This window comes from Bosea sp. 685 (assembly GCF_031884435.1).
Classification (GTDB): domain Bacteria; phylum Pseudomonadota; class Alphaproteobacteria; order Rhizobiales; family Beijerinckiaceae; genus Allobosea.
Map to the genome: position 1 here is coordinate 3432407 of NZ_CP134779.1, position 461373 is coordinate 3893779.

The window sequence follows — 461373 nt, forward strand, 5'->3', positions numbered from 1 at the left end:
CCGCGCTCCTGATGATGGCCGCCTGCGGCTCGGGCCCTGTCGATGTCGTGCTCGCCGGCGACGATATCGGCGCACGCGGCTATATCGAGCTGACGCTTGCGGCGATGGAGGCCTTCGACGCGCAGATCGACCGTCCCAACGCCTCCAGCTGGCGGGTCGCGCCGACCGGCTACCGCGCCGTGGATTTCGCGATCGAGCCCGATGCCTCGGCGGCAACCTATCTCTGGGCAGCCGAAGCGCTGACCAATGGTGCGATAGACCTCGGAATGACAGCGGCAGCCTTCACGCAGCCGGATGCCCGGGCTTACGACGTCATTGCCAGCTTCCCTCGCCTTCCCGCGATCATCGACGGATCGCAGATGCAGGATGCCGTGCCCACCCTGGCGGTGCTCGCCGCTTTCAACGAGACGCCGGTGCGCTTCACCGGCATCGGCAATCTTCGCGTCAAGGAATGCGACCGGGTCGCTGCGCTCGCTGCCGGCCTGTCCCGGATCTTGCCCGGCCTCGGCCGTGAAGAAGGCGACGACCTGCTCGTGGCGTCCGATCCGACACTGGCCGGGCGGACCTTGCCGGCCTCGATCGACACTTATGCCGATCACCGCATCGCGATGAGCTTTGCCCTGGCCGGATTGAAGCTGCACGGCATCACCATTCTGGATGCGGGCTGCGTCGCCAAGACCTATCCCGACTATTGGCAGGCTCTCGCTTCGCTCGGCGTCGCCTTCGACGGCTAGACGGATCAATGCGAAAAACCGGTTTCCACTTTTTCGCATCCTGCCCGAGAGCCGGATGATTTCAGCTGGGATCACTTGGTGATCCCAGCTGAAATCTGAATCCGTCTCTCATCTCAGAGTGAGAGCAGGATCGATTGCGAAAAACCGGTTTCCACTTTTTCGCATCCTGCTCTAAATCCGGGGCATGATCCTCGGCATCGGCTCCGACCTCTGCGACATCACCCGCATCGAGAAATCGCTTTCGCGGTTCGGCGAGCGCTTCACCCATCGCGTCTTCACCGAGGGCGAGCGCCTGAAATCGGATCGGCGGGCGACGCGGGCCGCCTCCTATGCGCGCCGCTTCGCCGCGAAGGAAGCCTGCTCCAAGGCGCTTGGAACCGGGATGCGGGCCGGCGTGTTCTGGCGCGACATGGAGGTCATCAATCTTCCCGGCGGACGGCCGACATTGCGCCTGACCGGCGGCGCCGCCGAGCGGCTCCTGGCAATGACGCCGCCCGGCCATGAGGCGGTCATCCATGTCTCGCTGACCGACGACCCGCCAATGGCCCAGGCCTTCGTGGTGATCGAAGCCCGTGCGAAGGCCGCGAACTCCGCCTGAAAGGACGCCGATGCAGCCGTCTTCGCCAATGGAGGCGCCGGGCACTACGGAAGCGGACGCCAGGCGCAATTTTCGCGATCAGGCCGGATATTGCCGGGAACTCGGCTCCCCCTTCATAGCCGAGCTCTGCGATCTGCTGGGCAGCCGCCTCGACCACTCCAGCCGGTTTGGCCGGCGCGTCCTGGGCTGGCCGGGCAATGCGCGAGCCGACGCGCTGGCGCTGCGGGCAGCGGGAGCCTTCAACGCATTGGCGCGGAGCGAGCAGGTTCCGGCACTGCAAGAGGTCTATCCGCCCAGGCATGGCGATCGAGAAGCGCTCTGGCACGCCTTGGCGCGGACGATCGCCAGCCATGACGCCTTCCTGCACGATTATCTCGACAGCGCCCCGCAGACCAACGAAGTCCGGCGCAGCTCCGCCCTGCTCGGCGGCGGGCTGATCATCGCGCGCGAATTCGGCCTGCCGCTGAGCCTGCTCGAGATCGGCGCGAGCGCCGGGCTCAATCTCGGCTTCGAGCACTATCGTTACGAACTGGGAACAACCGCTTACGGCCAAGCGGGCTCCGGTGTCGTGATCCGCAGCGAATGGCGCGGCGGCGCACCCGAGCTTGCGACGCCGCTCGCGGTCGTGGCGCGGCGCGCCTGCGATCTCAACCCGCTCGATGCGGCCTCGGACCGCGACCGGCAGCGGGTGCTGTCCTATATCTGGCCGGACCAGAGTGCGCGGGTGGAGACGACCGAAGCGGCCTTCGATTTCGCCGCCGGGATGCCGTGGCGGGTCGAACGGGCCGATGCAGCAGCCTGGGTCGAGGCGTGCCTCGCGGAGCCCGCCGAGGCGGGCCTGACGCGTGTGCTGATGCACAGCATCATGTGGCAATACATGCCGGAGACGACGAAGGAGCGCATCGCGGGTGCAATGCAGAAGGCTGGCGAAGCCGCCAGCCTGGAACGTCCCCTCGCCTGGCTCCGCATGGAGGCCGATGGCGGCAAGGAGGGCGCCGCCGTGACGCTGACCACCTGGCCTGATGGCACGGAGCGCGAGATAGCCCGGGCCGATTTCCACGGCCGCTGGGTGGCGTGGTCCTGAGGCTCAAAGTATCGGCCCGAAAAGTGGGAACCGGTTTTCGGAGCAAGCCGACGCAAAAACAAAGCCCTGCAGCATCAGTCCGAACGCGATATTCGGTCTGATGCTGTAACGGCGTCAGGACCAGCCGTTCCTCACGTCTCGTCGTTCAGCCAGCGGTAGAGGATACCGCCGAAGGCGCCGCCGAGGACCGGCGCGACCCAGAACAGCCAAAGCTGGGACAGGGCCCATCCGCCGACGAACAAGGCCGGCCCCGTGCTGCGCGCCGGGTTCACCGAGGTGTTGGTTACCGGGATGCTGACCAGATGGATCAGCGTCAGGGCCAGACCGATCGCGAGCGGTGCGAAGCCGGCGGGAGCCTGCTTGCTGGTCGCACCGAAGATCACGAAGAGGAAGACCGCCGTCAGCACGAATTCGGCCACCAGAGCCGCGACCAGACTGTATTTGCCGGGCGAATGGTCGCCATAGCCGTTGGAGGCAAAGCCCTTCGAGACATCAAAGCCCGGCGCGCCGCTGGCAATCACATAGAGAAGTGCCGCCGCCGCGATGCCGCCGACCACCTGGGCCACGACATAGGGCGGGATCTGGCTTGCCGGGAAACGCCCACCCGCCGCGAGCCCAATCGTAACGGCTGGGTTGAAATGGCCGCCGGAGATGTGGCCGACGGCATAGGCCATGGTGACGACCGTGAGGCCGAAGGCCAGCGAGACACCGAGCAGCCCGATCCCGACCTGTGGAAATCCAGCAGCGATGACGGCGCTGCCGCAGCCCGCGAATGTCAGCCAGAAAGTACCGATCGCTTCAGCGACATACTTCTTCGTGTTCATGGCATTTCCCCCAAGAATCAGCCCCGGCATGCTGCATCCTGGAGTTGGTGCGGTCAATCGACGCAGCCATAGCGTTGCCCTGCTTCCAGCGCGGAGATTGAACCTCCCGCACCGTGCTGCGTTGCAGCAAGAACGGGCCGGCGATTTGCGGACTCAACAGGGGTGTGAATGGACCTAGCCGCGACAATGAACCAAGCCGCGACTTGGAGCCAGGCCGCGACTTGGCTCAGCATGCCGCTTGCGCTTCTGCCGCCCTGGCTGATCAGCCTTGGGGCCTTCACCCTTGCGGTGGCGTTTGCCCTGCTGGCGCATAGGACGGCCTTCGCCATCCTGACGCGGCTCGTCAGCGGGATGGACCTGTTCTGGCGCTCGCTCGTCTCGCGCACGCACGGGCCGACACGTTTCGCCGTGATCACGGTCGCGCTCGGCTTCGCCGCGAGCGTCTCCCCGCTAAGCGAGGGTCAAGCGGTCCTGATCCGCCAGATCCTGCTGGTCTGCTTCGTGGCGTTGGTGGGCTGGATCGCCAAGACCGCGCTGCAGGTCTGGACGACGGTCTATCTGCGCCGCTTCAAGCTCGATGCCGACGACAATCTCCTGGCGCGTAAGCATGTGACGCAGACCCGCATCCTCCAGCGTGTCGGCGACTTCGCGATCGTGATCGTGACGCTCTCGGCCGCGCTGATGACCTTCGACGGCGTCAGGCAATACGGGGTCAGCCTGCTCGCCTCGGCGGGTGCGGCCGGCATCGTCATCGGCCTGGCGCTCCAACCTGTCTTGAAGAACATCTTCGCCGGCATCCAGCTCGCCGTGACGCAGCCGATCCGCATCGACGATGCGCTATTGGTCGAGGGCGAATGGGGCAATGTCGAGGAGATCACCTCGACCTATGTCGTCATACGGCTCTGGGACTGGCGTCGGATGATCCTGCCGCTGAGCTATTTCATCGAGAAGCCGTTCCAGAACTGGACGCGCGACAATGCTGCGCTGATCGGCACCGTGATGCTCTATCTCGACTACGAGACGCCGATCGACGTGCTGCGCGCCAAGGTCGAGGAAATAGCCAACGGCTCGACACTGTGGGACCGGCGCGTAGTCAATGTCCAGGTGACGGATTTCCGGCAATCGACGATGGAGGTCCGCATCCTGGTCAGCGCCGGCACCTCGCCGCGCGCCTTCGACCTGCGCTGCGAGGTGCGCGAGAAGCTGATCGCCTTCCTGCAGCGCGAGCATCCCCGCTCATTGCCGCGCCTGCGCGCGGAAGCCAGGTCGATCGAACCACCTGGTCCCGCCAATGCAGTCATTGCGCGGCACGCCGCCGAATAGCCGTTATTGGCCCTCAATGCGCGCTGGCGGACTTGCAGGGCCTTGGTGGCCGCCGTTGTCCGCAGCGCAACATTCCGCTAGACCGCGCATTGCAAGCCGAACCAGGAGCGCCCGCGTGGCCAACGACGCCGACATCAAGAGCAAAGCGGCCCGAGACAAGGGCGCCAAGGAGGAAGGCGGCGTTCTCGAGACGATCAAGGTCGTCGTCCAGGCGCTGCTGATCGCGCTCGTCATCCGCACGCTGCTGTTCCAGCCCTTCAACATTCCGTCCGGCTCGTTGATCCCGACCTTGCTGATCGGCGATTACCTGTTCGTCTCGAAATATACCTATGGCTACTCCAAGCATTCGATTCCGTTCAGCCCGCCGCTGTTCGACGGACGCGTCTGGGCGGCCGAGCCCAAGCGCGGCGACATCGCCGTGTTCAAGCTGCCGAGCGACAATTCCACCGACTACATCAAGCGCGTCATCGGCCTGCCGGGCGACCGCATCCAGATGATCGACGGCATCCTGCACATCAACAATGTGCCGGTGAAGCGCGAGCGCATCGCCGACTATGTCACCACCGATAACTGGGGCCGCAGCACGCCGGTCATCCAGTATCGCGAGACCTTGCCCAACGGGGTCAGCCACGAGATCATCGAGCGCGAGGGCGACACCGGCACCTTCGACAACACCCCCGTCTTCCTGGTGCCGCCGGGGCATTTCTTCATGATGGGCGACAACCGCGACAATTCGCTCGACTCGCGCGACCGCAGCGTCGGCTTCGTGCCTTTCGAGAACTTCGTCGGCCGCGCCGAGATCATCTTCTTCTCGATCGAGGACGGCGCCTCGGCCTGGCGCGTCTGGGAATGGCCCTGGACGGTTCGCTGGAACCGCCTGTTCAGCGCGATCAAGTGAGCAAGCCGGGAGAAGGCGGGCGCAAGACGCCGGACCTGGCGAAGCTGGAGACGGCGCTCGGCCATGTCTTCGCCGATCGCGCTTTGCTGATCACGGCGCTGACCCATATGAGCGCCGACGGGCCGCGCCTGGGCAGCTATCAGCGCCTGGAATTTCTCGGCGACCGCGTCCTGGGACTGAGCGTAGCCGACATGCTGTTTCGGCGTTACCCTCTCGCCGAAGAAGGCGACATGTCGCGCCGGCTGGCCGATCTCGTGCGCAAGGAGACCTGCGCCGAGGTGGCGCTGGCCTGGGATCTGGGCCAGTTCATGCGGCTCGGCGAGGGTGAGATCCTCGGCGGGGCGCGCAAGAACAAGGCGATCCTGGCCGATGCCTGCGAGGCGATCATCGGGGCGGTGTTCATCGATGGCGGCTACGAGGCGGCGCGCGGCCTCGTCGAGCGTGCCTTCGGCGAGCGCCTGCTGAAGCCGGTCCGCCCCTTGCGCGACGCCAAGACGGCGCTGCAGGAATGGGCGCAGGGCCAGGGCTACCCGACGCCGACCTATAGCGAGCGCGGCCGCACGGGACCGGACCACGCCCCGGTCTTCCGTGTCGCCGTACGCATCACCGGCCTGGACGACGCCGAAGCGCAGGGCCCGTCCAAGCGGCTGGCCGAGCAGGCGGCGGCAGAGGCCTTCCTGAGGCGCGACGGCCTCTGGAGCGAAACCATGGAGAGCGACAATGGCTGAGGCGGGACCATCCCCCCAGGAGAAATCCCCCCTGGAGACTCGGCCCACACGCTGCGGGTTTGTGGCGCTGATCGGCGCGCCCAATGCCGGCAAGTCGACGCTGCTCAACCAGCTCGTCGGCGCAAAGGTCTCGATCGTCTCGCGCAAGGTGCAGACGACGCGCACGCAGGTGCGCGGCATCGCGCTGTCGGGCGTGGCGCAGGTGATCTTCGTCGACACGCCCGGCATCTTCGCGCCCAAGCGCCGGCTCGACCGCGCCATGGTGACGAGCGCCTGGGGCGGCGCGACCGATGCCGACCTGATTGGCGTGCTGATCGATGTCGAGCGCTTCGATAATGAGGAGAACACCCGCCTGCTGGAGAAGCTCGCCGAGCTGAAACAGCCGAAATTCCTGATCCTCAACAAGATCGACCTGGTGGCGAAGGAAAAGTTGCTCCAGATCACCACCCAGGTGAACGAGCTCGGCCGGTTCGAGGCCACCTTCATGATCGCGGCGCTGACCGGCTACGGCGTCAAGGACGTCCTGGCCTGGCTGGAAACGCGGCTGCCGCTCGGCCCCTGGCTCTATCCGGAAGATCAGATCTCGGATGCGCCTTTGCGCTTCCTCGCCGCCGAGATCACGCGCGAGAAGATCTTCGAGCGGCTGCATGACGAATTGCCCTATCGCTCCACTGTCGAGACCGAGAGCTGGCAGGAGAGGCCCGACGGCTCAGTGCGTATCGAGCAGACGATCTATGTCGAGCGCGAGGGCCAGCGGAAGATCGTGCTCGGCGAGGGCGGCCAGACCATCAAGGCGATCGGCCAGAAGGCGCGCGTCGAGATTTCCGAAGCCGCCGAGGCCAAGGTCCATCTCTTCCTGTTCGTGAAGGTGCGCGAGAACTGGAGCGACGATCCGGAGCGCTATCGCGAGATGGGGCTGGAGTTTCCGAAGGGCTGAAGGTTCGCACTGTTGCAAGCGCCCTTCCCGCAGAGCCTGGCCTGAACTGAATCGAGCGACATCAAAGGCCTCCGATCGCTCGCCACCATCCGCGCCGTCAGGGCGTCATTCTCGGGCTTGCCCCGAGAATCTCATGACCAGCGCACTCTGGTTTTCGAGATGGTCGGGTCAAGCCCGACCATGACGTGCTTCGGATCCCGGCCCCGGCCCCCGGATGAATCATCCGGCTCCTAGCCTCAGCGCCCGCGGAAGGCCGCCGCCAGCTCCCTGACGAGCGCGTTCCCACGCGGCGACGCGACATTGCTGCGCAATACCACCTCCGAGTCCCCGAGTGCCGGCAGCCCCCATTCCGGCCCGACATCCACGGCGCCGGCCGGTGCGATCCGCGCCGCCAGCGGTGAAACGCCGAGCCCGCCTGTAACTGCCGCCTTTACGGCGGCCATGCCACCGCCGATGAAAGCTTCGCGCCACGCGACGCCGGCACGGTCCAGCGCCAGCGCCGCATGACGCCGCAGGCGGCATTCGACCATCAGCGAGACGACCGGCAGCGGTTCGCCCGGCAACCGGGTCAGCGAGGGTGCCGCAAACCAACCGCAAGCATCGTGGCGCAGAACCTCCCCGGTCCGGCCGGAACCAAGGCGACGCAGCACCACGACATCGAGTTCGCCGCGCTCGAAGGCCTCCTCCAGCACAGCCGAAGCCTCGATGCGCAGGCTGATCAGCCAGCGCGGATCATGCCCGACCAGGCGCGCCAGCAGCGCCGGCGCGTCTGCTCCCACCGCCTGCTCGCTGATGCCGATCGCGATGCGCTCGCGCGCGTCCGAGAAAGCCTCGCGTGCACGCTCATGCGCAGCCATCAGATCGCGTGCGGCGGGCAGGAAGCGCTCGCCCTCCGCGGTCAGCCGCACCAGGCGCGGATGCCGCTGCAGCAGCAGGCGGCCGAGCGTCTCCTCCAGGCGCTTCACCCGGACGCTGACGAGGGATTGCGTGGTGCCGAGCGCCTGCGCCGCACGGGTAAAACTGCGGAACTCGGCAGCACCGAGGAAGGCCGCGACGGCGTCGATATCGAGGGCAGGACTCATATCATGATAAATCCGTATCTTTGATATACACATTGATACGGTTTTCAGATTTGATAAACAAGCCTAGCTTCCTGTCACGGCGCATCCGCGCCGCCTGCACAGGAACCACCGCCATGCCCTTGATTCGCATTTCCATGAGACGCGGCCGCCCGGCCTCCGAGCCCTCCGCCATTGTCGACGGCGTCTACCGTGCCTTGCGCGAGACCTTCGAGGTCCCTGAGAACGACCTCTTCGCCCTGATCCACCAGCATGAGGCCGACGAGTTCATCTATGCCGCGAATTATTTCGGCTTTGCGCGCTCGGATGCGCTGGTGATCATCCAGATCACCGTCAACAACTCGCGGGGAGTCACGCAGAAGAAGGCTCTGTTCGCCAAAATCGCCGAAAACCTGCGCCGCGAGCCGGGACTGCGCCCCGACGACATCTTCATCAACCTCATTGAGACGGCGCGCGAGAACTGGTCGTTCGGAGCCGGTATCGCGCAATATGTGTGAGGATAGCGCGGGCGCGCCTTGCAACCGCGCCCGATCCGACGCAAAGACGCGCGGGGTTTTTTCAGCGAGGCGCGAGCGATGACCGACGACGACGTTCTGGCCGAATTCCGTGATGCCGGCGCGCTGCTCGACGGGCATTTCATCCTGTCCTCGGGCCGGCGCAGCGCGGTCTACCTGCAGAAGATGTTCATCTTCCAGGATCCGGTGCGGACCGAGCGGCTGTGCAAGGCGCTCGCCGCCAAAATCGAAGCCGCTTTCGGGACTGTCGATTACGTCGTCTCGCCGGCGGTGGGCGGCATCGTGCCGGGTTACGAGACAGCGCGCCATCTGAAGGCCAAGGCGATCTTCGTCGAGCGCGAGGACGGCCAGTTCAAGCTGCGGCGCAGCTTCTCCATCCCCAAGGGCGCGCGCGTCGTCATGGTCGAAGACATCGTCACGACCGGGCTCTCCTCGCGCGAATGCCTGGCCTCGATCGCCGGCGAACCCGGCACGATCCTGGGCGCGGCCTGTCTCGTCGACCGCTCGGCCGGCCGCGCCGATCTCGGCGTCCAACTGGTCAGCCTGATGAAGCTCGATGTTCCCGACTACGCGCCCGACGCGCTGCCGCCGGAGCTTGCCGCCATCCCTGCGGTCAAGCCGGGGAGCCGCGGCCTGAGCGCCTGATATTGCGCCTCGCCCGGCTGCGGCGAGACGCCACATGACAGATTATAAATTGCCGGCAAATCAGCCCTTATTCGACATTGTTAGACCGCGATTTATTTTGATTCTGAGCATTCAAAGACATTTCAGGCAGGAGTGATTGCCATGGCAGCCGACCCGCGTATCGCGCTTTTCATCGACGGCGCCAATCTCTACGCGACCTCGAAGCAGCTCGGCTTCGACATGGATTATCGCCGCCTGCTCAAGGAGTTCCAGGGGCGCGGCAACCTGATCCGCGCCTTCTATTTCACCACGCTCGTGGAGAGTGAGGAGTATTCCTCGATCCGCCCGCTGGTCGACTGGCTCGACTACAATGGCTACCGCGTCATCACCAAGGCGGCCAAGGAATTCACCGACGCCACTGGCCGCCGCCGGGTCAAGGGCAATATGGACATCGAGCTGGCGATCGAGATGCTCGAGCTCGCGCCGCATCTCGACCAGATCTACCTCTTCTCGGGCGATGGCGATTTCCGGCCCTTGGTCGAGGCGGTACAGCGCAAGGGCGTGAAGGTCTCAGTGGTCTCCACGATCGCGACCAACCCGCCGATGGTCTCCGACGAACTGCGCCGGCAATGCGACGATTTCCTCGATCTCGCCCAGCTGATGCAGAAGATCGGGCGCGACCCGTCGGAGCGCTCCGCGCGCGGGCCAAGCGCGCCTGGAACACCCGGAAACCCCGGCCTGGAGCGGCGCTACGGCATCCGCCAGGGCGACGAGGCCGTCGAGGGGTGAAGGCTTCTTCCTTCTCCCCTTGGGGGAGAAGGTGGCTGCGAAGCAGACGGATGAGGGAAGGGCTGCGCAAGCGGCCCTTTTCTTGTTTTGGGGTTGAGGCTCTTCCCTCATCCGTCAGCGCTTCGCGCTGCCACCTTCTCCCGCATCAAAGTCGGCTGTTGCCGACTTTGACACTTTGGTTGCCCATCTCGGGCAAGCCCGAGATGGCTGGGAGAAGGTCTTCACCCACCCGCCTTCATGATCCGGGCCTTGTCGCGGTTCCAGTCGCGGTTCTTCTCTGTCTCGCGCTTGTCGTGCAGCTTCTTGCCGCGCCCCAGCCCGAGCTCGACCTTCGCCCGGCCCTTCTCGTTGAAATAGACCTTCAGCGGGATGACCGTGTAGCCGTCGCGCTGGATCGCGCCCATCAGCTTGTTGATCTGGCGGCGATGCAGCAGCAGCTTGCGCGGCCGCTTGACGTTGTGGTTGAAGCGGTTCGCCTCAAGATATTCCGGGATATGGGCGTTGAACAGGAAGAGTTCGGTGCCCATAGGGCCGGCATAGCTCTCGCCGATCGTCGCCCTGCCGCCACGCAGCGATTTGATCTCGGTGCCCTGCAAGGCGATGCCGGCCTCGAGCGTCTCGATGATCTCGTAATTATAGCGCGCCTTGCGATTGTCCGCGGCGAGCTTGTAGCGATCGGGATCGGGCTTGTTCATGGGAACTCCGGCAGTGGGCAGTGGGCAGTAGGCAGTGGGGCTGCGCCCCCTCGACTGCCGACTGCCGACTGCCGATTGCCCTACTTAAGCATTCAGGAGCCCGGCGAAAACCATGGCGTCGCGAATGATCTTGCCCGTCGGCGCCGTCACCGGCAGCAGCGGCAGGCGCAGCTCCTCCTCGATGCGGCCGAGCAGCTTCAAGCCGTGCTTGGCGCCGGCCAGACCCGGCTCCTTGAAGACGGCGTCATGCAGCGGCACGAGCCGGTCCTGGAGCTTCAGCGCACCGGCATAATCGCCCTTGAGCGCCGCCACCATCAGATCGGCGCAGAGCTTGGGCGCGACATTGGCGACGACCGAGATGCAGCCATGGCCGCCGGCCGCCATATAGGCCAGCGCCGTCATGTCCTCGCCCGAGAGCTGGATGAAATCCGCGCCCATGGCATGGCGCTGCTGCGAGACGCGGGCGAGATTGGCCGTCGCATCCTTGACGCCGGCAATATGCTTCAGCTCGTAGAGCCGCGTCATGGTCTCGACCGACATATCGACCACCGAGCGCGGCGGGATGTTGTAGATGATGATCGGAATGCCGACCGCATCGTTCACCGCCTTGAAGTGCTGATACATGCCCTCCTGGGTCGGCTTGTTGTAATAGGGCGTCACCACCAGCACGGCGTCGGCGCCGGCCTTCTCGGCATGGACGGCGAGGTCGATCGCCTCATGCGTGTTGTTGGAGCCCGCGCCCGCGATCACCGGCACGCGGCGCTTCGCTTGCGCGACCACGATCTCGACGACGCGCTTGTGCTCGTCATGGGAGAGCGTCGGGCTCTCGCCGGTGGTGCCAACGGGCACCAGGCCCGAGCTGCCGCTCTCGATTTGCCATTCGACCAGGGCGCGCAGCGCCTCCTCGTCGATCTTGCCGGCTTTGAACGGCGTCACCAGCGCGGGAAGCGAACCGGTGAAGGCAGTGTGCTTGGTCATGAGCGCGGCGTCCTGACGCGGAGGTCCAATCGAAGGGCCGACAGACATAAACCCTCAGCCGCCACAGGCAAAGCCGGCAACCCATCAAAAAGCGTGGTCCTCATGGTTAAGGCTTCATAAACCGCCATCGCCCACCATCGCAGGTCAAGCGCCCCTTCAAGGAGCCTGCGATGGCCTCGCCTCTCGCCTGCCAGCGCTCTGTCCGCAAGAACTCTGCCGGCAAGCGCTCTGTCCGAAGGCGCTCTGTCCGCGAGCACTTGGCCTGGCTGATCATTCCGGCGCTGTTTCCTGTGACAGCAGCGCTGGCCGGCGACGATGGCGAGCAGCGCGCGCAACAGCCGCGCCTGCTTGCTGTCGATGTCGAGACCACGGCGGCGCTGCCGCCCTACCCCGATGCGCAATTGCGGCTAGAGGCCGGCGCCGGCCTGGATGCCGTGAAGGCGGCGGTCGCCGCCTACAGGCGCGGCGCGTTGCCCGAGGGCGACGCGATCGCAGCCGCGATCGACGACCGCACGGCGAGGGCCCTGCTCGAATGGGTCGCGATCCGCTCAGGCGCCAACGCGATCCCGTTCGCGCGGCTCAACGCCTTTCTCCAGGCCTACCCCAACTATCCCGCCACGACGCAGTTCCGTCGCCGCGCCGAGGAGGCGCTGATCGCGGAAAAAAAGGACGCGGCCACGATCCGCGCCTTCTTCTACGCGCAGCGGCCGGTCGGCCCGGCCGGGCGCGTGGCGCTGGCGCTGGCGCTCAAGGCGGAAGGGCAGAGCGACGACGCGACCGCGCTGATCCGCCAGCTCTGGCGGCAGGACCATCTCGGCCAGCCACTGGAGACCGTGGTGCTCGCCGAATTCGGCGACATCCTCAGCCGGGATGATCACAGGCTGCGCACGGAGCGCTATCTCTTCCGCGAGAACGCCATGGCGGCGCTGCGCAACGCCGCCCGCGTGTCGGCTGATTACGTCACGCTTGCCCGCGTCAGGCTCGCCAGCGCCCGGGAAAGACGCCCGCTCCCGGCGTCCCAGATCGCCTCCGTGCCGGCCTCGCTGAAGGGCGATATCTCCTTTGCCTTCCTGCAGGCGCAGCAGGCAAGGCGAGCCGACAAGCCGGTCGAGGCTGCCAAGGCACTAGGCAAGGTTCCGCGCGACCCCAACCTGCTCGGCGATGGTGACGAATGGTGGACGGAGCGCCGCTTGATCGCGCGCCAGCTGCTCGACGCCGGCGACGCCGCAAAGGCTTACGAGGTCGTAGCCGGACATGGCGCGGAAAGTACCGTCGCGCGCATCGACGCTGAATGGCATGCCGGCTTCATCGCCCTGCGCTTCCGCATGGATGCCGCGACCGCGCTGAAGCATTTCATCGAGGCCGGCAAGCTGGCGGAGACGCCGATTTCGGTGTCGCGCGCCGCCTATTGGGAGGGCCGCGCCGCCGAGGCGCTGGGCAAGGAGGATGTATCGCGCACCGCCTATGAGCGCGCCGCCGAACACCCCGTCGCCTATTATGGTCAGCTCGCCCGCGCCCGGCTCGGCCTGCCCGATCTGCCGCTGCGGCGCTCGGCCTCCGTGGCGCTCGGCCCCCTGCCCGGGCATCAGGGCGTACAATTGCTCTATCGGATCGGAGCGCGCGACCTTGCCACGATCATGCTCGGCGACCTCGCGCAACGGCTCTATACCACGCCGGCGCTGGAGGCCGTGGCGGCGATCGCCAAGCGCGAGGGCGATGCGAAATCGCTGCTCGCGATCGGCAAACAGGCCCTGCAGCGCGGCTTTCCGCTCGACAGCGCCGCATTTCCGACCTTCGGCGTGCCGGATTTTCCGGTGTTGGGCGATCCGATGGAGCGCGCCATCGTCCACGCCATCGCCCGCCAGGAGAGCGCCTTCGACCCCACCGCGGAATCGCATGCCGGCGCGCGCGGATTGATGCAGATGATGCCCGCGACCGCGCGCGAAACGGCAAGGCGCGCCAACCTGCCCTTCGACTGGCCGCGCTTGGGCCGCGACGCGCTCTATTCGGCCCAGATGGGCGCGGCCCATCTCAACGACCTGCTGAGGGACTGGCGCGGCTCCTACATCCTGACCTTCGCGGCCTATAATGCTGGTTCGGGCAATGTGAAGAAGTGGATCGCCGCCTATGGCGATCCGCGCGACCCGCAGGTCGACGCCGTCGACTGGGTCGAGCGCATCCCGTTCCAGGAGACGCGCAACTATGTGCAGCGGGTGATGGAGAACCTGCAGGTCTACCGCCAGCGGCTCGACCAGCGCACCGCCTATCTGATCGATTACGACCTGAAGCGAGGTGGCAAGCGGGCCGACTAGAACAATTTCCGATCCGATCGGATCGTTCAATTGCTCTAGCTCTTTGTTTTAACGCGTTTTCTTCACGCGAACCGGCAGCCACTTCGCTCGAAAACGCTCTAGCAGCGTCGCTCCTATGCCCGCTTGCGCGCGATGCAGGCGCCCCAGAACAGGCTGGAGAAGAACCAGTTCGGCGCGTCGAATCCCGCCTCGCCGAGCAGGCCAGCGACTTCGGCCTCCGAGCGCGGCGGGTCGGCGCCCTGGAGGATCTTGCCGAGCTTCGCCTGAACCTCTTCGGGGGCTGCGCCAAACATGCGCCAGCGCTCGCCCCAGGCCGCGAGCAGAAGCGGCTCGCTCGCATAGGCGTAGCGGTTGCCTGCAAGAATCAAGGGCGCACCCGGCTTCAATCGCGCGGCGATAGCGTTGAGGATATCGCGCTTGGCGGCATCGCCCGGTAGATGGTGCAGCACGCCGATCAGCGTGACGGCGTCGAAGCGCAGCTCCAAAGGCAGATCCGCGACATAGCCGAGGCGCATCTCGGTCCGCCCCAGAAGATCGTGCTCGCGCAGCCGCGCAAGCGCCAGGTCCAGCATGGGCTGCGACGGATCGACGGCGGTGAAGCGCCAGTCCGGCTCCAGCGCGCCGGCGCAGACGATCTCCTGCGCCCCGCCGCCCGCGCCCACGACCAGCACTTGCGCCGGCCTGCCCGCTCCAAGCGTCGCCGCGAGCATGCAGGCGGAGAGCTCATGGCAGGCATCATAGCCGGCCAGGCCGATACGGCTCTGGACCTGATACTCGGCGGCCCGGCTGGGGTCGAATTTCTGCGTCGATTCGGGCGGTGGCGTCGTCATCGTTTCGTCCGGCGGGTTGGAGCGGCACTCGGCATCGCGCGCTTGCCGAACCGGCGCAAGGCCGGGCGGCGCATGTCTCCCGAGCGTGTGAATTCTTCCCAGCGTTTGAACGCGAGGGAATCCATGATTAGCTGCGCCACGATCTGGCCCGCCAAGAGAGCGTATGACCACTCAAGCCGACTTCTCCTCCCTCTTCATCAGCGCCCGCGACGGGCTCAAGCTGCATGCGCGCGATTATGGCCCCCTCGCCTCACGGGCTTTGCCGGTGGTCTGCCTGCCCGGCTTTGCCCGCACCGCCGCCGACTCCCATGAGCTCGCTCTGGCCCTATCGCAGGATGCGGACAAACCCCGGCGCGTACTGGCGCTCGATTATCGCGGGCGTGGCCTGTCGGCTTACGACAAGGACTGGAAGAACTACGATATCCGGGTCGAGCTCGACGATCTGATGCAGGTCCTGACGGCGGCCGGTATCGAGAACGCCGTCTTCGTCGGCACCTCGCGCGGCGGGCTCCTGACCATGGCGCTGGCAGCGGCGCGGCCGGCTCTGATCAAAGGCGCGGTGCTCAACGATGTCGGCCCGGTGATCGATGCGCGCGGCCTGCTCAGGATCCGGGGCTATGTCGGAAAGCTGCCGCTGCCGCGCAGCTTCAGCGAGGGAGCGGAGATCCTCAAGCGCCTCTCGGACCAGCAGTTTCCGCGCTTCGGCGAGGCGGAATGGGAGATGATGGCGCGCCGCACCTGGACCGAGCGCGACGGCCGGCTCGTGCCCGACTACGACCCCAATCTGATGAAGGTTCTGGAGGAGCTCGACCTGGAAGCGCCGCTGCCGGTGCTGTGGAACTATTTCGCCGGGCTGAACGGCGTGCCGCTGCTGGCGATCCGCGGCGAAAATTCGGATCTTCTGGCCGAGAAGACCCTGAAGGAGATGGGCGAGCGCCATCCCGACTGCGAGATCTTCGTCGCGCCGGGACAGGGCCATGCCCCGCTGCTCGGCCCCAAGGACATGGTTCGGCGGATCGGGAAACTGATCAACCGGGCCGAGCGGCTGGCGGCTTGAGGGACTGTTTGAAATGAGCCCGATGATTTCAATGGCTCTGTGTTGATCACCCAAGCGCCGTCATTCCGGGCGCAGCAAAGCGGAGACCCGGAATCCATCGTAGAGTTCCGGAGCCCTCCGATGGATTCCGGATCTGCGCCGCTGCGCGGCTTGTCCGGAATGACGGCGCGGGTGATAGCGAGCGGTCAGACGTCCTTGATATCTCTCGATGGATCTCAGAGAGACCTCTGAGCGCGTCAGCTTCCGGGCGTCGGCCGCCCGGCCTTCACCGCCCGCGAATGCGCGGTCTCGCCGCCATGGCTGAGGATATCGGCATCCTCGCGCCAATTCTCCGCGAGCCCCTTGCCAGGCACACTGGCGAAGGCCGAGACATAGCGCATCTCCGGCTCGCGCAGCGCCGCGATCTGGTCGAAATGCCAGATTCCGAGACGGTTGAGATCAGCCGCAATAGTGGGGCCGATGCCCTTGATCAGTGTCAGATCGTCGGCCTTGCCGTCGCGGGCTTGCGTCAGGAGGTTCTTCGGCCGCTCGCCTTCGAAGCTGCCCTCGGATAGCGGCGCGACATTGCCCTGACCATGCGAGCCGTCGTCACGGGAGGATGAGACCTCGCCCGCCCGGACGCGCTTGGCGAACGCGGTCTCGGCGCCCCGAGCCAGCGCCTTGGCCTGCCCGACCCAATCCTCGCGCTCGATCCGGCCGGGAAAGGCGAGATAGCCGCCGACCCATTCGACGTTTTGCGCGCTCCAGGCGGCGATCTGGTCGAAATGCCAGATGCCGAGACCATGCAACCGGCCTTCGTTCTGCCGGCCTATGCCCTTGATCAGTTTGAGGTCGTCGGGGGTCTCGGAGCGCGCGGCGGCCAGCCCGGCCGGCCGCTCTCCGGGAATGGCGTCCTCACCCTCGACTTTCGGCACGTCCTTATTGGCCTCGCGGATCGATTTGATGCCCTTCAGGACCGTCTTGCCGTCATCAACCTTGCCGTCATCGGTCTTGCCGTCATCGACGACCGGTTTCGCAGGCAGGATAAGCGTCGCATCGTTCGGCATCGATACGGGCGCGACATTCGCGCCTCCGAGCTTGGGCATCTCGCCAGAATCGCGCGGGGCAGCCTCCTCGGTAGCCCGCGGCTCCCACGCCGAGCGCAGGAGGCTGGCGAGCAGGCAGCCGGCGACATAGACCGCGATGAAGAGCAGCGCGCTCTCAAGCCAGAGCGCCAGAACGCCGTTCAGCGTCTGCGACCAGGTCAAGGCGGCGACCGCGAGCCAGACACCCAGGAGATAGCTCAGCTTGCCGCTCCAGAGCCTGCCGCCGTCATGGCTGATCCAGCCCATGACGAGGCCGAGCGCGAAAGCCGCGAGCAGGAACCAGGCGAATTGCGTGGCGAGATACAGCATAGCCCCTGACAGCCTCTATTTCGCGACCGTGAACTGAACGCGCCGGTTCATCACCCGCGCATCGGGGGCGCCGTGAGGCACCAGCGGTCTTTCCGTGCCGAAGCCGGCAACGCTCAGTTGAGCCGGGTCTATGCCGCGCCGGACGAGCTCGTCGCGCACGCGCAAGGCCCGGCGCTCGGACAGGTCGAGATTGTTGAAGCCGCGCCCCTCGCCGTCGCGATTGGCGTGCCCCTCGATGGTGATGCGCGAGGCCGGGCACTGTTTCAGGATCGCGAAGGCCTCGCTGACGACCCGTTCGGTCGTGGGGTCAAGCGGGACCACGGCGGTGCCCTGGCCGAACAGCACGGTGTTGCGCTTGGTCAAGGCGTCCAGGTCGTTCTGGCAGGTGTTGGGCGGGTCGATGACGCAGCCCGTCTGGCGCAAGCCGACGGAGGCGGAAACCTTGAGAGGCCCCGGCGCGGTGGCCGCGCTGGTCTCGACCTCGCTCTTGATCAGGTCGCGGCAGGTCAGACCCTGGATGACGGCGCCCTCCTCGCTGAGGCTGGCCGAACCGAGATCGAGCCGCAGCAGGTTGACCAACGCGGCATGCGCCGCAGCCGTGAAGCCCGCGGGCGCACCCGGCAGGAGCGTGGTCGAATCGCTGACCTTGCCGCGCAGCGACGATGCCTCGACCAGCGCCAGCAGATCCTCGCGGGAGCGCGCATCAGGCAGATATCCCGTCAGCGAGACGCCGGATTTGTCGACCGTGAGCCGCAGCCCATAGGGCCGGACCGCGAAGGCGCCAGCAGCGGTCCCGGCCTTGAGGCTGAGGCCGGCAGGCATCGGTTGCCGGGCCAGCGCCGCCTCCAGGGCGCGCAAGCCCGCCTCATCCGCGACCTCGCCAGACAAAGCGAGCTCCGAACGGTCGAGCGAGACCGTGCCGCGCGTCATATTGCGCAGAAGCGCGAAGGCGAAGCCCGTCGCGGCAGCGTAGTCCGGCGTCGCCACGAGGTTGGGTTCCACTGTCGTGCGATCATCGAGCGGGCCGGCATTTGCCAGACCGGAAGCTGCGTGCAAGGCGGCGCGGGTGGCCTCATCGCGCACCAGGCCGGTGACGACCAAGCCTTGCTCGCTCTTCTCAGCCTGCCAGCGCAGTATAACGGGAGCCGGAGCCGGCACGGCAGGCACAGCGGTCGCAGGTTGAGCCGATCCTTGTGCCCTCCCTGGTACCGCCCCTGAGGTTGCGTCGGCGGCCGAGCCTGTCGACGGGCTTGCCGGCGGCGCGCTTGTCGCCCCGGGCGTCAGTGTGGGCGCGGCCGGAACGGGAAGCCCCGGGACCGGAACTGGCTCAGGCGGTGGTGCGGGTGGGCATGCGATCGTCGCCTTGGCGACGGAATCCGGTCCATCAAGCTGGGCGACGAGCAGCCGCAAGGCCTGGCAGGCTTCGAAACTGTCGGGGCCTGCACCTGTCAATTCATAAGCGTCTCCAATGAGTTCTGCCTTGCCGTTGCGCAGCCGGGCGAGATCGCCGATCGCGCGTGTCGCCTTGGCTGGAAAGGCAGCGGGCGCGCCGAGCGCCGGCTTGGTCAGATCGTTGAGCGGCGTCGGCTCAGGAAAACTGCGGCGCAGCAGCGCCTGGAGCTGACGCCGGACATCCTCGGATGGATAAGAACCGGTGACCGCCACGGAACCATCGGCCGCGCGTTCCGCGCTCCAGCGATAGGGTGCGACCACCGGCGGCTCGAGTGCACAATCGACGGGCTGGAAGCCGCCCTTCGCCAGATTGGGCAAAGCGTTCTTCAGGGCCAGGAAGGCGTCCGGCGTATCGGCGCTGCCCTCGATGCAGAAGCGGCCATCATCCAGCGCGACCTTGCCTGAAGACAGCTTCGGCAATTCCGCGAGCACGGTCCTGGTCATCTCGGCAAAGCCCATTGGGGCGCCGAAGGCGAGGCTCTGGCGATCCTCGATCCGCATACCGGGCAGAGCAGCACCAGCTGCTGCGACATTGGCCGTGGCCGTGGCTTCATCGGGCACGGAGCCGCTGAGCGTGACCACGCCGGCTTGGCGCGTCGCCGACCAGCTATAGGGTCGTTGCGCCACAGCCTGCGACAAGCCGCCGAGCGCTCGGCGCACGCCGAATTCCGAACGCAGCTGCGCCATGGCCTTGGCCGCGCCATCAGCAGAGAGCGCCTCGCCGCCGATCGAGACGTCGCGGCCGACGACTTGCGCCACGATCGGCCGCGCGCCGGGCGCCTGCCCCGCCGCCGAACTTGCGGCCAGCATCGCGCGGTTGCCGACATCGTGCTGAATGGCATCGTCGAGAGCGAGGTTGCCCATGCCCCAGAGCAAGGCGAGCGGCGCCAAACCCCAAAGCCAACGCAGCGGTTGCCCCATCCTCGAAATCCCCGCAGCCAGCCCGGACCTGCACGCTTTGGTTGCGCACGGTCACCCTGCCCTCAAGTCAGGCCGGATCATGGGGTTCTGTCAAGCTTCTTGCCTTAACCCACGCTGAACAAACAAAAAAAAGCCCCGGGTTTCCCCGGGGCTTCTCGATCCAATCGGAAAACCGATCAGAAATCGCGCTGGATGCGAACACGACCCTGGAAGGTGTCGTCGGCCTTGATCGTGCGGCCCGTGAACGCCTGGTCGGCGGTGTAGGCTGCGACGCGCTTGGCAGCTTCGACGCGGGCGTAGAGGACTTCCACACCGATGTCGAGGCCGGCGACCGGCGACCAGATCAGGTTGGTGCCGACGCGGATTTCGCGCGGGTCGAGGGTCGAAACAGCCGCGCTGTAGTCCAGCTTGGAGTACGAACCATAGACACCCTGACGGATCGTGGGGGTCCAGTAGTGCAGCAGACCCGCGGTCAGGGCGTAGCCCTTGGTCAGGTGAGCCTTGCCGATCGCGTCGAGAGCAACGTCGGAGTTGGTGATCGAGATGCGGCCAGCGCGGCTCGTCGAGCCCCAGGTCGAACCCTGACCCTGACCGCCGTAACCGAGGTAGGAGAGACCACCCTCAGCGTAAGCAGCCTGCAACCAGAGATAGTCGCCAGCGGCGAGCATCGGCAGGTTGATCTTGACGCCGCCCTGAACGGCGAAGCCGTACTGGTCGTCGTTCGACAGGTTGGTGCCGGAGCCGAAGCCGGTGGTGCCGATCGGGCCAGTCGTGTTGCGCTGAAGAAGCGCACCCGACAGCTGAGCGGAGCCCCAGCCCTGGGTGATGTTGATGTTACCAACAACGTCCGGGATGGTCTGGCCGCCGAGGGTCGCGCTGGAGACACCGGCAATGTTGGTGGTGATGCCGTTGCTGACTTCACGCTCCGAACGATCTTCCAACGACACCGTCGCCGAAATGCCCGAACCGAAGGTCGCGGTGTAGGCGATCAGGTTGGAGGCAAGGTCCGAACCGCGGATGACGCCGTAGTTCAGGTCGTCAGCGTAGAAGTCGAAGAACGACTGAGCGCGACCAGCGGTGATCGGGCCGAACTGGATGAAGGCCTTGTCGAGGTTGTAGGTGAACTGGCCGTTGTTGGCGTTGCTGCCCGCAGCCGCGCCCGCTGCTGACGCAAGCGTGTTGAACGTGCCGGCAGCGCCGCCACGAGTAGCGCCGGCATAAGCGCCGTTGCCGTTGAAGGACTGGCCGTAGACGCCGTTCGAGTTGGTCATCTCGAAGCGAACGAAGGTGCGCAGCGTGCCATAGGCAGTCGCGGTGCGGGCGTCGATGTTGATACGACCGCGAGCGCGGAAGCCGTAGCCGTCCTGCGAACGAGCGAAGCGCTCCATGGTGCCGTATTCAGCGCGAACACGACCACCGACGCGCAGGCAGGTTTCCGTGCCCGGGATGTAGAAGAAGCCCGCGCCGTAGGTGGAGCAGACACGAACGTATTCGACCGGAGCGGCCTTCCGCGAGGGAAGATCGGCGGCCTGAGCCCCGGCAACCGCGGCGATACCGGCGGCAGAACCGAGGAGGAGGCTCTTAACGAGCTTCATTGGTAACCTCCAAAATGAGTTTCGAGACCCTCGGGTTTCGGTTCGCTTTCTCGGCAGCAGGCCCCAGGAGACCAAACCGCCAGCTTACCTATTCCCGGCCTTTCGCCCGCGTCCCTGAACCATTCAGAGGCGAAGACGAAAAACAGCGACCGGGAATGTCCCGACGCAGGTTCACCATACGAATGCCGGATTGCCGATCAACCTTGATCACGCCGCCGAGAGGTCCGGGGGGGTGCTTTGGAACCCGGTGTTGCAGGAGCGCCACGCTTTGAGGGCCGAAATTTACCAACCCTTAACCGTGACCGCCCGGATCGGCCTTTCAGCGGGTCTGCACGGGTAGAATCGCATTCCGGGTAGGCGCGAGGCCATTCGATGAGGGCTGGCGGTGATTCCCGGTCGTGAGGGCACGACGCTTCTTCCCTTCTCCCGGATGGGAGAAGGTGGCGCGGAGCGCCGGATGAGGGTGTGCCCTCTCAATAGGAGGTGCTGCGGCTCCGTCGAACCTCAATAATCAGCGGCACACCCTCATCCCTGCCCTTCTCCCATCCGGGAGAAGGGTTCCCCGCGCCTTCGCCGCTGCCGCGACGCCTCTCCCCTTCTCCCGGATGGATTTCTCTGCGAAAGGGCCCTGGCGTTGAGGTTTGATTGCTGATTCACTTCGCTCGGGTGCGGCGGGGTGATCGGCATGTCGGATCAGATGTCTTTGGCTGAGGCGTTTTTGGACCCACGCCTGGGTGCGAACGCGAAGCTTGCGAAGATCGATGGGCTGATCGCGTGGGATCGGCTGGCGCCCTTGGCCGGCAAGCTGCGCCAGGCTGAGACGGGCAGGCCGCCTTACGCGCCGCTTGCGATGCTCAAGGCGCTCTATCTGCAGGCGCTTTACGATTTGTCGGATCCCGGCCTGGAGGAGGCGCTGCTGGACCGGCTGTCGTTTCGACGTTTCTGCGGGTTTGCGCTCGATGGCGGCACGCCCGACGAGACGACCTTGTGCCGCTTTCGGCTGGCGGCAGCGCAGGCGGGCGTGCTCGAGGCCTGCTTTGCCGAGATCGGCGCGCAGCTCTCGGCCAAGGGTCTGATCCTGAAGAAGGGCACATTGCTCGACGCCACAATCGTTCAGGCGACGCATGCTGCCCCGTCACGCGAAGCCGGGCTGGGCAAGGGCCACCCCCGTGAACCCGGCGCCGACTGGGGCAAGAAGAACGGCAAGGCCCATTTCGGCTACAAGCTGCATGTCGGCGTCGACGAGGGCTCGGGCCTGATCCGCACGGCGCTCGTGACCTCGGCGCGGATACAGGACGTCGAGATGGCCCCAGGGCTCGTCAGCGGCGACGAGGCCGCCGTCTATGCCGATCGCGGCTATGAGAGCAAGGCCCAGCGCGCCGCCCTGAAGGCCTTGGGCATCAAGGACCGGATCATGCATCGCCGGCACAAGCACATCGCTGTCCTGCCGCGCTGGCTGCAGCGCCGCAACGCCCTGATCGCGCGCCGCCGCGCTCCCGTCGAAGCTGTCTTCAGCGCCATGAAGCGCCTCTATGGCAAAGCCCGGACGCGATGCCACTCGTTCGTCGCCAACACCGCAGACCTGATTGCCTTCGCAACCGTCTACAATCTCCGGCGCGCCACCATCATCGCAGGCGGCTGAACCAGGTCGACTGCGAGCTCTCCAAGCCAACCGCTGAAGACCGCCCGTCACAGGCGAACAATCCGCCGTCAAAATATCAGTCCTCAGCCGCGTTTCGCAGAGGAATCCTCGGGGGAGAAGGTGGCGCGGAGCGCCGGATGAGGGTGTGCCGCTGGTTATTGAGGCGCGACCGCGCCGCTGCACCTTTTGGTTTGGCCGCCAGCCCGCATCAGAGAGAAGAGTAGAACTCTCCGGTCAGCCCACAGCCTTACGGATGGCCGCCAGGACTGCGTCGCGATCATCGCGAACCTGCACATTGCTGAAACGCAGCAGGGTGAAGCCGTGGCGCTCAATCTCCTGCGTGCGGGTGATATCGTAATCGCGTTCCCAATCATGCTGCCGGCCATCGATCTCGACGATCAGTCTGCGCTCCACGCAGAGGAAATCGACGGTGTAGCCGAGCAGCGGCACCTGCCGGCGGGAACTTAAGACCATCGAGGCGGCGGTTGCGCAGGAGACCCCAGACGATGTCCTCAGGCTCGGTCGCTTGCGCGCGCAGGCGTCTGGCGAAGCGGCGTTGCTCGGTCGTCATAGCGGCGGATGATGGACCGCCAGCGCTCGAACAATCAGCGGCACACCCTCATCCCTGCCCTTCTCCCATCCGGGAGAAGGGTTCCCCGCGCCCTCTCAGTCTCAAGCAGAGGCCCGGTCCCCTGTGACCCCGCGCCTCAATATTCCCATTCCGCCCCAACGCCGACCGAGGCAGAGCCGTCCGCCCCCGTCTCGGCCTGGACCTTCAGGCGGCGGGTGACGTCGATTCCGATCGAGACGCCGCTATCCTCGGGCTTGGCGCCGGCCTTCACGCCGATCGAGACATTGTTGCCGATATAGCGGGAGGCGCCGACCGTCGGGCCGCCCGCCCCGACCTGGATGTCGAGATTGTCGACGCCGAGCGATTTACGCAGCCGTTCGAAGGAATCGTCGCCCCCGCCTCCCGCGAACTGGGCGGCCGTCTGCGCGAGCTGCAGCGCCTGGAAAGCCGAGAGTGAGCCCGAGGCGCGGGCGAACAAGATGCGCGACAAAACCTCGTCCTGTGGCAGTTCAGGCTGCGAGGTGAAGGCGAAGGCCGGCTGGTCGGCCGGCCCCGTGATCAGGATCTTGGCCGTGACGTCCGATGCGCGCGTCTCGGCGACGAAATCGAGCTCAGGAATTGGGCCGCCGGTGAAGCTCAAGCGGCCACGGCTGAAATCGAGGCGCTGGCTCAGCACGCTGAGGCGGCCGCGCCTGAGATCGAAGCCGCCATCGAGCGCAGGGGCAACCAACGTGCCGCCGACGCGCATCTCTCCGCCGAGTTCGGCGTCGATGCCGCGCCCCCGGATGAAGACGCGATTCGGCGCGGAAACCACCAGCGCCAGCGCAGCGTCAAAAGCGGGCGCCGGCCGGCCCCTGCCCTTCCCTGCGGGCCTTGCCTTGCGGGCAGCAGCGAGGCGCGCGGCCGCCGTGCCCGTCGCCTTGATGTGCTTGATGCCATCCACCGGCCGCAGCGAGGCCGGCAAGCGATCCGGCACCGCGACATCGAGCGAGACGACATCGACGCGCCCACCGATGCGCGGGCGCTGCGCCAGCGGCCCGGCGATATCGAGCCCGAGATCGGCGACTGCCGTGACGATGCCGTTGGCGACGAGCTGGGCGCGCTTGCCCTGGATGCGGAGCTGGCCCGGAAAACCCGCCGCCGGATCGAGCCTGACCTGCCCGCTCGCCGAGAGCGTGCCGCCATTGGCTGTGCCGGCAACGGCGCGCTCGATCGTCAGGTTCTCGCCATTGGCCGCGATGCGCGCCTCGATCCCGGTCAAGCGCAGGCCCTGCAGGGCGTCGGTGAAGCTGCCCTTGGCGAGCGTCGCCGCGCCGCTGAGACGCGGGGCGGCCGTCGTTCCCACTGCCCGCATATCGAGCGCGACCGCTCCCGTCAGGCTCTGGCCTTGAGCCGCGATCATCGGATTGGCGAGCGCGGCGTCGACCGTGCCCTGCGCCGCAAGATCGAGCGCGCCAGCGCCGCCAAGCGGCGCGGAGCCCCGCAGGCTCAGATTGGCGAGCTTTCCGGCGTTGAGCGTCGCATTGACGCTGGTGCGGCCGCCATCGAGCTGACCATTGCCGTCGATCGCGATCGGCGGCAGGCCGGCGCTGCGGGTTTCCGGCGTCGCCAATCCCGCGATACGCAGTTGCCAAGGGCCGGCCAGCGCACCCGGGCGACCCTTGACCTGCGCCTGCGCATTGAGCGTTCCCGCCAAATCCAGATTCGGAGCGGCGATGCGCGCGGCCGAGAGCGGCACGTCGCGAGCGGTGAGGCGCAGATCGAGCGTCTCGCCGGCGCGGCCGTCGAGCGTCAAGCGGCCGCGATCGATCGCCAGCTCCAGACCGGCAATCTCGACGCCCCCGGTTGGGAAGCTGAGTGTGGCCGGCTGATTGAGCGCGATGCGCCGCCCGTCGCGACGCGCCTCGAAGGAGGCCAGTTCCAATCGCAGCGGCTCGACTGGGACGAGCCGGCCCACCCCGTTCATGGCAAAGCCGCGTGCAGCCGCGCTCAGGGTGAAGGCGCTGGCCTCGGGCGCGCCCTTCGAATCGAAGCGGATCGAGCTCACCGGCTCACCGGCCAGGACCGCCTTGTCGATCGCAAGCGCGGCATCGAGCTGCGGTTTGCCGAACACGTCGCGGGCGGCAGCCGTCGCAACGAGCTTGTCGATCGCGAACGAAGGGCCGGCGAGTTTGGCAGCCCGCGCGGTCAGGTCGAGATTCTGCCGCCCCTCGACCACCGCCAGCGCGATATCGGCGTCGAGCTGGCCGCCGAGCTTGGTCAGGGCCAGCGCCGAGAGATCGTCGAGATTGCGCGCGGCGAGCGTCAACCGGCCAGCAGTGCGGCTGGCGGGATCGAGCGTCAACGCGCCGTTCAGCCTGACCGAGCCGATGCCGAGATCGAGACTCGAGAGGTTCCAGCCATCGCCGGGCATACGCACCAGCCGGACGCGGCCAGTGGCAGGCTTGTTGTCGACCTCGCCATCGAGCGCCAGCGTCGTGTCGAGCGCGCCTTGCAGATCGCGGATCGTGGCGTCGATCACGAGGCGCGGGATCGGCCGGGCGAGCGCTGTGGCATTGGTGACGGCGATGCGGGCAGTGGCGTCGAGTTTGTCGAGCGGTCCGGTCAGTTGCGCGGTCGCCTCGCCGCGCCCGGACAGGCGTGGATCGGCGCGCTTCAGATCGGGCAGCGCCAGGGCGATGCGCAGATCCGAGTGCTCGTGCCCGACCCCGCCATCGGCGACCAGGGTCGCGTGCTGCCCGGTAACGCGCAGGCCCGTAACCGTAACATCGGAGGCGAGCGCCCTGATCTGGCCGGCGAGCGCCAGCTTGCCCGCCAGCAGCCGGTCGAGCGCGGCGTCGCCCGTGACTAGCTGATCAGCATGACCGGTCAGCGCCACGCCATAAGCGTTTGTGCGCGGCGTCGCGTCGAGATCGGCCGTGACATCGGCGCGGCCCGCCAAGGCCCGCCCGGCAAACCCGCTCAGGCGCGACAGATCGGGCAGGAGCAATTTCGCCTGGCCGAGCATGCGGGCCTGGCCGAGCTTGCCCTTGTAGTCGACTTCGACGCCCGACATGGCCAGGCGCAATGTCTCGAAATCGGCGGTCGCGTCGTCATTGCTGGCGCCGCGCAAGCTGAAGCTGACGCGCTCGCCGACGATACGCGCCAGTTTGGAGTCGGCCAGTGCAACGCCCGTCGCCTCGCCGTCGGAGACCAGCACGATCCGCGTTCCCGCCTGCCCGATCGTGCCGGTCGGCGTCGCGGTGAAGCGGGCGGCGAGCTTACTGAGCGTCCCCATTGGAAGCTTCGCGTCCTCAGCATCCAATGTCGCGACGATGCTAGGGCCCGCGACCGGGCCCTTGGCCGTCGCCTCGAAGGCGAGCTTGCCGATCTCGGCACCCGATGACACCGTGCGGCTGCCGGCATTGGGGCGAGCAGTGGCGGTGAGGCGCAGATCGACCGTCCGGTCAGGAGCATAGCGCCCGAGCACATCGAGCCGGGCAAGCGCCGAGACCAGCGCCAGATTGCGGATATCGACGCCACCATCGTCGCTGAAGCCGACCGCGCCGTCGAGCCGCGTCGAGCCGGCGAAGATCGGTGCGGCGGGGGCCGGCATCAGCCCTTCAATGCGCGCCTCGAGCGCCAGCGCGAGGTCACGCCCCGGCCCATTGCGGGAGAGATTGGCCGATCCTTGCGCGCCGATGGTCTCGCCGGCGGTGAACACCAGATTAGAGCGGAAGGCGTCGAGCGGGCCGTCGCCATTGAGATCGAGCTTGACCGGCGCCTCGCTCGGCAGATTGGCCAGGCGCGAGATCAAGCCGCCCGGCGCCTCGTCCAGCTTGGCCGCGATCTGCAGCCGCGTCGTCTGCGGGATGAAGCCGAGGCGCACGGTGAACTCACCCTGCCTGTCGAGCCGGTGCGCCTCCAGCCTGAGATCGAGCCCTTCGGCCGGCGGCCCCAGCGTCGCCGAGCCGGCCGCGCCAAGACGCGCTGCCGTGCCGAGAACCGGCTCACCAAGCGACAGTTCACCAAGCTGAAAAGCGGTGATGATCACCTTGAGCGGCAGTTCCGGCAGGATCGGCTGGTCGTTGGCGGGCGCAGCTCCCGGCTGCGGCACCGGTTTGCGCAGGATCTCGAGCTTGCCGATCTCGAGCCGGTTCACCTCGAGCCTGCGCAACAGCAGCGCCGTGCGGGTCCAGATCAAGCGGACGCGGTCGAGCCGGAGCCAGGGGCCGTCACGATCGGACAGCACGATGTCGCGGATCGTGACGTCGGAAGACAGCGCGCCCTCGACCGCGCCGATCGAGACCTGGCTGGTGTCGCTCGACAGCGCCCGCGAGATCAGATCGGCGACGACGCCGCGATCGCTCTGGGCGTTCTGGGCGAAGCCGGCGAAATGGGCCGAGGCGAGCAGGACCACGCCAAGGACGAGGGCCGAGAGCGCCAGGCGCGCAAGGGGCAGGCGCAGAAGGGTCAGGAGGCGCACCATCAGAAGGCCTGCCCGATGCTGATATAGACCGCGACCGGCTTGTCGCCCTTGCGCGGGTTGAGGGGCGCTGCGACGTCGAGCCTGATCGGGCCGATCGGCGTGTAATAGCGCAGGCCGAGGCCGGCCGAATATTGCAGCTCCTGCTTGAAATTCGGGATGCTGGATTCGAAGGCCATGCCGGCATCGAAGAACGGCACCAGGCCGATCGTGTCGGTGACCTTGATGCGGGCCTCCACCGAGGCCTCGAACAGGCTGCGCCCGCCGGTGAGCTGTCCGAGCGGCCCAAGCGGCGAGAGCGTGCGATAGGCATAGCCGCGCACCGAGCCACCGCCGCCGGCATAGAAGCGCCGCGTCGCGGGAATCTCGTCGAGCTTCTCGCCAGCGATCGAGCCCAACCCGACGCGGCCGGCGAGCACATAGCGAGCGTCCTCGTCGAGCGCGTAATAGCCGGAGACCGCAGCCTTCGACTGCACGACATTGACGGTGGAGCCGAGGAAGCTCGGATAGGGCGTGACCGAGGCGGTGGCGCGGATGCCGCGCGTCGCGTCGAGCAGGCTGTCGGTCGAATCGTATTTCACCGAGAGCGGAATGCCGACCAGGGTGTAGTCGACCTGGCCCAGCACATCGCTGGTCTGGCCGCGCTCGACCTCCAGCCCCGCCTGCACCGAGAAGGTGTCGCTGAAGCGCTGGCGGATCGCGGTCGTCACATTGGCGTAGCGCGCGGTGTAGCCACCATAGCGGTTGGTGCCGACGCGCTCGCGTGCGCCCGTGCCATCGACGAGCCAGTCATAGCGCGTGCCCCACAGCGCCGGCTTCATGAAGCTGACCGTGAAGCGCCCGCCGAGATCGGAGCGCTCGAAATCGTCGAAGCTGCTGATCTTGGTGCCATTGATGCGCGGTGCCAGGAAGATGTCGCCTTCGAGGCGCAGCCGTTCCGCCCCGCCGAACAGGTTGCGATGCTCCCAATAGGTCTTCACCGCCGGGCCATCGATGGTGGAGTAGCGGGCGGAGAAGCCGATCAGCCGCTTGGGCCGCTCGGTGACATCGACGAAAACAGGCAGATTGCCGGCAGCATCGAGCTTGTCCGCCTCGCGGATGCGCACCGAACCGATGGCGGGGATGGTCGCGACCGATTTGCGCGTATCCGCCAGCGCCTTGGGCGAATAGGGATCGCCCGGTTCGAGATAGATGAAGGAGCGCACCACGGCAGGCGGAATATCGCCGGTCTCGCCGAGCGTGACCGCGCCAAAGCCGGCAAGCGGGCCGGGCTCGACGACATAGGTCACATCCATGATCCGCGCGGCATGGTCGACCACGGGCCTGAGCTCGACCATCTTGGCGAGCGGGCGCGACTGGTTGCGCAGATGGTCGACCAGCGCAGCCTGCGCCGCGCGCAGCGAGGCCGAGGTCGCGGCATCGCCGGGCTTGAGCTTGGAGACCCTGGCCGGGTCGGCGATGACCGGCGTGCCCTCCCCGCGCTCGACGACAGCGATATTGCGCAAGCCGAAGACCGGGCCAGGCTGGACGCGGACCGAGATCGGGACCGGCTCGCGATTGCGATGCGCCTCGGCGGCGCGCACCAAAGCTGCGCCGGGCTCCACGCCCGGCTGAAGCGCGACACCGTCGACGGCGAGCGCGACCTCGGCGTTGAAATAGCCCTGCGACCAGAGCGCATCGACCAGCGGATTGAGATCGGCGGCCATGCGCCGCGCCAGGGTCTCGCCATCGGGCGGCGCGTCCTGGCGCAGGCGATAGAGCAGCGAGGCGTCCTGCAGAGTGCGCGTCAGCGTCTTGGCGTCAGCGGCGTCGCCGAGATCGAAGCTGAGCTGATAGGGCAGCGTGCTCGTGCTGACCGCCGGCGGCTGCTCCTTGGAGCCGAACAGGCCAAAGACGTCCAGCGAGGAGATATCGAAAGCTTCGGCCGGCGTCGGCTGTCCACCAAGCATCGCGGCGAAAGCGCAAACGCCTCCACCCGCGACATTGCGGGACACTTTCCGCCACAACCGCATCCACCCTCCCAACGACGCCACCAGCACGCAACGAATAAGGTCGAACTGTGTTCCGAACATGATGGAAACATTGCCGATGATCTGGCGCTCATCGGCGATGTCTTGAACTTAATGCCTAACGCAGCGTCAGAGATACTGTCGCCAGCGGGCTCAACTTCGTCACGATTTCGCCCTTTCCGGGGGAGAGCACGCCGCCGCAAAGGCTGCCGGTGGTGACGATCTGGCCGGCGCGCAAACCGCCCATGAAATCCTGCTTGCGGTTGGCCCAGGCGAGGAAGGGCGCCATCGGATCGCCATTCGCATGCACCGCCGGCTTGTCATAGATCGTGACGCCGTTGAGCGAGATGAAGCAGCCGAGCGCGGTCGGGTCGTCGAGCGTCTTGATCTCGAGTTCGGGGCCGATCAGGTAACCGCCATGACCGAGCGCGTCGGCGAGCCAAAGCGCGAAGGGAACACCCGTCCAATTGGCGAGGCGGCTCTCGACGATCTCGATGCCGAGATAGGCCTTGTCGCAATGGCCGAGCAGTTCGGCGCGCGAATAGGGCTGGTTCGGACGGAACGGCACATCGCTGGCGAGACGCAGGGCAATCTCGATCTCGACGCGCAATTCAGCGCCGATCGCGCCCTCATAGGTGTCGCCGGGCTTGAGATAAGGACCGGGCATGATGCCCGCGACCGGCAGGCCATCCTCGGCGATCGCGACCTTCCAGCCGGCTTCCGGCTGCTTCAGCACCTTGGCGATCTCGGCCTGCACGCCCAGCCCTTCGCTGAACGAGGCCGGCACGGGCTGGCTCGCCATCTCGATCAGGCTCTTGCCGCGGCGGGCGGCGACCAGCGCATCGCGCAAGGTTTCGGTCGTGGTCGGCATTGCGTCTCTTCCCTGTCGGCGTCTTGACGATCATGTCGCGCCCATGGTGCACGGGCGGCAGCGCGCTTGCCAAGCTGCTACAGCAGCAGGAGCCCTCCGGACAACCCGCATGGCGGCATCACCGTCCTGCCATGCGCTGACGGGCCCCTGTGGTTCGCCCTGCCAAAAGCAGGAGGAAACGACCATGCCAGCTTCCGAACACGACCGGCGCATCGACTATGTCGAATTCAACGTCGCCGACCTCGCGCGGGCGCGCGACTTCTACGAGAAGGCCTTCGGCTGGAAAATGACCGATTACGGGCCGGAGTACTGCGCCTTCGCTGACGGCCGGCTCGAAGGCGGCTTCACCACGCAAGACACGCCGAATCCAGGCGGGCCGCTGGTCATCCTCTATGCCGACGACCTTGCCGCGACACAGGCCGGCATCGAGGCGGCGGGCGGGCGCATCGTCAAGCCGGTCTTCGATTTCCCCGGCGGCCGGCGTTTCCACTTCGCCGATCCTGATGGGTATGAGCTGGCGGTCTGGTCGAAGGTCTGAAGCCGCAGTCATTCCCATGCGTCACGCAATGCAGACATGTCGAAATTTCAAGGGCATAGGCCATTGTTTCTGATAAGATCGCTTCCGTAAACTAGGGAGGCGGTCGATGCGCATTATCGTGCAGTTGCTTTCAGCCTATGTCGCTTGGCTCAGCAAGGAGCTTCTGGTGACGCCGGATCTCATCACGAAAGACCGGCGAGGCAACCTGCCCCCGCCCTCCGGCGGCATCGGGGCGTATTGAATAAGCTCAGTGAGGCCTCGAAAATTCAGTTTGCCGGACGCATTCACACCCGCGCCGTCATCCCGGGCAAGCAAAGCGCAGAGCAACTGTCATGTTCAGCTTGCTTTGTTGTTGAATTGCCAGGGTTTTTGATTGCGCGCCATGGCGTTGAGAACGACGAGGATACGTCTGGCGAGTGCGATGAGGGCGACTTTGGCGGCTTTGCCGGCTTTGCGCAGGCCGTCATAGATGGCCTTGGCCCAGGGATTGTGGAGCTTGGCTGCGAAGGCGGCGAGGTAGAGGCTGCGCCGCAGGGCGTCGCGTCCGGCTTCGATGTGGCTGATGCCGCGGGATTTGCCGCTGTCGTACGGATAGGGAGCGACGCCGGCCAGCGCCGCAGCCTTCCTGGCGTCGATATGGCCGAGTTCAGGCATCTCGGCGAGGAGGACCCGGATGGTGTTGGGTCCGATACCGGTCATGCTGTCGAGGAGCTCGGCCTTGGCGCTGAACTCCTCATCGGCTGCGATCAACACTTCGATGGCGGCCTGGGCTTGCTTCACGGTACTGCGGATGGCGTCCATCTCGGTCTCGATCACGCGGCGCAGGGCCTCGACCTCGATGTGATCGAGGCGGTTCTGCAGGCGCAGGAGGTAGGCTTGCGCCCGGGCGATCTCACGCGACCAGAGCGTCAGCTCCTGCTGCGAGAGGCTGGGCTTTGGGAAGGGCCTGGCCTCGTGGGCGACGAGGAAATCGGCGATCAGGCGGGCATCGAGCGGATCGGTCTTGGCGCGGTTGCCGCGTGCCTTGGCGAATTGACGGCAGCGCCAACTATCGACCATCAGCACGGTGAAGCCCGCCTCGCGAAACAGGCTGACGGCAAGCCGTTCATATCCGCCGGTCGGTTCCATGCCGACGGTGGTGAAGCCGGCCTGCAGCAGACGCTTGATCTGCGCCAGGATGGCCGGCGCGGTATTGTCGATCCGCACGACCTTGCTGGCGATGGCAAGGTCGAGCCAGCCTTTGGAAACGTCGATGCCGACGGGGCTGTTCTGTGTCATGGTCATAAGCATCCCAGGCTTGGAAGCGAGGTCAAAAGCCCCGTGCAACTGTTCGGACTGGCTTGGGTGCGGCCGACTGCTCTTGCTCTGTTCAACCTCTTGAGGGCTGACCGGGATCTCGGCATCTCGACCGCGCCGGCTGGGGATGGCCGTCCCCGGCCGGCCAAACCATCTTACACAGTCTGCCTTTCCAACCCGGGATCCATCGTAGAGTGCAGTTCCCCACGATGGATCCCGGATCAGCGCCGCTTTGCGGCTTGTCCAGGATGACGGTGCGGGTGTTGGAATTGGCAGGTGTTGAAACGACGACGATGTCGCCGCGCCTCACTGCTCTTCCAAGGGATCGGGATTGTCGAACTCCGAGACCGTTTCGATCCAGGCGAGAGCCTCGGCCTCGTCGGCAGGATCGAGTGCAGCGGATTGGCGTGCGATCCGCGCCCGCACCTCGGCAGAGCGCATTTCGGGGAGAAGAAGGCGCATATCGCGCATCCGTTCTGCAAATGCTGCCATGGCATCGTCCCCGAACTCGACGCCCGAGCGTAACGCGTTACAAAACTGGAGGCCAGACGAGCATCGTGACACGAGCGCTCAGCCTTTCGCCGAGCCGGCGACCAAACGGCCGCGCAAGCGGCGCGCGAGACCACCGATCAGCGGCATGAACAACAGTGCGAGGCCGATCGTCATCAGCGTCGAAACCAGCGGATTCGACCAGAAGATCCTGAGCGAGCCCTGCGAGAAGATCATCGACTGGCGGAAGGCGTCCTCGGCCTTGTCGCCGATGACCATGGCGAGCACGAGCGGCGCGATCGGATAATCGAGCTTCTTGAAGACATAGCCGACGAGGCCGAAGACCAGCGCCAGCCAGATGTCGAACTCCTTGCTCGCGGCGGTGTAGGCGCCGATGAAGCAGATCACCACGATCACCGGCCCGATGATCGAGAACGGGATGCGCAGGATCGAGGCGAAGAGCGGCACGGTCGCCAGCACCACGACGACCGCGACGACATTGCCGAGATACATCGAGGCGATCAGGCCCCAGACGAAATCCGGCCGGTCGGTGAACAGCGTCGGGCCGGGGTTGAGCCCCCAGATCATCAAACCGCCCATCATCACGGCGGCCGTCGCTGAACCTGGAATGCCGAGCGCCAGCATCGGCAGCATCGCCGCCGAGCCCGCCGCATGGTCGGCCGCCTCGGGCGCGATCACGCCCTCGGGATCGCCCTTGCCGAAGGTTTCGGGGTGGCGCGAGGAGCGCTTGGCCATGGCGTAGCTCATGAAGGAAGCGGCCGTCGGTCCGCCCGGCGTGATGCCCATCCAGATGCCGATCAGGCTCGAACGCAGCAGCGCCACCCAGTAGCGCGGCAGCTTGGCGGCGGTCGTCAGCACGTCACCGATGCGCACCTTGGCGGCGACGCCATCGAACTTCAGGCCCTCCTCCATCGTGAGCAGCAATTCGCCGATGCCGAACAGGCCGATCACCGCGATCAGGAAGCTGACACCGGCGAGCAGGACGTCGAAATCATAGGTCAGCCGGACATTGCCGGAGACCGAATCCATGCCGATGGCCGCAAGCGTGAAGCCGATGCCCATCGAGACGATGGTCTTCAGCGGCGAGGCGCCGCCAAGCCCGATGAAGCTGGCGAAGGTCATGAAATAGACCGCGAAATACTCCGGAGAGGAAAAGCGCAGCGCGAACTTCGCGACCCAGCCCGAGAGCAGCGTGATCAGGATGACGCCGGCAAGCGCCCCGAAGCCGGCAGAGAGGAAGGCGAAGGCGAGCGCCTCCGTCGCCTTGCCCTGCTTGGCCATGGGGTGGCCGTCGAAGGTCGTCGCCACGGAGGACGGTTCGCCTGGAATGTTGAACAGGATTGAGGTGGTCGAGCCGCCAAACAGCGCGCCCCAATAGAGCGAGGTCAGAAGAATGATGGCCGAAACCGGATCCATCGAGAAGGTCAGCGGCAGGAGCAGCGACACGCCATTGGGCGCGCCCAGCCCCGGCAGGACGCCGACAAGCACGCCCAGCAGCACACCCGCGAACATCAGCAGGATGTGGTGGGTCGTGAGCGCGACCGAAAAGCCGTGCATCAGATTGGCGACGTTATCCATGGCTTACGGCACCGTTTTCCGTTGCGAGCCGATCACAGGCCGATGAGAGGTTCGAGCGGGCCCTTGAGCAGGCCGATCTGGAAGAATTTCTCGAGCGCGAGATAGAAGAATGCCGCGGTTCCCAGCGCCGTCACCAGCGTCGCCGGCCAGCCATAGCGGCCCTGGAAGCGCATGGTGAAGACGAGATAGAGGAGCGTGGCTGCATACATGCCGATGGTGACGCTGAGGATGACGAAGCCCGCCATCGGCAGCAGGAACGAAGCGACGCGCCCGGCCTGCTCATGATCGAGGACGCTCTTGCGCAGGGCCGGGTCGCCGGCGAATTGCTTGCCGACCGTCAGCCCCAGCGTGCCGAGGCTCGCCAGCGCGACGAGCCCGCCGACATAAAAGGGAAACGCGCCGGGCTGCGGGCCCGATGAATCCCAGCCGATGCCGAATTCGAGCGCGCCTTTGACGATGACGAGACCGAAAGCCATGGTCGCCAAAGCGGTGACGGTCTCGGCCCAGAAGCGGGTGATCATTGGCGGGCTCCCTGTCGCGGATGAAGAGACGTCATGGTCGGGCTTGCCCCGACCATCTGGCAAACCAGCGTCTACTGGTCCGGAGATTCTCGAGTCGACGCTTCGCGCCGCCCGAGAATGACGATTGGGCCGCCCTACTTCACCACCCAGCCTTCGGTCTCGAAGACCTTGCGGCTGGCGGTGTCGTCCTTGGCGACGAAATCGGCGAGCTCCTTGCCCTTCATGAAACGGCTGGTCTGCGCCGTGCGGGCGACGAACTCCTGCCATTCCGGCGTCTTGCTGACCTTCTCCAGCAGGTCCGCGTAGAAGGCGACCGCGTCAGCGGGAACCTCGGCCGGCAGCCAGACGGTGCGCGGCATCTGGAAGGTCTCCAGCGGCAGGCCGGCTTCCTTGCAGGTGGGAACATCGCCCCAGCCCTTGCCCTCGAAGACCGGATCGCTCTTGGCGAGCCGCACCGGCGAGAACACGCAAAGCGGCTTCACCTGGCCGGCCTTCCACTGGCCGATATTCTCGTTGGGATTGTTGACGTTGGAATCGATATGGCCGCCGGCGAGCTGCACCGCCGCGGCGCTGCCGCCCTGGAACGGCACATAGATCCACTTCACGCCCGCCGCTTCCTGGATCATCGAGGTCAGCGTCTGGTCGGTGTCCTTGGACTGGCTGCCGCCCATCTTGAAGCCCAGGGGCTTGGCCTTGACCGCATCGAGATAGCTCTTGGCGTCGGCATAGGGCGCGCTGCCATTGACCCAGAGCAGGAACTCGTCGAGCGCCAGCGCCGCAACCGGCGTCAGGTCGGTGAATTTATAGCCGAGCTTGGCGACGTAAGGCAAAAGATAGGCGTTGTTGGTGCCGAAGATGACGCGGTTGGGATCGCCCTTGGCGCCCTTGCCATAGACATAGCCTTCGGCGCCGGAGCCACCGCCCTTGTTCACCACCACGATCGGCTGGTCGATCAGCTTGTGCTTGGTGATGATCGACTGGATGACGCGGGCGAAATTATCGGTGCCGCCGCCGGCGCCCGAGGTCACGACGAATTCGATGGGCTTGGTCGGCTGCCAGGCCTGCGCCGCGCCGATCCCGCCAAGTGCGAAGGCGCCCGCGAGCGCGGCCGTGATGCTGAACGATGTCATATGCTTCTCCCTGATGTCCGGTTCTTTCGGGGCGGCTCTTGAGGCGGCCGCCCTCGATGGAATGCTGTTGTCTTAAGCTGCGGCCTTGGCCCTCGCCTTTCCGTCCTGCGCCATCTTGATGGCGAGCGAGAGCGCGGCGCGGGTGGCGCCGAGATTGGCGATGCCTCGGCCTGCGATCTCATAGGCCGTGCCATGGGCCGGCGTGCAGATCGGGAAGGGAAAGCCGCCGATCAGGGTGACGCCGCGGTCGAAGCCGATCAGCTTCATCGCGATCTGGCCCTGGTCGTGATACATCGTCAAAACGGCGTCGAAATCGCCGTTCTTCGCACGCAGGAACACGGTGTCGGAGGGAAACGGCCCTTCGACGGTGAAGCCTTGCGCCTTGGCGGCCTTGACCGCCGGCTCGATCGTCTCGATCTCGTCGCGGCCGAAATTGCCGCCATCGCCGGCATGGGGATTGATGCCCGCGACCGCAATGCGCGGCGGGTTGAAACCAGCGGCGCGCAGATTGGCGTCGGCCAGCGTCAAGGCCCGCAGGATGCGCTCCTGGGTGATGTTCTGCGCAACCTCGGACAGCGGAATATGCGAGGTGACGCGGGCGTTCCAGAGCTTGTCCAGGATGTTGAACTCGCTCGCCGCGCCCTCGAAAGCGATCGCATCGCGCACGAAGCGGATCTCGTCGTCATAGCCGGGATAGGCGAAGCGCATCGCCGCCTTGTTGAAGGGCGTGAAGAAGACCGCATCAGCCTGCCCTGAGGCTGCGAACTGCAAGGCGCGGCGGAAATTCCCGGTCGCAGCCTTGCCGCCGGCGAGCGTCGCCTTGCCGCGCTCCAGATCGGCCGGATCGTGATTGGCGAGATCGATGAAGACCGGGGCGTCCGAGCCCACGGGAATGGCGTCGCCGTCGCGGATCAGCTGGACGGCTGGATCGACCTTGCCATCCTGCGCCCCGAGATCGAGCAGGCGCTTGTCGCCGAACACGACATAGCGGGCGGCATGACGCAGATCGGGCTCGACCAGGATACGGGCGGTGAGCTCGGGGCTGATGCCGGAGGGGTCACCCATCGCGACCGCGATCACCGGCAGCGCGCCATTTGCACGGCTTTCCATGAGATAGTCTCCAGCTTCGTCTTGTTGGGTTCTGGCTAGCACGGCCCCTCTTTCGCAGCAAGTATGCTGTATGCAGCATATTCTCCTTGCTGTAGACAGACATCGAAAGGCGCGAACCGGCCTGGCCGGATGACGGCGCCGTCCAAGGGGAACAAGACGACGATGAATTTCCACGCGCATTACGCCGGCATCACGCAGCCGATCGAGACCTGTCTTGTCGGCAGCGGCGGCTTTGGCCGCAGCTACCTTGCCCAGGCGTGCCGGATCCCATTGGTCAATGCGCGCATCGCCGTCGACATGACGGCGGAAGCGGCCGGGCGCGCTTTTGCCGCGGCCGGGATCGCGGCAAGCGAGATTGCGCTCTGCGACACGGCGACTGAAGCGCGCGCGGCCTGGGCAGCGGGCCGCCATGTCGCAGCGGGGCGGCTGGAGACAGTGATCGACCTGCCCTTCGCGATGCTGGTCGAGGCGACAGGCGGTCCCGAGGCTGCGACCCGTCACAGCCTGATGGCGATCGAGGCCGGCAAACATGTCGCGCTCGTCTCCAAGGAGGCCGACAGCGTCGTCGGGCCCGGCCTTGCCCGCCTCGGCCGCGACAAGGGCGTGGTCGTCACCCCCGTCGACGGCGACCAACCCAGCCTGTTGATCGCGCTGGTGAGCTGGGCAGAGGTTCTGGGGCTGGAGCTGATCGCAGCCGGCAAATCGAGCGAATATGATTTCGTCTTCGACACGGCGACCGGATCCGTCGCCTGCAATGGCGTGACCAGGCTGCTGCCGGAATTGCGCGAGCACTGGCTGCCGGGCGAGCGCTCCGTCGTCGCGACCGCCGCGGAACGCGCGCGCATCCTCGGCCAGGCCTTTCCGCTGCGGGCCGTGCCGGATCTCTGCGAGATGACGCTCGTCGCCAATGCGACCGGCCTCATTGCCGACACCGCCGCTTTCCATGCCCCGCCGGCGCGCATCCCGGAGATCGCCGATCTGTTTTCGCAAGCGATGCAGGGCGGCCTGCTTTCGGGTACGCGGCGCATCGACGTATTCCATCATCTGCGCCTGGCCGAGGAAGCGAGCTTCGCCGGGGGCGTCTTCGTCGTCGTCGCCTGCGAGAATGCCGAGACCTGGGAGATGCTCGCCGGCAAGGGGCATGTCGTCAGCCGCACGGCTGAGACCGCGATGCTGTATCTGCCGCGCCACCTGCTGGGGGTGGAGGTCGCCACCTCGATCCTCGACGCAGCCGGCCTTGGCCGCTCCGGCTATGGCGACGATTACCGCCCGCGCCAGGACCTCGTCGCGGTGGCAGAGCGCGATCTCGCGGCCGGCACGGTGCTGACCATGGGCGGGCATCATCACAGCATCGAGGGCGTCGGCGCAGAGATCCGTCCTGCCGCCGCCCTTGCCGAGGGCCGCCCTGCCCCGTTCTATCTGGCCGCCGACCGCAAGCTCCTGCGCCCCGTCAAGGCCGGCCAGGCGATCGCGCTGGGCGATGTCGACATCGCCGCGGATTCAGGCTTGCTCGCGATGCGCCGGCGGCAGGACGCCCTGTTCGCGGACAAGGCAGAGTTCGCAAACAAGGCAGGAGATGCCGGTTTGACAGCGCAGGGAGGCCATGCCGTAAACGGCGCGAGCACAGGAGCAATGGCAGCACGATGAGCGAAGCGGTGGCCGAGTATCCGAGGATCACGCGCCGCACCTTGCATGAGGAGGTGCTGGAGCGCCTTCGCGACATGATCATCGAAGGCAGGCTTGAACCCGGCCAGCGTATCAATGAGGGCCAGCTCGGCGCGCAGCTCGGGGTTTCACGCACGCCTTTGCGCGAGGCGATCAAGACGCTCGCCAGCGAAGGGCTCGTCGAGATCCTGCCGGCCAAGGGTGCGATCGTACGCAAATTCACCGCCAAGGATCTCGCGCAGATCCTGCAGGTGCTGAAGACGCTGGAACAGCTCGGCGGCCGCATGGCTTGCGAGCTGGCCAGCGACGCGACGATTCAAGCGATCAACCTGCTGCACGAGCGGATGCTCGCGCTCTACAAGTCGAACAACCGGCTCGAATATTTCAAGCTCAACCAAGCGATCCACAGTGCCATCGTGGCGGCCTCGGGCAACCCCGTGCTGATGGAAATGCACGAGACGCTGCAGGCCCGGATCAAGCGCTTGCGCTTCATCGGCAATGAAGGGCCACAGAAATGGGCCGGTGCCGTCGCCGAGCACGAGGAGATCATGGCAGCGCTGCTGAAGCGCGACGCAGAAGCGCTTCTCGACGTCATCGGCCGGCATATGGAATCGACCAGGCTGCGCGTCGCAGACGTGTTCTGAGAGGGCGATGCTCGCAAACGGCAAACGGATGATGTCGCGCTATGGTTTTCCCGCGACGTAACCGTAGAAATTGCCAAGGAAATCGCCGACCGGCAGCGTCTTGCTGCCGTGCGGGATCTGATACTCGCCATCGCCCCAGGTGAAGACCTTGAGCTTGACCGTGCCGTTCAACCGGTCGATCAGCGACCGCTGAACGGCCCAATGCTCGGCGGTGGTCGAGCTTTTCGACTGGTCCTTCTCGCTCAGGATATTCGCGCCGATGAAGAGGCAAATGCGGTAGCCGTCCGCATACAGCCGATTGGCATCGTCGATTTTGCTGAGGCCCATGCTGGCCACGATATTGGCGTCCTGCTCGACCTTGGAATAGCCGGCGCGCCGGAACCAATCCGCCAGTTCGCCGGGCAAGGTGATGCCGGCGAATTCCTTGTCGGCGTTGTCATAGTCCAAGAACCAGTTCTCGGAATCGCGGATGCTGGCCATGGTCATCCAGTCGACGTGATCCATCGTCGGCGGCGGCCGATAGGTCCGCACGTCCTCGTCCGGTGCGATCTCCAGCCGGTTGAGCTTCGCCCGCCCCTTCTCGTAGAGGTCGATGGCGAAACGGGCATAAGCGGCGGGGTTGTCGGCCGCTTCGCTGAACAGCAGCGCGGCCGGTCCGCACAGGCTCGCCTGGTCCTGCTTGATCAAGCCCGGATTGGCGATCCGCATCAGCAGGCCGACGCCGACCTCATATCGATCCAGCGAGAGAAAGCGGCTCGATCCCGAGCGCTCGAGAAAATCGCAGACCATGCCGGCCGCAAAGAGCTGCCGATCCGTGTCCAGCCTGTAGGGTCCCTTGCCGACCGCCGTCTTGCGGATCGTATTGACGAGCGTCGCCAGCATTGTCTTGGAACGCTGCTGCAGGCTCCTTGCGACGGCCAGGATCGTCGCCAGGTCGTTGATCTCATCGGAGGTGATGACGCCATCGCTGAGCGTGCTGCGAATGATGTTGACGACATCGGAATGGCTGAGCGTCATGTCGCCCTCCAAACCGGCATTCAACGATTTCGACACGGATCTGGTCGTGATCGCGTCCCATTGTCCCGGTTTTTTTGGCGGTGCGGGTGGCGGACGCGATGCCAACCCCTCCAATTGCGTCAACACCGGCCCGTTCGGTTCGACAAAGCCCGTCTGCCTGACCGGGGGATATCGTTTCTCGAAGCTCAGGATGGCCTGGTACAGCGCGTCGCTAGCGAACCCGCCGATGATACGTCCGCCCAAGGCTCCCCCGGTTCCGCCATCGGCGATCGGGATACGGTTCAGCAGGGCGATCACGACCTCCTGGTCGCTCTTCCAGTTCTGGCAATTGGCGCCGGTGCTGACATGTCGTCCGACGCGACCTCGAAGTGGCATGAAAACCTCCTTCGCAGAGCGGGCTGACCAACAGGATAGCCTCATCCCGAGCAGCCTGCCGCATCGTAATGGCGGGTGTCATCGATGGCAACGGCGCCTCGCACCGGCGCAGACGACCTTCGCCGCCGGCTTGACAGTGTAGCCGCCCTCCCCTCCGCTTGCGCAAAAGCAAGAACCTTCGAGGGAACCGCCACACCATGCTGACCTTGCGCCAGATCGAGGTGATCCGCGCCATCATGATCACCGGCACGATCTCGGGCGCGGCAAAACTCCTCAATGTCTCGGCGCCCGGCATCAGCCGCTTGATGAAGCACACCGAGCGCACGCTCAGGCTCAAGCTGTTCGAGCGCCGGCATGGGCGCTATGTGCCAACGCCCGAGGCCAACGACATCTTCGAGCAGATCAACGGCGTCTATAAGAAGGTCGACGACCTGCATTACACGCTTGCGCGCATCGAGCGCGGCGGCGGCATCGAGCTCCGGATCGGCTCGGTTCCGAGCATCTGCCATGTCATGGTGCCGCGCGCGATCGAGCGGCTGCGGCGCAAGCATCCCGACCTCAGGCTCGACATCAACATCCTGAAGATCGAGGAGGCGCTCGACTATCTCCTGCTCGGCAAGGGCGAGATCGCGGCAATGAGCTACAAGCTCGACCATCCCGGCATCGACTTCGTGCCGCTGAGCCAGGGCGAATTGCTCTGCATCGTACCAGACGGCCATGAACTCGCCGGGCGTCAATCGATCTCCGCCGCCGAGATCGTGCAGCACCCGCTGATCGGCATCGACCCCAATGATCCCTATGGCCGGGTCATGGCCGAGATCTTCAACCAGCAGGGCCTGGCCTATGACATTGTCATCAAGGCGCGCTTTGGCACCACGGTGTGCTCGCTGGTGCGCGCCGGGCTCGGCATCGCGGTGATCGACCAGTTCACCGTGGCGCATGGCTCGATGCAGGGCATCACCACGATCCCGATCGCCGAGCCGACGCGGTTCCAGACCTATGTCGCTGTGAAGAACGACAAGGCGCCCTCGCTCTATGCCGAAACCTTCGTGGCGCTGCTGCGCGAGGAGATGAACGCGGTGGTGACACCGCGCACATAACCGGCCGCGCAATCGTCTGTGCCGAAAATAACATCAGGTTAGGTAATGGCGATGGATTGGTTATCGCGTTATCCCGTCAAATCGGGCTATGTGACGCTCGGCAACGCCCGCTGAGATGACGAGCGAGCCGCGAGGGACGGATATGCCGGCTTTTCCCATAGCCAACCGCACGAAGCGCGTGCTGCTCGGGCTGATCGGCTCGCCGATCGCCCATTCCGCCGCGCCTGCGATGCACGAGGCCGCAGCGCGCGCCGCCGGCCTCGCGCTGCATTACCACCTCATCGACATCGCCGGAGCCAAGGAGGCCGATCTCGCGGTAATCCTCGACGGCGTACGCCGGCTCGGCTTTTCCGGCCTCAACATCACCTTCCCCTACAAGGAAGCGGTCATCCCGCTGCTCGACGCTCTCTCGCCCGACGCCGCCGCCATGGGCGCGGTCAACACGATCGTGGTGCGGGACGGCCTGCTCACCGGCTACAACACCGACGCCAGCGGTTTCGCCACGGCCTATCGCGCGCTGAAGCGCAGGGATGGCGACGCGCCCGTTGCGATCATCGGAACCGGCGGCGTCGGCAAGGCGATCGGCTTCGCGCTCGCCTCCTGCGGCGTCAGGACACTGCGCCTGTTCGATCTCGACCCGGCCAAGTCCGCGGCTCTGGCGGCGCAGCTTGGCCAGCACGCAACCGTCGAGATCGCGACGAGCGTGGAGGCCGCCGTCAGCGATGCGGCGGGCATCGTCAACGGCACGCCGATCGGCATGCTGCCGAACCGCGACACGCCCGTCCCCGCCGGGCTCCTCGACAAGTCCCAATGGGTTGCGGACGCGGTCTATCATCCGCTCTGGACACCGCTGCTGAAAGCCGCTCAAAGCGCCGGCGCGACGGTGATGACGGGGCGCGAGCTCAGCATCAACCAGGCCATCGACGCCTTCGCGCTGTTTACGGGCCAGGCGCCATCGCATAGCGCGATCGCCCAGGCCTTCGACGAAACCCTGGCGGCGCAGGAGGCCACCCACCGCGCAGCCTGAAGACGACCCCCATCCTGAAGACGACCCGAAGAACCGGGCGAGACACAAGACCAAACCGATCGGAGGAGACGACACCATGAAGAAGCATTGGATCATCGCAGCGGCGCTGACAGCGGGCCTTGGCCTGCCGGCGCTGGCACAGGACAAGGTCAAGCTCGTCGACGTGATCGAGCTGTCGGGCCCGGGCGCGACCTCGGGCACCAACTGGAAGAGCGGTGTCGACCTTGCCGTCGCCGAGATCAACGCCAAGGGCGGCATTCTCGGCAAGCAGATCGAGATCGTGCATTACGACACGCAGAGCAATCCCGGAAACACCCGGGCCGCCGTGCAGCGCGCCATTGATGAGGGCACCTATGCGGTGCTCGGCCCGGTCTTCTCCGGCCCCATCGGCGCCTCGATGCAGATCGCCCAGCGCGCCGAAATCGCCCAGATCGTCGGCGGCGAGGCGGCCGGCCTGACCAAGCAGGGCAACCAGTATCTGTTCCGGACCTCGCTCAGCCAGACGGCCGCGATGCCCAAGATCGCCAATTACCTGAAGAACACCGTCAAGGCAGGTTCCGTCGCCGTCGTCTGGGTCAATAACGATTTCGGCAAGGGCGGGCGCGACGCGATCCTGCCCGAGCTTGAAAAGGCCGGCATCAAGGTCGCCGTCGATGTCGCCACCGAACAGGGCCAGGCCGACTTCGCCGCCGACGCGATCAAGATCAAGAACGCCAATGCCGACGCCGTCTTCGTCTATCTCAACGAGGAAGAGAGCGCCCGCTTCCTGCGTGCCGCCAAGCAGCAGGGCATCACCAAGCCGCTGATCGGCGAGACCACCCTGCTCGGCGCCAAGGTGATCGAGCTCGCGGGCGACGCCGCCAACGGCGTCAAGGGCCATGTCGGCCTCTCGATCGACGCGCCGATCCCGGCCTTCCAGGAGTTCGGCAAGAAGTTCATCGCCAAATTCAACTACACTCCCGACCATAACGGCCTGAAGGGCTACATGGCCGTCTACATGGTCAAATGGGCGACCGAGAAGCAGAAGAAATTCGACAGGAAGGGCGTCGCCGACACGCTGCGCGGCGCGACGATCAAGCCCTCCGAGGAGCCCGGGATCCTGATTGAGACCACGATCGAGCAGAATGGCGACCTCGACCGCGAAAGCTTCCTCGCCGAGGTGATCAACGGCAAGCAGGTGATCAACGCCACCTTGCCGAAGCTCAAGCCGTAAGGCGCTCGTCATTCTCGGGCGATGCGCAGCATCGACCCGAGAACCTCTTCATCCAGAGATGGTCGGGTCAGGCCCGACCATGACGCTCCATCGCAGGGCACCAAGCCATGGCCGAATTCATCGCCTATCTCATCGCCGGCATCGCAACGGGCGCGATCTATGCGCTCGCGGCGATCGGCTTCACGCTGGTCTGGCAGACCTCGCAGACGATCAACTTCGCCCAGGGCGAATTCGTCATGCTGCCGGCCGTGCTCGTCCTGCTCGCGATCAAGCTGCTGGGCGCGCCGATCTGGTTGGGCGCGCTGATCGGCATCGCCGCCTTCATCCTAATCTTCGGCGTCGGCTTCAAGCTCACCGTGGTCGATCCGATGATCAAGCATGGCGTGCTGCCGCTGGCCATCGCTACCATGGCGCTCTCGATCATCATGAAGGAAAGCGCCAAGGACGGCTTCTCTGCCGAGGCGCAGAACTTCCCATCCTTCGTGCCCTCGCAAACCATCCAGGTCTTCGGCGCCTCGATCTCGCTGCAGCATCTGGCGATCATCGCGGTGGCCTTCGCCGTCATCGGCGCGCTGCAATGGTTCGTCGGTGGCACCAGGCTCGGCCGCCAGATGCAGGCGACCGCACAGAATCCGACGGTCGCGCGCATCCTCGGCATCCCGGTCGAGCGCATGGTGCTGCTGACCTTCGTCATCAACGCCGCGCTCGCGGTCGTCGCCTCCGTGCTGATCTCGCCGATCTATCTGGCGAAATTCTCCAATGGCGAGGTCATCGGCCTGTTCGCCTTCATCGCGGCGATCGTCGGCGGCTTCAACCAGGTCCGCGGCGCGCTCGTCGGCGGGCTGATCGTCGGCATCGTCGACTCGATGGCCGCCGCCTACATCTCGACGCAGTACCGGCTCGCCGTGCCGCTCGTGCTGCTCGTCGTCGTCATCCTGCTCAAGCCGGAAGGCCTGATGGGCCGCAAAGAGGAGCGCCGCGTATGACCGCGCCCGCAACCCATGAGAGCCTGCAGCAGCGCAGCCGCCTCTCCCTGCCCGCCTTCGTCGATGGCTCGCTGCTCACGCTGATGGCGGGCGCCGTCATCCTCTGGTTCGCCCCGGTCGGCATGGGCCGCTACGGCACGTATGTGCTCTCGCTCTGGCTGGTGATGAGCGTCGCGGTGATGGGGCTGAACCTGACGCTGGGCTATGCCGGGCTGAAGTCGCTGGCCCAGGCCGCCTTCATGGGGCTAGGGGCCTATGCCACCGCGATCCTGACCACGAAATACGGCGTCTCCTGGTATGCCGCCTTCGCGCTGTCGGGGCTCCTGACCTTCGCTGTTGGCCTCGTGCTCGGCTTTCCGGCGCTCAGGGTCAAGGCGCATTACCTCGCCTTCGTCACGCTCGCCTTCTCGACGCTGATCTGGCTGGTCATGCGCAATGAGCAATGGCTCACCGGCGGTGTCTTCGGCGTCGCCAACATCAACCGGCCAGAGTTCTTCGGCATCAAGCTGTTCGGCGCGCTCGAATTCCACCGCTTCGTCGTCGTCGTCACCTTCCTCCTCGCGGTTCTCCTCTGGTGGATGATCCGCAGCCCCTGGGGCCGCGCCTTCACCGCCTTGCGCGAGAACCCGATCCGCGCCGCGAGCCTGGGCGTCGACACCCGCACCTACACCCTGCTCGCCTTCGCCATCGGCTCGGCCTATGCGGGCTTTGCCGGTGCGCTCTACGCCCCGCTGGTCGAGTTCATCGACCCCTCGCCCTTCTCGCTGTCGCAGAGCTTCTTCCTGCTGCTGATGGTGGTCGCGGGCGGCTCGGGCTATCTGCTCGGCCCCTTCATCGGCGCGCTGCTCGGCGTCGTGCTGCCGGAATGGCTGCGCTTTGCCGGCTCGCTCTATCTCATCATCTTCGCCACCATCGTCATGCTGCTGCTGATCGCCTGCCCGCAAGGGGTGAGCGGACTGCTGGAGCGCGGCTGGGCGAAGCTTAGCGGCAAGGCGGGAGCGCGCTGATGGCCCAGGTTCTCGAAGCCAACAAGGTTCTGGAAGTCACCAACCTGCACAAGGCTTTCGGCGGCATCAAGGCCGTCAACGGGGTCTCCTTCTCGGTTAATGAAGGCGAGATCCTCGGCATCATCGGCCCCAATGGCTGCGGCAAGTCGACCCTGTTCAACTGCATCCTCGGCCAGCTGGAGCCGAGCGAAGGCTCGGTCAAGCTCGACGGCCGGGACGTCACCAATCTGCGCCCTTCCGAGCTCAACCGGCGCGGCGTCAGCCGCACCTTCCAGCTGCTGCAGGTCTTCCCCGAGCTCTCGGTGCGCGAGAACCTGATCCTCGCCGGCCAGGAGCATGAGGGCTCGATGCTGTCGCGCTTTTTCGGAGCACGAGACGCTGGGCTGTCCAAGAAGGCGGATCAGATGATCAGCTTCTTCAAGCTCGGCCATCTGATCGACGAAAAGGCGGGCGGGCTCTCCTACGGCCAGCAGAAGCTGCTCGACGCGGCGATGGCCTTCATGGCCGGCCCGCGCCTCGTGCTGCTCGACGAGCCGGCCGGCGGCGTCAACCTGACCATGCTGGGAGATCTCAAGGAGCGGCTGCGCGCCATCAACGCCGAACAGGGCGCGACCTTCGTGGTGATCGAGCACAACATGGATTTCGTGATGTCGCTGTGCTCGCGGGTGATCGTGCTGGCCGAAGGCAAGGTGCTGGCCGAGGGCACGCCGGCGCAGGTCCGGGCCAATCCGGCTGTGATCGAAGCCTATCTCGGGCATTGAGGAGAGCGTCATGAGCACACCCATCCTCGAACTCGACGGCGTGGTCGGCGGCTATGGCGCGATGACCATCCTGAACGGCACGACCTTCAAAATCCCGCGCGCTGCGATCACCACCGTGATCGGCCCCAACGGTGCCGGCAAATCGACCGTGTTCAAGGCGATCTTCGGCCTGCTCAAGGTGCGCGAAGGCCAGATCCGGCTGGAGGGGGCCGACATCACCAACTGGAACCAGCGCAAGCTGCTGGAGGCCGGCATCTGCTATGTGCCGCAGGGGCGCAACATCTTCCCCGAGCTTTCGGTGCGCCACAATATCGAGTTGGGCGCGGTGGCGGCGAGCTCTGATATCACCGACATGCCCAAGCGCCTGGAGGCCGCGCTCGACCGCTTTCCGGCCTTGCGGCGCAAAGCGGACAACCAGGCCTCGACCCTCTCGGGCGGTGAGCAGAAGCAGCTTGAGATCGTGCGCGGCCTCCTGCTCGACCCCAAGCTGGTGCTGATCGACGAACCCTCGATCGGTCTCTCACCGATGATGGTGCAGGAGACCTTCGGCATCCTAAAAGATCTGCGCGCCAAGGGCGTGACGATCCTGATGGTCGAGCAGAACGCCCGCTCGGCGCTGGAGATTTCCGATGAGGGCCTCGTGCTCGAACTCGGCCAGACCCGCATGCAGGGACCGGCAGCCGAGATCCTCGCCGATCCGCGCGTCGGCCAGCTCTTCCTCGGCGGCGCGATGACGGAAGCGGCATGATGCCGCTCCCTCACCCGTCATGGTCGGGCTTGTCCCGGCCATCCACGTCTTCGCTGGTCGAGCGCCGTGTTCAAGACGTGGATGCTCGCCACACGGGCGAGCATGACGGGACGGGCTCTCCGTCCGAGAGATCTCGCATGAGCGCCAAGCTGAACATCGCCCTCATCGGCGCCGGTCTCATCGGCCGGCCCCATCTGCAGCGGCTCGACACATCCCCGGACTGCGCCTGTGCCGCAGACGCCGCCCGCACGCTTGCGGTCGTCAAGGCCATCAGTGAGGCTGCGCGGCGTGGACGTCTCGTCACCATCGACCACCAGGCAAGGGCGCAAGCGGCATGAACCCGACCTCGATCGCGACCGTCTCTCTCAGCGGCGATCTCGCGGAGAAATTACAGGCCATCGCCGCGGCCGGGTTCGACGCGGTCGAGGTTTTCGAGAACGATTTCCTGACCTTCGACGGCAGTCCGCGCGACGTCGGCAAGATGATCGCCGATCTCGGCCTGACGATCTCGGCCTTCCAGCCCTTCCGCGATTTCGAGGGCATGCCCGAGCCGCTGCGGGCGCGGACCTTCGCGCGGGCCGAGCGCAAATTCGCGATCATGAACGAGCTCGGCGCCGAGCTGATGCTGATCTGCTCGAATGTCTCGCCGCAATCGCTGGGGGGCATCGACCGGGCGGCGACCGATTTGCGCGAACTCGGCGAGCTCGCGGCGAAATTCGACGTGCGTGTCGGCTTCGAGGCGCTGGCCTGGGGCCGTCACGTCAACGATTATCGCGACGCCTGGGAGATCGTGCGTCGCGCGGCGCATCCGCGCATCGGGCTGATCCTCGATTCCTTCCACACGCTGGCGCGCAAATCGCCGGTGGAGCCGATCGCCTCGATCCCCGGCGACCGCATCTTCCTCGTCCAGCTCGCCGATGCGCCCAAGCTCGACATGGATGTGCTGAGCTGGAGCCGGCATTTCCGCTGCTTTCCCGGCCAGGGCGACCTTGCCGTCGCCGACTTCGTCAAGGCGGTCGAGGCGACGGGCTATTCCGGGCCGCTCTCGCACGAGATCTTCAACGACCAGTTCCGAGCGGGCTCGGCCCGCCGGCTCGCGACCGACGGCATGCGCTCGCTGATCGCGCTCGCCGACCAGACGGCGCCGCATCTACCGCCGCGCGTACATGTCGAAGGCGTCGAGTTCCTCGAATTCGCGCTGGACGAGGATACGGCCGCCGATCTCGCCGCGCTCTTCACGGCGCTGGGCTTCCGGCAGACCGGCACGCATCGCAGCAAGATGGTGACGCGCTGGAGCCAGGGCGGCATCAACCTCGTGCTCAACACCGAGAAGGACGGCTTTGCCCAGTCGCATGCGATCATGCATGGGCCCGGCGTCTGCGCGATCTGCCTGCGCGTCGACGATGTCGAACAGACCATGGCCCGGGCGCGGGATTTGAAGATCACGGCCTTCGAACAGCCCGTCGGCCCCGGCGAGATGCATATCCCCGCCATTCGCGGCGTCGGCGGCTCATTGATCTATTTCACCCAGGCCACAGGTGAACTCGCCCATATCTGGGAGAAGGATTTCGTCGCGACGCCCCATGCCGCAGCGCCTGCGCCTGCCCTCCTGCAAAGCGTAGATCACATCTCGCAGTCGATGGACTATGAGGAGATGCTGTCCTGGCTCTTGTTCTACACCTCGCTGTTCCATCTCGAGCGCATCCCGCAAGCCGCGATCGCCGATCCCGCCGGCCTCGTCGAGAGCCGGCCGATCGTCAGCGCCGACGGCTCATTGCGCTTCGTGCTCAACGGCTCGCAGGCGACGCGGACCCTGTCCTCGCGCTTCGTCTCAGAGCATTTCGGCTCGGGCGTGCAGCACATCGCCTTCAGCGCGCCCGACATCTTCGCGGCGGTGACGGCGATGCGGGCGGCGGGTCTCTCCTTCCTCGACATCCCCGAGAATTATTACGAGGATCTGGAGGCGCGGCACGGGCTCGATCCGGATTTCATCGACGCCTTGCGCGATCACCACATCCTCTATGACCGCGACGGCGAGGCCGAGTTCCTGCAGGTCTACACCCATGTCTTCGCGCAACGCTTCTTCTTCGAGATCGTCGAGCGGCGCGGCGGCTATGCCGGCTTCGGCGCGGTGAACGCAGCGGTGCGGCTGGCCTCGCAGGCCAGAGAGGCGCGGCCCGTGACGGTGCCGCGGCCGTTGAGGGAGAGCTGAGGGTCATCCAGCACGCGCAGCGGCGCGCAGTGCCGCTGCGCAGATGCGGGATCGCGTGACGCAGGAGGCGCCTTCTTCTGAAGGGCGCAGAAGGCGCCTTCTTTTGAAGACGGTCCCGTGTCTGCGCCGCGGCATTTCATGCCGCAGCGCACACGGGATGACAGGGCCCTACCCCCGCAGCATCTGCATCGGTGTCGGATAATAGCGGAAACCGTCGCCGGCCTTGGCGAGGTTGCCGAAGCCCGGCCAGGCGAAATGGTAGGACATCACCGGCGTCTTCTCATCGGCCAGGATGGTGAGCAGCTTCACGCGCGATTCCACCGCCTGTTTCGGGTCGAAATCATAGGCGAATTCGAGCCTGGGCTTCTCGGTCAGCAGGATCGCGTGATGCGTCAGATCGCCGAGGAAGGCGAAGGATTTGCCTGAGGACGCCACCCTGAAGATGTGGTGCCCCGGTGAGTGCCCGGGTGCCGCGATCGCCTGCACGCCCGGCAGGAATTCCTGGCCGTCCTTGAAGAAGACGATGCGGTCCTTGACCGGCCTGAGATTGGCGCGGGCATGCTCGCCGAAGGCCTTGAACGGCGTGCCGAGCCGCGCATCGTCGAGCCAGAAATCATAGTCGATCTGGCTGATATAGATCTGCGCGTTCGGGAAATGCGGCTTGCCGTCCTGGGAGGAGATGCCGCCGATATGGTCGATATGGGCGTGGCTGATGACAATGGCGTCGATATCCTCCGGCTTGATGCCGGCTTCCGCCATGCTCTTCTGCAGGCGGCCCGTGGTCGGGCCAAAGGCCTTGGAGAAGCCCATGCCGGTGTCGAACATGACAAGCCTGTCGCCGAAATTCACGATCGGGACGTTCTGCTCGAGGACGACATTGTCCTTGGCCAGGAAGTTGTTCTCCAGCATGCCGTAGACGGTTTCCTTGGGCACGCCGAGGAAGCTCGCGCCGGGATCGCCGAGCGGCAGCGGCCCGTCGGAGACGACCGTGACCTCGGCCGTGCCCAGCATGAAGCGGTAGAAATAGCCGGACTGGGTGTTGGACAATGGCGCCTTGGCCAGGGCCGCGCCTGCGAAAGGCAACGTGGCGCCCGCAGCGAGCGCGGCAGCGCTGCCCAGAAATCCGCGACGGCTGGCATGTGCAAGGCTGGGATGGGCAAGGCTGGCTTGGAGATGCATGGTCGTATCCTCGGACATTGCGCTTCCTCCTGAGTGAAACGGTTCCAGCGTTCTCGCTGGCATTCTTGTCGACGGAGACCGAGCGGCCTGGAGCGGCCTTGTGGCAAAGCCATACCTCTCGAGAACCCTGCCTCGCGCTGGAGGATGCACCTGCCCCAAGGGCACGACCAATACCCCTTTGCTCTATCCGGCATAAGCGAAAGCTGGGGCTGGAGGCGTTCCCGTGGCGCGCAAACCGATTCAAGCGATCGCGGCAAGACACTGCAATCGTTCAAATTTTACGAATCGATCCGGGCGACGCATGCCACCGCGTCAGGCCCGCTCTGGCCATCGCCTGCGGACGACGCTACCAACGTCAAAGAGGCCTCAGCGGCCGGTCAGGAACCGAGAAACCCAGCGATGGATTTGCGTCAGCTTCGCTATTTCACCGCGATCGTCGAACAGGGCTCGTTCTCGAAGGCCGCCACCAAGCTACGCGTAGCACAGCCGGCGCTGAGCCAGCATCTGCGCCATATGGAAGACGAGCTCGGCGTCGCGCTGCTGCATCGCGGCACGCGCGGCGTGCTGCCGACGGAGGCCGGCGAGCGGCTCCTGCTGCGCGCCCGGGCGATCCTGGCAGAGTTCGCCGAATTGCGCGACAGCGTCCGCGGTGAGACCGCGGCGCCCGGCGGCGAAGTCCGCATCGGCCTGCCCGGGACCGTCAGCGAGCAGTTCAGCGTGCCCCTGATCCAGGCGGCGCGCGAACGTTATCCTGCCGTGCGCATCCGCATCGCCGAAGCGATGAGCGGCTTCGTGCTCGACTGGCTGCGCCGAGGCGAGGTCGATCTCGCGGTGATCTATGCGATCTCGGACCCCAAGGGCCTCGGCATCCACCATATCCTGACCGAGGAACTCTGCCTGTTCGGCCCGCCCACGCTCGACGCGATCAAGACGCCGCCCGGCGGCACGGTGACGCTCGCCGAAGCCGCGGGCGTCGACCTCATCCTGCCCGGGATCGGCCATGGCCTGCGCGACCAGATCGATGAGGCGGCTGCCGGCGTCGGCGCCGCGATCCAGCCCGCGATCGAGATCGAATCCTATGCGCAGATCAAGCGGCTGGCCGAGCGCGGCCTGGGCTACGGCATCCTGCCGCGCATGGCGGTCAGCGCGCAGGAGAGGGCTGGTCTCTTCCAGACCTGGCGCATCGAGCAGCCCTCGCTCTACCGCAAGGTCTATCTCGCCTATTCGACAGAGCGGCCGATGCCGGCGGCGGCCCGCGCGATCGGCCAATTATCCTGGGAGATCCTGCGCGGGCTCGTCAGCGACGAGAGCTGGACCGCGACGCTGGGCGAGGATGGCGATCCGCCCGCCTTATATGGCTGATCGCGTTTTCGTCTTTGACAGGCAAGCCCGCGAGCCTGAATTTCGTGTCGCTGATCACGAACCTCAGCCCTCATCCTGAGGAGCCGCGAAGCGGCGTCTCGAAGGATGCTCCAGTGCGCTCTGGAACATCCTTCGAGACGCGCCTTAAGGCGCTCCTCAGGATGAGGGCTGAACGTGGGAACAGCCAAGAAACAACGCCCATCGCCCGAGGAAACACACCTTTGAAAATCCGTGCCGCCGTCCTGAATGCCAGCCCAGTCGCGGCGCCCTATGCGCTGAGCAAGCCGATGTCGATCGAGGAGATCGAGCTCGCCCCGCCCGGCCCCGGCGAGGTGCTGGTCAGGGTCCGCGCGGCGGGCTTATGCCATTCCGACCTCTCGGTGATCGACGGCAATCGCCCGCGCCCCGTCCCCATGGTGCTCGGCCATGAGGCCGCGGGCGAAGTGGTCGAGACCGGCCCGGGCGTGCAGGACCTCAAGCAGGGCGACCGCGTCATCATGGTCTTCGTGCCCTCCTGCGGGCATTGCTCCCCATGCAGCGAGGGGCGCCCTGCTTTGTGCGAGCCCGGCAACGCCGCCAACGGCATCGGCGAATTGATCGGCGGCGGGCGAAGGCTCTCCGCGGGGGGTAAGCCGGTGCATCACCATGTCGGTGTCTCCGCCTTTGCCGAATATGCCGTGATCTCGCGCCACTCGCTGGTGAAGATCGAGGCCGACATCCCCCATGAGATCGCGGCCCTGTTCGGCTGCGCCGTGCTGACCGGCGTCGGCGCAGCGGTGAACACGGCAAAGATCCGCGCCGGCGAGACGGTCGCCGTCGTCGGCCTCGGCGGGGTGGGCCTGAGCGCGCTGATGGGAGCTGCCGCCTGCGGCGCCTCGCGCGTCATCGCGGTCGATCTTGCCGAGGACAAGCTTGCGATCGCGCGCGAACTCGGCGCAACGGACACGTTCAATGCTGGCGACCCCGGCGTGATCGAGGCGATCCGGGCTGCGACCAAGGGCGGCGTCGATCATGGGCTGGAGATGGCGGGCTCGGTCAAGGCGCTCGACCTCGCCTATCAGATCACCAGGCGCGGCGGCACGACCACGACCGCCGGCCTCGCCAACCCGGCGCATATGCTCTCGCTTTCGCCGGTCAGGCTCGTCGGCGAGGAGCGCACGCTGAAGGGATCCTATGTGGGCTCCTGCATCCCCGTGCGCGACATCCCGCGCTTCATCGAGCTTTACCTGCGCGGCAAGCTGCCGGTCGACAAGCTCTTGACCAGCACCAGCGGGCTCGACGGCATCAATGAGGGATTCGACGCGCTGAACGAGGGGCGCACGATCCGGCATGTGCTGGTGATGTGAGGCGGATGGTCGTCATTCTGGGGCGAGGCGAAGCGCAGACCCGAGAATCTCTGTCAGGAGATGCTCGGGGCAAGCCCACGGCTGTCCGGTTCGCCGTGAGCGCCCGATCGAAAAGCTTCGTTCATTGAAGGCTTTCCAGCGGGCGGGGACGAATGAGACAGGCGCGGGGAACCCTTCTCCCGTGTGGATTTCTCTGCGAAAGGGCCCTGGCGTTGAGGTTTGATTGCTGATTCACTTCGCTCGGGTGCGGCGGGGTGATCGGCATGTCGGATCAGATGTCTTTGGCTGAGGCGTTTTTGGACCCACGCCTGGGTGCGAACGCGAAGCTTGCGAAGATCGATGGGCTGATCGCGTGGGATCGGCTGGCGCCCTTGGCCGGCAAGCTGCGCCAGGCTGAGACGGGCAGGCCGCCTTACGCGCCGCTTGCGATGCTCAAGGCGCTCTATCTGCAGGCGCTTTACGATTTGTCGGATCCCGGCCTGGAGGAGGCGCTGCTGGACCGGCTGTCGTTTCGACGTTTCTGCGGGTTTGCGCTCGATGGCGGCACGCCCGACGAGACGACCTTGTGCCGCTTTCGGCTGGCGGCAGCGCAGGCGGGCGTGCTCGAGGCCTGCTTTGCCGAGATCGGCGCGCAGCTCTCGGCCAAGGGTCTGATCCTGAAGAAGGGCACATTGCTCGACGCCACAATCGTTCAGGCGACGCATGCTGCCCCGTCACGCGAAGCCGGGCTGGGCAAGGGCCACCCCCGTGAACCCGGCGCCGACTGGGGCAAGAAGAACGGCAAGGCCCATTTCGGCTACAAGCTGCATGTCGGCGTCGACGAGGGCTCGGGCCTGATCCGCACGGCGCTCGTGACCTCGGCGCGGATACAGGACGTCGAGATGGCCCCAGGGCTCGTCAGCGGCGACGAGGCCGCCGTCTATGCCGATCGCGGCTATGAGAGCAAGGCCCAGCGCGCCGCCCTGAAGGCCTTGGGCATCAAGGACCGGATCATGCATCGCCGGCACAAGCACATCGCTGTCCTGCCGCGCTGGCTGCAGCGCCGCAACGCCCTGATCGCGCGCCGCCGCGCTCCCGTCGAAGCTGTCTTCAGCGCCATGAAGCGCCTCTATGGCAAAGCCCGGACGCGATGCCACTCGTTCGTCGCCAACACCGCAGACCTGATTGCCTTCGCAACCGTCTACAATCTCCGGCGCGCCACCATCATCGCAGGCGGCTGAACCAGGTCGACTGCGAGCTCTCCAAGCCAACCGCTGAAGACCGCCCGTCACAGGCGAACAATCCGCCGTCAAAATATCAGTCCTCAGCCGCGTTTCGCAGAGGAATCCGTGTGGGAGAAGGGTAGGGATGAGGGCAGGCCAGACAACCAGGTCGCGCAAGCCGCTCCGCATCGTCTCCTGCGCTTTCAGGATGAGCCGGCGCTGCGGCGCGGTCGCGCCTCAATAATCAGCGGCAGGCCCTCATCCCTGCCCTTCTCCCATCCGGGAGAAGGGTTCCCCGCGCTCTTCATCCGGCGCTTCGCGTCACCTTCGCCCGCGAGGGGAGAGCCGTGCATGATCCGCTCAGAGACCAAAACCTCAACCGGACAGCCGTGGGGCAAGCCCGAGCATGACGCGAGACCCGGCCTCAGCCGTGCTTGTGCACGATGGTCTCAGTCACCGGAAACTCCTCCAGCACGATGAAGTCCTTCTCGCGGCCATGGCCGTTCTTGCCGGTTCCGTCTCGGCTCGCCCGCTGCGCCCGGGCATTCGGAGGACGAATCGTGGCAAATATGGTATCTGCGGATAGGCGGGACGCGCGGCTCATTCCAAGGGATCAGGCATGTGGAACACCGTCTCTTGCGAGATGCACAAGGAGACCGACGCCTTCGACTATTGGCGTGAGGTCGCCTTCCAGCGGCTCGATGCCCGGCCGCGCCCCTCCCTGCGGCAAGACGGCTTCCATGGCAAGGCGGCCTCCCTGTCGGTGGCGGGGACCACATTGTGGCGCTATCAATCCGCCGCCGTGGATGTACACCGCAGCGCCAGCCATTGCCGGCGCGACCAGGGTGGCGAGATCTGCGTGTTGCTGATGCGCTCCGGCCGGGCGATGCTCGACCAGGGCAGCGAAATGACCCTGGCTCCGCGGGATGTCGGCTTCATCGATGCCTCGCGGCCGCTGCGCGGCTGGTGGGGCGAGCATTCCGAGAGCCATCTGGTGATTCCGCGCGACACGGCGCGGCGGCTGTTCGGCGATCTCGACCGGCTGAACGGGTTGCGCCTTCCCGGGCAATCGGGAGCGGGCCGCCTGCTCGGCGCGCAGCTGCGGCTGACCGAGCGGCTGATCGACGGGCTCGACCCAGCGGCCGCGGCCATGGCCGTGCAGACGATGCTCGACCTGATCGGCCGGGCGCTCGGTGCCGTGCGGCGCGGGGACGACCTGCCTGATGGGCGCCGCTCCGCTAGCCCCGATCCGGCCGAGGCGATCGCGCGCTATATCGACCGGCATCTCGACGATCCCGATCTCGATGTCGGCCGCATCGCGGCGGCGCTCGGCCTGTCGCGCAGCAGCCTGTATCGGAGCTTCCCGGCATCCGAGGGCGGCGTGGCCCGCTTCATCCTTCATCGCCGGCTCGAGCTGTGCCGCGATGCCCTGCTGGCCGGCGGGCCGATCGGCCCGCTCGAGGACCTCGCGACCCGTTGGGGCTTTGAGGATTACGGCGCCTTCTCCCGCGCCTTCCGGCGCCGCTTCGGCCTGGCGCCCAGCGCCCTGCGGGACCAGCCCACGGCGAGATAGAGCCTTCTCCGATTTGATGGGGTCGTCATTGCTTGCGCAACGAAACGATCCAGCTTGATCGGAAATTGCTCTGGCGCATGTCCCTTGCACGGGCAGCTCAACGTCACAGCAGCCAGTTTGGGACGCAATGCGCAGCGTCCTGGGACGCAAAGCCTAACGCGTCCCCCTGCCCGAAGGATAATCTCCGCGAAGGCCGATCCTTCATCGGCAGGCGGATCATGCCGATCCGCGCGCCTTCGCCAGGGACGGAAGATGCCACAGGACGATGCGGCCTCGCAGCCGGGCAGCACCATCGGGAAGAGCCCCTCCCTGCCGACCGGGCCGGCCAGGGGCTGCCGGTCAACGCTCCCGGCCTCGACCGCGCCGGGAACCGCGCCCGCCACGCTGCCTCCTGCGCGGTCGCTCGCATCATCCTCCACGATGGCGCGGCTGCTGTCGGGAACGATGCTGATGGGGTTGGCGGCCGGGATCGCGCTCGGTGCGCCGGTGCAAGCGGCGGCGCAAACCTATCAGGGCGCCGATGGCCAGTACTCAACGGGCGTTGCGGGTGGCGCGGGCAGCGACCCGGGCTTGAACGATGGTGGAGCCCCCATTCAGAACGGCCAGGGAGCCGCTGGCCCGGTGGCCGGCGGGGCAGGCGGTCCGGGACTTGCGAGCAACGGCGGCGGCGGTAATGGCGGCTTCGGTGGGGGGAGTGGCGAACTTGGTGCTCTCGGCGGTGGCGGTGGCGGCGGTGGCATCGAGAGTGCTGGCCGCGGCGGCGGCGGCGGCGGCAGCATCGCGAGCGGAGGGGGCGGCGGCGGCGGCGTCGGCCACGTCGTCACCAGCGACATGACGTTGGTGGTCGGCGGCTCATCCACAGGCGGGCGCGGTGGTGGCGTCGGCGGCGACGGCAGCGGCGGCGGCGGCGGCGGTGGCGGTGGCGTGTTACTGGATGGCATCGCGACGCTCACCAACCAGGGCACGATCGCCGGTGGTGCTGGTGATCAGGGCGGCGGCGGCGGCGGTGGCGCATTAATGACCGGGGCCGGAACCGTTGTGAACGAAGGCGCCATCCGGGGTGGCACTGGCGGCATTGGCAAATATAGCGACTCAACAGACGGGGCCGGCGGTATTGGCATCGCCGCCATTGGTGGCGCCACGGTGATCAACAGCGGGGTCATCGCGGGCGGCTTCTCGCGGAACAGCAACGGGGTTCAAGCTGCTGCGATCAGCTTCATGGGCGGCGCCAACCGGCTGGAATTGTGGAACGGCTCGGTGATCTCCGGCAATGTGGTCAGCGCCGGCGGCGATACGCTGGTCCTGGGCGGCACCGTCGATAGCGGCTTCAATCTCGGTCAGATCGGGGCCGCAGCGCAATATCAGGGGTTCAGTTTTTTCGAGAAGACGGGCGCCAGCACCTGGACGCTGACGGGCACGGGCGCGCAGAACTGGTGGGTCGCGGCCGGCGCGTTGATCGGCAACACCGCGAGCCTCAGTGGCAATCTCAGCTTCGCCAACGGGGCCGGCACACGCGGCGTCGTGTTCGATCAGGCGAGTGCGGGGACTTATGCCGGCACGATCACCGGGGACGGTAGCGTGACCAAGACCGGCGCGGGCACCCTGACCCTGACCGGTACCAACGATTATACCGGCGGCACCACGATCGCCGGCGGCACGCTCAGCGTCGGCGCGGACGCCAATCTCGGCGACGCGTCCGGTGCGCTCACCTTCAACGGCGGCATGCTGCAGGTGACAGGCACGGGCTTCACCTCCACCGCGCGCACGATCAACTGGGGCGCGCAGGGCGGCGGTTTCGATATCGCCAATCAGGCGAATACTTTTACGGTGAGTCAGGGACTTGGCGGTAGCGGAGGCTTGACCAAGCTCGGCGCGGGCATGCTGACGCTGACCGGCGCGAACAGCTATTCCGGCGGCACCACGATCAGCGCCGGCACGCTGCAAATCGGCGCTGGCGGCACGAGTGGCAGCCTCACCGGCGATGTCGTCAGTAACGGAACCCTCGCCTTCAACCGCTCCGACAGGCTCGCCTTCACCGGCGCCATCTCCGGCACCGGCACGCTGCGCCAGGAGGGGAGCGGCACTACCGTGCTCAGCGGCGTCAACACCTATACCGGCGCCACCCTGGTCAATGCCGGAACCCTCGCGGTCAACGGCTCCATCGCCACATCCTCCAGCGTCACCGTCGCTGCAGGCGCCACGCTCGGCGGCACCGGCACGGTCGGGAACACCATCATCGCGGGCGGTACGCTCTCGCCGGGCAATTCGATCGGCACGCTCGGCGTGCAGGGCAATCTGAGCTTCACCGCCGCCTCGACCTACAAGGTGGAGGTCGATCCGCTTGGCGCCGACCGCACCAATGTCACGGGCATGGCGACGCTCGGTGGCGCGACGGTGGCCGCGCTTTACGCGCCAGGCGCCTATGTCACGAAGCAATACACCATCCTCAATGCAGCAGGCGGCGTCAGCGGCACGTTCGGCACACAGGCGAACACCAACCTGCCGGCGAATTTCACCTCCAGCCTCAGCTATGACGCCAACAATGCCTATCTCAACCTGGCGCTGAACTTCGTGCCCTCGGGCCCGTCGGCGCCAAGCTTCAGCGCCGGCCTCAACGCCAACCAGAGCCATGTCGCCACTGCGCTGGTGAACTCGTTCAACACGGCGGGCGGCATTCCGCTGGCCTTCGGTGCGCTCTCATCGCAAGGCCTGACGCAGGCCTCGGGCGAAGTGGCGACCGGTGTGCAGCAAACCAGCTTCAGCGCAACCTCGCAGTTCCTGGGGGCTATGCTCGACCCCTTCGCGGTCGGGCGCGATAACGGCGTCGGGCGCGATAGCAGCGCTGGACAAGGTCTCGTCTCCTCTGCGGATTCGGGCGAGGCTGGCGCCTATGCCTCGCTGCACAAGGGGCGCGAGCCCTCCCCGGCCCTGGCGCGCAAAGCCACCTTCCCCAGTCTCCTCTTCACGCCGCGCTGGGGCGCCTGGGCGGCGGGCTATGGCGGCGCGCAAATCGCGTCAGGCAACGCCGCTATCGGCTCGGCCGACACCACCGCGCGCATTTACGGCATGACGGTCGGCGCCGATTACCGCTTCGCGCCGGAGACGCTGGTCGGGTTCTCGCTCGGCGGCGCCAGCACCAACTACTCGCTCTCGGGCGGGCTCGGCAAAGGCTCCTCGGAGATGTTCCAGGCCGGGCTCTATGGCCGCCACCAGATCGGCGCCGCCTATGTCGCAGGCGCGCTGGCCTATGGCTGGCAGGACATCACCACCGACCGCAACGCCTTTCAAAACCACTACCGGGCGCGGTTCGATGCCAATGCGCTGTCGGGGCGGATCGAGGGCGGCTATCGCTTCGCCTGGCAGGGAATGGGGCTCACCCCCTATGCAGCGGGCCAGTTCTCGACATTGTTCCTGCCGGCCTATGCCGAGCAGACCGTGGCGGGAAACGGCCTGTTCGCGCTGAACTACGCCTCGAAAGACGTCACCAGCTCGCGCAGCGAACTCGGCTTGCGCGGCGATCTGTCATTTGCCCTCGACCAGGCGCTGGTCACACTGCGCGGCCGCACCGCCTGGGCGCATAACTTCACCGTCGATCGCAGCATCCTCGCCAGCTTCCAGGCGCTTCCAGCCTCGGGCTTCACCGTCAACGGCGCGGCGCAGGCGCATAATGCGGCGCTGCTCTCGGTCGGCGCCGAGATCGACTGGCGCAACGGCTTCACGCTCGCCGCCAATTTCGACGGCGAGTTCGCGCGCAACACCCAAAGCTACGCCGGCAAGGCCTCCATCCGCTATCAATGGTGAGAGCAAACCAGCTCAGGCGATGGCGCAGCATTGCCGCGGTCAGCACCGGTGCCCTCGTCGGCGAGGGGCGCACGATCCGGCACGTCATCCGTATGTGAGCGGGTTGACGACCGGTGGCGGGCCGACCGGCACCTTGAGATGGTGCAGCCGCAGGGGCTGGCGCAGCAGATAGCCGCGCGCGTCCCGCTCCGAAAGCGTCTCGAACCGGGCCAGCATCTTCTCCAGCGCCTTCCTGGCCCGATTCCGGCGCGCCGCATCGACCCCGACGGCACGCTCGATGAAGGCCGAGGCATCGGCAAATGCCTCGACGCGGTCGTACTCCATGCGCCGGCACTCAGCCAGGATGCCGCGCCGCCCGGCGCGGGTGATCGCGTCCTGCGCGGCATGGCGCACCGTCGTCTCGTCCTCGATCAGCCGCAGCGCATCGAAGAACGTGCCCTCGGACAAGGGCTCGATGACGACGACGCTGCCGCCCTTGCCGACAACGCGGGCTGCCTCTTCCAGAGCAAGCAGCATATTGGACACCGGCAGATGGTGCAGGCTGTTGAGGAAGATCGCGACATGGATGGTCGCGTCATTGAAGGGCAGCAGCTCAGCGCCGGCCTTCTGCACATAGGCGGTCGGCACCGCACGGCGCGCCGCCTCCACCGCAGCCTCGTCGATGTCGAGCCCGGCAACGCGCGCGCCACGTTCGACGAGGCCCTGCATGAGATGGCCGCCACCGCAGCCGATGTCGAGCATCCGCCGCCCCAGCAATGGTGCGAAGAGGCTTTCGAGGATGTCGAGGGTATCGCCTGCGGGTCGATTCATGATTCTGGCGATGGTTGCCCTGACGGCGAGCCGGCGCAAGGTCGCGTTTTCCGACCCCTGCGCCGCCTCTCTCGCCGTTTAGTAGCTCTCGCCCTCGACCTGCAAGCTCACATCTAGCCGTGCTTGTGCACGATCGTCTTGGTCACCGCGAACTCCTCCAGCGCGATGAAGCCCTTCTCGCGGCCATGGCCGCTCTTGCCGGTGCCGCCGAAGGGCAGTTCGATGCCGCCGCCGGCGCCATAGCCGTTGATGAAGACCTGCCCTGCCCGCACGCGCCGCGAGACGCGCTGCTGGCGGCCGCCATCCCTGGTCCAGACGGCGGCGACGAGGCCGTAATCGGTCGAATTGGCCAGCTTGATGGCATCCTCCTCATCCTCGAAGGAGAAGGCGGACAGCACCGGCCCGAAGACCTCCTCCTGCTCCAGCCGGTTGCCACGCGGCACCTGGCCGAACAGGGTCGGCGTGACGTAGAAGCCGCCATTGGGCACGCCCTGGGCGATCTGCCCCTCGGCCAGCACCGGGATGCCCTGCTCGCGCGCCTGGTCGATGAAGCTCTGCACGCGGCCGCGCTGCTTGGCGCTGATCACCGGGCCGCAATCGAGGTCCATCTCCGGCGTGCCGGCGCGCAGCTTGGCGAATTGCTTGGCGACCGCCCCGACGAACTCGTCATAGACAGTCTTCTGCACCAGCACGCGGCTGCCGGCCGAGCAGGTCTGCCCGGTGTTCTGGACGATCGCCTTGCAGACGATCGGCACGGCTGCGTCGAAATCGGCGTCGTCAAAGACGATCTGGGGCGATTTGCCGCCGAGTTCGAGCGTGCAGGGGATCAGGTGGTCGGCGCAGGCGTGCTGCACCATCTTGCCGACTTCGGGCGAGCCGGTGAAGGACATGAAGGCAATGCCCGGATGCGAGGAGAGCGCCGCGCCGGCCTCATGGCCGCGCCCCGCGACGACGTTGATCGCGCCGTCGGGAAAGCCGACCTCGCTCGCGAGTTCGGCAAGGCGGAAGGCCGTGGCGCAGGCGTCCTCGGCCGGCTTCAGCACAACCGCGTTGCCCATGGCGAGAGAGGCGGTGAGCGAGCGGCCAAACATCTGCGCCGGATAGTTCCAGGGCAGGATATGGCCGGTGACGCCATGCGGCTCATGCACCACGCTGACGCTGTAGCCGTTCAGGAACGGAATGACGTGGCCATGCACCTTGTCGGCTGCGCCGCCATAGAATTCGAAATAGCGCGCGGTCGCGTCGATATCGGCCCTGGCCTGCGCCATCGGCTTGCCGGTGTCGCGCGCCTCGAGTTTTGCGAGCTCGTCGAAATGGTCCTGCAGCCTGAGCCCGAGCTTCGAGATCAACCGGCCGCGCTCGGCTGCCGTCAGCTTGCCCCAGGCGCCGTCGAAGGCGGCGTGGGCGGCCTTGACCGCGGCGTCGATGTCAGCGGCGTTGCCGCAGCCGATGCGGGCGAATTCCTCACCCGTCGCCGGCGCCAGCTTGGCGATGGTTTCGCCCGTCTGGCCAGCGACATAGCGGCCATTGATGAAGTGCTGATTCATGGGCGTTTCTCCGCTTTTAACTCCAGCCCTCATCCTGAGGAGGCCGCGAAAGCGGCCGTCTCGAAGGATGCTCCAGATGGCTCCGGCGCCTCCTGGAGCATCCTTCGAGACGCTGCTTCGCAGCTCCTCAGGATGAGGGCTTATGGGTGAAATTCTGGCTCAATGCATCCCCGCCGCCGCCAGCGAACTTGCCGCGAGCCCACCCTCGACTTCGGTGACCTCGCCGCGCTCGATCGCATAGGCGCGCTCGGCGAAATTGCGCAGCAGGCTGGGGTTGGATTCGGTAATCAGCAAGGCGATCTCGGGATGGCTGTCGCGCAGGGCGCGCAGGGCAGCGGCATAGCGGTTGGCCAGCACCGGGGCCAGCCCCTGGAACGGCTCATCGAGCAGGATCACCCGGTTGCCGATCATAAGCGCGCGCGCCAGCGCCGCCATCTTGCCCTGCCCGCCGGAGAGGCCCGCCGCAGGGCGATGGCGCAGATCCGCCAGTTCCGGCAGCACGGCGTAGATGCCGGCGAGCCGCCGCGAGATCTCGGACGCACCAAGCTTCATCACTTCGGCCGGCAGGCGGATATTCTCCTCGATGGTGAAGGTCGAGAACAGGCGGCGATCTTCGGGCGCATAGCCGATGCCCAGGCGCGGCCGCTCATGCGGCTTCACCTCCAGCAGCGGCCTGCCGTCAAAGGCGATCGCGCCTGCCGTGACCTTCATGAAGCCCATGATCGCGCGTAAAAGACTGGTCTTGCCGGCGCCATTGCGGCCGATCAGGGCGACGGTCGCGCCTGCGGTCAGCGAGAGATCGACCTTGCGCAGAACCTGCACGCCCTCGATCTCGGCGGATAATCCCTTGATCTCGAGCATGGCCTAGACCCCCACTCCGATCACGGTTTCGCGCACCTCGGGATGGTTCAGGATCTCTTCGGGCGAGCCTTCCAGCGCGATTTTGCCGCCAGACCAGACTGCGACGCGATTGGCGTAGCGCGCGACCACATCCATGTCGTGCTCGACGAAGATCGCGGTGGTCGAGCGCGCATCGAGCGCGCGGGTCAACGTGTCCATGACCTGGAATTTCTCATGGCTGGAGACGCCGCTGGTCGGCTCGTCCATGAAGATCAGCTTCGGCTCCAATGCGAGCGCGACCGCGATGTCGATCAGCTTACGCATGCCCTCAGGCAATTCGCGGACAATGCGCTGGCCGGTGTCCTTCAGCCCGACGATCTCGAGCAGCGCCCACATCTCATCGATCTTGGGATGCTTCGTAAGCTTGAGGAAAGGCGACCAGCTGCCCTCGCGGGCGCTCAGCGCCAGCAGCAGGTTCTCGATCACCGTGTTCTCGAGGAAGAGCTGCGGAATCTGGAAGGAGCGGCCGATGCCGAGCCGAGTGATGGCGCGCGGCGAGAGCGCCGTGATATCCTGACCCGCGAAGATGACCCTGCCCGACTGCGGCTTGATGTAGCCGGTGCAGAGGTTGATGAAGGTGGTCTTGCCGGCACCGTTGGGGCCGATGATGGCGATGCGCTCATTCGCACGCACCTGCAAGCTCGCGCCATTGGCGGCCTGCACGCCGCCGAAGCGCAGTTCGAGGTCGCGGGCTTCGAGGATGAACTCGCTCATCGCGCCGCCTCCCCGGAGGTCCGCTTGCGCCCCGCGATCAGCCCGTAGAGCCCGCTCGGCGCGAAGAAGATGATCACGAGCAGCATGACGCCCAGCACCGCATGCCAGGTCTCGGGCGCGTAGACCGCTGCGTAGCCGCGGATGATCTGGAACATCAGCGCGCCCAGGAACGGCCCGGCGACGCCACCGACTCCGCCCAGGATCGCGATGAAGACGAACTCGCCCGAGCGCACCCAATAGGCGAGCTCCGGCGTGACGTGTCCGGAGACCAGCGCGTTGATCGCCCCGCCCAGCCCCGCCAGCAGCCCCGACAGCAGATAGGCGCCATAGAGCACCTTGCGGCTGGAGACGCCGAGATATTCGAGCCTGGTCTCGTTCGACTTGATCGCCTCCAGCGCCTTGCCGCCGGGCGAGACGAGATAGCGCGCCACGAAGAGCGCCGCGACCGCGGCCAGCGCCAGCGTGATGTAGAACATCCAGAATTCGAAGGCCTCGCGCTCCAGCGTCATGCCCAGAAGCGTCGGTCGCGGCACGCGCTTGCCGTCGGCCCCGCCGGTGATCGAGAACAGCTTCTCCAGGAGCGAGAAGAACACCATCGAGATGGCGAGGTTCAGCATGCCGAAGAAGATCGCCCGGTAGCGCACGATGAAGAGCCCGATCAACGCGGCGACGAGCCCGGACGCCGCTGTGGCGATCGGCACCAACAGCAGGACCTCATGGCCGAGACGGGCTGCGGCCATGAAGGCGACGACATAGGCGCTGAAGGCGAAATAGAGCCCATGGCCGAAGGAGACCTGGCCGGCACGCAGCAGCACCAGGATGCCAAGCGCCGCCAGGCCCTCGCAGAGCGCGACCGTCAGGATCACCGTCGACCAGGGCGAGAGCAGCGGGAAGACGACGAGCGCGATCAGGAGCCCCGCGCCGATGAGATATTGGCGCGACATCAGACCTTCCTCGTCTGCACGGTGGTGAAGAGGCCTTCCGGCTTGATCAGCAGCACGACGACCATGATGAGATAGGGGATCAGCACGTCGAATTCCGGCGCGAAATAGACCGCAGCCGAGCGCCCGAGCCCGATCATCAGCGCCGCCACCGCCGCGCCCTCGATGCGGCCGAGCCCGGCCGTGGCCGCGACCGCGAAGGACAGCACGATCATGCCTGAACCGATGCCGGGTGTGAGCGAGGTCGTGGCCGAAGACAGCGCCCCGCCGAGCGCCGCCAGGCTCGCGCCGATGATGAAGGTGAAGAGGTAGATCCGGGTGGCGTCGATGCCCATCGCCATCGCCGCCTCGCGGTCCTGCGTCACCGCGATGATGGCGCGCCCGAAGCTCGTCCGACGCAGGAACCAGCGCAGGCCCAGCAGCACGACGAGCGCCACCAGCGGGATCAGGATGAGCTGATAGCTGGTGTAGAAGATGCCGAAGACCTCGACGGTGCCGAGCCAGTTCATCGGCGCATTGGCGAAGAGCGGCTGCGTGCCGAAGACGACTTTCTGCGCATCCTCGAGGATCATGAAGACGGCGAAGGTGACGAGGAGCTGCAGCACCTCCTCCTTGCCGTAGATGCGCCGCAGCAGCAGCGCCTCGACCGTGCCGCCGACGACCACGCCGACGAGAATGGCCGAGACCAGGAACAGGGGGAAGGCCAGCCAGACCGGCAGCCCCATCCCGGCCGCCGCCAGCACGGCCGAGGCCGCGACATAGGCGCCGATCGCATAGAACGAGCCATGGGCGACGTTGAGCACGCCAAGCACGCCAAAAATCAACGACAGCCCGACCGCGACCAGGAAGATCAGCGAGCCATAGGCCAGGCCGTCGAGTGCGGCGAGAAGGATCATTTCTGGAGGCATTGCGATTCCGCGACCTGTCCCCCTCCCCCTTGTGGGGAGGGGTTAGGGGTGGGGGGCGTCCCGCTCGGCGAGCGGGTTGAAAAAGTAGGTGCACGGCAGCGGCGACAGCGCTCAACGAAGACTTCGATCGTTTCGGCTTTCCGCCCCCCACCCCTTCCCCTCCCCACAAGGGGGAGGGGTTAGGGCCGAGGTTCCAGCGCCCTACTTCACGTAGTCAAACGTCTCGATCGACTTGTCGTTGACCAGCTCCGGCTTGACCTTGGCGAACCAGTCCAGCGACTTCTCGCCGAGCGGGGTCGTAACGAGCTTACCCGGGTAGAGCGCCATCTTGTCGTAGACGGCGAAGGGGTATTCCGGCACGCGCTTGGTGGTGCCAAGCATCTGGTCCTCGAGGCCCTGATGGTCCGAGCGGATCGTGATCGTCCCCGTGAGCGACTTGAACTCCAGCCCCTCGAAGGCTGCGATCACCTGCTCCTTGCTCGGCCATTTGCCGCCGGCTGCGGCTCCGGCCTTCTCATAGGCTTTCACCAGCCCGGTCACGGCCTGGTTCATGTGGAAGGTCGGATAGATCGGATAGACCCCGGTCTTGGCCTTGTAGGCCTTCACGAAGCCCTGCATCTCAGGCGTGTTCTTGTATTTGGGGTGCAGGAAATAGTGGTCGCCACGCGAGCCGACGATGACCCCCTCCGGCATCACCGCACCGAGCCGCTCCATCGAGCTTTCCGCCAGCGGCAGCACGAAGGTCGACTGCTTCAGCAGCCCGCGCGCCGCCGCCTGCTGCACGAAGGTGTCGAGATCGCCGCCCCAGGAGGTCGAGATCACGACATCGGGCCGCAGCGCCGAAAGCCTGGTGATCTCGGTCGAGAAATCAGGCGCGCCGAATTTCGGGAAGAGCTCGGCGACGATCTTCACATCGGGCTTCAGCGCCTTGAGGCCGGCCTGGAGCAAAGCCCAGGATTCACGGCCCCAGGCGTAGTCCTGGTTGACCACCGCCACCGTCTTGAAGTCGGGCTTCACCTTCATCAGGTAGAGCAGCGTCGCCATCATCTCCGCGCCGGCATGGCCTTGCGTGCGGACCGAGTATTTCCACTTGCCCTCTTCGAAGATGGTCTGAGTGCCACAATCCCACATCACATTGACGACCTTGAGGTCCTCGGCGACGGGAGCGAGCGCATTGCAGGAGCCCGACGAGATCGCGCCCAGCATGATCTGCGCGCCCTGGTCTTGCACGACGCGGCGATATTCGGAGATGAGCTGGTTGGTGCCCGCGCCCTCATCGACATAGACCGGCTTCACCGGCACGCCCAAAATGCCGCCCTTGGCGTTGATCTCCTCGAAGAACAGATCCGCCGCGTTCTTGCCCGGCACGCCGAACACCGAGGCCGGCCCGGACAGGAAGGTCGCGATGCCCACGACCAGCTCCTTCGGCTTCTCCTGCGCGGCGGCCGGCAATCCCAGCAGCGCCGTTGCCGCAAACAGCGCAGCCGCCAGCTTCGTCCTGACCATGTTTCTTCTCCCTGGATTCCTCATGGAACGCGCTCTTGGCGGCGCGTTACCTGGATCGAAGGGGCGCATGGGCGGGCCGAAGCCACAAGTAGGATAAAGCGATGAAGGCCATAGCGAGAACCTATGGACCGCCGCCACCCGCCTGGATTTCGCTATGGTCCCCATCGCAAAACGCTATTTGACTTGCAGCGTCGAGATGGTCGCTTTCAGCCGTATCAAAGACGGGCCGGCTCAACGATGACGAATGCTCTCGATGGAATTCTGGTGGTGGCGCTGGAGCAGGCGGTGGCGGTGCCGACCGCGACCTGCAAGCTCGCCGATGCGGGCGCACGCGTCATCAAGCTGGAGCGTGCCGAGGGCGATTTCGCCCGCGGCTATGACGACTACGCCTTGGGCCTCTCCTCCTATTTCGTCTGGATCAATCGCGGCAAGGAATCCTGCCGGGTCGACCTGAAGCAGCCGGACGATCGCGCCATGGTCGAGGCCATGTTGGCGCAAGCCGATGTCTTCATCCAGAATCTCGCGCCAGGCGCGACGACGCGTCTGGGCTTAGGCGCCGCCGAATTGCGCCAGCGCTATCCCAAGCTGATCACCTGCGACATCTCCGGCTATGCGCCCGGCACGCCGCATCACAGCCGCAAGGCCTATGACCTCCTGGTGCAGGCGGAATCAGGGCTTTCGGCCATCACCGGAACCGAGGATTCCGGCCCCTCCCGCATCGGCGTCTCGATCGCCGACATCGCGACGGGACAGACCGCCTATGCGGCGATCCTGGAAGCGCTGCTAAGGCGGGCGCGGACCGGCCAGGGCTCGGCGATCCAGCTCTCGCTGTTCGACACGCTCGGCGACCTGATGAACGTGCCTTATCTGACGCGGCGCTATGGCGGCATCGAGCCGCCGCGCGTCGGTCTCGCCCATCCCTCGATCGCGCCTTATGGCGTCTTCACTACTGCCGACGGCAACATCCTGATCTCGATCCAGAGCGAGCGCGAATGGCAGATCCTGGCGCGCGAGGTGCTGGGCAGCGAGGCGCTGGCGAGCGAGCCGCGCTATGCCAGCAATGTGCTGCGGGTGCGCGAACGCAAGGCGCTCGATGCCGCGATCGGGGCGATCCTGAGCAAGCGGCCCTTCGCCGAGGTCGCGGCCGCGCTCGACCGCCACGCCATCGCCTATGGCACGGTCTCCAGCGTCGGTGACCTGATCACGCATGTTGCGGCGACCACGCTCACGGTGGAGACGCCGGCCGGCCCCGTCGAGGTGCTGGCGCCGCCGGTGATCGTCGACGGCAAGCGCGTCGCGATGCGGCGCGTGCCGGCGCTCGGCGAGCATGACGAGGCGTTGAGGGCCGAGTTCGGGGGCGGGCCATCGCCCGCCAGAACCTCTCCGTCATCCCGGACAAGCGGCCCCCGGGTCCGGCCTTCGGCCGGCCCAAGGACAGGCTCCGCCGCGCCGATCCGGGATCCATCCTAGAGCGTCGAACTCTACGATGGATCCCGGGTCTGCGCTGCGCTTGCCCGGGATGACGGTGAGGTTGGTCAGACACAGCAGCAAGACGAGCCACGAAAGACCATGCAGCAGATTCCAGATCACACCGATATCCGCGACGCCGTCGCGAAACTCTGCGCCGGCTTTCCCGGCGAATACTGGCGCAAGCTCGATCGCGAGATGGCCTATCCGACAGGGTTCGTCGCTGCGCTGACGCAAAGCGGATTTCTCTCGGCGCTGATCCCGGAAGAATATGGCGGGGCGGGCCTCTCGCTCTCGGCCGCCACCGTGATCATGGAGGAGATCCAGCGCCAGGGCTGCAACGGCGCGGCCTGCCATGCGCAGATGTACGTCATGGGCACGCTGCTCAGGCACGGCTCAGTTGAACAGAAGCAAAGCTATCTGCCCAGGATCGCCTCGGGTGAATTGCGCTTGCAGGCCTTCGGCGTCACCGAACCGACGAGCGGCACCGACACGACGTCGCTGCGCACGACAGCGCGACGCGAGGGCGACCATTACGTCGTCAACGGCCAGAAGATCTGGACGAGCCGGGCGGCGCAATCGGACCTGATGCTACTGCTCGCCCGCACCACGCCGCGCGAGGAGGTCGCCAAGCGCACCGAAGGTCTCTCCGTCTTCGTGCTCGACATGCGCGAGGCACTGAAAGAGGGCCTGACCATCCGGCCGATCCGCACGATGATGAACCACGCCACCACCGAGGTGTTCTTCGACAATGTCCGCGTGCCGGCGGAAAACCTGATCGGCGAGGAGGGCAAGGGTTTCCGCTACATCCTGTCGGGCATGAACGCCGAGCGCATCCTGATCGCCGCAGAATGCGTCGGCGATGCGAAATGGTTTATCGAGAAGGCCTCCGGCTATGCCCGGGAGCGCCAGGTCTTCGGCCGGCCGATCGGCCAGAACCAGGGCGTCCAGTTCCCGATTGCCAAGGCTTACGCCAATATGCGTGCCGCCGAGCTGATGGTGCGCGAGGCGGTCAGGCTCTACGAGGCCGGCGAAAATTGCGGAGCGGAAGCCAACATGGCCAAGATGCTGGCGGCGGACGCCTCATTCGAGGCGGCCAACGCCTGTATCCAGACCCATGGCGGCTTCGGCTTCGCCGAGGAATACGACATCGAGCGCAAATTCCGCGAAACGCGGCTCTACCAGGTCGCGCCGATCTCGACCAATCTGATCCTGTCCTATCTCGCCGAGCATGTGCTGGGCATGCCCAGATCATACTGACAATTCTACCAGCGAGGCCGTCTGACGCGGCCTTCTGCGCTTCCGGTGCTCACGGACGAAAGTCCGCTCCGCTCCGGTTCTCGAAAACCACGCCAGCCGACTCAACGCTGGCAAATTCTCAGGATGATCTGCCGTGGCCTTCGAAATCGCGTCCTTGCGCGCCTGGATCGGCAAGTCGATGGAGGCGTCCGACGTCGTGACGCCGCGTCTCGTGCAAAGCTTCGCCGCGACCTTCGCGCCGCATCTAGCGCCTTATCCCGCGGGCGAGGCGCCGCTCGCCCTGCATTGGTGCCTCGCGCCGCCGATCTCGCCGATGAACGCGATCGGCGGCGACGGCCACGCCGCCAAGGGCGAATTCCTGCCGCCCGTGCCGCTGCCGCGCCGGATGTGGGCCGGGGGGACGGTCGAGACCCTGGCTCCCTTGCGCGAAGGCGAGCTGGTGACGCGCCGCTCGACGATCGGCGATATCAGCTTCAAGGAAGGCCGCACCGGGCCGCTCTGCTTCGTCGCGGTCAATCATGAGATCGTCACGGAGCGCGGTGTGGCCCTGCGCGAGCGCCACAACATCGTCTATCGCGAGGCGGCAAAACCGGGCGACCCGGCGGCTCCACTCCCTGCCCCGGTCGAGCCCGAGGCCGCCGATCTCGCCTGGGAGGTCGCGTCGAGCCCGGTCTTCCTGTTCCGTTATTCGGCGATCACCTTCAACAGCCACCGCATCCATTACGACCTGCCCTATGTGACGAGCGAGGAAGGCTATGCCGGCCTCGTCGTGCATGGGCCGATCCAGGCGACGCTGATGCTCAACATCATCGCGACGCTCTCGGGCGGTGAGCCGATCAAGTTCGATTATCGCGGCGTCAGCCCGTTGATCGCGGGCGAGCCCTTCAAGGTGAAGGCCAGGCGACTGCCCGACGGCGCGATCAAAGCCTGGACGGAGGGGGCGGATGGGCGCCTGCGCATGGAAGGCGTCAGCCGCGCGGGTTGAGGCGCTTCAGAGTCTGCCCTGAAATGAAGCCACTGATTTCAATGGCTCTGTCTTGACCACCCACGCGCCGTCATCCTGGGCGAAGCGAAGCTTCGGCCCGGGATCCATCGTAGGACTGCGGAACTCTACGATGGATCCCGGAGCTGCGCCGCTGACGCGGCTTGTCCAGGATGACGGCGCGGATAATGCCAACCGATCGGAGGCCCTTGATATCGCTCGATTCATTCCAGGCCAGACTCTCAGGACGGCGGAATGAAGGGCTGAGAGATCTCCTGGAACAGCGGCAGGGCTTCGTGCCGGGCGGCATGAGCGGCAAGCGCCGGATATTCAGCCCAGGAGACCAGCCCCGGATGCGCCTCGCCCAGAAAGCGCAGCGCGACCGCAACCGCGATATCGGCATGGCCGATCCCGCCACTGAGCCAATGGTCGCCCGGCCTGCCGGCGCGATCGGTTTCGAGGGCGCCGAGCACGGCGAGGATCTGGACCCGGCACCTGTCGGCCCAGAGATCCGAGATCTCCCGGTGCAGGCGCTGCTCGTAGAACAGGCTGACCGCCTTGTCGGCGAGCCCCATGGCAAGCGCCGCAACCTTCACGGCGCGATGCCGCGCCGGCTCCTGGCGCGGAAACAGCGCCTGCCCGGCCGGCACGAGACTGTCGAGGAAATCGATCATGCTCGGGCTGTCGACCAGCACCTCGCCATCGTCCAGCACCAGCGTCGGCACGCGCGTCAGCGGGTTATGGCCGCGGATCTTGTCGGCGTCGCCGAAGACCGACCAGGGCCGGTGCTCGAAAGGCAGGCCGTAGAGCTTCAACGCGATGGCGACACGCCGCACGAAGGGGGAATCATACTGGCCAATCAGGATCATCGCGCGCCTTGTCGGATTCTCGCCTTCCGGCTGGAACAGCCTCATCTTCGACGTGTCACGCCCCCGCCGCAATGCTAGCTTCTCGTCCGCCCAACGCGATCAGGAGCCAGCTATGTCACGCGAAACGCAGTTCAACCGCCGTGACACGCTGAAAGCCGGAGCGGCGATAGCCGCAAGCACCGCCCTGCCCGCGATCGCCACCGCCCAGGCCCAGGTCCCGGCCCTCGCACGGATGAAGCTGCGCCTGCTCGAGACGACCGATCTCCACGTCAATGTCGTGCCTTACGACTATTTTCGCGATGCTGCCGACGACACGGTCGGCCTCGCCAAGACCGCCAACCTGATCAAGGCGGCCCAGGCCGAGGTCAAGAACAGCATGCTGTTCGACAATGGCGACTTCCTGCAAGGTTCATCGCTGGGCGACTATATCGCCTACAAGAAGGGGCTGAAGGCGGGCGATACCCACCCCATGCTGGCTGCCATGAACGCCCTGCCCTATACCTGCGGCACCTTCGGCAACCACGAGTTCAATTATGGGCTCGAATTCCTCGATAACGGCATCGCCAAGGCCGAGTTCCCGCTGGTCTGCGCCAATATCGAGATGGCCAGCGGCTATCCGCTGGTTGACCCCTGGCGGCTGTTCGAGCAGGGCTTCGAGGACGAATCCGGCGCCCAGCATGTCCTCAAGATCGGCGTGATCGGCTTCGTGCCGCCGCAGATCATGCAATGGGACAAGGCCAATCTCGACGGCAAGCTGGTCGCGGGCGACATCGTCAACGCGGCCACAAAGCATCTGCCGGAGTTGCTGAAGGCCTCGCCCGACATCGTCGTGGCGCTCTGCCATTCCGGCATCGCCGGCGGCGAGCGCAAGGGCATGGAGGAGAACGCGGCGCTGCACCTGGCCAAGCTCGACGGCATCGACGTCGTCCTGACCGGCCACCAGCATCTGGTCTTCCCCGGAGGCAAGGCCTTCGACGGCATTGCCGGCGTCGACAACGTCAAGGGCTCGCTGCATGGCAAGCCGGCCTGCCAGCCCGGCTTCTGGGGCTCGCATCTGGGCATCATCGACCTCGATCTCGAAAAGCGCGGCGAGCGCTGGCAGATCGCCGATTTCAAGGTCGAACCGCGGCCGATCTACGAGCGCACGCCCGACCGCAAGATCGTGCCCAAGGCCACGGCCGAGGCCGCCATTCTTGCCGCCGTGAAGACCGACCACGAGGCAACGCTGACCTATATGCGCGAGCCGGTGGGCGCGACCTTGAGCCCGATCAACAGCTTCTTCGCGCTGGTCACCGACGATCCCTCGATCCAGATCGTCACCGACGCCCAGGCGGCCTATGCCAAGGGATTGATGGCGCAGACGCCGATGAAGGCGTTGCCGATCCTCTCGGCCGCCGCGCCGTTCAAATCCGGCGGGCGGGCCGGGCCGGCCTTCTTCACCGACATTCCCGCCGGGCCTCTGGCGCTCAAGAACGTCGCCGACATCTATCTCTACCCGAACACGGTGCAGATCGTGAAAATCAACGGCGCCCAGGTGCGCGAATGGCTGGAGCGCTCGGCTGGCATCTTCAACCGCATCGACCCCGCCAGGACCGAGGAGCAGCCACTGATCAACCAGGGCTTCCCCGCCTTCAATTTCGACGTGATCGACGGCGTGACCTATCGCATCGATGTCACCAAGGCCTCGCGCTATGATGGCGACGGCAAGCTCGTCGCGCCCGACGCCCACCGCATCGTCGACCTCGCCTTCCAGGGCAAACCGATCGATGAGGCGGCCGAGTTCATCGTCGTCACCAACAATTACCGCGCCTCGGGCGGCGGCAATTTTCCGGGCACCAAGACGACCGTGGTGCTGGAAGCGCCCGACCTCAACCGCGACGTGGTCGTGCGCTATATCCTGGAGAAGAAGACGATCGATCCCAAGGCCGATGGCAACTGGGCGATCGCGCCCTTGCCGGCCAGCGTCAACGCCACCTTCGTCACCTCGCCGGCGGCTGCCGGAAAGCTGCCGGCGGGGCTGAAGGCGGAGGCCGTCGGCGATGGCGGCGAGGGTTTCGCCAAATATCGTCTCAAGGGATAATAGCCCGCCCCTTGCCGCCTTCCGGCCGAGCCGCCATGCTCGGGAAAAAACGGGAGGATTTCGATGCTACAGGCGGTCTTGATCATCATGACGTTGGTTTTCGGCCTGGCGGGCGACGCCATGGCGCAATCGGGCACTCTTGCCTGGAAGACGAGCTGGGCGGCTTCAGCGCACGGCCCCTACCCCATCGGGAACCCTTCGGCGCAGCCCGACCAGCGCTTCGCCTTTCCCGATCCGGCCGCCGGCGCGAACGATCAGAGCTTTCGCCTGATCCTGCGCCCGAGCTTGTGGGGACGCCAAGCGCGGATTCGCCTGACCAATGCCTTCGGCACGCGGCCCGTGACCTTCGATGATGTCCATATCGGGCTCCAGCTCGGCTCGGCCGCGCTCGTTCCCGGCAGCAACCGGCCCGCGAACTTCGCCGGCAAAACCTCAGTGACGCTCGACCCCGGCGCATCGGTCTGGAGCGACGCGGTCGAACTGCCCTTCGCGAGCGACCCGGCTTCGCCCCTGCTGCAGGGCCGCAAGCTCGCGGTTTCCTTGCATGTCGCGGGCGAAAGCGGCCCGATGACCTGGCATGCCAAGGCGCTGCAGACCTCCTATGTCACCGCGCCGCGCGCGGGCGCCAAGGGCGCAGACGAAGGCGAAGACGCCTTCATCAATCCCACCGCCTCCTGGTTCTTCGTCGATGCGCTCGACATGCAGGCGCCTGCCGACACGCCGGTGGTCGTCGCCTTCGGCGATTCGATCACGGACGGCACGGCCTCGACCATGAACGGCGACGATCGCTGGCCCGACGTGCTGGCGCGCCGCCTCTCCCAACATTTCGGCGTCAACCGCGTCGCCGTGGTGAATGCCGGCATCGGCGGCAACCAGATCTCGGGACCGTCCGAGTATTCCCCGGCCAAGCCCTTTGCGGGCGGCCCGGCGGCCGTCCAGCGGCTGGAGCGCGACGTGCTCTCGCTCTCGGGCGCCACCAGCCTGATCTGGCTGGAAGGCATCAATGATTTCAGCAAGAACGGCAACGCAGCGACCGAGACCGTTCAGAACGCCATGCGCGACGGCGTCGCCAAGCTGCGGGCGCGCGGCATCCGCACCGTAGGGGCGACGGTCGTATCGGCCCTCAGTAGCACGAGCCCGGCCCATGGCCACCCCGAGCAGGACGAGAAGCGCCGGGCCCTGAACGCCTTCATCCGCAGCCCCGGCAGCTTCGACGCCGTGGTCGATTTCGACGCGGCGACGCTCGATCCCGCGACCGGCGGCCTCAAACCTGCCTTCGTGCCGGAGGCGACAATGGGCGGGCCAGGCGACAAGCTCCACCCCAATCGGACAGGCTACCAGGCGATGGGCTTCGCCATCGATCCGGCAGCGGTCGTGCCGGGGCTGAAGCGGTAGAGCATTTTCGAGCGAAGTGGACCCCGGTTCGCGTGAAGAAAATGCGATAAAACAAGGAGGTAGAGCATTTCCGCGATTCGGAGAAACGCGGAAATGCTCTAACGGCGTCAGGGCTGACCAAGGCGTCGTCAAGCGCCGCCCGCGACATTGGCCGCAGCCATCAGGCGCATCCGGGTCAGCCTGCCCCGGCTCTCGACCAGGGCATCGGCCAGCGCTGCCGCCGGGCCGCGCAGGACGCGCGCCGACCCGACCACCACGAACTCGACCTGGCCGAGCGCCGGCAGGCCGCTGGCAGCCGATACGTCGGTGAGGCCCTGCGGCATCAGCCGGCGCGAATGCGGCATCACGCCGAGGCCGGCGAAGACAGCGGCGCCGAGCCCGCTCAGGCTGCCCGAGGTGCAGGCGATGCGCCAGGAACGGCCGGCCCGATCGAGCGTCGCGATGGCGATCTCGCGGGTGACGCTGGGCGGCGGATAGAGCACCAGCGGCACGGGCTGCTCCGGATCGAGCGCCTGACCAGCCCCGACCCAGGCGAGATCGTCACGCAGCACCGAGCGGCCACGGCCATCCCCCTCGCGGCGCTTGCAGAAGATCAGGTCGAGCGCGCCGTGATCCAGCGTCTCGTAGAGCGTCTCGCTCAACCCCACGGTCAGTTCGAGATCGACGAGGGGATGACCACGCACGAAGTCGCGCAGCAAATCGGGCAGGCCCGAGAGCACGAAATCCTCCGAGGCGCCGAAACGCAGCCTCTCGCGCGTCTTGGCGCCAGTGAAGTAGCCCCTGGCCTGCATGTCGGCATCGAGGATGCGGCGGGCAAAGCCCAGCATCGCATCGCCGTCGACGGTGGTTTCCAGCGAATGCGTGTCGCGGTTCAGGAGCCTGCGGCCGGCCGCCGCCTCCAGCCGCCGGACATGGTGGCTGACCGTCGGTTGGCCGAGATTGAGGCGCGTGGCGGCCCGGGTGAAGCCGCCCTCCTCCACCACCGTGATGAAGCTGCGCAGCAGGACAGGATCGAAAGGGTGCGGCATGGCCATCGCCTTCATTGCGAAACGCAATGACAATTAGCATATCACGCGGCGTTCCGTCATAGGCGGGAATGCGGGATATAGCGGCTCTCAACCAAGGAGTGCTCCCGATGCGATCCCTGCTCGCCCGCTTCGCGCCAGACCCGTACATCATGGCGCTGCTCGGCACGGTCGCCTTTGCCTCCGTCCTGCCGGCTCATGGCGAGGGCGCCCATGTCGTCGGCCTCGTCACCAATCTCGCCATCGGCCTGCTGTTCTTCCTCTATGGAACGCGGCTTGCGCCCAGCGCGGCGCTGGAGGGCTTGCGCCACTGGCGGCTGCACAGCTTCGTGCTGGCGGCGACCTTCCTCGCCTTCCCGGCGATCGCCCTGCTCCTGCGCCTGCTGATGCCGTCCCTGCTGACGCCCGGCCTGTGGACGGGATTGATCTTCCTCTCGGTTTTGCCGTCCACCGTGCAGTCCTCGATCGCCTTCACCTCGATCGCCGGCGGCAATGTTCCCGCCGCACTCTGCGCGGCCTCGGCCTCCAACCTCATCGGCATCGTGATCACGCCGCTGCTGGCGGCGCTGCTCCTGACGACGCAGGGGCACGGCTTCCAGGCCGGCGCCGTCGGCGACATCCTGGTCCAGCTGCTGCTGCCCTTCGCTGCCGGCCAGCTGCTGCGGCCCTGGATCGGCGGCTGGATCGCCAGCCACAAGCGCATGCTCGGCTTCGTCGATCGCGGCTCGATCCTGCTCGTCGTCTACACTGCCTTCAGCGAGGGCGTGACCCAGGGCATCTGGCACCAGCTCGATCTGGAGCAGCTCGGCGCGCTCGTCCTGGTCAATGTGCTGCTGCTCGCGATCGTGCTCGCCGGCACCCGCCTGCTCTCGCGTGCGCTCGGCTTCTCCCGGCCCGACGAGATCACCATCGTCTTCTGCGGCTCGAAGAAGAGCCTGGCGAGCGGCCTGCCGATGGCGAGCATCCTCTTCGCCGGCCAGTCGGTGGGTTTGATCGTGTTGCCGCTGATGCTGTTCCACCAGATCCAGCTCATCGCCTGCGCCGTGCTGGCAAAGCGCTATGCGAAGGCGGCACTGCGGGACGAGACGGAAGGCGCGCCAGCGGCAGCCCGGGCCTGAGCAATGGAAACCCGCCAGGCGCGGGCTGCGCCGACGGCGAAGGCTAACGGTGAAGGGGGGCACGGGGGCGCGCAGCGGCCCCCGCCAAGATTGCGGTACTACACCGCACATCTTGCATTCTTCCGTAGGCGCATACCGATCACAAATTCACGGGTGATGCACGGCGGGTCCTGCCAGCGTTCTTACAGGGCCAGGCGCTGCACGCTGCTCTTATGGACGAGTGCCAGGATGGTGATGCCGTTCGGTGCTTCTTCGTACAGGATGATGTGCGAGCCGTGCTCGTGGCGTCTCACGCCGGGGCGGATGCCATCTGCCTTGCGGCCGATGCGGGGTGTGTCGGCGATTAATTGGAATAGGCGCTCAAGCTCGGCGGCGTAGGCCTCGGCCTGCCGGGCTCCGAATTGCTTCATGCCATAGAGCGTCAGCTCGAACAGGTCCGCGTCGGCGCGATCGGCAAGGCCGTAGCTACTCACTCAAGAACCCGTCGGCCTTTGCCTGCTTCTTGGCGCGGGCGACGATGTCGGACACCGAATTTTTGCTGATGCCACTCGCGCGGGATTCATCCACGATCCGGCGAAGGTCGTCGAGTGACAGCTCGGGATGCGCACGGCGCTCGCGGTCACGGCGGACGAGATCGCGAACGTAGTCGCTCGTGCTGGCGTACTCGCCTTCCTTGATTTGCGCCTCGATCCAGTCCTTCATCGGGTCAGGCAGAGAGATCGTCATGGTCGCCATGGGGCACCTCCTATCTCTCTCAGCCTACCGAAAATAAGCATATTTCACAAATACTCTTATCGACGCCACGCTACCAGTCGTGCTCCATGGCGTTCCGCTCACGATACTCCTTCACGGCGACGCGGCTCGCCTCGTCCCGAAATGCCGGGGAATTCCGCCGCCATGCCGGTCGATGAAGCATTCCGCCGCCTCCGCGCTGCGCTGAAGCTGCCTGAGGAAAGCGGCAGATAGTGCAGGTCGTCACCGAGGCGGCGCAATTCCGTGAGCCCTCAAAGCCCCCCGGCTTTGCAAAATGATGGGTAGCTGCTCCAGCCGCCCTCACCCCTCCACCAGCCTGCGCGCGATCACTTGCGCCTGGATTTCCGCCGCGCCCTCGAAGATGTTGAGGATGCGCGCGTCGCAGAGCACGCGGCTGATCGGGTATTCCAGCGCGAAACCGTTGCCGCCATGGATCTGCAGCGCATTGTCGGCCGCAGCCCAGGCGACGCGGGCGCCCAGCAGCTTGGCCATGCCGGCCTCGAGATCACAGCGGCGCTCGGCGTCCTTCTCGCGGGCGGCGAAATAGGTGAGCTGGCGGGCGATCAGGATCTCGACCGCCATCATGGCGAGCTTGTCGGCGACGCGCGGGAAGGCGATCAGGGGCTTGCCGAACTGGATGCGGTCCTGGGCGTATTTCAGGCCGAGATCGAAGGCCGACTGCGCCACGCCGACGGCCCGCGCCGCCGTCTGGATGCGGGCGGCCTCGAACGTCTGCATCAATTGCTTGAAGCCCTGCCCCTCGACGCCGCCGAGCAGGTTTTCCGCCTTGACCTCGAAGCCGTCGAAGGCAAGCTCATATTCCTTCATGCCGCGATAGCCGAGCACCTCGATCTCGCCGCCGGTCAAGCCTGCAACCGGGAATGGGTCTTCGTCGGTGCCGCGCGGCTTCTCGGCGATCAGCATGGAGAGGCCGCGATAGCCGGCCGCATCCGGATCAGTGCGCACCAGCAGCGTCATGATGTCAGCGCGGACGGGATGGGTGATCCAGGTCTTGTTGCCCGAGACCTTCCAGACAGCCGCATCGCCCTCGCCATGCTTCACCGCCTTGGTGCGCAAGCTGGCAAGGTCCGAGCCGGTGTTGGGTTCGGTGAAGACGGCAGTCGGCAGCACCTCGCCGGCAGCAAGCTTGGGCAGCCATTTCTGCTTCTGTGCATCCGTACCACCGCAAAGGATAAGTTCGGCCGCGATCTCGGAACGCGTGCCGAGCGAGCCGACGCCGATATAGCCGCGAGACAACTCCTCCGAGACGACGCACATCGAGACCTTGGAGAGGCCCATGCCGCCGAATTCCTCGGGGATGGTCAGGCCGAAGACGCCGAGCTCGGCCATCTTCTCGACGACCGGCATCGGGATGTACTCATTCTCAAGGTGCCATTCATGGGCGTGCGGCGTCACCTCAGCGGCGCAGAAGCGGCGCATCTCGCTGCGGATCGCTTCCAGCGTCTCGTCGAGGCCGGGATCGCCGACGCTGATCAAGCCGTGATCCTGGCTGAACAGCGAAACAAGGCGGGCGCGGTTCTGCGGCGTATTGCCTTCCGCGATCAGCGTCTCGGCCGCGTCCGAACGGGCGGCGGCAATCGCCTTGGCCGGGAGGCCGAGCGCGCCGAGCCGCACGATCTCGCTTTGGCTCATCGGGATGCCGCCGAAGATCTGCGCGGCATATTCGCCGGCGCCGATGCGGATGGCGTAATCCTCGGTCGCGCCGTAGCGGTCCTCGGCCCGAAGGCGCTCGCCATAGGCCTTCATCTCGCGCAGCGCCATGACATAGGTCGCGAGCCAGGAAAGGCCGTGAGCAGCATGCTGCTCGGCTTCGAGCTTCACTGAGGAAATCTTGCCGTCGACCGTGACCTTCTGGCGCACGGCCGCGACAGCCTGCTCCAGCAGCGTCTCGAAGCCGGGCAAGGCCGCGGCAATCAGATCGATCGCGCTGTCAGGCATCTCGGATGTGGCGGCGGCGTTCGCGCTCATGATTTCTCTCCCTTTGTTGCGACGCAGCATAGGGCGAGTTTTCGAAAATCAGAAATGCCTCTTTGGGCGAAAGGCCGCGCCCGCCTGGGCTATTTGCGGCTCGCCAGCACGACGCCCGCGACCGTCACCACCACGCCGGCGATCTGAACCGGCGACAGCGCCTCGCCGAAAAGAATCCAGGCTTCGCCCGCTACCAGAACCGGCACGAGATAGAGGAAGGTCGAGACGCGCGAGATCGCGCCACGCCGGATCATCATCAGATAGAGCCCGACGCCGCCGAGCGAGAGCGCCAGCACCGACCAGGCCAGCACCAGGATCATGGTGAGGTTCCACTCGATGCGCATCGGCTCCAGCGCCCAGGCGAAGGGCAGCGTCACGATGAAGGCGGTGCCGTATTGCACGGCCGTGACCGTGCGCAGATCGCCGGAGACGATGCGGGCCTTCTGGTAGAAGGACCCGAAGGTCACCGCGAGCATGGCGAGGACATTGATTGCAACCGGCAGCACGATGCCCAAGAATGCCGCGGGTTCGACACCGACAAGCTTGGGCTCGAGCACCAGCGCGATACCGAGGAAGCCGCAGAGGATGCCGACCCAGCGGATCGGCGATATCCGCTCGCCTACGAGCGCCGGCGCGAACAGCGCGGTCAAAATCGGCTGGAGGCCCGCGATCAGGCCGGAAATTCCGGTCGGCAGACCGTTGCGGATCGCCCACCACAGGCCACCGAGATAGGCTGCGTGCAGCAGGACACCGGTGACGATACAGTCGATGATGGCGCGCCGGCCCTTGGGCCAGGGCGCGCGCAGCGCGAAGGCGAGCCCCGCAAGCAGCACACCGGCGCAGGCGAAGCGAACGGCCAGGAAGGTCAGCGCATCCGCATAGAGCGCCGAATAGCCGGCGACGACCCAGCCTGACGACCAGAGGAAGGTGAAGATGACGGGCGTGAGCCGCAGGAACAGGGGGGAAGAGAGCATGAGAACCGGCTTTCGGATGCCAGCCTGATAAAGCGGGCAGCCCGGCCTGTCGCCCCATGCTGACGCGCACGAGCCATGTGCGGACCGAAACACCTCGCTATTGGACCCGCCAAAGAAGCCGACACGATCTCAGTTGAGGAAAATCCCTTACGATTCATTCACTTGCATTGACTCTGCCAAAATCCAGCCGGACAGTGTGAATTGCTCCAGGCACGAGGGATAACCGATCCGATGACAGAGTCTCTTGCCGCGCCGGTCACTGTGCCTGCGCCCGTCCGCCGCTCCTCGCTTCTGCGCACCATCGTCGCCACCAATATCGGCGCGGTGTTCGAGTGGTACGACCTCGTGCTCTACGCAATGTTCGTGGTGACGCTGTCGAAGCTGTTCTTCCCAGCCGGCGACCCCGCCGTCAGCGTTCTGCTCAGTCTCGGTACCTTTGCCAGCGCCTGGCTGGTGCGGCCGCTCGGCGCGATCGTCATCGGCGCCTATGCCGACCGCGCGGGGCGCAAGCCCGCGCTCATCCTCTCAGCCGGGCTGATGATGCTCGGCACCCTGCTCACGGCCATACTACCCGGCTACGCGACGATCGGGCTTGCCGCCCCCATCCTACTGCTGCTCGCCCGCATGATCCAGGGCTTCTCGGCCGGCGGGGAATTCGGCAGCGCCACCGCCATGCTGATCGAGCAGGATCCGAGCCGCCGCGGCTTCTATGGCGCGACGCAATGGGCGAGCTCGGGCTTTGCCGTGTTCATGGCCTCGATGTTCGCCTATCTCATCAACGCGTCCCTCACGCCCGAGCAGGTCATGTCCTGGGGTTGGCGCGTGCCGTTCCTGTTTGGCCTGCTGATCGGCCCCGTCGCCTGGTATATCCGTCAACGCGTCGATGAATCGGCCGAGTTCGAGAAGGCCGAACAAAGCCCCGTGCCGCTGGCCGAAGTCATGACGCATGACAAGCTGCGCGTCCTGGCGGGCGCGGGCATCGTCGCGGCCGGCGCGGCGGGCAGCTTCATGAACACGTATATGCCGACCTTCGCCACGACCAAGCTCGGACTCGACCCGTCCGTGGCGCTGATCGGCACGATCTTCGCCGGCCTGATCAACTCGACCATGCCATTCTTCTTCGGCCATCTCTCGGACCGCGTCGGCCGCATCCCGCTGATGGGCACGTTTGCCGTGCTTGGCCTGGTGATGACCTATCCGATGTTCCAGTGGCTCGTCGCCAGCCCCAGCGTCGGCACGCTCATCGCCATCCAGTCCATGCTCGCGCTGGTGCTCTATTGCGGCTACTACGCCACCGCTCCGGCGCTGCTGTCGGAGCTCTACCAGACCCGTCGCCGCGTCACCGGCATCTCGATCAGCTATGTGCTGGGCCAGCTCCTGTTCGGTGGTGTCACGCCGCTCGTCGTCGGCTTCATCGTCGGCCGCACCGGCAATCCGACCGATGCCGGGCTCTACCTGACCGCGATCATATTCATCAGCCTGGTGAGCCTCTGGGGCTGCCGGCGCCTGGGCGTGCGGTAAGATCGCGGGACAGCCCGAGACCCACCGAACCGTCCCATACGGAGCAGCGGCAGGGCTTGGTGAAGCAGAACCTCGCCTCAGCCTGCCTTCGCGCTCTGCTTTTGGCCGGTTCGTCTCCAGGCCTCCATCGCCAGCAGCAGCGCCAGCGGCCAGACCATCGGGCGGAACATGAAATGGGCGTGGACGATGGTGTGGTGCACGAAGGCCAGATACCAGGCCGGCATGATCGCGCAGGCGGCCAGCAACAGCCCGGCCCTCATACGCTCCACCGGCTCTGAACAGCGCCAGAGCAGCAGCCCCTGACGCAGGGCGAGCAGCAGGGGGACGATCGCCACCAGGAGAAATCCCAGTTCGACCGAGCCGAAGGCCAGGAACTGCGAGAAATAGAAGACCTTCGACAAGGCGTAGAGATAGCTGAACAGGAAGCTCGACCTGATCGCCTCCGGGCCGATGCCGAAACGGGCTAGCCGCGCCGCATTCTCAGGCGCCACCTCCCAGCCGGCGCTGCTCATATGGGCGCCGATCTGGCGGCTGAAGAGGTCCAGCTCCGGCAGTCCCCAGATCGCCGCCACGACCGCCATCTTGAAGACGAAGCAGAGGATAATCGCTGCCGTGAAGGAGACGATTCCGATGCACAGCCTTCGCCACATCGCGCGCAGGTCGACAGCGTCATCAAAGAGGACGACGGCAAAGATCAGGATGAGGCCGCTGGGGCTTCCGCCGGTGAGGAACTCGAACATCGCGGTCAAGGCGCCAAACAGGGCGGCAGCGGTCGCGAAACCGAGCTCCGACAACGCCGATGGCGGGCGCAGATAGAAAAACAGCAGGAAGCCGACCAGGGCGAGGTCCGCCGGCGCGAAGGAGAAGGACCAGCCGAAGACCGGCAGCGCATACAACAGCAGCAACATCAGCGCCATGATGGCATAGGCGCGGTCCCGTCCAGCCATTTCCGGCCGGCGCACGGCATTGCGCAGTGCCAGAAGCGCCAGCGCGACGAGGCCTGCCACGAGCAGGATCAGCAGCAGATTCGTCGCATAGGCGAAGGGCAGGATCGCCAGGAGCAGCTTGGCCAGAACCCAGTCGCCATGCAGATAGCGATGATAATAGCCCGCTGGCACATCAGCGGCCGGCTCCATGGCCAGGGCAAGGTCGCGGCACTGCACATAAGGCGGATAGCCCAGCAGTGCTTCTCCGGACCAGGGCGCATCAAGGCTCGGCACGCGCGGCGACAGCGCCCGACGGAAGATGTCGTCCTCCTGCGGCAGAACGAGCATCGACAGGATCAGGCAATCGTTGAAATTATGGATGGAGACAGGGTTGCTCCGCGCGAATGGCAAGGCGATGTCGCGCGCCAATGCCCCGGAGGCGACCGCCTCCGCGACGCGGCCTCGATAATGCTGCCGCTCGACCAATGCGCTCGCAAGGCTCGCTGCGTAGAATGTCAGCAAGGTCGCCAGGACGACCAGCAGGGCGCGCAAGGCCAATGCCGGCACGGGCGCTCGCTTCGTATCGCTCGCGCTGCCCGGCTCCGATCGTGCGCCGTCATGTCCTGATGCCGAGGCGGAAGGAAGCCGCCCGGACAAGCCGATCCCACGATCGCGGTTCAACGCCGACCTGCCCCCGGCCCCTGAAGCCGGACAAAAACACGCAACATGGTACCCTCCAGAAGACGACGACTTGGTGCAATTCGACGCAGCACGCAAGGGACAAAACCTGATCGACCCATCGTGGCTCTGGCCTCGGCGCATGAAAATACGCCTTCAGGGGATGACGTTTGGGTCTGCCGGCATCGGCGCTGTTGACGAACTCCTCACCGGCCCGTTAGCCAGTGCTCATCATGGTTGCCATGACCGCAATCTCCCCGCCTTTCGCAACGGCGGCAGCCTGATATGGCCGAATACGATGCGGCAGCAATTCGAGCGAGGTCCGCAACGCAATGGAAACGATACTGCCGGCAACCGGACATCCCCTTGAGACAGGTTCGGCGCAGCCTGCGATCGCGGTGCTGATCCCTTGCTACAACGAAGCGCTCACGGTGGCCGCCGTCGTGCGGGATTTCCGGGCGAGCCTGCCGGAGGCCGCGATTTATGTCTACGACAACAATTCCAGCGACGGCACGGCCGAAATCGCGCGGCAAGCGGGGGCGATCATCCGCAGCGAACGCCGGCAGGGCAAGGGTTATGTCGTGCGGCGCATGTTCAGCGATGTCGAGGCCGACATCTATCTGCTGGTCGATGGCGATGCGACCTACGAGGCACAAGCTGCACCAAGGCTTGTGGCAGAGCTGCTCTCCGGCCCCTATGACAAGGTCAACGGAGCACGGGTACACGATACGAGCGGCGCCTACCGCCCCGGTCACGTGCTCGGCAACAAGGTCCTGACCGGCCTCGTCTCACGGATATTCGGCGCCCATAGCCGCGACATGCTGTCGGGCTACAAGGTGCTTTCGCGCCGCTTCGTGAAGTCCTTTCCCGCCACCAGCAACGGTTTCGAAATCGAGACCGAACTCCTGGTCCATGCGCTCGACCTCGATGTGCCGATGTCCGAGATCGAAACGCTCTACAAGGAGCGGCCGGCCGGCTCGGAAAGCAAGCTCTCGACCTTCAAGGACGGTTTCCGGATCTTCGGGCTGATCCTGCATCTGGTGCGCGACCTGCTGCCGCTCCAGTTCTTCACTCTGATCGGCGCGCTCTTCGCTCTATCCTCGATCGGGCTCGGCATCCCCGTGATCATCGCCTTCATCGAGACGGGCCTGGTCGCGCGCCTGCCGACTGCCGTGCTCTCCGTCGGCCTGATGATCGCGGGCCTGCTCGCCTTCGTGACCGGGTTGATCCTCGACAGCGTCGCGCGGGGACGGCGCGAGAACAAGCTCATCGCCTATCTCGGCCATCCGGCCGCCGGCGGCTGAGACGATGGCCCCCAAGCTGCTCGGACGCTTCCCGCGCTTCCTCGGTGTCGGTGCCCTCGGCTTCCTCGTCGATGGCAGCGTCTTTGCCGCCGCCATCGAGGGGCTGTTGCTCGGCCCGATCACGGCGCGGGTCCTGTCGTTCCTGGCCGCCGCATCGTTCACCTGGGTGCTGAACCGCCGGTTCACCTTCGCCGACCGCGCCTCCAATCGGCCTGTTGCCGAACTTGGACGCTACACGCTCTCGAGCCTCGCGGCCGGCGCCGTCAATCTGGGGGTCTATACGGCCATCGTCCTTATTCTCGGCTCAGCCAAGCCAATTCCCTATCTCGCGCTCGCGGCCGGCGTCGGCGCCGGCCTGATGATCAATTTCGTGCTCTACGACCGCGTCGTCTTTCGCAAGAACGCGGAGAAATAGCCTCACCGCGCCAGCGCCTCCGCCACATCCTCATAAGTCCGCAGGCCCGTGCGCGGCGAGGTCACCAGCACCGCCATATTGCCCGGCGCATGCTCGTTCTTCCACATCTTCTGATGGGCGAGCGGGATCTTGTCCCAGGGGAAGACCTCGGACATACAGGGGTCGACGCGGCGGTCGAGCACAAACTGGTTTGCCGCACTCGCCTGTTTGAGATGGGCGAAATGCGAGCCCTGCACGCGCTTCTGCCGCATCCAGACATAGCGGGCGTCGAAGGTGATGTTGAAGCCCGAGGTGCCGGCGCAGAACACGATCATGCCGCCGCGCTTGGCGACGAGGCACGAGACCGGAAAGGTCGCTTCGCCGGGATGCTCGAAGACGATGTCGACATCCTTCTTGCCCGTGATGTCCCAGATCGCCTTGCCGAACTTGCGGGCCTCCTTGGTCCAGTCGTTGTATTCGGGGCTGTTGACCTTGGGCATCTGGCCCCAGCAGTTGAAATCCTTGCGGTTGATCACGCCCTTGGCGCCGAGGCCGAGCACATAGTCGCGCTTGCTCTCGTCGGAGATCACGCCGATGGCGTTGGCGCCGGACGCCGCACAAAGCTGAACGCCGAAGACGCCGAGGCCGCCCGACGCACCCCAGATCAGCACATTGTCGCCGGGCTTGATGGTGTGGGGAGCGTGGCCAAAGAGCATGCGATAGGCGGTGGCCAGCGTCAGCGTGTAGCAGGCGGCCTCCTCCCAGGCCAAATGCTTCGGCTTCTGCATCAGCTGGCGCGACTGCACCCGGCAGAACTGAGCGAAGGAGCCATCCGGCGTCTCATAACCCCAGATGCGCTGGGACGAGGAGAACATCGGGTCGCCACCATTGCACTCCTCGTCGTCGCCATCATCCTGATTGCAATGGACAATGACCTCGTCGCCGACCTTCCAGCGCTTCACCTTGGTGCCGACAGCCCAGACGATGCCGGAGCAGTCCGAACCCGCGACATGCAGCGAGCCCTTATGGACGTCGAAAGGGGAGATCGGCTGGCCCAGCCCCGCCCAGATGCCGTTATAGTTGACGCCGCCGGCCATCACGAGCAGCAGCACCTCCTCCTCGCCGATCGCCCAGGTCGGGATCACCTCGATCTGGAAGCTCTCGAGCGGCGGGCCGTGGCGCTCGCGCCGGATCGTCCAGGCATACATGTTGGCCGGCACATGGCCGAGCGGCGGCAGTTCGTTCAGTTCGTAGAGATCCTTGAGCGCGGCCTGCGGCTTGGACATCGTCGTCTCCCTGTTCTTGTTCGCCGGCGGCTTATCGCGCGCGCTCGACTGCTCCCTTGGCTAGGCGGGAGATGATGCCGCGTCATGCTGCGCTGCGCCATCCCCCTAAGGAATTATACTGCAGCGCAAAAACAGACGACAATATCACCGGAGCGCACCGCCTGCCGCATGCTAACATCTGCCGATCGCCAACAGGATTCGTCGCGATGCGCGCCTATTTTCTGATGCTCGGCCTGCCCGATATGGCGATGCCGCAAATGCTCGTCCTGATCGCCATCATCGTCACCGCGGCCTTCGCGCTGGCCTGGATTGCCGACGCCATACTCGGCGATGGCTGCTTCGGCGTTTTCTTCAACGCCGTGATCCTGCTCATCGGCGCGATCATCGGCGCGCTGATCTGGAAGCGCCTGGGCTATGCGATCGGCACCAACCCGCAAACCACTGCCGCCATCGTCTCCACCGGCGCGGGCATGGTGCTGCTGCTGATAGGCAGCACGCTGCGCCGCTGGGTGTAGCGTTTTCCAGCGCGCCTCGGAACCGCCGCGTCATCCCGGACAAGCGCGAAAGCCGCGCCGATCCCGGAAAGTTCAACGGCTACGCCTGACGCGCAGACGCCCCCTACCCTCCAACGATTTCGCTGATCTGCACGATGGGCGCGATGTCCGTATAGTTGGCGACGTCCGCGACGATCTCCGCGCGGTGGGGACCGAACGCCTCCTGGAATGTCTCCAGGGTCGGCGAGTAGATGTGGCACGCCGCGACGAACGCCGGCGCGCTTCCAGGTTCGCGACCCGCAAGGCCCTTATCGATCTCGTAGCGCTGGCAGGCATTGCCGAGCCGTTCCTGGATCAGTGGCATGTGGCGAGTGCGGTAGTAGTCGTGATCGAACTTCGAGCCGCCATCGGCAGGATAGTAGACGCTCATCTTGATCATGGTCGGGCTCCTGCCTGAACGCCTCTCCGAGCGTCCGAGGGGCCTGTATAAGCGCATCCAGATTTTGGCTGAAGCGAGTTTGACGAGAGCAAGGTGGTTTTCGCTGTGCTTTTCGAAGCAGGAGGTGACGCCACGGAAGTGCTTGAGTTTGCTGAAGAAGCGTTCGACGAGGTTGCGGTAGCGATAGAGGAAGGCGCTGAACGACGGGCGGCGTTGCGGCTGGGCATCGGCTTGATGTTGGCCCATGCGCCGCGCGCGGCCATCTCGAGGCGCAAGGTATCACCGTCGTAGGCGCCATCGGCGAGCAGCACGTCGCGGCCGCCGAGCGTCGAGCATGCGGTTCCGAGTGAACTGAATGCTCAGGCCGGCCTGTAAGCCGCCAGCATGTAGTTGACGTCTGTGTCGCGCGCGGCCGACCAGCGGTCGGCGAGCGGGTTGTAGACCACGCCAGTGCTCTCGCCGAGATCGAGCCCGCCGGCCTCGATCGCCGCGCCGAGCTCGTCTGGCGTCACGAATTTGTTCCAGTCATGCGTGCCGCGCGGCAGCCAGCGCAGCACATATTCCGCGCCGACGATGGCAAGCGCATAGGATTTCAGCGTGCGGTTCAACGTCGCCATCACCAGGAGGCCGCCGGGCTTCACCGCCTGGCAGCAGGCCGCCACGAAAGCCTCGACATCGGAGACATGCTCGACGACCTCCATCGCCAGCACGATGTCGAAGGTCCGGCCCTCCGCAACCAGCGCCTCGATCGTCTCCTGGCGATAATCGATCGCAAGCCCGCTCTTCCCAGCATGGGCACGGGCCACGGTGACATTGGTCGGCGCCGGATCGAGCCCGGTCACCTGCGCGCCCAGCCGCGCCAGGGGCTCGGAGAGCACGCCACCGCCACAGCCGATATCGACCAGGGTCAACCCGTCCAGCGCCGTCAGCGTCTTGAGATCGCGCGAAAAGCGCGCGCAGGCCAGGTCGCGAACGAAGCCCAATCGCACCGGATTGAACTTGTGCAGCACCGCCATGGGCCCCTTCGGGTCCCACCAGGTCTTGGCGATGGCCTCGAAACGCGCGACCTCGGCAGGATCGATCGTCGAGCCGTCGCGCTGAGCCGTCGCCGCCATGGCTTTATTCCTTCTTGATCAGAAGCCGGTTGCTTCGCATTGACAGTCCGGCCGCCGCCCGTCATCTACACCGGCCTCGCGTAAGGCGCGAGGGTGACCTTTCGTCCCGGTTCGTCCGGGACTGTTGATTTGAGAGCCTCTGGACCGCCATGGCCCGTCTGGTGATGAAATTCGGCGGGACCTCCGTCGCCACTGTCGAGCGCATCAAGAACGCCGCCCGCCATGTGAAACGCGAGTTCGACGCTGGCCATGAGGTCGCGGTCGTGGTCTCGGCGATGTCCGGCAAGACCAATGAATTGGTCGGCTGGTGCAAGGAAGCCTCGGCGCTCTATGACCAAGCCGAATACGATGTCGTCGTCGCCTCGGGCGAGCAGGTGACCTCGGGCCTGATGGCGATCGTGCTGCAGGAACTCGGCCTGCCCGCGCGCTCCTGGCAGGGCTGGCAGATCCCGATCTACGGCTCGGACGCACATGGCTCCTCGCGGATCGAGGCGGTCGAGCCCGCCGGCATCGTCGCGGGCTTCGACCGCAATCGCGAGATCGCGGTCTGCTCCGGCTTCCAGGGCGTGCACGCCCAGAGCAACCGCATCGTCACGCTCGGGCGCGGCGGCTCGGACACCAGCGCGGTCGCGCTTGCCGCCGGGCTCAAGGCCGATCGCTGCGACATCTATACCGATGTCGACGGCGTCTACACCACCGACCCGCGCGTCGTGCCCAAGGCCCGGCGCATGGACAAGGTCTCCTTCGAGGAGATGCTGGAGATGGCCTCGCTCGGCTCCAAGGTGCTGCAGGTGCGCTCGGTCGAGATCGCCATGGTCCAGCGCGTGCCGACCTATGTGCGTTCCTCCTTCGACGACCCCGACAATCCGAAATCTGGTACTCTTATCTGCGACGAGGACGACATCGTGGAACAGCAGATCGTCACCGGCATCGCGTTTTCGCGCGACGAAGCCCAGATCACGCTCCGGCGCGTCGCCGACAAGCCCGGCGTGGCGGCGGCGATCTTCGGCCCGCTCGCCGATGCCAACATCAATGTCGACATGATCATCCAGGTCGTCTCCGACGACCAGGCGACGACCGACATCACCTTCACCGTGCCGACCGCCGATTACGAGCGGGCGAAGACGCTGCTGGAAAGCCGCCACGCCGACATCGCCTATCAATCGCTGCAGGGCGCGACCGACGTGGTCAAAATCTCGGCGATCGGCGTCGGCATGCGCAGCCATGCCGGCGTCGCCGCGCGCGCCTTCCAGGCGCTGGCCGAGAAGGGCATCAACATCCGCGCGATCACGACGTCCGAGATCAAATTCTCGGTGCTGATCGACGCCGCCTATACCGAGCTTGCGGTGCGCACGCTGCACTCGCTCTACGGGCTCGACGCCGCGTAAGGCTTGCAGGCCTTCGCGGTACTCGCGCGAGCAGGTTCTAGAGCGGTTTCCGATCCGATTGGATCGTTCAACAGCTCTAGCTCTTTGTTTTGACGCGTTTTCTTCACGCGAACCGGCGTCCACTTCGCTCGAAAACGCTCTAGCCCACCGCGCCCGCGCCATTCAGATGCAGCGCGAAGCCCGCTGCATCCGACTCGCCCAGCTCCGGCCGCAGCCGCATGCTCGGGACCAGATAGTCGCCGCCATTCTGCCGCCGATAGGGGATCGGCGGGGTGGAGCCGAGCATGCGCATCCGCTCGCGCAGGCGTTCAGCCGTCGCAGCGAACCCGGCCTCGTCGAGACGATCGACCCTGTAGACCACGAAGGGCGGCAGCACGTCGTAGCCCGGATAGTACAGAATGCCGTGATTGATCGGAAACAGCAGGTCGTCGATCGGGCCGTTGATGCCGCGATCCGAATAATGCTCCTCCCAACCGCCGGCGGTCACCAACAGCATGGCGCGCTTTCCCGCGAGGGTGCCCTCGCCATAGCGGTCGCCCCAGCGTGTGTCGCTGTGTTCGCCGACGCCATAGGCAAAGCCATAGGCATAGACCCGGTCGACCCAGCCTTTCATGATCGCCGGCATGGTGAACCACCAGAGCGGGAACTGCAGGATCAGGGCGTCGGCCCAGAGCAGCTTCTCCTGCTCGGCTTTGACGTCAGCGGTCAGCGCATCGCCGGTAAAGGCCTCGCCCGAGGCGGCCGCCGGCTTGAGCCGCGCGTCGGGCGCCAGCGCGGGGAAATCGGCTCGGTCGATCTCGGATTTCCAGCCATCGGCATAGAGATCCGACACCCGCACCTCGTGGCCCTGGGCCTCGAGCTCCTTGATGGCGACGTCGCGCAGCGCACCGTTGAGCGAACGCGGCTCCGGATGAGCGAAGACAAGCAGGATTTTCATGGGCGGTTTTTTAATGGGCGGTTTTTTAATGGGCGGGGTTTTCATGGGCGGGGTTTTCATGGGTCAGCGATCCCGTGGGTTGATTGGCACTCCAACTAGCCAGAGCCCATGCGATCCGTTAGATCGCGATAATGCATAAGATTATGCCATATAATGGATAAATCCGACGTCACACTCGAACGCATGCGCAGCTTCGTCCGCGTCGCCGAGCGCGGCAGCCTGTCGGCGGTCGCGCGCGAGCTCGGGGTCGGGCAGTCGACGATCACGAGGCATCTGCGCGAGCTCGAGGACGCCGTCGGCGTGCCGCTTCTGAGCCGGACCACCCGGCGCGTCACGATGACCGACGAAGGCGGCCGCTATTATGCCGATTGCGTCCAGATCCTGCGCCTGGTCGAGCAGGCCGGCGACGAAGCGCGGGGCACGCGCGGCGCACCAGTCGGCACGATCCGGATCTCTTGCACCGCAGCGTTCGGAGTCTTGCACGCCAGCCGGTTGATCTTCGCGTTCCAGGATCGTTATCCCGAGATCGGGGTCGATCTCAGCCTCACCGACGAACGCGTCGACCTGGTCCGGGAAGGCGTCGATATCGCGCTGCGCCTGGGTCCGCTCAGCGACAGCTCGATGAAGCTCAGGGTTCTCGGCCAGTGTCGGCGCCTGCTGGTGGCGGCGCCGGATTATCTGGCGGCGCGCGGGCGGCCGACCGTCCCGCAGGATCTCTCCGGCCATGAAGGCATCAGGATGTCGAATGTGGCGGGCAGCGACACGCTGACCCTGCAAGGGCTGGACGGCGCGCGCCATGTCGTGCCCCTCATTGGGCGTTTCCGGATCGACCACGGGCTGGCCGCGCGCGAGGCTCTTGCCGCCGGGCGCGGCATCGGCCCGACCCATCAATGGCTGGTCGGTGATCTTCTGGCGGCCGGCCGGCTCGAGGTGATCCTGCCCGACTACACGCTGCCTTTCGTGCCGCTGAGCCTGCTGATCGTCCCCGAGCGCGCGGGCATCGCCCGGGTCCGGCTGCTGGTCGATTTCCTCGCCGAGCAGATCGGCGGCATTCCGGGGATCGAACGGGCACCGCCGTAACGTTAGACGGAACCTCCTCCCGGAGCCCCATGTCCATTTATTGGCGCACCGCAGCTTAAAATACGTGCAGGCAAGCCCCGAGATTCATTAAGACTTTGATGGGATTGTCTTAGCGGGGCAAACGTTCAGGCTGCAGCATTCCTTGGACCGTAATCCGAAGATCGATTCATCGGGAGTGAAGCCTGTCGCCATCAGCGGCACCGCTGTCGAGCGTCTCCTGCTTGCATCCGGCGTCGACGACCAGGCACGCGCGGTCGCCCGCTCCCTGCTGCCGGTCCTGTCGGCCAAGGCCGGCGCTGCCTGCCACGCCTATTGCGACCATCTCGAGCGCTCGGTCGCCGACATGAAGCCCCATGTCGCCCAGCACCGGCAGGCGGTCGTCCAGGCCGAGGAACAGCATCTCCAGACCTTGTTCGGCGGCGCATTCGGCGAAGATTACGTCGCGTCCCTGAACAAGGCGGCCCTGACCGAGTTCGGCGACGCCCTGGGCATCCGCACGCGGCTGGGTACGACGCTGCGCCTGATCGATCCGCTCTTCAAGGAAATCGGTCGCCGCCGGCGCTTCAGCAGCCGCAAGGCGATCGAGGAATGCGCCGCCCTGACCCGGCTGATCCTCTGCGACGCCATCGCTGCGACCTCCTGTCATCAACGGGCAAGCCGCATCAACCTGACGCAGCGCGAGAACCAGCTTCATCTGGCCGCCTCGTCCTTCCAGAACAACATCGTCCAGCTGTCGGAGAGCCTGAAGACCGCGGCGACCACCTTGAGAAACTACGCCGCGACCAGCCATTACCGCAGCGGCCAGGCGGATCGGGAAGCCACGCTTGCGGAAGATGCCGCGCGCGACTGCACCCAGCGCATCACCAGCACCGTGACGGCGACGAATGATCTGGTGCGCGCGCTCGACCATGTCAGCAGCGAGGCGCAGCAGAGCTTCTCGATCACCGGCCAGGCCGTCGCCGATACGCGCGAGGTCACCTCGTCGATCACCGTGCTGGCGGAGGCCGCCGGCCGCATCGGCTCGATCGTGACCCTGATCCAGCAGATCGCGACCAAGACCAACCTGCTCGCCTTGAACGCCACCATCGAGGCAGCGCGCGCAGGCGAGGCCGGCAAGGGCTTCGCGGTCGTGGCGGGCGAGGTCAAATCGCTGGCGCACCAGACCGCCAGCGCCACCGCCGAGATTTCGACGCAGATCGCGCAAGTGCAGTCGGCGACCGAATCCTGCGTCAGCCATGTGAACTCGATCAGCCTGACCATCGCCCGGCTGGAGGAATCGTCTGCCTCGATCGCCCAGACGGTCCAGCAGCAATCGGCCGCCACCAACGAAATGGCCTTCAATACGCAGGAAGCCGCCACAAGGACGCAGGAAGGCCTGCTCTCGGCCCAGGCCGCGCGGATGTCGATCGGCGACGTCACCAAGATGTCGATCGAGCTCGACAGCGCCGCCGTCCAGGTCGAGGCCTCGGCCGGGATGATCAGCGACCTCGTCACGCATTTCCTCTCGAACCTGCGCGCGGCCTGAGGCTAGAATATTCCCGCGTTTCTCCTGGCGGAAATGCTCTACTTCCTTGTTTTATCGCATTTTCTTCACGCGAACCGGTATCCACTTCGCTCGAAAATGCTCTACCCTCCACGACGCGCCCTTCGCGGAATTCCCATGATCAAGAGCGCCGACGACATCGTCGTCGGCGCAGGTTCGGCCGGCGCGGTGCTGGCCGAGTGCGGCTTTCCTGTTGGCAGGGCGGCGGCTCAGCGCCGCGCCGGCAGATTGATCGTGAGGACGCGGCCGGCGCTGGCGGCCGCGACGGCGGCGGTCAGCGCAACGATGGCGAGAGTCTTGCGGAACATGGGTCTCTCTCGGTTGCTTCGACCGGCGTCAGTTCCGTTCCCCAGGGCGGCCCATGAAAGCGCGGCGAAAGGCTTGAGAAACGCTTGGCTTTTGCTTAAGAAATTCTTGGCTTTCGCTTAAGAAACGCCTCTCACGTTAAGCCGCCTGTCCTTTAGGGAGCGCGCATGTGGTTTTCATTCGACGGCTGCGTGCTCGACGCCAATATACGTGAGCTCAGCCGCGACGGGGTGGCGATCCGGATCGAACCGCAGGTTTTCGATCTCCTGCTCTATCTCCTGCGCAACCGCGCGCGGCTCGTCAGCAAGGACGACCTGATCGATAATATCTGGCAAGGCCGGATCGTCTCGGAATCCTCGCTGACGACGCGGGTCAATGCGGCGCGCAAGGCAGTCGGCGACAGCGGCGAGGAGCAGCGCGTTATCCGCACCGTGCCACGCAAGGGTTTTCGCTTCGTTGCCGAAGTCTCCGAGGACGGCACGGCGATCGTCTCGGATGTGCCGCTGCGCTATGGCGGCTACAGCCGAAGCGACTATGCCTATATCGTCGGCCGTTATTTCTGCCATCGCCGCTCGTTCCTGACGGGCCGGAACATCACGCGCTCGCTGCTCGACATCCGCTGGAACGACGCCGTCCAGGCGCTCTCCTTCGTCGAGCAGGTGCGCTATGTCTCCGATGCCGGCGTCGAGCAGGTCGTCCGGGCCGAGGGCGAGATCTACATGCATCTCGACCGGGCGCTGATGACGCTGCTCGCGATCGACGAGGGCGAAGTCCGCGTCACCATGCTGAACGTGCCGGAGCGGCGTTCCACTCCCGGCTCGCGGCGCCTGCGCGGCGTGCTGCTGACGCATGGCTATCCAAAATCCTTCTACCAGCCGGTGGTGAGTGCGGTGACGATCGAGCTGGTGCCGGCCGAAGGCGAGGAGGGAGCCGAACAGCGCACCGGAACGATCGAGCCGAGCGATCCTGATTTCGCCCGCCTCGACCGCGACATCAGGCAGGCCGAGGAGAATGCGGTCGTGATGACGCCGCTGCTCGCGCGGATGCCGGCATGAGCGCTGCCGGATCAATCGCCCCCGACTACGACTACATCATCGTCGGCGCAGGTTCGGCCGGCGCGGTATTGGCCGCGCGGCTGAGCGAGAATCCGGCGGTCCGCGTGCTGCTGCTCGAGGCGGGGCGCGATTTCCGCACGGCGGAGACGCCGGAGCATATCCGCATCCCCAATCCGATGCGGGCGATCGCCGACGACGACTATCGCTGGCCGCAACTGATGGCGCGCCGGACGCAGCGGCAGGAGCCCAAGCTGCTCTGGCGCGGGCGGGCTGTCGGCGGCTCATCGACCATCAACGGGCAGATCGCCATTCGCGGCGTGCCGGATGATTTCGAGCGCTGGGCGGCGCAAGGCTGCGCCAGTTGGGGTTGGGCCGATGTCCTGCCCTATTTCAACCGGCTCGAAACCGATGTGAATTTCGGCGACGCGCCCTGGCATGGCGATAGCGGGCCGATCCCGGTCTATCGCGCGCCCGAGGCGCAATGGGGCCGGGTCGACCGGGCTCTGAAGGAAGCGGCGCTCGCCTGCGGCTATGGCTGGTGCGAGGACCACAACGCGCCAGAAGGCACGGGCGCCTCGCCCTACGCGATCAACAGCAGCAACGGCATCCGCGTCTCGACCAATGACGGCTATCTGGAGCCGGCGCGCGGGCGCGCCAATCTGACCATCATCGGCAACGCCCTGGTCTCCAAGCTCAAGGTCGAGGGCAACCGGCCGCATGTCGGCGGCGTCGAGGTCCGCGTCAACGGCCAGAGCTTTTCGCCGCGCGCCACCCGCGAGGTCATCCTTTGTGCGGGGGCGATCCATTCGCCCGCCATCCTGCAGCGCTCCGGCATCGGCCCGGCCGCGCTCTCGGCTTCGCTCGGCATCCCCGTCATCGCCGATTTGCCGGTCGGCGAGAACCTGCTCGACCATCCGATCATGCCGCTGTTCCTGCGCCTCAGGGAGACGGCGATGGTCGACACGCCGATGCACCGCCACACCAATTGCTGCCTGCGCTACGGCTCGGGCCTCGGCGGCGCGGGCGAGAACGACATGATCGTGATCGCCGGCAACCTCGCCTCCTTCGGCGGCGGCGACCTCACGCTCGGCCGGCTCGCCGTCTCCGTCTACCAGGCCTTCAGCCAGGGCCGCGTCCGCATCACCACGACGGATCCGGGCATCGACCCGCAAGTGGATGAGCGCATGCTGTCCGACGAGCGCGACCTGATCCGCATGCGCGACGGCGTGCGCCGGGCCGAGGCGCTGGCCGCGACGGAGGCGGTGAGGACGATCGCCTCGCGCGTCGAATACGGGCTGTCGGGACGCTCGATCGATGAGCCCTTCGATGCGGCCGAGCTCGACGCCTGGCTGTTCGAGGAATGCGGCGACGCGCAGCACGCCAGCGGCACCTGCCGGATGGGCGCGGCGAGCGATTCCCGCAGCGTCGTCGATCCGCATTGCCGCGTGATCGGCTGCACGGGCCTGCGGGTGATCGACGCATCGATCATGCCGGAGGTGGTGCGCGCCAACACGCATCTGAGCACGGTGATGATCGCCGAGAAGATGGCAGCCGAGATCGGCGGCGCTGGAATCTGAAATCCGGCCTTGCGCCGATCGTCGCGTTGACCTCCCCCTCCGGCCTCACGATGATGCCGGCCATGACGACCGGCCCAGCCTCCACCACCCTGGAATTCGACCCCGCCCGGCTCGACGCCTTCCTGCGCTCCGCCCTGCCCGACCGTGTCGGGGGTGCGATGGCGCTGGAGCGGATCAGCGGCGGCCAGTCGAACCCGACCTTCTTCCTGTCCTATCCGGATGCCGGCACGCGGCTGGTGCTGCGCAAGAAGCCGCCTGGCCCGCTGCTGCCCTCGGCCCATGCGGTCGAGCGTGAATACCGCATCCTCAAGGCGCTGGCGGGCTCGGCCGTGCCGGTGCCGCCGGTGCTGTTGCTGCATGAGCAGGATGATGTCGTCGGCACGCCCTTCTATCTGATGGAGCGACTGGAGGGGCGCGTCTTCCACGACACCGCCTTGCCCGGCGTTTCCACCGATGATCGCCGCGCCCTATATTTCGCCATGGCCGAGACGCTGGCCGCCCTGCATCGCTTCGACTGGCAGGCGGCCGGCCTCGCCGATTTCGGCAAGCCTGGGAATTACTATGCCCGCCAGCTCAGGCGCTGGGGCGGGCAATGGCGCGAGACCAAGACACAGCCCATTCCGGCCATCGACCGCGCCATAGACTGGCTGAGCGAGCATCTCGACGAGAGCGCGGAGACGACGATCGTCCATGGCGATTTCCGGCTCGGCAATCTGATGTTCGCGCCCGACGAGCCGCGCATCGTCGCCGTGCTGGACTGGGAGCTCGCGACGCTTGGGCACCCGCTCTCGGACGTCGCCTTCTCCTGCCTGCCCTGGCATTCGACGCCGGCGATGTATGCCGGCATTGTCGGGCTCGACCGCGCGGCGCTCGGCATCCCGACGCAGGCCGAATATCTTGAGCGTTATTGCGCCGCCGCCCGGCGCACCAGCGGGCCCGGGCGCTTCCACCTCGCCTTCTCGCTGTTTCGCTTCGCCGTCATTCTCGACGGTATCGCGGCGCGTGCGAAATCGGGCAATGCGGCGGCGGAGAATGCGGTCGCGGTCGGCGCGATGGCGGAGAGCTTCGCGCTGCGGGCTGAAGCCGTGATCGACGACAAAAGCTGAAAGAGGACCGCCATGGATTTCGCCTATTCCGACAAGGTCGAGGCCCTGCGGGCAAAGCTTCAGGATTTCATGGACGCCCATGTCCAGCCGGCCGATGCCGCCTGGAAGCATGAGGTCGAGGCCGGGCGCTATCCGATCGCGCTGATCGACGGCTTGAAGGCCAAGGCCAAAGCGGCCGGCCTGTGGAACCTGTTCCTGCCCGCCTTAAAGGCGGACGAGCCCGGCACAAGGCTGAGCAATCTCGAATATGCGCCGCTCGCCGAGATCATGGGGCGGATCTACTGGTCTTCGGAGGTGTTCAACTGCAACGCCCCCGACACCGGGAACATGGAAATCCTGCACATGTTCGCAACGGCCGAGCAGCGACAGCGCTGGCTCGTGCCACTGATGAATGGCGAGATCCGCTCCTGCGTCGGCATCACCGAACCCGGCGTCGCCTCGTCGGACCCGACCAATCTGCAGACCACGATCATCCGCGATGGCGACGACTACGTCATCACCGGCCGGAAATGGTGGACGACCGGGGCGCTGCATCCCAACGTCAAATTCTGCATCGTGATGGGGCTCTCGGATACGCGCCCCGAGGCCGATCCGCATAAGCGCCATTCGATGGTGATCGTGCCGATGGATGCGCCCGGCCTCACCGTGATGCGCAACCTGCCGCTGCTGAACCATTTTTCGCCGGAAGGGCATACCGAGACCGATTTTACCCAAGTCCGCGTGCCTGCCGCCAATATCCTGGGCGAGGAAGGCGCGGGCTTCGCGCTGGCGCAGGCGCGGCTCGGACCCGGCCGCATCCACCATTGCATGCGCTCGATCGGCCAATGCGAGGTCGCGCTCGAACTGATGATCGAGCGCGCGCTGCAGCGGAAGGCCTTCAGCCGCCAGCTCGCCGACTACGCCAATGTCCAGGACTGGATCGCGGAAGGGCGCATGGAGATCGACCAGGCCCGGCTGCTCTGCCTGCGCGCCGCCTGGATGATGGACACTCACGGCAACAAGGCCGCGCGCGTCGAGGTCTCCGCCATCAAGGTCGCCGCGACCCGGCTCCAGACCAAGATCGCCGACCGCGCCATGCAGGTCTTTGGCGCGGGCGGGCTCTCCAACGACACGCCGCTCGCCTTCATCTACTCCTGGGGCCGGGCGCTGCGCTTCATCGACGGCCCCGACGAGGTGCATCTGCGCACCATCGCCCGCGCCGAGATTAAGAAGCGCCAGGGCGCCAACCGCTCGACCTTCGCCGAGCAAGGGGTCAAGGCGCCCTATCAGAAGCCGGCCGCCGAATAGCCCCGTAGAGCAGGGCGAGGCTTGCGCCGCTCGGCGCTTTGTCTTATATTTCTGTCATGACAGAAATCACAGACGCGAGAGAAGAACTCCCCGAACCGCTCGAGGCCTTCATCCTGCAATGGGGCGATCTCGGTGGACAGTGGGGCGTCAACCGCTCGATCAGCCAGATCCATGCCTTCCTCTATCTGGCTGAGCGGCCGCTGACTGCCGAGGACATCGCCGAGAGCCTCGACATGGCCCGTTCCAACGTCTCCAACTCGATCAAGGAATTGCTGGGCTGGAACCTGATCCGGCGCGTGCCGATGCGGCAGGACAGGCGCGACCATTTCGAAGCCGAGACCAATGTCTGGGAGATCGCGGCGCGCATCGCGGCTGGCCGCAAGCAGCGCGAGATCGACCCGGCACTGACGGCGCTGCGCAGCTGCGTCGAGAAGGCGGACCATGACCCCAAGGTCACCCCTGTCGCGCGGCAACGCCTGCACGACATGCTGGAGTTCACCGCCGCGCTCGACCGCTGGTACGGCCAGATGCTGTCGATCCCGCAGGGCAAGCGCGACATGCTGATCCGGCTGGGATCGAAGATCGCCTCCTTCCTCCCCGGAGGAAAAGGCTGAAACCGGCGGGTTTGGAGCGTTTTCGAGCGAAGCGGTCACCGGTTCGCTGAAGACAACGCGTTGAAACGAAGAGCTGGAGCAAGCCACGATGTCGGCTCATGCACATAGGCAGTTGGAAGAGCCTGGGCAGACACAAGAGCCCGCCGGGCATGCCACGACGCCCGCCCTCGCCGATCTGCGCTTCCGCGCCCTGCTGGGCACCCGGTCATGGAACGACCTTCCCGCCGACGTCCAGCGTCGCTTCTGCAAGCGCCTGAGCGGCAACGCTGCTGCAACCTATGTCGGGCGGATCACCGAGCTGCGCATGAACCGGGCCGGCCGCATCCTGTCCCAAGTGCTGCGCCTGATCGGCGCGCCCTTGCCGATCTGCTTGGATACGGACGTCGCCAGTGTCGTCACCGTGACCGAGGATGCCACGACCGGCGGGCAGATCTGGACGCGGCTCTACGCCAAGCAGGCCGGCTTTCCGCAGGTCATCCATTCCGCCAAGCGCTTCTCGGGTCCGACCGGGCTGGAGGAGTATATCGGCTTCGGCATCGCGATGGCGCTGACGCTCCATGTCGAGGGCGGGACGCTGCTGTTCCGCAGCGCCGGCTACAACCTCCAGCTCGGCCGCTTCCGACTGCCCTTGCCCGCCTGGCTCTCGCCCGGCGCGCTGACGGTCAGCCATGCCGAGACCGGCCCCGGCGCCTTCGCCTTCACGCTGCATCTCGCTCACCCGCTCTTCGGCGAATTGCTTGATCAGACCGGGCATTACCGGGACCAGCATTGATGAGCCGGCCTTCCGGGAACACCCCGCCGATCTGGCTCTATGACGGCGTCTGCGTGCTCTGCTCGGGCGGCGTGCGCTACGCTTTGCAGCATGAGCGCGACCAGGCGATGCGCTTCGTCGCGATCCAGTCGCGCGAAGGGCGTGAATTGGCGCTGGCCCACGGCATCGACCCGGACGATCCGGAAAGCTTCCTGTTCATCGAGAACGGCGCCGCCTTGCCGAAATCCGACGGTGTGCTCGCTTTGATCAGGCATCTCGGCGGGCCGGCGCGCCTGCTGCTGGCGGGGCAATACCTGCCGCGCGCCCTGCGCGACGGGCTCTATGACCGCGTCGCGCGCAACCGCTATCGCCTGTTCGGCCGGAAGACATCCTGCGAGATGCCCGACCCGGCCCAGCGCCATCGCTTCAGCCTGCCCGAGGTACCATGACGACCAAATGCGTGCTCCTGATCGGCGGAACCGGCGTCTTCGGGCGGCGGCTGGCCCAGCATATCGCCGGCCTGGACGGGCTCGACCTCACCCTGACCTCGCGCAGCCAAGCCAAGGCGCGCGCGCTCGCCGACAGCATCGCGACCAATGCTACGACGACGATCCGGGGCATCGGCCTCGACCACCGGCGCGATCTCGACGCGGCTTTGGCGACACTCTCGCCCTGGCTGGTCATCGACGCCTCCGGGCAGTTCCAGGGAGCGAGTTATGACGTTCCGCGCGCCGCACTGACGGCCGGCGCCCATGTCGTCGATCTCGCCGATGCACGCGACTACATCCTCGGTTACGGCCCGGCGCTGGACGGCCTCGCCTGCGAGCGCGGGCTCGTCGCATTGGCGGGCGCGAGCTCGACGCCGGCCTTGTCCTGCGCTGCCGTGGCAGCGCTGACCGAAGGCTGGCGGCGCATCGACACGCTCGACATTACAATCACGCCCGGCGGGCGCAGCGAGGTCGGCGAGGCGGTCATCGCCGCGATCCTGAGCTATGCCGGCAGGCCGATCCCGATCTGGCGCGAAGGCGAGCTCCAGGAGGCGCATGGCTGGATCGACGGGCGGCGCGTCGTGATGCCGGGTCTCGGTTCGCGGCGGGTGGCGGCTGTCGAGACCGTCGATGCGCAATGGCTGGGCCTGAGGCTGGCTGTGCGCTCGCGCGTCGCCTTCCAGGCCGGCCTCGAATCGCCGATCGAGCAGTTCGGCATCGGCATGCTTGCACGCTTGCGCAGAGCCGGCTGGCTTGGAGAACTGAAGCCATTGATCCCCGCCTTGCTGGTGGGGCGCAAGCTGACGCGGCTGCCGACCTCCGATCGTGGCGGCATGCTGGCCGAGGCGACGGGGCTCGATGCGAACGGCGAATTGCGGACGGCGCGCTGGTCGCTATTGGCCGAGCGAGGCGACGGGCCGCATGTCCCGACGCTGCCCGCTGCCGCCGCATTGCGCGCCTTGCTCGCAGGGCAGATCGCGCCCGGAGCGCGGCCGGCGGCAGGCGCGCTGACGCTCGCCGCCATCGAGGCCGAAATGACGCCTTATGCGATCAGCACGCATGGCGAGACGACACCCCATCGCGCGGCGGTTTTCGAGGCCGCCCTCGGCGAGACAGCCTTCGCGGCGCTGGCCGCGCCCCTCCAGGCCTTGCATGGCAAGAACGGCCCGCCGGTCTGGCATGGCCGTTCCGAGATCGAGACCGGCACCGGCTTCATCGCCCGGTTGCTACGCAAGATCATCGGCCTGCCGCCGGCCGGCCATGACATCCCGCTCACCTTCTCCATCGAGCGCATCGCCTCCCCCTCCGGCCCTGCCGAGATCTGGACGCGGAATTTCGGCGGGGCGCGGTTCTCATCGCGGCTCTCGACGCATGCCGGGGGCGAACTCTGGGAGGCGTTCGGGCCGCTCTCCTTCAGGCTCGGCCCTGCCGTTCGCGATGGTGGTCTAGAACTTCCGGTCACGACGATGCGTTGCCTGGGCCTGCCCCTGCCCTCATTCCTGCAGCCGAAGTCGGAAGCGCGGGAATATGCCGACACTGAGGGGCGCTTCCACTTCGACGTGAAGCTGACGCTGCCCTTCATCGGGCTGCTGACGCACTACAAGGGCTGGCTGCGGCCCGCTAGAGGCGATTTAGACTCTGACGACGGACGGATTGAGCGTCTTGAGGGCGCTTGACGAAGCTGGACACAGCCCGCATGCTTAGCCAGCGCCAGAAATCAAGACTCGCCTCTTAGAGTAATCGCCCGCGCCAATTGCCAAAAGCTTCAGTTTCTCGCTCAGGAGCCGCGACATGCCAAAGAAATTACCCGCTGCGGCTTATATACTTATCGCGATGGCGCTGGGTATTATTGTTGGCTACATGATCTTCTCCAATTTTCCCGACAGGAAGAGTGCATCGGAGATTGCTGGCTATATCTCGATCATGTCGGATGTATTCCTGCGGCTGATCAAGATGCTGATCGCACCGCTGGTGTTTTCGACCCTGGTCGTCGGCATCGCGCATATGGGCGATGCAGCATCTGTCGGACGGGTGTTCGGCAAGGCGCTCGGGTGGTTCGTCACGGCATCGCTGGTTTCCTTGGTGCTGGGCCTTATTCTGGCCAATCTGCTGCAGCCCGGACATAATTTGGGTCTGCCGCTGCCTGACATTGGCGCATCGGCCAATCTTGCGACCTCGAAGTTTACCCTGAAAGATTTCGTGGCACATCTCGTGCCGAAGTCGTTCGCGGAGGCGATGGCGAACAACGAGATCCTCCAAATCGTTGTGTTTTCGATGTTCTTTGGCGTCGCGCTTGCCGCTCTGGGTGAGAAGGGCAAGCTGATCGTCGAAGGCATCGACCAGCTTGCGCATGTCATGCTCAAGATCACGGGCTACGTGATGAAGCTGGCACCACTCGCTGTATTCGCTGCAATGGCCGCAACGGTCGCCGTCAACGGCCTCGAGATCCTTCTGAAATTTGCGGTGTTCATGGGTGATTTCTATCTGGGACTGTTTGTCCTGTGGGGCGCACTGATTCTAGCTGGTTATGTGTTCCTTGGCCCGAGAGTGCTCAAGCTACTGGTGTTGATCAAGGAAGCCTTCATGCTGTCCTTTGCGACAGCCAGCTCCGAGGCTGCCTATCCCAAAATCCTCGACGCTCTCGACCGTTTTGGCGTGAAACGGAAGATCTCGAGCTTTGTCATGCCGATGGGATACTCGTTCAATCTCGACGGCTCGATGATGTACTGCACCTTTGCCACTCTGTTCATCGCGCAAGCCTACAATATCCCGCTGACATTGGGCACACAGATCACGATGTTGTTGATCTTGATGTTGACCTCGAAGGGTATGGCCGGGGTGCCCCGTGCATCACTCGTGGTGATCGCAGCGACGCTCAATCAGTTCAACATCCCCGAAGCCGGATTGCTGCTGATCCTTGGCGTCGATACCTTCCTCGACATGGGTCGTTCAGCGACCAACGCGGTCGGAAATTCGATCGCGACCGCGGTCGTCGCCAAGTGGGAAGGAGAGCTGCTGCCGGAGGACGAGGCCGACGCATTTGCTCACTCGCTCGACGCGGCGCTACCCGCTGCGGTGCCCGCGTGAGACACCGTGATCACGTTTCCGCATGCGCTGCCGAGATTTGGGCAGCTGCGATTGCCATGATCACGAGATCTCTCGCGGCTCTCGCATTGGTTTGGCTTGCGCTCGCACCGGGCCAAGCCCTGGCGCAGAGTGAGCCGGCGACGGCCCTGACGGGCGTTCTCAAATCGGCGCGTGATTCAGGTTTTGTGACGATCGGCTACCGCGAGAGCTCGATTCCGTTTTCCTATCTGTCGGCTGGCAAGGAGCCGGTCGGCTACTCCATCGAGATATGCCGGGCGCTGGTGGAAGCGATCGGTCGCGAGGTTGATCGCGATCTCGGCCTGAAATTTGTGCCGGTGACGTCCGAGACCCGGATCGAGGCTGTCGTCGCCGGCAAAATCGACCTCGAATGCGGATCGACGACAAGCAATATCGAGCGGCAAAAGGTGGTGAGCTTCTCGCCCACCATGTTCGTCTCCGGCACCAAGCTGATGGTGAAGGTCAATTCGCCGGTGCGCTCGTACCGCGATCTGAAGGACAAGACCGTGGTGGTGACGGCTGGAACCACCAACGAAAAAGCGATGCGCGATCTGTCCGAAAAGTTCAAACTGGACATAAAACTGCTCGTCGCGCCGGAACACGGCCAATCATTCGCCGAGATCGTCAGCGGCAAGGCGGAGGCGTTCGCGCTCGATGATGTGCTGCTTTATGGCCTGATTGCCCAGAACAAGGCGAAGAACGCTTTTACTGTGCTGGGCGACTTCCTGTCTTACGACCCTTACGGCATCATGTTCCGCAAGGGCGATGCGCCGCTGGCCAAAGTCGTTGCCGAAGCCTTTCACCAGTTGGCGGAGGATGGCGATCTCGACCGCCTTTACAAGCGTTGGTTCCTGCAACGGCTTCCAGGCGGTGACAGCATCGATCTACCGATGAGCCCGCAGTTGAACACAATTTTTCGGTCGCTCGCACTCAAGCCGGAGTGATCAATCACGTCGCTGACGCGTGCGGGACAGTTCATTGCCGAGCTTGGAGTCTTGGACATTCCTGCCCTCACCCTAAGGAGCCGCGAAGGATGGTTCGGAAGGGCGCTGGAGCCCTGTCCACACAGCTCGAGGCGTCATTGCGAGCGCAGCGAAGCAATCCAGGGGGCGTAGAGCGAGCACTCCTGGATTGCTTCGTCGCTCACGCTCCTCGCAATGACGAGGTGGGCGGCCCATGCCACAGCCGCACGAACCACAGCCCTCATCCTGAGGGCTGGAGTTTAGGATGGGGCTGGTGTTTCCGAACGGGCTTCCCAAGGCCCCGACCTCATCGTCAATTCGCGTCGTTGAACTTTTGGTACCAGCGCTGCGCCTGGGCCTTATCCTTGGCGACGCCCTCTCCGACATTGTACATGTCGCCGAGCGCATTCATTGCGGTCGGAAAGCCCTGCTCCGCCGCCTTTCGCCGGCTCCGACCGCGGCGCCGAGCGCGCCGCCGCCATGGCGACGCTGATCACCACGGCGAAACTCAACGACGTCGACCCGCAGGCCTGGCTTGCCGACGTGCTCGCCCGCATCGCGGGGTCACCTCAGGGTCGGCTCGCGGAACTGCTACCGCGGAACTGGCAAATGGGTCGTGCCGAGCATCGCGAAGCCGCCTGATCAAACAGGTCGCCAGCCGCACCTCGGCGCCGTCAGCATGTGGTCCTCGCCGTATGCTTACGTTCCGGATGCAAATAGCGTAAAAGCTGTGTCGCGGGTTTCGGGATTTCGCGAAAACTGAAGGTAATCCACATGGAGCAATTGCCAGAAATAGGGTTGGCGTTCGTTGCGTTTGCGCTTGGAATGTTTAGCCCTGGTCCGAATATACTTTCTGTTGTTGGCACGTCGATGGCCGTTAGCCGCAAAGCGGGCATCGCACTGGCGCTCGGTATCTCTGCGGGATCGTTTCTCTGGGCTTCCATGACCGCGATCGGGCTGACGGCATTGGTCGCTGCCTACGCTTCAGTGCTGACGGTCATCAAGATCGTCGGCGGTCTTTATCTTCTCTGGTTAGCGTTCAAAGCCTTCCGCTCAGCCGCTTCGACAAAACCGATGATGGAACCGGCCGGGTTGGCGGCTAGGAGCCTTCGCACATATTTCCTGCGCGGCCTGACAGTCCAGATGACCAATCCCAAGGCGGCATTGACGTGGATCGCAATAATGTCGCTCGGCCTCGCGCACTCTGCGCCAGCATCAACCGCGCTCGCGATCGTAGCCGGAACCACGATCCTCTCGGTTGTCGGGCACATCGCCTACGCCGTCGCCTTTTCCACCAAGAGCGTTGTGGCCGCATATGACCGCGCTCGCAGATGGATCGACGCGGGGTTAGGGGTGTTCTTTACCTTTGCCGGGATCAAGTTGCTTACAAGCCGGACCTGATCTGTCGCAAAAACCCTGCAGACCGTGTCAAAAGTCTGCCGATAGCTAAATAGCAATTGGCCTGAGATCATCTCGCGGATTTTCGACAGTGCCGGTTCTGATCGGCGCTACGAGCTTGCTTTGGTCGTTCTGCAAGCCTTTTGGCGGGAATATACATATTGTAGGACAGTGGCATCTCTCACGCCCTGACAGCTGCGATCAGGCCGGGGACGCCAACGAGGGTGATGGCTCTGCGAATGTTATAGGCGAGCGCCGTCAAGACTGAATTCGCCGCGGACGCTTTCCAACCGCCGCATCGGGAAGGCGCTCTGATACATCCACTGCTTGATCGTGCCAAACGTCAGAATGCCCTTCGGCAAGGCGGCCTACGCCGGACGCTTACGGGATGTCAAACGATCGGAAACCCTTGATGTCGCTCGGTTCATTTCAGATCAGGCTCCGAGGAGCCGGAAAGCGGCGTCTCGAAGGAGGGTCGGAGTTTAGGATGGGGCTGGTGTTTCCAGACGGGCTGTAAGGCCCCGACCTCATCGTCAATTCGCGTCGTTGAACTTTTGGTACCAGCGCTGCGCCTCGGCCTCGTCCTTGGCGACGCCTTCTCCGACATTGTACATGTCGCCGAGCGCATTCATTGCGGTCGGAAAGCCCTGCTCCGCCGCCTTGCGGTACCAAAGAAGCGCCTGGGCCTTGTCCTGGCGGGTGCCGTTTCCGCTTCGGTACATATCGCCGATATAGGATTGGGCCCGGGCATATCCGCGCTGCGCTGATAGGCGATACCATCTGAACGCCTCGGCCCGATCTGGCGTAACCCCAGATCCTTGCAGATAGAGATCGCCGATATGGGCCGGGGCGGCATTGTCACCCTTGTCGGACTGGGCGCGCCATAATCTCAGCGCGGTAACATAGTCGTCGCGCTGATAAGCATCCCATGCTTCATCAGCATGGGAGCTTGCCGCCGTGCACAAGAACAGTCCGATTGTCAAAACAACAATAGACAACCGCATCTCTGTTCCCGCGCTATTCGAAGCAATCTCGATGCAGGCCCTTAGGGTAGCATCGAAACAGCCCTATTCCATCACCCAACATCCGGTTCCATTGAGTGATCTACCGGAGACCGGGCCACAATTTCCCGTCCCCGATAGGATCTCACTCCGCCGGAGCCGGATGGGCGTGCGCAGTGGCCTCGCCCAGCTTCTTCTTCCGCGTGAACAGCCAGTCGAGCCCGTTCGAGAGCCGCTCCATGTAGAGGAACAGCACGGGTGTGATGAACAGCGTCAGCACCTGCGAGATCATCAATCCGCCGACCACGGCGATGCCGAGCGGCTGGCGCAGCTCGGCGCTGGCGCCGGCGCCGAGCGCAATCGGCAGCGTGCCCATCAATGCCGCGAGCGTCGTCATCAGGATCGGCCGGAACCGCATCACGCAGGCCTGGTGGATCGCTTCCTTCGGCGTCTTGCCCTCGCGTTTCAGCACGAGCGCGACGTCGATCATCATGATCGCGTTCTTCTTGACGATGCCGATCAGCATCAGAAGCCCGATGATGGCGATGACCGAGAGATCGAGCCCAAAGAGCCTGAGCGCGCCCAACGCGCCGATCGCGGCCGAAGGTAGCCCGGTCAGGATCGTCAGCGGGTGGATGAAGCTCTCATAGAGGATGCCGAGCACGATATAGATCGTCAGGATCGCGCCCGCGATCAGCAGGCCTTGGTTGGCGAGCGAGATCCTGGAAGGTCTTGGCCGTGCCGGCCAATGTCGTCGAGAGCGATTTCGGCAGGTTGATCTCGGCTTTCAGCGCCTCGATCTTGGTGACGCTGTCGCCGAGCGCGACGCCCGCCGGCAGGTTGTAGGAAATCGTCACGGCCGGAAGCTGGCCGAGCTGGTTAACGGTGAGCAGGCCTGTCGTGCGCTCGACACGCGCAAAGGCGCTGAGCGGCACCAGATTGCCATTGCTGGCGCGGATGCGGATCTGGTCGAGCTTGTCGGCCGACCAGCCGCCCTTGGGATCGAACTCGACGATGACCTGATAGCTGTCGCCGGTGGTGTAGATGGTCGAGACCTGGCGCACGCCGAAGCCGGAATAGAGCGTCGAGCGCAGGATATCGGAGCCGATCTTGAGCTGGTTGGCCTTGTCGCGGTCGATCACCAGCGTCGCTTCCGCCGCGCTGTTCTGCAGGTCGGTGGTGACGTCGATGAAGGTACTGGGATCACGCCCCATCGCGTCGGCGAGCTTGAGCGACCATTCGTTCATCAGGCCCTGGTCGAGCCCCTGTACGACGAGCTGGTACTGGCTCTTGGAGGCGCGCGCGCCGATGTTGAGGTTCTGCACCGGCGTCATATAGGCGGTGATGCCGGCGATCGGCGCGAGATCGCGGCGCAGGCCGGCAAGCACCGCCTGCAGCGGCGGCCGCTCATTCTGCGGCTTAAGCTCGACGAAGAGGCGGCCGGCATTGAGAGCCCCGCCATTGCCGCTGCTGCCGCCGACCGTCGAGGCGACATGGGCGACGAAAGGCGAGCGGCTGAACACCTCCGCCACCTGTGCCTGGAGCGCCTGCATGGCCGGGAAGGAGACGTCCTGGCGCGCCTCGGTCGCGACCTGGAGCTGGCCGATATCCTCCTGGGGAAAGAAGCCCTTGGGCGCGGTCTGGAGCAGCCAGACACTGAGAGCAAGCGTGCCGAAGAAGGCCAGCAGCATCACCGGCTGGAAGCGCAGGCACACCGTCAGCGCTCGGTCATAGCCGCGCAGGATGCCGTCGAAGCCGGCCTCGAGCACGCGTCCGAAGGCGTTCTCCTTGTGGTGCTCCGAATAGCCGCTCAGCAGCCGCGAGCACAGCATCGGCGTCAGCGTCAGCGAAACGAAGGCCGAGGCCAGGATCGAGACCGTCACGACCACGGCGAATTCGTTGAAGATGCGGCCGATGACGCCGCCCATCAGCAGAACGGGGATGAAGACCGCGACCAGCGAGAGCGAGATCGAGATGATGGTGAAGCCGATCTCGCCCGCGCCCTTGAGCGCCGCCTCATAGGCCGGGATCCCGTCCTCCTCCATATGCCGGACGATGTTCTCGAGCATGACGATGGCGTCGTCGACGACGAGGCCGACGGAGAGCGTCAGACCGAGCAGCGAGATGTTGTCGATCGAGAAGCCGAAGCCATACATCGCCGCGAGCGTCGCGATGATCGAGATCGGCACCGCCACGGCAGGGATGAAGGTCGCGGCGACACGGCGCAGGAAGGCGAAGATCACCATCACCACGAGGCCGATGGTCAGCAGCAAGGTGAACTGGACATCGTCCACGGCCATGCGGATCGAGACCGAGCGGTCGTTCAGCAGGGACAGCGAAGCCGCGGCCGGCAACTGCTCCGAAAAGGCCGGCAGCATCGCCTTGACCTTGTCGACGACCTCGACGGTGTTGGCGTCGGGCTGGCGCTGCACGGCGAGAACCACCGCAGGCGTGCCGTCATAAGCGCTCGATGTCAGCGAATTCTCGACGGAATCGATGACCTTGGCGACATCGCCCAGGCGCACCGGCTTGCCGTTGCGGGTCGCGATGATGACGTTGGCGAACTGCGCGGCGTCGGCGAGCTGCGTGCGAGCCTGGATGGTGAGCTGCTGGCTGGTGTTCTGCAGCGTACCGACCGGCGTGTTGGCGTTGGTCGCGGTGATCGCCGCCTGCAGGTCGTCGACGCCGATGCCGCGCGCTGCCAGCGCGATCGGGTCGATCTGGATGCGGACTGCGTATTTCTGGCTGCCGAAGATCAGAACCTGCGCGACGCCATCGACCGTCGAGAGCGCCGGCGAGATCACCTGCTGGGCAAACGCGTCGAGCTGGGAGAGCGGCACGACATCGCTCTTCAGCGCCATCAGGATGATCGGCGCATCGGCCGGGTTCACCTTGCGATAGCTCGGCGGCGTCGTCATCTCGAGCGGGAGCTGCTTCTGGGCGCGGGTGATCGCGGCCTGCACGTCGGCGGCGGCTGCGTCGATATTGCGGTTCAGCACGAACTGGATCGCGATCGAGGTCGACCCCTGGGCGTTCGTCGTCGCGATCGAATCGATGCCGGCGATGGTGGCGAACTGCTTGACGAGCGGCGTCGCAACCGAGGTCGCCATGGTGTCGGGCGAGGCGCCGGGCAATTGCGCCGAGACGTTCACGACCGGGAATTCCGCCCGCGGCAAGGCCGCCACCGGCAGGAAGCGATAGGCGAACAGCCCGGCCAGCACGAGCGAGGCCGACATCAGAATCGTCGCCACCGGGTGGCGGATGCAGAAGCCGGAGATGTTCACGACTTGGCTCCCTGCGCGATGGGAGTGCCCTGCGAAGCCGGATCGGCCGGCGCGCTGTCCTTGGCGGCGCGCTCACGAATGCGCACGCCGGTCTTGAGCCGCATCTGGCCGTCGGTGACGACGCGCTCGCCGGGCTCGAGGCCCTCGCTCAGCGCCGTGCGGTCGCCATCGCTCAGCGCGACCTTGATCTGACGCAACTCGGCTGTCTGGTCGGCCTTGGCGACATAGACATAAGCGCCCTTCTGGCCGGTCTGGACGGCGACGGTGGGAACGACCGTCGTGCCCATCAGGGTGTCGGCGGCGATCTCGACATCGACATACTGGCCGGGCCAAAGCGCGAGATCGTCATTGCTGAAGGAGCCCTTGGCCGTGATCGTGCCCGAGGTCATGTCGACAGTGGAATCGACGAAGTTCAGGGTTCCCTGAGCCGGCGGCTTGCCGGAATCGGGCACGCTCGCCGTCACGGGAATGGCGCGGCCGGAGCCGAGAGCCCGCTGCAGCACCGACAGGTCGCGCTCGGGCAAGGTGAAGGTGACCCGCAGCGGCTTCATCTGGGTCAAGGTGACGAGGCCCAGACCGGTGCTGTTGGCGCCAACGAGATTGCCCGGCGTGACCTGCACCGCGCCGGCCCGGCCATCGATCGGCGCCAGGATGCGGGTGTAGCCGAGTTTGAGCTTGTCGGCGTCGAGCGTCGCCTTGTCGGAGAGGATGGTCGCGGCGGCCGAGCGCTCATCGGCCGTCGCCTGGTCGACCGATTGCTGCGTGCCGGCATTCTTGAGCAACAATTGCTGATAGCGCGTCAGATCGGCCTCGGTGCGCTTGTGCACGGCCTGGTCGCGGGCAATCGCCGCCTCGTCCTTCTCGATCTGCGCCTTGAGGTCGCGGTCGTCGAGGGTGAAGAGCAGGTCGCCGGCCTTGACGAACTGGCCGTCGACGACGTGCTGCTCCATGAGCTGGCTGTCGAGCCGCGACTTCACCACGACGCTGGCCGGTGTCTCGACGAAGCCGATGGCGCGCTTGCGCACGGGCATGTTGGCCCGCTCGGCCAGCGCCGTCACCACGGCGACCGGAGCGCCCTCGCCGCTGCGCCCGGCACGGGCCGAACGCGCGCCATCACCGGGATCGACGGCGCCGCGAGACGTCGTGAACCAGGCGCCGGTCGAAACCGCGACCGCGGCCAGGAAAGCAATCGAGAGAAGGGTCTTACGCTGCATCGGTGAGTGGCTCCGGGGGATCAAGCGGCGTTGTCGGCGAGGTCCGCCGCAAGCTGTGTCAGGCGTTCTTGTTTCTGCAGGCGAATGCGTTCGCTCACCGCGGCAAGCGTCTCCAGCGTCGTCATGATCGCCGCCTCATCGACGCCATCCAGCACCTCGCCGGCAATCTCGCCGCGCACAGTGTCGAGATCATCGACCAGCGCGCGTCCATCGGGCGTCAGATGCAGGAGGTAGGCGCGTCGGTCGTTCGGGTCTGGCCGGCGCTCGACCAGTTTCTGTTGCTCCAGCCGGTCGAGCAGCCGCCCCACCGAGATCGGCTGGATATCGAGCTGCTCGGCCAAAGCGACCTGGTTGAGGCCTTCCTGGCGGCGCAGGCGCCCGAGCACGCCCCATTGCGCGCGGGTCGTGCCGTGCTGGTGGGCGCGCTGGTCGACGTAAGCCCGCAGGAGCCGCGCGGTCTCGACCAATTGGAACGTCAATTCACGCTTCAGCGGGCGTTTCATCTGCCGTGCCTCGGATATCATAAGCCTGCTTATGATATGAGTGGCGATTGCGGCAATTTCTGGATCGCCTTCGCAGTTGCACAATTTCCGGAACGCAATCTGGCGTTGGCCGCCGGACCGCGCTTTTGCGCGCTCAGACCTTCGCTTCCTGCTCCATCGACGTGCCGCGCAACCCCCGGGAATGCAAAGCTTTGGGTAGAGCCGCGTCATTTCGAGGATCAGGAATTTCACCGGTACGTCGAAGAAGGCGCCATGATCGGCGATATAGGCCATGAATTCGCGGCCCTGCCCGTCGAAGCTCTGGAGCAGCGCGTCATGCCGGCCGTCGAAAAACAGCGGCGCGACGCCGAGCTTTGCGCACAGGCTCGCATTGAAGGTCGGCGAGGCTTTCAGCCAGCGGCCACCGAGAAAAACCTCGGTATAGCCGTGATAGGCGAAGATATTGGTGCCGACAGCCTCCAGCAGGCGCGGCGTGGCGAGATGATTCATGACGTCGGCGAGGCCGATTCGCGCCGGGATGCCGAGCGCGCGGCACAGCGCGGCAAAGAGCGCCGCCTTGCCGACGCAATAGCCGGTGCCGGCCGCAAGCACGGCGCTGGCGCGATAGCTGCCGGGGTCAAGATAGTCGCGATAGGGATCGTAGCGGATCTCGTCCCGCACCGCAGCATAAAGCAGGCGCGCCTGGGCTGCCGGCTCGGCGACACCCACCGTCAGGCGCTGCGCCTGCTCAATCACATTGCGGTGATCGCTGTCGATGAACTCGGCCGGGCTCGTGAAGAGCACGCGGTGGCTGTCCTGCATCGCTTTCATGCCCCGCGCCGGAGGTGACGCGCGAAGACTAGCACTACAGGGGCCGCGCCGCGACGGCAGCGTGGCGCGAACCTCTACACAGCGCTCAGGCCACGGCCGCGACCGGCGCCTGATTGCCGTCGTCGCGCGACTCGAGCGCAGCCATCGCCGCCATGACGCCGCCGCTGCGATGCGGCACGCCGGCCGCCGCCAGCCCCATCTCGACGCCCGACAGCGCCCCCAGCAGCATGAGTTCGTTGCACTCGCCGAGATGGCCGATGCGGAAGATCTTACCAGTGACCTTGCCGAGCCCCGAGCCGAGCGAGATGTTGTATTTCTCCAGCGTGATCTTGCGGTAGCGGTCAGCGTCGTGGCTCGGCGGCATCATCACGGCGGTCAGCACCGGCGACTGCTCGGCCGGGTTCTCGCAGAGCACCTCCAGCCCCCAGGCCTTGACGGCGGCACGCGTCGCGGCAGCGAGACGCTGATGCCGGGAGAAGACATTGTCCAACCCCTCCTCCTGCAGCATCGCGAGCGCCTCGCGCAGGCCATAGAGCAGGTTCGTCGCCGGGGTGTAGGGGAAGAAGCCGTTGGCGTTGATCTTCACCATCTCCTGCCAGTCCCAATAGGAGCGCGGCAGCTTATTGACCTTCGAGGCCGCCATCGCCTTCTCGGAGACCGCATTGAAGCTCAAGCCCGGCGGCAGCATCAGCCCCTTCTGCGAGCCCGAGACCGTGATGTCGACCTGCCATTCGTCATGGCGGTAATCGACCGAGGCGAGCGAGGAGATGGTGTCGACCATGAACAGGGCCGGATGGCCGGCGGCGTCGATCGCCTTGCGGATCTCGGCAATGCGGCTCGTCGAACCGGTCGAGGTCTCGTTGTGGACCACCATCACCGCCTTGATGGCGCACGCCTTGTCCGCGACGAGCCTGGCCTCGATCGCCGCCGGATCGGCCCCGCGCCGCCAATCGCCCGGGATGAAATCGACATTGATGCCGAAACGCGCCGCGATCTGGCGCCAGAGCGTGGCGAAATGGCCGGTCTCCGCCATCAGCACGGTGTCGCCGGGCGAGAGCGTGTTGACGATCGCCGCCTCCCAGGCGCCGGTGCCCGAGGACGGGTAGATCACCACCGGCTGGCTCGTCTTGAAGACAGCCTTGCAGCCCTCCAGCACCGTCTTGCCGAGCCTGGCGAACTCGGCGCTGCGATGGTCGATGATCGGCATGTCCATGGCGCGCAGGACACGATCGGGGATCGGGCTCGGCCCCGGGATATGCAGGAAATGTCGACCCTGCTGCGTTGCCATGGCGTGTGCTCCTTGGTGCGCATTTCGACTGCGCGTCCTTCATAGCTGATTTTTTGCATTCATTTTTTGAGAATGCAATCGCCCATCGGAACTCAAACTTGGCACCGATCATCTCGACAGCCGACCAAGCTTGGCGTACCCAATAGTCATGACAAGTACAATTCCGGACCTGCAAACCATGGCGATTCCGGCAATCGAACCTGGCAACGCGCCCATAGCCGAGGCGCCCCGGGCGGCGGTCTCTTTGCATGACGGGCTGGTGGCGGCGCTGCGCGACTACATCGTCGAAGGCAATCTCGCGGATGGCGCGCGCATTCCAGAGCGCCTGCTCTGCGACCGCTTCAGCATCTCGCGCACGCCTTTGCGCGAGGCCTTGAAGGTGCTAGCCGCCGAAGGGCTGATCGACCTGCTGCCGAACCGCGGCGCGCGCGTACGCGAATTGAGTGCTGAGGATCTGCGCGAGCTTTTCGACGTGATGGGCGGGCTGGAGGCGCTGGCCGGGCGCCTGGCCTGCGAGCGCATTTCGGATGCGGACGTGGCCGAAATCGAGCAAATGCACCACGACATGTACCGTTTCTACCTGCGGCGCGAGATGCATGACTACTTCCAGTGCAACCAGGCGATCCATCGCATGATCGTCGAGGCGGCCGGAAATGCGACGCTGAGCGCAACCTATGCCAGCTTCGCCGGGCGCATCCGCCGCGTGCGCTATTCGGCCAATCTCGCCAAGGAGCGCGATCGCTGGGGCGAGGCGATGCGGGAGCATGAGGCGATCCTGGACGCGCTGCGTCGCCGCGCCGGCAGCGAGCTCAGCGACATCCTGTTCCAGCACCTGCGCAACAAGCGCAAGGCGGCGCAATCGCAGCCCGCCACCGACCCGGCGGACGCCTGAGCCAACCGCGCCGTCCCCGGACAAGCGGCGCAAGCCGCGCCGATCCGGGATCCACTCCTGAGCTGTTCCGGAATGGATCCCGGGTCTCCGCTTCGCTGCACCCGGGATGACAGCGAAGGCCACAGCACCCAATATCGCGCTCATATCCGTCGATATCAATTTTCAGATTGAATGCAGATTTTTTTGGTTCTAGGCTCCCCTCACGACGCCGTCAGAGCGCGACTTAAGGGAGGTTGAGGATCATGAAGCAGCATTGGCTTGTCATATCCACGGTGCTTGCCGTACCCGCGTTGCTTGCCGGCGTCGGGCCCGCAGCCGCCTGGGAGCCGACCAAGGCGATCGAGATCGTCGTGCCCTTCTCGGCCGGCGGCGCCTCCGACCAGATGGCCCGCACGATCCAGGGCATCATCCAGAAGAACCAGCTCACCACCCAGCCGATCATCGTCGTCAACAAGCCGGCCGCCGGCGGCGCCGAGGGCATGCTCGACATCCAGAAATCGGCCGGCGATCCGCATAAGCTGATCACCACCTCGAGCGGCGTCTTCATGACGCCGATGGCGACCAAGCTGCCGCTGAACTGGCAGGACTACACGCCGGTCGCGATGATGGCGCAGGATTCCTTCCTGCTCTGGGTCAATGCGAAATCCCCCTACAAGACCGCGACCGATTTCATGGCGGCGGCCAAGGCGGCGCCCGAGCCGCTCAAGATCGGCGGCACCTCGTCCAAGCGCGAGGACAACCTGCTCGTCTTCGGCATGGAGAAGACCGGCGGCGTCAAATTCGCCTATATTCCCTATACCAGCGGCGGCCAGGCCTCGACCCAGCTTTCGGGCAATCACGTCGACGCCAACACCAACAACCCGGCCGAGGACCTGGCCAACTGGCGCGGCGGGGCGACCAGGCCGCTCTGCGTCTTCGCCGAACAGAAGATGGCCTATAGCGAGAAAGTCGCGGATGGCCTGTCCTGGGCCGACATCCCGACCTGCGCCTCGCAGGGGCTGAACGTCAGCTACCAGATGCTGCGCGGCATGTTCATGCCCGGCAAGGTGACGAAGGAGCAGCAGGCCTTCTATGTCGAGCTGTTCAAGAAGGTCTCGCAGAACGCGGAATGGAAGGAATATCTGGCGCGCAACGCGCTCGTTCCCGACTATCGCGACGGCGACGCCTTCGTGCAGTTCCTCAAGCTCGACGAGGAAAAGCACGCCAAGCTGATGAGCGATGCCGGCTTCATGGCCAAGTGAGGACGAGCGGGTCTCCGTTCTGCTTGCTTCACACGCGCCGTCATTCCGGGCGCAGCGAAGCGGAGACCCGGAATCCATCGCAGAGCGCAGCGCTTTACGATGGATTCCGGATCGGCGCCGCTTCGCGGCTTGTCCGGAATGACGGCCGGGAGACTGAGAATGTCGCACATCTCTGACGAAACCGCCCCGCCGCGCGGCGTCTCCCGCCGCCCGGTCGAGATCACGACCGCGCTCATCCTGATCGGGCTCGGCCTGCTCGTGCTCTACGATTCCTATGGCCGCGGCGCGGGCTGGGACAATGGCCCGCAGAACGGCTTCTTCCCGGCGCGTGTCGGCTGGATCTTCCTGGCCGCCTCGCTCTTCATCCTGGTGCAGTCCTTCCGCACCGAGAACCGCGTCTTCGTCACCTATGAGCAGCTCGGCCAGGTCGTGCGGGTGTTCGCGCCGCTCGCGCTGTTCGTGACGCTGATCCAGCCGCTCGGCCTCTATGTCGCCGCGGGCATCTTCATCCTCGTCTTCATGAGCATCGTCGCGACCTCGCGCTGGTGGGCGATCGTGCTGACGGCTGTCCTCGTGCCGCTTGCCTGCTTCTGGGTGTTCGAGCTGCAGTTCCGCGTACCGCTGCCGAAAGGCCCGCTCGAGGCCATGCTCGGCTACTAGCAGGATGCGAAAAGTGGGAACCGGTTTTTCGCATCAATCCTGCTCTAACTCTTTGTTTTGTCGCGTTTTCCTTACGCGAACCGATATCCACTTCGCTCGAAAACGCGACTGAGGACAAGCGATGGACGATTTCTCCTCCCTGATGGCCGGCTTCCAGGTCGCACTCTCCTGGCACAATGTCGGCTTCATGGTGATCGGCGTCGTGCTCGGCATCATCGTCGGCGTGCTGCCCGGCCTGGGCGGGCCCAACGGCGTCGCGATCCTGCTGCCGCTGACCTTCGGCATGGACCCGACCTCGGCGATCATCCTGCTCTCGTCGATCTATTGGGGCGCTCTGTTTGGCGGAGCGATCACCTCGATCCTGTTCAACATTCCGGGCGAGGCCTGGTCGGTCGCGACGACCTTCGACGGCTATCCGATGGCCGTGCAGGGCAAGGCCGCGGAAGCGCTGACGGCCGCCTTCACCGCTTCCTTCATCGGTGCGCTTTCGGGCGTGATCCTGATCACGTTCGTGGCGCCGCTCGTCGCCTCCTTCGCACTCAGATTCGGGCCGGCCGAGTTCTTCGCCGTGTTCCTTCTGACCTTCTGCTCCTTCATCGGCATGGGTCGCGAGAACCGCGCCAAGATCCTGGCCTCGCTCTGCATCGGCTTCCTGCTCGCGGCGGTCGGGCTCGATTCGATCTCGGGCGATCTGCGCATGACGTTTGGGTCGACCGAATTGATGCGCGGCTTCGATTTCCTCGTCGTGGTGATCGGCCTGTTCGGCGTCAGCGAAATCCTGCTGACCGTCGAGGAGGGGCTGGTCTTCAAGGGCAAGCAGGCCAAGATCGACCTCAAGGTGGTGCTGCGCACCTGGGCCGGGCTGCCGCGCTATTGGGCGACGCTCCTGCGCTCCGCCATCGTCGGCATGTGGATGGGCGTGACGCCGGGCGGGGCGATCGCCGCCTCATTCATGGGTTACGGCCTCGCCAAGCGCTTCTCGCGGCAGCCCGACAGCTTCGGCAAGGGCAATATCGAAGGCGTGCTCGCGCCCGAAACCGCAGCCCATGCGGCGGGCACCAGCGCACTCCTGCCGATGCTGGCGCTCGGCATTCCAGGCTCGGCTACGGCCGCCGTCCTGCTCGGTGGGTTGCTGGTCTGGGGGCTGCAGCCGGGGCCGCTGCTTTTCGTCGAGCAGAAGCAGTTCGTCTGGGGGCTGATCGCCTCGATGTATCTCGGCAATCTCGCCGGGCTTATCATCGTGCTGGCGGCCGTGCCGCTGTTTGCGGCGATCATGCGCATCCCGTTTTCCTATGTCGCGCCGGTGATCCTGATCGTCTGCGCCATCGGTGCCTACACGATCTCGAACTCGATCTTCGACATCTGGCTGATGCTGGGCTTCGGCCTCGTCGGCTATGTCTTCAAGAAGCTCGACTATCCGCTCGCGCCGCTCGTCTTGGCGCTGGTACTCGGCGACAGGGCCGAGGACTCGTTCCGCCAGGCGCTGCTCGGCTCGGGCGGCAGCCTCAAGGTCTTCGCCGCCAACGGGCTGGTGACGACACTGGTCGGGCTGGCACTGCTCCTGCTGCTCTGGGGGCCGGTCATGGATGGGATTGGCGCATTGCGGCGGCGCGGTCAGCCCGCGAAGCCGGCCGAAATCGGTTAGATTCGATGACCTTGCAGGACAAAACGCGCCGTCATCCCGGCCAAGCGGCGAAGCCGCGCAGAGCCGGGATCCATGCCGGAGCAATGCCTGATGAGGCTCAGGAATGGATCCCGGGTCTGCGCGGAGTTTATCCTTGGGCCGATCGAAGATCGGACCCGGGGGCTGCGCCCGGGATGACGGCGCGAATGTGGGAGGGACTGAAGCAAAGATGACGCAAGCAGCGCTCGCCAAAGCCCATTCCCGCAATCTCGGCCTCGAACGCCGTCTCGCGCAGACGCTCGAAGGCGAGGTGCGCTTCGACGCCTTCACGCGCGGCCGCTACGCCACCGACGCCTCGATCTACCAGATTGTCCCGCAGGGCGTGGTCTTCCCGAAATCGGAGGCCGATATCGCAGCCGCGCTGACGATCGCCGCCGAGCACGGTGTGCCGGTGATCGCGCGCGGCGGCGGCACATCGCAGAACGGCCAGCCGATCGGCGATGCGCTGATCCTCGACATGAGCCGGCATTTCAACGCGATCCGCGATTATGATCCGGCCGCCGGCACGATCTCGGTCGCGCCCGGCCTCGTGCTGGAGGCGCTCAACGCGCATGTCAGGAAGGACGGGCTGTTCTTCCCTGTCGAGCCCTCGACCGCCAGCCGCTGCACCATCGGCGGGATGACCGGAAACAACTCCTCGGGCGCGCGCTCGCTGCGTTACGGCAAGACGGTCGACAATGTCATCGCCATGAAGGCGCTGTTCCATGACGGCGAGCCCTTCGCGCTGGGCGATGGCTTTGCCGGAGACAACCAGTCGATCAGGGCGCGCGATCTGATGACGCGCATGCTCAAGCTGGCGGACGGGCACCGGGCCGAGATCGAGGCGATCTTCCCCAAGGTGCAGCGCCGGGTCGGCGGCTATAATCTCGACGAACTCTTGCCGGCCCGGCCGAACCTCTCGCATCTGCTGGTCGGCTCGGAGGGCACGCTCGCCATCACCACCGAGGCGACGCTCAGGCTCTCTCCCCTGCCGACGCATCGCGTCATGGGCGTCTGCCATTTCCCGAGCTTCCGCTCGGCGATGGAGACGACGAAGGCCATCGTGGCGCTGGGGCCTGTCGCGGTCGAGCTCGTCGACAACAATGTGCTGGTGCTCGGCGCCGATATCCCGCTCTTCGTGCGCACGCTCGCCGACATCACCAGGGGCCAGCCGAACTGCCTGCTGCTGGTCGAATTCGCCGGCGACGATCTTGCCGCGCTCAAGCACGACCTCAAGCGGCTCGACCAGTGCATGTCCGATCACGGCTTTACTGAGGCCGTCGTCGAGGTGGTCGAGCCCTCCAGGCAGAAACCAGTCTGGGAGGTGCGCGAGGCCTGCCTCAACATCATGATGTCGATGAAGGGCGATGGGAAACCGGTCTCCTTCATCGAGGATTGCGCCGTCCCGCTCGAACATCTCGCCGACTACACCGACGCCGTCACCGCGCTGTTCGAGCGCCACGGCACGCGCGGCACCTGGTATGCCCATGCCTCGGTCGGCTGCCTGCACGTTCGCCCGATCCTGAACATGAAGGACGAGGCCGGGGTCAAGGCGATGCGCGGCATCGCCGAGGAGGCCTGCGAATTGGTGCGCCGCTTCAAGGGCTCCTATTCCGGCGAACATGGCGACGGCATCTCGCGCTCGGAATTCGTCGAGCCGATGTTCGGCGGGCCTCTCACCCGCGCCTTCGAGCAGGTCAAGGACGGTTTCGACCCCGACAACCGCTTGAACCCGGGCAAGATCGTGCGCCCGCTTGGGATGGACGATCGCAGCCTGATGCGCTTCGCACCGGGCTATGCCACGCCGATCCCGACGGAGACAGCGCTCGACTGGTCCGACTGGGGCGGGTTCGGCGGTGCCGTCGAGATGTGCAACAACAATGGCACCTGCCGGAAGATGACAGGCGGTACGATGTGCCCGTCCTGGCGCGCCACGCAGGACGAGACGCATGTGACGCGCGGGCGGGCCAATACGCTCAGGCTCGCCATCTCCGGCCAGCTCGGGCCCGACGCCTTCACCTCGCCGGAGATGAAAGAGACGCTCGATCTCTGCGTCTCCTGCAAGGGCTGCAAGCGCGACTGCCCGACCGGCGTCGACATGGCGCGGATGAAGATCGAGTTCCTGCACCATTATCACCAGCGCCACGGCCTGCCGCTGAAGGAGCGCTTGATCGCCTGGCTGCCGCGCTATGCGCCTTATGCGGCCAAGCTCTCAGCCCTGATGAACCTGCGCGACCGCATTCCGCTGCTGGCGCGCCTGAGCGAGCGCTGGCTCGGCTTCAGCACGCGGCGCTCGCTGCCGGTCTGGCGCAGGCCCTGGGCGCAAGGCGGGCGCTCCGCGACGCCGGGCGACGTGAAGGGCGACGGCCGCGACCTCGTGCTCTTCGGCGACAGCTTCAACCGCTATTTCGAGCGCGAGAACCTCGAAGCCGCCGAGCGCGTGCTGGCGGCCGGCGGCTATCGCCTGCACAAGGTCGAGCCCAGCGATGGCGGCCGGCCGCTCTGCTGCGGGCGCACCTTCCTCTCGGCCGGCCTCGTCGACGAGGCGCGCATCGAAGCGAAACGGACACTCGAAGCGCTCGCGCCCTTCGTCGCCAGGGGCGCGCGCATCGTCGGGCTCGAACCCTCCTGCCTGCTGACTTTCCGCGACGAATTCGGCGCGATTCTACCCAAGGCCGAGGTCGAACCGGTGGCGAGCGCCGCCTTCCTGCTCGAAGAGCTTCTGGCCGCCGACCTCAAGGCGGGGACAACCACCCTGCCCCTCAAGGACCAGGCCGGCCGCATCGCGCATCTGCACGGCCACTGCCACCAGAAGGCTTTCGCGGCGATGGGCGCGGTCGAGGCGACCTTGCGCGCCATCCCCGGCCTCGATGTCCGCCCGATCGAATCGAGCTGCTGCGGCATGTCGGGCGCCTTCGGCTATGGCGCGGCGACGATCGACGTCTCCTTCGCCATGGGCGAGCTCGCCTTGCTGCCGGCCGTGCGCAAGGCCGGCGCGGGCGATCTCATCGTCGCCGACGGTACGAGCTGTCGCCACCAGATCCATGACGGCGCGGGCCGCGAAGCGATGCATGTCGCGCGCGTGCTCGCCGAGGCCCTGGAGGAGTAGGCGCCCGTTCGAAGCCCCTCAGCCCTCATCCTGAGGAGCAGGCAAAGCCTGCGTCTCGAAGGATGGTCCAGGAGCCTCCGGTGCAGGCTGGAGCATCCTTCGAGACGCCGCTTCGCGGCTCCTCAGGATGAGGGCTGGAGTGTCCAAAGCGAAGATCCACGACCCGGCAAACGGGCGATCTAACCGGAGGAACGACTATGTTACGGACGACGCTTCTTTCCTGCGCGATGGCGCTCGGTTTCATGGCAAATGCGGACAGGGGCATGGCGAAGGACTACTTTTTAGCGAGCGGCCGCTGGGACAATGTCGTGCTGGTGATCGATCTCGATAAAGCGACCGACCCCGCCAATGACGGCACGCCGAAGGCGGTGGTGAACCGCCTGCGCGTCACGCCCGATATCGAGGTCGATGGCAAGACCGTGATCTCGAGCGGCCAGCCGATCTCGATCGCGATCGCGCCCGACAACAAGCGCGCCTATGTCGTCAACCATTCCGGCCGCTCGACGCCCGCTGCAGCGGCCGCCTTCCAGCACGGCCATGCCGGCACCGTCACAGTCATCGACCTGGTGAAGGCGCTCGATCCCGCCAGCAACGACACGCTCGCCGCTGTCGCGGGCTACATCGAGACGGAAGGCTTTGGGCCGACCGGCTTTGCTATTGCGGCGGACGGCAAGCATGCGGTGCTCGCCCATGCCGAGCGCGAAGGCGACGAGGATGGCGGCCGGCATCTCAGCATCGTCGATCTCTCCACCAACACGGTGATCCGTAGGGTCGAGCAGGCCTATGGCAAGCCAGGCTTCCCCTGCCCGCCCGATCCGGTGCCGCACCGCGCGCCCGATCTGAAATTCGGCTGCTTCCCCGACACCAATGGCGTGACGATCAGCCCGCTTGGCGGCGGCACGATCTTCGGGGCCAATGGCGGCACCGACGACATCACGGTGATGAGCCTGCAGAAGGCGATCGCCGGCGAGGCCGGCGCGGAGCTCGCGCGCATCCCGGTGCAGGCCGGCGGCTTCGGCATCTCGGTGAGCCCGGACGGCAGGCTCGTCGCCCATGCCTCCCGCGAGAGCGCCCAGACCGACATCCCCGGCAACACGGTCTCGATCATCGATGTCGAGAAGGCCTTGTCCGACCCCGCCAAAGCCGAGGTCGCGCGCGTCCTGGTCGGCACCGACGACAAGGCCACGCCGACCCGGCCGTTCGTGGCCGCCTTCCTGCCGGATGGAAAGCGCATCCTCTCCACGCATTTCCGCGCCAACAACATCGACATCATCGACGTCGCCAAGGCGATCGCGGGTGGGCCCGCGACGATCCGGCGGATCGAACTGAAGACGCCGGGCGGCGAGCCCTCGCGGCCGCGCGGCATCGCGATCACCCCCGACGGCAAATACGCCGCGATCACCGGCGCACCCAAGGGCAAGCCGAACTCCGGCATCGTCTGGATCGTCGATCTCGCAAGCTATGAGGTGAAGGGCCGTGTCACCGAAATCGGCAATGAAAGCTACATGATCGGCGCGTTCCAGGCGCCGTAGTTCTGGCTCCGTAATTCTGGAGCCGTAGTTCCGGCGCCATAGCCCTCTTCGGCGTCCGGACGGGCGGCGCGTGGCTGATCACGCCTTTGCGCTTGCCGTATTCTGCGATCCCGGCCACATGTCAGAGGCCTCGTAGAACTCCACCAGAGCGCCTCATGCTGGCCCCGCACGACCCATACGGTTTCCTGAAGAATGGCGGCGAGATCGGCGCGCTCATCGCGCAATTCGACTGGTCGCGGACGCCTTTGGGGCCGATCGAAACCTGGCCGCAGAGCCTGCGCACCACGACGGCGCTGGCGCTCAGCTCGCCGCTACCGGTCGTGATGCTGTGGGGGCGCGACGGCACGCTGATCTACAATGACAGCTATGCCGCCTTCGCCGGCAAGCGCCACCCTGCCCTGCTCGGCGCCAATGTGCTCGAGGGCTGGCCGGAAGCGGCCGAGCTCAACGCCCGCGTGCTCGACACCGTGCTCGCCGGCGGCACGCTCTCGCTACGCGAACAGCGCCTCACTTTGAACCGCCACGGCGTGCCGGAGGATTGCTGGCTCGACCTCGACTACATGCCGATCCTCGGCGAGGACGGCCGCCCGGCCGGCGTCTTCGCCCTGGTCATCGAGATCACCGAGCGGGTCCGCACCGAGCAGCGGCTCAAGATCGCGCAGGAGGCCGGCGGCGTCGGCGTCTTCGAATGGTATCCCGAAAGCGGCCTGCTCGACGTTTCCGACGAATATCGTCGGATCTGGGGCCTGCCGCCGGACCTCCAGGTCACCGACGACCTACTCGTCAGCCTGCTGCACCCCGATGATCGCGCTTTGTCGGGGCCGAAGCGCCTGACCGAGGCCAATCCCCTCGCCTATGCGGAATATCGCCGCTTCGACCCCGCCACCGGCGAGACCCGCTGGATCGCGCGACAGGGCGAGGCGGTCTCGACGCCCGAGAGCGGGCAGCGCCGTTTCGTCGGCGTCTGCTTCGACATCACGCCGCGCAAGGCGGCCGAAGACGCGCTGCGCGCCAGCGAGACGCGCTGGCGCAATCTGTTCGAACAGATGCAGGAGGGGTTCTTCATCGCCGAGGCGGTGCGCGACACCGCCGGGACAATGGTCGATTTCCGCTTCGTCGAGATGAATCCCGCCTTCGAGGCGCGCACCGATGTCAGGATGGCCGATGCGATCGGCCGCAATGTCAGCGAGATCATTCCGAACCTGCCGCCGGAGCTGATCACCACCTATGCCATCGTGCTCGAGACCGGCAAGCCGGCCCGCTACGAGATCAATGTTCCCGCGATGAAGCAGCGCTGGTTCGAGGCGCGGGCAAGGCGCATCGGGCCGGACCGCTTCTCGGTGCTGTTCCTCGACATCACCGGGCGCAAGAAGGCGGAAGCCGCACTCAGGGAAAGCGAGGCGCGCTTCCGCACGCTTTCGCAATCCATGCCGAACCATGTCTGGACCGCCAGGCCCGACGGCCAGCTAGACTGGTTCAACGAGCAGGTCTACCGCTTCACCGGAGCGGCCCCAGGCACGCTCGACGGCGAGGCCTGGATGGCGGTGGTCCATCCCGAGGATGTGGCGAGCGCCGCAGCCGCATGGGAGAATGCGCGGCGCGACGGCGTTCCCTACGAGACCGAGTTCAGGTTGCGCCGCCAGGACGGCATATTCCGCTGGCATATCGCCCGCGCCGTACCCGCCCATGACGAGCGCGGTGCGATCACGCGCTGGGTCGGCACCAATACCGACATAGACGCCCAGAAGACGGCGGAAGCCGCGCTCGCTGACCTCGCCGACACGCTGGAGGAGCGCGTCGCCGCCCGCACGGCCGAACTCGCCAAGGCCGAGGAGGCGCTGCGCCACAGCCAGAAGATGGAAGCCATCGGCAATCTAACCGGCGGCATCGCGCATGACTTCAACAATCTGCTGCAGGTCATCAGCGGCAATCTGCAATTGCTGTCGCGGGAAATCGAAGGCGACGAAAAGGCCGAAAAACGCGTCGACAACGCCATGGCCGGCGTCGCGCGCGGCTCGAAGCTCGCAGCCCAACTGCTCGCCTTCGGCCGTCGCCAGCCGCTGGAGCCCAAGGTTGTCAATGTCGGCCGCTTGATCCGCGACATGGACGACCTGCTGCGGCGCACGCTGGGCGACGCGATCGAGATCGAGAGCATCATCGCCGGCGGGCTGTGGCACACGTTGGTCGACCCAACCAATGTCGAGAACGCTCTCCTCAACCTCGCGATCAATTCGCGCGACGCCATGGACGGCCAGGGCCGTTTGACGATCGAGGCCGGCAACGCCTTCCTCGACGACGCCTATAGCGACGCCCATCGCGACGTCAGTGCGGGGCAATATGTCCAGATCTCGGTCACCGACACCGGCTCGGGCATGAGCCGCGAGGTGATGGACCAGATCTTCGAGCCGTTCTTCTCGACCAAGCCGCAGGGCAAGGGCACCGGACTCGGTCTGTCCATGGTCTATGGCTTCGTCAAGCAGTCGGGTGGCCATGTGAAGGTCTATAGCGAACCCGGCCAGGGCACGACGATCAAGCTCTATCTTCCGCGCTCGCTCCAGGCCGAGGACATGCTGGTCGAGAAGGAGGCCGGCCCGGTCACCGGCGGCAGCGAGACCATTCTCGTTGTCGAGGATGACGAGGCGGTGCGCGAGACCGTGATCGCGCTTCTAGGCGAGCTCGGCTATCGCGTGCTGAAGGCGCCCGACGCCCAGAGCGCGCTCGCGGTCATCGAGAGCGGGGTCGCGATCGACCTGCTCTTCACCGATGTCGTCATGCCCGGCCCGCTGAAGAGCCCGGAGCTGGCGCGCAAGGCCAAGGAGCGGTTGCCCCAGCTCAGCGTGCTGTTCACCTCCGGCTATACCGAGAACTCGATCGTCCATGGCGGACGGCTCGACGAGGGCGTCAGCCTGCTCTCAAAACCCTATGGACGCGAGGCGCTGGCGCGGAAGATCCGCCAGGTCCTGGTGCAGGACGGCAAGACGCCGTCCTATGAGACCGTCCGGCCCCAGCCGAAAAGCGCGGCGCAGAAGGCAGCTTTGCAGGGCGCCGCCGCCCCAGCGCCCGAACCGGCGCGCCGGAGCAACCTGACCGTGCTCGTCTGCGAGGACGACGCCATCATCCGCATGGACACCGCCGATATGGTCCAGGATCTCGGCCATGTCGCCATCGAGGCGGAGAACGGGTTGAAGGCGCTCGAGATCGCGACGGGGCGCGACATCGACATCCTGCTGACGGATATCGGCCTGCCCGATATTTCGGGCAGCGAACTGGCGCACCGCTTACGCGCATTGAAGCCAGAGCTTGCTATTATCTTCGCCACCGGCCGCGATCAGGTCGAGGGTTTCGAGGGCACGGCCCGCACCGCGCTGCTGAGAAAGCCCTATCGGCTGCACACGCTGGAGAAGATCCTCGGCTCGATCCTGGATTGAGAAGCGCCTTCCGGGCCGGGCGCTCGCTTGCGTTTGCAGCGCCCGGCGCGTGCAGGCTTGCGCATGGCCAGGCATGCTGCGCTGCGGCTAGACTTGGGCGAGACCTAAACTTGGACCCAGGCGCAGACGAACGCTGCTCCATTCCAAACCCTGCCATTCCAAACCCTGCCCCATTCAAGGCGACCCGACCACGATGAGCCAGCTCTTCAGCCCCCACACGCTCGGCGAACTCACCCTCGCCAACCGCATCGTCATTGCCCCGATGTGCCAGTATTCGGCCGAGGACGGCCGCGCGACCGACTGGCACATCATCCATCTCGGTCATCTCGCCTTGTCGGGCGCCGGGCTGCTCTTTCTCGAAGCGACGGCGGTCGAGCCGGAAGGACGGATCAGCCCGTTCGATCTCGGCCTCTGGTCTGACGAGACCGAGGCCGCGCTGGCCAAGGCGCTCGCCGCCGTGCGCGCGCATTCCGACATGCCGATCGGCATCCAGCTCGGCCATGCCGGCCGCAAGGCCTCGGTGGCGCAGCCCTGGGCCGGCGGCGGCCAGCTCGGCCTCGACCAGGGCGGCTGGCAGACAGTCGGCCCCTCGACCGTGGCTTTTGAGGGCCACGCCAGGGCTCCGCACGCCCTGACGGCCGATGAGATCGCCCGGCTCGTCGAGAGTTTTGCGCTTGCCGCCAAGCGCTCGGCCAGGCTCGGCCTCGATGCCATCGAGCTCCACGGGGCCCATGGCTATCTGCTGCACCAGTTCCTCTCGCCGCTCTCCAACCGGCGCGAGGACGCCTATGGCGGCTCGCTGGAGAACCGCATGCGCTTCCCACTCGCGGTGTTCGAGGCGGTCAAGGCGGCCGTGCCGTCGTCCCTTCCCGTCGGCATCCGCGTCTCCGGCACGGATTGGGTCGAGGGCGGCTGGGATATCGAGCAGACGCTCGCCTTCGCCGCAGTCTTGCAGGCGCGCGGCTGCAGCTTCATCGACGTCTCTGGCGGCGGCCTCTCGGCCGCGCAAAAAATCCCGCTCGGCCCGAGCTACCAGGTGCCGATGGCGCGTGCCGTGAAGCAGGCGACCGGCCTGCCGACCATCGCGGTCGGGCTGATTACGGAAGCCGACCAGGCCGAGGCGATCATCGGCACGGGCGACGCCGACTTCGTCGCGCTGGCGCGCGGCATGCTCTACGACCCACGCTGGCCCTGGCACGCAGCCGCCCAGCTCGGCGCAACCGTGAAGCCGCCCTCGCAATATCTGCGCTCGCAGCCACGCCAGTACAAAAGCCTGTTCGGCTGATGAATTGGCTTCATCCGTAACGGTAGGAGCTGACCACGATACGTTTCCAGCCGAACGCGCTCATGCATGCGCCATAGGTTTGGTGATAGGCGGGCTCGCCGCCCTGCGCCCAGATGTTCTGGGCAGCAGCGCTTTTGGCGGCCTCGGCGCGCGCGAGACAAGTCGAGTCGGCCTCGCGCGACGAGATCGAGGGCGATCCGGCGAGCGGCTGATAGCCATAGGTCGGAATCGTGCCCTGACAGGCTGTGAGACAGAGAGCCAACGCCCATGCCAACCCCCTGAAACCGATCACGATGCCCTCCCTACCGCGCGGCGCGACGATCAACACCCTGTCTCGCCGCCATCGCCGACAATGTCGATCTTGAGGACCAATCCATGACCGCCTATTCGCAGCTTGCCAATCATTTCGGCCGCATCGCCGCCTTGTCCAACGCCATCGGCATCCTGAGCTGGGACAATGCCGCGATGATGCCGACCGGCGCCGCCGCGACGCGGGCCGAGAGCATGGCGCTGCTCGACGTGCTGCGCCATGGCATGGCGGTCGAGCCGCGCATCGGCGACTGGCTGGGCGCGGCCGAGGCCGATGACGGGCTCGGGCCCTGGGAGCGCGCCAACCTGCGCGAGATCAGGCGGCTCTGGACGGTCCAGACCGCGCTGCCGGCCGATCTGGTGGAGGCATCGAGCAAGGCGATCTCGGTCTGCGAGATGCGCTGGCGGCAGGCGCGCGCGGACTCCGATTTCGCCGGGCTCCTGCCGTTCCTGAGCGAGGTCTTGAACCTGCAGCGCCAGATCGCCCAGGCGAAGGGCGAAAAGCTCGGCCTTTCCCCCTATGACGCGCTTTTGAACGACTACGAGCCCGGTGGGCGTTCCGAGACAATCGACGCCCTGTTCGACGATCTCGCCAGCTTCCTGCCCGGTTTCACCCAGGAGGTTCTGGCGCTCCAGGCGCGCCGGCCCAAGACACCGGAGCCGCAGGGTCCGTTCGCGATCGAGAAGCAGCGGGCGCTCGGCCTCAAGATGATGGCGGCTTTGGGCTATGATTTCGAGCGCGGCCGGCTCGACGTCTCGACGCACCCGTTCTGCGGCGGGGCCGACAACGACGTCCGCATCACCACGCGCTATGACGAGAGCGATTTCGCCAAGGCCTTGATGGGCGTGCTGCACGAGACCGGCCATGCGCTCTACGAACAGGGCCGGCCACAGGCCTATATGAACCAACCGGTTGGCCAGGCACGCGGCATGAGCCTGCATGAGAGCCAGTCGCTCCTGGTCGAGATGCAGGCCTGCCGCTCCGCCGAATTCATCCGCTTCGCCGCGCCCTTGATGCGCGCGGCTTTTGACGGCTCAGGCCCGGCCTGGGAGCAGGAGGCCTTGCTGGCGCGCTACACCAAGGTCGAGGCCGGCTTCATCCGCGTCGATGCCGACGAGGTGACCTATCCGGCCCATGTCATCCTGCGCTACCGGCTGGAGAAGGCGCTGATTGCCGACGAGATGCCGCTCTCGGAACTGCCTTCGGCCTGGAACGCCGGCATGAAGGCGCTGCTCGGTGTGACGCCGCCCGACGACCGGCGCGGCTGCCTGCAGGACGTGCATTGGCCCAGCGGCGGCTGGGGCTATTTCCCGACCTATACGCTGGGCGCAATGACGGCAGCGCAGATTTTCGAGGCCGCCTGCAAGGCCGAGCCCGAGATCCTGCCTTCGATCGGGCGCGGCGACTTCTCGCCTCTGGTCGGCTGGCTGCGCAGCCACATCCATAGCCAGGCCAGCCTCTACGAGACCGACGAGTTGCTGACCCGCGCCACCGGCCGCCCGCTCGACGCCAGCGTTTTCAAGGCGCATCTGCGCCGGCGCTATGGCAGCGAAGGGTAGCCTTCGCATCCGGAGACCACCGGCATCGGAAAGCCGCCGAACGCCTGCTCATAGGCCGCCCCCAGCGCCAACAGGCGATCATCGCTCCCTTGCGGCCCGATCAACTGCAAGCCGATCGGCATGCCGTCCCGGTCCGGCCTCGCCGGCAAGGTCAGCCCCGGCAGACCCAGCGCATTGGCGAAGGCGGTGAAGACCGCGTGCCCGCGCGGGCCGACCGATTGACCGTCGATCACATCGGGATGCGTCCGCTCGACCGGCCAGGGTTGCGCCGCCGTCGCCGGCAGTAGCAGCAGGTCGAAGCGGGAGAAGAGCGCGTCGAACGCCTCGCCGGCCGCCTCGATCGTGCGCAGCATGCCGAGATAGTCGCTGGCTGAATGACCACGGCCGCGCTCGGCCATGGCCGCGATCCCGGGTTGCACCGGCGCGTCCCGCCCGAGCTTGAGATGCGCGTCGAGGAGCCAGGCCACGCCGGTTTCGCTGACGATCGACCAGATCGCATTGACCGGCTCGGCCAGGGTGAAATCGTCCAGGCGCTCGACGGCATGGCCGAGCCCGGCGAAGCGCTCGGCGGCCTCCGCGACGCTCGCGGCTATTGCCGGGTCGACCGGTGCCTCGCCAAAGCGAGGGATGAAGGCGATCCGCTGCGCAACCGGCGGCGTAGCCACCTCCCCTGCACCGGCGATGATGCGCAGCATCGCGCGGACATCGCCAACGCAGCGCCCGACCGGCCCCACCACCTCGAAACTGTCGAGGATCGCGGGAAAGCCATGTTGGCGCGGCACCAGCCCGCGCGAGGGCTTGAGGCCGACCAGCCCCGCATGCGCCGCCGGCCGGCGGATCGAGCCGCCGCCATCGGTGCACAGCGCCAGCGGCCCGATGCCCGAGGCCACGGCGGCAACCGCCCCGCCGCTCGACCCGCCCGGCGTCAGGCCCGGGTTCCACGGGTTGCGCGTCGGGCCGAAGAGCGCGTTGTCGGTGACGCCCTGCACGGTGAATTCCGGCACATTGGTCTTGCCGAGGATGACGGCGCCTGCCGCCCGCAGACGGGCGACCGGCGTCTCGTCGCGCTCGGGCACGAAATCAGCGTAGCAGGCGCTGCCCCAGGTGCTGCGCAGGCCAGCGGTCAGGATGTTGTCCTTGATCGTCAGCGGGACGCCGTCGAGCGGCCCGAACGCTTCGCCACGGGCCCAGCGGCCGGCGCTGGCCCGCGCCGCCGCCTGCGCGCCCGCCCGGTCGAGCGTGACGACGGCGTTAAGACGCGGATTGACGGCGTCATGGCGCGCCAGGACCGCTTCCAACGCCTGGACCGGCGTGGCGCTCCCCGCCGCGAAAGCCTGCGCGAGTTGCCCGGCGCTCAGGGCCCAGAGTGGCTGGTCGCTCATTGGAAGCGCGCTCCGTAAATATCATGTCCGCTTGCATCATGCCCGCATGATGCCCCGGCTGGGAAACGCCGATATTCCAACCGCTAAGCCATGGCTGCTCATCCGACAACGGGCTTGAAACGAAGAGCAATTAGGATTTTAATCAAGTACCCGCTAAGGGCAATGTCAGGGAGAACGCAATGCTGAGGACTTTGATCGTCGCATCCGCTTCCGCCATCGCTGTCGCATCGATCTTCGCCACGCCGGCCTCGGCGCTGACGATGAAGGAGTGCAGCACGAAGTATCAGGATGCCAAGAAAGCCAATACGCTGAAGGGCCAGAAGTGGAACGATTTCCGCAAGGCCCAATGCGGCGACGACGACGCCTCCGACAACGATGCCGCAGCGGCCGTCACTGACCCCGCACCGGCGCCAGCGGCTACGCCCGCCGCGACGGCGCCCGGGCAGAAGCCGGCGGCAGCGCCCGCCCGCGCCAAGGCTGCGGTCTTCCCCAAGGTCGTCGCGCCGAAATACTCCGAGGAATCGCCCGGCAAGGCCCGGCTCAAGACCTGCGTCGACCAGTACAACGCCAACAAGACGGCCAACGCCAATGGCGAGCTGAAATGGATCGAGAAGGGTGGCGGCTACTGGAGCCAGTGCAACACCAAGCTCAAGAGCTGAGTTCAGTCACTGCACGAAACATCGCAGCCCCGGATCATATCCGGGGCTGAAGCTTTACGGCGGCACGCGGAGAGCCCCGCGCTGAGGAGTCTACCTGCCTACACGCAAAAACGCGGTGTCATCCCGGACAAGCGGCGAAGCCGCGCTGATCCGGGATCCATGCCGGAGCGCTGCTCGGTTAGGCTCAGGAATGGATCCCGGATCTCCGCTTCGCTGCGTCCGGGATGACTCCGCGTTTTTCTTGCAAAGCAATACCGCGGCTATTGCGTCGCGTAGATCCGTTCGCCCACCCGGATGAAATGGGTGGGATCGTTGGGCTCGCCATTGATGCGCGTCTCGTAATGCAGATGCGGGCCCGTCGAGCGCCCGGTGCTGCCGACCAGCCCGACGACAGTGCCGAGCGAGACGGGCTGGCCCACGGTGACGTTGATCGCCGACAAATGGCCATAGCGCGTGGTGATGCCGTTGCCATGGTCGATGATGACGAGATTGCCGTAGCCACCGCCGATCCCGGCCGTCTGCACGACGCCTGATCCTCCGGCATGGACGGGAACGCCGATCGGCGAACGGAAATCCGTGCCGGCATGGAAACGCGCCTCGCCGGTGAACGGATCGGAGCGCGTGCCATAGGAACTCGTCATCAATCCGGCGCTGCCCGGGATCGGCCGGAAGAACGGCACGGCGTTCGCCGCCGTCCTGAGCCGGCCCAGCACCGAAAGCGTGCGCCTGATCTGCGCGACATTGCTCTCGAAGGGGCCGCCGCCGAAATCCTTGGTCTCCGGCAGAAGATCGGCGACCTGGCCGCGCACAAGCGCCGCTGTGGGCACGAATTTCTCGGCATCGAGCCCGACCTCGGAAAAGGCCGAACGCAATTGCAGCAGGGTCGATTGCGAGCGCTGCGTCAGGCCGTTGAGCGAACCCAGCTGCACCTTCTCGAAACGGTCGATCGCATGTTCGAGATAGGTCACGCGCTCGGGTGCGGGATAGCTCGGATCGAGGATGGTGAAGGTCGATGGCGGCGCGGCGCGCTGCACCGAGGCCGCCTTGATCGGTGCCCCGCCGGCCTCACCGAACTTCACCGGGCTCGCGCCGTCGGGGACCCGGGTCTGGTCGGCGAGCGCGGTCAGCATCGCCTGGCGCGCTTCCAGCGCCGCCTGGCGCAGCATCAGATCGGCGATGCGCCCCTCGACGCCGTCACGCTCCAATCGAGTCTGCCGGGCGAACCGGTCGAGCTGAGTGCGGAAGACCACGAGCTTCTGCTCATAGGCGAATTGCATATCGCTCTGCTGCTCGACGAGGCGAGCCGAGAGCTTGTCGCCGAAGATCAGGGCGCTGGTCGCGATTGCACCCCAGCCGGCCAGCAGGGCGAAGGCGACGAGGACAAGCGCGATCGTCGCTGGGCCAACCGTCATGGTCCAGCGCGGACGGCCCGGCCGCGAGAGCTTGGCCGCCTTGTCGCGCTTGTCCGATTTGCCGTCCTTGTCTGATTTGCCTTGGCCCTCGGTCGCGGGTTCGGCCTTGCGCAGCTGGGCCTGGGCCTTCGCCTCGGCGGCAGCAGCCTTCGCCTCGACGGCAGCCCGTGCCTCCGCGGCCTTTGCCGCCTTCATCCGGGCAGCAACGCGCTCGGCCGCTGTCTGCGGTTTGGACGGGGCGGAACTCAAGGCCGGGCTCCTCCAAGCATGTCCTGGAAAACGGCGCGCGCGATTCTCTGCCGAGCCGGGCGAAAGTCAACGCCACAACGACGTTTCAGGCCGGCAGCCCCGCCACCTGCCGAAGGGGACGTGGAGCCCATTTCCTTAAACGGGGGGATCTTTGACTTTACGCAACGCAAAGGCAATCTGCCGCAATAGCCTCGCCAGGATATCGACGATTGTCGATTCGAGGCGCGAATTGTCAATCGATTACGTAATTGACATGACACGCGTCCCGTTGAAACACTCCGATCCGGCAATCTTTCTCTAGAGCAGGATGCGAAAAATCGGTGCCCAGTTTTTCGCATCCTGCTCTGGGTCGATCCTTGTCATCAGCTTGCGACATCACCGTGATTCCCCAGCATGCGAGGCGTCCGGGAGCGGCATGATCCGGCGCTCCGACCCTGGGATTAAGGACAGCCCGACAACGCCGAGGAGCGCGCCAGATACACGAATGACTTCAGAGCCCTAAAGGACATGAACCTCTGGATGGACTTGAACCTCTGGATGGACTTGAACCTCTGGATGGACTTGGCCTCTCACCGTCTTCCGCCGCAAGGAGCGCTGCCATGACCTCGACCCTGCCTCCCGAACAATCGACCCTCGACCGCGAGATCCTCGACGAGTTGTTCGAGATCGTGCCTGACGAGTGGGACGCTTTCCTGCTCTCGGTCGAGCCGCGCAAGCTCGATGGCGACGGGCAGATCGTCACCATCGTCAATCCGGACGTCGCCGGGGCGGAAATTCCCGTGACAGAGGCGATCCGCGTGCGCGTCGCCAAGCTCGCGGCCTTCTTCGCCCGCGAAAAGCGCAGCTGGGAGCGCCTGACCTATGCCGCTTTCGCCGACGAGGCCGGCACCTGGCGCGTCAAGATCACCGCACCGCTGCCGCCCCCCACGGCACCGGCCGCATGAGCGCGCCGAAATCGGCCGTGGTCAAGATTAGGCACACGGTGCTTTCGTGCTTGTTCCGCCCCATTGCGCCACGTTACGATGCGTGAGCGTGGCTGACACAACGTTTGCCGGCTGCGTGACGAAGCGGGATGCGCCGCTCACGCCTTGATCTGGAATCACGACGATGGCTCGAAGGCTCGGCGATGTCTTGGAACAGTAAGGTCGTCTGGGGAGAAGGACTTTTTCTGCGGCCGCATCATCTGCAGCAGGCGGATCGCTATCTCGAAAACCTCGTCGATGCGCGCACGCGCTTCATCACGCCCTACCCCTGGGGCTTTTCGACACTCGAGATCGACCGCGACCTCGCCCAGCAGAGCCGCTTCGGCCTGCGCCGCGCGTCGGGCATCCTGCCTGACGGCACGCCCTTCGACATTCCCGCCCACAGCCCCCTGCCCGCTCCCATCGATGTGCCGGACGGCGCCGCCAAGCAGATGCTCTGGCTGACCATGCCGGTCGCGGCGGCCAATACGCGCGAGATCGACGAGCCGACGAGCGCTACCGCCAGTCGCTATGTCAGCGCCAGCGAGACGCTGATCGACTCGACTGCCGCCATGCGCGTCGAGGAGGAGATCGACGTTGCCTATCCCCGGCTCGGCTTCGATCTGCGCAAGACGGCCAAGCCCGGCTATGTCGGCATGCCGATCGCCCGCATCGTCGAGGTGCGCGACAAGACCATCGTCTTCGACGACAAGTTCATCCCGCCCGTGCTGATCACCTCGGCCTATCCCGCGATCGATGGCTGGATCGACCGCGCCATCGGCTGGATCGAGGCCAAGCTGGAGGAGCTGGCGCGCTATGCGGCGGACCCCACCGCCGGCGGCGGGCTGCAGAGCGCCGATTTCTTCGTGCTGCAGCTGCTCAACCGGCACCTGCCGGTGCTGCAGCATTTCCGGCATTCGCGCTATATCCATCCGGAGCGGCTCTATGAGGAGTTCGTGCGGATGGTCGGCGAACTCGCGACCTTCGCCACGCCGGAGCGCCGGACGCGAACCTATCCGCGCTACGACCACGACAATCTCGAACTCGTCTTCGAGCCGATCCTGCGCGACCTGCAGGATTTCCTCAGCGCCAGGCTCGGCCGCCGCGCTATCCGGCTCGAGCTGATCGAGCGCGCGCCCAACGCCTTCGTCTCGACGATCCGCGACCGCAGCCTGTTCCGCAACGCCAATTTCGTGCTGGAGGTCGCGGCGCGCCGCCCCCTGATCGAGATCCAGCTGCAATTCCCGCAGCTCTTCAAGATCGGCCCGAACACGAAGATGAACGACATCGTCAACGCCCATCTGCCGGGCGTCGGCCTCAATCACATTCCGACCCCGCCGCCGCAGATCCGCGCGGTCGCGGACCATGTCTACTTCCTGCTGGACAAGAACTCTCCACTCTGGCCTGAATTCAGCACGGCAAACGCGATCGGCCTGCATTTCTCGGGCGACTGGCCGGAACTGCAGCTCGATCTCTGGGCGATCCTCGGAGACAGGCGATGACCGAGCCCAAAGACCCGTTCGAACCTGCCTACAACCCCAATGAGCGCACGGTGGTGCGGCCCAATCCCGGTGGCAGGCGCCCGGTCGCGCCGAGCCCGCCCATCCCGCAGCCCGAGCAGCCGGGCCCGTTCACGCCGTCGGCCTACCCGCCCCCGCCCGCCTCCTACCATCCGGCCTCAGGCTACCAGCCGCCGCCGAGCTACCCACAGACAGATCCCAACGCCGCCGCGCAGGACGCCTGGGCCGACGCGCCGGGCCAAAACTATCAGCAGCCGGCCCCACCGCCCTACCAGCCGCCGCCGGTGCAGAGCTACGCTCCCCCGCCCCAACCCGCGCCGCAGCCGCAAACATCAGGCTCCGTGCCTCAGGTCGCGCCGCGCGAGATGCCGGTGGCGCCCAATGAAAATCCGATCATGAGCGCGGCCGCGCCGATCCTCTCGATCCTCGGGCGCCTGCGCGTGGCCCTGGCCTATGCCTCGTTCAGCCAGCTGATGGACCAGGTCGCCGGCGCGATCCAGCGCTTCGAGGCCGACGTCACCGGCGCCGGCATCGGCCAGGAGCAGGCCAAGCAAGCGAAGTACACGCTCTGCGCCACCGCCGACGACATCGTCCAGAACATCCCGGCGCAGGATCGCCAGCTCTGGACGCAGTACAGCATGCTGAGCCGCTTCTTCGGCGAGCGCACCGGCGGCATCCGCTTCTTCGAGGAACTCGACCGGGCCAAGCAGGACCCGATCCTGAACTACAATGTGCTGGAGCTGCAGCATGCCTGCCTGGCGCTGGGCTTCCAGGGCGTGCACCGGACCTCGGCCGGCGGCCCGGCGACCTTGCAGACGATCCAGCGCAATCTCTACGAGACGCTGCGGCGCGTGAAGCAGCGCGTCAATCAGGAGCTCTCGCCGCGCTGGCAGGGCCAGGACATGGCGGCGCGCGGCACGACCGTGCGCATCCCGTTCTGGGCGATGGCCTCGCTTGCGGGCGTCCTGCTACTCGCCATGTACCTGACCCTGCGTTCGCTTTTGAGCTCCGGCAGCGACGCGGTGATCGACGATGTCGGCCGCATCTTCCCGACGACCGACGTCTCGATCGAGCGGCGCGTCGTCCAGCCGGTGAAGCCCACGCCTCCGCCGCCGATCAAGACGACGCAGCTCGAACGCATCCGCGCGGCGCTGGCGACCGAGATCGGCGAGCAGAAGCTGGCGGTGGATTCGGTCTCGACCGGCATCATCGTGCGCGTCAACAGCTTCGCCTCCTTCGAGCCCGGCAAGGCGACGGTGATCGACGCCTTCCGCCCGCTCGCCAAGCGCATCGCGCAGACGCTGGAGAAGGAGCCCGGCCAGATCAAGGTCACCGGCCACTCCGACAACACGCCGATCAAGACCGTGCGCTTCGCCAATAACTACGAATTGTCGGTCGAACGCGCCAAGGCCGTCGGGGCCCTCCTCACCGAGGATCTCAGCGACAAGAAGCGTATCGTCGCCGACGGCAAGGGCGACACCGCGCCCATCGCCTCGAACGATACGATCGAAGGTCGCGCGCGCAACCGGCGCGTCGACGTCCAGATCCCTCATGAACGCTGACCTGAGGCGGAGGCGCTCGTGACCCTGGCAATCTGGTTCCGCATCGTCATCAGCCTGATCGGGCTTGCCGCCTTCGGCGCGCTGGTCTGGTTCGCCAGCCCGTTGATCTCGATCGCCGGGATCTATCCCTTCGATTCCGAATGGGTGCGCTTCGCCATCATCGCGGTGGTCTCGCTCATCGTGCTCGGCCTGCTGGTCTGGGGCATCATCCGGCGCAGGCGCGAGGCGGCGGCGCTGGAGCAGGGCCTGGCCGATGCCGCCGTCGACGAAGGCGATGGCGACGTGCTCGGCGAGCGCATGGCGGACGCGCTGTTGACGCTGAAGAAATCCGCGGGCTCGAGCGCGACTTATCTCTACGAGCTGCCCTGGTATGTGCTGATCGGCCCGCCGGGCTCCGGCAAGACCACGGCCCTGGTCAATTCGGGGCTGAAGTTCCCACTCGCCAAGGGCGGCGCGCCGTCCGCCGTCGCGGGCGTCGGCGGCACGCGCTATTGCGATTGGTGGTTCACCGACGACGCCGTGCTGATCGACACGGCCGGCCGTTACACCACGCAGGATTCCGACGCCTCGGCCGACCGCAAGAGCTGGCTCGCCTTCCTCGACCTGCTCAAGAAGAACCGGCCGAACCAGCCAATCAACGGCGTCATGCTGGCGATCAGCATCGAGGATGTGCTGACCGCATCGCCGGCCGAACTCAACGCCCATTCCGATGCGATCCGGGCGCGATTGACCGAGTTGCACGACAATCTCAAGGTCGATTTCCCGGTCTATGCGCTGTTCACCAAGATGGACCTCGTTTCCGGGTTCATGGAGTATTTCCAGCATCTGAACGAGGCCTCGCGGCGCGTGGTCTGGGGCCATACCTTCCAGACCGACGACAAGACGCTGAACATGATCAGCGAGGTGCCCGACGAGTTCGACGCGCTGGTGGAGCGTCTCAATTCCGAATTGCCCGACCGGCTCCAGGAAGAGCCCACGCCCAGCGCGCGCGTGCAGATCTTCGGCTTCCCGACCCAGATGGCGGCGGTGAAGAACCCGATCATCGAGTTCCTCAACCGCATCTTCGAGCCGACGCGCTATCATTCGCGCGCGACCCTGCGCGGCTTCTATTTCACCTCTGGCACGCAGCAGGGCACGCCGATCGACCAGTTGATCGGCGCGATGGCGCGCAATTTCGGCGCGAACCAGGTTGCCGCCGCTGCGATGTCGGGCTCGGGCAAGAGCTTCTTCCTCACCGATCTGATCACCAAGGTGGTGATCGGCGAATCCGCCTGGGTCTCGACCGACCGCAGGGCAGTGCGCCGCGCCTTCGCCTTGAAGGCGGCCGCCTACAGCGTGCTGGCTCTGGTGACGCTAGGCGGGGCGGCCGCGTGGTGGACGAGCTACACCCGCAATGTCGACCTGATCGCCGAGACCAACGACCAGACCAAGACCTTCGTGGCGACCGCAGCCCCGATCATCCAGGAGCCGACCGTCGCCGATCGCGATCTGGAGAAGATCGTGCCGCTGCTCGACGCATTGCGCGCCCTGCCCGCCGGCTATGCGCAGGAGGGCGTCTCGCCGCCCATGCGGGCGACTTTCGGCCTGAGCCAGTGGGACCGGCTCGGCTCGTCCTCGGAAGCGGTCTACAAGACCGGGCTGGAGCGCCTGCTGCGCTCACGCCTGATCTTCCGCATGGAAGAGCTGATCGAGGCCAACCGATCGCGGCCCGATTTCATCTATGAGGCGCTCAAGGTCTATCTCATCCTCGGCGGCCGCCAGAAGATGGACGAGGATCTGATCCTGCTCTGGATGCGGCGCGACTGGGTCGACAATCTCTATCAGGGCGCCGCCAATGTGCGCCTGCGCGAGGAACTCAGCCAGCACCTCACCGCGATGCTGCGCCTGCCCGATTCCGGCGGCGCCGGTACGCTGACGCTCAACGAACCCTTGATCGAGGAGGCGCAGAAGACGCTGGCGCGGTTGAGCCTGGCCGAGCGCGCCTATCAATTGCTGCGCGTCCAGGCGCGCGCCTCGCCGGGCAAGCCCGATTGGACGGCCGCCGCCAAGGGCGGCGCCGACGCCAAGCTCGTCTTCGAAGGGCCCCGCGGCGGCGAGCTCGAGAATGTCCGCGTGCCGTTCTTCTATACCTATGCCGGCTTCCATGAGGGCTTCATCGGCCGCCTGCGCGACGTCGCCAAGCAGATCGAAGAGGAGCGCTGGGTGCTGGGCACGGCCGGCGACCAGACCGCCGTCTCTGATCAGTACGAGGCGCTGCCGCGCGCCTTGCTGGAGCTCTACGCCAAGGATTTCATTGCCTCCTGGCAGGGCACGATGGCAGCACTGCGCTTCCGGCCGCTGCTCGCCAACAAGCCGCAATATCCGGCGCTGAGCGCGGCGTCGGCCGTCACCTCGCCGCTGAAGCAGGTGTTGGAATCGATCCGCGACGAGACCAAGCTCACCCGCGAGCGCCCTGCACCACCGGCCGGGCAGACCGCGACGCAATCGGCAGCCGGCTCCTTGAGCCAGGCCCAGCAGGCGCAGAACCTGGCGCAGCGGCTCGGCGTCAGCACGGGCAATTCCTCGACGACGCTCTCGCGGATGGATATCGCGCTCAAGGCGATGGAGAAGCCCAACACCGCCAGTGGAGAACAGGCCCCGGGCGCGACCATCGAGGCGGCCTTCAAACCGTTCCACCAATTATTCGAGGGCGAGCAGGGCCGCCGGCCGATCGACCAGGTGCTGCTCGCCTTCTCCGAGGTGAACCAGAATCTGCGCCTGCTCGCGACCAACCCGGCGCTGGCGCCGCAGGTCAACGCCACCTTGCCGGGGCAGATCCAGACTTTGCGCAACAGCGCCAACCTGATCCCGCAGCCCTTCTCCAACCTGATCCAGACCGCCGCCACGAGCTTCGAGAATGAATTGACCGGCAGTTCTGTCTCGCAGCTCCTGCAGGATCTGCGCTCGCAGGTCACCGCGACCTGCAACCTGATCGTGACCAACCGCTACCCCTTCGCACGCGGCAGCGACCGCGACGTGCCACTGGCCGATTTCGGCCGGTTGTTCGGCACGGGCGGCATCATGGACAAGTTCTACACCACCAATCTCGCGCCGCTGGTCGATACGTCCAAGCCCGAATGGGCCTTCAAGCAGAACATCAGCGTGGCGCGCTCGCTGCCGCCCGCCGCGCTCAAGGAGTTCCAGCGCGCCGCCGACATCAAGGACGCGTTCTTCGGCACCGGCGGCAACATGCCCTCCTTCACCATGGCGATCACGCCGCAGCCGGCGGCGAGTTCCGGCTCCGCGCCGACGATCAAGCTCGACATCAGCGGCGTCGCAGTCGTGGCGCAGGCGGGCGGCGGGCCGACGCCGGTGGTCTGGCCGGGGCCCGCCGGGCTCGACCGCACGGTGATCTCGAGCCAGACCACGAGCACGGGGCTGTTTGGCGGCGTGACCAGCAGCCCGCCCGTCTTCGGACCGGAGAAGCGCGGCCCCTGGGCCTTCTTCCGCTTCCTCGATCTCGGCTCGGTGTCGAAGCGCGGCGAGGCCCTGGTCGCCAGCTACTCCGTCGGCGGCCAGTCGATTTCCTACCAGATCAACGTATCGTCCCTGAAGAACCCGCTGACATTGCCGGCCCTGCGGGAATTCAGATGTCCGGGAGGCTGAGGCAGGATGCATTGCGCCCTTTTCGGCAAGCTACCGGCCAAGCGCGATTTCATCGCGGTGAACATGCCGCGCGAACTCCTGCGCTTCTGGGAGATCTGGCTGCAGGGCGGCATGGCGGCCAGCATCCAGGCGCTCGGGCCAGGCTGGAAGGAGGTCTATCTCAGCGCGCCGATCTGGCGCTTCTGGCTCGGCTCCTCGCATCTCGGCTGCGAGGTGCTCGGCGCCTTCATGCCTTCGCTCGACGGCGTCGGCCGCTATTTCCCGCTCGCCGTCCTGGCGATGGCGCCCGAAGGCCAGGCCTTCGCCGCGCCGACCGAGAACGCGCAGGCCTCATGGTTCGAGAGCGCGGAGGCCTTCCTGCTCGATACGCTGGAGCCCGACGCCGTCTATGAGGCGACACTGGCTGCGCTCGAAAGCCTGCCCTTGCCCGAGAGCGTCGCGCGCGACACGCAGCCAGCAGTCGTCGCCTCCAATCGCGGGCTGCTTGGTGTGAGCGACGACGCCACGACCGAGATTCCAGCCTTGCTGGCGCGGCTCGAACGCTCGGACAAGGCCGCCCGCCAGGCGGCCGGCTCCTGGTGGTGGAGCATCGGTGGCGATAGCTTTCCCGCGCTTGCGCTCCGTGCCGAGCGGCTGCCGGAAGCGCAGCATTTCACGTTGCTGCTGACGGGTCCGACCGCCGGTCCCGAGAGCGGCGGCGCTGATAAGAGCGGCGAGAGCGCACAACCGGCCAGGATCGGAGTCGAGCCTTGATGGACAGCACCCTTCCGCCCCCGTCCATGCGCGCGAGCAACGATCCGCTCGCCATGCTTGCCGGTGCGCTCGACCAGCAGGCCAGCTTCCGCTTCGAGACCGGAGCGGCCACCGATGTCGGCAAGGTGCGCAGCGAGAACGAGGACAGCTACATCGTTCACACTGACGCCGGCCTCTGGTGCGTCGCCGACGGCATGGGCGGCTACGAGGCCGGCAAGCTCGCCTCCTCCACCGTCGTCGAGACGCTGCGCACGATCGGCCAGGCGGCTTCGCCGGCGGACCTTCTCGCGCGGTTCCAGGACCGGGTGCTGCAGGCCAATATCGGCCTGCGCAAGGCCGGCGAGGAACGAGGCCTCACGACCTTCGGCACCACCGTCGTCGCCCTCTTGATCTATGAGCGCTTCTTCGCCTGCTGCTGGGCCGGCGACAGCCGGACCTACCGCATCCGGCAAGGCCGGCTGTCGCAGGTCTCGCGCGACCATACCGAGGTGCAGGACCTCGTCGACCAGGGACAGTTGACCCCGGAGGAAGCCAAGCGCTGGCCGGGGCGCAACATCATCACGCGCGCCATCGGCGTGAGCGACCTTCCCGATCTCGACCTGATTCAGGGCGTGGTGGAAGACGGGGACGTTTTCGTGCTATGCAGCGATGGCCTGACCGGCCATGTCTCGGATACCGAAATCCTGGCCGGCGTGGCCGGGCGTGCGCCGCAAGCGGCCTGCGACCATCTGGTCGAGCTCACTCTTGCGCGCGGCGCGAGCGACAACGTCACGGTGATCGTCGTGGCCTGCGAGCCTAAGGACGCGGAAGCGCCAGTCTCCCCCTCGCCGGCCAGAAGCGACGCCGACGGGCGCGAGGCTTGAAGCGATGCGGTGGCATGAAACAGGGATGACGGAGATGCGGCGGCTTTGCCGTCGCCTTGTCCGTGCCCTGTCGGCCACCGGCTCCGGCGAAGGCTCCGGCTCCGGCGAAGGCTTGGCGCCATGAGCGACAACGGCGCCACCGTCATCATTCCGCGCGCCCGCGTCGCCGTCGGGACGACGCTGAACGGGATCTATCGGATCGACCATCCCATCGCCGCCGGCGGCATGGGCGAGATCTACAAGGGCTACGCCATCCAGACCGGCGATGCGGTCGCGATCAAGATGATCCGCTCCGATCTCGCCGAGAACGAGAGCGCGCTCGCGCTGTTTCGTAAGGAAGCCTCCTCGCTGCACAACCTGCAGCACGAGGCCATCGTGCGTTATTACCTGTTCTCGATCGATCCGCAGCTCGGCCGCGCCTATCTCGCGATGGAGTTTGTCGACGGCACCTCGCTGAAGGACCATCTCGTCCGCGGGCCACTGTCCTTCGAGGACACCTGCATCCTGCAGCAGCGGATCGCCTCGGGGCTGCATTCGGCCCACAAGCTCGGTATCATCCATCGCGACGTCGCCCCCGACAACGTCATCCTGCCCGGGGCTGACGTGGCCTTGGCCAAGATCCTCGATTTCGGCATCGCGCGCTCGACGCGGGCCGGCGAGCAGACGATCATCGGCAGCGGCTTCGCCGGCAAGTACAACTATGTCTCGCCGGAGCAGCTTGGCCTGTTCGGCGGCGACGTCACCCCGAAATCGGACATCTACAGCTTCGGGCTGGTCCTGGCGGAGTGCCTTCAGGGCCGCCCCATCGACATGAACGGCTCGCAGGTCGAGGTCATCGACAAACGCCGTGTCGTGCCCGACCTGTCGAAGATCGATCCGCGCTTCCGGCCGCTGCTCGAAAAGATGCTGCAGCCCCTGCCGGAGAACCGCCCGGCGACGATGGCGGAGGTCGCGGCCTGGCAACCTGCTGTCGGCAAGCAGGCCAAAACGAAAACGGCTGGCGGCAGCAGTAGTAAGACGGGCATGGCGATCGCGGCCGGCCTCAGTGCCGTCGCGCTGCTCGGCGGCGGGCTTTATTTCGGCACCGACCTGCTGAAGGGCGGCAGCAACCCGGCCCAGGTCGCCAGTACCGGCCCGGCACGCCTGGCCGATGAGGAGGCGCTTGCCGCCCAGGCCGCGCGCCGCGCCAGCGAGGATGCGCGCGCCCGGCAGGTCCAGGAGCGCGCCGAGCAGGAGCAGCGCGCGGCGCAGGAGCGCGCCCTGCAGGAGAAGGCTGCGAGCGAGAAGCTGGCGCGCGAGCGCGAGCTCGAAGAGACGCGTCGCCTGGCCGAGGCCAAGGCTGCCGACGATGCTCGCAAACTGGCGGAAGCCAGGGCGGCCGAGGAGGCGCGCCGGGTCACGGAGGCCAAAGCTGCCGAAGAGCGCCGCGTCGCGGAGGCGAAAGCCGCTGACGATGCCCGCAAGCTCGCCGAGGCCAAGGCCGCAGAGGATGCGCGCAAGCTCGCAGAGGCGAAGGCTGCCGAGGACGCACGGCGCGCAGCGGAAGCGAAGGCCGCAGAAGAGCGCCGCGTCGCGGAAGCGAAAGCCGCCGAGGAGGCCCGCAAGCTGGCCGAAGCCAAAGCTGCGGAGGAGCGCCGGATCGCCGCCGAAGTGAGAGCGACTGAGGATGCCCGCAAGCTCGCCGAGGCCAAGACCGCCGACGACGTGCGCCGCCTGACCGAAGCGAAGGTCGCCGAGGATCGCAGGCTCGCAGCCGAGGCGAAAGTCGCGGAAGCCAAGGCCGCCGAGGACGCGCGCCGCGCGGCCGACGCCAAGGTTGCCGAGGAACGCCGGATCGCAGCGGAAGCAAAAGCGGCCGAGGACGCCCGCAAGCTCACCGAAGCCAAGGCCGCGGAGGAGGCCCGCAAGCAAGCCCTCGCCAAGGCGGCTGAGGACAAGCGCCTGGCGGCAGAGGCGAAAGTGGCGGAAGAGGCGCGCAAGCTCGCTGAGGCCAAGGCCGAGGAGGAGACCCGCAAGCAGGCTCTCGCCAAGGCTGCCGAGGACAAGCGCCTGGCGGCTGAGGCGAAAGCGGCGGAAGAGGCGCGCAAGCTCGCTGAGGCCAAGGCCGAGGAGGAGACCCGCAAGCAGGCTCTCGCCAAGGCTGCCGAGGAACGCCGCCTCGCCGCGGAAGCGAAAGCGGCGGAGAATGCCCGCAAGCTCGCCGAGGCCAAGGCCGAGGAAGACGCGCGCAAGCAGGCCCAGGCCGCCAAGCTCGCCGAGGAGCGCCGGCAGGCGGCTGAAGCCAAGGCGGCCGAGGAGGCCCGCAAGAGCGCCGAGGCGAAGGCCGCAGAAGAGACGCGCAAGCAGGCCCAGGCGAAGGCGATCGAGGACAAGCGCCTTGCCGCGGAGGCCAAGACGGCTGAAGAGGCGCGCAAACTCGCGGAGGCCAAAGCCGCGGAGGAGGCGCGCAAACAGGCCGAGCTTCAGGCCGCGGAGGCTCGCCGCGTTGCCGAGGAACAGAGCGCCAAAGCAGCCGCCGATGAGGAGGCCAACCGTGTCGCCGCCTTGCGCGCGGACGAGGAGGCGAAGCGCAAGATCGACAGCGCCACCGCGGAAACACGGGCGACCGCGGAGGATGCGCAGATCACCGAGCGCCAGCGCATCGCGCTTGAACAGGCGCAGGCGCGCTGGCTGACCGAGGAGGCCGAGGCCATGCGCCGGGCCGGAGTGACCGCGCCGCGCCAATCCATCGAAGAGGTCGAGCAGCGCAACGCCGCCGCCCAGGACCAGGGCATGCAGGTCGCCTTGGCAGACCCAACCCTGCTCACGCCCAAGCCATTGGCCGATCCGCGTCCGCCGCGCCCAGTGCCGACCGACCCTGCAGCGCTGACGCGCGAAACGCAGGAGGAATTGACCCGGATCGGCTGCTATGCCGGCCGGATCAGCGGCAATCTCAATGTCGCGACGCGCGAAGCGCTGCGCATCTACCGCCAGCGCATCGGCGCGGCCCCCGAACCGGCCGCGATCACGCCCGAGCAACTGCTCGATCTGCGCGAGCGGCCTGCCCCGACCTGTCCCCCGACGAATGTCGCGCCTGCGCCGGGCAAGCAGGCCCCTGCCCTCGTGCGTCGCCCGCAGCGCACTGAGCCGGTGCAGCGCGCCCAGCAGCCCCAGCGCGAGCGCGCCGCCGAAAGCAAGCCGGCTCGGGCCGCGCCGGCCGCCGCAGCGGCGCCAGCGGCAGCCGCACCCAGGCGCGTCACGCCAGGTCTCGGATTAGGATTCTAAGGTCTCGGATCGGGATTCTGGAGCGTTTTCGAGCGAAGTGGGCACCGGCTCGCGTGAAGAAAATGCGCCGCCGCTCCCAGCCAGCCTGCGGTCAGATCGCCTGTTTTGAAACTCTGCGAGCCCTCATCCTGAGGAGCCGCGTAAGCGGCGTCTCGAAGGATGCTCCAGCTTGCAGGGGAGCCTCCTGGAGCATCATTCGAGACGCACTCCTGCGGAGCGCTCCTCAGGACGAGGGCTCGCAGAGTTTCCGAGCGGGCTCTGAGCCCGGAATGACGCCAGTCGCTCGAACGCAACCGAGCGACGCAAATCTTGCGTCGCTCGCATCACTCACTCGCTGGTGGTGTCCGTCGCGAGACGTTCAGTAGACCGTGCCGAGCCAGATGACGCCGGGCCGCGCGGACAAGGAGGTGAAGGCCTCGAAGCGACGCGGCGGACCCGCCGGCTCGACATAAGCCACGCGCTGGGATGCCGGCGCTGCGCGCACCGGCTTGACCGAGGCCGAGCGCGCGGTCTGGGGACGCATCATCGCATTACGGATGGGCGGCAGCGGCGCCACCACCAATTGCGGCTCGTCTTGCACTTCCGCGACCAGAAAAGCGCCGGGAACGATCACGTCCTGCGCCAACGCAGGCGTTAGCCCGGTGAGTACGAGCGCCGTTCCGAAAGCCATGGATCGCGCAGTCGAAAGGCCGAAGGTCATCGCCTTGCTCCATTCTGCATCAAAGCACCATATCATAACTGTGCCAATGCGCCAACATCCGGAAGGTTCCGCCAAACAGGTGAAGAATGTCAAAATCCTATCGGAACAACCTGATCGAAGCCGGATTCAGGCCATTTTTGGCTTTTCCCCGCCCCTGCCGTGCCCGCTTCCCGCGTCAGCCAGGGCGGCGTTGCAGGAGCTTCACGCCATGGTCGATGCAAGTCGTCAGCCTGGCGCGGCGCTCCTGAGTCGCGTTCCGGGCCAAGGCGATCAGGACTGCGGCGCGGATGGCCTTGGCCGTCAGATGCGGCGGGGCCATCACCGGAGCATGGGGATTGTCCGCCATATCGCCGCCCGACCAGGCCGCGCCCAGCGCAAGCCAGGTGCTGGCGTCGGCGCGCACGCCGGCAAAGCCTATGCGCAACGCCTCGATCCGGCGCGACTGCTGCGGATCCTTGACCCAGAGTTCAGCGGCCCGGAAAGCCCGGTTCTGCTCGATCTGCTGGCGCTCGCGCTCATCGGCGAGCCCACGCACGCAGGAGCAGCCCCACCAGACCGCCTCCCGCCTCGGCAGAAGATAGGCACAGAAGCTGATCGCATCCTCCGGTGTCTTGCTGTCGATCAGCCCGATGAGGAAATCGCGCGGGGCGGCGTCGCTGGGGGCAGCCTCGATGTCCTCTCCCGCAGTCGGAAAGGCCTCGAAGACATCGCGCGCTGTGAGAAAGCGGTCTTGGCGCATGCGTCAGTTGATCTTCACCATGCCGCCCTGGATCGTCAGGACCGCGCTGCCCTTGAGCTGCGTCGTCGTGCCTTTCATATCGAGATCCGCCGAAGCCTCGACCTTGATGTTGATCGATTTCAAGGTGATGCTCTCCTGGTCCATCACGATCGTCGAACCGCCCACCTTGAGCGTGATCTTCTGGCCCGCCTTGATCAGGATTTCCTGACTGACGTCCACAACCTGGTTGCCGGTCTCGACCTTGAGATTGTCGTCGCCCTTCTTCAGGGTGATGTTGCGCGAGGCCTCGCCTTTTTCGCTCGAAAAATCCTCACCGATATTACGGGTCTCGGTGTCCCGGACCAGCGTGTCGAGAAACTTCTCGGCGCGGAACTCGACCTTCTCGGCCTTCTTGGTGTCGTCGAAGGTCAGCTGGTTGTAGCCGTTGCTGCCCGTCGTCGTGTCCGACTTGATGCCGTTGATGTTCTTGTTCGCCTTCGTGCCGAACGGCATCTTGTGCTTGCCGTTATAGACGGTGCCGACGACCAGCGGGCGATCGATGTCGCCCTCCAGGAACTCGACGATCACCTCCTGGTCGATGCGCGGGATGAAGGAGCCGCCCCAGGAATCCCCGGCCCAGACCTGCGCGACGCGGACCCGGTAGAGATGCTCGTCGTCGCGATCCCAATGGAACTTGACGAGAATGCGGCCCTGATCGTCGACATCGATCTCTTCGCCCTTCTCGCCGACGACGCGCGCCGTCTGCGGGCCGAAGATCGTCGGCTTGTCCGTGAGCTGCGGCGGCTTGAACGGCCGGTCGGCGAGCTGGAATTCGTATTGCCCGGAATAGTCGTGCCCGCCGCCATCCGCGCCGGAGCGATAGGATTGCAGCGAGACGAAGGAATGCGTCGCCCTGACGACGAGGAACTGCTTGTTCTCGCTGTCGGCGCTATGGCGCTCCAATTTGGTCAAGCCGCCGGGATAGAGCGTCACGGCATTGCCCGAGGCGATCCGGCGACGGTCCGATGCCTGCTCTGATTCGAGCTTGACCTTGGCCAGTGTCTTGCCGTCGCCATTCTCCAGATAGCGGCCGGGATAGTCGTAAACCTCCAGCTTGGAGTGCTGGTAGGCTTCCGAGGTCTGCTCCTCCGCCTGCATGTCCGCATCGGGCTTCTCGTAATTATAGTCGCGGAAGGTGATCTTGCCGGTGCGGAAGCGGCGCTCGACCATCCAATGCTCGATATGCTCGACCTCGCGCCGGTTGTTGGTGTCCAGCGGCAGGAACGGAATGGTTTCGGTGCCCTGGATCGGCTTATGCGACGACGCCTGATCAGCGAGCACCAGACGGTGCGTCGAGGCCTCATGCTCGAAGTAGTAGCAGATGCCGTATTCCTCCATCAGCCGGCAGACGAAGGCGAGGTTCGATTCCCGGTACTGAACGCAGTATTCGAGCTTCGGATAGGATTTGATGTCGAGCCGCAGATCGCCGAGCTGCCCATCGCGCAGGACCTTCTCGATGATCTTGTCGACTGTCTTATTGTGGAAGATCTTGCAATTGGCCGTCTGCCCCTGCAACCAGAGCCAGGGCCGCAGCGTCAGTCGGTAGAGGAATAAATCCTCCCGCACGCCGAGCGATTGCGCCTCGACCAGGACACCGCTGAAGTAACGCTTCTTCTGGCGAGTGACGATAGCGCCCTTATACTCGACGAAATTGATCTCGAGATGGCATTGCTGGCCGAGCGCGGTGTCGAAATCCAGATTGTCCTTCGTGCTCAAGGCCTCGATACGATATTCGAACAGTTCGCTCAGGCCTTCATTGGCGTCAAGCCGATGAAAGACCAGGACATCGCCGCCGAACGGCGTCTTCAGGATCGCGGGTCGGTTGGCCTGGCTAGGTTCTCGGCTCATGACGGCTCGCATGTCCAATATGGCGGTCGCTGACCAGAGGAAACTTATAGTCCGCCAGCATCACGGTCTAGCACAGAGACTGGCTTACCAAAAGCAATCCAGCGTTTCCGTCAATTCAACCCGCCTGACACCGCGATTCAGCCCGACTCTTAGCCGGAACGCGATTGATCTCGATCCACCATAAAGTCGGGTGATCATTGTAAGATTGCGCAACGCGTGGGAAACAGGCCATTCATGGACGCCTTGTCGATATGGACGCTACGACACGACCAAAAAGCGCCGGCCCGGCAGGGATGCGGGATTAGGGACATGCGGGATTAGGGACATGCCGGATTAGGGACATGCCGGATTAGGACATGCCGGATTAGGAATATGGACTGGGGGAGATGCAGATGACGGCGAGCCTCGCCACGACCCTGAGCGAAGCGATCGAGGAGGATGCCCCTTGCGGCCCCGATCTCGACCTCGCCTACGACCCCGACTACAGCCTGTTCGTGGCGCGGGCGGAGGGCCTGCTCCCGGAAAAATCCTTCTTCGACTTCGATCGGACCCGGAACGACCTGGGGAAAGAGAGCAGCGCCGTCGAGGCCCTGCTGGGGCGCACCCGCGATCTGCGCCTGCTCATCCTGCTCGCGAAGCTGCGCATCCTCAACCGCGAACTCGGTGGCTTCGTCGCGGCCCTGACGGCGATGGCGGCCTTGCTGCGCGCACGCTGGGAGCAGGTCCACCCCGCCGCCGAGGAAGGCGATTTCGGCCTGCGCATCGTGGTCATAGAATCGCTCGACGACACGACGAGCATCATCATGCCCTTGCTGCACGCGCCCTTGACGGTCAGCCGGCGCATCGGGCCGGTCAACTACCGGATGGTTCAGATCGCGCAGGGCGAGGCCACCGCCCGCGAGGGCGAGCCGGCGCCGGACCTGCAGGCCGTGGAAACCGCCTTCAACGACGGCGACATGGCCGGGCTCGTCCAGAACCGCGACCTGGTCGTTGCGGCCGCAGCCGCGCTGGCCGACATGGAAGCCTGCATCGAGGAGCAGAACGCCGGCAGCCTCAGCCTCGGACGACTCAAGCCCACGCTCGACAAGATCCGGGCCGTGCTCGACGGCGCAATCGTCAAGCGCGACCCGGGCGCCGCCCTGGCGCCGCAGGCCGCTGGAAGCGCGGATGCGGAAGGCCCAGGCGGGGATGCCGCGGGCCCCACACCCTCCATGCCGCTCGACACGCTGGCCGGCATCCGTCGCGCCCTGCTCGGCGCCGAGCTCTATTTCCGGACCCGCGAACCGTCGAGCCCGGCGCTCCTGCTGGTCGCCCAGGCGCGCCAGCTCGTCGGCAAAGGGCTGGCCGAAAGCGTTCAGCTCCTGGTTCCCGAGCATGCCGGCGATGCGACCATCAATGTCGGCGGTCGCATGGTCTTCGATCTCCCGATCGAGCGCCTGGCCACATTGATCGAGACCGGGGCCGACGGCGAGACTGATGACACGGAGGCCGATCCGCCGGCCGCAGGCAGCCGGCGCGAGGCGCTCGACATCCTTCAGCAAGTCGCCGGGCACCTGCGCGTACGCGAGCCGTCGAGCGCCATTCCGTTGCTGTGCGAGCGTGCTCGTTCGATGGCCGAACGCGATTTCATGTCGCTTTTAAGAGAAATGCTACCGGAACGTGCATTTCGGAACCTGGATGAAAGTTGATCATGGAGTTGACCTTACGGCCGTTTTGAAATGTAGTGTTTCTGCTTCAATTCCGCAGCGAAGCAGCCTCGGGGGTTGATATGTCCGACAGCGGCCAGAAGTTCATCCGACGCAACCGAGCGCCTCGGGTTCATATCAGTTACGATGACCCTTACGATGCCAATCGTAAGATAGAGATTCCGTTCGTCATGGGCGTGATGTCGGATCTGTCCGGAAACTATGCCGGCGCAGAAAAACCTGACATGGCGGATCGCAGTTTCCTCGACATCGACATGGACAACTTCGAGAACCGCATGGCGGCGATCGAACCCGGCGTCACCTTCCGGGTCGACAACAAGCTCGGTGAGACGCCATCGGGCGAAAAACTCCAGGTCGCGCTACGCTTCTCGAAGATGGCCGATTTCAGCCCCGCCGCCGTGGCGCGCCAGGTGCCCGCCGTCGCCAAGCTGCTGGAGGCGCGCGAGCAGCTCGCCAACCTCAAGAGCTACATGGACGGGAAAGCCGGCGCGGAAGCCAAGCTGCGTGAATTGCTGAGCGATCCGAAATTGATGGCGGCGCTGAGCGAGCGCGCCAAGCCAGCCTCCGAAGACGAGAAATCCTAGTTACGCCCCAAAATCCTAGGCACGCCCAAAATCCTGAGCACGCCTACGACGCGCCACTTCGCTTTTTGGAACGGTAATCATGGCTACCGAGCTCAAATCCGCTACCCAAGCCGAGCAGACCGAAACGCGCGATGTCGATGAGTTCGCCTCGCTGTTGAAGCAGAGCTTCAAACCGCGCAGCGAACGCGCCGCAAGCGAGGTCGAGAACGCCGTCTCGACGCTGGTCCAGCAGGCGCTGGCCGATCAGTCGCTGGTCAAGGACGATGTTCTCGACACGATCGAAGAGATGATCGCGCAGCTCGACAAGAAGCTGTCCCAGCAGGTCAACGCGATCATCCATGCGCCGGAATTCCAGCAGATCGAGAGCGCCTGGCGCGGCCTGAACTATCTCGTGATGAATTCCGAGACGGACGTTACGCTCAAGATTCGCGTGATGAACGTCTCGAAGAACGAGCTGTCGCGGACGCTGAAGCTCTATCCCGGCGCGAAATGGGACCAGAGCCCGCTGTTCAAGAAGGTCTATGAGCAGGAGTTCGGCCAGCTCGGCGGCGAACCCTATGGCTGCCTGGTCGGCGACTATTATTTCAGCCACCTGCCGCAGGACGTGCAGCTCATGCGCGACCTGAGCAAGGTCGCAGCCTCCGCGCATGCGCCCTTCTTCGCCGCCGCCGGCCCGACGCTGATGGGCATGGATTCGTGGAACGAACTCGCCAATCCGCGCGATCTGGGCAAGATCTTCGACACGCCCGACTATGCCGCCTGGCGCTCGCTGCGGGATTCCGACGATTCCTGCTATATGGGCCTATGCATGCCGCGCGTGCTGTCGCGCCTGCCCTATGGCGCGAAATCCGACCCGGTCGAGGAATTCGGCTTCGAGGAGGAAACCGACGGCCATACCGGATCGAACTATGCCTGGATGAACGCCTCCTATGCGATGGCGGTGAACATCAACCGGGCCTTCAAGGAATGGGGCTGGTGCACACGCATCCGCGGCGTCCAGTCGGGCGGCGAGGTCGTCAACCTGCCGACGCATACGTTCCCGAGCGATGATGGCGGCGTCGACCTGAAATGCCCGACCGAGATCGCGATCAGCGACCGGCGCGAGGCCGAGCTCGCCAAAGCCGGCCTGATCCCGCTGATCCATCGCAAGAACTCCGACAAGGCCGCCTTCATCGGCGCGCAATCGCTCTACAAGCCGAAGAAATATGACAACAATGTCGATGCGACGGCGTCGTCAAATCTTCGTTCCCGCCTGCCATACATGTTCGCAGTCTCGCGTTTCGCGCATTACCTGAAATGCATGGTGCGCGACAAAGTCGGCGCGACCATGGAAGAAGACCAGCTCACGACCTGGCTCCAGGAATGGATCAACCAGTATGTCGATGGAGCGCCGAAGACATCCAGCGAACAGACCAAGGCGCGCAAGCCGCTCGCGGCCGCCAGTGTGCAGATTCGCCCCGATGAAGAGAATCCAGGCTATTATTCGGCTCGTTTCTTGCTGAGGCCGCATTATCAACTTGAGGGCATGGATGTCAGCTTGAGTCTTGTTTCGCGGCTTCCGCAAGCTAAATGATCAGGCACTAGCCTGTTCACGTAGTCGGCTCGGTCAGATCGATCATTAGGCCGGCGTGGATCAAAAACGATGCCCATACTGGCTTCGTAGGACTTGAATTTACGTTCGTAAGACTTTGATCTACGTTCGTAAGACTTAGGTGCGCATTCGTAAAACCTGGATTTGCAAAGGGAGAAACGAGTCATGGCCACAGCCATTTTTTTGAAGTTGGACGACGTCGAGAGCGAGTGCGTCATCAAGGACCAAGACGGCAAGCTGGCGCTTGACAGCTACAGCTATGGCGTGACCCAGGCCGGCACTTCGCATGTCGCCACCGGCTCCACCCAAGCCATTTCGTCATTCTCTGACATGAGCTGCACTATGATTCCGGATAAATCCGCAGTCACTCTGTTCCAGTTCTGCGCGACCGGTAAGCATATCGGCAAAGGAAAACTTACCCAACTTAAGTCAGCAGGCGACGGCACTGTTGATTTTGTCGTTATAGAAATGGAAGATATCGTCATCAGCTCGTTCCAATACTCCGGAACGGACGAGCACGTCATGATAAATTTCAGCCTGAATTATGGAACCCTCAAGGTTGCCATCGCCCAGCAAGCTAAGAAGGGTTCGAAGGGCGCCGCTCCCGAATTCAAATATAATATCGCCAAAGGGTCTCCGGCGTAAATCAACAGCGTCGGTCGGACATAGGCGCCTGACCATTTATCGACAGGGCAGCCCGTTGCGGCGATGGCAACAGGCCGCCATGCGAGGATGCTGGGAGGCGTGGCTGGATGAGTCGCAAGAAATCGGTCAGCCTGCGGATTCCGCTGATGTCAGCCTTTCGCACGGCGGTCGAAGCACGCGACGGGCGCAAATCCCTCGATCTGCGCGACGAGGCCGGCGAACGCGTCCTGGCCGGGCGGCTCGTGACCGGCCGGGCCGCGATCTCGGAAAGTCGCTTGCGCAGCGAATTGTCACGCGACCTCGGCACTCTGCTGAACACGGTCAACCTGGAATCATCCTTCGATCTCGGTCCCAACGAAGCCGTTCGCCGCTCGATTCTCAATTACGGCCTGCCGGATATCTCGCATCGCACGATCGACGAGGCGGGCATCGAGGATATCGACAAGGAGATCAAGGACGCGCTGCTGCTCTATGAGCCGCGGCTTGTCCGGCAGTCGCTGCATGTCGAGCGCGACACGTCGATCGCGGTGCATGAACTGGCGATCCGCTTCATCGTGCGCGCCGACATGGTGGCGGACCCGGTCAATGTCCCCGTCGAGTTCTTCGCCGAGATGCAGGCGGGGTCGGGCAAGATCATGGTCAGCCGCCTCTAGAGCCGGATGATGAGTTCGTTTCGACCTTCGGGAATATGCGCATGATGCCCCCAGACACCACCGCGGCTCGCTCCGGCGCTCATCGCAGCATGAGGGCATGATGTCGCCCAGGGACCGGCTTCCGCTTTTCGACACGATGCTCTAGCCGCCATGGATCGCGAATTCCTTGATCTCTACAACCGCGAACTGGACCTGCTCTACCAGCAGGCCAAGGAGTTCGGCGACGAATATCCCGGCATTGCCGACCGCCTCGGCGGCCTGGTGCGCGACCGCATCGATCCGATGGTGTCGGGTCTGCTGGAGGGCACGGCCTTTCTCGCGGCGCGCGTGCAGCTCAAGCTGAAGCATGAATTTCCGGAATTCACCTCCAATCTGCTCGAACAGCTGGTGCCGAATTATCTGGCGCCGACGCCCTCCTGCATCCTGGCCCGCTTTCAGCCTGCCTTCGGCGACACGGCGCTGCGCGAAGGCAAGACCATCGCGAAGGGCAGTTATATCGATGCGACCTATCAGCAGCGCGGCCGCCGCGTCGCCTGCCGCTATCGGCTCGCCTCAGACGTCACGCTCTGGCCCTTCGAGACCACAGGCGCGGAGTATTTCGCCACGCCCGCCGCCCTGCAGGGCCTCGGCATCCCGATCGACCGGCGGGCGCTGGCGGGCCTGCGCATCAGCCTGACCCATCGCACCACGCCGCGCCGCGACGACGAACCCTCCGACACAGAGGCCAAGGCGAAGCCCGAATGCTGGTTTTCCGGCACGAAGCTCGAGACGCTGCCCTTCTACCTCACCGGCGCGGAGCCGGACGCCCACGCCCTCTATGAGCACATCATGGCGCGCTGCATCGGCGTGTTCCTGCGCTATCTCGATCCGTTCGGGGATCCGGTCGCCGTGCCCCTGCCGCAGGATTGCCTGCGGCAGATCGGCATGGAGGAGGAAGAGGCGTTGCTGCCGCATGACGCCCGGATCTTCCGGGGGTTCGACCTGCTGCGCGAGTATTTCATGTTCCCGCGCAAATTCCTCGGCTTCACGCTGGGTGGGCTGAAAGCCGTCCGCCAGTCGCTCGCGGCGCGCAATATCGAGATCATCATGGTCTTCGACGAGGCAAGCCCGCGGCTCGGCAGCGTCGTCGATGGCAACGCCTTCTCGCTCTACACCAGCTCCGCGGTGAACCTGTTCGAGATGGGCACCGACCGCATCCCGATGAAGACCAATGTCCACGAGCACCATGTCGTGCCGGACCGCAGCCGCTATCTCGAATTCGAACCGCACCGCATCGTCGAGGTCTTCGCGCATTTCGCCGGCGGGCGGGAAAAGGTGCCGGTGCGCCCGCTCTACTCCTCCTCGCTCGAAAGCGGCGATGAATCCGGGCTGTTCTACACCATCCGCCGCCTGCCCCGGCGCCGCTCGATCGAGGAGAAGCAGCGCGGCGCGGCTTCAGACTATATCGGCACGGACATGTTCATCTCTCTGACCGAGAAGCCGGGCACGGATCTCGCCGCGCGCGTCGTCGAACTCAGCATCCGCGCCTTCTGCAGCAACCGGCATCTGGCCGAGCAATTGCCGGTCGGCAGCAGCGGCGCCGATTTCCGCCTGCCCGAGGACCAGACGCTCGACATCGTCTGCGTGGCGGGGCCGACGCCGCCGCGCGAGCCCGTCGCCTCCTATCTGCGCAGCCGCGGCGAGACCGCCCATACCGGCACCGTGACCTGGCGACTGATCAACATGCTCAGCCTCAACCATCTCGGTCTGCTCGAGCGCGGCGGCGGCAAGGACGGGCGGGCGCTGCGCGAGACGCTCGCCCTCTTCGCCGACCTCGCTGACGCCGCCACCGAACGGCGCATCCGCGGGACGCGTTCGCTCGACAGCCGCCCCGTGGTCAGGCGCGTGCGCCATCGCGCGGGGCTCGGCGCGGCACGCGGCACGGAGGTCACCGTGACGCTGGACGAGAAGGCCTTCGAGGGCTCGGGCGCCTTCCTGCTGGGAGCCATCCTCGACCGTTTCTTCGCCGAATATGCCGGCATGAACCACTTCACCCAGACCGTGATCCGCACCGTCGAGCGCGGCGAGATCGCGCGCTGGCCGCCCCGCGCCGGATCGAGGAGGGTGCTGTGAGCTTCCTCGAAGATCTGGCCCAGGAGCCCTGGCGCTTCGATTTCTATGAGACGCTGCGGCGGCTGGAGCGTGCCAACCCCAAGCAGCCCCGCATCGGCGATTCCAGCGCGACGCGCGAGGACTATGTCGCGCTGGGCCAAGACCCGTATATGGATTTCCCGGCCTCGACCCTGGCCAAGGCCGAGGCGGATGCGACCGGGCGCATGCGCATCCTGGTCAAATTCCTCGGCCTGCTCGGCCCGCAGGGCGCCCTGCCCTATGCCACGACCGAGGAAGCCCATGGCTGGCTGCTCGCCGGCGACGACGCCTTTCCGCGCTTTCTCGACCTGTTCCAGAACCGCTTCCTGCAATTGTTCTTCCGCAGCTGGGCCGACGCCAGGCCCGTCGCGCAGCATGACAGCCTCGACCATGACCGCTTCTTCGATTTCGTCGGCTCCGGCATCGGGCTCGGCAGCGCGCCCTATCGCGAGCTCGACGCCACGCCGGACGCGCTCAAGGCCGGGTTTTCCGGCCTGCTCGGCGCACAGGCGAAATCGGCGGCGCGCCTGCGCGGCTTTCTCGAGGGCATGTTCGATCTCAAGGTCGAGATCGACGAATTCGTCGGCATGAAGATCGAGTTCGAGGAAAGCGACCGCTCCAGCCTCGGCGGCCGCCATGCCCGGCTCGGCGTCGACATGCTGATCGGCGCCGGCGTCTTCAGCATCGAGGACAAGATCGTGGTGCGCCTGCATACGGCCGACCTCGACGAATACCGGCGCTTCCTGCCGAGCGGCGACATCTGCCAGGTCCTGAACGACGCTATCTTCTTCGTCGTCGGCCACGAGATCACTTGGGATATCGAACTCGCCATCCCCGCCAACAAGGTCGAGCCCATGCGCCTGTCGCGCTCGGGACAGCTCGGCTGGACCTCATGGCTCTCGCCGAAACGCGATCTGGATGCCGACGAGATCCGCTGCGATGCGCGCTTCCAACCGGGGCAGAAGACCACGCCGCAGCCGAAAAAACCGCAGAAAACCAACAAGACGAAGGGGCCGTCATGAGCGAGATCAGTCTGGAGGCCATTACCGGCAAGCTCAATCGCCTGGGCTACGACGCCTTCATCCAGGCGCTGCGCGGGGCCAAGCGCAGCGGCAACCGCAATGTCGAGGTGGCGCACTGGCTGCTGCATCTGCTCCAGAACGACAAATCCGACATCGCGATCACCATCGACCACTACAAGCTCGACCGCGCCCGGATGCTGGCCGAGATCGGCGCGGTCGTAAACGGCTTCAAGCGCAACGAGACCGAGATGCCCGGCGTCGCGAACCAGGTCACCGACCTGCTCGATCGCGGCTGGCACTATGCGACGCTGTTCTTCGGCGAGACCCAGATCCGCTCCGGCCATGTCCTGGTCGCGGCGCTGAAATCGCTCGATGTCCGCCGCGCCCTGGTCGATGCCTCCAAGGAATTCGCGAAAATCCCGGTCGACACGCTGGCCGGCGAGCACCGTACCGTCTGGGCCCAGTCGGACGAGGAATCGCTGCAGCCGATGGACGGCTCGGGCCTGCGCGCGGCCGGCACGCCCGGCACGGACGCTGCCCCCGGAGCCAAAGGTTCGACCGCACTCGACCGCTTCTCGATCGACCTCACCGCCAAGGCGGCATCGGGGACGATGGACCCGATCACCGGTCGCGACGACGAAATCCGCCAGATCATCGACGTGCTGATGCGCCGGCGCCAGAACAACCCGATCCTCACCGGCGAGGCCGGCGTCGGCAAGACCGCCGTGGTCGAGGGTTTTGCCCAGCGCATCGCATCCGGCGACGTGCCGCCGCCCCTGCGCGGCGTCAGATTGTGCTCGCTCGACATCGGCCTGATGCAGGCCGGCGCCTCGATGAAGGGCGAGTTCGAGCAGCGCCTGCGCTCGGTCATCGACGAAGTCCAATCCTCACCGACACCGGTGATCCTGTTCATCGACGAGGCGCATACGCTGATCGGCGCGGGCGGAGCCGCCGGCACGGGCGATGCCGCCAACCTGCTGAAGCCGGCTCTGGCGCGCGGCACCTTGCGCACCATCGCGGCGACGACCTGGGCCGAGTACCGGCTCTATTTCGAGAAGGACCCGGCGCTGACACGGCGCTTCCAGCCGGTTCAGATCGACGAGCCCGATATCGCCCGCTGCTGCACCATGCTGCGCGGTATTCTGGGGCCGATGGAGAAGCACCATGGCGTGCGCATCTCGGATGCGGCGATCGTCGCGGCGGTGAGCTTGTCGCATCGCTACATCCCGGCGCGGCAATTGCCCGACAAGGCGGTGAGCCTGCTCGACACGGCCTGCGCCCGCGTCGCGATCAGCCAGACGACGACGCCGGCCTCGATCGAGGATACGCGCATCGCTATCGCCGCGCTCGACACGGAAAAGACCGCATTGGAGACCGATCGCGATATCGGCACCGACGCCAGCGAGCGTCTCGCCGAGATCGCGGGCGAGACCGCGACGCTGCAGGAGAAGCTGGCGAAACTCGAAGCCGAATGGGCTTCCGAGAAGGCGATCGTCGACGAGATCAAGGCGCTGCGCGAGAAGATCGCCAAGACCGCGACCGACAAGGCCGCTGCAGCCAAGACAGCCGCTGCCGAGACCGCTCCCGCCACGAGCACGGACGCCGCCAATGACGACGCAGCCCTCGCCCCCGCCGCCGCACCGATCGGCGAGGATGCGGAAGCGGCTCCTGCCGATGCGGAAGCCGATTTCGCCGCGCTGAAGGAGAGGAACGCCTCGCTCGAATCCCTGAACCCCGACGAGCGCAAGATCTACGCCTATGTCGACGAGCAGGCTGTCGCCGCGATCGTCTCGGACTGGACCGGCATTCCGGTCGGCCGGATGGTCAAGGATGAGATCGAGACCATCCTCAATCTGGCCGAGACCTTGAACAAACGCGTCGTCGGCCAGGCCCATGGGCTGGCGATGATCGCCAAGCGCATCGAGACCAACCGCGCCAAGCTCGACAACCCCAACAAGCCGATCGGCGTGTTCATGCTCTGCGGGCCCTCAGGCGTCGGCAAGACCGAGACGGCGCTGGCGCTGGCGGAGGCGCTCTATGGCGGCGAGCAGAACATCATCACCATCAATATGAGCGAGTTCCAGGAGGCCCACACGGTCTCGACGCTGAAGGGCGCACCTCCCGGCTATGTCGGCTATGGCGAGGGCGGCCGCTTGACCGAGGCCGTGCGCCGCAAGCCCTATTCCGTCGTGCTGCTCGACGAAGTCGAGAAGGCGCATCCCGACGTGCACGAACTGTTCTTCCAGGTCTTCGACAAGGGTCAGATGGAGGACGGCACCGGCCGCCGGATCGATTTCAAGAATACGCTGATCATCCTGACCTCGAATGTCGGCACCGAGGTGATCATGGACATGGCGCGCGACCCGTCAGCCAAGCCCGATGCCGAGACGCTTTCGGCAGCGCTGCGCCCGTCGCTGCTGCAGGTCTTCCCGCCGGCCCTGATCGGCCGCATTGTCACGATCCCCTATTACCCGCTCTCGCCCGACATGCTGGGCGGCATCGTGCGCCTCCAGCTCGACCGCATCGGCAAGCGCATCCGCGAGAACCACAACGCGGCGTTCAGCTATGGCGACGAGGTGGTCGCGCATATCGTCTCGCGCTGCAACGACCCCGATTCCGGCGGGCGCATGATCGACAACATCATCACCAACACGCTGCTGCCGGCGCTCTCGCGCGCCTTCCTCAACAAGGCGATCGAGAAAACCGAGGTGAAGAGCGCCAAGGTTGCGATCGCGGACGGGCAGTTCGCCTATGAGGTTGGGTAGCGCCGCGGTTCCAATGAAAGCGCGGTCATCCCGGGCGACCGGAGGGAGACCCGGGATCCATTCCTGAACCTCTCCGGCAAACGCTCCGGAATGGATCCCGGATCGGCGCGGCTAAAGCCGCTTGTCCGGGATGACGGTGTGTTTGCGGCCCAAGACAGCGCGCTCACAAGACAGCATGCTCAGCCGCCGATGATCACCGTCGGGCAGCCCATCATGATCTTGTTGGGCGGCCCGAGCGCCTCGACGATGGTGTCGCCCATGCGGCAGGCCGGCAAGCCATTGATCATCACGGTCGTCGAGCCGTCGACAACAACGCCGGGGCCATGCGGCGGCAGCGGCAAGGGCGTGGCGCAGATATGGATATCGACCCCGCCGCCGCCTGCAGCCGCGCCGGTGATCGTCGCGCTCATCGCGGTGGACGCCGCCGTCTTGGCGGTCTCCTCGGCCGTAACCGCGGCCGGGGCACCGGGCGTGCCCGCCGCAGCCACCTTGGCGGCTTTCGCCGCATCGAGCGTGGCGTCCGAGGCCTGCTTTGCGGCCTTCACAGCGGCCGCACCGGCCCCGCCGATGCCACGCCAGGCCGGCAGGCCGCCGATCAGGACGGTCGGGCTGCCCGGCCCCGGTTGCAGGACCGGCGGCAGCGGGTGCAGAACTGGGTCGGTTATACGGGCAGCCGGTCCGGTCGGCATGGCTTAGCCCTCTTGTTGATGACCTAGAGGAAACTCTAGATCGCACGGAGCGGACCCACAAGACGGCTCAGGAGCGCAGCTTGCTCGCCAACCTGTCGTAGCATTCCGAGAAATACAGCATGAAGGCATCGACCAGGCCGTTGTCGTGGCGCTCGGTCTTGGCTTTCCAGCGCGTGACGAAATGGTCCCAGAGCTTGGCCTTGCGCGAGCCCATCAGGCCGCCGAGCCCGCCTTCCTTATCCGTCGCGGCCTCGATGACAGCGGGATCCAGATCCTCCACCACCATCTTCAGCGCCTGCTGCATGGCGGAGTAGGTGTTCATCTGATGGGTCTTCAGATCCTTGAAGCTGTCCTCGAGCGCCCGCCTGGCGTCGAGATAGCTCGTCGTGCTGGGCCCGAACATGATCCGCAGCGCGTCCTCGACGGTCGGCGAGAATTTCAGCGGGTTGTTCTCCAGCGCCTGGATCATGGTCTGGTTGGTGCTGCGCACGAGGCCCTTGGTCTCGGCCCGCGCCTGCAGCATCTGCTTGACGTTCTCGCAGGTGATCCTGAGCAGCAGGCCGGCGAGTTCGGCCATCTCCTCGGGCGAGCGGCGGTTGAAGATCTCCTCGCTGACGCCCGCGCCGCGCGCCATCCTTGCTGCGAGCTGATTGCCTATCGGCGCCTGGGCAGAAGTCTGGGCCGACGAAGCCTTGACCGAAGTCGGCGGAGCGGCCGGCGGCGGCTCCGGAGCCGCGGCGACGGCAGCGGCCGCCGGGCGCGCGGGCTTGGCGGCCAGGATCGCGGCCGGCGGCGAGGTCATGTAACCGCCCAGAGGTACGGGCTCGGGTGAAGGCTGAGCCGGCTCGGGCGCATCGGGAATGGGGTGGATCGACCAGTCGCCGCGCGGCGACGGCAGCGGCGCGGTCATCGGTGGCAAGGCCTCGAAGCCCGGCGCTTCGGCATTCGGCGCCGGCGGCGGAACAGGCGGAGGCGCGGCAGGGGCAGAGGCAGAGGCAGAGGCAGCGCTCCGGTCCGGCGGCAGCCAGGCCGGTTCGTTGCGGCGCGCCGGCTCGTCGAGATCCGGGATATCGACATACCAGTTCATCAGGTCGTTCTGCTCGGCCGCGGGGCGCGGCGGCCTGAGCTCGGAGGCCGGGATCGGCGGCGCCGTCGAGGCGCTGTCCCACATCTCCTCTGGCCGGGTGGAGGACGGCGCGGCGGGCTCGGGCGCCGTCTCCGACACGCCTTCGCTGTCGACAGCCGCCCCGATAATGTAATGGCCGATCTCGAGCCGGTCGCCGTCCTTGAGGCGGTGCGGCCCCGACATGCGCAATTCGCTGCCATTGACGAAGGTGCCGTTGCTCGAGACATCGTGCAGCCAATAGGCACCGTCGCGGAAACGCACCTCGCAGTGCCGGCTGGAGACGATCCGGCCAGGGTCGGGCAAGGTCCAGTCGAGATACTGGTCGCGGCCGATATCAAGCCCGCGCTGGCCCTTGATGGTGATCTGGAGCGGGCCGCCATCGGGCAGCCTGTCCATGTTCTGTATCGACAGCGTAAGCGACGGCACGCGCAGTTTCCCGTTCACACAAAGCCCGGCCGTAATCTTACGCAAACATCGTACGGCTCGACGGGAAAATCATAGTGCGACGTAAGGAAAGGTCAAAGAATCCTTGTGCCCAAGGCAAGCATCGCGACGGCTGGAGCCCACGGCCCGCAGAGCCGGCGGCGCCCCGCTGATCCGGCACGGGGCAGACCGGCCCGGCCGCCGCCCCGCGAGGAGGCCTTGGAGACTGTTTGAGATGTCCCACAGCCCTCATCCTGAGGAGCCATTCCCCAGGGAATGGCGTCTCGAAGGATGCTTCAGGAGGCTCCCGAACCATCTGGAGCATCCTTCGAGACGCCGCTTCGCGGCTCCTCAGGATGAGGGCTCGAATGTCCAAACGGGTCTTTAGCCCCCCGCGCTAAGCGCGCATTCCACACTGACTTTGAAATGTCACAAACAGCTTGTGAAATCTCACAAATCATTCCAGATTGCCGGCCATGCTCGACACCTCCTCGCCCTTCGCTCCGTCTGTGACCCTGCCCGCCGCCGAGGCGCGAATGGATGTCGCGACCCGGCGTTTGCGCAAGGCGGTGATCGCCTGCGAACTCGCACCGGGCGAATTCATTCACGAGGCTGCCCTGGTCGAGCGCTTCGGCCTCGGCCGAGCCGGCATCCGCGTCGCGCTGACCGCCTTGTCCGCGCAGGGCTTCGTCAGCCGGCACGCCAGGCAGGGCTGGCGCATCGCCCCGGTGGACGGCGCGCTGATCGAAGCGGTGCTGGATGGCCGCCGCAGGCTGGAGCCATCGCTTGCAGTGCAGCGCCTCAGTGGACAGACCCGCGACATGCTGATTTCGCTGCTCGGCGTAATGGAATCGGTCTTTGGCCGCAGCGAACCTGCCGCCTTGGCGACCGCGCGCCTGGCCGAGCGGCAACTGCGCGATCTGCTCGTCAGCAGCGCCGGCACCTTCGCCCGGCGCTGGCTCGCGGAGATCTGGGACCACGCCGACCGCATCCTGCACCTGCTCGATCTCACCGGCCACCCCATCACGCCGCCTGATCGGCGCGCGCTGGCGGCAGCGCTGATCGCGGGCGATGCGGACGCCGCCCGCTTCGCGATCACGCAGGAGAACGAGCGCTTCGCCGGCGCCCTCGCCCGTGGCTTCATGGCGGTGTCGGCTCGCCCGACGCAGCCGGCGGCCCGCTCGGCACGCCGGCGCACGGCGCGGCCGGCGACCGCAACCACGGACAGTCCGATCCCTCTCCCGATCCCCCTCTCGAAGGAGCAGCAGTGATGAGCATTCTCTCGCGGACCACTCATGTCGCGGCCGCTTTGGCCGCCGTGCTCGCGCTTGGTGCTGCTCCGGCCCAGGCCTCGAAGGAGCGGCTCGTCGTCGACCTCGTCAACGAGCCGTCTTCGCTCGATCCGCAGGTGCAGTGGAACCCCGACAGCTACTATGTCTACCGCAACATCTTCGACAATCTCGTCACCCGCGACGACAAGGGCGAGATCGTCCCGCAGGTCGCCACCAGCTGGAAATACCTCTCCGATACGGAGATCGAATTCGAGCTGCGGCCCGACATCACCTTCCATGACGGCTCGAAGCTGACGGCCGAGGACGTCGCCTACAGCGTCAAGCGCATCACCGATCCGAAATTCGGCAGCCCGCAGCTCGGCCAGTTCGACAAGATCACCGACGCGACCGCGCTCTCGCCGACCAAGGTCAAGCTCACCACCAACGGCGCCTATCCGGCCCTGCTCGCACAGCTGGTCAAGCTCTCGATCGTGCCCAAGGCCATCGTCGAGGCGGTCGGCAAGGACGCCTTCAACCTGAAGCCCGTCGGCAGCGGGCCCTACAAGTTCGAGGCCTGGCAGCGCGGCGTGCAGGTCTCGCTGGTGCGCAACGACGCCTATTGGGGCGACAAGGGTCCCTTCCCGGCCGTGATCTTCCGCGCCGTGCCGGATGGGGCGACACGGCTCGCCAATCTCCAGGCCGGGACCAGCGATCTCGGCGTGACGCTCGATTCAGACCAGGCCGGCCAGCTCAAATCCGCGACCAAGGCCAAGGCCCTGATCGGCCTGACTGAACGCGTCGCCTATCTCAGGCTGAACACGACCAAGCCACCCTTCGACAACGTCAAGCTCAGGCTGGCGGCGGCCTATGCCATCGACAAGGAAGGGCTGGTCGACGGCTTGCTCGGCGGCTTCGACAAGCCCGTCTCGCAATTGCTGACGCCGGCGAGCTTCGGCTGGGTCGAGGGCCTCAAGGGGCCAAGCTACGACCTCGCCAAGGCCAAGGCGCTCGTCACTGAAGCCGGCCCGGCGGCGAAGGCCGAGATCGAGCTCTCGACCTCGCCGGTCTTCGACCAGCGCATCGTCCAGGCGATCCAGCAGCAGCTCAACGATGCCGGTCTCAACGTCAAGATCGCGATGTCGGACATGGCGAGCTACCTCAAGCGCTCGCAGGCCGGGCCGGAGACGACCTCGACGCTGAGCTTCGGCCGCTGGTCCTGCGCCTGCCAGGATGCCGACGGCGTGCTCTTCCCCCTGATCCACAAGAGCAGCGGCTGGTCGGCCTATCGCAACCCCAAGGCCGACAGCCTGCTCGAAGAGGCGCGCCAGACGCTCGACAAGGACAAGCGGCTCGCCGCCTACAAACAGGTCCACGAGATCATCGCCGCGGAAGCCCCGCTGGTTCCGCTCTACCAGGCGGCCGTGATCTACGGCGCGACCAAGAACCTGCAGTTCAAGCCGACGCCGAATGAAAGCATGTTCCTCAACCGCATGAGCTGGACGGACTGAGCTTCGTGCAAGGCTTCCTGCTCAGGCGCACCGGACAGGCGCTCGCCACCATCATCGGGGTGGTGACGCTGATCTTCTTCGTCCAGCGCCTGACCGGCGACCCGACCTATCTGCTGGTGCCGGAGACCGCGACCAAGGCCGATGTCGACGCGCTGCGCCATGCGTTGGGCTTCGACCGGCCGCTGCCGATCCAATATCTCGACTTCCTGGCCGATCTCGCCCGCTTCGACCTCGGCCAGTCCGTCGTGCAGCGCGTGCCGGTGATGACGATCATCGCCTCGCGCCTGCCCTATACGCTGATGCTGGCGGCGGGCGCGCTTCTCGTCGCCTGCGGCATCGGCGTGCCGATCGGCATCCTGCTCGCGGTCTTCCGCGACAAGCCCGTCGCCAAGCTCGCGGCCGGCTTCGTGCTCGCGGCCCAGAGCATGCCGACCTTCTGGAGCGGCATCCTGATGATCCTGGTCTTCTCGGTGCTGCTCGGCTGGCTGCCACCGTCCTCGACCGGCGACCTCTGGCATCTGGTGATGCCGTCCTTCGCGCTCGGCCTGCTCTCGATGGCGACTTTCGCGCGGATCACGCGCTCGGCCCTGCTCGACGAATTGTCGAAGGATTATGCCCGCGCCGCCCGTTCGCGCGGCGTCCGCACCGGGCGCCTGCTCATCCGCCACATCGCCCGCAACGCCTCGATCCCGCTGATCACGGTCGCGGCGCTCGAAATCTCCAACCTTCTCGCCGGCGCCGTCATCGTCGAGACCGTCTTCGCCTGGCCCGGCATCGGGCAGGTCACCGTGCAGGCGATCCTGGCGCGCGATTTCATGATCGTGCAGGGCGTCGTGCTGATGGGCGCCTTCGTCACCGTGGCGCTGAACCTGATCTGCGACCTGCTCTACAGCCTGGTCGATCCGCGCATCGTGCTGGATGGCGGACGATGAGCGCTGTTGCCGCCTCATCTCCCCGCCGCAAGCTCTGGCTCTGGCGCTGGTGGCCGCTGGCGATCGTCGCGCTGGTCGTGTTTGCCGCCATCTTTGCGCCGTGGCTGGCGCCCTACGACCCCAATACGCAAAATCTCGTCGGCCGCCTGAAGCCGCCGGGCACAGTCTCGCGCAGCTTCCATTACTGGCTCGGCAGCGACGAGCTCGGCCGCGACCTGCTCAGCCGCATCATCCATGGCGCGCGCGTCTCGCTGATCGTCGCCTTCGCCTCGGTCATCCTGTCGGGCACGGTCGGCACCACGCTCGGCATGATCGCGGGCTACCGGCGCGGCTGGACCGAGGTCGCGGTGATGCGCGTCGTCGACGTCTTCCTCTCGATCCCGGCCGTGCTGCTGGCGATCATCACCGTCGCGGTGCTGGGGCCGAGCCTCGTCAATGTCGTCCTGGTGCTCGCATTGACACGCTGGCCGCGCTACGCCCGCGTCGCCTATAGCCAGACGCTCTCGATCGCGACCATGCCCTATGTCCGGCTGGCGGCGCTGATGGGCGCCGGCGCGCCGCGCATCCTCTTCCGCCACCTCCTGCCCAACATCATCGGCGCGGTTTCAGTCGTCGCGACGCTCGAATTCGGGCTGATGGTGCTGTTCGAGGCCGGGCTCTCCTTCCTGGGCCTGGGCGTCCAGCCGCCCACCGCGAGCTGGGGCGCGATGCTCTCGACGGGCCGCAACTACGTCGCCACCGCCTGGTGGGTCGCGACCCTGCCGGGCCTTTGCCTGTTCGTGCTCGTGCTTGCCGTCAACCTGACCGGCGACGCCGTGCGCGACCGCCTCGACCCCCGTTTCCGCTGAGGCAGAGCCGTGCAGCTCATGATTTCAAGCGCAATGACCGTTGATCAAAACGCACCGTCATCCCGGGCGACCCACCGGGTCCGGCGTTCAGCCGGCCCGATGGCGAGGCTCCGCGAGACCCGGGATCCATTCCGGAACGCTTCAGGAATGGATCCCGGGTCTGCGCTTCGCTCCGCCCGGGACGACGGAGCAGTTGTATTTTTCGTCACGCCTATGAGGACCATTGCCATGTTCGACGACATCAAGGGAAAGCGCGCGCTCGTCACCGGCGCCTGCGGCGTGATCGGGCGCTGGATTGCGCAGACGCTGCACGAGGCCGGAGCGACGCTCGCCTTGACCGATGCGAAAGCCGGCGAACTCGACGCCTTGGCGGTATCGCTCGGCCTCGGTCCCGACAGCTTCACCAAGCCCGCGGACCTGACCGACGAGGCCTCGATCAAGGCGCTCGCGGCCGAGATCGGCCAGCGCTGGGGCGCGGTCGACATCCTCGTCAACAATGCCGGGATCTATCCCAGCGGCTTCCTGCTCGACACCTCGACGGAGGAGTTCGACCGGATCTTCTCGGTCAATCTGCGCGCGCCCTTCATCCTGACCCGCGAGATCGCGACGCAGATGGTGCGCAAGGGCGTCAAGGGCTCGATCATCAACATCTCCTCGGGCGCCTCGCGCAAGATGCGCCGCACGGCCTGCGTCTATTCCACCTCCAAGACGGCACTCGACCGATTGACCAAGGGTTTTGGCGTCGAGCTCGCCGAATACGGCATTCGCTCGAATGCGCTCGAACCGGGCTTCGCCGCCGGCAGCAAGGTCAGCGGACTGACCGACGCGCATATCCAGAGCACGATCTCGCAGATCCCGCTCGGCCGGCCCTCCTCGCGCGAGGATGTCGGCAACGCCCTGCTCTATCTCGCCAGCGATCTCTCATCCTATGTCACCGGCGCGACGTTGACGGTCGATGGTGGCAATTCGATCGGCTCGCTCGCGGTCCATCAGGACAAGAAGAGCGCGCTGTGAAGGAGGCGTCGATGACCCCCGCGACCTTCCCCCGCGCCGCCTATGAATGGCCTGCCGGCAAAACCAATGCCTTCTGCTTCAGCATCGATGTCGATGCCGAAAGCCCCTATCAATGGAACCTGGCTCCCGACGCGCCTGCGACGCTCGGGCAGATCGAGCAGCGGCTGTTCGGCCCGCGCATCGGTATCTGGCGCATCCTCGATCTGCTCGACCGCTACAGTATCAAGGCGACGATGTTCGTGCCGGGCCTGGTGGCAAAAAACCATCCCGAGCTGCTGCCGGCCTTCGTCGAACGCGGCCATGAGGTCGGCCTGCACGGCTATTTCCATGAGATCGCGACCGAGGCCGGTCCGGAGGAATTTGCCCGCGCGCTCGATGAATCGCTGGCCCTGTTCAAAGCCCAAGCCGGTATCGTGCCGAAAGGCTTCCGCTCGCCGGCCTGGGAGATGACGCCGGCCATGCTGGCGGAGGTGAAGCGGCGCGGGCTCTATGATTCCTCGCTGATGGGCTTCGACCATCCCTATACGATCGACGGCGTCACCCAGGTGCCGGTGCTCTGGGCGGTCGATGACGCGATCTATTTCCGCTTCACCGGCAGTCCGACCGACCGCGCCCCGCCCTCCCCGCAAGGCGGCATCCTCGAGGCCTGGCTCGACGAATGGCAGGTGCTGCACCGCGAGGGCCGGATGATGATGCTGACGATCCATGACTGGATCTCCGGCCGCGCCGGCCGGGTCCGGATGCTGGAAAAGCTGCTCGACACCGTCACGACATCGGACGGCGTCTGGATCGCGACCGTCGGCGAGCTTGCGGCCCATCATGCCGCGAGCAGCAATGCCGAGCGCTTCAGCGTGCCGCTGCGGCTGGCCGAGCCCAGCGCCCCGCTCCGCTTCAAGGCCCCGCGCTGATGCAGACCTTCACCGTCCAGAGGCCCGCCGTCCATTCGCCCCACGGCCTCGTCGCCGCCCAGAACCGTCATGCGGCCGAGGCCGGGGCGGCCGTGCTCTCGCGCGGCGGCAATGCGATGGATGCCGCCGTCGTCACCGCCCTGGTGCTGAGCACCGTCGAGCCCTGGCTGTCGGGTGTCGGCGGCGGCGGCTTCCTCATCCATGCCGATGGCGCGACCGGCGCGACCGAGACGCTCGACTTCAACGTCCGCGCTGCGGCCGGGCTCGATCCGGCCGATTATCCGCTGACCGATGGTCAGAGCGGCAACTGGTTCGCCTGGCCGGCCGTCATCGACGAGCGCAATGTCTCCGGCTATGGCGCGATCTGTGTTCCCGGCGCGATCGCGGGCTTCGCAGCGGCGCTCGCACGCCATGGCACACTCTCCTGGGAGGAGGCGCTGCAGCCGGCGATCGAACATGCCGAGCGCGGGCTGGAGATCGACTGGTTCGCGGCGCTCTGCGTCGCGATCGACACTGCGGGCCTCTCCCGCGATCCGGCTGCGGCGGCGCTGCTATTGGATGACGGGCACCCACCCAAGGCCGGAGCCGATACGCGGCGGTTCAAGCCGATGGCGCGCAAGGCCACGCTTCTGCGTCGCCTCGCCAAGGCCGGCGCGCTCGATTTCTACGAGGGCGAAAGCGCCCGCATGATCGCGGCCGATCTCGAAGCCGGCGGCTCACCGATCCGCACCAGTGACCTTGCCGCCTATGAGGTCGCCTGGGCGCCGGCGCTTGCCGGCCGCTATCGCGATTTCGACATCGCGGCCCTTCCCGGCCTGAGCGGCGGGCCGACTTTTCTGGACGCAGCCAGCAAGCTCGAAAGCGGCCCGCTCTCACGCGACACCTCGCCGGCCCAGACCGCCCTGCTTTATGCCAGCGCGATCCGCGAGGCCTATGCGACGCGCCTGACCACGCTCGGCCATGCCGCGACGCCGCAGGCCGGCTGCACCTCCCATGTCAGTGTGGTCGATCGCGACGGCACCATGGTCTCCTTGACCAACACGCTGCTCTCGCGTTTCGGGGCCAAGGTCGCGCTGCCCAATGCCGGCATCTTCATGAATAACGGCATGATGTGGTTCGATCCCCGCCCCGGCCAGCCCAACAGCATCGCGGCCGGCCAGAAGCCGCTCGCCAATATGTGCCCGCTGGTGCTGAGCCAAAACGGTCGCCCAGTGCTCGCCATCGGGGCTGCGGGCGGGCGCACCATCTTCCCGACGGTGCTGCAATTGATCTCCGGCCTTGCCGATTTCGGCCTCTCGCTGGAGGAGACCTTCCATCGCCCGCGCATCGACGCCTCGACGCCGTGCATCAAGATCGACGCGCGTGCCGAAGCCGATGTCGCCGCGACCGTCGCGACCGCCTTCCCGGTCGAGATCGTCGAGGACACGCTCTATCCGGTGAATTTCTCGATTCCTTCGGCCGTGATGGCGGCCCCCGCCGGCGGCTTCATCGGCATGGCTCATCCGACCAGCCCCTGGGCCGCCGTGGCCGCAGCGACGGCATGATGACGACCGACGCTCCCGTCCTGGCGGTCGACGATCTCGTCATCGAGATCGACGGCAACCGCATCGTCGACCATGTCTCGCTTGCGGTCGGCTCTGGCCGCATCCTCGCCATCGTCGGCGAATCCGGCTGCGGCAAGAGCCTGACGGCCTTGTCCGTACTCGGCCTGCTGCCGAAGGCGGCGCGGGTCCAGCATGGTGCGATCCGGTTGAACGGGCGTGACCTGACCGGGCTTGATGAAGCCGCCCTGTCGCAGGTGCGGGGCAATGAGGCGACGATCATCTTCCAGGAGCCGGTCGCTTCGCTGAACCCGCTGATGCGCGTCGGCGAGCAGGTCGAGGAAGCCTTGATCCTGCACCGCGGACTCCAGGGGAAAGCCGCGCGCACGGAGGCCATCGCGATGATGACCCGTGTCGGCATTCCCGATGCGGCAAGGCGGGCGCGGCAATATCCGTTCGAGCTCTCCGGCGGCATGTGCCAGCGCATCATGATCGCCTCGGCCCTGATCTGCCGCCCGGCCCTGCTGATCGCCGACGAGCCGACGACGGCTCTCGACGTGACGATCCAAGCGCAGATCCTCGATCTGATGCGCCGCCTGCGCGAGGAGGTCGGCACCGCGATCGTGCTGATCACCCACGATATGGGCGTCGTCGCCGATCTCGCCGACGATGTCTGCGTGATGTATGGCGGCCGCATCGTCGAGAGCGGACCGGTCGAGCCGATCTTCGCCACGCCGCGCCACCCCTATACCAAGCTCCTGCTGGCGACGATCCCGACATTGCAGGGCCAGCGCAAGGCGATTTTGCGCACCATCGACGGCATGGTGCCGAGCGCCGAATCCTGGCCCGATGGCTGCCGCTTCCGCACGCGCTGTCCGCTCGCCGACGAAGCCTGCCTTGAGCCGCCGCCTTTGGCGATCGTCGAGGCCAGAGCATTTTCGAGCGAAGTGGACACCGGTTCGCGTGAAGACAATGCGATAAAACAAGAAAGCAGAGCATTTCCGCGCTTCGGAGAAACGCGGACATGCTCTAGCCATGCCGCCGCCTGCTGGCATTCGGCCCGCGTCGAGGCGCTGGCATGAGCACGCCGCTGCTGCAGGTCCGCGACCTCAAGGTCCATTTCAAGCTGAGGCAGGGCGTTGGCGCCCGCGGCGGCGTGGTCAAGGCGGTGGATGGCGTCTCCTTCGACGTCCATGCCGGGCGCACGCTCGCGCTGGTCGGCGAATCCGGCTGCGGCAAGTCGACCACGGCCTATGCCGTGATCGGGCTGGAGCAGGCGACCGGCGGCACCATCCTGTTCGACGGGCGCGACGTCACCGGGCTGAAAGGCCGTGACCGGGCGGCATTGGCGCAGGAGATCCAGATCGTCTTCCAGGATCCCAGTGCTGCGCTCGACCCGAAGATGAGCATCAGCGATAGCATCGCCGAGCCGCTCGCCATAGCCGGCTGGTCGCGCAACGACCGGCGCAGACGGGTGATCGAACTGCTCGACCGGGTCGGCCTGCCCGCGGCCTTCAGCGAGCGTCTGCCGAGCGCGCTCTCGGGCGGCCAGCGCCAGCGCGTCGTCATCGCGCGTGCGCTTGCCTTGTCGCCGCGCCTCCTGATCCTCGACGAGCCGGTCTCGGCGCTCGACGTCTCGATCCGCTCGCAGGTGCTCAATCTGTTGCTGGAGCTGCAGCGCGAGCTCGATCTCGCCTATCTCTTCATTTCGCACGACCTCTCGGTGGTGCGTCACCTCGCCGACGAGGCGATGGTGCTCTATCTCGGCACGGTCGCGGAAAGCGGGCCGATCGACGCGATGTTCGAGGCGCCGCGGCACCCCTATACGCAGGCGCTGCTCTCGGCGATCCCGCTGCCGGACCCGGTCCTGCAGCGCCGGCGCGAAAAGATCATCCTGACCGGCGACCTGCCGAGCCCGCTCTCGCCGCCGCCGGGCTGCCCCTTCATCAGCCGCTGCCCGATCCGCGTCGAGATCTGCGCAACCGCGCGCCCTGCCCTGAAAGACGCGCAGTCTGGAACCCAAGCCGCCTGCTTCGTCCGGGCGGCGTGATCGTCCGATCGGGGCATATCAGGCACAGATCCGAGCGGTCCGCCTCTTGCTTATGCTCGGAACCACACCGTCATTCCGGGCGTAGCGAAGCGCAGACCCGGAATCCATCGTAGAGCGCCGAGCCCTCCGATGGATTCCGGATCGGCGCCGCTTCGCGGCTTGTCCGGAATGACGGCGTGGTTCCGAGTGAAATCCGGACACCACGCCCACGGGCATCGCTCATCGTCACGCATGCGCGATCCAGCCGCGCCAGGTGAAGGCGGCGAAGAACAGCGCCGCATCCGCGAACCCGGCCTCGCGCAGGATCGCTTCGTCCTGCTCGGGACTGAGCATGCTCACGCTGGTGTCGACCGCGGTTCGGGCCGCGTTCGCCTGGTCGGCGTCGACGCCCGATGTGATCGCGAAAGCCGCATAGCGCGACAACCAGAGCGCCCGCTCGTCCTGCCCCTGCGGAAAACTGCCATGGGCCGCCACGAACGGCGCGCCCGGCTTGAGCCGGCGTCGAATCTCGCTCGCCGTCCGCCGCCGCTCGTCGGAAGCGAGGAAATGCAGCGTCAGCAAGCAGGTCGCCGCATCGAACGGCCCCGCCGGCGCATCCTCGATATAGCCCTGAACCAGCTCCACGCGTGCGCCCAGCGGACCCAGCGCAAGAGGACCAAGCGTATGGGCTGCCAGCCCCAGCATTTCCGCGGATGGATCGACGCCGACGAAGCTCCATTCCGGATGCGCCTCCGCCAGAGCCTTCAGTTCCAGCCCGCCGCCTGCCCCCAGGACGAGAACCCTGGCATCTCGCGGCGCGCGCTCCGCGAGCAGGATGCCTGTCATGCGGTGAAGATCGGCAAGGCCAGGCACAAAGCGACGGGGACCATCCGCATAGCGGGCAACGCGCTCCGGATCGGAGAAGACCTCCAAGAAGTGCTGGGCGCCCGCTTTACTCGGCATGATCAATCTCCGTTCGGGACGAGCCCGAGCGCGCGCTCAGACGGGCGTGGAAATCGGCGCTCAGCGTAGCGAGCGTGACGTCGCCGAGGCGGGACAGCAGAATCGCCTCCGCCTCTCGAAAGGCCGCATTGAGGGATGCATTCACGGCCTGCTCGACAAGGCAGCCCGGCGCCTCCGTGCGGTTGCCCATCGCCAGCAGCGTGGGGCGGCCAAGCGCATCATAGATATCGCGCAGCGTGATCTCGGCCAGATCCCGCGCCAGCGTCCAGCCGCCGCCATGCCCCTTCTCGGAGCGCACATAGCCCTGCTCCCGCAAGCCGGCCATGACCCTGCGGACCACGACCGGATTGGTGCCCATCGCTTTTGCCAGCACCTCTGACGTCACCGGGCCATCCTGCTCTGCCATGTGCAACAGCACGTGGAGCACTCCCGACAGACGGCTATCTCGTTTCATGTAACTTCGAATAGTGCGTGATATGGAGCACGTCAACGGCCGCGGCCAACATGCCCCATGGCTGGTGGAAGCAGGACACAACCGGCACCCGGCTGCTCGCGCTGAAGGCAGCTCGAACAGAGGGGCAAAAAGTTCAGCCGCTTTTGCGCAGCATTGCAGCAGGCCGGACGCTTGCGTTCTGTCTCCTTCGATTGCATCACTGGATACAGTGATGCAATCGCGCCCCACCACCGTTGGCGGCGCTCTCGCAGGGAGCCGGCCCATGAGCTTTGGACGGACACCTTCGGCCGCCACGGCGCAGGAGGAGGCCTATCTCGCGATTCTCCAGGCCATCCGCGCCGGGCGTTACCAGCCGGGCGAGCGGCTGATCCCGGAGACGATCGCGCAGGAACTGGCGATGAGCCGCATGCCGGTGCGCGAGGCGTTCCAGCGCCTCGCCAATGAAGGGCTCGTCATGATCCGGCCCAACCGCGGCTGCGTGGTCTCCGGCCTGACCATCGACGAGATCTTCGAGGCGTTCGAGATGCGCTCGGTGCTCGAGGGACTGGCGGTCCGCCTCGCCATGCCGCGCGTCGATGCCGCGGTTCTGGCCGAACTCGACGCCTTCATTCAGCGGATGGAGCGCAGCGGCGAGGCCGGCGGCGGCGATTGGCTGAGCCATCACCAGGCCTTCCACGAATATATCTGCGAGCTCAGCGGCCGGCCGAAGCTGGTCCGGCAAATCTCGGCGCTGCATATCGCCGTCGAGCCCTATATGCGGATCTGGCTCCACCATGTCGACCGGCCGCGCACCGCCACCCAGACCCAGCATGTCGTGGTCGAGGCGATGAAGACGGGCGATGCCGCCTTCGCGGAGCAGACCATGCGCGACCACGTCATGCGCACGGCGCCGCGCCTCGCCGAGTTCCTGCGCAGCGGCAATCTCGCGAACGGCAATCTCGCGAATGGCAAGCCGCGCCGCGCCAATCAGCCCGCTTCGAGCGCACTGCAACTGCCTTAGCCATACATCGGGAGGGGTTCGCCAAGGCGATCCGATTTCAGGCGCGACAAGGGCCCGCAGCGGCCTGCACGCCGAGCACAAGACATCAATGACAGGGGAATGACATGGACAGACGCCAGTTTCTGAAAACCTCCGCCGCCGCTGCAACCTTCCTGCCCGCGGCGCCGCATCTCGCGCTTGCGCAGGATGCCAAGACTCTGCGCTTCGTGCCCTATTCGGACGTTGCGATCATCGATCCGATCTGGACGACCGGCTATTCGACCCGCACCCATGCGCTCCTGGTCTGGGACACGCTTTACGGCCTCGACGAAACCCTGCAGCCGCAGCCGCAAATGGTCGAAGGCCATGTCGTCGATGATGACGGCAAGCGCTGGACCCTGACGCTGCGGCCGGGCCTGGTCTTCCATGACGGAGCCAAGGTGCTGGCGCGCGACGCCGTCGCCTCGATCAAGCGCTGGGGCGCGCGCGATGCCTTCGGCCAGGCGCTGATGGCGGTGACCGATGAGCTTTCGGCGCCCGACGACCGCACCATCGTCTTCCGGCTCAGGAAGCCGTTCCCGCTGCTGCCGGCCGCGCTGGCGCGCCCGAGCGCGCTCGTCGCGGCGATCATGCCCGAGCGCTTGGCCGAGACCGACCCGTTCAAGCAGATCCCGGAGGCGATCGGCTCCGGCCCGTTCCGCTATGTCAAGGAGGAGCGCGTCTCGGGCGCCCGCCATGTCTATGCCCGTCACCAGGGCTATGTGCCGCGTCCCAGCGGCACGCCGAGCTTCACGGCCGGGCCGCGCACGCCCTATCTCGACCGCATCGAGTTCAACGTCATGCCGGACGCAGCGACAGCGGTCTCGGCGCTCCAGACCGGCGCCGTCGACTGGATCGAACAGCCATTGATCGACCTGCTGCCGTTGCTGCGGAAGGACCCCAACATCGTCGTCGAGGTCAAGGATACCAGCGGCATGGCCGGCCAATTGCGCCTCAACCATACCCAGGCGCCGTTCAACAATCCGGCCATCCGACGCGTGATCCTCAAGGCCCTCGACCAGCAGGCCTGCATGGACGCGGTCTGCGGCGGCGATCCCAAGGTCGAGCGCAGCAGCATGGGTTTCTTTCCCAGCAACTCGCCGATGGCGTCGGACGCCGTGGCGTCGGCACTGAAAGGGCCGAAGGATTTCGGCAAGCTCAAGCAGGAGCTGACTGACGCGGGCTATAAGGGCGAGCGCATCGTCTTCCTCGCGGCCCAGGACGTGCCGCGCATCTCGCTGGTTTGCGATGTTGCGGCCGACGCCTTGCGTCAGATCGGTGCGAATATCGACTTCGTCGCGGCCGATTGGGGCACGGTGCTGCAGCGTATCACCAATCGCACCCCGATCGAGCAAGGTGGCTGGAGCTGCTACGTCACCTACTGGTCGGGGCTTGATCTCGGCTCACCGGCGACGAGCTCGCCCTTGCGTGGCAATGGTCCCAAAGCCGGCCCCGGCTGGCCCGAAAGCCCCCAGATCGAAGCGCTACGCGCCCGCTGGCTCGAGGCGGCAACTCTGGCAGAGCAGAAAGCGATCGCCCGCGAGATCGAACTGCAGGCGATGCAGGATGTGCCCTATGTCCCGGCTGGGCAGTATTTCCAACCCGTCGCCTATCGCAAGAACTTGACCGGCATGCTGAACGGCGTTCCCGTCTTCACCAATCTGCGCAAGGGCTGACAACGCAGGCCCGGACGGCAGCAACGCTGCCTTCCGGGCGAGCCCGTCATGATGAACCCACCGCCGTCGGCGTCGATGCCTGCGGCCAACCAAGATCAGGCCTGCCATGCGTGACTTCGAGCTTCCCGGACGTTCCCTTGCCATCGGCCGCGAGGCCATGGCCGCCACCTCGCATCCGGCGGCGACACTCGTCGCCGTCGACATCCTGCGCGCCGGCGGCAATGCGGTCGATGCGGCCGTGGGCGCCTGCGCCGTGCAATGCGTCGTCGAGGCGGGTTCGACCGGCATCGGCGGCGACTGCTTCGCCCTGATCTCGAAGGGCGGCAGCACCGATATCCGCGGCTATAACGGCTCGGGCCGCACGCCCACTGCGGCCACGCTCGACTGGTATCGCACCGCCGGAATCACCACGATCGAACGGCACTCGCCCCATGCCGTGACAGTGCCGGGCGCCGTCGACGCCTGGACGCGACTGGTCAAGGATCATGGCCGGATGCCGCTTGCCGAGATCCTGCAACCGGCGGTCAAGCTTGCCCGCGACGGATACGCGATCACGCCACGCGTCGCCTATGATCTCGGCAACCAGCGCGATCTGCTGCGGCAGGATGTCAATGCAGCCGCGACCTTCCTGGTCAATGGCGAGGCGCCGGCTGCCGGCACGGTCCAGCACCAGCCCCACCTGGCAGCGACCCTGGAGGCGATCGGCCGCGACGGGCGCGATGCCTTCTACCGCGGCGAGGTCGCCGCCGAGATCGTGGACTATCTCAAGGCGGCGGGTGGCCTGCACACGCTGGAGGACTTCGCCACGGCCGAGGGCGAATACGTCACGCCGATCAGCACGCAGTTCCGCGGCCGCACCGTTTATGAAATCCCGCCCAACGGCCAGGGCATCGTCGCCCTGATGATCATGAAGATCCTCGAGCGCTTCACGCCGAAGCCCGGCCCGCTCGCCGTCGAGAACCTGCATATCGAGGTCGAGGCGACACGCCTGGCCTATGCCGCGCGCGACCAGTTCGTCGCCGACATGGCGCTCAGCCCTGTGCCGGTCGATTATCTGCTCTCGGACGCGCTTGCCGATGAGCTCGCCGCCCGGATCGACCCGGCGCGCGCGACCGCGCCACTGCCGGCTCTGACCGGCGGCGCCGAGCATCGCGACACGGTCTATATTTCCGTCGTCGACAAGGATCGCAATGCGGTCAGCTTCATCAACTCGATTTTCCACCCCTATGGCAGCGGCTTGCTGACGCCGAAATCGGGTGTGCTGCTCCATAATCGCGGCCAGAGCTTCGTGCTCGAACAGGGCCACCCGAACGCGGTCGGCCCGCGCAAGCGCCCGATGCACACCATCATCCCCGCCATGCTCGCGCAGGATGGCCGGGTCTGCCTGTCCTTCGGCGTGATGGGCGGGCATTACCAGGCGATGGGTCATGCCCATTTCCTGTCGAAGCTGTTCGACTACGGCCTCGACCTGCAAAGCGCAATCGACCTGCCGCGCCTGTTCCCCCTGCCCGGCACCGCAACCGTCGAGCTCGAAGGCCGGTTGCTGGCGTCCTGCGGCGCTGCGCTCGAAAGCCGGGGCTTCAAGGTTCAGCCGGCCAAGACGCCGATCGGCGGCGCCCAGGCGATCTGGATCGATTGGGAGAACGGCACGCTGCTCGGCGGCTCCGACCCGCGCAAGGACGGCTGCGCGCTCGGTATCTGATCAGGAGCCGGAGGCGGATGATCGACCTGGAGTGCCCGGATGGCTCAACACAGAGTGAGCGCCGGGCACGATGCAGGGCCGTAAGCGAACCCGTGCCCCAACTCGGCAAATAAGCGGCTCCAAACGCGTCTGCGGCTCTGTCAAATCCGAGCCGCGTCCTTGTGGACCGCCATAGTCGGCAATGCGATATCGCCCATCAAGCTGTCCGGCCTGGTTCAGTTCGGCAATGCGGCGGGCATGCGCGGGCGCCTGCAGCGCTACCATGTGTAGCGGAGCACGCCTTTGCCGGCATAGCTGCGGCTGACGTCGGAGAACTCGCCTTCGAACGTCGCTGAGGCCGACCAGCCGCTGTTGAAGGACAGCTCTGCCGAAACCGATGTGAGCGCGACGTTGCGGGCGGCGCGGGCACCGTTGACGGTGAAGGTCGAGCCGGGCAGCGACTGGAACACGGCGCTGACATTGCGATCGGTGTTGTAGTCGTGCGCCCAGGCGGCACGGCCGCGCAGCGTAAGAAGCCCTTCCGCCAAGGCCCATGACTTGTCTCCGCGCAGGCCGAGTTCGGTGCGGGGCGCGGTGGCGGTGTTGGCGGAGTAATTGAGCGCGAAGCCGCCGGCACCATTGAGCGATGTCTCGGCATAGGCCGGGAGATGGAAGGCGGTGACCTGAACTGCTGCGTAAGGCGTCAGGCCGATGCCGCCGAGCTCCGGTACCAGCCAGCGATTGCCGCCTTCGATCCGGCCGGAAAAGGCATTGGCGTTGAAGCTTGCGCGCAAGCGCTCGGTGTCTACGGCGGTGATCAGACGATCAGTGCTGATATCCTGCCAGCCATAGGCTGCGGTCGCGGTGATGTAGGACGATCCGATGCCATGGCGCACGAAGGCGCCGGCCTGGAACAGATCGGACCGGCCACTGCCTCCATTTGACACCGAGAACCCGGTGCCGCCACCCGCGAGCGCGAAGCCGGCCACGCTCGACGGCGAGAGCCAGTAATCGGCGCCGACGGCCACGCCGGCGATCTTGCCGGTGACGCGGTTCGAGCCGAGTGCCGCGTTGCCATCGGTGGTCCGCGAGCCGCCGAAGCCGGCAGCCCAGACATTCCAGCGCGCCTCGTAAGCGCGCGGCGGCGCCTTGGCGAACATCGCAAAGGCATCGCGCTCAGTGCGCGTGCGCTTGCGGCCGTCGGGCGCGTAAGCGAGCGGGTCGTTCCCTGCAGCGAAAGCAAGAGCACCCGGCGCGCTGCCGCTGCGCCCAGCGGTGTAGGGATCGGTCATGACGCCCATGAACTGGGTCATGGCATCGAAGGTGGTCTGCTGCGCGCCGGTGGACGCCTCGCCGGAGATCTGCGTCAGCGCATTGAGGAGATTGTCGCCGTTCAACGCAAACAGCCCGTTGAACGACGTCGACAAGTTCGCACCGCCCTCAAGCGCATTGTCGATACCGGCGGCGACCCTTCTTTGGTTGATCGAGGCCGTGCCCGTCAGGTTCGGCGACAGCAGGCCAGGATCGAGGGTCAACAGCACGTAGTCGCCGTCATAGCTCAGCCGTGCGTTACGGGCGAAATTATTGATTACAGAGGCGCTGTCGAATGTGCCGCTAAGCGTGCCCGCTTTGAGGATCGTAAAGGTCGTGGTCGAGTTGAGACGTGCCAGCGGATCGACGCTGACCTTGCCGGCGATGGAGGCAGAGCCTGTGACGAGGGTCTTGTCCGACGAAATTCCGGAAACCTGCACCAGATAGGTCGAGGCCGCAGTCATGCTCAGGCTGCTCATGGTGAGCGTGCCGATCGAATTGCCGGGCGCCAGCGTGCCGCCATTGATGACGGTAGCGCCGAGCACACCGTTGCCCCCGAGTATGCCACCGGCATTGACCGTGAGCAGGCTGGCGGCAGCGAGATTGCCGTTCACGATGAGCGTGCCGCCATTGACGTTGACGGAGCCGTTATAAGGTGAGGTACCGGTCAGCGACCACAGCGAGCTATCGATCTTGTTGAAGGTGGTGAAGCCGACATATTGAAGTGCTGGGTCCAGGCCGAGCTGCGAGATATCGAAGCTTCCGGTGCCGCTACCGCCGAGCTGCAATGTGTTGCTGCCAAAAGGAGCGAGGACCTGGCCGGAGATGACGGAGGTTGGCGCCAGCGTCAGCGTGTTGCCGCCGCCCATGAACAACATGGCACCGCCGAAGAAGAGGGGATTGGTGCCGCCGCTGATGGTGCCCGCGTTGAAGATCGACGCGCCGGTGCTCGAGACATCTCCGTAAATTGCAAACCCCGCGCCGCTGATGCTTGCTCCCACGTTGTTGACAAGCTGCAGCCCGCCATTGGCAACAGCAATGCCCGTGCTACCTGAAATCGTTCCGGAATTGGTGATGGACAGGTTCGCGGCAGTGACGGCAGGCGCGAAGCCAAGGCCGGAGATGCTTGCGCCGGCGTGATTGACCAGCGTGCCGCCCGCAAAGACGCTGTTGATGATGCCAAAATTGTTGGTATTCAGCACGCCGCCCACCAGCCCGATCACGCCCGTTGCCGTATTGAGCACCGTGCCTGTCGCGCCGCTGACCCCGCCGAGATATCCGGAATTCTCTGCGACCATATCGGCCCCCGCGACGACGTTGCCGTTGATCGTCGCGCCGGCCCGGTTGATCAGCGTCACATTACCTTGAGAGGAGGCGGCTACCGTGCCCGCTCCTCCGCTCGTAATGGTTCCTGAATTGTCGAGGGTGAGCGAGCCACCACGCCCAAATATGCCGATCGTCCCACCGAAAATGACGCCGCCAGTACGGTTGATCACCGTGCCGCCGTTGAGGACATCGATGCCTGCCCCGCTCGTGCCGGTGATGCTTCCGGAATTATCGAGGGTGATGCCGCCGTTGGTCGAAACGACGCCGTTGGCACCTGAGATGACACCGCCGGCGTTGTTGGTCAGCGTTATGTTGCCGTTCGCGCTGACGCCGGTACCGTTCGTGCCGGTTATCGTGCCATTGTTGGTCAGCGTGAGAGGTCCCGTTGCGGCGGTGATGCCGTTTGTTTGACCTATAATCGAAGCGCCAACGCCGTTGCGGATCTTGGCATCGCCGACCCAGATGCCGTTACTTGCTCCCAGTGCAGAGCCTTGCACCGACGCGTTATCGAGGACGTCGATCGTGATGCCCGTCTGATTGCCGGTGCCGTAGCCGTGCGGGGCATTCTGTTCGGTGGTCGTGAGATCGCACGTCACCGTGGTGCCCGGCGCAGGTGTCGTTGCATCGACGGCGTTGGGCGTACAGGCGGCTTCCGCCAGTGTTGCAGTCGAGACCGACACCCCGATCACCAAAGCCACGCCTGCAGCGCGCTGCGTCAACCACTGTCCCCGACCAAACTGCACATCCGCCCCCATCGATTCCACGCCCAAGGCGCTTGCCACGAAGTTCGACACCGGACAGAGGTAGACTTACAACCGATAACTAGGGTCTGCGGAGAATTATAGCTCCGTAAGTTGCTGAAATATCTCACTTTCTAACAATCGCTAAACAATTCACAACACTACTTCAACATTCGGCATGCGATGCGTGCTCGGAAGTTCGTTTTAATATTGCTCTTGGGTCCATGCATGTTCCCCCGCATTGCGAGCAATGAAGGCCGACTGGTAGAATCGGGCGGCCTTCGTGTTGACTGAACCAAGTTGCGCAGGGCAACTGACTGCATCCTGACGGTGGCAGGGTAAGCTATAAGCCCACAAGTGCGATCGGAGTTTGGTATGAGCAAAGCGCAAGGTCTCTCCTTCGGAGAGCTGATCCTGGACGAGACTTGCCTGTTCGCGCGACGAGGCGGAAAAACCATCCAGTTCACCCGCAACGAGCGTTCACTGTTGCTTGCCTTTGTGCGCAACCCGCATCAGTTGATGTCGCGTAGCCGGCTAATTGAGGAGATTGCGCCGCCGGAAAACGAGTCCTCCGACCGCAACATCGATTTCCTGGTCAACCGTCTGCGCGCAAAACTCGGCGACAGCGCCAAGTCGCCCCGTTACATCGCCACGCAATATGGCGAGGGCTATGTCTGGATCGCCGAACCGTCGGCGGCGCCCCCACAGACGGGACAGATCGATGCCTATCTGGCCATCGTCCCGTCCTTTGTCGAACAAGGCCATCGCTTTGGCGCGCAGGCGTCGGCGCTGCTCACGCAGCTGCGTGACGGCATCGCCAGAGGCGTCACGTCCAGCCAGACGATCGTCATTGTCGAGGGCTGGCGCCATGTCGTCCCGGACCGGCTTCGTTATGTGCTGCAGGTAAGTTTTCAGGATGCCGGCAATCGCCTCGATTGCACCGCCACCTTGCGTGAGATGCCAATGAGACAGATCGTCAGGGCGTTCCGGCTCGATCTCGGCGCCGCCGAAACGGCATCGTTCACAACCGAGGCAGCGCGGGTGTCACATGGCATCATCGAAGCTTTGCGAAAGGCGCTGACCAACGCCTCGGCGGGCCTCGGAACGCCGTCCGACCAGCCCCTCGACGTCCGCCTGCGCAAGGCGACGACGCAGCTGTCGTCGTCCAGTCCGGCCTGGCTCAAGAAGGGCCAGGAATTGAGCGCAGCGCGTGTGCGAAATCCCGCCGATCCCGACATCGCGCTGCAATGGGGCCTGCATCTGTTCGCGCGCCTCGTGCTTGCCAGTCCCTTCACCGGTATCAGCAACGAGGAACGCGACGAGATCGAGAGCGAGATCGAGGCCACCGTGCTGGATTGTCTGCCGGCAATCGAGAACAATCCGCTGCTGATGCTGGCGGCCGCCAAGCTGTTGTATTTCATCCATCGCGGTCATCTCGACCTTGCCGAGGATCTCGCCGAACGCGCTTTCGCACGCACGGCCGACTTCGCCGCCGCGCTGCCCGTGATGGGGCAGTTGCGGCAGGCGCGGGGCAAGTTCAAGGAAGCCGTCATCCTGTTCGACCGTGGCATTGAGATGGCCGATCCTGGTTCCGAATTCATGCTGTATCTGCGCGTGCTGAAATGCATCGCGTTGCTGGCGTCGGGCGACCGCACAGCCCTCGATGCCGCCAAAACCTTCGCCTACGACGTCCCCCATACCACGTCCGAGCTCGTCGTGATGATCGGCATGACAATGACGGCCGCCGATCAGCCGCTGTCTGAGGCCGTGGCGAAGACGCTGACCGCGGCTGGTCCTGCCGGGGTCAGCAATGCGCTCGAATACGTGTATTTCACCTCGGCGCGTCATTTCATCGCGCAAACAGCGCGCGCCAATGTCATGCGCGGGTTGGTCGCCCATGCGATGCGTCTGCACGGCGCAGCGGCGATCCCGCCCATCGTCCCGGCCGGCACCAGCCTGATTACTGCCATGTGAACGCGGTTCCAACCGGCTGATCTGGATCGATTGGGACAACGGCACGCTTCTCGGCGGCTCCGACCCGCGCAAGGACGGCTGCGCGCTCGGTATCTGATCAGGAGCAGCCGGAGGCCGATAATCGACCTGGCGTGCCCGGATGGCTCAACACGGAGTGAGCCCCGGGCACGATGCAGGGCCGTAAGCATAACGAGCTGGCGTGGGATGTGACGGCCTTCGCGGTCGCGTCGCTATCTCACCCAGCGAGGAAGCCGGCGATCTCGTTCATTCCGATACGGAGAAACGGGTCGGAGTGAACGTAGAAATACTGCACGCCCTTGTCTCGCCAGAACGGCAATTCATCGGCCGTTGCCAATGTGCCGGCGACCTTACCCGCCCCGCGGATCGCCTTGACCGCCTCGGAAACCTTGTCGACGACCGCCTGCGGGCGCGGCTGGCCGAAAGGTGGCGCGGGCGGATAGCCCATGTTCTGCGAGAGATCTCCGGGGCCGATGAAGAAGACGTCGATCCCCTCGACAGCGAGCAGCGCATCGATGCCCTCGATCGCCTCCAAGGTCTCGATCATGCCGATGACGAGCCGCTTCTCATGATCGGCAAAGCAGCCATAGCGAACCGCGTCGACCACGCCATGCGCCTGCTCGGCCGTGTCGATCATCGGCACCATCAGCCCGTCCGCACCGGCGTTGAGATAGCGGATCAGGAGCGAGCGCTGGTGGCAGTCCGGCCGAACGATCGCGGCACCGCCAGCGCCCCGGATGGCCTGGGCGGTGAGGCGGACATCCTCAAAACTCCAGGTGCCGTGCTCGCAATCGAGAAAGATCGCATCGGCGCCGAGCTCGGTCAGCCTGACGGCATGGCCGGGGGAGAGATGATGGGTCGTCAGCATGCTGACGCATTCGCCCCGGCTCAATTTGCCGCGCAATTTGGCTCCGTTCATCGTCTTGTCCTTGCTCTCAGCGCGTGGGCTTGTCAGGCGTGTCGTCGGGCGCGCCGACCCAGCGCGCGGTCTCGATATCGGCGGAGGTGTCGCGCATCCGCGTCGGGCAGATGTGCAGTTCGGGGATCATGGCGCCCGGCTGAAGGCTGGCGCAGAGAAGGACGGCGCGCGCCACGTCATGGGCATCGAGCATGATGGCGCGTTCTTCCGCCAGCGGCGGCCGGGCGCGGTTGTTCATGATCGGCGTGTCGGTTTCACCCGGCAGGATCGTCGTCGCGCGGATGCCCTGGTTGCGATAGGTGTTGTGCAGGAAGCCCATGAAGTTCTTCACGCCCGCCTTGGCCGCACCATAGGCCGCCCCGCCCAGCAGATTGGGATTGAGCGCCGCCAGCGACGAAACCGTGATGATGGTGCCTTCGCCGCGCGCGATCATCGCCGGCAACACCGCCTGCGTCAGCGAGAACACCGCGGTCAGGTTGACGTTCAGCGTTGCGTTCCACTCCTCTTGCGACAGGAAGCGGGCGTTCAGGACCTTGCTGGCGCTGCCGGCATTGTTGACGAGAATATCGATCGGGCCGAGCTCGGCCTCGATGGCCGCGACAGCCGCGACGATGGCGCCTCGGTCGGCGATATCGAGCGTGCGACTGGCAGCCTGCCCGCCCTGTTCCACGATCACCTTGGCGACCTCGTCGAGCGGGCCGGCTCGCCGTCCGGTCAGCACCACGGTTGCCCCCTCGCGCGCCAAGAGGATCGCGCTCTCGCGCCCGATCCCGGTGCCGGCCCCCGTGACGAGCGCGATCTTGCCCTTGAGCAGTGCCATGGTCTCTCCCTACTCGCCCTACTCGGCCGCCGCGGCGAAGGCTTTGCCGTAGATACGTCGCGTTGCATCTGGGCTGACAAGCCCCTCCGCAAGATCCAGCGCGATCAACTCGACTGAGCGCGCCGCTGTGCGTCCCCAGCCGCCGCCGCCCGGCGTCTCGACCTGGAGGCGATCGCCCGTCTGGAGGACCACCTTGCCTTTCGGAAACTGTGCTTCACCATTTTTGGCGACCTTGCCGGGCGTGCCCGACTGTCCGTCGACGACGCCGAAGCAGGGGTGGCGCACGCGCTCGGTCGCGAGATAGATGTTCATCGGCGCCTTGGCGCGATTGCGCAGAATGACGCGCTGGCCGAGCCCGCCGCGATGCTGCCCTGCCCCGCCTGAATCCGCGATCAGCTCCTTGCACTCCGTCAGCACCGGCACCGCGATCTCGAACATCTCGATCGCCGTGACCTTGCAGTTGGAGGGGAAGCTCAGCGTGTCGAGCCCGTCCAGTTCGGCTCGTGCACCCTGGCCGCCATGGAAGTTCTGGACCGAGCCATATTGCGAACCGTCATCGCGCCGGCCGACACAGTTGGCCGCCCAGATCGGCGCCCCGCCGCTATCGCCCATGACCTTGTCGGGGACGATGCCCTCCAGCGCCTTGAAGATCAGCGATGGGATGACGTGGCCGATGAGGTTGCGGGAGTTGCCGGCCGTCCAGGCTTCGGGGTTGAGGATCGAGCCGAGCGGCGCCTCGTCCGTGACCGGCGTGATGCAGCCCTCATTATTGGGCGTCTCGGGATCGAGCAGGCATTTCAGCGCGTAGACGGAGTGGGCATAGCGGTAGTTGGTGCGGCAGTTGATGGAGTGCAGCACCTGGTCGGAGGTGCCGGTGTAGTCGACATGGATCGTCTCGTCGGCAACGATGACGGCGGCCTTCAGCGTGATGTCGTCATGGTATCCGTCGAGGAGGACTTCGGCTTCATAGCGGCCATTGGGCCAGGCGCGGATCGCCTTGCGCATCTGGGCTTCCGAGCGCGAATGGATCGCGTCGGCGAGGCCATCGACCTCATCGAGGCCGTACTCATCGAGGAATTTCACGAGCTCGCGGCCCATGACGTTGTTGGCCGCGACCATGGATTCCAGATCGCCGAGCACTTCGGTGGGAAGCCGCACGGACGCCGCGATGATGTCGAGGACGTCCTGGTTGGGCACACCGGCGCGGTGCAGCTTCACGATCGGGAAGCGGATGCCTTCCTCATAGATGTCGCTGGCTTCCGAATGCAGCGGCGCGCCCCCGATATCGGGCAGATGCGCGATCGAGCCGGCATAGGCGACGATCTTTCCGTTCTTGAAGATCGGCGTGATCATCGTGACGTCGGGCAGATGGCCGGTGCCGATCTCGGGATCGTTGGTGGCGAGCACATCGCCTTCCTGCAACGTCTCGGGCGGGAATTTCGGCAGGAAATAGGTCTGTGCGGCGACCGGCAGCGAGGTGATGAAGACCGGGATCGACCAGGTGCATTGGGCCAGCGCCCGCCCGCGGCTGTCGAGCAGCACGGTCACGTAGTCGTGGTTCTCGCGCACGATCGGCGAAAAGGCTGTGCGCCCCAACACCGTATCGGCCTGATCCGCGATGAAGATCAGGCGATTCCACATCACCTGGAGATTGATCGGATCGTTGAAATCCGTGGCGGCCTTGGCAGTCGAGGTCTTGGCCATCGAGGTCTTGGACATCGGAATCGCCCTCAGAGGATGTTGATGACGAGGTTGCCATGCGCATCGACATGGGCTGTCCCGCTCGGGCCGATCACGGCTGTCGATTCGCGCTGCTCGACGATTGCCGGCCCCTTCACGGGTTCGTCGACCGGCAGGCTGTAGTGGTCGTAGACGGGGGTCTCGACGGCCGTGCCCAGTTCCTGGAAATAGACGTCGCGCCGGCCCTTCAGGGCCTCTGCCGCCGTCGTGCCATGAGGGCGCGTGACCTTGCCCTTCCGCCCTCCGGCCCGCAAACGCCAGGTGATCACCTCGAGGCCAGCATTGACGGTGCGGCCGAAGAGCTCGCGATAGAGCGTGGTGAAATTGGCCGTGAGCTGCGCCAGGAAATCCTCCTGCGGCAGGTCGAAATCGGGCAGCGCAACCGTGATCTCATGGCCCTGGCCGACATAGCGCATGTCCACGGTGTAGCGGTTCTCGATGGTTTCCTTGGGCACGCCGGCAGCGGAGACGACCTCTGCCCCCTGAGCCGCGAGGCCGCCGAGCAGCCTGCGCATCTGCGCACCGTCCCAAGCTGCCAGGCCCATCGGGAAGCTCGCGGACAGGTCGACGGCGACGGGGGCGATGATCAGGCCGATCGCGGAGGTCACTCCCGCCCCCGTCGGACAGATGATGCGCTTGATGCCGAGCTTGCGAGCGATGCCATAGGCGTGCACCGGCCCGGCACCGCCAAAGGCGACCATGGGCAGGGAGCGGGGATCGACGCCGAGATCGGTCGCATGCATCGCGGCCGCCTTGCTCATCGACTCGTTGACGAGATCATGGATGCCCCAGGCGCAGCGCGTGACACCCACACCGAGATCGGAAGCCAGGCGCGCCATCGCATCATGGGCGGCCTGTTTCGAGACCTTGAACGAGCCGCCGACGAAGGATTCCGTCCCCATATAGCCGAGCAGGATGTCGGCGTCGGTGACAGTCGGCTCGGTACCGCCCCGCTGATAGGCTGCCGGCCCCGGCAAGGCGCCCGCCGAGCGCGGGCCGACATCGAGCAATCCGAGCGGGTTCTTGACGGCAATCGAGCCGCCACCCGCGCCGATCTCGATCATCTGGATCGACTGGATCTTGAGGGGGAAGCCGGAACCCTTCCGGAAACGTTGGTGATGCGCGACTTCGAGATCGGTGCCGACCGTGGGCTCGCCATTGGGTATCAGGCACAGCTTGGCGGTGGTGCCACCCATGTCGAAGGAGAGCACACTGCCCTCCCCGGCAATGCGGCCAAACTCGGCGGCAGCGACGGCACCGGCCGCAGGGCCGGACTCGATCAGGCGCACAGGCAGCTCGGCTGCGCGCTGGCTGGGAACCAGGCCTCCCGAGGAGGTCATCCACAGCACCTGCCGATCGATGCCCTTCCCAGCGAATTCTCGCTGGAGATGGGCGACATGGCCGGCCATCTGGGGCCGCGTATAGGCGTTGACCACCGTCGTCGAGGCGCGGTCGAACTCGCGCACCTCCGGGCAGACCTCAGAGGAGAGCGAGACGAAGATATCGGGATATTCGTCCTTCAGCAGGGCGGCGACCCGCTGCTCATGCGCCGGGTATTTATAGGCATGGAGCAGGCAGACCGCGACCGAGCGGACCCCCTTTTCACGCAGCCGCCCGGCAATCTCGCGCACGCTATCCTCGTCCAGCTCGGCGACGACTTCACCATCGGCGGCGATGCGCTCGCGGGCGCCGAAACTGTTGGCGCGGCTTACCAGCGGGTCGGGATAGCGCAGGTTGAGATCGTAGAGATCGTAGCGCCCCTCATTGCGGATGCGCAGCATGTCCTGAAAGCCGGCGGTCGCGACGAAGCCGGTCTCGACGCCCTTGCGCTCCAACACCGCATTGGTGACGACCGTCGTGGCGCCCAGGACCTGCAGCTTGGCCGTGTCGATAACCTCGCCGAACGCCTCCAGCAGCTCGGTGACGCCCTGAACCACCGCCTCGGCCGGGTTCAACGGCGTGCTCAGCACCTTATGCAGATGCACCTCGCCTCCATCGTCGAGCAGCGCGAAATCGGTGAAGGTTCCACCGGTGTCGAATGCCAGCTTGGCCATGATGTCCTCTGAGCCTGCCTTGCGGAGGTCGCGGAGGTTGCGGCCAGCGAACCGACCGCCAAGCCGTTCACCGCGACGACACAGGAAGGGTAGAGCCAGCCACGCACAGCTGGCCAACAGGACTGCGGTCTGCCGCTATAGGCTTTGTTTATGGCGCAGCGTTTATGGCGCGACGTTTATGGCGTGGCGTTTATGGCGTGGCTTGGGAACGCTCGGCCTCGCCAGCCGATTTCAACCCGAAGGGCGCCTCCCGGATCAAGGCCTGAACGATTTCGATCAGCACGGAGCGCGCTGCAATCGCGGGCTCCGACATCGGCAGATGGTCGGACACGCAAAGGGAAACCGTAGCCGTCATCGCGGGCCGTATGAGTGGCCGGACATCGGCGCCGCGAAAGCCTGCGGCGCTGGCTGCCACAGACCCCGGCAGGATCGTCGAACCCAGGCCGTCCATGACGGCTGCGACCAGCGACGAGACGGATTCGATCTCGGCGGAGACACGCGGCGCGACACGAGCGCGCGCCAGCGACTCGTCGATCATCTGGCGCAGGAAATGGCCTCGGCTCGGCAGCAACAGGTCGACCTCGGCCAGAGCCGAGAGCGGGAGTGCCTCCCCCTCAACCGTCCCGATGGCTGCGCCCGGCGGCGACACCAGGACAAGCTCCTCCCGGAACAGAGGGTGCAGTACGACGCCCTTGATCGGCCTCGATCCATAGATGACCGCCATATCCATCTTGCCGGTCATGATCAGCTCGCTCAGCACATGGCCGAAGCTGTCATTGATATGGACGACGATGTCGGGGTAGCGCGTCTTCATCGCCTTGAGCAGCGGCAGCGACAGCGCGCTCGACGCCGAATAGGTGGCGAGCCCGATCGAGACCCGGCCTGCAACCGAGCGCGAGGATTGTTCGATATCGATCCGCGCCTGCTCGACCTGTTTCAGCAGCAGCTGGGCATGGCGGTAAAGGATCAGCCCGGCTTCGGTCGGCGCGATGCCATGATTGCTGCGGATCAGGAGCTTGTGCTTGAAATGGCTCTCCAGCGCGGCGATCTGCTGGGAGAGTGCCGGCTGAGCCGTGCGCAGCATGCCAGCGGCGCGAGACACGCTACCGGCATCCACCACCTTCACGAAGCTCTTCAACTTCTTGAAATCGACACTCATCGACCCGGCCGCCTCCACAGGTCGCGAAGTTAGGTCATTCGCGGGAAAGGCGAAACCGGCGCGCGAACCTCGCCTTCAGTGCGGCACGTCCGTCTCGCCGCGCATCTTTCCCGTCATGAAGAGCTCGCCGAGCTCGTCATGGCTGATCTCGGCGGGCTTGCCGTCCCAGATCACCTTGCCCAGCCGCAGGATGACGGCGCGCTGCGCCACCTCCATCGCCTTCTTGGTGTTCTGCTCGACCAGCAGGATGGTTTGCCCCATCGCGTTGATGCGCAGCAATTCGTCGAAGACGATACCGATCGCGGCCGGGGACAGTCCAACCGACGGCTCATCGACCAGCAGGATGCGCGGGCGCTGGAGCACAGCCATCGCGACCTCCAGAAGCTGCTGTTCGCCGCCAGACATATTGCCCGCGAGCGTCGTGCGGCGCTTCCTGAGGATCGGGAAGAGCTCGTAGACATAGTCGCGATCGGCCTTCACCTTGGCGTCGCGCAGGGTGTAGGCGGCCATCTGCAGGTTCTCGTCGATCGTCATCAGCGGGAAGTTGCAGCGGCCCTGGGGCACCAGGGAAACGCCTTGCGCCAGGATCTCGCGCGATGCCAGCCCGGCAATGTCCCGGCCCTGCCAGCGTATGGCACCCCCTTGACGGTCGTCATGCCATAGAGCGTCTTGAGCAGGGTCGATTTGCCCGCGCCATTGGGGCCCAGGAGCGCGACGAACTGGCCCTGCGGCACGTCGAGATCGACGCCGTTGAGAATGTCCAGCGAGCCATAGCCGGCACGCAGGCCCGCGATCGAAAGACTGGTCTCAGCCACCGAGATAGGCCTCCCGAACCGCCTGGTTGCGCATGATCTCGGCCGGCGTGCCCTCGGCGAGCTTACGCCCCTGGTCGAGCACGGCGACGCGCTGGCAAATGCTGGTGATGACGTCGATGTTGTGCTCGATCACCAGGAAGCTGACGCCGAGCTGTTCATTGGCGTAGCGGATCGCCTCGACGACGCGCTCGATCAGCTTGGGATTGATCCCCGCCATCGGCTCGTCGAGCAGGATCAGCTTGGGCTCGGGCATCAGCATCGAGGCGAACTGGATCAGCTTCTGCTGGCCACCCGAGAGATTGCCCGCCGGCTGGGTTCTGACATCCCAGAGCCCCGACAGCTTGATGAGTTCGCGCGCACGCTGGCGCAGGCCATCGACCCGGGCGCGCGAGCGGGCGCCCAACCCGAAGGTCGAGGCGACACTCGGGAAGGTGAACATCTGGCCGGCGATAACGAGGTTCTCCTCGATATCGAGCGCACCGAAGGTGACCGTCTTCTGGAACGACCGCAGCATGCGGCCCTCCCGGGCGATGCGATTCAGCGACCAGCCGGTGATGTCCTGCCCATCGAGCCTGACCGAGCCCGCATTGGGGCGAGCAAGGCCGGATGTGCAGTCGAAGAAGGTCGACTTGCCCGAGCCATTGGGTCCGATCAATCCGCAGATCTCGCCGCGATGGACCTGCAGATCGACGCCGTCCACGGCGCGGATCGCACCATAAGATTTGCTGAGGCCAGTGATGTCCAGGATCGGTAGACCGGTCATGAGCGCCCCCTGAGCAGGGTCCAGAAGCGAGTGATCAGCGGCGCAAAGCCCTTGGGGAACCAGAAGACCAGCGCCAGCAGGCAGAAGCCGTAGGCCACCATCCGCAGTTCGGGAGCGATGCGGAGCGCCTCGGACAGACCGACGAAGAGCAGGCTCCCGAAGACGACGCCCGAAATAGTGCCCGGCCCGCCGCCTAGCACGATGATCAGCATCAATGTCGAATTCGACATCTGGAATGTCAGCGGGCTGACCACGGTCAGATAATGCGCGTAGACGCTGCCGCCGAACCCGGCGAAGGCCGCGCTGATCATGAAGACGACCAGCTTGTAGCGCCAGGTCGGCACGCCGACGGACTCGGCCAGCGTCTCGTTCTCGCGGATCGCCACCATGTTGCGGCCGGCCGGCGAGGTGACGATCAGCCAGACGGCGAAGGTCGCCAGGGCGGCAATAGTGAGCACGAGATAGTAGAACCCGACCGTCCCCGAGACCGTGAAGGAGGCCGGTCCGAGCGCGAAATAGGGCTTGGGGATGGCCGACAGCCCCATGTCGCCGCGCGTCAGGCTGATCCAGTTCTTGGCGACCGCCTGTCCGATGATGACGAAGCCGAGCGTGCACATCACGAAAGAGGTCGAGCGCAATCTGAGAGCCGGGATGCCAAGCGGCAGCGCCAGTGCCCCGGCGACGAGGCCCGCGCCGAACAGGTTGACGTAGAACGGCGTGCCCCAATGCACCGCCATCAGCGCGGAGACATAGGCGCCCACGCCGAAGAAGGCGGCCTGTGCGAGCGAGAGCAGGCCGGTATAGCCGACGAGCAGGTTGAGCCCATGGGCCGGCAGCAGGAAGATCAGCGAGATGATCACCGCATGAAGCGCGTAGTTGCCCAGCAGCAGCGGCGCGCAACAGGCCAGGACGACAACGGCGAGCCCAAAGGGCAGCCTCAGGTCGCGGCCAGGCAGCGGAAGCGAGCTCTCGTTCAGCGACATGGTCGATCCTCGGACAGATTGGCAGGGGGCCGCTGGGTCAGTAACGGGCTTGAGCGGAGAACAGCCCGTGCGGGCGCCACATCAACACGAGCATCAGCGTGGCGAAGCCGACCGTGTCGCGAAACTGCAGGCCGACATAGGTGGCAACCAGGCTCTCAGCGATGCCCAGGATCATCGCGGCGAAGAAGGTGCCGCGGACATTTCCAAGGCCGCCCATGATGATGATCGGCAGCGTCTTGAAGGTGATCAGTTCGCCCATGCCGCCATAGACACTGACATTGACCGGGGCGGTCAGGACACCCGACAGGCCGGCGAGCGCCGCCCCCAGGACGAAGGTCCGCACCACGACCTTGCGGACATCGATGCCCACCACGGCGCAGCACTCGACGTTCTGCGACACGGCCCGCATCGCCTTGCCCATGCGGCTATAGGTCACCAGGAGCTCGAGCCCGAAGAAGACCAGCACGGCGACCGCGATGATCAGCAGGCGCTGCTCGGCGAGCGACACGCCCAGAATGGTGACGGGCTCGATATAGCCGCCTTCGAAGAACTTGTAGCCGCCGCCGAAGAGCAGGATGACGCTGTTCTGAAGGATGAGCGCGATGCCCAGCGTCGCCAAGACGCCAGCCTCAGTCGGCGCCCCGACCATGCACCGCATCACGAACTGCCCGATGACCAGTGCAACGAAGGCCGTGGCGATGACGCCGGCGACGATGGCGACGGGATAAGGCAGGTCAAAATACTCGATCGCGACCCAGGCCCCGAAGGTGCCGACCATGTAATATTCGCCATGGGCGAAATTGATGGCCCGCAGGACACCGAAGATCATCGTCATGCCGACGGCGACCAGGGCGTAGACGGCCCCGGTGACGATGCCGTTGACGATCTGCTCTGAGATTTGGAACAGCATCCCGCCCTCCCCTTAAGCCCGCGCCGTTGCGCCCGCGCGGGTCGGTCAGCGCGGATAGTCGATATCGGCGGAATAGGCGCCCTTGACCACCGGCTTGCCGTCTTCGATCTGCAACAGGATCATCGGCAGCTTCGCCTGGTTGTGGTCGTCGAAGGTCACCTCGCCGACGGCGCTGTCATATTTGATCTTGGCGAGCGCATCGCGGACCTTGGCGCGGTCGGTGCTTTTGGCCGCCTCGACCGCCTTGCCGAGCAGGTTGACGGTCTCCCAGTGGACATAAGCGTGGTTGTTGGGCGCCTCGCGATATTCGGCCGTGAACCGGGCGACGAAACCCTTGCTCTTGGGGCTGTCCCAGCCCGGCAGCCAAGCCGCGGCCTCGACGGCGCCTTCGAGCGCCTTCGGCGCCGACTTGATCGTCTTCTCCGTGTTGAACTCGCCATTGCCGATCAGCGGCACCTTGCCGGCGAGCCCGACCTCGGTCATCTGCCGCGCCACGATCGGCGTGGTGTCGGCGAGGCCGTACATGATGATCGCCTGAGCGCCGGAATCGCGGATCTTGGCCAGCACGCTGCGGAAATCGACCTCGCCTTCCTTGTAGTAGTCTTCGGTCAGGATCTGGCCCTTGAAGCGCGGCAGGTACTTCTTGGTGAACTCGATCGCCGAGCGGCCATAATCGCTGTCGACCGAGAGCACGGCGAATTTGGTGAAGCCGCGCTTCTCGGCGGCATATTGCGCGACGATCAGGGCGCGGTTCTCATCGGTGGGATAGTTGCGGAAGCTCCATTTGAAGCCGCCGACGCCCGCCGCATAAGTGATCTTGGGGTTCGACGAAGCTGCGTTGATCAGCAGGACGCCGGCATCCTCGACGACGGGCTGCATCGCCAGCGTCACGGAGCTCGACACGTCGCCGATCAGGAAATCGACCTTGTCCTGGTCAATCAGGCGTCGCGTCGCCGAGACGCCCTCGACCGGCGTGCCCTGGCTGTCGGCGGAGAAGATCTGGATCTTGCGGCCATCGATGCCGCCTGCCGCGTTGACGTCCTTGGCGGCAAGCTGTGCGCCGCGCAGCGAGAAGGCGCCGTAGCGGGCATTGGGCCCGCTCATCGGCGCGACGATACCGAGGCGGATGCTGTTGTCCTGCGCCAGTGCGGAGGTCTCGAAGGCAGGCGCGCCGGCAAGGCAGATGGCTGATGCGAGAAGGCAGAAGGCCCTGCGGTGAACTGTGTTGGCCATGATCGACTCCGTTCCCTGATCGTGTTCCGCGATCGCGTCGCGGTTAGCCGGAACCGGCTTCGTCGCATGCACGCAACGATCCGACCCGATCGGGCGCGATTTGCAGGCCCGATGGGAGAAAATTCTAGGTTCGGCGGGTTCGCTCTGGGAACCACAACTGCATTCTGCCGCCATAGCGTTTCTTTATGGCGCGGCGCGGCGCGACGATAAATCGTAAGGGGCCGCGTCGCGCGCGACGGCCCCTCCGGCGTCGAGCAGGCGCGGCGGCTCGCTGATCGATGATGATCTCAGATCGGGGCGCCTGGTGGTGACGCTGCCGGTCCCGGCGCTGACCAGGGGGACGAGCTGGCATGTCGTGACCGTCCCCGGCAGGCGCAGGGACGAGGCCTTTCAGCAGTTGCTCGCCTGGCTGTGCACGGAAGCGCAGACATAGGGCCTTCGACTATCGCAAGGACGCGACCTGATCGGTTCAGCTTGAAGTCGCTTCTCGCCAGGGTCAGTTCGTGGCGATTGCGCTGTCGATCGCGTCCGACATGATCGCCAGGCCGCGGTCGATCTCGGCCTCTGAGACCGTCAGCGGCGGCGCGATCCGGAAGACGCCTCCCATGCCGGGAAGCTTGACGATGTTCATGCTGAGGCCCCGGCGCATGGCCTCTTCCATGACCTTGGCCCCGAGCTCGAAGCCCGGCGCCTTGCTCTGCCGATCGGTCACGATCTCGAGCCCGAGAAGGAGGCCCCGCCCGCGCACGTCCCCGACGCATTCGAACCTCTGCTGAAGGGACAGGAGTCCATTACGGAGCCGTTGCCCGCGCGCGATGGCCTGCTCGACCAGGCCGTCGCGTTCGACCACGTCGAGGACCGTCACGCCGACGGCGGCCGGGAGCGGATCGGAGACATGGGTCGTGTAGAACAGGAAACCGCGCTCATGCGCCTTCTCCTCGATCGCCTGCGAGGTCATCACCGCCGCGAGCGGCAGGCCGGCGCCGAGCGTCTTCGACAGCGTCAGAATGTCGGGCGTGACGCCGTCGCGCTGGAACGCGAACATGTTGCCGGTCCGGGCGATCCCGGTCTGGGCCTCGTCGAGGATCAGCAACATGCCCCGCTCCTCGCATTTGCGCTTGAGCGCGGCGAGATAACCGAGCGGGAGTTCGAGGATGCCGCCGCTCGACAAGATCGGTTCGGCGATGAACGCGGCGAGGTTGCCGGTCGACTGGCTGTCAATCAGCGCGAAGGCGTCGTCGAGTTCGGCCTGCCAATCATTGGAGCCGTCCGGATGGGTGAAGCGCGGGCGGTAGGAGTTGGGCGCAGGGATGACGAAGGAGCCGGCGGCGACCGGCCCATAACCCCTCCTGCCAGCGCTGTAGGTTGCCGCCGCCGCTGCTCCCGTCATGCCGTGCCAGCTCTGTGCGAAGGCGACGACCTCGTGCCCGCCGGTTACCAGCTTCGCCATGCGAATGGCGGCTTCGTTCGATTCCGCCCCGGTGGTGAGGAGCTGCACCCGGTCGAGACCGGGAGCGAGCGCGGCAAGACGCGAGGCCAGATCGACGACCGGGCGCGACAGCATCCCGCTGAAGAGATGCGCCACCGACCGCATCTGCCGGTCCACCGTCGCGACGATGTCGGGATGGGTATGGCCGAGGACGGCGCTCATCTGGCCCGAGGTGAAGTCCAGGATGGCGCGGTCGTCGGCATCATAGACAAAACTGCCCTCGGCCCGCTCGACGATGATCGCTTCGAAATCGGGCCCATAGCGCGTCAGATGTGTGTTAGCGGCGGCCCAGAAGGCGGGATCGGCGTTCAGCGACATGGGTCACCTCGGAAGCGGGAGTGTCCAAAGGCTAGTTGCGCCTGTTGCACTGCGCAAATTGATATTCTTTCAAGCCGATATCGATTAAATTGATGACCATGCGCACGCTCGACCTCGCCTTGCTCAGGAACTTCGCCGTCATCGCACACACGGGCTCGATCAGCGTCGCCTCGTTGCAGATCGGGCGGACGCAGTCGGCGTTGAGCATGCAGATGCAGCGCTTGGAAGCGCTGACAGGCCAAGCTCTGCTGCACCGCAGCGGCTCGGGCGTGCGCTTGACCACAGCGGGAGACAAGCTGCTCGCCCATGCCGAAGCCCTTTTGGCCAGGCATGACGAGATCCTCGCCGACATGCGGGGAACAGGCCTCAAGGGCTCGGTCAGCCTCGGCTGTCCCGAGGATTATTCAATCGCATTTCTGCCAGACCTGTTGCGGGAGTTTTGTGCCCTGCATCCCGATGTCGAGCTGCGCATGGTCTGTGCGCCGACCTCTGAGCTGCGCCCCCTGCTCCATCGGCGGCAGATCGAGATGGCGCTCGTCTCCCTGCCGGATCCGGCCGGCGCCGAGGTCATCCGGAAAGAAAACTTCGTCTGGGTCGCAAACGCAGCCGAGCCGGAGATCCTTGACCAGGCCGTCCTCCCACTGGCGCTTTCGGCCCCGATGACGCTGGACTATCGCGCGGCCTGCGACGCCATGGAAGCGGCTGGCCGTCGCTACAGGGTGGCCTTTGCGAGCAACAGCCTTGCGGGTCTTATCGCCATTGCCCGGTCAGGCCACGCCATCAGCGTCCTGACGCAAACCGCAGTTCCGCCGGATCTGCACATCGTCTCGGCAGGATTGCCGTTGCTTCCCGCGATCGGGATTGCGCTGGAGTTCGCGGAGCTGCGGCCATCATCCGCCGCGAGAGCTTTGGGCGACCACATCGCGGCCGTACTGCCGACCCTTGCAGGCGATGCGCGCCCGATATCTCGGCCCGGGAGTCCGTCTCCTGCCTTGCGCGGACTGTGAAGGCAGACGCCAATGGGGGCGAATTGCAGCCGCCTGAAACAACCATTGCTGGCTCTCATCGAAGCGTGAGGGCGCGATCGAAGGCCGGCTGACGTCCCAGTTCAGCCCTTGGTCCAAAACCGACGCTGAGAGCGGCTGCCTCCGGCTTGCACAACTGGATTGACAGATGGCGGGGGCGGCTGCATCGCAATGCCATGAGCGACGTGACAAAGACGGGTGCCGGTTCGGAATCCGCCGGGCAGCAATTGGACGAGCGGCTTGGCAGCGGGGTTTTGCGGCGCGGCGGGGCCGAGGCCAGCCCTGCCATCGGCGAGATCGGTCTCAACCAGTTTGCGCCCTATCTGATGAACCGGGTGGCGTCGCGCTGGAACAGCAACCTCGCCGACGCGCTGAAGGCCCACGGCATGACCACCCCGAAGATGCGGGCGCTGGCGGTGCTCTGCGTGACCTCGGGGCTGACGATCAACGAATTGGCGGTCTTCGCCGTCACCGAGCAATCGACCATGAGCCGGACCCTGGATTCGCTGGAGGAACAGGGCCTCATCCGCCGCCAGCAGCGCAGCGAGGACATGCGCGTCCGCGAAGTTCATATCACCGAGCAGGGCCGCAGCGCCTTCGAGCAGATCTGGCCGATGATGTACGCCATGTTCGTCAACATGTTCGACGGCATCGACGAGGACGAATACCAGGCCTTCACCGGCACCCTGCACAAGGTGCTGCGCAACATCCGCAAGCACGATATCTGAGCGCCCGTCTGGAAGCTCCGCGAGCCGTCATCCTGAGGAGCGCTCCGCAGGAGCGCGTCTCGAAGGATGCTCCAGGAGGCTCTGCCCTGACCACCTATGCGCCGTCGTCCCGGGCGTAGTGAAGCGCAGACCCGGGACCCATGCCGGAGCGCTGCCTGGTTAGGCTCCGGCATGGATCCCGGATCGGCGCCGCTGCGCGGCTTGTCCGGGATGACGACGTGGTTCCGGGGATGAACGGCCTCTGACCACGCCGAATCCGAGCACCGCCGAACCTACAGGCTCGCAACCGTCTTCAGCGCGCCGTCCAGCGCGATACCTTCCTCGTCGAGCAGGGCGGCCTGGCGCAACCGTCTCAGCCAGCTGGCGCCGTCCTCGCGCGCGATCAGCATCGGCAAGGCCTGGAGCACCCGGTCGAACTTGGCGGCGCCACGGGCATGGGTGTCCGAATAGCCCTTCACCAGCCGGCGGCAGCCGAGCACTTCCACGGCGAGATCGTAATTCGCCGGCAGGGTCTCCAGCGCCTGATCGAGCCATCCCGCGAGATGGCCCATCTCGCGGGCGTGCCGCAGCGTCTTGCGGCGCATCGGCTTCAGCGCGGAGACGAGATAGAGCGCGCTGAACCACAGGATCGTGCCGGTGCGCACGCGGCGGCCGCGATTGACGAAGCGGTCGAGCCAAGCGACCAGTTTCGGGCGGGCCTCGAGCCAGCGGCCGATCCCGCCCGGCAAGGTGCCGATCACCTCCTCCATGCGCGGATGCATGAACTCGGTGGTGTAGAGGAGCTGGTCGGGCTTCACACCGACCTCCTGGCGCACCCGCTCGAAGCGGCTGGCGCGGACCTTGAGATCGGCGACGCGGATGACGTCGTCATAGGCCATGGCAACCGCGAGATATTTGGCGGCCGCAAGCGTGAAGGCATGGTCTTTCGCGAGCCCGCCATGAGCCTGATCCTGCTGATGCAGCCGGGCGACGCGATCGAGATAATCGCCCGCATAGGCTGGATCCTGGAAATCGACCAGCTTCTTCACCCCGGCGAAGAGCATGGCCTGGGCCGTTTGCGGGAATTGCGTACGGATGCGCTCGAGCAGCGCATCGAGCACGGGCTGGCCCGTCGTTGCCGGCAGCGCCTCGAAGCGCTTGGGCGCGGCTTTCGAGACCGCGTCGCGCGGCTTCTCGCGCACGCGCTCATAGGCCGCAACGAAAGCCCGCAAGCTCGCCTCGATGCCCTTGCCGCCGGCCTTGATCACGTTCTCGAACGCCGCCTTGCCGAAGGGCAGGACATTGGCGGCCGCCAGCGCCCCGAACATCGCCGAGGAGATCACGCTGCCATAGGTTTCGGCCAGCGCCTGCATGTCGAAGGCGATCATCCGCTTCGCCGCGACATCGGTCGCGTCCACCACGGTGAGCGGATCGCCGACGCCGTCGCCGGGCTGCTCCTTCTCGACCACGGCATAGGCGCGATGGGTCGAGGCGATCAGGGTCGTGCGGTCGGGCGTCACCAGCCCGCGCAGAATCGAGCGGCCGGCTTCCATGAATTCGGCCGCCAGCACGATGTCGACATCGCCCGGCGTCGGCATCAGCGACAGCACCGGCAGCCGCCCGCCCTTGGGCGGGAGCATCTCGATATAGTAGATCGTCGCGCCCGTGCGTTGCGCCACGCCCGGCACCGAGGTCGATTGCGCGATGAAGCCCTCAGTCTCCGCCAGCGCCACGATCCAGTCGGCCAGAACACCGCCGCCCTGCCCGCCCATGGCGAGGATCGCGATCGAAAGCGGCTTGTCGGTGGAGAGGCCGGTCCGGGTGATGTCAACAGCGGTCATCGCAAAACCTCATGCCGGAAAGGCGATGCGTCGGCGCTCGCGCCGGCGCTGCAGGAAGCCGATGACCGCTGCGCGCAGCCTCGCCATGACACGATCGAGCCCTGTGGGATTATGGATGATGTCGGCACGGTAGAAGGATGGGCAGAGGACCGCCGCCTCCGCCACCTCCCCGCAATTGCCGCAGCCGACGCAGGAATTGTCGATTGCCGCCACCGGATCGTCCTTGAGCGGGTCGTCGGTGTGCTTGACCGAAAGCGAGGGGCAGCCGGAGAGGCGGATGCAGGCATGGTCGCCGGTGCAGACATCCTCGTCGACGCCGAAGCGCTCGCGCACCACGCGCTTGCCGTCCTTTACCGCTTTAGTGAAGAGCGGCTTGATGCGGCGCTGCTTGTTCAGCATGCATTCGGAGGAGGCGACGATGATCTTGGGGCCCTTCTCCTTGGTCGTCAGCGCCTCGCGCAGCGTGTCGCGCATCTTGGCAACGTCGTAGGTCCGGTCGATCTGGCGCACCCATTTCGCGCCGATGCCCTTCACCGCCGCAGTGATCGAGTTGTTGGTCTGGCGGCCGGGATTGCGCGCGCGCGACGAGAGGATGTCCTGCCCGCCGGTCGCGGCCGAATAGTAATTGTCGACGACGAGGATGACGCCATCCTGCTTGTTGAAGACGGCGTTGCCGACGGAACTGGCGAGCCCGTTATGCCAGAAGCCGCCATCGCCCATGATCGAAATCGAGCGCTTGTCGGCCTCGACGTTGAAGGCCGAGGCCGAGGCCGGGCCAAGGCCGTAGCCCATCGTGGTCGCGCCGATGTTGAAGGGCGGCAGGATCGAGAACAGGTGGCAGCCGATATCGGCCGCGACATGGTGCTGGCCGAGCTCCTTCTCGACCAGCTTCATCGCAGCGAAGATCGGCCGTTCCGGGCAGCCGATACAGAACCCGGCCGGCCGAGGCGGCACGACCGCGCCCAGCGCCTTGACCTTGGGGTCGTCCAACACCGCGCTCGGGTCCGGCAGCGGCGGGCGGTTGCCGAGCAGCAGGCGGGCATGGGTTTCGAGGAAGGTGCCGAGGCCCTTTGCCAGCACCTGCGCGGTATATTCGCCACCCATCGGCAGCATGTCCTTGCCGGCGATCTTGGTCTGGATGTCGCGGCGGCGCAGCAGCGTGTTGAGCGCCTGCTCGATATATTCCGGCGCGCCCTCCTCGATCATCAGCACGGCCTTCTTGCCGGCGCAGAAGGCCACGACCTCGTCGTCGATCAGGGGATAGGTGACGTTGAGCACATAGAGCGGGATCGCGGACTCGCCGTAGACATCGGCCAGCCCGTGCTGCTGCAGGGCGCGCAGCACGTTATTGTACATGCCGCCCTGCAGGATGATGCCGACGTCGCCGTCCTCGGGGCCAAAGACTTCGTTGAGCTTGCGCGCCTTGATGAATTCGACCGCCGCCGGCCAGCGCTTCTCCAGCTTCTCCTTCTCATGGATGAAAGAGGCCGGCGGCAGCACGATGCGGCCGGTGTCGCGGACAGGCGTTTCCAGCGCCTGGCGCAGCGTGAAATCCGGGCGGCGGTTGTCCTTGGCGACGAATTGACCATGGACATGGCAGGTGCGGATGCGCACCTGCAGGATGACCGGCGTGTTGGAGGCTTCCGACAGGGCAAAACCGTCCTCGACCGCCCCTACGATGCTCTCCAGGTTCGGCCGTGGGTCGAGCATCCAGATCTGCGACTTCATCGCGAAGGCGTGGCTGCGCTCCTGCATGATCGAGGAGCCTTCGCCGTAATCCTCGCCGATCACGATCAGCGCGCCGCCGGTGACGCCGCCCGACGCCAGGTTCGACAGTGCATCGGAGGCGACATTGGTGCCGGCGGTCGATTTCCAGGTGACGGCGCCGCGGATCGGATACATCACCGAGGCCGATAGCATGGCTGCCGCGGCCGCTTCCGAGGCCGAACTTTCGAAATGCACGCCGAGGTCGTCAAGCACGTCCTTGGCGTCGGCGAGCACGTCCATCAGATGTGAGATCGGCGAGCCCTGATAGCCGCCTACATAGGAGACGCCGGACTGGAGCAGCGCCTTGGTGATCGCCAGGATGCCCTCGCCGCGAAAGAGCTCGCCTGCGCCCAGCTTGAGATCCTGCACCTCGCGCTCGAATGACCGTTCAGCCATGGAAGCCTCCTTCGTCGATGATCGCTGCCGGATCCGCGCCCGCTAGAGTATTTCCGCGTTTCTCCGAATCGCGGAAATACTCTAAGTTATTGTTTTGGCGCATTTTCTTTACGCGAACCGGTCCCCACTTCGCTCGAAAATGCGCTTGCATCACAGGACGCTCAGCCGCACCGCGATGTTGCCGCGCGTCGCATTCGAATAGGGGCAGCGCTCATGCGCGCCCGCGAGGATCTCCTCGGCGATCTCACGATCGAGCCCCGGAAGACGCACTGCGAGCTCGACCTCCAGCCCGTAGCCGACCGCGACCGCACCGATCCCGACAGCTGCCGTGACCGCGACATCGTCGGGCAGGTTAAGCTTGCGTTGCCGGGCGACGAGCTTCACGGCGCCGAGGAAACAGGCGGCATAGCCCGCCGCGAAGAGCTGTTCGGGATTGGTGGCCGCGCCACCAGCGCCGCCCAACTCCTTGGGAACGGAGAGCGCGACATCGAGCACGCCGTCGCTCGAGACCGCGCGCCCGTCACGCCCGCCGGTCGCCGTCGCTTCAGCCCGGTAGAGCACTTTTTCGAGCCGCATCATGGTATCGCTCCGCGTGAGGTCGAAAGCATGGCGGTCAGTGCCCGCCGAGATAGGTCGCGATCAGTCTCGGATCGTGGATGAGTGTCTCGGCGGGTCCGGAACGGACGATCTCGCCGGTCTCCAGGACATAGCCGTAATCGGCCGTCTCCAGCGCCGCCCGCGCATTCTGCTCGACGAGCAGCACGGAGACGCCGAGCTCGCGCAGGGATGCGATGATCCGGAAGATGTCGCGGACGATCAGGGGGGCAAGGCCAAGGCTCGGTTCGTCCAACAGGAGCAGGCGGGGCTTGGCCATCAGCGCCCTCCCGAGCGCCAGCATCTGCCGCTCGCCGCCCGAGAGCGTGTTGGCCAATTGCCCGCGACGCTCCAGCAGGCGCGGAAAGCGGTCGAAGACCTCGTCCAGGTCGCGGCGAACACCGGCGCGGTCGGCGCGCCGGCTATAAGCCCCGAGGATCAGATTGTCGGCGACGCTCATCTCGCCGAACAGTTCGCGCTTCTCCGGGACCAGGCAGAAGCCGCGCTCGACCCGGGCCTCGACATCGAGCCTGCGCAGGTCGAGGCCGTCGAAGATCATCGACCCGGTCGAGGGCAGCAGGCCCATGGCGGCGGCCAGGAGCGTGGTCTTGCCGGCGCCGTTGGGGCCGATCACCGTGACGATCTGGCCGGGCTGGATCGACAGCGAGACGCCGCGCACCGCCTCGACCTTGTCGTAGGACACATTGAGATCGGAGAGCGAGAGCAGCGCCATCAGGCCGTCCCCCCGAGATAGGCATCCTGCACCCGCGGATCGCGCCGGACCTCGGCGGGCTCGCCCTCGCAGAGCTTGCAGCCGAAATTCATCACCACGATCCTGTCGACCAGCCCCATAACGAATTCCATGTCGTGCTCGACGAGCAGGATGGTGAGATGTTCCGAGCGCAGCGATCTGAGCAGTGCGGCAAGCGCCTGCTTTTCCTGGCGGCGCAATCCGGCCGCCGGCTCGTCCAGCACCAGGAGGACAGGGTCGGAGGCGAGCGCCCTGGCGATCTCGAGCACGCGCTGGTTGCCGAGCGGCAGGTTGCCGGCAAGCTCGAACAGCTTGTCGCCGAGCCCGACGCGTTCGAGCTGTTGCCTGGCGGCGAAGCGCGCTTGCGCCTCCTCAGTGCGGTCGAGCCCGAAGGCGCCGCTCAGGAAGCCCGCATGCGTGCGCGGATGGGTGCCGAGCAGGACATTGTCGAGCAGGGTCATTTTCGGGCGCAGTTTGACGTGCTGGAAGGTGCGCGCAATGCCGGCGCGAGCGATCTCGCGCTGGGGCGCGCGGGTGATGTCCTGGCCCAGGAAGACGATCTTGCCTTCATTGCAGCGCAGGGCACCGGTCAGGAGGTTGAACATCGTGCTCTTGCCGGCGCCGTTGGGGCCGATCAGTCCGAGGATCTGGCCGGCCTCCAATTGGAAGCTGACCTTGTCGACGGCGACCAACCCGCCGAAGCGGCGTTCCGCCGCCTCGACGCTGAGCAGCGGCGTGCCCGGGGCGGGCTTGGCCCGGGATGACAGCGGCGGAGCCTCTCGCGGCGTCTCGACCCGCAGGCTCGGGAGCAACCTCGTGATCGCCGGAACGATGCCGCCGCGCGCACGCTGCAGGAAGACGATGAAGATGATCGAGAACGCCACGATCTCCAATTGGCCAGACGCGCCCTTGGCGATCAGCGGCAGATAGTCCTGGATGCTGTTCTTCGACAGGGTGACGAGCGCTGCTCCAACGACCGCGCCGAGCAGTTCGGTCGCGCCGCCGACCATCGCCATCATCAGATAGTCGATGCCGACATGAACCTCGAAAGGCGCCGGGCTGACGAAGCGGCTGAGATGGGCGTAAAGCCAGCCTGAGAGGGCTGCAAATAGCGCGGCGATGACGAAGGTCGCGAGCCTGGTGCGGAAGGCGTCGATTCCCAGGCTCTCGACCAGGAGATTGCCGCCGCGCAGCGCCCGCATGGCCCGCCCGGCGCGGGAATCCAGCAGGTTGTACGACAGCAGGAGCGCGCCCAGGACCACCGCCCAGATCAGGTAGAAGATCTGCCAGCTCGCCACCAGCGCAACCGAGCCGAGCGAGATCGGCGGAACATTGGCGATGCCGTTATGCTGGCCGAGCCCATCGATGGTGCCGAACAGGAAATAGATCGACAATCCCCAGGCCACGGTGCTGAGCGCCAGGAAATGACCGCCAAGCCGCAATGTCAGCGCGCCCAAAGCGGCCGCGACGCAGCAGGTCAGGACGACCGCCAGCACCAGGCCGAGCCAGGGCGAATAGCCCTGCACCGCGCTCGCCCAGGCGGTCGCATAGGCGCCGATCCCGACGAAGGCGGCCTGGCCGAACGACATCATGCCGCCGATCCCGGTCAGCAGGACGAGCCCGAGCGCGACGAGGCCGTAGATGCCGATATAGTTCAGCAAGGTGATGCTGAAGGGGTTCATGTAGAACGGCGCGGCCGCCAGCAGAGCAACGCTGCCGGCCACGATCAGGCGGATCTGGAGCGGGCTCATTCTTCGGCCTCATCCTCAGCCTCTCCCACGGTGAGCGAGCGCCACAGCAGCACGGGGATGAGGAACGAAAACACGATGACCTCCTTGAAAGCGCTGCTCCAGAAGGATGCAAAGCTCTCCAGCAGGCCGACGAGGACGGCGCCGAGCGCCGTGATCGGATAGCTCACCATCGCCCCGATGATGGCGCCGACGAAGGCGCGCAGACCGAAGAGAAAGCCGGAATCGTAGAAGATCGTGGTCACCGGCGAGATCAGGATGCCGGAGATCCCGGCCAGCACCGAGGCCAAGAGATAGGCGATCGTGCCGGCACGGGCCGGCCTGATGCCGACGAGGCGTGCGCCGGTGCGGTTGACCGCCGTCGCGCGAAGCGCCTTGCCGGTGATGGTATAGCCGAAGAAGGCGTAGAGAAGCCCGCTGAACAGCACGGCGCTCGCGACGATCATGAAGGTCTGGAGCGAGACCAGCATGCCTGCGACCTCCAGGCTCGCATCCGTCAGCGGTTGCGTCCGGACGCCCTCGGGGCCGAAGAACAGCAGGCCCAGCCCGACCAGGGCGAAATGCAGCGCCATGGCGACGGTGAGCAGCAGCAGGACCGAGGCATCGGCGATCGGGCGGAAAACGATCCGGTCGAGCAAGGGCGAGATCGGCAGGATCAGGAGCAGCGACAGGGCGATGCGCACCGGCATGGCCAGCGCCGCCCCCGCCGCCAGCCACATCAGCAGCACCGGCACAAGCGGCAAGCCGAGGTAGAACAGCAGCGTATAGGGAATGGCTTTCGCCGCTCCCGCGCGCAGATCGGCGCTGATCTGCATCGCGGTGGCGAGCAGCGCCAGCAAGGCGACGAGCCCCATCGTGCCCGGCAGTTGCTTGGTCTCCAGGGCGGCGAGCGTCAGCCCCGTGAAGGCGGCGATATCGCCGAAGGGCACGAAGATGACGCGCGTCACAGCGAAGATCAGCACGAAGCCGATCGCGATGAGCACGTAGATGGCGCCACTCGCGATGCCGTCTATGGCCAGAATGGCAGCGATGTCACTGGTCATCAGGTTTCAGACCGGGATTGCGAGGGGACATGGCCAGGGGACTTGGCGAGGGGACATGAACGGGAGCGTCTCAGGCGTCGGGCTCAGGGCTCGTATTTCCAGGTGCCGTTGCTCAGCCTGACCAGCACGAGGCTGCGCTCGTCGACGCCATAGGCGGAATCCGGCTTGAAATTGTAGATGGCGTGGACGCCGGCCAGTTCCTTGGTCGCGAAGATCTCATCCTTGAGCGCGGTCCTGAACTCCGGCGTGCCGGGCTTGGCCTTCGCCATGGCGCGCTTGGCGGCTTCGGTGAAGATCAGCCAGGCGTCGAAGGAATAGGCCGAGAAGCCGTCGGTCGTTTCCGTGCCGTTGACCTTGAGATAGCTGGCGCGGAAGGCAAGCGAGAGCTTCTTGCTGAAATGCGTATCCGGGAGCTGCTCGGCGACGATCACCGGGCCGGCCGAGACGAGGATGCCCTCGGCGGCCTTGCCGCCGACGCGGATGAAATCCGCGTTCAGCAGGGCCGGCGTCCCGTAGATCTTGCCCTTGTAGCCGCGCTCGGCCAGCGCCAGCAGCGGCAGCGCCCCTTGCGTCGCGGAGCCGCCATTGAACACCGCATCGGGCCGCGCCGCGACGATCTTCAGGACCTGGCCGGTCACCGAGGTGTCGGTGCGCGCATAGCGCTCATTGGCGACGAGCTTGACCTCGCTGCGATCCTCGGCCGCCTTGGCGCCGGTATAGACCAGATCGCCCCAGGCATCGGAGAAGCCGATGAAGGCCAGGCTCTTGACGCCGTCCTTGGTCATGCGGTCGGTGACGGCCTTGAACATCAGGCTCGGCAATTGCGGGACGGCGATGCCCCAGCGGTCAGTGGTCGGCGGCACCACGACCGGCGCCACGGAAATCATCGGAACCTTGAGTTCGGCGGAGACGGCCATCATCGCGATGGCCGCGGGCGCCTGCGCCGTGCCGATCAGGATGTCGACCTTCTCCTCCTCGACGAGCTTGCGGGCATTGCGCGCGGCCGTCGATGGATCGGAGGTGTCGTCGAGCTGGATCAGCCTGACCTTCTCGCCATTGACGGTGGCGACATATTCATAGGCTGCGGCCATGCCCTTGGCGTAGGGAATGCCGATCGAGGCGCCAGGCCCGCTCAGCGCGGTGACGAAGCCGACGGTGATGTCGGCCCGGGCTGCGGAGGTGGCCAGGATCGTCCCGGCCAGGGCGATTGTCAGGCGAAGGCTGGTTTTCACGGTAGGCTCCCCTCTTTTTTGAATGCGAACGTTCGGGTTCGCGCCGATGCGTAGGCGGTGCGGTTCACCGCAAGATCCGGGCCCAGGTCGCGGCAGGCCGGGACGCGCTTGCCGGGCACGGCCGGCGCTGATAGCGCTCGGCCACGCTTTGCCGACGATGGACGCCGATGCCCAAGCCGAATTCGAAGCCGATGTTGATGTCGAAACCATGCCCCGAGATCGAGCGCCGCTTCGTGGCGACGCCATCCGCCCGCATCCACATCGCCATGGCCGGCGAAGGCGAGCCGCTGCTCCTGCTGCACCAGACGCCGCGCTCCTGGGACGAGTATCGTGACGTCCTGCCGCTGCTCGGCCGGCACTATCGTGCCATTGCGATGGATACGGTCGGCTTTGGCGATTCCCAGGCATTGCCTGCCGGCCAGGATTCGATCGAGAGCTGGGCGGCCTGCGCGTTCGACCTGCTCGACGCGCTCGGGCTGCCTGAGGCCGCGCTCATCGGCCATCACACCGGCTCGGCCATCGCGATCGAAATGGCGGCGGCACGCCCGGAGCGGATCCCGGCGCTGGTGCTCTCGGCGCCGCCTTATGTCGATGCGGCCAGGCGCGCCAAATACGCCGACAAGGCGGTGATCGACGGGGCTACGCCCGGCGCAGATGGCGCGCATCTCCTCGCGCTCTGGCGGATGCGCCAGCCCTTCTATCCCGCGGGCGACATTGCGCTGCTCGAGCGCTTCATGATCGATGCGCTCAAGGCCGGCCGGCTCGCCGCTGAGGGCCACCGCGTCGTCAACCGCTACGTCATGGAGGCGCGCCTGCCATTGCTTGGTTGCCCCACCCTCGTCATCGCGCCGACCGCCGACCCGCACGCCTATCCCGTCGCCGGAAAAGTCGCCGACGCCATCGCCGGCGCGAGCCTGGTCGAGATCGCGGGCGGCATGGTGCCCCTGCCCGACCAGATGCCCGAGGCCTTTACTGATGCCGTGCTCGCTTTCCTGGAGCAGCATCTGCCGCTCCGGAGCTGACATCTGCCGCGTCGACAGCCTGTCAGTCATCCCGGCGCCCTTTCGCCACGAAATGCCTGAAATCGGCGACGGCGCGCTCCGGCGCCAAGGCGAAACTCGGACCCCGGCTCGGCTCGATGCCGTCGAGGCGATGCAGGGCGATAGCCATCTCGGCCGCCTTGAGCGCGACGGCCGCGCAATTGACGACGGGCGCGTGGCCGACCTTGTAACCGCGTGCGCGGCATAAAAGCAGCGCCGGCAGGACGCCCGCCGCAATGACGACGTCGGCGCCCGCCGCAACCAGCGGGCGCGCCTTCTCATCGAAGACCGCCCGCATCCGCGCGAGCGCCGCTTCATCGCCGGCGAAGGCCGGGTTGAAATCCTCGGGCGCGAAGCCGAGCCCGGTCACTCCACTGATGCGCTCGCGCAGGCCGTAGCGCTCGGCCTGTTCGTAATGCCAGACCTCGAAGACCGGATCGATCGAGACCAGGGCCAGCCGCCGCCCGAGCTGGGCGGCGAAATGCAGGGTCGCCTCGCCGGCGCCGACCACCGGAATGCGCACAGCGGACCGCGCCTCATAGAGCCCGGGATCCTGGAAATGGCCCATGACGAAGGCATCATAGTGCTGCGCTTCAGCCTCGATGCAGCGGTCGATGGCCAGCGCTGCGCAGCGGAATTCGGTCAGCCGGCCGAAATCGCGATCAGGCGGGGATATTCCGGCGATGTCGACCGTGGTTCCCGGCGCCGCAATGTCATTGAGATAGGCCGACAGGCGCTCGAGATAAGGCGCGTTCTGCGCCGCATCGACGAAGCTCTGCCACAGGATGCGCATTCGACCCCTACCTCACCCCTGCCCCGACCGAGGAAAACCGATGCGAACCCGGCGCCCGGAACACTCGAATATTTCAAGTTTAAACATATGCATTTGCGTGTCAATCGTCACGAAACTGACTCGATAGCCACCGCGCGAGAGGCACTGGGGACAGCTCCAGGCCCAGCCCTTGAGCCCATAATCGCGAACCATCAGGACGGCGAAAGATGACGATAAAACCGCCATAAAGCCAAAATATCAGCAGATAATGTGCGGCTTGAATAGAATTCGCGCTCGCATCGGATGGGCGCCCGGCCGCCTCGCCCACCCCCGCGAATCCAGATGCGTCACGCCATTCCGATTATATATGCATTTGCAGATAAATTGCCGAATTCGCCTCCCGGACCCGGTTGACGCCCGAAAGCTTCAGACCTAAAATATTCTAGATTGAAGCGGACAGGCGAGGGAAAGACGAGTGTCGCATGCGGTCTCGCCAGCATCCGAAATGGTAGCGAAAGCGCGGCCATGAGCACAAGCGAGCGCCTCGATCTCGTCGTCACCGAAAGCTGCGCGCTGACACCGTCGATCAGGGCGCTGCGGCTCGCCGATCCAACGGGCGCGACGCTGCCCGGCTGGACGCCCGGTTCGCATGTCAAGGTGCGGCTGCCCGATGGCGATGAGCGCTCCTACTCCCTCGTCAATCACTGTGCCGATCGCACGGCCACCGCCGCCCCGCAGGCCTATCGTCTCGGCGTCAGGCTCGAGGAGGCAGGCCAGGGCGGATCGCGCCACATGCACGCCCTCAAGGCCGGCGATCGGGTCAGCCTGTCCCACCCGGCCAATCACTTCCCCCTGGAGCGCTGCGAACAGCCTGTCGTCCTCGTCGCCGGCGGCATCGGCGTGACGCCGATCCTGTCCATGGCGGCAACGCTTCAGGCGGAGGAGCGCCCCTACCGCTTTTTATATGCCGGCCGCAGCCGCGACCAGCTCGCCTTCCTGCCCGAGATCGAGGCGCTCGCCGGCCCGGCGCTGAGCCTGCATGCCGACGATGTCTCCGGCCTGTTCGACATCGCCGGCCTGATGGCTTCGCTGCGGGAGGAGCCGCTCTATCTGTGCGGGCCGACGCCGATGATCGAGGCGGCCATCACTGCTGCCAAGGCGCTCGGCTGGAGCGAGGGTCGGCTGCGCTTCGAGATCTTCGCCGCCCCGGTTCCGGTGGCTGGCGACCAGCCGTTCGAGGTCGTGCTCAAGAGCTCAGGCAGGCGCTATCAGATCCCCGCCGACAAGAGCATTCTCGATGTCCTGATCGAGGCCGGCGAGGACCCGCTGCATGATTGCAAGCGCGGCGATTGCGGCATCTGCCAGATCGGCGTGATCGAGGGCGTGCCCGACCACCGCGACTTCATCCTGTCCGATTCCGAGAAGGCGGCCGGCAAGCTGATGCAGATCTGCGTGTCGCGCGCGAAGACGCCGTCTCTCGTGCTTGATCTCTAGAGCAGGATCGATGGGAAAAATGGGAACCGGTTTTTCGTATCGATCCTGCTCTCACTCTTTGATGAGAAACGGATTCAGATTTCAGCTGGATCACCTTGTGATTCCATCAGAAATCATCCGGCTCTAGCGTTTCCAGGGGGGCTGCGATGGCGCGATATCAGGGCAATGTCGAGGCGGTCAGGAGCCTCGTGCGCGAGACCGAGGTTCACCGCGACGTCTATATCGACGAGGAGGTGTTCCGGCTCGAGATGGAGCACATCTTCGCCAATACCTGGGTCTATGTCGGCCATGACAGCCAGGTGCCCAATATCGGCGATTATTACGGCACGAATATCGGCACGCAGCCGGTCCTGATGGTGCGCCACACCGACATGTCGGTGAAGGTCCTGCATAATCGCTGCCCGCATAAGGGCACGCGCATCACCACCGAGGCCTGCGGCAATACCGGCAAGTTCTTCCGCTGCCCCTATCACGCCTGGAGTTTCCGGACCGACGGCTCCCTGCTCGCGATCCCGCTGAAGAAGGGCTACGAGAACACCGGGCTGGAACAGAGCCATGCCGGCAAGGGCATGAGCCCGGTCGCGGATGTGCGCAACTACCGCGGCTTCGTCTTCGCCAAGCTGAACGCTGGCGGTCTCGATTTCGAGGAATTCTTCGGCGAGAGCCTGTCGAGCTTCGACAATATGGTCGATCGCTCGCCGGCCGGGCGGCTCGAAGTCGCCGGCGGCGTGCTGCGCTACATGCACAACTGCAACTGGAAGATGCTGGTCGAGAACCAGACCGATACCTGCCATCCGATGGTGGCGCATGAATCCTCCGCCGGCACCGCGATCGATGTCTGGAAGAACGCGCCGCCCGGCACGAAGAAGCCAATGGCGGTGGAGATCTACGCGCCCTTCATGGCGCCTTACGAGTTCTTCGAGGGCATGGGCATCCGCGTCTGGCCCAACGGCCACGGCCATACCGGCGTACACCACTCGATCCATTCCGATTATACGGCCGTGCCCGGCTATTTCGAGCAGATGGTCGCGGCCTATGGCGAGGACCGCGCCAAGGCGATCCTCGACGAGAACCGGCACAACACCGTCTATTTCCCCAATCTGATGATCAAGGGCCCGATCCAGCTCATCCGCGTCTTCAAGCCGATCGCGGCGGACAAGACGCTGGTCGAGAGCTGGACCTTCCGGCTGGTCGATGCGCCCGACATGCTGCTGGAGCGGACGCTGATGTATAATCGGCTGATCAATGCGCCGACCTCCGTCGTCGGCCATGACGATCTCGAAATGTATGAGCGCGCCCAGGAGGGCCTGCATGTCGACGCCAACCAGTGGGTCAACCTGCAGCGGCTCTACGACCCCGCCGAGCAGGCGGATGTGACGGCCGAGACCAACGGCACGACGGAGTGGCAGATGCGCAATCAGTTCCGCGCCTGGTCTAAGTTCATGACAATGTCGATGTGATGGCAGGCCGATGACCGCTCCGACACATCAGGACCTGATCGATTTCGTCGTCCGGGAAGCCCGGCTGATCGACCAGCATCGTTTCGAGGAATGGCTCGATCTCTTCGCCGAGGACGGCCATTACTGGATGCCGCTCGAGTGGGGGCAGACCGATGCGCGATTGACGACCTCGCTGATGTATGAGGACAAGCTGCTCCTGAAGATCCGGGTCGAGCGATTGAAGGGCAACCGCACCTTCAGCCAGAAGCCGAAGAGCCGCTGCCATCACGTCCTGCAGACGCCGCAGGTCGACAAGCACGACCCGGCCGGCAACGCATACGTCACCTGGACCCCGATGCATTATGTCGAGACCAGGCTCGACGAGCAGCAGCTCTACGCCGCCTGGGCGACACATATGCTCGCGGTCGAGGACGGCAAGCTGAAGATCAAGCTGAAGCGGGTCGACATCGTCAATTGCGACGCCGCCTTCGGCAATATCCAGCTGTTCATGTGATGGCGATGACGACGCAATTGCCGGCGGGCCCCGACACCGTCTTCGCCGCTTTCGCGGACGCTGCGGCGCGGCATGCGCAGAAGCCTTTCCTGCGCGTGCTACCGGAAACGGCGCGGGCCTACGGCATTGCAGCCGGCGACCTCGGCTATGGGCAGGCGGATCAGGCGATCACGCGGCTGCGCGAGGCTTATGGCCGGGCCGGCTACGGCCATGGCCACCGCCTCGGCATCCTGCTCGAGAACCGGCCGGCCTTCTTCCTGCACTGGTTTGCGCTGAATGGGCTCGGCGTCTCGCTTGTTCCGATCAATCCGGACATGCGCGCAGCCGAGCTCGAATATCTGATCGGGCATTCCGGGATCGTGGCGGCGCTCGCCATCGCGTCACGCCACGGCGATATCGCTGCTGCCGCGCAGGCGATCGGGCGAGCGATCCAGGTTTTCGGGCCCGACGACGCGCCCGCCCCGATCAGCGCGCCTGCGCCGAAAGCCGGCCCGCCGGACCGGGACAGCGAATGCGCCCTACTCTACACCTCCGGCACCACCGGTCGGCCCAAGGGCTGCGTGCTGCCGAACGAATATTTCCTCTATGCCGGCCACTGGTATGCCGGGATCAGCGGCCTCATCGCCATGGCGCAGGGTGCGGAGCGGATGCTGACGCCATTGCCGGTCTTCCACATGAACGCGATGGCCTATTCCGCGATGGCGATGGTGACGACGGGCGGCTGCCTGATCGCGCTCGACCGCTTCCATCCGCGCAGCTGGTGGGACAGCGTGCGCGAGAGCGGCGCGACCATCGTGCATTATCTCGGCGTGATGCCGCCAATGCTGATGAGCGCCACCGAGAGCCCGCAGGACACGGCTCACTCGGTTCGTTTCGGTTTCGGCGCGGGCGTCGACCAGGCGTTGCATGAGCCGTTCGAGCAGCGTTTCGGCTTTCCGCTGATCGAGGCCTGGGCGATGACCGAGACCGGGGCCGGCGCCGTGATCGTCGCCTCCCAGGAGCCGCGCCATATCGGCGAGCGCTGCTTCGGCCGGCCCGGCAGCGAGGTCGAGGCGTGCGTCGTCACCGAGACCGGCGCGGAGGCTGGGATCGATCAACCCGGCGAATTGCTGGTGCGCCACGCCGGGCCTGAGCCACGCTACGGCTTCTTCCGCGAATACCTCAAGGATCCCGAGGCGACGGCGCAGGCCTGGGCCGGCGGCTGGTTCCATACCGGCGACGTCGTCCGGCGCGGCGCTGACGGCTCGCTGCATTTCATCGACCGCAAGAAGAACGTCATCCGCCGCTCCGGCGAGAACATCTCCGCCGTCGAGGTTGAGAGCGTGCTGATGCAGCATCCGGCGGTCCGGCAGGTCGCGGTGGCGGCGACGCCCGACCCGGTGCGTGGCGACGAGGTGTTCGCCTGTATCGTGCTCGAGCCTGGCCAAGTCCTTGAACACGACCAAGTCCTTGGTCCCGACCAGGCTGCGGATGCCGCGCTCGCCGCCGACATCGTCAGCTGGTGTCTGTCGCGCCTCGCCTATTACAAGGCGCCGGGCTATGTCGCCTTCGTGCCGGCCGTGCCGCTGACCTCGACCCAGAAGATCCAGCGCGGCGGGCTGAAGGAATTGGTCGAAGCCTCGCTGGGTACCCCGTCCTGTATCGATACCCGCGCGCTGAAGAAGCGGGTGGCGGCCTGATGGCAACAACCTCATCCACGCGGCGCTCCTATGATGGCGTGGTCGCCTGCCTGCCGGTCACCGTGCCCTATCGCCGCTTCTCGACGGAGAGCGCGGCCTGGTGGATCGGCCGCGCCCTGCACGAGCTCGTCACGCGGGCCGGCCTGCGGCCAAGCGATCTCGACGGCTTCTCGCTGTCGAGCTTCACCGCCGGCCCCGACACCGCCATCGGCCTGACGCAGCATCTGGGCCTCTCGCCGCGCTGGCTCGACCATATCCCGCTCGGCGGCGCCAGCGCGGTCGTGGCGCTGCGGCGGGCGGCGCGTGCCGTACAGGCGGGCGATGCCGATGTCGTCGCCTGCGTCGGCGCCGACACCAACCATGTCGATTCCTTCCGCAAGACGCTCTCGACCTTCTCCCGCTTCGCCCAGGACGCGGTCTACCCCTATGGTTCGGGTGGGCCCAATGCCAGCTTCGCGCTGATCACCAAGAACTACATGAACCGCTTCGGGGCGAGGCGGGAGGATTTCGGCAAGATCTGCATCGCCCAGCGCGACAATGCGCTTGCCGTGCCGCATGCGCTGATGAAGCAGAAACTGACGCTGGAGGCCTATATGGCGGCCCGGCCGATCGCCGACCCGATCCATCTCTTCGATTGCGTCATGCCCTGCGCCGGCGCCGAGGCCTTCCTGGTCTGCCGCGAGGATACGGCGCGCTCGCTGGGTTTGACCGGCGTGCGCATTCTCTCGACGATCGAGCGGCACAACGCCTTCCCCGAGGACCCCATCCAGATCCGGGGCGGCTGGGCGATGGATGTCGACGAATTCTGGGCGATGGCGGGCATCGCACCCGACGACATCGACTTTGTCGAGACCTATGACGACTATCCCGTGATCTCGATGCTGCAATTCGAGGATCTCGGCTTCTGCGGCAAGGGCGAAGGACCGGATTTCGTGCGCAGCCACAGCCTGAGCAATGACGGTAGCTTCCCGCACAATACCAGCGGCGGGCAGCTCTCGGTCGGCCAGGCGGGCGCGGCCGGCGGCTATCTCGGGCTGGTCGAGGCGCTCCGGCAATTGACCGGGACAGCGTTGGGGACACAGGTGGCCGACGCCAGGATCGGCCTCGTCTCCGGCTTCGGCATGATCAACTATGATCGCGGCCTCTCCTCCTGCGCCACCATCCTGGCGCGTTCGGCATGAGCGCGCCCTTATCCCGCCCCAAGCGCAAGAACCCGCTGGCGCGCACGCGCCTGCCCTTGCTGCCGCACGGCCAGCGCAGCCGCACTGCCCATGGGTTGACGGCTGCCGCCGCCGAGGGCCGCTTCGCACTCCAGGTCTGCGAGGATTGCGCGAAGGTGCTCTATCCGCCGCGCGATGCCTGCCCGCATTGCCTCTCCCTGCGGCTGCCCTTCAGGGATGTCGACCCCAGCGGACGATTGATCGTCGAGACCACCGTGCGGATCTCGACCGATCCCTATTTTCGCGAGCGCACGCCCTGGCGTGTCGGCACCGTGCAGCTCAATGCGGGGCCGATGGTCGTGGCCCATCTTCACGGCGACACCGTCGAAGGCGAGCGCGTGAAGCTCGCCCTGAAGCTCGACAAGAGCGGCTCGGCCGTGGTGCTCGCGCTGCCGGCAGAGGAGACGCCCGATATGGAAGCCGACCCGATCCTGCGCGAAATGACCTGCGATCCCAAATTCCGCCGCGTCCTGATCACCGATGGGCGCAACACTGTGGGCCAGGCGATGGCGAAGGCCTTCTCGGAGGCCGGCGCCGCCATCGTCTTCGTCGGCATCGCAGATCCCTGGAAACCCTATCCCGGCATGGCGGCTCTGGCGGCGATCGAGCGCGTCGAGATCGTCCCGCTCGACGTGACCGATACGACCTCCGTCACGGAGCTGGCGGGGCAGAATGGCGGGCGCATCGACATCGTCGTCAACACGGCCGAGCATGTCCGCGCTGGCGGCATCATCGAGCGCGGCGGGCTCAACGTGGCGCGCGACGAGATGGATATCCGCTATTTCGGCCTGATGCGGCTCGCCCAGGCCTTTGGGCCGGCGCTGCGCTTTCGCGGGGCCGACGGCGCCAATTCCGCCGCCGCCTTCGTCAACCTGCTCTCGGTCCATGCGCTGATGAACTGGCCAGCCTATGGCGCTAGCTCGGCTGTCGAGGCCGCCTGCCTGTCGGCCGCGCAATGCCTGCGCGCCGAGTTGCGCCCCGGCGGCGTCAAGGTCGTCAACGCCTTCTTCGGGCCGCTGGAGACCGAATGGTTCCAGACCGTGCCGCCGCCCAAACTCGCGCCCACCGCGCTGGCCAAGGCCGTGGTCGCCGCGCTCCGGCAGGGCGTCGAGGATGTCTTCGTCGGCGACGTCGCGCAGGACATCCGCGAGCGGCTCGCCAACAACCCAAAGGCGCTCGAGCGCGAGCTCGGCGGCGCCTGACCGCACCCGATCCCCGAGGAGAGCCACCATGGCCGCGCCCGACCTTCTCGCCTTCGCCCAGGCCGTCTCCTCCGGCGCGATCCGTGTCGTCGACCTGACCCAGACCCTGACGCCGGACTTCCCGACCATCGTGCTGCCGCCGGAATTCGGCCAATGCGCGCCGTTCCGGCTGGAAGAGGTCTCGCGCTACGATGCGCGCGGGCCGGCCTGGTACTGGAACAACTTCACCGTCGGCGAACATACCGGCACGCATTTCGACGCGCCGATCCATTGGGTTTCCGGCAAGGACCTGCCGGACAACGCCGTCGATACGATTCCCCCGGAAAAGTTCATCGCGCCCGCCGTGGTGCTCGACTGCTCAGTGGAAGCGGCCGCCGACCCCGATTTCGTCCTGACCATCGCCTTCGTCGAAGCCTGGGAGGCGGTGCATGGCCGCATCGATCCCGGCAGTTGGGTGCTGCTGCGGACCGACTGGTCGAAAAAATCCTTCGCCGATTATGCCGGCCTGCGCGATGACGGCGCCCATACGCCAGGCCCCGGCCCCGAAGTGGTCGAATGGCTGGTCGAGGCGCGCGACGTGCACGGCTTCGGCACCGAGACGATCGGCACCGACGCCGGACAGGCGCATCATTTCAACCCGCCCTACCCCGCGCATTTCTACATGCACGGCAAGGGCCGCTACGGGCTGCAATGCCTGACCCATCTCGACCAATTACCGCCGAAGGGGGCGGTGATCTTCGCCGCCCCGCTCAAGATCCGGCAAGGTTCGGGCAGCCCGCTCAGGGTGCTGGCGCTGGTTCCCGGCAAAGGCGCCTCACGATGAGCGAGGTCGCGATCGTCACCGGCGGCAGCGCCGGCATCGGGGCCGCGATCAGCCGGACCTTGCTGGCGCGCGGCATGCAGGTCATCGTGCTCGATCGCAACGCGCCGGATTGGGCGGATGAGCGGCTGGTTCACCGGCAGGTCGATCTGTTCGACGCCGAGGCGACGGCCTCCGTCGCGACCGCGGTCGCCACGCAGCATGCCGTGACGCATCTCATCCATAATGCCGGCGTGATCAGGCCCAACCTGATCGAGGCCACGCCTCCCGGTGACTTCACCGACCTCGCCCAGCTGCATTTCGGCGCAGCGCTGACCCTGCTCAAGGCGGTGTTGCCCGGCATGAGGGAGCGGCGCTTTGGCCGCGTGATCCTGATGTCCTCGCGCGCCGCACTTGGTGCCGCGACGCGTGGCGCCTATGCCGCGACCAAGGCCGGCCTGATCGGCCTGGGGCGAACCTGGGCGCTGGAGCTGGCGCCCGACGGGATCACCGTCAACATGATCGCGCCGGGGCCGATTGCCGGCACGCAGATGTTCCACGGCGTCGTTCCCGCCGGCAGCGAGCAGGAGGCGGCGCTGGCGCGCGCCATCCCCGTGCGCCGGCTGGGCGCGCCGCAGGACGTCGCCAATGCGGTCGCCTTCTTCGCCGGCCGCGAAGCCGGCTTCGTGACCGGGCAGACGCTCTATGTCTGCGGTGGCGCGAGCATCGGGCAGCTGACGGTCTAGCCTCGCGTGATCTCGGATGGACCGCCGTTGAAACCGCATCGTGATTGTCCGACGCAGGCTGTGCCGATCTCGATGGGCATCGTGCCGATGGATAGAGGGACCCCATGAACGCGACGGACACCATGGAGCGGCTGCCTCAGACCGCGTTGTTCCCAGCGAGCGAGCGCAGCATGGTGCAGATCCTGCAGCGGCAGGCCGCGCGGTTCGGCTCCAGGACATTGCTGCGCATCGGCGAAACCACGCTCAGCTTTGCTGAAGCGCCGGAGCTGGCCGCAAAGGCAGCCGGCCTCCTCGCCAGCGCTGGAATCGTGAGCGGAGACCGCGTCGCGGTGATGTGCTCGAACCGGCAGGAATTCATCACGCTCCTGCTGGGTTGCGGCTGGCTCGGCGCCGTGATCGTGCCGATCAACACGGCCTCGCGCGGGCAGCAGCTGCGCCATGTCCTGGCGAATTCCGGAGCGCGGCTGCTGGCGATCCAGGCGGATTTCCTGCCCGCGCTCGATGCGATCGACCTGCCCTCGCTCCCGCTCGCGCAGATCTGGATGATCGGCGAGCCGGCCGAGCCCGCCCCCGGCATGGCCCGGCCGATGCCGCGCGGCGGCGAGGCGAAAGCTCCAGCAACGGTTCGGCCCGGCGACACCTACGCTATTCTCTACACCTCGGGGACGACCGGTCCCGCCAAGGGCGTCTGCTGTCCGCATGCGCAATTCTTCTGGTGGGGCATCAACACCGGCGCCTTGCTGGGCGTGACCGAGGACGACGTGCTGTGTACGACCTTGCCGCTGTTCCACACCAATGCGCTCAACACGCTGTTCCAGGCGCTGCTCCATGGCGCGAGCGTCAGTTACGAGGCGCGCTTTTCCGCGTCCGGCTTCTGGTCGACCCTGGTCGAGCGGCAGGCGACGGTGACCTATCTGCTCGGCGCGATGGTGCCGATCCTGCTGTCGCGGCCGCCTTCCGAAGCCGAGCGCCGGCACAAGGTGCGGATCGCGCTCGCGCCCGGCGTCCCGGCCCAGGTCCATGGCGAGTTCAAGGCTCGCACCGGCATCGGCCTGCTCGAAGGCTACGGCTCGACCGAGACCAATTTCGTCATCGGGGCGGGCCTCGACCGGCAGAGGCCGGGCTGCATGGGGCCGGTCTTTCCCGGCTTCGAGGCCAGGATCGTCGATGAGGACGACACTGAATTGCCCGATGGCGAGCCCGGCGAGCTCGTGCTGCGCTCGCAGGAGCCCTTCGCCTTCGCCACCGGCTATTTCGGCAGCCCTGAGAAGACCGTCGAGGCCTGGCGCAATCTCTGGTTCCACACGGGCGACCGCGTGCTGCGCGAGCCCGACGGCATGTTCCGCTTCGTCGACCGGCTCAAGGACGCAATCCGGCGGCGCGGCGAGAACATCTCCTCCTTCGAGGTCGAACAGGTGCTGCTCGGCCATCCCGAGGTCGCAACCGCCGCAGTCTTCCCCGTACGTTCGGAACTCGGCGAGGACGAGGTCATGGCCGCGATCGTGCGGCAGCCGGGCAGCAGCCTGAACGCGCTCGACCTCACCCGCTATTGCGAGCCGCGCCTGGCCTATTTCGCCGTGCCGCGCTTCATCGACTTCGTCGAGGCATTGCCTGCGACCGAGAACGGCAAGGTCCAGAAATTCACGCTGCGCGAGCGCGGCGTCACAGCCGATACCTGGGACCGCGAGGCGGCCGGCTATGTGCTGAAGCGGTTGTAGAGCCACTTCAGGCCGCCCCACGGGAGCCGTGAGCGAAGCGAACTAGCGTGAAATCGAGAAAGTGGCGGAGACAGAGTGAATTCGGGCGGATAATCGTCCATGCCTATTTCAAATTCCTCTCGAGCCGCACTCAGTGGAGCTTGAATTATCCCGACATCACTGTGCAGCAATCCGAATTGGATTTGCCGCATTCGTCAGGCCGATGCTGCTGCGCAGATTGCAGACGAAATTGCTGCTAAATTTCATGCGCTTGTTTCGCGCTTTCGGATTGCGCTTAACCTTCGTCCGATTAATCGGCGAATTTTTTTCGCCGCTTTTTTTCGTTATGCGATATCGTGACGTTGACACCTAATTTGGAATTTCCAAATTAGGTTGCGATTGAAAATTCGGATGAAATTTTCGAACGCTTTTTTGAAGCGCATCGCGACAGAGAGGCGACAATGGCTCCGGTGAAAAAAATCAACGATCCTGGTGCAGTTCGCGATCAGGCGTCAGGGCGATTTGTCAGCGCCGGTTCCCGCGATAGCGCGTGGAAGGCATTCGACCAAATTTATGAGCTGCGCAAGGACGCGCCCTCCAAGCTCGCCGACTTGTTCCGCGTCCACAAAGAATATCAGTCGAAGCGTGGCTGACGAGGACGCTTTCGATCTTTCCAAAATTTCCATTGAGCCGATCCGGCGAAAGCCGGGTCGGCTCATTCAGTTTTGCGGCCACCCAGAAATCGACGACTGGGTTGAGCGCGCGGCATATGACGAGCACCTTGATGGGCGCCGCAGGGTGTACTGCGCATACATGGATGAGCTGGAGCAGCCGGTAGCGATCTACTCGTTGCTTATGGAGGTTGTGACAGTTCGCCGACCAAAACCGATTGCAGGGGTTCGCTTAACTGAACCGTTTCCCGCCCTTGGCATAGGGTATTTGGCGGTGGGCAAACAGATGCAACGGCGAAAGCTCGGATCACTGATGCTGGCTGACGCGTTGCAGAGGGCGGTAGCTTTAGCCGATCAAGTTGCATTTCCAGCGGTCAAACTTCGCGCGGCAGAGCCTTGGCTGATTGATTACTACGGGCAGCGCTCCTTCCTGCAATTTGATCAGGAGGACACTCACCGTATGCTCGTTCCTACCCGCACCCTTATTGACGAAGCACGGAAAGCCGCAGATGCGGCCACCCATCGGCTCTGAAATGGCGCGCAAGGTGAGCCCATCTCCCCAGCTTGCGACCACGGACATCAGTCATGCTGACGGACTGAACAAGGTCTAGCGCGGCCCCATCGGGTTCCCGACATTCGGCGCCGCCGCGATCAGGGCAAGGACATATGTCCGACCTCATAGGTCTGGAGGTCTTTGGCCCCCTGCTGTCGCCCTTTCGGCAGGGCGCGCCAAAGCCGGAATTTTACCCATGTCCAGCCAGTTGGATCGAACGCCGCAACAGCCGCGAGCGCGCCACCGCGAACCGCCGCTTGTGCGTCAGTAACGGCGTCGGTTCGCAATGACGCCAGATCGGAATGAGGCAGGATCGGCAGGATCTCGCGGGTCGCGAAGCGCGCTTCGCCGAGGTCGGGCTCGAGTGCGGCGTGCCAGACCACCCATGTCCGCACCATTGGCCATCCGAAATCCCGCGACACAGCGGCAAAGCCAGGACCGGTCAAAAACGCGTCGAGCCCTTCCGGCTGATCCCAGAGGTAGAACGGCGCATAAAGATTGTCCGCGCTGGTGAAGCCGTTGTCGTGCTTGCGGGCAGAGAGATACGCCTTGAACCGCAGGCGTGGAAAACCGTCGAGCAACGGACCCTTGTCGCGGATGCGCCGGTCGATGACCGTCATGTCGTAGTCGGCCGGCAGGACGAAGCTATACTGCATTGCGATCATGAGCATTCCTCCCAGAGCAGGATGCGAAAAAGTGGGCACCGGTTTTTCGCATCGATCCTGCTCTCACTCTTAGATGAGAGACGGATTCAGATTTCAGACTGGATCATTTGTGATCCCGTCTGAAATCATCCGGCTCCAGGCGCGACCGGTTCCATCCAGTGGACAGCCGTTGCGTCCTTCACCTGCTGGACGCTGATGTAACCGAACGGGCTGGCCGGGCGCGCGCCGTGCCAGTGGCGTTCACCGGGCGCAAACCAGATGCAGTCGCCCGCGCAGACTTCGATGACATCGCCGCCGTCGCGTTGAACGAGACCAGCGCCGTCCAGCACAAACAAGAGCTGTCCACGCGGATGGCTGTGCCAATGGGTGACGACACCTGGGTCGACGAAGGCGCGCATCGCCGTCATCTCGCCCTCGGCCCTGCTTGAAAGCAGCATCTGCACGCGGAACGGGCCGCTTGCTATCCCCTCCGGCGCGGACGTGATTCCCACGCCGTCGCGCATGATCGTCATGGCCTGCGGGCAGGCGGTCGCCATGTCGAATGGATTGCTCATCGACCGCCATCCTGAGCCGGCGCGGCGGCTGAAATGCCGGACGCAAAAGACCAATCCTCCGGGGTCGAGTTGGCGATCACAACCATCACGTCCTCCGGCCTGACACCCGGCGCTTTGGCCAAGTTGTCGACCAGGCGGCGATAAAACCGCGCCTTGGTTTCCGGAGATCGGTCCTTTCCCGTGGTGATGTGAAAGACCATATAGTCATCGGAACGCGGTCCGCCACGATATGTGCGGTCGAATACAAGCTCGCCGCGTTGATGCGTGTGGAACACCGCGAAACGATCATTTTCCGGCACTTCGAAACATTCGACAAAGGCGCGGTCGAGACTGTCGGAAACGGCGGAAATGTATTGGGAAGATTTTCCCGCCAGCAGGGATACTCGGGTGAAGGGCATGGCAGACTCCGTGAGGCGATTGACATGCGCAGTATCGGACAGCAGTATAATCCTGAAAATCAAATTATTCGGGACCGACAATCCTGCTAAATGGGACGAATGGCGTGCGCCTTACCAATCTGGACATGGACGCCCTGCGCAGCTTCAGCGTCGGCATGGAGGCAGGGTCCTTTGCCCAGGCGGCCGCCCGGCTGGGCCGGTCGACCTCGGCGGTCAGCGCACAGCTCAAGAAGCTCGAAGAGCAGGCTGGCGTGACGTTGGTGCGCAAATCGGGACGCGGACTGACCCTGACCGATAGCGGCGAAGTGCTTCTGTCCTATGCAAGGCGACTGCTCGACCTCAACGACGAGGCGATGAGCGCGGTACGGGGCGTGGAACTGGAGGGCTGGATCAGGTTCGGACTTCAAGAGGATTTCGGTGAAACCGTTCTGCCGCAGGTGCTCGGTCGCTTCGCGCGCGCCCATCCCAAAGTCAGGATCGAGGGACGGATCGCGCGCAACAGCGAACTCAAGGACAGGATCGCCTCAGGGCATCTCGATCTCGCGCTTGCCTGGGACGATGGCTCCCCGTCCGTCAGCGCCGATCGGATCGCCACCGTACCGCTATGCTGGCTGGGTGCGGCAGACCGTGAGCGTGTATGGCACCCAGATGGCCGTGAACCCCTGCCGCTTGCTGCCCTGGAAGCGCCGTGCCTCCTGCGCACCATCGCCTGCGAGCATCTCGACAGGCAGGGCCTTGCCTGGCGTATCGCCTTTGTCAGCCCGAGCCTCGCTGGACTTTGGGCGGCCACCGCTGCTGGACTGGGCATCGCCTTGCGCACGCCGATTGGACAACCGCAATCCATCCGGCAGCTTGAGCCGCGATCTCACGGCCTGCCGGACTTGCCGTCACTCGGCCTGGCGCTCTTTCGAGCCGGAAAAGACCCCGGCCCTTTGACCGCGCATCTGGCCGCGATCATCCGGCAGGCTCTTTGGGAAACCTTGCCCGCGGAATGGCTGACACAGCATGCCATCGAACAGTTGCCTGCTGCCTGATGTCTCATGGCGTTGCCGGCTTGGGTCTTTGACTTGGCGTGCAACCGCAACCCCAACCGTCGCCCGATATGAGCGGCCCTGCGATCGCAAATCCGCCGGATCGAATGCGATCGATTTGCCCACACCTCCCCAGCGCGTTGCTGCCTATCATGTCGGCCGCCACGCGCTGCGTGGATCTCAGACAAGCGATGTTGGCGTCACGATGATCTCGTTCACGCAGACATGACGCGGCAGCGTCGCGACGTGCAGCACAAGGCCGGCGATGTCCTCGGGGCGAAGCATCCGTGCCCGCACCTCATCGCTCATCTTGACTGGCCTCTTGTCCATCAGGGGTGTCAGCGTGTCGCCCGGTGAGAGCACGCAGGAGCGGATGCCGTGCACGCCATGCTCGATATTGATCGCGTGGCTCATGGCGACAACGCCGCTCTTGGCAGCCGTATAGACCGGGCCGGGCCCAGCGCTCAGGACATGGGCTGCCAGCGAGCCGATATGGATGAGCACGCCGCCGCCCTGCGCCTGCATGATCGGCAGCACTGCCCGCGAGAGCTGGAGCGCGCCGCGCAGATTGGCGTCGAGCAGCAGGTCGACCGAATCCGCGGTCAGCTTGGACCAGGAACGGTCGGGAATGTTGGTGCCGGCATTGCTGACCAATATGTCGAGCGAACGGCCGGCGAGCAGCGCCAGGGACCTCTCAATGGCTGCGACATCGGCCACGTCGGCGGGGGCGACGATCGCTTCGCCGCCTTCGCCCGCGATCCGGGCGGCGAGCTGCTCCAGCGGTTCCGAGCGGCGCCCGGTCAGCGCGACCGTCGCGCCGGCACGGCTCAGGGCGAGCGCCGTGGCCTCCCCGATGCCACTGGCGGCACCCGTCACCCAGGCGGTCTTGCCGACAAGGACCTTCCCGGTCGCGCTCACAACGGCCACCCATGCTCGTCGGCCAGCGCCGTCATCACGCCCCGCAACTCGGCCAGGCCACGCAGGCGGCCAATCGCCGGATAGCCGGGAAAGGTTGGCTTGCCGATGTCGTCGAGCAGTTCGTGACCGTGGTCGGAGCGGAACGGGATGCGCCAGTCGGCTCGCCCGGCGGCCTTGCGCCTGGCCTGCTCGCGAAGCAGGACACGAACGACCGCGACCATGTTGGTATCGCCACCGAGGTGATCGGCTTCCATGAAGGATCCGTCGGGATCGTTGGCGACGTTGCGCAGGTGCGCGAAGTGGATCCGATCGGCGAAGCGCTCGGCAATAGCAACGGGATCATTCTTCGGATTGGCACCGAGGGAACCAGTGCAGAAGGTCAAGCCGTTGGAAGGGCTGTCGACGGCGGTGAGGATTGCCTCCAAATCTTCCGTCGAGCCGGCGATACGGGGAAGCCCCAGTAGAGACCGCGGCGGGTCATCAGGATGGATCGCCATGCGAATGCCGACCTTCTCCGCAGTGGGAATGATCGCCTTCAGGAAGCGGATGAGATTGTCTCGGAGCTGCTCGCGGCCCACGCCGTGATAGCGCTTGAGCATGCCGCGCAGCCCCTCGATATCGTAACGATCGAAGGCGCCCGGCAAACCTGCCATGATCGTCGAAAGCAGGCGGTCGCGGTCAGCTTGCGTCGAGGCGTCGAACCAGGCCTTGGCGCGCGCCAGAACCTCTTCGGAGACGTCCATCTCCGCACCCTCGCGCCGCAGCATGAAGCAGTCGAAGGCTGCGAACTCATGCGCGTTGAAGCGCAGGGCCATGGCGCCGCTCGGCAGCCTGTGCCGCAACACGGTCCGGGCCCAGTCGAGTACCGGCATGAAGTTGTAGCAGATGATGTGGACGCCGGCCTCGGCGAGATTGACCATCGATTGGCGGAAATTCTCGTAGAGCGGCTCGACATCGCCTTCCGCCAGCTTGATCCGCTCATGGATCCAGAGGCTTTCGACGACGCTCCAACGCAGCCCGAGCGCAGGATTGGCAGCGATGGCGTCAAAACGGGCCCGGATCTGCTCGCGCGTCCAGACTTCACCTGCCGGAACCTCATGCAGGGCCGTCACGAGGCCGGTCGCACCGGTCTGCCGGATGTGATCGAGGGGGATGATGTCATTGGGGCCCCACCACCGCCAGGTCTGTTCCATGGTCTCGCGCTTTCTCCGGCAGGCACGTTCAAAGGGATTTGGGCGGCGTACCGCCCGGGGGAGGAGGTGAATCCTCAAAGAACTCGGCGTGATCGACGGCGATCTTCTCCAGCGCGAGCGATGCGCTGTGGAGATGGGTTTCCATCAAGGCCACCGCTCCATCGGCATCATGTGCCAGTACGCACTTCACCAGCTGCTCATGCTGATGGAAGATCATTTCGAGCCAGTCCTGGCTTTCCAGCGATAGATAGCGCAGGCGATCGAGCTGGGTCTTCATCGAGAGAATGAAGTCCCAGACATGCGGATGCCCGGCGATCAGCATGAGCGCCCGATGCAGATCCTCGTCGGAATTGAAGAATCCGTAATGGTCGTGGCGGCTGATGATGCCGGCCTGCTCCTTCAACAGGCCGTTCAGCACACGCTCCTTCTCGTCCCCCGTCGCGAGCGCGGCGCTGCGGACTGCGCGGCATTCCACCGTCTGACGCACGAATTGCGCATCGCGGACGGCAGAGAGCTGAATCGGCGCGACGAAGCTGCCGACCTGGGGAACGATGGAAAGCAACCCCTCGACGGAGAGGCGGTGAAAGGCCTGGCGGATCGGTGTCCGGCTCAAGCCGTAATGCGCCGCCATCTTGATCTCCGAGAGCGCCTCCCCCGGCCGGAATTCGCCCTTGAGAATGCGGCCGCTCAAGTCGTCATAGACCTGGGAGACGCTCCAACGAGACTCTGCTTTGGGGACGACGACCATCAGAGATCAATGAGCGGCATTGCTGATAGTGCTCAGGAAGCGCCTGGCGCGCTCGCTGCGCGGAGCGGCAAGCATCTCGCGCGGATTGCCCTCCTCGACGATCTTGCCGCCATCCAGGAAGACCATGCGCGTTCCGACATCGGCGGCAAAGCGGATCTCATGCGTCACGACCAGCATGGTGCGGCCCTCCTCCGCGAGATCACGCATGACAGCGAGCACCTCGCCGACCGTTTCTGGGTCGAGCGCCGAGGTTGGTTCGTCGAACAGCAGGATATGCGGATTGGTGGCCAGCGCCCGGGCGATGGCGACGCGCTGCTGCTCGCCGCCGGACATCTGCGCCGGATAGGCGTTGATCCGGTGCGAGAGCCTGACCTTTTCGAACAGCCCGCGCGCCCGCTCCTCGACGGTCTTGCGGTTCTCGCCATGGACGACGACCGGTGCCAGCATGACGTTCTCCAGCGCCGTTAGATGCGGGTAGAGATTGAAGTGCTGGAAGATCATGCCGATGCGGCGGCGCACGTCGATGATGCTGCGCTGCTTGGCCTGCACCGGCGTGCCCTCGAAGCGGATGGCACCGCCCTCGATGGTCTCAAGGCCGTTGACGCAGCGCAGCAGCGTCGACTTGCCGGTGCCGGAGGGGCCGATGAAGCAGACGATCTCGCCTGACTGCACCGAGGTCGAGACGCCATCGAGGATCGTCCTGTCCCCGAAGCGCTTCACCACATTGTCGAATTGGAGAACGGTGTCGGTCATTGTCCTGCTCCGGCCGTCATGAGGCGGGTGTTGACGTGGAAGCGCCGTTCGAGCGCAGCCCCGCCGAGCGAGATGCCGTAGTTGATGAGGAAGTAGATGAGCGCGAGCAGCAGCAGCGGCACGAAGCTGCTGCCCATGGTCTCGCGGATCAGGAGCCCGGTCTTGGTCAGCTCGACATAGCCGATGATCGAGGCGAGCGAGGATTCCTTCAGCGTCGCGATATAGACGCCCACCGAAGGCGGCAGAATGACGCGCAGCGCCTGGGGCACGATGACGTGGCGCATCATCTGCCAGTAGGTCATGCCGGCAGCGCGCGCAGCCTCCCACTGGCCCTTGCCGACGCTTTCGAGGCCGGCGCGGATGACCTCCGACATCGTCGAGGTCGCATGCAGCGCGAGCGCGATGGTCGTCGCCGCGAAGGGCGAGAGATCGAGCCCGAAGATCAGCGGCACGCCGAAGAAGACGAAGAACAACACGATCAGAATCGGGAGCGAGCGGAAGAACTCGGTAAACAGCAGCGCCAGCAAGCGCAGCGGCAGGAAGGTGGACATGCGGGCGAGCGCCACCAGCGTTCCGCCGACCGCGCCGATCAGCAGCGCGAGCCAGGACAGCCAGATCGTGACCAGCGCCGCCTTCAGCAGCAGCGGCGTGTAGGCGAGCAGTTGCGCGCTCATCGATAGGCCTCCGGCTGGCGGAACAGCCAGCGCCCGATGGCGATGCGTCCGAGGTTCACGATCTGGCAGAGCACCAGATAGACCACGGCCGCGATGATGAAGGTCTCGAAGAAACGGAATGACGACGAGCCGACCGTCTGCATCCAGGACGCGACCTCTTCCACCGCCACGGCCGAGGCCAGCGACGAGGCGAGGATGACGGCGATGAACTGGTTGCCGAGCGGCGCGTAGATGGTGCGGAAGACCTGTGGCAGGATGATGTGACGATAGAGCTGAACCCGCGTGAAGCCTTGCGAGAAGGCCGCCTCGAACTGGCCCGATGGCACGGCGACGAGGCCGGCGCGGATGATCTCAGCCATGTAACCGGCGCTGTTCAGGGTCAGCCCGATCAGCGCGGCATTGAAGGACGACAGTCTCAAGCCGAGCTGCGGCAGGGCGAAATAGACGATGTAGAGAATGACCAGCAGCGGCGTGTTGCGCATCACCTCGACATAAAGTCCCGCGAAGAAGCGCAGGAGCCGGGAAGTCGAGCGCCGCATCAGCGCGATTCCGGAGCCGATGGCGACGCTCAGCACGATCGCCAGCAGCGACAGCAGCAAGGTTATCTCCGCGGCGGCCGCGAGGTCGCCGAGATAGGGGTAGATGCTGCGAAACGAAAAGTAATAGGGCTGCACCGATCAGGCCTTCCTGTGCGATAGCGTCGCGAGCGACGCCGGCACGCTCCACCTTGGGAAGCGGCGACGCCCGGCTGAAGCGCCAGGCGTCGCCTCGTTCACGGTATCAGTACTTCGCCTGGATCGGCGGCTGCTCGAAGCCGAACCACTTCTGGAACAGCTTCTTGTTGTCGCCCGAGGCATTGAACTGGTCGACGAAGAGGTTGAGCACGCGCAGCCACTCGGCGTCGCCGGCCGGCGCCCCGATGGCGATCTCGGCGCGGGCAAGGTCGCCCTCGGCCTCGCGCAGCTTGCCCGGATTCTCCTTGATCGCGTTGCCGTTGTAGAAATTGTCCTCGGCCATCGCGTCGGCCTGGCCGGTCAGCACCGCATTGAGCTCGTCGGCCTGGGTGTTGAAGCGGATGATCTGCGCCTTCGGCATGTTGAGCGGCACGGCGCGCTCGGCGGTGCCGCCGCGCGAGATCGCGACCTTGATGCCGGCCTCATTGGCCTCGGCAATGGTCTTGTGGGGGCTGTTCGCCGGCAGCAGCAGGCGCATCGTCGTGACGAGATAGGGGTTGGTGAAGGCGATCGAGGTCGAGCGCTCGACGTTGCGGGTGAAGTCCGCGATGGTGACGTCGGCCTTGCGGGTCTGCAGCGCGGTGACGCGGGCCGGGATATCGGAGATGATGAACTCCGGCTTGACCTTCAGCGCTTCGGCGAGCCGCTTGGCAATGTCGATATCGTAACCTTCCGCCTCGCCGGTCGGCAGCACGCGGCTATAGGGCGGCAGGCTGCCGAGCACCGCGATGCGCAGCGTGCCGCGCTGGACCACGCTCTGGAGGATGCCGGGCGCGTTCTGCGCCTGCGCCGGGGCCAGCATGCCGAGGCTGAGCGCACTCGCCGCCGCGAGAGCGCAGAGGGACGTCATAATTCCGCGTTTGGACAACATTGTTTCTCTCCCTTTTTTTGTGAACTGAGGCCCCGCTTGGCCGGGGGCTATTCGTCGAAGGCGAGTTGGACCTTGAGCAGGCGATCGGGATGCGTCTCGACGAAATCGAAGGCTGCGCGCGCATCGCGTGCAGCGAAGGTTTGTGTGATCATGGCCGCGGGATCGAGGCGGCCGCTTTCAAGCCAGCCTATGACCTCGGGAATGAGCCGGCGGTTCAGGCGTGAGCCGAACAGCGACAGCTCCTTACGAACGATCTCCTGCTGGCTGACATTGCAGGGCGCCGGCGAAAAGCCGAGCAACCCGATGCGCCCGGCGGGGCTGGCGACCCGGCAGGCTTCCTCAAGCAGGGCCGGAATGCCCGCGCCGTCGATCACCACCGAAGGGCCAAGCCCATCCATTTCGGCCTTCACCGTTTCGGGCACGGATCTGGAGGGAGAGTGGATCGTCAAATCCGCGCCAAAGCCCTTGGCGCGCTCCAGACGCGCCTCATCGATATCGACGACGATGCAGCGGGCGCCCTTCAGCTTGGCGACCTGCAAGACCGTGATGCCGACCGTTCCGGCGCCATAGACCAGCACGGTGTCCTGGGCATCGCAGCCCGTTGCCGCCAGCACATTGGCGGCGACCGCGAGGGGCTCGGCCAGCGCTGCGACGGCGAACGGGAGGTCGCGCGAGACCTTCACCGCGTTCTTGGCGGGAAGGATCGCTTCGCTGCTGAAGCCGCCATCGCGATGGACGCCGATCACCTCGAGATGTGCGCAAACATTGGGTCTGCCGCGACGGCACGGGTAGCAGTGACCGCAGGCGACGACAGGGTCGGCAACGACATGGTCGCCAACGGCAAGGGCCGAGACGCCTTCGCCGATCGCAACGATCTCGCCAGCGAATTCATGGCCGATGACCCGGGGATAGCGGGCAAAGGGATTGGAGCCGTGAAGGATATGCATGTCGGAGCCACAGATACCGGCTCGACGGACGCGCAGTTTCACCTCACCCGGCGCAGGATCCGCCTGAGAACCCGAAACCAGGCTAAGCGCGTGCGGCCGCGCAACGCTGACGGCAATAAGCTCCATATCCACCCTAGATCGTTTTGATAACGTCTTCTTGTATACAAGTGTACTAGCATTCCAGCCGGCGGCCTGCAAGCCTGCCGGTCGATGGAACGGTCACGCCGCGCCCCCTCGAATTCACCGAGCCAAAGTCGCTCGGCGCGCCGACTGCAGAGGGCAGACGGGTCGCTCAAGGGCGGGGCTGGTCAGCTTTTTTGGCACACGACGCGCTGCGGAAATGCTGAGAGATTCATGTAGGGCGCGGTCAGCCGATGCGACGCTAACGCTTTCCCCAGCCTTTTTGTCTACCAGTGCGTTCACCGCGTATCGCTGGAGAAAACCGTGGCCATTCGCGCAATCATTGGCGTCGTAGCTGCTCTTATTATTCTAGGCGCGGCAGAAGTATTTCGGGGTAGGCTCTCGCTTGAAAGGGCGCTGATCCTGACCGGATATATGATTTTCTTATGTGGATTCTTCGCGCTTTTAGCCTGGGTGATTGCACCGCCGCACAAGCAGGAGCGACCCAGCTTTTTCCGGAAGGCTTTGACTTCTATCGTCCTCACCCTCGTAGCCGGCTTAGTGGGTTACGCTACGGCTCAACTAGCTCCCCCTTGGCTTGGCGAAATTCTGAGGAAGAACCCATCCCCACCTCGCCTGTCGGCTCCCTTGGTTCCGGCACCCGACCTGACTCAGGTCCCGCCATATTCGAATGGGTCCGATTTGCAGGGACTGACACAGCACGATCCGAAGGCGGCGGAAAAGCCGTAAGTCCCCTTCCCGCGACGGCCGTTCGCTTTGCGTTGGAGCGCGCGGCATCCCGAGCCCGAGGCAGAACCTTGAAAAGGTCGACAAAGATCGCCTTTGCCGTAACCCTCATGGCGGCAGCATGGTGGGGCTATTGGGCTGGGTGGACGATGCTATACGGCAATGATTGGATAGACCGCTGTGCCGACGGGTCTCATCGCGACTACATCGTTGATGCCGATGCGCGGCGCAAATCTTGCGAATGACCGGGAGCAGAATGGAAAGATCGGCTTTGCTTGTCCGCCTCGGCGTCGTGCTCGCGCTGATGTTGCCGACGCCGTCTCCCGCGGAAGAAGGCTCCGTGGGAGATCTCAACAAAGCGATTGAGCGAATCAAGCAAGAGGCGGCCGTGGTCGTCCAAACGGTCATTCGGGACCATGTCCCGGATCAGGCCCGGTGCATTTTCACCACGGAATGGTCCAACAGGACCGTCGATGTAACTCTGGCCCGCCAATATCTGGGCTCGAACCTTCTGGCGGATGCCGTTTCTCCGCATACTGCAACAAGGCCGTCTGATTTCATCGATCCGACCGGCAAGATGCCGGATCACTTCTGCTCGAATGCCGAAGCCGACGCGTTATGGAAACAGCGTCTGACTGCGTTCCAGAGCAGCGACAAGGTTACCGCTGTTGAGAAGGACCAGCCGAGGATCAGCCATTTGCGGGTTGAGGTAGCTATGCCGGTATTCGACGCGAAGTTCGAAACGGCTGTCGTGGTCGTATCGTTCTTGCGACAGGCTGCTTCAAAACTCAGAATGTCCATGCCCGATGGGGCCGGTTATTCGCTCGTTTATCAGAAGCAATCCAGCGATTGGGTTCAAATCCATGAGACGCAGGATTACACCGTCAACTAAAGGTGGTCAGCGCAGCAAGAGACCCATCGACTGTCCGGGTTTCAAAGAAATTGGCCCATGCCGGGCAAGGTCGCCGAAATGGAGCGGACCTTCATCATGGCCCGGCAAGCCGTGCCGGAGTTCGCAGTTGAACGCCTCGATCCGATCGGTTGCACCCCGGCGCTCGATATTCTTTCGCCGGTGGGCGCATGCGCATACGACAGAGACGCCCCCCCCCCAAACATGCTCCCAAATCGTTCTGCAAACCTGCGAGTCACGGCCGGAGAAAGATATTACTTTTCGGGTGGATAGGGGTGGTGGCGGAGACGGAGGGATTCGAACCCTCGATACCCTTGTGGGGTATGCTCATTTAGCAAACGAGTGCCTTCAGCCTCTCGGCCACGTCTCCGTTACGCGCTCTATGCCCGATTGCCGCGCGCTTTGACAAGCCGTCCCGTGGAGATTTGCGCGGGTTTTGCTGTGAGCCGATGAATCGAGGGCAAACGGCCCCAGCAAACCGCCGCCCTGCCCGGCTCCGGAGAACCGGCGGTAACGCAGCAGAAACAATCCAGAACAACTTGTCCGGCACACTCGTAAGCGAATCGCGCGCGCGGCGCGCGAACTCCGGAGCCGGTCATGAGCAGCATATCAGGCGTCAGCGCCGCGTCGGCCATCAGCACGGCGTCGCTCGGCAGCGACAACAGCTCCGCCCTCGCCCAGGCCGACGCGGCAGCCGCCCAGGCCTCGGCCGCGCTCGCCACGGCATCGGCGAAGCTCGCTGCCGACGAGAAGGACAAGGCGGACGACCAGACGCTGCAGCAGGACCGCGCCGCCGTGCAGCAGGCCGAGCAGGCCTTGCGGGCAGCCGAGCAGCGCGCAGCCCAGCTCAAGCAGGCGACTGAGGCGAATAAGAGCGCCGAGCAGGCGAAGCCGGCCGAGGAGGTGCAAGGCCAGCAGGAGAGAAGCACCGTGCCCGGCCTCGGCGGGGCGGTGGACGTCTCGGTCTGAGTCAGGCGGTCTGAGTCAGGCTTGCGGCGTCGACGCAAATCCGCGGCCGTCCTGTACAGCGGCCACGGCAGCCACTAGCCTTTGCATGGACACGCCCGACCGCCGCGCCCTGCTGGCGAGCGGGCGCGATGTCGCCGCGACGATCCACGCACAGCGCCAAGGCCTCCCATGAGCCAAGTTCGATGAGCCAAGACAGACCCCGCCGTCCGGTCAATCTCCGGGACAAGGCCGAAGCCTTGTTCAAGCCGGCAGCGCCAAAAATCCCCGCCCCGGCCGTGAAGCGGCCCGCCATTCCCGGAGCCCGGGAAATGGTCTCGCTGCGGATCGACAGCGAGGTGCTGGAGCATTTCCAGAGCGGCGGCCCCGGCTGGCAGGACCGGATCAACGACGCGCTGCGGCAGGCCGCGGGCCTCAGCAGCGACGATGAGGGCCTGACGCCCGACGAGTTGAATTCCTCGAATGACGGCTGATTGGCGCGGTTGAGGCGCTTTTTCGTCAAGCTGCCCACGTCATTACGAGCGCGAGCCGAAGCAATCCGGGGGCCGTCGAGCGCGCCTTCCTGGATTGCGTCGTCGCTTGCGCTCCTCGCAATGACGATTTGGGCTGTGCGGAAAACGAGCTGACGCAACGCCCGGCGGCAGCGCCTCACTTGCCGGTCACGCAGGTCCCAAGGCTCGCAACGGTGCCGGCTGGGCAGGTCTTCTTGCCGAGCGTCGGCGCGGCGCGCTGGGCGCTGGCCTGGAAGGATTCGCAGCAGGCGCCGCGCACATAATAGCCGCTGGGGCAGGCGCCGCTTCGCTCGATGCGGTCCTTGCCGTCCAGCGTCGGCCGGCAAGCTCCGGCCGCAAGAACCTCGCCGGCGAGACCGGTGAGGGCGACTGCGATGAGGGCGGCGATTCGGATCATACGAGCGAACATCGCGCATCTCGCCCGGCCTGTCACCGGCCGAACGTACCTGTCCCCGGCCTGGGAGAGCCGACCGGCCTTCGCGTCAGTCGCACTCGCGGACGCGGTTATAGCCGACGAAGTCGCCCCAGCTGTTATAGACCGGGCGCCGCGTGACATAGCAGTCGGACTCGTAATAGCGCGGCCCGGCATAGACGGGCGCGGGTCCGTAATAGGGCGGCGGTGGAGCATAGCGCCCGGCTCCGGCAAGCGCGCCGCCGACGAGAGCGCCCGCCGCCATGCCGCCGAACAAGGCGCCATTGAAGCCGTCACGGGCCTGCGCGGCCGTCGACAGCGGCAGCGAGGCTGCGGAAATACCGACCACCAGAAGACCAGCGATACCGATTCGAGTTAGCGCGCCCATGGCACCCTCCATCACGTGTAGGGCAGGTTTAACAATCCAAAAATGAATAAAAACTGAATGACAAGCTATCGCAGCGTCATAACCATGCCGAAATTCGGCCACAACTGTTAATGCGCGTGAATATCTCTCGGCGTTGGCGGCATAAGCTCCAGATCTCTTGAAGTCTATTTCGACAAATTCAAAATATCCTCTTCGCCGCCGCATCATCAGAAATTTCTAGGCCCCCCCTCAGCCCTCATCCTGAGGAGCGCTCCGCAGGAGCTTAGTCTCGAAGGATGCTCCAGGAGGCTCCCGAACCATCTGGAGCATCCTTCGAGACGCCGCTTACGCGGCTCCTCAGAGGCTGGCCGATCATGTGAGCAAGGGTTTCAGTCGGTTGGAATTTTCTCTTGAAACGCGCCGTCATCCCGGGCGACGGCAAGGAGACCCGGGATGACGGCGCGTTTTTCCGTGATGTTCAAGCTTTTGAAAACAACGGCATCGTTATCGGCCAGACTCCTGGGGACGAGAGCCGTGGTGGGATGGGGCTGCGCCGACCTCAGCGCCCTGCCGGCCAGCCGACAAGCATCGTCGGTATCCAGCGCGCCTTGCGTCGCGCGATGCGGCCCTCGGCTGCCTCAGTGCTGAAATCCCTGGGCTCGGCCGGCCGGGTGAAGGCGGCGCGCTCGTCGAGCAGGTCGATATTGAGCGTGGTCCAGGCCTCAGCCCCATCCGTCATCAGCATCGCGACATAGACCCCGCAACGCCTGCAGATCACCACCTCGGAGGTGCTCAGGCCGAAGGCGTAAAGCTGCAACTGCTCCGGCTCGCGCGCCGTCAGCATGGCGCTTGATTTCGGGTCGGAGAAGGTACGGGCATTGTGCTTGCGGCAAAACGAGCACTGGCAGGCACCGATGACCTGCTCCTCAGGAGCGCGCGGCGTCCTCAGCTCCACCGCGATCGCCCCGCAATGGCAGGCACCTATGTGAAGGCGTTCCATGCTTCGTCCTCGCGGATTTGCGCAGATATGTGCGAGGCTGCACCTGGGCGACGGCTTCGGTCAACGGGATTGCCGGGCAGTGCTTATCCCTGACGCCACCCCGTCATTCGCGCAATTGGGAGGGGCGAGAGCGGTTTTGGCGAGACGAGAGCGTCCGCCGGCGACATGCGCTTAGCCATCGTCGCGCCGGCAGGAGGGAACGGCACGGTCGATGCCCCTGCGTCAGGAACATGCCTGAGTGCCTGAGGCTGATGTCCACGCCATTGCCGGCACCGACCTGGTCGGCTCAGATGGCTGGGCAAAGGAGGGTTTCGGCTATGCAGATGCTGACAGGCCAACAAAATGGCATCACGAAGATGCTTTGGAACCTCACGTCAAACGTTGGGGCTAAAAGTCCTAACCGCCCTGACGACGTGCAGTTGGTTCAGTTTGGCTTTTATTGCATGGGATTGCCGACGGCAAAGCTTTCAGATCCGAGTTTTAGGTTGATTTACGCGGCGGTTGTCCCCGGCGCGCCATTCTCGACCGACGAGTATGACAAGCTGATGCTGGCTATCCGAGGGTTGCAGCGCAGCCGTGGTGGGGTGCAAGACGGCCACATCAGCGCTCTCAAGCAGGGGCAGTACACCTATCGAGACGCGTCGGGAAAGCACGGCTATCTGATGGAGACGCTTACAAATAATATGTTCGACGGCTTGGAAGCCTCGTCCCGTGGCATGTGGCCAAGGCTCGACAAACATCCCAAATGCCCGCCACTGGTCGCCGCGCACATCAAGGCTGCGCTTACGCTATAGGGTCAACAGCGCCCGTATGACCCGCTATACAGTGCCAGGATCGAAGGGCTCGCCAGCACTTCCAATCTCCGCCGCCACCTTCGCGTGAGCCGTCCGCGCTTCCGCAGGGTCCTTCGTGCGAAGCGTGCAGGCCTGCTCGCGCTGCCCAACGGCTCCCAGCGCGTCCTTCGGGACAGCCTTGCGAAACCAATCGACGCCAGCCTTGGAGTGCTTGTGCGGACTAAGTCAGCTCTGGCGGGGGCACCCGTCCGCGAAAACGCGACCGCTCCGATATCGTGGCGGACGAGCCCTCTTTGCACCGCGGGCCAGGCGCTCGCCTGCCTGAGCGCACCCATCCGCCCTGATCGTCCGACGCGCTTATGCGGGCAACACGGTTACAGGCGTGCCCAGCGACACGCGCGCATACAGATGAATGATGTCCTGGTTTATCATCCGAATGCAGCCGGACGACACGTTGGTGCCCACCGTATAAGGCTCGAGGGTTCCGTGAATGCGGTAACCGAGATCGCCGGTTCCATCGAACAGATACATGGCGCGCGCGCCTAGCGGGCTTTTCGGGCCGCCGAGCACGCCGAGACCTCGGGGCGTCCTTTCGAGCTTGGCTTTGATCTCGGGGTCGCGTTCGACCATTTCATGAGGCGGCACCCAGTCTGGCCAGTCGCGCTTCATATTGATCTTCGCCGCGCCAGACCAACCAAACCCCTCGCGGCCGACACCGACCCCGTAGCGGGTCGCGATCCCCGGCGATTCAACGAAATAGAGATGGTAGGATGCAGGGTCGATAACGATCGATCCTGGGGCCTGATCCCGGCGGAACTCGACGGTCTGGCGAAGATATTCCGGATCGATATCGCCGGAATTGACCGCAGGAACCGCAAACCGCTCGCCTGGATAGGCGGTGTAAACCTCGGCATAGTTCGGGCGCGCCAGCGTCCGGGTCTGAGGGCGCGGCTTGCCCACTGACATGTCGGGAAGGGCAACGATGCTGCCGGTCCCACAGCCTGCCAGGCCGGTCGCGCCAACGGACATGGTGAACAGGTTAAACGATCGGCGGCTCAGCATTGGATGTCTCTCAGCAAAGGCTGAGGAGAGAGATGGGCTTATATGGTTACCACCGCGTGAAGGCGGGCGGGGATAGCGGGCTAGCCGGGAGGACTTGCGGTCATCTACGGTATGAGTGCCAGGAATAACTCCACTGGGGCTGCAATCTTGCTAGAAGCAATCGTTGGGCAAACGCTCCGTTTCCTTTGGTCCGTCATCTCGGAAATCGTCTGCTTCCACACGGGCAAGGCTCTTGTGGAGTGCCTTACGTTTGGCAGACTAGCTGTCGCCGATTACCGTGAGAACAAGAAACCATTCGCAGCTTACTGGCGGGAAGGACGGCAGCCCGTTCTCAACAGCAGTATCGCGGGTTTGGTTGGCGGAGCCTTCTGGATCGCTCTTTTCATCAGCGCCATTCATCTTCTTCGGTGATGGCGCTCCGCTCCAAGGAGCTCTACCCGGCCCTTTCCAAGGCAGAACAGCTTTCAATCGGCGAAAATACGCCTTTATCGAGCACAGAGCCTTCTGGTGCCGAAGAAAAACGGCTGCGCTTTCAGCCCGACTCTTTCGGGGAACTACTAGGCAGAGAAATGGCCGCTGCGAAGGTGGGCAAGCGCCCACTCTTTGCCTCGGCAGGCATCGAGGACGTACAGGATGTCTGACACGAAGCGGATCAGCTCATTAAGGTCTTCTCCGTCAACGGTCTGTTTGACGCCGTGCGCTACTTGATTTCGCTGAGTCACCCACTTCGTGAGATATTCGCGTGCAGGCTTCGCTAGCGGCACGTGTTCTGTCTTGATGCCTGCCCTCGAGTGCAGCTCTGGTATCACCTCGCTTAATAGCGTGTTCACCGGCGGAGACGGCAACTTCGCGAGCAAGGTCTCACTGCCCTTTAGCAAGTAGGCGACATGCGCTTTTAAGCCTGTTTCCAGCGCCGAAAAGGCGATCAACAGTGCACTGCGCGGCGCGTTGGAGGCCAAATGGCCAGCCTCGCGTATAAGCTCGTGCGCGAAAGGCTCCAAAGCGTTGGCAGCAATCAGATCAGCAGTCGCAGCCAGCGCGTCAGGCCGCATGTCGAAGCCTTGAGACTGGCGGGCAAAGACCTGATACTCGGTAGGGACATTGTTCCATGTCCCGCCGTCGTCTGACCAGTAGAACCCCACCATTCCAAATGGTCGGTGAGTCCCCGACGCTGCTTGTCGCCAGCGCATTACCCGGATGTAATTGGTCAGCAAATCCGACGCCTCTTTCTTAAATTCCCGCAGCCATGGCTTGGCACCTTTTGGAAGAAGGCCGAAAGGAACGATCCAGTTGGGCTTTATGTTGCCCTTTTCATCCACGATTAAATCACCTCTCACATAGTGAGGGAGATCGTCCTGTAGGGGATCATCCAGCAGTAGACTCCCTTTCTTCAAGCCTCTCAGCGTCTCCGATACGCGCTGAGGAGGCTGGCGAAGGGAAATAAGATCGGCGCATAAGTCACTTTTGGAGTGATCGCCCTGCTCTATTTTCCGACTCCAGAAAGTGATCATATTCCCGCTATCAAGGCGACATATTGCGGGGAGTTCGTCCTGGCGCCGAACGTGCATTCCGTGGATTGAATAAGTTAGTTTGAAGTGCACTGGACACCTGTGAAGTGTGAGTCGACAAATGCGTACCCTCAATACGCGCTCCGACCTAATATAGCTGGCACGACCCCGCATAATTGGAAGCCAAAATCTGAAAGCCCTCTTCTCTCCGGCCGCTTCCCGATTTCCTCCCGTGGCCCCTCGCGTTTTCTGTAGGCCACCATCACGGGAGCCTGCCGGACGCCTGAAGAGAGGTCAGACGGTTTACTGGGCAGCAATGAGCCTTCTCAGCTCCCCGATGCAGCTATCAAGCTCTGCTCTTAGTTTCTCAGCTGCCTGAAGGTCGAAGTTGATGAAATTGTTCGGCCGCCCCTCTTCTCCGGCATAGGCATCCGCTAACATTTTCGCGCCGACATATAGGCGACCGTCTAGCCCCCGTTTGACGCGCCATTGCAGATGGCCCTCAGCGGTCTGTCCCCGCACCCCCTGCGCCTCGACTAAAACATCGCCCATAGCGGCGTTTAACGATGGCGACTTGGAAACAGCTCTCTTCATCCAATCGAACACGGCGTTTCCCCAACAGCCAAAGCAGACCACAACCTACTGTACCCGGTAGGACTCCTGAAGGCCCCTTGCCGCTACAGGTCGGGAGCTTGCAGGGTGTTGCGGAGAGGGTCGGTACTGGCCTAGCCTGGAGAGCTATCGGCTATTCCTGGCCTTTCCCACGTTTCGCCGGTGTAGTGATGCGGCGCTCGGGACGCTCATCTTCAAAGAGCGGCCTCGGCCTTGCCTCAGGGGATTTGCCCACACGTGGCGGAGGCCAGAAGAGCCACACGAAGTAAGCCAGCATCGCGCCGGCCTCAATCGCGACAATGGTCCAGAAGAGGCGTGGATACGGCCTCATGAGGTTGGCGCTCGTGATGCCCGCCCAAACCGCAAGGAAGCTCACAATCCACGGATGGGCCTTCAGCAGTGCTCGCATGCAGTCCGCCCCCACGACCTACAGACACTTCACCATCCGGAAGCAGCCGGCAAGTTGTCCAGTCACATCCGGGAAGACCCTGTGGAGTTACGATGGTCCGACAGGGCAGGACGTGAGTCTGTCTGAGATCGCGAGGCGGCTCGGGATTGGTAAGGCGAGCGTGCACCGCATCCTGAAGGCTCGGAAGGAAATGCAAGCCGCAAGCTGATGCAACCTATTGCACTGCTGAAACGGACGGGGCTCAGTGGTCGCGGGGGAAGATGTCCATGTCAGCGATCACTCTGCTTCTTCCTTTCGGGGGCGCTCTTGTCGGCGCGTTGGGCTTCTACACGGACGTGGCTTGGGTGTTTTGGATCGGAGTTGCGCTTTGTGGACTCAATGAGTTTCTGAACGCAGCATCGGGCGTCTATCGCTTTCCGTTCATCGCGTTGAGCTGCGTCGTTGTCGGCATCTTAGCTACTTCACCATGGTTTGTTGGGGCCGGCCTGGGGCTGTTAGCGGCAGGAGCGTTAGACGGCGCGAGCGAACTGTTCGGCAGGTCGCACTAGGGGGCACCTGCCAGGCTCCGCGAAAGCCACTGCAAGTTCTTGATTGAACGGCGTTGCTTGCTGATCAACCCTCAGAGGGGGAAATGGTGCCCAGAGCTGGAATCGAACCAGCGACACTGCGATTTTCAGTCGCATGCTCTACCAACTGAGCTATCTGGGCGCCGGGGATGGGCAAGCGCCCGTCCCTGTTGGTGGAGGCGGTATAATGGCCGGGCTCGCGGCTGTCCAGTCGCTTGCGCAAGCTTTCCATCGCTATCGCGACAAGGCGCTTTCCGGCCTCCTTCCGTGGCGGCTTTTCCGCCAAACCCGCTCAATCCTCGTCGTCGTGCGCCGGCTTGTCGGCCTCGGCCTCGTCGACGGGCGCGCCTGGAATCACATAGCTGCCCTTGAGCCAGCGGCCGAGGTCGATATCGGCGCAGCGGGGCGAGCAGAAGGGCTTGTATTGGGCGACCCGCGGCTTGCCGCAGATCGGGCAGGGTTTGGCGGGCGGCGCGGCGTTTTCATTGTCAGCCATATTTGAGCGTGATTCCTCCATCGACGACGAGTTCGAGGCCGGTGACATAGCGCGCTTCGTCGCTGGCGAGAAACAGCGCCGCGTAAGCCACGTCCCAGGCCTCGCCCATATGGCCCATCGGCACCTGCGCGTCGCGCGCCGCCCACATCGCATCGATGTCGCCATCGCCATAGACCTGGGCGAGGCCGGCGGAATGCTCGACCATCGGCGTCTTCATCAAACCGGGCAGAATCGCGTTGACGCGGATCTTCTGGGGCGCGAATTGCGCAGCCGTGGTGCGGGTGAGCTGGTTCAGCGCGGCTTTGGTGGCGGAATAGCTGGCATAGGGCACGCCGGTATGGCGGATCGAGGCTATCGACGAGATGTTGATGATCGAGCCGCCCTCGCCGCCCTCCTCGAACTGGCGCTGCATCACCGGGATGACATGCTTCATCGCCAGGAAGGCGCCGGTGAGGTTGACCTTGAAGACGCGGTCCCAAACCTCCTCGGGCAGATCGACGACGCTGCCGACCTCGGCGATGCCGACATTGTTGTCGAGAATGTCGATGCGGCCATAGCGGCCGAGCGCGCGCGCAACGAGATCGGCCACCGCATCGGCCTTGGTCACGTCGGTCTGCACGGCAAAAGCCTGGCCGCCCTCGTTTTGGATGATGGCGGCGGTTTCCTCGGCCGCGTCGCGGTTGATGTCGGCGCAGATCACTTTCGCGCCCTCGCGGGCGAAGATCGTCGCGGTTGCCTTGCCATTGCCCCAGCCCGGCCCGATCGAACCCGCGCCGGCCACGATCGCGACCTTGCCCCTGAGACGTCCCGTCATGTGTGTTCCTCCTGGAGGCGCGCCTTGTGAGGCCGGCGCGCTTACGGGAGGCAGGATCGGGGGTTATCGCGCAGGGTGCAAGGTGCGGGTCAGGGCTGAGTTGCGCGATGCGTGGCAAGGAGACCTTGGCGACCGCTTCAGACGCCCCTGAGCCGCCATCCTCAATCGGCCGCTCGGCGCAGTATCCGGCAATTCCATCCTATGAATGCCTGGCTCTCCCGCACAGCATCGCTTGACGTTCAGGCGTTTCTTGGCGTTCAGGAGTTCGGTGGGCGGGGAGCCGGATATATGCAGCACGCCGCTGTGGCAGGTTACGAGATTTCCACCGACGCCGAGCGGCTGGACATCGATGTCATTCACAGATTCCTTGCGGAAGAGAGCTACTGGGCGCGTGGCGTGCCCCGATCAACCGTTGAAAAGGCCGTCGAGAACTCGATCTGCTTCGGGGTCTATACGGACACGGCCCAGATCGGGCTTGCGCGGGTGGTGACGGACAAGGCGACCTTCGCGCTGCTTGCCGACGTGTTCATTCTCAAGGAGCATCGCGGCAAGGGGCTTTCCAAATGGCTGATGCAGTGCGTCATCGAGCACGATCATCTGCAAGGCTTGCGACGCCTCCTGCTTCTCACCTCAGACGCTCATAGCTTGTATGGTCAGTTTGGATTTGGACCGCTTGGAGCCCCCGCGCGCTTCATGGAAGTCCTCCGGGCGGATATCTATCAGTCGCAATGAAGGGGCGAACCACCGACCTTGCCGCGCCCGAGCACCTCTACACCTTGCTGCGTCGCGAACCGGGGGAGCGACGGAGCGCGCCAAGTCCGGAATGCGCCCAATCATATAGACAGGTAAGCTGTAAAATTTAACTTTACAGTTTACCTGTCTATGTGGCATTCAGCTGCCATGGATATTCCCTCAGACGAGTCCAGCCTCGCACACGCCTTCGCCTTGGCGGCCGAACTCCGAGGCTTGGTGGGCAGGCTGAAACGCCGGCTGCGCGAGCAGGCGGGCGGCGGAGATTTGACGCCGTCCCAGGTGTCGGTGCTCCTTCGCCTCGAACAGGAGGGGCGGGCCACCACGTCCAGCCTCGCGCGCGCCGAGGGCATGCGTCCGCAGTCCATGGCCGCGGTCATAGCCGCGCTCGAATCCGCAAATCTGGTCAGCGGCGCGCCGGATCCGGCCGACGGGCGACAGACCCTTCTGTCGCTCACGGAGGCCTGCCGCCAACGGATTCAGGAGGGACGCGCGGCGCGGCAGGATTGGCTGTCGCGAAGACTCCAGGCGCGGCTTTCCAGCGACGAAATGGAACTCCTCGCCACAGCAGTTGGACTGCTCAAACGGATCGCCGACGACTGAGGCCCCGGGCCCCGCCGACATCACGTCTCTCAGGAGAACATCCCATGGCGCTGACGACCCTCGACCCCAATACCGCCCTGCTCGTCGTCGATTTGCAGAAGGGCATTGCCGGCTCCCCCCTTGTCCATCCCATCGGCGAGGTCGTGAATCGGGCCCGGGCGCTGATCGGCGCCTTCCGCGAACTCGGCCTGCCGGTCGTGCTGATCAACGTCGCCGGCGGAGCGCCGGGCCGCACGGAGCAACCGCCGCGTCACAGCGGCGCGCTCACCGAGGGCTTCACCGACTTCATCCCCGAGCTCGACCAACAGCCGGACGACATCGTCGTAACCAAACGAAGCTGGGGGGCCTTCGCCAGCACGGACCTCGAAAAGCGGCTTGGGGCGGCGGGCGTCACCCAGGTGGTCGTCCTCGGCGTCGCCACCGGGACGGGCGTGGAGGCGACTGCGCGCCAAGCCTACGAGAAGGGGTTCAACGTCACCCTTGCTATCGACGCCATGACGGACACGCGTCCCGAGGCTCACGATTACAGCATCAAGAACGTCTTCCCACGGCTGGGGGAGACGGGAACCAGCCAGGAGATCATCGACCTCCTGCAAACAAGGAGCGCGTGACATGGTGTGGCTTCATCTGGCGTCCTATTTCTTCGGCGGAGCGTTCCTGGCCAATACCGTTCCGCACCTCGTCAGCGGCATGATGGGCAGGCCGTTCCAGAGCCCGTTCGCCAACCCGCCCGGGCAAGGTCTTTCCTCCTCGACCGTCAACGTGCTCTGGGGGTTCTTCAATCTCGTCATCGGTTATCTTCTCGTTTGCGGTGTCGGCGAGTTCGAGCTGCGTGACGTCTCGAACGTCGCGGCGCTGGGACTCGGCATGTTCCTGCTGGCCCTCTTAACGGCGCGGCTGTTCGGTCGCTTCAACGGCGGGAACACGCCCGAGCACTCATGAGCATCCCGAGCGCGAGCGTCTTCCGGTCTCTCAGGAACTCCAACTACCGTCTCTGGGCCGCGGGCGCGCTCGTCTCGAATGTCGGGACATGGATGCAGCGCATGGCCCAGGACTGGCTCGTGCTCACCCAGCTCACGCAGCACAGCGCCTCGGCCGTGGGCGTCGTGATGGCGCTCCAGTTCGGGCCGCAACTTCTCCTCCTGCCATGGACAGGGTTCGCCGCCGACCATTTCAACCAGCGCAAGCTGCTGATCGCGACCCAGGCGGCGATGGGCGCCCTGGCCCTGATCCTGGGAGGCCTGACGGTCGCCGGCGTCATCCAGCTCTGGCAGGTCTATGCCCTCGCCTTTCTTCAGGGCTGCGCCGCCGCGTTCGACGCGCCTGTGCGCCAAACCTTCGTCGCCGAGCTGGTCGGCGACGAGGACCTGCCGAACGCCGTCGCTCTCAACTCGACCTCTTTCAACGCCGCGCGGATGGTCGGGCCGGCAATCGCCGGCCTGACCATCGCCGCTGTCGGCACGGGCTGGGCTTTCCTGATCAACGGGGCCTCGTTCGTCGCGGTGCTGATCTCCCTCCTCCGGCTGCGGGTCTCCGAGCTGCGTCCCAACGCGCGGGCAGTGCGCGCCAAGGGGAGCCTCCTGGAAGGCTTCCGCTATGTCTGGGGCCGCCCGGACCTCAAGACGATTTTGGGCATGCTGTTCCTGATCGGGACGTTCGGCCTGAACTTCCCGATCTTCATCTCAACCATGGCGGTCGGGGTCTTTCACGCGGATGCGCGCGCGTTCGGTCTGCTGTCGTCGATCATGGCGATAGGCACGATGTCTGGCGCCTTGATCGCTGCCGGCCGCGACAAGATCGGGTTCGGCTCGCTCTTGCCCGCCGCGAGTGTCTTCGGGCTCGGCTGCACATTGGGCGCCTTTGCGCCAAGCTATTGGCTCTTCGCCGGCGCGCTCGTCGTCATCGGCGTGGCCACCTTGACCTTCACCAACGCCACCAACAGCCTGATGCAACTCTCGACCGCGCCGTCCATGCGCGGACGCGTGATGGCGCTTCGCATCGGCATAGCGCTCGGAGGCACGCCGATCGGCGCGCCAATCGTCGGATGGGTCGCCGATCATTTCGGCCCCCGCTGGGCGCTCGGCGTCGGGGCCGCGTCCGGTTTCGCTGCCGCCCTAGTGGCCGCCGGCTTCCTCGTCCGGCAATCCAATCGCGCCGTCATCCCGGGCGACCCACCGAGTCCGGCTTTCAGCCGGCCCGATGGCACGCTCCGGGAGACTCGGGATCAATCGTAGAGCGTCATTCTCGGACTTGTGCGCCCCGAGAACCTCATGACCAGAGCGCTCTGGTTCAAGAGATGGTCGGGTCAAGCCCGACCATGACGCGCCTGGGACACGCGCTTCCGCTTCACTCCGCCGGGGATGACGGCGCGCTCCCGGCGAAAGCCGCCCCGCCGCCCCCTACCCCACATTCATCCAGCCGAAGCGGATCGGAAAACCCTCGCCGCCGAGCAGGTTGACCGTCTCGTAGAGCGGCAGGCCGACAACGCCGGTATAGGAGCCCACAAGCTTGATGACGAAGGAGCCGGCGATGCCCTGGATGGCATAGCCGCCGGCCTTGCCGCGCCATTCGCCCGAGGCGAGATACATCTCCAGATCCTCGTTGGAGAGCCGCTTGAAGCGCAGCCGCGTCTCGACGATGCGGTCGCGGATCGTGCCGTTGGGCGCAACCACCGCGACCCCGGTATAGACCCGGTGCGCGCGGCCAGACAGCAGGCGCAGGCAGGCGGCCGCCTCGTCGACGATCTCGGCCTTGGGCAGGATGCGCCGGCCGACCGCGACCACGGTATCGGCGGCGACGATGTAGCAGCCTTCGAGATCGGCCCTGCTCTTGGCGCCCTCGCGCGCCGCTTCGGCCTTTTGCCGAGCGAGCCGGCGCGAGAGATCGCGCGGGCGCTCGCCCTTGAGCGGGGTCTCGTCGAGATCGGCCGGCAGCAGCGCGTCGGGCTTGAGACCGGCCTGCTCCAGCAGCGCGAGCCGGCGCGGCGAGGCCGAGGCCAGAACCAGCATGGGGCGCCAGCCGGGATGTTTGGGAGAGGCGAAGAAGCTCACAAGGCGGCTCGATGAATTGGGGGCGCGCAACGGGCGGCGCGCTTGCCGCTAAGGCTCTAGAGCATTTTCCGCGGCGGATAAATCCATCGCCGGCGCAATGCATCCAGCGCAAGCAGCCGGGCGCGTTTCACTCCGGCCATACACCATGCGCATATTATAGGCGGCAATACGGGCCATGCCGCATTGCACAATGGCGCATAACGCACCACACTACGCGACCAAGCGGGCTGTGCGTCCCGCGTTCCGGAGTCACTCCCTTATGGCCATATCGAGCAAGCATCCGTCCGCCGTGACAAAAGCGGGGGTGGAAGCGCAGGCGCTCGCCACGAAGGTGCTGACGATGCAGGCCGATGCCGGGCTGACCATCGCGATGCGGATGCCGATCCTGCTGAAGGGCGCCTTCGGCGACAGCCATGGCCAGCGCGAGGCGGCCAAGGCCGTCAGCGAGAAGGTCTCGGCCGTGATGGAGAGCGGGCTTGCCGCATCTCAAGCCGCCGCGATGTTCTGGTGGGGTTTTGCGCTCAACCCGCTCGCTCAGGTCGATTTCGCCGAGGCCGCTGCCAAGGTCGCCAACAGCTCGCTGGAGCCCTTCGCCAAGCGCACCCGCGCCAATGCGAGCAGGCTCACGGGCCGCGCCCGCAAGCGCTGAGAGCTGTCATCCCGTGCGCGCTGCGGCACGAAGTGCTGCGGCGCAGACACGGGACCGCGCGACGTGAAGGCGCCTCTTCTTGAGCGCGCTGCGCTCTTCTTGAGCGCGCCGCAATAAGTGCTTTTCCTGATGACGGTCCCGCATCTGCGCAGCAGCACTTCGTGCCGCAGCGCGTGCGGGATGACACTTCAGACGCCGTCGCCCGGCGCTTCAACCCCGACAGTCGGCCCAGCGGGCACGGCCGCATGCTGGCGCTCGAGCTTGCGATAGCGCGCCACGCTGAGCGGGAGCAGCGCCAGATAGGCGACCACGATCAGCGCCAGCATCTCGAAGGGATAGGCGAAGAGCAGTCCCGCCACGACGACGACCGCCACGAAGATCGGCAGCACCTTGTCGCGCGGCACGCGCGTGCCCAGCGTCTTGCCGGCATAGCAGGGGATGCGCGAGATCGTCAGGAAGGCGATGAACAGGATGTAGAGACCGACGAATGGCGCGCCATATTCCGCCACCGGCAGGCCGATGAACTGCAGATAGAGCGGCAGCATGGCGGTGATCGCCCCCGCAGGCGCGGGCATGCCGACGAAGAAGTTCTTCTGCCAGTCGGGCCGGTTGGGATCGTCGATCATCACGTTGAAGCGCGCCAGCCTCAGCGCCATGGCGCAGGCCAGCGTCAGCACGATGATCCAGCCGAAGGATTTCAGATCGTGCAGCACGAAAATCCACAGCACATAGCCGGTGGCGACGCCGAAATTGACGAAATCGGAGAGCGAATCGAGCTCCGCGCCGAAGCGCGAAGTGCCCTTCAGCATGCGCGCCAGGCGGCCGTCGACGCCGTCGAGCGCGGCCGCGATCAGGATGCAGACGGTTGCAATCTCGAGCTTGCCCTCGACGACCATGCGCATCGCGGTGAGGCCCAGGCACAGGGCCAGCAGCGTCACGACATTGGGCGCGATCAACCGGAACGGGATCGGCTTGAAACGGGCGCGCTTGGATTCGACGCGCTCGGGCTCGAAGGGGGGAAACAGGTCGCTCATGCGAGCGGGAATACGCGGTTTTGAAGGCGGAGGCTAGAACCGCCTGTCATCCCGCACGCGCTGCGGCGCGAAGTGCCGCTGCGCAGATGCGGGACCGTGATCAGGAAGGGGCGCATCATCCCGGCTCCGGGCGAGAGGCTGCTTTCTCGTCTTGCGGTCCCGTGTCTGCACCGCGGCATTCCATGCCGCAATGCGCACGGGATGACGCCCCTGCCCTCAAATCCCCCGGAAAGCCCGCTTCACCGCCTCGTTGCCGCTCATATCGGCCAGCACCGTCTCGCCGGCGATCGCGGTCTGGCCTTCGCCGACCAGCGGGATCACGCTTGTCGGCAGATAGACGTCGACCCGCGAGCCGAAGCGGATCAGGCCGAAGCGCTCGCCGGTCGCGATCGAATCGCCCTCCTTGACGAAAGGCACGATGCGGCGCGCGATCAGCCCGGCGATCTGGACGACGCCGACGATGCCGGCCGGCGTCTCGATGGCGAGCGCATTGCGCTCATTGTCGTCGCTGGCCTTGTCGAGCTCGGCATTGAGGAAGAGGCCCGGCGTATAAGCCATCTTGACGATGCGGCCAGGCACCGGGGCGCGGTTCACATGGCAGTCGAAGACGTTCATGAAGATCGAGACGCGCGTCATCGGCTCGGCCGGCAGGTTCAGCTCCGGCGGCGGCAGGGCCGAGGCGATCTGGCTGACGCGGCCATCGGCCGGCGAGATCACCAGTCCTTCGCGCTGCGGCGTGATCCGGATCGGATCGCGGAAGAAATAGCAGATCCAGATCGTGATGATCGCGCCGATCCAGCCGAAGGGCGACCAGAGATTGGCGAGCACGATCGTCGCCACCAAGCCGATGGCGATGAAGACATAGCCCTCCTTGTGGATGGGCACGATCACCTTGCGGACGGAATCGACGAGCGACATGGATCAGGTTCCGTTGGCTTTAGTTGGCGCCGGCAGGCGCGGATGTGGCGGCTTTCTGCGGCGGAAGTCAGGCGCAGAGCGTGGCGCTGGTTTAGAGCATTGCGCGAAAAAAGGGTACCGGTTTTTTCGCAAGAGCAATGCTCCCCAGTTTTAGAACCGATCACGTTCCTTCGCATTCACACGGAAGCGTCCGAATGCGACGTGATCTAAGGGGGTCGGCGCGCGGGGGGAAGAGGCCCGAAGTCGCGCGTCCTCAACCGGCTGGGCAATTCCCGACGAGATCGACCAGCGCCCGCCCGGCGAGGCGCAGATCGAAGCTCGCCTCAGTGGCTGCCCCAGCAGCGTCGGGCACCGAGACCGCCATGCGCTCCGTCGCCAGCACCAGTCCGAGCATGGGCGCGGGCGCCGCCAGATAGAGCGCACGATCCTCAGCGACGCGGCCCGCCATCTCGCTTGCCGCATGCCCGGTGGGCCGGACGGACACGGCTGCAATGTGGCCCCTAATACCGAACAGCCCCTCATCTTTGAGCGGCACGAGCGCAACCGACAGGGTCGCATCAATGCAGCGCATGGCCAGGCCGAAGGACGCGCCCGGCCCGGAGACGATCGCGGCGACATCCTTGCGACCATCGGGTTTGTCGTTGGTGATCACCGCGAAGGGGCCGATCGTCCTGGTCCCGCTCGCCTGCACGGCTCCGATCGATTGCAACAGCAGGACGACGCCCAGCAACAGCGCTCCCCGCTTGACCATGGAGCGTCTCATCGCAGGGTGGGGGCCGAGGCGGTGCTGAACGGGGTCAGCGCCTGGCTCCAGGCTGGGGAAACCGGCTGCCCGAACTCGGCGGGAAAGGTCGGCAGCAATGAGAGGCTGAGCGGCGCTCCGGCCTTGTCGCTCTGGATCACCAGCGTGTCGAACCTGAGCAGCCTGGCCGATTCCTGCCGGAGCACGGCTCCGGCCGCGACGACCGCACCGCGCACCGTCAGCAGGAAGCAGGAATCGTAGGCGTTCCAGCGCTCGGCTGCCTGCTCGCCCCGCCCGCCCGGTTGCGCGAGATAGCCGCCCTGCCAACGGATCGAGAGCGGCTGTTCGAGCCGCAAGGGGGTGCGGCCGCCCGGCAGCATGGTGGAGGGCGAGAGCGAGACCACCGTCCTGAGCGAGGCGCAGCTTTCGAGATGGCCCGGCCTGTCCGGCTTGACGACCCAGAGCGCCCAGCTCTGCGCCGGCTCGGCGGCAAGCGGCCCCCCTGTCAGGCAAGAGATGAGAAGCGCCCCCATCGGGCGCAGCCGCTTCCACATCTCATCCACCTCATGGCCTTGCTCGGAGCCCAGCCTGGCTCAGAGCCCAGCTTTGCTCGGAGTTCATGCCTATGGCCCGCCATGCGCCGGCGCAAGCGCCATCGCCGCGCGCCCTGCCCTTTGGGGATTGCCGTGAGTGGCGCTTGGCAGGGCCGCGCCATCCGGGCTGGAAGGCCTCGGGGCGCGGGCGTAACCTCCGCGCCGTTCGCACTGACGCCCGAACCCGATCCGATGCGGCCGCAGGAAGCGGCCATGGAGATGCAGATGAGCTGGTCCGCCACGCAATACAGCAAGTTCGAAGCCGAACGGAACCGCCCGATCCGGGACCTGCTCGCCCAGCTTGCAGGCGCCGATGTCGCCTCTGCAGCCGATATCGGCTGCGGCCCCGGCAATTCGACGGAGCTGTTCAAGCAGCGCTTCCCTGAAGCCACGGTCATCGGCATGGATTCCTCGCCCGACATGATCGAAGCCGCCCGCAAGCGCATGCCCGGCACCGGCTTCGAGATCGCCGACATCGCAACCTGGGACAATCCCGGCCCCTTCGACGTGATCTTGTCCAACGCCGCGCTGCAATGGGTGCCGGAGCATCGCGCGCTGTTGCCGGCGCTCATCGCCAAGCTGAAGAACGGCGGCTGCCTCGCCGTGCAGATGCCCGACAATCTCGATGAGCCCGCCCATATCCTGATGCGCGAGACGGCAGCCGACGGCCCCTGGGCCGCGGCGCTGGTGAACGCCTCCAAGGCGCGCGGCACCCGCCAGAGCGCCGATTGGTACTACCGCCTCCTGCGCGAGAGCGCCTCCGGGGTCGACATCTGGCGCACCACCTATCACCATCCCCTGGCGGGCGGCCCATCGGCGATCGTCGAATGGTTCAAGGGCACGGGCTTACGCCCCTTCCTTGACCCGCTCGACGCGGCGCAGCGGGCGGGCTTCCTCGAACGCTATACCGCGTCGATCGCGCAGGCCTACCCCGCCTTGCCAGACGGCAGCGTGCTCCTGCCCTTCCCGCGCCTGTTCTTCGTCGCGACGCGGTGAGCGCAGGCGGACTCGGGACGCTCCAACTGGGACGCTCCAACCGCGAGAGGAGGACCGCTCATGACCCGGCCAGGCCCGACGGTTGAAGCGGATGACGCCCTCCCCTCGGGGCTCGCCTTCGCGGAGGTCAGCTTGCGGCTCAGCCATGTCTACCCGGTCGAGACCTCGCCCTGGGGCGTGCGCGCCTTCCGCTTCGACATCCTGGTCGGCGGGATGGTCGCGGGTACGATCAGCCTGCGGCCGGCGGTCACGCATCTCCTGACCCATCTCTCCGGCCAGATCGGTTTCTCCGTCGAGCCCGGTTTTCGCGGACGCGGGCTTGCCGCAAAGGCGGTCCGCGCGCTCATGCCGGCCGCGCGCGTCCACGGCCTCAATGAGCTCTGGTTCACCACGACCCCCGACAATACCGCCTCAAGACGCACGCTGGAAAAGCTCGGCTGCGCACTGGTCGAAAGCGTCGCGGTGCCGGAGGATTATGTCAGCCATGCCAGCGGCGAACGGACGAAACTGCGCTACCGGCTGGAGCTGGCGGATGAATAATGAAGGCCCGCGTCATTCTCGGGCGTAGCGCAGCGAAGACCCGAGAATCTCAGGCCGGAAAAAGCTCCGGCAAAAAGGGAGGCTCCTCCGGCACGAGATGCTCGGGTCAAGCCCGAGCATGACGGCAATGCGAGGGGAGAAGGGAAGACGCGCCACGGTTGTTCATTCGCCACATTCGCAGGCACAATGCCGGCGCGTCGTGGAGCATGAACCGGGAGACCGAAGCCTTGACCATGATGGCCGATGCTGCCGTCGAGATCGCCCCCGAAATCCCGTTCCGGAGCCGGCGCTCTTCGCTCGCCGTGCTGACCTCGCTGCTGCGCAACCCGCTCAGCGCGATACCGTCGGAGGCGTTTTCGGAGAAGCTCGTGCTCTCGCGCGTCGCCGGGCGAGACAGCCTCTATATCTGCGATCCCGCGCTCATCCAGGAGGCCTTGCTGCGCAATGCCGGCGCGCTCGGCAAAGGCGACACCTTGCGCCGGGTGCTCGGGCCCGCGCTCGGCCAGGGCCTGCTGACGGCCGATGGCGCGCATTGGCGCTGGCAGCGCCGCGCGGTCGCGGCGGGCTTCCAGCATGACAGCCTCGCCGGGTTCCTGCCGGCGATGATCGCGGCCGCCGAGGCGACGCGCGACGGCTGGCTCGACAAGGAAACCTGGCTCGACAAGACCCGGCCGCGCGACATCGGCCATGAGATGATGCGCACCACCTTTGCCATCATCATCGAGACGATGCTTTCAGGCAGCGGCGATTTCGACGCCGGCAAGGTCGAGGGCGCCATCACAGACTATCTCGAACCGAGCAACTTCATGTTCGCCTACAGCCTGTTGCGCGCGCCGGAATGGCTGCCTTATCCGGGCCGCAGGCGCGCGCTTGCCTCCGTCGCCTATCTGCGCGAGACCCTGGGCGCGATGGTCGCCAAGCGTCGCGCCAGCGGCGAGCACCGCAACGACCTCGTCGACATGCTGCTCGCCAGCGCCGACCCCGAATCCGGCCGCGCGATGAGCGATGCCGAGATCGTCGACAACCTCCTGACCTTCGTCACCGCCGGCCATGAGACGACCGCGCTCGGCCTGGCCTGGACCTTCCATCTCCTGGCCCAGAACCGCGCGATCGAGGATGCCGTTCTGGCGGAGATCGAGGCCGTGACCGGCCGCAATGCGCTGAAGCCGGAACATGTCATGGCGCTGCCATTGACCAAGGCCGTCTTCCAGGAGGCGATGCGGCTCTACCCGCCCGCGCCGATCATCACCCGGCAGGTCGAGGAACCCTTCCAGCTGGGTGGCGTCACGCTGAAGCAGGGCATGGTGCTCTATGTGCCGATCCAGGCGGTGCACCGGCATGAGCGCCTCTGGGACCAGCCCGATCTCTTCGACCCGGCCCGCTTCCTGGGCGAAGCCGCGCGCCGGCGGCATCGCTATGCCTATCTGCCCTTCGGGGCCGGCCCGCGCATCTGCATCGGCAGCGCCTTTGCCACCATGGAGGCGGTCGCGATCCTGGCCGTGCTGCTGCGCGCGATCAGGCTCAAGCCGCTGACGCAGGAGCCGCCCGAGCCGACCCTGAAGATCACCTTGCGGCCGAAACGGCCCTTGCTGATGACTGTGGCGGCCCGAGCCTGAGGCGCTGGGCGTGTTGCGGACCTAGCTCGGAACCACGCCGTCATTCCGGGGCTTCGCGCAGCGAAGAGCCCGGAACCCAGAACCGATGGAGCTGGGAATCGAGCAGCGTCATCGGCCGGGCTTATATCGTCACCACCTGAGGTTCTGGGTTCCGGGCTCGACCCTGCGGGCCGCCCCGGAATGACGGCGTGGTACCTCAGGCGGCCAGGTGGACGCTGGTGAAGCGCTTTGAGGCGAGCCAGGTCAGCACGGCGAAGACGACCAGCACCACGCCCTGCGCAATGGCGAAGGGCGGCTCGCCTTGCGTCGGTGCAAGCGCGCGCAGCGCCGGCACCTTGAGGAAAGCCTGCGCCACGGCGACGAAGACGAGCAGATAGAGTGCCAGCATCGCGGTGATCGCATAGATCCGCCGCCAGCCATCGGCCAGGCCGCGACCATAAAGCGAAAAGCCCGCCACGATCAGCAGCACGAGCGAGATCGCGCCGACGATATGGGAGGGCAGCACGCCGGCGAAGGGAAAGCCGTAGCCGGTCGCGCTCGTGGCGAAGGCGGTGGCGAGATAGACGCCGGTCCAGCGCGGAACGGTGTGGCCCTTGAGCAGGCCGATCGCGACAGGAATCCCCGCCAGGATGGCGATGATGCTGAGCCAGGTGTGAAAGCCTACGAAACTGGTCGGATCGAACATTGGAAGCCCCCCATTTCGGCCATTGGAGCCACCGGCTCCACCATGGTCAGGATGCCGAAAGACGACCGCAGATGCGAGTGATTTTAAACAGGGCACCTTCTCCCTTCTCCCCTTCTCCCGCATCAAAGTTGGCTGCTGCCGACTTTGACGGAAAGGGCGCGAGGAACCCCTCTCCCGAATGGGAGAGGGGTAGGGGTGAGGGTGTGCCACTGATTATTGGGGCGCAACTGCGCCGCAGTGCCTCCTATTGAGAAGGCACACCCTCATCCGGCGCTCCGCGCCACCTTCTCCCATCCGGGAGAAGGGAAGAGAGCGTCGCGGCGGCGGCGAAAGGCGCGGGAGAAGGAAAGCGGCCTACTCCGTCAGACTGACCCTGACGCTCGGCGCTTCCTCCGCGGTCGCGCGCTGCAGCGTCGCCTTGGCCTCGTCGACCTGGCGCTGGCGGTTCCAGAGCGCCGCATAGACGCCATCGGCCGCGAGCAATTGCGGATGGCTGCCGCGCTCGACGATCAGGCCCTTGTCGAGCACGATGATCTCGTCGGCATTGATCACGGTCGAGAGCCGGTGCGCGATGACCAAAGTGGTGCGGCCCTCGCTGACCCGGTCGAGCGCATCCTGGATCTCCTTCTCGGTGAAGGAATCGAGCGCCGAGGTCGCCTCGTCCAGAACCAGTACGGGCGGGCCCTTGAGGATGGTGCGGGCAATCGCAACGCGCTGCTTCTCGCCACCCGAGAGCTTCAGGCCACGCTCGCCGACCGAGGTGTCGTAGCCCTCCGGCAGGGATTTGATGAAGCGGTCGATCTGCGCGAGCCGCGCCGCCTCCTCGACCTCGGCCTCGCTCGCATCGGGCCGGCCATAGCGGATATTGTATTCGATCGTATCATTGAACAGCACCGTGTCCTGCGGAACCATGCCGATCGCCGCCCGCAGGCTGACTTGCTGGACATCCGCGATCGGCTGCCCGTCGATCAGGATGCGGCCGGCATTGGGCTCATAGAAGCGGAACAACAGGCGGGAGATCGTCGACTTGCCGGCGCCCGAAGGCCCGACGATCGCAATGGTCTTGCCCGGCGGCACGGTGAAGGAGATGCCCTTCAGGATCGGCCGCTCCGGGATATAGGCGAAATGGACGTCCTCAAAACGGACCTCGCCGGCATCGACCCGCAGCGGCAGCGAACCCGGCTTGTCCTGGATCTCGGGATCCTTCCCGATCAGCGAGAACATCTGCTCGATGTCGAGCGTCGCCTGCTTGATCTCGCGATAGACGGTGCCCATGAAATTCAGCGGCTGGTAGAGCTGGATCAGCATGGCGTTGATCAGCACGAAATCACCGACCGTATGGGTGCCGGCGCGAAAACCGCGCACCGCCATCACCATCGAGAGCGTCAGCCCGGCGGCGAAGATCACGGCCTGGCCGAAATTGAGCCAGGCGAGCGAGGTGTAGGCCTTGATCGAATTGCGCTCATAGCGCGCCATGGAGAGGTCGTAGCGCGCCGTCTCGCGGGCTTCGGCGCCGAAATACTTCACCGTCTCGTAGTTCAAGAGCGAGTCGATCGCCTTGGAATTGGCGTCGGTATCGGACTCGTTCATCTGCGAGCGGATGGCGATGCGCCACTCCGTCGCCTTGATGGTATAGGTCATATAGGTCGTCACCATCACGACCAGCACGACGACATAGACCCAGTCGAACATCACCAGGAGCACGGTGATGATCAGCACGAGCTCGATCACCACCGGCACGAGCTGGTTGAGCCCGAGCCGGACCATCTCCTCGATGCCGTTGCGGCCGCGCTCCAGCACCCGGGTCAGGCCGCCGGTCTTGCGCTCCAAATGGAAGCGCAGCGAGAGATAATGCAGATGGCCGAAGGTCTGCAGCGCCAGCGTCCTCACTGCATGCATGAACACCGGCGCGAACAGCGCATCGCGCAATTGGATGAAGGCAGCCGAGCCAACGCGCGCCAGCCCATAGATGACCGTCAGCGCCAGGGGCGCGCCGACGAGCCAGGGCAGCCAGCGCTCCAGGCTGGTCGGCGTATTGGCCAACGCGTCCGTCGTCCATTTGAAGGCGAAGGGCACGCCCATCAGCACGATGCGGCCCGCGACCAGCAAAGCGAAGGCGAGCACGACACGCTTGCGCAGGTCGGCGCGGTCGGCCGGCCAAAGATAGGGCCAGAGCGCGCGGAAGGTCGCGACGAAGCCGGAGCCGGGCTGGAGCACGGCCGAGCGGGCAAAGCTCGGCGGCGGGTTGGACGCGGCTGGCGCAGACATCTTGAAACGATTCCAGTTGGCCGGGTGATATAGGCGCATTCGCGCGCCAATGCATGCCCATGTCACGCAAGGTTCCGATTGCGCTGGCCTGCTGCCTTGTTCTCGTCCCAAGGCGGGTGTCAGATACCGGCCAAGAACGCCAAAGTTTTGCTAACGGGGACGAAACAATGATGAAGTTCCAACGCGTTATCACCACTGCTGCCGCGGGGCTCTGCGCCGGGCTGATGCTCGCGGCCGCGCCCGCCGCAGCGCAGAAGGCCAAACCGCCGGCGCAGATCAAGATCACCAATATGCGCGTCTCGCCCCTGACGACCTTCGAGATCGCCACCACCGGCGACCAGTCGCGCCTCGTCGCCAAGCTCGCCAAGCCGCTGGAGCCGGGCAAGAGCACGGCGATCAAGCTCAACAAGCCCTCGGGCTGCAACTACTACGTGCTCGCCCGCTTCGGCGACGACGCCGAGAGCGACGGCGAGAGCATGGATCTGTGCAAGGACAGGGTCATCCGCCTGACGGAGTGAGGACGCGACGCGCCCTCTTTCCTTCTCCCGGATGGGAGAAGGTGGCGCGGAGCGCCGGATGAGGGTGTGCCCTCTCAATAGAAAGCGCTGCGGCGCAGTTGCGGTCCAATAATCAGCGGCAGGCCCTCATCCCTGCCCTTCTCCCATCCGGGAGAAGGGTTCCCCGCGCCCTTTTCGTCATGGTCGAGCGCTTCCACCCCATTCGGCTTCTACGCCGTCGCGCCCTCGCGCATCAGCTTGTAGGTGATCGAATCCACCAGCGCCTGGAACGAGGCGTCGATGATGTTGGCGCTGACGCCGACCGTGGTCCAGCGCGCGCCGGTCTCGTCGGCCGACTCGATCAGCACCCGGGTGACCGCGTCGGTGCCGCCCTGGAAGACCCGGACCTTGTAATCGACGAGGCGCAGGCCCTCGATCAATGACTGATAGCGGCCGAGATCCTTGCGCAGCGCCAGGTCGAGCGCGTTGACCGGGCCGAGCGCGCTCTCGGCGACCGAGATCAGCACCTCCTCGCCGACCTTCACCTTCACGATCGCCTCGGAGAAGGTAACGAGCTCGCCCAGCGCATTGTGGCGGCGCTCGACATTGGCGGTGAAGCGCTCGATCTCGAAATAGGCCGGCAATTCGCCCATGATGCGCTTGGCGAGCAGGAAGAAGGAAGCGTCTGCGCCCTCGAAAGCATAGCCTTGGGCCTCCTTCTCCTTGACCTCGTCGAGCACGCGGCCGAGGCGCGGATCGTCGCGGCCGAGCGTCACGCCGATGCGCTCCAGCTCGGCGACGAGGTTGGACTTCCCGCCCTGGTCCGAAATCAGGACCTTGCGCAGATTGCCGGTCGCCTCGGGCGGAACGTGCTCATAGGTGCGCGGGTCCTTCAGCACGGCCGAGGCATGGATGCCGGCCTTGGTGGTGAAGGCGGAGGCTCCGACGAAGGGCGCGTGGCGGTTGGGCGCCCGGTTCAGCATCTCGTCGAGCGCGCGCGAGACATGGGTGAGCTCGCCGAGTTGCGCCGCGTCGACACCGATGGCGAAGCGCTCGCGATAGCGCTCCTTGAGCTTCAGCGCGCCGATCAGCGTCACCAGATTGGCATTGCCGCAACGCTCGCCGAGCCCGTTCAACGTGCCCTGGATCTGGCGCGCACCGGCCTCGACAGCGGCCAGCGAATTGGCCACCGCGCAGCCGCAATCATCATGGGCGTGGATGCCGAGATGGTCGCCGGGAATGGTTTTCGTCACCGCGGCGACGATTGCCCCGATCTCGTCGGGCAGCGTGCCGCCATTGGTGTCGCAGAGCACGACCCAGCGCGCCCCGGCCTCATAGGCCGCGCGGGCGCAGGCGAGCGCATATTCGGGATTGGCCTTGTAGCCGTCGAAGAAGTGCTCGCAATCGAGCATCACCTCGCGGCCGGCGGCCCTGGCGGCTTCGACGCTCTCACGAATACCGATGAGGTTGTCTTCGAGCGGGATCTCGAGCGCGACATGGACATGGTAGTCCCAGGCCTTGGCGACGAAGACGATCGCGTCGGCCTTGGCTTCCAGCAGCGCTGCGATGCCGGGATCATTGGCGGCCGAGCGGCCGGCGCGTTTGGTCATGCCGAAGGCGGCGAATTTGGCCTGCGTAGTCGGTTTCTGCGCGAAGAACGCCGTATCCAGCGGATTGGCGCCGGGATAACCACCCTCGACATAGTCGATGCCGAGCTTGTCGAGCATGGCGGCGACGCTGCGCTTGTCGTCGAGCGAGAAATCGACGCCGGTCGTCTGCGCACCGTCGCGCAAAGTGGTGTCGAAGAGGTGGATGCGGGCAGCGCTCATCGCCCCCGCCTCAGTTTGAAGCGCAGCACGCGCGGCATCACCATGGCGAGCATGACGAGCTTCATGGCAACGGACAAAGCGCCGGCAGGGCGGATCTTCGGGGTGTCGGCGCGGTTCATCGTTTCACGTCCCATGTCGTCGTCGGCTCGCCGGTGGCGGGGTCCTTGCCGTCCTTGAGCTGGATGCCTTGCGCCAGAAGCGCATCGCGAATGCGGTCGGATTCGGCGAAATTCTTGGCGCGGCGGGCTTCGAGGCGAGCGGCGATCTGGGTTTCCTGCTCCTGAGTGAGACTTGCTTCGTCGCTGCGCAAATCAATACCCAGAAGAAGCAACGCCGAAACCGCACGTCGCTTGTTATTCAAAACCTGTTCTTCGGACAGAAAACCAGATTCGGGATCATCCCAAGCGAAGCCCGTATCCGGTTCGTCATCAGCCTCGGCCCAATGGCCCGCGTTCATCAGTTTGTGAATACGCGCCACGGCCGCTGAAACGTTCAGATCGTCAGACAGTGCATCACTAATCTGACTGTCGATATCTGCAGCCTGCCCATCGTAGCTGGGGGCCAATTTTAGCCGATTCCGCCAACGCACTAGCGTCTTCTCCGCCTCCTCCAGCGCCTTCACCGTCCAGTCGATCGGCTGGCGGTAATGCGTCTTCAGCATGGCAAGGCGCAGCACTTCGCCCGGCCATTTTCGCCCGCCAAAGACCTCGGTCTCCAGCAATTCGTTGATGGTGACGAAGTTGCCGAGCGATTTCGACATCTTCTCGCCCTCGACCTGCAGGAAGCCGTTATGCATCCAGATATTGGCCATGCGCCCTGCCCCGTCGGCGCCGCCAAAGGCGCAGCAGGATTGGGCAATCTCGTTCTCATGATGCGGGAAGACGAGATCGATGCCGCCGCCATGGATGTCGAAGACGTTCTTGGCCGGATCGTCGCAAGCCAAGCCGCCGCCGAAGGGCGACAGCAGTTTTGCCATCGACATCGCCGAGCATTCGATATGCCAGCCGGGACGGCCCGGCGTCTTGATCCCCGCCGGCGATGGCCAGCCGGGATCGACGCCCTCGCGGCTCGGCTTCCACAGCACGAAATCCATCGGGTCGCGCTTGTACGGGGCGACATCAACGCGCGCCCCGGCGATCATCTCGTCGAGCGGCCGGCGCGCCAGAGAGCCGTATTTCGGCGCAGCCTTGAGATGCTCGACGGCGGGCACATGGAACAGCACATGCTCTTCCGCGACATAGGCGACGCCGCGCGCGATCAGGCGCTCGATGATCGCCTTCATCTCCTCGATATGGTCGGTGGCGCGCGGCTCCGCGTCGGGCGGCAGGTTGCCGAGCGCGCCGATATCGGCATGAAACTGCACTGTGGTGCCTTGCGTGACCTTCGCGATCGCCTGGTTCAGCGGCAGGCCGGGATAGTCGCGGGCGGCGCGCGCGTTGATCTTGTCGTCGACGTCGGTGAGGTTGCGGGCATAGGTGACGTGATCGGCGCCATAGAGATGCCGCAGCAGCCGGTAGAGCACGTCGAAGACGATGACCGGGCGGGCATTGCCGATATGGGCGTAGTCATAGACCGTCGGGCCGCAGACATAGATGCGCACATTATCGGGATCGATCGGAGCGAAATCCTCCTTCGTCCGCGTCAGCGTGTTGTAGAGCCTCAAGGTCGGCGACATCGGAGAGTGTCCTGGCGAAACGGCGGAAGGCATGGAGACGAGCATATCCTGGCCGCTGGCCGGGGCGCTGTCTGTCTTTCCGTTTCAGGACGAGGACGTGAGCAGCCGGCCAGCGAAAGCTAGCGGCAAATAATGCAAATCGGGTTGGCGGCTCGCGTCATGAAAAACTGATTGCCTGCATGCGGGCTTTGCGTCAAGAGGGCGCCCCACTTGTTGCGCCGCACCATGGCTTGCGCGAGTTCATCCAAATTTAACCGGTTGGAACCATCCTCACGATTTGAGGGTTGAGCGCCCGATCGGGTCACGAGGAATATCTGAAATGCGCCGCGCCATCGCTCTTGTCGGCCTCTTCGGAATCATCGGCGCGGGCCTGTCCCTGTCGATCCTGCCCTCGACCAAGACTGTCGCGGCAGCCAGCGACCAGCGCACCTTCCTGATCCCAGCCAGCGACGGCTACGGCGTCGCCGACTGCATCTCGTCCAAATCCGAATGCGGCAAGATCGTCGCCAATGCCTGGTGCGAGGCCAAGGGCTTCAAGATGGCGACCAGCTTCGGCGTAGCCGATCGCGAGGATTTCACCGGCACGCTCGCCAAGGCGACCGTGACGGCCGAGCCCGAGCAGCCGCTGGTCATCGTCTGCGGCTGAGGCTGCCTAGCCTGTTCTTCGCCCACCAATCGCACTGCCAATCCGTGTAACCAAGCAGTTCCCCCTGCCGGCGCTCCGACGCTTCGCTCCACCCCGATTTTTTGGCGCTCTGCCACATCTCGATATAGGCATCGATGCGCCATTCCTGCCCCGGCAACGCGACATAGACAGATCGCATCCCTTCGACGCTCGCACCAATGGAAGCAGCCACCGGAGCCGAGAGCGGTTTATCGAGCACGCGCCTCACAAAGCGCCCATCCCTGACGAATGGATCAAAACGCGCAATCATCGTCGCGAACCAATCACACGGGTATGCGTCTTCGAACACGGCCAGTGGCTTGCGGCCCTCCAGCATGAGAGCCAGCTCGAATTCGGTGTGTATGAGGTAGGGCACATTCCGAAGCGCATGCCAGGGTCTCAGTTGGACCGGCCCGACATCGCCCGGAAACTGAAATCCGGTCAGAGCCGACAGGCTCCGAAGATCGGTCGCATCGAGTTCATATATGCGGGCGAGTTCGTCGCCACCTTCTTCGCCCAACAAAGCGAACAGTGGCGCGATCGCGTCCAGCGAAAACTGGGCCTCCAACACCGGGCATCCGGTTGATGGGCTCAGCGCTTGAAGAATGAAGCGACGGCGACGCGGCGACAAGGCTCGCCCCTCACTTCACCCAGTCCGCACATTTCGTAATCTCGCCGGTCCCGCCCCAGGGCATGATCGGCACGGTCGAGGTCGAATTCTGCGGGGAGCCCTCGATCAGCTTGTCGGTATAGACCATGTAGATCAATACGTTGCGCTTGGCGTCGCAGCCGCGCACGATCTGCATCTTCTTCCAGATCAGCGAGCGGCGCTCGCGGAAGACGACATCGCCCTGCTCGGACTTGTCCTTGAACTTGATCGGGCCGATCTGCCGGCAGGCGAGCGAGATGTCCGAGACCTGCTCGGCGACGCCGAACATGCCGGCGACGCCGCCCTTCTCGGGCACGGTATAGTGGCAGGCGACGCCCTCGACGACCGGATCATCGACGCCGTAGACCGCGAGCTTGTCGTCGGGCGTCAGCATCTTCCAGACGGTCGACTTGCGGAAGATCAGGTCTTCCTGCGCGGAGGCCGGAGCGGCCAGGCCTCCTGCGACAGCGAACGCGGCCAGGACGGCGAAGACATGATGGCGGACCTGCATTCTCGTTCTCCCCAGCCGTTCCCAACCGGCATCAACCGCGATATGGGGCGGCGGGGCCGACAGCGCCAGCCCCTGAACCGAGACAGCTGCATGCCGGCCACGCTTCCCGTCCTGGAAACCGAACGCCTGATCCTGCGTCCGCGAGCGACGGAGGACCTCGACCAGATCGCGTTGCTCAATGCGGACCCGCAGGTCATGCGTCACATCGCGCCGCTGGGCTCGCCGGCCATGAGCCGGGATGGCGTCGCGGCGCGAAGCTTCAGCCATGTCGCACTCGGGCTGGGGCATTGGAGCGTCTTCGCACGTGCCGACGAAGATGCTTTCCTGGGCTATGTCGGCCTGATCCCGGGCGCGGAAGACGGTGATGATCCGCAACTCAGCTACCGCTTCGGGACGCGACACTGGGGCAAGGGCTACGCCTTCGAGGCTTCGGCCAGGCTGGTTGACCATGGCATCGAGACGCTGGCCCTGCCCGCCGTCGCGATCCTGACCCATCCGCAGAACGAGGCCTCCTGCCGTCTCGCACACAAACTCGGCTTCACGCGCCTCGCCGCTGCATCGGCCGTGCTGATTGGCGATCCGCCGGTGCCCGGCGCGAGTTTCCGCCTGTCCCGCGAAGATTGGCGGGAGCCGCTTCACGCCGCCAGCGGCTTGAACGCCAGATAAGCCGCCACGAGCGCGCCGATGATGCCGAGCGAGAACAGCACCAGCTTCAATTGCGTGGTCCTGCTCGCGAAGGCGACATCGCCGGTCTCGAGCTTGGGATATTTGTCGAGCAGGCGCGCAATGCCAAAATTCTCGGCGACGTCGCAGAGCCCGCCGAGCAGCCAGCCGCCGCCGCACAGCGCCGCGACCCAGCAGGGCTGCCCGCGCATGCACAGCCCGGCCATGATGACCGCGCCAACGATTGTATAGACGAAGGCGACGGCGACGTCGGCCGGCAATACGCGGTTGCGGTATTTCGCGCGGCGCTCGTCGCCATAGGCGGCGAAGAGCTTCTCGACATCGGCCACGGTGAAGCCGTTCCAGTCGCTCTCGAGCAGGCGCGCCACGCCTTGCCGGCTCGCCCAGGCGCCGACCAGCCAATACAGCAGCATCACCAGCGCCGGCCCCCAGACGAAGAAGGCCAGCGGGATGGTGGTCGGGTAGAGCGGCACGGATTCGATCATGGCAGGCAGAACTCTCGCGGCAAGCGGGTTGCGAACGAAGCCTAGAACATCAAGCCGAAACCTGGAAACCGGTTTTCGGAGGCGGCCCCGATTTCATTTGGTTCTGAAGGCGCTTCGCGAGCCAAGCCCAGACAGGACGAAGCATCGCCATTGACCGATACGCGATACGTATCATAGACTGAAGCGTGATCCAGAGCTTCGCGAACCGCGAGACCGAACGCCTGTTCCGGGACGGCGTCAGCGCCGCGCAATGGCGCTCTATCGAGTCCGTCGCGCGGCGCAAGCTCGACATGCTCGACGCGGCAGTGGCGCTGGGCGATTTGCGCTCACCTCCGGGCAATCGCCTGGAGGCGCTGAAAGGCAACCGCCGCGGCCAGTGGAGCATCCGGATCAACGACCAATGGCGCATCTGCTTCCGCTGGATCGCAGAGGGGCCGGCGGCGGTCGAGATCGTCGATTATCATTGAGGAGCTAGCGATGCCACGCATCCGCACCCATCCCGGCGAGATCCTGCGTGAGGAATACCTCGCCCCGCTCGGCATGAGCGCAAGGCAATTGGCGAAGGCGCTCGGCGTTCCCGGCAACCGCGTCAGCGAGTTGCTGCGCGAGCGCCGGGACGTCTCGGCCGATACCGCGATCCGGCTGGGGCGCTATTTCCAGACCGATCCGCGCTTCTGGCTCAATCTTCAGGCCGCGCACGACCTCTCCAAGGCCGAGACGCAGCAGGACTATTCAGCCGTCCAGCCGCACGCCGCCTGAGGCGCATTTCCCTCGACCGGCGAGTTGGCCCAGCCCCTCATTCTGCGTGAGGCAGGATCTCCTGTTCGATCGCGCCGAAGATCGAGTGACCGGCTGAGGTCTTCATCTCGATGCGGATGCTGTCGCCGAAGCGCAGGAACGGCGTCGTCGGCGCGCCGTGCGCGATCGTCTCGACCATGCGCTGCTCGGCGATGCAGGCATAGCCGAGGCCGCCCTCCGCCAAAGGCTTGCCCGGGCCGCCCTCGGTGCCGCGGTTCGAGACCGTGCCCGAGCCGATGATTGTGCCGGCCGCGAGCGGGCGGGTGCGCGCCGCATGGGCGATCAGCGCGCCGAAATCGAAGGTCATGTCGATGCCGGCCTCAGGTCGGCCGAAGGGCTTGCCGTTGAGCTGCGTCAGCAGCGGCAGGTGCAGCTTGCCGCCGGCCCAGCTTGCGCCCAATTCGTCCGGCGTCACGGCGACCGGAGAAAAGGCGGTCGGCGGCTTTGACTGAACGAATCCAAAGCCTTTCGCCAATTCGTTCGCAACCTGATTCCGCAGGCTCACGTCGTTTGCAAGCATGACCAGGCGGATGTAACCCAGCGCCTGGGCGGGCGAGACGCCCATCGGCACGTCGCCGGTGATGACCGCGATCTCGGCCTCGAAATCGATGCCGTCGACCTCGCTGCGGGCGCGGACCGCCTGGCGCGGCCCGAGATTGGAATCGCTGCCGCCCTGATACATCAAGGGGTCGGTCCAGAAGCTCTCCGGCATCTCGGCGCCGCGCGCCTTCCGGACCAGTTCGACATGGTTCACATAAGCCGAGGCATCGAGCCACTGATAGGCACGCGGCAGCGGGGCCGCGCAATCATGCTCATGGAAGCGGAAGGACGGGACCGAGCCATGCTCCAGCGTCTCCGCCAGATCGGTGAGGCGCGGCGCGTAGCGATCCCAATCGTCGAGCGCGCCCTGCAGGGTCGGCACGACGGGGAAGGCATCGGTGGCCCGGGTGAGGTCTTTCGAGACTACGACGAGTCGGCCATCCCGGCCGTGCATAAGCGACGCGAGTTTCATGTCTTTTCATTCCTCCCCGGACGCGCCAGAAAGAGCGCAACAAGCTTTTTGGGAGGTGACCATATGAAACGTCGCGACTTTTTGAAAACAGGAGTTCTCGCCGCCGCCGCGACCCCGGTCGCGATGCCCGCGATCGCGCAGTCGGCTCCCGAGGTGAAATGGCGGTTGACGTCGAGTTTTCCGAAGTCGCTCGACACGATTTACGGCACCGCCCAGCAGTTCTCGAAATTCGTCAGCGACGCCACGGACGGCAAGTTCGAGATCCAGGTCTTTGCGCCCGGCGAGATCGTGCCCGGCCTGCAGGCGCTCGACGCGGTCTCCTCCGGCACGGTCGAATGCGCGCATTCGCCGACCTATTTCTACATCGGCAAGGATCCGACGCTGGGCTTAGGCACCGGCATTCCCTTCGGGCTGAACGCGCGCCAGCAGCATAGCTGGTGGTATTTCGGCGGCGGCGAGCAGGTCGTCAACGGCGTGCTCGACCGCTTCAATGCCTATTCGATCCCCTGCGGCAATTCCGGCTGCCAGATGGGCGGTTTCTTCCGCAAGGAGCTGACCGGGCTCGATGACCTCAAGGGCCTGAAATTCCGCATCGGCGGCATGGGCGGAGCGGTGCTGGCCAAGCTCGGCGTGGTTCCGACCCAGATCGCGCCCGGCGACGTCTATCCGGCGCTGGAGCGCGGCACGATCGATGCGGCCGAGTTCGTCGGCCCCTATGACGATGAGAAGCTCGGCTTCATCCGGGTCGCGAAATATTATTACTACCCCGGCTGGTGGGAGGGCGGCGCGATGCTGCACCTGATCATCGGCAAGGAGGCCTGGGCCAAGCTGCCCAAGCATTATCAGGCGATCGTCCAGAACGCCTGCGAGGCGGCCAATAACTGGATGCTGGCGAAATACGACTTTGTGAACCCCGGCGGCCTGCGCCGTTTGGTGGCGCAAGGCGCGCAGCTGAAGGCGTTCCCGATGCCGGTGATGGAGGCAGCGCTCAAGGCCGCCGAGGAATACTACGCCGAGACCTCGGCCAAGAGCCCGGACTTCAAGAAGGGCTACGAGTCCCTGGTCGCCTTCCGCGGCGAGAATCTGCTCTGGTGGCAGGTGGCGGAGTTGTCCTACGATTCGTTCATGAACCGGCTGCGGGCGCGCTGAGGCACAGCGTCGACCTCCAGCGCGAGACCGTAGGGTGCACCGGGTCAGCTCAGCTTGACCCGGCGCGGCTCCCGGATCGCCATCATCTCGCCCAGGCGGATGCGCAGGGTCTTGGGCCGTTCATCGAGTAAACGGCGCGCCAGCCGCGCCGCCTTTCCGCGCCGCTTGACGATGCGCCGGGCGATTCTGTGTTCGGCCTTCTTATGCCCAGCCTTCTTATGCTCAGCCCTCCTGTGCTCAGCCTTGGCCCTGAGGCCGGCCCGCATCAGCGTGATCAGATGTCTTTGGGCCAGATCGAGATCGACGACAGCGCCGAGCTGCGAACGCAGGCGCTCTGCCAGTTTGCCCCTCAACGCAAACTCCCCCGCCTCGGCCGGGCGAAAGAACTGGAGCTGATAGCCGAGATCGACGATCGCCGTCCGCGACGCGTGCAGGCGTTTCAAACTCATCCGGAGCGGATCGCGATGCAGGCGCCGACGTGTTTTCCGACAGGAGCGTTCGAAGCCCTTCAGCAGAAAAGCGCCGCCCTCCCCCGCCACCGACCAGCGGGCCATCTCGACGGAGAGCCGGCCCAGCTTGATGCGAGCAGCCTCCAGTCGCTGTCGTAGATCGGACGGCACTGCCGGCGACCCGGCCTCGCGCTGCGGTTTCGGCAGACGCTCGAAGAGGCTCTTCCCCAGCGCGTCCTCGAGGGTCCTGGCCAGGACGACGGCGTCACGCGCGGCGCCGAAATCCCGGCGCAGCGCCCTGATCTCGGTGCGCACCATCCCAGCCTCATCGGCCAGCGAGTCCGGCGCGAGCTTGAGCAGGGAACGCCATGCCTTCATCAGGCGTCGGAACGCATGGACCTGCTGCTCGGGCTCGGCCTGCGCATCATCGATCAGGCGAAGGGCGCGCTTGGGCATGTCGCGGCAGCTGCGCAACCAATGGCGAGCCCAGCGCTGCATCATCTCCGCTGCGTCGAGAGACTTCTTCGGCTTGCGCCGCACGGCAAGTCCGCTGCCGGAACGAGCCCGCCTGGTCGGCGCCTTCGCTCGTACCGCCACAACGCCCTCCTTATGCTCCTGGCCGGAGAGACAACTCCAAACGCAGGGAGGCTGCAAGCCCAGCAGCGACCGAGCGGCCGCTCCGGGATCTTGTACAAGGCGGGGCAAAAGGTGATCACCCACCTCACCTGCACGGGGGCCTATGCTCCGGGGCCATGAGCCCGCATCATGCCGTGCAAGCTGAAGCCGCCGGACGTAAAATCGATGTCGACGAACAATCCCTCTTCCGCCACCGCCCCCCTGCTCCGGCTGGAGCAATTCCTGCCCTACCGGCTGAACGTCGTCGGCCTCCTCGGCAGCCGGGCGCTCGGGCGGATCATCGGCGAGCATTTCGGCATCGACATCCCGCAATGGCGGGTGATCGCGCAGCTCGGCGAGTTCGGCAAGCTGACCTCGCGCGACATCGGCGAACTCGCCGAGATGCACAAGACCAAGGTCTCGCGCGCCGTCACCGAGCTGGAGAAGCGCGGCCTGGTCTCGCGCGCCGAGAACCGGCAGGACCGGCGCGAGTCCTTCGTGGCGCTGACCGCGGCGGGCGTGCGAATCTACGGCCAGATCGTGCCGCTGGCGCTCGCCTTGCAGGCGCGCTGGACCGAAGGCATCGCTCCCGAAGAATTGAAAGTGTTCGAGCGCGTGCTCTCGACCCTGACCGAACGCGGCCGCCATCTCGCCGGCGGCTATCGCGGCGACGAGACCTGAGACACCGTTTGAGACTTGAGCCCCCATCCTGAGAGGTTGACCTAAATGAACTGAGCGATCTCAGGGGCTTCCGATCGCTTCCCCCCGCGCCGTCATTCCGGACAAGCCGCGCAAGAGCAGGATGCGAAAAAGTGGGAACCGGTTTTTCGCGATCGATCCTGCTCTCACTCTTTAGATGAGAGGCGGATTCAGATTTCAGAGGGGATCACTTTGTGATTCCATCTGAAATCATCCGGCTCTCGCGGCGCTGATCCGGAATCCATCGTAGGGCCAATCCTTTGACCGGCTTGGCTCTACGATGGATTCCGGGTCTCCGCAGAGCCTGTCCTTGGGCCGATCGAAGATCGGACCCGGGGGCTACGCCCGGAATGACGGCGCGTAGGTGGTCTGGACAGAGCCATTGAAATCTTTGGCTCCATTTCGGGCCAGCCTCTGAAAAGCCGCGTAGCGGCGTCTCAAACCGCACCCGATTGCCGCCCAGAGGCAAATATGGCATGCGGGTGCAACTGCGGCTCCGGGCGAATCCGCGCCAGGTCGCCGCAGGTACCGTCCTTAGTTCCGTCGCGTTTGGCAGGTGTTCTCGCGCGTGAGCAATCGGCGCGGCAAGCGCCTGGACCAGCAAAACAGGTGATGTGGCCCGATCCGCGATGACAGTTCCGTTTTTCCGACGCTTCGGCGCCGTGCTGGTGGCGCTGGCGAGCCTGGGTGGCGCGGCTTTCGCGCAATCGCCGGCATGCAATGCCTGGCGCTCCGAGCTCGCCGGCCTGCAGGGTCAGCGCGGCGGCGATCCGCGTGCCGCCCAGGCCGCGCAGCGCGCCGGCGCCCAGCTTGCGCAGGTGACCAGCCAGTACCGCAGCATGGGCTGCGACCGCAGCTTCTCCTTCTTCGGCGAGGGGCCGCCGCCGCAATGCGGCCTGCTGCGCTCGCAGATCGGCCAGTTGCAGGCGCAATATGGCGCGGCTCAGCGCCAGGCCGAGGGCGGCGGTAGCGAACAGCGCCGGGCCCAACTCGCTGCGGCGATCGACAATAACTGCCGGCCGCAGCAGCGCGGCTTCTTCGAGACCATTTTCGGGATCGAACCGCGCCGGGGCGAGATCGACACGACACTGCCGGAGCTCCAGCCCGAGCAGCCGCTGGAGCCCGAGAAGCCGCGCATGGGCGGCGCCTACACCGTCTGCGTGCGCAGCTGCGACGGCTTCTTCTTCCCGCTCGCCAATAATGCCGGCAACGCCGACGAGATGTGCCAGGCCCTGTGCCCCGGCGCGGAAACCACCGCCTTCGGCATGACGGGTGGCGGCGATATCCAGAACTCCGTCTCCCGCAGCACCGGCCAGCCCTATACCTCGCTGGCGAACGCCGGAAAATACCAGCGCAGCTTCGACGCCGCCTGCACCTGCCGGGGCCAGGGCCAGAGCTGGGTGCAAGCCCTGAAGGATGCCGAGTATCTGCTCGACAAACGCAAGGGCGACATCATCGTCACCGAGCAGCGCGCGGCCGAATTGTCGCGACCCAGGGTCGACCCCAAGCGCCGGGGCGCGACGCCTGCGACCGTGCAGCCGGCCGCCGTTCCCGATGTCGCCGACGAAAAGCCCATGCCCTCCGAGAACTCGCCGACGGCGGGCACGGAATCGGCCGGCGTCGGGCCTGACACGATCGGCGAAAAGGTTCTCGACAAGGGCGACGGGGTGAAGAGTGAGACGAAGAGCGTCACCGGCGAGAAGCGCACGGTGCGGATCATTGCGCCGAACCTTGCGCCCAATCTCGGTCCCTCGGCGACGCGGCAATAGAGCATTGCGCGAAAAAGTGGGTACCGGTTTTTCGCAGGAGCAATGCTCTAAACTCTAGGAATCGATCACGTTTTTCGTATTCGGACGGAACCGTCCGAATGCGACGAGATCGAGGGCATCGCGCGAAAAAGTGGGTACCGGTTTTTCGCTGGAGCAATGCTCTAAACTCTGGGAATCGATCACGTCGCATTCAGACGATGCCGTCCGAAGGCGACGTGATCTAGCCACTTCGCGTGGTTCCATGCACAGGAACCATGACGCTACGCCGCCAACCGGGCCATCCGGCACTGGACGCATGGCCGGCCAGCGCGCATTAAAGGGGCACCCCTCATAACGGGGACGCCGCCTGGCCACATCATGATTCGTCCGTCTCCCGACGGCGCGAGGCCGCCTCCGTCCCCCAAAAGGCTCAGAGGCCGCCATGTCAGACGACGCCGTCCCCGCCCACCCCCATCCGATCGAATTCAACGACGCCAAACGCCGGATCAAGGCGATCTTCGTCGGCTCGATCGGCAATCTGGTCGAGTGGTATGATTTCTATGCCTATACGGCCTTCGCGCTCTATTTCGCCCCAGCCTTCTTCCCCTCCAGCGACCCGGTCGTGCAGCAGCTCAACGCCGCGACCCTGTTCGCAGCGGGCTTCATCGTGCGCCCGCTCGGCGGTTGGCTCTTCGGCCATCTCGCCGACCGCTACGGGCGGCGGCTGTCCCTGACGATCTCGGTCCTGATGATGTGCTTCGGCTCATTGATCATCGCGGTGACACCGACCTATGCCTCGATCGGCTTCGCCGCTCCCGCCCTGCTCGCGCTCGCCCGCATCATCGAGGGCTTGAGCCTCGGCGGCGAATACGGCGCCAGCGCGACCTATCTCTCGGAGGTCGCCGACCCCGAGCATCGCGGTTTCTATTCGAGCTTCCAATATGTCACGCTGATCGGCGGGCAGCTCACCGCCATCCTGGTGCTGCTGCTGCTCCAGAACGTCTTCCTGACGCATGAGCAGCTGGTCGCATGGGGTTGGCGCATTCCCTTCGTCATCGGCGCGGCGCTCGCGATCATCGCGATGTTCATGCGCCGGCACATGCAGGAGACGGATGCCTTCACCGCCGCCAGCAAGCAGCCGGTAAAGCGCGAGAGCTCGCTCCGCGGCCTGCTGAAATATCCCCGCGAGGTCGCGATCGTCGTCGGCCTGACCGCCGGCGGCACCGCCGCCTTCTACACCTTCACCACCTATATGCAGACCTTCGTCAAGCAGACGGTGGGCCTCAGCGACCTGACCACGACCTATGTCATCGCCGGCTCGCTGATCTTCGCCGCGATCCTGCAGCCGATCTATGGCGCGATCTCGGACCGGATCGGCCGCAAGCCGATGCTGATCTTCTTCGGCGTCGCCGGTACCTTGCTGACGGTGCCGATCCTGACGACGCTCGCCGGGACGAAATCGCCCTGGATCGCCTTCCTGCTGATCTCGGGCGCCTGGGTCTTCACGGCCGGCTACACCTCGATCAACGCGGTGGTGAAGGCCGAACTCTTCCCGACCTCGATCCGCGCGACGGGCATCGCGGTGCCCTATGCCGTCACTGTCTCGATCTTCGGCGGCACGGCGCCGGTGATCGCGCTCTGGTTCAAGCAGCAGGGTCACGAGCAGTGGTTCTACTACTACCTCGCCGGCGTGATCTTCCTGTCGCTCTTGGTCTACACGACGATGCGCGATACCAAGCACAACTCGGCGATGCACCGGCACGATTGAGGGCGCAGGTTCACTCGGAAACACCACGTCATCCTGGGCGACCGAAGGTCGTCCCGGGAGCCATCGTAGAGCCGGGATCCATCACAGAGCACCGCGCGCCCTATGATGGATCCAGGAGCTGCGCCGCGGAGCCTGTCCTTGGGCCGGCCGAAGGCCGGACCCGGGGGCGGCTTGTCCAGGATGACGGCGCGGGTGTGAAAACGCTCAGGCCGTCTCGCCGGCCAGCCGCTTCAGCGCTTTCTCCCGCCCGATCAGCGGCAGCAGGGCTGCCAGTTCCGGGCCGTGCTCCAGCCCGGTCAGGGCCAGGCGCAGCGGCATGAACAGGGCCTTGCCCTTGGCGCCGGTCGCGGCCCCCACAGCCTGCGTCCAGCTCTTCCAGGTGGTCGCGTCGAAAGGCTCCGCCGGCAGCATGGAAGCCGCCACCGCGGCGAAAGCGGGGTCGGTGACGACCGGCTGCAGCGGTCCCGCGACGACCTGCCACCAGCTCTTCACATCCTCGAGCTTGCCGAGATTGCCGCGCACGGCGAGCCAGAACGGCTCGCTCGCAGGCACGCCCAGCCCTGCCAGCCTCTCGGCCACGGCGTCATAAGGCAATTGATGCAGCGTGCGGGCACTCAGCGCCTCCAGCTCATGCTCGTCGAACTTGGCCGGGGCGCGCGAGACATGGGCGAGATCGACGAGGCCCGCGAGCTCATCGAGACTCGCGACCGGCCTGACCGCATCCGAGGAGCCGACGAGCACGGCGAGCGCCGCGACGGCCAAGGCCTCGACGCCGCTTTCGCGCAGGCCGCGCAGGGAGAGATGGCCGAGCCGCTTCGACAGCCCCTCCCCGCTCGCCGTCGTCAGCAGATTGTGGTGGCCGAAGAGCGGCAGCGGCGCGCCGAGCGCCTCGAAAATCTGGATCTGGACGGCCGTGTTGGTGACGTGGTCCTCGCCGCGGATGACATGGGTCACGCCGGTCTCGGCATCGTCGACGACGGAAGGCAGATGATAGAGATAGCTGCCATCCTCGCGGATCAGCACCTGGTCCGACAGCGAGGCGCAATCGACATGGGCCTCGCCGCGGACGAGATCGTTCCAGGCGACGATGCGCGGCTCCAGCAGGAAGCGCCAATGCGGCTTGCGGCCCTCGGCTTCGAGCTGCGCCCTGTCCTCGGCCGTCAGCTTCAGCGCGGCGCGGTCATAGACCGGCGGCAAGCCGCGCGCGAGCTGGCGCTTGCGGCGGCGGTCGAGCTCGTCGGCGGTCTCGTAGCAGGGGTAGAGCCGGCCGGCCTCGCGCAGGCGGGCGGCTGCCGCGTCATAGATCGCCAGCCGGTCCGACTGCCTGATGACGAAATCGGGCACGACGCCGAGCCAGGCCAGGTCTTCCGCGATCGCATCAGCGAATTCCGGCTTCGAGCGCGCCAGATCGGTATCGTCATAGCGCAGCAGGAAGCGCCCACTGTAGCGGCGCGCGAACAGCCAGTTGAACATGATCGACCGGACATTGCCGATATGCAGGAAGCCGGTCGGGGACGGCGCGGTGCGGACGAGCGGAGAGGTCATGCGCGGCTTATGGCGCGTTTGCGCGGCAGCGACAATCGCTTCCCGGTGTCCACAGGCCACTCAGCCCTCATCCTGAAGGCTGCTCCTCTGAAGCTGACTTGAACGATATCGAGGCCTCTGATCGCTTGCCGTCACCCGCGCCGTCATCCCGGACAAGCCGCAACAGCGGCGCAGATCCGGAATCCATCGGAGGGCTCCGGAACTCTACGATGGATTCCGGATCTCCGCTTCGCTGCGTCCGGAATGACGGTGCGTAGGTGATCAAAGCAGAGCCATCGAAATCGCTAGGCTCATTTCGGCCCACGTCTCAGGATGAGGACTTGGGCATAGCCAACGAGAATCAGAAGTCGAAACTCTCCCCTCCCGGCCGGCCCACGCCCTTCACCAGCGTCGCGTCAGGCTCGTAGGCGCCCTCGCCCGGATCGCTGAAAGCGTTGACGATCGGGTAGCGGCGATCGCGGCCGAGATTGCGGCCCGTGACCTTCACGCCCGGCGCGGCCTGGCGGCGCTTGTATTCGGCACGATGCAGCAGGAGCTCGACCGCCAGGACGGTTTCACGCTCATGGCCGAGCGCAACGATGTCGGCGACGCGCATCTCCCGCTCGATCAGGCAGGCGAGGATGGCGTCGAGCACCTCATAGGGCGGCAGCGCATCCTGGTCAGTCTGGTCCTCGCGCAGTTCGGCGCTCGGCGGCCTCGCAATGATGCTCTGAGGGATGACGACGCCCTCAGGGCCAAGCGCACCCGACGGCTTCCAGCGGTTGCGTAGCTGCGCCAGGCGGAAGGCTTGCGTCTTGTAGACATCCTTGATCGGGTTGAAGCCGCCATTCATGTCGCCATAGAGCGTGGCGTAGCCGCAGGACATCTCGGATTTATTGCCGGTCGTCACCAGCATCCAGCCGAATTTGTTGGAGAGCGCCATCAGGAGCGTGCCGCGCGTCCGGCTCTGCAGGTTCTCCTCGGTGACGTCGGCTTGCGTGCCCGCGAAGAGCCCGGCCAGCGCCGCCTCGAAGCCCGCGACCGGCGCCGTGATCGGCAGCGTCTCGTAGCGGACACCGAGCGCCTTGGCGCAGGCCTGGGCGTCATCCAGGCTCTGCTGCGCGGTGAAGCGGGAGGGCATCATCACGCAAGCGACGCGCCCGGGCCCGAGCGCATCGACCGCGATCGCGGCGCAAAGCGCGGAATCGAGGCCACCGGAGAGGCCGAGCACGACGCCGGTGAACCCGGTCTTGCCGACATAATCGCGCAGGCCCAGCACGCAAGCCGCGTAATCCGCCTCGTCACCGCTCTCGATCGCCGCGATCTCACCCGACTGGGCGCGCCATTGCCCCGCCTCGCGCGCCCAGTCGGTGATGACGAGCGCCTCGCGGAAGGCCGGCAATTGATGCGCCAGCGTCCTGTCGGCTGCAAGCACGAAGGAGGCGCCGTCGAAGACGAGCTCATCCTGACCGCCGAGCTGGTTGAGATAGACCAGTGGCAAACCGGATTCGACCACACGCGCCACCGCGACATTCATGCGCTCGTCACCGACATCGCGGCGATAGGGCGAGCCGTTCGGCGTGAGCAGGATCTCGGCCCCGGTCTCGGCCAGGCACTCGACCACCTCCTCGCTCCAGATGTCCTCGCAGATCGGCAAGCCCAGCCGAACCTTGTCGCGGAACACCACCGGGCCGGGCAGCGGGCCGGGTGAAAACACGCGGGAATCGTCGAAGGTGCCGTAATCGGGCAGCGCCACCTTGAAGCGCACCGACTGGATCAGGCCGCCATCGAGCAGCGCATAGGCGTTGTAGAGCTTGCCGCCCTCAGTCCAGGGCAGGCCCAGGAGCACGGCCGGACCGCCATCCCCGGTCTCGCGCGCAAGCTCTTCACAGGCCTTGCGGCAGGCATCCTGAAAGGCCGGCTTCAGCACCAGATCTTCCGGCGGATAGCCGCAGAGGAAGAGCTCCGGCAGCATCAAGAGCTCGGCGCCGGCATTGCTTGCGGCGCGCCGGGCGGCCCGGACCTTGTCGGCATTGCCGGAGATGTCGCCGATGGTCGGGTTGAGTTGCGCGAGCGCAAGACGAAGGGAGGTCGCTGTCATGACTTCGCCTGTAGCGCGACGACCCAAAGCCAGCAATGCGTGTGGCGAGGGCTTAACTGCCCGTTAGGGTTAATCCGGCATGAATAGTGGCGTGTCGGGCAGTGACGATGGCCGACCGACTTGGAGAAATCTCATGCGCATCCGCTCCCTCTTTCTCACCGGCGTCGCAGCAGCCGGCCTCGTTCTGGTCGTGGATCGGGCCGCTTCGGGCGCGGACTACCCGGTCCTGCGCGGCTCGCAGCAGACCGAGGACGCGCCGCCGCGAGATTTCGACTCCGGCACTTTCAACTGGACCGGCTTCTATGTCGGCGGTTTCGCCGGGCAGACCCAGACCCGCTTCAGGACCGATCGCGGCGTAATGGACCTCGCAAATGGCTTGTTCAACGCCACTACAGCGCTGAACGAAATGTCGCCGGGCGAATTGGTCCGGACTTCGCCGCGTGATGACAGGGGCATCACCTTTGGCGGCTTTGCCGGTTACAACATGGCTTTCGGCGATGCCGTCATCGGCTTCGAAGCCGAATATTCGCGCATCGATCAAAACACCAGCGCTTCGACTCTCGAAGGCCGCCTGCTCTCAAGCGGCCCCGCAATCGTTGCTTCGGTTCAGGAAGCCAGGCTGAACGACTATGTCAACGCTCGCCTCCGGCTGGGTTACGCGTATGGCCGATTGATGCCGTATTTCACGATCGGCGCGGCTGCCGGCCGGTTCGACACCAACGTCGCCGTGGCTGCCGACTGGCGCCCATCGACCACCAGCACGACCAGCTATTTCGGCTATCCACGCATCGCTGGTGGTCCGAAAAAAGATGTCTGGGGCTACGGCATGAGCGTCGGCGGCGGCATCGAGGCCGCCCTGGCCGACAACATCGTCGTTCGCGGCGAATATCTCTTCACGCGCTTCAACAATGTCGAAGGCGTCACGGTCAATGTGAACACGGCCCGCGTCGCGGCCGCTCTCAAATTCTGACCACCATGCCGTGAACTAAAAAAGGCCGGGGCTGAGCCCCGGCCTTTTTCATATCCGCCGGAATGCAGGCGAGACTATTTTTGACGAGATCACTCGGCCGCCTCGACCTCCGGGCGCACCCGGCCCGAGCGCTCGCGCTTGACCAGCTCGGCGACGAGGAAGGCCAGCTCCAGCGCCTGCTCGGCGTTGAGGCGCGGGTCGCAGACCGTGTGGTAGCGGTCGTTGAGGTCCGCATCGGTCATGCCGCGCGCACCGCCGGTGCATTCGGTGACGTTCTTGCCGGTCATCTCCAGATGCAGGCCGCCGGCATGGGTGCCCTCGGCCTGGTGGACGGCGAAGAAGTTCTTCACCTCGGTCAGGATCAGGTCGAAGGGCCGCGTCTTGTAGCCGCTCGCCGCCTTGACCGTGTTGCCGTGCATCGGGTCGCAGGACCAGACGACGTTGCGCCCTTCCCGCTTGGTGGCGCGCACCAGGGCCGGCAGGTTGTCGAAGACCTTGTCGGCACCGAAGCGGGCGATCAGCGTCAGGCGGCCCGGCTGGTTTTGCGGATCGAGCACCTCGATCAGCTTCAGCAAGCCGTCGACCGTGGTCGAGGGACCGCATTTCAGGCCGATCGGATTCTTGATGCCGCGGAAGAACTCGACATGGGCATGGTCGAGCTGGCGCGTGCGGTCGCCGATCCAGACCATGTGGCCCGAGGTGTCGTACCAGTCGCCGGTGGTGGAATCGACGCGGGTCATCGCCTGCTCGTAGCCGAGCAGCAGCGCCTCATGGCTGGTGTAGAAATCCGTCGTGCGCATCTCGGGATGCGTCTCGGGATCGATGCCGATGGCGCGCATGAAGTCGAGCGACTCGGTGATGCGCTCGGCAACCTCGTTGTAGCGGGACGAGGCCGGCGCATCCTTGACGAAGCCGAGCATCCAGCGATGCGCATTGTCGAGATTGGCGTAGCCGCCGGTGGCGAAGGCACGGATCAGGTTCAGCGTCGCCGCAGACTGGCGATAAGCCTCGAGCTGGCGGCGCGGATCGGGGATGCGCGCATCGGGCGTGAACTCGATGTCGTTGACGATATCGCCCTTGTAGCTCGGCAATTCGACGCCGCCGATCGTCTCCGTTCCAGCCGAGCGCGGCTTGGCGAACTGGCCGGCGACGCGCCCGACCTTCACCACCGGCGAGCCGCCGGCGAAGGTCAGCACCACCGCCATCTGCAGGAAGAGCCGGAAGAAATCGCGAATGTTGTCGGCAGAGTGCTCGGCGAAGCTCTCCGCACAATCTCCGCCCTGGAGCAGGAAGGCCTCGCCGCTTGCGACTTTCGCGAGAGCCTTCTTCAACTTGCGCGCCTCACCCGCAAAAACGAGCGGCGGAAAGCCGGCGAGCTGCTGCTCAACCGCCTTCAAGGCTGCCTGATCCGGGTATTCCGGCATCTGCTGAACGGGCTTGGCCCTCCAGCTCTCGGGCGTCCAACGCTCCGACATTTGTCTTAGCTCCTGCTTGCGATCGCGCGGCTGTTAACCTCATCTCAGCGCGAAGCGGGGCCTATACACCCATCATCGCGGGCTGACCACCATGGCGAAGCGACATCGCCGGGAAAGGCCAAGGCGGCCCTCCGGCCAAAAAAGGCGGCCCCGCCGGCCAAAAGCAAAACCGTGAATCATCGCAACGCGATGGCACGCTCGGCTCACATCCTGAATCCGGCCATTGAGACGCTGATTCACGTCGCTGAGATGGTGATTCAACCACATCGACAATTGCTTCAACGGCTTCAGAGTTTGAATCATGCGAAGCTGGCAGGACGGGATGGGCGCCTGCAGCTCAGGCCGCCTCGATATCGGTTCGGCTGAAATCGTCGCCCTTGAACAGCAACCTTGCCTTGAGATGCCTGGCTGTCGCGTAGGAGAAGCAATCGCCGAGATTGAGGATGCCGGGGCGGCCGCCGCCCATGCCGTAGCGCTCGGCGGCCTCGACTGCGAGCGCAGTGATCGCCATGTCGGGTGCGACAGGAGCGATCTCGATCGCCTTGGCAAAGTCATCCACAAGCCGCAAGCCCAACCGTCGGTCACAGTTCTTCAGCCTGGCCACCGCGCAGGCTACTTCCCAGATCGAGACCGTCGAGACGAACCGCCGCGAAGGGATGTTGTTACCGAGGCGGGCGGATAGGAGGATGCCATCAGGCTCAGGCATCAGCATCGAAACAAGGGCAGACGCATCAACGACAATCACTGCCGCTCCGCCTCGCCGTTCAACTCGTCATAGAACGCGCGATCGGCCTGAAGGCCACTATTTGGCATGGCGGCAAGCTCCGCATGAATCGGAGCCAGCTTCTCCCAAAGCGTCTTTTCTGGAAGGTCGCGTTCGGCCTTTTCCACCAGCGCCAGCCGGATGATCTCGGTCACGCCCGTGCCGTGGCGCCGCGCCAGATCACGCGCCAGCGTCTCGACAGCCTCGTTCTTGATGCTCAAGCCCATGGCGGCGTCTCCTTTCTAGAATTTGGTAGCGCCATTCTATAATCTAAAACAGCCATTGCGTCAGCAGGTCGATGTGGCGTCGCCTGGCCTGCGCCGCCCGCCCTTCACCACATATTGGCGCCTGCCTTGTGGTCCAGATGAGCGCCTCATAACATCGCTGCCAAGGCGCAAGGATCAACGCGTCAGGGAGGATAATACCGATGCTGTCTCGTTCACTTGCCGCCGCTGCGGCGCTTTTGCTCGCGGCGACCTGCAGCGCATCCGCTGAGGAGCCGCCTGTCGCTGCGCGGCATGGGTTCGTTCCATGTCGGCGGCAAGCTGGTCGAGATCTCGGGCCGGCCGGTCAAGGAGGTGACGTTCACGCCCGGCGGCGTTCCAGCCAAGGTCGACCCGAACGGCACCTACCAGACCGGCCAGATGTATGTGCAGTATTTCCTGCCGCAGAACGAGCGCGGCGCCGCCCCGCTCCTGCTCTGGCATGGCGGCGGCATGACCGGCGTCAATTACGAGACGACGCCGGACGGGCGGCAGGGCTGGCTCGAATTCTTCCTGCGCAAGGGCTGGGCGGTCTACAACTCCGACGCGGTCGAGCGCGGCCGTTCGGGTTGGGCGATGTATCCCGATGTCATTCCTGGCGAGCCCGTCTTCCTGACCACGGCGAACCCGTTCGAGCGCTTCCGCATCGGCGACGGCGCGGGCAGCTACAATGCCGATCCCGCCAAGCGGAAGTACCTCGCTGGCAGCCAGTTCCCGGCCGATGGCTACGACAACTTCGTCAAGCAGATCGTGCCGCGCTGGACCTCGACCGACCAGATGATCATCGACGCCTATATCGCCGAGGTCGACAAGGTCTGCCCCTGCGTGATCGCTTTCCACAGCCAGGCCGGGCAGTTCGGCTTCAAGGTGGCGCAGGCGCGCCCCGACAAGGTCAAGGCGCTGATCGCAGTCGAGCCGGCGGGCCTGGGCGACCCGGCCAAGGCCGATGTCCTGAAGAACATCCCCGTGCTGATGGTCTATGGCGATAATATCGAGCAGGATGCGCGCTGGCCGGCGATCCGCAAGGCGGGAACCGATTTCGGCGACAAGATCAAGGCGGCCGGCGGCTCGGTCGATGTCGTCAACCTGCCGACCGTCGGCATCAAGGGAAATTCCCACATGATGATGCTCGACAAGAACAATCTGGAGGTCGCCCAGCTGATCCAGGACTGGCTCGCCAAGAAAGGGCTGAGCAAATAGCGCAAGGCAGGCGGGGGATGGCGCGGGCTTAAGGGCCCCTTTGGAAATCTTTTGAGCCCTCATCCTGAGGAGCCATTCCGCGAGGAATAGCTCCTCAGATGCTGGCCCGAAATGAAGCCAAAGATTTCAATAGCTCCGTCCTGACCACCTATGCTCCGTCATTCCGGGCGCAGCGAAGCGGAGACCCGGAATCCATCGTAGAGTTCCGGAGCCCTCCGATGGATTCCGGATCTGCGCCGCTACGCGGCTTGTCCGGAATGACGGCGCGGGGATGTCACGTGATCGGAAACCCCTGAGATCGCGCGGTTCATTTCAAGCCAGGCTCCCAGGACGAGGGCCGAGAATTTCCAAACCGGCTCTAAGCCCGCGCCGTCCGCATCGTCACGAGCTCTTCGGCGGCGCTGGGATGGAGCGCGATGGTGCGGTCGAAATCGGCCTTGGTCGCACCCATCGTGACCGCGATGGCGACGGCCTGGATGATCTCGCCGGCATCATGGCCGAGGATGTGGACGCCGAGCATCCTGTCTGTCTTCGCGTCGACCACGAGCTTCATGTAGATGCGCTCCTGCCGGCCCGAAATCGTCGCCTTCATCGGCCGGAAAGCCGATTCGAAGACGCGCAGCTCGTAGCCGGCGGCAAAGGCCTGGTTCTCGGTCAAGCCGACCGTGCCGATCTCCGGCGTGGTGAAGACCGCCGAGGCCACGAGGTTGTGGTCCATGTGCCAGGGCTTGCCGCCGAAGGTCGTATCGGCGAAGGCGTGCCCCTCGCGGATCGCCACCGGGGTCAGGTTGACGCGGTTGGTGACGTCGCCGACGGCATGGATTGAGGGCACGCTGGAGGCCGAATTCTCGTCGACCATGATCTCGCCGGCGGGGCCGAGCTTGACGCCTGCGGTCTCCAGTCCGAGCCCAACCGTGTTCGGCCGGCGGCCGGTCGCAACCAGCACCACCTCGGCATCGATCGGGCTGCCCTTGGCGCAGTGGGCGCGGCGCGTGCCATCCGGCAGCAATTCGATCCGGTCGATGGTGCAGCCGAGCCGCAGCGTGATGCCGGCATGCTCCAGCGCATCGCGCAGGCGGGTGCGGATGTCCTCGTCGAAGCCGCGCAGGATGTTGTCGCCGCGATGCAACAGCGTCACCGCGACGCCGAGCCGCGCGAAAATGCTGGCGAATTCGAGCGCGATATAGCCGCCGCCGATGACGAGCATGCGCTTGGGCAGGCTCGGCAGGTGGAAGATCTCGTTCGAGGAGATGCCGAGTTCGCCGCCGGGGATCGGCGGATCGAAAGCGGGATAGCCGCCGGTCGCGACCAGGATGTGGCGGGCGCGGATGGTCTCGCCGCTCTTTGCCAGGCGCAGGCTATGGGGCCCCTCGACCACGGCGCGCTCCTCGCGGATCGCGACCTTGGCGCCCTCCAGCCCCTTGCGGTAGAGGCCCGACAGCCGCGTGACCTCGCCCGCCACGGCATCACGCAGGGTCGGCCAGTCGAAGCTCGGCTTGGGAACGCTCCAGCCGAAGCCGGCGGCGTCCTCGAAATCTTCCGCGAAACGGCTGGCATAGACGAAGAGCTTCTTGGGCACGCAGCCGCGAATGACGCAGGTACCGCCGATGCGGTCCTCCTCCGCGATCATCACCTTGGCGCCGTGACCAGACGCGATGCGGGCGGCGCGCGTGCCGCCGGAGCCCGCCCCGATGACGAAGAGATCGACGTCGAATTCACTCATCGGCTTGTCTCCGCATCGTTTTACCCGGCATCGCTTTACCTGGCATCGTTTCGGCTGGCATCGTTTCGCCCGATGCTCATGAACCAGATCGCTGTTGCTGCCAGCGCCGCGATCCACCAGCCCTGCCAGGCGCCATGGCCGACCGAGGCCACGCCCAGCGCCGCAGCGACAACCGCAAGGCGCGGGGCGAGAGCCCGGGCCGGCATATGGCGAAGGCGCCCCAGAAATGCGAGCCCCGCAGCCGAGATCAGCAGGACGCCGATCAGGCCGGTCTCGACCCAGACCTGCAGGAAGGCGTTATGGGGATGGCCGACATCGAGCAGCAGGCGGTGCGGCTCGGAGACCACGGCCGCGGCCGGATGCGTGCGCAAGGCTGCCGAGGTCCCGAAGCCGAAGCCGGTCAGCGGGCGCGCCCTGATCGCCTCACCGAAGCTGAGCCAGATGTCGACGCGGTCGCGCGCATGGGCGCTGGCGAGTTGCTGATAGACGCCAGCCGGAAGGGCGCGATCAGCGAGCGGGCCGAGCACGGGCGCAACCGCCATCATGGCGACGAAGGCGAGCGTCAAGCCGGCCAGCGCCAGGCGCGGCAAGGCCAGCGCGACGAGCCAGGTTGCGGCCATCAGCATCAGTCCGAGCTTGGCTGCGCCGCTCTCGCCGGCCATGATCGCGGCTGTGACGAAGACAGCCACGAGTCCGGCAAGCGCCCGGCTGCGGCGCCCGGCGCCGGGGACCGTCCAAAGGCCGTAGACCGCCGGGGCCAGCAGGAGCAGGCAGGTCAGCAGCGGCCGGTTGAAGATATAGAGCTGGCTCCGAAGCCCCAGAGCGTCGCGCAGGCCCGGCCCGAGGCGCAATTCGCCCAGGACCAGGATACCGGTCAGCGCCAGCGACCAGCCCAGCGCTCGCCTGGCGCGCACAGAAGCGGCTCGCGGCCAGCACAGGGCGACGACAAAGCCTGATGCCAGGGACAGCACCAGCTCGCCATACATGGCAAGCCCGGCGCGCGGGAGATGGCTCCACAGCAGTGTCACCAGGGCCCAAGCCAGGAAGCCGAGCAGCGCCAAGGCCAGCGGCCGCACCAGGAGCGCGCGCGCCTCTATCAGCCGGGCCGACAGCCGCCCGGCCAAAGCATCGGCAGCAAGGACCGCCAGCGCCGCAAGCGAGAGCAGCAGCGGTGCGGAGCGATTGGCCGCCCACATCACCGGCGGGAGCATGATCAGAAGCGCACTGGCGATATTCAGGGCCAACGCGGCATGGCCAAGTGGCGCCGGCTCCTTCGGCACGGGCTCTTGCGGCGCGGGCTCTCGCGGCGCGGACGCTTGAGATGTCGGAGACAAGGTCGATCGGCTCATCGGCAAGCGATTACGCGATCATGGCTGGTCCGCCTAGAGCATTGCGGTGGCAATTTGGGCCCCGACGACTGGGCATTGCTCGCTTCTGCGCGCGGCAATTGATGACATAAGATTATGCAATCACACGCAATTGACGCTGGAAGCGTCAAAGTGTCACTGCGGATCGTTCAAGATAAAATCCGCGGGAAACCCGCGAGCGGAGGAAACCCATGCTGAGATCCATTCTGAAGCGCGGCGCCGTCACTGCCGTGGCCTTGGCTGGCCTGTCGACGGCCGCTTTCGCCCAGCTCGAACTGAAGATCATGGCGCCCGCCGCGCCCGGCGGCGGCTGGGACGGAACCGCCCGCTCGATGCAGCAGGCGCTGACGGCGTCAGGCATCGCCAAGAGCGTGCAGGTCAACAACGTCAACGGCGCCGGCGGCACCATCGGCCTCGCCCAGTTCGTCAACGGCGCCAAGGGCGACGGCTCGCAACTGATGGTCAACGGCTTCGTCATGGTCGGCGCCATCCTGCTGAACAAGTCGCCGGTGAACCTGTCGCAGATCACGCCGATCGCGCGGATCACCGCCGAGGCCGAAGTCATCGTCGTGCCGACGGACTCGCCGATCAAGAACGCCAAGGACCTGGCCGACCGCGTCAAGGCCGATCCGGCCAAGGTGACCTGGGCCGGCGGTTCGGCCGGCGGCGTCGACCACATCATGGCGGCACTCTTCGCCGGCGCCGTCGGCGCCGACGCGACCAAGGTCAACTACATCCCGTTCTCGGGCGGCGGCGAGGCACTGGCCGCGATGCTGGGCGGGCGCGTCACGGCCGGCATCTCCGGCTATGGCGAGTTCGAAGGGCAGATCAAGGCCGGCAAGCTGCGCGTCATCGGCGTCAGCTCCGGCGCGCGCCTGCCCAACGCTCCCGACGCGCCGACGCTGAAAGAGGGCGGCGTCAATCTCGAAGTGCTGAACTGGCGTTCGGTGATGGCTCCGGCCGGCATCACGCCCGAGCAGCGCAAGGTTCTCTCGGACGCGATCGAGAAGATGGTCAAGACCAAGGAATGGGCCGAGATCCTCAAGGCGCGCGGCTGGGACGACGCCTATCTCGGCGGCGCCGCCTTCGAGACCTTCCTGAAGGACGAGGACACCCGCGTCACCAAGGTGCTCAAGGATGTCGGCCTGGTAAAGTAAGGCGCGTCTGCAAAACCACTTGACGAAGGGGCCGTGCAAACGGCCCCTTCGTTTACGGATCAACGCCGGATCAACCGGCGAAGCCGCGAGGCAAAGGGGTTGGAATGAACCAGGATGTCACCACAAGCCGGGTCGACCGGCCTGCCCTCGTCGTCGCGGCGCTGCTGCTCATCGCTGCGGCACTCGTATTCTACGACGCTCGCTCGCAGACCATCGTCTCGACCTACGGCCTCGGCCCCACGGCCATGCCCTATCTGGTCAGCGCCGTACTGGCCATTCTGGGTCTGTCGCATGTCGTCGTCGCCTTCCGCGAAGGCCTGCCCAAGCCGGAAGCGGTCGACCGCAACGCCATCCTCTGGCTGACCGGCGGGCTGATCGGGCTGATCGCCTGCATCGGGCTCGGCGGCGGCTTCATCATCGCGACCGCGCTCGTGTTCTCCTGCACCGCCCGCTCCTTCGGACGTCAGGCGCTGGCGATCGATTTCGGCATCGGCCTCGTGCTGGGCCTGTCGATCTTCCTGCTGTTCTCGAAGCTGCTGCAGCTGACGCTGCCGTCCGGCCCCCTCGAAACCCTGTTCTGAGAGGGCCTCGACAATGGATACCTTCGCCTCACTGATGCACGGCTTCTCCGTCGCGCTCGAGCCCTCCAAGCTGCTCTTTGCCCTGGTCGGCGTGTTTCTCGGCACCGCCGTCGGCGTGCTGCCGGGCATCGGGCCGGCCCTGACGGTCGCGCTGCTCCTGCCCGTCACCTTCAAGCTCGACCCTGCCGGCTCGATGATCATGTTCGCCGGCATCTATTACGGCGGCATGTATGGCGGCTCGACCACGGCGATCCTGATCAACGCGCCGGGCGAAAGCGCCTCGCTGGCGACCGCGCTCGAAGGCTCGAAAATGGCCAAGGCCGGCCGCGGCGGGCCGGCGCTCGCGACCGCCGCCATCGGCTCCTTCGTGGCGGGCACGATCGCGACGCTGGGACTTGCCTTCCTCGCGCCCTGGCTCGTCGACATCGCGGTCAAGTTCGGGCCGTGGGATTATTTCGGCCTGATGATCCTGGCCTTCGTCACAGTCTCGGCGACCTTCGGCGACTCGCCCCTGCGCGGGCTGACCAGCCTCGCGATCGGCGTGACGCTCGGGCTGGTCGGCATCGACAAACTGACCGGCCAGGCGCGCCTGACCTTCGGGGTGCCCGAACTGCTCGACGGGGTCGAAGTGACGACGCTGGCGGTCGGGCTCTTCGCGGTTGGCGAGGCGCTCTATGTCGCCTCCAAGCGCTTCCGCGACCCCGAAGAGATTGTGCCGATCAAGGGCTCGCTCTGGATGACGAAGGAAGACTGGAAGCGCTCCTGGGCGCCCTGGCTGCGCGGCACCGCTTTCGGCTTCCCGATCGGCGCGTTGCCGGCGGGCGGCGCGGAAGTGCCGACCTTCCTGAGCTATTCGACCGAGCGGAAGCTCTGCAAATATCCCGGCGAATTCGGCAATGGCGCGATCGAGGGCGTGGCGGGGCCGGAAGCAGCCAACAACGCCTCGGCCGCAGGCACGCTCGTGCCGCTGCTGACGCTGGGCCTGCCGACCTCGGCGACGGCGGCGATCATGCTGGCGGGCTTCCAGCAATATGGCCTGAACCCCGGCCCGCTGCTCTTCGCCGAGCGGCCGGACCTGGTCTGGGGTCTGATCGCCTCGCTCTTCATCGCCAACACCATGCTGGTGATCATCAACCTGCCGCTGATCGGGCTCTGGGTCCGCCTGCTGGCGATCCCGCAGCCCTGGCTCTATGCCGGCATCCTCGTCTTCGCGGCGATGGGCACGCTCGCGGTCAAGGCCTCGGTGGTCGAGCTCTCGATGCTGTTCGTCTTCGGCTTCCTCGGGTTCCTGATGCGCCGCTACGACTATCCCGTCGCGCCGATGGTGGTCGGGCTGATCCTGGGGCCGATGGCGGAGGCGCAGCTCAGGCGCGCTTTGCAGATCAGCCTCGGCGATCCGATGATCCTGCTGGAGAACCCCGGCTCCGCCATTCTGTTGGGCCTGGCCTTCATCGGGCTTATCGCGCCCTTCGTGATGAGCGGGCTGAACAGGTTCAAGGCTTCGGAGGACTGAACCGGCGTTTGCCGGGCTTTGCTCGGAACCGCACCGTTATCCTGGGCGAAGCCCTCGGGTCCGATCTTCGATCGGCCCGAGGATAGACTCTGCGCAGACCCGGGATCCCAAGCGCGTCATGGTCGGGCTTGACCCGACCATCTCGTGATGGAGGCGCCCGCCTTTGCCGACGCCTCTTCCGGCCCGAGATTCGTAGGGCTTTGCGCTTCGCTCCGCCCGAGAATGACGCTCTCCGGAATGGATCCCCGCGCTCCTGTTCGCTACGGCTGAGATGGCGGCGCGGACCTGAGCAAAAAGAAGCCCGCCTGCGTTCTCCGCAGGCGGGCTTCTTGATGTCGGAAGAAGGCCTTTAGCCTTACATCTGGTGGCCGCGCTTGCGCATTTCCTGGGTGAAGCGGTCGAACAGGAAATTGCTGGTGTTGATGCTCCAGGGCTCGAGCACCACGTAGATCTCGTCGATCGCCTTGGTGCGCGCCGCGTTGTAGCGTTGGCCGACCGGCGATTTGAAGAAGGCGACGACCTCCTTGAGATCGGCTTCGTTGATCTTCCGGGCAAAAATCTCCGACGCCGTGACCATGATCTCGGCCCGCTTGGCGTCCGCCTCCGGCTTCAGCGTGTCGATGACCGCGTCCATGTCCTTCTTGAGCTCGGGGCGGGTCGTGCCGACGAGTTGCTTCGTGCGCTCGCTGAACTCGGTGTAGATCGACTCCAGCGACGAGGAGATGCCGGTAAGCTCGGCGGCTTCACGCGCCAGCTGAAGGTGGCTGGGCGTGATAGCCGGAGCCGGCGCCGCCGTCTGCGCGAAGGCAGGCGCCGACAGGATCAGGGCGAGACCAAGAGCCGCGCTGGCGAGAGAGTGACGGATCATGCAGTGGTCCTTCGTCATGCGGCCGGACAACGGCCCGGTGCGCCGTCGGCCGCGGCGGCCGTTTCGGTTTCGGGGCGATCCTTAGCGTGGTTTGCACCGATTGGGAATCACCCGGTCGCGCCAAGCAGGCGCAAGCCGTCGGCGCCCGCCAGGATGGCGCCTGACGCCAGGCCGATGAAGAGCCCGTGCTCGACGACGCCGGGAACCTGGTTGAGCGCAATCGCCAAGGCCTCGGGCTGCTCGATCACGCCCAAATGAGCGTCCAGGATGTAGTTCCCGTTGTCGGTGACAACAGTCGCGCCATCGGGCCGCTTGCGCAGCACGAGCTCACCGGCAGAGCCGCAGCCGGCGATTGCCCTGGCCACGGCGCGGCGCGTCGCCTCCAGTCCGAAGGGCACGACTTCAATCGGCAACGGAAAGCGGCCGAGCTTTTCAACGAGCTTGCTGTCGTCGGCGATCACGATCATCCGCGCTGACGCGGCCGCGACGATCTTCTCGCGCAGATGTGCAGCGCCGCCGCCCTTGATCAGACGCAATTGCGGATCGATCTCGTCGGCCCCGTCGACCGTGAGATCGAGTTCCGGCGTCTCGTCCAGCGTCGACATCGGAATGCCGAGCGCAAGCGCCTGCGCCTGCGTCGCCTCAGAGGTCGCGACGCAGATCACGTCGAGCCCGGCAGCGACGCGCTGGCCGAGCAGATCGACGAAATGCTTCGCCGTCGAGCCCGTGCCCAGGCCGAGCCGCATGCCGGGGCGCACGAGCTCAAGCGCCCGTGCCGCCGCCAGCTTCTTCAGCTCATCGGCGGTCAAGCGCCCAGCCCACCCATCAGCATGTACTTGATCTCGACGAACTCATCCATGCCATGGAGCGAGCCCTCGCGACCCAGGCCCGATTCCTTGACGCCGCCGAAGGGCGCGACCTCGGTGCCGAGCATCGCCGAATTGATGCCGACCATGCCGTATTCCAGCTCCTCGGCGACACGGAAGGCGCGGCCGAGATCCTTGGAGTAGAAATAGGCGGCGAGGCCGAAGGGCGTGTCGTTCGCCATCGCCACGACCTCGTCCTCGGTCCTGAAGCGATAGACCGGGGCGACCGGGCCAAAAGTCTCCTCATTGGTCACCAGCATCTTGGTGGTGACGCCCGAAAGCACGGTCGGCTCGTAGAAGGTGCGGCCAAGCGCATGGCGCTTGCCGCCGACGACGACCTTGGCGCCATGGGCGACGGCGTCGGCGACGTGGCGCTCGACCTTCTCGACCGCGCGCTCATTGATCAGCGGCCCCTGCACGACGCCGACCTCGACGCCATTGCCGACCTTCATCTTGGCGACTTCGCCGGCGAATTTCGCGACGAATTCGTCATGGACGCCGTCCTGGACGAAGAGGCGGTTGGTGCAGACGCAGGTCTGGCCCATGTTGCGGTACTTGGCGGCGATCGCACCCTGGACGGCGGCGTCGATGTCGGCGTCGTCGAAGACGATGAAGGGCGCGTTGCCGCCCAGTTCCAGCCCGACCTTCTTCACCGTCGAGGCGGCCTGCTGCATCAGGAGCTTGCCGACCGGCGTCGAGCCGGTGAAGCCGATGAAGCGCACGGCGGGGTGCGAGGTCATGACGCCGCCGATCTCCTTGGCATCGCCGGTGACGATGTTGAGGACGCCGGCGGGAATGCCCGCGCGCTGCGCGAGCTCAGCCAAGGCGAGCGCGGTCAGCGGCGTATCTGGCGCGGGCTTGACCACGAAGGTGCAGCCGGCGGCAAGGCCGGGCGAGCATTTGCGCGTGATCATCGCGGCCGGGAAGTTCCATGGCGTGATCGCGGCGCAGACGCCGACGGGCTGCTTCTGGATGATGATGCGCGAATTCGGGAAGGGCGAGGGAATGGTCTCGCCATAGATGCGCTTGGCTTCCTCCGCGTAGAACTCGACGAAGGAGGCGGCATAGGCGACCTCGCCGCGGGCTTCCGTGATCGGCTTGCCCTGCTCGGCGGTCATGATCTGGGCGAGGTCTTCCTGGTTCGCCATGATCAGCTCGAACCATTTGCGCAGGATGACGGAGCGCTCCTTGGCGGTCTTCTTCGCCCAGGGCTTGAAGGCGCGCGAGGCTGCCTCGACAGCCGCCGTCGTCTCAGCCGCGCCGAAGCGCGGCACCTTGGCCAGCACCACGCCCGTCGCCGGGTTGTCGACCGCGTCGACGCCCTCGCCGATCCAGGCGCCATCGACATAGCACTGCGACTTCAGGAGCGACGGGTCGTTGAGCTTGAGCATGACAAATCTCGAGGGAAGATCGCGGGAGCCGTTCGTTTAGCATAGCGCGACGGCACATGCCGACGGCCAATGCCGCATGACGCCGATATCATCGGCTCAATACAGGCCGGCAAATAGCGGGTTATGTCGCCTGGGCAGATTATGTCGCCTGGGGCGGTTATTTCGCCTGGGGCAGTTATTTCGCTTGGGGAGTACAGACCACCTTGTCGTCGAAGACGTAGCAGATGCTCATCTCGCCGGTGCGGATGTTGACGCGGAAGATGCCGCCCTCGCGCTCATGCCGCGACGGCACGAGCTGGTAGTCGCTGGGCGCCTGCGGCCCGGCCCCCTCGCCCGCCCCAAAGCAGATCGTCATGCCGACACCGCCTTCCTTGAGCTGGAACTGGCAGGCCCCGACCTCGCCTGTCGCCTTGTCGATACGGTAGACGCGGTTGAGATCGGTCTGGGGCGCCGGCGCGAATTCGAAGGGGGCAGCGACTGCCGGCCCGACCGCCGCGATGCACAGGCTAGAGGCCGCCACGAGGCGCACCAGCTTTTCCAGGGAGTTCGACACCGCAGCATTCCTTCCAGCGAATCGGCGAGACGATATCACCATCGACGACGCTTTTGCGGACAGAGCGGCATCAGTGCGGCACGCAGCCTTTCCGAAGCAGCCTTGAGAGTCTGTCCCGAAACTCTACTCCGGCGGCCATCTGACACGGCTTTCTGCGCCAGCCGACTCACCGGAGCGAGTTTCGAGACAGACTCTCAGGGTTTTGATCCCGCATCGGCTTGTCCCGAAAACCGGTTCCCACTTTTCGGGCCTATGCTCTAAGAGGCTCTACACAGCCAGCGATGCATCCCGTGATCCCCCGCGCTCGGAGAGAGACCTGCCCATGAGTCTGCCCGCCATCGTCGTGTTCGATCTCGACGGCACGCTCGCCGAGACCGCGCCCGACATCATGCGCACGCTCAATATCATTCTGGTGCGCGAGGGTCTGCCTGCCTTGCCGCTCGATCGCGCCCGCGAACTGGTCGGCGCCGGCGCCCGGGCTTTGATCGAGCGCGGCTTCCGCGTCTCCGGCCGCCCGCTCGATGAAGCGACGCTGGAGCGCCTGTTCGAGGACTTCCTGCTGATCTATGCGCAGGACACGGCCTCCAACAGCCATCTCTTCGACGGCGTGCTGGAGGCGATGGATACGCTTGCCACCGAGGGTTATGCGCTCGCGGTCTGCACCAACAAGCCGATCCTGCATACGCGACTGATCCTCGACCATTTCGGCATCACCGGACGTTTCGCGGCCATCGCCGGGCGCGACAGCTTTCCCTTCCACAAGCCCGATCCGCGCCACCTGACCCTGACGATCGAGGCTGCCAAGGCCGATCCGGCGCGCGCCGTGATGATCGGCGATTCGCGCACCGACATCGCCACGGCCAAGGCCGCCGGCATTCCCTGCATCTGCGTGCCCTTCGGCTATACCGACGTCGCGATCGAGACGCTGGAGCCCGATCTCGTGATCCAGCATTTCGACGCCCTGCCCGGCGCGGTGCGGCAACTGCTCGGCGAACAAGCGCTCGGCTGCGTGCCCATGCATTCGTGACGCCAAGCATTCGTGACACTTGGCATTCGTGACGCTTGGCATTCTTAACGCCTGGCATTCTTGACGCCACGGCGCGCGCCGACTAGGAGAAGCGCCGGTGCGGGCGACTAGCTCAGCGGTAGAGCACTCCCTTCACACGGGAGTGGTCACAGGTTCGATCCCTGTGTCGCCCACCATTTCTTTCAGTCATTGCTGATCACGCCCCCGACTGCCGCCCAGGCGTCACCCAAGCGTCGCCAATGCAAGCGTCACCAATGATGGTTCGTGACCGGCGCGATAGCCCAACCCTGGTGGGCCGCACGGCCGCTGCTCCACTGCTCCACATTGGCCGTGGTGTTGAAGTCGCCGCCGGGATTCAAAGGATCACCGCCGAGAAAATTGAACCACCAGGGATTGGCGGTTATTCCCGTTCGAATCCAGGTGATGCCATGCCGTCTTGCGTAGACCGCCAGGGCATGGACCAGGACCGGGCCTATACCGCTGTTCAGAGGTACGGCTTGAGCTCCGCTGATGATAATGCATTTTCCAGAGGGCATTGGCCCGGCATTGAGGTTAGGCACGCCAGCATGCGCTTGATGCTGCGTGCCGATTTCGATGTAGACCCTGAAATCCAGGGATGAGTCAGGCGGGTTTGACCAGGCCGCAAATGCGTTGGCGCGATATGAGGCGACAAAACCCGCAACCGCGACGCCGATCCGCAGCCCGGCGCCGGTGTTGCGGGTGACGACGATCGTCGTCCCCGGCGGCGTCCGCCACGCCTTTGGAAGATTTGCCGGCGCAGCCGCCGGACGAACGCCAGGAACCCACGCCATCACACCCCCCACGCTCAAGTCACCGGCAAGGCAGCCTCCGCAAATGAGGTGGCGGCTTCCAGGGAATGCCAATGTGCACAACCCGAATGGTTAACGCAACCTTAGGTAATCATTCCGCGGCCGGGGGCGGAATACTGAAGCAGGAAGATTACGCGGCGGCGATCGCCTGACCTCCCCTTCGGGCAGGCGAAGGCCATGGCCCGGCGGATCGCCAGCCCCGACAGCTGCCCAGCAGGCGCGCAGGAGGTAAGGTCTCCTGCCCTCAAGGAGATTCGCCTGTGCCTATGCCTGCCCCATCATTGACCTGGTCCGATCTCGCCGGCCGCGAGGTTTCGACATCGTCGGAGGAATGGCGGCTCGAATGCGAGGTTGCCTATCTGCTCAGCCTGCCGCTCCCTGCGCGCAATGTGATGCTGGACGGCATCTCAGGCTCGACCGATCGCGATGCGCGCGGCATCAAGAGCATTCGCGGCGAGGCGGCGGTCGTGGCGCTGCGGGCGCAGATCCAGCGACTGAGCGAGATCCGGAAGCGGGGTTGAGAAGCTCGTATCGCCGCTTCGCTTCCTGCTCAACGAGGGAAAGCTCATCAAAATCTGACACCGTTCCTGCAGGAGATGGGCCTCCAGCCGAAATCCGCTCCGAGAAGTCATCTCGAAAGAGGCGGCCGGGGACAAATTCGGCGGCAACCGCCGCCTTGAGTTTCTCCATCAATCCGCGCGGCGACATGGCGCCTCTCTCACCCAACGAGAAGCCAGCGCGTTAGGCAAATCGGAAGCCAAGCCCGCCGCTTGAGTTGCTTGCAGCCAACCAAAAAGCCCCCGCCCCGAAGGACAGGTGGCCCAATTGGCGAGGCTTATCGGGCGAGCGCGGGCACCGCATCGGTGCGAAGCCGGAACAGGCTGATCTGGCTTCGCAGGAACCTGACCTCGGCCGGCCCTCTGATCGCCGTGATGCTGCGGTGACTTCCCCTGCGCCCGAAACCGGTCAGGATATCTTCCAGACAATCGGGCGAAAGCGAGCAGAGAAATTCCACTTCGCGCTCGTGGCGGAATTCCTCTGACACGTTCGAGATGAACTCTCCAGTCAAGACAGATTTGATCGACGCCGAGCCAGCTAAACCAAGGTTAGCTCTATTGGAAAACATAATGACCCTCCTGGTTAGCAACCTTTTGAGGTCGATTACGTTCCACAAAATCCAAAATTAGCCTACACTGACGTAAAGTCCGAGACCCCGGCACGCTCTCAAGCCGGGCCTCTTTCCGGCGATCTGGACTCAAGGCCCGCCATTCCGATCACGGCGGCGCAGGCCGTCGCACCACCAGCTCGCGCAAGAGCTGTTCGTGCGCCCGCATCCGCTCATCCTGCGACCGCAGGCGCTCCTCATGCCGGGCCATGACCGCGTCGAAGCCCTGCGCCTGGTCGATGAAGCGGCTGCTCATGGCGGCGCTCTGCTCGACCAGGCCGAGCTTGACCCGGTCGGCGGCCATGTCGCGCTGCGCCTGCTGCTGGGCCGTGTTCAAGGCGGTGATGGCATCGCCCTGCCCGCGCACCGAGAGCGTCACCTGCGCGAGCTGCGAGGCGAGATCGAGCCGCACCGTGGCGATCTGTCCGTTGACGAGAAAAATCAGGCCGCCAAACAGGACCGAGGTCACCACCACCGCCGTGCCGATCATGCCGACGATCTGCGGCATGGTCAGGCGGGCGGATTTATGGGCGGCGCGGTCTTCTTCCGCCTTTTCCGACCATTCCCTGCGGAAGCTCTTGAGATCCTGCCCGAGGTTCTCGAGGCTCGCACCGAGCAGCTGGATATCCGTCTCGACCTTCCCGAGCCGGCGGTCATAGTTTTGGGCTTCGGTTGTCACTGAAACGGGCTCCAGCATCGAATGTCGCCCATCAACGCCTCCAGCAGCCTGCGGCGACGCCGCGCTCGAAATGGATGTCGATGCGCCTTGTGTCAGCCGGCGTCGCGCCGCGCACCGACAGCAAGCTGTCGGTGATCACGCCGCACGGCCTATCGACCGGCGCCGTAGTCTGGCAGGCAGAGGCCGCGAGTGCGGTCCCAAGCGCCAGTGCAATTCTCAACCGTGCGGCTCGCGTCATCGGCCCTCCCCCTCAGTGTGTCATTTGATTTCAGAATCTCGGCTGCCGCCTCGGCCTGCCCCTTGCGGCGCTGGTCGTAGCCATAAAGGCCGAGGCCGAGCGCAAGCGCCGCCACGACCCAGGCCTGCCACGGCACACGGCGCAGCGCGGCGAGCACAGCGAGGGCCGCCGTCACGCCGGCACCGCAAGATCGAGCGCGTCGGCCTGGGCGGCCGCCCGGCGCTGCGCCAGGAAGCGATAGCCGATGCCGCCGATCGTGATCAGAGCGCCGGTGATGACGAGCGCCGCGACGATGTTGCCGATGATCGTGCTGTTGCCGGCAAGGGGCGTGAGTGCGTCCCGCGCCTGCTGCAGCACGCCGCCGAGGCCCCCAGTCGCGACGCCTCCGCCGATAGCGGCATCCCCGCCCGCCATGGCCCGCAGCGGCCGGGCCTGGTCAAGCGTCGCCTTGGCGCTGCCGCCCTCGGCATGGACGGGCGCCGGGCCTACGCTGCCCGAGGCCCAGGCCTGGCCGATGGCGCGCACACCAGCGACGCGCGCCGTCCAACCCTTACCGAAGGTCGACCAGGTTCGCAGCGCCTTGAGGAAGGCGATGCGGCGCGCGCAGACGGCGGCGATCAGCGCATTATGATCGGGATGCGCGGCAACCGCGGCCAGCGTTGCCTCGCCGAGCGCGCCATCGACCTTCACGCCGCCCAGCGCGCGCTGTAACCACTTCACACTCTGCGTCGGCCCAGAATTTACCGCGCCGTCGAACACGACATAATCGACGCCGGCCGGAAGATCGTCACCGCGCACGGCGTCCCAATATTGCGCGCGATAGATCTCGTCGCGCTCGGCCGGCTCCATCAGATAGACGTCTCGCTTTGGCTTGCCCTTGCGGGCGCGATAGCCGTCATAGACGCGCTGGATCACGCCCTGATTGGTCCGCCCGCCCGGATCCCTGGGATGGTCGACCTTGCCGCCCTCATGGACGAGGACGGCCTTCAGGGCCTTGGCGAAGATGAAGCTAGACATGGGTCTTGTCTCCGGAGAGCAATGCGGGACGGGAGCGAGAAACGCCAGCCGCGCGCAGGCGGGAGCGAGCGCGGCAGGGCTTACGGGAATCGAAACGGTCAGATGATCGGTGCAGCCGAGCGCTCGGCGGCGCGCCACGGCGTCCAGCAACTCCTGGATCGTCTCGGGCGTCAGCGCGCCATTGGCGGCAAGGCCGTGACCGCGTTGGAAGGTCTGGAGCACGATCCGGGCGCCGGTATCGATCACGCCGCTGGGCGCCGGCGCCGTCCGCATAACGAGCGTGTCTATGAGGATCCAGACATGAAAAAGCCGCCCAGAGGCGGCTGAATCGGTTTGATCATCAAGAAGAGGTAGGCCTAGGAGGCCTTGTCCAGAGCAACGATGGATGAGGGAGCATCCGCCTCAGCAACGCTTCTCGCAAGCCGCTCCGCATCCTCGACCCCACTCGCATGCTCTGGGTTTTCAGGCTCTAGCTCGCGCGCGCTCGCGAATGCTCGGGCAGCCTTAGCATGGTCGCCGACCTTCAGCTGCAGCCGGCCGAGGAAGTGAAAATGCCAAGCCTCGGCAGGCTGGCATTTTGTCGCCACCTCGGCCGCTTTGATCGCCGCCTCATCATTCCCCAGGTGATGTTCGATCTCACCCAGAAAATAGGAATAGCCCGCGTGCTCGGGAGCATTCTCGACCGCAAGCCTGCTGCTGCGTGCCGCCTTCGCGAGATCGCCCGCGTTGAATAGAGCCGATGCCTTCTGGTGACAGCATCCCGCCAGCAATCGCCGGGCGTCGGGCAGGTCTGCGTTCAGAGCCAAAACCAATCGCGCGGAGCGAATGGCTCCGTCGTAGTCGCCCAGGGCTGTCTGAGAATGAGCGGCATGCAGCGGGTAACGGTATTCCCGAGGCTCGAGCTCTGCCGCGCGTGCGAAGTTCGCGATAGCCTCTTCGTGCAGTCCGGCTTCCGCCAAGAGGCTTCCGAGATGGTGGAACAGCCAGGGAATGACAATGAGGGTTCCCGCGCTGCGGTCCGAGGCCGGCGCGATCGCGCGCCGGCCATACTCGATGGCCTTATCGAGATTACCACCCCTGTGATAGCAATCACTCAGATAGAAGCTGGTTTCCGAATCCTGCGTCGCCGTCAGGCTGCCCTCCGCGATGCGAGCAGCGAAATAGTCGACCGTGCTCTGGAGCGTTTGAGCGCGCCGCGCCGACAGCTGTTCGATCAAGCGGTCGATCGCCGAGATCTGCGAGGTATGAGCTCCGCTGTCCATGCCGAAGCGGTCCATCGCCGTCTGATAGGCGAATATCGCCTTGCTACCGAGGGCCATGGCTGAAACTTGGTTGCCACGCCGAGCCTGCTCGACTGACAGCATGTCCAGGATCGACCCGTCATTCGCGAACCGGCCATCGGTTTCCAGCAGCAATTGCTGAAACTCAGCCTCGCTGATCCTGCTCGGATCTTGCAGGAACTGATATCCGACGCTGCGGGCCGATTTGGTGGCGACGAAGCTGATCTTCTCCAGATCGTAGCCAAGCTCCGCAGGCAATGCCGGGTCGAGCCGGGACCAGAAGTCCAAAACGATGCTCTTGTCCAGCGAGCACTCCAGCCGACGGTAGGCCTCGACATCCTCCGGGGCGAAGGCCAGCGACATCGGAACCGAAGTGACATGCTCGCTGCATTTGCTGGCCGCCCCGACCCCAATGATGCCGCCGAGATAATCAGCGCCACTATCCAGGGTCGCCTCATAAGACACGAGCGCCCCGTGCCCCGCAGCGCAGACCGCGCTCCACCCGCTATAGTAATGCGAGAACACGTCGGCGAAGGATGCAGGGCTGTCCAAGCCATCCTTGAAGAACTCAGTGCGCCGGGTGACCAGGTCGCGCGGCGAATGAAGCAGGCAGCTCTGCAGCCACATCACCGGATGGCGCGTGACAACCAGAAATCGCTTGCCCTCCATCTCGTCGGCGCATTCGCTGACGAAGGCGTGCTTCCAGACGCCCGACTGCGCGATGACATCGATCCCGAACCGCTCCCGGATCAGGTTGCTGACGTAATTCGTTCCGGACCGTTGGAGGCCAACCAGGGCCATCAAGGTGGTGGTCGTAGACATCAATTCCCCGGTAGCATCAAAATTTGATGCTACCTAACTACCTGAAATGCAACTTTTGGGAAGCCATGCCCCGAGCAATTTGGTTGCCCAATATGTCCAGAATAGCGGCCTACCGTTGTTCCGGCCGCATGACGGAGTACCAGCCAATGCGGATTGGGCGCCCAACCGCTCCCCGGCAGCATCAAATTATGATGCTGCCTAAGAGCCCACCTTACGAATGATGATGCCGAAGCATGTCGCAGGAAATCCGTCGACCAGCAGCTTCATGTGAGCCACGCTTTCGTTCCATTCCTCCGCCAGAGCGGCACTCATCTGGTGCGCATAGGGGGGAACGTCGATAAATCTATCCATAGGCTTATTGCCGACCGACAGGTCCAGCGGCGCACATTGATGACCGAGAGCCGTCAAGCGAGCATAGACCTGCTGAAAATGCTTCCGCAGGAATAGGACCGTGCCCCAGTTATCAATCGTCAGATCATCATGGGCGAAGTTGTATTCAGTCGTATGGATAGCCAAGCCCCCCGGTTTCAGAACATCAAGGGAGCGCTCGATAAAATTCAAGCCATTCTCGATCGTACCGAGATGTTCCAGGGCGCAGATCGACCAGCAAAAATCATAATCCCGAACATCGCTCGGAATATCATTCATATCGACATATCGCAGCCGAACCTTCTCATCAAAGGTCTTGCGATCGACTAGATGCGGATGGAAAGCGCTATCCGGTCCCTTGGTGTGTTGCGCAGTATTTGCCCATCCAGAAGCGCGCGCGTCGTCAGGCGCCAGATCGGTCACCAGGATGTCGACGCCTTTGGCCGCAAAATAGCTCGGCAATGCCTCTTCGCCGCAACCGAAGCCAACTCCTCGCTTGCCGGGAACCATCATTCCGTTCTCGTAGATAGCCTGCATCGCGTAGGCAAGCTCCCAGACCTTTCGGTGGAAGATCAGCCGCATTCCCAATTCATTGCACCAGTGCCGCGCCCAATCCGATTCCAGATCGGCCTGAGTGCTCGCCTTCGATTTCAGGCCTACGTGACGTGCACTCGTCTTCCCAGCCGGCAAACCTGCAGCCAAGCTCCTGGCCAGCTCGTAGCCCATGTTCTTGACGGAAAAACAGATGCCGGGAAGGTTGCGCACGATCTCAGATAGCGCATTGATATTGGGCTGCTCGTGAGGACCGATGAGTTGAACGGCTGCTTTCAGCCTGTCTTCAAACGAGATTTCGGGAAAGGGCGGCTTCTTTTTGGAAGTTGAGGCGGACATGACTACCCGGTCGTGGAGGATCGCCTGCAACGTAGCTCACTATAGTCGGAACTCCAATGCAACGATCAGAGCTTTTCGGCTATATGGAATCAGGACACTAGACGCCGATCAGACCGTGAGTGAAGAGTGCGGCATCAAGAGACCGCAGCCTCGCCTCGAGCGCCGCGATACGGTTGAGCGCGCTTTGCAGATCGGACTGCGTGTAGGCGGCGGACGCAGTGCCTGCCGCCGCAGCCGCGAGCACAGCCTTGCTGCCAGTGCCCGTCATCGCGGTCCAACCGGTATCGCGAGCGCCGACGACTTGAATGTTGTTGACGAAGTAAGCGCGCCCGGTCGGAAGTTTGAAGCCCAATGTGTCCAGACGGCCTTTCTCGACCGCTGCGTTGGACCGCCAAATATTTGCGTCAACGTCGTTATATTCGATCGTGATCGCGCCGCCGCCATTCACGACGTAATAGGGCGCGCCCGAATTGTCGATCACTGATCCGGATCGGAAGGAATTCGCCGTTCCCGTTGACAAAGTCCACTTGGCTTGAGCGCTCACGCCAGTGGCGTCGTTAATGATTTGATACTGCACGGCTCCCGCTATGGTGGTGCGGATAACGTCGGTTCCGAGGAACGATTTCGTCGCTACGCCTAGCCTGTTAATGCCACCGCCAAGCAGAATGCTTGAACCGGAGGCGTTGTTCTGCATTTCTCCCGTGACGCATCCAAAGCAATTGTTACCATCCGCGAACACGCGAACGGCTCCGCTCGCTACGGTAACTGCATAACTGTGATTTACCGTCGTGCCCCAATACGAACCGATATTGTTGCCGCTGATCAGGATATCGGACGCGACTGCGCCGATGGCAATGGCTGGCGCGGAACCGCTCCCGGCATTCGCGCCGCCGGCCAGGGTAACACCGACCACGGTAAGATTTTTGGCGTTGTAACTCAGGAGCACACCCTGGCCGCCGGAGATGCGCCCGCCATCAAACCGCCAACTGCTCGTATACGATGCGCCGGTGTCAGGGCTGACATCGATAACGGGCCCGCTCGCGGAAGACAGGCAGAACAGATCGCAATTGGTGAAATTGATCTGCCGCCCCGAGCTCGCGGAAATGACTTTTCTGGTCGTTCCGTCGACCTCCAGATCAAACGCGTAGAGGAACGACGGAAAATTAGCCGCAGATGCGGCGGTGTTCTTGATAACGAATGCGTCGCGCGCACCGATGATGCTGCTTCCGAAGATGCGCAGCGTGTGCGCCGCGCCGTCCCATTCGATGCCGTCCGCACCAGTCGTGCCGCATTGGAGCACCGAATTGATGATAGTCAGCACGTCGGATCGGCCAGACCCATCGCCGGGAGCTCTGAAGCGCAACGCAAACTGCCCGCTTTCTACAATATTCGCTTGGCAGAAATACGTCATAACGTTGTTTACAAAATTAAAATCGTACGGCTGATAGGCGTTATTTACCTGAACTCGATCGAGAAGGACGTTATTAGCCTTATACAGCTTGATCGTTGTTCCGCCGGTTTTGCCGGAGTGGTCGATCAGTCCCCTTCGGATAGTAATATTATACACGCCAGCGCTGCCAATGCTTGTCCCATCGACCGAGATGCAATCAAGCGCACCGTTGACGAACACCAGCTTCGTTAGCGCCGTTTCAAACTCAAGCGTGACACCGTGACCTGTGATATTCAGCGTTCCGGCGCAGCGATAGTACGGCTCAGAGCGCGGGAAATACACGATGCCGCCGGCCGAGAACGTTTGCGCGAAATCGATCGCCCTCTGGATCGCTGCCGTATCGTCAGCTGCACCATCGCCGACCGCCCCGAAATCCTTCACGCTGATCGAAAACTCCTTCAGCTTGGCGTCCATGGTGCGCGCGACCGCACCCGTGCCATTCTGAAGCCAGGTTCCCGATTTGGCATTCACCAGGATGCTCTGCTTGGTACGCAGCGGCGACATGACCTTCTCAGTATCGATCCCGGCTTCTGCCTCTCCCTGCGTGGCGTAGTCATCTTCCGCCAGCGGTGGCCCGACAAGGCCGGGGCGAAACCGCATTCTCAGCGACGATGGTCCGCGCGCGACGATGCTGACATCGGGCATCAGAAATTCCCCTCGGTAATGGTGACTGAACCGTCGAAGACCTGGATCGTCTTGCCGGTTGCGGTGTGGGTGATGCGGCAGCCATGCCGGTATTGACCGGCACAGAGGCGCATCGCTTCAGGCGGCTGAAAGGTGATGGTGTTTTCGCTGGAATCGACAGCCAGGCCATCGCCGCCGGTGAGCGACAGGACCGGACGGCGGTCGCGCTTCAGCTCATAGGCATAGGCGTAGTCAGCCCACGGGAAATCGGAGCCGTCCGCGAGCCTCCATTCGCAGGTGAATGCGAAGGTCTCGTCATCGGTAGCGGAAACATTGACCTGATAGGCAGCACCGGCCATGGCGGCTCCTCATGGAAAAAGCCGCCCGGTGAGGGCGGCTCGGGGTGGGCTTGGATCGGCTGAAACAGCCGGCGAATTGGCAAGATTTGATATGGACTTGGCGCCCAACGCTACGGCAGGATCGACATTTCTGACCGGCGGCCTAGCAACCTCCCGTGTCGAGGTACCTGATGGATTCCATGCAGGAGATCCTCGCGATCGACCAGCAGGCCCAGCAGCTTGGCGAGGTGGTGAATGATGGCGATACGCATGGGGTTCTGCCGAGATGAGATTTTTCGTCCTGCGCCGTCTGATCAGCCTGATCATCTGCCTGGCTCTGATCGCGGCGGGAGCATGGCTGTTTCGCCCTATCCTTGATGGCGGATGGCCGAGTGGACGCATGGCGCTCATTGCCGCCGGCATGATCGGAATAGGCGTCGCCTGGCTCTGGAGCGATTATATCGAGCGTGGCGACGGCTAGATGTGGAGCCTCAACAGGTTGTCCTCGTCGAGAGCGAGTCTGCTGATTGGGGTTTTGGCCTGGATACCGCCATGTGGTCGATGCCAATTGTAGTGGTGGAGCCAGCGCGGCAGCTCTTCGGTTCGTCGGTCTGAGTGGTCATAGGGCCTGGCATAGGCCCATTCGCGCAGAGCGGTCTGGATGAAGCGCTCGGCCTTGCCGTTGGTCTTGGGCGTGTAGGGCTTGGTCCTGATGTGTCGCAGGCCGAGATCGCGGCAGGCGTCGCGGAAAGCGAAGGCTTTGTAGCATGAGCCGTTGTCGGTCATGACGCGGGTGACGGTGACGCCGAGGCGTTCGTAATAGGCCACCGCCGCCCTGAGGAAGGCGACGGCACTGAGCGCCTTCTCGTCCGGCTTCATCTCGACGAAGGCGAGCCGCGAGGCATCGTCGATGCAGACATGGGCGAACTCCCAGCCGAGGCCTTCGCCGCGCCCGCGCCGGTTGCTCTGGCGGGTTCGGTCCCCGGTGATGCGGTGGCCGACACCGTCGATGCGGCCGAGCTTCTTGATGTCGATGTGGATCAACTCGCCGGGATGGGCGCGCTCGTAACGGCGCACCGGCTCGGCCGGCTCGAGGTCGCGCATCCGGCTCAATCGCGCCCGCCGCAGGATCCGGCTCACCGTCGCCGGCGAGACGCCGACCTGCCGGGCAATGGCCTGACCCCTCAGGCGCTGGCGCCGCAGCGCGATGATCTGCTCAATCTTGTCGTCAGGCGTCGGACGATGCAGACGGTGGGGCCGCGACGAGCGGTCGGCCAGACCCGCTACGCCCCCGGCGGCGAAACGTTCGATCCATTTATGGACGGTCTTCAGGCTGACGCCGACGCAGACCGCGATCTCGGCGGGCCTGCGCCCATCGGCCGCCATCCGCGTAATCCGCTCTCGACCCAGCCGCGTCAGACGGGCATTCTTGTGGATGTTCATCCGGTTCCTCCCCGAGGGATACTGAAGCTTCGCAACCTCAGCTTCCTCGCTCGGGACCGGATGGACAACCTATTGAGAGCTCACAGCTAGAGCAGTTTACGATCCGTTTGGATCGTTCAACAGCCCTAGCTCTTTGTTTTAACGCAGTGTCTTCACGCGAACCGGTCTCCACTTCGCTCGAAAACGCCCTAGGCCCCGCCCTCTCTCAAGACCCGCAGCAGCTGCTCTTCCAGGCTTTCGTCCGGCCGCACTGGGCGTGGCCGCAGCAAGGTTGAGGCGCCAAGGCCCAGGATCGCCTGAGAGCCAAGCATGCTGGCGGGCTCCATGGGGGCTGCGCCCTGCGCGTAGAGGGGGCTGCGTTGGCGGGTCGGCTCGTCGACTGCGTCGAGCTCCCGCTGCGACAGCGCATTCTGCCCCAGCCTTGCCAACGCGCCGCCGCCTGGCGCAGCCGAGCGAAGACCGTCCCCGCCGGCCAGCACATTGTTGAGGGTCCGCAGGCCGTTGCCCTGTCCGCGGTTCGGGGCGACCGTGACGACAAGCGGTCCGCTGCCCGTATCGGCAGGAGGCTCATCGCTCAGGACAGCGCCGGGAGGAGGTTCAGACGCCATGGGCGAGGCCTTCGCATCGTCTGAGCCAGCAAGAACCGCTCCGCCGGCAGCAACGCCGGCCACAGGTGCCGCGATCGAGTTGAACTGGACCGTCCGATTGAGCTTGGGATTGGCGTTGACGTGTTCACGGATGCGGGCGGCCGTCTTTGGCGCGACCGTCTTGAGGTAATTTGGATCAGCCATGTAGGCGCGGATGGCTTCAGCCATATACTCGCGCGGAATGTCATCGCCGGTATATTTCAAGTTCTGCGGCCGCATGAAGTTGCTCGCGCGCTCGCGCCCGGTGTTGAGCGCGTCGTAAAGCGGCGTCAGTTCTCGTGATAGGCCAGCAGTCGGTATTTCACTTGCCATCTGGTCAATGAGGTGTCCGACCTCATGAGCGGCGACCTTCGAAGATTGACCCGGCGTCAGCTTGCTTGAGATCGCTATTTCTTTTGGTGTTCCATCTGGTCTGAATACCGCCCTACCCACGTCACGTCCGAGGGCGGATTGCGGAAGAACACGAATGCCCTCGCCAGTTCCCGCCTTTGCGATTTCGTCCAGTGCTTCACCCGGTAGCGCCACGTCCCCTCCGCCACCTTCCGTTCGGCCCACGACATAGCGGGCGGTGATGGGGTCTCCGTCGATGGTGTGGGTGAGTTTTCCTCTTGCATCGGCGGGTGCTCCGGCGGGGTAATCGGCAGCGAAAGGCCGCGGCGGCTTGACCGGAGGATCGTACAGCGAAACGCTTCTGGACGCTAGGTTTTTCGCCCCTTTTCCAAGCACCGCGAGTGCCGGCGCGGCGCCCAGAACGGTTCCGAGCGTGTTCAGCGCAGCGCCTGTGTAATTCCCATCCTGGTAGTCCCGGTACGCCTCATTGGCGGAGAGCGGCGCAGCCAGCGGCGTCAGGTCGACAAGCGACATGCCGGTCTGCCCTAGCCCCGCCGAACCGAGCAGGCCCGAGACGAAGCGGCGGCGCACGGGCGAGGCCCGCTCGTTACCCATGAGCAGTTGGCCAAGCTGGTCACGCCAGCCCGGCTGGTAAGGACGAAGCTCAGCCATTATTCCGGTACTCCTTGGCCATCGCGGCTCCTCATAAAAAAGCCGCCTGGCCAGGGCGGCTTGGGGGAGGCTTGGATTGGTTGAAACAGCCGGGGAGTTGGCAGGGTCTGCCGTGGACTCCGTGCTCTACCTTGCGGCAGGACCGTAGGAGTTTCGCAGACTCGCAACGGAGTTATAGCCTTGCCCGAGAATCCCGAGGTGGTTGACCCCGACCTGAGATCCGCGCCACGCCTGATCGGCGAAATTCCGTGTGTGGGCATCAGCCCGTGAACTTCACACGACGCTCGGCCGCATGCTCGCCGCGAATGCAAAACCTGATGGCCAGGTCAACTGACATGGTAGGCTCCTAAGATGATCCGAGTAATAAAAACCGGGCTGCTGTTCGCCATCATCATCCCGCTCGCGTGGTTCGTGAGATGGGGCGACGCGCAATTGCCGCAGCGCGCTGAGGATGTGCTGACCGGCATCCCCATTGGAATCGCGATCTTGCTCGCCCTGAGCGCTTGGGATCGCCGGTCACAGCGGGGGGCTCTAGCGTGATTGTCCTTGTAGTCCTCGGCATTGCAACGATGGCGACCCTATACGGGGCGCTATACGGGCTGACCTTGATACTTCCCGAACGAGTCCAATGGATGCTGTTCGGCGGCGTCGGCGCATTGCTGCTCAGAGAGTTTTGGGAAAAGTACTATGGCTCCCGCAGGCGCGGCGACTGAGTTTGAGCCCCGCCTTCGATCATCGCTCGCAGCTGTCCCTCGATCGCAGCGCGGGCGGATGGCGACATGGCCTTGTTTCCGAAATAGGCCTGCGCCATCGGCGACATGATGATGCGGCCCGCCGCTGCCGGCCCCAGAGCAGCGATACCGGCCCATAATAGGTCCGTCATGCCCGTGCTGCCGCCAAGAAGCGCGCCGGCCTGGCCGAGGCTCAACCCACGCTGAGCGATGCCCGCATTGGGTAGGGGCGCCATGACCTGATTGCCGGCACGCGTCAGTTCCACAAAGTCGCCTTGGCCGCGAGCATAGGCCTCGCGGTTCTTGCCCGTCGCGGCCGCTTGCCGAAGGGCTTGAGGTGTGATCAGGCCGGCTGCCGCATTCTCGCCATTGCCGGCCGCCGCATCGGCAATGTCTTTGATGTTGCCGTGCTGGCGACGCGCGCTCTGCCATGCAGCAGCATCCTCCGGCGAGAGCGACCGGATCATGGAGTTGTCGAGGGCGTCCCGCATGCCCTTCAGGGCGCCGGCAAGGTGTTTGTTGCCTTCGTTTTGGGATGCGGTGGACAGCCAGGACCGGGTAGCCTGGTATTCTGCGCCCGGAAGCGTGCCGTTGCCGGCCTTGATACGGTCGACGAGATCGGTCGCGATAGTGCCGAGGATCTGCTTTTGCTGCGGTTCCAGCAGCCGATCGTAGCGCGTCAGAACATTGCCGAGGTCGGAGCCCAGCTGCCTGTCGGCCTGCATCGTGTTTCGCGCAGAGAGATCCGTGAACTCCTTGCCGATACGGTCGACGCTCGCCTGAATGTTCTCTGGCGTGGCGCGTCCGGATGCTCCAGCCTTCCGCATCGCTGCATCGGTAAAGGCTTCACCCTGCGCCTCCATGGCGCGGGTGGCTCTACCGCCAGCAAGAGGGGCATCCCCGAAGAAGCTCTCGCCATATTGCAAAGCCTTTGAGCCCGAGCGTTGTCCGGCTGTTAGCGGGACGCCTTCGCGGGTCAAGCTGTCAACGGCAGCCTGCCGTCCGGGCGGAGTGGCCATCGGCGTAAGCATCGTGTTGATGGTTGCCCCGACACCACGGGCTGCAACAGGGACGCCGCCGCCCACCAATGCGCCGGATCGTGCGCCCTCGCTCGCGCCTTGCAGCCGCTCCGGCGCGCCACCCTCTGCGTTTCCCGCCCCATGAATGGCTCCATATCCCCCGCCTTCCACAATCCCTGCGCCGATCAGCTCGGGAAGGGTCATGCCCGCCTTCATCAGCGTAAGGCCCGCCTTTGCGGCTCCGAGCCCTGTCCCCATGCCGCCTGCGATCTCTGCTGCGGTCGCGGTGATGGGATTGGCTTCCTTTGCGGCCTTGTCTCGCGCGCGGTATTCCTGAACGCCTTGATCATAGCCCTTAACGAAGCCGTCGCCCGTGAACAGGCCCTTGATGCCCTGTGTGAGCCCGTAGGACTCGTCAGAGAGGCCGAACGTCAGGCCCTTCACCGCAAATCGAGCGGCCGTATCAGCGGTGCTCGGCTTCGCAGCCTGCCCGGCGCTGAATTTCTGGAACCCGGCCATAGCCGTATTCTGATCGGGCGCCTCGATCTGATAGACCGAGCCGTCCGGGCTTTGGACTTCAAAAATTGCCATGGTTATTGCTTCTGCCTGATGCGGATGCCATCGCCGAGATCGTGCCAGCCTTCACCTGCCGCGATTGGAGCCTTCGCCCCTATCGCTTCGGCGCGCTTGGCGAGGTCGGCGAAACGATCCTGCGAGCCCAACTTGTCGGAGAACTCCAACTCATAATCGTCGAATGACCCTTTCGGGTTCGCCCGCTTCCATTCGCGCCAGCCCTTAGCTTTCTCGATATCGATCTGCGCGGTGCGCTTGGCGACCTCAATCAGGATTTGGTTGCCTCTCGGGTCATTCGCGAGGCTCAGTAGCGGCCCCACCAGGAACGCCCGATCAGCGTCCGAGAGGTTGTTAGCGGGGGATCCGCCCGCCCCGATCATGTCGGCGAGCATGCGACCAGAGATGGCCGAAAGAGCTTGAGCATCACCGACCGCTTTTGGGTTGAGCCCGATGGCCTCAAGGAATTTGTCATTGACACCCAATGACTTGCCGAGCGCCGCCAGGCTCATCCGGTTTGGCTGAAGGCGGCCCGTCTCGACATTTTTCATGAGCGCTTCGATCTGGCCTAGACGAAGCAGCTGTTTCGTCGCCGAACTCGCGGCGGCCATGGTCTCTCCGGCGCGCTTACCGGCGCTCTCACCAATCTTTTTTGCCTCTTCGGTTTCACCGTTGTCGGTGCTGCTTGTATTGCTCGCATCTGCCGGCCTGACCGGGTCGTCGCCGGGGAGGCTCGAGACAGGCCGGGGCTCGCCGGTCGGCGCGATTTGCCCCTGTGCGACTTGCGCACGCCCTTGCTGCTGAGAGCCACCCAGCCCCCCATTCACCGCGGACTGGATCATCTCGGCAGGATACCGAGCGCCGGCCGCGCCATGCTCCTGCGCGATCAGCGCCTGCAGAAAGGCCTGCGCCCGCTGCGGATCGGCCAGTTGCAGATCCTCATTCGGGGCAAGGCCCATGGCGCGCGCGATGTTGGCGGCGGCGGCGCTGTTGCCCGGCGTCCAGCCGTTCCGGCCCGCGATCAGCTCATCGGCTGTCCGCTTGCCGCCCTGGTATTTGCGCAGGGCCAGGCCATAAGCGGCGGACATGCCGGCCTCGGGCGAGTTGAACACGCTTTGCGGGTCGCCCTGGTCGGTATTTCGGGACGGCCCGAGGACGCCGGGAAAGGCCGTGTTGCCGGCATATTTGATATTGCCGGGATTGTTGTTACGCATGCCGGCCGGCAAAGCGGGGTTGCCATAGCCGAAGCCATTGCGCTGCTCCATCTCGGCTTGGAGGCGCTGCGCATCTGCTTCAGTCTCGGCCACTTGCACCGGGCGATTGAACGCGCGCTGCGCCGGGGCTGAGGGCGTTGACGGCGGAAACGCGGCCTGCGCTTCGTCCTCCGACGACGCGCCCGGCGCAATGAGATTGCTCGCCTCGGCGTCGCTTGCCTGCCCACGCGCCCTCGCCTTCTCACTGAGCGCCAGGATGCTCGCCGCGCCCCTGGCGTCGCCGCTCGCGAGCAGGCCCTGGGCGACCTTCAGATAGCCCTCGGGCGAACCGTCGAGCCTCTGCCCGATCTCGGCGAGGCTCTGGCGCTTGCGCGCCTGGTCATAGGCGTTGTTGTAGCTCTCCCCCAATTTCGAGAGCGGGGAGAAATCGACGACGGGAGGTCCGAGGTTCCAGGGTTGCGCCATCTCAAGCCACCTTCTTTGCGCCCATGGCGCTGCCGAACAGGGACGCCCCGAGATTGGCGAGCCCCATGCCGAAATTGAGCCGGTTCTGGGCCGCGGTCTGGCCCGCCATCAGCGCGCCGGTGCCGGCGCCGATGATGGTCTGGCCGAGCGTGCCGAGCGCGCCCGCATTCGAATTCGCATAGCCGGTGTAGATCCCGGCCTCCTGGCCGGCGGCGTTCGTGTAGACATTCGATTGGTCGCGGCCCTGCTGGGCATAGAGGTTGCCGAGACCCTGCTGGATGTTCGCCTGCTGGCCTGTCGCCTGCAGACCGGTGTTGGACAGGCCGTTGAGCCTGTCCTGCCAGCCGCCATAGTCCTGGTTGGCGAGGTTTGCGGCGCGATCGGTGATCGCCTGCATGGTGTTGCCGGAGCCGAGCGCGCCAAGCGCCGAGGCCTTGCGCGCGACCGCATCCGTTGCCTGGTCGACCTGATACTGGTAGCCGGGCGAGGCTTGGAACTGCGCGACCGCCGCCGCATTGCCCTCAGCGCCGTTCTGCCCGAGGCTGTTCTGATAGGTCGTCAGCGCGCTCTTGCCGGCCTCAGTCCAGGGGTCGAAGCGGTCGATCGCCGCCTGGTATTCGGGAACGGCGGCGCCATAGCCCTGGCCCAGCGCCGCCAGGCTCGATGTCCGCCCGGAATCGATCGCTGAGAGCGAGTTGTCGCGCCCCTCGGCAAGCGTGCCCTGCTGCTGGTTGTAATTGTTCTGGGCCTGGTCGGCCGCCCATATGCCCGCCAGTCGCCCGGCGCGGCCTGAAAAAACTGAAGCCATGAGAGCCTCCTATGATGTGGGGTTTGCCGGATCCGGCTTCGGATAGCGCGCTTTGACGGCCCGGCAGGCGTCGAGATAGGCGCGCAGCTTCGCACCGTCTCCGGCCTGCTGGTGGACCAGGGCGTCGGCAAGCTCGGTCAGGGCTGGGTAATCGGCGGCCCTGCGGGCGCGGTAATCGTCGCGATGCACGATCTTCACGCTGTCACCTCGAATATCTGCACCGTGAATGTTTTAGCGAGGTGACGGACGGACCGGACCTCGATTGCGTAGGTTCCCGGCAGCGGGAATTCGAGCTCGACGACCGGGTCGGTGACCGCATAGGACGTGCGCCCGATCATGACGGTTGCCGGCACCGGCACATCGCGCAGCGTCATGCCGTCGAGCCGGGCCGGATTGTCCTGCTTGGGCCGGGTCTCGCGCGTCTCGAGGTCGACATAGAAATCCGGGCCGCCGCCGCCGGCGATGATCCGCGCGCCGCCTTGCCTCTGCCGCTCGATCACGCCCAGCGCCATGCGGCCCCATTCCGTGACCGCCCCGGTTTCGTCATAACGCACGAAGGCGACAGCAGGCCCCACCGTCATCGTGCCAACTCCTGAACGAGGATGGCGACGCCGCCGACGCCCGCGCCGTTGCCGGAATGGACGATGTAGTCGTGATAGCCGCCGCCGGGACTGTCCTGGCAGAGAACCGTGGTCTGGAGGAATGAAATGCCGGCAGACGAGCCGGAGCCCGACGCTTCGAAATTCGTCGCCACGGAACCGATCAGGACACCGTCGCGCTCGACATAGACAGTGCCCGGCGATGCCGAGAGCGGGAAATAGGAGCCGGCCAACCCGTTAAACGAGGCGGTGATCGCCACCGTGGCGCCAGCCCGCACGGTGATTCCGACGCCGGTATAGATGCCGCCGCTGGCGGAGAAAGCGACCTGGCTGATGGCGTGGCTGGCGACCGCGACCGTCTCGACCGTGCCGGTGACGAGCAGGTTGCCGTTGATGACGACATCGCTGGTGATCTCCAGCAGATAGGATGCGCCGCCCCCGACCTGTTGAATGCCGGTCAGGATAAAACCGCCGGTGACGCCGTTGATCGTGCCCGTGACGGCATATTTGACGGCGATGCCGTCGATGGAGGCGCTGAGGATATCGAGTTCGGCCGTGTTGTTGCCGACCGTCGTCTCGAGCGTGGTGAGCTCGGCCGCCAGCGCGGAATCGCCTGCCGCGCGCGCGATGGCCTCCGTCGCAACGGCCGCATAAGCGCCGTCGACCTCGTCTGACACCAGGTTCAGCCGCGTGTTGGTGTTGGCGACGTTCGACTTCATCCAGGCTTGCAGCGCCTGCTCGTAATCGAGCAGCGCCTGCCTGGGGAAGCCCTGTTCATTGGTGCGCCGAACCGTCACCGGCATGATAGCGGGCACGGTCAACGGGTCGAAATCGGCCATCAGGCGGCCCTCGCATCGAGACGATCGGCTGTCGCGCCGAGGAACGAGAAATCGTCCGCCCCCTCCCAGCGGAAGCGGACGATGAGGCCGGCCTGCGTCGAAAGCCCAAGATTGGCGACGCTCACCGGCCATTTGTCGGCGTCAGCAAGCGAGCGCTGAAGCTCGCTGCTCCAGCTCTTGCCGCCATCATGCGACCAGGAGACATAGACCGTGATCTGGGCCTCAGTGAAATCGGCGGAGAGCCTGGCCGCGACACGGGCCGGGAAGTCCTTCAGCGGCCCTGACTGAATGAGGCCACCGAGGGCCGCCCCGTTCTCCGTCAGCGTGGTCGAGAGCGTCAGAAGATCGCCAGACAGCGTGTCGCCGAACAGCCATTGCTCATTGCTGTAAATCGACCGCGTCGCGCGCCAGCGGGCGGCCCCGGTGCTCAGGCGCTCATGCCAGGAGCACTCGACCGTGTCGTAGATCCAGCTCCCGCTATCGCTGGACACGGCGACGAACTGCCGCCCCTGCCAGGCGAAGACATCGACCGCGACGGTCGCGACGGTCGAGGCCGCGATGAAGCGGTCGACGTCAGGGGTGGAGATTGTCGCCGTCTCATAGCCCGACAGCGCCTTGACCGTCCTGTCCGAGGCGACGAAATAAATCGGGCCGTTCCAGGTCTCCTGAAACCCGGCCATCGCCATGGTGGTCAGGATGCCGACAGGAGGCACGGTTGCCGCCCTTTGCAGCGGGAATGGCGAGGTTCCGACATTCTGATAGGGCTCGATGGTGGAGCCGCCGAAGCCATAGGCCAGCGAGCCCTGAACCGCGACCCTGCGCAAACCATCCGAGCGGCTTTCTGCGGTGGTGAAGCTCAGCGCGTTGATCTGCGTCGCATTGAGTTCCGAGGCGAAAAGCCTGCCATCGGGGATGGAGAACAGGAAATAGCCGCCCAGAAAATCGACGCTGTTCACCGTCGCCGGCAGGTCCGCATCGGGATAGGCGGCAACCGTCGTCGCGCTCAGGAGATAGGCGCCGCCGCCCTCGCGCACCGCGACGATATCGGGCGTCGAGACGCCATCGGTCACCTTGTTGTTGCGCGCCAGCGTGACGCCGTCGGGGCCCGGAATCGAGCCCGTCAGCGTCGTGACAGCGCCGTCAGCGGCAACCGTAACGACAGAGCCGGTGAACACGACATAGGTGACGCCGTTGACATCGAGCAGGCCGCGGATGCCGGCCTTCCCCGTCGCCACGCGCCGGCTCAGCCCCGCGACACGGCGCACATAGGAGCGATCCCCCTCTTGAACCGGATAGCAATTGACATAGCGGCCCTCGCCCTCGCCCGGCCGAACGCCCGGCGTCGAGGATTTCGGGAAAGGAAGCGGCGGCATCAGAGAATGCTCCCATGGCGGCGGCGGCGCAAAAGCGCGCTGTCGATGCGCAGCGTCCGGCCGGTTCCGCCGCCGATGCGCTGGATCGTGCGCAGCTCATCCTCCGCCATCTGCTTGGCTGCGAGGTCGCGCGGCCGGCCGAATTTCGGGCCGCAGATTTGCGCGAGATAGGCCACGAGCGCGTCGAAGACCTCGTCGTCGATCTCCTCGGCATCGGGGATGTAGATGACGTTGCGCTTGGCAAGCGCCGCCAGCGCCGGGTCGATGCGCTGCTCGACGAAGGCGGTGTCCTCAGCGCTGGGCACCTGCCCCGAGGCCAGCGAGAACAGCTCGCCCAGCACCTCGCGAACGAGATCGGCTTTGGTCTGGCTCATGGTTTGTCTCGCGAAATGAAAAGGGGCGGCCTGGGGTCGCAAGCGCGTCATGGTCGGGCTCGGGAAACCCTTCTCCCCTCGCGGGAGAAGGTGGCTCGGCGAAGCCGAGACGGATGAGGGGGCGCTGTGAGCTCTCCGCCTGGCCGAACACGATGCTAACCGGACAGGGCACGGCGCCCCCTCATCCGGCGCTGCGCGCCACCTTCTCCCGCCAGGGGAGAAGGGAAAAGGGCGGCCCGAAGACCGCCCCTCCTATTGTCGGCCGTCAGCCCGCTTAGCTGCCCGAGAGCCGGACCGCGAGGCGCGGATCGACCGTCTTGACGCCGTAGAGGATGTCGAGACGCCAGGCAGATTTGTCGTTGGTGCCGTCATAGACCGGGATCACGCGCGCATTGATGTTCTTGTAGGTCTCGCGCGAGACATCGACGGCGCCCGGCGGCTTCACCAGCGGCACCACGACCAGGGCGAACGCATTCTTGTGGAAGACGAGATTCTGGGCGTAACCGGTTCCCGCAGCGCCGAAAAATGTCATCGCCGCATTGTCCGCAGGCACGGCTGAGACCGTCTGGAAGGCGCCAGACGTGATGATCGGCGGCGAGATCGTCAGCGTCGCGTTGCCCGCGGCATCCGAGGCGGCGTCCGCCTTGACGACAAACATCTTCAGATGCGGTAGGGTCGCCTTGGTCACCGGGTTGACGTCGAAGACACCGGCGATGGTGAAGACGTCGCCGGCCTTGACGCGGGCGGCGACTGCCGCCGTCCAGCCATCCGTGACCAGCGACTGGCTGCCGATATCCTTGACCGCAGCGTATGTCACGCCCTGCGCCGCGCCATTGACCAGCGGCGTACCGCCGAGCGGGCCGACAATATGCGTCGGCACGTTTTGCGACATATAGGTGTCGATGCCGCCGATCTCGCCGATACGGCCCTTGCGATAGGCGCCCTGCGCGACATTCTGCATGTAGAGCGCCGTTTGCGAGCCGGCCATCGCCCAGTAATCGGTCGGGCTCAGCACGCCGGAGCGCATGTCCTGCGGCACCGCGCCGAGATCCATCCGCGTCGGCGCCTTGGCGAAGTCGGCAAAGGCATCCACGGTCTGGCCGGGCGTGCCGACCCAGTTGGGAACGTTCTTGTATTCCGCCATCACATCGAGATCGATCTGGTTGGCGAGCTGGACCATTGCCGGCTTGATGACGCGCTCGGCGAGCTCGTCGATGTTCAGCGTCAGCTCCTTCGAGGTGAAGGCGAAATCGACGCCCTTCTGCTTGTCGACAGTGATCGTGGTCCGCCCCTCCGTGACGTCCTGGCTCGCCATCACGGCGCCATCACGCACGGTGAAGTCGGTCGGCTTGCGGATGGTGATGGTGTCGCCGGCCGAGTAGCCGTTCACCTTCTTGTCGAACTCGTCCTCATAGCCGCGATAGACCATGCCGGCCATGACGAGCTCGTTTTCGAGAATGCGCACCGCCGTTTTGGCGACGATGGAGGGGGTCAGCGTGGTGTTTGCCATGTTGTCTGTTCCTGAAAGTTAAGCCCGGTCGCCGTATTGCCGCTTGAGATACGCCTCCATGCGGGCCTCCTGGCTCGATGGGCTGGCGCCGCCTTTGGGAGCGGTTACGGGCGGTGGGGCTCTGGTTGCGGTGGTGGACTTGGCCAGGGACAGGCGAGCCTCGATCTTGCCGATTTCACGGGCGGCGCCGAGCGGCGACAATCCGTTGAGGCGGCGCAGATCAGCGGGATTCCTGGCGAAGTGGTATTGCAGCAAGGCCCCCTTCTCGCTTTCGAGAATGAGCTGCCCGACGACAGGCGAGACGGGATGCGTCCTGTCAGTCGTCTTGCCGACGACATCGCGGAAATCGGGGATCACCTTGACCGCATCAGCGACGCGATCGTTGAAATCCTCGACAAGATCGCTCATCCGCTCGGCGGAGTGCGAGGCGACCTGGCTTGCCAGCGCCTTCACCTCACGGGTAACGATCCTGCGTTCCGCCTCATAGGCGGTCATGGCCCGCTCGTAGGCGAACCAATCACCCCTGAACGCATCTTCGCTGGGCGGGTCGCCGATTTCCCTGCGCACAAGGCCGTCGATCGCCGCGCCGTCGTCGACCACCGGGGTGCGACTGCGCAGAAGCTCGACCTCGTTGCGAAGCGCATCGCGCTCCCGTTTCAGCCGTTCGACGCCGGAGCGGCGCTTCTTCGGCTTGTCCTGCTCTTCCTCTTCGCCAGCGCCGTCAGCCTGCTGGCCTTCAGCGCCGTCATGCTCGTCAGTCCCTGTTTCGGACGTCTCCGCGGCTTTCGCCGCAGCGCCGTCCTCAGACTGTTCTCCGTCGGCTGGCGCGCTTGCGCTCGCCTGCCCGTTGGTCAGGTCGTCATCCCAATCGTTCATGGTGCATCCAAAGAAAAAGCCGCCCGGAAAGGCGGCTTGCTCATCATCGCGGCCTGCGCCTCATGCGCTGGCCTGGCGTGAAGTCGTGTTTGGTCGGCGTTCGGGCTTGCGCCTCAGGGGCGAAGGCCCGCGCCTCAGCGGTTGCCCCCCGAGCCCTCATCCTGAGGAGCCGCGAAGTGGCGTCCCGAAGGATGCTCCAGGAGGCTCCGGTGCGAGCTGGAGCATCCTTCGAGACGCGCCTACGGCGCTCCTCAGGATGAGGGCTCACATGCCCAAGCCGGCTCTCATGCCAACGGGATTTCGATCTGGCTTGAACCGTCATTGCGAGGAGCGTGAGCGACGAAGCAATCCAGGAGGGCTCGCGCAGACCTCTGGATTGCTTCGCTGCGCTCGCAATGACGGCAGAGACTAACGCCAGCGCTCAGCGCTGAAGGCCGTCAGAATCGACGGCCAAGCCTTGCGTATCAGCCGAGAAGACCTGCGCTTCGTAGAGAAGCCGGAGACGTGGTGGGACAACAAGCTCACGACCGGCCCGTTGCTGGCATTGCGGCAATTCCTCTAAGAGACTCTGCGGTTTGGAGAAGCAATCATGTCTGCGGGTGGCACGGATCAATCAGGCACGAGAAGCTTCGCCGTTGCCGCCGCGTTAAGCTGCCTTTTTGCCATGCTGCTCGGCTCGGGAGGTGGCTTCGGCACCGCCATAGGCTTCGGCGCTGTCGGGCTTGTAATGCCAATACTCTCGACAGCTCTCCTCACCATAGTGCTTCTGGCAGGAGAGCCTTGGGGAGTAGTCGATAACCACTTCCTCCCCCGCGCAATCCTCGTGGTGATTGGTATAGCGACCATTTTTGGGGCAGTGGCACTACTGTGGCGGAGCCGGCGCGAAGCTGCTTGATTCCTTTTGCCCAATAGAGAAGCCGCCCGGAGAGGCGGCTTGCTCATCATCGCGGTCTGCGCTTCATGCGTCGGCTTGGCGTGTAGTCCTGTTTAGTGTCCCGACCATCTGCACGCTGTCATCCCGGGCGTAGCGAAGCGGAGACCCGGGATCCATTCCTGAGCCTAACCAGGCAGCGCTCCGGCATGGATCCCGGATCGGCGCGGCTTCGCCGCTTGTCCGGGATGACGGCGCGGGGGGTCAAAACCCGTCAGGATCGGCGGCGAAAGCCCGCGGGTCGTCGTGCGGGCTCGCATCGTCTTGCGTTTCCGCCCTATCGGCCCCCCCATTACCGCCGCCGCGCCCGAGCGCGCCGATCTGCGCCAAGGCGAGAGCTCGCCTCGCCTCGATCAGCGCGATCTCCGCCTCGGCCCTGCGCGCGGCGTTTTCGGCCTCCCGCGCCGCGATCGCCCGGGCGTTCTCCGCGTCAGCGAGATCGCTCTGCGCCCTGGCGAGGTCGATCCGGCGCTGCTGTTCTTCGGTCGCGATCTGCGACTGGGTTTTGGCGCCGTCCATCTGGATGCGCGCGCCCTGCGCTTGCGCCTGCTGCTGCGCCGCGATCGCTTCCGGCGAGGGCTGCGGCGGCGGTGGCTGTGGCGGCGGCGCGCCCGATCCTTGAGCCTCCATCTGCTGGATGGCGGGCGGCAGGCCCAGTTTCAGGCGCTTGGCGATCTGGTCCTTCATCGGCCAGTCCTGCGCCTGGACATAGAGGTCGCCGATCAATCCAAAGGTGCTGGGCACAGACTGGACGAGGGTGGCCATGCCGTCCTTGGCCTCCTCGCGCTTGGTCGAGTAGGACGGCCCCTGCTCGATCACCACGTCATAGGCGCCCACAGACAGGTCGTTGAGCTTCTGGGCGGTCGCCGCCTCACCATCATCGCCCTCGCCGCCGACGACCATGCCGACAGCCTGGTTGACGCGCAGCGGCGTCATCCTGCCGTCCTCGCCGACGATGCGGATGGTGCGTTCGGTGTCGTAGATATGCGGGATCAGGTCGAGCAGGATCACGCCGGTGTGGCGCACCGCGCGGGCGAAATTATCGAGATAGACGAAGGTGCCGACATCGCCCTCGCGCTGACGGGCGAGGATCGCCCTGCCGCTCTTCTCGTTCGAGGCCTCGCCGAGCCCGGCCTGGTGGATGCCGATCACCGCCATCATGTTCTCGGCTGCAAGCTGAAGCCCTTCCGAGACGCCCTGCGACGACACCGGCGGCTGCACGCGCTGCGGCGCAGCATTGCCGTTCGACGGATCAGGCGTGTAGCGCAGATAGGGCCTGGACTCGGTGTTGGCATTCTCCCATTCGTCTTCGTACTCCTCGAAATTCCGCTCGGTGCCGAGCCAGGGCGCCTTGGGCTGGAGCGCGATGACCTCGGCCTGTTTCGAGGCGAAATAGTTGAACATGCGCTGCGGATCGCGGGCAAAGCGCACGATGCCGTGGCGGATGACGCGCGGGCCGATCCGGATCTCCTCGCCGAGCAAGGGCACGATCGGGATATAGCGGCCGGGCCAGATCGCAGGCTTTTCCAGGATATGGCCTTGCGTGATCAGGCAGCGATAGATTTTGAAGCTGTCGCGCTGATCGATGCGGGCGCCTTGCTGCCTGAGCTCGGCCAGTTCCTCCGCCAGCGCCTCGGTGACGTCGCGGATCGTGCCGTCAGCGGTCAGGGCAAGCGTGATCCGCGCCGGCTTCTTGTAGAAATACTCGGCGACGCGCACCGTGCTGGTGGTGACCCAGCCCTCGAAATGCCCTTCGCTCTCCCGGCTGAAATCGGTGACCGGCGCGTCCGGGTATTTCTCCTTGTAGGCATCGATCGCGATATCGACGGGCACGAAGCACCACATCGCATCCTTGCGGGTGAGATCGACCGCATCGGGATCCCAGACCACGCAGACACCATCCTGCACGAGCTGGATGCCGATCTCCTGGTTGAAGGTGGTCTGCGAGGCATATTCGGTGATGACGCGCCAATGGCCGATGCCGCTATTGACCTGGCTGTCGGCGGCGGAAAAATAGGTACCGGGCGCATCGCAGCGGTTCTCGATATAGCGGATGATGCCGGCTCGGAGCTCGGCCGCCGCCTCATCGCCACCATCGTCGACCGGGACGACCTTGATCGAGGGCCGGCCCTGGCGAATATCGCCCGTGACCTGGCGCACGAATTGCGGGATGCGGTTGATCGTCAGGCACGGGGCCTGGTCGGCCTCGCGCTGGGCGATCGCCTCCTTCGGCCACTGGTCTCCGGCGCGGAAGCGCAGATCCTCATAGGCCTGGTTGATGTTCTCGCGCTCGGCCTCGTAGCCAGCCGACCAGCGCCTGGCCGCCTGGGCCAACAGGTCCTCGGTCGCAGACGCAGGAGCGTTCGCGTTATCATCGTCTTGAGCGATCATTTCAAATCCTATCCGCCCATCCAGGCGCCGCGTCCGCGCGGGTTTCGCGGGCGACGCTCCTTGGGTTGCCGATCCCTGACAGGCTCGGCGAAGGTCAATGCGATGGCGTCCCAGTCATCGGGCGATCTGATCCCGCGCGCTCGCATATGCTCCTTGCTTTCCAGGAGCAGGCGCTGGTTCGCGTCGTAATGGTAGGACGGGCCGCAGGCATCGGCCTGGAGCCCGTCCTGGTCCGGGATGTCGGCGCCGCCGGGCTCGTCGAGCCAGTCGCGCGAGCGCTTCCACATCTCGGCCCGGCGATTGCGCGGGCCCGGCTTCTTCGTGCCATCCGGCAGCAATTCGACCGGCTCTTGCGGCTCGGAGCCGAAATTCACCGGCACGACAATCTCGTCATAGGGCGCGCCCCAGGATTGCAGGATGTCGACGACGCCAGCGCCGACGCCGCCGACATCGACAAACACCCTTGCCGGCTTGTCGGCGTCGATCACCTGCCTGATCCAGTTCGCGCCCGCCACCACATCGATCTTCGCCTTGCTTTCGGTCTTGCTGACCTTGCGGCCCCGGCGCCAGGCCAGCGCAAAGCGGTCATCGCCGAAGCGCGCCGGGTCGGCGCCGATGACCAGCGGCCCGATGCCCTCGCAACTTGCCTTGCGAGCCCGCAGCACAGCCTCGGATCTGATGAAGCTGTCATGGCCGGTGAGCTGGAAGGCTTCAGCCGCGGTTGCCGGATATTCCTGCTTGAACAGCAACTCGTCCTTCAATTCGGCGATCTTGGCGCGGCGCCAGGCCATCTGCTCCAGCGTCAGGCCGTAGGCGCCGGCATAAGCCTGCTCGTCCGCGTCGAGCGTAAAACCGTCCGGAACCGGCCGGCGATACTCGTCCTGCCAGAACCAGGGGATGAAGATCGCCTCGTAGTCGCCGATGCCGGCCTCGGCCTGCTGCCAGCGCGCATGAAACTCGCCGCCGACGCCGTTTGCCGTGCTTTCCAGCACGATCTCGGTTCCCGGCAGATCGGGAATGGCCTGGACCACGCCGGCGAAATGCGTCGCCGCATTGGGCCAGAACGCGACCTCCGAGCCATGGAAGAGCTGCACCGTCTGCGAACGCCCGACTGCCCTCGCCCCAGCCGTGCCGACGGCATAGCCACTCTCCAGCCTCGCGAAGGAAAGCTCCCTCGCATTGGCCGCGCCGGTCTGCGGCTTCAGAAGCCGCGGGCAGTGCTGGTGGTAGCGCTCCACCATGCCGAACAGGTTGTTCGTCGCCTCGCGCTCATGCGTCAGGATGAACACCCGCATTCCCCGCGCGTGACTGGCGCGCCAGTAATAGCGCCCGCCGATATAGGTCGAGATGCCCTGCTGGCGGCCCTTGAGCACGAGCGCGCGGACCTTGCCGGTGCGCGCCCTCTGCGCCTCGAGGCGGCCATGCAGATAAAGCTGCGCCTGGTTGAGCTGGAGCGGCGCGATCGCGCCGGTCTTGGTCCGGATCCGCAGCGCCTTTTGCGCGTAGTGCTCGAACTCAGCCCGCAGCCTCCGGCGGATCGCCCTCTCCTTCGGGCTCATTGTCTCGGGGTTCATTTCTCAATTATATACTTAGCAAAGCAGACCATAGGCCTATGCTCCTAATCACAGGAGCAAGCCATGTCTGCCACACTCGACAACCCCATTTTCGCCGACGTCGGTAAGGCCCGCGAGCAGCTTGAGGCTCAGCGTTGGCCTAATGGCGCGACGTGCCCGCATTGCGGAAATGCCGATCCTGCGCGAATCGCTGCGCTCAAGGGCAAGGCTCATCGCGCGGGCGTCTATCAGTGCAATGAATGCCGCGAGCAGTTCACCGTAACGGTCGGCACGGTGTTCGAGCACTCTAAAATCCCGCTCAACAAGTGGCTGCTCGCTGTCCATCTCATGACATCGAGCAAGAAGGGCATCAGTGCCCATCAGATCCACCGTATGCTCGGCGTCACCTACAAGACTGCGTGGTTCATGTGCCATCGCATTCGCGAAGCCATGCGCGACGAGAACCCCGAGCCCATGGGCGGCGAAGGCCAGATCGTTGAAGCCGACGAAACCGACTTCGGCGACAAGGAGACGATCACTAAGCGCACCAAGAAGGGCAAGGCGTCCCACTCCAGCAAGCGCTTGGTCGTTGCCCTGGTCGAGCGCGGCGGGCGCGTCCGTTCCTTCCAAGTCGATCATGCGACCGCTGAGAGCGTCCGCGAGATCGTTGTCACCAACGTGCGCCGCACATCAGTGCTGCATACCGACGAGAGCAAGCTCTACACCAAGACCGGCACCGAGTTCGCCAGCCATGAGACCGTCAAGCACTCAGCCAACGAGTACGTTCGCGGCGTGGTCCACACCAACACCATTGAAGGCGTGTTCTCTGTCTTCAAGCGCGGCATGAAGGGCATCTATCACACTGCGCTGAGAAGCACCTGCACCGCTACCTTGCTGAGTTCGACTTTCGCTACAATAACCGCACCAAGCTGGGCGTGAGCGACGTTGAACGCCGCGACAACGCCTTGAAGGGCATCGACGGCAAGCGCCTCACCTATCGGCGGATTAACGAAACCGCTTACGCTTAGGCAGAAGGCGAGGCGATTCGTCCGTCGCCGCAAAGCGAGGGCGAAATGTCGGAAAACGACGTGAAGCTATTTTGCCAATTGACGGCGCTGGAATACATGCTCCAGCGCCTCTACGTGATCATGTATGCGAAGGAGGGTTTCGACCTCACTTCCGCCAAGACCTTTCACAAAGGCTTGATAGAGCACATTAATTCGCAGACTTTCCCCACACCAGACGCCGCACAATCGATGCTAGCCGCTGGAGAATTGGGCGACGCGCTCTCAGGGTTTCTATGCGGGCTAGAGCAGATGATGGAAGACTCGGGGCGATTCCCCAAAGGCTAGTCTTTTCCATCATCGCGGCCCTTTGATTTCGGTTTCGGCTTAGGCGTCTTCTGGGGCATTGCCTTGGCGGGTTCATGCCGATTCGGCGGCGTCGCCAGCATCCGCTTCAGCACCTCGTCGCGCTTTTGATCGTCGTCCGTCATGGCTGAGTCGGTCCAGCTACCAGCTGCAAATTCGGCTGCACCCCGGTATGGGACGCCGCTTCGATCTCTTGCGCCATCGCGATGATCAGGCTTTCACCATTCGCGAATAGCATTCTGGCGTCGCCCTCCGAAAGCACAACACGTGGGTGCATGATCGGATTCCGATAGTCGTCCTTCATCTGCTTGAGCTCAGCAATCGTTTTATCAGAGGGTGCCGGGCTCGTCTGAGCCTTGGTGATCGCGTCTAGTTCTTTGATATAATCATTCCACGATACGAGCGTCTTGCCAGGCTTCCCGCTGAACAGCTGATAGTAGCTCTCCAGCGTTGCTTCGACCGCTCGTGCGACATGAAAGCCAGACGCCGACAATAGGTTGAACGCTAAACATCGCCCCGCCGATCTCCAGTCAATGCGCGCTTTTTCGGGTATTACATAAACTAGATCGGCCGGGAAAGTTTCATCAGCCGCATCAACTAAGGCAGGCGTATGATATATTCCACGACGCGGAACGAAATATGTCGCCGCCTCCCTCATCTCTTCTTGAAAGACCGTTTCAAAAGTTGAAATCAACACCCTCATATAATCCAAGGCATACCCATGGATTGGGGGACTATTGGTGTCAGGAAACTTGAAGGCGTCTGCTATTCCGCCAGTGCGGTTAACCAGCTGGTCGATGTTTCCTGATATGTATCTCTGAAGCGTAACCGCAGAGGCCCGGCACACGCCGAGAGGCATAGGGCTCCCTGATAGGGCTCTAAGCAGCAAGCTTTCTGCCGTAGTCAGATCAAAAAATACTGCGTTGGCAGGCGTATCGCCGTAATGGCGCGTCAACGCCTTTAGAGCGCGGCCGAATTCATAAAATTCAAACTGGTTGATCCGCTCCACGTCACCCCCTTCTGGCAGCGCGCCGCCGAAGGGTAGAGTTATCACATTGCTTGCGTTCAGTGCAGTGCCGGCCTGTCGCTGAGAATCAGAACACATCGAATCTGCTTTGCCAAGTATATAATCGTCACTCATTTCCTTGAGGCTCATGGTCTTGGGGCTCATCATCGAGCGCGGCGAGCGCGTCTTCATGGCTGAGCGCGATGCCGCCGCTATGCTCGACCGTGGCAAGCTTGGCATGGACATAAGGGGCTGCTGCCTTGGCGATCTCGAACCGAGCCTTGGGCTCGAGGCTCTCGTCGCGAAGCATGGTGAGCATATAGTCGAGCGGCGTCAGGCCGCCGTCAGTGGCCGGCCCCGCCTCGGCCGGGCGCGCCGTCGCACCGGCCTTGCGGCTCGTCCTTGCAGCGCCTCTGGCCATGTCTGGATCTTTGAAGTGAAGGCTTCGCTTGCGCCCGGCCTGAAACGAAAACGCCCGCGAGCGGTTAGCTGCGGGCGGCAGGCACAGGAATTCACAGTGCTATTGAGACATTAGACCCATCATAGGATTACTGTCAACAGGCTCTTGAAAAAATTCTTACGGGATCCGGATGGGCGGCGCGCATAGGCCGGCACTGCCCTCTCCTCGCAGGCCTACCGGACGCGCGACGCAGCTAGGACACCCGCAAGCAGGCAATGGAGCCCGCTGTCATCGAGTTCGATCCCGGGAATGGCGGCGGCGCGGGCCTCAAGCTGGCGAAGCAGGCAGATGGCGCGACTGGCCTCCAGCGCAACTACCGATCGACCATGATTCGACTTTCACTCATAAGTAGCGCCTCTCTCCACTGCCCAGAAGGGCACGGGGGAAAAACAATGAAGAAACTCGCTTTCCTGAGCGCTGCCATGTGTCTGGCCGCGTTCTCCACGCAGGCCCAGAGTTCCAGAGGCTTCTCTTATGGAACCGGTTCGAACAGCAACAGCAACTACGTCGCGCCACATTCCAACAGCAACGGCAGCCACACCGACGGATACTACCGCACCAACCCGGACAGCAACAGAAGCAACAACTACGGCTCGTATGGGAATTACAACTCCTACAACAACGGAGTTGGAAACGGTTACGGCGGATCGGTTCCCCGTTATTGACTAGCCTGGCTTCAGGCAGGGAGGGGACGCGTATGCATAGACTAAAAGTAATGGCGGCAGGCACGGCGCTGGCCGCATTCTCGTGTTTGGCTGCATTCGCCGCAACACCCCGAGAGGTTTCGACGATCAGAGGGGTGGTAGCACCTCCTGCCAACCTCACATCACCTAGCGCGTTCCAGGATGCGCGGGGCGGATGCGGTTCAAGGGGAGGCCCCGGCCACCGAAAGTCGAACGGCAAATGCGCGGGCTGGCGAGGTTGATGGCGGCACTGCGATGATGGCTGGGGCGTGAAGACCATGGCGAGAGGTTCGCCTGAAATCAAAGCCGTTGTCGCGGTGTTGCGGATGCTGGCTGCGGCTATCGCGCTCGCGGTCGCTCTCATCGCACTGCCATTCAGGGCTATCGGCCTGCTCAACAACCGGCGCGAGCGAAGGTTCGCGCTGGCTCGGGCCGAAGCTGAGGCGGGTCAGAAGCGCATTTTTCTGATGCGCCACTACCAGGATTCGACACTTGTCGACGCTCTCATGGCCGGCGAGATCTGGCACGATATGACGCGCGAACAACTGCTCCAATCCTGGGGCGAGCCTGTCGAGATCGAAGAGAAGGCTCTGAAGACGAAAATCCGGCACGTCTACAAATATGACCGGATTGGCGTCGGGCGTTTTGCCCGGCGTGTCACCCTCGACAACGACCGGGTGACGGGATGGGAGCGATAGCTTCAACAGCGCGCGCGAGAACCAGTGCACGGGCCGGCTTTCTGGCTCTGGCCTTGCTGTGGGCTCTCCCTGTGCCGCCGGTACTGGCCAAAGGCTGCGTCATCGACGACACGCCGTGTTCCGGATGCGGCTGCAAGGGCGGCCCTGGATACCGGCACGTGGTTTCCGGAAGCTGCGTCGGCTTTCGGGACATGGCCAGGAAGTGCGGTGATCCGCCGGGATCTGCCTGTGTTTTCGAGAACGCGCCAGGCACAGGCGCCAATCGCGAATGCGCTTTGGGTCCTCGGAGCCCCAAAAAGCCGCTGGAATAGGCGATAGACAGGCAATGGAAGCCGAAGGCCCCGGGTCCGGCCTTCGGCCGGCCCCGGGGACGCAAGCTGCGCCGCGCCAATCGCGGTGTCCATGAAACCGGCAGCGTCGATGCGCTGCCGCTTGTCAGCGTCACTTGGCCTTCAGCGTCTCCACCCGCGCGGTCATCTCCGCGATCTCGGCCTTCTGAGCCTTGATGATGCCTTCGGCCATGGTCTTGGACGCGGCATCCTTGCCGAACTTGAGTTCGATCGTCGCCATGTCGATCGCGCCCTGATGGTGCACGATCATGCCGCAGTTGAAGGCGAGGTCGGGGTCCTTGATCTTGTGCGTCATCATCATCGGCATGTTCATCTTCATCATCGCCTGCATGGATGCCTTCTGGGCCTCGGTCATCGGCATCTGATCCATGCCGGGCATGCCCGCGCCGCCCATCATCTTCGACATGTCCATGCCTTCCGCCATCTTGCCGTCCATCATCTTGCCTTCCCCCATCTTGGGCATGGCCATGTCCTTCATCAGGGCGTCGCGGCAAGCCTGAGGCAGCACCGACATGTCCGCGCCCATGGTCATCTTGTCCTGGGCGGCGGCGCCGGTTGCGGCAAGGCCGAGGGCGACGAATGAGAGTGTGAGAAGCCGATGCATGATGTCCTCCGGTGTTGAGGGCCGATTGGAAAAGGCCGGCCCGGGCCTTGGTGAAGTAGGTCTTGCCTTGGCGACGTGGAAAAGGCGGTTCGTCCGGCTAGGTTGCGGACTGGATCGTCACAAAGCGCAGGCGCAATGCATTCGCGATCACGCTGACGGATGAGAGCGCCATGGCCGCCGCCGCGAGGATCGGCGACAGCAGCAGGCCGGTGAAGGGGTAGAGCAGGCCGGCGGCGACAGGGATGCCCGCCGCGTTGTAGGCGAAGGCGAAGAACAGGTTCTGCCTGATATTGCTCATGGTCGCCTGGCTGAGCTTGCGGGCATGGACGATGCCCGCCAGATCGCCGCGCAGGAGGGTGACGCCCGCACTCTCCATGGCGACATCCGTCCCGGTTCCCATGGCGATGCCGACATCGGCGGCGGCGAGCGCGGGCGCGTCGTTGACGCCGTCTCCGGCCATGGCGACGACACGCCCCTGCGCCCTGAACTCCGCCACGATCCGGCCCTTGTCCTCGGGCAGCACCTGCGCCCTCACCTCGTCGATGCCGAGCCTGGCGGCAACCGCCTGCGCGGTCGTCAGGTTGTCGCCGGTCAGCATGACCACCCGGATGCCGGCTTCGCGCAGGGCAGCGATCGCGCCAGGAGTGGTCGCCTTGATGGGATCGGCAATGGCGATCACGCCGGCCGCCTTGCCGTCGATCGCGACGAGCAGCGCCGTGGCGCCGTCCCTTCGCAAGGCCTCGGCTTCCGTTTCGAGCGCGGCGACATCGATGCCGATCCCACTGAGGTAGCCGGCATTGCCGAGCACGACGGCGCGTCCTGCCACCTTGCCGATGACGCCCCGGCCCGTCGGGGAGTCGAAATCCTCGACCTTGTCGAGCCCGAGCTTGCGCTCGCTGGCCGCCGCCACGATCGCGGCCGCGAGCGGGTGTTCGCTCGCCCGCTCGAGGCTGGCGCTGAGGCGCAGCAATTCGTCTTCCTGCAGTCCGGCCACCGGGCAGATCGCCGTCACGCGCGGCTTGCCCTCGGTCAGCGTGCCGGTCTTGTCGACGACGAGCAGGTCGACCTTCTCCATGCGCTCCAGCGCCTCCGCGTTCTTGATCAGGACGCCCATGCGCGCCCCACGGCCGACGCCGACCATGATCGACATCGGCGTGGCGAGGCCGAGCGCGCAGGGACAGGCGATGATCAGGACGCTGACGGCGGCGATCAGCCCGTAGACCATCGCCGGCTGCGGCCCCCAAAGCGCCCAGGCGGCGAAGGCTGCGACCGCGATCGCGACCACGGCGGGCACGAACCAGGCGGCAACGAGATCCGCCAGCCGCTGGATCGGCGCGCGCGAACGCTGCGCCTTGGCGACCATCTGCACGATCTGCGCGAGCATCGTGTCGTGGCCGACCTTGTCGGCGCGCATCACGAAGGCGCCCTGGCCGTTGAGCGTGCCGCCGATGACGGTTGCGCCCGCCGCCTTTGCGACGGGGAGAGGCTCGCCCGTGACCATCGATTCGTCGACATTGGAGCGCCCTTCGAGGATCTCGCCATCGAGGGGAACCCTGTCGCCCGGGCGCACGCGCAGATGGTCCCCGACCTTGACCTGGTCGAGCGCGACCTCCTCGTCGCCGCCATCGGCGCGCAGCCGGCGCGCGATCGTCGGCGCAAGCTCCAGCAGCGCCTTGATGGCGCCGGAGGTCTGCTCGCGGGCGCGCAACTCCAGAACCTGGCCGAGCAGTACGAGCACGGTGATGACGGCGGCCGCTTCAAAATAGACGGCGACCGCGCCGCCATGGCCGCGAAACGCCGGCGGAAACACGCCCGGCGCCACCGTTGCGACGACGCTGTAGCTCCAGGCGACGCCGGTGCCGAGCGCAATCAGCGTGAACATGTTGAGCGAACGGTTCACCAGCGAGGCCCAGCCCCGCGTGAAAAACGGACTTCCCGCCCAGAGCACGACGGGCGTTGCGATCAGCAGCTGCGCCCAGTTCGACATGGCCGGGCTGAAAAAGCGGCCGAGATCGAGGAGATGGCCACCCATTTCGAGGATGACGACCGGGATCGACAAGACGAGCCCGATCCAGAAGCGCCGGGTCATGTCGCGCAACTCTTCGCTCGGGCCTTCCTCGCCCGTGACGAGCTCCGGCTCGAGCGTCATGCCGCAGATCGGGCAGTTACCGGGCGCGGGCTGGCGGATCTGCGGATGCATGGGACAGGTGTAGATCGTGCCCGGCGGCACGGCCGCGCGCGGCGCCGCCTCAGCCTCGCCGCGGCGGCTGGCCGAGGCGCCATGCAAAGGCGGGCCGCCGCCATGGTCGTGGTGAGGCGGGTGGCCGGCATGATCATGGCCGAGTTTCAAGGGCATGGCTGTCTCCCTGCGTCTTGTCACAAGGCCAGGCCGAGGCCTCCAAGCTTGGGAGCAGCAGATCACGCAACGGCTCACCGGCTGGTGGTCCGTCCCGATCCGCGCCCGACAACCGCATGATACACCAACGCGGAACTCCCCGCGGTGATCCATGCGATGACGATATTGGCGAGGATGGCGCGGAGCACGGCGGAGAGCGTCACAGGCGGTGTCGCGCCAAACAGCGCCAGCCAGCCATGCGTCGCGGTGAAACTGGGCGTCGCCACGGCGATCAGCGCACAAAGAGCATAGAGGGCGACCAGCGCCGCCGATAATCCCGCGCCGAGAGGCAGGATCCCGATGCCGCGTTCAGACATCGGCCTTCTCCTTGTCGCGGTCATGCCCGGCATGTCCGTGGCCTCGATGCATGAGAACATGCATGAGCGGGCATGCGAGGAGAATGAGGTAGGGCAGGATTCCGAAGAGATGCGCCCAATGATCGGCCACCGCCAGAGCCAGCCCAATCGCAAAGACGCCCGCCACGGCCCAGCCGAACAGCGTATGCGGAACGAGGGACGATAGCGTCATCGGCGTGCTCCTCGGGGGCGGCGTATCACGCTGCTCGGCATCAAAAGAGTGGGCATGTTCCGCAGCGTTCGCGCTCATCTCTCAATCTACGCCAGCTGGACCAAGCTCCGTGTTGATCAAGATCAAAGCCGCCACGGGAGCCGCCCTCCCCGTCCCCGGTTGAAACGCTCCGGTCGCGGAGATTGATGAGGGTTGCCGACCGGTTCTCGCGGCTCAGTTCTTGCGGCTCAGTTCTTGCGGCCCGGATCTTGCGGCTCAGCTCAGGGCGCCGCCCCCCGCCCGGCTGGAGCAAGGCCTCGCTGCGCGCCAGCGCCGCGTCGACCTCGCGGCCCCGCGCGGTCAGGGCGTATTCGACATGGCGCACACGCTCGCTCAGATCGCGGCGCTCGACATAGCCGGCCGCCTCGAGCGCCTTCAGTCGCGCCGACAGGACGCGGGCGGAGATGCCCGGCGGCATCTGGCGGCGCAGGGCGCCGAAGCGCAGCGTGCCGTAGCGGGCAAGCGTAAAGACGACATGGCTCATCCATTCCTGCGCGAAGAACTTGATGAGCGGATCAACAAGACAGTGATCGTCCTGCGTTGCATGAGAACTTACTGTGTCATTCATGGCTCGAGGTAGTATCCCACCCGTAACTAATGGTCACCGCCGCGATGCGGCCCTAACGTCCCGGCGATTCCAACCGGAGACCCCGCCCTTGTCCCACGCCATAGCTGCTCCCGGCAAACTCCTGCTCACGCCGCAGGATCACACGCTGATCCTGATCGACTTCCAGTCGCAGATGGCCTTCGCGACCAAGTCGATCGATGCCGTCACCCTGCGCAACAACGCGGCGCTGATCTCACACGCCGCCGCCGGCTTCGGCGTGCCGACGATCCTGACCACTGTCGCCGAAAAGAGCTTTTCCGGCCCGATGTTCAGCGAGATCACCGAGGCCTTTCCCGGCCAGGCGCTGCTCGACCGGACCTCGATGAACACCTGGGAGGACGCGGCCGTGATCGCCCGCGTCAACGCCATCGGCAAGCCGCGCATCGTGCTGGCCGGGCTCTGGACCGGCGTCTGCATCGTCGGCCCAGCCCTGTCGGCGCTCGATCAGGGTTTCGAGGTCTATGTCATCGCCGATGCCTGCGGCGACGTCTCCGACGAGGCGCATGAGCGCGCCATGCAGCGGATGATCCAGGCCGGCGCCCGCCCGATGACCGCCGTGCAATATCTGCTCGAGCTGCAGCGCGACTGGGCCCGCACCGGCACCTATGAGCTGACCACCGGCATCGCCCGGAGGTTCGGCGGCGCCTATGGCCTGGGCATCACCTACGCCAAGACCATGTTCGGCGCGCAGGAAGGGCACTGAACCATGCCGATGATCACCACCAAGGACGGCGTCGCGATCTTCTTCAAGGACTGGGGTCCGAAGGACGCGCAGCCGATCATGTTCCATCACGGCTGGCCGCTCTCCTCGGATGACTGGGACGCGCAGATGCTGTTCTTCCTGGCGCAAGGCTACCGCGTCATCGCCCATGACCGGCGCGGCCATGGCCGCTCGGCGCAGGCGAGCGGCGGCCACGACATGGACCATTACGCTGCGGACGCCGCGGCGGTGGTCGCGCATCTCGATCTGCGCGAGGCGGTCCATATCGGCCACTCGACCGGCGGCGGCGAGGTCGCCCGCTATGTCGCCAGGCATGGTGAGCCGCAGGGCCGCGTCGCCAAGGCTGTGCTGGTCAGCGCCGTGCCGCCGCTGATGGTCAAGGCGCAGAGCAACCCCGGCGGCCTGCCGCTGGAGGTCTTCGACGGCCTGCGCCGGGCGCTTGCCGACAACCGCGCCCAGTTCTTCCTCGATCTGCCGGCCGGCCCCTTCTACGGCTTCAACCGGCCAGGCGCGAAGGTCTCGCAGGGCGTGGTCCAGAACTGGTGGCGCCAGGGCATGGCCGGCAGCGCGCAGGCGCATTACGAGGGCATCAAGGCCTTCTCCGAAACCGACCAGAGCGACGACCTGAAGGCGATCACGGTGCCGACCCTCGTGCTGCACGGCGAGGACGACCAGATCGTGCCGATCGACGCCTCCGCCCGCCTCTCGGTCAAGCTGCTCAAGAACGGCACGCTCAAGACCTATCCGGGCTACCCGCACGGCATGCTGACCACCCATGCCGATGTGATCAATCCCGACCTGCTCGCCTTCATCAAGGGCTGACCCGCCGCGGTGCGGCGCAGCCGCACCGCGCTTTCCCCGGAGCCCTGCATCAAGGCGCGGCGCCAAGACATCTCACACCACGACCGGGAGACCCCATGAAGCTTTACCTCGCCTCGCTGGGCGCCGGCTTGCTCGTCGGCGTGATCTACAGCCTGCTCGACCTGCGCTCGCCGGCGCCGCCCGTGGTGGCGCTGGTCGGCCTGCTCGGCATCCTGGCCGGCGAGCAGATCGTGCCGATCACCAAGCGCGTCATCGCCGGCGAACGGCTCAGCCTCGGCTGGCTGCAGCGCGAATGCGGCGAGCACGTCTTCGGCGCCTTGCCGGCGCGGACCGCAGCCAAGGATGGCGGCCGCGAGCCCGGCGAAGGCCGCCCCTCATGAGCCCGCCCCGCAGACAGGCCGCCATCGGCGGCGCGGCCGGCGCCTTGTCGGCCCTTCCTAGCGGATCCGCCACAGCCCAGACCTCCGGCTCGGGAGCCAGCTCCATGATCGCAGACCTCATCCTGGTGAACGGCCGCTTCACCACGCTCGACCAGACCAACCCGAACCCGCAGGCGGTGGCGATCGCGGGCGGGCGCTTCATCGGCGCCGGCTCCGAGCACGAGATGCGCGCGCTCGCCGGCCCGGACACCGGAATCATCGATCTCGGCGGCCGGCGCGCCGTGCCCGGGCTGATCGACAGCCACATGCACATCATCCGCGGCGGGCTGAACTACAATATGGAGCTGCGCTGGGACGGGGTGCGCTCGCTCGGCCAGGCCCTGGAGATGCTCAAGCGCCAGGTCGCCGTGACGCCGCCGCCGCAATGGGTGCGCGTCGTCGGCGGCTTCACCGAGCATCAATTCGCCGAGAAGCGCCTGCCGACGCTGGACGAGATCAACGCGATCGCGCCCGAGACGCCGGTCTTCATCCTGCACCTCTACGACCGCGCCTTGCTCAACGGCGCCGCCTTGCGCGCCGCCGGCTACACCAGGGACACGCCCAACCCGCCGGGCGGCGAGATCCAGCGCGACGCCGCCGGCAACCCGACCGGGCTGTTGCTCGCCAAACCCAACGCCACGATCCTCTACGCCACCCTGGCCAAGGGGCCCAAGCTGCCGCCGGAATACCAGCTCAACTCGACGCGGCATTTCATGCGCGAGCTGAACCGGCTCGGCGTCACCACCGTGATCGATGCCGGCGGCGGCTTCCAGAACTATCCCGAGGACTACGCCGTCATCGAGAAGCTCCACGCCGATGGCGAGCTCAGCCTGCGCATCGCCTACAATCTCTTCACCCAGAAGCCGAAAGAGGAACTGGCGGATTTCGAGAGCTGGTCGAAGCAGGTCCGGCCGGGCCAGGGCGACGATCTCTACCGCCATAACGGCGCCGGCGAGATGCTGGTCTATTCCGCCGCCGATTTCGAGGACTTCCGGGTCGAGCGGCCGGAGATGCCGCCGTCCATGGAGGGCGATCTCGAGCCCGTCGTGCGCCTGCTCGCCGAGAACCGCTGGCCCTGGCGCCTGCACGCCACCTATGACGAGACCATCACGCGGGCGCTCGACGTCTTCGAGAAGGTCGATCGCGACGTGCCGCTGAAGGGCCTGCACTGGTTCTTCGACCATTGCGAGACGATCAGCGACCGCAATATCGACCGCATCGCCGCGCTCGGCGGCGGCATCGCCGTGCAGCATCGCATGAGCTTCCAGGGCGAGTATTTCGTCGAGCGCTACGGCGCCAAGGCGGCAGAGCGCACCCCGCCGATTGCGCGCATGCTGGAGGCCGGCGTGCCGGTCGGCGCCGGCACGGATGCGACCCGCGTCGCCAGCTACAACCCCTGGGTCTCGCTGGCCTGGCTCGTCACCGGCCGGACGCTGGGCGGCCTCAAGCTCTACCCGCAGCGCAACCTGCTCGACCGCGAGAGCGCGCTCAGGCTCTGGACCCAGGCCAATAGCTGGTTCTCGACCGAAGAGGGCAAGAAGGGCCAGATCAAGGCCGGGCAGCTCGCCGATCTCGTGGTGCTCGACCGCGACTACATGGCGGTACCCGAGGACGAGATCCAGGATATCGAAAGCGTGCTGACCCTGCTCGGCGGCAAGCCGGTCCATGGCGCGGGCGATTATGCCGGCCTCAGCCCCCCACTGCCGCCGGCGATGCCCGACTGGTCGCCGGTCAGGCGTTTCGGCGGCTATCAGAAGCGCGCGGCGCTGGACGACCGCAAATACGCCTTCGCCGCGGCCTGCGGCTGCGCCAGCGCCTGTGGCGTCCATGGCCATGGCCACGCCGGCGCGCTCGCCGCCGCCACCCCCGCCCGCGACGAGGGCGCCTTCTGGGGTGCGCTCGGCTGCTCCTGCTGGGCCTTTTGAGCCTGAACGCCAGAGATCATCGAAGGATTCGCCCCATGTCGGCCTCGCCGCTCCCTGCCGTCCAGCCGGCCGTCGCAACCCTGCTCGGCCGGTCCTGGCTGGCGCTTCTCGCCCGGCTCGCGGTCGCCCTGCCCTTCCTGCTCAGCGGCCTCGCCAAGCTCGCCGATTTCGGCGGCGCGACGGCCGAGGTCCGCGGCCTGACCGGACTCGAACCCGCCGGGCTCTTCGCCGTGCTGGTCATCGCGATCCAACTCGGCGGCTCCGCCTGGCTGATCGCAGGCGGCCGCCACGCCTGGATCGGCGCCGCCGGGCTCGCCGGCTTCACCGCAGTCGCGACGCTCTTCGCCCATGCCTTCTGGCTGAAGCCGGCCGCTGAGCGCGTGCTGCACCAGAACATCTTCTTCGAGCATGTCTCGATCATCGGCGGTCTCGCGCTGCTGGCGATCCTGGCGGCGCGCTCCACTGGCGACGCGCGACCGTGATGGCCGAGATCCCGAACACGGCCCGGCAGGCCCCGGCGCCGCAAGCCCCCACACCCTCGGCGTTTTCGCCGCTGCGCCGGCCCGTCTTCGCCGTGCTCTGGGCGGCGACGATCCTGGGCAATATCGGCAGCTTCATGCGCGACGTCGCCAGCGCCTGGCTGGTGACCGACCTCTCCGGCTCGCCCTCGGCCGTGGCAATGATCCAGGTCGCCGGCACCTTGCCGATTTTCCTGCTGGCGATTCCGGCCGGCGTGCTCTCCGACATCGTCGACCGCCGCAAGCTCCTGATCGGCGTGCAGATCCTGCTCGGCCTGATCAGCACCGCGCTGCTGGCCTTGGCGCTCGCCGACAGGCTGAGCGTCGCGATCCTGGTCGGGCTGACTTTTCTGGGCGGTGTCGGCGCGGCGCTGATGGGGCCGGCCTGGCAGTCGATCGTGCCCGAGCTCGTGCCGAAACCGGATCTGCGCAACGCGGTGGCGCTCAACTCGCTCGGTTTCAACATCGCCCGCTCGATCGGCCCGGCGCTCGGCGGCGCGCTGCTCGTCGCCTTCGGGGCGGCCGCGACCTATGGCGCGGATGTGCTGAGCTATGTCTTCGTCGTCGCCGCTTTGGTCTGGTGGCGGCGTCCGGCCGGGGCCGACGACGCGCTGCGCGAGCATTTCGGCGGCGCCTTCCGGGCCGGGCTGCGCTATGCCCGCGCCAGCCGCGAGCTGCATCGCGTCCTGCTGCGCGCCACGCTGTTCTTCATCTGCGCCAGCGCGGTCTGGGCGCTGTTGCCGCTGGTGGCGCGCCGGCTGCTCGAAGGTGGCGCCGGCTTCTACGGCCTGCTGCTCGGGGCTGTCGGCGCCGGGGCGATCTGCGGCGCGGTCCTGCTGCCGCGCATCCGGGCGCGAACGGGCATCGACGGCATCATGCTCGGCGCAGCCCTCGTCACCGCCACGATCATCGCGGCGCTGGCGGCCGTGCCGCCGCAATGGCTCGCGGTGATCCTGCTCTTCATCCTCGGCGGGGCCTGGATCGCGGCGCTGACCACGCTGAACGGCACCATCCAGGCGATCCTGCCGAACTGGGTGCGCGGCCGCGGCCTGGCGCTCTACCTGACGGTCTTCAACGGCGCCTCGGCTGCCGGCAGCCTGCTCTGGGGCCTCGTCGCGGAGGCGATCGGCATCCACGCCACGCTCATCGCGGCGGCGCTGGCGCTCATCGTCGTCGCCTTCGCCGTACTGCGCCTGCCGCTGCCGGCGGGAGAGGCCGATCTGACGCCGTCCTCGCATTGGCCAGAGCCCGCCATCACCGAGCCAATCGAACATGATCGCGGCCCGGTGACGATCACGATCGAATACCGCATCGCCCGCGAGAACCGCGCCGGTTTCCTGGCGGCCATCACCCGGCTCGCGCCGGAGCGGCGGCGCGACGGCGCTTTCGCCTGGGGCGTCGCGGAGGATGCCGCCGATCCCGAGCGCATCGTCGAATGGTTCATGGTCGAGTCCTGGGCCGAGCATCTGCGCCAGCACAAGCGCGTCTCGCAGGCCGATGCCGATATCCAGGCCGAGGCGGCGCGCTTCCATGCCGGGTCGGAGGCGCCCGTCATCCGGCACCTGCTCGGGCTTTCGGCGCCGCGCGAGAGTGGCGCGGCCCCGGTGGATCGCGGGGCATGAGCGCGGCGAAGCGGGTATCATGGTCGGCATTCCAGCGGGGTCGCCGCCTGCGGCGCCTCGCCGGCCCGGCGCTGCTCGCGCTGCTCGGGCTGGGGGTAACTGCGGCGCCGGCCCAGACCTCCCCCGGCCGCCCTCCTTACGAAAGCCTCCGCTTCAACGAGGATTGGTCGCCGCTGCACGACCCGTCCTTGCGGACCGACCCGTTCGATCCGCTGAAATGGATCCCGCTGAACGGCGCGGGCTCGGTCTATCTGACCTTGGGCGGCGAGCTCAGGGCGCGCTATGAGGCCGCGCGCGCCCCGGTCTTCGGCCTCAGTGCGCCCCGGCGCAACGACTATACGCTGCTGCGCTCCTTCCTGTTCGCCGACCTGCATCTGGGGCCCCACGCGCGGGCTTTCCTCGAACTGGCCAGTGGTTTCGCGCCGGGCTGGGCCGGCACGCCGCCGCCGACGCAGAAGGACGAGCTCGATATCCTGCAGGCCTTCGGCGAGGTGACGCTCCCGACGGCAGGCGGCCAGATCATGCTACGCGGCGGCCGCCAGGAGATGAGCTTCGGCTCCTCGCGGCTCGTCTCGGTGCGCGAGAGCCCGAATATCCGCCGCGCCTTCGACGGCGTTCGCGCCGCCTGGATCGGCGCGGGCGATACGCGGATCGACGCTTTCCTGGTTCGTCCGGTCTCGCCGCAGCTTGGGAGCTTCAACGACAGCAATGACAGGACCCAACTCTTCTGGGGCGCCTACGCGACGACTGCGATCCCTGCCCTGCCCGGCCTCAAGGCCGACCTCTACTATCTCGGGCTGGAGCGCGACGAAGCCCGCTTCGCGCAAGGCGTGGCGAACGAGCATCGGCACACGCTCGGTACAAGGCTCTTCGGCAAGCGCGGCGGCTTCGACTGGAATGTCGAGGCGGCCTACCAGTTCGGCAGCTTCGGCACCGCCGCTATCCGCGCCTGGACCGTCTCGGCGGCTCTCGGCTACAGCTTTGCCGATCTGCCCTTCTCGCCGCGCCTCGGGCTGAACGCCGACGCGATCAGCGGCGACGGGAACCCGCGCGACAACCGGCTCGGCACCTTCAATCCGCTGTTTCCAAAACTGCCCTATTTCTCCGAGGCCAATCTCGCCGCGCCGGCGAACCTGCTCGATCTCCAGCCGAACCTGACGCTGTCATTGACGCCAAAGCTGAATCTCACGCTCGGCTGGAACCCGCTCTGGAAACAGGCGGAGGCGGACGCCTTCTATGCGCCACCGCTCAGCCCGGTCCGGGGCAGCGCCGGTGGAACCGGCCGGTTCATCGGCCAGCAGACCAGCCTGGCCTTGACCTGGAGCGCGACCGAGCACCTCACCATCGGCGGAACCTATGTCCACTACACGCCCGGCGAACGGCTGAAGCAGGCCGGGGCCGGCAGCGGCGAGTTTCTTGCCGGCTGGGCGCAAGTGATCTTCTAGAACTGAAGGCACCGCGCCCGCGCGCTTCCGCTTTTAGACGCGCCGGGAGCGGCCTTTTGCCAGTGGCGGCCCAAACCGGCCCCGTCGCGGCCGTTGCTTTACGCATGCAGTCAGCTAGATCAGTCGAATGATGTTCGGCATCACTTTGCGCACGGCTTCAGATGCGCGCCCATTTTGGCAACTGGTCGATAGAGCTTCCGCATTCGAAAGCTCACCTTCGATCCGGCCGCTGGGCTACCCGCCGCATATCACGCTGACGCGCTATTCAAAGCGTCCGTCCCACCTGCTTATCGGAGCCGGGAGAGCGTTCCAGAGGGAGGCGCCGCTCTCGCTTACATTTGATCGCATCGGCATGTTTGACACCGATCCAATCGTTTTGTGGCTAGCGCCCAGATGGGATCAGCGCTTGATCGATCTGCATGCGAAAGCTCACGAGATCGTCGATCCCGCGCTATGCGACCCGCATTATCGACCGCAGCAATGGACACCCCACCTGTCTATCGCAGTGTCCGTTGCGACCGCTCAGCGGAGCCAGGCACTCGCATTTGCCGCGCAACCGTTTGAGCCCTTCGGCATCACCTTCGATGCCATTGAATGTGTCGCTTGGCCGCCCGTCCGCATCCTAGGCACGTTTCGCCTTTAGCAATTCAACATCCGTGCCCCATCCCAGCCGGTCGTTGCGCCCAGTCGACGACTGCAGGCAGCCGAGCGTCGGGAGAAGACCTCCGGCACGCAGCCACGTCAGGGCCGGAGTCGAGCCATCTTGGACATTGGCGCCCGGCTGTGAACGCGATGCCTGGAGCCAAACGGTCCATCTCCGTTTGCGATCTAAGGCGCGCATCTCAATTTTTGTATGTCGAGAGGGCGGTCCTAGAAAAAATGATAAAATGCCCTCCGAGGGAACCGGACGGAGTATTTTCCATCGCTACAATCAACGGAGTGATCGTTTATCCGATAATATCTGCCTGCGCGCTTCATTAAATTGAGTGAGCGTTCGGTGTTTATGCTGTGTGTAGAAATTGTTTTGAATTCTACATTGCCTTGTGATTTTAGAGTAAATTTATCAAGACTCAATTTGAATATTTCGCACGACGCACCAGATCTAGCCTGAACGATTATGATTCTTGAATCCTTGTCGGCATAGGTTTCGTCCGCGAGGCGGCATAAGCGCTGGGAATCTATAGGAAATCCGCCCGCAGATTTTGTTGCTTCAGCGACCCATGCTGCGGCCATTTCGTCCTGACATCGGCGGTCAGTATGGGCTTCCACTGGTTGCCCGTAGTCGGCCTGCATCGCCGCGATCCGAACCAGTTTGATGAGCGATATCCTTGCTTCTATGGCCGGTCCGCTGCTCTTGGCCAATGCTCCCCCTGGCGTGACGAAGCACAGACCTAAACCGAATAACGACGCCAAGAATGGAGAAGAAAGCGAACGTGCGAAGTCAAGCGGATGCATAGCGCCCTCAGAATGCTCTGTCGCCGATCATATGATTCGCGACTTCCGCAATCCACCCGAAGCTGACTAGGCAATGCGGCAGCCTGCGCCGTCATGGTCAGGCCCAGCCGGGGCAGCGCGGTGGATCAGACGCCTCTTTGCCCCGGCCGCTCCATTCGGAACCGGCTCAGTTCATGCACCGTGCTTCCAGGTGATCGACAAATGAGCGGTCCCAGCGGCCCTCCCGGATCTCCTGCATCGTCGCTTCTTCCTTGGCATGCTGAGCCAGCGCTTTTGCGATCACCGTCTCGGCAATATCCGGGGAAAAGGCGCAAAGCCCGTCCTGGTCCCCGACGACGATATCACCGGGGCAGACCACCATGCCGCCGACGGTCACCGGGACGTTGATCGCCCCCGGCCCATCCTTGTAAGGGCCGCGATGGCTGACGCTGCGCGCATAGACCGGGAACGTCCGCTCGCGGATCTCGGCAACGTCGCGAATGGCGCCGTCGACGATCATGCCGGCGAGCCCCAGGGACTGGGCGCCGAACGACATGATGCCGCCGAAGACGGCATTCCAGGGATCCCCGCCCGCATCGATGACCATGACGTCGCCGGGGCGGCAATAATCATAGGCTCGCAGGACAGCCAGATTGTCGCCGCCACGGGTGCGCACCGTCACGGCGGTCCCGACAAGCGGGGCCGGCGAATGATAAGGCAGCAGCCCGGAGCTGCCGCAGCTGCGATGCAGATTGTCGCTCAGCAACGCAACCGCGATGCTGCGCAGCACAGCGATGATTGCGGGATCGACCTGCGGTGCGGAGGGGTTCTTGGTCAGGCCGGAGGTTGTCATGCGGTGATCTCCTTGATTATCGGGCGGAAAGTTCTTGAGTGGAAAGTTCTTGGGTGGAGAAATGCGATTGCGCCGATTTTACCCGTGTATTCAGGGTTTTAACCCGTAAGCAGACAGGACATCCTTCTGCTGCTCGGGTGTGATCATGTCGTTTGATCCAACGTGACGCGCGGACATGGCGGGGCATGGCACTTCGGTCGGTGCGGGCACGTTGGGGACACCACCGATCTTGCAAAGGAGCAGCGCCGCATCCCGGCCGAGCTTCCAGTTGACATAGAGCCGCGCGGCGTTGGGATGGGGGGCCTTCATCGGCAGTCCCATGGCCATTTCCAGCCCATGGGTCGGCCCGTCCGGGCTCAGAAGGCCGATGGGCGCGCCCTGCGCCCGGATATCGGTGGAATGGTTGATGACGCTGGGAACGACCATCTGGAAGGCGCCGGCCGCGACCTGCTGGGCGCCCGACGGACCACCGGTCACGACACGGAACTGGTTGGCGGCAAAGCCTTTCACCCAGTCCTCGCCATAGGTCTCGCGCATCAGCATGAGCCAGGAGACCATGTTGGTCGAGATCTTGGGGTCCACCATCGCGATCTTGCCGCGCCAGCGTGGGTCGGCGAGATCTTTCCAGCTTTTCAGATGCTGCTGGATGTCCTTGGCCGAAACAGTATTCGTATTATAGGCGACGATGTGCGGCAGCACTTCGCCCACGACATAATGCGTGTTCTTGGCCGGCACGATGACCTTGGAGATGTTCGGCACGACCTCCGGGGTCAGTTCCACGAACAGGTCCGGACGCAGCTGGTAAAGCTGCGAGGAGCCGGAATAGAGCACGTCCGCATGATAGGTCGCGGCGGCCGTCTCGCCGGAGAAGCGGGTGAACAGCGTCGTCGAGGGAAAGCGCAGCCACTCCACCTTGATGAACGGGTAGCGGGCTTCGAAGCTCTTGACGATGTCCTGCGTCTCGGCATCCACCGAGGAGGTGTAGAGCGTCAGCTTCCCCTCCGCCCTGGCGGCCGCTTCAAGCGCGGCTTGGTCCTGCGCATAGGCGATGGTCGCTGCACAGACGCCCAGGCCCGCAAGCAGGGTTCGCCAGATCTTCGTGAGCGTCGAGGCTGGGGACATGACTGATGACTCCGTTGGAAATGGGCCTAGCAGACGCAAATCGTGGTTTCGCCCAGGGCTTCGATGTGCGCGATGGCCTTGCGAATGGAGGCCAGCGCCAGCGGCCCGAGGCGGGCGCCGGTCATGACGATGTCGCCGCGCTTGAGATGAAGCCCGCGCTTGCTGGCATGCACCGCCAGCCATCCAATGGCGGCGAGCGTTCGTTCGAGCGAAGGCTTCGGCAGGCTCGCCTGCCGCAGCTCAGTGTCGAGAGCGATCTCGATCGACAGATCCGACAATGCGATCTCGTGCCAATCCGTGCGCCCCGCGCCGATGACGACGCCGGCACAGCTCTGCAGATCAGCCAGGCGAGAGAGATCGGGGGCCGTGTCAGCTTCCGAAAACCGGCTCGAAAGCAGTTCGATCGCGGGATGGATCGTGGCGATGGCGGCCGTGACCTGCGCCATCGACAGCGCCTCCTGCCGCGGCACGAGATCTGCTCCCAGGCAGATGGCGATTTCGACTTCCGCCCGGCATGTTGCCAGAAAACCCGCATTGAACCTCGCCGGGCTCGCTGCGAAGAGCAGGTGCGGCAGCGGCGAGCAGCGCGGCTCGCCGCCCTCGCGCAAGGGCGCGACCTTCCAGCCGCCGACAGGCCCTGCCCCGGCAACGATCGCATTCTGGATCGCATAGGCGTCGTCCAGCGTCGCGGGCGCCGCGATGTCCGCATGAGAGAGCAAGCCTCCGGCCCGGATCGCGCCGAGCAGGGCTGCTCCGGCTGAGCGAAGCGGGTCGGCGACGTCGGGGTGCGGAGGCGCGGAGCAGTGCATCGCGGTCACCGAACCGACCGTGAGCGCACGAACCACAGCATCGCGCCGACGACCACGGCATTCAGCAGGCACATGATGGTGGAGAACGCCGCGAGCAGGCCGAAGCTGCCCGTTTCCCAGATCGTCAGGATGGCGAAGCCGATGACGGGCGTCTGTACGCCGGCGAGCAAGGCCGAGGCGGACAGGTCGCCCATCATGTGAACGAACACCAGCGTCCAGCCGGCGGCAAAGCCGGGAAGAGCGATCGGCAGGACGATGCGCCGGATGGTGCGGCCTTCGCCGGCTCCGGCAATATAGGACGCCTCGCGCAGATCCGCCCCCACTTGCGTCAGGGCCGAGGCGGCGGCGATGGAGCCGGGCGGAATATACATCACGATGAATGCGATCAGCAGGATCGTCAGCGTGCCCGACAAGAAGAACGGCGCACCGCTGAACGTCGTCAGAAACGCCAGGCTGATCACCAGGTTGGGGATCGTCGCCGGCGACTTGATCACGACATCGACGATGCGGCCCAGCACGCCACCGCGAAACGCGGCGTAGATCGCCGTCAGGATTGCGATGGCCATGGCGATCGTGGCACCGGTGCCCGCCAGCATCAGGCTGTTGCGGAACGCCGCGAAGGTGACGCGATTGACGAACAGGACCTGCTCGAAATGCAGCAGCGTGAACCTGGCGGGGTCGATGACCGGAGACCAGTATGGCTGCACCGACACCAGCAGCAGCGCGGCGATGGGCAATATCGACGCGACGAGGATGTAAAGCCACATCAGGGTTCGCGCCGGGCGACGCCAGCGCCCGAGCGGCAGCGGCGCGGACCCCGCGGCGCGGCCGCCGACGGAGACGAATTTGCCGGCCTTCGACAATCTGCGCTGCAACAGCCAGAAGCCCATCACGACCAGAAGCATGATCAGGCCAAGCAGCTGCGCATCGGCCAGATGCGGGGGATAGTCCTTGACCAGGAGATGCACGATCTTGGTCGGCAGGACGTCGATTTCCGCGGTGGTCGCGATGATCGCCGGAATCGAATAGGTGCCGAGGCCGGAGATGACGACGAGCAGGCAGGACCCTGCCAGCGCCGGCCCGATCGCCGGAAGCGAAATACGCATCAGGGTGCGAAGCAAGCCGGCGCCGCTGATCAGGGACGCTTCCTCAAGCGCCGGATCGAGGTTCCGGATCGCCGAGGACACGACGAGATAGGCATAGGGTACGCCATGAATGGTGTAGACCCAGATCAGGCCGACCCAGCCATAGATGTTAAGCTGCGCCGCATCAGTGCCGAACAGGCGCGCGAGCGCGCCGTTGATCAGCCCGACATTGGGGGCAGCCAGGAAGACCCAGCCGATGCTCAGCGCCACGCTCGGCAGCAGCAGCGGAATGATCGGCAGGAGCGTAGCGAAGAGGCCGAGATTGGCGTCGGTCCGCTCGTTCAGCCAGGCGAAGATCGCGCCGATCGCCACCGCGAAGACGGTGCTCACGCCGACGGCGAGACAGGTGTTGCCCAGGACGGGCAGCAACCATGGCTGCGCCAGCAGGGACGAGAGGGCAGCCATGTTCGGAACGCCGCCCGGGACCAGCGTCGACAGGAACATCCGCCCCAGCGGATAGATGATGAGAACCGCCAGCGCCACAAAGCTCAGGACGGTGGCAAGCGTCAGCGGCTGAAGCAGCACAGGCAGCCCGGCAGGCTTTCGCAGGGCCGTCTCGGGACGATGCGTCATGCCTGCGCTCCCGCGGCGGGAACCAGGCGCAGCGCGGCGGGGCTGACCGTTATCCAGGCGGGATCGCCTTCGGACAGGTTGCGCAGGCTGTCGTCATGCGACCAGACCCGGAGGGTCTTGTCGCCGATTGTGACGACATATTCGGTGTGGTCGCCGGAGAAGAGCTGCGCTTCGATCCGCACCTTGACGGTGTTCTCGCTGACGTCCCGGGGCTGGGCCGGGAGGAGCGTGATCTTTTCCGGGCGCAGCACCAGCATGACGGGCGCGCCGGCGGGATAGGCCGCCGTGCCGGACGCGACCCGAAACAGGCCTTCCGCAGCCTCGACCACGATGCTGCCGCCATCGGCCGAGCGCACCGTGCCCGGCAGGAAATTGCTCACCCCGACGAAATTGGCGACGTAGTGGTTAGGCGGCTCCTCATAGACGCGCCGTGGTGTGTCGAGTGCCGCGATCCGGCCCGATTGCAGCACGGCGACGCGATGCCCCAACTCCATCGCTTCGGTCTGGTCATGCGTGACATAGAGGCCGGAGAAGCCGATCTGCCGCTGCATGCGCTTGAGCTCGAAGCGCAACTGGCTGCGCACCTGCGCATCCACATTCGACAGCGGTTCGTCGAACATCACGACCGACGAATTCGACACCAGCGCCCGCGCCAGCGCGACGCGCTGCTGCTGGCCGCCGCTGATCCGGCCGGGATACTGCCCCTCCAGCCCCCCGACGCCGACCATCTCCAGCGCCTGGCCGACTCGTTCGGCAATCGCCGCGCTCGACAGTTTGCGGCCTTCCAAGGGATAGCCGACATTCTGCGCCACGGTCATGTGCGGCCACAGCGCATAGGACTGGAAGATCATGCTGATCTGGCGCTGGTCCGGCGGGATGAAGATGCCCCTGGACGCGGAGAAGACGATACGCCCGTCAATGCTGATCTCGCCTTCGTCGGGCCTCTCCAATCCCGCGACACAGCGCAACAGGGTCGTCTTGCCGCAACCGCTGGGGCCGAGCAGGACAACGAGTTCGTTCTCGTCCACGGTCAGGCTGATGTCGTCGACGGGAACGATCACTTTGCCGCCTGCCCGGCGGAAACGCTTGGTGACGTTCGAGATGACGATACGTGGTGTCGTGTTTCCTGGTGCCATGATTCCTCAGGCCGGTGCGGGATCGAGATTGCGCGGATCGATGCGTGGTGAGGTCGACTTCGCGTCAGGCCTGGTGCGGCCGCCCGGCCGCCAGCGTCGCGCAGAGAGGCTGTTTGACAACCACCCGAGCCCTCATCCTGAGGAGCCATTCCGGGGTTTTGATCTTGCATCGGCTTGTCCCGAAAACCGGTTCCCACTTTTCGGGCCGATGCTTCGGGAATGGCATCTCGAGGGAAGCTCCAGGAGGCCCCGGAACCATCTGGAACATCCTTCGAGACGCCGCTTCGCGGCTCCTCAGGATGAGGGCTGGAGTTTCCAAACGGCCTCTGAGGCCGCCATGCCGGGCGGGCGCGGTGCCGTCGCAATGCCGGCTGAGCGGCGGGCGCGATGCCGCAACGGGCAAGGCGCCTGGACCATCCCCACGGATGTGTGGCTGCGCTATCGACATCGAAACCTCCCAGGCGTGGCAAGCTTCGTGGCTTGCAACATTCTTGGGCTCAAAATTGCGCGCCTGATATAAAAAGGCTAATTCAAAACTTCGTAATCGACATACAAAACTTGAATGGCTTACCGCAGGGATCGGCGGCATGGCATACGACATCAGGCGGCTTACGTTTTTCGTCAATATCTGTGAAAGGCGGTCGCTGACGGCGGCGGCGAGCCTGTCGAGCGTCACGCAACCGGTGTTGAGCTATCACATCGCAGAGCTTGAGAAGGCCGTCGGCGAGCCGCTTTTGTACCGCCGGTCCGACGGCGTGGAGCCGACAGAGGCCGGGCTTGTGCTGCTCGGCCATGCGAAAGCCATTCTCAGTGCCGTCAACACGGCGGAAATCGCGATGCGCGAGCGCAGGGACCAGCCCGGCGGCGTCGTATCGGTCGGCCTTCTGGCGTCGATCGCGCCCCTGGTCGCGCCGCGCGTGCTCCACGAATGCAAGACGCGTTTCCCGCAAATCCAGCTGAGAATCTCGGAAGGGACCAGCCTCCAGATGCGCGCCGGCGTCGACGACAATCTGTTCGACCTGGCCGTCAATCTGCGCGAACGCGGAGACAAGGCCAGCCGCTCCTTGCTGTTTGAAGATCTCTATCTGTTCGCCCGAAGAGGCCTGATCGACATCAGGAAGGAGACGGTAACGCTGGCGGAGGCGCTTCAGCACAAACTGCTGCTTCCGCCCAAAGGGCATGTCGTGCGCGCATTACTGGAAGATGCGGCGCGTAAAGCTGCCCTGACCATCCGGATAGAGGCCGAAATCGAAGGGCTCGCCACGCTGAAATCGCTGGTCGCCGAGTCGATCGGCCCTGCCATTCTCGGCTACGGCGCCATCAAGGTCGAGTATGAATCCGGCGCATTCGTCGCAGCCAAGATCGTTCGCCCCAATGTTCAAAGAGAATTCATCCTCGATGAGGCCGTCAAGAAATCCTATCCGAAGGCTGTCGAAGAAATAAAGCTGATCGTCATTCGAGCCATTCAAGGACTGACCAAATGAATATCCAAGGTATTTTTGGCATGGAAAGCGCCGACATCACCTGAATTCTCTTATGACAAGGCATGGGTTTGCCGCTTAAGCCGTCCGCCCATAAAGACCGGGATGGGGCGGATGGCAGCCTATCCGTTTCCGGCGATCGGAAGAGACAGGCCGCCGTCGCAAGCGCGCTATTTCAGCGGCAGAAACAGCTCCGCGACCGCCTCATGCTCTGGCACCTCCGGGAACAGGCTCAGCCGCTGGCAATAGATCGGGAAGTCGCGGGCTTCCTCGCCGCTGACCGGAAGCCAATCGCGATAAAGGTAGAGTGCGGCGGGCTCCAGATTATGGGTGTTGCCGACGACGCGCAGCACCGCGCAGCGTCCGCCGGGGATCTCGCCGGCTTTGATCTGCTCGCCATGCGCCTCGATCGGCCGGTCGGTCCCGGCACAAAGGTCGTTGCTATAGTCGGCCGGGGAAGCGGGCCGCCTCTCGGAACGCCAGACATTGAAGGTCGGACTCGTACTGGGGTGCAGGCCAGCGGCCTTACGCCAGGCGATGAAGCGCTGGATCGTGGCGCCAAGCGTCGCCGGATCGCCCCGATGCTCCATGATCGCCACCGGGGTTGGGGGCACATCGCGGATCATCACATCGTCAGTGGTAAAATTCGTCTGCATGAGCTTGCTCCTCGCATCGTCGAAAGGCCCGAAGGCCGCAAACCACGGTTCCCAGTCGGGAGACTTCCGGAACGACGAAGGCGACTGGCGGAACCGTTGCCGAAAGGCGCGGGCGAAGGCATCGGGCGCATCGTAACCGGCATCCAGCGCTATGTCCGTGACGCTTTGGGCGTCCCTGTAGGCCAGCCGGTACGAAGCGCGCTTCATACGGGCAAGCTGGACATAGCGATGCACGGACACCCCGAAGGTGGACATGAACTGCCGGTGGAAATGAAATTTGGAGAACGCCGCGACGCCGCTCAGCGTTTCCAGGCCGAGATCACCGTCCAGATGCCGGTCTATGTGGTCCAGCACCCGCTGCATCCGGGCATGGTAGTTTTTTAGTGCCGCCTTCATCGTCTCTTGGTCTCTTCCTCCGTGGCGACCCCAGTTAGTCGCTGACGGCCATAACCTGCTCGACCGATCTTGCGGTTTTGCCACGGGGTCGCCAAACCTCGCCAAGGACCGTCTACGGGCGCACCCGATTTATCGACGAGCGGCGAAAAGGCGCGTGCGGCTGCCGTGACTTGGCCCGCGCGCCTTCAGAAACCTCACGGCGCATGCGCGCCTGGAGGCGCGAGGTCGTCTGTCGCGGCTATGCCTCCCTCGTCTGCCGGACCACGTCCAGAAAGGCCCCGACGATCCGGCTCGTCTCACGCTTCTTCAGCACGACGACATGGGCATAGGTATAAATCTCCGAATGAGAGATCGGGATCAGTCGCAGATCGGGATCGGGCACGAACTCCGCCACCGACACATAGCTGATGCCGAGCCCACGGATGACCGCTTCGCGAATGGCTTCGCGGCTGCCGATCTCCATCACGGTTCGCGGTTTTGTCTTCGCCGCCAGGAGCGCCTCCTCGAAAGCGCGCCGTGTCGTCGAGCCGTGTTCGCGAATGATCATGGGCTCGCCCTCGAGCTCGGCGAGCGCGATGCTCTTGCGCCGCGCGAAGCGATGATCCTTGCGCAGGAACACCGCAACCGGGTGGCGGCGATAAGGGATGGTGAGCAGACGGTCGTCCTCGTCGATATAGGCGAGGATCGCGACGTCGGATTTGTAGTCGAACAGATCGTCCAGCACCGCGGTCGAATTGCCGAGCTTGACCGCGAGTTCGATGCCGGGATAGGCGCGATTGAAGGCCGCCAGCATCTCGGTGACGTGAAACGGGCCGACGGCGCTGATCGACAGCCGGCCGGTCCTCAATTCGCGCGACTGCTCCAGGAAGGCCTGCGCCTCGCCTTCCTCGGCGAACAGGCGCGTCGTGATCGCCAGCAAGTGCCGGCCGGCATCGCTGAGTTCGCGGCGCCGGCCCCTGCGGACGAACAGCTCGACGCCATACTCCTCCTCGAGCAGCCCGACCTGTGCGGTCAGGGTGGGCTGGCTGATGTGAAACTGCGCCGCGGCCGCGTTGAAGCCGCCCGCGCTGGCGACGGCATGGAACGATCGAAGTTGCGAATAACGCATATAAAATTTCTATCTATCGGCTCTGAAAAATCAATTTGTTTCTTGGTTCGTCCTTTGTGAGCATCCCCTCCAACGGCGCCGGGACAGTGCGACGGCGGCAAGAAGCGAGGGTGGACGCATGCAGTGGGCCTATTGGAATCCGGTCAAGATCCGTTTCGGTGCGGGGCTGTTCGACGAGGTCGCGGGCCTGATCGGCAAGCGGCGCTGGGCGCTCGTCACCTATGACCAGCCGATCTTCAAGGCGCTGTCGGAGCGTCTGGCGGCCGTCGCCGGCGCGCCGGTGGCGACGATCACGAACATCGAAACCAACCCCGACTGCGCCGATCTCGTCGAATCCTGCCGCCGGTTCGGCGCGGCCGAGCAGCGGGCCGAGGTCATCGTCGCGCTTGGCGGCGGCTCCATGATCGACGCCGCCAAGGTGCTCGCGGCCAGCGGCGGCGATTTCGAGACCGTGCGCCGCCATCTCGTCGACAAGGTTCCGCTCGCCGCGGCCGGGATCGTGCCGATCATCGCCGTGCCGACGACGGCCGGGACCGGGAGCGAGGTCACCTCCTGGGCGACGGTCTGGGACGCCGCCAATGGCGGTAAATACTCGCTGGCCCATCCCGGGCTTTATCCGGAAACGGCAGTGCTCGACCCCGCCTTGACGCTCGCGGCGCCGCGCGGCCTGACCCTGGCGACAGGCCTCGACGCGCTCTCCCATGCCCTGGAAAGCATCTGGAACGTCAACGGTAACCCCGTCTCGGCCAATTATGCCGTGGAGGCGGCGCGCGAGATCCTCGATACGCTGCCGCGCCTGCTCGACGCGCCCGGCGATCTCGAGCTCAGGGTTCGCCAGATGCGGGCCAGCCTGCTGGCGGGCCTGGCTTTCTCCAACACCAAGACCGCGCTCGCCCACAACATCTCCTACGACATCACGCTGAAGGCCGGCACGATCCACGGCATCGCCTGCTCCTTCTCGCTGCCGATGGTGATGCGCTGGGCGATGGGCGTGCAGCCGCAATGCGACGCGGCCCTGCGCAGGGTCTTCGGCCCCGACCTCGAGGCTGGCGCCGAGCGCCTGACCGCCTTCCTGCACGATCTCGGCGTGAAGACAGAGCCCTCCGCCTACGGGGTCTCGCCGGCCGACTGGAATCGCCTCGTCGACAAGGCGCTGGAAGGCGAGCGCGGCCGCAACTTCATCGGGAGGCACGCCGCCAAAGCCGCCTGACAAGCGGGCCTCTCGCGGGTCTCTCGCAAATCTCTCGGGCAATCATGCCCACGCGTTCACCGGCAAGGTCAAAGACCACCGGATCATCTGGGAGGATGACATGAACATTTCACGTCGGAGAATTTCACGCCCAACACTGTCACGCCGGAGCATGTTGACGGGGTCGCTCGCGGCCGCAGGCGCCCTGCTGGCGATGCCCAATCTCGGCAAGGCGCAGACCAAGCTCATCCGCGTCGGCCTGATTCCGTCGGAAGATTCGCGCGCCATGCTGGAATCGAGCCGGCAGCTGCTGGATGCGCTTGAAAAGAATCTCGGCATCAAGGTCCAGGGCTTCGTCGCCTCCGATTACAACGGCGTCATCGAGGCGATGCGCTCGGGCCATGTCGAAGTCGCCTATCTCGGCCCCTTCTCCTATGTGCTGGGCACCACGGTCGCGGCCATCGAGGCCTTCGCGACCGCCGAAACCGCCAAATCGGGCCGGACCTTCTACCACAGCCAGATCATCACCAGGAAAGACAGCGGCATCAAGGAGGTGAAGGACCTGAAGGGGCGCAGCTTCGCCTTTGTCGACCCGTCCTCGACCTCCGGCCATCTCTTTCCCAAGGCGGGGCTGATGAAGCTGGGCTTCGATCCGGAGAAGGATTTCGGCCGGGTCCTGTTCACCGGTTCGCACGACGCCAATGCGCTCGCCGTCACCAATAAGCGCGTCGACGCCGCCACGATCGCCGACCGGATCCTCGACGCCGCGGTCCAGAAAAAACTGGTCGATGCCGCCGACATCCACGTCGTCTGGCGTTCGGACCCGATTCCGGAATCGCCGACCTGCTGGCGCAAGAACCTGCCCGACGACCTCAAGCAGCAGATCAAGACCGCCTTCCTGAACATCCGGGACATCACCTGGGCCGATCAGGGCAAGCTCAACCGCTTCGTCGAGACCAATGATCAGGCCTACGACATCATTCGCGACACCGCGAAGGTGCTGAAGCTCGATCTGGTCAAGATGAAGTAGCAGCCCGGCGCGACCGGGGAGGATCCATCATGATCAAGATCGAAGGCCTGAAGAAATCCTATGCCGGTCGCCCTGTCCTGCAGGGCATCGACCTGACGGTGGAGCCCGGCGAATTCCTCGTCGTGCTCGGGCCGAGCGGGGCTGGCAAATCGACGCTGCTGCGCTGCATCAACGGGCTGGTGCAGCCCGATGCGGGGCGCACGCTGATCGACGGCGCCGTCTACGACACGAAGAGCAATGCGCGTGGCGAGCGGCCGGTCGCGATGATCTTCCAGCACCATAATCTGGTGAAGCGGCTCTCCGTCCTGAAGAACGTGCTCGTCGGCCGGATGGCGGGTCTCTCCTCCATCCTGACGATGCTGCAGCTCTTCCCCAGGCGCGATGTCGAGATCGCCATGGAGGCGCTGGCGCGGGTCGAGCTGCCACACAAGGCGAATGCGCGCGGCGACCAGCTCTCGGGCGGCGAGCAGCAGCGCGTCGGCATCGCCCGGGCGCTGGCGCAGCAGCCGGCCGTGATCCTCTGCGACGAGCCGGTGGCGAGCCTCGATCCGAAGACCTCGCGGATCGTGCTCGGCTACCTCAAGGCGATCTGCAAGGAACAGGGCATCGCCGTGATCTGCAACCTGCACCAGGTCGACTATGCCGTCGAATTCGGCGAGCGGATCGTCGGTCTCAGCGGCGGCAAGGTGGTCTTCGACGACACACCCGACCACCTGACCGCCGAGATCGTCCACCAGATCTATCCCGGCCTGGAAGACCCCGGCATCGGCCGCGTGCTGAAGCCGCGCGCCGCCGCCAGGCAGCCGCTTGCGGCTCCGCTCGTCGCCACCGCAACAGCCTGAAACCGAAGGGACCGCAAGCCATGTCATTGGGTACTTTGCAGCTTGTCCTGCGTCCCCCGCAGGGGCGTTTCGGCTGGTGGGGCGTCAGCGCCCTGACGCTGGCGATCATCGCCTTCCTGTGGTGGGCGGCGCTGGGCTCCGAGATCAACGCCACCAATCTCTGGAGCGGTTTTCCCTATATGTGGGATTTCCTGGTGCGGATGATGCCGCCCAATCCGGAGTTCCTCGACCGGCTCTGGAAGCCGGCGCTGGAGAGCCTCCAGGTCGCGGTCTGGGGCACCCTGCTCGGCGTCGTCATCGCCGTGCCGGTGTGTTTCTTCGCGGCGCGCAATCTCAGCCCAAGCCCGCTCGTCTACCACGCGACGCGCCAGATCCTGAACTGCATGCGCGGCATCAACGAGATCATCCTGGCGCTGATCTTCGTCGCCGCCATCGGCCTTGGCCCCTTTGCCGGTGTTCTGGCCCTCGCCATCCATGGCGCCGGCATGCTCGGAAAATTCTTCGCCGAGGCGATGGAGGACATCGACGAAGGCCCGCTGGAGGCCTTCCGCTCGGCCGGGGTCGGCCCGTTCAAGACGTTCTTCTTCGGCGTCCTGCCGCAGGTCCTGCCGACCTGGCTGGGCACGGTGTTCTACCGGCTGGAAACCAATGTGCGCCAGTCGACCGTGCTGGGAATGGTGGGCGCCGGGGGCATCGGCTTCGAGCTCGTCTCCTCGATGAAGCTGTTCAAATACCAGGACACCGCGACCTGCATCCTGCTGATCCTGGCGATGGTGCTTGCCGCCGATCTCATCTCCTCCCGCGTCCGCGCCATGATCCGCTGAAGGCGCTGGATCCGCAGAAGACTCCGGATCCGCTGAAGGTCTGGGATCCAGCGAAGGCTCGGGCCGCGACGGCACCCGTCGCGGCTTTTCCGAAAACACCCTGACGCCGTGCCGCGCCCGGTGCGAACGACGATCAGCCCCCGGCGCAGTTTGCCCCGGCTTCTCGAAAGGATGTCCCCATGAACATGCGTGCCACCATCGGCTCCGACGTCGTCGCCAACGGGCGCTCATACCGGCGCCCTGCCCGGCCTGTGGTCGTCATCTGCGTGGACGGCTCCGAGCCCGGCTATATCGAGAAGGCGATCGCGGCCGGGCTTGCCCCCAATCTCGACCGGCTGATGAAGACGGGGGCGAACACGACGGCGCTCTCGGTCATTCCGAGCTTCACCAACCCCAACAACCTTTCGATCATCACCGGCCGACCACCGGCCGTGCACGGCATCGCCGGCAACTTCTTCTACGACCGCGAGGCCGGGGAAGAGGTGATGATGAACGATGCCCGCTTCCTGCGCGCGCCGACGATCCTGGCCGAGTTCCAGAAGGCCGGCCTCAAGGTCGCGATGGTGACGGCCAAGGACAAGCTCCGGACGCTGCTGGGCAAGGGCCTCGACTTCACGACCGGGACCGCGATCGCGTTTTCGTCGGAGAAAGCCGACAAGGCCAACATGGCCGAGAACGGCATCCAGAACGTCCTCGACTTCGTCGGCCTGCCGCTGCCCTCGGTCTATTCGGCCGATCTCTCGGAGTTCGTCTTCGCGGCCGGCGTGAAGCTGCTCGCCACGTTCAAGCCGGACGTGATGTATCTCTCGACCACCGACTATGTGCAGCACAAGGCGGCGCCGGGCTCTGACGTCGCAAACGCCTTCTATGAGATGTTCGACGCCTATGTCGGGCAGCTCGACGCCGCCGGATGCACGCTCGTCATCACCGCCGACCACGGCATGAACGACAAGCATCTCACCTCGGGCGAGCCCGACGTGATCTATCTGCAGGGTCTGATGGACGAGTGGTATGGAGCAGGCGCGATGCGCGTGATCCTGCCGATCACCGACCCTTACGTCGTGCATCACGGCGCGCTCGGCTCCTTCGCCACGATCTATCTGCCGGACGGCGCGAGCCAGCAGGAGGTCGCCAGCCGGATCGCCGGGATCGACGGAATCGAGGTCGCGCTGACCTCGCCCCAGGCCTGCGAGCGTTTCGAGCTGCCGGCCGACCGCATCGGTGACGTCGTCGTCGTCTCGACCCGCCACAAGGTACTCGGCACCTCGCCCGACAAGCATGACCTGTCGGGCCTGACCGAGCCGCTGCGCTCGCATGGCGGATTGACCGAGCAGACCGTGCCGATGATCGCCAACCGCGCGATCTCGGTTCCCGCCGGTCGGACCTTGCGCAATTTCGACGTCTTCGACGTCGCCCTCAACCTGGTGGGCTGATCATGACCGTCAACATCAAGCCGCCGCTGCGCCGCGAGGCGATGCGGATCGCCGGCAAGCTGGTCTCGACCGACGACATGGTCGAGGTTCGCAACCCCTATGACGACAGCGTCGTCGGGCTGATCCCGGCGGCCAGGCCCGAGCATGTCCGCGAGGCCTTCGCCAAGGCAAAGGCGTTCAAGCCGAAGCTGACCCGTTTCGAGCGCCAGCGCATCCTTCAGACGACGGCCGAGCTGCTGCGCGACCGCAAGGAAGACTTCGCCCGGCTGATCACGGCGGAAGCCGGGCTGTGCTGGAAGGATTCGCTCTATGAGGCGAGCCGGGCCTATGACGTCTGGTCGTTTGCGGCCCAGCTCACCATCAAGGACGATGGCGAGATGTTCTCCTGCGACATCTCGCCCAACGGCAAGGCGCGAAAAATCTTCACGACGCGCCAGCCGCTGCTCGGGGTGATCTCGGCGATCACGCCGTTCAACCACCCGCTCAACATGGTCAGCCACAAGCTGGCGCCGGCGATCGCGACCAATAACCGCCTCGTGCTCAAGCCCACCGAGCTGACGCCGCTGACGGCACTGGCGCTGGCCGATGTGCTCTATGAGGCCGGGCTGCCGCCCGAGATGCTCTCGGTCGTCACCGGCAATCCCTCGACCATGGGCGACGCCATGATCACCGATCCCGATGCCGATCTGGTGACCTTCACCGGCTCGGTGCGCGTCGGCAAGCACATCGCCGCGACAGCGGGCTACAAGCGCATCGTGCTCGAACTCGGCGGCAATGATCCGCTGATCGTGATGGAGGATGCCGACCTCGACAAGGCGGCCGAACTCGCCGTCACCGGCGCGACCAAGAACTCGGGCCAGCGCTGCACCGCGGTCAAGCGCATCCTCGTCGTCGAGAGCGTCGCCGAGGAATTCTCAAAACTCGTCGTCGAAAAGGCGAAGAAATTGAAGTGCGGCGACCCGATGGACCCCGAGACCGATGTCGGCACCGTCATCAACGAGCGCTCGGCAAAACTGTTCGAGGCCCGCGTGGCGGATGCCGTCTCGCGCGGTGCGCAGGTTCTGCACGGCGCGCCGCGCCAGGGCGCGCTGTTCCACCCGACGGTGGTCGATCACATTCCTTACGATTGCGAGCTCGTCCATGAGGAGACCTTCGGGCCGGTGATCCCGATCATTCGTGTCCCGAACGATATCGCCGAGGTCATCCGCATCTCGAACTCGACCGCCTATGGCCTGTCCTCGGGCATCTGCACCAACCGCTTCGACTATATCCAGCGCCTCATCGCCGAGCTCGAGGTCGGCACCGTCAACCTCTGGGAAGTCCCGGGCTACCGCATCGAGATGTCGCCCTTCGGCGGCATCAAGGATTCCGGCCTCGGATACAAGGAGGGCGTCGTCGAAGCCATGAAGAGCTTCACCAACGTCAAGACCTGGTCGACCCCATGGAGCGCGTGAGGACGAGGATGCCGGCCTAACCTGCCTCCGGCCCCCAACATCCCTCTGTCATCCAACGGTCAACGCGATCCGGCACCCAGCAGCTTCGGTTCATCTGATTTCCAGGAGGAACTCCTATGACGACGACTTCGAAGAGACAGTCGATTTCGAAGAGACAGTTCCTGCAACTCGTCGGCGCGGGCGCTTCGGCTCTCGGCCTGCAGTCCCTGGCGGGTCCGTCCGACGTCGCGGCCGCAGAGCTGCCGTCCTGGGCCGCCTTGCCCGCTGGAGCCACGCCGAAGACCGGTGGCAAGCTGGTCTACGGCCAGACCTATCCGAACTGGGCCGTCGGCACCTCCGACAATGGCAAGCATCCCTATTACTGGATCGACCTCCTGACGCGTTCGATCTGGAACTGCCTCATCTGGATCGATCATGACTTCAAGCTTCAGGGCGAGCTTGCGCAGAGCTGGGCAGCCACCGACGCAACCCTCAAGGTTTGGGATTTCAAGCTCCGCGAGGGCGTGATGTTCCACAATGGCCGGGAGATGACGTCGGAGGACGTGGTCGCCTCGGTCGAGGCGCATATCGCGCAACGGGGCAGCTCCTTCATCAACAAATGGTTCGACCGCGTCGAGGCCCAGGGCAAATATGGCGTGCGCTTCATCCTGAAGGCGAGCTATGCCGAATGGCCTTACGCGCTTGCGGAATATCGCGTGGTCATCGTCCCGGCGGCGCGCCCCGACAGCATCCTGAGGGACGGCGTCGGAACCGGCCCCTTCAAGATCGTCCAGGTGGACAACCGACGCGGGTTCCAGGCCGTCCGCAACGAGAACTACTGGCTCAAGGGTCGGCCCTTCCTGGATGAACTCGAAGGCTACATCGTCAATTCGCAAACCGCGATCAATGGCTTTCGATCCGGCCAATTCAATGCCGTCTTCAACATCGACCCGACGACAGCAGGTCAGTACGAAGGCGCCGGCGGTCGCATCGACAAATCGAAAGGCGGCGACCAGTTCCTGCTGGGCCTGCCGCAGAACATGGACTTCGTCTGGAATAATCCGAAGATCCGGCTCGCCATCAGCCTGTGCATCGATCGCAACGCCATCAACACCATCGTCTATAACGACCCCGGAAGCTGGGTCGGCAATGACACCCATATGTCCGGCATCAATCCGGAATTCCAGCCGCGCGACAAAGCCTATGATCTGGCCCAAGCCAAGGCGCTGCTGGCCGAGGCGGGGCATCCGAACGGCCTGACCTTGCCGCCGATGATCTTCTGCCCGTCTTTCCCCGAGGAGCCGCGGATCATGGCGATCGTCGCGGAATCGCTGAAGCGGGGCGGCATCAGGCTTGAAATCCGCGAGATGCCTTGCGACGGCTTCAACGACTATGCCGTGCGGGTCAACGCGCCGATCGGCCTTCCCGCCCGCTCCCTCATCGGTCCCCGCAACCCTGCGATCAACCTTGGCCGCTTCATCACCAACCCCACCGAATCCGGCGGGTGGAAGGGTGCGAAAGCTGACGAGTTCGGGAAACTTTATGAGAAGGCCATCGCCGAGGCGGACGATGGAAAGCGCCTCGAGATGTACAAGGAACTGCAGAAAATCGTTCAGGCCGATACGCCGGCCATCGTGCTAGGCGGCCGGCGCAATATGCTGGCGCACGCGCCAAAGGTGCAGAACCTCAAATCGCATTCGCAGAACTGGAGCAGCCGGTTCGACGACGTCTGGATCTCCGCCTGAGCCTGCAAGGAGCAGGGTCTCCCCTGCTTCGCCATTTTCCCGGCTTCATCGAGGACAGGCGACATGACGCAGATCGTCAGCATGATGGGGAGAAGGCTGTTTCTGTCCTTCTTCATTCTGAGCTTCACGGCACTGATCGTCTTTCTTGGCACAGAGGTTCTGCCGGGCGATGCACTGACCGCGACGATGCCGGCCGAGGAACTGGCGTTCTATACGCCCGCGCAACTGGCCAAGCTGCGGACCGAGTACGGGCTTGATCGCGCGCTGCCGGTCCGGTTCCTCGAAGTGTGGAACCGGCTGTTCAGCTTCGATTTCGGCGTCACGATCATCAAGCGCGAGCCGGTGTATGATCGCATCATCCACCCCGTGATCAACTCGGCCATCATGGCCGGTGTGGCCCTGCTGGTCATGCTGCTGATCGTGATCACGCTGGGCATCCTCTCGAGCCTCAAGCCCGGCGGGCGGTTGGATAACTGGATCAGCGGGACAACGCTGTTCACCTACTCGATGCCCGATTTCGTCGTCAGCAACGTGCTCGTCATCATCTTCGCGGTCTGGCTCGGGCTCACTCCAGCCGTCATCTTCGCGTCCACCAATGCGCCGAAGCTCACGATTCTGGTCGCCGCGATCCTGCCGGTGATGGCGCTCTGCATTCACGGCGCCGCCTATCAGTTCCGGCTGCTGCGGACCGGGATGATCGAAGCGCTCGGCAGCGATTATGTCGAGCGGGCGCGGCTGGCGGGCATCCCGAACTGGCGAATCTGCCTGAGGCACGCGCTGCCATCGGCCCTGATCCCGATGCTGAACGGGACCGCGACCTTCGTCGCCGCCCTGCTGTCGGGCTCCGTCGTCGTGGAGTCGGTGTTCAAGTTTCCCGGCGTCGGCGGCGAACTCCTGCGCGCGCTCGCGCAACGGGAAATTCCAACCATCCAGGCGATCGCTTTCCTCGCGGCCCTGGCTGTCGTTGCCGCCAATCTCGTGGCCGACATCGCCATCCTGATGCTGGATCCACGTGTCCGTACGAGGTCGCAACATGGCTGATGTGCCTCTCGAAACCGGCCGGCCGATCGCCGCGCAAAGATTCCTGAATCCATCATTGCGGCGCGCGCTCGCGGAGCCCGCGACCTTCATCGGCTTCGTGCTCGTCGCCATCCACCTCTTCCTGGCGATCTTCGCGACGCTGATCTCTCCGCATGATCCGAGCGCTCTTGTCGGTGCGCCGCTGCAGCGGCCGTCCTGGCAATTCCTGATGGGAACGGACCAGATCGGGCGCGACTATTTCAGCCGCATCATCGCGGGCGGGCGGGTCGCTCTGATGGTGTCGTTCTGCGGCGTCGCGATCGCGCTCGCCTTCGGCACGGCACTCGGCATCCTCGCCGGCTATCTCGGCGGGCGGTTCGATGAGATCGTCATGCGCATCGTCGATGCGATGATGGCCATTCCCGAAATCATTCTGATCGCGATCCTGACCCTGGCTCTCGGCAAGGACATCGCCGCCCTGATACCGGTGATCGCCACGGTCTATTGCTGGGGCGCGGTCCGTGTCATCCGCGCCAAGACGATCAGCCTGTCGACGCTCGACTTCGTGCGCTCAGCCGAACTGCGCGGGGAGAGCCGGGTTGCCGTGATGCTGCGCGAGATCCTGCCGAACATGACCGGGCTTCTCGGCGTGGAGCTGGCCGTGCGGATCTCGTCGGCCGTGCTGCGGATCAGCGCGTTGTCTTTCCTTGGCCTGGGTATCAGCCAACCCACGCCCGATTGGGGGCTGATGGTTCAGGAAGCGATGGGCGTCGTCTTCACCGATCCCTGGTTCCTGCTGCTGCCGGCGCTGATGCTGTCGAGCCTGATCGTCGGCGTGAACTTCATGGTCGACGGGCTATCGCGCGCTTTCGGAATCGCAACGACGGAGCTTGGCTGACCATGACCCAATCTCCCCATGTCGAAGTCCGCAATCTCAAGCTCGTCTACAAGACCGGTCCAAAGAGCGAGTTCGCGGCGATCGACGATGTCAGCTTCACGATCGGCAAGGGCGAGACGCTCGGCATCGTCGGCGAAAGCGGCTGCGGCAAGTCCTCTCTGGCGCGCGCCTTCCTGTCCTATATGCGGCCGGGCGCCAGGATCGCCGGCGGCGAGCTCCTCGTCTCGGGCGTCGATGTGCTCAAACTCGGGGACGCCGCGCTCCTGCGCCATCGCGGCGGGGCTGCGGCGATGGTGCCGCAGAACCCCCTGTCCTCGCTGACGCCGCACCGCACCATCGGCCAGCATCTGACGGAGCTGGTCCGCCTGCACAATGCTGCCGGCGAAATGAGCGCGAAACGGAAGGCGATCGCGCTTCTGGCGGCGATGGAGCTGCCGGACCCTGCCGCCATCTTCGAGCGCTATCCGCATCAGCTCTCCGGCGGGCAGCGCCAACGTGTCGTCATCGCCGCCGCTCTCGTCGCCGAGCCCGAACTGATCGTGCTGGACGAGCCGACCACCGCCCTCGACAAGACCGTCGAGTCGCAGGTTCTCGATCTGGTCAGCCGCCTGCAGCGGCGAACCAACACGACGCTGGTCTATGTCAGCCACGACCTCAACGTCGTCGCGCGGATGTGCGGGCGCGTCCTCGTCATGCAAAATGGAAAGGTCGTCGAAGACGGCCCGACCGCCGAGGTCTTCCACAATCCAAAGACCGACTATGCGCGCACTCTGGTGGCCGCCATCCCGAAACTGCCCGTCGATGCGCATCCCGCGCCGCTGCGCCTGGCCACCGCGGCGCCGATACTGTCGGTTCGCGGCCTGGATTTCAGCTATGGTCGCGCGGGCAGCTTCAACCCGCTCGCGCGGTTCTTGCCGCAAAAGCCCGTCCCGCCGACCTTGTCCGACATTCAGTTCAACATCCCCGCCGGCTCGACGCTGGGGGTTGTGGGCGAGTCCGGCAGCGGCAAGTCGACATTGGCCAGTCTGGTCGCTGGCCTCGTCGACGGCAGCAGCGGCAAGATCAGCTTCGACGGACAGCCTCTGGCCGGTCTTGCGACACGCCGCAGCCGCGAGTTGCGGCGCCGAGTCCAGATGGTCTTCCAGGATCCGATCTCGTCACTGAATCCCCAGCACTCGGTCGAACAGATCATCAGCCGGCCCTTGCAGATTTTCTTCGGCATGACGCGGGCCGCGAGCCGCGAGCGTGTCGTCGAACTGCTGGCGGAACTCGATCTCGACCCCTCCTGCCTCAGCCGTTCGCCGCGCCAACTCTCGGGCGGCCAGCAGCAGCGCGTCGCCATCGCCCGCGCCTTCGCCTGCAAGCCCGATCTCGTCCTGTGCGACGAGATCACATCGGCGCTCGACGTGACCGTCCAGGCTCATGTCCTGAAGCTGATGAAGCGGCTGCAGCGCGAGCACAACACAACCTATCTCTTCATCTCGCACGACCTGCCCGTGGTCGCCGAGATGTCCGACCAGATCCTGGTCCTCGAAGGCGGCCGCATCCGCGACTATGCCGACACGGGAACGATCCTGAGCAGCCCGAACTCGCCCTACACCAAGAAGCTGTTGGAGGCGTTCAAGACGGCTTCCACGCCGCTCGCACAAAGGAACCTGAAGAATGCCTGCTGACGCCTTCTCCGCGCCCGGCCGCTTTTTCCGCGGCAACCTGCACACGCATTCGAACCGCTCGGACGGCAAGATCAGCCCCGAGGAGGTCTGCGCGCGTTATCGCGAGCGCGGCTACGACTTCATCTGCCTGTCAGACCATTTCATGCCGAAATACGAATATCCGATCACCGACACGACGGCCTATCGAACCGACGGCTTCTGCACGATCCTCGGGGCGGAGTGCCATGCGCCGGCGACCGCGGCGGGCGAGCAATGGCACATTCTCGCCGTTGGCCTGCCGCTTGATTTTCCGCCGAACCTGGATGGCGAGACCGGTCCGCAAATCGCCCGGCGCTGCCTCGATGCCGGAGCTTTCCTGGCGATCCCGCATCCCGAATGGTACGGGCTGACCACGGAAGACGCCGCCAGCATTCCAGGCGCGCATGCGGTGGAGATCTATAATCATACCAGCCAGGTGCGGCAGTCGCGCGGTGGCGGCGCCTATTACCTCGACATGCTCCTGGCCGGCGGCCGGCGCATCAATGCGCTCGCCTGCGACGACGCGCACTGGCTCGTCGAGGGCGATGAAAACCGGGATGCCTTCGGCGGCTGGGTGATGGTCAAGGCCGAGCGCAACGAACCGGCCGCGCTCGTCGCGGCGCTGAAGGCCGGCCATTACTACGCGACGCAAGGCCCGGTGATCGAGACGATCGCGGTGAAGGACGGCCATATCGAGATCGCCTGCTCGGCCGCCGCGCAGATCATCGTCGTCGGCCGCGCCTCCAGGAACGAAGCGGTCGCCGGCTTCGACCTGACGCGCGCGCGCTTCCCGCTCGGGAAATTCTCGGGCAGCTGGTGCCGCGCCATGGTCGTGGCGCAGGACGGCAAGACAGCCTGGTCGAACCCGATCTATCTCTGAACCCGGCCGGGATGCACGGCGTGATTCCAAGGATGAACAGCATGCTCCGGCAGGCTCCCGAGCCAGCCGGAGCATGCTTGAAACGCCGCTTCGCGGCTCCTTGGGATGAGGGCTCGCATGATCGAACGGCCTCTCAGGCGCAAGGCCGGCAATCCCGATCTGCTTCACCGGGGGTGATCGGGAAGGGTCGGTCGCCGCAACGACCCGTTCGCATGTGTTCAGTATTGTACCATCATAAAAAACAGCCAAAGCTCGCCAGAGCAATTTCCGATCCAGTTGGATCGTTCAATAGCTCTAGTTCATTGCTTCACGCGAACCGGTGTCCACTTCGCTCGAAAACGCTCTAAGCCAGGCTGGCGGCGCGCGGGGAGAGGCTGACCTCGCGGGCGCGGTCGAGATGACGGCGCAACAGCACCGCCGCGATCTCGCGCTCGCCGGCCTCCAGCCAGGCGATGAAGCGCTGGATCGTGGCGCCAAGCGTCGCCGGATCGCCCCGATGCTCCATGATCGCCACCGGGGTTGGGGGCACATCACGGATCATCACATCGTCGCTGGTAAAACGCGTCTGCATGAGCTTGCTCCTCGCATCGTCGAAAGGCCCGAAGGCCGCAAACCACGGTTCCCAGTCGGGAGACTTCCGGAACGACGAAGGCGATTGGCGATTCAGCATTGGCATGAAATCAGTATGGCCATGAATTCAGCATTGGCGTGAGCCGATACGAGCCGACCGGCTTCAGCGGGACGCCATAGGCGCGCTTGAAGGCGTCGTAACGTAAAGCCGGTTAGGCTCGACATGCCGTCGTCACAGGGGTGCCCGGTCGCGGCAGCAAGCCGCGCTCAGAATGCTCAAGCTCAGAACGCTATTGTGAGAGCGGAGAGCGGAACGGCCAGGCAGGTCAGGCATTGATCGGGCTCGCCGTCGAAATCGACCATATGGGCGAAGCGCCCCTCGACGACACGAACCGAGCAGCTTTCGCATTGGCCGACCCGGCAACCGTTCGGCAGCGACAGGCCAGCAGTGAGCGCGGCATCGAGGATGGGGCCGGCGGCGGGCGTCCAGAGGAAGGATTCTCCCGTTCCCGCGATCGTCACGGTCTGCGGTTCCAGCCGGGCGGGCATCTCTCCCGGCGCAGAAAAAGCCTCAGTGAAGATGTCGAAGCGCGGCAGGCCCAGCCGCAGCAGCGCATCCGTCATCGCCTTGTTGAAGCCCGGCGAGCCGCACAGATAGGCGAGCGGCCGCTGCGGGACGAGATCTGCAATGCCGCTCAGGTCAAGCCGCCCCTCCCGGTCGAAGCGCTTCGCCAGCCGGTCCTCGTCACTTGGCTGCGAATAGGCCGTCACGCGGTGCAGCGCCTCCAGCTCTTGCGCGAGTTCGTCGAGGCGCCCGGCGAGGTAATGCTCGGCGCCGTTGCGGCAGCCATGCAGGAGGTGAACCTCGTGCGACGGCCTTGGCTTTGCAGCCGCCAGCGCTTCGAGATAGCCGATGAACGGCGTGATGCCGATCCCGCCCGCGATCAGAATGACAGGGCGCGTGCTGGTGACGGGCAGCGTGAAGACGCCGGACGGCGCCTCGACCAGCACCGCGTCGCCGACGCGCAGATGCTGGAGGGCCAGCGAGAGCGAGGCGGCGCCTGTGGTCTGCGCGCTGCGGCGCACCGCGATCGAGAGTTCGCCTGGGCGGCTCGCCTTGCCCGTCAGGGAATAGGCGCGCGCCAGCGGCTTGTCCGGCAGGCGGATGAGGACATGCTGGCCGGGTACGAAATCGGGTAGGCCGCGATCGTCGCATGGCGCGAGCGACACTGCGATGGCGTCGAGGCCTTCCGGCTGAGCCGAGGCAACCCTGAAGCGGCGCGTGCCGGTCCAGCATCCCTGATTCGCGGAGGGGTGGCGCCGGATGTCACATCCGACGGCGCGCAACGGCACCGATCCGCTGACGGGATCGCGCTGCGCATCTCCCAGGACGGCGTTGATATTCGTCGTGTCGGAGCCGGTGATCGCGCCGCCGGCAAGCCCCAGCGGCACGCATGCCTCCCACCAGCCGAATTCCGCCACGACCGTCCGGTCGTCGAGCGCCGTGTTGATGCGGACGCGCAAGGTCGCGCGGCCGATGCGCGTCTCGACCATGGCCCAGTCCCCCTGGGACAGCCCACGCGCCTGCGCCAGGCCCGAACCGATCTCGACCGAAGGATCGGGCGCCTTGCGCCGCAGCGAGGCGATATGGCGATGCGAGCTATGCACGAACCAGCCGCTCTTGGCGGTCGTCAGCAGCAACGGCAAGGGGCTCGTTTCGGCAGGCCCGTCATCGGCTGAGACGAAATCGGCAAGCGGGTCGTAGCCATGCTCATGCATCAGCTCGGAATAGAGCTCGACGCGGCGGGTCGGGGTCGCGAAGCCCTGCGCCCCGCCCTCCCCGAGATCGGCGAATTTGCGGTAGTGGAAAGGCTGGGGGAAGCGCTTGCCATCGGGCAAGGCGCGCAATTCCTCGACCGTGACGCCAAGCGGCGCAAGCTGGTGGTTCCAGCCGGCGACGATGTCTCCTCCAAAGAAGCTGTCCGCCAGGCCCATGCGTGTCGCCAGCGCCATGACGATCTCGTAATCGGCGCGGGACTGCGCGAACCGCGGCAGCATCTGGCGCCGGAACTGCACCGTCTCGACGGCTTCCTGCGTGATCTCGAAGCCGATGCGCAACGCCTCGCGCTCCCAGGGCATGCTCACCGGCAAGACGATGTCGGCGCATTCGGCGGTCGGATTCATGAACATGTCGGCGTGGACATGGAATTCGAGCGCCTGCAGTGCCGCAAGGTTGCGGCTCGTATCGGCCTGCGAGACGGCGAAATTCGTGCCGAAGCTCATCAGGGCGCGCACGCGATAGGGTTCGCCCTGCAGCACCGCCCGGCTGAAGTCGCGCGCGGTGATCCAGCCGCGAGCCGGCGGCCCGAGCGGCAATTCGTCGAGGCCGAGCGCCTTCTCCTTCTGCCCTGGCGGCAGCAGCGACAGATCGTTGATCGTATTGGCCGGTGGCGGCACCGGCCAGATATTGCCGCCTTCGCGGTCACAGGAGCCCGTCAGCGCGAAGAGGGTGGCGATCGCCCTCTCGGTCATCGTCGCATTGCTGTGCTGGCCGACGCCGGTCCAGCTATAATAGGCGAGGCGAGGCGCATCTTCGAGCAGGGCGTGGAAGGCGGCGATCTCGGCCTCGGCGATCCAGGTCAGCTCCGCCACGCGGGAGAGCGTGTAGCCGCGCGCCCGTTCGGCAAGCAGGTGGAAGACGGTCGTGGCGTCGATCACGCGGCCGTCGAGCGCCTGCAGGGCGACCGCCGCGTCGAGCTGGATGCCGGCGCCATCGGGAAACGTCTGCCTGGTGTCGTAGCAGGCCGGCTTGCCGGCATCGTCGAGGATGACGAAGCCATCCGGGGCGCCCGCGATGATCTCGGATGCGCGCACAAAGCGGCCCGAGGCGCGATCGATCAGAAGCGGCGCATTCGTCCAGTCCCGCACGAAATCGGCATCATAGCTGCGCGTCTCGATCAAATGGCGGATGGCGCCCATGGCAAGGGCGGCATCGGCGCCCGGCCGCATCCGCAGCCAAAGATCGGCCTGCTGGCCGGAGCCGTCCGGCTTGGGGTCGATGACGACGACCCTGGCGCCGCGGCTTCGCGCCTCGGCGATCCGGCTCGCCTGCGCCAGCCAGGTCCGGGCCGGGTTATGGCCCCAGAGCACGATCACATCGGCGCGCTCATAGTGCGGAATGCCGAGGCCGCGGCCGAATGTCAGCGCATGCGCATAATCCTTGTGCCAGCCGCAGACCTCGACCGCATAGATCAGGTTGGGGCTGCCGAAGCAGCGGATGAAGCGCTCGACCCAATCATAGCTGTCGACGATCGGGGTGCCGCTGAAGGTCGTCATGGCGAAGGCGACGGCCTCCGCGCCCGATTCCGCGCGGATCGACAACAGGCGCGCCGCGATCTCGTCGAGCGCTTCGTCCCAGCTGATCGGCGCCCATCGCGGCGTGCCGCCGTCCTTCCCGCCGATGCGGCGCAACGGCGTGGTCAGGCGCAGCGGGCTGTGGACCATTTCCGGCGCCGCGCGCCCCTTGGCGCACAGGGCGCCGCCCGTGGGGTGGCCGGGGCGAGGCTCGACCCCGACCATCCGGCCGTTCTCGACGAGGGTCACCGAGCCGCAGCGCGAGCGGCACAGCGTGCAGTATCCGTCATGTCGTTCGATCATCACGCGCCTCGAAGCGGTTTCGTCCCAGTGCGCGTCTTGCGCGCGCATTCTCGTTCGGGCGCGGCCCTCGCCGCGCGCGCGTCATCCCTGCCGGTGCCTCAAAATCTCAGAAGGCGCGTGTCGCTGCCGCTGACCATGCCGCGACCACGCGGTCGCCCGGCCTGGGAAGCTCGCTCTGCGCGATATCCTGGTTCTGCTTATGGGCGATCAGGCGCTGGCCGGCATCGCTGCGGACGATGAATTCGGTCAGCGCACCGCGATAGGAGACCGCCTCGACAGTCGCTGCCATCTGGTTATCCGCATGGATCGCCATTGCAGGCCGGTGCAAGCTGATGCGTTCGGGGCGGATCGCGATGGTCGAGGCGCCGGCGCGACGCGCATCGGCCGTGATTGCCAGCGTTTCGCCGTTGCTGGCGCGGAAGCGGTCCGGCGCGGCGAGATCGCCCTCCATGAAGTTCGCCAGGCCGATGAATTCGGCGACGAAGCGGCTCGCCGGCGCCTCATAGATCTCGTGAGGCGTGCCGATCTGCTCGACCTTGCCCGCCGACATCACCACAATCCTGTCGGCCACGCTCATCGCCTCGTCCTGGTCATGCGTGACGAAGATGGTGGTGAGACCGAGCTTCGACTGGAGACGCCGCAGATCGGTCCTGACCTCGTGCCTCAGCCTGGCGTCCAGCGCCGACAGGGGTTCGTCGAGGAGCAGGACTTCCGGCTGGTAGACGATGGCGCGCGCCAGGGCGACGCGCTGTTGCTGGCCGCCGGAGAGCTGCTTGGGCAGCCTGTCCGCCAGATGATCAAGCTTGACGAGGGACAAGGCCTCGATGACGCGCGCTTGCGTCTCCTCGCGGCCGACCTTGCGCATCTCCAGCCCGAAGGCGACGTTCTGGGCGACGCTCATATGCGGGAAGAGCGCGTAGCCCTGGAAGACCAGGCCGGCATCGCGCAGATAGGGCGGCAGCACCGTCACGTCGCGGTCGCCGAAATGGATGCTGCCCTCGCTGGCGAGGGCGAGTCCCGCGATCATGCGCAGCGTCGTCGTCTTGCCGCAGCCGGAGGGGCCGAGGAAGGCGATGAACTCGCCCTGTGTGATCTCGAGCGAGACCTTGTCGACCGTGGTCAGGCTGCCATAGCGCTTGGTTACGTCGCGAAGTGTGATCTTTGACATCGACGCCTTCTCAGAATGCGCGCGTGAGCTTGAAATAGCGGTCCGTGACCACGAGCCCGGCCGCGATGAGGACGATCTGGACGGTGGCGACGGCCGCGATCGTGGGATCGATGCTCCACTCCAGATAGTTCACGATGGCGATGGGCAGCGTGGTGGTGCCGGGCCCCACCAGGAACAGGGACTTCTCGAGGTCGACGAACGAGACCACGAACGAGAACAGCCCACCCGCCACGACACCCGGCCGGATGACCGGCCAGGTCACGCGCCAGAAGGCCTTGAGCGGCCGGGCTCCCATGGTGAGCGCCGCTTCCTCGAGCTGGCGGTCGGCTCCCAGCAGCGAGGCGGTGACGAGCCTGACCGTCCAGGGCAGAGCGATGAGGCTGTGGGCGATCGCCAGCCCAGCAAAGGTCATCGCGATCTGGATGCCGGTCACGACCTCGATCTCGATCAGGAACATGTAGAAGGCCGCGCCCGCGACGATGCCCGGCACGATCAATGGCGCCAGCAGCAAGGCCTGGATCGCCTCCCGCCCGGGAAAATCGCCCCGCGCCAGCACGACGGAGGCGGGAACGCCGACCAGCAGGCTGACCAGCGTCGCCACCATGCCCAGTTGCAGGCTGGTGACGAAGCCGTCGCGAAACCGGGTCATCTCCCAGGCAGCCAGATACCAGTCGAGCGTGTAGCCGCTCGGCGGAAAGCCGATGATCTTGTTCTTGAAGAAGCTGACCCAGATCACCGCGACGAGCGGCGCCAGCACCGCCACGAAGGCGATGGCGGAGCCCAGGATCATGGCGGGACGAAAGCTGTCGAATCTTACCGGAGTGGCGCGCCGCATCGTCACACCATCCCGTAGCGCTTGCGCAGCGTGACACTCGACAGCACGGTCAGCGCGAAGGTGACGCCCATCAGGATGAAGGCTAGACTCGCCGCGAAAGGCCAGTTGTAGACCTTGATCGCCTGCTCATAGACCTTCGGCGCCATCATCTGGAAGGACGGCCCTCCGATCAGGACGGGCGTCGCATAGGCGTTCACGGCCAGCACGAAGCAGAGCAGGCAGCCGGAGAAGATGCCGGGCATCGCCAGCGGCAGCAGCACGCGAAAGAACATCGACCAGGGCCGGGCGCCAAGGCTGAGCGCCGCCTCCTCGTAGATTTCGCCGATGCCCTCGAACACGCTCTGCAGCGAGATGATCATGAAGGGCAGGAGCACGGCGATGAGGCCGATCACGACCGCAGCGCCCGTATAGAGAATGCGGACAGGCTCGACGATGATGCCGGCGTAAAGCAGCGCCGAATTGACCAGCCCACGATCCGCCAGCAGCACCATCCAGCCGGCGGCGCGCACGGCATTGCCCATCAAAAGGGGGATGATCGTCGCCAGGATCAGCGCGGTCTTCAGGCCCGGGCTCGTCAGGCGCGTGAGGATGTAGGCCGCAGGCAGGCCCAGCAGCAGGCAGACCACTGTGCAGGAGGCCGCGACCGTCAAGGTGCGCGCCAGAATCCACAGATAGAACGGATCGCCGAAGAAGCGCGTATAGTTCTCCAGCGTCAGCCCCTCGGTGGCGACCTGGCCCGGATCGAACACCGCGAGACTCGTCCGCCCCATCATGACGAGGGGCAGGACAAGGCCGGCCAGCACCAGGGTCAGGCTCGGGAGCAGCAGCCAGCCGGCACTGAACCGGCGGGCGGGGCGCGGCGAAAGGCTCGGTGCGGGGGCATCCAAGGCCAGGGTCAAGCCTTGAATTCCTTGTTCCACCATTCGACCCATTTCGGATCGTTCTTGGCCGCGTAGGCGTAGTCGACGAAGTTCAGCTTGGCGATTTGCTCGGGCGTGAGTTCGAGTCGCTTGCGCACATCAGATGCAAGCTCGGCATTGCCGGTCACCACTGAATAGGAGGTCGCCTCCGCGATCGCGCCCATGGGCTTGGGCTGCAGCATCGCGTCGAGATATTTATAGGCGCCGTCGGTATTGCGGGCGCGCTTGGGAATACCGGCTCCGAACGAGACGAAGACCGCGCCTTCCCCGGGGTAGGCCCAGCGGATCGGCAGGCCTTCGACCTCCCATTGCACAGCCCGGGCGCTGTAATTGGCCGAGATCCAGATCTCCTCGTCCTTGAAGGCGGCGGCGAGCGCCTGGTGCGAGGGGTAAAGCCGCGGTTGGACGGCCTTCTTCATATCGAGCAGCGCCGGGAAGGCCTTGCCGACATCGCCCATCGAGCCGCCATGGGAGAGCGCGGCGGCATAGATGTAGTTGAAGTAGATCTGGTCCATCAGCCCGACGCGGCCGGCATATTTCGGGTTCCACAGATCGGTGAAGCTCGTGGGGGGCTCGGGAATCTTGGCGGGATTGTAGAGGATCACCACGCCGCCATAGATGCAGGGCACGAGATAGGGCAGCCGGAACTTCTCGTTGACGCTGCCAAGGCTGGGGATGCGCGCGACATCGAGCGTCTCGAGCGCGCCCTGTGCGTTCATTTCATAGGCGTCGGCGTCGCTGAGCCAGGTCACGTCGACGGTGCCGCGCGGCAGCCGGCGCTCGGCGAGGAGCTTGGCCTTGCGCTCAGGCACCGGAGCGAGGTCATGGACGATGCGCAGCGGCGAGGCACCGAAGGCCGGGGCTTCAAACCCCTTCACGATGCGTTCGTTCCAGTCGCCGCCCCAGTTCGAGACGACCAGATCGCCGCTCTGCGCCTGTGAGGGCGTGGGCAGCATTGCGCCCAGGGCAGTGGCCGCCCCAAGTCCGAGAAGGCGCCGACGGTCGAGACCGTCCGCCGCAAGATGATGATCCGACACGGTTATTCCCCTTGATTGGGGCCGCTCTCGGCGGCCCGCATTCCTTCACCCTTCGGGGTGTGAACCTGCAAGCTAACCTCAGCGCGCTTCACGAATGAGTTGTAATTGCTTCACGATTGTTTCAGCCTCGAGGGACTCCAGACAGGGGACGTCCGATCAAGCGACTGCTGCTCATCGAGGATGACGACACCTTCGGCATTCTTCTCGCCGCCTATTTCAAGACGGCGAGCTACCTCACCGAGAGAGTGGGATCGGCGGAGGCCGGGCTAAGGCGGCTGGATCGCGAGAGCTGGGACGCCGTCATCATCGATCTCAACCTGCCTGACGAGGACGGCATCGTGCTGACGCGCATGGTGCGGGCGCGGTCGTCCATCCCGATCGTCGTGGTCACGGGGCGCCATGGCGCGGAAGACCGGCTGCTGGCGCTGGAAATCGGCGCGGATGATTTCATCACCAAGCCATTCGAGCCGCGCGAGCTCGTGCTGCGCCTCAACAACATCCTGCGCCGCGGCGAGCGGCAGGACAAAAATCCCGCCATCCGCCTGGGTTGCGCCGGCGGGGAGCTCGATCTGGCGGGCCGCACCCTGCTCAACGGCGCCGGCGACAGGGTCGATCTGAGCGCGATCGAATTCGCAATGCTGACCGTGCTGGCGCGAAGCCCGGATCGCGTTCTGACGCGCGCCCAGATGATCGATGCCGTAACCAGTGGCGACGCCCCGGAAACCGAGCGCGCCATCGATATCAGGATTTCGCGGCTGCGCAGAAAGCTGGCAGAGGCCGGGCTCGACACCGCCTTGCTGAAGACGGTCCGGGGCTATGGCTACAAGCTCGAAACCGCGCCGCGGCTTCAGGCCGGAGGGACCGGCCGCGCCTCGAGACGCGACGCATAGTCTGCCATCTGCGCGATCGCGTCGGTGAGGCAGTCGATCAGGAGCCGGTTCTGACGTTGCGATATGGCGCCGTCCGCCTCCGCGATGGGGTGCAGGGTTCTGTCCGACAGCTCATGGAAGCCGAAAAGGCCGGCGGCGGCATGCACCTTGTGCATCAGCTTTCCGAGTTCGCCCTCACCGCTCGATGATTGCGCCAGCGCCTCGGCGGCCTGCCGGAAGGTCGCGTTGCCCGCGACGACGATCGCATGGACATTCTCCGCCCCGACATCACCGACCATGCGGTCGAGTCGGGAGGTGTCGAAATCGCCAAGGCTGTCCGCCCGCTCGGAAAAGCGCAGGCGATCCTGCGGCTGCAGCACGCCGATGCCGCGCGCGAAATCGCGTGTCGCCGTCAGCGTCTCCGCCAATTGCTCCAGGGCGACAGGCTTCTCGACGAAGCCGGTGAAGCCCGCCGCGAAATAGGTCTCGATATCGGCGGGCAGCACGTTTCCGGTCATGGCGATGATGGCTGGCCGGCCCACTGCCGGCCGCGCATTGGCGATCCACCGGGCGACATCGATGCCGGACATGTCCTGCATCGATATGTCGAGAAGGACGGCGTCATAGGAACGCTGCTCCAGGGCGGCGATGCCCGCCCGGCCGTCGAGCGCGGTCGTCACCCTGTGACCGAGCCTTTTCAGCAGCGCTTCGGCGACGATCAGGTTGATCGGCTCGTCATCGACGACCAGGACATCGAGCGGTGGGCTACCGGCGCGGGTGATGGCGTCCGAAGCGACTAGCGTCTCCGGCTGATGCATCTCGCCGAGGCTGGCGAGGGGGACATCGACCCAGGCCCGCGTCCCGCGATGGCGGCCGGGCGCCAGCCCCAGCTGGGCGCCGATGGCCTCCGCCAGTTCCTCGCTGATCGCCAATCCCAATCCAAGGCCTTCGATTCCCGAGGCGACATGGTCCTTGTGCCTGCCATAAGGCGCGAAGGGGCGTCGCGAGCGATCCTTGTCGATGCCGGGACCGGAATCGGTGATGGTGACGCGCAGCACCGGGCCGCTGCGGGCATTGTGGCGGACGGATGCCCGCAGCGAGATCGCGCCCGACGAGGTGTATTTGAACGCATTGCTCAGCAGATTGAAGAAGATCTGCCGCAGGCGCCGGGGATCCGACCAGATCGGCATCAATCTGTCGGGGCTGATGCGGGCATGGAAGGTCAGGCCCTTCTGCTTCGCCATGGACCGCGCTAGGCCGGCGATCTCCTGAAGCAGGGGATGACTTTCGACGATCTCGCACTGGATGGCGACGCGGCCCGAGGTGATGCTTGCGATGTCGAGGATATCGTTCAGGACATCGCGCATCGCGCGGGATGCACCGACAAGGTTCTGGATCATCGCGTGGTGCCGCTTTGGCATCGTCTCCTCGGCCAGGAGTTGCGCGATGCCGTAGATCACGTTCAGCGGATTGCGCAGTTCATGCCCGACCTTGGTGATGAATTGGGTGCGCATGGCGATCTCCGCCTCGGCCCTGGCGCGGGCGGCCCTGAGATCGCGCTCGCGCGCCTTGAGCACGGTGATGTCGGCTCGGATGCTGGTCGTGCCGCCAGAGGGGGTGCGCCTTTCGCTGACCTGGATCCAGCGCCCATCGGCAAGTTGCTGCTCGAAGAAGCCGATACCGGTCCTGTGGAAGGAGATACGCCGCTCGACCCAGTTGTCCTCGTCATCACTGATCTTGAAGACGCCTCGGCGCACGCTTTCGCGCACCAGATCCGGGAAATAGAGCCCCGGCCTCATGAGATCGGCGACTGCAGGGTAGAGGCGCTTGTACTGCGCATTGCAGATCAGCATCCGATCTTCCGCATCATAGAGCACGAAGGCTTCCGGCAGGGCTTCCACGCCTTCGATCAAGGCGCGGCTCACTGCATCGGATCGCCCCTCGCGGGCGAGCTCATCGGGAAATACCGCACCCGCCGCCTCGAGCGGGCCGATCCACCGGCCAAACACCGCGGCGCCATCAATCGCGAGAAAGGGAGGACTGGCGGCGATATGGCCTGTAAAGGCCGAGTTGTCCCGAGCCGCGGACTGCGCGAGCTGGCTGAGCGTCGCAATCCTCCGATCAGGAAGCCGGACCTGCGCATCGCCTTTGCGGAGCTGCGATGCATCCACGGCCCTCTTGAGGGATGCCGGAATAGTCCATGTGATCTCGTTTGCACGTCCGGACCAGTGCCAGAGCAACGCATCACCCGAGACAGCTTCATCAACCATGGAGCGCTATATGCCTGTTTCAAAGAAGGCCGGCACCGAGGTTGTTCAATTCGGCATTGGCGCAAAAGCACTTTTCGGCAACCAAAAGAACTTTTCAGCGACGATGAGCATCGGAGTTTGGCAAACTGCGGGCCTGAAACCACATCCACGTGCAATCGTGCAGCCACAGTAGCGATTTCGGCCCGGAAACAGGCCACGCCAATCTCTTGTGCATATCGTTTGCGAGCGAATACGGAATACCAAGGTTTGTGGTCTGGCGACGGTCGAGGCTGTCTCCTATCAGGGGGCCACGCTCCTATCAGGGGGCCACGGTCTATGTTCATGCGCGCCTCGCCGACGGAACCTTCGTGATTTGTGCCGCGACGCCGGAATCCAGCCGTATCGCCGCGCAAGGCGACGCTATCGGGCTGCTGCCGGCCAGAACGCGCCTGGTCGCTTTCCCGATTTGATGGGCAACGATGCCACGACGCGCAGATTGTCGTTGGGAGGCCTATTCTCAGATGGGGAGACCAGGCGCCGGTGGCGTCAGGCAAGATCCCAGGGATTGATCACGGACACGCCGGTATCGTCGAAATCCACGACATTGCGGGTGACGAGGATGAGATCATGCACGATCGCCGTGGCCGCGATCAACCCATCGACGTCACCGCGCGGCCGGATCGCGGCGATGCGGCCCCATTCGACCGAGATCTGGTCGCTCACCGGCAGGATGCGATCGGCATGATCATGGCGGATCCTGCGTAGCCACTCGGCAAGATGGCTGGCCGCCTTCGGGTCCGACTTTTGCTTCAGGGCGATGCCGCGCATGATCTCGCCGAGCGTCAGGGTGCTGAGATGGACGCTGCCGGGAGCGACCGAGCGCAGCCAGGTCAGTGACGGCGGCGAGCCGCGCCTGGCCTCCGAGATGACGTTGGTGTCGACGAGATACATCAGAACGCCGCGTCGCGGCTCGGCGTCTTGGCGCGCCGCGTCAGCGCCTCGGCGAATTCGTCGTCCCAGGCCGGGCCGGAGAGCAGATCGTCAACCAGAGTCGGCCGCCCGGCGCGCAACGCATCGTAGTCGGAGGCCGAGAGCACCACAGCGGTGCGCTCGCCGCGCAAGGTGACGATCTGCGGGCCTTCGAGCCGGGCTTTCCGCACCACCTTGGAGAACTGGTTCTTGGCGTCCTGGAGCGGCCATTCCATGTTCAAGCACTCCTGGTGAGCAAGGACTTCTGGTTAGCGAGAGCCTTCGGCTAGCAAGCGCTTCTGGCTAGACTGTCTAGCTATATGGCGCGCGTTCTGATTGGATCAATGCCCCACCCGTCCGATTTCCGGCCCGGGTTGTTTTCGAGCGAAGCGGCTCTCCTTCAGCCGGTCGACGCAGCGGTGAAGACCGCCAGCTGCGCGTCGAAGGCACGCTTGTATGCGGGCCGCGCTTCAGCCCGGGCGACATAGGCACAGAGGTTCGGATAGTTCTCCAGCAGGCCCGATCCCTGCAGCCTGCGCAGCACCGTCACCATCAGCAGGTCACCGGCGCTGAACGCTCCATCGAGCCAGTCGGCATCGCTAAGGCGGCTGGACAGCGCGCCCAGCAGTTTCGCGATGCTGTCCTCCAGCGCCCGCAGGCGCCGCTCATACCAGGGTTCGTCGCGCTCGAAGATCGTGGCGAGGGCGCGCTCGAAGATCGGCGGCTCCAGCGTGTTGAGGGCGGCAAACATCCACGCGATCGCGCGCGCGCGGGCATTCGCATCGCCGGGCAGCAGGCCCGCATGCCGTTCGGCGATATGGAACACGATCGCGCCCGACTCGAACAGAGCGAGATCGCCCTCCTCATAGGTCGGGATCTGCCCGAAAGGATGCAGCGCCAGATGCGCGGGCTGCTTCATCGCGCCAAACGACAGCAGCCGGACATCATAGGCCTGGCCAACCTCCTCAAGCGCCCAACGCACGCGCATGTCGCGCGCCAGCCCCCTGCCGCGATCGGGGGATCGTTCAAAGGCGGTGATGGTAACGGTCATGGTCAGGCTCCGGATCGTCGCACGCTGCCCCGCGAGGCCGTCGTTGACAATAAGGCGTCGAACGACCGCTGAGACCTCGAACGCCGCTTCCCGCCCAACCCGGCCGCTGCGTCCGCATGACCGCGAGCGGAAAGGACAGTCGCGGCGGCACGAACCCTGGTTCTATCCGAGAGCCCTGGATTTTATTCCAGAGGCGATCTCGGGCGCGTCAGGATGACCGAAAATCCGGCGAGCACCACAAGCGCGATCGCGAGCGGAACGGTCGTGATGTAGCCGATCTGCTTGAAGCCGACCGCGCCGACGATTCCTCCAAACAGGAACAGGCCGATCAGCGTCGCCAGGATGCGCAGTTTTGTCCGGCTGGCCACGACTCTGAGGCGCCTCCCGGGCGCGACATTGACGTAGACCAGCTTGCCGAGCTCGATTCCAAGATCCGTCACCATGCCCGTGACATGCGTCGTGCGCATCCGGGCATTGGAAATCTTCGTCACCATCGCATTCTGCAGCCCCATGATGAAACAGAGCAACGGGATCGCGACGGCGATGAAGGCGGTCGTTCCATTGAAAAAATGACCGGAGAGTCCAAAGCAAAGCAACAGGACCGCCTCGACGAACAAGGGATAGGCGAACCGGGCCGATTTGTCGTTTCTCCGGCCCCAGTTGATCAGGATCGCCGACAAAGCCGCGCCGGCAAGGAATGCCGCCAAGGCAAGGAGCGCGACGCCGACGAGCGCGAAGCTGCCAAGCACCACATTATCGGCGATCGACGAGACGATGCCCGACATATGCGAGGTGTATTGCCCCACGGCGAGGAATCCACCGGCATTGGTCGCTCCGGCGATGAAGCACAGCACTTCCGCCAGACGCAGATCTGCGATCGCGCTTCGCTCGACCGCGACTGTCGATCTCAGATGGTCCGCCAGTCGATGGCTGATCGGTGGCCGCGTTTCCCGAGCGCGCAACATTGAAATGCCTGCTTTTCCCTGTGGCGCGCGCCGCGCTGGCACCCTCGCCCCGTTGCGCCAGGCCATGCGGCGCCCCGGCGACCACGCTGCCGCCCAACGACCCCTTGGGCAGACCTAGCAGGTCCGGGCCGGAAATGAATGGCCCGGCGCTCGAATGAGGCCGGCTCTCACCCGGAGCGGGCCAGCCTGATCGTCCCCGCCGCGTGTGCGACGCTTGAAGAGCGGTCGTTCGAGCGCCAGTTTAGACCGGACGCGAGGGGAGCATGACCGGCAGAGCTGAAGACTCCGTGATCGCGGTTTACCAGCGCCACGGCGGCGCCTGGGCCAGGCTGCGCGGTGACCGCCCGGCGGAGGGTTCATGGCTGGGTCGCTTCTGCGGCCTGCTTCCTACAGGAGCTGGAGTGCTCGACATTGGCTGCGGCTCCGGCCTGCCGATTGCGCGCGAGCTGATCGCCCGCGGCTTTGACGTGACGGGGCTCGACGGCACGCCGGCGGTGCTCGCGCTGTTTCAACGCAACCTGCCGGGCGCCCCGGCGCATCTGGCGGATATGCGCGAGCTTGCCTTGGGCCGGCGCTTCGCAGGGCTGCTCGCCTGGGACAGCTTTTTTCACCTCTCGCCCAAGGACCAGCGCGCCATGTTCCCGCGTTTCCAGGCTCATGCCGCAGCGGGCGCCGCGCTGATGTTCACCAGCGGGCCTGCCGAAGGCAACGCGATCGGCGAATTGGAGGGCGATCCGCTTTACCATGGCAGCCTCGGCCCGGACGAATACCGTGCTCTGCTGGACGCAGCGGGTTTTGAGGTTGTCGATCACGCCGTGGAAGACCCGAGCTGCGATCGAACCGTCTGGCTGGCTCGCCAGGGCGGGTGACCGGACCGGCGGCTGCTTCATGCGACGGGCTGAACGCTGCCAGAGCGCGGACCGCCGGATAGCGGGCCTGCGGATCAGGCCTCGTCCATTGCACGCTATCGATCGACTCAGACGAACGGTGATATGAGAGCGCCGACCTCAGCGGCGCGGTATCCAGCGCCAAGCCCGGATACGCATAAGCGATGCGAATTCTCCTCGTGGAAGACGAGCCGGAAATGGCGGCTGCGCTTTGCTCGACCCTGAGTCTGCACGACATGGTCGTCGATCATGCCGCGACGCTGGCGGAAGGCGCGGAAGCGATAGAGGCCCCGGTTCACAACGCGATCCTTCTCGACCGCCAGTTGCCGGATGGCGATGGCCTCACGCTGATCCCCAGGCTTCGCGCGAAAAAGCATCCCACGCCGGTGATCGTCCTCACCGCACGCGGCGATGTCACGGACCGCGTCGCTGGCCTCGACCTCGGGGCCGATGATTATCTCGCCAAGCCTTTCGCGATCGACGAATTGCTGGCGCGGCTGCGTGCTGTGCTGCGCCGGCCAGTGGGGCTTGCGCCCGACACGCTGCGGGCCGGCCGCCTGGAGTTCGACTGGCGCGACCGCTGCGCGAGCATCGATGGCGTGACGCTCGATTTGCCGCGCCGGGAACTTCTCGTGCTGGAGGCGCTGTTGCGTCGGCGCGGCCGCACGGTGCAGCGCGCTGCGCTGGAGGAGGCGGTTTATGGCTTCGACGACGAAATCCAGTCGAACGCGCTCGACATGCATGTGTCGCGCCTGCGCCGGAAACTGGCCGACGCCGGAGCAGGGCTGGAGATCCATGGCATTCGCGGCGTCGGCTACCTCCTGAAGCAGGCGATGTGACCAAGCCACCCGCCCAGGGCCACTCGCTCAAATGGCGCCTCGTCCGGCGCTTTCTCGCGCTGCAGGCCGCCATTCTCTCGCTTCTCGTCGTGCTCGTCATCGGCGCGCTCTATCTCGGCGGCCATCTCTTCAACTTCGAATCCGAAGATGTGACCGTCGAGGCCCTGAAGACAGCCGTTGAGCGCCAGGCCGATGGCGGGCTCATCTTGCGGACGACACCTGCGCTTGAGACCTTGCGCGCGGAGGTTCCCGATCTCTGGTTCATCGTTCGCGATCGGCAGGGCCACACTCTGGTCGAAGGCATGCCACCATCCCATTTCGCCCGCATTGGGGATGCGCTTGACGGTGTCGGCAATGCGCGGCTCGGCTGGAACCTGGGTGATCCGCCGCGCGCCAGCGCACTGATCCGCTGGGTCAATGGCGCGGCTGGAGAGATCCAGATTGCGACAGGGCCAGGCGCGAATGCCCCGCTGAGCTGGCTCGTTCAAGGGGTACTGATCGTCTTCATGAGCTTCGTTTTGCCGGCGCTCGTGATCATGGGGCTCGTGACCATCATCGCGACGCCCATCGTCGTGCGCCGGGCTCTCGTCGGGCTCGGGGACGTGGCGGACCAGGCCGAACAGATCGATATCGATCGGCAGGGCACACGGCTATCCACCGATTCCGTGCCGAGCGAGGTGAGCCCGCTCGTTGCAGCCATCAATCGCGCCTTGCAGCGGCTGGACGAGGGCCATGCCCGGCACAAACGCTTTCTCGGCGATGCCGCCCATGAGCTTCGGACACCGATCGCAATCTTGCAGACGCGGCTCGAATCCCTGCCCGAATCAGCTCAGCGGGCCCGCCTTCTGGAGGATGTGGCGAGGCTTGCAGTGATGGCCGAACAGTTGCTCGACCTTCAACGGATCGAGCACAACCCGGACGATTTCGCCAGGCTCGACCTCGTCGCGATGAGCCGGCGCGTCGCCGCCGATCTCGCGCCCCTGGGCATCGCTTCAGGCTATCAATTCGCATTCGAGGCAGAGGCCGAGCCTGTCATTGCATGGGGCGACGAAGCCGCGCTTGAACGGGTCCTGGCCAATCTGGTTCAGAACGCCATCGCGCATGGCGGCCGTCGCGGTACGATCACCATCACGGTCGGACGAGAGCGGACGATCGAGGTCGCAGATGAGGGGCCGGGCATACCCAGCGAACAGCGCAGCCGCATTTTCGAGCCGTTTTTTCGGCTGGCGCCGCGCGAGCGCGGCGCGGGCCTAGGGCTGCATCTCGTCGAAGCGATCATCCGGCTTCACTCAGGGGACGTCGCCGTTCTGGACTCATCGACAACGGGTGCGCGCTTTCGCATCACTTTGCCACCGCCAGCGACCTGGCCCCCACCAGCAGCAGCCTGACTTCGGATCTGCCGTGCTTTTTTGAAGCCTCCGCACACCGCATAATGTTGGGATAATCGACGCAGCCGAGATGTGGGGCCCCGGCGAGCGTTACCTTTCACGAGGGACGATCTCGCCGCTGAGAAGGGCCCTCACGCGTCGCATGCCTATTGTCCGTCCAAGAACAGCCGCTGCCGGAAATCGGCGCTACGCCAGAGCGACACGCCATCGCCTGAGAGACCGTTCGGAAACTCCGCGAGCCCTCATCCTGAGGAGCCATTTCCTCGGAAATGGCGTCTCGAAGGATGCTCCAGGAGTCTCCGGAACCATCTGGAGCATCCTTCGAGACGCCGCTGCGCGGCTCCTCAGGATGAGGGCTGGAATTTCCAAACGGGCTCTGAAAGCTGCAGCGCTCATGCTCTGCGTTGCGGGATGCGCCGAGCCCGCCAATAGGCCCTCAAACGCAGTGCTGACGCATATCGGCGTGCCCGCTGCCCCAATGACCCCGGCAAAGCCCAGCGACACCGCAGTCATCCTCGCCTTTTCCGGCGGCGGGGCGCGCTCGGCTGCCTTTGGCTACGGTGTCCTGTCGGCGCTGGTCGAGCAGCACTCTCCGGGTACGGGCACCCGCACTCTCGCAGATGATGTCGCCGTGGTGGCCGGCGTTTCCGGCGGAGGCGTTCTTGCCGCCCACTTCGCGCTCTACGGGCCAACCGGGCTGTCCGGGTTTCGCCGCGACTTCCTTGATCAGGATCCGGAGGCGTCACTGCGCATGTCATACACGCCGGACAACCTGCTGCGGGCCTATCGCGGTGGCGTCAATGATCTATCGGGCTTCGCGGCCTGGCTCGATGACCATCTCTACCACGGCGCGACCCTGCGCGATGTCGATCGACGCGGGCGGTCACGGCTCGTGCTGCACGCGACGGACCTCTATAACCGGGCGCCCTTTTCCTTCGATCGCAGGAGTTTCCTCGCGATCTGCAGCGACTATGACAGCTTCTCCCTGGCACATGCGGTCGCCGCCTCATCGGCTGTGCCGGTCGCATTCGCGCCCGTCGTCATGCGGAATTTCAACGACGCCTGCCCCGTCGCCGGACAAAGGACAAACCCGGCGCGGCCGGCTGTCGAGGCCTCGCTGTTCGAGAGGCATATCTCGGATTCGCAGGAGCGCTATGCCAGCGCCAGCGACCTGAACTATCTCAAACTGCTCGACGGCGGCCTTGTCGACAACCTCGCGACGAGCAATCTCGCCGGGCTGATGAAACAACCGGCGCCCGAGCCGCTCCAGCCTGCCACGGCGCAGCAATTGCGGCGTGCGATCATCATCGTCGTCGATGCCTCGACGCGGGTCGGTGGCGACATGTCGAACACCGCCTCGGGCCCCATCGCGACCGATACCGTCGTCGCTGCCACAGACGCCATGATCGACAGCGCAAGCCGGATGAGTTTCGACGTGCTCGAACGGGAGGCGGCACATTGGCGCGATCGGCTCACGCATTGGCGCTGCAACACGCGCTCACCACAGACGGGATGCGACAAGCTCGAGGTCAAGGTGGTGCGGCTGTCGCTGGCTGATGTGCAGGAGGCCAACGCGAAGGCGCGGATCATGCAACTTCATTACAAGCTCAGCCTGAAACCCGGCGATGTCGATTTCCTCGCCGGTCTCGGCGGGCAGCTCCTGCGTGGCAGCGCCGTGTATCAACGCTTCATCCGCTCGGCGTTTTGAAAGCCATTCGGGGACGACTGAATCAGGATGCGGCGACGATCACAGGTCCCTTGGAAGGTGCCGTCACCAGGGCACGGCGCCCCTTCAAACCGGGATCGAAGCTCATAGCCCGATCTCCAGACTGGCGATCTTGTCGGTTTCGAGGACGAAGCTGTAGCGCAGATCGACAGGGCCACCGCGGAAATTTCCGGTCACACGGCTGGTGACGGTCGCCCGGTCCTCATCCTGCTCAATGGCGAAGGGCTCGCGGACACACCCCTTGATCTCGGCTCGTAAGCTGCCGGAGCGCTGACCGCCAGTTGCTGCCAATTCCAGCGCATAAGCGATAGGAGGGCTTTCTATCGCTCATCGACCGTTGAGGCTGAAGCGCGCTCCCCTCAGCGCGCGTGACAAGGACAATCTCGGCAGGTGGGCCAGCCATGGGACACGACGACAGGAGCGGGCTGGGGGGCTTGCGTTTCTGGCGGAGTCTGTGGCGAAGGTGGAGTTTGCCGGGCTGGACCTGAAGCACCTGCATGGGGCTGTCGAAAAAGCCGCCGATCTCTTAGGCTCCCCAACGTGACCTCAATCCCTCCCGCTTGGACGCATCTTCAGCCCGACTCTCTCAAGGCGCTCCTGGAGCCGCCCGGCAGGGTCCCGCAGGCTATCCGCCTGACGCCCTATAACGTCCCCGTCGATGCCGCTCTTCAGGCCCCCATGGTCATCGCGGCACGCCTCCTGCTGGCGCTTGCCGTGGAGAAAGGCGGGCTCGTGCTCACGCCTGCCGGAGCCCTCAAGCGTGTCGATGTCTGGCATGTCTTCGACAGGACGGAATGGCCGGGATACGACAAGGCCACCACGCTCGCGGTCAACAAGGTCATCAACGAGCACGACGCCTACGGGGTCCTCTTCACAAGGATCGTGCTGCAGGCTGCGGGGCTCCTGCGGAAGCGTCTAGGCGTCCTGAAGGCGAGCAAGGCGGGTAAGGCAATGCTGGCCCCTGAGGCCGCCCCTGCCCTGCTGGCCGAACTGTTTGAAGCGGTGTTCTGGAAGGTGAACCTTCAGGACTTCGACAACAACCCGATCGACTTCTGGCCCCAGCACCATATGGGCGTGATCCTCTGGAGCCTGTCCGTGACGGCGCATAGCTGGTCCAACGCTGGCGACCTGATGGAAGGATGCGCGATCATGGACACGCTCGACGAGGTGCCGAGGCCCGACCTGCCGGAGTTCGCCATGGTGTCCCGCGTCCTGCGACCCCTGACATGGTTGGGGGTTTTGGAAAGCCGGAAACAGAAGCGGCCTTCCGGCCGGGGGTTCGATGAGGATTTCCGGCAAGTGCCGCTATTGCGCCAGTTGGTGGGGTTTGAGGTGAAGATGAAGGGGGCGGAGGCGGCGCGGCATTGAAGGGCGAGAATGTCGCGGATAGGCTGGAAGCGGATGACCATCCGCGGCCCGGAGCGCCACCACATAGTCGACGCGCAAGCTGCCGATATCGGCCAAGCTGCCACCCCGCAACTGCCATCGCCGCAGTTGAGGGGCATGGCTCTTGCTCGGCGCCGACCGCTTAGCTATGCTCTTAGCTAAGGAGATGCCGATGGCCCAGTTCTCGGTTCACGATGCCAAGACCAACCTGTCCAAATTGATCGCGGACGCGCTTGAGGGCGCGGATGTGGTCATTGCCCGTGGCAGCGTGCCGGTGGTGCGCCTGGTGCCGGTCGCGCCACGCGGCAAGCGGCGCTTTGGCGCGCTCAAGGGAAAGATCGCCATTGATGCGCGCTTTGACGAGCCCCTGCCCGAGACTGAACTCGGGGGCTGGAATCTCAGTTGAGGCTGCTGCTCGATACCCATGCCCTGATCTGGTGGCTTGCGGGTGATGAAGCGCTGAGCCGCCCTGCCCGCGAGGCGATCGCGGACGAGGCCAACAGCATCGCCGTCAGCGCCGCCTCGGCCATGGAGATCGCCACCAAATTCCGTATCGGCAAGCTCCCCGACGCGGCGCTGCTGGCGCAAGACTTCGAGGCGATCATCGCCGATCAGGGCTTTGCCGAACTGGCGATCACCGTCCGCCATGCCCGGCTCGCCGGTGAGATGAACATTGCGCATAAGGATCCGTTCGACCGCCTGCTCATTGCCCAGACTCAATCCGAGGACATGGTGCTGATTTCGAACGAAGCCCTCTTCGACGGCTTCGCAGTCAAACGCCTCTGGTAGCAGACTCCGATCCGACGCGATAACCGCGGCAGCCCTTATACTGACGGCCTTTGACGCAGACTTATGGCTGAGGCTGCTCCATCATTCCGGGGCGGAAGGATCGAGCCCGGAACCCAGAACCGATGACGCTGCTTGGGAAGGCGCGGGTAGAGCGTTTTCGAACGAAGTGGACACCGGTTCGCGTGGAGAAAACGCGTCAAAACAAAGGGCTCGAGCTGTTGAACGATCCAATGGGATCGGAAACTGCTCAAACCGGCGCGCTTCATGACGACACGCATCGGTTCTGGGTTCCGGGCCCATATTCTCTCGCATCATTGGCTACGGCCTGCCCCGGAATGACGGGAATAACGCCGTCGCTCAGCGCTGAACGCCGTCCGGGCCTGCTCCCGCCCGTCCGGCTTGAATCACCCGCCAGATCGCCTGGGGCGTCGCCGGCATGTCGAGATGCGTGACGCCGTGGGGCGCCAGCGCATCGACCACCGCGTTCATCACCGAGGGCAGCGAGCCCGCGCAACCCGCCTCGCCGCAGCCCTTGGCGCCGACCCGGTTATGCTGCGTCGGCACGCCCTGGCTGACGAAGGAGAAGAACGGCACATCCGCCGCGCGGGGCAAGGCATAGTCCATATAGGAGCCGCTCATGAGCTGGCCGCTCTCGTCATAGACGGTGCGCTCGAACAGGGCCTGGCCGATGCCCTGGACGACGCCGCCATGGAGCTGGCCCTCGACGATCATCGGGTTCACCACCGTGCCGAAATCATTGACCATGACATAGCGCGCGATCGCGACATGGCCGGTCTCAGGATCGATCTCGACCTCGGCGACATGGCAGCCATTGGGATAGGCCGAGGGCGCCGATTTGAAGACATGATCGACGTCGAGCGACTGCGGCAGTCCAGGCGCGAGCGCAGTGCCGGCCTGCAGCCGCGCCGCCAGCTCCATGATGCCGATCGCGCGGTCGGTGCCGACGACGCTGAACTGGCCCGCCGCAAACGCGATATCGGCGCTGTCGGCCTCCAGGACATGGCCGGCGACGAGCTTGCCCTTTTCGATGACGAGGTCGCTCGCCTCGATGATCGCCGAGCCGCTCGCCATCAGCGATTTCGAGCCGCCCGTGCCGCCGCCCGCGATCAGCCGGTCGCTGTCGCCCTGCACGAGCTTGATCTTGTCGAAGGGCACGCCCAGCTGGCTGGTGAGCAATTGGGCGAAAGGCGTCCAATGGCCCTGGCCGTAATCCAGCGTGCCGGTGACGATGGTCACGCTGCCGTCCGGCTCGAAATGGATTCCGCCCATTTCATTGCTGGGTGGCGCCGTGACCTCAAGATAGCAGCCGATGCCTCGCCCGCGCAGCAAACCGGCCTTGCGGCTCGTCTTCAATCGCCCGGCATAGCCCTTCCAATCGGCGGCTTCGAGCGCCCGCTCGAACAGCGCCGGGAAATCGCCGCTGTCATAGACCGTGCCCACCGGCGTCGCCCAGGGCAGGCTCCTGGGCTGGACCAGATTGCGCCGACGCAAGTTCGCCCTGTCGATCCCCATGCCGCGGGCGGCCTTGTCGATCAGCCGCTCCATCAGGTAGTTGCCTTCCGGGCGGCCGGCGCCGCGATAGGCACCGATCGGCGCCGTGTTGGTCACCGCGCAACGCGTCTTAACCTCGACGAGCGGCGTCCTATACATGCCGACCGAGTTCTTGCCGATATTCAGCGTCGCCATCAGCGGCCCGGCGGGGGTGACATAGGCGCCCATATTCGCCACGCCGGTGAAGCGCGTGGCGAGGAAGCGCCCGCGCGCATCGAGCGCCAGTTCGGCCTCGAAGACCATGTCGCGGCCATGGTGATCCGAGACGAAGCTCTCCGAGCGTTGGTCGGTCCAGCGGACCGGCCGCTTCAGCACGCGCGCCGCATGGAGCAGCACGACATATTCGGGAAACACGGCGGCCTTCATGCCGAAGGAGCCGCCGACATGGCCGGTGACCAGGCGCATCTGCGCAGGCTTCACGCCCATGGCCGCGGCCAGATTGTTGCGCATGCCGAAGGCGCCCTGGCTCGGCGCGTGCAGCGTGTAGCGCTTCGCCTTGCCGTCAAAACTCGCAATCGCCGCGCGCGGCTCGATCGGGTTGACGACGATGCGGTTGTTGACGATCCGCAACCGGGCGACATGCGCGGCTTCAGCGAAGGCAGCCGCGACCTTGCCGGCATCGCCGGAGTGGAAATCGACGATCAGATTGCCGGCGACATCGTCATAGAGCTGCGGAGCCCCAGGGCTTAGAGCCGCCTCGGCATCCGTGACGGCGGGCAGGATGTCGATGTCGAGCCTGACCGCTTCGGCAGCGTCGCGGGCCTCCTCGGCGCTGCGCGCGACGACGACCGCAACGGGGTCGCCGACGAAGCGGACCTTGCCGTCCGCCAGCGCCGCGCGCCCGGGCTTTCGCATGGCGGTACCATCGCGGGCGGGTATATCGACCACCGTCAGGATGACGTTGTAGCCGTGGCCGTCGAGGTCGGCTGCCGTATAGACCGCGACGACGCCCTTCATCGCGCGCGCGTCTGCCGTATCCACCGCCCTGAGATCGCCATGCGCATGCGGGCTGCGCACGAAGGCGGCGAAGAGCTGCCGTTCGACGCTGAGATCATCGGTATAGCGCCCCTGCCCCTGCACCAGGATCGCGTCCTCCCGGCGCGGCACGCGCTGGCCGATCTCGACCGAAGCCGCGGGAGCGCCACCAGGGGAAACGTCAGCAGGAGAAACGCGAGAGTTCATCAGGTACCGGCCATGAGAGAACGGGAGAGATGGGAGAACGGGGAGGAAAGCTCAGCCTTATTGATAGGGCGGGTGTTGGACCTGCCGAAAGAGCGCAGGATGCAGCCCCGCCAAGCGCCCAGCGGTTGCGAAACGCACAGAGCATGCCAAACTGAAAGGGGGCGCCAAACGCGTGGACAGAGCCGGCCTCGTCGCGAAGGCAGGCTCGCAAGCGCATGATGCGTGGCTGCCCGACGACCGGGCGAACGAAACAGGTGTCCTGATGGGCCTTCGCTTCATTTTCATGCTCACGCGCAACGACCGCACGGTCAGTGACGCAATGGAGCAGTTGCGGACGGCGCTGGCGCTCGGCGTCCGGCATATCGGCTTCAAGGATATCGGCTTGCCGCTCGACCGGCTGAAAGACCTGAAGACCGCGATCAAGGCGGGCGGCGCGACCTCCTATCTCGAGGTGGTTTCGCTCGATCGCGACAGCGAGATCGCCTCGGCGAAAGCCGCTGTCGCGATCGGCATCGACATTCTGCTCGGCGGCACCAGGGTCGACGAGGTGCTGCCGCTCCTTGCCGGCACGACGATCCAGTACTGCCCGTTCCCCGGCAGGATTTCAGGACACCCCAGCGTTCTCGAGGGGACGATCGACGAGATCGTCGCCAGCGCGCGGGCGCTTGCCGCGCGCGAGGGCGTGCACGGGCTCGATCTGCTGGCCTATCGCTCGCATGAGAACGTGCCGGCGCTGATCGCGGCCGTCTGTGGCGCGGTGTCCAAGCCCGTCTATGTCGCGGGATCGATCGACACGCCCGGCCAGATCGCCGCGCTGAAGCAGGCCGGGGCGGCCGGCTTCACCATCGGCACGGCTGCGTTGGACGGCAAATACCCCGCCGACGGCACAGATGTGCCGCGCCAGCTGGCGACGATCATCCGCGATGTCGCGAAGCTCAACCGGCACATCTCGCCGTTTCACAAGGACAACCTGACACACGCTTTCGGGCGATCGTCCGACCGATTATTTTCCGACGGAGGATTGTCCGACAGCTGGCCCCCGCGCCTCGCCACAGGCGTCAACAATCCGCGGATCAGGCTGGCGAAATTCGAGGGCGAGGCCGGCTGGCATTTCAACAGCGGGGAGGACGAGGTCTTCTTCGTCCATAAGGGCCGGCTTTTGATGAAATTCCGCGACCGCGACGAGGTCATCGAAGAAGGCGAGTTCATCGTCGTGCCGCGCGGCGTCGAACGCTGCCCGGCCGCGCTGGACACGCGCTGCGAGGTCGTCATGCTCGAGATCGACGCGACGCGACGCGACAGCCAAGGCGGCAAGGAACAACGCGCCTGAAGCTTGCGCCCGGGCGCAGGCTTCAGCTCAGTTTCTGATTCAACGGGATCGGAAACTGATTCAGATATTTGTTATAATGTCTTGTTTTAGCATGTTTTCTTCACGCGAACCGGTGCACGCTTCGCTCGAAATTGCTCTCATTTGCCGGTTCACGACGCCGTGCCAGATCAGGCTCCGGCCCTGTGCCTTCCGTTCAATGAAGCCGGTAGCAGAAGGCAGGCCAGCACGCCGCACATCGACGCGACAGCGGCAAAGCCGAAGGGCCAGACGAAGCCGGCAGCGGCAAGGTCGAACGGCGCAAGCGCGCCAAGCGCGGCGACGCCCATCGCGAAACCGGCCTGTCTCGCGATGACGGTGACGGCCGATGCCATGCCGCTGGCCTCCGGCGGCGCAAGCGCCAGCACGGCCCCGGACAATTGCGGATGCGACAGGGCGGCCCCCGTGCCGATCAGCATCATCCCGGCGAAGGCCCATGCGAGCGCCAGCACCGTTGCTTGCGTGAGCGCCGCTGCGGCCAGGGCGCATCCGCCGAGCGCGAGCAGCGTCAGCGCCGCCGCGAACAGCCGCCGCCAGCCCAGCCGGGATGCGAGGTAACCGCCAAAGGGCGGGATGACGAGCATGGGGAGGGTCGCGGCCATGAGCCCGAGCCCCGCCGACCTGGCCGTCCAGCCAAAGGCCGCGCCCAGGAAAAGGGGCAGGTAGACGAGGACGGCCCAATATCCCGCCGAGACGGCCAGCAGCAAGGCGGCGACGCCGGCCATCGGGCGGCTCGCGAAAACGGCCGGATCGAGCATCGGCCGCGGCTGCCGCCGTTGCCGGACCGCGAACAACGCGGCAAGCCCGGCCCCCGCCGCGAGCCCGATCGCCATGCGGATCAGCGAATGGCGGGCCTCCAGAATGGCAGCGATCACCAGCCCCAGCGCCAGGGTCAGGATGACGACCCCGAGCCAGTCCAGCGGCTTGCCCGTGTCGTCGCGCATCTCGGCCACGATACGCGGCACCACAAGCGCGATCAGGACGCAGAACGGCAGATTGACCAGGAAGATCCAGCGCCATCCCAGCCCGGAGCTGATCATGCCGCCCAGGCTCGGCCCCAGCGCCATGGCGACCCCGGAAACGACGCCGACGATGCCGAAGGCGCGGGCCCGCGCTCCCGGTGCCGGAAACGCGGAGGCGATCAAGGCGAAAGCCCCGGTCACGAGAAAGGCCGCGCCGCCGCCCTGGGCCGCGCGAGCCAGGAGGAAGAGCGGACTATTCCACGCAAGGCCACAGGCCAGGGACGCCAGGAGGAACCAGGCATTCCCGATGATGAGCGTCCGCCGCCGGCCGAAGCGGTCAGCCAGGGCGCCGGCCACGAGCAAGGTCGCGGTAAAGGCGATGCTGTAGGCATCGACGATCCAGGCCAAACCACCCACAGGGACGCCGAGATCCGTCCCGATTGCCGGCATGACGACCACGACCGAGGTCACGTCGAAATTCGCCAGGAAGGCGCCAAGGCCGAGCGTGGCCGCGGTCAGCCGGCTACGGGCATTCCAGACATCGTCTTCCAGAAGGTGCTGCATGGCTCCGGCATGGCGTGTCCGGCCAGCCCACGGCAAATGAGCATTGCTCCGCACGGCATGAAGCTGTTTCATGCGGTATGCGTTCCATCTCAGCCCAGATGCCGCCCTTCGCGGGCCTGCTCACTTTCGAGGCTGTGCTAAGGCTCGGCAGCATGACGCTCGCCGCCGATGAACTCGGCCTGACGCAGAGCGCCGTCAGTCACCGGATACGGGCGTTGGAGCGCTTCTTCGGCGTCCCCCTGCTTGAACGGCTCAATCCCGGCCTGCGCGCGACCGAGGCAGGCCTGCGGCTCGCCCGCGAGCTCGCTCCGCTGCTGGGCACGATCGCGGGCATGCGACGCCGGATCGCCGACCAGCGGGGGCCGCGGGTCTTCCGGCTCGGCCTCAGCCCGTCGCTGCTGGCTTGGTGGCTGTCGCCCCGCCTGCCCTCTCTCTGCAATGCCTTTCCAGACCTGTCCATCGAGGTTTGCACCTGGGACACGGCGGCCGAGGCCGCGCGCACCGAGGTCGACCTTGCCCTGCTGTGGCTGCCGCAGGCTGGCAAAATGCAGGCTGACACGATGCAGGTCGACACGACGGAAGACGCCCGCGAGCTGCCTTTCCCGTCCGAGAGCGTCTTCCCGGTCGTCGCACCGAGGCTGCTGGGGAGCGTCGGCCCGAGTCAGGATTGGCGGGCGCTGCCACTGCTGGCGAAAGGACGCCGAGGCGAGGAGACGGAGCGGGAATGGTCCTGGGCGACCTGGCTGCGGAAAGGTCCCGGTCATGAAACGTTGCGCTTCCGTGATATCGGCAGCTCCCTCCAGGCAGCGCTGGATGGCAACGGCGTCGCTCTGGCGCGTTCGCTGCTCGTCGCCGATGCCTTGCGTCAGCAACGCCTGGTGCGCCTGCCCGGGCTGGGCGAGGCACATGCCTGCTCCAACAGGCAGGTCGCCCGGTGGCGGGATCCCCACGACCGGACGGCCGAGAGCATGGCGGCCTGGCTCGTGTCGTCAGCGGGACAGGACATGGCCGATGAAGGCAGGTCGACTGGGGAAGGCATGTCCACAGGTGCAGGCATGGCGACAGGTGAAGGCATGGCGGCTGGCGCGCCGTGATTCAGCAGCCGGCGGCGAAGCGACGCCATGTCTGCCGTCCGCCGATCGCGGTCACCCCGGTTATGGGTTCACGGCCTGCCCCTCGGGGTACCGATCCTTGCGAACAGTGCGCCTCGCGCTGTGCCGGATTTGCGACAGCGTGCCGGCCGAAAGCCTTGTGAACGCAGGTTAATTACCTCGCCCGCATAGGGCCGTATTCCCCTAGGTAAGCAAAGATCCCCCGACAACCCGGCGCACCCCACCATTCGCAGCCGGCGGCAGCGGCCGGGCGAGCAACTCGCTCACACGCGCCCTCACCTGTTCAACGGCCTTGTCCTTGATCGGGCCATAGCCGCGGATATCCATCGGCGCCCTGGCGATCTCGGCTGCCCCCGCCGGCCCCTGCTGCGGCAGGCGCTCCAGCAGCTGCGCGACGATCCCTTCGTACCAGCCGATCAGGCCCCGCTCCATCCTGCGCTCAGTGGTATAGCCGAACAGGTCGAAGGCGGTGCCCCGCAGCCGCTTGAAGCGAGCCAGCACCCGCAGCGGCGTCTGGATCCATTGGCCGAACTGGCGCTTGAGCGGCCTGCCCCGGGCATCCCTGCCGCTCGCGAGCAGAGGCGGCGCGAGGTGGTAGTTCACGGAGAAGTCGCCTTCGAACTCGCGCTTCAGCTCGTCGAGAAACCCGCTCTGCATGTGCAGCCGCGCGACCTCGTATTCGTCCTTGTACGACATCAGCTTGAAGAGCGAGCGCGCCACCGCCTCGGTCAGTATGGTGGAATTGAAGGGCGCCTCCGCAACCCGGACACGCTCGACGGCGTCGCGGTAGCGTCGCGACCAGGCCTCGTCCTGATAGCCGATGAGAAATTCGGCGCGGCGCGCGATCACCTCGTCGAGCGTCTCGGGGCCGACCGCTTCCTCCCTGCCATTGAAGTCCGGATCGGCGAAGGCCAGGCGCCCCGCCGCGAAGGCCTGCCGGTTCTTCTCGACCGAGACCCCGTTGAGTGCGATGGCGCGGTCGAGCGCGGCATGCGAAACCGGCACCAGCCCTTGCTGCCAGGCATGCCCGAGCATGATGACATTGGCGAAGACGGCGTCGCCGAAAAGCTTTTCCGCCATGGCGTTGGCATCGAAAGCGCTGACGTTTCCGGCTCCCGCCACGGTCTCGATTTCACGCAGCCGACGGCGCGAGGCGAGATCGGCATCGCGGAAGCGGACGATGTCGCCGGTCGGCATCTCGGCGAGATTGACGACCGCTCGCATGCCGCGCCGATAGGTCGCCGACGCCTTCGGCGAGGAGGACACGACGATGTCGCAGCCGATCAAGGCGTCAGCCGCGCCGTTGCCGATCCGGACCTGGTTGATGGCTGATGGCGTATCGGCCAGGCGGATGAAGGACAGGACCGGGCCGAACTTCTGCGCGAAGCCGGTGAAATCGAGCACCGAGCTGCCCTTGCCCTCGAGATGGGCCGCCATCGCGATCAGCGCGCCGATCGTGACGACGCCGGTGCCGCCAACGCCGGTGACCAGAAGATCGAACGGCTTGTAGAGCGACATTGGTGCCGGCGCCGGGAGGACGGCGGCACGAGCCACGAAATCGTCTTCGGTCACGGCCTTCTTGCGCCGCGTGGCGCCTTCGACCGTGACGAAGCTCGGGCAGAAGCCGTTCAGGCAGGAGAAATCCTTGTTGCAGTTCGAGAGGTTGATCTTGCGCTTGCGCCCGAACGGCGTCTCCTTCGGCTCGACGCTCAGGCAGTTCGACTCGACCGAACAATCGCCGCAGCCTTCGCAGACGAGATCGTTGATGTAGGCGAAGCGCTTTGGGTCCTCCATCGTGCCACGCTTGCGGCGGCGACGCTTTTCGGTGGCGCAGGCCTGCTCATAGATCAGCACCGAGACGCCCTTCACGTCGCGAAGTTCGCGCTGCACGGCGTCGAGCTCGCGGCGGTGGTGAATGGTGATGCCGGCGGGCAGGTCGCGGCTTGAGAATTTCTCGGGCTGGTCCGACACCAGCGCGAGACGCTCGACACCTTCGGCGCGGACCTCCTGCGCGATCGCCTGCACGCTGATCGGCCCGTCGACCGGCTGGCCCCCGGTCATCGCCACCGCATCATTGTAGAGGATCTTGTAGGTGATGTTGGCTTTGGCCGCGATCGCCTGGCGGATCGCCATCGACCCGGAATGGTAATAGGTCCCCTCGCCGAGGTTCTGGAAGATGTGCCCCTTGCCGGTGAACAGCGACGAGGCCGCCCAGTTCACACCCTCGCCCCCCATCTGGATCAGCGAGGTCGTCTCTCGGTCCATCCAGCTCGCCATGAAATGGCAGCCGATGCCTGCCAGCGCCTTGGAGCCTTCCGGCACCTTGGTCGAGCTGTTGTGCGGGCAGCCCGAGCAGAAATAGGGCGTGCGCGTCGCGCCCGGCACCTGGATGAGGCGGTCGGCTTCGGGCACCAGGCTCGCCGCCCGCTCGGACAGGCGCAGATCGGGAAACAGCGCATCCAGGCGCCGCGCGACGATCGGCGCCAGCATGATCGGCGACAATTCGCCGATCCAGGAGATCAACCGGTTGCCGTCCTCGTCGCGCTTGCCGACCATGGCGTGGGGCTTATGGCCGGGATAGTCGTAGAAATACTCCTTGAGCTGGCTTTCGATGATGCCGCGCTTTTCCTCGACGACGAGGATTTCAGTCTTGCCGCGCACGAAATCGAGCGCATCGCGGCGCGCCAGCGGCCAGACCATCCCGACCTTGTAGATGTCGATTCCAAGTTTTCGGCAGACCGCCTCATCGACGCCCAGCAGGCGCAGCGCCTCCATCAGGTCGAGATGGCCTTTGCCGGTGGTGACGATGCCGAAACTGGCGTCGGGGATGTCATAGATGCGGCGGTCGATCGGATTGGCCTCGGCGAAGGCGAACACGGCCATCTTCTTGGCCTCCATCCGCTCCTCGATCTGCGGACCGGGCAAATCGGGCCAGCGATAATGCAGGCCGGTTGCGGGCGGCGTGTAGGCGGGCTCGTTGAAATCGCGCGGCGGCGAAATCTCGACCGATTGGCCGCTTTCGACGGTTTCCGAGATCGCCTTGAAACCGACCCACATGCCGGAATAGCGCGAGAGCGCGTAGCCATATTCGCCGAAAGCCAGGTACTCGCCGATCGAGGCCGGATTCAGCGTCGGCATGAACCAGGCCATGAAGGCGACGTCGGACTGATGCGGCATGGAGGACGACACGCAGCCATGGTCGTCGCCTGCCACGACGAGAACGCCGCCATGCGGCGAGGAGCCATAGGCGTTGCCGTGCTTCAGCGCATCGCCGGCGCGGTCGACGCCCGGCCCCTTGCCGTACCACATCGCAAAGACGCCCTCGACCTGCTTGTCGGGGTTGGTCTCGACCTGCTGCGAGCCGAGCACGGCGGTCGCGGCAAGGTCCTCGTTCACCGCCGGCAGAAACGCGATCTTGTGTTGCGCGATCAGGTCCTCGGCGCGCCACAACTCCAGATCGACACCGCCGAGCGGCGAACCGCGATAGCCGGAAATGAAGCCTGCCGTGTCGAGGCCGCAGGCCTTGTCGCGCCGTGCCTGGTCGAGCGCGATGCGCACCAGCGCCTGCGTTCCGGTCATGAAGACGCGGCCGGAGCCCTTCGCATAACGGTCGCCAAGCGCGTAGTCGCCAACCGGGACATCGTAAGCCATGAGCGAAACCTCCCGCATATTATCGTTGCGGTCGATTCAACCAGCTCTCTCCGGAAAGTCCTGTCTTACTGTGTAGGTTTTGCCTGTAATTCGGTCTATCCTACCGGAAATTATCGTGACGCCGGTGGAAATTTCCAGAATGGCAAAGATCGAGCTTGGCCCCCAGGACAGCAGGCTGCTGCAGATTCTGCAGTCCGATGCGCGCGTCTCCAATCAGGATCTGGCTGATCAGGCCGGCATGTCCGCGTCCGCTTGCTGGCGCAGGGTACGGATGCTGGAAGAGGCCGGCGTGATCGCTGGCTACATGGCGATCGTCGACGCCGAGAGGGCGGGGTTTGGCTTCAGCGCGATCGTGCATGTGACGCTGCTGCGCCACGAAGCCGACCACGTGTCCAATTTCATCGCACGCATCGCCCAACAGCCCGAAGTGGTGGAATGTTTCTCGACCACGGGCGAGGCGGACTATCACTTGCGCGTCGTCTGCCGCGACAAGGACGACTACAACGTCTTTCTTGAGCAGTTTCTCTTTCGCCTGCCGGGCATCGCCCATGTGCGCACCAATCTGGTGCTGAAGGAGATCAAGCTGCACGGCAAGATTCCGGCCTAGAGCATTTTCGAGCGAAGCGGACACCGGTTCGCGTGAAGAAAATGCGATAAAACAAGGAGGTAGAGTATTTCCGCATTTCGGAGAAACGCGGAAATACTCTAGGGAGATGGTGCGGCCACCGCGAGGTTGTCATGCATCAGCACACGAATTCGAGCCCTTGAGGGGCGCGCGGGCGACACCAGAATCGTCACAAATTGTCGCGCGTTGCGAGAAGGAAGGCCAGAAAGACGGGATGCGGCGCGCTCGTCGTGGGGGCCAGTTCGGGGTGACCCTGGAGGCCCAGGAAGAAGGGATGCCCGGGCCATTCGACGGCATCGACGACGCGGCCGGCGAAGCTGGTCGCGCTGACGACGAGACCCGCCTCCTGCAGATCGCGACGCAGCGACGGGGCCAGATGGAAACGATGGTTGCAGCGCACGCGCATCGTCTGCGTTCCCATCAAGGCGGCGAGACGCGTGCCCGCTACGAGATCGACATTTGCATCGCCGGTGCGATGTTCGGGCAGGGTCGCAGGCCCATCGGCCGTGATGTCCCCCGCCATGGCGACGAAGCTCTTGGTTCGCGCCTCGGGATCGGCCTCGGCGAGATTGACCATGCCATCCCCCAAAACACTCTGCGCGAAAGCGGTCGTCATGGTCTGCATGCCCAGGCATAGGCCGAGCACCGGAACGCCGCGAGCCAGGGCAAATCGCGCCGCACGGATCTGGCCGGGGACATTGCCCATGTCCGAACCGCCCGGCAGGAGAATGCCCGCGGCATCCTCGTATAGCGCTGCATCGCTGTCCCGCGGATCGATGAAACGGATGGCGATCGCGAGATCGAGGGCCGCAATGGCGTCCTGCAGCGAGGCGAGCGCAGCCGGGTAGACGTTGCGATGGTCGTGCTCGCGCCCGACGAGACAGATTGAACGGGAGGGCTGGGTGGGCCAGGCCTGGACAGGTGCTGCTTCCGCCTCCTCCGGCGCTGCGATCTCCTCATCGATCGGAATGCCGGCCTGCAGCGCGCCTTCGCGCAGCAAGCGGCCGTCCTGCCCGAAGCTGGGATGGATCGGCACCACGACATCGGCCTGGCGCGCTTCGGACAGGATTTCCGGAACGCTCGCCGCCGCCGCGATCGGGCGCCCCAGGATGCGCTCGGCGAAATAGAGCCCGCTCGGCCCGAGGCCGCCGGCGGCATGGACATATTGCTCGGCGTCGGGATGCGCCGCGAGATTAAACATCGCGGGCAGATGCATGAAGCCCGCGCCGCGCCGGAGCGCCGCGACCGCTGCCGCTGCTCCGAACCGGGCCGGACGAGCCGTGTGGTCGATCACGAGATGCAGGGTCACGGCGTCCCCATGGTGCAAAGCGGGCGGTCGATACGGATCAAGCCACTTCTTGGTTCAAGCCTCTTCTTGGTTCAAGCCACTTGCAGCAGCGCCCTGTCGATGGTGCCGAGCACGCGGTGGCCGGTTTGCGTCACCACGATCGTCTCGCTGACGCCGACGGTAAAGCGGCCATAGATGCGCAGCGCCGGCGGCAGGTGGAACGCCATGCCGGGCTGGAGCTCGGTCTTGACGCCCTTGTTCAGGTTGAGGATCGCGCCTTCGCCCCAATCAGGCGCAAAGGAGATGCCGACGCTGTAGCCGAGGCGCTTGCGGAAGGCGTCGGTGTAGCCGGCCTTGTCGATCACGGCCTGGCAGGCGAGATGGGGCACCTCGCAGGCGACGCCAGGCCGGATTTCGTCCAAGGCGGCGGCAAGGGCGTCCTGGCAGGCCTTCATCATGTCGCTCGCCACCGCGGGCGGCGCACCGAGCCAGGCCGAGCGCATCAGCGCGGCGTGGTAGCGGTCATGGCAGGCGGCCATTTCGAGGAAGGCCGGGTCGCCCGCCTCGATGCGGCGGCGCTTCCAGGTGCCATGTGGCACGCCCGAGCGCGGGCCCGACGAGACCAGCGGCTCCATGCCCATATATTCCGAGCCGGCCGCGATCGCCGCGCCCATCATCGCCGCCACGAGATCGTTCTCGGTCGCGCCGACCTTCACGGCGGCCAGGCCCGCCTTCATCCCGGCATCGACATAAGCTGCGGCATAGTCGAGCTTCTCCAGCTCCAGCGGCGACTTGATGGCGCGCAGCGCCTCGACGACACCAGCCGCATCGCCAATAGTGCCGAGCTCGGCCTGGAGCGCTTCATAGACGGCGATCGGCAGGAACCAGCCGCGCTTGTCGATGGCGACGCGCTTGCCGGCGAGGCCCTTGTCGCGGATCACCTTGGTCAGGAAGCCGACCGGATCCTCGCCATCCTGGTAGATGGCGGCGTCCGCGATGAAGGTGTTGGCGATGAAGTTGAAATATTCGAGCTGCCGGATGACGAAGACGGGATCGCCCTCGACCGGCAGCACCAGCGCCTGGAAAGTGTAGTAGCCCGGCGTCTGCTGCCCGGTGAGATAGAAGATGTTCTCGGGCCCGGTGACGACCATCACATCGAGCTCGGCCGCGGCGAGGCGCTGGCGCGCCCTGGCGACGCGGCCGTCATATTCGCTCTTCGGAAAGGCCGATTCCGAACCCTGTACGACGCTGCCGATATCCATCGCTCAATTCTCCCAGAGTGTCTCTGTGCGCTCGCGCGCGAAGGAAAGGCCGAGGCCAGGCAGCGCCGGAGTGGACACCAGGCCATCCGCATAGACGAGGCCGGGCGCCGGATCGTTGCTCAGGCCGTCGGCGCCGTAGAGCTCGGCGAAACGCGGCTGCGTGGCGACGCACAGATGCAGCGCGGCGGCGGTGGCGAGGCCGCCCTCGTTCATCTGCCCGATCATGCAGGGAACGCCGGCCACGGCCAGCGCCCGGGCGGCGCGCAAAGCAGGCGCGAGGCCGCCGAGCTTCACCAGCTTCAGATGCGCCATCAGCCTGTGGCCGCCAGCGGCCAGGCGCATCGCGTCATCCTCTCCCCTGACGCTTTCGTCGAGCATGATCGGGATCGGACTGGCCTCGGCGAGCCGCGCCAGCACATCGAAGCCAACCGGCGCGACCGGTTGCTCGACATAGGCGAGATCGAACGGCGCCAGCGCTTCAAGCCGCGCCGGCGCATCCGCCAGGCTCCAGGCCGCATTCGCATCGACCGCGATCTTGACGCCGACGCCGAAGCGCTCACGCAGGCTGCGGATGCGGGCGAGATCCTCAGTGAAATCGGCCGCGCCGATGCGCACCTTCAGATCCCTGAAGCCGCGCCCGACATAGGCCTGCGCCTGGCGCAGGAAGGTCGCATCATCCGATATGAACAGGGTCTGGTTGGTCGCATAGCTGACCGGCCCGGCCTCGGGCTTGCCCGGTTCTGACTTGCCCAGGAACGCCGCCAGCGGCTGGCCGGCGCGTTTGGCGGCGAGATCGTGCAGGGCGAGATCGACCAGCATGCGCAGCGGCGCAGCGGCGCGCGACAGCAGCGGCGGCGGCGCCGCCAGCAGCGTCTCGGGGGCGGGCGTCAGGTCGAGGTGCGGCAGCAGCGCGAGCGCCTCAGCGGCGACATCCTCCGCGGCGAGCCCGTTGAGATAGGCGATGTTGATCCGGACCTCGCCTGTGGCCGTGATGCCGTCTGCGTCCTGCAAAGCGAGATAGAGCGTGTCGAGGCCCGCGACCGGCCCCGACGAGGCCGTGTGCAGCAGCAGGCCGCCGCCATAGCTCAGCATCGCCCGGTGCAGGGACAGGCGCATCGGCTTTCCCCCTCAACCCGACAGCATCGCGACGGCGACGTCGCGATAGATCAGGCTCGCGGTCACGAACTCGTCGACCGGCACGAACTCGTCGGCCTTGTGCGCGACGGAGAGCGAGCCTGGACCGATCACGACGCCCTCGGCCCCCGTCGCCCGGAAATGCACGAGGTCGCAACCGCCCTGGAAGCCGAACGGTCCCGGCTCGGCGATGCCGTGGCGGCGCGCCGCCGCGAGGCTGCGTTGCACGATCGGCCGCTCGGGGGCGGTCTCGGTGGCACCGCCCGTGGTGGCTTTCCACTCCAGGATATCGGCGCGCAGGCCGAAACGCGCATGGGCCTGTTTCAGCAGCATCGCGATCTCCGCCTTGACCCCATCCTCGTCCTCGCCCGGCACCAGCCGCCGGTCGAGCAGCAGGTCGCAGGCGCCGGGCAAGACATTGTCGGCATGGCCGCCATGGATGCGCGTCACGGTGAGGCTCGCCTCGCCGACGAGCGGGTGGGTGCGGCGTCGGACATTCGCCTCATGCTCCTCGGCGACCATGGCGAGAAGCTGCCCGGCGCGCAGGACGGCGTTCTCGCCCAGATGCGGCGTGCCCGAATGGGCCGGAACGCCGTGGACGCGTACGAGCGGGCGCAGGCTGCCCTTATGGGCGCTGTAGATCGTGTTGGAGGTCGGCTCGCCGACCACGGCGACATCGATCTTCGGCCGCTTGGCGGCATAGTGCTTCGCACCCTCGCTGGCGATCTCCTCATCGGCGACGAAGATGGCGAGCAGCGTGCCCGACCAGCTCTGACGCGTCGCGGCCAGCATGCGCACGGCCTCCAGCATGGCCGCGAGCGGACCCTTGCAGTCGCAGGCGCCGCGCCCGTAGAGGCGCCCCTCCGCCTCGCGCAGGACGAAGGGATCGCTCGTCCAGCCTTCGCCGGCGGGCACGACGTCCATATGCGTGTTGAAGGCGAAGACCGGCCCCGGCCCGTTGAGAAGGCGCGCCTCCACATTGACGCGGCCGGGCATGTATTCGTCGAGCGTCACGTCGAGGCCGATCTCGCGTAGCCGCGCCGCGACATAACCGGCCGCCTCCAGCTCGCGCCCGGGCGGGTTTTCCGTGCGGATGGCGATGAGTTCGGCGAGCTCGCGCTTCATGCGGGACGCGTCGGGGGAGGTTGTCATGGCGTGTCTCGAAACCGGCAGGTCGGAGGTTAGTGCAGGATCTGGTCGAGGAATTGCCGCGCCCGCGCATTCACGGTCCCGCCGAAGAAATCCGCGCTCTTGGCGATCGCGACGATCTGCCCGGCTTCCATGAAGACGATGCGGTCGGCGGCGCGCTTGGCGAAGCCCATCTCATGGGTGACGACGATGCTGGTCATGCCCTCGGCCGACAGCTCCGCCATGACGTCGAGCACCTCGCGGATCATTTCCGGGTCCAGCGCCGAGGTGGGCTCGTCGTAAAGCATCACGGCCGGCTTCATCGCGAGCGCCCGTGCGATGGCGACGCGCTGCTGTTGCCCGCCGGACAATTCGTCGGGGTAGCTGTCGGTCTTGTCGGGGATGCGGACCTTCCTGAGCAGCCCGAGCGCAATGTCATGGGCATCGTGGCGCGACAGGCCGAGAACCTTCATCGGTGCGAGCATGATGTTCTCGACGGCGCTCAGATGCTGGAACAGCTCGAAATTCTGGAACACCATGCCGATCTCCTGCCGGATCAGCGGTGCCGCTCTCAGATCCCTCCCGATATCCTGGCCCTTGAAGAAGATGTTGCCGCGGTCGGGCGGCTCCAGCAGGTTCACGCAGCGCAGCAGGGTCGATTTGCCGGAGCCCGACGGCCCGATCAGCACGACGGTCTCCTTCTCCTGAACCTCCAGGGAGCAGGTCTTCAGCGCCTGGAGCTGGCCGAAGCTCTTCTCGATACCGATCAGTTCAAGCAGCGGGCGTTGCGCGGTCATGATGGCCTCCCGCGACCCTGACAGAATACGTGCGTCTGGAATGCTTGCTTCAGGAATACTTGCCTCAGGAATGCTTGCCTCATCGGATGTCAGCCGCCGCAGTCAGGCGCTCGCCGAGCGGCTTGGCCTGCCTTCGTGCACGGGCCCGCTTGGGGTCCAGCGCCTGCTCGAGCCAGGCCTGGCCCGCCATGAAGATGGTCGTGAGCACGAGATAGTAGATGCCGGCGGCCGACAGGGCCTCGAAATAGCGGAAATTGGCGCTCGCGGTCTGGTTCGCGATCAAAAGCAGCTCCTCCACCGCCACGACGGAGACGAGCGCGCTCGTCTTCAGCATTCCGATCATCTGGTTGCCGACCGGCGGAAGGATGATGCGCAGCGCTTGCGGCAGCACGACGTGACGCATGACGCCGGCGCGCGTCATGCCGAGCGCAAGGCCGGCCGTGCGCTGGCCCCTGGTCACCGATTTGATGCCGGACCGCAGGATCTCCGCCATATAGGCGCCCTCGTTCAGCGAAAGCGCGATCACCGCCGACATGAAGGCCGACAGGCGAATGCCGAAGCCGGGCAGGACATTGTAGATGAAGATGATCTGGAACAGCACGGGCGTGCCGCGGAACAGCCAGAGATAGAACAGCGCGATGACGCGCAGAAGCGTCAGCCGCGCCTCTTGAAGCAGGGCGACGACCAGCCCTGCCAGGATGCCGAAAAACAGGGACGTCACGGTGATGAGCAGCGTCATCATCGCGCCGTGAAAGAAGATCGGCGACAGCACGTAATCGAGGACGAGCTGAAAGGACATCAGGACACTCGGCCGTGCTTGGTTCTGAGCGACCGCTTGGAACCTCCGCGAGCCCTCATCCTGAGGAGCCATTTCCTCGGAAATGGCGTATCGAAGGATACTCCAGGAGGTTCGGGAACCGTCTGGATCATCCTTCGAGACGCCGCTTCGCGGCTCCTCAGGATGAGGGCTGGACGTTCCAAAACGGCTCTGAGGTCTCGCATGGTTCTGAGATCTCGGCTACGCGGCGACATCATTGGCGGCCTCGTCAGGCGAGGCCGCCAGTCTTCCGGCACTCAGTTGAAGATGGAGACCGAGGCCGGCAGCTTCCACTTCGCCAGCAGGCCCTTATAGGTTCCGTCCGCGACGACCTCCGCGATGGCCGCCTTGAGCGAGGCCTGCATCGCTTCATCGCCCTTGCGGGTGGCGATGCCGATCGAGGTGTTCGACTCGAACTCCGCCCCGACCGTCTCGAAGATCCCGGGCAGCTCGTCGAGCACCTTCGCCGCGCCCGGCGTCGAGTCGTAGACCGCGTCCGCTCGCCCCTGACGCAGGTTCAGCCAGGAATCCTGCGCGGTCGGAAAGGTCTTCACATCGACGCTCTTGAGGCCCTTGTCCTTGCAGTTCTTGTCATCGGCGCGAGCCTGACTCTCCTGGATGCCGCCGAGCGTGACGGCGATGGTCTTGCCGCAGAGCGTCTCGTTGCGGCCGGTGATCTTGGCGGCATTGCCGGCCTGGACCACCACCATGTTGCCGATCTTCATGTAAGGCACGAAATCGACCTGCTCGGCCCGCGCCGGGTTCATGTACATCGCCGAATTGATGATATCGAGCCGCCCGCCCTGCAGCGCGGGAATGAGGCCCTTGAACTCCATGTTCATCGGCGCCGGCTTGGCCTTCAGCTTCTGGCTGATCGCCTCGACGAAATCGATATCGAAGCCGGTGAGCTTGCCATCCTTCTGGAACTCGAAGGGCGCAAATGTCGCCGCGACGCCATAGGTCAGCGCGCCGGCCTCGACGACGCCGCTCTTGGGCAGCTCGGCGGCCATGGCGGCGTGCGCCAACCCCAATGGCACTATGAATGCTGAAGCGAGTTTTCGAAGCATGCCATTCCCCTCGTCGCGAACAGATTGCTCTATTGGTCAGCAACAATACAAGCCGGAACCGGAAAGGAGTCAACGCAGCCCCCGCGCGGCCCTTGATCAAATACCGGGCACGCACTGGCCAAATCCGCGCCGAAATCCGCTTGCGGCCCGGGCGATGTGAAGGCGAGGCTCGTATTTTTGCGGCCGTCTGCTCAGCGGCGGCGCCACTGCGCTTGCCCAAAACCGCCACCCCATTGTATCGATTGTTTGAAAGCGTTCGATCGATGCGATCAGATGGGGACAGGATGGCCCGCGGTTCGAGCCAGCGGCGGCACAAGCTCGCCAATCAAATTCTCGATGTCGTCCGCGAGGCGCGCTTTGAACCCGGACACCATCTGCGCGAGCAAGCGCTCGGCGACCTGCTTCAGGTTTCGCGGACGCCGATCCGCTCGGCGCTGCAGCTTCTCGCCGAGCGCGGCATCCTCGAAGCGCGCCGCAACCACGGCTATTTCCTCCTGGCGCGTCCTGAAGAGCTCTACCGGCTCGAGCTGGAGGTGCCCTCGACATCCGATCAGGATCTGTATGCGCTCATCGTGCAGGATCGCCTGGTCGGGCGACTGCCGGTGACCTTCATTCAAAGCGACATCGCGCGACGTTATGAGGTCGACCGCGCCGCGCTCCAGCGGACGCTGCTGCGCCTGCTCGACGACGGCCTCATCCATCGCAATACCGGGCGCGGCTGGAGCTTCGTGCCGACATTGGACACCAAGATCGGCATGCACGGCAGCTATGCCTTCCGCAGCATTATCGAGCCCGCCATCCTGCTGCTGCAGGACTTCCGGGCGGATGCGGCCATGATCGAGCGCAGCCGCCTGCAGCACCTCTATCTCGTGGCCCATCCCGCGATCGAAACGGTGGACCGGGCCCAGCTGTTCGAGACGGATGCCCAGTTCCACGAGATGCTGGCGGAATTCGGCGGCAACCCGTTCTTCCTCCAGGCCATCCAGCAGCAGAACCGCATGCGGCGGCTTCTCGAATTCGGCGGCTATGTCAATCGCCGCCGGGTCAAGGACTGGTGCCGCGAGCACCTGGCCATTCTCGACGCGGTCAGTGCCGGCGCCCGCGAGAAGGCGGCCCAGATGATGGGCGAGCATCTGAAAAACGCCTTCGCGGCGGTCCCGAACTTCAGCCTCGAGGATCGCAGCTCCAACCCGGCGAAACCGCGCGCCTGACAATAGTGGCGAGTTCGTCGCGGGACGACGACCATGCCGAGCCGCTGAAGGAGCTTCGGCGGCTCTGGCGGCTGGCGCATCAAGGCTATGCGCCGTTTCAAACGGCCCTGCCCTCCCGCGCGAAGCCGGCAGGTGTCACGGATCGGGACGCCGTCTATCGGATGTGCGCCGAATATGCCGAGGCCTGGAACGCCCGGCACCCGGAATAGCCGTCGATCATGGCCCCTGCCGGCGTCCATTGCCCGCCCCGGCACGGACCGGGCCGGATGCGACCGGTCGCCGCGATGAGACTTGCGCCATCACAGGGGTTGGCGACGACTGGCGCGGAATCTGATCGAGGCGCACCTGCATGACGTCAGCGCTTAAACCACGTCACAGCCTGAATAACGTCAGCGACTTTCGCCTGCAATTTTAGCGTTCCTTGGCACGATGTCGTTCTCTTTCTGTCCTATATCACCGGCCTGATCGTCACAATTGCGCAGGCGCCATGTACCGAACACTGATGTGCTTGACGGATGAGCATGCCGCCTGGGTGCTGCCCTTGTCGGCGCTGGTGTGCTGGGTGTCATGCCATGCGGCGTTCGGCCTGCTCAAACAGGCCCGCGAAAGCACGGGCTGGGCCACCGCCATCTGGCTCGCCGCCACGGGCGCTGCGGCCGGCGCAGGCATCTGGAGCACGCATTTCATCGCCATGCTCGGCTACGAGCCGCCGCTCGCCATCGGCTATGATCTGCGCCTGACGCTGGCCTCGCTGGGCGTCGCCATGGCGACCGCTTTTTGCGCCGCGAGCCTGATCCGGGGCACTGCCGGCCCCGTCGCGATTGTCACCAGCAGCATCGTGCTGACCGCTGGCATCGCCGCAATGCATTTCACCGGAATGGCGGGCGTTCGCATTCCCGGCCGCTTCATCTGGGACGAGGCGCTCGTCGCGGCGGCGCTCGCCGGCGCTGCCGTGCTGACCTGCGCCGCGCTGTTCGTGTTCACCCGCCGCCCGACCCGCTACCCCCGTGCCGTTGCCACGACGCTTCTGACTGGGGCCATCGGCTCCTTGCACTTCGTGTCGATGGCCGCAATGCAAGCGATACCAGACCCCTCGATCGCCGCTCCCGAGGGTGGGCTGGCGCGCGGGGCGCTGGCGGCGGGCATCGCGGCGGTGATGCTGACGACCCTGGCGTTCTCCGCACTCACCCTGTTCGCCGACCGCCTCAGGCGAGCCAACCATGCCCTCGCAGCGCATGGCGCGGCATTGCGCGTGAGCGAGGAACGCCTGGCGCGAGCCCTGGATGCGGGAAGCGACGGCCTGTGGGACTGGAATATCGCGACCGGCCAGGCCTGGTACTCCGACCGCTGGCTGACGATGCTGGGCTATGCGCCTGGAGAACTCGAGGGTCTTGTCAGGACCTGGCAAGGCCTGCTCCATCCACAAGACGAGCCCAAGGCCCTGGAGCTCCTGCAGGCGCATTTCGACGGCCGCTCACCGGTCTATGAGTGCGAGTATCGGCTGCGCCGCAAGGACGGCAGCTGGGGCTGGGTGCTCGCGCGCGGAAAGGTCGTGGAGCGCGACGCCCAGGGCCTGCCCCAGCGCATCGTCGGGACGCATATCGACATCGAAGCGCGCAAGCTCGCCGAACAGCAGATTGCCCATATGGCGCGGCATGACGGGCTGACCGGCCTGACCAATCGGACCTGCTTCTACGAGCTGTTGCGCCTCGCCTTGCAGGAGGTCGCCCATGACGGCGGCACTTGTGCGGTGATGTGCCTGGACCTCGACCGCTTCAAGAGCGTCAATGACACGGTCGGTCACATGGCCGGCGATGAACTGTTGAAGCGTGTCGCCGGTAGGCTCGCCGAGCGCATGCATCCAGCCGACACCGTGGCGCGCATGGGTGGCGACGAGTTTGCTGTTCTGGTCAGGAGTGACCCGAGCGATGCGTTTCTGCGCCGCCTGGCCGAGGAGCTGATTTCCGTCGTGGGCAAGCCGTTCTCCTTCGGCGGACAGGCCATCGAGGTCGGCCTCAGCATCGGGATCGCGCGGGCGCCGCAGCACGGTCTGGCCGAAACGCTTCTGTTCAGCCGGGCCGATCTCGCGCTGTACCAGGCGAAGGCCGAGGGTCGTAATTGCTATCGCATTTTCGACGCGGCGATGGACGAGGCGATCACGCGGCGACGCGAACTCGAGCGCGATCTCAGGACCGGGCTCGCGGAGGGCGGGCTGGAACTCCACTATCAGCCGCAGGTGAAGGCCAGCACCTGCGAGCTCCTGGGTTTCGAGGCGCTCGCGCGTTGGCGACATCCGGTGCGCGGCCTCATACCGCCAGGCGAGTTCATCCCGCTGGCCGAGGAGACCGGTCTCATCTCCGCGCTCGGGGAATGGGTCTTGCGGACCGCCTGCAGCGAGGCGGCGCGCTGGATCCGGCCTCTCAAGGTCGCGGTCAACCTGTCGCCTCGCGAGTTCCAGCAGAGCGACCTTCCCGAGCGCATCTTCGCAATCCTGGCCGAGACCGGCCTGTCGCCGAGCCGCCTGGAGATCGAAATCACGGAGACGGCGATCTTCGCCGATATGAGCCGCGCGCTCTCGATCCTGCGGCGGCTGAAGGCGCTGGGCATCAGCATCGCGATGGATGATTTCGGAACGGGCTACGCGTCGCTTGCGACCTTGCAGGCCTTCCCCTTCGACAAGATCAAGATCGACCGGTCTTTCGTCGGGCAGGTCGAAACCAGCCCGCAGGCGGCGGTGATCGTCCGCGCCGTCCTGGGATTGGGACGCAGCCTGGGCATCGGCGTCGTGGCGGAGGGGGTCGAGACCGCCGGCCAGATGCGCTTCCTGGTCGGCGAAAACTGCGAGGAGCTGCAAGGCTATCTGTTCGGCAAACCCCAGCCGATCGAAAGCTTCGCAGAGGCCATGGGCGGCCGGCAGGCCTCCGGTCTCGCGAGGGCGCCGGCTCGCCAGCCCGCCGCGCGCATGGCCTTCGCCTCGTAAGCTGCCGGCAGGTCGGCTGACGAGCCAGCCCCGGTCGCCTGTCGCAGCGCTGTGATATATTTGCTGCTTTGTAAACGCTCTGTTCGTTGTGTTGCCGATGCGACCTTGAGCGAAAGGTCGAATCCCGGGACTCTTGCAACCTGGGGTGTTGCATTTCGCCCAGAACAATCACGGTGGAGGCGGGCGTGAGCGAGGCTGCGGGCGTGAAATATCTGGGAAAAGCAAAGTTTCTCGCGGGCGCCTCCTGCGCCGCTCTCGCTTTGGCCTGCGGGCTCCCGGCCATGGCCGCGACCTACACGGCGAGCACCGACGCCGAGCTGCGCGGCCGCATCGCCCAGGCGAATGCCGATGGCGACCCGACCTCGACGATCGTGCTGACAGCCAGCTTCACCACCGCCACCACCAGCCTGCCGGCGCCGACCAAGCCGATCACGATCGACACCGGGAGCTTTACGCTTTCTGTCATCGGCAGCACCGGCGCGACCATTGGTAACCCGATCAGCATCGTCGGAGTTGCCGGCCTGAGCGATAGCTTCACGCTGCAAGGCAATTTCAAAGGCGGCGACGCACAAGCGGCAAACGCCGGCTCCGGCATCCAGGCACGGCTCAACACGTCGGTGATCAATCTCGGGACCATTCAGGGTGGAAACAGCACGGGCGGCGCCGGAGGGACCGGCGTCGATCTCGGCGGGACAGGCACGGTCAACACACTGGTCAACCAGGGAACGATCCGCGGCGGCGCCGGAGCCACCATAGGCGGCGTTGGGCTCAACGTTCGCGCCAACACCTCCTCCATCGTCAACACGGGGACCATCGAAGGCGGAAGCGGGGCCGCGGCCGTGCAAAGCAATGCGAGTTTTACGCTGACAAACAGCGGCACGGTCCAAGGTGGGGCTGGAGCGGTCGCAATCGTCACGACTGCGGCGAGCGCAAACCTCCTTCTCACCAACAGCGGCACGATCCGCGCCGGCGTCGGGCAGGCCGATGCGATCCGGCTCGCTGCGGGCTCGACGGGGCTGATCGACCTGGAGCTTCAGGCCGGCTCGGTGATCGAAGGCAATGTCGTCGCAAACGCCACCGGCACGAACGACATCCTCCGCCTCGGCGGGACCGGGACCGCGAGCTTCGACGTCTCCGCCATCGGCGCCGCGGCGCAATACCGGAACTTCGACAGCTTCATAAAGACCGGCACCGGCACCTGGAGCCTGACCGGCACGGGCACGGCGACCACGAACTGGACGATCAGCCAGGGCACGCTGCAAATCGGCAATGGCGGCACCAGCGGCAGCGTCATCGGCAGCATCACGACCGGCAGCGCCGGCACGCTCGCCTTCAATCGCTCCGATGCCTTCGCCTTCGACAATCTCGTCCTGGGCAACGGCACGCTCCGCCAGATCGGCAGCGGCACGACGATCCTCACCGCCGATAATGCCGCCTTCGCCGGCACCACCCTGGTCGAGACCGGCACATTGTCGGTGAATGGGGTGCTCGGCGGCACGGTGACGGTGCTCGGCGGCCGGCTGCAGGGCAGCGGCACGGTCGGCGCGACCACGATCGCGGCCGGCGGCACCATCGCGCCCGGCAACTCGATTGGCACGCTGACCGTCAACGGGGCCTATCTGCAGGCGGCGGGCTCGGCCTATCAGGTCGAGATCGACCCCGCGACCGTAACCTCCGACCTGATCCGGGTGAACGGCACGGCGACGCTGGCGAGCGGTGCGGCGTTCACCGTCGCCAATTACACCGGAGCCACCCTGCTGGCGGGCCAGCGCTACACCATCCTGACCTCGACCGGCGGCCTGACCGGACGCTATGGCTCGGGCGACTTCGCCATGACGCCGTTCCTGAGCCTGCGCGATAGCTACGACACCAACAACGCCTATTTGACGGTGATCCAGACCCGCACCGTCGCCTCCGCCGGCGCGACGGCCAACCAGGCCGAGACCGGCCGGGGCGTCGACAGCCTGGCTTCCGGCAATTCCATCCAGACCGGCATGATCAACCAGCCGACGCTTGATTCAGCCCGCACGGCGCTCGACCAGATCTCCGGCGAGATCCACGCCTCCGCCAAGACGGCCCTGATCGACGAAAGCTGGCTCCTGCGCGCCGCCGTCAACGACCGGCTGCGCGCGGCCTTCGGAGGCGTCGGCGCGGCGCCGATGGCGACGCTGAATTACGGCTTCACCGCCGATCTCGCCCCGAGCGTGAAGGGGCCGATGCCGACGCTGAATGCCGACCGCTTCGCGGTCTGGGGCCAAGGCTATGGTTCCTGGGGCCGCAGCGGCAGCGACGGCAACGCCGCCAGGCTGACGCGCTCGACCGGCGGCTTCCTGCTCGGCGCCGACACGGCGGTGTTCGACACGCTGCGCTTCGGCGCGGTCGCCGGCTACAGCCGCAGCACGTTCGACGTGAACAGCCGGTTCTCCTCGGGCGAGAGCGACAACTACCATCTCGGCCTCTACGCCGGCGGGCGCTGGGGCGCGCTCAGCCTGAGAACCGGCGCGAGCTATAGCTGGCACGAGATCGAGACCAGCCGCACCGTCGTCTCCTCCGCCTTCGGCAGTAATCTGCGCGCCGATTACGACGCCGGCACGGCTCAAATCTTCGGCGAGCTCGGCTATCGGGTCGATCTTGGCAAGCTGGCGTTCGAGCCCTTCGCGGGCCTGGCTTATCTCAAGCTGCATAGCAGCGGCTTCAGCGAGACCGGCGGGTCGGCGGCCTTGACCGCCCGCGGCGACGACACCAACCTCGGCTATTCCACGCTTGGCCTGCGCGCCTCGACCAATTTCGCCTTGCAGGGCATGGAACTGAGCCTGCGCGGCGGGCTCGCCTGGCGCCATACCTTCGGCGATGTCGACCCGACCACGACGCTCGCCTTCGCCGGTTCGGGCGCGTTTAGCATCGCCGGTATCCCGATCGCCCGGGATGCGGCGCTGGTCGAGGCCGGACTCGACCTCGCCATCGGCAAGAGCGCCACGCTCGGCCTAGCCTATACCGGCCAGCTCGCGCAGGACACGCAAGACCATGCCTTCAAGGGCGTGCTGGCGGTGAAGTTCTGAGAGGTTCGAGCCTGGCCGCCGGCGTTTGCGGAACCCAGCCGAAGCTGGCGGGAGGCCAGCGCGCCCCTTCGCGATCCGCCTGTGGAGCCGGAGAGGCAGCCGCTACGCTTTGCTCGCGCGGCTGTCGACGACCGCAAAATTCTCGCCCAGCGCCGGCTTGGCAGGCTGCTTTTTCACCGGTTCGGCTTCAGGTTCAGTCCAATGCTTTTCGGCCGCAGTGCCGTCAGGGTCGGCTGGATCATAGGGCGCGTGCGGTCCCGTGGGGTTGACCGAGCGCGGGTTCGGCCCGGCTCGCCGTTCGGCATCCTCACCGGATTGTCCGGTGCGCTGCGGCGTGCTGTAGGGCGCCGGCGCATCCGTGGCGCGATGTGGATTGTTCGTCATGGGGTGGTCCTCCTCCAGGGAGAACCGCTTGTCATGGGGTCGGGTTCCCCTGCCCCGGCCTGGATCGGATGGCGCTGCTGCGTCGCGCGCCCCTACGCATCCGATCGTATCGACGTGACCAGACCTGCCACGATCTGCTCGACATAGCGGAGCCGGGCCGCGGCGGTGTTGGGAGCCGAGCCAAGCCACTCCAGATAGGCGTCAGGCTTGATCGTGACGACTTCGATCGCTTTCCCGGCGGCGAGCGCCTCGGCCAGAACGCGGCGGGCATTGCGATGCCATGTGGCATAGTCGGGCGAAATCTCGTCGCGATCATGAGCTAGCGACCAGAGCCGCGCGAAATCCTCCTCCTCGTACCACGGTATCGCGACCGTATACGCCCCGGATAACGGCTTCATTCGTGGCTCCCCCAGCCAGGCAGACTGCAAGGCGGCGAAAAAGCCGGCCTGCACGAGGTCAGTATGGAACGAAGCCGCCGCCTTGTCTGTTTGGTATTTTTGGAGGCCGCAATGAAAACGCGCGTGCAACATGATCCTGCCGAGCGGGCATCGGACGCTCCCACGAAAATCCAGATCGAGACGCCGGAAGATTATGCGCTGGCGCTCAGGCGCATCGAGGCACTGAACAGGTCTCAGCGCTCGCAGAACGAGGGGGCGGAGCTTGAGGCGTTGAACCAAGCCGTTCGCAGCTGGGACAGTCGTCACGTCGCTGGCTAGAGCAATGTCCGATCCGATTGGATCGTGCTCGTTGGTTTAGCGTCCCAGGCTTTGCCGAACAGCGCCGAACCCGCGAGTCGTCGCATCAGAGACATCGCTGCGTCATTCAGGCGGCAGCCTCATCGGTGCGCGGCGACGATGGCGGAGAGCAGTTTCGCCACGCTGTAGCCGATATCCTCCCGCGTTTGTCCCATTCGCAGGATCACCAGTTTCCGCGAGGGGATGATCGTGATCACCTGGCGCAGATGTCCTTGCATCATGAAGGTGTCGGCAGGGAGATTGAAGCCCTGGCCCCGGGCCAGCCAAAGCTGTCCGCGACCATAGACCGGGCCATGTCCCTCGTCAGACACCGGCACGGGCGAGCGCATGTAATCGACGAAGCCCGGCAGCAGAAGCTGCTCGCCGTTCCATTCCCCGCCCAGGCGCAGGAATTCGCCAAAGCGCGCCCAATCATGCGCATTGGCGTAGAGAAAGCCTTCGCCCAGAAATGTGCCGGACGGGTCGGCTTCGAGAACGGCGCTGGTCATGCCCAGAGGCTTGAACAATCGCTCCCGCGGATAAGCGCGTGCGTCCGCTCCAGCCGCGTCCTGCCAGAGCCGCGCCAGCAGGACGGAGGAACCGCCGGAATAGTTGAACTTCGTTCCGGGCGGGGCGACGAGCGCGCGGTCCCTCGCGAAAGCCGCAGCATCCCTTGCCAGATTCTCCAATCGTCCAGGGTCGGGAGAATTGCCGTGACTTTCATCCCATTCCAATCCGCTGGTCATGGCCATCAGATCGGCCACCGAGATGCCTGAGCGCGCATCGCCGGCCCATTGCGCGAACAGGTTTTTCCGATCCAGCGAAAGCTTGCCGTCCTTGATCGCCAGGCCGGCCAGGGCGGCGTTGACGGTCTTCGTCATCGACCAGCCGAGCAAGGGCGTCGCGGCGTTGAAGCCTTCGCCATAGGTCTCGGCGACGATGCGCCCGTCATGAACGACAACGATCGCGCGCATGCCCGGCCCCTGGAGAACCGGATCGTTCAGCGCCGCCAGCAGGCGCTTGTCGTCGGAGAGTTGCGTGCCCTCGCCGGCCGGCCAGAGCGCCTCAGGCGTCGCTGGCGGAAAAGGCGGTAAGCCGGCGCGATCGGGGACTTCGTCCCTTGCGAGCAATGTGCAACCGCGCCCCTCCTGATATTGGGCGTAGCGTCTGGCGAACAGGCCGAGATAGGCCACCTCGACGCGCTGCTTACTGGTATCGAGCTTGATGCTCAGGCGATTGAAGACACGCGGCAGCGCGAACGCCACATCGGTCGCAATGACCGCATCCGCGTCGCGCCTGGCGATGAACACGTTCGAGCAAACCATTTTTGCCGCATAGGCCGAGGCGCCCAGCAGCCCCTCGGGCGGGCTGAAGCCAAGCCAGCCGCTCAGCCCCAAAATCCCCAGAAGCACGATAGCGACCAGAGATTTGAACACGAATGTCAAAACCCGACGCATGCTTTTCCGCCTCAAGAGGCTCACGACGGCTCGCCTGGACGGCAAAGCCCGGTCATCACCATGGCACCATGCGCCCGAGATCGTCGAGATCGAGCAGCCCAGCCTAACCCTCCGCGTTCAACAGAGGCTGGCCGATAACGATGCCGTTGTTTTCAAAAGCTTGAACATCACGGAAAAACGCGCCGTCATCCTGGACAAGCGGCTCCGCCGCGCAGCTCCGGCAACTGTGTTGTTTGGAGTGTCATGGTTGGAAGGCGGTGTCAGTTTTGAGCATGGCGTTGAGGGTTACGAGGAGCTTTCTTGCGACGGCGATGATGGCGACTTTTGCGGCTGCGCTTCTTGCGCGGACGGCGTCGTAGAAGGTCTTGAAGCGCGCAGATGTCCGGATGGCAGCCAGCGCGGCCATGTAGAGGGCTTTGCGGACGCGTCGCCTTCCGCCCCTGATCATGCGCTGTCCGCGCCTGCGCCCGCTGTCATTGTTGAAGGGCGCGAGACCGGCGAGCGCGGCGATGGCCTTTGGCGAGACGTGGCCGAGTTCGGGCATCAGGGCGATGAGAGTGACGGCTGTGACGGGCCCGATGCCGGGCGCCGAGCGCAGCAGAGCTTGCGTCCTGGCCAAGGTCTCATCTGCCCGCAAGGCCTCGCTGACGAGGTGCTCGAGCGTGGCGATCTCCGCATCGAGCCAGGCGAGATGGCGGGCGAGGCTGCCGGTGGGATCTTGCCCCTCGCTGTCGCGGACGCGCTCGGCGGCGCGCATCTCGACGAGCTGATCGCGGCGTTTGTGCAGCTGTGCCAAGGCGTTGCGAGCGGGATCGGAGGCTGCGTCGGGCATGAGCGCCAGCATGCGCGCCATCGCAGCCAGCATCTCGGCGTCGATCGCATCGGTCTTGGCCAGGCGGCCGGTGGCGCGGGCGAAGTCGCGGGCGCGCGCCGGATTGATCCGGGCGAAGCGGCAGCCGGCCTGCTCCAGGGTCTGGCGCAGCGTGTGGTCATAGGGGCCGGTTGCCTCGAAGGCGACGAAGCTGGCCTGGCAGTCGAGCGACGACAGCCAGGTCGCGATCGCCTCGCTCGTATTGGCGATCCGAAGGCTCGTCCCGCTCGTCTCCTCGAACAGGTCGAGATGGCTCTTGGCGATATCGCAACCGATGAAGCAGGGGTGTATGGTCATGGTGCCTGTCCCTGTGCTGCGAGGTCCGGTGCAAGCGGCCTCGGTCAACTGTTCAGGATGGGGTCTTCGAACGCGGGCGGGAACCGAGCCGGAACGCGGTGTTTGCCACCCGGGATCCAACGGCTTCCCGCCCGCACCAATCATGACACCAATCAAACACACAGGGATCCATGCCGGAGCCTAACCAGGCAACGCTCCGGCATGGATCCCGGGTCTCCTTGCAGTCGCCCGGGATGACGGCGCGTTTCAAGAGAAAATTCCAACCGACTGAAATCCTTGCTGACGTTATCGACCAGGCTCTGAGGACCCCCCGGTTCATCGGGGGGCCTGGCGCGGCTGAGAGCAGCTGCCGACTACTGCAAGGCCTCGAGCCTGGTCAGGATCGCCAGGAACTGGTCAGGCGCCGCGGCGATGATGTTGTGCCTGGTCGGCATCTCCTCGATCCGCCAGTCCGGGAGCTTTCTGAGGCGCTCGACCGTTGGAGGAAACGGGCTGTCGGCCCAGCCGGTGGCGTAGACAAAGAGCTTCTCGCGAACCGCTTTCCAGCGCCCGGCCAATCGGATCTTCTGGAGAAACGACGCCATGGGATGCGGCCGGCAACGCGGATCCATATGCGCGGGCGGTCGAACACTGAGACCGTCCTCGCCGGCCCCCTCAATCGCGGTCGCCCGGAAATGGTCGTTGACCAGGTCCCACCAGGACTGGCCATCCTCGGGCACGAGCGCGTCGATATAGACGAGCGCGGCTATGCGCTCGGGCATGCGATCCGCCACCCCTGTTATCACCATCCCGCCATAGCTATGCGCGCACAAAACGACATCGGAGAGATCCTCGAATTCGAGCAGATTGGCCACGTCGAGAATATGCGTGTCGAGGTTGGGGCGCACTGCTGCGAGGTGCACCCGTTCGCCCAATCCGGTGAGTGTCGGCGTGAAGACCTCATGTCCAAGCGCACGCAGCCTGCGCGCGAAAGGCGTGAGCTCGCAGCCGCCATGCCAGCCGCCCGCCACGATAACGACGTTCGCCATCCGTCAACTCCTCCTCAATGCCCGGCTCGATCACGCCGCATTTGGACGGAAGCCTCCGAATGCGGCGTGATCGCTTCCAGAAGTTCAGCGCGTCAGGGAGGTTTAGCGCTTTTTGCCATGCAGGAATTTAGATATTCTGCCAATTGATTATTAAAATCGGTCAATCCATGCGGCAGCCGCTTCACTATCCCTGGCCGGATTTCGATGTGGACGCAGCCGCCGCTCCGGCGATTTCGGTGCGCGTCGACGTCCTCGAAAACGGAGCTGAGGTCGCCGCCCACCAGCACCGCAAGGGCCAGCTCGTTTTCGCGCTGACCGGGGGCGTAAGCTGTCGCGTTCCCAGCGGCTTATGGATGGTGCCGACGCATTGCGCAGTCTGGATTCCAGGAGGCATGGAGCACAGCAATATCGCGACCGCCAATGCGAAGCTTTTCTTCGTGTACATCGAACCTGACGCTGCCGATCTCCCAGTGCGATGCTGCACCGTTTCCATCTCGCCATTGCTACGCGAACTGATCGTCGCGCTGTCCGAACGTCCGGGTACGGATGACGCCGACGCGCTTCTGGCCAAGCTGCTGCTCGCCGAATTGCCGCGCATGCCTGTCCAGCAGCTCTATCTGCCGATCTCATCGGAGCCGCGCCTGCGGCGGATCGCCGATGCCCTGGCTGCAAACCCGGCCGACCGGACCAGGCTTGGCGCATGGGCCAGCCGCGTCGCGCTCAGCGAGAGCAGCCTCAGCCGCCTGGTGATCAAGGAAACCGGGTTGAGCTTCGGGCGCTGGCGACAACAGCTGCACCTGATCGTCGCCATCAGGGAATTGTCCAATGGCGCGACAGTCCAGCAGGTTTCGGCCGAGCTGGGCTATGAATCCGTCGCGGCCTTCATCACCATGTTCAAGAAGGCACTCGGCAAGCCGCCGGCGAAATATCTTGCCAGTGTGAAATATCCGGCGAGCGTCATGCACGACAACCGCACATAGGTGGTCGATGCGGTACAGCCTCTAAGGGCTTCGACAGCTAGTCGAACCAGCCGGCAGCATGGCGCGCATCGCTGCGTCGAGCTGGGGGTCCTGGCCTTTGGACCAGGCCGTCGGGTTCGACAGAACCGGGATATCGGGCGTGATATCCTCGTTCTCGATGAACTTGCCGTTGAGCTTGCGGATCGGAAGCTGCGGGAGGCCGTAGACGAGCCCCGGGATGATGTTGGATTCGGCCCACCAGACGAATGTGCCGGTCCCGGCGACGGAATCGCCGACGAGCGGCCCGAGCTTCAGGTCACGATAGGCTTGCGGGAAGACCGACGCATCGGAATAGCTCACCGCATTCATGATGACGGCAGAGGGTTTGGACCAGCGGTCGCGCGGCTCCTGCTGCGTCGGGCCGCCACGCGGTGGAACATAGGTCATGTAGTTCTTGCCCGAGAGCAGGGTCAGCAACTGATTATGGAGATTGCCGCCGCCATTATAGCGCACGTCGACGATAAGGGCGTCGGCCTGCTGGAAGCGCCCGAAAATCTCCGAGAACACCCAGCGATAGGATTTCTCGTCCATATCGGCGACATAGACATAGCCCAGATGCCCGCAGGATTTGGCGATGACATAGTCGCGCTTGCGCTTGAGCCAGCGGGCCGCCGCGAGCTCCTGCTCCTTGCCGAGGCTGACGGGGACATGCTTTTCGGTGAAGCGCTGCCCGCCGGGATGTTCCGCGGTGATCGCCAGCACCTGCTTGGCGCGCCCCCGTAGAGCGCGGCGGATGCCGCCTTCATTCGGCACCGGCTCGCCATCGATTTCCAGAATGACGTCGCCCGGCGCGAGAGCAGAATCGGCGCTGTCGAAGGGGCCGTTCGCCAGGATCTCCGCAACCTTCATTCCCGGGCCGGAATAGCGCTCGTCATAATAGAGGCCGAGCGACGCCGTCTGTTCGGCCGGTGGAACGCTGCTGCGCAGCCTGCCGCCCGTGTGAGACGCGTTCAATTCGCCGGCCATCTCGGACAGGAGCTCGGCCAGATCCCGCGTGTCGACGATGGACGGCAGGAGCTTGCTGTATTTGAGCTGAACCGCCTCCCAGTCGACGCCGTTGAAATTGGGGTCGTAGAATTTCTTCTTCGTCAGCATCCAGAACTGGTTGAACGCCGCCTGCCGGGTTTCCGCGGCGTCGCGCGTCGTGTCCGCGGTGATCTTGATGACACGCGAGCTGCCTTTGCCCGTATCGACCTCGGTGACGCCGTCCGGGGAGAGGAAATAGAGCTTCTTCTGATCCCGGCTCATCCGAACGGGACTGGAGCGGACATAGCTCAAGCCGGAGAACAGCGTCCTGCGCCGCTCCCGGCGGAGATCGCGCACGACGCCGGTGACGGTAAAGCCATCGCCTTGCGGGGTGGGATAGCGTTCGACGGACAAAACGCTGACGCCATCGGCCAGGAGGCCGAAATAGACCAGGCTCGCTGGCTGTTGGGTCAGCCTGATCGTCCTGTCCTCAACGCCGGCTGGCTCAAATGTGAACGCCTCGCGCGGCTTGGAGGCTCGTGGCCTGGCGCCGTCCTTTGGCGGGGCCATCGCCTCTTTCTCGTCCGGCGTGCCGGGGCGGCGTTCCTCTTCCTCCGATCCGGAGGGCGCATCGCCGATCACGGGCACGCGCAGTTTCTGCTCGAAGGCATCGCGAGCCTTGCGCGAAACATAGACGCCTTCGATATCGGCGCTCCAGGTACGGCCATTGATGTAACGCAGGCCTTCCGCGTCGGAAGCCCAGAGCAGGAAGCTGCCGTCCTGGCTCCATTCGGCCGGGGACTGGTCTTCTCCCGACGGAGCAACCCGCATCGCGGGTGCATGGCCATCGGCCGGCGCGACGGCGACATTGTCGATCTGCTGACTTGGCTGGATCGGGAAAGCGAGCCATTTCGAATCCGGCGACCAGGACAACCACCACGACCAGTCGCCGTAGAAATAATTCATCCCCTTGGGCAGGATCTCGATATCGGCCTTGGTCGCGACATCCAGAACCCGCACGGAGTCGCGGTTGGCGATATAGGCGACATGCTTGCCGTCGGGCGCGAAGACCGGCGTCATCGCGTCCTCCTTGCCGGCCTGGAGCAGCCTCTCTTCAATGCGCGTCGCTTCGAAGAAGCTCTTCTCCTCGGGGTCGACGATACCGGCCTCATAGAGGCTCCAGCGCCCGTCGCGTTCCGCCGCGTAGACGAGTTTGCGGCCATCCGGCGAAAAGCTCGGATTGCGCTCTTCTCCCGGCGTCCTGGTAATCCGCTTGACATAGCGGCCGTTGAGCGAGGCGACGAAGATATCGCCACGCGTCACCAGCGCGATCTCCTTGCCGGTCGGCGACGGAACGATGTCGTTGAAGCTGGATGTCTGGCTTGGGCTTTCGCCACTCAGGGCCGATTGCGCGACATTGACCGCGATCCGTTCGGGGTCTTTCGCACCAGGCCGGAGCAGATAAAGTTCGCCGCCCCGCGAGAAGGCCAATATGCCGGAGCGCGACATCGATAGCGACCGGACGGGATCGCCGGTGAGATGCGTGACCTGCTCGGGCTTCCGCTCTGTCAAAGACAGGCGCCAGATGTTCAGCGAGCCCGATGCCTCGCCAAGATAGTAGACGGTGCCATCGGGCGACCACACGGCATCGCGGCTCTCATGCGTGTCGTCGGTCAAACGCTCATGCCGGCCGCTGCCGGCCTCATAGAGCCAGACCTGGCGGGCCGCGCTCGATGTCTGTCCCTTGCGGAAGGACTGCTCGATGCTCGGCGCGGTATAAAGCAGGCGTTTGCCGTCTGCGTCCCAGCGCGCATCGAAAGCCGCGTTCGGCAGAACGATCGTGTCGCGCCCGCCGGAGATGGGAACCTGATAAAGCTGGCTGCCCTGCTCGAAGCGGTTTGGAATGGCGAATGTCTCAGTGGCATCGCCAAGGCGTCGCGCCGAAAACAGCACCGCCTTGCCATCCGGAGTGAAGCTCGACGGCTTTTCATCAACGGAATACCAGGTCAGCCGCTTCGCCTCTCCGCCCCCTGCCGGCACCGCAAAGATGTTCATCGCGCCGAAACGATCGGCGGCAAAAGCGATGCTGTTGCCGTCAGGCGACCAGATCGGCGTGGCGGCATGAGAGCCGGCCGGCGTCAGCGGCTGCGCGTCACCTCCCGAAATCAACACGGTCCAGATCTGGCCTTGATACCGAAAAGCCAGCCGGGTTCCGTCGGGCGAAATCGCGGGCTCGCGCAGCCATAGCGGCCTGTTTGCCGCTTGAGCCGATGAGAACAGAGCGCTCAAGGCAAAGGCCATCAGAATTCTGAGCACATGCGCAATCATGAAACGATGACCTGCATGAAATGATGACCTGACCAAATGGGGCGCCCGCGCAATTCGTAGCGGCGGCCTCAGATCGGGTAAAGCACGCTTGGTTCGGATAAAGCACGCTTGGCGCGCGAAAGAAGCCAGCTAGGGGCGCTTGAATGCAGCTGCATATCAGGGGAAAGCGCTGCGCAAGCTTCACCGTCGGCCGCAGCCTTGGATTCAAGCGGCCTTAGCTTCGACCAGCGGCGGCGGAACCGCGCATGGTCCGGCGCCAGACGGCCGGCGTCTCGCCGGTCACGCGACGGAAGGCGCGCGTGAAATGCGCCTGGTCGGAGAAACCCGCCTCGATCGCAATCTCGGTCAGGGACCGTTGTCCGGCGAGCAGCATCTCCTGCCCTTTTCGGATGCGCGCCTGAATTTGCCATTGGTGCGGCGGCACGCCGGTCGAGGCCTTGAAGGCATGGCTGAAATAGGATTGCGACAGCCCGACCAGCTTTGCCAGATCCTGCAGCCTGATCGAACCATTGCAATGCTCGCTGATGTAGTCGGTCACGCGCCGCAATTGCCAGCTGGACAAGGTGCTGCCGCGGCTCGGCTCGCGCCGCTCGACGCCGAACAGATCGATCAGCAAAGCGAGGATCAGGCTGTCGCCATAGAGGTCGTGTCGCGCATCGGGTTCGGCCACCTCGCGCGCGATCAGCCCGGCAAGCGCGAAGAGATGCGGATCGTCGAACATCAGCCGCGGCTTGGCCATCTGGCGCGACGAAAGCCTCTCGCAAATCTGCTCGCAAAGAGCCTCGGGATCGAAATGCAGATCGAGATGGCGCAGGCGCATCGGCGCCTCCACCCGTCCCCAGAGCGGCAAATGGGCGGGTACGAAATTGATCGAGCCTCTGCCGCCAAACCCGCGCAGATCGTCGCCATGCGGCTTCAACCGGGTCTCGAACGACCCGCCTTCCGCCTCCAGCACGATGAACAGGCGCGGATGCGCCGAGACATAGTGGCCGCGCGCCTGGGGTCCGCAGGCGGCATACCAGAGATCCACCACCACGCCGTTCCAGCGGCGCCAGCGCAACGGTTCCAGAACCGTCACGCCCTCATGGGTCGAGGTCATCGAGGGCTGGAAGGTCATGAGGCCTCAGCTTCGCGTCAACGCGCATTGTTGGCAGGCGCTCGATCGCTTCCAAAAATTGAGAGCATTGCTCACGCGAAAAACCGGTACCCATTTTTTCGCGCAATGCTCTAGCATGATATTTCCATGAGCAAGAACGTTCAACGCAAAGCATGAACGATCAATCAAAATACCAATATCGCTGATATTCGCAACTCTATCAGGATTGCCTCGCCTTTGAATGATTCTAAATTTGAATAATTCCGAGATGGCGGGCGAATATCAGCTCGGAACCGAATATGCGCTGCGGCAGACAGATCATTACTCGCCTTATCCTTGCGTCGACAGTGTCTCTGGCTGGGTTTCATCTTCCCGGGGCGGCGCTGGCGCAGCAGCCCGACGCCACGGTCCAGCTTGACACGGTCGTCGTCGAGGGACGCGGCGAGACCCCGGTCGCGCCGGTCAATGGCTATGTCGCCACGCGCTCGGCCACGGGTTCGAAAAGCGATACGCCGATCGCCGCTATCCCGCAGAGCGTCTCGGTGGTCGGCCGCGAGGAAATCGACGATCGCAAGGCCCTGAAGGTCGACGAGGCGCTACGCTACACTTCGGGCGTCACGGCTCAGCCCTTCGGGCCGGATCCGGATACGGACTGGTTCTTCATCCGCGGTTTCCAGGCAACGCAGACCGGCGTCTTCCTCGATGGCATGCCGCTCTACGCCTATGGCTTCGGCGGCTTCCAGATCGACCCGTTCCTGCTCGAGCGTGTCGAGGTGCTTAAAGGTCCGGCCTCGGTGCTCTATGGCGGCGCCAATCCCGGCGGCATCGTCAGCCTGGTCGGCAAGCGCCCGAACTTCAAGAATTTCGGCTTCACTGAGGTCGGCATCAATAATTTCGGCAATGCCTATGTCGCGATCGATATGGGGCTGACCGATAAGCAAGGCATCTGGAGCACGCGCCTGACCGGCCGGCTCGCCGGCGGCGACCAATATACCGACGTCTCCAAGGATTTCCGCGGGGTCATCCTGCCGCAGATCACCTATCAGCCGTCAGGCGCGACCCGTTTCACCGCCTATGCGATGTATGAGGCGCTCGACCAGGTTCGCGCCGGCGGCGGCTTCCTGCCCTATGTCGGCACGGTGGTCGATGCCCCCTTCGGCAAGATCGCGCGCAAGGCCTTCCTGGGCGAACCCTCGATCGACAATCAGGATCGCACCCAGGCGCTTGTCGGCTACGAGTTCCAGCATCAGTTCGACAATGGCTGGACCTTCAGCCAGAACGCGCGCTACGGCCATATGACGGGCTCGCAGATCGGCCCCTATGGCTACGGCTATTCCGCCGCCGATTCGCCCTTCGGAAACCGCTACCTGCCGGTCGGACCCGACTATCAGCTCTATCGCATCGGCTTCCAGGAACGCACGCGCGTCGAGACCTTCACCATCGACAACCGGCTGGAGCGCAAATTCGCGACGGGCTTCCTCGACCATGCGCTGATGCTCGGGGTCGACTACAAATACTTCAACATCGACCACGTCCAGGCCTCGGGCGGAGCGACGACGATCAGCGTCACCAACCCGGTCAATGGGGCGCCGCAAGGGTCGACCTTCACCTATCTCGACCAGAACCTGAAGCAGCACCAGCTCGGCTTCTACCTGCAAGACCAGATCCGCTTCGGCGGCGGCTGGCTGCTGACGCTGAACAGCCGCTACGACTATGTCGACAAAAAATCCGTCAGCCCCGCCTCGCTCGCCTTCTCCCCGAGCTTCGAGAAGACGGAAGCCGCCTGGAGCGGCCGCGCCGGCCTGGCCTATGAATTCGCCAACGGGCTGACGCCCTATGTCAGCGCCGCGACCTTCTTCAACCCCGTGTTCGACGCCAACGGAACCAACGTACCGGGCGTGTTCGTCCCCTTCCAGCCCGAGAAGGGCTATCAGCTCGAGGCGGGCGTGAAGTACAAGCCGGCCTTCATGGATGCGCTGATCACGGCTTCCGTGTTCCATCTCGTCAAGCAGAACGTGCTGACCCCGGCGCCGACCTCCTACAACGCCTTCGCCCAGCAGCAGCTCGGCGAGGTGACCTCGACCGGCGTCGAGCTCGAGGCCAAGGCAAACCTGACCGAGAACCTCAAGCTCATTGCCGCCTTCACCGCCTTCGATCTCGAAACCACCAAGGACACCCGCCCGGCCTATGTCGGCAAGACGCCGCAGATCGTGCCTGAGATCACGGCCTCCGGCTGGGTCGACTACAGCTTCAACGAGGGCATGCTGAAGGGCGTGAGCCTGGGCGCCGGCGTGCGCTATGTCGGCAGTTCCTGGGCCGACAACGAGAACACCTTGAAGGTGCCGGGCGCGACGCTGGTCGATGCCGCGCTGCGCTACAAGATCGGCAATTGGGGGCTGGCGTTGAACGTCACCAATCTCTTCGACAAGGTGTATGTGAAGAGCTGCCAGGGCTATTCCAGCTGCGCCTATGGCGATGCCCGCACGGTCACCGTCTCCGCCAATTACAAGTGGTAGGCCATTATAGCGGGTAGGAATAAGGATCGGCCGGAGCGGGGCGCGACGGTCGCGTCCCGTTTCCGCAGCACAGCAAGACCTGCAGCACAGCAAGAGCAGACGTGACCGCGCCACGCTTCGACCTCGCCGACATCGCCTTCGCGGTACCCGGCCGCGATATCCTGAAGCCGCTTTCGCTCGCGCTCGAGCCCGGCCGGATCCACGGCCTGATCGGGCCCAACGGCTCGGGCAAGAGCACGCTGGTCAAGCTCCTGGCGCGCCAGCTCGCGCCAAGCGCCGGCAGTGCACGCTTTGCCGATGTTCCGCTCGGGCAATGGCGCGACCGCGCCTTCGCGCGCCGCGTCGCCTATATGCCGCAATTCACCCCGGCCACTGACGGCATGAGCGTGCGCGAGCTCGTCGCGCTCGGTCGCTTTCCCTGGCATGGCACGCTCGGCCGGTTCACGACGGAGGATGCCCAACATGTCGAGCAGGCTCTCGCCCGCACCGACCTCCTCGGCATGGCCCAGCGCATGGTCGACACGCTCTCGGGCGGCGAACGGCAGCGGGCCTGGCTCGCGCTGATGTTCGCGCAGGCCGGCGACTGCATCCTCCTGGACGAGCCGACCTCGGCGCTCGACATCGCGCATGAGGCGCAGATGCTCAAGCTCGTGCGCGAGATCAGCCGCGAGCGCGCAGCCACCGTCATCGTGGTGCTGCACGACATCAACCTCGCCGCGCGCAGCTGCGACGACATCCTGGCGCTGCGCGACGGCCGCCTTGTCGCCCATGGCCCGGTCGCCGGGATCATGCAGCCCGACGTGCTCGGCGCGATCTATGGCGTGCCGATGGGTGTGATGGCGCACCCCAGCCGCAACGAGCCGATCGGCTACGTGCTGTGACGAGGTCGCAGCCGTCCCGCCGCCAGGCGCTTGCCGGTGGCCTTGCCCTGACGCTCGCCTTACCCGGCACAGCGCGCGCCGCCCTGCCCCGCCGCATCGCAACGGTCGATTGGTCGGTGCTGGAGACGCTGCTGGCGCTCGGTGTCGCGCCGGTCGCGGCCACAGAACTCAGGCAGTTCGCCGAGATCGCGGTCGAGCCGATCGTCCCAGCCGCGACAGCCGATCTTGGCCTGCGCGGCACGGTCAATTTCGAGATGCTGCGGCTGGTCGAGCCCGAGCTGATCTACAGTTCGAGCTTTTATGCGGCTTCAGAACCCCAGCTTCGCACGATTGCGCCCGTCGAGACCTTCTCGATCTATACGCGCGGCGGCGAGCCCTTCGCCGCCTGCGAGGCGATGACACGCCGCATCGGCGCGCGCCTCGGGATCACTGAGCGGGCCGAGCTCTATCTTGCGGAGACGCAGGCCGAATTCGCGGCGCTGCGCGCTGGCTTGCCAAGAACTCACCTGGCAGGGGATGGGCGGCCCGTCATCCCGATCAATCTCGGCGATGCCCGCCATTTCCGCGTCTTCGGCGCCGACAGCATGTTCGGCGAGGCGCTGGCCCGCCTCGGCATCGCCAATGCCTGGACGCAGGCGACAAGCTATTCGGCCATGGCGCCGGTCGGGCTGGAAGCGCTGGCGCGTGTGCCCGAGGCCTGGATCGCGCTGATCCCGCCGGTCCCGCCCGAAGCCATGCCGGTGCTCGCGCGCAGCGCCTTCTGGAACGCGCTGCCAAATATCCGCGCCGGCCGGCTCTTGATCTTGCCCTCGATCAATCCCTATGGCGCGCTGCCGGCGGCGCGCCGCTTCGCGCGACAGCTCGCGCAAGCCCTGAACGCGGCGGCGCGACGATGAGCCTGGCCGTCTCGACGCCCTTGCGCGGAGTGCTCGCCTGGAGTGGCCTCGCCTTAGTGAGCCTCGGGCTGTTCGCTGCCGTCATCGCGACGCGCCCGCTTGTGCCCGGCGATCCCGCCACGGCGCAGATCTTGGACGCCATCCTGCTCTGGCACAGCACCTTGCCGCGCTTCGTCACGGCCTTGCTCGCCGGGGCGGCGCTCGGCCTGTCCGGCGCGCTGCTGCAGCGTGTGCTGCGCAACCCTATCGCCGATCCCTCGACGCTCGGCATCGCGTCGGGCGCACAGCTGGCGCTGACGCTCGCCACCGTCTTCGCACCTTCGCTGCTGGCGATCTCGCGCGAGGCGGTCGCCTTCGCGGGCGGGCTTGCCGCCATTGCGATCATCCTGGGGCTGAGCTGGCGGCGCGGGCTCGATCCGGTCACCGTCGTCCTCTCCGGCATGGTGATCTCGCTCGTCACGGCAGCGCTTAGCGCCACGCTCATCCTGGCCAAGGGCGAATATGTCCTCTCGCTGTTCATCTGGGGAGCGGGCTCGCTCAACCAGCAGAGCTGGGATGTGGCCCTGACGCTGGCGCCGCGCATCCTGCTCGGCGGCCTGGCGGCGGCGCTGCTGCTGCGGCCGCTCGCCTTGCTCGGCCTCGACGACAGCGGCGCCCGCAGCCTTGGCCTTGCCCTGCACAGCGCCCGGTTTCTCGTCCTCGCCGTTGCCGTGTGGCTTGCCGCCAGCGTGACGGCCGAGCTTGGCGTCATCGGCTTCGTCGGGCTTGCGGCGCCGGCGCTCGCGCGCCTGAGCGGTGCACGCTCGGCGCGGCAGATCCTGCTCGCCGCCCCGCCGATCGGTGCGGTGCTGCTCGCCTTGACCGATGGCCTGGTCCAGCTTCTCGGCAGCGGCTTCGCCGATTTCGCGCCGACCGGCGCCGCGACCGCTCTGCTGGGCGGCCCCCTGCTCCTCTGGCTGCTGCCGCGCCTGCCCATGCTGGCCTCGGCACGCACCGGGCTGCCGCCCTCCCCGATGCGCGCCCTCGACCGGCCCTGGCGTGGCGCCATCATTCTGGCGGGGCTGGCTGCGGCCTTCCTGCTGATCGCGCTCGTGATCGGGCGCGGGCCGCAAGGCTGGAGCCTGGCAAGCGGCACGCTCTTCCTGGATCTCCTACCGTTTCGCGGGCCCCGCATCGTCGCAGCGGGCACGGCCGGCGCCATGCTCGGCGCCGCTGGCGTGCTGATGCAGCGCCTGACCGGCAATCCGCTGGCGGGGCCCGAGGTCCTTGGGGTCAGCGCCGGCGGCGGCGTCGGCCTCACAGTCGCGCTCTACCTCTCCCCGGCGATGACACCACTTGTCATGATGCTCGGCGCGGCGGGCGGCTCATTGTGCGTCATCGCGGTGATGGTTGCGCTCGCAGCCCGCGCCGGCTTCGGCTCGACGCGGCTGCTGCTCGCCGGCATCGCCATGGGCGCGCTGAGCATGGCCATCATCTCGACCGCGCTGGCGCAGGGCGATCTGCGCTCCTACACGCTGCTGCTCTGGCTGTCGGGCTCGACCAACCGCACTGGGGCGCTCGAGGCCTGGACCGGTGTCGCAGCCAGCATCGTCCTGATTGCGCCGCTCTTCCTGGTGTCGCGCTGGCTCGACATCCTGCCGCTCGGCCCGGCGGCAAGCGCCGGGCTCGGCCTGGCGCGTCGCGGCGCCCCTGTGCTGCTTGCGGTGGTCGCGGCCCTGCTGACGGCGGTCGCCTCGCTGCTCGTCGGGCCGCTCAGCCTGATCGGGCTCGTCGCGCCGCATCTGGCGCGGCTGCTCGGTTTCGCACGCGGGCGCCATCAGCTCGCCGCGGCCGCGCTCTGCGGCCTGGCCATCATGATCGCCGCCGACTGGCTGTCGCGTATCGTCGCGTTTCCCTACCAGGTGCCGGTCGGGCTCTTCGCCTCGCTGATCGGCGGCCCCTATCTGATCTGGCTGCTGAGCCGGGGAGCCTCCCGCCAGACCTGACGAAAGCGTGGCGTGCGCCCTGCGCCTTTCGGCTCGCAATAGCGTCACGTTTCTCCGGGACCAAACAGCTGGAGCAGGATGCGACAAAGTGGGAACCGGCTTTCGCATTGATCCTGCTCAAACTTCCGGTCTTCAGCGCTTGCGGACACCCCAGGTGATCGGGCGGTTGGCCGGCCAGGAGACATAGCCCTCGACGCGCGGATGCACCGCCTCGATGATCGGCGAGAAGTAGAGCCCGACGATCGGCACATCGGCCTGGACCTTGGCGTGGAGCGCGGCGAAGAGCTTGCCGCGCACAGCCGGGTCGTCGGTCGTATCGAGCTGCCCGAGCAGGGCGACCGCGTCGGGATCGCCATATTGCGCGGTCTTGAACCGGGTCTTGTCGCCGACGAAGGCGGCATACATCAGAGCGGGATCGAAGCGACCGGAATAGCCGAAGGACTGCATCTGGAAACGGCCGTTGAGATAGTTCGACAGCTGTGTCGCCCAGTCGATGACCTCGAGCTTCACGGCAAAGCCAGCGCCCGCCAGCATCTGCTCGATCATCACCGAATTCTGATACATGGCCTGATACTGCTTGTTGGTCTGGAGGCGCAGCGGCTCGCCCTTGTAGCCGGCCTCTTTCAGGAGGGCCCGGGCGCGCGCCGGGTCATAGGCCGGCCAGGCCGCGAAGCCTGCATTGTAGAAGGCGGTCGAGCTGCTCACCGCCGAGGCGTTGGCCGGGGCCATGCCGAGCGTCTGGGCTTCGGCGATCTGCTTCAGGTCGATCGCATGCGCGATCGCCTGCCGGATTTTGACGTTCGACAGAAGCGGATCGTCGGTCTGCAGCAAAAGCGCCGACCAGCCGAGCCCCGGCGTACTGAGGACGCGCATGCCGCGCTGCTTCATCGTCTCGATCTGGTCGGGCTCGATGTCGTGCAGGATATCGACGGCGCCGGTCAGCAGCGCCGCTTCTCGCGCGCTCGGATCGGGGATCACCTGGAACAGGACCTGCTCGACCAGCATGTCGCGGGCGCCGGAAAAGCCGTTGGCGGGTGCGGTGCTGCCGCGATACTCCGCGAATTTGTCGAGCAGGACATATTCGGCGCGCCGCCATTCCCGCAGCTTGAGCGGGCCGGAGCCGATCGGCTTGGACCATTTGCCCTCGGCATCGAGGCTGTCGGGATGCATCGCCAGCACATGGCATTGGATGTTGGCGAGCTGCTTCAGGAAGATCGCGCTCGCGCGATCGAGCTTGAACACGACGGTCTGCGGGTCGGGTGTCTCGACCGCCACCACCTTGGCACCCGACTGGCCGTTGAAGACTGGCTTGCAGGTCCAGGCGGAGGACTGGTTGAGCCGATCCCAGGACCATTTCAGCTCGGCCGAGGTCACCGGCTTGCCATTGTGGAAGGTCGCCGGGCGCAGTTTGAAAGAGTAGGTCCGGCCCTCGTCAGAGAGCGTCCAGCTTTCGGCCAGCGCCGGCCCGACATCGAGGTCGGTCTTGTAGGCGACGAGCCCCTCGAAGAGCTGGTGGATCACCGTGTCGGTGTTGGTGTCGCGGTTGACCCCCGGCTCCAGGCTGCGGATATCGGCGTTGAGCGCGACGACGAGCCGGCTGGTCGTCGGGGCCGACTGGGCGAAGGCCGCTCCCGTGGCCAATGCGCCGACAAGGGCCAATGCGACGAAAAGGACTTGGCAAAAGCTGCGTCGCATGGCCGGTCTCTTTCAAACGTTCGAGTGAAAATTACGCATCATGGCTGCGGCATCGCCTGGGCCAGGAAATCGGTCACCGCCGGGAGCAGCCCGGTATGGCGATGGGCAACGCCCTGCACGATGTCGTGGCGCACCGCGACGCCGTGGTTCTCGAAGCTCGCTTTGAGGGCGCGCATGCGCTCGGGCCGGTTCAGGCCGGCGATCTCGCCGTCGGGGCGCCATAGGGCTGAGCCTTTGGCCAGGGTGATCTCCCAGGTCTCGGTATCGTCGCCGCCGATGACCATCTGGACCGCGACCTGGCGCATCGCCTCGAGATCGATCGGACGGCCCATCACGGCCTCGAAATCGCGCACGCCGACCCAGAAATCATGCTCGAAATCGAGCAGCGTCACGATGCCGGGCGCGCCGATCGACACCGCCGAGAGGCGCTTGGGATGCAGATAGAGGAAGCGGTGGGCGAAATGGCCGCCGCCGGAAAAGCCGAACAGCGCGAAACGATCGCCGGCGATCCGGTAGCGCGCCTGCACCTCCTCGACCATGGCGAGCAGGACCGCGTCGTAGCGCACTGAGGACGGTGTCATCAGCTTGTAGGAGGAGAGCTCGCCAGGGCTCGTGATGCCGGCAGGAAACAGCGGCGCCAGCACGATGCAGCGGCTGCGTTCGGCGAAGGGGATGAAATCGTCGCGATAGGCGACCATGTCGCGCATCGTGCCGTGGACCGAGACCAGGAGCTGGTAGCGCTCCGTGCCGGCCTCGTCGTAATCCTCCGGCACATAGGCGCACCAGCTGAAGCGCGGATCGGCCTGGCAGGCATGGATCGTGGTACGGCCGAAATCATAGGCCGAGAGCTTGACGCCGTGGCGCCGGACGAAGGCCATCAGAATGTTCCTGTCGGGTTTGGATCGCGCGGCGTTGCCCGGGGCAGATGCGCCTCGATGATGGCACCGACGCGGAAGCAGAGATCCTCGCGGAAGCGCCCGGCGACGATCTGGACGCCTGCGGGGATCCCGCCTTGCGGAGCAGTCGGCACCGCAAGCCCGGGCAGGCCGAGCACCGAAATCGCCATCAGCGGGCTCTGCGCCGCCAGCACGCGGGTGGTTTCCGCAACATCCCTGAGGTCGAAGCCGACCGGGAGGGGCGGCGCATAGGAGCACGGCATCACCACGACCGGATAATCTTCGAAGAAGAGCTGCCAGTTGCGCAAAGCGAGCGAGCGCTCACCGAGCGCCGCCAGCGTGTCGGCCGCGCTGTAGCGCGGAAAGGCTTCGTCCCAGAGCGCCAGCGCGCGGCGGATGCCCGCATCGCCGTTCTGTTCGATCAGCGGCTGCAGGTTCGCCATCACATCGGCCGTGGCGAGCTTGCCCCAGAGCTCACCGATGCCGGCCAGATCCGGCGGCTCGATCTCCTCGACGATGATGCCGGCGGCTTCGAGCGCGCGGCCGGCGCTGAGCACCGCATCGGTCACGCTTGGATCGACCACGGCGCCTTTTGGCCTGGCCACCAAGGCGACGCGTAAGGGTCCGCGCAGGGGCGCAAACGGTGCCGGCACGACGCAGCGCGGATCGAGCGGGCTCGGCTGCGCCATCGCCTCGAAGGCGATCTCGCAATCGCGCACGCTGCGCGTCAGCGGGCCCTGAACCGCCATGAGCTGCGAGGAGATCGCGGCCGCTCCTTTGGCGGTCGCGTTGCTCGACGGCACCCGGCCGAAGCTTGGCCGCAGGCCGACGAGCCCGCAGCAATAGGCGGGATAGCGCACCGATCCGGCGATGTCGTTGCCATGGGCGATCGGCCCGATGCCCGCCGCCACCGCCGCGGCCGCGCCGCCGCTCGATCCGCCGGGCGTGATGCCGGCATGCCATGGGTTGAGCGTCGCGCCATGCAGCGCGTTCTCGGTGTGCCAGCGCATCGAATAGCAGGGCGTGTTGGTGCGCCCGATGATCACGGCGCCCGCATTGCGCAGATTGGCGACGACCGGGTTGTCGCTCTCGGCGACGAGATCGCGATAAGCCTCGACGCCGCCATCGGTCGGGTGGCCCTTCTGGTCGATATTGCATTTGACCGTGACGGGAATGCCGTGGAGCGGCGCGAGTGTCTCGCCGCGCGCCCGCATCGCATCGGCGGCGTCGGCGTCAGCGAGCGCCTCGGCATCGAAGCGCCGGATGACGGCGTTGAGCCTGCCGTTGACCGCATCCATGCGGGCAAGACAGGAGACGACCGCCTCGCGGCTCGACACCAGGCCGAGAGCGATCAATCGCGCGAGCTCGTGAGCCTCGATCCGCCATAGGGCGTCCGCGTCGATCCGGTCTGCGGGCGATACCGCTGGGGGCTGATCTGGCGGCATCACAGGCTCCGGCTGCAGAGCTTCCTATGGAGGCGAGAAATATGTATTTTGTCAAACCATGAGACATAAAAAAATCGCGCCACCCGCCGCGACCTCCGAGCCTCCGAGCAAGCTGCAGCGTGACCTGCTGCCGCGCATCCTCGAGATGATCCGGCAAGACGCGCTTGTACCGGGCCAGCGCTTGCCGGAGGCCGCCTTCGCGCGGCGCCTCCAGGTCTCGCGCACACCGGTGCGCGCTGCGCTGCGCCATCTCGCCGAGCGCGGCGTCATTGCCGCCTTGCCCAATGGTGGCTATGCCCTGGCGCGGCCTGCCAGCGAAATCGCCGAGAGCGAATACGCCGCGGCTTCCGCCGATCTCGACGCCTATTGCGTCGCGATCGCCAGGGATCGTGTCGCCGGCGCGCTGCCGTCGCTGGCCTCCGAAGCCGATATGATGCGACGCTACGATATCGGCCGGCCGCTGCTGCTGCGTGTTCTGAACAAGCTGGCCGGGGTCGGGCTGGTCGAGCGCCGGCCGGGCCATGGTTGGCATTTCTCGCCATTGAACGACGATGCGGCGATCGTCGAAAGCTATGCCTTCCGCCGCATCATCGAGCCGGCGGCACTGCTCGAAGCCAGCTTTGCGCCCGATCCCGCCTGGCTCGCAGAGATGCGCCGGCGCCATGAGGCGATGCTGGCGCAGCCCTGGAGCGAAACCGCGAGCGTCGCGCTTTTCGAGATGAATTGCGAATTCCACGAAGGGCTCATCGCCGCCTGCGGCAACCGCTTTCTCCTGCTGGCCTTGCAGCAGCAGAGCCGGTTGCGGCGTTACGCGAATTATTCCTGGCGCTACGGGCCGCAGCGCGTCGCGGTCTCCTGCCGCGAGCATCTCGAGATCATCGCCCGGCTGGAGGCCGGCGAGCGCGAGATCGCGGCCGTCCTGCTGCGCCGCCATCTCGACCGCGCCCGCGAGGTCAGCCTCTCCCCACGCGTCTCCAGCCTGGCTTAGCGGCTTCCTGCCTTGATCGGCCTTTGCCTGTTTTTTATGACGCAGAAATGCCGAAGCACATTCAAACCGTTCCGTGCGGCGACCGGCCACTCCCGATCATCCCCGGCGAAGCAGATCAGGATCGCAGGCCTTGCTCCCTGGACAGCCTTGCTCCCTGGACAGCCTTGCGCCCTGAAATTCTCCGGCTGTCCCCCCGTCCTGTCGCCAACCCTGTCGTCGGGATCTCGGCGCGTACCGGGAACGCGGATCAGCCTTCCCGGAACCGGGCCTTCCGGGCGTCTGTAAGGAGTGGCAAGCGGGAGTTCGGCGGCAAGGTAAGGATGCCGGCGAGCTTACGTGCAAACGCGCTTGATCAATTGAGAACCCGTTTGGGAATTTCCTGAGCCCTCATCCTGAGGAGCCATTCCGGCAGGAATGGCGTCTCGAAGGGTGCTCCAGAAGGCTCCCTTTGCAAGCTGGAGCATCCTTCGAGACGCCGCTTCGCGGCTCCTCAGGATGAGGGCTGGAGTTTCCAAACGGGCTCTGAGAACCCGCATCTGACGGCGACCATTCGAGGTTGCCATGGCGGCGCCATAGCAATCATAAGGAACGATGTTCAGCTTCTTCGATTCACTTGTTGATTCGACAGCATCGCCTCCGGGCGAGCCTCCCAGCGGACTACGAACATTCTATTGGCATTTCGTCCGCCAGGCGAAGGGCCTGTTCGCGGCGCTGTTCATGCTCGGCTTTGCGCTTGCCGTCGTTGACGCCGTGGTACCTTATCTGATCGGGCGCCTCGTCTCTGCCTTGTCGTCGGTACCGCGCGAGCGCGTTTTCGACGCGGCTGGCCATCTGCTTTTGATCATGGCGGCGATCGTGCTCCTGGTGCGGCCGCTGGGCACGATCCTGTTTCGCCTGCTCGTGAACCACTCGATCGCCGTCTCTTTCACGACGCTGATTAACTGGCAGAATTACTGGCACGTCGTCCGCCAGCCGCTCGCCTTCTTTCATGACGACTTCGCCGGGCGGTTGGCCAACCGGGTCATGCAGACGGGCCGGCCGCTGCGGGATACGATCGTCTCCTTCGTGCGCGCGGTCTGGCAGATCCTCATTTTCGGTGCGACCGCGATCGGCCTTCTCGGCACGCAGGACATTCGGCTCGCCGCGCCGATGATGGTCTGGTTTCTGCTCTACGGCGCACTCCTCGCCTACACGCTGCCGAAGGTGCAGGTCCGGTCGCGCGAGACCTCGGAGACGCGCTCGGCCATCTCCGGCAAGATCGTCGACACCTTCACCAATATGATGACCGTCAAGCTGTTCGGGCGCCGGAGCGATGATGACGCCTATATGCGCGACGGCTTCCAGCGCTTCCAGGCCGCTTTCGCCCGCCAGCAGCGACTCAATACCGTCTATGCGTTCTGCCTGGTCTGCCTCAACGCGATCCTGCTGGCGACGACGGGCGGTATCGGCGTCTGGCTGTTCTCGCAGGGACGCGTCGATGCGGGCACGCTGACGACCGCCGTTCTTCTGACAACCCAGATCATCGCCATGTCAAATTGGGTGGCGTTTGAAATCGCAGGCATTTTCGAGAATATCGGTGTCGTGCAGGAAGGCATGAAAACGATCGCGCAGCCGCTGAGCCAGCTCGACCGGCCTGACGCGCGCCCGCTCGATGCCCCCCATGGCGAGATCCGGTTCGAGGATCTGCATTTTCACTACCTGAAGCCGCAGCGCGTGGTGGACGGGCTCTCCTTGACCGTCGGCGCCGGTGAAAAGGTCGGTCTGGTCGGGCGCTCGGGCGCGGGCAAGTCCACGCTCGTCAATCTGCTGCTGCGCTTCTACGAACCGCAATCGGGCCGAATCCTGATCGACGGCCAGGACATCGCCGGTGTCACCGAGGAGTCGCTGCGCGCGCGGATCGCGGTGGTGGCACAGGATTCGTCGCTCTTGCATCGCTCCGTCGGCGAGAACATCCGCTATGCCCGCCACGACGCCGATGAGCAGATGATGCGTGACGCCGCCCGGAAGGCGCAAGCCGACGGCTTCATCGACAAGCTGGTGGACGGCAAGGGGCGCCATGGTTTCGAAGCCTTCGTCGGCGAGCGCGGCGTCAAACTCTCCGGCGGACAGCGCCAGCGCATCGCCATCGCGCGGGTGATCCTGAAGGACGCCCCGATTCTCCTGCTCGACGAGGCGACGTCATCCCTCGACTCGCAGGTCGAAGCCGCGATCCAGGATGCGCTCTCGGATCTCATGCAGGGCAAGACCGTCATCGCCATCGCGCATCGCCTCTCCACGCTGCAACTCATGGACCGGCTTGTGGTGCTGGATGGCGGGCGCATTATCGAGCAAGGCTCCCATGCGGACTTGCTTGATCTTGGCGGGCTCTACGCCGATCTGTGGGCCCATCAATCCGGAGGCTTTATCGTGCCACAGCGCCCGCAGGTTTCCCGGAAGCGGTAAGCCTCCCAGCGGGCGCAACTCCTGCTGGCTTGCAGGCGCGCCTGTCTGAGAGCCGGCTTTCGTGTAGTCCACAAGAGGCCAACCTTGGCCTCGACGCCGCGTCCGCCGTCCGATCGTCCCGCTCGATCGATGACTTGCCTATGCCGGCGAAGCGCCATGGACGGACACTGGACGATTGCCCGAAAACGGAGGTTGCCAAGGGGCTGTCCTGACTTCGGCTCCCGACCCGATCCAGTCAGAGGTGCATCGCTCGACATCACCGGTCACGATCGTTGCATGTGAAGCCTAAATTGTTGCAGCTATAACAGTCTGCGAACCTTCGCGCTGGCTGCTTCGCAGCAGCTCAACAACGGACAGAGGTCTCGCGGAGCAGGATGAAGACCCTCATTGATTCCACCAATGCGCTGATCGGCGGAATGGCGGCGATACGCCGGCAATTCGGCGTGCCCGCGCAGTTTCCGCCCGCGGTCCTTGCGGCTGCGGAAACGGCTGCCCATCGCGCGCCGACCGCGCATGTCGATCGCACGGACCGGCCTTTCGTCACGCTCGACCCCGCGACCTCAACCGATCTCGACCAGGCCTTCACGATCGAGCGCAGCGGCAGCGATCTGCTGCTGCATTACGCCATCGCCGATGTCGCCTGGTTCGTCGACGATGGCGACGTGGTCGACCGGGAATCCTGGCAGCGCGGCGCGACGCTCTATCTGCCGGACGGCAAGGCTGGGCTGTATCCGCCGGTTCTCGCCGAGGGCGCAGCGAGCCTCCTGCCCGCTGTCCTGCGGCCGGCCGTGATCTTCACCACCCGGATCGACGCCGATGGTAATGCCCATCTCGACGGTGCCGAACGGGCCGTCATCCGCAGCAGCGCCAAGCTCGCCTATGACGGGGTCAAGGCGGCCGATCTGCCTGTTGATTTCGATGAGTTCGCCCGCCGTATCGAGGCTGCCGAGAGCCGGCGCGGCGCAGCGCGCGTGGACCCGCCGGAACAGGAGGTCGACGCTCTCGGCGACGGCCGCTACCAATTGCTCTTCCGCCCGCGCCTGCGCGCCGAGGAGCAGAACGCCGCCCTGTCTCTGGCCAGCAATGTTGCAATCGCGGCTGCGCTGCTGGCGGCTCGGACCGGCCTGTTCCGGGTCATGCCGGAACCGGATCAAAAGGCCGTCCAGCGCCTGCGCCAGACCGCGCGTGCCCTGGGATTGTCATGGCCGGACATGCAGCCTCTCGTCCAGTTCGAGAAGACGCTGAATCCCACCGACAGCAGCCACGCCGCCTTCATGCTGGCGGTGCGGAGGGCCAGCGGCGGTGCAAGCTATGTTCCTTATCGCGACGGCATCGTGCCCTGGCATGCGCCGATGGCGGCGACCTATGCGCACGCCTCGGCACCGCTGCGCCGCCTCGCAGATAGCTATGTGGTGCGCGCCGCGCTCGCTGTCGCGAACGGCCAGCCGGTACCACCGGCGGTATCGGCCGCATTCGAGCAATTGCCCGCGGTGATGGCGAGGGCCGATGCGCGCGACGGGCAAATCGACCGAAACGTGATCGACCTTGCCGAAGCCCTGATGCTTCAGGGCAGCGAAGGAACCACATTCGAGGCAGTGGTGACCGATGCGGACGAGCACGGCCTGCGCATCCAGCTCTGCGAGTTGCCCGTGGTCGCGCGGGTTCACGGGCAAGGCGGCAAGCCGGGCGATCGGATCCGGGTCAAGCTGACATCCGCCGATCCCCTGCAGCACACGGTCACTTTCGAGCGAGCAGGGTGAGCCACTCTCGCCCGTTGGCCGGCGGGTACATCGGAATGCCTGACAGCAGACGTTGTCAGAGCCTGGAACGGGTCGGAAGCGGACCTGACATTTGGACTTCGATCAGGCTAGGATTGGGTCCATGGCCCCCGCGAATTCTACATCAGCCGACCAAAATCCCGATGCGATCACGCTACCGCGTGCAATCCTATTCGATCTCGACGACACGATCTTGGCCTGCGGCCAGAGGCTGGAGGTGCTGCGCCATATTGCTCGCGCGTTCGAGCCTGAGTTGGCACCATTGCAGCCCGATGACGTAGCCGAACGGCTGGATGCCGCGCTCGCAGAATTCTGGTCGGATTCAGCGCGTCACAAGATAGCCCGCTTCGGAATATCCCAAGCTCGCCGGCAGGTGATCGCCAACGCGTTTATCGCCACCGGTTTGGAGCACATGACCGAGGAACTGGCAGAGCGCTTTGCAGCTAGGTTCACGGCCTATCGTGACCAATTGACTGATTTCTTTCCAGGCGCGCGCGAAACGATCGAGATATTGAAGGCACGCGGCGTGCTGCTGGCGCTTGTCACCAATGGCGGAGCCGAAGGTCAACGCGCCAAGATCGAGCGGTTTTCGATCGCTCCACTGTTCAATCATATTCAGATCGAAGGTGAGCACGAATTCGGCAAACCCGATGAGCGCGCTTATCTCCATGCGATGAACGCTTTAGGCGTGGAGCCTCACGAAACTTGGATGGTGGGCGACAATCTGGAGTGGGAAGTGGCCGCTCCGCAGAGGCTTGGCATCTTCGCCATCTGGCATGATGGCTTCGGGAAGGGCTTGCCCGAAGGCAGTAGCGTGCGGCCTGACAGGATCATTCGGGCGATATCCGAGCTACTTAAATCCTAGATGTCGATCTTCCGCGCTAGCAGGGCTTCCCGAAGTCAGCAACGGGCCGAACTCGGCCGTCAACGGCTCGCATTCCCTGGAACTGACGCGCCCGCTCCTCGCAGCAGACGGTCAGCCCCCCAGCCCAGCCCTATCCCCGCGCCATAGGTCACGAGATTCCATGGCGAGAAGACCCGCCCGAGCAAGAGCGCGCCCGGCGTCGTCAGCCTGAAGGCGTCGAGCCAGGGCGTGTGGTAGAGGCGAAACAGCTCGACACTGAGCGCGATCGCGGCGGCAAGCGCCGCCAGCTGCACAGCCGGCCGCCGCAGGGCCAGAATGGCCAGCAGCGCATAGACCATCGCGCCCCAGAGCAGCGAGCCGCCATATTTCACGACGATGAAGGGCAGGCCGAGACCGGGGCCGAAACGCCGCAGCAGCAGGCCCGAGATGATGATCGCGAGGCAAAGCGCGAGCGCGACCCAGCGCGAGCGCGGGTTCGTTTCTGGAGAGCTCATTTCAGCCATGCATCTCGCCTTCGGCGGCGCGTTGGAAGGCCAGGCTGAAGGCCGCACCTGCCGCGGGGTCGAGAAGTTCGATCGACCCGCTGTGCGCGTTGAGCATCGCGCGGACGATGGCAAGCCCCATGCCGGTTCCGCCGCTGTCGCGGCGGGTGGTGAAGAAGCTGTCGAAGATCCGCGCCCGGTTGTTCGGGGAGACGCCGCTACCATTGTCGGAGATGGTGAGGTGGAGCCGGTCCGCCTCGACTGCGGCGACGATGGCGAGCCCGGTCGCGCCATGGCGCAGCGCATTGTCGGCGAGATGGAACAGGATGATGCGCAAATTCTCGGCGGAGATGCGGATCAAGCCATCGAGATCGCCCTCGGCCCGGATGGCGAGCTCCGGGACATCCCTCTGGAGAGCGGCGATGGCGGGCGAGAGGCTGGTCGCACCCCCGGTCGGGGTGCTTTCGGCGCGAGCAAGCTCGCGCAGGCGGTTGGTGATCGCGGTCAGGCGATGCGTGTCGGTGATGATGTTGCCGAGGAAGCGGCGGCGTTCCGCATCGCTCATCGCCCGCCCCTCGCCGGCGATGTCGTCGCGCAGCAATTCGGCCGCGCCCTCGATCGAGGTCAGGGGCGATTTCAGCTCATGCGAGACATGCGCCGCGAAGGTCGCGATGAAGTCGGAGCGGTTGTTCAGATTACCGGCCATGTCGAGGAAGCTCTGCGACAGTTTTGCGAACTCGGCGGTGCCGTGATGGCGCAAGGGGCGCATGGCGGCGCGGTCGCCATGGCCGATCGCGACCGTTCGGGCGATCAGTTCATGCACCGGGCGGGTGATGGTGCGGTGAAAGGCAAGGCCGATCAGCAGGGTCAGCGCGGCGACGGATAGCCCCGCAAGCACCACCTTGCCGCGCTCCTCGTAGAGATGGCGGAAGACGTTGCTGGGCGTGCGCGAGGCGTAGAGCACGCCGGCGACGCGGCCGCGCAGGATGATCGGCGTCGCCGCGAAGATGCGGATGCTGGTGCCGCGGCTGAGCGAATAGAGCGGCGGCGGCGCATTCTTCGAGACACGCTGGCGCAGCGTCGTGGTGAAGCGCCCGCTTAGTGCTGTCGCGACCTCCTCGACATGGGCCAGCGACAGGCCGGTCTCGTCGCGACCGGCGATCACCACCCCTTGCGGATCGAGCAGGCGGAAGCCCGCCAGCGTGACGCTCTGGGTTTCCGTAAGCAGCGGCGACAAACGCTCACCCGCCGCCCTGAAGGCCGCGCTGGCGGGCCGGGCTGCGGGCTCAGCCTCAGGCCTGCGGCCCAGCATGCCGTCGCGCGTCAGGTCGAGCCTGGGCAGGATCGGCCTGAAGGGCTCCTCGCGAGCCGATGCCGGCTCGGCTGGAACCTGCGCGCCCAGCACGGTGTCGGCAGGCAGGTTACTCTCGAAATCCTGCCGGATCACGGCGGCGAGGACCACGCTTTGCGCGATCAGCTCGGCCTCGGTCTGATGAACCAGCTGGTTCTCGTAGATCCGGAAGAAGAACAGGCCGATGAATGGCAGCGCCAGCACCGCCGTCAGCATCAGGAAGACGATCAGGCTGAGATTGGGCCGCCATTTCGAGGCGACCCGGACCGCAGGAGAGGCCGGCGTTTTCACGGCCCCGCCTCGCAGGGCCCGAGCCGGAAGCCGACCCCGTGCACGGTGTCGATCGCGCTGTCGCAGCCCAGGGCGGCGAGCTTGGCGCGGATGTTGCGGATATGGCTGTCGATCGTCCGGTCGGCGACATGGACGGCCCCGGCATAGGCGCTTTCCAGGATCTGCTCGCGGCTGAAGACCTGGCGGGGACGCGCGGCAAAGGCCTTCAGGATCGCAAACTCGATGCCGGTCAGCGCCAGGGCCTTGCCCGCGAAGCTCGCCAGATGGGCTTCCGGGTCAAGCTGCAGCGCGCCGCGCGACAGCGGCTCGACCGGCGCCGCAACGACGGCCCTGCCGGGGCGCGTGCGCTTCAGGATCACGCTGACGCGCGCCACCAGCTCGCGCGGGCTGAACGGCTTGGTGACATAGTCGTCGCCGCCGATTTCGAGACCCAGGACCCGGTCGATCTCCTCGTCCCGCGCCGACAAAAACAGGATCGGCGCGTCCGAGGATCTGCGCAATTGCCGGCAGACCTCGAGCCCGTCCATTTCGGGCATGCCGATGTCGAGAATGACGAGGTCGGCAGGCTGCCGTCTGAAGCTCTCCAGCGCTTGGGCTCCATCGCGCGCGATCACCGTCGCCATGCCGGCCTTCTCGAGCGCGAAACAGATGACCTCGCGGATATGGCTGTCGTCATCGACCACAAGTATGCGGGGCGCCATTGTCGCGTGCCTGTCACTGGCCGGGCGTGGCCGGGCTGCGGTTGACCCCGAATGGGGCATCGGGAGTGTTAGCCAAGTAGCGCGACAGGCGCCACGCGCGAAAGCCCCAGGCTCGCCAATCCGCCTGTTCCAGGCGCTGCCCGTCCGCCATGCGGTCGCGAGCTGTCGGGAGCCTGTTCACGTTCCAGCTCCAGGACGAGCCCGCAACGGTGCGCCCGACGGCTGCGATGCGCGGCGCGTAGCGGTCGATCGCGGGGATGGCCTGGGGGCCGAGTGAGGTCAGATAGTGGAAATCGAGACGCGGGCCGGTGCCGCGCAATTCCTGGGAATGGCGGAAATTATAGTTCGCGATCACGGCTGGCGTGTTGACGAAGCAGAAGCCGTAGAGGGTCAGCGCCAGCGTGGCGGCATTGGCCGAGACGAGCCAGTTCGTCGATTTGCGGCCGCTGATCTGGATGACGATCAGCACCAGGCCGATGGCGACGAGCAGCATCCAGATGAAGGCGACAAGACGCAGCCAGGTCAGCGAATAGACGGCGACATAGAGGTCCAGCCGCAGCAGCGACGAGACCATCAGCATGATGTTCTGGCCGACCCAGGCGAGCACCAGCGGCCGGATCGCAGCTTTGCGCTCGGAGGGGCCGGCCGGGCGCATCGCGATCATCACGAAAACCGCCGCCAGCAGCGCGGTGACGACAAGCGGATAGGCGCCGCGATGGGCATAAGTCGCGTAGCTCATGCCGTTGGGCAGCGCCACGCCACCCCAGAGATAGGCGATGTCGAGGCAGGTCTGCACCGCAAACAGCGCGTTGAACAGGACCAGCGACCGCAGGATCGCCGCGTCGCCGAACAGCCCGTAGGGATCGAGCGTCGACGCCTTGGCGGCTGGCGCCGCCAGCTCTTGCGTCGTCTGCTCTTGCGCCGCCATTTGCTGCGCCTTGCGCTTGCGGGCCGCCCGGACATGCAGCATCGGCCAGACCAGGCACAGGATCAGGAGCCAGAACAGGGCCCGCCATGGCGAGAGCAGGTTGAAGAGCAGGCGCAGGTCGATCCGCCTCAGCCAGCTTTCCAGGAGCGGATTGGCGGAGGCAAACAGCGTCGCGAAGACGCTGAGGAAGGCGAGCGGGATGATCCAGCTCGTCACCCAGCCGAGCCCGCCCGGGGCTTTCCCGCGCCGCGCTGAGAGGCGGCTGACGCGTCCGATATCGCCGAGCAGCCTGAAGGCGCCGGCAAGCAGGATCCGCCTCGCCTCCCGCATCTGCTCCTGCCAGCGGGCCTGCCGTTGCTGGCTGATCATCACGGCAAAGATCATTGTCGAGAGGATCGCCAGCGATGCGGAGAGCAGATCGACCGCCTCGACGATGGCTAGCAGCCCAGCGCCCAGCAACAGCAGCGCCAGCGCGCGGCTGCGACCGCGGGCCCTGACCGGGTTCGCCCAGAGCGAGGCCGCGGCTAGCACTGCAAGAAAATAGGCGAGCGAGATGCCCAGCGCATGGCCGTAGAACAGGAGATCGGCCAGGAGCACGAGACTGGCTGCGAGCCCGAGCCGGGCCTGCAGCCAGCGCCTTGGCCGGGCTGTGGGCGGGCGCGCCGTCATCTCTGCCGGGACCGGGGTGGAGTTTGAGATCGGGATGGATGGGACTGGCATGAGTCTTGGGCCTCGCTGAGGGCGGTTTGCGGCGCGCGGGAGCGGCGCGGCAGAGCGGGAAAAACGGACATGGTGGCGTCGGCAGAGGGCGCGCTTGCCACGAGCCACCAGCCATCCCGGGCCAGCCGCCGGGGCAAGGATGATGTGAAAGCGCGGGGAGCGATGATCTCGGCCATGCCGCAGTCATGCGCCCGCCGCTTGCAGCGCCGGTCGGGGCCAGGATCAGGATTTCAGGATTATTGTGCAGATTTCGTGCAAGCGCCGCGCGGCGCAAGCCATTGCGCGCGCATCCCGGGAGCATCAACCCGGCAGCGAAGCGGCCACCGGTCCGCCTGAAGACAACGCGTCAAAACAAGGAGCAGGAGCAATCGAACGGTCCGATTGGATCAATCCCGCTCTAGAAGCTGACCCTCAACTGCGCTGTGCCGCCGACGCGGCGCGTGTTTGCCGAGAGTTCGGAATCGACGCGCAGGCCGAGGCTGACGCTTTGGCTCAGCCTGATATCCGCGCCGGCGGCAAGCAGGGCGGCGTTACGGTCGGGCCGGGCGCCGGCGGCGGTGAAGCTCGCGCCGGGCAGGCCGTTGAGCGAGGCGGCGAAGTCGGCGTCGCGCTGGTAGTAGTGGGCCCAGGCGGCGCGGACGAAGCCCGTGACCGGTGTCGCGGCCACCATCAGCTTCGCGTCGATCTGCAAGCCGAGTTCGCTGCGGCTGGTGATGTCGGAGCGGCGGGCAAGCGTCAGCGTGCCGGGGGCCGCACCCGATCCGTCGCTCTCGATCGCGGCCGGGCTCGTCGCGCGCACCGCCTGGAAGGCGGCGAGCGGCGAGAGCGTGAGGCCAGCCCGGTTCGCGACTGCCCAGTTCGCCACCGGCAGGCTCGCCTCGATCCGCCCGCTCCAGGCCTGCGTTGCGTAGGAGGCGGTGACGCCGCTGCGGGCGAGCGCGGGAATGGCGCGTGTGGTGTCCGTGTCGAGCCGGGCATAGCCGAGCGCTGCGGCCAGATTGACGGCTGCAAGCGTGGTGCGCCCGTACAGCCCGGCCTGAAAGACATCGGCCTGTGCCTTGCCGAGCCCGCCCGAGAGCGAGGCGCGCGACTGGCCGCCGGCGACCGCGACGCCCGCCACCGTGTTGGAGCCGAGCCGGATGTCGGCACCGACCGCGGCATGACCGTCGGAGAGATTGCGGCGCGCGGAGCCCACTGCCCGGTCGCCATCGCTGCGGCCGGTCGAGCCGAAGCTCGCGCCCCAGACCGAAAAGCGCGCGGGGTCGAAGCTCGCCCGGCCCGGCCCGTCCTGTCTGGAGGGCCGGTCGGCGGTGAAGCCGGCGGCGCCGCCCGGCCCTCCAGGCTGGCCCGAGAGCCGCCCAGCGCCGGAGCCGTCGAGCATGGTGGCGAGGAACTGGCCCGCCGCGCTGTTGGCCATGGCGGGCGCGGCGGCATGGACCTCGCCCGAGAGCTGGTTCACGGCTGCGGGGATCGTGGCGGCCGGCAGGTTGTAGATCGCAAACAGCGCCGATGGATCAGCCCCATTGGCCACCGCCGCGTCGATGCCCGTCGCCACCGCAAGCGCATTGGCCGGGCGGCCCAGCCCGAGGCGGGGCGCGGGGGCGGGCGTCGGATTGGGCGAGACAACCGGCGGCGGCGTGGGGTCGGCGACGATCGGCGCCAGCGGCTTCGGCGCCAGGGTCAGCGTGACGTCGGTTCCGCTATAGGCGATGCTCGTGCTGACGCCGTCGCCGAAGGAGCCGGCCGTGTCGAGGGTTCCAAAGCTCGTGCCGCTAAGCCCGCCCGCCGCCGAGAGCAGCGTATAGGGCGCGGAGAAGAGATAGGCCCCGCCGAGCGGCACCAGCCGCAAAGTACCCGCGAGCGCGGCCGTCCCCGTGACATTGACCCTGTCCGATACCGCGCCCTGAACCTCGGCGAGATAAAGCGAGCCCGCCCCCAGCACGAGGTTGCCGTTGACCGTCAGCGTGCCCGGCGAATTGCCCGGTGCGAGCGTGCCGTTGACCGTGGTCGAGGGCAGTTGGCCGGAGCCGCCCAGCGTTGCACCGGCTGCCACGGTGAGACCCGAGGACGATGCGATCGAGCTGTTCACCACCAGCTTGCCGGCATCGACGCTGGTGGCTCCGGTATAGGTGATCGTACCGGTCAGAACCGTCGTCCCGGTGCCCGACTGGATCAGTGCTCCCGTGCCGGAGATGTCATTATTCACCGTCAGCACATCCGAGCGCTTGAAGGCCAGGGTGCTCGTGTTGACGACGGCACCCGTGCCGAGCGTCCCGGAGGTGCCGCCGTTCCCGATCTGCAGCGGGCCGCCGAAAATCTCCGTCGTGCCGGTATAGCTGTTGCTTCCTGTCAGGATCGTCGTTCCTGCCCCGTCCCGGGACAGCCGACCCGTTCCTGAAATGTCATTGCCGATGACAACATCATCGGAGCGCTGGATGTGCAGGAGACCGTTGTTGACGACGGCACCCGTGCCCAGCGTCCCGGAAGGGCCGCCGCCCCCGACATTCAGCACACCACTGCTGATCGTCGTTGTCCCCGTGTAAGTGTTGGCTCCTGTCAAGATCGTCATTCCGCTGCTGGACTGGACCAGAGAGCCGGTTCCGGAAATCGGGTTGCTGACGACATGCGCATCCGAGCGGGCGAACGTCAGGACGCCATTGTTGATGACCGCACCGGTGCCCAGGGTCCCGGAGGTGGCACCGCTCCCGATTTGCAGCGTGCCGGCGCTGATCGTCGTCGTGCCGGTGTAAGCATTGGTGCCCGTCAGCGTCAGGGTTCCAGTGCCCGCCTTGACCAGCGAGCCGGCGCCGGAGAGCACACCAGAGAAGGTCGTGCTGCCGCCGTCCGCGCCCGCGCTCAGGGTTGCCGCCCCCAGCGTCACTGCGCCTGCGCCCGCAAGCGAGCCAATTGCCTGGTTGAAGCCGTTGAGGTCGAGCGTCGCACCGGTCGCGACGGTGAAGGCCGAGTTCGGTGCGAAGCTGCCTGCCGCCCCCGCGCGCAAGGTGCCGGCATCGACCAAGGTCGTGCCGGTATAGGTGTTCAGTCCCGACAGTGTCAGCACGTCCCCGCCGACCTTGGTCAGCGATGTCTGCCCGGTGCCGTCGCGGATCACTCCGGAGAAGGTCGAGGCGAAGGCGCTATTGTCGGCCGTCAGCGTCGCCGCCGCGCCGCTGTCATTGGTGACGGTGCCGCCACCTGCCAGGCCATGCACTGTCGCTGGGCCGTTGATGTCCAGCGTTCCGCCGGCGGCGATTTCGGTGCTGGTCGCTGCGTCGGTGATGAGCGCGCCGTTGCTCCCCAGTCTCACGATGCCGCCATCGACGAAGAAGAAGATATCCGACATGGTCACGGATGACGGGCTGAGGATGACCGTGCCGTTGTCCGTGGCATGCCCGGTGCGGAAAGAGGCGCCGCCCCCGACGAACGCGCCGGTCATGGTCAAGGTTTGGCCCGTCGAGGCGGAAAGCCAGGCCTGACTCGCGCTTATGACCAGGAAGTTGTTCGCGAGCGTGCCGGTCAATGTCGCGTTGAGGCGGCCGCCGCCCATCGAGACCTGTCCGGAGCCCAACGCCGCCATATTGGCGAGATTGACGACCCCGCTGCCAGAGATGCTCGTTCCGCCGGAATAGGTGTTGGTGCCCGAGAGGGTGAACGTGCCGCTGCCGCTCTTGGCGACAGTGCCCGAGCCCGAGATGACGCCGCTGATCGTGCCGTTTCCTGCGCCTTCGAGGCTGAGCGCATTGCCGCCCGTAGCGATCGTGCCGCTGAAGATCGCGGTCGTGTCCAGCACATTGATCGCGCTGGAGCCGGTCAGCGTGACGTTGTTGCCGATGGCGCGCGCACCCGTGGTCGCCAGCGTGCCGCCATTCAGCGTGACTAAACCGGTGCTGAAGGCCGAATCGCTGCCTGCGATGATTGAGCCGGCATTGATCGTCGTCCCGCCATTATAGAGATTGGTGCCCGACAGAGTAAGCGCGCCGTTACCGACCTTGGTGAGGGCAACGAATTCCTGGATCGTGCCGGCATAGGTCGTGCTCGAACCTAGGCCGCCCACCGACAGAGTTTGTGCCACCCCGACGGCTCGTATTATCCCGGCGCCCTCGATCGAACCGATCGACAGCGAGTCACCGGCGCCCATGGTCAGATTCAGGAACCCACTCTGGCCGATAAATCGCGAGCCCGCAGCCGAGGCCCCGGCGCTAAACTGGATCGAGCCGCTGCCTGGTCCAGCAACAAGTGCCGTCGCGCCGGCAACCGTGCCAGAGATGACGAACCCGCCCCCCGCTCCTGCAAACAGCGTCTGCTCGAAGGCCGAATTATTGGTGATGCTGCCGATATACAGAACGTTGCCGGGGGCCGTCGACAGCGTGTAACCGAGCGCGTTGTTGTTGTACTCGAGCAGCGTGAGTGTACCGCCGCTGGACGTAACGGTGACATTTTGCACCGCCGTGGGGCTGTTCGTGAAGGTCGCCGTTGTCGGCACCCCTCCGCCAACCCAGTTCGAACCGAGGTTGAAGTCCCCGGTGGCGCCTAGCCAGTCCGCCCCACGCGCGGTGCCGGGCATCATCGCAGCAACGGCGATGGCGACACCGGTCATCAGCGTTGTGCCCAACAGCGCACCGCGCCACCGCGAAAACGTCATGGCGGCGAGGTCAGGGCCTATCAAAAGTGTCATTTTATGCCAGCCCCCAGAGCATCGAATTATTGGCAGAGGCAGGCCCAACCCTGTCACATTGCCCAAAAAGGCCTACGGACGTCAGGTCAGCGTCAGGAGCCATTGTTATGCACCTCGTAGCGCCGGCCGTAGTTTGGCCGGCAGAGCCGGGGGTCCCTGTCGCGGCGATAGCCGGAGCCCACCGCCACACAGCCATGAACACCGCCGGTGCCGCCTCGGGCACCAGCAAGCGAAAGCGACATTGGAAGTGACGGCACGACGAAAGCTGTCGTCCTGCGCAGAGCGCGGCACAAATCGTAGCCCATCAATCCCCCAGCCATCGCCATCGCAGCGATCCCCTGCGCGATACGTTCAGCAATGTAACTCAGGGCGGCCGGACCTACTTGACGCTGCGTCCGCTATCTTTTGATATTCCGTTCCGGGAATGAGGCGTTGCGGATTTGCAACGGGCGCGGGGGAGACGGTTGATGACGGACGAGAATCGGCAACCGAGCGACTCAGGCGACAGCGAGTCCGCGGCCGAGCAGGCCCTCGGCGGCCCGCAGATCGCCATCGTGCTGCCGCCGACGGCGGACGGCGCCTCGTTCAAGGCCTGGCAGCACCATCTCACCTTCGCCTGCAGCGCCGAGCTCGTCACACCGAGCGATGCCCCGGCGTTCCACGCCTCGACCAGCCTCTACATGCTCGACCGCTTCATCCTCAGCTTGTCGACCAGCTCGCATGCGAACCACCTCGTCCGCACCGCCAAGGATGCGGCGCGCACCGGCGTCGACCACGTCAACATCTCGCTGCATCTCGAAGGCAGCTATGAAGGCACCTGCGGCAGCCGCGCCTTCCACACCAGGCCCGGCGATGTCAGCTTCATCGATTTCGGCCTGCCCTTCGACTTCGAAACCGCGCCCTATCGCACGCTGGCGCTGACGGTGCCGCGCAGCGCCATGCCCGAGGCCCTGCGCCAGCGCGCGATCCATGGCCTCGTGCCGGATGCGAAGTTGCCGGCCACGCGCCTCCTGTCGCAATTGATGCGGGATGTTTACGCGGCCCTGCCGGGCCTGACATTGGGCCAGGGCATCGCCTCTGCCAGCGCCATCGTCGAGCTGGCGATCGCGGCCTCGCAGGGCGACCATGGCCCGCGCGAGGAACTCACGCCCGCCGATCTCGACCTGTTCAGCCGGGCTCAGATGCATATCGAACGTTCGCTGGGCGATTTCGGCCTGACCGTCACGTCACTCACGCGCACGCTCAACGCCACGCGCGGCGCACTCTACCGCGCCTTCGGCGAGCATGGCGGCGTGCAGGCCTATATCAGCGAGCGCCGGCTCCAGCGCTGCTACGAGGTCATCAACGGCGACGACCGCACCAGCGAGACGCTCAGCGCCATCGCCTTCTCCTACGGCTTCCGCAGCGAGGCGCATTTCAGCCGCGTCTTCAAGGAGCGCTTCGGCATGGCCCCGCGCGAGCTGCGCGCCGTGGCCCGCCAGCGCGGCGTCGACATGCTGCCGCCGACCACGGTCGGCGTGGCGCCGGACCGTCTCCAGAAGCTTGGGCGCTGATAGGTTTGGGCGCTGATAGTTCTTGGGCGCTGATAGGCACAGCCTGCGAACCGCTCATGCAAGCCGCGAAGACGGGACGAGGGACGCGTTGTGCTTCGACGATATCTTGCGCCCGAGCGTGATCATCGGGCGTTCGACCGTTCGGTAGACCAGCCAGGATACCATCAAGGTCGCGCCGGTGCAGAGCAGCATCGTGGCGATGTCGCCGAACTCACCGGTCAAGGGCAGGACGCGATAGACGAGCGCATTGACCGGCCCGTGGAACAGATACATCGAATAGCTGATCAGCCCGATCCGCGCGAGCAGGGCCGAACGCGGCCGACCCAGCCCGACCGCGGCGAGGAAGACCGCGAAGGCGAGCATATAGGCGCTCAGGACAGGCGTGAGCCCCTCCATGATGAAATTGTCGCCGCGCGCCAGGGAAAATTGCGAGACCGAGAGCAGCGCAGCGAGCTGCACGAGACCGAGAACCAGCACTGAGAGGCGCGCTCCCGGCATTCTTTCGGCGAGCCATAGCCGCAGGAGCAGGCCCAGGAACAGGAACGACAGATGCATGCCGAGATACTGGATCGGCAGATTGACGAGACCGTGCATGCGCAGCTGGACGGGCAGGACCGTCGCGGCAACCAGGGCCAGGCTCAAGATGAGCAGAACAGCGATATCTCTCAACCTCCCGGCCCAGAACAACAGCGCGGCGAGTGCATAGAACAGCAGCTCGATGAACAAGGTCCAATAGATCGGGGAGAGCCAGGTCTGGCCGAAGAGCGACGGCGCCATGGTCATGTTGGCCAGCACGGTCGCCGCCCGTGGCGTCTCCCCGGAGAACCAGCCGATCGTCACGAGCACCAGCAGCGCCAACCACAGCGCGGGATAGAGCCGAAACAGCCGCGAGACGGCAAAATGGCGGAGCGGCCGCTCGCCGTCGATGCTGAACGGCACGACGAAACCGCTGATCAGGAAGAACAGCGCCACACCGAACCGGCCCAGGCTCAGATTCTGGACGACCCACCCGGCGAGCGTGCTCACCGGGCCCGAGGCGGACGGGACTTGCCTGATGAGATCGCCGAACATGTGCTCGACCATGACGCCAAGCGCCGCGATGGCCCGCAACGCGTCGAGATTGGCGTAGCGCTGTCGGGGCATGCCGGGGCTCATAGCGGGGGGAGGCCCAGCGCGCGGCGGGTCGCCGCGTCGAAGCCCGGACCGATCTCGTCTTCGGCGAGCGCAAACCCGCCCGTCGCCACATAGGTCCAGCACGCCCAGGCGAAGCCCTGCGCCTCGGCAAGCTCGCGCATGTCGCGCAGCCAGGTCTCGCGTGCGGCGGCTCCCTCGGGGGTAGCCTGATAGGGTGTCTTGTGGACGCCGAACTCGCCCATCAGGACGGCATGGGCGGGCAGGTTCTGCGCGATGCGCCAGGCGCTCACCACCTGAAAATTTCGTTCGAGCGCCGATCGATCGAAGCCGGCATAGCCTGGGAGCGTCCGCTTCGCCTCCCGCGCCAGTGCCAACTCGGCGCCCTCGAGACCAAGCGCGGTCATGCGTCGCCGGGTCGCCGCGATCATCGCGTCGGCCGATGGCGGCGCCGGATAGGCGATCTCGTCCAGCGCATAAGCTGGACTGCCGCGCACACCTTGATGGGTGAACTGCCAGGGCGAGTAGTCGTGGTAGGTGTAGATCAGGCGCGCATCGCCCGCGAACGGGCGCATATCGATCGCAGGCAGCGCCCACGGGGAATTCATCGAGCCGCCGCCGAGCACGAGCGGCAGCTGCGCCGAGCCGCTGCGAGCGGCCCTGTAAGAGGCCTCGAGCATCGGTTGCCAGGTCTCCTGCGGCACCTCCGGCTCGTTCATCAGCTCGAAGGCGAGCTTTGGGGCTCCCGCCCTGCCCTGCACGAGCTGCCACAGACGGGCGGCCAGACGCTGCTGCAGGGCGAGCACGGCCTGGAAATTCGGTGTATCGACGCCTGCGGTCAACGCGGCGGGCCGGTAAGCCGGGTTCATCGCGCTGGGATGCAGGTCGACGATCACGCCCAGATCGGCATCGAGCAAATCGCCGACAATGCCGATGAGACGCTCGTCGAGCTGGTCGCGAGCCGCGCCAACGAAGGCAAGGTACGGACCGGCATCGACCGCCAGGCGCACGAAATCGAAACCCGCGGCGCGGATCGCCAGCCGCTGCGCCTGATCGAAGCTAAAGCGCGGCGCCGAGAAAGGCGCAGCCCCATAGGAGCCGTCGGCTTCGACGTCGGCCCATCCCAAGGCATGCGAGACGCCGATGCCGCGGCGAAACAGCGGGATGTCGGTGCCCTGTCCGTTTGCGGCCTGCTTTCTCCCGAAGGAGGCGAGCGTCGCGATGCCGGCAAGGCCACCGAGAACGGCGCGGCGGGTCGTCACGAGGCGCTTCTTCCGGTCGCCACCTCGTTCTGGATAACCTGCCCGCAAGGCGCCATCGAGGACGGTCATGTCGGCTTGGCCCGCGAAGCGGGCGGACAGGCCCCGCAGGGATGCGTCGCGCAGAGCGGGATCGACCGTTCGCGACGGCACGAAGCTGACATCGCTCCAGCCCTCGGCCTTGAAGCTCCCGACATAATCGGAGGGACGTTGTCGGTTCGGCTGCCCGGGAAAGCGGAAGAGCCGGTAGATCGCCTCGGGATAGCGATAGATGTTGTTTGGATCCTGCTCGCGGATCCAGCGGGAATGCGTCTGCAGATCGATGATGTGAACCGTTTCGCAGCCGGGCCTCGCCACCTGCGTCAAGCCGGCAATGGCGGTCGCTGGACTATCATAGTGCTCGAATGCGGCGCAGCTGACGATCAGGTCGAAGCGGCGCCCCTCGGCCAGGCGCGGGATGTCGAAATCCCGCCCGACGGCATAGCCGAACTCGCGCGCGCCCGGCGTGCTAGCGATGGCCAAGGCGCGCTCCCGGTCGGCCTTGCCACCTTCGGGGAAGCGCTCGAGCAGCTTTTCATAGAAGGCGACATTCTCGCTCTCGGCGAGGGGGAATATATCGATGGCATGATAGGATCGCGCTCCGAGCGCGAGAAAGAGCACGCCGTTCCCGCGCGACCCGCCGGGGCTCAGCTCCAGCACATCCCGGTCGCGCAGGTCGAATTGCGGCGGCATGAAGCGGCGGAACGAGCCGAAAATGTCGATGAGATAGTCGATCTGCCCGGCGACATCCGATTTCGCCGTGCCGTTGGGCGTGGCGTAGCCGTGCAGCTTGTTCTTGCCCCAGGCCAGGCCGAGAAAGCCGAGGCCCAGGATCGCCATTTCGAGGTTTCGCAGGATAAGTTTCATCATCGGCCTCCAAGTTCAGCTTGCTTTGCGGAGCCGGCGCCATCGCGACGCACGCTGCCTGGTTTCCAGTCGAGAAGCGTATTCTCGTAGACGTCCATGGTGCGGTCGACGATCGTTCCCCATCCGAAGGAATCGATGGTCCTGGCGGCGCGCTCCGCGCCTTGCGCGGTGTCGCGCGCGGCGAGTTTCGCCCGCATCGCGTCCGCAAGCGCATCGACCGCGCCCAGCGGGAAATAGTTTTCTGTCCCGAGATCGAGCGCGAGATTCGCATCGATATCGCTCGCCAGGCAGGGCACCCCGTAGCTGAGCGCCTCGAGCAGCACCATCGGCATGCCTTCATGGCTTGAGGGGAGAACAAACAGAGCCGCGTGCCGATAAAGCTGGAACAGGGCTTGTCCACGCTGGAAGCCCGTCATCACCACATTGGGCGTCCCCGCGGCCGCAGCCTCGACCTCGCGCTGATAGCTCCCCGCATGGTCGGCCGCGCCGGCGATGACGAGCTTGAGGCTGGGGTCGTTCAGCCGCGCGAAGGCATTGATCAGGTCAAGATGGCGTTTCTCTTCGACGATCCTGCCGACGCTCAGGATATAGCGCTGCGGCGTGACCTGAATACGGTCGAGGTAAGAGGTGCCCGGTTTCGGCAGGGGATTTTCGACGCCGTTGGGGATGAAAATCGCGCCGACGCTGAATTTGCGGCGAACGCTGTCGACGATCGCTTTGGACACGCCGATATTGGCATGGGAAAACAGCATTCCCATCGCCTCGCCGGCCCGCAGAATGGATTTGGCGACGCGGCCCCATTTCTGGCGGTCGTAATCGAAGCCATGATGCGTCACGACGACGTGAAGGCCGAGCAGGCGCGCGAGCGGGGTCAGCAAGGCCGGCCCGATCGCATGGATATGCACGAGATCGGGGTGTCGCCGCGCCGCGACGATGAGGCCCAATGCGGTATGCGCCAGCGCCTCGAAGCGCTTCGAGCGGGGCGCCCAGACCGGCGTCACGGTGACGCCTTTCCAGATATAGGGCTGTTGCGACGCGAGATAGGGCGCGCGACCGAGCACTTCGACCTGCCAGCCGCGCTCCGCGAGCCGCGCCGATATCGCGGCGACGTGGGTTTCAACGCCTCCTTGAATTTCGGGGACGCCGCGCAGGCCGACGAAGATGACTTTTCTTTCGGGCGGGTCTGCGCCGATGGGCGGGATCAAGGTGTACATCAGCCGAGCCCCTCGTACAGGTCCATGGTGCGTTCGCGATATTGGTCGGGCGAGAACTCCCGGCGCACCCAGTCGCGGCCAGCGGTCCCCAGCCCGGCGCGCGCGCTGGGGGACAGGCTCGCAACGCTGACGAGCGCGTCGGCCAGCATCGAGGGGTTGCCCGGCTCCACCAGGAAGCCGGTCTGGTTATGGGCGACCAGTTCGGGAATGCCGCCGATCCGCGTGCCGATGACCGGGCGCCCAAGCGCGTAAGCCTCGAGGATGCTGACGGGCGCGTTCTCGTACCATTCGGAGGGGAGAACCAGCGCGCGCGCTTCGCCGATCAGCCGCTTCAGCTCCGGCTTGTCCAGATGTCCGGCGAAGGCGACATCGGCGCCAAGATCCTGCACGAGGCGGCGCAAGGCCGGCTCCTCGGGACCACCGCCGGCCAGGACCAGTCGCTGACGCGACAGCGCGGCGGCGTGCACGAGCGTCGCAAGCCCCTTCTCCGGGGCGAGCCGCCCCGCATAGACGAAGTAGTCGCCTTCGTCGGACGGGGGCGTGAACTGGCTCGCATCGATGCAATTCGGAATATAGGCGATCCGGCTTGCGTCCCATCCCCACGCGACCAGCTTGTCGCGGTAGAAGCGGCTCGGGGCAATGAGACGGTCGATCGTGTCGCTGTAGAGGCCGAGGCTGCGGTGAACCAGGGTCTCCATCAAGACGAGCCCGCTGACCACGGCGGAATCCTTGACGCAGCGGTGGAGCAGGACATTGTGAATTTTGCCGCCATGGCAGCGCTCGCAGACGCGCCCCCCGCTCAGCATCTTGTAGGCCGGGCAGGCGATCTTCAGATCGTGAGCCGTCATCACCAGCGGCACCCCCTCGGCCTTGAGGGCGCCAAAAATCGACGGCGATATGTGATGGTAGACGTTGTGGGCGTGCGCCACGGTTGGCGGTGCGCGCCTGATCAGGTCGCGGATCTTCCGGCGAGCCTCCAGCGAAAAGATGACCTTGGCGGCCTGCATCGCTTTCGTGACCGGTCCGCCGGACCCGCCATATTCGATCTCGGAGACGAAATAGTCGGACCAGGCGCTCGGCAGGTTGGCGGGATGCTGCATCGCGAAGGGCACCACGTCCCAGCCGGCCGCCGTGAACAGCTCGATATGGTCGAGGAAAACGCTCTCCGCGCCGCCGCGTCGATAGAAATAATTGTTGATGGCCAGGAGCCGCCGGGAGCGCGTCATCTCGCCTGCTCCCGGAAGCCCATATGGTCGAGCGCCGCGTCGACGGGCAGCACCCGGCAGCCGCGAGCGAGCGCATATCCGAGCAGAAACCGGAAGCCAGTGGCCGTGCAGCCATAAGGGGTCGGCGTCGGCGAGATGTCATGCGTGAAGAAGATCAGCCAGCCCGGATCGGCGGCCAGCGCGTCGATCCAGCGGGCCAGCCCCAGCACGGATTGCTGCGGCTGCCGGATTTCGACCGCCCGCAGGAAGGTCGGGTCCGTCGGGCCGCGATTGATCCCCTCGCCTCCGGCGCGGCAGGTGCGGAAGGCGCTGGCCAGCGCATCGCGTTTCCCGAAGGAGCCGCTGTTGTAGGGATAGGCGAAATTGCGCCGTCCCTGCCGCGGATCGGCCGCGTCGAGGTAGCGCGCATTGCGATCGAGGTCTTCCAGCAGGGAGGCGCGGTCGACATGTCGCAGATCCCGATGCGCATAGGTATGGCAGCCGATCTCGTGACCGCGCGCCGCGAGCTCCTTGCAGCCCGCCAGGTCGATCAGGGTGCGGTCGGCCTCGATCCGCCCCTCCAGGCCTCCGGAAATATAGAACGTGCCGCGCGCGCCCTCGGCTTCGAGGATCGTCGCGCCCACCCGCAGCGCGGAATCGGGCACGTCGTCGAAGGTGAAGGACACGATCGGCTCTTGTGTCGGAACCTGCATGACCTGCCATGGCGCGGCCCGGATCAGCCTGTTCTCCAGGCGGCCGGCGAACCGGTCGAGCAGTCCGGGCAGAAGGGGGCGCGTTCCAGCGGGGCGGAAACCGTGACAGCGCTACGCATGGACCGCCTCCATGCCGCGCGAATGATGGGCCGCCCCCCGGATTTCGTGCGCGCGAGCCTGGAGGTGGAGGCCGAAGATCGCAACGACCAGCATGAACCAGAGGCTGCCTGACTGGAAAAACAGGCTCTCGACGCAAGCCATCAAGATCCCATAGAGCCAGATCCGCACGAAGAGGCGCGTCAATGCGGGATCGTTTGCCGAGGCCTCCGCCAGGGCGACATCGCGCAGCGGCACCCAGACGACCCAGATCAGGGTCAGGACGAGACCGGGAATGCCCGTGGTGACCGCCGCGTCGAGATAGGCATTGTGACCATTGAAGGCAGCGTATGCCCAGCTTGCGGCCGAGCCGCCCTTATGGACCATGTCGTCGGTCTGCCAGAACATCTGGAAGCCGTAGCCGGTCAGCGGGTTGTCCATGACGGCCGTGGCGCCGATCTTCCAGATGTCGATACGGTTGGTGAAGGTCGGGTCGACGCCGAGATGCGCGACCAGGTCACGCATAGTGGGCGAGACCGCGCAGCCGATCGTGACGATGTTGAAGGCCGCGATCGCCAGAATCACCATAGGGGCCCGAACGGCGCGCCAGCGCTCGAAGATCCAGGCGAAGACGAGAATGCCGGGCAGTGCCGCGATGGCGGATTTTCCGCCTGTTTGAGCCAGGAAAACCACCGCCAGCAGCGTCATCGCAGTGCCGACGAGCCTGCGGCCGGTGCTGAACAGATAGAGTCCGACGAAGCTGATGAGCACCATGGCCGCGGCCGCGACATTCTTATGCGCGAAATGGCCCCGCCAGAGGCCGGCATTCATCGCCTCGCGGACCTCGCTGGCCTGATGGATCGCAAAATGGGGCAGCAGGGCGACGCCGAGATAGGCAAGCCCCAGCGTGCCGAGACAGCAGAACGTGAGCATGCTGGCGAACTGGCGCTCGGAGCGCGGCAGCAGCAGCAGGACGCTGCCATTCGCGATCGTGAGCGTTGCCAGGAAGACGCGCTTGAGCGCCAGGTCGGGATGCAGCGAGAGCGCCGAAACGATCGCGAACCAGACGAGCAGCGCGACCAGGATGGTGCGCGGGCGCCCGACCAGCTGGCGAGCGGGCGAATTCAGGACGGTCCACCACAGGGACGCCGTCAGCCCGAGATAGACGAGCTGATTGATCATGTTCGACTTGCCGGTGGCGGCGGCGCCTGCATCGGCGGCCGACAGGTCGATGAACGGTGTCAGCGTGACCAGGTAGAACAGCAGCGTCGCCGTGAAGAGCAGCGCCCCTGCGAAACCCTCGCTCGACCGCGCGTGCTTATGACTGGACTGGGTCATGTGATTGGTCTGGGTCATGTCGCTGCGCTCCCGCCGGACCGAAATTCGCGGAGATAGCCGAGGCCCAGGAGCAGGCCCGCAGCGAGCAGGAGGCCCAGCGCCATGCCCGCGGCGGCCGCGATGATGGGGCGGGGCGGCCAGCGCGGCCGCAACGGAGCGGTCGCAAGCGTGATCACGCGGACATCCGTCGCGTCGATCTGCTGTCGCTGGGCGGCCTCGCCTGCCCGCGTCAGAAAGGTCTGGTAGAGCGCGGTCTTGGCGCTTGCCTCGCGCTCGAGTTCCCGCAGTTTCACCTGGGCCTGGTCGTCGACGGAGACGCTTCCGCGCAAGGTGCGCGTCTCCCCGTTCAGCGCAGTGAGCGCCGCCCTGGCTTGATCGACCTCGCTGCGGGCGGCGCGCCGAAGCCGCTCGATCTCCGACCTGATCGCCTTGCTCATGGCATCGGCTTCGGCCAGCAGGTTTCCGAGCGAGGGATGGCGCGGCCCCAGGGTCTTGGACAGCGCCGCAATCTGCCGACGCAAGCTGGCCTCTTCAGCGAATAATCCGCTCAGCGCCTGCGACTGGACGGCGCCTGCCTGCGCGCCATGCTCCGAGAGCGCGCGTGAGACCTCGTTGTTGCGCGCCTCCGCCTCGGCCAGCCGCGCCTTGGCATCGACCAGCTTGGCGCTCATCCGCTCCAGGGCTTCCGCACCGAGCGGTTGCTTGGAGGCGCCCTGCTGCAGGCCATGGGCGAGGCGGAAGGCTTCGACCCGATCTTCCGCCTCCGCCGCCGCGGCCTTGATTTCGCCAACCCGAGCGGTCAGCCCTTGCGCCGCTCGCCCGACGCGCTCGGCATCGGCCCGCACGACCTCTTCGCGGAAGGCTTCGGCAATGGCGTTGGCGAGCCGCGCCGACATGGCCGCTTCACTCGCCCAGACCGACAGGGACACGACATAGGAACGCTCCTGCCGGACAATGGTCATGCGCCTGGCCAGGGTGCCGGCGAGGTCGGACGCCTCGGTGGATGGCGAAGCTGAATCGAACACTTCCCAGAAGCGGAGCAGTGATGGCTTGCTCGCGAATTCAGGATCGTTCCTCAGCCCGAGTTGATCGATGACCCGGCGCAAGACGTTTCCCGAGACAATCATCCTCATCTTGCTCTCGACATCCAGAATCTGGGCGTCGCTTTGAATATTCGTTGCGTAGAGATCGTTGGGAGCGATCAGCAGATTGGATGGCGCGATCGTCAGCTCCGTCGTCGCCGTAAAGCGGGGTGTCAGGAGCTGTGCGCCGCCGACGGCCGCGATGGCGCCGAGCAGCGCTGCAATCACCAGCCAAAGCCAGCCGCGCAGCAGCCAGCCCAGAATCTGGGCAGCGCTGATCACGCGGATGGGCGCCGGCACCAATTCGACAGTCCGTCGATAAGGAGCCCCACCCTCGCGCCGCATCTTGCCATCGTCAGCTGAGAAATACATATCGACCCGCGTCAGTGAGAGGGTACGCTTGGCTTGGAGACACTGGAGTTCTTGGAAATCTTGGAGTTCTTGGAGTTCTTGGAGTTTTTGGAGTTTTTGGAGCCCGGTTCGCGCCGCGCGGACCGGGTCGCGAGGCCTGGAAAGATAGGCCGGCCTCGCCAGGGCAATTTTCGATCCGATTGGATCGTTCAATTGCTCTAAGTCTTTGTTTTAACGTGCTTTCTTCGTGCGACCCGGTATCCGCTTCGCTCGGAAACGCTCTAGAGGCGATGGGAGCCGCCGACGACACGCGTCTTGCCCCGCGAACTCGCCTCGCCTCTCGCACCAAGGGGCAGAACAAGGCATGCGGCCGCGATCGCGGCCCTATGCCCCCCCGGATCCGCAGATTTTTTGTGATCTCACCCATGGGTTGATGTAACCTCCGGTAGGCAAAGTTATGCAACCTATGATATCTATGGTAACTAAAAATTAACCTTAACGAGCAGGCGCAATGCAGCGTATAAGATCGAATCACGAATTCTAAACTAAGTACTGCCATAATACATCGTTATAGAAACAGCCCGTTTCTCGAACGCGACCATTCGAACAAGTATCTGCGCGCAAGGCGTTCTACTCGACTCTTGATTGTAAAACTCAACCCATGCTTTCAGCGTCAACAGGGGTTCTTCTTGGCAAAAGGCCTGAAAGATGCCGGCCGGCGCATCCGGCTCGCCCGTCCAGTCCTCGTCAGCTATTTGCTGTCGAGCGGATCCTTGGCATCGGCCGCCCTGTCACAGCTTGTGACCTTCGCCATCCTGGCGCGCTCGCTGGGGCCGATCGAGTTCGGGCTCTTCGTGCAGATTTCGGCCGTAACCGCCGTTGCGGTTCAGATTTGCGGCCTCGGCGCCTCCGACTGCCTGCTTCGCAGGGTCTCGCGCGAGCCCGCAAGCTATAGGAGCCTGCTCGGTCACAACCTTGTTCTGATCGGCCTGAGCGGAGCCGTGCTCGTCATCGGCGGCGTTGCGGCGATGTCGTCTTGGGCCCGCATCAGTTCCTGGGCCCATATGAGTTCGGGCCCCTCTCTGGACACGCCGACCCTGGCGCTGCTGTTCCTGGGCAATGTCGTTGTCGTAAGGGTGATCCTTCTCGTCGAGACCGTATTCCTCGGCCTCGGCAAGGTTGATGCGGCCAATCGCGCGGTCGTCGGCTTCGCTGTTGCGCGCATGGCCACCGCGGCTCTGGCCTGCATGCTGTTCCAGGTCTCGAGCCTGTCGGAATGGGCGCTCTGGCAGTGCGGCGGGAATCTTCTCTTCGCCCTGGTCGGAGCCGCATGGCTGCGCCCCCTTGGCCGGCCTCGATTCACGATCCTGCGCGAGGAGCTGCGAGCCGGCATCCTGTTCAGCTCGCAATTCGTGATGCGCGCCGTGCGCTCGAATGTCGACCTGCTCGTGATCGGCCTCTTCACCCCGATCGAGACGGTGGGAAGCTACGGCGTGGCCAGGCGGATCATAGACAGCAGCTATCTCTCGATCGATGCCCTGAACCGGCTGCTCTACCCGCGCCTTGCCAGGGAGAGCCGCGATGGCCTGCATCTCGCCTGGCCCATGGCAAAACGGGCTCTGATCGCGGCGCTTGCGCTCAGCGTGACGACATTCCTCATCCTGTTCATGCTGGCGCCCAAGCTTCCGGCGCTGTTTGGCCGCGACTATCACGATCTTTCGTTCTTCGTGCGCTGCCTTTCCGGCACCATCGTCCTCATCGGCGCCTGGGCGGCCGCGATCGACCTGCTCGGCGCGTCGGGGCGGCAGGGCGCGCGGGCCTGGATCCTGAACGGAGCCAACCTGCTGGGCAGCGCCCTCCTCGCGGTGGCGACCTGGCTCGCCGCACCGATCGGCACCTTCATTGCGCTTTACGTGATCGACGGCGCCATCGTTGTGGCCGCCTGGCTCGTGCTGCTCCGGCTCGTGCGGCGCAGCCGCTTGCAAGCGCAGGAGCTCGGCCGGGCAAGTCCCTAGAGCTAGGTGCTCATTCTCGCAAACGCCGCGTCATCCTGGACAAGCGGCGAAGCCGCGCAGCTCCGGGATCCATCGGAGGGCTCCGCAGCCCTCCGATGGATCCCGGGCCTCCGCTTCGCTACGCCCAGGATGACGGCGCGGTTCCGAGCATAAACAGCGTGCTGGCGCATGCTGCTGCAGAAGCCTGCTAAATATCCTTGACGATCCGGCTCTCGATCCAGGCTTCCGGGGCTTTGCGCGCCTGGAAGAAACCGAGCGGCAATGCGGCGGCGTGGAACAGCCAGGCGACGACAGCATAGAGGCCCAATGACAGGCTCCGCTGCCGGAGGCTCATCACGCCGACGATACCGGCTGTCAGGACAGCGTCGATCGCAAGTCCTAAGGTCAGGCTCGGCAGCACGAGCGGCAGCGCGATCATGGCGGCCAGCCAGAGATAGACGATGACCCAGAGCTTCAGCTCGGGCAGGTCCTGGACCAGTTGCCGCCAGTGCGGCTTGCCGAGCGCCCCGCGCAGCAACTCTCCGATCCCGCGCAGATAGCCTGACTTCCAGCGCCGCACGAGCAGCGTGTAGGCGTTGAGCGCATGTCCGAAATGACGGACGAAACGGCGGTCGAGACGATGCAGGGTCCAGCCCCGCGCCCGCAATCTCATGCCCAGGTCGAATTCCTCATAGCCGTGCAGATTGCGATCCGAGAGATAGCCGGCCTGCTCGACCGCCTCCCTGCGATAAAGGCCGCCGCCATTCATGCGGTCGATCGGCCCAATCCGATTCTCCGGCGACGCCCTGCGCTCGCGCCGCACATATTCGAGGCTGGTCTGGTTCATCTCCTCGACATGGCCCGTCACGCCGGCGGCACGGGGATTGGCCGAGAGGTAGGCAAGAGCCTCGGGCAGGAAGCCGGGATCGAGCAGCATGTCGCCGTCCATCAGGCAGATGAACGGCTCGCGGCTGTGCTGGAAGCCGAGTTGGGGACCGATTCCGCAGCTCGGGGAGATGGTCGGTTCGAGCTGGACGACACGGACGGGATAGTTTTCGGCAATAGCGAGCGTGCGATCGCGCGAGCCGCCATCGGCCACGGTGATCTCGCCGCCGATCCCTTCGAGCGCCGCCAATACGCTCTCAACGGCGGCGCCAATTCTCGCCTCCTCGTTCAGTGTCTTAAGAATAACCGATACCGTCATCGCGTCCGCCCTAGATCACGTCGCATTCGGACGGAATCGTCCGAATGCGAAAAACGTGATCGATTCCTAAAGTCTAGAGCATTGCTCACGCGAAAAACCGGCATCCACTTTTTCGCGCAATGCTCTAATCGAAATCGGTGAGAAGCCGGCTCCAGTCCTCGCCGGCGAGGCCGCCGATATAGATCTCGCCGCGCGCGACGGCCTCGTTGATCTCGGGAATCTTCGTCAGCGCAAAGGTGAAGGCCCGATGCCGGAAGATGAGCCAGCGCTGCAGGGAGAGCCCGATCATCAAGGCGGACTGCGCCCGGCCGCGCGCTTCGACATGGCCGGTGTCGTCGAGATGGCGAAACATCGCGTCCAGGACGGTGGGCTCCTGACCGGGCAGCGACAGGACATTGAGGACATGCGCGGTTCGACCCGGCGCCGCGTAATAAACGAAGCAGCCGATGATCGCGTCGGTGCGGTCGAGGACGGCGCGGATCGTGAACGCTCCGAGCCGGGTGTTCTGCGCAGCCAGTGAAACCACCCAGGAGAGCTCCTCCTCTGTCCAGAGGGGCCGCACCGCGTAGTGGGCGACGAGCAGCGGCGCCTGCAAGAGGAAGCTTGGAACAGGCATCTCAACGACGCGCGCAGCGCCGGCTTGCTCAGCCTCCCGTCTCGGCAGCAGGCGACGCAGCAGGCTGTCGAAAGGGCGCGCGAAAGCGGATAGGCCAAGAACAAGCTTGCTGCCAAAAACCTTACTGCCAAGCACTTTGCCGCGCAGAACGCGCTCGCCGAAGCGCAGCGCCAGGGACCTGAAAGGACGGAAGCTGCGCGCCCATTCAAGGTTCTGCAAGGGAATCGGCTTGCCCCGGATGGCGAGGAGATGGCTGCTGCTCGTCGGCGAGGCGCTGTCGCAAAAGGCGAAATCGTTGTGCCTGGGCCGCAAGGCGAGGATGAGTTGCGCGGCTCCGGCGGCGTCTTTGCTGCCGTCAGTCATGAAGACGCCGAGAAGCCTCCCGGGCACGATGTTCCCGCAGGCGACGAAACGCATCGGCACGGCCAGGAGCGCGCTCCGGATTTGACCGTCCTGCTGCTCGTAGACCTGTGTGCCCGTCGCCTCACTGTAGGAAGGAGACGTCAGCAACATCGTTCGAAGATAGTCCAGAAGGTCCTCGTCCGGCGGCTTATCGGCTCCTCTGAAGATCTTCAGAAACAACTGAGCGACCGCAGCTATGTCTGCAGTCCTCATCGGCCTGACTGCGCCCTTGTGCAAAGGGCGCGCTGCGGCGAACGCTTGCGGCTCGAGCTGGTTCATAACAGCCTCTAGGACCCGATCGTCAGAATCGGGCCGCGAAACAGGGGCGATGCGAGAGCGCGGCGACCGGACATCGTAGCCTACCTCATCGTGGAGCCGGTGCTTCTGCACTCGGACGAACCGGAGAAGCCATCTCCGATTGAGAGAGCCATCCCGCACGTTTCAACTTATGCGCTCAAAATCGTAAGCGACGCGTAAAGCGAGAATGAGGGTGCTTGGGCTTTGAACCACGCCGTCATCCCGGGCTTGACCCCAAGAATCCCGACGAGGAGATGCTCGGGTCAAGCCCGAGCATGACGGCGCGGGCGCGCGCTTTCCCTTCTCCCCTGGCGGGAGAAGGTGGCTCGGCGCAGCCGAGACGGATGAGGGGGCGCTGTGAGCTTTCCACCTGGCCGAACACGACGCTAACCGGATAGGGCACGGCGCCCCCTCATCCGGCGCTGCGCGCCACCTTCTCCCGCCAGGGGAGAAGGGAAGCGCGCGTCATTCTCGGGCGGAGCTCTCGGGTCCGGCCTTTGGCCGGCCAAAAGACAGGCTCCGCGAAGACCCGAAAATCTCAGGCGCGAGAAAGCTCTGGCAAAGGGAGGCTCGCTCGGCACGTCATGCTTCATGGGTTCCGGGCCCATAGTCTCTCGCGTCATTGGCTGCGCCACGTCCCGGAATGACGGCAGCGAACAACGCCGTCGCTCAGCGCTGAACGCCGTCAGTAACGCTGGAACATCCCCTCGATCTCGTTGACGTCATTCGATCGCGTCAGCGCGAGCGCCAGCAGGATTCGCGCCTTCTGCGGGGTCAGGTCATCGGCACTGAGGAAGCCGCTTTTTGCAAGCGTGCTGGTCCCGGGGACACGCCCGCTGCCTGATCGCGTCGATTGGACGATGATGATGCCGTTCGCGGCAGCCTCGCCTAGCGCGGCCTTCTCCGCCTGAGTGGTTGCTCCGGGCGCGAAACCCGCCGAGACGATGCCTCTGGCTCCGGCCGCGATCGCGGCACGGGCCAGTACATCGTCCCCGCCGACATAGGCATAGAGGATGTCGACGCGCGGCAAGGCCTCGATATGCTCGACGTCAAATTCCGCATCGGGCGCGTGTGCGCGCAAGGGGCGGCGGTAAAATACGATCCGGTCCGAATCCACCTGCCCCAGAAGTCCATGGACGGGGGACTGGAAGGCTTGCACGCGGGAGGTCGCGCATTTCGTCACGTCCCTGGCCGAATGGATCTCCTCGTTCAGGACGACGAGGACGCCGAGACCGATAGCGTCCGGGCAGGCCGCGACGCGGATGCCATTTCGCAGGTTCAGCGCGCCATCGCTCGACAGGCCGTTCGACGGGCGCATGGACCCGACGAGGACGACCGGGATCCTCACTTTGACAGTGAGATTGAGGACATACGCCGTCTCTTCCAGGGTCGAGGTGCCATGCGTGATCACGATCCCCGACAGCTCCGGATCGTCCGCGACAAGCCTGGCGCAGAGCTGGGCAAGCTCGCGCCATTCCGCGAAGCCGATGCGCGTGCTCGGCACGGCGCTGAACGGAACCGCATAACAGACGGGGTCATCGTCCCGGCGGGGCAAGGCTTCCAGCAATTGCCCGGCATCGAGGAT

General features: G+C 65.5%; 396 protein-coding genes, 3 tRNA genes and 7 pseudogenes (2 of these 406 only partly in view). 195 read left to right on the plus strand and 211 right to left on the minus strand.

Annotated features, from left to right (window positions below; all coding sequences use genetic code 11):
• The 3 genes from RMR04_RS17445 to RMR04_RS17455 all read left to right on the plus strand — a co-directional run.
• A protein-coding gene (locus RMR04_RS17445; RefSeq protein WP_311909598.1) for a 3-phosphoshikimate 1-carboxyvinyltransferase crosses the window boundary here: on the plus strand, window positions 1-734 show its 3' portion. The gene continues 529 nt to the left of window position 1, outside the view; the window shows 734 of its 1263 coding nt (coding positions 530-1263); the start codon falls outside the window, past its left edge; its stop codon occupies window positions 732-734.
• 184 nt (window positions 735-918) lie between these two features.
• Complete coding sequence (acpS, locus tag RMR04_RS17450; RefSeq protein WP_311909599.1) at window positions 919-1332, plus strand: holo-ACP synthase; 414 nt, start codon at window positions 919-921, stop codon at window positions 1330-1332.
• 10 nt (window positions 1333-1342) lie between these two features.
• The gene (locus tag RMR04_RS17455; RefSeq protein ID WP_311909601.1) at window positions 1343-2416 is read left to right on the plus strand and encodes a DUF2332 domain-containing protein; all 1074 of its coding nucleotides are present in this window, start codon (window positions 1343-1345) and stop codon (window positions 2414-2416) included.
• Between the two features lie 131 nt (window positions 2417-2547).
• Here RMR04_RS17455 and aqpZ read toward each other — a convergent pair whose 3' ends face one another.
• Window positions 2548-3240, minus strand: coding sequence for an aquaporin Z (aqpZ, locus tag RMR04_RS17460; RefSeq protein ID WP_311909603.1), 693 nt, complete (start codon window positions 3238-3240; stop codon window positions 2548-2550).
• Window positions 3241-3426: 186 nt separating this feature from the next.
• On the opposite strand from aqpZ, the gene RMR04_RS17465 reads away from it, so the two are divergent.
• The 4 genes from RMR04_RS17465 (at window position 3427) to era (ending at window position 7126) form a co-directional block, all read left to right on the plus strand.
• Complete coding sequence (locus tag RMR04_RS17465) at window positions 3427-4563, plus strand: mechanosensitive ion channel family protein (protein WP_311909605.1); 1137 nt, start codon at window positions 3427-3429, stop codon at window positions 4561-4563.
• 133 nt (window positions 4564-4696) lie between these two features.
• Complete coding sequence (lepB, locus tag RMR04_RS17470; protein WP_311915871.1) at window positions 4697-5461, plus strand: signal peptidase I; 765 nt, start codon at window positions 4697-4699, stop codon at window positions 5459-5461.
• Window positions 5458-6189, plus strand: a complete 732-nt coding sequence (gene rnc, locus RMR04_RS17475) for a ribonuclease III (RefSeq protein WP_311909606.1) — start codon at window positions 5458-5460, stop codon at window positions 6187-6189. Before lepB ends, rnc begins: the two co-directional genes overlap by 4 nt.
• Window positions 6182-7126 carry a GTPase Era gene (gene era / locus RMR04_RS17480; protein WP_311909608.1) on the plus strand — a complete coding sequence of 315 codons (945 nt, stop codon included), beginning with the start codon at window positions 6182-6184 and terminating at the stop codon, window positions 7124-7126. The genes rnc and era overlap by 8 nt, the downstream gene beginning before the upstream one ends.
• 236 nt (window positions 7127-7362) lie before the next feature.
• Here the strand turns inward: era and RMR04_RS17485 are convergent, their stop codons facing one another.
• A complete protein-coding gene (locus RMR04_RS17485) occupies window positions 7363-8208 on the minus strand; it encodes a LysR family transcriptional regulator (protein WP_311909610.1) in 846 nt (281 codons plus the stop codon).
• Window position 8209: 1 nt separating this feature from the next.
• Window positions 8210-8344: a hypothetical protein gene (locus tag RMR04_RS17490; protein WP_311909611.1), complete on the minus strand. Its 135-nt coding sequence runs from the start codon at window positions 8342-8344 to the stop codon at window positions 8210-8212.
• On the opposite strand from RMR04_RS17490, the gene RMR04_RS17495 reads away from it, so the two are divergent.
• From RMR04_RS17495 to RMR04_RS17505, 3 genes are all read left to right on the plus strand, one after another.
• Window positions 8343-8702: a tautomerase family protein gene (locus tag RMR04_RS17495; protein WP_311909612.1), complete on the plus strand. Its 360-nt coding sequence runs from the start codon at window positions 8343-8345 to the stop codon at window positions 8700-8702. The genes RMR04_RS17490 and RMR04_RS17495 overlap by 2 nt on opposite strands.
• Before the next feature lie 78 nt (window positions 8703-8780).
• Entirely contained in the window at window positions 8781-9365 is a 585-nt protein-coding gene (pyrE, locus tag RMR04_RS17500; RefSeq protein WP_069691078.1) for an orotate phosphoribosyltransferase, read from the plus strand.
• A 141-nt stretch (window positions 9366-9506) separates the two neighbouring features.
• Window positions 9507-10133, plus strand: a complete 627-nt coding sequence (locus tag RMR04_RS17505; protein WP_092164490.1) for a LabA-like NYN domain-containing protein — start codon at window positions 9507-9509, stop codon at window positions 10131-10133.
• Between the two features lie 221 nt (window positions 10134-10354).
• On the opposite strand, the gene smpB is transcribed toward RMR04_RS17505, so the two are convergent.
• Both smpB and dapA read right to left on the minus strand, forming a co-directional pair.
• Window positions 10355-10828, minus strand: coding sequence for an SsrA-binding protein SmpB (gene smpB / locus RMR04_RS17510; RefSeq protein ID WP_311909613.1), 474 nt, complete (start codon window positions 10826-10828; stop codon window positions 10355-10357).
• Window positions 10829-10912: 84 nt separating this feature from the next.
• Window positions 10913-11806 carry a 4-hydroxy-tetrahydrodipicolinate synthase gene (dapA, locus tag RMR04_RS17515; protein WP_311909614.1) on the minus strand — a complete coding sequence of 298 codons (894 nt, stop codon included), beginning with the start codon at window positions 11804-11806 and terminating at the stop codon, window positions 10913-10915.
• A gap of 170 nt (window positions 11807-11976) precedes the next feature.
• Here dapA and RMR04_RS17520 point away from each other — a divergent pair, with 170 nt between their 5' ends.
• Complete coding sequence (locus tag RMR04_RS17520) at window positions 11977-14118, plus strand: lytic transglycosylase domain-containing protein (RefSeq protein WP_311909615.1); 2142 nt, start codon at window positions 11977-11979, stop codon at window positions 14116-14118.
• A 113-nt stretch (window positions 14119-14231) separates the two neighbouring features.
• Here the strand turns inward: RMR04_RS17520 and RMR04_RS17525 are convergent, their stop codons facing one another.
• On the minus strand, window positions 14232-14948 hold the full coding sequence (locus RMR04_RS17525) for a class I SAM-dependent methyltransferase (RefSeq protein WP_311909616.1): 717 nt from the start codon (window positions 14946-14948) through the stop codon (window positions 14232-14234).
• Window positions 14949-15111: 163 nt separating this feature from the next.
• On the opposite strand from RMR04_RS17525, the gene RMR04_RS17530 reads away from it, so the two are divergent.
• Complete coding sequence (locus tag RMR04_RS17530; RefSeq protein WP_311909617.1) at window positions 15112-16005, plus strand: alpha/beta fold hydrolase; 894 nt, start codon at window positions 15112-15114, stop codon at window positions 16003-16005.
• Between the two features lie 236 nt (window positions 16006-16241).
• Here the strand turns inward: RMR04_RS17530 and RMR04_RS17535 are convergent, their stop codons facing one another.
• From RMR04_RS17535 to RMR04_RS17545, 3 genes are all read right to left on the minus strand, one after another.
• Entirely contained in the window at window positions 16242-17399 is a 1158-nt protein-coding gene (locus RMR04_RS17535) for a hypothetical protein (protein WP_311909618.1), read from the minus strand.
• Between the two features lie 15 nt (window positions 17400-17414).
• On the minus strand, window positions 17415-19772 hold the full coding sequence (locus RMR04_RS17540) for an OmpA family protein (RefSeq protein WP_311909619.1): 2358 nt from the start codon (window positions 19770-19772) through the stop codon (window positions 17415-17417).
• A gap of 176 nt (window positions 19773-19948) precedes the next feature.
• Window positions 19949-21367, minus strand: coding sequence for a porin (locus tag RMR04_RS17545; protein WP_311909620.1), 1419 nt, complete (start codon window positions 21365-21367; stop codon window positions 19949-19951).
• A 718-nt stretch (window positions 21368-22085) separates the two neighbouring features.
• On the opposite strand from RMR04_RS17545, the gene RMR04_RS17550 reads away from it, so the two are divergent.
• Window positions 22086-23009: an IS5 family transposase gene (locus tag RMR04_RS17550; RefSeq protein WP_311909523.1), complete on the plus strand. Its 924-nt coding sequence runs from the start codon at window positions 22086-22088 to the stop codon at window positions 23007-23009.
• A gap of 234 nt (window positions 23010-23243) precedes the next feature.
• Here the strand turns inward: RMR04_RS17550 and RMR04_RS17555 are convergent, their stop codons facing one another.
• The 5 genes and pseudogenes from RMR04_RS17555 to RMR04_RS17570 form a co-directional block, all read right to left on the minus strand.
• On the minus strand, window positions 23244-23483 hold the full coding sequence (locus tag RMR04_RS17555; protein WP_311909621.1) for an endonuclease domain-containing protein: 240 nt from the start codon (window positions 23481-23483) through the stop codon (window positions 23244-23246).
• A 31-nt stretch (window positions 23484-23514) separates the two neighbouring features.
• Window positions 23515-23580, minus strand: a pseudogene (locus tag RMR04_RS32120) (hypothetical protein); the annotation flags it as partial.
• Window positions 23581-23716: 136 nt separating this feature from the next.
• Window positions 23717-28048, minus strand: a complete 4332-nt coding sequence (locus tag RMR04_RS17560) for a translocation/assembly module TamB domain-containing protein (protein WP_311909622.1) — start codon at window positions 28046-28048, stop codon at window positions 23717-23719.
• Window positions 28048-30057, minus strand: a complete 2010-nt coding sequence (locus RMR04_RS17565; protein WP_311909623.1) for an autotransporter assembly complex protein TamA — start codon at window positions 30055-30057, stop codon at window positions 28048-28050. Before RMR04_RS17565 ends, RMR04_RS17560 begins: the two co-directional genes overlap by 1 nt.
• 115 nt (window positions 30058-30172) lie before the next feature.
• The gene (locus tag RMR04_RS17570) at window positions 30173-30925 is read right to left on the minus strand and encodes a hypothetical protein (RefSeq protein ID WP_311909624.1); all 753 of its coding nucleotides are present in this window, start codon (window positions 30923-30925) and stop codon (window positions 30173-30175) included.
• 184 nt (window positions 30926-31109) lie between these two features.
• Here RMR04_RS17570 and RMR04_RS17575 point away from each other — a divergent pair, with 184 nt between their 5' ends.
• Both RMR04_RS17575 and RMR04_RS17580 read left to right on the plus strand, forming a co-directional pair.
• Complete coding sequence (locus RMR04_RS17575) at window positions 31110-31463, plus strand: VOC family protein (RefSeq protein WP_311909625.1); 354 nt, start codon at window positions 31110-31112, stop codon at window positions 31461-31463.
• A 106-nt stretch (window positions 31464-31569) separates the two neighbouring features.
• Window positions 31570-31704: a hypothetical protein gene (locus tag RMR04_RS17580; RefSeq protein ID WP_311909626.1), complete on the plus strand. Its 135-nt coding sequence runs from the start codon at window positions 31570-31572 to the stop codon at window positions 31702-31704.
• A gap of 95 nt (window positions 31705-31799) precedes the next feature.
• Here the strand turns inward: RMR04_RS17580 and RMR04_RS17585 are convergent, their stop codons facing one another.
• The 6 genes from RMR04_RS17585 to RMR04_RS17610 all read right to left on the minus strand — a co-directional run bounded on the left by RMR04_RS17585 (window position 31800) and on the right by RMR04_RS17610 (window position 37608).
• On the minus strand, window positions 31800-32741 hold the full coding sequence (locus tag RMR04_RS17585) for an IS110 family RNA-guided transposase (RefSeq protein WP_311909627.1): 942 nt from the start codon (window positions 32739-32741) through the stop codon (window positions 31800-31802).
• 324 nt (window positions 32742-33065) lie between these two features.
• The gene (locus tag RMR04_RS17590) at window positions 33066-33221 is read right to left on the minus strand and encodes a calponin homology domain-containing protein (protein ID WP_311909628.1); all 156 of its coding nucleotides are present in this window, start codon (window positions 33219-33221) and stop codon (window positions 33066-33068) included.
• A 108-nt stretch (window positions 33222-33329) separates the two neighbouring features.
• Window positions 33330-34847 carry a tripartite tricarboxylate transporter permease gene (locus tag RMR04_RS17595; RefSeq protein ID WP_311909629.1) on the minus strand — a complete coding sequence of 506 codons (1518 nt, stop codon included), beginning with the start codon at window positions 34845-34847 and terminating at the stop codon, window positions 33330-33332.
• Between the two features lie 32 nt (window positions 34848-34879).
• Entirely contained in the window at window positions 34880-35368 is a 489-nt protein-coding gene (locus tag RMR04_RS17600) for a tripartite tricarboxylate transporter TctB family protein (protein ID WP_311909630.1), read from the minus strand.
• Between the two features lie 134 nt (window positions 35369-35502).
• Window positions 35503-36498, minus strand: coding sequence for a Bug family tripartite tricarboxylate transporter substrate binding protein (locus RMR04_RS17605; RefSeq protein WP_311909631.1), 996 nt, complete (start codon window positions 36496-36498; stop codon window positions 35503-35505).
• 72 nt (window positions 36499-36570) lie between these two features.
• Window positions 36571-37608, minus strand: coding sequence for a 4-hydroxythreonine-4-phosphate dehydrogenase PdxA (locus tag RMR04_RS17610; protein ID WP_311909632.1), 1038 nt, complete (start codon window positions 37606-37608; stop codon window positions 36571-36573).
• A 129-nt stretch (window positions 37609-37737) separates the two neighbouring features.
• Here RMR04_RS17610 and RMR04_RS17615 point away from each other — a divergent pair, with 129 nt between their 5' ends.
• Window positions 37738-39255, plus strand: a complete 1518-nt coding sequence (locus tag RMR04_RS17615; RefSeq protein WP_311909633.1) for a flagellar biosynthesis protein FlgA — start codon at window positions 37738-37740, stop codon at window positions 39253-39255.
• Complete coding sequence (locus RMR04_RS17620) at window positions 39252-39917, plus strand: GntR family transcriptional regulator (protein ID WP_311909634.1); 666 nt, start codon at window positions 39252-39254, stop codon at window positions 39915-39917. Before RMR04_RS17615 ends, RMR04_RS17620 begins: the two co-directional genes overlap by 4 nt.
• 39 nt (window positions 39918-39956) lie before the next feature.
• Here the strand turns inward: RMR04_RS17620 and RMR04_RS17625 are convergent, their stop codons facing one another.
• On the minus strand, window positions 39957-41309 hold the full coding sequence (locus tag RMR04_RS17625; RefSeq protein WP_311909635.1) for a hypothetical protein: 1353 nt from the start codon (window positions 41307-41309) through the stop codon (window positions 39957-39959).
• Window positions 41310-41506: 197 nt separating this feature from the next.
• Between RMR04_RS17625 and RMR04_RS17630 the strand changes: the two genes are divergently transcribed.
• From RMR04_RS17630 to RMR04_RS17670, 9 genes are all read left to right on the plus strand, one after another.
• Window positions 41507-42409: a LysR family transcriptional regulator gene (locus RMR04_RS17630; RefSeq protein ID WP_311909636.1), complete on the plus strand. Its 903-nt coding sequence runs from the start codon at window positions 41507-41509 to the stop codon at window positions 42407-42409.
• A gap of 142 nt (window positions 42410-42551) precedes the next feature.
• On the plus strand, window positions 42552-43436 hold the full coding sequence (locus RMR04_RS17635) for a shikimate dehydrogenase (protein WP_311909637.1): 885 nt from the start codon (window positions 42552-42554) through the stop codon (window positions 43434-43436).
• Window positions 43437-43512: 76 nt separating this feature from the next.
• Complete coding sequence (locus tag RMR04_RS17640; protein WP_311909638.1) at window positions 43513-44649, plus strand: ABC transporter substrate-binding protein; 1137 nt, start codon at window positions 43513-43515, stop codon at window positions 44647-44649.
• 107 nt (window positions 44650-44756) lie between these two features.
• Complete coding sequence (locus RMR04_RS17645) at window positions 44757-45635, plus strand: branched-chain amino acid ABC transporter permease (protein ID WP_311909639.1); 879 nt, start codon at window positions 44757-44759, stop codon at window positions 45633-45635.
• 83 nt (window positions 45636-45718) lie between these two features.
• Window positions 45719-46642 carry a branched-chain amino acid ABC transporter permease gene (locus tag RMR04_RS17650; protein WP_410492269.1) on the plus strand — a complete coding sequence of 308 codons (924 nt, stop codon included), beginning with the start codon at window positions 45719-45721 and terminating at the stop codon, window positions 46640-46642.
• Window positions 46642-47403, plus strand: a complete 762-nt coding sequence (locus RMR04_RS17655) for an ABC transporter ATP-binding protein (RefSeq protein ID WP_311909641.1) — start codon at window positions 46642-46644, stop codon at window positions 47401-47403. Before RMR04_RS17650 ends, RMR04_RS17655 begins: the two co-directional genes overlap by 1 nt.
• Before the next feature lie 10 nt (window positions 47404-47413).
• Window positions 47414-48151 (plus strand): ABC transporter ATP-binding protein, encoded by a 738-nt coding sequence (locus tag RMR04_RS17660; RefSeq protein WP_311909642.1) that lies wholly within the window; start codon window positions 47414-47416, stop codon window positions 48149-48151.
• 137 nt (window positions 48152-48288) lie between these two features.
• The gene (locus tag RMR04_RS17665) at window positions 48289-48489 is read left to right on the plus strand and encodes a hypothetical protein (protein ID WP_311909643.1); all 201 of its coding nucleotides are present in this window, start codon (window positions 48289-48291) and stop codon (window positions 48487-48489) included.
• A complete protein-coding gene (locus RMR04_RS17670; protein WP_311909644.1) occupies window positions 48486-50363 on the plus strand; it encodes a bifunctional sugar phosphate isomerase/epimerase/4-hydroxyphenylpyruvate dioxygenase family protein in 1878 nt (625 codons plus the stop codon). Before RMR04_RS17665 ends, RMR04_RS17670 begins: the two co-directional genes overlap by 4 nt.
• A gap of 168 nt (window positions 50364-50531) precedes the next feature.
• On the opposite strand, the gene RMR04_RS17675 is transcribed toward RMR04_RS17670, so the two are convergent.
• The gene (locus RMR04_RS17675; RefSeq protein WP_410492270.1) at window positions 50532-51542 is read right to left on the minus strand and encodes an MBL fold metallo-hydrolase; all 1011 of its coding nucleotides are present in this window, start codon (window positions 51540-51542) and stop codon (window positions 50532-50534) included.
• A gap of 399 nt (window positions 51543-51941) precedes the next feature.
• Between RMR04_RS17675 and RMR04_RS17680 the strand changes: the two genes are divergently transcribed.
• The 3 genes from RMR04_RS17680 (at window position 51942) to RMR04_RS17690 (ending at window position 55470) form a co-directional block, all read left to right on the plus strand.
• Entirely contained in the window at window positions 51942-52904 is a 963-nt protein-coding gene (locus RMR04_RS17680) for a LysR family transcriptional regulator (RefSeq protein ID WP_311909646.1), read from the plus strand.
• A 221-nt stretch (window positions 52905-53125) separates the two neighbouring features.
• Window positions 53126-54250 carry a zinc-dependent alcohol dehydrogenase family protein gene (locus tag RMR04_RS17685; RefSeq protein WP_311909647.1) on the plus strand — a complete coding sequence of 375 codons (1125 nt, stop codon included), beginning with the start codon at window positions 53126-53128 and terminating at the stop codon, window positions 54248-54250.
• A 296-nt stretch (window positions 54251-54546) separates the two neighbouring features.
• The gene (locus RMR04_RS17690; RefSeq protein ID WP_311909523.1) at window positions 54547-55470 is read left to right on the plus strand and encodes an IS5 family transposase; all 924 of its coding nucleotides are present in this window, start codon (window positions 54547-54549) and stop codon (window positions 55468-55470) included.
• Window positions 55471-55876: 406 nt separating this feature from the next.
• Here the strand turns inward: RMR04_RS17690 and RMR04_RS17695 are convergent, their stop codons facing one another.
• Window positions 55877-56056, minus strand: a complete 180-nt coding sequence (locus RMR04_RS17695) for a hypothetical protein (protein ID WP_311909648.1) — start codon at window positions 56054-56056, stop codon at window positions 55877-55879.
• A gap of 15 nt (window positions 56057-56071) precedes the next feature.
• On the opposite strand from RMR04_RS17695, the gene RMR04_RS17700 reads away from it, so the two are divergent.
• Both RMR04_RS17700 and RMR04_RS17705 read left to right on the plus strand, forming a co-directional pair.
• Window positions 56072-57025 carry a helix-turn-helix domain-containing protein gene (locus RMR04_RS17700; RefSeq protein WP_311909649.1) on the plus strand — a complete coding sequence of 318 codons (954 nt, stop codon included), beginning with the start codon at window positions 56072-56074 and terminating at the stop codon, window positions 57023-57025.
• A 252-nt stretch (window positions 57026-57277) separates the two neighbouring features.
• Window positions 57278-60826, plus strand: coding sequence for an autotransporter domain-containing protein (locus tag RMR04_RS17705; protein WP_311909650.1), 3549 nt, complete (start codon window positions 57278-57280; stop codon window positions 60824-60826).
• Window positions 60827-60910: 84 nt separating this feature from the next.
• On the opposite strand, the gene RMR04_RS17710 is transcribed toward RMR04_RS17705, so the two are convergent.
• The 7 genes from RMR04_RS17710 to RMR04_RS17740 all read right to left on the minus strand — a co-directional run bounded on the left by RMR04_RS17710 (window position 60911) and on the right by RMR04_RS17740 (window position 68152).
• On the minus strand, window positions 60911-61636 hold the full coding sequence (locus RMR04_RS17710) for a class I SAM-dependent methyltransferase (protein ID WP_311909651.1): 726 nt from the start codon (window positions 61634-61636) through the stop codon (window positions 60911-60913).
• Window positions 61637-61749: 113 nt separating this feature from the next.
• Window positions 61750-63183 (minus strand): aldehyde dehydrogenase family protein, encoded by a 1434-nt coding sequence (locus RMR04_RS17715; RefSeq protein ID WP_311909652.1) that lies wholly within the window; start codon window positions 63181-63183, stop codon window positions 61750-61752.
• Window positions 63184-63342: 159 nt separating this feature from the next.
• On the minus strand, window positions 63343-64044 hold the full coding sequence (locus tag RMR04_RS17720; RefSeq protein WP_311909653.1) for an ABC transporter ATP-binding protein: 702 nt from the start codon (window positions 64042-64044) through the stop codon (window positions 63343-63345).
• Window positions 64045-64047: 3 nt separating this feature from the next.
• Window positions 64048-64797: an ABC transporter ATP-binding protein gene (locus tag RMR04_RS17725; RefSeq protein WP_311909654.1), complete on the minus strand. Its 750-nt coding sequence runs from the start codon at window positions 64795-64797 to the stop codon at window positions 64048-64050.
• Window positions 64794-65741 carry a branched-chain amino acid ABC transporter permease gene (locus tag RMR04_RS17730; RefSeq protein WP_311909655.1) on the minus strand — a complete coding sequence of 316 codons (948 nt, stop codon included), beginning with the start codon at window positions 65739-65741 and terminating at the stop codon, window positions 64794-64796. Before RMR04_RS17730 ends, RMR04_RS17725 begins: the two co-directional genes overlap by 4 nt.
• Window positions 65741-66634 (minus strand): branched-chain amino acid ABC transporter permease, encoded by an 894-nt coding sequence (locus RMR04_RS17735; RefSeq protein ID WP_310151577.1) that lies wholly within the window; start codon window positions 66632-66634, stop codon window positions 65741-65743. Before RMR04_RS17735 ends, RMR04_RS17730 begins: the two co-directional genes overlap by 1 nt.
• A gap of 213 nt (window positions 66635-66847) precedes the next feature.
• Window positions 66848-68152, minus strand: a complete 1305-nt coding sequence (locus RMR04_RS17740) for an ABC transporter substrate-binding protein (RefSeq protein ID WP_311909656.1) — start codon at window positions 68150-68152, stop codon at window positions 66848-66850.
• Between the two features lie 237 nt (window positions 68153-68389).
• Here RMR04_RS17740 and RMR04_RS17745 point away from each other — a divergent pair, with 237 nt between their 5' ends.
• The 3 genes from RMR04_RS17745 (at window position 68390) to RMR04_RS17755 (ending at window position 71864) form a co-directional block, all read left to right on the plus strand.
• Window positions 68390-69622, plus strand: coding sequence for a CaiB/BaiF CoA transferase family protein (locus RMR04_RS17745; protein WP_311909657.1), 1233 nt, complete (start codon window positions 68390-68392; stop codon window positions 69620-69622).
• A 99-nt stretch (window positions 69623-69721) separates the two neighbouring features.
• Window positions 69722-70879 (plus strand): acyl-CoA dehydrogenase family protein, encoded by a 1158-nt coding sequence (locus RMR04_RS17750; protein WP_311909658.1) that lies wholly within the window; start codon window positions 69722-69724, stop codon window positions 70877-70879.
• A 133-nt stretch (window positions 70880-71012) separates the two neighbouring features.
• Window positions 71013-71864, plus strand: coding sequence for an HTD2 family dehydratase (locus tag RMR04_RS17755; protein ID WP_311909659.1), 852 nt, complete (start codon window positions 71013-71015; stop codon window positions 71862-71864).
• A gap of 239 nt (window positions 71865-72103) precedes the next feature.
• On the opposite strand, the gene RMR04_RS17760 is transcribed toward RMR04_RS17755, so the two are convergent.
• The gene (locus tag RMR04_RS17760; protein WP_311915872.1) at window positions 72104-72730 is read right to left on the minus strand and encodes a glutathione S-transferase family protein; all 627 of its coding nucleotides are present in this window, start codon (window positions 72728-72730) and stop codon (window positions 72104-72106) included.
• Window positions 72731-72842: 112 nt separating this feature from the next.
• Here RMR04_RS17760 and RMR04_RS17765 point away from each other — a divergent pair, with 112 nt between their 5' ends.
• Window positions 72843-74810 carry a bifunctional 2',3'-cyclic-nucleotide 2'-phosphodiesterase/3'-nucleotidase gene (locus RMR04_RS17765; protein WP_311909660.1) on the plus strand — a complete coding sequence of 656 codons (1968 nt, stop codon included), beginning with the start codon at window positions 72843-72845 and terminating at the stop codon, window positions 74808-74810.
• A 63-nt stretch (window positions 74811-74873) separates the two neighbouring features.
• Window positions 74874-76205, plus strand: coding sequence for a GDSL-type esterase/lipase family protein (locus RMR04_RS17770; RefSeq protein WP_311909661.1), 1332 nt, complete (start codon window positions 74874-74876; stop codon window positions 76203-76205).
• A 128-nt stretch (window positions 76206-76333) separates the two neighbouring features.
• On the opposite strand, the gene RMR04_RS17775 is transcribed toward RMR04_RS17770, so the two are convergent.
• Window positions 76334-77233: a LysR family transcriptional regulator gene (locus RMR04_RS17775; protein WP_311909662.1), complete on the minus strand. Its 900-nt coding sequence runs from the start codon at window positions 77231-77233 to the stop codon at window positions 76334-76336.
• A 107-nt stretch (window positions 77234-77340) separates the two neighbouring features.
• Here RMR04_RS17775 and RMR04_RS17780 point away from each other — a divergent pair, with 107 nt between their 5' ends.
• Entirely contained in the window at window positions 77341-78348 is a 1008-nt protein-coding gene (locus tag RMR04_RS17780) for a bile acid:sodium symporter family protein (protein ID WP_311909663.1), read from the plus strand.
• A 182-nt stretch (window positions 78349-78530) separates the two neighbouring features.
• Here the strand turns inward: RMR04_RS17780 and RMR04_RS17785 are convergent, their stop codons facing one another.
• The 4 genes from RMR04_RS17785 to RMR04_RS17800 form a co-directional block, all read right to left on the minus strand.
• The gene (locus tag RMR04_RS17785; protein WP_311909664.1) at window positions 78531-78821 is read right to left on the minus strand and encodes a type II toxin-antitoxin system RelE/ParE family toxin; all 291 of its coding nucleotides are present in this window, start codon (window positions 78819-78821) and stop codon (window positions 78531-78533) included.
• Window positions 78814-79083: a type II toxin-antitoxin system ParD family antitoxin gene (locus RMR04_RS17790; RefSeq protein ID WP_305680200.1), complete on the minus strand. Its 270-nt coding sequence runs from the start codon at window positions 79081-79083 to the stop codon at window positions 78814-78816. The genes RMR04_RS17785 and RMR04_RS17790 overlap by 8 nt, the downstream gene beginning before the upstream one ends.
• 318 nt (window positions 79084-79401) lie before the next feature.
• Complete coding sequence (locus RMR04_RS17795; RefSeq protein ID WP_311909665.1) at window positions 79402-81090, minus strand: acyl-CoA dehydrogenase family protein; 1689 nt, start codon at window positions 81088-81090, stop codon at window positions 79402-79404.
• 89 nt (window positions 81091-81179) lie between these two features.
• Window positions 81180-82064 (minus strand): DMT family transporter, encoded by an 885-nt coding sequence (locus RMR04_RS17800; RefSeq protein WP_311909666.1) that lies wholly within the window; start codon window positions 82062-82064, stop codon window positions 81180-81182.
• 231 nt (window positions 82065-82295) lie between these two features.
• On the opposite strand from RMR04_RS17800, the gene RMR04_RS17805 reads away from it, so the two are divergent.
• Window positions 82296-83585, plus strand: a complete 1290-nt coding sequence (locus RMR04_RS17805) for an MFS transporter (protein WP_311909667.1) — start codon at window positions 82296-82298, stop codon at window positions 83583-83585.
• 77 nt (window positions 83586-83662) lie between these two features.
• Here RMR04_RS17805 and RMR04_RS17810 read toward each other — a convergent pair whose 3' ends face one another.
• Window positions 83663-85078: a hypothetical protein gene (locus RMR04_RS17810; protein ID WP_311909668.1), complete on the minus strand. Its 1416-nt coding sequence runs from the start codon at window positions 85076-85078 to the stop codon at window positions 83663-83665.
• A gap of 184 nt (window positions 85079-85262) precedes the next feature.
• Here RMR04_RS17810 and RMR04_RS17815 point away from each other — a divergent pair, with 184 nt between their 5' ends.
• From RMR04_RS17815 to RMR04_RS17825, 3 genes are read left to right on the plus strand one after another with little or no spacing between them, the layout of a single operon-like run.
• Window positions 85263-85559 (plus strand): hypothetical protein, encoded by a 297-nt coding sequence (locus tag RMR04_RS17815; RefSeq protein ID WP_311909669.1) that lies wholly within the window; start codon window positions 85263-85265, stop codon window positions 85557-85559.
• Window positions 85522-86493 (plus strand): glycosyltransferase family 2 protein, encoded by a 972-nt coding sequence (locus RMR04_RS17820; protein ID WP_311909670.1) that lies wholly within the window; start codon window positions 85522-85524, stop codon window positions 86491-86493. Before RMR04_RS17815 ends, RMR04_RS17820 begins: the two co-directional genes overlap by 38 nt.
• A 4-nt stretch (window positions 86494-86497) precedes the next feature.
• Window positions 86498-86908, plus strand: a complete 411-nt coding sequence (locus RMR04_RS17825) for a GtrA family protein (RefSeq protein ID WP_311909671.1) — start codon at window positions 86498-86500, stop codon at window positions 86906-86908.
• Window positions 86909-86910: 2 nt separating this feature from the next.
• On the opposite strand, the gene ccrA is transcribed toward RMR04_RS17825, so the two are convergent.
• Window positions 86911-88173, minus strand: a complete 1263-nt coding sequence (gene ccrA, locus RMR04_RS17830) for a crotonyl-CoA carboxylase/reductase (protein ID WP_311909672.1) — start codon at window positions 88171-88173, stop codon at window positions 86911-86913.
• A 206-nt stretch (window positions 88174-88379) separates the two neighbouring features.
• Between ccrA and RMR04_RS17835 the strand changes: the two genes are divergently transcribed.
• The gene (locus RMR04_RS17835; protein WP_311909673.1) at window positions 88380-88688 is read left to right on the plus strand and encodes a hypothetical protein; all 309 of its coding nucleotides are present in this window, start codon (window positions 88380-88382) and stop codon (window positions 88686-88688) included.
• A 103-nt stretch (window positions 88689-88791) separates the two neighbouring features.
• Here the strand turns inward: RMR04_RS17835 and RMR04_RS17840 are convergent, their stop codons facing one another.
• Complete coding sequence (locus tag RMR04_RS17840) at window positions 88792-89106, minus strand: EthD family reductase (protein ID WP_311915874.1); 315 nt, start codon at window positions 89104-89106, stop codon at window positions 88792-88794.
• Between the two features lie 359 nt (window positions 89107-89465).
• The gene (gene ubiG, locus RMR04_RS17845) at window positions 89466-90221 is read right to left on the minus strand and encodes a bifunctional 2-polyprenyl-6-hydroxyphenol methylase/3-demethylubiquinol 3-O-methyltransferase UbiG (RefSeq protein ID WP_311909674.1); all 756 of its coding nucleotides are present in this window, start codon (window positions 90219-90221) and stop codon (window positions 89466-89468) included.
• Window positions 90222-90370: 149 nt separating this feature from the next.
• On the opposite strand from ubiG, the gene RMR04_RS17850 reads away from it, so the two are divergent.
• Window positions 90371-91609 carry an aspartate kinase gene (locus tag RMR04_RS17850; protein ID WP_311909675.1) on the plus strand — a complete coding sequence of 413 codons (1239 nt, stop codon included), beginning with the start codon at window positions 90371-90373 and terminating at the stop codon, window positions 91607-91609.
• Between the two features lie 139 nt (window positions 91610-91748).
• Here RMR04_RS17850 and RMR04_RS17855 read toward each other — a convergent pair whose 3' ends face one another.
• Complete coding sequence (locus tag RMR04_RS17855; RefSeq protein WP_311909676.1) at window positions 91749-92546, minus strand: NAD(P)H-dependent oxidoreductase; 798 nt, start codon at window positions 92544-92546, stop codon at window positions 91749-91751.
• 153 nt (window positions 92547-92699) lie between these two features.
• On the opposite strand from RMR04_RS17855, the gene RMR04_RS17860 reads away from it, so the two are divergent.
• The 12 genes from RMR04_RS17860 to RMR04_RS17915 all read left to right on the plus strand — a co-directional run bounded on the left by RMR04_RS17860 (window position 92700) and on the right by RMR04_RS17915 (window position 106402).
• Complete coding sequence (locus tag RMR04_RS17860) at window positions 92700-93626, plus strand: LysR family transcriptional regulator (RefSeq protein ID WP_311909677.1); 927 nt, start codon at window positions 92700-92702, stop codon at window positions 93624-93626.
• A 175-nt stretch (window positions 93627-93801) separates the two neighbouring features.
• Window positions 93802-95151 carry a methyl-accepting chemotaxis protein gene (locus RMR04_RS17865; protein ID WP_311909678.1) on the plus strand — a complete coding sequence of 450 codons (1350 nt, stop codon included), beginning with the start codon at window positions 93802-93804 and terminating at the stop codon, window positions 95149-95151.
• Between the two features lie 491 nt (window positions 95152-95642).
• Window positions 95643-96530 carry a winged helix-turn-helix domain-containing protein gene (locus RMR04_RS17870; RefSeq protein ID WP_311909679.1) on the plus strand — a complete coding sequence of 296 codons (888 nt, stop codon included), beginning with the start codon at window positions 95643-95645 and terminating at the stop codon, window positions 96528-96530.
• Window positions 96527-98107, plus strand: coding sequence for a GMC family oxidoreductase (locus tag RMR04_RS17875; protein WP_311909680.1), 1581 nt, complete (start codon window positions 96527-96529; stop codon window positions 98105-98107). The genes RMR04_RS17870 and RMR04_RS17875 overlap by 4 nt, the downstream gene beginning before the upstream one ends.
• Window positions 98108-98169: 62 nt before the next feature.
• Window positions 98170-99213, plus strand: a complete 1044-nt coding sequence (locus RMR04_RS17880) for a phosphotransferase family protein (protein ID WP_311909681.1) — start codon at window positions 98170-98172, stop codon at window positions 99211-99213.
• A gap of 12 nt (window positions 99214-99225) precedes the next feature.
• Window positions 99226-100500 carry an acyl-CoA dehydrogenase family protein gene (locus tag RMR04_RS17885; protein WP_311909682.1) on the plus strand — a complete coding sequence of 425 codons (1275 nt, stop codon included), beginning with the start codon at window positions 99226-99228 and terminating at the stop codon, window positions 100498-100500.
• A 56-nt stretch (window positions 100501-100556) separates the two neighbouring features.
• On the plus strand, window positions 100557-101114 hold the full coding sequence (locus RMR04_RS17890) for a GbsR/MarR family transcriptional regulator (protein ID WP_311909683.1): 558 nt from the start codon (window positions 100557-100559) through the stop codon (window positions 101112-101114).
• An 88-nt stretch (window positions 101115-101202) separates the two neighbouring features.
• Entirely contained in the window at window positions 101203-101886 is a 684-nt protein-coding gene (locus RMR04_RS17895) for a DUF4166 domain-containing protein (protein ID WP_311909684.1), read from the plus strand.
• Window positions 101886-102314: a thiol-disulfide oxidoreductase DCC family protein gene (locus RMR04_RS17900; protein ID WP_311909685.1), complete on the plus strand. Its 429-nt coding sequence runs from the start codon at window positions 101886-101888 to the stop codon at window positions 102312-102314. The genes RMR04_RS17895 and RMR04_RS17900 overlap by 1 nt, the downstream gene beginning before the upstream one ends.
• Window positions 102311-104029 (plus strand): saccharopine dehydrogenase family protein, encoded by a 1719-nt coding sequence (locus RMR04_RS17905; RefSeq protein WP_311909686.1) that lies wholly within the window; start codon window positions 102311-102313, stop codon window positions 104027-104029. Before RMR04_RS17900 ends, RMR04_RS17905 begins: the two co-directional genes overlap by 4 nt.
• Window positions 104030-104144: 115 nt before the next feature.
• Window positions 104145-105440, plus strand: coding sequence for a dicarboxylate/amino acid:cation symporter (locus tag RMR04_RS17910; RefSeq protein ID WP_311909687.1), 1296 nt, complete (start codon window positions 104145-104147; stop codon window positions 105438-105440).
• Between the two features lie 56 nt (window positions 105441-105496).
• Window positions 105497-106402: an amino acid ABC transporter substrate-binding protein gene (locus RMR04_RS17915; protein ID WP_311909688.1), complete on the plus strand. Its 906-nt coding sequence runs from the start codon at window positions 105497-105499 to the stop codon at window positions 106400-106402.
• Window positions 106403-106733: 331 nt separating this feature from the next.
• Here RMR04_RS17915 and RMR04_RS32125 read toward each other — a convergent pair whose 3' ends face one another.
• On the minus strand, window positions 106734-106832 hold the full coding sequence (locus tag RMR04_RS32125) for an SEL1-like repeat protein (RefSeq protein ID WP_410492132.1): 99 nt from the start codon (window positions 106830-106832) through the stop codon (window positions 106734-106736).
• A gap of 29 nt (window positions 106833-106861) precedes the next feature.
• On the opposite strand from RMR04_RS32125, the pseudogene RMR04_RS17920 reads away from it, so the two are divergent.
• Both RMR04_RS17920 and RMR04_RS17925 read left to right on the plus strand, forming a co-directional pair.
• A pseudogene (locus RMR04_RS17920) lies at window positions 106862-107062 on the plus strand (transposase domain-containing protein); the annotation flags it as partial.
• Between the two features lie 132 nt (window positions 107063-107194).
• Entirely contained in the window at window positions 107195-107821 is a 627-nt protein-coding gene (locus RMR04_RS17925) for a LysE family translocator (protein ID WP_311909689.1), read from the plus strand.
• Window positions 107822-108351: 530 nt separating this feature from the next.
• Here the strand turns inward: RMR04_RS17925 and RMR04_RS17930 are convergent.
• From RMR04_RS17930 to RMR04_RS17950, 5 genes and pseudogenes are all read right to left on the minus strand, one after another.
• Entirely contained in the window at window positions 108352-108822 is a 471-nt protein-coding gene (locus RMR04_RS17930) for a tetratricopeptide repeat protein (RefSeq protein WP_311909690.1), read from the minus strand.
• 142 nt (window positions 108823-108964) lie between these two features.
• Window positions 108965-112055: pseudogene (locus RMR04_RS17935) on the minus strand (efflux RND transporter permease subunit).
• Between the two features lie 44 nt (window positions 112056-112099).
• Entirely contained in the window at window positions 112100-113317 is a 1218-nt protein-coding gene (locus RMR04_RS17940) for an efflux RND transporter periplasmic adaptor subunit (RefSeq protein ID WP_311909691.1), read from the minus strand.
• A gap of 20 nt (window positions 113318-113337) precedes the next feature.
• Window positions 113338-114630 (minus strand): transglutaminase domain-containing protein, encoded by a 1293-nt coding sequence (locus RMR04_RS17945; protein WP_311909692.1) that lies wholly within the window; start codon window positions 114628-114630, stop codon window positions 113338-113340.
• Between the two features lie 85 nt (window positions 114631-114715).
• Window positions 114716-115918 (minus strand): pyridoxal-phosphate-dependent aminotransferase family protein, encoded by a 1203-nt coding sequence (locus tag RMR04_RS17950; RefSeq protein ID WP_311909693.1) that lies wholly within the window; start codon window positions 115916-115918, stop codon window positions 114716-114718.
• Between the two features lie 148 nt (window positions 115919-116066).
• Here RMR04_RS17950 and RMR04_RS17955 point away from each other — a divergent pair, with 148 nt between their 5' ends.
• The 8 genes from RMR04_RS17955 (at window position 116067) to RMR04_RS17990 (ending at window position 129728) form a co-directional block, all read left to right on the plus strand.
• Entirely contained in the window at window positions 116067-116810 is a 744-nt protein-coding gene (locus RMR04_RS17955) for a GntR family transcriptional regulator (protein WP_311909694.1), read from the plus strand.
• 242 nt (window positions 116811-117052) lie between these two features.
• The gene (locus RMR04_RS17960; protein ID WP_311909695.1) at window positions 117053-118051 is read left to right on the plus strand and encodes a Bug family tripartite tricarboxylate transporter substrate binding protein; all 999 of its coding nucleotides are present in this window, start codon (window positions 117053-117055) and stop codon (window positions 118049-118051) included.
• 159 nt (window positions 118052-118210) lie between these two features.
• Window positions 118211-118711 carry a tripartite tricarboxylate transporter TctB family protein gene (locus RMR04_RS17965; protein WP_311909696.1) on the plus strand — a complete coding sequence of 167 codons (501 nt, stop codon included), beginning with the start codon at window positions 118211-118213 and terminating at the stop codon, window positions 118709-118711.
• A 121-nt stretch (window positions 118712-118832) separates the two neighbouring features.
• A complete protein-coding gene (locus RMR04_RS17970) occupies window positions 118833-120356 on the plus strand; it encodes a tripartite tricarboxylate transporter permease (protein ID WP_311909697.1) in 1524 nt (507 codons plus the stop codon).
• Between the two features lie 208 nt (window positions 120357-120564).
• Complete coding sequence (locus RMR04_RS17975; protein WP_311909698.1) at window positions 120565-123483, plus strand: FAD-binding and (Fe-S)-binding domain-containing protein; 2919 nt, start codon at window positions 120565-120567, stop codon at window positions 123481-123483.
• A gap of 263 nt (window positions 123484-123746) precedes the next feature.
• Window positions 123747-125015 carry a beta-propeller fold lactonase family protein gene (locus tag RMR04_RS17980; RefSeq protein ID WP_311909699.1) on the plus strand — a complete coding sequence of 423 codons (1269 nt, stop codon included), beginning with the start codon at window positions 123747-123749 and terminating at the stop codon, window positions 125013-125015.
• A gap of 155 nt (window positions 125016-125170) precedes the next feature.
• Window positions 125171-128443 carry a hybrid sensor histidine kinase/response regulator gene (locus RMR04_RS17985; RefSeq protein WP_311909700.1) on the plus strand — a complete coding sequence of 1091 codons (3273 nt, stop codon included), beginning with the start codon at window positions 125171-125173 and terminating at the stop codon, window positions 128441-128443.
• Between the two features lie 193 nt (window positions 128444-128636).
• Complete coding sequence (locus tag RMR04_RS17990; protein ID WP_311909701.1) at window positions 128637-129728, plus strand: NADH:flavin oxidoreductase/NADH oxidase; 1092 nt, start codon at window positions 128637-128639, stop codon at window positions 129726-129728.
• A gap of 10 nt (window positions 129729-129738) precedes the next feature.
• Here the strand turns inward: RMR04_RS17990 and RMR04_RS17995 are convergent, their stop codons facing one another.
• Complete coding sequence (locus RMR04_RS17995) at window positions 129739-130053, minus strand: hypothetical protein (protein WP_311909702.1); 315 nt, start codon at window positions 130051-130053, stop codon at window positions 129739-129741.
• A gap of 50 nt (window positions 130054-130103) precedes the next feature.
• On the opposite strand from RMR04_RS17995, the gene RMR04_RS18000 reads away from it, so the two are divergent.
• Entirely contained in the window at window positions 130104-131597 is a 1494-nt protein-coding gene (locus RMR04_RS18000; protein WP_311909703.1) for a carboxypeptidase M32, read from the plus strand.
• On the opposite strand, the gene RMR04_RS18005 is transcribed toward RMR04_RS18000, so the two are convergent.
• Window positions 131579-132979: an amidase gene (locus RMR04_RS18005; RefSeq protein ID WP_311909704.1), complete on the minus strand. Its 1401-nt coding sequence runs from the start codon at window positions 132977-132979 to the stop codon at window positions 131579-131581. The genes RMR04_RS18000 and RMR04_RS18005 overlap by 19 nt on opposite strands.
• 179 nt (window positions 132980-133158) lie before the next feature.
• On the opposite strand from RMR04_RS18005, the gene RMR04_RS18010 reads away from it, so the two are divergent.
• On the plus strand, window positions 133159-133638 hold the full coding sequence (locus RMR04_RS18010) for a hypothetical protein (protein ID WP_311909705.1): 480 nt from the start codon (window positions 133159-133161) through the stop codon (window positions 133636-133638).
• A gap of 260 nt (window positions 133639-133898) precedes the next feature.
• Here the strand turns inward: RMR04_RS18010 and RMR04_RS18015 are convergent, their stop codons facing one another.
• On the minus strand, window positions 133899-135299 hold the full coding sequence (locus RMR04_RS18015; protein ID WP_311909706.1) for a M23 family metallopeptidase: 1401 nt from the start codon (window positions 135297-135299) through the stop codon (window positions 133899-133901).
• Window positions 135300-135898: 599 nt separating this feature from the next.
• Between RMR04_RS18015 and RMR04_RS18020 the strand changes: the two genes are divergently transcribed.
• From RMR04_RS18020 to RMR04_RS18050, 7 genes are all read left to right on the plus strand, one after another.
• A complete protein-coding gene (locus tag RMR04_RS18020; RefSeq protein WP_311909707.1) occupies window positions 135899-136243 on the plus strand; it encodes a hypothetical protein in 345 nt (114 codons plus the stop codon).
• A gap of 182 nt (window positions 136244-136425) precedes the next feature.
• Complete coding sequence (gene tssK, locus RMR04_RS18025) at window positions 136426-137763, plus strand: type VI secretion system baseplate subunit TssK (protein ID WP_311909708.1); 1338 nt, start codon at window positions 136426-136428, stop codon at window positions 137761-137763.
• Complete coding sequence (gene tssL / locus RMR04_RS18030; protein ID WP_311909709.1) at window positions 137760-139343, plus strand: type VI secretion system protein TssL, long form; 1584 nt, start codon at window positions 137760-137762, stop codon at window positions 139341-139343. Before tssK ends, tssL begins: the two co-directional genes overlap by 4 nt.
• Before the next feature lie 18 nt (window positions 139344-139361).
• A complete protein-coding gene (tssM, locus tag RMR04_RS18035) occupies window positions 139362-142988 on the plus strand; it encodes a type VI secretion system membrane subunit TssM (RefSeq protein ID WP_311909710.1) in 3627 nt (1208 codons plus the stop codon).
• A 6-nt stretch (window positions 142989-142994) separates the two neighbouring features.
• The gene (gene tagF, locus RMR04_RS18040) at window positions 142995-143741 is read left to right on the plus strand and encodes a type VI secretion system-associated protein TagF (protein ID WP_311909711.1); all 747 of its coding nucleotides are present in this window, start codon (window positions 142995-142997) and stop codon (window positions 143739-143741) included.
• Window positions 143741-144604 (plus strand): PP2C family protein-serine/threonine phosphatase, encoded by an 864-nt coding sequence (locus tag RMR04_RS18045; protein WP_311909712.1) that lies wholly within the window; start codon window positions 143741-143743, stop codon window positions 144602-144604. The genes tagF and RMR04_RS18045 overlap by 1 nt, the downstream gene beginning before the upstream one ends.
• Before the next feature lie 120 nt (window positions 144605-144724).
• Complete coding sequence (locus RMR04_RS18050) at window positions 144725-147868, plus strand: serine/threonine protein kinase (RefSeq protein WP_311909713.1); 3144 nt, start codon at window positions 144725-144727, stop codon at window positions 147866-147868.
• A 358-nt stretch (window positions 147869-148226) separates the two neighbouring features.
• Here the strand turns inward: RMR04_RS18050 and RMR04_RS18055 are convergent, their stop codons facing one another.
• From RMR04_RS18055 to RMR04_RS18065, 3 genes are all read right to left on the minus strand, one after another.
• Window positions 148227-148568 (minus strand): hypothetical protein, encoded by a 342-nt coding sequence (locus RMR04_RS18055; RefSeq protein WP_311909714.1) that lies wholly within the window; start codon window positions 148566-148568, stop codon window positions 148227-148229.
• A gap of 175 nt (window positions 148569-148743) precedes the next feature.
• Window positions 148744-149307, minus strand: coding sequence for a DUF6931 family protein (locus RMR04_RS18060; RefSeq protein WP_311909715.1), 564 nt, complete (start codon window positions 149305-149307; stop codon window positions 148744-148746).
• Window positions 149308-149310: 3 nt separating this feature from the next.
• Entirely contained in the window at window positions 149311-151194 is a 1884-nt protein-coding gene (locus RMR04_RS18065) for a type VI secretion system Vgr family protein (protein ID WP_311909716.1), read from the minus strand.
• A gap of 392 nt (window positions 151195-151586) precedes the next feature.
• On the opposite strand from RMR04_RS18065, the gene RMR04_RS18070 reads away from it, so the two are divergent.
• From RMR04_RS18070 to tssH, 8 genes are all read left to right on the plus strand, one after another.
• A complete protein-coding gene (locus RMR04_RS18070) occupies window positions 151587-152882 on the plus strand; it encodes a type VI secretion system protein TssA (RefSeq protein ID WP_311909717.1) in 1296 nt (431 codons plus the stop codon).
• 80 nt (window positions 152883-152962) lie between these two features.
• Window positions 152963-153484 carry a type VI secretion system contractile sheath small subunit gene (gene tssB, locus RMR04_RS18075; protein WP_311909718.1) on the plus strand — a complete coding sequence of 174 codons (522 nt, stop codon included), beginning with the start codon at window positions 152963-152965 and terminating at the stop codon, window positions 153482-153484.
• Window positions 153485-153563: 79 nt separating this feature from the next.
• Window positions 153564-155057 (plus strand): type VI secretion system contractile sheath large subunit, encoded by a 1494-nt coding sequence (tssC, locus tag RMR04_RS18080; RefSeq protein WP_311909719.1) that lies wholly within the window; start codon window positions 153564-153566, stop codon window positions 155055-155057.
• A 183-nt stretch (window positions 155058-155240) separates the two neighbouring features.
• The gene (locus tag RMR04_RS18085; protein WP_311909720.1) at window positions 155241-155720 is read left to right on the plus strand and encodes an Hcp family type VI secretion system effector; all 480 of its coding nucleotides are present in this window, start codon (window positions 155241-155243) and stop codon (window positions 155718-155720) included.
• Between the two features lie 107 nt (window positions 155721-155827).
• Window positions 155828-156373 carry a type VI secretion system baseplate subunit TssE gene (gene tssE, locus RMR04_RS18090; RefSeq protein WP_311909721.1) on the plus strand — a complete coding sequence of 182 codons (546 nt, stop codon included), beginning with the start codon at window positions 155828-155830 and terminating at the stop codon, window positions 156371-156373.
• Window positions 156374-156523: 150 nt separating this feature from the next.
• A complete protein-coding gene (tssF, locus tag RMR04_RS18095; RefSeq protein ID WP_311909722.1) occupies window positions 156524-158485 on the plus strand; it encodes a type VI secretion system baseplate subunit TssF in 1962 nt (653 codons plus the stop codon).
• Window positions 158482-159525 (plus strand): type VI secretion system baseplate subunit TssG, encoded by a 1044-nt coding sequence (tssG, locus tag RMR04_RS18100; protein ID WP_311909723.1) that lies wholly within the window; start codon window positions 158482-158484, stop codon window positions 159523-159525. The genes tssF and tssG overlap by 4 nt, the downstream gene beginning before the upstream one ends.
• Window positions 159522-162290: a type VI secretion system ATPase TssH gene (gene tssH / locus RMR04_RS18105; protein WP_311909724.1), complete on the plus strand. Its 2769-nt coding sequence runs from the start codon at window positions 159522-159524 to the stop codon at window positions 162288-162290. Before tssG ends, tssH begins: the two co-directional genes overlap by 4 nt.
• Before the next feature lie 179 nt (window positions 162291-162469).
• On the opposite strand, the gene RMR04_RS18110 is transcribed toward tssH, so the two are convergent.
• Both RMR04_RS18110 and tagH read right to left on the minus strand, forming a co-directional pair.
• Window positions 162470-162979, minus strand: coding sequence for a PAAR domain-containing protein (locus RMR04_RS18110; protein ID WP_311909725.1), 510 nt, complete (start codon window positions 162977-162979; stop codon window positions 162470-162472).
• Between the two features lie 67 nt (window positions 162980-163046).
• Window positions 163047-164501 (minus strand): type VI secretion system-associated FHA domain protein TagH, encoded by a 1455-nt coding sequence (tagH, locus tag RMR04_RS18115; protein ID WP_311909726.1) that lies wholly within the window; start codon window positions 164499-164501, stop codon window positions 163047-163049.
• A 503-nt stretch (window positions 164502-165004) separates the two neighbouring features.
• On the opposite strand from tagH, the gene RMR04_RS18120 reads away from it, so the two are divergent.
• The 9 genes from RMR04_RS18120 (at window position 165005) to RMR04_RS18160 (ending at window position 174600) form a co-directional block, all read left to right on the plus strand.
• On the plus strand, window positions 165005-165799 hold the full coding sequence (locus tag RMR04_RS18120) for a GntR family transcriptional regulator (protein WP_311909727.1): 795 nt from the start codon (window positions 165005-165007) through the stop codon (window positions 165797-165799).
• Entirely contained in the window at window positions 165799-167307 is a 1509-nt protein-coding gene (locus RMR04_RS18125; protein ID WP_311909728.1) for an ABC transporter substrate-binding protein, read from the plus strand. Before RMR04_RS18120 ends, RMR04_RS18125 begins: the two co-directional genes overlap by 1 nt.
• A gap of 5 nt (window positions 167308-167312) precedes the next feature.
• Window positions 167313-168239, plus strand: coding sequence for an ABC transporter permease (locus RMR04_RS18130; protein WP_311909729.1), 927 nt, complete (start codon window positions 167313-167315; stop codon window positions 168237-168239).
• Complete coding sequence (gene nikC / locus RMR04_RS18135; RefSeq protein WP_311909730.1) at window positions 168236-169087, plus strand: nickel transporter permease; 852 nt, start codon at window positions 168236-168238, stop codon at window positions 169085-169087. The genes RMR04_RS18130 and nikC overlap by 4 nt, the downstream gene beginning before the upstream one ends.
• Window positions 169088-169315: 228 nt before the next feature.
• Window positions 169316-170101: an SDR family NAD(P)-dependent oxidoreductase gene (locus RMR04_RS18140; RefSeq protein ID WP_311909731.1), complete on the plus strand. Its 786-nt coding sequence runs from the start codon at window positions 169316-169318 to the stop codon at window positions 170099-170101.
• 11 nt (window positions 170102-170112) lie between these two features.
• Entirely contained in the window at window positions 170113-171009 is an 897-nt protein-coding gene (locus RMR04_RS18145; protein ID WP_311909732.1) for a polysaccharide deacetylase family protein, read from the plus strand.
• The gene (locus RMR04_RS18150) at window positions 171009-172553 is read left to right on the plus strand and encodes a gamma-glutamyltransferase (RefSeq protein WP_311909733.1); all 1545 of its coding nucleotides are present in this window, start codon (window positions 171009-171011) and stop codon (window positions 172551-172553) included. The genes RMR04_RS18145 and RMR04_RS18150 overlap by 1 nt, the downstream gene beginning before the upstream one ends.
• The gene (locus RMR04_RS18155) at window positions 172550-173632 is read left to right on the plus strand and encodes an ABC transporter ATP-binding protein (RefSeq protein WP_311909734.1); all 1083 of its coding nucleotides are present in this window, start codon (window positions 172550-172552) and stop codon (window positions 173630-173632) included. The genes RMR04_RS18150 and RMR04_RS18155 overlap by 4 nt, the downstream gene beginning before the upstream one ends.
• Window positions 173629-174600, plus strand: a complete 972-nt coding sequence (locus tag RMR04_RS18160) for an ABC transporter ATP-binding protein (RefSeq protein ID WP_311909735.1) — start codon at window positions 173629-173631, stop codon at window positions 174598-174600. Before RMR04_RS18155 ends, RMR04_RS18160 begins: the two co-directional genes overlap by 4 nt.
• Before the next feature lie 225 nt (window positions 174601-174825).
• Here the strand turns inward: RMR04_RS18160 and RMR04_RS18165 are convergent, their stop codons facing one another.
• Window positions 174826-175542, minus strand: a complete 717-nt coding sequence (locus RMR04_RS18165) for a class I SAM-dependent methyltransferase (protein WP_311909736.1) — start codon at window positions 175540-175542, stop codon at window positions 174826-174828.
• Entirely contained in the window at window positions 175532-175996 is a 465-nt protein-coding gene (locus tag RMR04_RS18170; protein WP_311909737.1) for an RrF2 family transcriptional regulator, read from the minus strand. The genes RMR04_RS18165 and RMR04_RS18170 overlap by 11 nt, the downstream gene beginning before the upstream one ends.
• Before the next feature lie 262 nt (window positions 175997-176258).
• Between RMR04_RS18170 and RMR04_RS18175 the strand changes: the two genes are divergently transcribed.
• From RMR04_RS18175 to ggt, 3 genes are all read left to right on the plus strand, one after another.
• Window positions 176259-176996 carry a GntR family transcriptional regulator gene (locus RMR04_RS18175; RefSeq protein ID WP_311909738.1) on the plus strand — a complete coding sequence of 246 codons (738 nt, stop codon included), beginning with the start codon at window positions 176259-176261 and terminating at the stop codon, window positions 176994-176996.
• Window positions 176997-177100: 104 nt separating this feature from the next.
• Window positions 177101-178690: an ABC transporter substrate-binding protein gene (locus RMR04_RS18180; RefSeq protein ID WP_311909739.1), complete on the plus strand. Its 1590-nt coding sequence runs from the start codon at window positions 177101-177103 to the stop codon at window positions 178688-178690.
• 106 nt (window positions 178691-178796) lie between these two features.
• Window positions 178797-180392 (plus strand): gamma-glutamyltransferase, encoded by a 1596-nt coding sequence (ggt, locus tag RMR04_RS18185; protein ID WP_311909740.1) that lies wholly within the window; start codon window positions 178797-178799, stop codon window positions 180390-180392.
• Between the two features lie 257 nt (window positions 180393-180649).
• Here ggt and RMR04_RS18190 read toward each other — a convergent pair whose 3' ends face one another.
• Window positions 180650-183727, minus strand: coding sequence for an autotransporter outer membrane beta-barrel domain-containing protein (locus RMR04_RS18190; protein WP_311909741.1), 3078 nt, complete (start codon window positions 183725-183727; stop codon window positions 180650-180652).
• Between the two features lie 396 nt (window positions 183728-184123).
• Here RMR04_RS18190 and RMR04_RS18195 point away from each other — a divergent pair, with 396 nt between their 5' ends.
• On the plus strand, window positions 184124-185722 hold the full coding sequence (locus tag RMR04_RS18195) for a winged helix-turn-helix domain-containing protein (protein ID WP_311909742.1): 1599 nt from the start codon (window positions 184124-184126) through the stop codon (window positions 185720-185722).
• 235 nt (window positions 185723-185957) lie between these two features.
• Here the strand turns inward: RMR04_RS18195 and RMR04_RS18200 are convergent, their stop codons facing one another.
• From RMR04_RS18200 to RMR04_RS18250, 11 genes and pseudogenes are all read right to left on the minus strand, one after another.
• Entirely contained in the window at window positions 185958-186659 is a 702-nt protein-coding gene (locus RMR04_RS18200; protein WP_311909743.1) for an HpcH/HpaI aldolase family protein, read from the minus strand.
• A gap of 16 nt (window positions 186660-186675) precedes the next feature.
• Window positions 186676-187479 carry an SDR family oxidoreductase gene (locus tag RMR04_RS18205; RefSeq protein WP_311909744.1) on the minus strand — a complete coding sequence of 268 codons (804 nt, stop codon included), beginning with the start codon at window positions 187477-187479 and terminating at the stop codon, window positions 186676-186678.
• 18 nt (window positions 187480-187497) lie between these two features.
• On the minus strand, window positions 187498-189198 hold the full coding sequence (locus tag RMR04_RS18210; RefSeq protein WP_311909745.1) for a hydantoinase B/oxoprolinase family protein: 1701 nt from the start codon (window positions 189196-189198) through the stop codon (window positions 187498-187500).
• Between the two features lie 11 nt (window positions 189199-189209).
• Window positions 189210-191273 (minus strand): hydantoinase/oxoprolinase family protein, encoded by a 2064-nt coding sequence (locus RMR04_RS18215; RefSeq protein WP_311909746.1) that lies wholly within the window; start codon window positions 191271-191273, stop codon window positions 189210-189212.
• Window positions 191274-191463: 190 nt separating this feature from the next.
• On the minus strand, window positions 191464-192432 hold the full coding sequence (nac, locus tag RMR04_RS18220; RefSeq protein ID WP_311909747.1) for a nitrogen assimilation transcriptional regulator NAC: 969 nt from the start codon (window positions 192430-192432) through the stop codon (window positions 191464-191466).
• Window positions 192433-192507: 75 nt separating this feature from the next.
• Window positions 192508-193247: pseudogene (locus RMR04_RS18225) on the minus strand (ABC transporter ATP-binding protein).
• The gene (locus RMR04_RS18230; RefSeq protein WP_311909748.1) at window positions 193240-194010 is read right to left on the minus strand and encodes an ABC transporter ATP-binding protein; all 771 of its coding nucleotides are present in this window, start codon (window positions 194008-194010) and stop codon (window positions 193240-193242) included. The pseudogene RMR04_RS18225 and the gene RMR04_RS18230 overlap by 8 nt, the downstream one beginning before the upstream one ends.
• Window positions 194007-194993 carry a branched-chain amino acid ABC transporter permease gene (locus tag RMR04_RS18235; RefSeq protein ID WP_311909749.1) on the minus strand — a complete coding sequence of 329 codons (987 nt, stop codon included), beginning with the start codon at window positions 194991-194993 and terminating at the stop codon, window positions 194007-194009. The genes RMR04_RS18230 and RMR04_RS18235 overlap by 4 nt, the downstream gene beginning before the upstream one ends.
• A 37-nt stretch (window positions 194994-195030) precedes the next feature.
• On the minus strand, window positions 195031-195903 hold the full coding sequence (locus RMR04_RS18240) for a branched-chain amino acid ABC transporter permease (protein ID WP_311909750.1): 873 nt from the start codon (window positions 195901-195903) through the stop codon (window positions 195031-195033).
• A 45-nt stretch (window positions 195904-195948) separates the two neighbouring features.
• A complete protein-coding gene (locus RMR04_RS18245; RefSeq protein WP_311909751.1) occupies window positions 195949-197136 on the minus strand; it encodes an ABC transporter substrate-binding protein in 1188 nt (395 codons plus the stop codon).
• A 496-nt stretch (window positions 197137-197632) separates the two neighbouring features.
• A complete protein-coding gene (locus tag RMR04_RS18250) occupies window positions 197633-198943 on the minus strand; it encodes an aspartate aminotransferase family protein (RefSeq protein WP_311909753.1) in 1311 nt (436 codons plus the stop codon).
• Window positions 198944-199041: 98 nt separating this feature from the next.
• Between RMR04_RS18250 and RMR04_RS18255 the strand changes: the two genes are divergently transcribed.
• Entirely contained in the window at window positions 199042-199950 is a 909-nt protein-coding gene (locus RMR04_RS18255) for a LysR family transcriptional regulator (RefSeq protein WP_311915875.1), read from the plus strand.
• Window positions 199951-200195: 245 nt separating this feature from the next.
• Window positions 200196-200696, plus strand: coding sequence for a MarR family winged helix-turn-helix transcriptional regulator (locus RMR04_RS18260; RefSeq protein ID WP_311915877.1), 501 nt, complete (start codon window positions 200196-200198; stop codon window positions 200694-200696).
• 272 nt (window positions 200697-200968) lie between these two features.
• On the opposite strand, the gene RMR04_RS18265 is transcribed toward RMR04_RS18260, so the two are convergent.
• The 7 genes from RMR04_RS18265 to RMR04_RS18295 all read right to left on the minus strand — a co-directional run bounded on the left by RMR04_RS18265 (window position 200969) and on the right by RMR04_RS18295 (window position 210047).
• Window positions 200969-202516 carry an indolepyruvate oxidoreductase subunit beta family protein gene (locus RMR04_RS18265; protein ID WP_311909754.1) on the minus strand — a complete coding sequence of 516 codons (1548 nt, stop codon included), beginning with the start codon at window positions 202514-202516 and terminating at the stop codon, window positions 200969-200971.
• Window positions 202517-202525: 9 nt separating this feature from the next.
• Window positions 202526-204679 carry a thiamine pyrophosphate-dependent enzyme gene (locus RMR04_RS18270; RefSeq protein ID WP_311909755.1) on the minus strand — a complete coding sequence of 718 codons (2154 nt, stop codon included), beginning with the start codon at window positions 204677-204679 and terminating at the stop codon, window positions 202526-202528.
• A gap of 150 nt (window positions 204680-204829) precedes the next feature.
• The gene (locus RMR04_RS18275; RefSeq protein WP_311915878.1) at window positions 204830-205255 is read right to left on the minus strand and encodes an organic hydroperoxide resistance protein; all 426 of its coding nucleotides are present in this window, start codon (window positions 205253-205255) and stop codon (window positions 204830-204832) included.
• Between the two features lie 37 nt (window positions 205256-205292).
• A complete protein-coding gene (locus RMR04_RS18280) occupies window positions 205293-206006 on the minus strand; it encodes an ABC transporter ATP-binding protein (RefSeq protein ID WP_410492133.1) in 714 nt (237 codons plus the stop codon).
• Window positions 206006-207775 (minus strand): branched-chain amino acid ABC transporter ATP-binding protein/permease, encoded by a 1770-nt coding sequence (locus RMR04_RS18285; protein WP_311909756.1) that lies wholly within the window; start codon window positions 207773-207775, stop codon window positions 206006-206008. The genes RMR04_RS18280 and RMR04_RS18285 overlap by 1 nt, the downstream gene beginning before the upstream one ends.
• Window positions 207772-208815 carry a branched-chain amino acid ABC transporter permease gene (locus RMR04_RS18290; protein ID WP_311909757.1) on the minus strand — a complete coding sequence of 348 codons (1044 nt, stop codon included), beginning with the start codon at window positions 208813-208815 and terminating at the stop codon, window positions 207772-207774. The genes RMR04_RS18285 and RMR04_RS18290 overlap by 4 nt, the downstream gene beginning before the upstream one ends.
• A gap of 83 nt (window positions 208816-208898) precedes the next feature.
• The gene (locus RMR04_RS18295) at window positions 208899-210047 is read right to left on the minus strand and encodes an ABC transporter substrate-binding protein (RefSeq protein ID WP_311909758.1); all 1149 of its coding nucleotides are present in this window, start codon (window positions 210045-210047) and stop codon (window positions 208899-208901) included.
• Window positions 210048-210214: 167 nt separating this feature from the next.
• On the opposite strand from RMR04_RS18295, the gene RMR04_RS18300 reads away from it, so the two are divergent.
• The gene (locus RMR04_RS18300) at window positions 210215-211069 is read left to right on the plus strand and encodes an alpha/beta fold hydrolase (RefSeq protein ID WP_311909759.1); all 855 of its coding nucleotides are present in this window, start codon (window positions 210215-210217) and stop codon (window positions 211067-211069) included.
• A gap of 22 nt (window positions 211070-211091) precedes the next feature.
• Here RMR04_RS18300 and RMR04_RS18305 read toward each other — a convergent pair whose 3' ends face one another.
• A complete protein-coding gene (locus RMR04_RS18305; protein WP_311909760.1) occupies window positions 211092-211880 on the minus strand; it encodes an aspartate/glutamate racemase family protein in 789 nt (262 codons plus the stop codon).
• Between the two features lie 504 nt (window positions 211881-212384).
• On the opposite strand from RMR04_RS18305, the gene RMR04_RS18310 reads away from it, so the two are divergent.
• The 11 genes from RMR04_RS18310 (at window position 212385) to RMR04_RS18360 (ending at window position 223852) form a co-directional block, all read left to right on the plus strand.
• Window positions 212385-213353, plus strand: coding sequence for a PDR/VanB family oxidoreductase (locus RMR04_RS18310; RefSeq protein ID WP_311909761.1), 969 nt, complete (start codon window positions 212385-212387; stop codon window positions 213351-213353).
• A gap of 146 nt (window positions 213354-213499) precedes the next feature.
• On the plus strand, window positions 213500-214813 hold the full coding sequence (locus RMR04_RS18315; RefSeq protein ID WP_311909762.1) for an aromatic ring-hydroxylating dioxygenase subunit alpha: 1314 nt from the start codon (window positions 213500-213502) through the stop codon (window positions 214811-214813).
• A 10-nt stretch (window positions 214814-214823) separates the two neighbouring features.
• On the plus strand, window positions 214824-215306 hold the full coding sequence (locus RMR04_RS18320; RefSeq protein ID WP_311909763.1) for an aromatic-ring-hydroxylating dioxygenase subunit beta: 483 nt from the start codon (window positions 214824-214826) through the stop codon (window positions 215304-215306).
• Window positions 215307-215311: 5 nt separating this feature from the next.
• A complete protein-coding gene (locus tag RMR04_RS18325) occupies window positions 215312-216985 on the plus strand; it encodes an AMP-binding protein (RefSeq protein WP_311909764.1) in 1674 nt (557 codons plus the stop codon).
• Window positions 216985-218166, plus strand: coding sequence for a thiolase family protein (locus RMR04_RS18330; RefSeq protein ID WP_311909765.1), 1182 nt, complete (start codon window positions 216985-216987; stop codon window positions 218164-218166). Before RMR04_RS18325 ends, RMR04_RS18330 begins: the two co-directional genes overlap by 1 nt.
• Window positions 218163-219407 (plus strand): SDR family oxidoreductase, encoded by a 1245-nt coding sequence (locus tag RMR04_RS18335; protein ID WP_311909766.1) that lies wholly within the window; start codon window positions 218163-218165, stop codon window positions 219405-219407. The genes RMR04_RS18330 and RMR04_RS18335 overlap by 4 nt, the downstream gene beginning before the upstream one ends.
• Window positions 219408-219435: 28 nt before the next feature.
• Window positions 219436-220230, plus strand: coding sequence for a cyclase family protein (locus tag RMR04_RS18340; protein WP_311909767.1), 795 nt, complete (start codon window positions 219436-219438; stop codon window positions 220228-220230).
• Window positions 220227-220952, plus strand: coding sequence for an SDR family NAD(P)-dependent oxidoreductase (locus RMR04_RS18345; protein WP_311909768.1), 726 nt, complete (start codon window positions 220227-220229; stop codon window positions 220950-220952). Before RMR04_RS18340 ends, RMR04_RS18345 begins: the two co-directional genes overlap by 4 nt.
• A gap of 104 nt (window positions 220953-221056) precedes the next feature.
• Complete coding sequence (locus RMR04_RS18350) at window positions 221057-222670, plus strand: ATP-dependent acyl-CoA ligase (RefSeq protein ID WP_311909769.1); 1614 nt, start codon at window positions 221057-221059, stop codon at window positions 222668-222670.
• Window positions 222671-223110: 440 nt separating this feature from the next.
• Entirely contained in the window at window positions 223111-223302 is a 192-nt protein-coding gene (locus RMR04_RS18355; protein ID WP_311909770.1) for a hypothetical protein, read from the plus strand.
• A complete protein-coding gene (locus tag RMR04_RS18360) occupies window positions 223295-223852 on the plus strand; it encodes a hypothetical protein (RefSeq protein ID WP_311909771.1) in 558 nt (185 codons plus the stop codon). The genes RMR04_RS18355 and RMR04_RS18360 overlap by 8 nt, the downstream gene beginning before the upstream one ends.
• 119 nt (window positions 223853-223971) lie before the next feature.
• Here the strand turns inward: RMR04_RS18360 and RMR04_RS18365 are convergent, their stop codons facing one another.
• From RMR04_RS18365 to RMR04_RS18375, 3 genes are all read right to left on the minus strand, one after another.
• Window positions 223972-224538, minus strand: coding sequence for a DUF4865 family protein (locus RMR04_RS18365; protein WP_311915881.1), 567 nt, complete (start codon window positions 224536-224538; stop codon window positions 223972-223974).
• 125 nt (window positions 224539-224663) lie between these two features.
• Entirely contained in the window at window positions 224664-225092 is a 429-nt protein-coding gene (locus RMR04_RS18370) for a cupin domain-containing protein (RefSeq protein ID WP_311909772.1), read from the minus strand.
• Window positions 225089-225490: a tautomerase family protein gene (locus RMR04_RS18375; protein ID WP_311909773.1), complete on the minus strand. Its 402-nt coding sequence runs from the start codon at window positions 225488-225490 to the stop codon at window positions 225089-225091. The genes RMR04_RS18370 and RMR04_RS18375 overlap by 4 nt, the downstream gene beginning before the upstream one ends.
• A 104-nt stretch (window positions 225491-225594) precedes the next feature.
• Here RMR04_RS18375 and RMR04_RS18380 point away from each other — a divergent pair, with 104 nt between their 5' ends.
• Window positions 225595-226524, plus strand: coding sequence for a LysR substrate-binding domain-containing protein (locus RMR04_RS18380; RefSeq protein ID WP_311909774.1), 930 nt, complete (start codon window positions 225595-225597; stop codon window positions 226522-226524).
• Between the two features lie 177 nt (window positions 226525-226701).
• Here RMR04_RS18380 and RMR04_RS18385 read toward each other — a convergent pair whose 3' ends face one another.
• The 8 genes from RMR04_RS18385 to RMR04_RS18420 all read right to left on the minus strand — a co-directional run bounded on the left by RMR04_RS18385 (window position 226702) and on the right by RMR04_RS18420 (window position 233557).
• On the minus strand, window positions 226702-227448 hold the full coding sequence (locus RMR04_RS18385; RefSeq protein WP_311909775.1) for an SDR family oxidoreductase: 747 nt from the start codon (window positions 227446-227448) through the stop codon (window positions 226702-226704).
• A complete protein-coding gene (uxuA, locus tag RMR04_RS18390) occupies window positions 227436-228632 on the minus strand; it encodes a mannonate dehydratase (RefSeq protein ID WP_311909776.1) in 1197 nt (398 codons plus the stop codon). The genes RMR04_RS18385 and uxuA overlap by 13 nt, the downstream gene beginning before the upstream one ends.
• Before the next feature lie 28 nt (window positions 228633-228660).
• Window positions 228661-229380: a GntR family transcriptional regulator gene (locus tag RMR04_RS18395; protein ID WP_311909777.1), complete on the minus strand. Its 720-nt coding sequence runs from the start codon at window positions 229378-229380 to the stop codon at window positions 228661-228663.
• Between the two features lie 6 nt (window positions 229381-229386).
• Window positions 229387-230133, minus strand: coding sequence for an amino acid ABC transporter ATP-binding protein (locus RMR04_RS18400; RefSeq protein WP_311909778.1), 747 nt, complete (start codon window positions 230131-230133; stop codon window positions 229387-229389).
• Window positions 230130-230807, minus strand: coding sequence for an amino acid ABC transporter permease (locus tag RMR04_RS18405; RefSeq protein WP_311909779.1), 678 nt, complete (start codon window positions 230805-230807; stop codon window positions 230130-230132). Before RMR04_RS18405 ends, RMR04_RS18400 begins: the two co-directional genes overlap by 4 nt.
• On the minus strand, window positions 230804-231481 hold the full coding sequence (locus RMR04_RS18410) for an amino acid ABC transporter permease (protein WP_311909780.1): 678 nt from the start codon (window positions 231479-231481) through the stop codon (window positions 230804-230806). Before RMR04_RS18410 ends, RMR04_RS18405 begins: the two co-directional genes overlap by 4 nt.
• 106 nt (window positions 231482-231587) lie before the next feature.
• Complete coding sequence (locus RMR04_RS18415) at window positions 231588-232391, minus strand: transporter substrate-binding domain-containing protein (RefSeq protein WP_311909781.1); 804 nt, start codon at window positions 232389-232391, stop codon at window positions 231588-231590.
• A gap of 68 nt (window positions 232392-232459) precedes the next feature.
• Window positions 232460-233557: a Zn-dependent oxidoreductase gene (locus RMR04_RS18420; protein WP_311909782.1), complete on the minus strand. Its 1098-nt coding sequence runs from the start codon at window positions 233555-233557 to the stop codon at window positions 232460-232462.
• 940 nt (window positions 233558-234497) lie between these two features.
• Here RMR04_RS18420 and RMR04_RS18425 point away from each other — a divergent pair.
• Both RMR04_RS18425 and RMR04_RS18430 read left to right on the plus strand, forming a co-directional pair.
• Window positions 234498-235118, plus strand: coding sequence for a hypothetical protein (locus tag RMR04_RS18425; RefSeq protein WP_311909783.1), 621 nt, complete (start codon window positions 234498-234500; stop codon window positions 235116-235118).
• A gap of 57 nt (window positions 235119-235175) precedes the next feature.
• The gene (locus RMR04_RS18430; protein WP_311909784.1) at window positions 235176-235409 is read left to right on the plus strand and encodes a hypothetical protein; all 234 of its coding nucleotides are present in this window, start codon (window positions 235176-235178) and stop codon (window positions 235407-235409) included.
• A 6-nt stretch (window positions 235410-235415) separates the two neighbouring features.
• On the opposite strand, the gene RMR04_RS18435 is transcribed toward RMR04_RS18430, so the two are convergent.
• Window positions 235416-235506: transfer RNA gene (locus RMR04_RS18435), tRNA-Ser, on the minus strand.
• Between the two features lie 227 nt (window positions 235507-235733).
• On the opposite strand from RMR04_RS18435, the gene RMR04_RS18440 reads away from it, so the two are divergent.
• Window positions 235734-236105 carry a hypothetical protein gene (locus RMR04_RS18440; RefSeq protein WP_311909785.1) on the plus strand — a complete coding sequence of 124 codons (372 nt, stop codon included), beginning with the start codon at window positions 235734-235736 and terminating at the stop codon, window positions 236103-236105.
• A 182-nt stretch (window positions 236106-236287) separates the two neighbouring features.
• Window positions 236288-236575 carry a BrnA antitoxin family protein gene (locus tag RMR04_RS18445; RefSeq protein ID WP_311909786.1) on the plus strand — a complete coding sequence of 96 codons (288 nt, stop codon included), beginning with the start codon at window positions 236288-236290 and terminating at the stop codon, window positions 236573-236575.
• A 175-nt stretch (window positions 236576-236750) separates the two neighbouring features.
• Here the strand turns inward: RMR04_RS18445 and RMR04_RS18450 are convergent, their stop codons facing one another.
• The 3 genes from RMR04_RS18450 to RMR04_RS18460 all read right to left on the minus strand — a co-directional run bounded on the left by RMR04_RS18450 (window position 236751) and on the right by RMR04_RS18460 (window position 238393).
• Window positions 236751-237023, minus strand: coding sequence for a hypothetical protein (locus RMR04_RS18450; protein WP_311909787.1), 273 nt, complete (start codon window positions 237021-237023; stop codon window positions 236751-236753).
• Between the two features lie 73 nt (window positions 237024-237096).
• Window positions 237097-237414: a hypothetical protein gene (locus RMR04_RS18455; protein WP_311909788.1), complete on the minus strand. Its 318-nt coding sequence runs from the start codon at window positions 237412-237414 to the stop codon at window positions 237097-237099.
• A 538-nt stretch (window positions 237415-237952) separates the two neighbouring features.
• On the minus strand, window positions 237953-238393 hold the full coding sequence (locus RMR04_RS18460; protein ID WP_311909789.1) for a GFA family protein: 441 nt from the start codon (window positions 238391-238393) through the stop codon (window positions 237953-237955).
• A 317-nt stretch (window positions 238394-238710) separates the two neighbouring features.
• On the opposite strand from RMR04_RS18460, the gene RMR04_RS18465 reads away from it, so the two are divergent.
• Complete coding sequence (locus RMR04_RS18465) at window positions 238711-239187, plus strand: hypothetical protein (protein ID WP_311909790.1); 477 nt, start codon at window positions 238711-238713, stop codon at window positions 239185-239187.
• A gap of 24 nt (window positions 239188-239211) precedes the next feature.
• Here the strand turns inward: RMR04_RS18465 and RMR04_RS32130 are convergent, their stop codons facing one another.
• The 4 genes from RMR04_RS32130 to RMR04_RS18480 form a co-directional block, all read right to left on the minus strand.
• Entirely contained in the window at window positions 239212-239346 is a 135-nt protein-coding gene (locus RMR04_RS32130) for a hypothetical protein (RefSeq protein WP_410492271.1), read from the minus strand.
• A 198-nt stretch (window positions 239347-239544) separates the two neighbouring features.
• Window positions 239545-240249, minus strand: coding sequence for a L,D-transpeptidase (locus RMR04_RS18470; RefSeq protein ID WP_311909791.1), 705 nt, complete (start codon window positions 240247-240249; stop codon window positions 239545-239547).
• 557 nt (window positions 240250-240806) lie between these two features.
• Window positions 240807-241760 (minus strand): hypothetical protein, encoded by a 954-nt coding sequence (locus RMR04_RS18475; RefSeq protein ID WP_311909792.1) that lies wholly within the window; start codon window positions 241758-241760, stop codon window positions 240807-240809.
• A gap of 300 nt (window positions 241761-242060) precedes the next feature.
• Complete coding sequence (locus tag RMR04_RS18480; protein ID WP_311909793.1) at window positions 242061-242363, minus strand: hypothetical protein; 303 nt, start codon at window positions 242361-242363, stop codon at window positions 242061-242063.
• A 413-nt stretch (window positions 242364-242776) separates the two neighbouring features.
• Here RMR04_RS18480 and RMR04_RS32135 point away from each other — a divergent pair, with 413 nt between their 5' ends.
• Both RMR04_RS32135 and RMR04_RS18485 read left to right on the plus strand, forming a co-directional pair.
• Window positions 242777-242986 carry a helix-turn-helix domain-containing protein gene (locus RMR04_RS32135; protein WP_410492272.1) on the plus strand — a complete coding sequence of 70 codons (210 nt, stop codon included), beginning with the start codon at window positions 242777-242779 and terminating at the stop codon, window positions 242984-242986.
• 58 nt (window positions 242987-243044) lie between these two features.
• Entirely contained in the window at window positions 243045-243326 is a 282-nt protein-coding gene (locus RMR04_RS18485) for a hypothetical protein (RefSeq protein WP_311909794.1), read from the plus strand.
• Between the two features lie 84 nt (window positions 243327-243410).
• On the opposite strand, the gene RMR04_RS18490 is transcribed toward RMR04_RS18485, so the two are convergent.
• The 3 genes from RMR04_RS18490 to RMR04_RS18500 form a co-directional block, all read right to left on the minus strand.
• Window positions 243411-243486 (minus strand) — tRNA-Phe (locus RMR04_RS18490).
• A 150-nt stretch (window positions 243487-243636) separates the two neighbouring features.
• Window positions 243637-243840: a DNA gyrase inhibitor YacG gene (gene yacG / locus RMR04_RS18495; protein WP_311909795.1), complete on the minus strand. Its 204-nt coding sequence runs from the start codon at window positions 243838-243840 to the stop codon at window positions 243637-243639.
• Entirely contained in the window at window positions 243833-244654 is an 822-nt protein-coding gene (locus tag RMR04_RS18500; RefSeq protein ID WP_311909796.1) for an SDR family NAD(P)-dependent oxidoreductase, read from the minus strand. Before RMR04_RS18500 ends, yacG begins: the two co-directional genes overlap by 8 nt.
• A 288-nt stretch (window positions 244655-244942) precedes the next feature.
• On the opposite strand from RMR04_RS18500, the gene RMR04_RS18505 reads away from it, so the two are divergent.
• The 5 genes from RMR04_RS18505 to RMR04_RS18525 all read left to right on the plus strand — a co-directional run bounded on the left by RMR04_RS18505 (window position 244943) and on the right by RMR04_RS18525 (window position 248241).
• Window positions 244943-245386 (plus strand): GNAT family N-acetyltransferase, encoded by a 444-nt coding sequence (locus RMR04_RS18505; protein WP_311909797.1) that lies wholly within the window; start codon window positions 244943-244945, stop codon window positions 245384-245386.
• Window positions 245387-245554: 168 nt separating this feature from the next.
• Window positions 245555-246007, plus strand: a complete 453-nt coding sequence (locus tag RMR04_RS18510; protein ID WP_311909798.1) for a MarR family winged helix-turn-helix transcriptional regulator — start codon at window positions 245555-245557, stop codon at window positions 246005-246007.
• Window positions 246008-246051: 44 nt separating this feature from the next.
• Window positions 246052-246618, plus strand: a complete 567-nt coding sequence (locus tag RMR04_RS18515; RefSeq protein ID WP_311909799.1) for an isochorismatase family protein — start codon at window positions 246052-246054, stop codon at window positions 246616-246618.
• 1 nt (window position 246619) lies between these two features.
• A complete protein-coding gene (locus tag RMR04_RS18520; RefSeq protein ID WP_311909801.1) occupies window positions 246620-246949 on the plus strand; it encodes a hypothetical protein in 330 nt (109 codons plus the stop codon).
• A complete protein-coding gene (locus RMR04_RS18525) occupies window positions 246946-248241 on the plus strand; it encodes an MFS transporter (RefSeq protein ID WP_311909802.1) in 1296 nt (431 codons plus the stop codon). Before RMR04_RS18520 ends, RMR04_RS18525 begins: the two co-directional genes overlap by 4 nt.
• 165 nt (window positions 248242-248406) lie before the next feature.
• Here RMR04_RS18525 and RMR04_RS18530 read toward each other — a convergent pair whose 3' ends face one another.
• Window positions 248407-249015 (minus strand): Maf-like protein, encoded by a 609-nt coding sequence (locus RMR04_RS18530; RefSeq protein ID WP_311909803.1) that lies wholly within the window; start codon window positions 249013-249015, stop codon window positions 248407-248409.
• Window positions 249016-249346: 331 nt separating this feature from the next.
• Between RMR04_RS18530 and RMR04_RS18535 the strand changes: the two genes are divergently transcribed.
• Window positions 249347-249706, plus strand: a complete 360-nt coding sequence (locus RMR04_RS18535; RefSeq protein ID WP_139221316.1) for a hypothetical protein — start codon at window positions 249347-249349, stop codon at window positions 249704-249706.
• 188 nt (window positions 249707-249894) lie between these two features.
• On the opposite strand, the gene RMR04_RS18540 is transcribed toward RMR04_RS18535, so the two are convergent.
• The 4 genes from RMR04_RS18540 to RMR04_RS18555 form a co-directional block, all read right to left on the minus strand.
• Window positions 249895-250740, minus strand: a complete 846-nt coding sequence (locus tag RMR04_RS18540; protein WP_311909804.1) for a CDP-alcohol phosphatidyltransferase family protein — start codon at window positions 250738-250740, stop codon at window positions 249895-249897.
• A 216-nt stretch (window positions 250741-250956) separates the two neighbouring features.
• A complete protein-coding gene (locus tag RMR04_RS18545) occupies window positions 250957-251658 on the minus strand; it encodes a phosphatidylserine decarboxylase (RefSeq protein ID WP_092175917.1) in 702 nt (233 codons plus the stop codon).
• Between the two features lie 253 nt (window positions 251659-251911).
• Window positions 251912-252409 (minus strand): hypothetical protein, encoded by a 498-nt coding sequence (locus RMR04_RS18550; protein WP_311909805.1) that lies wholly within the window; start codon window positions 252407-252409, stop codon window positions 251912-251914.
• Between the two features lie 8 nt (window positions 252410-252417).
• Window positions 252418-252933 (minus strand): hypothetical protein, encoded by a 516-nt coding sequence (locus tag RMR04_RS18555; protein WP_311909806.1) that lies wholly within the window; start codon window positions 252931-252933, stop codon window positions 252418-252420.
• Window positions 252934-253212: 279 nt separating this feature from the next.
• Between RMR04_RS18555 and tam the strand changes: the two genes are divergently transcribed.
• From tam to RMR04_RS18570, 3 genes are all read left to right on the plus strand, one after another.
• Window positions 253213-253989, plus strand: coding sequence for a trans-aconitate 2-methyltransferase (gene tam, locus RMR04_RS18560; protein ID WP_410492273.1), 777 nt, complete (start codon window positions 253213-253215; stop codon window positions 253987-253989).
• Between the two features lie 60 nt (window positions 253990-254049).
• On the plus strand, window positions 254050-254529 hold the full coding sequence (locus RMR04_RS18565; protein ID WP_311909808.1) for a GNAT family N-acetyltransferase: 480 nt from the start codon (window positions 254050-254052) through the stop codon (window positions 254527-254529).
• Window positions 254530-254765: 236 nt separating this feature from the next.
• Window positions 254766-256145 (plus strand): cytochrome P450, encoded by a 1380-nt coding sequence (locus RMR04_RS18570; protein ID WP_410492274.1) that lies wholly within the window; start codon window positions 254766-254768, stop codon window positions 256143-256145.
• 196 nt (window positions 256146-256341) lie between these two features.
• On the opposite strand, the gene RMR04_RS18575 is transcribed toward RMR04_RS18570, so the two are convergent.
• Together RMR04_RS18575 and RMR04_RS18580 are read right to left on the minus strand one after the other, a co-directional pair.
• Window positions 256342-256830 (minus strand): hypothetical protein, encoded by a 489-nt coding sequence (locus RMR04_RS18575; protein WP_311909810.1) that lies wholly within the window; start codon window positions 256828-256830, stop codon window positions 256342-256344.
• A gap of 354 nt (window positions 256831-257184) precedes the next feature.
• The gene (locus RMR04_RS18580; RefSeq protein WP_410492134.1) at window positions 257185-259137 is read right to left on the minus strand and encodes an ABCB family ABC transporter ATP-binding protein/permease; all 1953 of its coding nucleotides are present in this window, start codon (window positions 259135-259137) and stop codon (window positions 257185-257187) included.
• Between the two features lie 131 nt (window positions 259138-259268).
• Here RMR04_RS18580 and RMR04_RS18585 point away from each other — a divergent pair, with 131 nt between their 5' ends.
• On the plus strand, window positions 259269-259616 hold the full coding sequence (locus tag RMR04_RS18585) for a hypothetical protein (protein WP_311909812.1): 348 nt from the start codon (window positions 259269-259271) through the stop codon (window positions 259614-259616).
• Window positions 259617-259825: 209 nt separating this feature from the next.
• Here the strand turns inward: RMR04_RS18585 and cimA are convergent, their stop codons facing one another.
• From cimA to cysS, 3 genes are read right to left on the minus strand one after another with little or no spacing between them, the layout of a single operon-like run.
• Complete coding sequence (gene cimA / locus RMR04_RS18590) at window positions 259826-261424, minus strand: citramalate synthase (protein WP_311909813.1); 1599 nt, start codon at window positions 261422-261424, stop codon at window positions 259826-259828.
• Window positions 261421-261543, minus strand: a complete 123-nt coding sequence (locus tag RMR04_RS18595) for a hypothetical protein (protein ID WP_280141780.1) — start codon at window positions 261541-261543, stop codon at window positions 261421-261423. The genes cimA and RMR04_RS18595 overlap by 4 nt, the downstream gene beginning before the upstream one ends.
• Window positions 261540-263099 (minus strand): cysteine--tRNA ligase, encoded by a 1560-nt coding sequence (gene cysS / locus RMR04_RS18600; protein WP_311909814.1) that lies wholly within the window; start codon window positions 263097-263099, stop codon window positions 261540-261542. The genes RMR04_RS18595 and cysS overlap by 4 nt, the downstream gene beginning before the upstream one ends.
• A gap of 319 nt (window positions 263100-263418) precedes the next feature.
• On the opposite strand from cysS, the gene RMR04_RS18605 reads away from it, so the two are divergent.
• Window positions 263419-263745 (plus strand): hypothetical protein, encoded by a 327-nt coding sequence (locus RMR04_RS18605; RefSeq protein ID WP_311909815.1) that lies wholly within the window; start codon window positions 263419-263421, stop codon window positions 263743-263745.
• Here RMR04_RS18605 and RMR04_RS18610 read toward each other — a convergent pair.
• Together RMR04_RS18610 and RMR04_RS18615 are read right to left on the minus strand one after the other, a co-directional pair.
• Window positions 263729-264394: a hypothetical protein gene (locus RMR04_RS18610; RefSeq protein ID WP_311909816.1), complete on the minus strand. Its 666-nt coding sequence runs from the start codon at window positions 264392-264394 to the stop codon at window positions 263729-263731. The two genes, RMR04_RS18605 and RMR04_RS18610, sit on opposite strands and share 17 nt — an antisense overlap.
• 10 nt (window positions 264395-264404) lie before the next feature.
• Window positions 264405-264923: a CreA family protein gene (locus RMR04_RS18615; protein ID WP_311909817.1), complete on the minus strand. Its 519-nt coding sequence runs from the start codon at window positions 264921-264923 to the stop codon at window positions 264405-264407.
• A gap of 90 nt (window positions 264924-265013) precedes the next feature.
• Between RMR04_RS18615 and RMR04_RS18620 the strand changes: the two genes are divergently transcribed.
• Window positions 265014-265589: a GNAT family N-acetyltransferase gene (locus RMR04_RS18620; RefSeq protein ID WP_311909818.1), complete on the plus strand. Its 576-nt coding sequence runs from the start codon at window positions 265014-265016 to the stop codon at window positions 265587-265589.
• On the opposite strand, the gene RMR04_RS18625 is transcribed toward RMR04_RS18620, so the two are convergent.
• Window positions 265559-266092, minus strand: a complete 534-nt coding sequence (locus RMR04_RS18625; protein ID WP_311909819.1) for a hypothetical protein — start codon at window positions 266090-266092, stop codon at window positions 265559-265561. The genes RMR04_RS18620 and RMR04_RS18625 overlap by 31 nt on opposite strands.
• A 185-nt stretch (window positions 266093-266277) precedes the next feature.
• On the opposite strand from RMR04_RS18625, the gene RMR04_RS18630 reads away from it, so the two are divergent.
• Together RMR04_RS18630 and RMR04_RS18635 are read left to right on the plus strand one after the other, a co-directional pair.
• On the plus strand, window positions 266278-266559 hold the full coding sequence (locus tag RMR04_RS18630) for a type II toxin-antitoxin system RelE/ParE family toxin (RefSeq protein ID WP_311909820.1): 282 nt from the start codon (window positions 266278-266280) through the stop codon (window positions 266557-266559).
• Between the two features lie 10 nt (window positions 266560-266569).
• Window positions 266570-266851, plus strand: coding sequence for a HigA family addiction module antitoxin (locus RMR04_RS18635; RefSeq protein ID WP_310160283.1), 282 nt, complete (start codon window positions 266570-266572; stop codon window positions 266849-266851).
• Window positions 266852-266888: 37 nt separating this feature from the next.
• Here the strand turns inward: RMR04_RS18635 and RMR04_RS18640 are convergent, their stop codons facing one another.
• Entirely contained in the window at window positions 266889-267902 is a 1014-nt protein-coding gene (locus RMR04_RS18640; protein ID WP_311909821.1) for a fumarylacetoacetate hydrolase family protein, read from the minus strand.
• Window positions 267903-267965: 63 nt separating this feature from the next.
• Here RMR04_RS18640 and RMR04_RS18645 point away from each other — a divergent pair, with 63 nt between their 5' ends.
• On the plus strand, window positions 267966-269051 hold the full coding sequence (locus RMR04_RS18645) for a TRAP transporter substrate-binding protein (protein ID WP_311909822.1): 1086 nt from the start codon (window positions 267966-267968) through the stop codon (window positions 269049-269051).
• A gap of 44 nt (window positions 269052-269095) precedes the next feature.
• On the opposite strand, the gene RMR04_RS18650 is transcribed toward RMR04_RS18645, so the two are convergent.
• Window positions 269096-270040 carry a CHAD domain-containing protein gene (locus tag RMR04_RS18650; RefSeq protein WP_311909823.1) on the minus strand — a complete coding sequence of 315 codons (945 nt, stop codon included), beginning with the start codon at window positions 270038-270040 and terminating at the stop codon, window positions 269096-269098.
• Window positions 270041-270301: 261 nt separating this feature from the next.
• On the opposite strand from RMR04_RS18650, the gene RMR04_RS18655 reads away from it, so the two are divergent.
• The 3 genes from RMR04_RS18655 (at window position 270302) to RMR04_RS18665 (ending at window position 274330) form a co-directional block, all read left to right on the plus strand.
• Entirely contained in the window at window positions 270302-270796 is a 495-nt protein-coding gene (locus tag RMR04_RS18655; RefSeq protein WP_311909824.1) for a MarR family winged helix-turn-helix transcriptional regulator, read from the plus strand.
• A gap of 647 nt (window positions 270797-271443) precedes the next feature.
• Window positions 271444-272583, plus strand: a complete 1140-nt coding sequence (locus RMR04_RS18660; protein ID WP_311909825.1) for a DUF2865 domain-containing protein — start codon at window positions 271444-271446, stop codon at window positions 272581-272583.
• Window positions 272584-273004: 421 nt separating this feature from the next.
• On the plus strand, window positions 273005-274330 hold the full coding sequence (locus RMR04_RS18665; RefSeq protein WP_311909826.1) for an MFS transporter: 1326 nt from the start codon (window positions 273005-273007) through the stop codon (window positions 274328-274330).
• A gap of 204 nt (window positions 274331-274534) precedes the next feature.
• Here the strand turns inward: RMR04_RS18665 and gltX are convergent, their stop codons facing one another.
• Both gltX and RMR04_RS18675 read right to left on the minus strand, forming a co-directional pair.
• Window positions 274535-275875, minus strand: a complete 1341-nt coding sequence (gltX, locus tag RMR04_RS18670; RefSeq protein ID WP_311909827.1) for a glutamate--tRNA ligase — start codon at window positions 275873-275875, stop codon at window positions 274535-274537.
• 340 nt (window positions 275876-276215) lie between these two features.
• Window positions 276216-277955, minus strand: a complete 1740-nt coding sequence (locus tag RMR04_RS18675; protein ID WP_311909828.1) for an NAD+ synthase — start codon at window positions 277953-277955, stop codon at window positions 276216-276218.
• Window positions 277956-278088: 133 nt separating this feature from the next.
• Here RMR04_RS18675 and RMR04_RS18680 point away from each other — a divergent pair, with 133 nt between their 5' ends.
• Entirely contained in the window at window positions 278089-278925 is an 837-nt protein-coding gene (locus tag RMR04_RS18680) for an outer membrane protein (RefSeq protein ID WP_311909829.1), read from the plus strand.
• Window positions 278926-279014: 89 nt separating this feature from the next.
• Here the strand turns inward: RMR04_RS18680 and RMR04_RS18685 are convergent, their stop codons facing one another.
• The 3 genes from RMR04_RS18685 to RMR04_RS18695 form a co-directional block, all read right to left on the minus strand.
• Window positions 279015-280400 (minus strand): class II 3-deoxy-7-phosphoheptulonate synthase, encoded by a 1386-nt coding sequence (locus RMR04_RS18685; protein ID WP_311909830.1) that lies wholly within the window; start codon window positions 280398-280400, stop codon window positions 279015-279017.
• A 337-nt stretch (window positions 280401-280737) separates the two neighbouring features.
• Window positions 280738-281106 (minus strand): PIN domain-containing protein, encoded by a 369-nt coding sequence (locus RMR04_RS18690; protein ID WP_311909831.1) that lies wholly within the window; start codon window positions 281104-281106, stop codon window positions 280738-280740.
• 35 nt (window positions 281107-281141) lie between these two features.
• A complete protein-coding gene (locus RMR04_RS18695; RefSeq protein WP_311909832.1) occupies window positions 281142-281390 on the minus strand; it encodes a type II toxin-antitoxin system VapB family antitoxin in 249 nt (82 codons plus the stop codon).
• 291 nt (window positions 281391-281681) lie between these two features.
• Between RMR04_RS18695 and RMR04_RS18700 the strand changes: the two genes are divergently transcribed.
• Window positions 281682-282626: an alpha/beta hydrolase gene (locus RMR04_RS18700; protein WP_311909833.1), complete on the plus strand. Its 945-nt coding sequence runs from the start codon at window positions 281682-281684 to the stop codon at window positions 282624-282626.
• A 358-nt stretch (window positions 282627-282984) separates the two neighbouring features.
• Here the strand turns inward: RMR04_RS18700 and gor are convergent, their stop codons facing one another.
• Together gor and RMR04_RS18710 are read right to left on the minus strand one after the other, a co-directional pair.
• The gene (gene gor / locus RMR04_RS18705) at window positions 282985-284349 is read right to left on the minus strand and encodes a glutathione-disulfide reductase (RefSeq protein ID WP_311909834.1); all 1365 of its coding nucleotides are present in this window, start codon (window positions 284347-284349) and stop codon (window positions 282985-282987) included.
• A 35-nt stretch (window positions 284350-284384) separates the two neighbouring features.
• Complete coding sequence (locus RMR04_RS18710; RefSeq protein ID WP_311909835.1) at window positions 284385-285629, minus strand: O-antigen ligase family protein; 1245 nt, start codon at window positions 285627-285629, stop codon at window positions 284385-284387.
• 278 nt (window positions 285630-285907) lie between these two features.
• Here RMR04_RS18710 and RMR04_RS18715 point away from each other — a divergent pair, with 278 nt between their 5' ends.
• From RMR04_RS18715 to RMR04_RS18725, 3 genes are all read left to right on the plus strand, one after another.
• Entirely contained in the window at window positions 285908-286873 is a 966-nt protein-coding gene (locus tag RMR04_RS18715; RefSeq protein WP_410492135.1) for a Bug family tripartite tricarboxylate transporter substrate binding protein, read from the plus strand.
• A gap of 104 nt (window positions 286874-286977) precedes the next feature.
• A complete protein-coding gene (locus RMR04_RS18720) occupies window positions 286978-287454 on the plus strand; it encodes a tripartite tricarboxylate transporter TctB family protein (RefSeq protein WP_311909836.1) in 477 nt (158 codons plus the stop codon).
• 13 nt (window positions 287455-287467) lie between these two features.
• A complete protein-coding gene (locus tag RMR04_RS18725; protein WP_311909837.1) occupies window positions 287468-288967 on the plus strand; it encodes a tripartite tricarboxylate transporter permease in 1500 nt (499 codons plus the stop codon).
• Between the two features lie 355 nt (window positions 288968-289322).
• Here the strand turns inward: RMR04_RS18725 and RMR04_RS18730 are convergent, their stop codons facing one another.
• The 4 genes from RMR04_RS18730 to RMR04_RS18745 all read right to left on the minus strand — a co-directional run bounded on the left by RMR04_RS18730 (window position 289323) and on the right by RMR04_RS18745 (window position 292624).
• Window positions 289323-289835 carry a DUF2059 domain-containing protein gene (locus RMR04_RS18730; RefSeq protein WP_311909838.1) on the minus strand — a complete coding sequence of 171 codons (513 nt, stop codon included), beginning with the start codon at window positions 289833-289835 and terminating at the stop codon, window positions 289323-289325.
• Window positions 289836-289942: 107 nt separating this feature from the next.
• Window positions 289943-290644, minus strand: coding sequence for a ribose-5-phosphate isomerase RpiA (rpiA, locus tag RMR04_RS18735; protein WP_311909839.1), 702 nt, complete (start codon window positions 290642-290644; stop codon window positions 289943-289945).
• Window positions 290641-292092 (minus strand): NAD-dependent succinate-semialdehyde dehydrogenase, encoded by a 1452-nt coding sequence (locus tag RMR04_RS18740; protein WP_311909840.1) that lies wholly within the window; start codon window positions 292090-292092, stop codon window positions 290641-290643. Before RMR04_RS18740 ends, rpiA begins: the two co-directional genes overlap by 4 nt.
• A gap of 175 nt (window positions 292093-292267) precedes the next feature.
• A complete protein-coding gene (locus RMR04_RS18745; RefSeq protein WP_410492275.1) occupies window positions 292268-292624 on the minus strand; it encodes a hypothetical protein in 357 nt (118 codons plus the stop codon).
• A gap of 343 nt (window positions 292625-292967) precedes the next feature.
• Between RMR04_RS18745 and RMR04_RS18750 the strand changes: the two genes are divergently transcribed.
• Both RMR04_RS18750 and RMR04_RS18755 read left to right on the plus strand, forming a co-directional pair.
• Window positions 292968-293672 (plus strand): HAD family hydrolase, encoded by a 705-nt coding sequence (locus tag RMR04_RS18750; protein ID WP_311909841.1) that lies wholly within the window; start codon window positions 292968-292970, stop codon window positions 293670-293672.
• 101 nt (window positions 293673-293773) lie between these two features.
• Window positions 293774-293848, plus strand: a tRNA-Val gene (locus RMR04_RS18755).
• A gap of 72 nt (window positions 293849-293920) precedes the next feature.
• Here the strand turns inward: RMR04_RS18755 and RMR04_RS18760 are convergent.
• Window positions 293921-294484: a hypothetical protein gene (locus tag RMR04_RS18760; RefSeq protein ID WP_311909842.1), complete on the minus strand. Its 564-nt coding sequence runs from the start codon at window positions 294482-294484 to the stop codon at window positions 293921-293923.
• A 278-nt stretch (window positions 294485-294762) separates the two neighbouring features.
• Here RMR04_RS18760 and RMR04_RS18765 point away from each other — a divergent pair, with 278 nt between their 5' ends.
• Window positions 294763-295023 carry a DUF7696 family protein gene (locus RMR04_RS18765; RefSeq protein ID WP_311909843.1) on the plus strand — a complete coding sequence of 87 codons (261 nt, stop codon included), beginning with the start codon at window positions 294763-294765 and terminating at the stop codon, window positions 295021-295023.
• Between the two features lie 314 nt (window positions 295024-295337).
• Here the strand turns inward: RMR04_RS18765 and RMR04_RS18770 are convergent, their stop codons facing one another.
• The 8 genes from RMR04_RS18770 to RMR04_RS18805 form a co-directional block, all read right to left on the minus strand.
• Window positions 295338-295628, minus strand: a complete 291-nt coding sequence (locus RMR04_RS18770) for a DUF7696 family protein (protein WP_311909844.1) — start codon at window positions 295626-295628, stop codon at window positions 295338-295340.
• Between the two features lie 148 nt (window positions 295629-295776).
• Window positions 295777-296346, minus strand: a complete 570-nt coding sequence (locus RMR04_RS18775) for a hypothetical protein (RefSeq protein WP_311909845.1) — start codon at window positions 296344-296346, stop codon at window positions 295777-295779.
• A gap of 31 nt (window positions 296347-296377) precedes the next feature.
• Complete coding sequence (locus tag RMR04_RS18780) at window positions 296378-296584, minus strand: hypothetical protein (protein WP_311909846.1); 207 nt, start codon at window positions 296582-296584, stop codon at window positions 296378-296380.
• 171 nt (window positions 296585-296755) lie between these two features.
• Window positions 296756-297874 carry a glycoside hydrolase family 108 protein gene (locus RMR04_RS18785; RefSeq protein ID WP_311909847.1) on the minus strand — a complete coding sequence of 373 codons (1119 nt, stop codon included), beginning with the start codon at window positions 297872-297874 and terminating at the stop codon, window positions 296756-296758.
• Window positions 297875-297957: 83 nt separating this feature from the next.
• Window positions 297958-299703, minus strand: coding sequence for a tetratricopeptide repeat protein (locus RMR04_RS18790; protein WP_311909848.1), 1746 nt, complete (start codon window positions 299701-299703; stop codon window positions 297958-297960).
• A gap of 198 nt (window positions 299704-299901) precedes the next feature.
• A complete protein-coding gene (locus RMR04_RS18795) occupies window positions 299902-300993 on the minus strand; it encodes an SAM-dependent methyltransferase (protein WP_311909849.1) in 1092 nt (363 codons plus the stop codon).
• Window positions 300994-301060: 67 nt separating this feature from the next.
• A complete protein-coding gene (locus tag RMR04_RS18800) occupies window positions 301061-303058 on the minus strand; it encodes a glycosyl hydrolase family 28-related protein (protein WP_311909850.1) in 1998 nt (665 codons plus the stop codon).
• Window positions 303058-303396: a hypothetical protein gene (locus tag RMR04_RS18805; protein ID WP_311909851.1), complete on the minus strand. Its 339-nt coding sequence runs from the start codon at window positions 303394-303396 to the stop codon at window positions 303058-303060. Before RMR04_RS18805 ends, RMR04_RS18800 begins: the two co-directional genes overlap by 1 nt.
• A 265-nt stretch (window positions 303397-303661) precedes the next feature.
• On the opposite strand from RMR04_RS18805, the gene RMR04_RS18810 reads away from it, so the two are divergent.
• Window positions 303662-303856, plus strand: coding sequence for a hypothetical protein (locus tag RMR04_RS18810; protein ID WP_311909852.1), 195 nt, complete (start codon window positions 303662-303664; stop codon window positions 303854-303856).
• Here the strand turns inward: RMR04_RS18810 and RMR04_RS18815 are convergent.
• The 14 genes from RMR04_RS18815 to RMR04_RS18880 form a co-directional block, all read right to left on the minus strand.
• Window positions 303853-304818 (minus strand): IS481 family transposase, encoded by a 966-nt coding sequence (locus tag RMR04_RS18815; protein WP_311909853.1) that lies wholly within the window; start codon window positions 304816-304818, stop codon window positions 303853-303855. The genes RMR04_RS18810 and RMR04_RS18815 overlap by 4 nt on opposite strands.
• Window positions 304819-305006: 188 nt before the next feature.
• A complete protein-coding gene (locus tag RMR04_RS18820; RefSeq protein ID WP_311909854.1) occupies window positions 305007-306467 on the minus strand; it encodes a hypothetical protein in 1461 nt (486 codons plus the stop codon).
• 685 nt (window positions 306468-307152) lie between these two features.
• Window positions 307153-308808, minus strand: a complete 1656-nt coding sequence (locus RMR04_RS18825; RefSeq protein WP_311909855.1) for a hypothetical protein — start codon at window positions 308806-308808, stop codon at window positions 307153-307155.
• Window positions 308809-308810: 2 nt separating this feature from the next.
• The gene (locus tag RMR04_RS18830; RefSeq protein WP_311909856.1) at window positions 308811-310466 is read right to left on the minus strand and encodes a hypothetical protein; all 1656 of its coding nucleotides are present in this window, start codon (window positions 310464-310466) and stop codon (window positions 308811-308813) included.
• 1 nt (window position 310467) lies between these two features.
• On the minus strand, window positions 310468-311274 hold the full coding sequence (locus RMR04_RS18835) for a hypothetical protein (RefSeq protein WP_311909857.1): 807 nt from the start codon (window positions 311272-311274) through the stop codon (window positions 310468-310470).
• Between the two features lie 9 nt (window positions 311275-311283).
• Window positions 311284-311472: a hypothetical protein gene (locus tag RMR04_RS18840; protein WP_311909858.1), complete on the minus strand. Its 189-nt coding sequence runs from the start codon at window positions 311470-311472 to the stop codon at window positions 311284-311286.
• A complete protein-coding gene (locus RMR04_RS18845) occupies window positions 311469-311855 on the minus strand; it encodes a hypothetical protein (RefSeq protein WP_311909859.1) in 387 nt (128 codons plus the stop codon). The genes RMR04_RS18840 and RMR04_RS18845 overlap by 4 nt, the downstream gene beginning before the upstream one ends.
• A complete protein-coding gene (locus RMR04_RS18850; RefSeq protein WP_311909860.1) occupies window positions 311852-312712 on the minus strand; it encodes a hypothetical protein in 861 nt (286 codons plus the stop codon). The genes RMR04_RS18845 and RMR04_RS18850 overlap by 4 nt, the downstream gene beginning before the upstream one ends.
• On the minus strand, window positions 312712-314085 hold the full coding sequence (locus RMR04_RS18855) for a hypothetical protein (RefSeq protein ID WP_311909861.1): 1374 nt from the start codon (window positions 314083-314085) through the stop codon (window positions 312712-312714). Before RMR04_RS18855 ends, RMR04_RS18850 begins: the two co-directional genes overlap by 1 nt.
• Window positions 314085-314459: a hypothetical protein gene (locus RMR04_RS18860; RefSeq protein ID WP_311909862.1), complete on the minus strand. Its 375-nt coding sequence runs from the start codon at window positions 314457-314459 to the stop codon at window positions 314085-314087. The genes RMR04_RS18855 and RMR04_RS18860 overlap by 1 nt, the downstream gene beginning before the upstream one ends.
• 274 nt (window positions 314460-314733) lie before the next feature.
• Window positions 314734-315969, minus strand: coding sequence for a P22 phage major capsid protein family protein (locus RMR04_RS18865; RefSeq protein WP_311909863.1), 1236 nt, complete (start codon window positions 315967-315969; stop codon window positions 314734-314736).
• Between the two features lie 18 nt (window positions 315970-315987).
• A complete protein-coding gene (locus tag RMR04_RS18870) occupies window positions 315988-316845 on the minus strand; it encodes a hypothetical protein (protein WP_311909864.1) in 858 nt (285 codons plus the stop codon).
• A 1135-nt stretch (window positions 316846-317980) separates the two neighbouring features.
• The gene (locus tag RMR04_RS18875) at window positions 317981-320110 is read right to left on the minus strand and encodes a portal protein (RefSeq protein WP_311909865.1); all 2130 of its coding nucleotides are present in this window, start codon (window positions 320108-320110) and stop codon (window positions 317981-317983) included.
• 65 nt (window positions 320111-320175) lie between these two features.
• A complete protein-coding gene (locus RMR04_RS18880) occupies window positions 320176-321741 on the minus strand; it encodes a terminase large subunit (protein WP_311909866.1) in 1566 nt (521 codons plus the stop codon).
• Window positions 321742-321804: 63 nt separating this feature from the next.
• Between RMR04_RS18880 and RMR04_RS18885 the strand changes: the two are divergent.
• Together RMR04_RS18885 and RMR04_RS18890 are read left to right on the plus strand one after the other, a co-directional pair.
• Window positions 321805-322748 (plus strand): annotated as a pseudogene (locus tag RMR04_RS18885) (IS1595 family transposase).
• A gap of 45 nt (window positions 322749-322793) precedes the next feature.
• Window positions 322794-323072 carry a hypothetical protein gene (locus RMR04_RS18890; RefSeq protein WP_311909867.1) on the plus strand — a complete coding sequence of 93 codons (279 nt, stop codon included), beginning with the start codon at window positions 322794-322796 and terminating at the stop codon, window positions 323070-323072.
• Here the strand turns inward: RMR04_RS18890 and RMR04_RS18895 are convergent.
• From RMR04_RS18895 to RMR04_RS18905, 3 genes are read right to left on the minus strand one after another with little or no spacing between them, the layout of a single operon-like run.
• Complete coding sequence (locus RMR04_RS18895) at window positions 323069-323215, minus strand: hypothetical protein (protein WP_311909868.1); 147 nt, start codon at window positions 323213-323215, stop codon at window positions 323069-323071. The two genes, RMR04_RS18890 and RMR04_RS18895, sit on opposite strands and share 4 nt — an antisense overlap.
• A complete protein-coding gene (locus RMR04_RS18900; RefSeq protein WP_311909869.1) occupies window positions 323212-324246 on the minus strand; it encodes a hypothetical protein in 1035 nt (344 codons plus the stop codon). The genes RMR04_RS18895 and RMR04_RS18900 overlap by 4 nt, the downstream gene beginning before the upstream one ends.
• Window positions 324224-324517, minus strand: coding sequence for a hypothetical protein (locus RMR04_RS18905; RefSeq protein WP_311909870.1), 294 nt, complete (start codon window positions 324515-324517; stop codon window positions 324224-324226). Before RMR04_RS18905 ends, RMR04_RS18900 begins: the two co-directional genes overlap by 23 nt.
• Window positions 324518-324771: 254 nt before the next feature.
• Between RMR04_RS18905 and RMR04_RS18910 the strand changes: the two genes are divergently transcribed.
• Window positions 324772-325221, plus strand: coding sequence for a hypothetical protein (locus RMR04_RS18910; protein ID WP_311909871.1), 450 nt, complete (start codon window positions 324772-324774; stop codon window positions 325219-325221).
• A gap of 287 nt (window positions 325222-325508) precedes the next feature.
• Window positions 325509-325937 (plus strand): hypothetical protein, encoded by a 429-nt coding sequence (locus RMR04_RS18915; RefSeq protein ID WP_311909872.1) that lies wholly within the window; start codon window positions 325509-325511, stop codon window positions 325935-325937.
• A gap of 441 nt (window positions 325938-326378) precedes the next feature.
• On the opposite strand, the gene RMR04_RS18920 is transcribed toward RMR04_RS18915, so the two are convergent.
• The 5 genes from RMR04_RS18920 to RMR04_RS18940 form a co-directional block, all read right to left on the minus strand.
• Window positions 326379-326891 (minus strand): DUF305 domain-containing protein, encoded by a 513-nt coding sequence (locus RMR04_RS18920; protein ID WP_311909873.1) that lies wholly within the window; start codon window positions 326889-326891, stop codon window positions 326379-326381.
• 97 nt (window positions 326892-326988) lie between these two features.
• On the minus strand, window positions 326989-329247 hold the full coding sequence (locus RMR04_RS18925) for a copper-transporting P-type ATPase (RefSeq protein ID WP_311909874.1): 2259 nt from the start codon (window positions 329245-329247) through the stop codon (window positions 326989-326991).
• Window positions 329248-329321: 74 nt separating this feature from the next.
• Window positions 329322-329603 carry a hypothetical protein gene (locus RMR04_RS18930; RefSeq protein WP_311909875.1) on the minus strand — a complete coding sequence of 94 codons (282 nt, stop codon included), beginning with the start codon at window positions 329601-329603 and terminating at the stop codon, window positions 329322-329324.
• Window positions 329596-329814: a DUF2933 domain-containing protein gene (locus tag RMR04_RS18935; RefSeq protein WP_311909876.1), complete on the minus strand. Its 219-nt coding sequence runs from the start codon at window positions 329812-329814 to the stop codon at window positions 329596-329598. Before RMR04_RS18935 ends, RMR04_RS18930 begins: the two co-directional genes overlap by 8 nt.
• A gap of 40 nt (window positions 329815-329854) precedes the next feature.
• On the minus strand, window positions 329855-330337 hold the full coding sequence (locus RMR04_RS18940; protein ID WP_311909877.1) for a winged helix-turn-helix transcriptional regulator: 483 nt from the start codon (window positions 330335-330337) through the stop codon (window positions 329855-329857).
• 172 nt (window positions 330338-330509) lie between these two features.
• Between RMR04_RS18940 and RMR04_RS18945 the strand changes: the two genes are divergently transcribed.
• From RMR04_RS18945 to RMR04_RS18980, 8 genes are all read left to right on the plus strand, one after another.
• Window positions 330510-331163 carry a hydrolase gene (locus RMR04_RS18945; protein ID WP_311909878.1) on the plus strand — a complete coding sequence of 218 codons (654 nt, stop codon included), beginning with the start codon at window positions 330510-330512 and terminating at the stop codon, window positions 331161-331163.
• Between the two features lie 3 nt (window positions 331164-331166).
• Window positions 331167-332003: an alpha/beta fold hydrolase gene (locus RMR04_RS18950; protein WP_311909879.1), complete on the plus strand. Its 837-nt coding sequence runs from the start codon at window positions 331167-331169 to the stop codon at window positions 332001-332003.
• A gap of 95 nt (window positions 332004-332098) precedes the next feature.
• Complete coding sequence (locus RMR04_RS18955) at window positions 332099-332383, plus strand: XapX domain-containing protein (RefSeq protein WP_311909880.1); 285 nt, start codon at window positions 332099-332101, stop codon at window positions 332381-332383.
• Window positions 332380-334347: an amidohydrolase gene (locus tag RMR04_RS18960; protein WP_410492136.1), complete on the plus strand. Its 1968-nt coding sequence runs from the start codon at window positions 332380-332382 to the stop codon at window positions 334345-334347. Before RMR04_RS18955 ends, RMR04_RS18960 begins: the two co-directional genes overlap by 4 nt.
• Window positions 334348-334382: 35 nt before the next feature.
• On the plus strand, window positions 334383-334829 hold the full coding sequence (locus tag RMR04_RS18965) for a DoxX family protein (RefSeq protein ID WP_311909882.1): 447 nt from the start codon (window positions 334383-334385) through the stop codon (window positions 334827-334829).
• On the plus strand, window positions 334829-336487 hold the full coding sequence (locus tag RMR04_RS18970) for an MFS transporter (protein ID WP_311909883.1): 1659 nt from the start codon (window positions 334829-334831) through the stop codon (window positions 336485-336487). The genes RMR04_RS18965 and RMR04_RS18970 overlap by 1 nt, the downstream gene beginning before the upstream one ends.
• A complete protein-coding gene (locus RMR04_RS18975) occupies window positions 336484-337932 on the plus strand; it encodes an alginate export family protein (protein ID WP_311909884.1) in 1449 nt (482 codons plus the stop codon). Before RMR04_RS18970 ends, RMR04_RS18975 begins: the two co-directional genes overlap by 4 nt.
• Before the next feature lie 127 nt (window positions 337933-338059).
• The gene (locus tag RMR04_RS18980) at window positions 338060-338575 is read left to right on the plus strand and encodes a 2'-5' RNA ligase family protein (RefSeq protein ID WP_311909885.1); all 516 of its coding nucleotides are present in this window, start codon (window positions 338060-338062) and stop codon (window positions 338573-338575) included.
• Window positions 338576-338802: 227 nt separating this feature from the next.
• Here the strand turns inward: RMR04_RS18980 and RMR04_RS18985 are convergent, their stop codons facing one another.
• The 6 genes from RMR04_RS18985 to RMR04_RS19010 form a co-directional block, all read right to left on the minus strand.
• Window positions 338803-339387 (minus strand): hypothetical protein, encoded by a 585-nt coding sequence (locus tag RMR04_RS18985; RefSeq protein WP_311909886.1) that lies wholly within the window; start codon window positions 339385-339387, stop codon window positions 338803-338805.
• Between the two features lie 166 nt (window positions 339388-339553).
• A complete protein-coding gene (locus tag RMR04_RS18990; protein WP_311909887.1) occupies window positions 339554-340219 on the minus strand; it encodes an RraA family protein in 666 nt (221 codons plus the stop codon).
• Window positions 340220-340309: 90 nt separating this feature from the next.
• Window positions 340310-341341 carry an ABC transporter substrate-binding protein gene (locus tag RMR04_RS18995; RefSeq protein ID WP_311909888.1) on the minus strand — a complete coding sequence of 344 codons (1032 nt, stop codon included), beginning with the start codon at window positions 341339-341341 and terminating at the stop codon, window positions 340310-340312.
• 26 nt (window positions 341342-341367) lie between these two features.
• The gene (locus tag RMR04_RS19000) at window positions 341368-342186 is read right to left on the minus strand and encodes a fumarylacetoacetate hydrolase family protein (RefSeq protein ID WP_311909889.1); all 819 of its coding nucleotides are present in this window, start codon (window positions 342184-342186) and stop codon (window positions 341368-341370) included.
• Window positions 342156-343868, minus strand: a complete 1713-nt coding sequence (locus RMR04_RS19005; protein ID WP_311909890.1) for an ABC transporter permease — start codon at window positions 343866-343868, stop codon at window positions 342156-342158. Before RMR04_RS19005 ends, RMR04_RS19000 begins: the two co-directional genes overlap by 31 nt.
• A complete protein-coding gene (locus RMR04_RS19010; RefSeq protein WP_311909891.1) occupies window positions 343865-345004 on the minus strand; it encodes an ABC transporter ATP-binding protein in 1140 nt (379 codons plus the stop codon). Before RMR04_RS19010 ends, RMR04_RS19005 begins: the two co-directional genes overlap by 4 nt.
• 587 nt (window positions 345005-345591) lie before the next feature.
• On the opposite strand from RMR04_RS19010, the gene RMR04_RS19015 reads away from it, so the two are divergent.
• Entirely contained in the window at window positions 345592-346488 is an 897-nt protein-coding gene (locus RMR04_RS19015) for a LysR substrate-binding domain-containing protein (RefSeq protein ID WP_311909892.1), read from the plus strand.
• A gap of 167 nt (window positions 346489-346655) precedes the next feature.
• Here the strand turns inward: RMR04_RS19015 and RMR04_RS19020 are convergent, their stop codons facing one another.
• Both RMR04_RS19020 and RMR04_RS19025 read right to left on the minus strand, forming a co-directional pair.
• Window positions 346656-347537, minus strand: coding sequence for an AraC family transcriptional regulator (locus RMR04_RS19020; protein WP_311909893.1), 882 nt, complete (start codon window positions 347535-347537; stop codon window positions 346656-346658).
• Window positions 347538-347775: 238 nt separating this feature from the next.
• Window positions 347776-348645 carry a LysR substrate-binding domain-containing protein gene (locus RMR04_RS19025; protein WP_311909894.1) on the minus strand — a complete coding sequence of 290 codons (870 nt, stop codon included), beginning with the start codon at window positions 348643-348645 and terminating at the stop codon, window positions 347776-347778.
• 118 nt (window positions 348646-348763) lie between these two features.
• Between RMR04_RS19025 and psrA the strand changes: the two genes are divergently transcribed.
• From psrA to RMR04_RS19080, 11 genes are all read left to right on the plus strand, one after another.
• A complete protein-coding gene (gene psrA / locus RMR04_RS19030; RefSeq protein ID WP_311909895.1) occupies window positions 348764-349855 on the plus strand; it encodes an iron-containing alcohol dehydrogenase PsrA in 1092 nt (363 codons plus the stop codon).
• Between the two features lie 154 nt (window positions 349856-350009).
• Window positions 350010-350864: a phosphonate ABC transporter substrate-binding protein gene (phnD, locus tag RMR04_RS19035; RefSeq protein WP_311909896.1), complete on the plus strand. Its 855-nt coding sequence runs from the start codon at window positions 350010-350012 to the stop codon at window positions 350862-350864.
• A 29-nt stretch (window positions 350865-350893) separates the two neighbouring features.
• Window positions 350894-351706 (plus strand): phosphonate ABC transporter ATP-binding protein, encoded by an 813-nt coding sequence (gene phnC / locus RMR04_RS19040; RefSeq protein WP_311909897.1) that lies wholly within the window; start codon window positions 350894-350896, stop codon window positions 351704-351706.
• A 20-nt stretch (window positions 351707-351726) separates the two neighbouring features.
• The gene (phnE, locus tag RMR04_RS19045) at window positions 351727-352530 is read left to right on the plus strand and encodes a phosphonate ABC transporter, permease protein PhnE (protein ID WP_311909898.1); all 804 of its coding nucleotides are present in this window, start codon (window positions 351727-351729) and stop codon (window positions 352528-352530) included.
• Between the two features lie 179 nt (window positions 352531-352709).
• Complete coding sequence (gene phnA / locus RMR04_RS19050) at window positions 352710-353963, plus strand: phosphonoacetate hydrolase (RefSeq protein ID WP_311909899.1); 1254 nt, start codon at window positions 352710-352712, stop codon at window positions 353961-353963.
• Window positions 353964-353965: 2 nt separating this feature from the next.
• Window positions 353966-355417 carry a phosphonoacetaldehyde dehydrogenase gene (phnY, locus tag RMR04_RS19055; protein WP_311909900.1) on the plus strand — a complete coding sequence of 484 codons (1452 nt, stop codon included), beginning with the start codon at window positions 353966-353968 and terminating at the stop codon, window positions 355415-355417.
• Between the two features lie 116 nt (window positions 355418-355533).
• On the plus strand, window positions 355534-357141 hold the full coding sequence (locus RMR04_RS19060; protein ID WP_311909901.1) for an ABC transporter substrate-binding protein: 1608 nt from the start codon (window positions 355534-355536) through the stop codon (window positions 357139-357141).
• Window positions 357142-357204: 63 nt separating this feature from the next.
• Window positions 357205-358182, plus strand: a complete 978-nt coding sequence (locus RMR04_RS19065) for an ABC transporter permease (protein ID WP_311909902.1) — start codon at window positions 357205-357207, stop codon at window positions 358180-358182.
• A complete protein-coding gene (locus RMR04_RS19070; protein WP_311909903.1) occupies window positions 358175-359059 on the plus strand; it encodes an ABC transporter permease in 885 nt (294 codons plus the stop codon). The genes RMR04_RS19065 and RMR04_RS19070 overlap by 8 nt, the downstream gene beginning before the upstream one ends.
• A 2-nt stretch (window positions 359060-359061) precedes the next feature.
• Complete coding sequence (locus RMR04_RS19075; RefSeq protein WP_311909904.1) at window positions 359062-360732, plus strand: ABC transporter ATP-binding protein; 1671 nt, start codon at window positions 359062-359064, stop codon at window positions 360730-360732.
• The gene (locus RMR04_RS19080; protein WP_311909905.1) at window positions 360722-361630 is read left to right on the plus strand and encodes a CehA/McbA family metallohydrolase; all 909 of its coding nucleotides are present in this window, start codon (window positions 360722-360724) and stop codon (window positions 361628-361630) included. Before RMR04_RS19075 ends, RMR04_RS19080 begins: the two co-directional genes overlap by 11 nt.
• 436 nt (window positions 361631-362066) lie before the next feature.
• Here RMR04_RS19080 and RMR04_RS19085 read toward each other — a convergent pair.
• The 6 genes and pseudogenes from RMR04_RS19085 to RMR04_RS19110 all read right to left on the minus strand — a co-directional run.
• A pseudogene (locus tag RMR04_RS19085) lies at window positions 362067-362288 on the minus strand (AraC family transcriptional regulator); the annotation flags it as partial.
• Between the two features lie 194 nt (window positions 362289-362482).
• Window positions 362483-365857: a molybdopterin-dependent oxidoreductase gene (locus tag RMR04_RS19090; protein WP_311909906.1), complete on the minus strand. Its 3375-nt coding sequence runs from the start codon at window positions 365855-365857 to the stop codon at window positions 362483-362485.
• 106 nt (window positions 365858-365963) lie between these two features.
• Window positions 365964-367025: an ABC transporter ATP-binding protein gene (locus RMR04_RS19095; protein WP_311909907.1), complete on the minus strand. Its 1062-nt coding sequence runs from the start codon at window positions 367023-367025 to the stop codon at window positions 365964-365966.
• A 10-nt stretch (window positions 367026-367035) separates the two neighbouring features.
• Window positions 367036-367860 (minus strand): ABC transporter permease, encoded by an 825-nt coding sequence (locus RMR04_RS19100; protein ID WP_311909908.1) that lies wholly within the window; start codon window positions 367858-367860, stop codon window positions 367036-367038.
• 2 nt (window positions 367861-367862) lie between these two features.
• The gene (locus RMR04_RS19105; RefSeq protein ID WP_311909909.1) at window positions 367863-368759 is read right to left on the minus strand and encodes an ABC transporter permease; all 897 of its coding nucleotides are present in this window, start codon (window positions 368757-368759) and stop codon (window positions 367863-367865) included.
• Complete coding sequence (locus tag RMR04_RS19110) at window positions 368756-369817, minus strand: ABC transporter substrate-binding protein (protein ID WP_311909910.1); 1062 nt, start codon at window positions 369815-369817, stop codon at window positions 368756-368758. The genes RMR04_RS19105 and RMR04_RS19110 overlap by 4 nt, the downstream gene beginning before the upstream one ends.
• Before the next feature lie 116 nt (window positions 369818-369933).
• On the opposite strand from RMR04_RS19110, the gene RMR04_RS19115 reads away from it, so the two are divergent.
• Window positions 369934-370707, plus strand: a complete 774-nt coding sequence (locus RMR04_RS19115) for a response regulator transcription factor (RefSeq protein ID WP_311909911.1) — start codon at window positions 369934-369936, stop codon at window positions 370705-370707.
• Here the strand turns inward: RMR04_RS19115 and RMR04_RS19120 are convergent.
• On the minus strand, window positions 370665-372695 hold the full coding sequence (locus RMR04_RS19120) for a response regulator (protein WP_311909912.1): 2031 nt from the start codon (window positions 372693-372695) through the stop codon (window positions 370665-370667). The two genes, RMR04_RS19115 and RMR04_RS19120, sit on opposite strands and share 43 nt — an antisense overlap.
• Before the next feature lie 271 nt (window positions 372696-372966).
• Here RMR04_RS19120 and RMR04_RS19125 point away from each other — a divergent pair, with 271 nt between their 5' ends.
• On the plus strand, window positions 372967-373128 hold the full coding sequence (locus RMR04_RS19125) for a hypothetical protein (protein WP_311909913.1): 162 nt from the start codon (window positions 372967-372969) through the stop codon (window positions 373126-373128).
• A 353-nt stretch (window positions 373129-373481) separates the two neighbouring features.
• Here the strand turns inward: RMR04_RS19125 and RMR04_RS19130 are convergent, their stop codons facing one another.
• The 4 genes and pseudogenes from RMR04_RS19130 to RMR04_RS19145 form a co-directional block, all read right to left on the minus strand.
• A complete protein-coding gene (locus RMR04_RS19130) occupies window positions 373482-373886 on the minus strand; it encodes a type II toxin-antitoxin system VapC family toxin (RefSeq protein WP_311909914.1) in 405 nt (134 codons plus the stop codon).
• Window positions 373886-374140 (minus strand): type II toxin-antitoxin system Phd/YefM family antitoxin, encoded by a 255-nt coding sequence (locus RMR04_RS19135; protein WP_311909915.1) that lies wholly within the window; start codon window positions 374138-374140, stop codon window positions 373886-373888. The genes RMR04_RS19130 and RMR04_RS19135 overlap by 1 nt, the downstream gene beginning before the upstream one ends.
• A 164-nt stretch (window positions 374141-374304) precedes the next feature.
• A complete protein-coding gene (locus RMR04_RS19140) occupies window positions 374305-374955 on the minus strand; it encodes a glutathione S-transferase family protein (RefSeq protein WP_311909916.1) in 651 nt (216 codons plus the stop codon).
• Window positions 374956-375167: 212 nt separating this feature from the next.
• Window positions 375168-375920 (minus strand): annotated as a pseudogene (locus RMR04_RS19145) (YoaK family protein); the annotation flags it as partial.
• A gap of 263 nt (window positions 375921-376183) precedes the next feature.
• Here RMR04_RS19145 and RMR04_RS19150 point away from each other — a divergent pair.
• The 4 genes from RMR04_RS19150 (at window position 376184) to RMR04_RS19165 (ending at window position 380742) form a co-directional block, all read left to right on the plus strand.
• Complete coding sequence (locus RMR04_RS19150) at window positions 376184-376789, plus strand: methyltransferase domain-containing protein (RefSeq protein ID WP_311909917.1); 606 nt, start codon at window positions 376184-376186, stop codon at window positions 376787-376789.
• 182 nt (window positions 376790-376971) lie between these two features.
• Entirely contained in the window at window positions 376972-377646 is a 675-nt protein-coding gene (locus RMR04_RS19155; RefSeq protein WP_311909918.1) for a response regulator transcription factor, read from the plus strand.
• A complete protein-coding gene (locus RMR04_RS19160) occupies window positions 377643-379034 on the plus strand; it encodes a sensor histidine kinase (RefSeq protein WP_311909919.1) in 1392 nt (463 codons plus the stop codon). Before RMR04_RS19155 ends, RMR04_RS19160 begins: the two co-directional genes overlap by 4 nt.
• A gap of 445 nt (window positions 379035-379479) precedes the next feature.
• Window positions 379480-380742, plus strand: a complete 1263-nt coding sequence (locus RMR04_RS19165) for a patatin-like phospholipase family protein (protein WP_311909920.1) — start codon at window positions 379480-379482, stop codon at window positions 380740-380742.
• A gap of 102 nt (window positions 380743-380844) precedes the next feature.
• Here RMR04_RS19165 and RMR04_RS19170 read toward each other — a convergent pair whose 3' ends face one another.
• Complete coding sequence (locus tag RMR04_RS19170) at window positions 380845-381051, minus strand: hypothetical protein (RefSeq protein WP_311909921.1); 207 nt, start codon at window positions 381049-381051, stop codon at window positions 380845-380847.
• A gap of 387 nt (window positions 381052-381438) precedes the next feature.
• On the opposite strand from RMR04_RS19170, the gene RMR04_RS19175 reads away from it, so the two are divergent.
• From RMR04_RS19175 to RMR04_RS19185, 3 genes are all read left to right on the plus strand, one after another.
• Window positions 381439-382128: a hypothetical protein gene (locus RMR04_RS19175; protein WP_311909922.1), complete on the plus strand. Its 690-nt coding sequence runs from the start codon at window positions 381439-381441 to the stop codon at window positions 382126-382128.
• A gap of 190 nt (window positions 382129-382318) precedes the next feature.
• Window positions 382319-382552, plus strand: a complete 234-nt coding sequence (locus tag RMR04_RS19180) for a type II toxin-antitoxin system Phd/YefM family antitoxin (protein WP_311909923.1) — start codon at window positions 382319-382321, stop codon at window positions 382550-382552.
• Complete coding sequence (locus tag RMR04_RS19185; RefSeq protein WP_311909924.1) at window positions 382549-382935, plus strand: type II toxin-antitoxin system VapC family toxin; 387 nt, start codon at window positions 382549-382551, stop codon at window positions 382933-382935. Before RMR04_RS19180 ends, RMR04_RS19185 begins: the two co-directional genes overlap by 4 nt.
• Before the next feature lie 357 nt (window positions 382936-383292).
• On the opposite strand, the gene RMR04_RS19190 is transcribed toward RMR04_RS19185, so the two are convergent.
• On the minus strand, window positions 383293-385689 hold the full coding sequence (locus RMR04_RS19190; protein ID WP_311909925.1) for a xanthine dehydrogenase family protein molybdopterin-binding subunit: 2397 nt from the start codon (window positions 385687-385689) through the stop codon (window positions 383293-383295).
• Between the two features lie 283 nt (window positions 385690-385972).
• Here RMR04_RS19190 and RMR04_RS19195 point away from each other — a divergent pair, with 283 nt between their 5' ends.
• Window positions 385973-387019: a cupin domain-containing protein gene (locus RMR04_RS19195; RefSeq protein ID WP_311909926.1), complete on the plus strand. Its 1047-nt coding sequence runs from the start codon at window positions 385973-385975 to the stop codon at window positions 387017-387019.
• 167 nt (window positions 387020-387186) lie between these two features.
• Here the strand turns inward: RMR04_RS19195 and RMR04_RS19200 are convergent, their stop codons facing one another.
• Window positions 387187-388581, minus strand: coding sequence for an MFS transporter (locus tag RMR04_RS19200; protein ID WP_311909927.1), 1395 nt, complete (start codon window positions 388579-388581; stop codon window positions 387187-387189).
• 98 nt (window positions 388582-388679) lie between these two features.
• Here RMR04_RS19200 and RMR04_RS19205 point away from each other — a divergent pair, with 98 nt between their 5' ends.
• Window positions 388680-389675 (plus strand): LysR family transcriptional regulator, encoded by a 996-nt coding sequence (locus RMR04_RS19205; RefSeq protein ID WP_311909928.1) that lies wholly within the window; start codon window positions 388680-388682, stop codon window positions 389673-389675.
• A 201-nt stretch (window positions 389676-389876) separates the two neighbouring features.
• Here the strand turns inward: RMR04_RS19205 and RMR04_RS19210 are convergent, their stop codons facing one another.
• Window positions 389877-393344, minus strand: coding sequence for an indolepyruvate ferredoxin oxidoreductase family protein (locus RMR04_RS19210; RefSeq protein ID WP_311909929.1), 3468 nt, complete (start codon window positions 393342-393344; stop codon window positions 389877-389879).
• Between the two features lie 139 nt (window positions 393345-393483).
• Between RMR04_RS19210 and RMR04_RS19215 the strand changes: the two genes are divergently transcribed.
• Window positions 393484-393951, plus strand: a complete 468-nt coding sequence (locus RMR04_RS19215) for an Lrp/AsnC family transcriptional regulator (protein WP_311915885.1) — start codon at window positions 393484-393486, stop codon at window positions 393949-393951.
• Window positions 393952-394138: 187 nt separating this feature from the next.
• Here RMR04_RS19215 and RMR04_RS19220 read toward each other — a convergent pair whose 3' ends face one another.
• The 7 genes from RMR04_RS19220 to RMR04_RS19250 all read right to left on the minus strand — a co-directional run bounded on the left by RMR04_RS19220 (window position 394139) and on the right by RMR04_RS19250 (window position 401405).
• Window positions 394139-395278, minus strand: a complete 1140-nt coding sequence (locus tag RMR04_RS19220) for a glutamine amidotransferase-related protein (protein WP_311909930.1) — start codon at window positions 395276-395278, stop codon at window positions 394139-394141.
• 71 nt (window positions 395279-395349) lie between these two features.
• On the minus strand, window positions 395350-396519 hold the full coding sequence (locus RMR04_RS19225) for a M24 family metallopeptidase (RefSeq protein ID WP_311909931.1): 1170 nt from the start codon (window positions 396517-396519) through the stop codon (window positions 395350-395352).
• 3 nt (window positions 396520-396522) lie between these two features.
• Window positions 396523-397635: a mandelate racemase/muconate lactonizing enzyme family protein gene (locus RMR04_RS19230; protein WP_311909932.1), complete on the minus strand. Its 1113-nt coding sequence runs from the start codon at window positions 397633-397635 to the stop codon at window positions 396523-396525.
• A gap of 12 nt (window positions 397636-397647) precedes the next feature.
• Window positions 397648-398805 carry a M20 family metallopeptidase gene (locus RMR04_RS19235; RefSeq protein WP_311909933.1) on the minus strand — a complete coding sequence of 386 codons (1158 nt, stop codon included), beginning with the start codon at window positions 398803-398805 and terminating at the stop codon, window positions 397648-397650.
• A gap of 29 nt (window positions 398806-398834) precedes the next feature.
• Window positions 398835-399578, minus strand: coding sequence for an amino acid ABC transporter ATP-binding protein (locus tag RMR04_RS19240; RefSeq protein ID WP_311909934.1), 744 nt, complete (start codon window positions 399576-399578; stop codon window positions 398835-398837).
• 79 nt (window positions 399579-399657) lie between these two features.
• On the minus strand, window positions 399658-400377 hold the full coding sequence (locus RMR04_RS19245; RefSeq protein WP_311909935.1) for an amino acid ABC transporter permease: 720 nt from the start codon (window positions 400375-400377) through the stop codon (window positions 399658-399660).
• Window positions 400378-400652: 275 nt separating this feature from the next.
• Entirely contained in the window at window positions 400653-401405 is a 753-nt protein-coding gene (locus tag RMR04_RS19250; RefSeq protein ID WP_311909936.1) for an ABC transporter substrate-binding protein, read from the minus strand.
• Window positions 401406-401437: 32 nt separating this feature from the next.
• Here RMR04_RS19250 and RMR04_RS19255 point away from each other — a divergent pair, with 32 nt between their 5' ends.
• The 3 genes from RMR04_RS19255 to RMR04_RS19265 all read left to right on the plus strand — a co-directional run bounded on the left by RMR04_RS19255 (window position 401438) and on the right by RMR04_RS19265 (window position 408712).
• Window positions 401438-402673 carry a GntR family transcriptional regulator gene (locus RMR04_RS19255; protein ID WP_311909937.1) on the plus strand — a complete coding sequence of 412 codons (1236 nt, stop codon included), beginning with the start codon at window positions 401438-401440 and terminating at the stop codon, window positions 402671-402673.
• A gap of 502 nt (window positions 402674-403175) precedes the next feature.
• Window positions 403176-405653 (plus strand): bifunctional diguanylate cyclase/phosphodiesterase, encoded by a 2478-nt coding sequence (locus RMR04_RS19260; RefSeq protein WP_311909938.1) that lies wholly within the window; start codon window positions 403176-403178, stop codon window positions 405651-405653.
• A gap of 185 nt (window positions 405654-405838) precedes the next feature.
• Entirely contained in the window at window positions 405839-408712 is a 2874-nt protein-coding gene (locus RMR04_RS19265) for an autotransporter outer membrane beta-barrel domain-containing protein (protein ID WP_311909939.1), read from the plus strand.
• 102 nt (window positions 408713-408814) lie between these two features.
• On the opposite strand, the gene RMR04_RS19270 is transcribed toward RMR04_RS19265, so the two are convergent.
• Together RMR04_RS19270 and RMR04_RS19275 are read right to left on the minus strand one after the other, a co-directional pair.
• Window positions 408815-409096 (minus strand): hypothetical protein, encoded by a 282-nt coding sequence (locus RMR04_RS19270; RefSeq protein WP_311909940.1) that lies wholly within the window; start codon window positions 409094-409096, stop codon window positions 408815-408817.
• Between the two features lie 92 nt (window positions 409097-409188).
• Window positions 409189-409494, minus strand: a complete 306-nt coding sequence (locus RMR04_RS19275) for a hypothetical protein (RefSeq protein ID WP_311909941.1) — start codon at window positions 409492-409494, stop codon at window positions 409189-409191.
• A 111-nt stretch (window positions 409495-409605) separates the two neighbouring features.
• Here RMR04_RS19275 and RMR04_RS19280 point away from each other — a divergent pair, with 111 nt between their 5' ends.
• Window positions 409606-409812: a hypothetical protein gene (locus tag RMR04_RS19280; RefSeq protein WP_311909942.1), complete on the plus strand. Its 207-nt coding sequence runs from the start codon at window positions 409606-409608 to the stop codon at window positions 409810-409812.
• A 119-nt stretch (window positions 409813-409931) separates the two neighbouring features.
• On the opposite strand, the gene RMR04_RS19285 is transcribed toward RMR04_RS19280, so the two are convergent.
• From RMR04_RS19285 to RMR04_RS19295, 3 genes are all read right to left on the minus strand, one after another.
• Window positions 409932-411287, minus strand: a complete 1356-nt coding sequence (locus RMR04_RS19285; protein WP_311909943.1) for a serine hydrolase domain-containing protein — start codon at window positions 411285-411287, stop codon at window positions 409932-409934.
• Window positions 411288-411528: 241 nt separating this feature from the next.
• Window positions 411529-412455, minus strand: a complete 927-nt coding sequence (locus tag RMR04_RS19290) for a transposase (protein ID WP_311909944.1) — start codon at window positions 412453-412455, stop codon at window positions 411529-411531.
• A 353-nt stretch (window positions 412456-412808) separates the two neighbouring features.
• The gene (locus RMR04_RS19295; protein WP_311909945.1) at window positions 412809-413483 is read right to left on the minus strand and encodes an alpha/beta fold hydrolase; all 675 of its coding nucleotides are present in this window, start codon (window positions 413481-413483) and stop codon (window positions 412809-412811) included.
• A 167-nt stretch (window positions 413484-413650) separates the two neighbouring features.
• Here RMR04_RS19295 and RMR04_RS19300 point away from each other — a divergent pair, with 167 nt between their 5' ends.
• Window positions 413651-414463, plus strand: a complete 813-nt coding sequence (locus RMR04_RS19300) for an AraC family transcriptional regulator (RefSeq protein ID WP_311909946.1) — start codon at window positions 413651-413653, stop codon at window positions 414461-414463.
• Window positions 414464-414484: 21 nt separating this feature from the next.
• Here the strand turns inward: RMR04_RS19300 and RMR04_RS19305 are convergent, their stop codons facing one another.
• Both RMR04_RS19305 and RMR04_RS19310 read right to left on the minus strand, forming a co-directional pair.
• Window positions 414485-417640 (minus strand): S41 family peptidase, encoded by a 3156-nt coding sequence (locus RMR04_RS19305; RefSeq protein WP_311909947.1) that lies wholly within the window; start codon window positions 417638-417640, stop codon window positions 414485-414487.
• A gap of 370 nt (window positions 417641-418010) precedes the next feature.
• Window positions 418011-418913 (minus strand): helix-turn-helix domain-containing protein, encoded by a 903-nt coding sequence (locus RMR04_RS19310; RefSeq protein WP_311909948.1) that lies wholly within the window; start codon window positions 418911-418913, stop codon window positions 418011-418013.
• Window positions 418914-419191: 278 nt separating this feature from the next.
• On the opposite strand from RMR04_RS19310, the gene RMR04_RS19315 reads away from it, so the two are divergent.
• The 4 genes from RMR04_RS19315 (at window position 419192) to fhuB (ending at window position 425170) form a co-directional block, all read left to right on the plus strand.
• Complete coding sequence (locus RMR04_RS19315; protein ID WP_311909949.1) at window positions 419192-421408, plus strand: TonB-dependent siderophore receptor; 2217 nt, start codon at window positions 419192-419194, stop codon at window positions 421406-421408.
• Window positions 421409-421509: 101 nt separating this feature from the next.
• A complete protein-coding gene (locus RMR04_RS19320; RefSeq protein WP_311909951.1) occupies window positions 421510-422289 on the plus strand; it encodes an ATP-binding cassette domain-containing protein in 780 nt (259 codons plus the stop codon).
• Entirely contained in the window at window positions 422286-423185 is a 900-nt protein-coding gene (locus RMR04_RS19325; protein WP_311909952.1) for an ABC transporter substrate-binding protein, read from the plus strand. Before RMR04_RS19320 ends, RMR04_RS19325 begins: the two co-directional genes overlap by 4 nt.
• Window positions 423182-425170, plus strand: a complete 1989-nt coding sequence (gene fhuB, locus RMR04_RS19330) for a Fe(3+)-hydroxamate ABC transporter permease FhuB (RefSeq protein ID WP_311909953.1) — start codon at window positions 423182-423184, stop codon at window positions 425168-425170. The genes RMR04_RS19325 and fhuB overlap by 4 nt, the downstream gene beginning before the upstream one ends.
• A 132-nt stretch (window positions 425171-425302) precedes the next feature.
• Here fhuB and RMR04_RS19335 read toward each other — a convergent pair whose 3' ends face one another.
• From RMR04_RS19335 to RMR04_RS19345, 3 genes are read right to left on the minus strand one after another with little or no spacing between them, the layout of a single operon-like run.
• A complete protein-coding gene (locus RMR04_RS19335) occupies window positions 425303-426865 on the minus strand; it encodes an ABC transporter substrate-binding protein (RefSeq protein WP_311909954.1) in 1563 nt (520 codons plus the stop codon).
• Window positions 426866-426903: 38 nt separating this feature from the next.
• On the minus strand, window positions 426904-427743 hold the full coding sequence (locus RMR04_RS19340; protein WP_311909955.1) for an alpha/beta hydrolase: 840 nt from the start codon (window positions 427741-427743) through the stop codon (window positions 426904-426906).
• Window positions 427743-429206, minus strand: a complete 1464-nt coding sequence (locus RMR04_RS19345) for an amidase (protein WP_311909956.1) — start codon at window positions 429204-429206, stop codon at window positions 427743-427745. Before RMR04_RS19345 ends, RMR04_RS19340 begins: the two co-directional genes overlap by 1 nt.
• A 58-nt stretch (window positions 429207-429264) precedes the next feature.
• Here RMR04_RS19345 and RMR04_RS19350 point away from each other — a divergent pair, with 58 nt between their 5' ends.
• From RMR04_RS19350 to RMR04_RS19365, 4 genes are all read left to right on the plus strand, one after another.
• Window positions 429265-430194, plus strand: a complete 930-nt coding sequence (locus RMR04_RS19350; protein WP_311909957.1) for an FCD domain-containing protein — start codon at window positions 429265-429267, stop codon at window positions 430192-430194.
• Window positions 430195-430785: 591 nt separating this feature from the next.
• Window positions 430786-432636, plus strand: coding sequence for an ABC transporter ATP-binding protein (locus RMR04_RS19355; protein ID WP_311909958.1), 1851 nt, complete (start codon window positions 430786-430788; stop codon window positions 432634-432636).
• A gap of 374 nt (window positions 432637-433010) precedes the next feature.
• A complete protein-coding gene (locus tag RMR04_RS19360; protein WP_311909959.1) occupies window positions 433011-434396 on the plus strand; it encodes an RNB domain-containing ribonuclease in 1386 nt (461 codons plus the stop codon).
• Between the two features lie 121 nt (window positions 434397-434517).
• The gene (locus RMR04_RS19365; RefSeq protein ID WP_311909960.1) at window positions 434518-435279 is read left to right on the plus strand and encodes an HAD family hydrolase; all 762 of its coding nucleotides are present in this window, start codon (window positions 434518-434520) and stop codon (window positions 435277-435279) included.
• Window positions 435280-435338: 59 nt separating this feature from the next.
• Here the strand turns inward: RMR04_RS19365 and RMR04_RS19370 are convergent, their stop codons facing one another.
• The 5 genes from RMR04_RS19370 to RMR04_RS19390 form a co-directional block, all read right to left on the minus strand.
• Window positions 435339-435782, minus strand: a complete 444-nt coding sequence (locus RMR04_RS19370; protein ID WP_410492137.1) for a ribosomal maturation YjgA family protein — start codon at window positions 435780-435782, stop codon at window positions 435339-435341.
• Window positions 435775-437328, minus strand: coding sequence for a sensor histidine kinase (locus RMR04_RS19375; RefSeq protein WP_410492276.1), 1554 nt, complete (start codon window positions 437326-437328; stop codon window positions 435775-435777). The genes RMR04_RS19370 and RMR04_RS19375 overlap by 8 nt, the downstream gene beginning before the upstream one ends.
• A 71-nt stretch (window positions 437329-437399) precedes the next feature.
• The gene (locus tag RMR04_RS19380; RefSeq protein WP_311909962.1) at window positions 437400-438104 is read right to left on the minus strand and encodes a response regulator; all 705 of its coding nucleotides are present in this window, start codon (window positions 438102-438104) and stop codon (window positions 437400-437402) included.
• Window positions 438105-438117: 13 nt separating this feature from the next.
• Entirely contained in the window at window positions 438118-439752 is a 1635-nt protein-coding gene (locus RMR04_RS19385; protein WP_311909963.1) for a DUF4153 domain-containing protein, read from the minus strand.
• A 397-nt stretch (window positions 439753-440149) separates the two neighbouring features.
• The gene (locus tag RMR04_RS19390) at window positions 440150-444394 is read right to left on the minus strand and encodes an autotransporter domain-containing protein (protein ID WP_311909964.1); all 4245 of its coding nucleotides are present in this window, start codon (window positions 444392-444394) and stop codon (window positions 440150-440152) included.
• A gap of 500 nt (window positions 444395-444894) precedes the next feature.
• Between RMR04_RS19390 and RMR04_RS19395 the strand changes: the two genes are divergently transcribed.
• On the plus strand, window positions 444895-445980 hold the full coding sequence (locus tag RMR04_RS19395) for an AraC-like ligand-binding domain-containing protein (RefSeq protein ID WP_311909965.1): 1086 nt from the start codon (window positions 444895-444897) through the stop codon (window positions 445978-445980).
• Window positions 445981-446034: 54 nt separating this feature from the next.
• Here the strand turns inward: RMR04_RS19395 and RMR04_RS19400 are convergent, their stop codons facing one another.
• From RMR04_RS19400 to RMR04_RS19430, 7 genes are read right to left on the minus strand one after another with little or no spacing between them, the layout of a single operon-like run.
• Complete coding sequence (locus RMR04_RS19400; protein WP_311909966.1) at window positions 446035-447123, minus strand: acyltransferase family protein; 1089 nt, start codon at window positions 447121-447123, stop codon at window positions 446035-446037.
• 8 nt (window positions 447124-447131) lie between these two features.
• Window positions 447132-449276 carry a cellulase family glycosylhydrolase gene (locus RMR04_RS19405; protein WP_311909968.1) on the minus strand — a complete coding sequence of 715 codons (2145 nt, stop codon included), beginning with the start codon at window positions 449274-449276 and terminating at the stop codon, window positions 447132-447134.
• Window positions 449276-450490: a glycosyltransferase family 4 protein gene (locus RMR04_RS19410; protein WP_311909969.1), complete on the minus strand. Its 1215-nt coding sequence runs from the start codon at window positions 450488-450490 to the stop codon at window positions 449276-449278. Before RMR04_RS19410 ends, RMR04_RS19405 begins: the two co-directional genes overlap by 1 nt.
• Window positions 450490-451716, minus strand: coding sequence for a glycosyltransferase family 4 protein (locus RMR04_RS19415; protein ID WP_311909970.1), 1227 nt, complete (start codon window positions 451714-451716; stop codon window positions 450490-450492). The genes RMR04_RS19410 and RMR04_RS19415 overlap by 1 nt, the downstream gene beginning before the upstream one ends.
• Entirely contained in the window at window positions 451713-452471 is a 759-nt protein-coding gene (locus tag RMR04_RS19420; protein WP_410492277.1) for a polysaccharide deacetylase family protein, read from the minus strand. Before RMR04_RS19420 ends, RMR04_RS19415 begins: the two co-directional genes overlap by 4 nt.
• Before the next feature lie 48 nt (window positions 452472-452519).
• Window positions 452520-453860, minus strand: a complete 1341-nt coding sequence (locus RMR04_RS19425; RefSeq protein ID WP_311909972.1) for an O-antigen ligase family protein — start codon at window positions 453858-453860, stop codon at window positions 452520-452522.
• Complete coding sequence (locus RMR04_RS19430; protein WP_311909973.1) at window positions 453857-455296, minus strand: GumC family protein; 1440 nt, start codon at window positions 455294-455296, stop codon at window positions 453857-453859. The genes RMR04_RS19425 and RMR04_RS19430 overlap by 4 nt, the downstream gene beginning before the upstream one ends.
• A 752-nt stretch (window positions 455297-456048) precedes the next feature.
• On the opposite strand from RMR04_RS19430, the gene RMR04_RS19435 reads away from it, so the two are divergent.
• Window positions 456049-457290: a lipopolysaccharide biosynthesis protein gene (locus tag RMR04_RS19435; RefSeq protein WP_311909974.1), complete on the plus strand. Its 1242-nt coding sequence runs from the start codon at window positions 456049-456051 to the stop codon at window positions 457288-457290.
• Between the two features lie 187 nt (window positions 457291-457477).
• Here RMR04_RS19435 and RMR04_RS19440 read toward each other — a convergent pair whose 3' ends face one another.
• The 3 genes from RMR04_RS19440 to RMR04_RS19450 all read right to left on the minus strand — a co-directional run.
• Window positions 457478-458473: a glycosyltransferase family 2 protein gene (locus RMR04_RS19440; protein WP_311909975.1), complete on the minus strand. Its 996-nt coding sequence runs from the start codon at window positions 458471-458473 to the stop codon at window positions 457478-457480.
• Between the two features lie 124 nt (window positions 458474-458597).
• Window positions 458598-459770, minus strand: coding sequence for a GNAT family N-acetyltransferase (locus tag RMR04_RS19445; RefSeq protein WP_311909977.1), 1173 nt, complete (start codon window positions 459768-459770; stop codon window positions 458598-458600).
• Between the two features lie 703 nt (window positions 459771-460473).
• Window positions 460474-461373, minus strand: partial view of an asparaginase gene (locus RMR04_RS19450; protein ID WP_311909978.1) — the 3' portion only. The gene runs 99 nt beyond the window's last position; only the last 900 of its 999 coding nucleotides appear in the window; its start codon lies off the right edge, out of view; its stop codon occupies window positions 460474-460476.

Excerpts from the sequence above, each read along its gene's own strand:
- acpS (WP_311909599.1), top strand. The coding sequence starts at position 919 with ATGATCCTCGGCATCGGCTCCGACCTCTGCGACATCACCCGCATCGAG.
- RMR04_RS17455 (WP_311909601.1), top strand. The coding sequence starts at position 1,343 with ATGCAGCCGTCTTCGCCAATGGAGGCGCCGGGCACTACGGAAGCGGAC.
- aqpZ (WP_311909603.1), bottom strand. The coding sequence starts at position 3,240 with ATGAACACGAAGAAGTATGTCGCTGAAGCGATCGGTACTTTCTGGCTG.
- RMR04_RS17465 (WP_311909605.1), top strand. The coding sequence starts at position 3,427 with ATGAACCAAGCCGCGACTTGGAGCCAGGCCGCGACTTGGCTCAGCATG.
- era (WP_311909608.1), top strand. The coding sequence starts at position 6,182 with ATGGCTGAGGCGGGACCATCCCCCCAGGAGAAATCCCCCCTGGAGACT.
- RMR04_RS17485 (WP_311909610.1), bottom strand. The coding sequence starts at position 8,208 with ATGAGTCCTGCCCTCGATATCGACGCCGTCGCGGCCTTCCTCGGTGCT.
- RMR04_RS17495 (WP_311909612.1), top strand. The coding sequence starts at position 8,343 with ATGAGACGCGGCCGCCCGGCCTCCGAGCCCTCCGCCATTGTCGACGGC.
- RMR04_RS17490 (WP_311909611.1), bottom strand. The coding sequence starts at position 8,344 with ATGGAAATGCGAATCAAGGGCATGGCGGTGGTTCCTGTGCAGGCGGCG.
- pyrE (WP_069691078.1), top strand. The coding sequence starts at position 8,781 with ATGACCGACGACGACGTTCTGGCCGAATTCCGTGATGCCGGCGCGCTG.
- RMR04_RS17505 (WP_092164490.1), top strand. The coding sequence starts at position 9,507 with ATGGCAGCCGACCCGCGTATCGCGCTTTTCATCGACGGCGCCAATCTC.
- smpB (WP_311909613.1), bottom strand. The coding sequence starts at position 10,828 with ATGAACAAGCCCGATCCCGATCGCTACAAGCTCGCCGCGGACAATCGC.
- dapA (WP_311909614.1), bottom strand. The coding sequence starts at position 11,806 with ATGACCAAGCACACTGCCTTCACCGGTTCGCTTCCCGCGCTGGTGACG.
- RMR04_RS17520 (WP_311909615.1), top strand. The coding sequence starts at position 11,977 with ATGGCCTCGCCTCTCGCCTGCCAGCGCTCTGTCCGCAAGAACTCTGCC.
- RMR04_RS17525 (WP_311909616.1), bottom strand. The coding sequence starts at position 14,948 with ATGACGACGCCACCGCCCGAATCGACGCAGAAATTCGACCCCAGCCGG.
- RMR04_RS17530 (WP_311909617.1), top strand. The coding sequence starts at position 15,112 with ATGACCACTCAAGCCGACTTCTCCTCCCTCTTCATCAGCGCCCGCGAC.
- RMR04_RS17535 (WP_311909618.1), bottom strand. The coding sequence starts at position 17,399 with ATGCTGTATCTCGCCACGCAATTCGCCTGGTTCCTGCTCGCGGCTTTC.
- RMR04_RS17540 (WP_311909619.1), bottom strand. The coding sequence starts at position 19,772 with ATGGGGCAACCGCTGCGTTGGCTTTGGGGTTTGGCGCCGCTCGCCTTG.
- RMR04_RS17545 (WP_311909620.1), bottom strand. The coding sequence starts at position 21,367 with ATGAAGCTCGTTAAGAGCCTCCTCCTCGGTTCTGCCGCCGGTATCGCC.
- RMR04_RS17555 (WP_311909621.1), bottom strand. The coding sequence starts at position 23,483 with ATGGTCTTAAGTTCCCGCCGGCAGGTGCCGCTGCTCGGCTACACCGTC.
- RMR04_RS17560 (WP_311909622.1), bottom strand. The coding sequence starts at position 28,048 with ATGGTGCGCCTCCTGACCCTTCTGCGCCTGCCCCTTGCGCGCCTGGCG.
- RMR04_RS17565 (WP_311909623.1), bottom strand. The coding sequence starts at position 30,057 with ATGCGGTTGTGGCGGAAAGTGTCCCGCAATGTCGCGGGTGGAGGCGTT.
- RMR04_RS17570 (WP_311909624.1), bottom strand. The coding sequence starts at position 30,925 with ATGCCGACCACGACCGAAACCTTGCGCGATGCGCTGGTCGCCGCCCGC.
- RMR04_RS17575 (WP_311909625.1), top strand. The coding sequence starts at position 31,110 with ATGCCAGCTTCCGAACACGACCGGCGCATCGACTATGTCGAATTCAAC.
- RMR04_RS17580 (WP_311909626.1), top strand. The coding sequence starts at position 31,570 with ATGCGCATTATCGTGCAGTTGCTTTCAGCCTATGTCGCTTGGCTCAGC.
- RMR04_RS17585 (WP_311909627.1), bottom strand. The coding sequence starts at position 32,741 with ATGACACAGAACAGCCCCGTCGGCATCGACGTTTCCAAAGGCTGGCTC.
- RMR04_RS17590 (WP_311909628.1), bottom strand. The coding sequence starts at position 33,221 with ATGCGCCTTCTTCTCCCCGAAATGCGCTCTGCCGAGGTGCGGGCGCGG.
- RMR04_RS17595 (WP_311909629.1), bottom strand. The coding sequence starts at position 34,847 with ATGGATAACGTCGCCAATCTGATGCACGGCTTTTCGGTCGCGCTCACG.
- RMR04_RS17600 (WP_311909630.1), bottom strand. The coding sequence starts at position 35,368 with ATGATCACCCGCTTCTGGGCCGAGACCGTCACCGCTTTGGCGACCATG.
- RMR04_RS17605 (WP_311909631.1), bottom strand. The coding sequence starts at position 36,498 with ATGACATCGTTCAGCATCACGGCCGCGCTCGCGGGCGCCTTCGCACTT.
- RMR04_RS17610 (WP_311909632.1), bottom strand. The coding sequence starts at position 37,608 with ATGGAAAGCCGTGCAAATGGCGCGCTGCCGGTGATCGCGGTCGCGATG.
- RMR04_RS17615 (WP_311909633.1), top strand. The coding sequence starts at position 37,738 with ATGACGGCGCCGTCCAAGGGGAACAAGACGACGATGAATTTCCACGCG.
- RMR04_RS17620 (WP_311909634.1), top strand. The coding sequence starts at position 39,252 with ATGAGCGAAGCGGTGGCCGAGTATCCGAGGATCACGCGCCGCACCTTG.
- RMR04_RS17625 (WP_311909635.1), bottom strand. The coding sequence starts at position 41,309 with ATGCCACTTCGAGGTCGCGTCGGACGACATGTCAGCACCGGCGCCAAT.
- RMR04_RS17630 (WP_311909636.1), top strand. The coding sequence starts at position 41,507 with ATGCTGACCTTGCGCCAGATCGAGGTGATCCGCGCCATCATGATCACC.
- RMR04_RS17635 (WP_311909637.1), top strand. The coding sequence starts at position 42,552 with ATGCCGGCTTTTCCCATAGCCAACCGCACGAAGCGCGTGCTGCTCGGG.
- RMR04_RS17640 (WP_311909638.1), top strand. The coding sequence starts at position 43,513 with ATGAAGAAGCATTGGATCATCGCAGCGGCGCTGACAGCGGGCCTTGGC.
- RMR04_RS17645 (WP_311909639.1), top strand. The coding sequence starts at position 44,757 with ATGGCCGAATTCATCGCCTATCTCATCGCCGGCATCGCAACGGGCGCG.
- RMR04_RS17650 (WP_410492269.1), top strand. The coding sequence starts at position 45,719 with ATGGCGGGCGCCGTCATCCTCTGGTTCGCCCCGGTCGGCATGGGCCGC.
- RMR04_RS17655 (WP_311909641.1), top strand. The coding sequence starts at position 46,642 with ATGGCCCAGGTTCTCGAAGCCAACAAGGTTCTGGAAGTCACCAACCTG.
- RMR04_RS17660 (WP_311909642.1), top strand. The coding sequence starts at position 47,414 with ATGAGCACACCCATCCTCGAACTCGACGGCGTGGTCGGCGGCTATGGC.
- RMR04_RS17665 (WP_311909643.1), top strand. The coding sequence starts at position 48,289 with ATGAGCGCCAAGCTGAACATCGCCCTCATCGGCGCCGGTCTCATCGGC.
- RMR04_RS17670 (WP_311909644.1), top strand. The coding sequence starts at position 48,486 with ATGAACCCGACCTCGATCGCGACCGTCTCTCTCAGCGGCGATCTCGCG.
- RMR04_RS17675 (WP_410492270.1), bottom strand. The coding sequence starts at position 51,542 with ATGCATCTCCAAGCCAGCCTTGCCCATCCCAGCCTTGCACATGCCAGC.
- RMR04_RS17680 (WP_311909646.1), top strand. The coding sequence starts at position 51,942 with ATGGATTTGCGTCAGCTTCGCTATTTCACCGCGATCGTCGAACAGGGC.
- RMR04_RS17695 (WP_311909648.1), bottom strand. The coding sequence starts at position 56,056 with ATGAGCCGCGCGTCCCGCCTATCCGCAGATACCATATTTGCCACGATT.
- RMR04_RS17700 (WP_311909649.1), top strand. The coding sequence starts at position 56,072 with ATGTGGAACACCGTCTCTTGCGAGATGCACAAGGAGACCGACGCCTTC.
- RMR04_RS17705 (WP_311909650.1), top strand. The coding sequence starts at position 57,278 with ATGCCACAGGACGATGCGGCCTCGCAGCCGGGCAGCACCATCGGGAAG.
- RMR04_RS17710 (WP_311909651.1), bottom strand. The coding sequence starts at position 61,636 with ATGAATCGACCCGCAGGCGATACCCTCGACATCCTCGAAAGCCTCTTC.
- RMR04_RS17715 (WP_311909652.1), bottom strand. The coding sequence starts at position 63,183 with ATGAATCAGCACTTCATCAATGGCCGCTATGTCGCTGGCCAGACGGGC.
- RMR04_RS17720 (WP_311909653.1), bottom strand. The coding sequence starts at position 64,044 with ATGCTCGAGATCAAGGGATTATCCGCCGAGATCGAGGGCGTGCAGGTT.
- RMR04_RS17725 (WP_311909654.1), bottom strand. The coding sequence starts at position 64,797 with ATGAGCGAGTTCATCCTCGAAGCCCGCGACCTCGAACTGCGCTTCGGC.
- RMR04_RS17730 (WP_311909655.1), bottom strand. The coding sequence starts at position 65,741 with ATGTCGCGCCAATATCTCATCGGCGCGGGGCTCCTGATCGCGCTCGTC.
- RMR04_RS17735 (WP_310151577.1), bottom strand. The coding sequence starts at position 66,634 with ATGATCCTTCTCGCCGCACTCGACGGCCTGGCCTATGGCTCGCTGATC.
- RMR04_RS17740 (WP_311909656.1), bottom strand. The coding sequence starts at position 68,152 with ATGGTCAGGACGAAGCTGGCGGCTGCGCTGTTTGCGGCAACGGCGCTG.
- RMR04_RS17745 (WP_311909657.1), top strand. The coding sequence starts at position 68,390 with ATGACGAATGCTCTCGATGGAATTCTGGTGGTGGCGCTGGAGCAGGCG.
- RMR04_RS17750 (WP_311909658.1), top strand. The coding sequence starts at position 69,722 with ATGCAGCAGATTCCAGATCACACCGATATCCGCGACGCCGTCGCGAAA.
- RMR04_RS17760 (WP_311915872.1), bottom strand. The coding sequence starts at position 72,730 with ATGATCCTGATTGGCCAGTATGATTCCCCCTTCGTGCGGCGTGTCGCC.
- RMR04_RS17765 (WP_311909660.1), top strand. The coding sequence starts at position 72,843 with ATGTCACGCGAAACGCAGTTCAACCGCCGTGACACGCTGAAAGCCGGA.
- RMR04_RS17770 (WP_311909661.1), top strand. The coding sequence starts at position 74,874 with ATGCTACAGGCGGTCTTGATCATCATGACGTTGGTTTTCGGCCTGGCG.
- RMR04_RS17775 (WP_311909662.1), bottom strand. The coding sequence starts at position 77,233 with ATGCCGCACCCTTTCGATCCTGTCCTGCTGCGCAGCTTCATCACGGTG.
- RMR04_RS17780 (WP_311909663.1), top strand. The coding sequence starts at position 77,341 with ATGCGATCCCTGCTCGCCCGCTTCGCGCCAGACCCGTACATCATGGCG.
- RMR04_RS17790 (WP_305680200.1), bottom strand. The coding sequence starts at position 79,083 with ATGGCGACCATGACGATCTCTCTGCCTGACCCGATGAAGGACTGGATC.
- RMR04_RS17795 (WP_311909665.1), bottom strand. The coding sequence starts at position 81,090 with ATGAGCGCGAACGCCGCCGCCACATCCGAGATGCCTGACAGCGCGATC.
- RMR04_RS17800 (WP_311909666.1), bottom strand. The coding sequence starts at position 82,064 with ATGCTCTCTTCCCCCCTGTTCCTGCGGCTCACGCCCGTCATCTTCACC.
- RMR04_RS17805 (WP_311909667.1), top strand. The coding sequence starts at position 82,296 with ATGACAGAGTCTCTTGCCGCGCCGGTCACTGTGCCTGCGCCCGTCCGC.
- RMR04_RS17820 (WP_311909670.1), top strand. The coding sequence starts at position 85,522 with ATGGAAACGATACTGCCGGCAACCGGACATCCCCTTGAGACAGGTTCG.
- RMR04_RS17825 (WP_311909671.1), top strand. The coding sequence starts at position 86,498 with ATGGCCCCCAAGCTGCTCGGACGCTTCCCGCGCTTCCTCGGTGTCGGT.
- ccrA (WP_311909672.1), bottom strand. The coding sequence starts at position 88,173 with ATGTCCAAGCCGCAGGCCGCGCTCAAGGATCTCTACGAACTGAACGAA.
- RMR04_RS17835 (WP_311909673.1), top strand. The coding sequence starts at position 88,380 with ATGCGCGCCTATTTTCTGATGCTCGGCCTGCCCGATATGGCGATGCCG.
- RMR04_RS17840 (WP_311915874.1), bottom strand. The coding sequence starts at position 89,106 with ATGATCAAGATGAGCGTCTACTATCCTGCCGATGGCGGCTCGAAGTTC.
- ubiG (WP_311909674.1), bottom strand. The coding sequence starts at position 90,221 with ATGGCGGCGACGGCTCAGCGCGACGGCTCGACGATCGATCCTGCCGAG.
- RMR04_RS17850 (WP_311909675.1), top strand. The coding sequence starts at position 90,371 with ATGGCCCGTCTGGTGATGAAATTCGGCGGGACCTCCGTCGCCACTGTC.
- RMR04_RS17855 (WP_311909676.1), bottom strand. The coding sequence starts at position 92,546 with ATGAAAATCCTGCTTGTCTTCGCTCATCCGGAGCCGCGTTCGCTCAAC.
- RMR04_RS17860 (WP_311909677.1), top strand. The coding sequence starts at position 92,700 with ATGGATAAATCCGACGTCACACTCGAACGCATGCGCAGCTTCGTCCGC.
- RMR04_RS17870 (WP_311909679.1), top strand. The coding sequence starts at position 95,643 with ATGTGGTTTTCATTCGACGGCTGCGTGCTCGACGCCAATATACGTGAG.
- RMR04_RS17875 (WP_311909680.1), top strand. The coding sequence starts at position 96,527 with ATGAGCGCTGCCGGATCAATCGCCCCCGACTACGACTACATCATCGTC.
- RMR04_RS17880 (WP_311909681.1), top strand. The coding sequence starts at position 98,170 with ATGACGACCGGCCCAGCCTCCACCACCCTGGAATTCGACCCCGCCCGG.
- RMR04_RS17885 (WP_311909682.1), top strand. The coding sequence starts at position 99,226 with ATGGATTTCGCCTATTCCGACAAGGTCGAGGCCCTGCGGGCAAAGCTT.
- RMR04_RS17890 (WP_311909683.1), top strand. The coding sequence starts at position 100,557 with ATGACAGAAATCACAGACGCGAGAGAAGAACTCCCCGAACCGCTCGAG.
- RMR04_RS17895 (WP_311909684.1), top strand. The coding sequence starts at position 101,203 with ATGTCGGCTCATGCACATAGGCAGTTGGAAGAGCCTGGGCAGACACAA.
- RMR04_RS17900 (WP_311909685.1), top strand. The coding sequence starts at position 101,886 with ATGAGCCGGCCTTCCGGGAACACCCCGCCGATCTGGCTCTATGACGGC.
- RMR04_RS17905 (WP_311909686.1), top strand. The coding sequence starts at position 102,311 with ATGACGACCAAATGCGTGCTCCTGATCGGCGGAACCGGCGTCTTCGGG.
- RMR04_RS17910 (WP_311909687.1), top strand. The coding sequence starts at position 104,145 with ATGCCAAAGAAATTACCCGCTGCGGCTTATATACTTATCGCGATGGCG.
- RMR04_RS17915 (WP_311909688.1), top strand. The coding sequence starts at position 105,497 with ATGATCACGAGATCTCTCGCGGCTCTCGCATTGGTTTGGCTTGCGCTC.
- RMR04_RS32125 (WP_410492132.1), bottom strand. The coding sequence starts at position 106,832 with ATGAATGCGCTCGGCGACATGTACAATGTCGGAGAGGGCGTCGCCAAG.
- RMR04_RS17925 (WP_311909689.1), top strand. The coding sequence starts at position 107,195 with ATGGAGCAATTGCCAGAAATAGGGTTGGCGTTCGTTGCGTTTGCGCTT.
- RMR04_RS17930 (WP_311909690.1), bottom strand. The coding sequence starts at position 108,822 with ATGCGGTTGTCTATTGTTGTTTTGACAATCGGACTGTTCTTGTGCACG.
- RMR04_RS17940 (WP_311909691.1), bottom strand. The coding sequence starts at position 113,317 with ATGCAGCGTAAGACCCTTCTCTCGATTGCTTTCCTGGCCGCGGTCGCG.
- RMR04_RS17945 (WP_311909692.1), bottom strand. The coding sequence starts at position 114,630 with ATGAAAGCGATGCAGGACAGCCACCGCGTGCTCTTCACGAGCCCGGCC.
- RMR04_RS17950 (WP_311909693.1), bottom strand. The coding sequence starts at position 115,918 with ATGGCAACGCAGCAGGGTCGACATTTCCTGCATATCCCGGGGCCGAGC.
- RMR04_RS17955 (WP_311909694.1), top strand. The coding sequence starts at position 116,067 with ATGACAAGTACAATTCCGGACCTGCAAACCATGGCGATTCCGGCAATC.
- RMR04_RS17960 (WP_311909695.1), top strand. The coding sequence starts at position 117,053 with ATGAAGCAGCATTGGCTTGTCATATCCACGGTGCTTGCCGTACCCGCG.
- RMR04_RS17965 (WP_311909696.1), top strand. The coding sequence starts at position 118,211 with ATGTCGCACATCTCTGACGAAACCGCCCCGCCGCGCGGCGTCTCCCGC.
- RMR04_RS17970 (WP_311909697.1), top strand. The coding sequence starts at position 118,833 with ATGGACGATTTCTCCTCCCTGATGGCCGGCTTCCAGGTCGCACTCTCC.
- RMR04_RS17975 (WP_311909698.1), top strand. The coding sequence starts at position 120,565 with ATGACGCAAGCAGCGCTCGCCAAAGCCCATTCCCGCAATCTCGGCCTC.
- RMR04_RS17980 (WP_311909699.1), top strand. The coding sequence starts at position 123,747 with ATGGCGAAGGACTACTTTTTAGCGAGCGGCCGCTGGGACAATGTCGTG.
- RMR04_RS17985 (WP_311909700.1), top strand. The coding sequence starts at position 125,171 with ATGCTGGCCCCGCACGACCCATACGGTTTCCTGAAGAATGGCGGCGAG.
- RMR04_RS17990 (WP_311909701.1), top strand. The coding sequence starts at position 128,637 with ATGAGCCAGCTCTTCAGCCCCCACACGCTCGGCGAACTCACCCTCGCC.
- RMR04_RS18000 (WP_311909703.1), top strand. The coding sequence starts at position 130,104 with ATGACCGCCTATTCGCAGCTTGCCAATCATTTCGGCCGCATCGCCGCC.
- RMR04_RS18005 (WP_311909704.1), bottom strand. The coding sequence starts at position 132,979 with ATGAGCGACCAGCCACTCTGGGCCCTGAGCGCCGGGCAACTCGCGCAG.
- RMR04_RS18010 (WP_311909705.1), top strand. The coding sequence starts at position 133,159 with ATGCTGAGGACTTTGATCGTCGCATCCGCTTCCGCCATCGCTGTCGCA.
- RMR04_RS18020 (WP_311909707.1), top strand. The coding sequence starts at position 135,899 with ATGACCTCGACCCTGCCTCCCGAACAATCGACCCTCGACCGCGAGATC.
- tssK (WP_311909708.1), top strand. The coding sequence starts at position 136,426 with ATGTCTTGGAACAGTAAGGTCGTCTGGGGAGAAGGACTTTTTCTGCGG.
- tssL (WP_311909709.1), top strand. The coding sequence starts at position 137,760 with ATGACCGAGCCCAAAGACCCGTTCGAACCTGCCTACAACCCCAATGAG.
- tagF (WP_311909711.1), top strand. The coding sequence starts at position 142,995 with ATGCATTGCGCCCTTTTCGGCAAGCTACCGGCCAAGCGCGATTTCATC.
- RMR04_RS18045 (WP_311909712.1), top strand. The coding sequence starts at position 143,741 with ATGGACAGCACCCTTCCGCCCCCGTCCATGCGCGCGAGCAACGATCCG.
- RMR04_RS18050 (WP_311909713.1), top strand. The coding sequence starts at position 144,725 with ATGAGCGACAACGGCGCCACCGTCATCATTCCGCGCGCCCGCGTCGCC.
- RMR04_RS18055 (WP_311909714.1), bottom strand. The coding sequence starts at position 148,568 with ATGACCTTCGGCCTTTCGACTGCGCGATCCATGGCTTTCGGAACGGCG.
- RMR04_RS18060 (WP_311909715.1), bottom strand. The coding sequence starts at position 149,307 with ATGCGCCAAGACCGCTTTCTCACAGCGCGCGATGTCTTCGAGGCCTTT.
- RMR04_RS18065 (WP_311909716.1), bottom strand. The coding sequence starts at position 151,194 with ATGAGCCGAGAACCTAGCCAGGCCAACCGACCCGCGATCCTGAAGACG.
- RMR04_RS18070 (WP_311909717.1), top strand. The coding sequence starts at position 151,587 with ATGACGGCGAGCCTCGCCACGACCCTGAGCGAAGCGATCGAGGAGGAT.
- tssB (WP_311909718.1), top strand. The coding sequence starts at position 152,963 with ATGTCCGACAGCGGCCAGAAGTTCATCCGACGCAACCGAGCGCCTCGG.
- tssC (WP_311909719.1), top strand. The coding sequence starts at position 153,564 with ATGGCTACCGAGCTCAAATCCGCTACCCAAGCCGAGCAGACCGAAACG.
- RMR04_RS18085 (WP_311909720.1), top strand. The coding sequence starts at position 155,241 with ATGGCCACAGCCATTTTTTTGAAGTTGGACGACGTCGAGAGCGAGTGC.
- tssE (WP_311909721.1), top strand. The coding sequence starts at position 155,828 with ATGAGTCGCAAGAAATCGGTCAGCCTGCGGATTCCGCTGATGTCAGCC.
- tssF (WP_311909722.1), top strand. The coding sequence starts at position 156,524 with ATGGATCGCGAATTCCTTGATCTCTACAACCGCGAACTGGACCTGCTC.
- tssH (WP_311909724.1), top strand. The coding sequence starts at position 159,522 with ATGAGCGAGATCAGTCTGGAGGCCATTACCGGCAAGCTCAATCGCCTG.
- RMR04_RS18110 (WP_311909725.1), bottom strand. The coding sequence starts at position 162,979 with ATGCCGACCGGACCGGCTGCCCGTATAACCGACCCAGTTCTGCACCCG.
- tagH (WP_311909726.1), bottom strand. The coding sequence starts at position 164,501 with ATGGACAGGCTGCCCGATGGCGGCCCGCTCCAGATCACCATCAAGGGC.
- RMR04_RS18120 (WP_311909727.1), top strand. The coding sequence starts at position 165,005 with ATGCTCGACACCTCCTCGCCCTTCGCTCCGTCTGTGACCCTGCCCGCC.
- RMR04_RS18125 (WP_311909728.1), top strand. The coding sequence starts at position 165,799 with ATGAGCATTCTCTCGCGGACCACTCATGTCGCGGCCGCTTTGGCCGCC.
- nikC (WP_311909730.1), top strand. The coding sequence starts at position 168,236 with ATGAGCGCTGTTGCCGCCTCATCTCCCCGCCGCAAGCTCTGGCTCTGG.
- RMR04_RS18140 (WP_311909731.1), top strand. The coding sequence starts at position 169,316 with ATGTTCGACGACATCAAGGGAAAGCGCGCGCTCGTCACCGGCGCCTGC.
- RMR04_RS18145 (WP_311909732.1), top strand. The coding sequence starts at position 170,113 with ATGACCCCCGCGACCTTCCCCCGCGCCGCCTATGAATGGCCTGCCGGC.
- RMR04_RS18150 (WP_311909733.1), top strand. The coding sequence starts at position 171,009 with ATGCAGACCTTCACCGTCCAGAGGCCCGCCGTCCATTCGCCCCACGGC.
- RMR04_RS18155 (WP_311909734.1), top strand. The coding sequence starts at position 172,550 with ATGATGACGACCGACGCTCCCGTCCTGGCGGTCGACGATCTCGTCATC.
- RMR04_RS18160 (WP_311909735.1), top strand. The coding sequence starts at position 173,629 with ATGAGCACGCCGCTGCTGCAGGTCCGCGACCTCAAGGTCCATTTCAAG.
- RMR04_RS18165 (WP_311909736.1), bottom strand. The coding sequence starts at position 175,542 with ATGCCGAGTAAAGCGGGCGCCCAGCACTTCTTGGAGGTCTTCTCCGAT.
- RMR04_RS18170 (WP_311909737.1), bottom strand. The coding sequence starts at position 175,996 with ATGAAACGAGATAGCCGTCTGTCGGGAGTGCTCCACGTGCTGTTGCAC.
- RMR04_RS18175 (WP_311909738.1), top strand. The coding sequence starts at position 176,259 with ATGAGCTTTGGACGGACACCTTCGGCCGCCACGGCGCAGGAGGAGGCC.
- RMR04_RS18180 (WP_311909739.1), top strand. The coding sequence starts at position 177,101 with ATGGACAGACGCCAGTTTCTGAAAACCTCCGCCGCCGCTGCAACCTTC.
- ggt (WP_311909740.1), top strand. The coding sequence starts at position 178,797 with ATGCGTGACTTCGAGCTTCCCGGACGTTCCCTTGCCATCGGCCGCGAG.
- RMR04_RS18195 (WP_311909742.1), top strand. The coding sequence starts at position 184,124 with ATGAGCAAAGCGCAAGGTCTCTCCTTCGGAGAGCTGATCCTGGACGAG.
- RMR04_RS18200 (WP_311909743.1), bottom strand. The coding sequence starts at position 186,659 with ATGAACGGAGCCAAATTGCGCGGCAAATTGAGCCGGGGCGAATGCGTC.
- RMR04_RS18205 (WP_311909744.1), bottom strand. The coding sequence starts at position 187,479 with ATGGCACTGCTCAAGGGCAAGATCGCGCTCGTCACGGGGGCCGGCACC.
- RMR04_RS18210 (WP_311909745.1), bottom strand. The coding sequence starts at position 189,198 with ATGTCCAAGACCTCGATGGCCAAGACCTCGACTGCCAAGGCCGCCACG.
- RMR04_RS18215 (WP_311909746.1), bottom strand. The coding sequence starts at position 191,273 with ATGGCCAAGCTGGCATTCGACACCGGTGGAACCTTCACCGATTTCGCG.
- nac (WP_311909747.1), bottom strand. The coding sequence starts at position 192,432 with ATGAGTGTCGATTTCAAGAAGTTGAAGAGCTTCGTGAAGGTGGTGGAT.
- RMR04_RS18230 (WP_311909748.1), bottom strand. The coding sequence starts at position 194,010 with ATGACCGGTCTACCGATCCTGGACATCACTGGCCTCAGCAAATCTTAT.
- RMR04_RS18235 (WP_311909749.1), bottom strand. The coding sequence starts at position 194,993 with ATGTCGCTGAACGAGAGCTCGCTTCCGCTGCCTGGCCGCGACCTGAGG.
- RMR04_RS18240 (WP_311909750.1), bottom strand. The coding sequence starts at position 195,903 with ATGCTGTTCCAAATCTCAGAGCAGATCGTCAACGGCATCGTCACCGGG.
- RMR04_RS18245 (WP_311909751.1), bottom strand. The coding sequence starts at position 197,136 with ATGGCCAACACAGTTCACCGCAGGGCCTTCTGCCTTCTCGCATCAGCC.
- RMR04_RS18250 (WP_311909753.1), bottom strand. The coding sequence starts at position 198,943 with ATGTCGCTGAACGCCGATCCCGCCTTCTGGGCCGCCGCTAACACACAT.
- RMR04_RS18255 (WP_311915875.1), top strand. The coding sequence starts at position 199,042 with ATGCGCACGCTCGACCTCGCCTTGCTCAGGAACTTCGCCGTCATCGCA.
- RMR04_RS18265 (WP_311909754.1), bottom strand. The coding sequence starts at position 202,516 with ATGACCGCTGTTGACATCACCCGGACCGGCCTCTCCACCGACAAGCCG.
- RMR04_RS18270 (WP_311909755.1), bottom strand. The coding sequence starts at position 204,679 with ATGGCTGAACGGTCATTCGAGCGCGAGGTGCAGGATCTCAAGCTGGGC.
- RMR04_RS18275 (WP_311915878.1), bottom strand. The coding sequence starts at position 205,255 with ATGCGGCTCGAAAAAGTGCTCTACCGGGCTGAAGCGACGGCGACCGGC.
- RMR04_RS18280 (WP_410492133.1), bottom strand. The coding sequence starts at position 206,006 with ATGGCGCTGCTCTCGCTCTCCGATCTCAATGTGTCCTACGACAAGGTC.
- RMR04_RS18285 (WP_311909756.1), bottom strand. The coding sequence starts at position 207,775 with ATGAGCCCGCTCCAGATCCGCCTGATCGTGGCCGGCAGCGTTGCTCTG.
- RMR04_RS18290 (WP_311909757.1), bottom strand. The coding sequence starts at position 208,815 with ATGACCAGTGACATCGCTGCCATTCTGGCCATAGACGGCATCGCGAGT.
- RMR04_RS18300 (WP_311909759.1), top strand. The coding sequence starts at position 210,215 with ATGCCCAAGCCGAATTCGAAGCCGATGTTGATGTCGAAACCATGCCCC.
- RMR04_RS18305 (WP_311909760.1), bottom strand. The coding sequence starts at position 211,880 with ATGCGCATCCTGTGGCAGAGCTTCGTCGATGCGGCGCAGAACGCGCCT.
- RMR04_RS18310 (WP_311909761.1), top strand. The coding sequence starts at position 212,385 with ATGAGCACAAGCGAGCGCCTCGATCTCGTCGTCACCGAAAGCTGCGCG.
- RMR04_RS18315 (WP_311909762.1), top strand. The coding sequence starts at position 213,500 with ATGGCGCGATATCAGGGCAATGTCGAGGCGGTCAGGAGCCTCGTGCGC.
- RMR04_RS18320 (WP_311909763.1), top strand. The coding sequence starts at position 214,824 with ATGACCGCTCCGACACATCAGGACCTGATCGATTTCGTCGTCCGGGAA.
- RMR04_RS18325 (WP_311909764.1), top strand. The coding sequence starts at position 215,312 with ATGACGACGCAATTGCCGGCGGGCCCCGACACCGTCTTCGCCGCTTTC.
- RMR04_RS18330 (WP_311909765.1), top strand. The coding sequence starts at position 216,985 with ATGGCAACAACCTCATCCACGCGGCGCTCCTATGATGGCGTGGTCGCC.
- RMR04_RS18335 (WP_311909766.1), top strand. The coding sequence starts at position 218,163 with ATGAGCGCGCCCTTATCCCGCCCCAAGCGCAAGAACCCGCTGGCGCGC.
- RMR04_RS18340 (WP_311909767.1), top strand. The coding sequence starts at position 219,436 with ATGGCCGCGCCCGACCTTCTCGCCTTCGCCCAGGCCGTCTCCTCCGGC.
- RMR04_RS18345 (WP_311909768.1), top strand. The coding sequence starts at position 220,227 with ATGAGCGAGGTCGCGATCGTCACCGGCGGCAGCGCCGGCATCGGGGCC.
- RMR04_RS18350 (WP_311909769.1), top strand. The coding sequence starts at position 221,057 with ATGAACGCGACGGACACCATGGAGCGGCTGCCTCAGACCGCGTTGTTC.
- RMR04_RS18355 (WP_311909770.1), top strand. The coding sequence starts at position 223,111 with ATGGCTCCGGTGAAAAAAATCAACGATCCTGGTGCAGTTCGCGATCAG.
- RMR04_RS18365 (WP_311915881.1), bottom strand. The coding sequence starts at position 224,538 with ATGATCGCAATGCAGTATAGCTTCGTCCTGCCGGCCGACTACGACATG.
- RMR04_RS18370 (WP_311909772.1), bottom strand. The coding sequence starts at position 225,092 with ATGAGCAATCCATTCGACATGGCGACCGCCTGCCCGCAGGCCATGACG.
- RMR04_RS18375 (WP_311909773.1), bottom strand. The coding sequence starts at position 225,490 with ATGCCCTTCACCCGAGTATCCCTGCTGGCGGGAAAATCTTCCCAATAC.
- uxuA (WP_311909776.1), bottom strand. The coding sequence starts at position 228,632 with ATGGAACAGACCTGGCGGTGGTGGGGCCCCAATGACATCATCCCCCTC.
- RMR04_RS18395 (WP_311909777.1), bottom strand. The coding sequence starts at position 229,380 with ATGGTCGTCGTCCCCAAAGCAGAGTCTCGTTGGAGCGTCTCCCAGGTC.
- RMR04_RS18400 (WP_311909778.1), bottom strand. The coding sequence starts at position 230,133 with ATGACCGACACCGTTCTCCAATTCGACAATGTGGTGAAGCGCTTCGGG.
- RMR04_RS18405 (WP_311909779.1), bottom strand. The coding sequence starts at position 230,807 with ATGAGCGCGCAACTGCTCGCCTACACGCCGCTGCTGCTGAAGGCGGCG.
- RMR04_RS18415 (WP_311909781.1), bottom strand. The coding sequence starts at position 232,391 with ATGACGTCCCTCTGCGCTCTCGCGGCGGCGAGTGCGCTCAGCCTCGGC.
- RMR04_RS18430 (WP_311909784.1), top strand. The coding sequence starts at position 235,176 with ATGCCGGGCAAGGTCGCCGAAATGGAGCGGACCTTCATCATGGCCCGG.
- RMR04_RS18440 (WP_311909785.1), top strand. The coding sequence starts at position 235,734 with ATGAGCAGCATATCAGGCGTCAGCGCCGCGTCGGCCATCAGCACGGCG.
- RMR04_RS18445 (WP_311909786.1), top strand. The coding sequence starts at position 236,288 with ATGAGCCAAGACAGACCCCGCCGTCCGGTCAATCTCCGGGACAAGGCC.
- RMR04_RS18450 (WP_311909787.1), bottom strand. The coding sequence starts at position 237,023 with ATGTTCGCTCGTATGATCCGAATCGCCGCCCTCATCGCAGTCGCCCTC.
- RMR04_RS18455 (WP_311909788.1), bottom strand. The coding sequence starts at position 237,414 with ATGGGCGCGCTAACTCGAATCGGTATCGCTGGTCTTCTGGTGGTCGGT.
- RMR04_RS18460 (WP_311909789.1), bottom strand. The coding sequence starts at position 238,393 with ATGGAACGCCTTCACATAGGTGCCTGCCATTGCGGGGCGATCGCGGTG.
- RMR04_RS18465 (WP_311909790.1), top strand. The coding sequence starts at position 238,711 with ATGCAGATGCTGACAGGCCAACAAAATGGCATCACGAAGATGCTTTGG.
- RMR04_RS18470 (WP_311909791.1), bottom strand. The coding sequence starts at position 240,249 with ATGCTGAGCCGCCGATCGTTTAACCTGTTCACCATGTCCGTTGGCGCG.
- RMR04_RS18475 (WP_311909792.1), bottom strand. The coding sequence starts at position 241,760 with ATGATCACTTTCTGGAGTCGGAAAATAGAGCAGGGCGATCACTCCAAA.
- RMR04_RS32135 (WP_410492272.1), top strand. The coding sequence starts at position 242,777 with ATGCAGTCCGCCCCCACGACCTACAGACACTTCACCATCCGGAAGCAG.
- RMR04_RS18485 (WP_311909794.1), top strand. The coding sequence starts at position 243,045 with ATGTCAGCGATCACTCTGCTTCTTCCTTTCGGGGGCGCTCTTGTCGGC.
- yacG (WP_311909795.1), bottom strand. The coding sequence starts at position 243,840 with ATGGCTGACAATGAAAACGCCGCGCCGCCCGCCAAACCCTGCCCGATC.
- RMR04_RS18500 (WP_311909796.1), bottom strand. The coding sequence starts at position 244,654 with ATGACGGGACGTCTCAGGGGCAAGGTCGCGATCGTGGCCGGCGCGGGT.
- RMR04_RS18505 (WP_311909797.1), top strand. The coding sequence starts at position 244,943 with ATGCAGCACGCCGCTGTGGCAGGTTACGAGATTTCCACCGACGCCGAG.
- RMR04_RS18510 (WP_311909798.1), top strand. The coding sequence starts at position 245,555 with ATGGATATTCCCTCAGACGAGTCCAGCCTCGCACACGCCTTCGCCTTG.
- RMR04_RS18515 (WP_311909799.1), top strand. The coding sequence starts at position 246,052 with ATGGCGCTGACGACCCTCGACCCCAATACCGCCCTGCTCGTCGTCGAT.
- RMR04_RS18520 (WP_311909801.1), top strand. The coding sequence starts at position 246,620 with ATGGTGTGGCTTCATCTGGCGTCCTATTTCTTCGGCGGAGCGTTCCTG.
- RMR04_RS18525 (WP_311909802.1), top strand. The coding sequence starts at position 246,946 with ATGAGCATCCCGAGCGCGAGCGTCTTCCGGTCTCTCAGGAACTCCAAC.
- RMR04_RS18530 (WP_311909803.1), bottom strand. The coding sequence starts at position 249,015 with ATGCTGGTTCTGGCCTCGGCCTCGCCGCGCCGGCTCGCGCTGCTGGAG.
- RMR04_RS18540 (WP_311909804.1), bottom strand. The coding sequence starts at position 250,740 with ATGAGCGACCTGTTTCCCCCCTTCGAGCCCGAGCGCGTCGAATCCAAG.
- RMR04_RS18545 (WP_092175917.1), bottom strand. The coding sequence starts at position 251,658 with ATGTCGCTCGTCGATTCCGTCCGCAAGGTGATCGTGCCCATCCACAAG.
- RMR04_RS18550 (WP_311909805.1), bottom strand. The coding sequence starts at position 252,409 with ATGGTCAAGCGGGGAGCGCTGTTGCTGGGCGTCGTCCTGCTGTTGCAA.
- RMR04_RS18555 (WP_311909806.1), bottom strand. The coding sequence starts at position 252,933 with ATGGGGGCGCTTCTCATCTCTTGCCTGACAGGGGGGCCGCTTGCCGCC.
- tam (WP_410492273.1), top strand. The coding sequence starts at position 253,213 with ATGCAGATGAGCTGGTCCGCCACGCAATACAGCAAGTTCGAAGCCGAA.
- RMR04_RS18565 (WP_311909808.1), top strand. The coding sequence starts at position 254,050 with ATGACCCGGCCAGGCCCGACGGTTGAAGCGGATGACGCCCTCCCCTCG.
- RMR04_RS18570 (WP_410492274.1), top strand. The coding sequence starts at position 254,766 with ATGGCCGATGCTGCCGTCGAGATCGCCCCCGAAATCCCGTTCCGGAGC.
- RMR04_RS18575 (WP_311909810.1), bottom strand. The coding sequence starts at position 256,830 with ATGTTCGATCCGACCAGTTTCGTAGGCTTTCACACCTGGCTCAGCATC.
- RMR04_RS18580 (WP_410492134.1), bottom strand. The coding sequence starts at position 259,137 with ATGCGCCTATATCACCCGGCCAACTGGAATCGTTTCAAGATGTCTGCG.
- RMR04_RS18585 (WP_311909812.1), top strand. The coding sequence starts at position 259,269 with ATGAAGTTCCAACGCGTTATCACCACTGCTGCCGCGGGGCTCTGCGCC.
- cimA (WP_311909813.1), bottom strand. The coding sequence starts at position 261,424 with ATGAGCGCTGCCCGCATCCACCTCTTCGACACCACTTTGCGCGACGGT.
- RMR04_RS18595 (WP_280141780.1), bottom strand. The coding sequence starts at position 261,543 with ATGAACCGCGCCGACACCCCGAAGATCCGCCCTGCCGGCGCTTTGTCC.
- cysS (WP_311909814.1), bottom strand. The coding sequence starts at position 263,099 with ATGTCGCCGACCTTGAGGCTCTACAACACGCTGACGCGGACGAAGGAG.
- RMR04_RS18605 (WP_311909815.1), top strand. The coding sequence starts at position 263,419 with ATGCGCCGCGCCATCGCTCTTGTCGGCCTCTTCGGAATCATCGGCGCG.
- RMR04_RS18615 (WP_311909817.1), bottom strand. The coding sequence starts at position 264,923 with ATGCAGGTCCGCCATCATGTCTTCGCCGTCCTGGCCGCGTTCGCTGTC.
- RMR04_RS18620 (WP_311909818.1), top strand. The coding sequence starts at position 265,014 with ATGCCGGCCACGCTTCCCGTCCTGGAAACCGAACGCCTGATCCTGCGT.
- RMR04_RS18625 (WP_311909819.1), bottom strand. The coding sequence starts at position 266,092 with ATGATCGAATCCGTGCCGCTCTACCCGACCACCATCCCGCTGGCCTTC.
- RMR04_RS18635 (WP_310160283.1), top strand. The coding sequence starts at position 266,570 with ATGCCACGCATCCGCACCCATCCCGGCGAGATCCTGCGTGAGGAATAC.
- RMR04_RS18640 (WP_311909821.1), bottom strand. The coding sequence starts at position 267,902 with ATGAAACTCGCGTCGCTTATGCACGGCCGGGATGGCCGACTCGTCGTA.
- RMR04_RS18645 (WP_311909822.1), top strand. The coding sequence starts at position 267,966 with ATGAAACGTCGCGACTTTTTGAAAACAGGAGTTCTCGCCGCCGCCGCG.
- RMR04_RS18655 (WP_311909824.1), top strand. The coding sequence starts at position 270,302 with ATGTCGACGAACAATCCCTCTTCCGCCACCGCCCCCCTGCTCCGGCTG.
- RMR04_RS18660 (WP_311909825.1), top strand. The coding sequence starts at position 271,444 with ATGACAGTTCCGTTTTTCCGACGCTTCGGCGCCGTGCTGGTGGCGCTG.
- RMR04_RS18665 (WP_311909826.1), top strand. The coding sequence starts at position 273,005 with ATGTCAGACGACGCCGTCCCCGCCCACCCCCATCCGATCGAATTCAAC.
- gltX (WP_311909827.1), bottom strand. The coding sequence starts at position 275,875 with ATGACCTCTCCGCTCGTCCGCACCGCGCCGTCCCCGACCGGCTTCCTG.
- RMR04_RS18675 (WP_311909828.1), bottom strand. The coding sequence starts at position 277,955 with ATGACAGCGACCTCCCTTCGTCTTGCGCTCGCGCAACTCAACCCGACC.
- RMR04_RS18680 (WP_311909829.1), top strand. The coding sequence starts at position 278,089 with ATGCGCATCCGCTCCCTCTTTCTCACCGGCGTCGCAGCAGCCGGCCTC.
- RMR04_RS18685 (WP_311909830.1), bottom strand. The coding sequence starts at position 280,400 with ATGTCGGAGCGTTGGACGCCCGAGAGCTGGAGGGCCAAGCCCGTTCAG.
- RMR04_RS18690 (WP_311909831.1), bottom strand. The coding sequence starts at position 281,106 with ATGCCTGAGCCTGATGGCATCCTCCTATCCGCCCGCCTCGGTAACAAC.
- RMR04_RS18695 (WP_311909832.1), bottom strand. The coding sequence starts at position 281,390 with ATGGGCTTGAGCATCAAGAACGAGGCTGTCGAGACGCTGGCGCGTGAT.
- RMR04_RS18700 (WP_311909833.1), top strand. The coding sequence starts at position 281,682 with ATGGGTTCGTTCCATGTCGGCGGCAAGCTGGTCGAGATCTCGGGCCGG.
- gor (WP_311909834.1), bottom strand. The coding sequence starts at position 284,349 with ATGAGTGAATTCGACGTCGATCTCTTCGTCATCGGGGCGGGCTCCGGC.
- RMR04_RS18715 (WP_410492135.1), top strand. The coding sequence starts at position 285,908 with ATGCTGAGATCCATTCTGAAGCGCGGCGCCGTCACTGCCGTGGCCTTG.
- RMR04_RS18720 (WP_311909836.1), top strand. The coding sequence starts at position 286,978 with ATGAACCAGGATGTCACCACAAGCCGGGTCGACCGGCCTGCCCTCGTC.
- RMR04_RS18725 (WP_311909837.1), top strand. The coding sequence starts at position 287,468 with ATGGATACCTTCGCCTCACTGATGCACGGCTTCTCCGTCGCGCTCGAG.
- RMR04_RS18730 (WP_311909838.1), bottom strand. The coding sequence starts at position 289,835 with ATGATCCGTCACTCTCTCGCCAGCGCGGCTCTTGGTCTCGCCCTGATC.
- RMR04_RS18740 (WP_311909840.1), bottom strand. The coding sequence starts at position 292,092 with ATGCTCAAGCTCAACGACCCGTCGCTCCTGAAGTCGCAGTGCTATGTC.
- RMR04_RS18750 (WP_311909841.1), top strand. The coding sequence starts at position 292,968 with ATGAGTCTGCCCGCCATCGTCGTGTTCGATCTCGACGGCACGCTCGCC.
- RMR04_RS18760 (WP_311909842.1), bottom strand. The coding sequence starts at position 294,484 with ATGGCGTGGGTTCCTGGCGTTCGTCCGGCGGCTGCGCCGGCAAATCTT.
- RMR04_RS18770 (WP_311909844.1), bottom strand. The coding sequence starts at position 295,628 with ATGTTTTCCAATAGAGCTAACCTTGGTTTAGCTGGCTCGGCGTCGATC.
- RMR04_RS18780 (WP_311909846.1), bottom strand. The coding sequence starts at position 296,584 with ATGACGCGAGCCGCACGGTTGAGAATTGCACTGGCGCTTGGGACCGCA.
- RMR04_RS18785 (WP_311909847.1), bottom strand. The coding sequence starts at position 297,874 with ATGCGGACGGCGCCGGCGCCCAGCGGCGTGATCGATACCGGCGCCCGG.
- RMR04_RS18790 (WP_311909848.1), bottom strand. The coding sequence starts at position 299,703 with ATGTCTACGACCACCACCTTGATGGCCCTGGTTGGCCTCCAACGGTCC.
- RMR04_RS18800 (WP_311909850.1), bottom strand. The coding sequence starts at position 303,058 with ATGCCCGATGTCAGCATCGTCGCGCGCGGACCATCGTCGCTGAGAATG.
- RMR04_RS18805 (WP_311909851.1), bottom strand. The coding sequence starts at position 303,396 with ATGGCCGGTGCTGCCTATCAGGTCAATGTTTCCGCTACCGATGACGAG.
- RMR04_RS18810 (WP_311909852.1), top strand. The coding sequence starts at position 303,662 with ATGAGATTTTTCGTCCTGCGCCGTCTGATCAGCCTGATCATCTGCCTG.
- RMR04_RS18815 (WP_311909853.1), bottom strand. The coding sequence starts at position 304,818 with ATGAACATCCACAAGAATGCCCGTCTGACGCGGCTGGGTCGAGAGCGG.
- RMR04_RS18820 (WP_311909854.1), bottom strand. The coding sequence starts at position 306,467 with ATGGCTGAGCTTCGTCCTTACCAGCCGGGCTGGCGTGACCAGCTTGGC.
- RMR04_RS18825 (WP_311909855.1), bottom strand. The coding sequence starts at position 308,808 with ATGGCAATTTTTGAAGTCCAAAGCCCGGACGGCTCGGTCTATCAGATC.
- RMR04_RS18830 (WP_311909856.1), bottom strand. The coding sequence starts at position 310,466 with ATGGCGCAACCCTGGAACCTCGGACCTCCCGTCGTCGATTTCTCCCCG.
- RMR04_RS18835 (WP_311909857.1), bottom strand. The coding sequence starts at position 311,274 with ATGGCTTCAGTTTTTTCAGGCCGCGCCGGGCGACTGGCGGGCATATGG.
- RMR04_RS18845 (WP_311909859.1), bottom strand. The coding sequence starts at position 311,855 with ATGACGGTGGGGCCTGCTGTCGCCTTCGTGCGTTATGACGAAACCGGG.
- RMR04_RS18850 (WP_311909860.1), bottom strand. The coding sequence starts at position 312,712 with ATGGCCGATTTCGACCCGTTGACCGTGCCCGCTATCATGCCGGTGACG.
- RMR04_RS18855 (WP_311909861.1), bottom strand. The coding sequence starts at position 314,085 with ATGCCGCCGCTTCCTTTCCCGAAATCCTCGACGCCGGGCGTTCGGCCG.
- RMR04_RS18860 (WP_311909862.1), bottom strand. The coding sequence starts at position 314,459 with ATGAGCCAGACCAAAGCCGATCTCGTTCGCGAGGTGCTGGGCGAGCTG.
- RMR04_RS18865 (WP_311909863.1), bottom strand. The coding sequence starts at position 315,969 with ATGGCAAACACCACGCTGACCCCCTCCATCGTCGCCAAAACGGCGGTG.
- RMR04_RS18870 (WP_311909864.1), bottom strand. The coding sequence starts at position 316,845 with ATGAACGATTGGGATGACGACCTGACCAACGGGCAGGCGAGCGCAAGC.
- RMR04_RS18880 (WP_311909866.1), bottom strand. The coding sequence starts at position 321,741 with ATGAACCCCGAGACAATGAGCCCGAAGGAGAGGGCGATCCGCCGGAGG.
- RMR04_RS18890 (WP_311909867.1), top strand. The coding sequence starts at position 322,794 with ATGTCGGAAAACGACGTGAAGCTATTTTGCCAATTGACGGCGCTGGAA.
- RMR04_RS18895 (WP_311909868.1), bottom strand. The coding sequence starts at position 323,215 with ATGACGGACGACGATCAAAAGCGCGACGAGGTGCTGAAGCGGATGCTG.
- RMR04_RS18900 (WP_311909869.1), bottom strand. The coding sequence starts at position 324,246 with ATGAGCCTCAAGGAAATGAGTGACGATTATATACTTGGCAAAGCAGAT.
- RMR04_RS18905 (WP_311909870.1), bottom strand. The coding sequence starts at position 324,517 with ATGGCCAGAGGCGCTGCAAGGACGAGCCGCAAGGCCGGTGCGACGGCG.
- RMR04_RS18910 (WP_311909871.1), top strand. The coding sequence starts at position 324,772 with ATGGAGCCCGCTGTCATCGAGTTCGATCCCGGGAATGGCGGCGGCGCG.
- RMR04_RS18920 (WP_311909873.1), bottom strand. The coding sequence starts at position 326,891 with ATGCATCGGCTTCTCACACTCTCATTCGTCGCCCTCGGCCTTGCCGCA.
- RMR04_RS18925 (WP_311909874.1), bottom strand. The coding sequence starts at position 329,247 with ATGCCCTTGAAACTCGGCCATGATCATGCCGGCCACCCGCCTCACCAC.
- RMR04_RS18930 (WP_311909875.1), bottom strand. The coding sequence starts at position 329,603 with ATGTCTGAACGCGGCATCGGGATCCTGCCTCTCGGCGCGGGATTATCG.
- RMR04_RS18935 (WP_311909876.1), bottom strand. The coding sequence starts at position 329,814 with ATGACGCTATCGTCCCTCGTTCCGCATACGCTGTTCGGCTGGGCCGTG.
- RMR04_RS18940 (WP_311909877.1), bottom strand. The coding sequence starts at position 330,337 with ATGAGCCATGTCGTCTTTACGCTTGCCCGCTACGGCACGCTGCGCTTC.
- RMR04_RS18950 (WP_311909879.1), top strand. The coding sequence starts at position 331,167 with ATGCCGATGATCACCACCAAGGACGGCGTCGCGATCTTCTTCAAGGAC.
- RMR04_RS18955 (WP_311909880.1), top strand. The coding sequence starts at position 332,099 with ATGAAGCTTTACCTCGCCTCGCTGGGCGCCGGCTTGCTCGTCGGCGTG.
- RMR04_RS18960 (WP_410492136.1), top strand. The coding sequence starts at position 332,380 with ATGAGCCCGCCCCGCAGACAGGCCGCCATCGGCGGCGCGGCCGGCGCC.
- RMR04_RS18965 (WP_311909882.1), top strand. The coding sequence starts at position 334,383 with ATGTCGGCCTCGCCGCTCCCTGCCGTCCAGCCGGCCGTCGCAACCCTG.
- RMR04_RS18970 (WP_311909883.1), top strand. The coding sequence starts at position 334,829 with ATGGCCGAGATCCCGAACACGGCCCGGCAGGCCCCGGCGCCGCAAGCC.
- RMR04_RS18975 (WP_311909884.1), top strand. The coding sequence starts at position 336,484 with ATGAGCGCGGCGAAGCGGGTATCATGGTCGGCATTCCAGCGGGGTCGC.
- RMR04_RS18980 (WP_311909885.1), top strand. The coding sequence starts at position 338,060 with ATGATGTTCGGCATCACTTTGCGCACGGCTTCAGATGCGCGCCCATTT.
- RMR04_RS18985 (WP_311909886.1), bottom strand. The coding sequence starts at position 339,387 with ATGCATCCGCTTGACTTCGCACGTTCGCTTTCTTCTCCATTCTTGGCG.
- RMR04_RS18990 (WP_311909887.1), bottom strand. The coding sequence starts at position 340,219 with ATGACAACCTCCGGCCTGACCAAGAACCCCTCCGCACCGCAGGTCGAT.
- RMR04_RS18995 (WP_311909888.1), bottom strand. The coding sequence starts at position 341,341 with ATGTCCCCAGCCTCGACGCTCACGAAGATCTGGCGAACCCTGCTTGCG.
- RMR04_RS19005 (WP_311909890.1), bottom strand. The coding sequence starts at position 343,868 with ATGACGCATCGTCCCGAGACGGCCCTGCGAAAGCCTGCCGGGCTGCCT.
- RMR04_RS19010 (WP_311909891.1), bottom strand. The coding sequence starts at position 345,004 with ATGGCACCAGGAAACACGACACCACGTATCGTCATCTCGAACGTCACC.
- RMR04_RS19015 (WP_311909892.1), top strand. The coding sequence starts at position 345,592 with ATGGCATACGACATCAGGCGGCTTACGTTTTTCGTCAATATCTGTGAA.
- RMR04_RS19020 (WP_311909893.1), bottom strand. The coding sequence starts at position 347,537 with ATGAAGGCGGCACTAAAAAACTACCATGCCCGGATGCAGCGGGTGCTG.
- RMR04_RS19025 (WP_311909894.1), bottom strand. The coding sequence starts at position 348,645 with ATGCGTTATTCGCAACTTCGATCGTTCCATGCCGTCGCCAGCGCGGGC.
- psrA (WP_311909895.1), top strand. The coding sequence starts at position 348,764 with ATGCAGTGGGCCTATTGGAATCCGGTCAAGATCCGTTTCGGTGCGGGG.
- phnC (WP_311909897.1), top strand. The coding sequence starts at position 350,894 with ATGATCAAGATCGAAGGCCTGAAGAAATCCTATGCCGGTCGCCCTGTC.
- phnE (WP_311909898.1), top strand. The coding sequence starts at position 351,727 with ATGTCATTGGGTACTTTGCAGCTTGTCCTGCGTCCCCCGCAGGGGCGT.
- phnA (WP_311909899.1), top strand. The coding sequence starts at position 352,710 with ATGAACATGCGTGCCACCATCGGCTCCGACGTCGTCGCCAACGGGCGC.
- phnY (WP_311909900.1), top strand. The coding sequence starts at position 353,966 with ATGACCGTCAACATCAAGCCGCCGCTGCGCCGCGAGGCGATGCGGATC.
- RMR04_RS19060 (WP_311909901.1), top strand. The coding sequence starts at position 355,534 with ATGACGACGACTTCGAAGAGACAGTCGATTTCGAAGAGACAGTTCCTG.
- RMR04_RS19065 (WP_311909902.1), top strand. The coding sequence starts at position 357,205 with ATGACGCAGATCGTCAGCATGATGGGGAGAAGGCTGTTTCTGTCCTTC.
- RMR04_RS19070 (WP_311909903.1), top strand. The coding sequence starts at position 358,175 with ATGGCTGATGTGCCTCTCGAAACCGGCCGGCCGATCGCCGCGCAAAGA.
- RMR04_RS19075 (WP_311909904.1), top strand. The coding sequence starts at position 359,062 with ATGACCCAATCTCCCCATGTCGAAGTCCGCAATCTCAAGCTCGTCTAC.
- RMR04_RS19080 (WP_311909905.1), top strand. The coding sequence starts at position 360,722 with ATGCCTGCTGACGCCTTCTCCGCGCCCGGCCGCTTTTTCCGCGGCAAC.
- RMR04_RS19090 (WP_311909906.1), bottom strand. The coding sequence starts at position 365,857 with ATGATCGAACGACATGACGGATACTGCACGCTGTGCCGCTCGCGCTGC.
- RMR04_RS19095 (WP_311909907.1), bottom strand. The coding sequence starts at position 367,025 with ATGTCAAAGATCACACTTCGCGACGTAACCAAGCGCTATGGCAGCCTG.
- RMR04_RS19100 (WP_311909908.1), bottom strand. The coding sequence starts at position 367,860 with ATGCGGCGCGCCACTCCGGTAAGATTCGACAGCTTTCGTCCCGCCATG.
- RMR04_RS19125 (WP_311909913.1), top strand. The coding sequence starts at position 372,967 with ATGCCTGTTTCAAAGAAGGCCGGCACCGAGGTTGTTCAATTCGGCATT.
- RMR04_RS19130 (WP_311909914.1), bottom strand. The coding sequence starts at position 373,886 with ATGTATCTCGTCGACACCAACGTCATCTCGGAGGCCAGGCGCGGCTCG.
- RMR04_RS19135 (WP_311909915.1), bottom strand. The coding sequence starts at position 374,140 with ATGGAATGGCCGCTCCAGGACGCCAAGAACCAGTTCTCCAAGGTGGTG.
- RMR04_RS19140 (WP_311909916.1), bottom strand. The coding sequence starts at position 374,955 with ATGACCGTTACCATCACCGCCTTTGAACGATCCCCCGATCGCGGCAGG.
- RMR04_RS19150 (WP_311909917.1), top strand. The coding sequence starts at position 376,184 with ATGACCGGCAGAGCTGAAGACTCCGTGATCGCGGTTTACCAGCGCCAC.
- RMR04_RS19155 (WP_311909918.1), top strand. The coding sequence starts at position 376,972 with ATGCGAATTCTCCTCGTGGAAGACGAGCCGGAAATGGCGGCTGCGCTT.
- RMR04_RS19175 (WP_311909922.1), top strand. The coding sequence starts at position 381,439 with ATGGTCATCGCGGCACGCCTCCTGCTGGCGCTTGCCGTGGAGAAAGGC.
- RMR04_RS19180 (WP_311909923.1), top strand. The coding sequence starts at position 382,319 with ATGGCCCAGTTCTCGGTTCACGATGCCAAGACCAACCTGTCCAAATTG.
- RMR04_RS19190 (WP_311909925.1), bottom strand. The coding sequence starts at position 385,689 with ATGAACTCTCGCGTTTCTCCTGCTGACGTTTCCCCTGGTGGCGCTCCC.
- RMR04_RS19195 (WP_311909926.1), top strand. The coding sequence starts at position 385,973 with ATGCTCACGCGCAACGACCGCACGGTCAGTGACGCAATGGAGCAGTTG.
- RMR04_RS19200 (WP_311909927.1), bottom strand. The coding sequence starts at position 388,581 with ATGCAGCACCTTCTGGAAGACGATGTCTGGAATGCCCGTAGCCGGCTG.
- RMR04_RS19205 (WP_311909928.1), top strand. The coding sequence starts at position 388,680 with ATGCCGCCCTTCGCGGGCCTGCTCACTTTCGAGGCTGTGCTAAGGCTC.
- RMR04_RS19210 (WP_311909929.1), bottom strand. The coding sequence starts at position 393,344 with ATGGCTTACGATGTCCCGGTTGGCGACTACGCGCTTGGCGACCGTTAT.
- RMR04_RS19215 (WP_311915885.1), top strand. The coding sequence starts at position 393,484 with ATGGCAAAGATCGAGCTTGGCCCCCAGGACAGCAGGCTGCTGCAGATT.
- RMR04_RS19225 (WP_311909931.1), bottom strand. The coding sequence starts at position 396,519 with ATGGATATCGGCAGCGTCGTACAGGGTTCGGAATCGGCCTTTCCGAAG.
- RMR04_RS19230 (WP_311909932.1), bottom strand. The coding sequence starts at position 397,635 with ATGCGCCTGTCCCTGCACCGGGCGATGCTGAGCTATGGCGGCGGCCTG.
- RMR04_RS19235 (WP_311909933.1), bottom strand. The coding sequence starts at position 398,805 with ATGACAACCTCCCCCGACGCGTCCCGCATGAAGCGCGAGCTCGCCGAA.
- RMR04_RS19240 (WP_311909934.1), bottom strand. The coding sequence starts at position 399,578 with ATGACCGCGCAACGCCCGCTGCTTGAACTGATCGGTATCGAGAAGAGC.
- RMR04_RS19245 (WP_311909935.1), bottom strand. The coding sequence starts at position 400,377 with ATGTCCTTTCAGCTCGTCCTCGATTACGTGCTGTCGCCGATCTTCTTT.
- RMR04_RS19250 (WP_311909936.1), bottom strand. The coding sequence starts at position 401,405 with ATGGCCGCCGAGCTGCCCAAGAGCGGCGTCGTCGAGGCCGGCGCGCTG.
- RMR04_RS19255 (WP_311909937.1), top strand. The coding sequence starts at position 401,438 with ATGCTGAAGCGAGTTTTCGAAGCATGCCATTCCCCTCGTCGCGAACAG.
- RMR04_RS19260 (WP_311909938.1), top strand. The coding sequence starts at position 403,176 with ATGTGCTTGACGGATGAGCATGCCGCCTGGGTGCTGCCCTTGTCGGCG.
- RMR04_RS19270 (WP_311909940.1), bottom strand. The coding sequence starts at position 409,096 with ATGACGAACAATCCACATCGCGCCACGGATGCGCCGGCGCCCTACAGC.
- RMR04_RS19275 (WP_311909941.1), bottom strand. The coding sequence starts at position 409,494 with ATGAAGCCGTTATCCGGGGCGTATACGGTCGCGATACCGTGGTACGAG.
- RMR04_RS19280 (WP_311909942.1), top strand. The coding sequence starts at position 409,606 with ATGAAAACGCGCGTGCAACATGATCCTGCCGAGCGGGCATCGGACGCT.
- RMR04_RS19285 (WP_311909943.1), bottom strand. The coding sequence starts at position 411,287 with ATGCGTCGGGTTTTGACATTCGTGTTCAAATCTCTGGTCGCTATCGTG.
- RMR04_RS19290 (WP_311909944.1), bottom strand. The coding sequence starts at position 412,455 with ATGACCATACACCCCTGCTTCATCGGTTGCGATATCGCCAAGAGCCAT.
- RMR04_RS19295 (WP_311909945.1), bottom strand. The coding sequence starts at position 413,483 with ATGGCGAACGTCGTTATCGTGGCGGGCGGCTGGCATGGCGGCTGCGAG.
- RMR04_RS19300 (WP_311909946.1), top strand. The coding sequence starts at position 413,651 with ATGCGGCAGCCGCTTCACTATCCCTGGCCGGATTTCGATGTGGACGCA.
- RMR04_RS19310 (WP_311909948.1), bottom strand. The coding sequence starts at position 418,913 with ATGACCTTCCAGCCCTCGATGACCTCGACCCATGAGGGCGTGACGGTT.
- RMR04_RS19315 (WP_311909949.1), top strand. The coding sequence starts at position 419,192 with ATGCGCTGCGGCAGACAGATCATTACTCGCCTTATCCTTGCGTCGACA.
- fhuB (WP_311909953.1), top strand. The coding sequence starts at position 423,182 with ATGAGCCTGGCCGTCTCGACGCCCTTGCGCGGAGTGCTCGCCTGGAGT.
- RMR04_RS19335 (WP_311909954.1), bottom strand. The coding sequence starts at position 426,865 with ATGCGACGCAGCTTTTGCCAAGTCCTTTTCGTCGCATTGGCCCTTGTC.
- RMR04_RS19340 (WP_311909955.1), bottom strand. The coding sequence starts at position 427,743 with ATGGCCTTCGTCCGGCGCCACGGCGTCAAGCTCTCGGCCTATGATTTC.
- RMR04_RS19345 (WP_311909956.1), bottom strand. The coding sequence starts at position 429,206 with ATGCCGCCAGATCAGCCCCCAGCGGTATCGCCCGCAGACCGGATCGAC.
- RMR04_RS19350 (WP_311909957.1), top strand. The coding sequence starts at position 429,265 with ATGAGACATAAAAAAATCGCGCCACCCGCCGCGACCTCCGAGCCTCCG.
- RMR04_RS19355 (WP_311909958.1), top strand. The coding sequence starts at position 430,786 with ATGTTCAGCTTCTTCGATTCACTTGTTGATTCGACAGCATCGCCTCCG.
- RMR04_RS19360 (WP_311909959.1), top strand. The coding sequence starts at position 433,011 with ATGAAGACCCTCATTGATTCCACCAATGCGCTGATCGGCGGAATGGCG.
- RMR04_RS19365 (WP_311909960.1), top strand. The coding sequence starts at position 434,518 with ATGGCCCCCGCGAATTCTACATCAGCCGACCAAAATCCCGATGCGATC.
- RMR04_RS19370 (WP_410492137.1), bottom strand. The coding sequence starts at position 435,782 with ATGGCTGAAATGAGCTCTCCAGAAACGAACCCGCGCTCGCGCTGGGTC.
- RMR04_RS19375 (WP_410492276.1), bottom strand. The coding sequence starts at position 437,328 with ATGCTGACGGCGGTGCTGGCGCTGCCATTCATCGGCCTGTTCTTCTTC.
- RMR04_RS19380 (WP_311909962.1), bottom strand. The coding sequence starts at position 438,104 with ATGGCGCCCCGCATACTTGTGGTCGATGACGACAGCCATATCCGCGAG.
- RMR04_RS19385 (WP_311909963.1), bottom strand. The coding sequence starts at position 439,752 with ATGCCAGTCCCATCCATCCCGATCTCAAACTCCACCCCGGTCCCGGCA.
- RMR04_RS19390 (WP_311909964.1), bottom strand. The coding sequence starts at position 444,394 with ATGACGTTTTCGCGGTGGCGCGGTGCGCTGTTGGGCACAACGCTGATG.
- RMR04_RS19395 (WP_311909965.1), top strand. The coding sequence starts at position 444,895 with ATGACGGACGAGAATCGGCAACCGAGCGACTCAGGCGACAGCGAGTCC.
- RMR04_RS19400 (WP_311909966.1), bottom strand. The coding sequence starts at position 447,123 with ATGCCCCGACAGCGCTACGCCAATCTCGACGCGTTGCGGGCCATCGCG.
- RMR04_RS19405 (WP_311909968.1), bottom strand. The coding sequence starts at position 449,276 with ATGAAACTTATCCTGCGAAACCTCGAAATGGCGATCCTGGGCCTCGGC.
- RMR04_RS19410 (WP_311909969.1), bottom strand. The coding sequence starts at position 450,490 with ATGTACACCTTGATCCCGCCCATCGGCGCAGACCCGCCCGAAAGAAAA.
- RMR04_RS19415 (WP_311909970.1), bottom strand. The coding sequence starts at position 451,716 with ATGACGCGCTCCCGGCGGCTCCTGGCCATCAACAATTATTTCTATCGA.
- RMR04_RS19425 (WP_311909972.1), bottom strand. The coding sequence starts at position 453,860 with ATGACCCAGACCAATCACATGACCCAGTCCAGTCATAAGCACGCGCGG.
- RMR04_RS19430 (WP_311909973.1), bottom strand. The coding sequence starts at position 455,296 with ATGTATTTCTCAGCTGACGATGGCAAGATGCGGCGCGAGGGTGGGGCT.
- RMR04_RS19440 (WP_311909975.1), bottom strand. The coding sequence starts at position 458,473 with ATGACGGTATCGGTTATTCTTAAGACACTGAACGAGGAGGCGAGAATT.
- RMR04_RS19445 (WP_311909977.1), bottom strand. The coding sequence starts at position 459,770 with ATGAACCAGCTCGAGCCGCAAGCGTTCGCCGCAGCGCGCCCTTTGCAC.